The organism is Serratia sp. 4542, from assembly GCF_016805595.1.
In the GTDB taxonomy this organism is placed as follows: Bacteria; Pseudomonadota; Gammaproteobacteria; order Enterobacterales; family Enterobacteriaceae; genus Serratia; species Serratia nevei.
The window spans coordinates 1-433164 of record NZ_RXKV01000013.1 but is presented as its reverse complement, the minus strand read 5'-3'; the positions used below and the strand labels follow the sequence as shown (position 1 = coordinate 433164).

Below are 433164 nucleotides of genomic sequence, written 5' to 3'. Positions count from 1 at the left end.
GTCAAGCGTTTATTTCGCTTTTCTCTCGCTGACCCGGCGGCTTGTCAGTCGTTGTTCCCGGTCAGTGGAGGCGCATTATAGGGAGTTCTCGGCGGGCCGCAACCCCTAATTGCAAAAAACTTTTCAATCGCTCAAATAATCACCCGAAATGCCTTTTTAGGATGTTTATTAGTCAAAAAATACCACTTTTAGCACAGTAATAGCGGCAAACCCTGTAAATAGGGACAAACGAAGATAAAGAAAAGGGAGCGGTCACCCGCTCCCTTTCATCTTTATTACGCTCGATTGCCGTTATTGGCGTGCAACGATATGGTCGTTTTCCACATCCAACGTGACCAGCTTGCCGGGGATCAGCTTACCGGACAGGATTTGCTGCGCCAGCGGGTTCTCGATCTCCTGCTGAATAGCGCGTTTCAACGGACGCGCACCATATACAGGGTCGTAACCCGTTTTGCTCAACAGCGCCAGGGCCGGTTCGGTCATGGTCACTTCGTAACCGCGCTCTTCCAAACGCTTGTAGAGACGCGACAGCTGAATCTTGGCAATTGCAGCAATGTGTTTCTCGCCCAGCGGATGGAACACCACCACTTCGTCGATACGGTTGATGAACTCCGGACGGAAGTGGTGACTCACCATCTCCATCACCGACTCTTTCATCTGCGCGTAGTTCATCTGACCGAAATGCTCCTGGATCAGATCTGAGCCCAGGTTGGACGTCATGATCACCACAGTATTGCGGAAATCGACGGTACGGCCTTGACCATCGGTCAGTCGGCCGTCATCCAACACCTGCAACAGAATATTGAATACGTCCGGGTGCGCTTTCTCGACTTCATCCAGCAGAATCACCGAATAAGGCCGGCGGCGCACGGCCTCCGTGAGGTAACCGCCCTCTTCATAGCCGACATAACCCGGAGGCGCGCCGACCAGACGAGAAACGGAGTGTTTCTCCATAAACTCGGACATGTCGATACGCACCATGGCGTCGTCGCTGTCGAACAGGAACGAAGCCAGCGCTTTGCAGAGCTCGGTTTTCCCCACCCCGGTCGGGCCGAGGAACAGGAACGAACCGATCGGCCGGTTAGGATCGGACAATCCGGCGCGGCTGCGGCGAATAGCATTCGAGACCGCGCTGACCGCTTCGTCCTGGCCGATAACCCGCGAATGCAGCTCTTGCTCCAGGCGCAGCAGTTTGTCACGCTCCCCTTCCAGCATTCTGGCAACCGGGATCCCGGTCGCACGCGCCAGCACTTCAGCAATCTCCGCATCGGTCACCCGGTTGCGCAGCAGCTTCATGCTCTTGCCTTCGGCCTGCGTGGCGGCGGCGAGCTGTTTCTCCAGCTCAGGAATTTTGCCGTACTGCAGCTCCGACATCCGCCCCAGATCGCCGACGCGGCGCGCCTGCTCCAGAGTGATTTTGGCCTGCTCGAGTTCGGCCTTGATGTTCTGAGTACCGGAGAGCGAGGCTTTTTCCGCTTTCCACTCTTCTTCCAGCTCCGAATATTCGCGCTCTTTCTGCCCCAGCTCGTCGCTGAGCATGTCCAGGCGTTTCTTGCTGGCGTCGTCAGACTCTTTATTTAACGCCTGTTGTTCCAGCTTCAACTGAATGATGCGGCGTTCAAGCCTGTCGAGCGATTCCGGCTTGGAATCCATCTGCATACGAATGCTGGACGCCGCTTCGTCGATCAGGTCGATAGCCTTGTCCGGCAATTGACGATCGGCGATATAACGGTGTGAAAGCGTTGCCGCCGCCACGATGGCCGGGTCGGTGATCTGCACGTGGTGGTGCAGTTCGTAACGTTCTTTCAAGCCGCGCAGGATAGCGATGGTGTCTTCCACGCTCGGCTCCGCCACATACACTTTCTGGAAACGACGTTCGAGCGCCGCATCCTTCTCTATATATTGACGATACTCGTCGAGCGTAGTCGCGCCGACGCAGTGCAGCTCGCCGCGCGCCAGCGCCGGTTTGAGCATGTTGCCCGCATCCATCGCGCCATCCGCCTTACCGGCGCCAACCATGGTGTGCAGTTCGTCGATAAACAGGATAACGCTGCCTTCCTGCTTGGCCAGATCGTTGAGCACGCCTTTCAGACGCTCTTCAAACTCGCCGCGATACTTGGCGCCGGCGATCAAGGCGCCCATATCGAGGGACAATACGCGCTTGTGCTTCAGCCCTTCAGGCACTTCGCCGTTGATGATGCGCTGCGCCAGGCCTTCGACGATGGCGGTTTTACCCACGCCAGGCTCGCCGATCAGCACCGGGTTGTTTTTGGTACGGCGCTGTAGCACCTGGATGGTGCGGCGTATCTCTTCGTCACGGCCGATTACCGGGTCAAGTTTGCCCAGCTCGGCGCGTTCGGTCAGATCGATGGTGTATTTCTTCAATGCTTGCCGTTGGTCTTCGGCGCCTTGGTCTTCCACGCTGTCACCGCCTCTCATTTGTTCAATGGCTTTGCTGATTTTGTCGGCCGTTGCGCCGGCCGCTTTCAACAAGTCGGTCAACGAGCCGCGGTCTTCCAGCACCGCAAGCACAAACAGCTCGGAAGAAATGAATTTGTCCGCGCGCTTCTGCGCCAGCTTGTCGCACAGGTTCAAGACGCGCACCAGCTCGTGGGACGGTTGAACGTCGCCACCGGTGCCTTCTACCTGCGGTAAACGGGACAGCGCCTGTTCGATTTCGGTGCGCACGCGCCCGGCATCGATACCTGCGGAAGTTAATAGTGGACGAACCGTGCCCCCTTCCTGATTGAGCAGGGCGCTCATCAGATGTAGCGGTTCAATAAACTGGTTGTCGTGCCCAAGGGCTAGTGACTGGGCATCGGCGAGGGCAAGCTGGAATTTGTTGGTAAGACGATCCAGACGCATAACACCTCCAAGATGGGTCGAAATTGCTACTGGAGATTAAATGAGGTCATCCCTCAAATTTTCAAGGTTATCTCGACGCTAAATTTTCGGTACAACGCCATGCGTCGTTGGATCGTCCTAATTCAATAGGTTATATCAGCCAGATTAAACTTGCCAGACGTCCGGTTATTCCATCGCGTCGATAGGAGAAAAAATGACTCTTTTCGTTAACCGTGCAGCGGTCGCCACCATAGATGGCCTGCACGCCTGCCCGCAACAAACGTTGGCGCGCCAGTAAGTAGATATTAGCCAAAAACTTATCGCCGTGCGGCATAAACGCCGCCGCGGCTTCGGCGTCTTCCGCGATAAAGGCGGCACGCACCTCCGGCCCGACTTCAAACTGCTGCGGGCCGATCGCCGGCCCCAGCCAGGCGCGGATCTGGCCCGGTGCGGCGCTGAACGCCGCCACGGTTTGTTCCAGCACGCCGTGGCACAACCCACGCCAGCCGGCGTGGGCGGCGGCCACTTCATCGCCGTTCTGCGAGCAGAACAGCACCGGCAGACAATCCGCCGTCATCACGGCACACACCTGCCCCGGCACGTTGCTGTACACCGCATCCGCCCGCAGATCGGCGGGCGCTTGCCCCGTCAACGTCACCACGCGGGTGCCGTGCACCTGCTCGAGCCACACCGGCATCTGCGGCAAGCCGGCGGCGGTAACCAACCGTTCCCGATTGCGCTTCACCGCTTGCTCCTCGTCACCGACGTGGGTGCCGAGGTTCAGCGAGTCATAAGGCAGCAGGCTGACGCCGCCGCCGCGCGTGGTGCTGCAGGCCTTAACGCCGGAAGGCAACGGCCAGTCGGGCAGAATGAGCGAATTCATTACCAGTCCATCTGATCTTTGAATTCTTCGGTGTCCGCCTTCAGCGCGTTGATCAGATCGACCATGTCCTGCGGCAGCGGCGCATGCCACTCCATCTGGATACCGCTGATCGGATGATACAAACGCAGCATGGTGGCGTGCAGCGCCTGGCGGTCAAAGCCGCGCAGCGTGTTGATGAAGGCTTCCGAAGCGCCTTTCGGCGGACGTGGACGGCCGCCGTACAGCGGATCGCCCACCAGCGGATGGCTGATGTAAGCCATGTGTACGCGGATCTGGTGAGTACGGCCGGTTTCCAGGCGCAGGCGCAGGCGGGTGTGCGCACGGAAGTGTTCCATAATGCGGTAGTGCGTCACCGCCGGTTTACCCATCGGGTGCACCGCCATGTGGGTGCGCTTGGTAGAGTGACGCGCGATAGGCTCTTCTACCGTGCCGCCGGCGGTCATGGTGCCGATCGCCACCGCTTCGTATTCACGGGTAATTTCACGCGCCTGCAGCGCTTCCACCAGCCGGGTTTGCGCCGGCACGGTTTTCGCCACCACCATCAGGCCGGTGGTGTCTTTATCCAGACGGTGTACGATGCCGGCACGCGGCACGTCGGCGATTTCCGGGTAATGATGCAGCAACGCATTGAGCACCGTGCCGTCCGGGTTACCGGCGCCAGGATGCACCACCAAATCGCGCGGTTTGTTGATCACCAGGATGTCGCTGTCTTCATAGACGATATCCAACGCGATATCCTGTGGCTCCCAACGCGCCTCTTCTTCAATCTGTGCATCGATGGCGACGGTCTCTCCGCCCAGCACCTTCTCTTTCGGTTTATTTGACGTTTTGCCATTGACCTTCACCCGATCGCCCAGGATCCACTCTTTTATGCGAGATCGTGAATAATCAGGGAACAATTCGGCCAAAGCCTGATCTAAACGTTGTCCGAGTTGAGATTCGGCCACCGTTGCGGTGAGTTGTACTTGTTGTGCCATATGCAGCTTCTTCGTTAACGTTGGGTTTTCACGGCGATGCCGTTTAATATAATGTGCTATTGTACCTGGTCTTTGTCGGGAGCTTAACGGACAGTCTCCCGGAATAACACCCTGAGGATAATCAAAACGTCATGACGCGTATGAAATATCTGGTGGCGGCAGCCACGTTGAGCCTGGCGCTGGCAGGTTGCTCCACATCCAAGGATGCGGTTCCCGACAACCCACCTTCGGAAATCTATGCTACCGCGCAGCAAAAACTGCAGGACGGTAACTTCAAGGGCGCGATTACGCAACTCGAAGCGTTAGATAACCGCTATCCTTTCGGGCCGTATTCCCAGCAGGTCCAGCTGGATTTGATTTACGCCTACTATAAGGCTGCCGACTTGCCGATGGCTCAGGCATCCATCGATCGCTTCATGCGTCTGAACCCGACGCACCCGAACATCGATTACGTGATGTACATGCGCGGCCTGACCGACATGGCGCTCGATGACAGCGCACTGCAGGGCTTCTTCGGGGTTGACCGTTCTGACCGCGATCCTCAGCACGCTCGCGCTGCGTTCCGCGACTTCAGCCAGTTGATTCAGCAATACCCGAACAGCCAATACGCGACCGACGCCAACAAGCGTTTGGTGTATCTGAAAGACCGCTTGGCCAAGTATGAGCTTTCGGTGGCGGAATACTACACTAAACGCGGTGCTTACGTCGCGGTCGTTAATCGCGCCGAGCAGATGTTGCGTGAATTCCCGGATACCAAAGCGACGCACGACGTGTTGCCGCTGATGGAAAATGCCTACAAGCAGCTGCAGCTGAACGGCCAGGCTGACAAAGTGGCCAAAGTGATCGCCGCCAACCCGCAATAACCGCGCGTCGGCAACGACAGAAAAACAAAACGGCAGCCTCGGCTGCCGTTTTCATTGGCGTGGACCGGTTTTTTACTGGAGAAATACACAAGTAAAAACACGGTGTTAGCTAGCGCCCCTCACCGGTCAACTCATCGATAATGCGCCATCCGGCGGCAACTCTCAAGCATTAGATAACCAATTCAGATGCTGAATCACAGATTGAACTAACTTTGCAAAAAGTGACAAAAAATCGTGATTTACATCACGCATTTAAACAAAAAGCGGGGTATGCTGGATTCACCAAGACGGAAAGACAGAGAGGTAAGTTATATGACATTGAACATTACCAGCAAACAAATGGATATCACTCCCGCAATCCGCAATCACGTCGAAGACCGTCTCACCAAACTGGAAAAATGGCAGACCCAGCTGATAAACCCACATATCGTCTTATCTAAAGAACCGCAGGGGTTTGTCGCCGACGCTACCATTACCACGCCTAACGGCCCGCTGGTCGCCAGCGCCAAACATGATGACATGTACACCGCCGTTAATGAGCTGATCGCCAAGCTGGAGCGCCAGCTGAACAAGGTGCAGCACAAAGGCGAAGCGCGCCGCTGCAATGCCAGCGTGAAAGACATCGTGCCGGAAGTCACGCAAGAGCAAGAATAACCGTCCGACAGCGATTGCCGCATCAAACGCGCCCGAGGGCGCGTTTTTTGTCGGGTATTTTTGTTGACGGGGTAAAGGCCAGCGGTTACTTTAAAACCTGATCGCATTAACCTTAGGTAGACCATGCCACGCACACCGTTTTTCTTCGCATTCTTTTTTACCTTCCCCTGACTGGGAGGCGTTTCGTCGTGTGAGAAAGAATGCGAAGACGAACAACAAGGCCTCCTGGAAACAGGGGGCTTTTTTTATGGCTATTTTACAACGAATAAGAACTGAAGGCGGAAGCTGATTATGACTGACAACCCGTTATTGGTGCTGCGCGAGCGCATCAGCGCACTGGACTTGAAACTGTTGGCCCTGCTGGCGGAACGCCGTGAGCTGGCGATCGAAGTCGGCAAGACCAAGCTGCACTCTCACCGCCCGATCCGCGATAAAGAACGCGAGCGCGACCTGCTGGACGCGCTGATCGCCGCCGCCAAACCTTACGATCTGGACGGCTTCTACGTCACCCGCCTGTTCCAACTGATCATTGAAGACTCCGTTCTGACCCAACAGGCGCTGCTGCAGCACCAGCTCAACCCCGTCAGCCAGCACTCCGCCCGCATCGCCTTCCTCGGCCCGAAAGGCTCTTATTCACATCTGGCGGCGCGTCAATACGCCGCCCGCCATTTCGATCAGCTGATCGAATGCGGCTGCCAGAAGTTTCAGGATATCTTCACCCAGGTGGAAACCGGCCAGGCGGACTACGCGATACTGCCGATCGAGAACACCAGCTCCGGCTCGATTAACGAGGTGTACGATCTGCTGCAACACACCAGTCTGTCGATCGTCGGCGAGCTGACTAACCCGATCAACCACTGCGTTCTGATTGCCGGCGACAGTGATTTGAGCCAGATTGAAACCGTCTACAGTCACCCGCAGCCGTTCCAGCAGTGCAGCCAGTTCCTGAACCGCTTCCCGCACTGGAAAATCGAATACACCGAAAGCACCGCCGCCGCGATGGAGAAAGTCGCCAAGCTGAATTCACCGAAGGTAGCGGCGCTGGGCAGCGAAGCCGGCGGCGCCCTGTACGGGCTGCAGGTGCTGGAACACAACCTTGCCAACCAGCAGCAGAACATCACCCGCTTTATCGTCCTGGCGCGTAAAGCGATTGACGTCTCCGAACAGGTGCCGGCCAAAACCACGCTGATCATGGCGACCGGCCAGCAATCCGGCGCACTGGTCGAAGCGCTGCTGGTTCTGCGCGACAACGGCATCATCATGACCAAGCTGGAGTCACGCCCGATCAACGGCAATCCGTGGGAAGAGATGTTTTATATCGATGTGCAGGCCAATCTGCGTGCCGACGCGATGCAAAAAGCGCTGCGCGATCTGGCACCAATCACCCGCTCGCTGAAGGTACTGGGCTGTTACCCGAGCGACACCGTGGTGCCGGTCAACCCATCCTGAAACCATAAAAAAAGGGTTCGGCCAAGCCGAACCCCTTACCTTTACGTTTACCACCCGCGTTTTACTGCCGGCTGTCGTTAGCCTGCCGCAACAGCGTGCGGCTCTCCACCAGGAAGCGCTGGGCGTAATCGCCGAACCAGTGCTCCACCTTGCGGAAACTGTCGATAAACGCCTGTTTGTCGCCATGCTCCAACAGCTTTATCGCCTCGCCGAAGCGCTGGTAGTAACGCTTAATCAGCGCCACGTTTTCTTCCGACGACATGATGATATCGGCGTAAAGTTGCGGATCCTGCGCAAACAGGCGGCCAACCATCGCCAGCTCCAGCCGGTAGATCGGCGAGGAGAGCGCCAGCAACTGCTCCAGTTGCACGTTCTCTTCCGCCAGGTGCAACCCGTAGGCGAAGGTGGCGAAGTGCCGCAGCGCCTGAATAAACGCCATGTTCTGATCGTGTTCGACCGCGCTGATGCGATGCAGCCGCGCGCCCCACACCTGCAGCTGCTCAAGCAACCACTGGTAAGCCTCCGGCTGGCGGCCGTCGCAGTAAACCACTACCTGCTTCGCCACGCTGCCCACGTCCGGGCCGAACATCGGGTGCAGCCCCACCACCGGGCCGTTGTGCACCGCCAACATCGCATGCAGCGGACGGTTCTTCACCGACGCCAAATCCACCAGAATACAGTCGTCGGGCAACGTTGGCAGGCGGCTTATCACCTGCTCTGTCACATGAATCGGCACGCTGACGATCACCATGCCGGCGTCGGCCAACAGCTGTTCCGCCTGCGGCCAATCTTCCTGATCCAATACCCTGACCTGATAACCCGACAGCGTCAGCAGACGGTTGAACAGCCGGCCCATCTGGCCGTTGCCGCCGATGATGACGATCGGCCGCAGCTGTGGGCACAGGGTTTTAAAGCCTTTATCGTTCTCGCTGACGTATGATTCGCGCATCACGCGGCGCAAGACGTCCTCAATCAAATCCGGCGGCACCCCGAGGTTTTCCGCCTCCTGACGGCGCGAGGCCAGCATCGCCGCCTCGCGCTCCGGCACATAAACCGGTAAACCGTGGCGGCTTTTCACCTCCCCCACTTCCGCTACCAGATGCAGGCGTTTTGCCAGCAGATCCAGCAACGCTTTGTCCACCTCGTCGATTTGATCGCGCAGCGCGGTCAGTTCTGCCACCATAACTTACTTTTCTCCCGTGCGTGCCGTCAGCGCAGCGCCGAGTTCCTGATGCATATGACGCAGCAGCGTTTCCGTGCTCTCCCAGTCGATGCAGGCGTCGGTGACGGACACACCGTAACGCATGTCTGCACGCGGCTGTTCGGAAGACTGATTGCCCTCATGCAGATGGCTCTCCAGCATAATGCCGGTGATCGAACGGTTGCCCGCTTTGATCTGCTCCACCACGGACTCGGCCACCGCCGGCTGACGGCGATAGTCTTTATTCGAGTTGCCATGGCTGCAATCTATCATCAAGGACGGATGGAGTCCCGCCTCGAGCATCTGTTTTTCACAGGCCGCAACGTGCTCGGCGCTGTAGTTCGGGGTTTTGCCGCCGCGCAGGATCACGTGCCCGTCCGGGTTGCCCTGCGTCTGCAGCAGGCAAACCTGGCCCGCCTGGTTGATGCCGACGAAGCGGTGCGGCATAGCGGCGGCGCGCATGGCGTTGATGGCGGTGCCCAGACTGCCGTCGGTGCCGTTTTTGAACCCGACCGGCATCGACAGGCCGGAAGCCATTTCGCGGTGGGTCTGCGATTCGGTGGTGCGCGCGCCGATCGCCGACCAGCTGAACAAGTCCCCCAGGTACTGCGGGCTGTTCGGATCCAACGCTTCGGTAGCCAACGGCAAGCCCATGCCCACCAGATCCAGCAACAGGCGACGCGCGATATGCAAGCCTGCTTCAACGTCAAACGAACCGTCCATGTACGGATCGTTGATCAAACCTTTCCAGCCGACAGTGGTTCTGGGTTTTTCAAAATAGACGCGCATAACGATATACAGCTGATCGCTCAAGTCAGCCGCCAGGGTTTTCAAACGACGGGCGTAATCCAGCGCCGCATCCGGATCGTGGATCGAACAAGGCCCGCACACCACCAACAGGCGATGATCGCGCCCCTGCAAAATGTTGGCGATGGTGTTGCGCGCGGTGGCGATTTCATTTTCGTCGTCGGCGCTAAGCGGGAACTGGTTCTTCAGCTCCTCCGGCGTGATGAGAACCTGTTCTGCACTGATATGTACGTTATTGAGCGCGTCTTTTTGCATGATGCTATTCCTGTCGTTTGGCGTTATGCGTTGAAATGGAACATTGAGCGTTTCAGGGCTCTACCTTATCACGCGATGTAAAGATTTCAATCCAATTTCCGTAAATAAAAAATTACCGTGCTTTTGCTTATAAAAAAACATGTATAAAAACATCAGTAAAATACAATTAAATTCATTTAAATCAATAATATAATAAAATTACAGGATCATCAGAACGCGCCTAGGCACCCTGCGAACCAAAACACCCAATCGTAAACATATTTGTACAATTAGTTTTACAGGGAAGATACACCGCCCGTCTCGGCGCCCACGAACGGACAGTAGCGGATACCGTCAGGCTCAGCACGAAATGCCGCCGAAAGCGATGAATTTAAGTAGAAGAAAAGCGAATAAATGAGGAATAAAAATTAAAAACTTAAGCTAATGGCGGCTATTTTTGTCGCCGAAGTGAACCGATATAATGTGACCGTCATCAACAATAACCACCCTTAACAACTGGATCCAAGATGCTCTCTTCTCGCGCTCGTCGCGCTTTTCCGCTGTATATTTGTTGCTTAACGACTTTCACCAGTGTTTCAGCCCTTGCCGACAATACGCTTTTCACCGCGATGGACGATCCGGCCACCGCCAAGAAACCGTTCGAAGGCAACGTGCAGGCGGGCTACAACGCCCAGTCCGGCAACTCGCAAAGCTCCACCCTGTTGGCCAACACCAATATGACCTGGTTCAATACCGACGCGGCATATAGCCTGTGGGGGGCGGCCAACAACACCACCTCCTCCAACGTGCGCTCGTCCGAAAAGTACCAGGCCGGTGGCCGTACGCGCTATAACCTGACCGATCGCAACTACCTGTTCGGCCAGGCCAGCTGGCTGAGCGACCGTTTCAACGGTTATGACTCGCGCTCCACGCTGACCGGCGGTTACGGCCGCCAACTCCTCAACGGGCCGCTCAGCGATCTGCGGGTGGAATTTGGTCCCGGCGTACGCCATGACGAATACCACGGCGGCGGCCGCTCGACCAAAGGGCTGGCCTACGGTGCGGCCAACTATTCCTATCAGCTGACCGACAACACCAAGTTCATTCAGGGCGTTTCCGCGCTGGCGAACGAGGAAACCACGCTGAACTCGGAAAGCGCGTTGAACGTGGCGATCAACGATCGCTTCTCACTGCGCGTGGCCTACACCGTGACCTACAACAGCAAACCGCCGGCCTCCGCACCGAAAAACACCGATACCACCACCTCGGTCACGCTGGTCTACGGCCTGTAACCTCCCCCCGCCCAGAATCTCTCGAAGCCCATCATCGATGGGCTTTTTTTATACCCGCCGCTCTCTCTTGCACAATCTGCTAAAAATATTCATCTCGCCCATTGACGACTTTAGCAAATAGCTTAATACTGTATGCATATACAGTAATTATTATACAGCCTCGTGGCATGATGGATTTCGATAGCGAGTGGCCAACAACGCATCGATAACCCCCAGCTCCGAGAGACTGTAAACAAAGTGAGCATAAGCTATGGAGAAAATCACCTCATTCATCACCTACGCCATGGCGCTGTTTCTCGCCTGGCTCGGCAGGCTCTCTCCGCAGGACATTGCCTTTTTAGTCGGTGCGGCGGTAGGAATCGGCACGTTTCTGGTGAACTGGTACTACCGACGTAAAAGCCTGCAGATCTTGAAGGCTATTGAGCGCAATGCGGCATCACGGAGGAAAATTTACGATGAGTGCAATCGTTAAGCGCTGCAGCGTCGCCGCCGTTTTGGCCATCGCCGTGCTGTTACCGTCATTTGGCGAGCTGCAAACCTCAGAAGCCGGCCTCAGGCTGATCGCCGATCTCGAAGGTTGCCGCCTGTCGCCTTACCAGTGCAGCGCCGGAGTGTGGACACAGGGCATTGGACACACCGCCGGCGTCATCCCGGGCCAGGCTATCGATGAGCGGCAAGCCGCTGTGGATTTGGTAGACGATGTTCGCCGCACCGAGCGTGGCATGGCCGCCTGCCTGCCGCAAACGCTCCCACAAGAAACCTATGACGCGGTGATCGCCTTCGCCTTCAACGTGGGCATCAGCGCCGCCTGCCACTCCACGCTGGTCACGCTGCTGCAGCAGCGCCAGTGGCAACAGGCTTGCGATCAGTTGCCACGATGGGTTTACGTAAACGGAAAGAAAAACAAGGGGCTGGAACAGCGACGCGCCACGGAACGCGCACTGTGCTTGCAAGGCATTGCCTCATCATGACGGGCTCGCTCGCCTAAGTGGTGATGCCACAACAATTTCACTTAATTTGTTCAAGGGGGGTTCTTATGATGCACTGTCCACTATGCGGTCACGTGGCCCACACTCGCTCCAGTCGCTATCTGAGCGAATCGACCAAAGAGCGTTACCATCAATGCCGCAACATCAACTGCAGCTGCACGTTCGCCACGCACGAATCCGTTGCACGGGTGATCGTCAAGCCCGGCGATGACATTGTCCCGGCGCAGCCGCACCCGCCGGAGAATCAGCATAAACAAAGCGCCGCCGCGCTGTAATGCAAAAAGCCTGCTGATGCAGGCTTTTTAATGTCGCTACAACGTGGCCAAATCTCGCAAATGCAACGCAGCTGGATTTTCAGATAAAAAAAGGGGCTGGCATAGGCCAACCCCTGATAACTATTAACTTTTGGATGCAGCGTTAGTTAACGCGGTTCAGACGCTCTTTGATACGAGCAGCCTTACCAGTACGTTCACGCAGGTAGTACAGTTTAGCTTTACGAACGGCACCACGACGTTTAACAGTAATGCTGTCGATTACTGGGGAGTGAGTCTGGAATACGCGCTCAACACCTTCGCCGTTGGAAATCTTACGAACAGTGAATGCAGAGTGCAGACCGCGGTTACGGATAGCGATAACCACGCCCTCGAATGCCTGCAGACGTTTTTTGCTACCTTCAACGACCCATACCTTCACTTCCACGGAATCACCCGGACGGAATGCAGGTACGTCTTGTTTCATCTGCTCTTGTTCAAGTTGCTTAATAATGTTGCTCATAATATGTCTCTTACCCTAGGTAAACTGATATATCGGTCCCGTCTGATGTCAGACGTTTCCTTCATAGTCCTGTTGCCTGGCCTGATGTTCCCGTTGGAACTCAGCCAGCAACACCGCTTGCTCGTCAGTCAGAGCTAGGCTTTCTAGAAGTTCAGGTCTTCTAAGCCAGGTTCGGCCCAGCGACTGCTTTAAGCGCCAGCGACGTATCTCGGCATGGTTGCCCGACAGTAGAACCGGCGGTACTTCCATCCCTTCCAACACCTCTGGGCGGGTATAGTGCGGGCAGTCCAGCAATCCGTCGGCGAAGGAGTCTTCCTCCGCTGAGGCCTGATGGCCCAGCACACCCGGTATGAAACGGGCGACTGAATCAATCAGGGTCATCGCCGGCAGTTCCCCGCCGCTGAGAACGTAATCGCCGATTGACCACTCTTCGTCAATTTCGGTTTGGATTACGCGCTCGTCTATCCCTTCGTAACGGCCGCACACCAGAATCATCTTCTGATTGGCCGCCAGTTCGCACACGCCGGTTTGATCCAGCTTGCGCCCCTGAGGTGACAGATAAATCACCTTTGCTCCCTCGCCTGCCGCTGCTTTCGCCGCATGAATGGCTTCCCGTAAAGGTTGCACCATCATCAGCATTCCCGGGCCGCCGCCATAAGGGCGATCGTCCACGGTGCGATGCCGGTCGTAGGTGAAGTCGCGAGGACTCCAACACTGCACGCTCAGCAGGCCATTTTTTACTGCCCGGCCAGTCACCCCGTAATCGGTGATAGCGCGGAACATCTCAGGAAACAGGCTTACAATACCGATGAACACAAGCCAATCCCCTTACCGTTATTCCACTTGCTTCGACCGTTTGATCCGGGGGTCAAAAACCAGGATCCCAATCTGCCTCGATCACGCGGGCAGTGAGATCGACTTTCTTGATAACCTGCCCATGAAGAAACGGAATCAACCGCTCCTTCATGCCGAACGCATCTTTCAGGTTCGCTTTCACAACCATCACATCGTTCGAGCCGGTTTCCATCATATCGATGACTTTACCCAGCTCGTAGCCGGCGGTGGTGACTACCTGGCAGCCCATCAGGTCTTTCCAGTAGTAATCGTCACCCTCCAGCGGAGGAAGTTGCTCAGAATCCACCATAATCTCGCGATTAGTCAGCAGATTCGCCGCGTCCCGATCGTCAATGCCTTTGACCTTGATGATCAGATCCTGACTGTGGCGCTTCCAGTCTTCCAACTCGATATGCTGCCACTGACCCGCCTGCTGGATAAACCACGGCTGATAGTCAAAAATGCTTTCGGCGTTCTCGGTGGATGAAAACACTCTGAGCCAACCACGAATGCCGTAAGCGGACCCCATTTTACCGAGTACAATCGGCTGCTTAGGCGCTACCGGTTTGAGTTGCTTGCTCATTGCCACCACCGCGACAGATTAAGCTGCTTTCTTAGCGTCTTTGATCAGCGCGTGAACGCGATCAGAAACGGTTGCACCCAGACCAACCCAGTGCTCGATGCGGTCCAGGTCCAGACGCAGTGCTTCAGCCTGACCGGAAGCGATCGGGTTGAAGAAGCCTACGCGCTCGATGAAACGACCATCACGAGCGTTGCGGCTGTCGGTCACTACTACTTGATAGAACGGACGCTTTTTAGCGCCGCCACGTGCCAAACGAATTGTTACCATAACATCCTCTTTAGTTAATAAAACAGCCGGGCCCCATTGAGGGACGGGGCCCGGTTGCAATATAAAAAGCCCGAAAATTTTACTCATTTTGGCGCAAAAAGCAATCTAAAGCGTCGATCGCAGGGGACAACTTTTGCTGCCTGTCAAATTTCGGGCGGTTTTCACCGCGAACGGCGAATGCTGAAAGCGCCCACACTCGGCGTGCGGAGGCCCATCAGCGGCCTGGGAAGCCCGGCGGCATCATACCTTTCATGCCGCGCATCATCTTCGCCATACCGCCTTTCTTCATCTTCTTCATCATACGCTGCATTTCGTCGAACTGCTTCAGCAAGCGGTTGACGTCCTGCACCTGCATGCCGGCCCCCATCGCGATGCGGCGCTTGCGCGAGCCCTTGATGATTTCCGGTTTGGCGCGCTCTTTCAGCGTCATCGAGTTGATGATCGCCTCCATGCGCACCAGCACTTTATCGTCCATCTGCGACTTGACGTTGTCCGGCAGCTGGCCGGCGCCCGGCAGCTTGCTCAGCATGTTGGCCATGCCGCCCATGTTGCGCATCTGCTTGAGCTGCTCCAGGAAGTCGGTCAGATCGAAACCGTCACCCTTCTTCAGCTTGTTGGCCAACTTCTCCGCCTGCTCGCGGTCGACCTTGCTTTCGATATCTTCGATCAGCGACAGCACGTCGCCCATGCCCAGGATGCGCGATGCCACGCGATCCGGGTAGAACGGCTCCAGCGCTTCGGTCTTCTCGCCCACGCCGAGGAATTTGATCGGCTTGCCGGTGATATGACGGATGGACAGCGCGGCACCGCCGCGCGCGTCGCCGTCGACCTTGGTCAGCACCACGCCGGTCAGCGGCAGCGCTTCGTTAAACGCCTTGGCGGTATTGGCGGCGTCCTGGCCGGTCATGGCGTCGACCACGAACAGGGTTTCCACCGGCTTGATCGCCGCGTGCACCTGTTTGATCTCGTCCATCATCGCTTCGTCAACGTGCAAACGGCCGGCGGTATCGACGATCAGTACGTCGTAGAATTTCAGCTTGGCCTGTTGCAGCGCGCGATTGACGATGTCGATCGGTTTTTCTTTGACGTCAGACGGGAAGAAATCGATGCCGACGCCTTCCGCCAGCGTTTCCAGCTGTTTGATCGCCGCCGGGCGATAAACGTCCGCGGAAACCACCAACACTTTCTTCTTCTGTTTTTCTTTCAGGAATTTGCCGAGTTTACCGACGCTGGTGGTTTTACCGGCACCCTGCAAGCCCGCCATCAGCACCACCGCCGGCGGCTGGGCCGCCAGATTCAGCTCGGTGTTGACTTCGCCCATCGCGGCGATCAGCTCGCCCTTGACGATCTTGACGAACTCCTGCCCCGGCGTCAGGCTCTTGTTGACTTCATGACCGACCGCGCTCTCTTTGACGCGGTTGATGAAGTCGCGCACCACCGGCAGCGCAACGTCCGCTTCCAGCAATGCCATGCGCACTTCACGCAGGGTTTCCTTGATATTCTCTTCGGTCAGCCGCCCGCGGCCGCTGATATTGCGCAACGTGCGCGACAATCGATCGGTTAAATTTTCAAACATCGTCTCATGCTCAACGTGTAATGACAGGCCGCTCCGGCGACACAATTGCGCCGATGATAACACGAAGCGCGGCGGATCTCTGCCTCAGCGTTGGAGATAGGTTGGAGTGAAACGCGCGCAACGTTATACTGACACTCCAATTAACCACGCCGAAGCAAAATTAAACGCTATGCCAGTTTTCTCCATTGTGGCTTTGATGGCCTACCTGCTCAGCCTTGGACTGATCATTCCCAGCTTGTTGCGGAAGAACAGCGCATACCGTCGGCTTGCCCTCGTCTCGGCGGTGGTGGCGCTGATTTGCCATGCCATCGCGCTGCAGCAGCGCATCTTTGACGTCAGCGCCGGGCAGAATCTCAGCCTGCTGAACATTGGCTCCATCGTCAGCCTGATCATCTGCTCGGTGATGACCTTCGTCGCCTCGCGCGACCGCGGCTGGTTCCTGCTGCCGATCGTCTACAGCTTCGCGATGATCAACCTGGCCTTCGCCAGCTTCATGCCCGGCGAGTTCATCACTCACCTGGAAGCCAGCCCGGAACTGATGGTGCATATCGGCCTGGCGCTGTTCTCTTACGCTACCCTGATCATCGCCGCGCTCTACGCCTTGCAGCTCGCCTGGCTCGATTACCTTCTGAAAAACAAGAAGTTGACCTTTAGCGCCGACATGCCGCCGCTGATGAGCATCGAGCGCAAGATGTTCCATATCACCCAGATCGGCGTGGTGCTGCTGACGCTCACCCTGTGCACCGGCTTGCTGTACATGGATAATCTGTTCAGCAAAGAGAACGTGCATAAAGCCGTGCTGTCGATCATGGCCTGGTTCGTGTATATCGTGCTGTTGTGGGGCCATTACCATGAAGGCTGGCGCGGCCGCCGCGTCGTCTGGTTCAGCTTCGCCGGCGCTTTCCTGCTGACGCTCGCCTACTTCGGCAGCCGTCTGATTCAGCAGGTGATGGTCCGCTAAGCCAGCCCGGCTCAATTCTCCCTCTCTATAAGGAATACTGCATTGGAGCATGTGTCGACGGGGACCCTCATCATTATCCTGGTGATCATGATCGTGGTCTCCGCTTACTTCTCCGCTTCCGAAACCGGCATGATGACGCTCAACCGTTATCGCCTGCGTCACCTGTCCAAACAGGGCAACCGCTCGGCGCGTCGGGTGGAGAAGCTGCTGCAAAAACCGGATCGGCTGATCGGCCTGGTGCTGATCGGCAACAACCTGGTCAACATCCTCGCCTCGGCGCTGGCGACCATCGTCGGCATGCGGCTGTATGGCGATCTCGGCGTGGCGATCGCGACCGGCATACTGACCTTCGCCGTGCTGCTGTTCGCCGAAGTGCTGCCAAAGACCTTCGCCGCCCTCTATCCGGAACGTATTGCCTTCCCCAGCAGCGTCCTGCTGGCCCCATTGCAAAAGGTGATGTTCCCGCTGGTCTGGCTGCTCAACGGCATCACCAGCCTGACCTTGCGCCTGTTCGGCATCCGCACCAACGTGCGCATCAGCGACGCCGTCAGCAAGGATGAACTGCGCACTATCGTGCGCGAATCCCAGTCGCAAATCTCCCGACGCAACCAGGACATGCTGATTTCGGTGCTGGATCTGGAAAAGGTGACGGTTAACGACATCATGGTGCCGCGCACCGAGATCGTCGGCATCGACGTCAACGACGACTGGAAGTCGATCATGCGCCAGCTGACCCACTCGCCGCACGGCCGCATCGTGCTGTATCGCAGCTCGCTGGACGACGCGATCGGCATGCTGCGCGTGCGCGAAGCCTACCGCCTGATGACCGAGAAAAAAGAGTTCAACAAAGAGAACCTGCTGCGCGCCGCCGATGAGATCTACTTCGTGCCTGAAGGCACGCCGCTCAACGTGCAGCTGGTGAAGTTCCAGCGCAACAAAGAGAAGGTCGGCATCGTGGTCGACGAGTACGGCGACATTCAGGGCCTGGTCACGGTAGAAGACATTCTCGAAGAGATCGTCGGCGACTTCACCACCTCGATGTCACCAACGTTGGCGGAAGAGGTCACGCCGCAGAGCGATGGCTCGGTCTTGATCGACGGTACCGCCAACGTGCGCGAACTGAACAAAGCCTTCAACTGGACCCTGCCGGCCAGCGAGGCCCGCACCGTCAACGGCATGCTGCTCGAAGAGCTGGAAGAGATCCCTGAAACCGGCACCCGGGTGCGTATCGGCCATTACGATATCGACATTCTCGACGTGCAGGGCAACATGATCAAACAGGTGCGAGTCACGCCGATCACCTCGCTGCAGTCCAGCGTCGGCCATCACTGACCGCCAGTCTGAAAGTAAAAAAGACGCTAAATCGCGTCTTTTTTTATCTCTGCGGGAAACTCGCGGCTAGATATGCAGTTCCTGCAGCTTCTCTTTCGGCAGCGCCAGCTCGTCGTTGTGGTTAACCACCACGTCGTTATCCAGGATGTGCTTGGCAATCTCCTGCGCTTCTTCCAGCGAGTGCATATGGTAAGTGCCGCACTGGTATTCGTTCAGCTCAGGGATTTTGCGCTGGTCGGTTACTTTCAGCACGTCGGCCATCGCCGCTTTCCACGCATCGGCTACGCGCTGCTCTTCCGGCACGCCGATCAGGCTCATGTAGAAACCGGTACGACAGCCCATTGGGGAGATGTCGATAATCTCCACGCCCTGGCCGTTCAGGTGGTCACGCATAAAGCCGGCGAACAGGTGTTCCAGCGTGTGAATGCCACGCTCGGGCATCACTTCCAGGTTCGGGCGGCAAAAGCGCAGATCAAACACCGTGATGGTATCGCCATGAGGCGTTTTCATGGTTTTCGCAACGCGGACAGCCGGAGCTGCCATACGGGTATGATCGACGGTAAAGCTATCCAGCAATGGCATTTCGCTACCTCCTCGTAAAAGAGCATTTATTTCGAAACTTTTTTTCCTAACCGGGAAACCTTTTCCAACCCTGCGAGTCTGAGTATGTGAAAGACGCGCATTTGTTATCATCATCCCTGTCATCAGAGATGCATATTTGGCCACATTGATGTGGCCTTTTTCTTTTTCAGCTTCCGCCGTTTTGCTTCAGGAACGCTTCAAAGCTTAGCGTATCATTAGCTTCTATGTCGCGTTGGCGCTGCCACGAGGCTTCCCGCTCTTTATCCAGCTCGGCTTCGTTCAGGATTTCCAACGGCTCTTCCAGCAACGTCTTACGATACTGCTCCGCCAGCTGCAACCCGACGCGCCCGGTGCCTTCCGCCTTCATCGCCTTCAGAATGCGCGCAGAGAATGTCAACTCAGGATCGTCGAACGCGGCAACCAGCTCATCACACACCTGCTGGTATTGACGGTTGCCGGCTTCGCCGTCCAACACTTCCGCCACCCGACGCAGATCGGCGAACAGCGCCTTACCCACTTTTTCGAGCGGTTCATGGCTGGCGCCACAGCCGATGCCGATGGTCTGGCCCGGCTTGCGCCCTTCCAGAATCACCCGGTTCCAGTTCTTGCGCGTGCACAGCAGTTCATCGCTGCTCATCTCCGGCGCATCGGCCAGCGCGCACCACACCAGGAACAGATCCAGGAAACGCGCCTGCACCGCGTCCACGCCGATTGGCGAGAACGGGTTGATATCCAGCGAACGCACTTCGATATATTCGATGCCGCCGCGCAGCAGCGCGTCCGACGGCGTCTCGCCGCTTTGGGTCACGCGCTTCGGCCGGATCGGCGCATACAGCTCGTTCTCTATTTGCAGCACGTTGCTGTTCAGCTGCAGGTAGCGATCGCCCTCTTTCACGCCCAGCTTGGCGAACTCTTCAGAAGGCGTCGCAATTGCCCGCTTCAGACCGGCCACATAGCTGTGCAGATCGTTGAAGGTGATACCCAAATTGCTCTGCGACTTGTTGGTGTAACCCAGGTCGCTCAGACGCAGCGAGGTGGCGTACGGCAGGTAGCACATCCCCTGCTCGGTGCGCACGAACGGCAGATTGGTCTCACGCCCTTTGAGGAACGAAGAACAAATGGCCGGCGATGCGCCGAACAGATACGGGATCACCCAACCGAAACGGTAATAGTTGCGGATCAGGCGGAAATACCCCGCCGAGATCTGCTCTTTACCGCTTTCTGCGTCCTGCACCCCGGCCCAGGCCTGCCAAAACTCCAGCGGCAGCGAGAAGTTGTAGTGCACGCCGGAAATGGTCTGCATCAGCGCGCCGTAGCGATTCTTCAACCCTTCGCGGTACAGCGTCTTCATGCGGCCGATGTTCGACGAACCAAACTGCGCCAGCTCGATATCCTGCTCGGCTTCGATAAAGCACGGCATGCTGAGCGGCCACATGCGCTCATCGCCGATATTGCGCGCCACGTAACGATGAATATCGTGCAGGAACGTCAGCAGGTGATCGATGTTGTCATCAACCGGCGTAATGAACTCTAACAGCGCTTCGGCGAAATCCGTGGTGATCCAGTGGTGCGTCAATGCCGCGCCCAGCTTTTCCGGATGCCCGGTGGTCGCCAAGGTGCCGTTCGGCGTGACCCGCAGCGTTTCACGCTCGATGCCGCGACGAATGCCTTTTAATGCCTGGGGATGGGCTTCCAACCAAGAAAGCGCCTGTGATACGTCCGGGATCAAATTGACCTCCCGCTTCTAAAAACAATAACTCGTAAGCATACTGAATCCGCACCCGAGAGAATATTGAGTTATATTCACTTGGTTACTGCCACCAGGCGATACCCTGTACCGTTATCATAGCCAAAACGATGTAACGCAGCGCCTTTCCGATACACAGAAACAGCGCGACAGAGCCCCAGGGCATGCGCAGCCAACCTGCCAACACGCACAACAAATCGCCCACCACCGGCACCCAGCTGAGCAGCAGCGCAGCCGGGCCGAAGCGTTGCAGCCACCCGAGCGCCGTTGCCAGCCCCCGCTGTGGTTTCAACGCCGGTAACAGGCGCCCGATAATGACATTGGTCAAGCCACCCAGCGTATTGCCCAGGGTCGCGGCCAGCACCAGCAACTCCGGCGAGACGCGACCCTGGGTCAGCAAGGCGACCAGAACGATTTCTGAATTTCCCGGCAGCAGCGTCGCACTGAGGAAGCTACTGCCAAATAACGATATTACGGCTAGCGTACTACTCACAGCGTACGGACGTCTACCACAGCCATACCGGCACTTTTCGCCGCCTGAATGCCGAAATCGGCGTCTTCAAACACCACGCATTTTTCCGGCGGCACGCCGATCAGTTCGGCACAGCGCAAGAAGGTGTCCGGCTCCGGTTTGTGGCGCTGCACGTCGTCCGCACCGACGATCGCGTCGAAGCAGTTGAACAGGCCGAGATGACGCAGCAGCATTTCCGCCATGCGGTGCTCGCTGCCGGTACCGACCGCCATCGGACGGCGGCCGTGATAGGACTTCACCACCTCGATCAGCGGCAATGGACGCACGCTGTCCAACAGCATCGCTTCCACCGCGCGGGTTTTCTCCGCGGCCAGGTGATGGGGATCGAGATCGGCCTGATGGCTGGCGATAATCGCCTGGGCGATGCGCCAGGTCGGTGAACCGCTCAGCGCCACCATGGCCGCTTCATCAAACGTCATGCCATAACGGGACAGCACTTCACGCCACGCTTTGCGGTGCGTTGGCTCGGTGTCCAGAATCGTGCCGTCCATGTCGAAAATAAGACCCTGATAGCGGTCGTACATCGTTACTCCATGATCGTTGAGGAAAGAAAACTACTTTAGCGTAAAGCCGTTGGGTTGTCGCTGACTGCGTCATAACGGAATGTGCTGTGCCCGATCGGGCGCAAAGGAGGACGGGGGAGAGAGAATGGCTAAATGCTGAAAAGCGAAAAACCCGCCGAAGCGGGTTTCTCTTAGATGGTGCATCCGGGAGGATTCGAACCTCCGACCGCTCGGTTCGTAGCCGAGTACTCTATCCAGCTGAGCTACGGATGCATTACTATTTTTACTGCTTGCCTGCTTCGCTAATGAAGCCAGACTTAAAGAATGGTGCATCCGGGAGGATTCGAACCTCCGACCGCTCGGTTCGTAGCCGAGTACTCTATCCAGCTGAGCTACGGATGCACAGTAATTCTTTGATACCCTATGGTACTTTGTTCCCAACTCTACCATACGGCTAATATGGTGCATCCGGGAGGATTCGAACCTCCGACCGCTCGGTTCGTAGCCGAGTACTCTATCCAGCTGAGCTACGGATGCAAATGGCGGTGAGGCGGGGATTCGAACCCCGGATGCAGCTTTTGACCGCATACTCCCTTAGCAGGGGAGCGCCTTCAGCCTCTCGGCCACCTCACCAAACGCTTCTTTCGAATTGCGCCTAACTTGCTTTAGAGAAGCTCATCGGCACTGCGTGGCGCACATATTACTTTCTCCGACTTTTAAGTCAAACAATTTTTCCCAACTCATGCGCGTTTGCACAATTCGCACCCAACATGGGCGATTTCACGGCAAAAAGGGCGTTTTATCAACAGGCAACCGCAGCGTCTGTAGCAACAAAGCAGAAAACTAACCGGGAAAATAATCACGAAAAAGAGAGGGGAGAACGAAAGAAGTGGGTAAAACGATGCAGTAGCGTCTCGTCTGGCAACGAGACGCTGCTTCGGAATCAGTAAGTCGTCTGCTGAGACTTCTCTGCCTGAATGCGCTGATAGATTTCTTCACGGTGAACCGAAACCTCTTTGGGGGCGTTCACACCAATACGCACCTGGTTGCCTTTTACCCCTAGCACAGTGACCGTAACCTCATCGCCAATCATGAGGGTTTCACCAACTCGACGAGTCAGAATTAACATTCTTTGCTCCTTGAAAGATTAAAAGAGTCGGGTCTCTCAGTTTCCCCGTCATTATCCATCATATGTGGTGAAAACGTAAGCCGCGCAACCCACAATAAGTGTAAGCAGACTTGGTCCCACCTCAGATAATGGTAAGTTTAGCCGACCTGAAAAACTTTGTTCCCGCAATTGTAACTAAATTGTGTTAGCACAGTATGAAAACGCCATAATCAACAAAGTATTATGGCGTTTGTGCGTGCTATTTATTTATGTTCACAGCTTCGAGGCCACCCAGGCTTCTACGCTGTTTAACGCCGCTGGCAGGGCGTTGATATCCGTCCCCCCCGCCATCGCCATATCAGGACGACCACCGCCCTTGCCGCCTACCTGCTGCGCCACGTTGCCAATCAACTCGCCGGCTTTCACGCGGTCAGTCAGATCCTTGGTCACGCCTGCAACCAGGCTGACTTTGTCATCAGCCGTCGTTGCCAACACGATGATGGCTGAACCCAATTGATTTTTCAGGTCATCCACCATGGTGCGCAGCATTTTGGCTTCGACATTGTCCAACTGGCTGACCAACAGCTTCACGCCGTTAACCACTTTTGCCTGGCTGGACAGCGACGCGCTTTCCTGCGCCGCCTGCTGATCTTTCAACTGCTGCAGTTCTTTTTCCAGCGCGCGGGTGCGATCGAGCACCGAGCGCACTTTATCGGTCAGGGTGTTGCTGTCGCCCTTAACCAGCTGCGCAACGTCTTGCAACAAATCGCTTTGCTGGTGCAGCGTGGCGATAGCGCCTGCGCCTGTCACCGCTTCAATACGACGAATGCCCGCCGCGGTGCCCGACTCGCTCAGAATGCGGAACAGGCCAATATCGCCGGTGCGGCTGGCATGAGTACCGCCACACAGCTCGGTGGAGAAGTCGCCCATGGTCAGTACGCGCACGTTGTCATCGTACTTCTCGCCGAACAGCGCCATCGCGCCCTTCTCTTTGGCATCTTCCAACGCCATCAGCTCGGTCTGTACCGGCAGGTTACGACGCACCTGCTGGTTCACCAGATCTTCCACCGCGCGGATTTGCTCCGGCTTCATCGCTTCGAAGTGCGAGAAGTCGAAACGCAGATATTTGTCGTTAACCAGCGAGCCTTTCTGCGCGACGTGGTCGCCCAGCGTTTGGCGCAGCGCGGCGTGCAGCAAGTGAGTCGCGGAGTGGTTCAGACGGATGCTGTTGCGGCGCTCAGCGTCGATCTGCGCATCCACGCGATCGTTCAGCTTCAGCGAGCCCTGCGCCAGTTTGCCCTGGTGGCCGATAGCCTGGCCGTATTTCTGGGTGTCGTTGACCACAAACTCTACGCCGGCGGCTTTCAGCACGCCTTTATCGCCGACCTGGCCGCCGGATTCACCGTAGAACGGCGTCTCATCCAGCACCACCACCGCCTCTTCGCCGGCGTTGATCCGATCGACCGGCTGGCCGTCGCGGAACAGCGCGATGACAGTTGCCTGCTGCTCGTCGTGATCGTAACCGCTGAACTGGCTGCTGCCGTCCACGCGGATCAGGCTGTTGTAATCGGCGCCGAAACCGCTGGATTCGCGCGCACGGCGGCGCTGCGCTTCCATCGCTTCTTCAAAGCCCGCTTCATCGACTTTCAGACCGCGCTCGCGGCAGACGTCAGCGGTCAGATCGACCGGGAAACCGTAGGTATCGTACAAACGGAAAGCGGTTTCGCCGTCCAGGGTATCGCCCTGCAGCTTGGCCAGCTCTTCGTCCAACAGCGCCAGGCCACGCTCCAGCGTGCGGGCAAACTGCTCCTCTTCGGTTTTCAGCACCTGCTCCACCAACGATTGCTGGCGTTTCAGTTCGTCGGCCGCCGGGCCCATCACTTCGATCAGTGGCGCCACCAGCTTGTAGAAGAAGGTGTCTTTCGCGCCCAGCATGTTGCCATGGCGGATCGCGCGACGAATGATGCGGCGCAGCACGTAGCCGCGGTTTTCGTTAGACGGGATCACGCCATCCGACACCAGGAAGGCGCAGGAACGGATGTGGTCGGCGATAACGCGCAGGGATTTGTTGTCCAGATCGGTTGCACCGGTCACTTTTGCCACGGCGGAGATCAGGGTACGGAACAGATCGATTTCGTAGTTGGAGTTCACATGCTGCAACACCGCCGCGATGCGCTCCAGGCCCATACCGGTATCCACCGAAGGTTTCGGCAGCGGCAGCATGGTGCCGTCGGACTGACGGTTGAACTGCATGAAAACGATGTTCCAGATCTCGATATAGCGGTCGCCGTCTTCTTCCGGGCTGCCAGGAGGGCCGCCCCAGATGTGATCGCCGTGATCGTAGAAAATCTCGGTGCACGGGCCGCATGGGCCGGTGTCGCCCATCTGCCAGAAGTTGTCGGAAGCGAAAGGCGCGCCCTTGTTGTCGCCGATGCGAATAATGCGCTCGGCCGGTACGCCGATTTGCTTCTGCCAGATGTCGAACGCTTCGTCATCGGTTTCATACACGGTGACCCACAGTCGCTCTTTCGGCAGGTTGAACCAGTTTTCACCGGTCAGCAGTTCCCACGCGTAGCTGATCGCGTCATGCTTGAAGTAATCGCCGAAGCTGAAGTTGCCCAGCATTTCAAAGAAGGTGTGGTGACGGGCGGTATAGCCGACGTTTTCCAGGTCATTGTGCTTGCCGCCTGCGCGCACGCAGCGCTGCGAGGTGGTGGCACGGGAATAGGCGCGTTTGTCCAGCCCCAGGAAAACATCCTTAAATTGGTTCATGCCGGCATTGGTAAACAGCAATGTCGGATCATTGTTAGGCACCAGGGAGCTGCTCGCTACAACCTGGTGACCCTTACTATGAAAGAAATCGAGAAACGCTTGACGGATCTCAGCGGTGCTCTTGCTCATAATTTTCCTGGAAAGGCTAGAATAACGACACGTGAGCCGGTGACGCGTCATCCCGACGATGACAACCAGCTCACGAACAAAAAGTGGGGATAAGATAAATTTTCTTCAGAGGGAAGTAAAACCCCGTGTGCGCTCATTGCGCAAAATCACGGTAAATTGACTGAATTTCTTCCTGGAAGAAGCCGCGATAGAGCAGATAGCGCTGCACTTTGGCTTTCTCTTTCCAGTCGGTTGGCAACGCATCGCCAAATTTTCGCTGCGCCACCTGTTTCGCCTGTTCGCACCAGTCGATGTCGCATTCCGCCAGCGCGTCCTGCACCAGCGCTTTGTCGACACCCTTTTGCATCAGTTCACTGCGGATACGCTGCGCACCGTAACCTTTGCGGCTGCGGCTGCCGATGTAGCTGTGAGCGAAACGCTTATCGTCTAGCCAATTATGCTGGTAACAGTAGGCAATAACCTGCTCGATCAGCGCAGGATCCACCGGCTCTTCAGCCCCCGGCGATGATGCCGGCGCATGTGGCCCCCTGCCGCCAAAACGGGCTTTCGCCACAAACGGCTGCGCCGCAAGTTTGCGGCGCAGTTCAGCTTCACTATGATCGCGTTGCGACAGCAGGCGCATGGCGCGGCTTAGCAAGTCATTCATCATTCAAGCCTGAATTTATGGGATATGCGCCACACGAACGGCGGCGCATATCTTCAGCGATTAGAACTGCTCGCTGGTTTCCGCTTCGTCGTCTTCGAAGTCGTCACCGGAAGCGGCCACCAGTTCACCGCCGCTGTGCAGCAGCAGGTCACGCAGCTTCTTATCCAGCTCAGCGGCGATAGCCGGGTTTTCTTTCAGGAAGTTACAGGCATTCGCCTTGCCCTGACCGATCTTCTCGCCGTTATAGCTGTACCAGGCGCCGGCTTTTTCGATCATCTTGTGCTTCACGCCCAGATCGACCAGCTCGCCACGGCTGTTGATGCCTTCGCCGTACATGATTTGGAACTCAGCCTGCTTGAACGGCGCAGCGATTTTGTTCTTCACCACTTTCACGCGGGTTTCGCTGCCCACCACTTCGTCGCCCTCTTTGATGGCGCCGATGCGGCGGATATCCAGACGCACCGAAGCGTAGAACTTCAGGGCGTTACCGCCGGTCGTGGTTTCCGGGTTGCCGAACATCACACCAATTTTCATACGGATCTGGTTGATGAAGATCAGCAGGGTATTGGCGTTTTTCAGGTTGCCGGCCAGCTTACGCATCGCCTGGCTCATCATGCGTGCCGCCAGGCCCATATGCGAATCGCCGATTTCACCTTCGATTTCCGCCTTCGGCGTCAGCGCTGCCACGGAGTCGACGATGATGACGTCAACCGCGCCGGAGCGGGTCAGCGCATCACAGATTTCCAGCGCCTGCTCGCCGGTGTCCGGCTGGGAGCACAGCAGGTTGTCGATATCGACGCCCAGCTTTTTCGCATAGATAGGATCCAGCGCGTGCTCGGCATCGATGAACGCACAGGTTTTGCCTTCGCGCTGCGCAGCGGCGATCACCTGCAGCGTCAGGGTAGTTTTACCAGAGGATTCCGGGCCGTAGATTTCAACGATGCGGCCCATCGGCAGGCCGCCGGCGCCCAGAGCGATATCGAGTGACAGTGAGCCGGTGGAGATCGTTTCCACGTCCATGGAGCGGTCTTCACCCAGGCGCATGATGGAGCCTTTGCCGAACTGTTTCTCAATCTGGCCCAGTGCCGCAGCTAACGCCTTTTGCTTGTTCTCATCAATAGCCATTTTTGCTCCTTCGTTTCGCAATGCCGGTGTTACCCCACACTGCCACTGAATGTATGTTGTGCAGGAAATGTCACTAATTATACTGTATGGTCATACAGTATCAAGCCTAATTTACAAAAATTCGTCGATGGCGGTTTGCAGCGCGAAAATCGTCGCCTGCAGCCGCACCGCGTCGCGGTCGCCCTCGAATTGCATCATGCGCGACAGCCCCCGGCCATCGCTGCCGACGAAGCCGAACCACACGGTACCGACCGGCTTTTCCGCGCTGCCGCCGTCCGGGCCGGCGATGCCGCTCACCGATAGCGCCAGATCGGCCTGCGCCGCCCGCAGCGCCCCTATCGCCATCTCACGCACCACCTCTTCGCTGACCGCGCCGTGCGCCGCCAACGTGGCTTCTCTCACCCCTAGCAGGTCATGCTTCGCCGCATTGCTGTAGGTGACGAAACCGCGATCGAAATAGGCGGAGCTGCCGGCGATATCGGTAATGGCCTTGGCAATACCGCCGCCGGTGCAGGATTCCGCACAGGTGATCCAGCGGCCCTGTGCCTTCAGTTTTTCCCCCACCAGCACGCTGAGCCGACGCAGTTGGTTTTCACTCATAACCTCTCCCTCGCGAATTCAGGTATATGCGCCCGATAGTAGCATTTATCAAGGCGATGCGGCGGCCGACGCGTGGAAATGCGCAGCGCCTCGCAGGAGGTGCGGTTTTAAGCGCCCAGCCAAGCTGCTAGTATCAAAAGAAGCGCCCCAGCGAGCGGCGGCGCACCAGCACAAGGAACATCACGGAGGCGGCACGCTGCGGCGGCGGCCTCAGGGCGCACCAGAAGAGATTAGGATGATAGCGTGAAAAAAACGTTGGGCGTATTCTTGCCGTTGTACACCACCACCCTGCTGCTGCTGTTGGGCTCGGGCCTGCTCACCACCTACGTCTCGCTGCGGCTGGCCTCCATCCACGTCAGCAGCGCGCTGATCGGCGCCATCATCGCCGCCAACTACATCGGGTTGGTGATCGGTGGCAAGGTCGGCCACTTTCTCATCGCCCGCGTCGGGCATATCCGCGCCTACGTGGCCTGCGCCGGCATCATTACCGCTGCGGTGCTGGGGCACGGCCTAACGGAGTTCATTCCCGCCTGGGTCGCCCTGCGCCTGGTGATCGGGCTGTGCATGATGTGTCAGTACATGGTGCTGGAAAGCTGGCTGAACGACCAGGCGGAATCCAACCAGCGCGGCATGGTGTTCGGCTTCTATATGGCGGCGACCTATCTCGGCATGTCGCTGGGCCAGATCGTGCTGATGCTGCAAAGCAACCTGGGCATCACCACGCTGCTGGTGATCGCGCTGTGCTTCGCGCTCTGTCTGGTGCCCATCGCCCTCACCACCCGCACCAATGCGCGCCACATGTCGCCGGCGCCGATGGAGCTGCGCTACTTTGTCGGCGCCATTCCCAAGGTGCTGGCCACCACGTTGGTGATCGGCATGGTGGTGGGCTCGTTTTACGGGCTGGCGCCGGTCTATGCCAGCCTGCAGTCCTTAACCACTCAACAAACCGGCCTGTTCATGGCACTGGCCATCTTCGCCGGGCTGGTGGCGCAGTTCCCACTCAGCTGGCTGTCAGATCGCTATAGCCGCCCGTTGCTGATGCGACTCAACGCTATTTTCCTGATCGTGGCGGCGCTGCCGCTGGCGCTGCTGCCGCACATCGACTTCCCGCTGCTGCTGGCGGTGGGCTTTGTCGTCAGCATGCTGCAGTTTACGCTTTACCCGTTGGTAGTGGCGCTGGCCAACGATCTGATTGAGCCGGAGCGCCGCGTCTCACTGGCCGCCTGCCTGCTGATGGCGTTCGGCGTCGGCGCCAGCATCGGGCCCTTGGCGGTCGGCGCGCTGATCGAACCGCTTGGCGGTAATATCCTGTACGCCTTCTTCGCCCTGTGCGGCGTGCTGCTGGCAGCCCTCAGCCGCACGGCGAAAGCGGAGGAACCTCAGCTGGCGCAGGACGCACCGGTGCCGCATATTCCGCTGCCGGACAGCCTCGCCAGCTCGCCGCTGTCGCCGGCGCTCAATCCGACCTTCGATGAGCAGATCATTCACGACACCATGCCGCCGCCGGAAGCGGCGCCCGATGTCGACGAGCCGCAGCCCGAGGAACAGGAGGCGGAGCCCCTGCCTCAGGGGGCCGATCCGCAAGAGGATACCGGCCTGAAAAAGGCGCACGCTATGCTGTAAACGGCGGCGCTACAGATCCTGGAAGGAGCCCAGCATAAAACCGCGTTCGGCGATCGCCGCTTTCAGCGTCGGCGCGGTCAACACATCCAGCTCGACGAGGCGCGGATGACAGTATTTGCTCTGCAGGATCGTCGCGTCGAGGAACGCCGGGTGGCACATCATTTCCAATGACTCTACGCCCTGCTCGTCGGCGCACGCCAGCCTCTGTAAAAACAAGGCTTCGGAAATCGTCTCGCCGTAGAATCCCGCGTCAAACGCGTCGGTGCTACAGGGTGTCTGCAACGTAATATCGCGCCGTTTCGCCTCTTCGCGATCGAGGCGCAGCGGCAGACCCTGTGCCTGCGCAAACGCCTCCACCAGCGGGTAAATCTGCGGCTGCATATGCACATGGTGGTGGCTGTCGATGTGCGTCGGCGGCCTGCCGAACAGCGTCACAAACCGCGCGAACTGGCGCTGCAGTTCCTCCTGAATCTCGTCCAGCTGCAGCTCGCCGGCCTCGGCGCGGCGCCACAGCCATTTCCCCAGTTCGCCATGCTCGTTGACCAGCGAAGGCATGGCGCCCAGCGGCTTGCCATGAGTCAAAACGAAATGCAGCCCGATCGGCAATCCCGGATATTGCCGGCTGAGCGCCGCCGCGTGCTGGGCGCCGCCGCCGTTCACCATCGCCGTGGTAGAGGAAACCACGCCATGCTGATACGCCTCGATGACGCCGTAGTTTTGCCCCTTACTCAGGCCGAAGTCATCGGCATTCACGATCAGTAGTTTTTCCATAGTGGCTCCCGCGAGATGGATTTTTGGCAAGGAAAGCCCGACCGACCGACGCGGCATTCCCCTTCGCTAAGGTAAAAATCGAATGATTAACCGGCCGGCGGCCTGAAGCTCATCGGCATATCGGCGTTGATACTGATCGGGAGCGGCCCTAAAGAGGGCCGTAACACTTTTTTCGGTAGTTGCCTGGGGTCACGTCGGTGAGCCGCTTGAAGTTTTTAATGAACAGGCTGACATCGCCATAGCCGGAATCAAAGGCGATATCGGAAACCGAAGAGTTGGTGACCTCCAGCTGCGTCTTGGCGAAATTGATGCGGATCTCATTGATTACCTGCATCGGCGTCTTATGGTAGTAACGCCGCATCGCCCGGGTCAGATACTCCTGGGTCTTCCCCGACAGCGCCACCATGTTCGCCAACGCCCTTTCGCCGAACATCGCCTTGTCATGCATGCCGGCCAGGGTGTTCTTCAGCCACTGCGGGATATCATCGCCGCCGTCGTTTTCTTCCTTATAGTGACGAATGCGGCTGATCACATAGAAAGTCAGCGTTTCGAGAAATTCGGCGAAATCATCCTCGCGAAACTGCGGCGAACTCACCACCGATTCGATATAGGCCAAAAACTCGCTCCTCAGGCTGTAGGCCTGCGAGGCGACGAAGCAGCGCGGCAGCTGCTGCAAATAGTGCTCTTCAAAGAACGCTTTGCTGACCGCCACGTTGAAGATTTTCGTCGCGCCGAACTCGTAAAAGCTCTGGTGATAGGAGCCGATAGGGATAAAGACGAAATCCCCGCGTTCCAGCAGCACCCGCTTGCCGTTGATCTCCTGATAGCACTTGCCGCTCAGCACGATGGTGAACTCGTAATAGTCGTGCTGATGCAGCCCGGTGGCGCTTTCCACCTTGTTGTAGATAAACAGGTGAAAATCTTTGCAGTTAAAAAAATCCTGCTCGCGAATCAGCTTCACGTCGTTCGCACTCAGCGAAATTCGGTTGTCGGACACGGCGCCGGCCTCCCGTTAGTCAAATCCGTTGCGTCTGGCCGCCTCGGCAAACCAGTAGCCGCTTTTCTTTATGGTACGGCGCTGATCCGCCCGATCCAGCCGCACCAGCCCATAACGATTCTTGTAGGCGTTCAGCCAGGACCAGCAGTCGATAAAGGTCCACAGATGATAGCCTTTGCACTGCGAGCCTTCCGCCAGCGCGCGGTGCAGCCATTTCAGGTGCTCGCGAATAAAGTCGATGCGGTAATCGTCCTCCACCCGCCCATCGACGCCGATAAACGCCTCTTCGCCTTCAACGCCCATGCCGTTTTCCGAAATATAACAAGGCAGATTGCCGTAGTTCTCTTTCAGATCCATCAGGATGTCGTACAGCCCCTTTTCGTAGATCTCCCAGCCGCGGTGCGGATTGATTTTGCGGCCCGGCATTGCATAGTAACTGAACAAATCCTCCGGCGATGCGATCGGCCCCTCGGCACGGCGCCCCTCTTTCGCCTGCACCCTGCGCGGTTGGTAATAGTTGACGCCGAGGATGTCCACCACGCCGTCTTCAATCAGCTGCGCATCCTGCGGCTCGCAGTGGGGCATCAGCCCATGCCGCTCCAGCAGCTGCAGCAACGCCGCCGGATAACGCCCTTTGGCGACCGGATCGAGGAAACTGCGGTTGAGCAGCAGATCGGCATCGTGCGCGGCCTGCCGATCCTCCAGCGCATCGGAACGCGGATAGGTCGGGCTCAGGTTCAAAATAATGCCGATATTCCCCGGCAGCTCCCGCGCTCTGAAACGCTGCACCGCCATGGCATGCGCCAGTACGCTGTGATACGCCACGGTGACCGCCCGTTTGAAGTCCACTACACAAGGGTAGTGCAGGTCATTCAGGTAGCCGGCCTCCACCGGCACGATCGGCTCGTTGAAGGTGAACCAGTGGGTGACCCGATCGCCAAACAGACCGAAACAGGTATCGGCGTAACGCGCATAGGCTTCGACCACCGCCCGGCTTTCCCAGCCGCCGCGCTGCTGCATGCACAGCGGCATATCGAAGTGGTAGAGATTGATAAACGGGGTGATGCCCTGCACCAGCAGCTCGTCGATCATCGCGTTATAGAAAGCCACCGCCTGCGGGTTCACTTCGCCGTCGCCGTCCGGGATCAGCCGCGACCACGAGATCGACGTTCTAAAGGTATTGTGGCCCAGCGTTTTGAGCAGCCCGATATCGGTACGGAAATGGTCGTAAAAGGTTGAGGCCTCGCCCGGCCCCACCCGATCGTGAAAGCGCTCGGGCGCGATCTCGAACCAATAGTCGAAGATGTTGCGGCTCTTGCCGTCCCGTGCGGCCGCCCCTTCAGACTGCGGCGCGGAGGTGGCGCTGCCCCACCAGAACCCGTCGGCAAATTGATATTCCATACTCGCGTCCCTCGCGGGGCGGCCACGCCGCCCCGTTCCACTGTTAGAATTTCAGCGCCTTGGCGATGTCTTCTTCGCTTTCCGTCGCCGCGTCGATCTGGCTCTGCGCCTTGTTGGAGATCGCCACGAACGGCAGATAAATCACGGTGGCGACCGCCAGGTTGAACAGGCTCAGCAACAGGGCCATGATGCTGCCGTTGGTGTTGAAGAACGCCCCCAGGCCGACCGGCATGGTCCAGGGCGCGATGTTGGTGATAGGCGGGATCAGCCCGGAGTAATAAGCCAGCGAGGTGATGATGGTCAGTACCGGCTGCACCAGGATGAACGGAATGAACATCACCGGGTTCATGATCACCGGCAGGCCGAACAGAATCGGTTCGTTGATCTGGAAGATGCCGGACGGCGTCGCCAGCTTGGCGACCTGGCGGTAATCTTCGCGGCGCGAGGCGATGAAGATGGCGATGATCAGGCCCAGCGTCGAGCCGGTGCCGCCGAGGTAGATGTAGGAGTCGACAAACGGCTTCGCCCACATATGGAACTCTTTGCCGGCGGCCACCGCCGCTTCGACCGAACCGTATTTGTTGTACAGCTCCACGTTTTCCAGCGCGAACGGCGTCATGATGCCGCTGTCCAGCGCCGCCAGCGCCATGGAGCCGTGCACCCCAAAGAACCACAGCAGCGAAGAGAACAGCACGTACACCCAGCCCACCACGCTGCCCATCTTGGCCAGCGGCGCCGAAATGCCGTCCATGATGATCTGGTGGAAGTTGGTGCCCCAGTGCGCCAGCGCGAACGCCACCAGCCCCATGATGGAGAGGATGATGAAACCGGGGATCAGCGCCGAGAAGGAGCGCGACACCGAAGCCGGCACGCTGTCCGGCAGGCTGATCACCCAGTTGCGCCGCACGATGAAAGCGAACATCTCGGCCACCACCAGCCCGATCACCATACCGGAAATGATGTTGGCGCCGCCCAGCCAGTTGGCGCCCACCGCATAGGCCTCGCCGACGTTAAACGGCGTGACGGTCATAAAGGCCGCCACCGCCAGCAGTGCCGAAGCCAGCGGATCGACCTTGCGCTCTTCGGCCAACGCCATGCTGATAAAGAACGGCGTCATCAGGGACATGATCCCCAGCGTGCCGTTGTAAACGCTGCCGCCGATGCTCTTCAGCCCGTTCAGCGTCTCGATGGTGGAGGCATCCAGGCGCACGCCCAGCGAATAGAAGAACGATCCTTCGCCGAAGCTCAGGAACACGTTGTTGATCAACACGAACATCGCCCCGGTCAAGGTCAGCGGCATCAGGCGGATAAAGCCGTTCTTGATGGCGTTAACGTGGGGCTGCTTACCGATTTTTACGGCGAAAGGCAGGATAACCTTCTCGAGCGAGGCAATGAGGGTATTCACGGCGGCCTCCTGTTATTGATTGGCTTTCTTGATGGCGGCCACCGCGGCCTTCAGCACCCCCAGCCCATCGACCTTGCCGTACAGCAGCGGATCGATGACTTCAACAGGTTTGTTGGGCAGCTGTTTTTGCACTTCCGGCAAGGTGTAGGCGATCTGCGGCCCCAGCAGGATCAGATCCGCTTCAATGCCTTTCTCCGCGGCCAGCGCCTCCGGATAGGCGGCGATGATCACCGGTACTTCGTATTTCTCGGCCTGCGCCTTCATTTTTGATACCAACAGGGAAGTGGACATACCGGCAGAACAAAACAGATAGATTTTTTTCTTTTCCATACCAAGCACCTCAGATAATCAAAAAAACCCCGTGTTATTTGTATGCCAGATGCAATCACGATTGCTTCACGCACATTCCTTATGAAAATTTCCGTCACGTTGCCCTGGTTGCAGACAGTATACGGAGCATGAAAAACGGATCGGTAAGCCAGCTAGGATAATAACCGTCTCTCCTTGACCTACTGGCTTGACCCTCTTCACATTTCACATAAAAAAATAGTGTGACCGGGCTCTCAAATAACCGATAAAAACTCGGAATATTCGCAATAAATACTCAAATAGCAATTATAAACAGCCAGTTATAAACTCGCCGGGAATTTAAGGGATTATTTGCGCCCGAACAAACGAAGGGGGAATAAAAATAGTTCAAGCTTGATTCGCTTACTTGCCATCCGAACGCGATGGCCGGTAAAGAAGATTAGGTGGGCAGACGCAGCAACTCGATCACTGTGGTCAGCGCCACGGAATGATTCCTGCGGTTGGGATAATAGAGGTAAAAACCGGGAAACGGCGCGCACCAGTCGGCCAACACCCGCCGCAGCCGCCCGCTCGCGAGGTGTTCTTCCACCTCCTGTTCGATGGCGAAAGCGATGCCGACGTGCGCCAACGCCGCCTGCAGCAACAGCCTGGCGTCATCCACGATAAGCGGGCTGTTGACCGCCACGGAAAATCGCTGCTCGCCCTGCTGAAATGCCCATTTGTAGCGCTCGCCCGAAGAGGCCTTGCGCCAACCGATGCAGCGGTGCTGCAGCAAATCCTGTGGATGCGTCGGTTCGCCGTGCCGTTGAAAATAGTCCGGCGTGGCGACGATGGCAAAACGCAGATCCGGCGTCAGGCGCACCGCACGCATATCGTTGTGCAGATCCTCGCCGAGCCGAATACCGGCGTCAAAGCCTTGCTCGACGATGTTGGCAAACCCTTCGTCCGCCACTACCTCCAGCGTAATGCCGGGGTACTCGCTGGCCAACCGCCCCAGATGCGGTACGATGGCGAGATCGATCGCCGAACGCGGCGCGTTGATGCGCACCAGGCCGCGTGGCCCTTCGCGAAACACATTCAGGCTCTCCAGCGCGGCGTCGATATCGGTAAAGGCCGGCATCAGCTGCGCCAACAGATGCTCACCGGCCTCCGTCGGCGAGACGTTGCGGGTGGTGCGGTTCAGCAGGCGAATGCCCACCTGCGCTTCCAGTTCGCGCAGGGTGTGGGTCAACGTCGGCGGCGTCACGCCCAGTCGGGCGGCGGCGCGGCGGAAGCTGCGTTCACTGGCGATAGCCACGAAGGCCGCCAGGCCGGACAGTTCGGGTTTCTTCATGCTATTAATATAAATTATCTAATAGTGAGATGAATTTTTAGCGGATAGTTATCCGTCATCTAACAACATAGCATTGCGATCGAACCCATTACCAGGTATCGATGCGATGATTAATACTACAGCCCCAACTCATGAAACGCCGCGCCGTCTGGCTGACAAAGTCGTGCTGGTGAGCGGCGGCGGCACCGGTATCGGCCGCGCAGCCGCGCTGGCCTATGCCCGCGAAGGCGCAAAAGTGGCGCTGGCCGGCCGGCGTGCGGCGGAAATCGAAGCCACGGCGCGCGACATCGCGCTCGCCGGCGGCGACGCCCTGCCCATCGTGGCCGACGTCTCCCAGGAAAACGACATCCGCAGGCTGCTCGCCACGGTGACCGCCCACTACGGCCGGCTCGACGTCGCCTTCAACAACGCCGGCATCATCGGCAACTTCGCCCCCATCACCGAACAGAGCAGCGAGGATTTTGACCGCGTGATCGCCATTAACCTCCGTGGCGTCTGGCTGGCGATGAAATACGAGATTGAAACCTTCCTGGCGCAACATTCAGGCGGCGTGATCGTTAACACCTCCTCCTGGCTGACCCACGGCGCGCTCGCCGGCTCATCCAGCTATTCCGCCAGCAAAGGCGCGCTCGATGCGATGATCCGCGCGGTGGCGCTCGAATACAGCGGCCAGGGCATCCGCGTCAACAACATCAACCCCGGCATCATCGACACGCCGATGGCGCGCGGCAGCGTGGCTGACAGCGCGGCGTTCGCGCCCTTTATCGCCCACACGCCCGCCGGCCGCCTGGGCGAATCGGAAGACATCGGCGATGTGGCGCTGTGGCTGGCGACGGACGAAGCCCGCTTCATCACCGGCCAAAGCCTGCTGGTGGACGGCGGTTACACCATCGCCGGCATGCGTTGAGGGGGCGACGCCATGAACTACGTTCGGCTTGGCGACAGCGGCCTGCAGGTGTCCCGCCTTTGTCTGGGCGGCATGACCTACGGCGATCCGGCCTGGCGGCCCTGGGTGCTGAAAGAAGAGCAAGCGCGCCCCTTTATCCGCGAGGCGCTGGAGGCGGGCATCAATTTTTTCGATACCGCCAACATTTACTCCGGCGGAGAAAGCGAGCGCATTCTCGGCCGCGCGCTGAAGGCGTTCGCCCGTCGTGAAGACGTGGTGATCGCCACCAAAGCCTACTTTCCGATGGACGCGCAGCCGAACAGCCGCGGGCTGTCGCGCAAGCACCTGCTGCACAGCGTCGATGCCTCCTTGCAGCGGCTGGGAACGGATTACCTCGATTTGTTCGTCCTGCACCGCTTCGACACCGAAACGCCGATCGAAGAAACTGTCGACACCCTCGACGGCCTGGTGCGGGCGGGCAAGATCCGCTATCTCGGCGCGTCTTCACTGCACGCCTGGCGCCTGATGAAAATGCTGGCCTTTCAACGTCAGCACCGCTTGGCGCCGTTTATTTCGTTGCAAAGCCAATACAACCTGGTAACGCGTGAAGACGAAGAAGAATTGATCCCGCTGTGCCTGGAGGAAGGTCTTGGCCTGACGCCCTGGTCACCGCTGGCCCGCGGCGTGTTGGCCGGCTCCGCCAGTGGCGGCACGCTGCGCGCCGCCACCGACGAACAGGCGCCCCGTTGGTACGGCGGCAGAAACGAGGTGGAATGCACCGTCGCTGCCGTAGCGGAGGTGGCGGCCGTGCACGGCGTTCCACCGGCGCAGATCGCGCTGGCCTGGCTGTTGGCCAAACCCGGCGTAGCGTCGCCGCTGGTGGGCATGTCCAAGCCACACCATCTGCAGGATGCGCTGGCGGCGCTCGACCTCAGGCTATCGCCGGAAGACGTGGCCGCGCTGGAGGCGCCAATGGCACACGCTGCCCGCCCCGAGCGCTGGTAGCCCCTTTTCCCTCATTCCCGGAGAGAAACATGTCATACGCTGTTACCGCGCGAGCGGCGTTGTTCACCCTCGCTGCCGCATTCACCCTTAGCGCGCCGGCGCAGGCCGCCGTCAGCGCAGACTGCACGGAAAGCAGCATAACGCTGCCGCCCGGCGCACGTTACCCCAACGGCATCGCCCGCGCGGCGGACGGTACGCTGTATGTCGGGCTGATCACCAGCGGCAACGTGCTGCGCAAACGGCCGGGTCAGGCGTGGGAAACCTTCTTCCCCGGCGCTGACACGGTGTTCGCCTCAAACGCGCTGCGGCTGGACGAACGGCGCGGGCTGCTGTGGGGGAACTCGCCGGACTTTCTCTCCGGCGGCAAAACGCGCGCCAACCGCATCTATGCGCTGAACGTCGCGGATGGCACCCTCAACCGCAGCCTGGCGCTGCCGGCGGGGGAAATGGGCAACGATATCGTGCTCGGCGCAGACGGCACGGTGTACGTGACGGAAACCCGCGGCGGCGGCATCCTGCGCCTGCGGCCGGGCGAAACGACCTTCAGTACGCTGTATCGGGATCCGCAATTGGCGGCTCCCAGCGGGTTGGGGGCCGCCGGGATCGTGCTGCTCGACGACCGGCTGATGGCAGTCGCCAATTTCGGCACCGGTAAGCTCTACGCCCTCAGCTATAACGATCCAAAGCCGCAGCTGACGGAAATGCAGCTGCCGCGCCTCATCAAAAACCCGGACGGGATGGGGTTGGCACCGGACGGCGCGCTGATCGTGCTGGAAAACGGGATCCAGAGCGGCCAGGGGCGGATCCTGCGAATCCCTTCCCCCAAGGCGGCAGGCATGCACCGGATTGAGATCTTGCGCGAAGGCATGGAATCGCCGGTCAACCTGACTATCACGCCACAAGGCTGCGCCTTCGTCAGCGAATCGCGCATCCGCCACCGCCTGCTGCCCGGCCATGAAACCGAAGTGCCCGACAGCTTCCGCCTCTATCAACTGCCTTTGCCTCTCACCGCCGCGCAATAACCTTTCCACCACCACTGCGGGCGGCGACTTGCGTTGTTGCCCGCAGGCGAACAACAATCTCGCTGCGTTACAAACCGGCCTTGCGCAGCGCTTCCCATTTTTACCTGTGACAGCCGATTGCCCGCTAGGCTAGTATAAGCGTCTGTGCAAACCTCGGGTTTGAGCGCGCCGTCTGGCGTTTTGATGATTTGATTTGCGCCGCCCGGCAAGCGCTAAAGGGGGCGGCGCCTGCTGAAACAATGTGATAGCGAATGATGACAATGAAAATCACAGTGACCTTTACATTCAATGGATTGGAAAAATAATCGCATGAATAGCACCGATAAACTCGATTCGCACACGCCAATGATGCAGCAGTACCTGCGCCTCAAGGCCCAGCATCCTGAAATCCTGCTGTTCTACCGCATGGGCGACTTCTACGAGCTGTTTTACGACGACGCCAAGCGCGCTTCCCAACTGCTGGATATCTCGCTGACCAAACGCGGCGCCTCGGCGGGTGAACCGATCCCGATGGCCGGCGTGCCGCACCACGCGGTGGAGAACTACCTGGCCAAGCTGGTGCAGCTCGGCGAGTCCGTCGCCATCTGCGAGCAGATCGGCGATCCGGCCACCAGCAAAGGGCCGGTCGAACGCAAAGTGGTGCGTATCGTCACCCCCGGCACCATCACCGACGAAGCGCTGCTGCAAGAGCGTCAGGACAACCTGCTGGCGGCGATCTGGCAGGACGCGCGCGGTTTCGGCTACGCCACCCTGGACGTCAGCTCCGGCCGCTTCCGCGTCGCCGAGCCGCAGGATCTGGAAACCATGGCTGCCGAGCTGCAGCGCACCAATCCGGCCGAGCTGCTCTACCCGGAAACCTTCGAACAAATGGCGCTTATAGAACAGCGCCACGGCCTGCGCCGCCGCCCACTGTGGGAATTCGAACTGGAGACCGCACGCCAGCAGCTCAACCTGCAGTTCGGCACCCGCGATCTGACCGGCTTTGGCGTCGAGCAGGCGCACCAGGCGCTACGCGCCGCCGGCTGCCTGCTGCAGTACGTCAAAGATACCCAGCGCACTTCACTGCCGCACATTCGCGGCCTCACCATGGAGCGCCAGCAGGACGGCATCATCATGGACGCCGCGACCCGCCGCAATCTGGAGCTGACGCAAAGCCTGTCCGGCGGCAGCGACAACACGCTGGCGGCGATCCTCGATCGCACTGTCACGCCGATGGGCAGCCGTATGCTGAAACGCTGGCTGCACATGCCGACCCGCGATATCAAGGTTCTCACCGCCCGCCAACAGGCGATCGGCGCATTGCAGGACCTGTTCACCGATCTGCAGCCTTCTCTGCGCCAGGTGGGCGATCAGGAGCGAATTTTGGCGCGTCTGGCGCTGCGCACCGCGCGGCCGCGCGATCTGGCGCGCATGCGCCATGCTTTCCAGCAACTGCCGGACATCCGCGCGCTGCTGCAAGACGTGGACACCCCGCACGTGCAGCAGCTGCTGTCACAGGTGGGCCAGTTCGACGAGCTGCGTGAGCTGCTGGAACGCGCGGTCATTGAATCGCCGCCGGTGCTGGTGCGCGACGGCGGCGTGATCGCCCCCGGGTACAACAGCGAACTGGACGAGTGGCGCGCACTGGCCGACGGCGCCAGCGACTACCTCGATCGGCTGGAGATCCGCGAGCGTGAAAAACTGGGGCTGGATACGCTCAAGGTCGGTTTTAACGGCGTACACGGCTACTACATTCAGGTCAGTCGTGGCCAAAGCCACCTGGTGCCGATCCACTATGTGCGCCGCCAGACGCTGAAAAACGCCGAGCGCTACATCATCCCGGAATTGAAAGAGTACGAAGACAAAGTGCTCACCTCCAAGGGTAAGGCGCTGGCGATCGAGAAAAGCCTGTACGACGAGCTGTTTGATCTGCTGCTGCCGCACCTGGCGGAACTGCAGCAAAGCGCCGCCGCACTGGCCGAGCTGGACGTGCTGGCCAACCTGGCCGAGCGCGCCGATACCCTGAACTACGCTTGCCCAACCATGAGTGAACAGCCGGGGATCCGCATTACCGAAGGCCGCCACCCGGTGGTAGAGCAGGTGCTGAGTGAGCCGTTTATCTCCAACCCGCTCACCCTGTCGCCACAGCGCCGCATGCTGATCATCACCGGCCCGAACATGGGCGGTAAAAGCACTTATATGCGGCAAACGGCGCTGATCGTGCTGATGGCGCACATCGGCAGTTACGTGCCGGCCACCAAGGCCACCATCGGCCCGGTGGATCGCATCTTCACCCGCGTCGGCGCGGCGGACGATCTGGCTTCCGGCCGCTCTACCTTCATGGTGGAGATGACCGAAACCGCCAACATTCTGCACAACGCCACCGAGCACAGCCTGGTGTTGATGGATGAAATCGGCCGCGGCACCTCCACTTACGACGGCCTGTCGCTGGCCTGGGCCTGCGCCGAGAACCTGGCCAACCGCATCAAGGCGATGACGCTGTTCGCCACCCACTACTTCGAGCTGACGACGCTACCGGAGAAAATGGAAGGCGTGGTCAACGTGCATCTGGACGCGCTCGAACATGGCGATACCATCGCCTTCATGCACAGCGTGCAGGACGGGGCTGCCAGCAAAAGCTATGGCCTGGCGGTCGCCGCGCTGGCCGGCGTGCCGCGCGACGTCATCAAGCGCGCCCGTCAGAAGCTGCGCGAGCTGGAGTCTATCTCCAGCCACACCGCCTCGGGCAGCGTCGATGCCACCCAGATGACGCTGCTGCAGGAAGAGACCTCGCCGGCGGTAGAAGCCCTGGAGGCGCTGGATCCGGATTCCCTGTCGCCACGCCAGGCGCTGGAATGGATCTACCGGCTGAAAAATATGGTGTAGTCTGGTGCCAAACGCGGGCATAAAAAAACGGTGAGCATCATGCTCACCGTTTTTATTTGATGCGGTTCAACAATCGGCGTTATTCGCGGAACAGCGCCTCAATGCTCAGGCCCTGCATCTGCAGAATCTCACGCAGACGGCGCAGGCCTTCAACCTGAATCTGACGGACGCGCTCACGCGTCAGGCCAATCTCCCGGCCTACGTCTTCCAGCGTCGCCGCTTCATAGCCCAGCAGGCCGAAACGGCGCGCCAACACTTCACGCTGTTTGGCGTTCAGTTCGAACAACCATTTGACGATGCTTTGCTTCATATCGTCGTCTTGCGTGGTGTCTTCAGGCCCGTTGTCCTTCTCGTCGGCCAGAATGTCCAGCAGCGCTTTCTCCGAATCCCCGCCCAGCGGCGTATCCACCGAGGTGATGCGCTCATTCAGACGCAGCATGCGGCTGACGTCATCCACCGGCTTGTCGAGTTGCTCGGCAATCTCTTCAGCGCTCGGTTCATGATCCAGCTTGTGGGAAAGCTCGCGCGCGGTGCGCAGATAGACATTCAGTTCTTTGACGATATGGATAGGCAAACGAATGGTACGTGTTTGGTTCATGATCGCCCGTTCAATCGTCTGACGAATCCACCAGGTTGCGTAAGTGGAGAAGCGGAAACCGCGTTCCGGGTCGAATTTTTCCACTGCGCGAATCAGACCGAGGTTACCCTCTTCGATCAGATCCAGCAGCGCCAGACCGCGGTTGCTGTAGCGGCGGGCGATTTTCACCACCAGCCGCAGGTTGCTTTCAATCATGCGGCGGCGGGACGGCACGTCACCGCGCAGAGCACGCCGCGCAAAATAGACTTCTTCCTCTGCGGTCAGCAGAGGTGAATAACCGATCTCACCCAGATAGAGCTGCGTCGCATCTAATACGCGTTGCGTAACGCCTTGAGACAACAGCTCTTCTTCCGCTAAATCGTTCTCGCTGGTCTCTTCTTCTACCAGCGCTTTTTCATCAAACGACTCAGCCTCAGCTCCATTCTCGTCGAAATCCGCATCATCATGTAACTCGTTAACTTTCAGCGTATTTTGGCTCATATGCTGCTCCTACCCGTGATACCGCGAGCAGAATCTCAGCGTATTCTGCCCAATCTATCGCTGCGGAAGATAACGCAGCGGGTTTACGGATTTCCCCTTGTAACGAATTTCAAAATGCAAACGTACTGAACTGGTACCGGTGCTACCCATGGTGGCTATTTTTTGACCCGCCTTCACTTCTTGTTGTTCCCGGACCAGCATTGTGTCGTTATGAGCGTAGGCGCTCAGGTAATCATCATTGTGTTTGATGATGATTAGATTACCGTAACCCCGTAAAGCGTTGCCGGCATACACTACGCGGCCATCGGCGGTAGCGAAGATAGGCTGCCCACGGGAACCGGCGATATCGACGCCCTTATTCCCACCTTCTGATGAGGAAAAGTTATCAATAATCTTACCGTCAGTCGGCCATCTCCAGGTACTGACCGGAGAACTGTTGCTGACGGTGCTGCTCACGGGTGGAGCGGCTTCCGGTGCGGTAACAGGCGCAGTCGCGGTCCCAACCGCTGCGGCACCTGCTGCAGGTAACATCTTACCTACATTCTGTTTACCCGAGTTTTCAGAATACGCGTTAGTTGATTGAGAATCAACCGTTGCCGTCTGGATCTGGGAGCTGGAAGGTGGCTTCGGAACGCCGCCTTTGGTTGCATCTGTCGTCGCCAGCATGCCGCCGCCGCCGTTGGCAGAACCATTACCAAGCTGAATGGTTTGGCCAACATTCAGGCTGTATGGCTCGGGAATATTGTTGCGCTGCGCCAGGTCGCGGAAATCGTTGCCGGTGATCCAGGCGATATAAAACAGCGTGTCGCCGCGCTTGACCGTATAGGTTTCACCGCCGCTGTAGCTCCCTTTAGGGATAGCGTTATAACTGCGGTTATAGACAATGCGGCCCTCGGGGCTGACCTGCTGCGCCCCGCCATTATTATTGCCGGATGGAACGGCACCGCCGCCACCCACGCTGCTGATAGGGGCCGACGTCGAGGCATTGTTCGTACAACCCGCCAACCACAAACTTACCATCGTACACACCGCTACCCGGCGTAACGTAATCATTGGGCTTCCCGTGCTCATGCTTCCCCCATGACAGCAATATCAGTGATATATCCAAAATACCCTTTACATCGTAGCCGAGCTTTTGCCACTTCCCAGTCCCTGCGATGTAAAGGCGCCGCCGGCCGATCCCTGAACGCCAGGTCATCTCCCGCCGGAGCATCAAAACGCGCGCCAATGCTAACCACATTGGCGTTGCCGCACCATAAGACAACTACGTAGAAAGGCCAATTCTAGTGAAAATTAGCCTGATTGGAACGAGAAAACCTTATCCGGACGTGATGAAAGTGCAACAGATTTTGCAGACGGTCGAAAAATCAGACAATCGCTAGGCCAATTCGCCTTTCACCAGCGGGACAAAACGCACCGCTTCCACCGCATCGACAACGAACTCGTTGCCATGGCGTTGAATGCGTTTGAGGGTTTGGGCCTGCTCGCCCACCGGCAGCACCAAAATGCCGCCGTCGTCCAATTGTTCCACCAGCGCCTGCGGGATCTCCGGCGGTGCGGCGGTGACGATGATCGCATCGAACGGACCGCGCGATGCCCAGCCCTGCCAGCCGTCGCCGTGGCGGGTGGAAACATTATGAAGATCGAGCTGCTTCAGGCGGCGCTTGGCCTGCCACTGCAGCCCCTTGATGCGCTCGACGGAACAAACGTGTTGCACCAGATGTGCCAGGATAGCGGTCTGATAACCGGAACCGGTGCCGATCTCCAGCACCCGTGAAGTGGGCTTCAAATTCAGCAGCTCGGTCATCCGCGCCACCATATAAGGCTGGGAAATGGTCTGGCCGGAGCCGATCGGCAGCGCGGTGTTTTCGTAGGCCTTATGATCCAGCGCTTCGTCGACAAAACGCTCACGCGGCACCGCTTCGATCGCCCGCAGCAGCTTTTCGTCCCGGATCCCCTGCTGCCGCAGCTGCGTCAGCAATGTTTGCATACGCTTGTTCACCATTCCCCGCTAACCTCTGCCTTGGTTAACCATGTTTTCACGACTTCCTGCGCCGCGTAGGCGGTCAAATCCACCTGCAGCGGCGTGATCGCCACATAGCCTTGTTCCACCGCCGCAAAGTCGGTATCCGGCCCGACATCAAATTTATCACCAGGCGGCCCGATCCAGTAGAGATTTTGTCCGCGCGGATCCTGCTGGCAGAACACCTTGTCGGCGGGATGGCGGCTGCCGCAGCGGGTAACGCGCAGGCCTCTAATCTCCGCCAGGGGCAGATCCGGTACGTTGATATTCAGGATTTTTCCGGTACGCAACGGCTCTCGCCGCAACGCGCGCAGGATACGGCAGGTAATGACGGCGGCAGTCGCATAGTGCTGGTGGCCGTTCAACGACACCGCCAATGCGGGCAGCCCCAAATGCCGGCCCTCCATCGCCGCTGCGACGGTGCCGGAATAGATGACATCGTCGCCCAAATTCGGCCCGGCGTTGATGCCGGAGACCACGATATCCGGTGCCGGATGCATCAGTGCGTTGACGCCAAGGTAGACACAGTCGGTCGGCGTCCCCTGCAGCACCGCAATATCGCCGTTGGCCAGCGTCTGCGTGCGCAGCGGCGATTCCAGCGTCAGCGCATTGGAAGAGCCGCTGCGGTTACGATCCGGTGCCACGACCTGCACCTCGGCGAATTCCCGCAGCGCCGCCGCCAGCACCTGAATGCCCGGAGCGCTGACGCCGTCATCGTTACTCAGCAATATCCGCATCACTGTCATCCTGCTGCATGATCTCGCGAACTACGCTGGTGGCGAAGCTGCCTGCCGGCAGCCAGAAGCGCAGTTCCACGGTAACGTCATCCCACCAGTTCCACAGCATATTTTGCGGCTGTAACAGCAGGGCCCGACGAGCGGGTTCGACACGCTCGCGCTTTAAAAGCGTAAGCAATTCCGGCTGCTCCGCCAAGCATTGTTGTTCAAATGCCAACGCATCGCCGGCAGTACCCGGCTCGCCGTCGCCCGGCAACGTCGCGGTGACAACCAGCTCGCCGGCATCCAGGCGCTGTTGCAGCGTCTCCAGCTCATCGGCTTTGGCGACAAACCAGCTGCCGCGGCCGCTCAGCTGCAGGGCGTCACCTTCCAGCACGGTGCGCTGCAGGTCGTCGGCCAGGCGCCTGCTCGCGACCAGATTAAACAGCGCGCTGCGGCTGGCGGACAGGTAGAAACTACGCTTGCTGCGCTCTTTGACGCGAATTTCGTCATTCGCCCAGCGGCGCGCCATCACCAGGTTGTTGCCGCCGCGGCCGAAACGCTGGCTGCCGAAGTAGTTCGGCACGCCCTGCGCGGCGATGGCCTGCAGGCGGCGTTCCACGTCCTGCCGGTCGGAAATCTGGCGCAGCACCAACGTAAAGTGGTTGCCCTTCAGGTTGCCGATGCGCATTTTACGCAGGTGGCGGGCGTACGAGAGCACCTCGCAGCCTTCCAGCGTAAACCGAGAGAAATCCGGCGTGTCCTTACCCGGCATATGCAGGCAGAACCACTGCTCGGTCACCGCGTGGCGATCCTTCAAGCCGGCATAGCTGACGGAACGGGCGTGAATACCGGCGAAGCGCGCCAGGTAATCGGCCACGAACTGGGTATTGCAGCCGTTTTTACGGATGTTCACCAGTACGTGCTCGCCTTCACCGTCCGGTGCAAAGCCCAGGTCTTCCACCACCACGAAATCTTCCGGATTGGCTTTCAACACCCCGGTGCTCTGCGGCCGGCCATGCAGCCAGGTCAGATTCGCCATATCCATGCGGTTATTCCTTGATCAGCAAGGCGACCGCTTCGCAGGCGATACCCTCGCCGCGCCCGGTGAAACCGAGCTGCTCGGTGGTGGTGGCCTTCACGTTGACGTCATCCATATGGCACTGCAGATCTTCCGCCAGGAAGACGCGCATCTGCGGGATGTGCGGCGCCATTTTCGGCGCCTGAGCGATAATGGTGATATCGAGGTTGCCGAGGCGGTATCCTTTGGCGCGGATGCGTTTCCAGGCTTCGCGCAGCAGTTCGCGGCTGTCGGCGCCTTTGAACGCCGGATCGGTATCGGGGAACAGCTTGCCGATATCGCCCAGCGCCGCCGCGCCCAGCAGGGCGTCGGTCGCGGCATGCAGCGCGACGTCGCCGTCGGAGTGGGCCAGCAAACCTTTGTCGTAAGGGATGCGAACGCCACCGATCACCAGCGGGCCTTCGCCGCCGAATTTATGTACGTCAAAACCGTGACCGATACGCATGATGCGCTCCTTAATTGTCCAACTGAGTCAAATAAAACGCCGCCAGCGCCAAATCCTCCGGCCGCGTTACTTTAATGTTGTCCGCCCGGCCGGCGATCAGCTGCGGATGATAACCGCAATGCTCCAGCGCCGAGGCTTCGTCGGTGACGTTCGCACCTTCATCCAGCGCGCGCTGCAGGCACTGCTTGAGCAGCGGCAGCGGAAACAGCTGCGGCGTCAGCGCGTGCCACAGATCCTGGCGTTCGACGGTGTGGGCGATGGTTTCGCGGCCGGGTTCGGCGCGTTTCATGGTGTCGCGCACCGGGGCGGCGAGAATGCCGCCGACCTTGCTGTGTGCGGTGATCGCCAGCAGGCGCTCGAGATCGTCGGCGTGCAGGCAGGGGCGTGCAGCGTCGTGCACCAGTACCCAGTCCGCATCGCCCGCCAGCTTCAGCCCGGCCATCACCGAATCGGCGCGCTGCCTGCCGCCCTCGGTGACGATCACCCGCGGATCCTGGGCGATCGGCAACTGTTCGAACTGGCGATCTTCGGGGCCGATCGCCACGATCACCCGCTCAATGCGCGGATGACGCAACAGGGCGTGGATGGCGTGCTCGACGATGCTGTGCCGGCCGATGGTTAAATATTGCTTCGGGCATTCCGCCTGCATGCGGCTGCCGATACCGGCAGCGGGCAGGACGGCAATCACCGAGGGAAAGGTGCCTGCGGAGTGATTCATGCGTTATTTTTGTGCGTTATTTTGCGAGGAAGACGCCGCGTTGCGTCTGGATTGGTCAGGAACCAGACGATAGAAAGTCTCACCGGGCTTGATCATGCCCAGCTCATTACGCGCTCGCTCTTCGATCGCTTCCTGACCGCCGTTCAAATCATCGATTTCGGCAAACAGCTGATCGTTACGCGCTTTCAACTTGGCGTTGTTGCCCTGTTGGACCGCAACGTCTTCATTGACTCGCACGTAATCGTGAATACCATTTTTGCCCAGCCACAGTGAATACTGTAACCAACCGAGCAATGCCAGCAATAGCAGCGTAAGTTTTCCCATCTCCGCCCCCTGAAAAACCGACCAATCATCCCACAACTTTTCGTTGGACTCCACACTGAGAGCGGCATTTCAACGCCAAATTCAGAATACGGATGAAGGGTTCCCGAGTTTATCGCCCAATTCCGCGGCGAAAGCGGCAAAAAAAGCCCCTTACACCGGATGCGCACGACGCGTTTTCCAATGAGGTACACACTGCCCTTCACCCATTATGCAGCAAGAACCACTGCACCGCCGCTTTCTACCCCATCGCTTACTCCGCCGCAACGCAAAAAGTGAATATTTACCACCATAGAAAGAATAATCCTTATGCAGGGGTTGTACTTTCATTCATTGAAGCTTATTTTTATGCACTACTAGTGCATAAATAATTCCAATATATAACCTTTCATTATCGGGGATCGCGATGTTAAAACGTTTAGTTCTGATCGGCGCCTGCCTGGCCGCCACCTTCTCCACCGCCGCGTTGGCGGCTGAACCTACCTACGTCGTCGGTTCCGGCGGCACCTATCGGCCGTTCGAATTTGAAAACAGCCAAAAACAGCTGGAAGGTTTCGACATCGACATCATCAAAGCGGTGGCCAAGGCCGAAGGCTTCCAAATCAAACTGATCAATACACCGTGGGAGGGGATCTTCGCCACGTTGAATTCCGGCGATCGAGACATCATCATTTCCGGCATCACCATCACCGACAAGCGCAAACAAATGGTTGATTTCTCGGCGCCTTACTTCCCGGCCGAGCAGGCTATCGTGGTGCCGCAGGACTCGACGGTAGACTCCATCGCCGCGCTGAAAGCGCTGAAGGTCGGTGTGGTGAACTCCAGCACCGGCGACATCGTGGTGTCCGACGTGCTGGGCAAAAACAGCACCGCCATCAAGCGCTTCGACAATACCCCGCTGATGCTGCAGGAGCTGTATGAAGACGGCATCGGCGCGGCGGTCGGCGACGTCGGCGTGGCCAAGTTCTATATCAAAACCCACCCTGAGAAAGCCTTCAAGCTGGTACCCGACGCCAAGTTCGAGCGCCAGTATTTCGGCATCGCCGTCGCCAAAGGCAACGATGAGCTGCGCAACAAGATCAACGCCGGCCTGAAGAAAATCGTCGCCGACGGCACCTACGCCAAGATTTACCAAACCTGGTTCGACAGCAACGTACCGACGCTGCCGGCGGAATAATACCCTGTCGCCGGCGCCCGCCAGGCCGTCGGCGCCCCCCCGTTTCAGCCTACCAAGAAGGAATACCTTTTGAACTTCCGTTGGGAGATCATCCAGGAATACGCGCCGCTGTTTATGGAAGGTGCCTGGATGACCATCAAATGCACCATCATCTGCGTGCTGCTGGGCACCACCTGGGGATTGATCCTCGGGCTGGGCCGTTTGGCGCAGGCGCCGCACGGCATCTGGAAACCCATCCTGCATTACGGCGTTCAGTGGCCGGTGCGCATTTACATCAGCGCCTTTCGCGGCACGCCGCTGTTCGTGCAGATCATGGTGGTACACTTCGCGCTGGTGCCGCTGTTCATCAACCCGCGCGACGGCCTGCTGGTCACCAGCGGCCTGATGAGCGTCGATTTTGCCCGCGCGCTGCGCGCCGACTACGGTGCCTTTCTCTCCTGCGTAGTGGCGATCACGCTCAACGCCGGCGCCTATGTGTCGGAGATCTTCCGCGCCGGGATCCAGTCGATTGACCGCGGCCAGATGGAGGCCTCGCGCTCGCTGGGCATGAGCTACGGCAAGACCATGCGCCAGGTGATCCTGCCGCAGGCCTTCCGCCGCATGCTGCCGCCGCTGGGCAACAACGCCATCGCCATCGTCAAGGATTCGTCGCTGGCCTCCGCCATCGGCCTGGCGGATCTGGCCTATGCCGCCCGCACCGTCTCCGGCGCCTACGCCACCTATTGGGAGCCCTACCTGACCATTTCGCTGGTCTATTGGGTCATCACCTTCCTGCTCTCGCTGCTGGTGCAACACATGGAAAAGAGGTTCGGTAAAAGTGATTCGCGTACATAACCTGCAAAAACAGTTCGGCGAGAGCCACGTGCTGCGCGGCATTTCCTGCCGGATCGCCGCCAACGAAGTGGTGTGCGTCATCGGCCCTTCCGGCTCCGGGAAGAGCACCTTCCTGCGCTGCATCAACGCGCTGGAAACGCTCTCCGGCGGCGAGATCGAGGTCAACGGCTTCGCCGTCCACGATCAAAAAACCGACCTGAACAAGATGCGTGAAAGCGTGGGTATGGTGTTCCAGCGCTTCAACCTGTTCCCGCACATGACGGTGTTGGAAAACATCATCATGGCACCGGTGAGCGTGAAGAAACGGCCGCGCGCCGAAGCCATCGCGCAAGCCGAGCAACTGCTGCACAAGGTCGGGCTGCTCGACAAGATAGACGCCTACCCCAACAGCCTGTCCGGCGGCCAGCAGCAGCGGGTGGCGATCGCCCGCGCGCTGGCGATGGAGCCGAAGATCATGCTGTTTGACGAACCCACCTCCGCGCTCGATCCGGAGCTGGTGGGCGAAGTGTTGGCGGTGATGAAATCGCTGGCACACGAGGGCATGACCATGGTGGTGGTCACGCATGAGATGGGCTTTGCCCGCGAGGTGGCCGATCGGGTACTGTTTATCGATCAGGGGATCATTCAGGAGGAAGGTGCGCCGCAGCAGATCTTCAGCCATCCGGCCAATCCGCGCACACAGGCGTTTCTGAGCAAAGTTTTGTAACCTTCGGCACCGCTTTGCAATCCTTCGGGCGCCGGCAGCGGCGCCCGCTCTCTCACCACCCGGTCAAGAAGCTGAACACCAGCCAGAACAGGCACAGCACGATGGCGCCGGTCAGCAGCAGCGTCAGGATCAGACGGCCGCGCAACAGCATGCTGAGGGTGATGCCGATCAGCACCGACAGCGGCATCAGCGCCAGGAAGAACGGCCAGGTATAGAGCAGGAAAAACAGCGTGTTGGAACCGTAAACCAGGAACGGCAACGCGAACGCCAGCCAGTAGAAAACAAAGCCGCTGACGCCGCCCAGGAAAGAATAAGAAGGCTCCTCTCTCTCCTGTTTTGACTGCTTGGAGTCGATCAAGATAGGCGTGACATTTTGCATAGTGATCCCTGGTTATTCGGCTCGCTCTGCGGCGGCTTAGAGTAAAAAGCGCATGGCGAAAAACGCCACACGCTTTTTTTGAATTCAGGGTTTGATAATAGCCTGACCACGCAACACGTCTAACAATTGCGCAATCAAATTTGTTACCAATTGTTGGCCATCAAGGTGGATTTCCGGCTGCTGCGGCGCCTCGTAAACCGCGTCGATACCGGTGAAATTGCGCAGCTCGCCGGCGCGCGCTTTTTTATACAATCCCTTCGGATCGCGCGCCTCGCAGATCGCCAACGGCGTGTCGACGAACACTTCGATAAAGCGATCGTCGCCGAGCATTTCGCGCACCATCTGCCGCTCGGCGCGGTGCGGCGAAATAAACGCGGTCAGCACCACCAGCCCGGCATCCACCATCAGTTTGGCCACTTCCCCCACCCGGCGGATGTTCTCGCGCCGATCCTCGTCAGAGAAGCCGAGATCGCGGCACAGGCCGTGGCGCACGTTATCACCGTCCAGCAGATAGGTGCTGACGCCGAGCTCGTGCAGCGCCTGCTCCAGCGCGCCGGCGACGGTGGATTTGCCCGAGCCGGACAGCCCGGTAAACCACAACACCGCGCCGCGATGGCCGTTGCGCGCTTCGCGATCCGCGCGCGTCACCGCGTGCGGATGCCAAACCACGTTCTCATCGTCCGGCCCGGTCGCCCTCAGTTCGGCGGCCACCTTATCGACCACCGAGCAGATCGCGTGCGCCCCAGTGCGGGAAGTGCTTGCGCACCAGCGCATTCAGCTCCAGCTCGAAGACGCTGAACTCGCCGTGCGCCGCCGGGGTGGCCTGCAGCGTTTCGCGCACCAGACCGGCGCCTACCGTGACGTTGCTCATGCGATCGATGAAGATCAGCCCGCCGGTGTCGTGATTGCTCTGATAGCTGTCCAGCACCAGCGGCTCGTCGAAGGTCAGCTCCACCAGACCGATGCCGTTAAGCGGCAACGTGTCTGCCGGGTGCTGCGCCAGCGTATTGATCTCCACCTGATGGCGGATGCTCTCCACGCGGGCGCGGGTCTTTTTACCGGCGATCTTGATGTCGTAGCTCTGGCCCGGCACCAGAGGCTGCTCGGCCATCCATACCACGTCCACCAGCGCGCTCTGCGCCGCCTGCAGGCTTTCGCCGGCGTCGACCAGCAGATCGCCGCGGCTGATGTCCACCTCATCCTTCAGCACCAGCGTAATCGCCTCGCCCGGGACCGCCTCTTGCAGATCGCCGTCGAAGGTCACGATGCGCGCCACGCTGGACTCCACGCCGGAAGGCAGCACCTTGACCCGTTGCCCCACCCGCACCATGCCGGCGGACAGCGTACCGGCATAGCCGCGAAAATCGAGGTTCGGGCGGTTGACGTACTGCACCGGGAAGCGCAGCGGCTGGTTTTCTCGCTCGCTGACCACGTCAACGCTCTCCAGCACTTCCAGCAGCGTCGGGCCGCTGTACCACGGCATATGGGCGCTTTCGCTCGCCACGTTGTCGCCGTCCAGCGCCGACAGCGGCACGAATTTGATATCCAGATCGCCTGGCAGCTGCTGGGCAAAGGTCAGGTAATCCTGTTTGAACTGCTCGAACACCGCTTCCTGGTAGTCCACCAGATCCATTTTGTTCACCGCCACCACCAGATGGCGAATGCCCAGCAGGGTTGCGATAAAACTGTGGCGACGAGTCTGGTCCAGCACCCCTTTGCGCGCGTCGATCAACAAGATCGCCAGATCGCAAGTGGAGGCGCCGGTGGCCATGTTGCGGGTGTACTGCTCATGCCCTGGGGTATCGGCGATGATAAATTTGCGTTTTTCGGTCGAGAAATAGCGATAGGCCACGTCGATGGTGATGCCCTGCTCGCGCTCGGCCTGCAGGCCGTCCACCAACAGCGCCAGATCGAGCTTCTCGCCCTGGGTGCCGATGCGTTTGCTGTCGCTGTGCAGCGTCGACAGCTGATCCTCGTAGATCTGGCGGGTATCGTGCAGCAGGCGACCTATCAGGGTGCTTTTGCCGTCGTCGACGCTGCCGCAGGTCAGAAAGCGCAGCAGGCTCTTGTGTTGCTGCGCGTGCAGGTAGGATTCGACGCCGCCCTGGTCAGCGATTTGTTGTGCAATTGCGTTGTTCATCCGGCGGCTCCTTAGAAATACCCTTGACGCTTTTTCAGCTCCATCGAGCCGGACTGATCGCGGTCGATCATCCGCCCCTGGCGTTCACTGGTGGTGGAGACCAGCATCTCTTCGATGATCTCCGGCAGGGTTTGCGCCTGCGAATCCACTGCGCCGGTCAGCGGCCAACACCCCAGGGTGCGGAAACGCACCATGCGCTGGCTGATCACTTCGCCCGGCTGCAGATCGATGCGATCGTCGTCCACCATCATCAGCATGCCGTCGCGTTCCACCACCGGGCGCGGTTTCGCCAGGTACAGCGGCACGATGTCGATCTTTTCCAGGAAGATGTACTGCCAGATGTCCAGCTCGGTCCAGTTCGACAGCGGGAAGACGCGGATGCTCTCCCCTTTGTTGATCTGGCCGTTGTAGTTGTGCCACAGCTCCGGCCGCTGGTTTTTCGGATCCCAGCGGTGGAAGCGATCGCGGAACGAATAGATGCGCTCTTTGGCGCGCGATTTCTCCTCGTCGCGCCGCGCACCGCCGAAGGCGGCGTCGAAACCGTACTTGTTCAACGCCTGCTTCAGGCCCTCGGTCTTCATGATGTCGGTATGCTTGGCGCTGCCGTGCACGAACGGGTTGATGCCCATCGCCACCCCTTCCGGATTTTTATGCACCAGCAGCTCGAAGCCGTACTCTTTCGCGGTGCGATCGCGGAACTCGTACATTTCGCGGAACTTCCAGCCGGTATCGACGTGCAGCAGCGGGAACGGCAGCGTGCCGGGGAAGAACGCCTTGCGCGCCAAATGCAGCATCACGGAAGAGTCTTTGCCGATGGAATACAGCATCACCGGGTTGGCGAATTCAGCGGCGACTTCACGGATGATATGGATACTCTCCGCCTCCAATTGCCGCAAATGAGTGAGTCGTTTTTCGTCCATAACAGGTCCTTAAAAGCCTTGCCTATGCCAAATTCACGACGGCCGGGCGCGCGGCCCCTTCCGTCTGCGATTGATGCCCGAACCAGGCGATTTGATGGTGCAGTTCCACCACTTCGCCAATCACCAGCAGCGCCGGCAGCGGCGCCCGTTGGGCCAGATGTTCCAGTTGATACAGCGCGCCGATCTGCACCTGCTGATCGGCGCGCGTGCCGCGGCTGATCACCGCCACCGGCGTATCGGCAGCGCGGCCGTGGGCGATCAGGCGTTGGCTGATGTCCGCCGCCTTCATGGTGCCCATGTAGATAGCCAGCGTCTGCCGCGCCCGGGCCAGATCGGCCCAGTCCAGGCCATCGCCGTCGGGGCGGCAGTGGCCGGTGATAAAGGTCACGCTCTGCGCGTGGTCGCGGTGCGTCAGCGGAATGCCGGCGTAGGCGGTCGCCCCCGCGGCGGCCGTGACGCCCGGCACCACCTGGAACGGAATGCCGGCGGCGGCGGCTACCTGCAGCTCTTCGCCGCCCCGGCCAAAGATGAACGGGTCGCCGCCCTTGAGGCGCACCACGCGTTTGCCCTGCTGCGCCAGCGCCACCAACAGCCGGTTGGTCTCTTCCTGGATCACCGAGTGCGCGCCGGCGCGCTTGCCCACGCAGATGCGCTCGGCGTCGCGGCGCACCAGATCGAGGATCTCGCCGCTGACCAGATGGTCATACAGCACCACGTCCGCCTGCTGCATCACCTGCAGCCCGCGCAGGGTCAACAGCCCCACGTCGCCCGGCCCGGCGCCCACCAAGGCTATCTCACCCTGCGCGCCTTCATCGCCTGCGGCGAAGCTTTGCAAATCCTGCTCAAGCTGCCGCTCCGCCTGCGCCGTCTGGCCGTTGGCCACCAGCGTGGCGAAACGGCCGCCGAAGGTTTTCTCCCAGAAACGGCGACGCTCGCCGATCGAGGCCAGCCGCTGTTTGACCTGGCCGCGCCAGCGGCCCGCCACCTGCGCCATCTGCCCCAAACTGGCGGGCAGCAGCGCCTCCAGCTTTTCGCGCAGCAACCGCGCCAGCACCGGCGCCTGGCCGCTGGACGATACGGCCACCACCAGCGGCGAGCGATCGATGATCGACGGGAAGATGAACGAGCAGCGCGGCTGGTCGTCCACCACGTTGGCTAACACCCGGCGTTTATCCGCTTCGGCAAACACCGCGGCGTTCAGCGCGTTGTCGTCCGTGGCGGCGATCGCCAGAAACACGTCGTCCAGTTGCGGCGGGTCAAAGGTTTTCCCCAGCCAGAGCAGTTGCCCTCGCTGACGTTGTTGTTCCAGTTCCGGTGAGAGCGACTGCGCAACTATCCGTATTTCAGCCCCGGCGCGCTGAAGCAGATCGACTTTGCGCGCAGCCACGTCACCGCCGCCAACGACCAGCACCGGACGTTGTTTCAGATCGGCGAATATTGGTAGATAGTCCACAACAGCCTTTTCATATAACAGAAAGATAGTGTGACTATACGGGCTGAGATTTAGCCTCTGAAATGACGAAAAGGAATGATTAGTTCCTTTATGGAATATAGGCCGCAACGCAGGAGGCAAACGGTGATAATCGCACGGCGGTTTGCGCATTCGCGCGAAAATTAAGAGACGGGGAAATTGTGTAATGCCGCCCGGCGTCTCATACTGGGTGCCGCAGAAAAATGATCGGCAGCGCCGATAGCAAAGAAGGATTTTTCGGTATGTTTTCCCGTTTTTACCTGAAGACCAGCCTGCTGGCCCTCGCACTCGGCGGCGTCTTCAGCGTTTGTGCCGCACAGCCCGCAAAAGACGCGCCAATGGGCCGTTTCGCCGCCGAACAGACCCGCCACATCGCCACTTACTTCCCCGGCCGCATGGCGGGCAGCCCGGCCGAATTGCTCACCGCCGACTACCTGAAGCAGCAGTTCGGCAAGATGGGTTACCAAAGCGACATTCGCAGCGTCAACACGCGCTATCTCTACACCAGCAAAGACGGCAAGAAGAACTGGAACAACGTCACCGCCAGCTCGGTGATCGCCGCCCGCAACGGCGACAGTCCGAAACAGATAGTGATCGTCGCCCACTTCGACACCTACACGCCGCAGAGCGACGAAGATCTGGATAACAACCTCGGCGGCCTGACGCTGCAGGGCGTCGACGACAACGCCTCCGGCATCGGCGTGATGCTGGAACTGGCGGAGCGCCTGAAAAGCATCCCCACCGCCTACGGCCTGCGCTTCGTCGCCACCAGCGCCGAAGAGCTCGGCTCGCTGGGCGCACAGAACTACCTGCAACGCATGAGCGCGGAAGAGAAAAGCAACACCGTGCTGGTGATCAACCTCGACAGCCTGATCACCGGCGATCGTCTGTACTTCAACGCCGGGCGCAACACGCCGCCGCAGGTGGCGAAACGCTCCCGCGATCGCGCGCTGGATATCGCCCATCGCTACGGCATCGCCGCCGCCAGCAATCCGGGTAGCGCACAGCATCCGAAGGGCACCGGCTGCTGCTCCGATCAAGAGGTATTCGACGCCGCAGGCATCCCGGTGCTGTCGGTGGAGGCCACCAACTGGTCGCTGGGCGATAAAGACGGCTACCAGCAGCGCGCCGTCAGCCCGCACTTCCCGCAGGGCATTACCTGGCACCGCCCGCAGTATGACAACCTGCAGTACCTGGATCGCTACCTGCCGGGGCGGATCGACAAACGCAGCCGCGACAGCGTGCAGATCCTGCTGCCGCTGATCAAAGAGCTGGCACAGGCGCACCCGCCGAAAGCACAGAAGAAAAAGTAGCCCGCAAAAAAACAGGGCCCAGCATTGCTGAGCCCTGTCGTGTGATTCGCCTCGTTTAGCCTTCGTGCAGGCCGCACTCGCGCTTCAGCCCGAAGAAACGCGTCTCTTCCTCGCTCATGCCCGGTTCCCACTTCTGGGTGGTGTGGGTATCGCCTACCGACAGGTAGCCCTGCTCCCACAGCGGGTGATAGCTCAACCCGTGCTCGGTCAGATACTGGTAAATCTTGCGGTTGTCCCAGTCGATGATCGGCAGGATCTTGAACACCCCGCGCTGCACCGCCAGCACCGGCAGATTGGCGCGGCTGCCGGACTGCTCGCGCCGCAGGCCGGCGAACCAGCTCTGTGCCCCCAGCGTCTCCAGCGCGCGGTTCATCGGCTCAACCTTGTTGATCTGGTTGTACTTTTCAATCCCTTCCACGCCCTGTTCCCACAGCTTGCCGTAGCGCGCCTCTTGCCAGGCGGGAGACTGTTCGGCGCGGAACACCTGCAGATTCAGCTTCAGCTGGTCGGTCAGTTGATCGATAAAGCGGTAGGTTTCCGGGAACAGGTAACCGGTGTCGGTCAGGATCACCGGGATATCCGGCCGGATGCGCGTCACCAGGTGCAGACACACCGCCGCCTGAATGCCGAAACTGGACGAGAGTACGAACTCGCCGGGCAGATGCTCCAGCGCCCATGCAACGCGCTGTTCGGCGCTGAGGGTCTCCAGTTGGCCGTTGACCACCGCCAATGCCAGCGCCTGCCCGGATTTGGGCAACGCGTTCAGCGCCGCCAGATCGAATTCAGCCATGTTGTCTCTCCTGCTACTTGAAATTACCTGTGCGGCCCCTCTGCCCAGGGACCGCCCGGCCTCACTCCCAGAAATCTCGCGCCGGATCCAGCACCGGTTTGACGATGCCCGCGCGAACGGTGAAGTCGCCGAAGCCTTCGCCGGCGTTGCGCTCCTTCGCCCAGCGCCCCACCAACAGGTCGATCTCGCTCAGGATCTCGTCTTCGTTGATGTTCTCGCGGTACATGCGCGGAATGCGCGTGCCTTCGCGGTTGCCGCCCAAATGCAGGTTATAGCGGCCGACCGCCTTGCCCACCAGCCCCAGCTCCGCCAGCAGCGCGCGGCCGCAGCCGTTCGGGCAGCCGGTGATGCGCAGCACGATATGCTCGTCGCCCACCCCGTGCCGATGCATGATCCCTTCCACCTTGGTGACGAACTGCGGCAGGAAGCGCTCGGCCTCCGCCATCGCCAACGGGCAGGTCGGGAACGATACGCAGGCCATCGAGTTCTTGCGTTGCTCGCTGATCTCGTCGTCGATCAGGCCATGATCGCGCGCCAGGGCTTCGATCTTTGCCTTCTCGCTTTCCGGCACGCCGGCGATGATCACGTTTTGGTTCGCCGTCAGACGGAAGTCGCCTTTATGGATCTTGGCGATCTCCGCCATGCCGGTCTTCAGCGGGCGCCCCGGATAGTCCAGCAGGCGGCCGTTCTCGATAAACAGCGTCAGGTGCCACTGATCGTCGATGCCCTTCACCCAACCGATGCGATCGCCGCGGCCGGTGAATTCATACGGCCGGATCGGCGCGAAGGTGATGCCGGCGCGCTTTTCCACTTCGGCGCGGAAAACGTCCACCCCGACACGTTCCAGCGTGTATTTGGTTTTGGCGTTCTTGCGATCGGTGCGGTTGCCCCAGTCGCGCTGCGTGGTCACCACGGCCTCCGCGACCGCCAGCGTATGTTCGAGTGGAATGTAGCCGAACTCGCTGGCCTGGCGCGCGTAGGTTTTCTTGTTGCCGTGCTCGATGGACAACCCGCCGCCCACCAGCAGGTTGAAGCCTACCAGCTTGCCGTTTTCGGCGATCGCCACGAAGTTCATGTCGTTGGCGTGCAGATCGACGTCGTTCTGCGGCGGGATCACCACCGTGGTTTTGAACTTACGCGGCAGGTAGGTCGGCCCCAGAATCGGCTCTTCGTCGGTAGTGGCCACCTTCTCCTGATCCAGCCACACCTCGGCGTAGGCGCGGGTGCGCGGCAGCAGGTGTTCGGAGATCTTCTTCGCCCACTCGTAGGCTTCCTGATGCAGCTCGGACTCCACCGGGTTGGAGGTGCACAGCACGTTGCGGTTCACGTCGTTGGCGGTCGCCAGCGCGTCCAGCCCCAGGCGGTTCAGCAGCTGGTGCACCGGTTTGACGTTGCCTTTCAGAATGCCGTGAAACTGGAACGTCTGGCGGTTAGTGATGCGAATGCTGCCGTACAGCGTGCTCTCCTGCGCGAACTTGTCGATGCCCAGCCACTGCTGCGGGCTGATGATGCCGCCCGGCAGGCGGCAGCGCAGCATCATGGCGTGGCGCGGCTCCAGCTTCTGCTCGGCGCGTTCGGCGCGAATATCGCGGTCATCCTGCTGATACATGCCGTGAAAACGGATCAGCAGGAAGTTGTCGCCGTTGAAGCCGCCGGTCAGGCCGTCATTCAAATCTTCGGCGATGGTGCCGCGCAGGAAGTGGCTCTCCTTCTTCATGCGCTCCGCATCGGCCAGTTTGCCTTCGACTACCAAAGGCCCGGGGTGTTTATCACTCATCAGTAAACATCTCGCTGATAACGGCGCTCAAGGCGCAGCTCACTTAAAAATTCATCCGCCTGCTCGGTATCCATGCCACCGTGCTCGGCCACCAGTTCCAGTAATGTGTTTTCCACGTCTTTCGCCATGCGATTGGCATCGCCGCAGACGTAAATGTGCGCGCCTTCCTGAATCCAGCGCCACACTTCCGCGCCCTGTTCGCGCAGTTTGTCTTGTACGTATATTTTATGTTGTTGGTCGCGGGACCAGGCCAGATCGATGCGGGTCAGCAGGCCGTCTTTCACATAGCGCTGCCATTCGACCTGATACAGGAAATCTTCGGTAAAGTGCGGGTTGCCGAAGAACAGCCAGTTCTTGCCGCCGGCGCCGTCGGCGTCGCGCTGCTGCATAAAGGCGCGGAACGGCGCGATGCCGGTGCCCGGGCCGATCATGATCACCGGCGCTTCCGGATTGGCCGGCAGGCGGAAGTTGTCGTTGTGTTCGATAAACACCCGCACGTCGCCGTCCTCCTCCAGGCGATCCGCCAAGAAGCCGGAGGCGCCGCCGCTGCGGGCGCGCCCGTCGATGTCGTAACGCACCACGCCTACGGTGATGTGCACTTCGCTTTCGTTCTCCGCCTGCGAAGAGGCGATGGAGTACAGGCGCGGCGTCAGCGGGCGCAGCAGACCGACCAGCTGTTCGGCGCTCAGGTCCGCCGGCGCCTGACGCACCATGTCAACGATCGGCGTGTTGTGCGCATAGTGCTGCAGCGCGGCTTTATCCGCCAACAGGCCGATCAGCGTTTCGTCGCGCGACAGCGCGGCGTATTTATCGACGATCGGCGTGGTGTTCTGCGTCAGTTCGAAATGGCTGCGCAGCGCCTGCGCCAGCGGCAGGGTTTGCCCTTCCACCTCGACCGGCTCGTCGCCTTTCAGCCACAACAGCTGCACCAGTTCGTCCACCAGCGCCGGATCGTTGTCGAACCATACGCCGAGCGCATCGCCCGGCTGATAGCGCAGGCCGGAGTCGCCCAGATCGATCTCGATATGGCGCACGTCTTTATCCGACGCGCGGCCGGTAATTTTCTGATTGACCGCCAGTTGGGCGGTGAGCGGCTGTTCCTTGCTGTACGGGCTGCTGTCGATCAGATCGACCGCGCCGCTGGCCAACACGCCCGGCGCGGCGCTTTCCGCCGGCGCGCGCGCCTTCAGCACCGATACCACCTGTTTGCGCCAGGCGGCGGCCAGTTCCTGGTACTCCACGTCGGCGTCCACGCGCTCCACCAGGCGCTCGGCGCCCAGCTCGGCCAGCTTGCCGTCGAAATCCTTACCAGACTGGCAGAAATTCTCATAAGAGGTGTCGCCCAGCCCGAACACCGCAAAAGCGGTATCATTCAGCTTCGGCGCCTTCTTCGAGAACAGGAATTTATGCAGCGCCACCGCTTCTTCCGCCGGTTCGCCCTCCCCCTGCGTCGAGGCGACGATCACCAGCAGGCGCTCTTGAGCTATCTGCTTGAACTTGTAGTCGCCGGCGCTGATCAGCGTGGCGCTCAGATTGGCGGCCAGCAGATCGTCGCGCAGCTGCTCCGCCAGGCGGCGCGCATTGCCGGTCTGCGAAGCGGAAATGATGGTGATGCTGGCGGCAGCCGCAGGGGCGACAGGCGCAATGGCCACGGCTCCGGGCTGTTGATTGACCATGCCCCAAAAATAGCCGGACAGCCACGCCAGCTGCGTCGGCGAATAGTCGCCGATCGTCGCCTGCAGGCGCGCCAGCTGTTCGGGCGTCAGCGGGAGCAAAGATGTTGGAGGAGCCTGAGTCGTCATTGCTGTACTTATTTCCTATACTTAGCGCCTTTCCTGCCAGGCGCGCGCCAGTGTCAGTCGCTGTCTCTTCGCTGCGTCGGGTGTGCGGAAAAGATCAGGAGAGTTTGTAAGGTTACCGAGCAGAATAGCAACGATTAAATAAGGGATAGCAATAAATCATAACCAAAATGACTAAGCTGTTTTTCTGGTAAGGGATAACGCTTAAACCGTTAAACAAAGTTTTTTATCCAGATGAAATTAAAGCGCTTTTTTTCATCGTTTTTTCACCGTTCAACATTTCGGCTCATTACCCCAGCCGATAGGTGCCGCAAACACCAAACAAAAAAAGTGTTAACCGGGCGCAGTTATCGCGGCGCTAGACCATAACGGTATAAATGGCAAGCAGACGCGCTTTCCGGTACTATGCGGCGGTTTTTGAGTCAATGAGGCCGTAATAATGGCAACCACGCTGTTTAAAGATTTTCAGTTTGAAGCCGCACACCGTTTGCCGCACGTGCCGGAGGGCCATAAATGCGGCCGCCTGCATGGGCATTCGTTTATGGTGCGTCTGGAAGTGACCGGTGAAGTGGATCCCCACACCGGTTGGGTGATGGATTTCGCCGAGCTCAAGGCTGTGTTTTCCCCGATCTGGGAGCGGTTGGATCACCATTATCTGAACGATATTCCAGGATTGGAAAATCCCACCAGCGAAGTGCTCGCCGCCTGGATTTGGCAGCAGCTCAAGCCCCAGTTGCCGGAACTGACTGCGGTGATGGTGAAAGAGACCTGTACTGCGGGATGCGTATATAAAGGTTAAAAGAAAGGGCGCCGCAAAGGCGCCCTGGTTTTAGGCGATGTTCAGATACTTGTGGGTCTGCATCGACAACCGCCAGTTGCGCGCGATACAGGTTTCGATGCACAGGCGGGTCGCCTCTTCTTTCTGGCTGATCGGCTGCAGCGCAATAATCCGTGCCTTGTCGTCCTGCAGCGTCGCCAGCAGCGCGTCCAGCGCCTCGATGTCGCGCTCGCGCGCCACCGGATGCTTCACCTCGTCGGCGCGCCGCAGCGCCTGATCCAACACCTTCATGCCGCCGCGCATATTCACCTTCGGCGAAACCGTCACCCAGGTTTTGGCGGAACAGCGAATGTCGTGGGTGCCGCTGGTCTCAATCTGGCAGCCGTAGCCATGCTGTTCGAACAGCTCGGTCAGCGGCGTCAGATCGTAGATGCAGGGTTCGCCGCCGGTGATCACCACATGGCGCGCGGTGTAACCTTGTTGGCGCATCACCGCCAGCAGCTGCTCGGCGCCGGCATTGCCCCAGGCGTCGCTTTCCTCTGTTTTGACCAGGATCCGTTGCAGGTCGACTTCCCGATTGGCTTCCTTTTCCCAGGTATGTTTGGTATCGCACCAACTGCACCCTACCGGGCAGCCCTGCAGGCGGATAAAAATGGCCGGCACGCCGGTGAAAAAGCCTTCGCCCTGCAAGGTTTGGAACATCTCATTGATCGGGTACTGCATCGGTTTCTCAATCTGGAAAAGTAAAAAGCGATTATCGCAGATTCCGGCCCGCCGACCAAACGGCCAAAATTGTATTAAATTTTATTCTCCGCGCCGCCGCCAGCATATCCCACCGCCAATGGCGCTCATTTAATTTGTGAGTCGTGCTTTGGCCTTTCATCCGCGGTGCAACCTGCTCCACAGAAAACAACACGCAGTTAACAAATAAGATAATTATATTTGACATAAAGCGCCGACGCGCAGATGTATATACAAGCAAACACAAGCCGAGCGCCAGTTTCGGCCACGTTCCATCCATCACGACTACATCTGCGTTTAGAGGGTGCCATGACTCATTCCACCAGCGAGTTGAACATTCAGCAGGCCATCGACGACAGCAAGTTTTCGCTGTTTCACTGGACCCTGATCATTCTCGGATTCCTGATCCTCGCCATCGACGGTTTTGATACCGCCGCCATGGGCTATATCGCCCCCTCGGTCGCCAAAGACTGGGGCATCGTCAAACAGGATCTGGGGCCGGTGCTGAGCGCCGCGCTGCTGGGGCTGTCGCTCGGCGCGCTGATCGCCGGGCCAATCTCCGACCGCATCGGCCGCAAGCGCGTGCTGGTGTTTTCCTGCCTGTTCTTCGGCCTGTCGAGCCTGGCCACCGCCTACGCCGGCTCGCTCAATAGCCTGACGCTGTGGCGTTTCCTCACCGGCCTCGGGCTGGGAGCGGCGATGCCCAACGCCATCACGCTGATCTCCGAATACGCGCCGCAGCGCTGCCGTTCGCTGGCGATCAATACCATGTACTGCGGCTTTCCGCTGGGCGCGGCCGGCGGCGGTGCCATTTCATCGTGGCTGATCCCGAGCTACGGCTGGCACAGCGTGCTGTTGCTCGGCGCCATTGCGCCGCTGGCGTTGACGGTCTTGCTGATCCTGCTGCTGCCGGAATCGGTCAAATATATGGTCAACCGCGGGCAGGATGCGGCGAAGATCAAGCGCATCGCGCAACGCTTCGTCAGCCAGAGCCTTGACGGCGTGACGCGTTTTTATCTGTACGAAGAGAAGCTGACGCAGGCCAAGACCAGCGTCGGCCTGCTGTTCAGCCGCCCTTACCTGCTCGGCACGCTGATGCTGTGGGTGACCTACTTCATGGGGCTGGTGATCTACTACGTGTTGCTGAGCTGGATGCCAATCCTGATGCAGGGGCTGGGCTATCAGCTGGAACAGTCGGCGATGCTCACCTCACTGTTCACCTTCGGCGGCACGCTCGGCATCCTGGTAGCCGGCTGGCTGATGGATCGCTGGAATGCGCACAAGGTCGTCTCGAGCGGCTTTGTCGTCACCGCCCTGCTGATCGTGGCGATGGCGACCGAAGACAAGCAGATCGTATTGCTGGGCGCCTTCATCTTCCTGATGGGCGTCACCATGAACGGTGCGCAGTCCGGGCTGCAAACGCTGGCGGCCACCTTCTACCCCACCCACAGCCGCGCCACCGGCATCGCCTGGATGCAGGGCATCGGCCGCTTCGGCGGCGTCGCCGGCACCATGATGGGCGCCCAACTGCTGGCGATGCAGTGGGAAGTGCAGAGCATCCTGATGTTCCTGTGCGTTCCGGCGCTGATCGCCGCCATCGCCACGGTGTGCAAGATGAGCCGCAAGCCGATGTTGCAACCGGCCGCCTGAGCCTGGCAAGCCCGCCCACGGCGGGCTTTCTTCCCGCGGTGATAGGGCTTGTTTATCCTCCGCCGCCAACTGTAATCAGTCTGTAAAAATATTGTGACTAGCCGCCCAAAAATGAGTCATTTTTAATTCATTTTTGCCGAACAGCTCACTTTTCTCCGGCTTTTCGTACATGAAGCCGGCGATGAAAAATCGCATATCAACCTGATATAAAAAGAAAATAACTTTTTCTTATGCCACTTTTCAGCGGCAACTGGTCAGTGTTGCATATGCTTGTACATACAAGTATATGTTAATAAGCCCTACGCATTGTTATGCCGTGGTACTCATCCCCACCGCGGCATGGAATCTGCACCGATACTGTTTGAGGAAACTGCTGTGACTACAAATAACAAAGTTCGCAATGTCGATGTACGCGCGCCACGCGGCACACAATTAAACGCAAAAAGCTGGCTGACCGAAGCGCCGTTACGCATGCTGATGAACAACCTCGATCCTGAAGTTGCGGAGAACCCACACGAGCTGGTGGTGTACGGCGGCATCGGCCGCGCCGCACGCGACTGGGATTGCTACGACAAGATCGTCGAAACCCTGAAAACGCTGGAAGAAGACGAAACCCTGCTGGTGCAGTCCGGCAAGCCGGTCGGCGTCTTCAAAACCCACAGCAACGCCCCGCGCGTGCTGATCGCCAACTCCAACCTGGTGCCGCACTGGGCGACCTGGGAACACTTCAACGAACTGGACGCCAAAGGCCTGGCCATGTATGGCCAGATGACCGCCGGCAGCTGGATCTACATCGGCAGCCAGGGCATCGTTCAGGGCACCTATGAGACCTTCGTCGAAGCGGGCCGCCAGCATTACGACGGCAGCCTGCAGGGCCGCTGGGTACTGACCGCCGGCCTGGGCGGCATGGGCGGCGCGCAGCCGCTGGCCGCGACGCTGGCGGGCGCCTGCTCGCTGAACATCGAATGTCAGCAGAGCCGCATCGATTTCCGCCTGAAAACCCGCTACGTCGATGAGCAGGCCAACGATCTGGATGACGCGCTGGCTCGCATCAAAAAATACACCTCAGAAGGCAAAGCCATCTCCATCGCCCTGTGCGGCAACGCGGCGGAAATTCTACCGGAGCTGGTTCGCCGCGGCGTGCGCCCGGACATGGTCACCGATCAGACCAGCGCCCACGATCCACTGAACGGCTACCTGCCGAAGGGTTGGAGCTGGGAAGAGTATCGCCAGCGCGCCCAGACCGAGCCGGCTAAAGTGGTCGCCGCCGCCAAACAGTCGATGGCCGATCACGTCAAAGCCATGCTGGCGTTCCAGCAGATGGGCGTGCCGACCTTCGACTACGGCAACAACATTCGCCAGATGGCGAAAGAAACCGGCGTCGACAACGCCTTCGACTTCCCGGGCTTCGTGCCGGCCTACATCCGTCCGCTGTTCTGCCGCGGTATCGGGCCGTTCCGCTGGGCGGCGCTGTCCGGCGATCCGCAGGACATCTACAAAACCGACGCCATGGTGAAAGAGCTGATCCCGGATGACGAACACCTGCACCGCTGGCTGGACATGGCGCGCGAGCGCATCAGCTTCCAGGGTCTGCCGGCGCGCATCTGCTGGGTTGGCCTTGGCCAGCGCGCCAAGCTGGGCCTGGCGTTCAACGAGATGGTGCGCCGCGGCGAACTGTCCGCCCCGATCGTCATCGGCCGCGACCACCTGGATTCCGGCTCCGTTTCCAGCCCGAACCGTGAAACCGAAGCGATGAAAGACGGTTCCGATGCGGTTTCCGACTGGCCGTTGCTGAACGCCCTGCTGAACACCGCCAGCGGCGCCACCTGGGTTTCCCTGCACCACGGCGGCGGCGTCGGCATGGGCTTCTCCCAACACTCCGGCATGGTGATCGTCTGCGACGGCACCGACGAGGCCGCCGAGCGCATCGCCCGCGTCCTGCACAATGACCCGGCTACCGGGGTCATGCGTCACGCCGACGCCGGTTACGATATCGCTATCGACTGCGCCCGTGAGCAAGGCCTGAACCTGCCGATGGTTGCCGCGACCCAAGGAGAAAAAGCATGAAAGCGCTGACTATTCGCCCAGGCAAACTGACGCTGGCCCAGCTACGCGACGTCTATCAACACCCGGTGACGCTGACGCTGGACGACAACGCCTACGCGCCAATCCAGCAGAGCGTGGCCTGCGTGGAACGCATCGTTGAAGAAAACCGCACCACTTACGGCATCAACACCGGATTTGGCCTGCTGGCTTCGACGCGCATCGCCCGCGACGATCTGGAAAACCTGCAGCGTTCGATCGTGCTGTCACACGCCGCCGGCGTGGGCGAGCCGACCGATGACAACCTGGTGCGCCTGATCATGGTGCTGAAGATCAACAGCCTGTCGCGCGGCTTCTCCGGCATTCGTCTGGAAGTCATTCAGGCACTGATCGCGCTGGTCAACGCCGAAGTTTATCCACATATTCCGCTGAAAGGCTCCGTCGGCGCCTCCGGCGACCTGGCGCCGCTGGCGCACATGAGCCTGGTGCTGCTGGGCGAAGGCCAGGCGCGCCATCAGGGCCAATGGCTGCCGGCGACCGAAGCGCTGGCCAAAGCCGGCCTGAAACCGCTGACGCTGGCGGCGAAAGAGGGCCTGGCGCTGCTGAACGGCACCCAGGTCTCCGCCGCCTTCGCGCTGCGCGGCCTGTTCGATGCCGAAGATCTGTTCGCCGCCGCGACCGTGGCGGGCAGCCTGACGGTGGAAGCGGCGCTGGGCTCTCGCAGCCCGTTCGATGCGCGTATCCACGAGGTGCGCGGCCAGCGCGGCCAGATCGACGCCGCCCTCGCCTATCGCCACCTGCTCGGCGCGCGCAGCGAAGTCTCCGACTCGCACCGCAACTGTGAAAAAGTGCAGGATCCTTACTCCCTGCGCTGCCAGCCACAGGTAATGGGCGCCTGCCTGACGCAGATCCGCCAGGCCGCTGAGGTGCTGGAAATCGAAGCCAACGCCGTCTCCGATAACCCGCTGGTGTTCGCCGAACAGGGCGACGTGCTGTCCGGCGGCAACTTCCACGCCGAACCGGTAGCGATGGCCGCCGATAACCTGGCGCTGGCGTTTGCCGAAATCGGTTCGCTGTCCGAACGCCGCATCTCGCTGATGATGGACAAGCACATGTCGCAGCTGCCACCGTTCCTGGTGGAGAACGGCGGCGTGAACTCCGGCTTCATGATCGCCCAGGTGACCGCCGCGGCGCTGGCCAGCGAAAACAAAGCGCTGGCGCACCCGTCGAGCGTCGACAGCATTCCGACCTCCGCCAACCAGGAAGACCACGTTTCCATGGCGCCGGCCGCCGGCCGCCGCCTGTGGAGCATGGCGGACAACGTGCGCGGCATTCTGGCGGTCGAATGGCTGGCCGCCTGCCAGGGCCTGGATTTCCGCAACGGCCTGAAGACCTCGGAAGGTCTGGAGCAGGCGCGCCGTCTGCTGCGCGAGCATGTCAGTTTCTACGACAAGGATCGTTTCTTCGCCCCCGACATTGAAGCCGCCAGCCAACTCTTGGCGGCCGGTCACCTGACATCGCTGCTGCCTGCGGCGCTGCTGCCTAGCCAGGCATAATCATCACACTCTGAATCACGCAGTTTGTTCTGCCCCGCCGGGTGCGTTCCACCCGGCGCGGGCAGCGCGTGCCTGTTCGGCAAACACTTAACGGGAAGCAACATGCGTAACGAAACGACACAACTCAGACGCGGACTAAACGCGCGGCACATCCGTTTCATGGCTCTCGGCTCGGCGATCGGCACCGGCCTGTTCTACGGCTCCGCCGGCGCCATCCAGCTGGCCGGCCCGGCCGTGCTGCTGGCCTACCTGGTGGGCGGCGCGGCGGTGTTCATGGTAATGCGCGCGCTGGGTGAAATGGCGGTACATCAGCCGGTTTCCGGCTCGTTCGGCCACTACGCCAGCCACTATCTCGGCCCGCTGGCCGGGTTCCTCACCGGTTGGACCTACACCTTCGAAATGGTGATCGTCGCCCTGGCGGACGTCACCGCCTTCGGCATTTATATGGGGCTGTGGTTCCCGGAGGTCGCCCAGTGGGTCTGGGTACTCAGCATCATTCTGTTTATCGGCGCGCTCAACCTGTGCAGCGTCAAGGTATTCGGCGAGCTGGAGTTCTGGCTGTCGCTGGTCAAGGTCGCCGCCATCGTGGCGATGATCGTCGGCGGCGCGGCGGTGATGCTGTTCGGCTTCGGCCAAACCCAGCACGCCACCGGTATCAGTAACCTGTGGCAGCACGGCGGCTTTATGCCTAACGGCATCGGCGGCGTGGTCGCGTCATTGGCGGTGGTGATGTTCGCCTTCGGCGGCATCGAGATCATCGGCATTACCGCCAGCGAGGCGAAAGACCCCGCCAAAGTGCTGCCGAAAGCGATCAACGCCGTGCCGGTGCGCATCCTGCTGTTCTACGTGCTGACGCTGACGGTGCTGATGGCGATCTATCCGTGGAACAGCATCGGCCAGAACGGCAGCCCGTTCGTGGAGATCTTCAGCAACCTCGGCATCAGCTCCGCCGCCAACGTGCTGAACGTGGTGGTGATCACCGCCGCCATCTCGGCCATTAACAGCGACATCTTCGGCGCCGGCCGCATGATGTACGGCATGGCGCAGGACGGCCAGGCGCCGCGCAGCTTCACCAAACTGACCGCCAGCGGCGTGCCCTGGATGACGGTGCTGGTGATGTCGGTCGCTCTGCTGCTGGCGGTGGTGCTCAACTACCTGATCCCGGAGAAAGTCTTCATGATCATCGCCTCGATCGCCACCTTCGCCACCGTCTGGGTGTGGCTGATGATCCTGCTGTCGCAGATCGTCATGCGCCGCACGCTGTCGCCGGAGGAAACCCGTCAGCTGAGCTTCCCGGTGCCGTGGTGGCCAGTGGCGCCGGCATTGGCGACCGCCTTTATGGCATTTGTCATCGGCCTGCTCGGCTACTTCGAAGAGAGCCGCATCGCGCTGTACGTCGGGCTGGTGTGGATCGCTTTACTCACCGTGGCTTACTGGCTGTGGGTGCGCAAGAAAGGCGGCGGCTCGCCGGTGAGCGCGGCAACGCAGCAGATGTAACGCTCGCTTCTGATAAAACCCGCTGCGGCGGGTTTTTTATTGCGCTTTTGGCCAAACGCCGGCCATAAAAAAACCCGCCGCAGCGGGTTTTTATTTAACAACCGAATCGGTCGAACTTACTGGCCTTTAACTTCTTTCAGGCCGTTGAACGGCGCACGGTCACCCAGCGCTTCTTCGATACGGATCAGTTGGTTGTATTTGGCAACGCGGTCAGAACGGCTCATGGAACCGGTTTTGATCTGGCCAGCCGCAGTCCCTACCGCCAGGTCGGCGATGGTCGCGTCTTCGGTTTCACCGGAACGGTGAGAGATCACCGCGGTGTAGCCAGCGTCTTTCGCCATCTTGATAGCAGCCAGGGTTTCGGTCAGAGAACCGATCTGGTTGAATTTGATCAGGATGGAGTTAGCGATGCCTTTCTCGATGCCTTCTTTCAGGATCTTGGTGTTGGTCACGAACAGATCGTCGCCCACCAGCTGGATTTTGTCGCCCAGAACTTTGGTCTGGTAAGCGAAGCCCGCCCAGTCGGATTCATCCAGGCCGTCTTCGATAGACACGATTGGGTACTGTTTGGTCAGATCTTCCAGGAAGTGAGTGAACTCTTCGGAAGTGAAGGCTTTGTTGCCTTCGCCGGCCAGCACGTATTTACCGTCTTTGTAGAATTCGGAAGCCGCACAGTCCATCGCCAGAGTCACGTCTTTGCCCAGCTCGTAGCCTGCCGCTTTTACCGCTTCAGCGATAACCGCCAGCGCTTCGGCGTTGGAACCCAGGTTTGGTGCATAGCCGCCTTCGTCGCCCACGGCGGTGTTCATGCCTTTGGCTTTCAGAACTTTCGCCAGGTGGTGGAACACTTCAGAACCGATGCGCACCGCTTCTTTCAGGGTTTTCGCGCCAACCGGCTGAATCATGAATTCCTGAATGTCGACGTTGTTGTCAGCGTGCTCGCCGCCGTTGATGATGTTCATCATCGGCAGTGGCATGGAGAATTTGCCTGGGGTGCCGTTCAGTTCAGCGATGTGCTCGTACAGCGGCATGCCTTTAGAGGCTGCGGCCGCTTTCGCTGCTGCCAGGGAAACCGCCAGAATGGCGTTGGCGCCGAAGTTGGATTTGTTCTCGGTGCCGTCCAGATCGATCATGATCTTGTCGATGTTCGCCTGGTCTTTGGCATCTTTACCCAGTACTGCCTGAGCAATCGGACCGTTTACTGCAGCAACGGCTTTCAGTACGCCTTTACCCAGGAAACGAGACTTGTCACCGTCACGCAGTTCCAGCGCTTCGCGGGAACCGGTAGAAGCACCTGACGGCGCAGCAGCCAGGCCTACGAAACCGCCTTCCAGATGAACTTCGGCTTCAACAGTCGGGTTACCGCGGGAGTCGATGATTTCACGACCGATGACTTTAACGATTTTGGACATTAGGTTTTCCTCAGTACAAGTTAAACTAAAACTCCAGACAAACAGCGCGCGGTTCTCACCGCGCGCCGCCTACCAAATATTTTATTTCACCTGGCGCTTCTGATGCTCGCCTGCGGCTTTCACGAAGCCGGCGAACAGCGGATGCCCATCACGCGGCGTAGACGTAAATTCCGGGTGGAACTGACAGGCTACAAACCACGGGTGATTCGGCAGTTCAATGATCTCGACCAGCTTGTTGTCGGCGGAACGACCGGCGACACGCAGCCCTGCGGCTTCGATCTGCTTCAACAGCATGTTGTTAACTTCGTAACGGTGACGGTGACGCTCGACAATGGTCGGTTCGCCGTACAGCTGACGCACCAGGCTGTTGTCGCTCAGGTTGCACTGTTGGCCACCTACGCGCATCGTGCCGCCCAAATCGCTTTCTTCGCTGCGCACTTCGACGTTGCCGTCTTCGTCGCGCCATTCGGTGATCAACGCCACCACCGGGTACTTACAGTCTGGCATAAACTCGGTGGAGTTGGCGTTTTCCATGCCCGCCACGTTGCGAGCGAACTCCATCAACGCCACCTGCATGCCCAGGCAAATGCCCAGGTAAGGAATGTTGTTCTCGCGCGCATAGCGTGCGGTCATCACTTTGCCTTCCACGCCGCGGTAGCCGAAGCCGCCCGGGATCAGGATCGCATCCAGCCCTTTCAGCACTTCCACGCCGCGGGTTTCCACGTCCTGCGAGTCGATCAGTTTGATGTTCACGGTCAGACGGTTTTTCAGCCCGCCGTGCTTCAGCGCTTCGATCACCGACTTGTAGGCGTCCGGCAGCTCAACGTATTTGCCGACCATACCGATGGTCACTTCGCCGCCCGGATTGGCTTCTTCGTAGATCACCTGTTCCCATTCGGCCAGGTTGGCTTCCGGTGCGTTCAAGCTGAATCGTTTACAAATATAATCGTCCAGCCCCTGAGATTTCAATAGGCCTGGGATTTTATAAATAGAATCAACGTCTTTCAGAGAGATAACCGCTTTTTCCGGCACGTTGCAGAAAAGCGCGATTTTAGCGCGTTCGTTAGCAGGAACCGCGCGATCGGAACGGCAAATCAGCACATCCGGCTGAATACCGATGGAAAGCAGCTCTTTTACGGAATGCTGGGTCGGCTTGGTTTTCACTTCACCAGCTGCCGCCATGTACGGCACCAGCGTCAGGTGCATGTACAGAGTGTGCTCGCGGCCCACTTCCACCGCCATCTGACGGATGGCTTCGAGGAACGGCAGCGATTCGATATCGCCGACGGTGCCGCCGATTTCCACCAGCACCACATCGTGGCCTTCGCCACCTTCGATGATGCGCTCTTTGATCGCGTTGGTGATGTGCGGAATGACCTGCACGGTCGCACCCAGATAGTCGCCGCGGCGTTCTTTACGCAGCACGTCGGAGTAGATGCGGCCGGTGGTGAAGTTGTTGCGACGCGACATTTTGGTGCGGATGAAGCGCTCGTAGTGACCCAAATCCAGATCGGTTTCTGCGCCGTCTTCGGTGACGAAAACTTCCCCATGCTGAATCGGGCTCATGGTGCCCGGATCCACGTTGATGTACGGGTCCAGTTTCATGATGGTAACGTTGAGGCCACGGGCTTCAAGAATAGCCGCCAGAGAGGCTGCGGCAATGCCTTTACCCAGAGAGGATACGACCCCGCCGGTCACAAAAATATAATTAGTTGTCATGCTGAACCTGAGAGTTTAGGTTTAAAGACGATGGAAGAACCAGGACGGGAAAGTAGTATACCCGAACCTCTCCTGACCTACAAACGATCGTTTTGCTGTCCATCATCTCGGCCGCCCTCCCGTGTTCATCAGGGTTTACTCCGCCGGCGCCGCCTAAACCCTCCAGGTAAAACAAAGAGTTAGCAGAGAAAATTTCTTTTTACCGCCCCTCAGGAGCGATAAAACGCCTTAGATTTCAGTTTGTTGCCCTTTTGCTGCCGCCGGCAGCCATGCGCCTCTAACCTGACCGAAAGCTTAACCGTTTCAGCTTGAGCGAACCTTGTCGGCGATCAACATTGTCGCGGCGATTCAACTTTCCTGACGTTTCACCTGCTGCCAGGCCTCTTCCATCTGCTCCAGCGTGGCGTCTTCAAGCCGCAGCCCGCTTTGCTGGACAATCTCTTCCACCTGGCGGAAGCGGCGCTCGAACTTGCGGTTCGCCGCCTGCAGCGCGTTCTCCGCCTTGTGGCCTAAATGGCGCGACAGGTTCACCGTGGCGAACAGCAGATCGCCGATCTCCTCTTCCAGCTTGCTCTCGTCGACCACCGCCTGGCGGGCTTCGTGCATCACTTCGTCGATCTCTTCGTACACTTTGTCCAGCACCGGGCCCAGGGTATTCCAGTCGAAGCCGACCGAGGCGCAGCGTTTCTGGATCTTGTGCGCTTTCATCAACGCCGGCAGCGCCTGCGGAATATCGTCCAGCACCGAGTGCAGCGCTTTCTCGGCGCGCTCACCGGCCTTCAGCTGCTCCCAGCGCGCCGCCACGGCTTCGCTGTCTCCGCCCTCGGCGTCGCCGAAGATGTGCGGGTGACGGCGCTCCAGCTTGTCGCTGATGGCGGTGCACACCTCATCGAAATCGAACAGCCCCTGCTCCTGCCCCATTTGCGCGTAGAACACCACCTGAAACAGCAAATCACCCAGCTCGTCGCGCAGATCGGCGTAGTCCTGCCGCTCGATGGCGTCCAGCACTTCGTAAGTCTCTTCCAACGTATAAGGCGCAATGGTGGCGAAGGTTTGCTTGCGGTCCCACGAGCAACCGATCTGCGGGTCGCGCAGCGTTTTCATGATGTTCAGCAGACGCTGCAGCGGAGTGGATTGGGTCATAAAAAATCTCTGAGAAAGCATGGGGGCGCAGGGGAGCGCCCGCCGAATTCATGGATTTCGGGCCGCATCCGCTATCGATACGGCCCGAAAGGCGATGTGGGCTTAGTTGCCGTGCAGACGCTTGGCGTCTATCACGTCCGGCAGCTGGTTCAGCTTCGCCAGCACCCGGCTCAGCACCTGCTGGTTGTAGATTTCGATATCCATGTCGATGGTGGCCAACTGCTTCTTGGTGTCGCTGCGGCTGGCGACGCCCAGTACGTTGACCTTTTCGTTGGCCAGAATGGTGGTAATGTCGCGCAGCAGCCCGCTGCGATCGTTGGCCATCACGCGCACCACCAGCGAATAACCGCTGGAGTAGCTTTCACCCCATACCGCGTCGACGATGCGCTCCGGCGCGTGCGATTGCAGATCGACCAGCTGATCGCAGTCCGCACGGTGGATCGAAATACCGCGCCCCTGGGTGATAAAGCCGACGATGTCGTCGCCCGGGATCGGCTGGCAGCAGCGGGCGATGTGGTGCATCAGGTTGCCCACGCCCTCCACCACCACCCGGCCATTGTCCTTGTTGCGGGCCGGCGGCGGCGCTTTCTGCTGCACCAGCTGGCGCAGCGCCTCGCGATCCTGCTCTTCGGCGCTCGGCTTGTTGAACTTGCCCTGCAGGTAATTCACCATCTGGTTCAGGCGAATGTCCCCACCGCCGATCGCCGCCAACACCTCGTCCAGCGAGTTCATGTTGTAGCGCGGGATCAACAGCTTCTCGGCCTCTTTCAGGCTGATGCCGAGATGCTCCAGTTCGTTGTCCAGCATCTGACGACCGGCGAGGATGTTCTTGTCGCGATCCTGCTTGCGGAACCAGTTATGGATCTTCGAGCGCCCGCGGCTGGTGGTGACATAGCCCAGGTTCGGGTTCAGCCAGTCGCGGCTCGGGTTCGGCTGCTTCTGGGTGATGATCTCAATCTGATCGCCCATCTTCAGCTGATAGGTAAACGGCACGATGCGGCCGCCGATCTTGGCGCCGATACAGCGGTGACCGACGTCGCTGTGAATGTGGTAAGCGAAATCGAGCGGCGTGGAGCCGGCCGGCAGATCCACCACGTCGCCTTTCGGCGTAAACACATAGACCCGATCGTCGAACACCTGGCTGCGCACTTCGTCGAGCATCTCGCCGGAGTCCGCCATCTCTTCCTGCCAGGCGATGAGCTTACGCAGCCAGGCGATGCGTTCTTCGTAGCCGGAGCGCACGGTCACGCCCGCGCCCTCTTTGTACTTCCAGTGCGCGGCCACGCCCAGCTCGGCGTCTTCATGCATTTGCCGGGTGCGGATCTGAATCTCGACGGTTTTGCCGCGCGGCCCCAGCACCACGGTGTGGATCGACTGGTAGCCGTTGGGTTTCGGGTTGGCGACGTAGTCGTCGAACTCGTCCGGCAGATGGCGGAAATGAGTATGCACGATGCCCAACGCCGCATAGCAATCCTGCAGGCGCTCCGCCACGATGCGCACCGCGCGCACGTCGAACAGTTCGTCGAACGCCAGGTGCTTTTTCTGCATCTTGCGCCAGATGCTGTAGATGTGTTTCGGCCGGCCGTAGATCTCCACCCGAATGCCTTCGCTGGCCATCTCGGTACGCAGCCCGGCGACGAAATCGTCGATGAACTGTTCGCGATCGATGCGGCGCTCATGCAACAGCTTGGCGATGCGCTTGTATTCTTCCGGATGCAGGTAGCGGAAGCAGAAATCCTCCAGCTCCCACTTCAGTTGGCCGATGCCGAGCCGGTTGGCCAGCGGGGCGTAGATGTTGGAACATTCCTTCGCCGCCAGCACGCGTTCGTCTTCCGGCGCGTCTTTCACCTCGCGCAGATGGGCGATGCGCTCCGCCAGCTTGATGACCACACAGCGGAAATCCTCCACCATCGCCAACAGCATGCGGCGCACGTTGTCGACCTGTTCGGAGGCCATCGAATCGTTTTGGGTGGCTTTCAGTTGGCGAATGGCGTCCATGTCGCGCACGCCGTGCACCAGCGCGACGATGCCCTTGCCGAACGCTTCGGTCAGGGTCTCTTCCTGCACGATGCCGGCGTCCACCAGCGGGAACAGCAGCGCGGCGCGCATGCTGTCGTTGTCCATGCTCAGCGTCGAGAGGATTTCCACCATCTCCAGACCGCGCCACAGCAGCAGCGAGGCGTCGGGATGGTTCTGGGTCTGCTGCTCACAATAACGCCAGGTTGCGGCCAATCGCTCACATGACTGCGGGTTAGGTAGCCCCAAGCCAGCGATCCACTCATCGAGAGCGAATTCACCCGCCGTATTCAGATGTGCACTTCTTACCGCAACCATAACTTCTCCCTACTTTGCAGCGACCTCTGGCGCGCGCTCGTTGATAAACAGCGCCATTGATTCAAGATGCCCCGTGTGCGGAAACATATCCAACATCCGCACGCGCGCAAGACGATAACCGGCGCTCAACAGCACTTTGCTGTCGCGAGCCAGCGTGGTGGGGTTACAGGAAACATACACCACCCGCGCCGGCGCCAGTTTTACAATGTGTGACATCACCCCGGCCGCACCGGCACGGGCGGGATCCAGCATCACCTTATCAAACCCTTGTGCTGCCCAAGGTTGCCGCGCAACGTCGTCCTCCAGATTCTCGTGGAAGAACGATGCATTATTCAGCTTATTCTTATGTGCATTATATTGCCCATTCGCTACCAGCGTGGCAACACCTTCGATGCCCACCACCGCAGCGGCGCGGCGCGCCAACGGCAGGGTGAAGTTACCCATGCCGCAGAACAGGTCCAGCACCCGATCATTGGGTTGAATATCGAGCCATTCAAGGGCCTGTGCCACCATTTGTTGGTTTACAGCGTCATTGACCTGAATAAAGTCGCGCGGACTGAAGTCTAAGCGTAGCCCGTCAACCTGATAATACGGCGTGTCACCGCACAGTTTCTCCACGCGATCGCTGTCCGGCGCCAGATAGACGGCGACGTTTTCCCGCTCGCCAAACGCCAACAGCGCCTGCCGATCCGCCTCTTTCAGCGCGTCGAGATGGCGCAGCACCAGCAGCGGGCCGTTGTCCGCCAGCACCAGCTCCACATGCCCCAGCCGCCGTACCGCCTGCAGCCCGCTCAGGCAGGCGCGCACCGGCGCCAGCAGCTGTTCCAGCTCCGGCCGCAGCACCGGACAGTGCTCCACCGCCACCAGCTCGTTGGAGGCCGCCTGTCGAAAACCCATCATCAGGCGCTGCAACTTCGGCTGCCATGCCAGGCTCAGGCGAGCGCGGCGGCGATAGCCGTATTCCGGGCCGGCGATCACCGGTTCCTGCTGCGGGGTCACCCCGGTTTCGCGGGCGATCATGCGCACCAGCGCCGCCGCCTTGCTCTGCTGCTGCAGCGCTTCATCCGCATGCTGCTGCTGGCAGCCGCCGCAGACGCCGAAATGCGGGCAGCGCGGCGTCACCCGCTGCGGGCTACGGCTCAGCAAGCGTTTGAGCTTGCCTTTGGCGAACTGGCGCTTGTCTTCGGTCAGCTGGATTTCCGCCTGCTCGCCCGGCAATACGCCCGGCACGAACACCGCTTTGCCGTCGTGGCGCGCCACGCCCTGGCCGAAAGGATCGAGATCGCTCACCGTCACGGTGAAGATTTGTGAGCTCTGCCGGGTCGTCACGCGGCGTTTGGGAGAGTAGAATTGCGCCATATTTGTCGATTGTGTGCTGGTTCATTAAGCTAGTGTCAGCTGTCAATTCTCCCACATTGGAATCCCATGACCAAATACAGCCTGCGTGCGCGCATGATGATCCTGATTCTGGCCCCGACCTTGCTGATTGGTTTGCTGCTCAGCACCTTCTTCGTGGTGCACCGCTATAACGAGCTGCAGGAGCAATTGGTCGACGCCGGCGCCAGCATCATCGAGCCGCTGGCGGTGGCCAGCGAGTACGGCATGACGTTCCGCAGCCGCGAATCGGTCAGGCAGCTGGTCAGTCTGTTGCACCGCCGCCATTCGGACATCGTGCGTTCGATCACCGTGTTCGATGCGCAGAATAATTTGTTCGTCACCTCCAATTATCATCACAACTTCGCTCAGCTGCAGCTGCCGAAAGGCGTGCCGTTGCCCACCGAGCTGATGCTCACCCGACGCGGCGATTCGCTGATCCTGCGCACGCCGATCCTGTCGGAAAGCCAGTATCCGGATGAAACCGCCGACGGCGGCAGCCACCCCGACAACAACCTGGGCTATGTGGCGATCGAGCTGGATCTGCAGTCAGTGCGGCTGCAGCAATATAAAGAGGTCTTCGTCTCCACCCTGCTGCTGTTGCTGTGCATGTGCATCGCCATCCTGTTCGCTTACCGCCTGATGCGCGACGTGACCGGCCCGATCCGCAACATGGTGAACACCGTCGACCGCATTCGCCGTGGCCAGCTCGACAGCCGCGTGGAGGGCTACATGCTCGGCGAGCTGCACATGCTGAAGAATGGCATCAACTCGATGGCGATGTCGCTCACCGCCTATCACGAAGAGATGCAGCAGAACATCGATCAGGCCACCTCCGACCTGCGTGAAACCCTGGAGCAGATGGAGATCCAGAACGTCGAGCTGGATCTGGCGAAAAAACGCGCGCAGGAGGCGGCGCGCATCAAGTCCGAATTCCTGGCCAACATGTCGCACGAGCTGCGTACACCGCTCAACGGCGTGATCGGCTTCACCCGCCAGATGCTGAAAACCGATCTGAGCGCGACCCAGACCGATTATTTGCAGACCATCGAACGCTCGGCCAACAACCTGCTGACCATCATCAACGACGTGCTGGACTTCTCCAAGCTGGAAGCCGGCAAGCTGGTGCTGGAGCATATTCCTTTCGCCCTGCGTGAAACGCTGGACGAAGTGGTAGTGTTGCTGGCACCCAGCGCCCACGACAAGGGGCTGGAGCTGACGCTGGATGTGCACAACGACGTGCCGGAGCAGGTGATCGGCGACTCGCTGCGCCTACAGCAAATCATCACCAACCTGCTGGGCAACGCCATCAAGTTCACCGAAACCGGCAATATCGACATTCGCGTCGAGCTGCGCAAACAGCTGGATCGCCGGGTGGAGGTGGAAGTGCAGATCCACGACACCGGCATCGGCATCTCCGAACGCCAGCAGTCGCAGCTGTTCCAGGCGTTCCGTCAGGCGGACGCCAGCATCTCCCGCCGCCACGGCGGTACCGGGCTGGGGCTGGTGATCACGCAAAAACTGGTGAAAGAAATGGGGGGCGATATCTGTTTCCACAGCCAGTTGAACCGCGGCTCGACCTTCTGGTTCCACATCACGCTGGATCTGAACGAGGGCATGCTGTCGCTGGCGCCGAGCCTGCCGGACCTGAGCGGCAAAACGCTCGCCTATATCGAGTCCAACCCGACGGCGGCGCAGGCGACGCTCAACATGCTCAGCATCACGCAGCTGGTGATCACCCACTCGCCGACGCTGGGCCAGTTGCCGCCAGGCCACTATGACTTCCTGCTGGCCGGCGTGCCCATCCCGTTCCGCGACAACATGGCGCAGCACGAGGACAAATTGCTGGCCTCGCTGAAGCTGGCCGATCGGGTGATTCTGGCGCTGCCGTGCCAGGCGCAGATCGACGCCGAGCTGCTTAAACAACAAGGCGCGCTCGGCTGTCTGATCAAGCCGATCACCAGCACCCGACTGTTCCCTCTGCTCCGGATGGAAGCGCCGGCACGCCTCACCGCGCAGCCTGAGCGTAAACGCCTGCCGCTGACGGTGATGGCGGTTGACGACAACCCGGCCAACCTGAAGCTGATCGGCACGCTGCTGGGGGAACAGGTAGAAAAAACCCTGCTGTGCGAGAGCGGTGAGGAAGCGCTGGCGCTAGCGCGCGACAACGTGCTGGATTTGATCCTGATGGACATTCAGATGCCGAAGATGGACGGCATTCACGCCAGCGAACTGATCCGCCAGCTGCCGCATCACAACTCCACGCCGATCGTCGCCGTTACCGCCCATGCCGCCAGCGGCGAGCGCGAGCACCTGCTGCAGGCCGGGATGGACGACTATCTGGCCAAACCGATCGACGAGAAAATGCTGACCCGCGTGCTGTCGCGCTACCACAGCGGCGACGTGGAAAACGCCATCGCCGACGACGCTCCGCTGTCGCTCGACTGGCCGCTGGCGCTGCGTCAGGCGGCCAACAAACCGGATCTGGCGCGCGATCTGCTGCAAATGCTGCTCGATTTCCTGCCGCAGGTGCGCGAACGGGTACAGGCGCTGCTCGACGGCCAGCATGACGACGAGATCCTCGATCTGGTCCATAAGCTGCACGGCAGCTGCAGCTACAGCGGCGTGCCGCGCCTCAAGCAGCTGTGTTTCTACCTCGAGCGGCAGCTGCGTCAGGGCATCACCAACGACGAACTGGAGCCGGAGTGGCTGGAGCTGTTGGATGAGATTGAACTGGTGATCCACGCGGCGCGCGCGCATCTGGCGCAACCCGCCTGAATCCTCAGGCCATAACGCAAAAAGGCACGCCGCAGCGTGCCTTTGTTTTTAACGCCTGACGCCTATCACTGCGCCAGCAGGTACAGCTGGCTCTCGCCGCGCTGAATATTCAACGCCAGCACCGACGGCTTGCTGTCGAGGATTTTACGCAGCTCACCCAGGTTCTGGATCGGCTGCTGGTTCACGCCCAGGATCACGTCGCCCTTTTTCAGGCCGATGCGCGCCGCGGCGCTGCCGGCTTTCACGCTGTCAACCTTGACGCCCTTCACGTTGCCGACCTGGGTATTGCTCAGCTCGGCGCCTTCAATACCGGTGTAGATATTGCCCGAGGCCACCTGGGTCTGCGCGCTTTGCTCCAGCGTGACGTCAATCGTCACCGGCTTGCCGTCGCGAATAATGCCCAGCGACATCTTGCTGCCGACCGGCAGCGTGCCGATCTCCGCCCGGAACGAGGCGAAGCTGGAGATGGCCTTGCCGTTCATGGTGACGATCACGTCGCCGGCCTTGATGCCCGCCTTCGCCGCGGAAGACTTCGGCATCACCTGGCTGACGAAGGCCCCGCGCTGCGCATCGACCTTCATTGCCTTGGCCAGCTCAGAGTTCAGCTCGGTACCCATGATGCCCAGCTCGCCGCGTTTCACCTGACCATATTCGACCATTTGCGCCGTCAGGTTTTTCACCATGTTGCTCGGAATGGCGAAGCCGATACCGATGTTACCGCCGTCCGGCGCCAGGATCGCGGTGTTGATGCCGATCAGCTCGCCGTTGAGATTAACCAGCGCCCCCCCGGAGTTACCGCGGTTGATCGCCGCATCGGTCTGGATAAAGTTTTCGTAGTTTTCGATGTTCAGGCCGCTGCGCCCCAGGGCGGATACGATGCCCGAGGTGGCGGTTTCACCCAGCCCGTACGGGTTGCCGATCGCCACGGTGTAATCGCCGACGCGCAGCTGATCGGAATCCGCCATCTTGATCGCCGTCAGATTCTTGAAGTCTTTCAGCTGGATCAGCGCAATATCGGAACGCGGATCCTTGCCGATCACCTTGGCGTCGAAACGGCGGCCGTCGCTCAGCTGCACCTGGATCTTGTTGGCGTTGTCCACCACGTGGTTATTGGTCACCACGTAGCCCTTAGCGGCATCGATGACCACCCCGGCGCCCAGCGCCTGGAATTTCTGCTGCGTGCCCTGCGGCTGGCCATCCGGCCCAGGCTGTTCGCCGCCCTGGCACATCGGCGAGCCCTGGAACGGCGAGCCGTCTTGGCAGAACGGTGAATCTTCGCCGAAGAACTGTTGGAACTGCTGCGGCATGCGCGGCGTATTGACCGTGGTGCTGCCCTCAACGTTAATGCTCACCACGGAAGGCATTACCTTTTCCAGCATCGGCGCCAGGCTCGGCAGCTGTTGTGTGCTGGAAGAGGCGGTTTCAGCGGCGCTGGCCGTGACCGGGCCCATCGCCATACCGATACTGAATGCCAGTGCGCTCAGAACTAATGCGGTTTTTTTCATCTGTGTGTCTCTTATAAAGTCGTTCAAAAAGAATGGCTGTCTTGCGTGCTTATTCAGAGTTAATTAATAGCCCGAAGTTCCGGCACAGATGATTGGCAATAGTAAACAAATATTGTCCGTCTTTACAAAACTCGAGACAGCCAACCGATTGGAATTGCTAAAATTATTCTTCAGCGTAATTATTCCGCCGCCATCAATCGACGATATTCGTCATAGGCGTAAAGGTCGGTCATTCCGCTGATATAGTCCTGCAATAAACGCGCGCGGAAATAATATTCCCGAATGGCTTGCTGCTCCGGCGATAAATGCTGCAGCCCCTCTACCGCCTCCGCATACGCCAGCCGATGCTTGGTGGACAGCTTGTGGAACAGGCGCGTTTCGATCGGGTAAGCGCGATGGCTGTCCTCGCGCACCAGCTGGCTGAAGTCCGCCAGCGACATCGCCAACAGCGGGCTGTAAATGTCCAGCAGGCCGCTGATCACCCGGTAGCCTTGCAGCTCGAGTTGCTCGACCTCCGGGTGGTTGAACACGTGCTTGAACGCCACATTTTTAAATATTTTCAGCAGCCGGTACGCCGGGCTGGAGTCCTCCAGCAACGCCTGATTGAAACTGCCCTGATAGACCGCATCCAGATTGTCGATAAAGCGCTGCGCCGCGTGCGGCACCAGACGCGCCACGGTAAACACCCGCAGATACATGAAGAACTGATCTTCCGCGCTGCGCCGCGCGCCGCCGCGATCGATCTTGCGAAACGCGCTGGCGACGGTCTTGTCGAACAGATCGCCCGGCACCACCTCGCCCCACTCCTGAATCAGGTGCTGATACAGCTGCTCGACGGTGAAAATGCTCTTCTCCACCGCGTCTTCCAGATCGGCCACGCAGTACGAGATATCGTCGGCGGCCTCCATAATATAGGTCAGCGGGAAACGATCGAACTCGCCCATGTGCAGCTCGCGCCGCAGCCGATCGACGAAGGCCTCTTCCGCCAGATAGTAGCCGGGCTTTTTCATCAGGTAACTGTGGCTGGCGGGGATGTCGCTCGCCCAGTAGGCCGGGCGGGTGTATTTCAAAATGCAGCCGACCTGCGCGTAGGTCAGGTTGAGCTTGAGCAGGCTGTACACCATGCGGATCGCTTGGGCATTGCCCTCGAAGTGGCTGAGATCCTGACGGATCCGGCTGCGCAGCCGGTTCAGATCGCTCTCCCCCTCATGCAGGCGCAGCGTCGCCACCTGGCAGCGATCGTGGCTGCCCGGCTCGCTGCCGCAGCTGGCGGGATCGAGCCGTTGGGCAAACCAGTCGTTGATCGCCGACTCGCCGAAGTGACCGAACGGCGGATTGCCGATGTCGTGCATCAGGCAGGCCATTTCCACGATGCTTTCAAACGGATCGAGCAGCCGGGTCAGGCCGAGCTCATCAATTCTCCCCGCCTGTTTGAAGCGGTTGAGGATCTCTTTGGCGATGTGGCGCCCAACCTGCTGCACCTCCATCGAGTGCGTCAGGCGGCTGCGCACCGCCGCGTTGCGCTCCAGCGGAAACACCTGGGTTTTTTGCTGCAGACGGCGAATGGCGGCCGAGTTGACGATGCGCCCGCGATCGCTCTCGAATTGCCGCACGATGTCGTACTCTTCCTCGGCCTCGATCGGTTTGCTGAAAGGCCGTTGGAAGCTGATTTTTTGCTTGAAGTCGATCCCGGACATCTGTTTCTCCGCCGTTGCGCCCTGCCCCCGTGATAACAATTCCCGGCAGCGGATGCAACGCATTATCTCTCATACACAGCCATGATAGACTATGCCGCAATTCTCACGGCCAATCAGCGAGTGTTATTTATGAAAGTAGGCATCATCGGCGCAATGGAGCAGGAAGTCACCCTGCTGCGCGATCAAATCGAAAACCGTCAAACCATCCAGCGTGCGGGCTGCGAAATCTACACCGGCCAGATCGGCGGCGTTGACGTGGCTCTGCTGAAATCCGGCATCGGTAAAGTCTCGGCGGCCATGGGCACCACCCTGCTGCTGGAACACTGCAGCCCGGATCTGGTGATCAACACCGGTTCCGCCGGCGGCCTGGCCAGCACCCTGCGCGTGGGCGATATCGTGGTGTCGGAAGAAGTGCGCTACCACGACGCCGACGTCACCGCCTTCGGCTACGAGCCGGGCCAGATGGCCGGCTGCCCGGCGGCGTTCGTCGCCGACGACGCGCTGATCGCGCTGGCGGAAAGCTGCATCAAACAGCTGGATCTGCACGCGGTGCGCGGCCTGATCTGCAGCGGTGACGCCTTCATCAACGGCGCCGAGCCGCTGGCGCGCATTCGCGCCACCTTCCCGCGCGTCGCCGCCGTGGAAATGGAAGCCGCAGCGATCGCCCACGTCTGCCATCTGTTCGGCACGCCGTTCGTGGTGGTGCGCGCCATTTCCGACGTCGCCGACAGCGAATCGCACATGAGCTTTGACGAGTTCCTGGTGGTAGCGGCCAAGCAGTCTACGCTGATGGTCAACGCCATGCTGCAAACCCTGGCCAAGCGCGGTTGATGTGAGGCTGCGCTTCACCTCGATGCTCTGTCTGTTGGCGCTCTGGCTGGCCATGCCGGCCGGCGCCGCTCAGCGGGTGATCAGCCTGGCGCCCAACGCGACCGAACTCGCCTATGCCGCCGGCATGGGCGATGTGCTGGTGGCGGCGAGCGCCTATTCCGATTATCCGCCGCAGGCCGCCAAGCTGGAGCAGGTAGCCTCCTGGCAGGGCATCAATCTGGAGCGGGTGCTGGCGCTCAAGCCGGACCTGATCCTCGCCTGGCGCGGCGGCAATCCGCAGCGCGTGCTGGATCAGCTCGCCGCGTTCGGCATCCCGATTTTCTATGCGGACGCCGACACCCTCGAAGGGATCGCCGGTTTGCTGGACCAGCTGGCGCAATACAGCCCGCACCCGGAGCAGGCGCATCAGGCGGCGGAGGGCCTTCGCCGCCAGTTCGCCGCTCTCAAACAACAGTATGCCGCTAACCCATCGCGGCGCGTGCTGCTGCAGTTCGGCACCCAGCCACTGTTCACCAGCGCCGGCGCCACATTGCAAAGCCAGGTGCTGGCGCTGTGCGGCGGGCAGAACGTCTTCGCCGACAGCCGCACCCCTTGGCCGCAGATCAGCCGCGAGCAGGTGTTGGCGCGCCAGCCGCAGGCCATCGTCATCACCGGGGGCGCGAAAGAAGCCGCCAGTGTGAAAGCCTTCTGGGCCCCGCAGCTGCAGGTGCCGGTGATCGCGCTGAACGAAGACTGGTTCAACCGCGGCGGGCCGCGCATTGCGTTGGCGGCGCAGCAGCTGTGCCGCCAGCTGGCGGAGATCCGCTGATGCTGGTGTTCTGGTTGGATATTCTCGGCACCGCGGTGTTCGCCGTCTCCGGCGTGCTGTTGGCCGGCAAGCTGCGCATGGATCCGTTCGGCGTGCTGGTCTTGGGTGTGGTCACCGCGGTCGGCGGCGGCACCATCCGCGACATGGCGCTGGCCAACGGCCCGGTGTTCTGGGTCAAGGATCCCACCGATTTGGTGGTGGCGATGATCACCTGCGTCTTGACGCTGCTGCTGGTGCGCCAGCCGCGCCGGCTGCCGAAGTGGGTGCTGCCGGTGCTGGACGCCGTCGGGCTGGCGGTGTTCGTCGGCATCGGCGTCAACAAGGCCTTCGCAGCCGGCACCGGCCCGCTGGTGGCAATCTGCATGGGGGTGATCACCGGCGTCGGCGGCGGCATTATCCGCGACGTGCTGGCGCGCGAGATCCCGATGATCCTGCGCACCGAAATTTACGCCACCGCCTGCATCATCGGCGGCATCGTGCACGCCACGGCGTTTTACACCTTCCACATGCCGCTGCAACAGGCCATGATGCTGGGCATGATCATCACCCTGGCCATTCGCCTCGCAGCCATCCGCTGGCACCTCAAACTGCCCGCCTTTATTCTCGAACGCTGAGCCGTCGCCCTGCGGGGCGACGCTTTGCAACGCCGCACCTGGTGATTTATTAGACTATTAACGGGGTTGATGGTATTATTTTCGACCGAAAAATAGCGTAGTGACGATGTAAAATTCTGTTATCCGCAGGTTAATTCCTTTCCCGCGCTGTTAAAACTTTTTAACTTTTTGCCGATAAGTCATCACAAGATGGCTTACGGATGACTATTCCCGCAATGATGAAAAAAATTCTGCTTGCCTGCTGTGGCACCCTGCTGAGTGGCGCCGCGTATGCCGATGCCGTCAGCGGCCAGATCGGCGTAACCCTGACCATTGAACCGCAATGCACCGTGCGCCTCGAGGCCGCCGCCCCACAGGCCGAATGCAGCCACGCAACGGCGCAGCCGAACATCATCCACAGCCCACCGGCACAGGAGAATGGTGCAGAAGTGATCCTCGTGGAATGGTAGGCATAAAAAAAACCCGCCGGCCGGAAGGCGAGCGGGTTGCTATTCTGCAGGCAAACTCAGATGCTGAACGACGAACCGCAACCGCAGGTGGTTTTGGCATTCGGGTTGGTCACCACGAAGCGCGACCCTTCCAGCCCTTCGGTGTAGTCCACCGAGCCGCCGACCAGATACTGCAGGCTCATCGGATCGACCACCAGCGCCACGCCCTGCTTCTCGATGGTCATGTCGCCATCGTTGACCTTGTCGTCAAAAGTGAAGCCGTACTGGAATCCGCTGCAGCCGCCGCCGGTAATGTAAACCCGCAACTTCAGGTTCGGATTTTCTTCGTCAGCAATCAGGAACTTAACCTTGCTTGCTGCTGCCTCGGTAAATTGCAGGGGCAGTGCCGTTTGATCACTCATACTCTTTACTCCCAACATTGTTCAGCATCAGATCGCGACTATGGCTGCCTGATTAATATTAACGATTATCCGATACCTGAGTGTTGCGTTCAAGTATTCACCGCATTTGTTGTATTTTCCTTACCTGTTTTCTCCGCCGCTTCCCGCGCCAGCTGCGCCTCCTGCCTTTGCAGCGTGCGGGCCAGGATCGACGAATACAGCGGCTTGCCGCCGAGCAGTTGCGCCACCACCGTGGCGCCGAGGCAGGTGATGATCATCGGTAAAATGAGTTGGTAGTTGTCGGTCATTTCCAGTACCAGCACGATGCCGGTCAGCGGGGCGCGCACCGTAGCGGCGAACAGCGCCCCCATGCCGGCGATGGCGAAGGTGCCCGCCTCGATGCCGTACTGCGGGAACAGATGCGCCCCCGCCAGCCCAAAGGCGGTGCCGAACAGCGTGCCCAACGCCAGCATCGGCGCAAAGATGCCGCCCGGCGCGCCGGAGCCGAAGCACAGCAGCGTAGTGAAGATGCGGGTAATAAAGATGAACATCAACATGCCGACGCTGTAATTGCCCGCCGCGGCGATCGGGATCAACCCAAAGCCGCCGCCCGCCGCCTCCGGCTGGATCAGCCCCAGAATGCCGCACACGCCGCCGAGCAGCCCGCCCATCAGCAAGATATTGCACATTCTGCCGCCGTGCAGGCGCGCAAACATGTCTTGAGTGCGGAAAATCAGCGCGTTGAACCCCACGCCCACCGCACCGAATATCGCCCCCAGCACCAGATAGAGCCACAGGGTATTGATGGGCGCCGAAGAAAGTTTGTCGACCGCGATCACCGATCCCTGGCCGTTAAACAGCTGGAATACCACGCTCGACATGATCACGCCGATAAACACCGCTTTAATCGAGATCAGGTTGTAGCGGAACTGCGGCCGCATCTCTTCGATGATGAACAAGATGCCGGCCAGCGGCGCGTTGAACGCGGCGGACAACCCGGCGGCGGCCCCGGTCGCCAGCAGCGTATGACGCGCCTCGGCGCCGCGAATGCGCAGCACGTCCAATACCATGCGCCCGACGTTGCCGCCCATTTGCACCGTGGGGCCTTCGCGGCCCAGCACCATGCCCGCCCCCAGCGTGCCCATGCCGCCGATGAATTTCACCGGGATCACGCGCCACCAGCGCACCGGCCGCAGCTCCTCCAGCGCGCCTTCGATCTCCGGAATGCCCGAGCCGCCCGCCTCAGGCGCAAAGCGCCGCACCAGGTAATAGCCCAGCGCCGCCAGCGCGGCGGACAGGATAAACGCCAGCGGCCACACCAGGAGCCAGGAGTCGGCGACCTGCGCCAGCGAAGCCAGCCGCTGCTGCTGCACCCACTCCACCGCCTTATCGAAGGCCACGCCGAGCAAACCGGCCAGCGTCCCCACCAGCGCGGCCATCACCAGGATCGCCACCGGGGTCTTATCGCGGCGAATAAACTGACGCACCGCATCGCTGCGGCTAAGACGCGGGCTCAACGTCCCGACTGGCTGTGATTGTGATTCCGTCATCGCGAGTAATTCGTCAGGTAATTTGTAATACAAATAGGCAAGGCGGTTATTCTACCCCAACCCGGTGGCGGGCGCTGCCGTTAATGGTATCTGACTGTGATCGTTTCATAACGCGGCGCTCTCCTCTAGAATAGCGCGGTCAAATCATTCAAAAGAGAATCCAGGAGCCGATTTATGAGCCTACACAGCAAGTCCGAAAGTCTGTACGCCCAGGCGCAACAGTTGATCCCCGGTGGGGTGAACTCTCCGGTGCGTGCATTCACCGGCGTAGGCGGTGTGCCGCTGTTTATCGAGCGGGCTGACGGGGCTTACCTGTTCGATGCCGACGGCAAGGCCTATATCGACTATGTCGGTTCCTGGGGGCCGATGGTGCTGGGGCACAACCACCCGGCGATCCGCGACGCGGTGATCGAAGCGGCGCAGCGCGGCCTGAGCTTCGGCGCGCCGACCGAGATGGAAGTCAAAATGGCGCAGCTGGTCACCGAACTGGTGCCTACCATGGACATGGTGCGTATGGTGAACTCGGGCACCGAAGCCACCATGAGCGCCATCCGTCTGGCGCGCGGCTACACCAACCGCGACAAAATCATCAAGTTCGAAGGCTGCTACCACGGCCACGCCGACTGCCTGCTGGTGAAAGCCGGTTCCGGTGCGCTGACCCTCGGCCAGCCGAATTCACCGGGCGTGCCGGCCGACTTCGCCAAGCACACCCTGACCTGCACCTATAACGACCTGGATTCGGTGCGGGCCGCCTTCGAGCAGTACCCGTCCGAGATCGCCTGTATCATCGTCGAGCCGGTTGCCGGCAACATGAACTGCGTGCCGCCGCTGCCGGAATTCCTGCCGGGCCTGCGCGCCCTGTGCGACAAGTACGGCGCGCTCTTGATCATCGATGAAGTGATGACCGGTTTCCGCGTGGCGCTGGCCGGCGCACAGTCCTATTACGGCGTCGAGCCGGATCTGACCTGCCTCGGCAAAATCATCGGCGGCGGCATGCCGGTGGGCGCCTTCGGCGGCCGCCGCGACGTGATGGACGCGCTGGCGCCGACCGGCCCGGTCTACCAGGCGGGCACCCTGTCCGGCAACCCAATCGCCATGGCGGCGGGCTATGCCTGCCTGACCGAAGTATCACAGGTAGGCGTGCACCAGACGCTGACCGAACTGACCGAAATGCTGGCCGCAGGCCTGCTGCATGCGGCGCAGGAAGAGAATATCCCGCTGGTAGTCAACAACGTCGGCGGCATGTTCGGCCTGTTCTTCACCGACGCGCCGACAGTGACCAGCTATCAGGACGTGATGCAGTGCGACGTGGAACGCTTCAAACGCTTCTTCCACCTGATGCTGGAGGAAGGGGTGTATCTGGCGCCGTCCGCCTTCGAAGCGGGCTTCATGTCCGTGGCGCACAGCAAGGAAGACATTCAGCGCACCATCGACGCCGCGCGTCGCTGCTTCGCCAAGCTGTAATCCCGGCCGAATGGCCAAAAAAACGGGCGCCTCGGCGCCCGTTTTGTTTTTCGCTGCCGCTTAAAGCAGCGTGCCGTAAATGGTCAACAGCGCCACTACCACCACGATGATCATCGTCACCTTGCGAGCCAGCGTCACCGCCGCCCGCGGCGTTTGCACCGGGTCCATATGCGGATCGCGCGCCAGCGAGAACTGCGCCAGCCGCGTCAACACCTGATACGACGACGAATGCCGATCCCCCAGCGAGGCGAACCAGGCCGGCAGCGCACGCTCGCCGTGGCCGAACAGCGCGTAGGCCACCCCGGCCAAACGCACCGGGATCCAGTCCAGCCAGTTCAGCAGATGATCGATACCCGACTGCGAACGCTCCAGCGGCGTATTGTGACGCGCCAGCCAGGTTTGATAGGCGCGCAGGAAGGCATACCCCGCTAACGCGATCGGCCCGTAAGGTCCAAAGACCACGAACCAGAACAGCGGCGCCAGGTAATAGCGGAAATTGATCCACAGCAGCGCGTTTTGCAGCTCGCGCAGGCGCAGCTCTTCGCTGCAGTCCACCGGCAAACCGTGGATCAACGCCAGCTCTTCCGCCATCTGATCGCTGGCGTGGGTATCGCCCTGCCGCGCCGCTTTGAGGTAGGCGCGGTAGTGTTTGCGCTTGATGCCGGCGCCGACGCACAGCAGATCGATGACGATCCACAGCAGCAGCGTCACCACGCCGAAGAACAACCCGTGAGACAGCCACAGAACGCCCCAGACGATCACCATCCAGGCGGCGGTCATCGCCAGCGTCTGCGCCAGCGAAACCCGATGCAGCCGCTGAAACACCACTTCGAGACGGTGGTCCAGCTGCCAATGTTCTCCCAGCTTAAACAGGCGCTCCCAGGCCAAAACCAGCAACAGCGTAAACAGCGTCATTAGCGATTCCTCTCCCTTTTTCTTGTCTCAAGCATAGCGTCGACGGGCGCATCGCGTTGTTCCAGAGATGCCAGATAGCGATCCCAATCGAACGCCGGCCCGGGATCGGTCTTGCGGCCGGGGGCGATATCGCAATGCCCAGCGATATTGGCCACCAGCGGCGGATAATGTTCGGCCAGCAGCGCGGTGACCGCCTGCAGCGTGCGGTATTGCGCCTCGGTGTAAGGCAACAGATCGGTGCCTTCCAGCTCGATGCCGATCGAGAAATCGTTGCACCGATCGCGCCCCTGATACAGGGAAACGCCCGCGTGCCAGGCGCGTTGGTCGAAGGGCACATACTGCACGATCTCCCCGTCGCGGCGGATCAGACAGTGCGCAGACACCCGCAGCTGATGGATCTCGGCGAAATAGGGGTGCTGCGCGGGATCGAGCGTGCCGGTGAACAGCTGGTCGATATAGGGGCCGCCGAATTCGCCGGGCGGCAGGCTGATGTTGTGGATGACCAGCAGCGAGGGGGGCTCGTCATCCGGGCGCCGATCGCAGTGCGGCGAGAGCACTCGCGTCACCCCGACAATCCAGCCATTTTCCAACTGCATCAGACACCTCTCTGCGGTGGTACTTATTCCTGCAACAGAGTAGCATGTTCCCCTACGATCTAACCGTCCATTTCGGAGTTTTCCATGCCGACACGCCGCTACAGTGCCGACCGTCGCCGCACCGAGCTTCTTGAACGAATTGAAAGTGATATTCCCTATGCCGTCGCCCAGGCGCTGCGCGAAGACCTGGGGGGTGAAGTCGACGCCGGGCGCGATATTACCGCGCAATTGTTACCGGCGGACAAGCAGGCCGAAGCCACCGTCATCACCCGCGAAGCCGGCGTATTCTGTGGCCGCCGCTGGCTGAATGAGGTCTTTATTCAATTGGGCAACCAGGTGCAGGTGGAGTGGCTGGTGGCGGACGGCGACCGCCTGACGCCGAACCAACCGCTTTGCCGGCTGCGCGGCCCCGCGCGGGTGATGCTGACCGGCGAGCGCACCGCGCTGAACTTCGTGCAGACGCTCTCCGGCGTGGCGACCGAGGTCAACCGCTACGTGGCCCTGCTGGAAGGCACCCGGACTCGCCTGCTCGATACCCGCAAGACCCTGCCCGGCCTGCGCACCGCGCTGAAATACGCCGTACTGTGCGGGGGCGGCAGCAACCACCGGCTGGGGCTGTCCGACGCCTTCCTGATCAAGGAAAACCACATCATCGCCTCCGGCTCTATCAAGAACGCGGTGGAAAAAGCCTTCTGGCTGCACGCCGACGTGCCGGTGGAAGTGGAAGTCGAATCGCTCGATGAACTGCAGCAGGCGCTGGATGCCGGTGCCGATATCATCATGCTGGACAACTTCAGCGTCGAGATGATGCGTCAGGCGGTCGCTCAAACCCAGGGCCGCGCCCAGTTGGAGGTGTCCGGCAACGTCACCAGCGAGACGCTGCGCAGCTTTGCCGAGACCGGCGTGGATTACATTTCGGTCGGCGCGCTGACCAAGCACATCACTGCACTCGATCTGTCGATGCGCTTCAAATGATCCCTCTCGCCCCCGGCCGCTGTCGGGGGCGTTACCGTAAAATTGCGAACCTCCTCTCACCGTTTTTTTCACCGCTGCAAACGACATCATTACTGATGGAAGCGCGCCGAGAAACGCGCAAAAGCCCCTCGCCGAGCCCCCGAGCAAGCCGCTACCGTTGTCTTCCACACCCCAATGGAGAAAACAACGCATGGAAACGCAACGCGGCTTTACCCTGATAGAACTGATGGTGGTGATCGCCATCATCGCCATCCTCAGCGCCATCGGCATCCCTGCCTACCAGCGCTACATCCAGAAAGCGGCAATGACCGACATGCTGCAAACCATGGCGCCGTATAAACTGGCGGTCGAGCTATGCGTGCTGGACGAAGGCGCCCCCACCGGCTGTGAGGCCGGCAGCAAAGGCATTCCCACCAGCGGCACGTCGCGTTACGTCAGCGGGGTGAAAGTCGCCAAAGGCGTGATCACGCTGACCGGCACCCAAACGCTGCAGGGGCTGGCGGTGGCATTAACCCCCAAAGCGAACGCCGATGGGCTGACCCGCTGGAGCCGGCTGTGCAGCAGCGAAAACGCAACGCTGGTTGAGGTGTGCCAGGAAGTCTTCCGCTTCGACAACGCGGCGGAGTAACGGCGATGAACGCGCAAATCAGCGAAGAGGTTCACGCCCTGTGCCGGCGCTATCAGGCGCTGGCGCTGAACGAAGACCCGACCACTCTCACGATCGCGCTCAACGAAGAAGCGCCGCAGGGGCTGCTGGCGGCGCTGCGTTTCGCCACCGGCAAGCGCATCCATCTGGAACACTGGCCGGCGGCCAGGCTGGAGCAGGCGCTGAACCAACGCCACGAATCGCTGCCGGCGCCGCTGGCAGCCGAAGAAGACACCGCCGACATCGCCTACCCCGACGACGGCGATGCACCGGTGGTGCAGTTCATCAACCAGACGCTGCGTCTGGCCATCCAGCGCCGCGCCTCGGATATCCACTTCGAGCCCTTTCGGCAGCATTTTCGCATTCGCCTGCGCATCGACGGCGTGCTGCAAACCCTCGCCTCACCGCCGCCGCAGCTGGCCGCGCGCCTCATCGCCCGGCTGAAGATCCTCGGCCAGTTGGATATTGCCGAGCGCCGTCAGCCTCAGGACGGGCAACTCAGCCTGACGCTGGACAGCGCGCGCTATGCCATGCGTATCGCCACCCTGCCGACGCTGCACGGCGAAAAGGTGGTGCTGCGCGTTCAGCAAGGTGAGCAGCAGGAGCTGCCGCTGGATCAACTGGGCATGGGCCGAGCGGATCTGGCGCGCTACGCGACGGCGCTGGCCTGCCCGCAAGGTTTGATCCTGGTGACCGGCCCAACCGGCAGCGGCAAGACGGTCACGCTGTACAGCGGTCTGCGTCAGTTGAACGATGCGCAAAGCAACCTGTGCAGCGTCGAGGATCCGATCGAGATACCGCTGTTCGGCGTCAATCAAACCCAGATCAACGCCAAAACCGAGCTGAGTTTCGCCCGGGTGCTGCGCGCCCTGCTGCGCCAGGATCCGGATGTCATCATGATCGGCGAGATCCGCGACGCGGAAACCGCCGAGATCGCAGTCAAGGCCGCGCAAACCGGCCACCTGGTGCTGTCGACACTGCATACCAACTCCACCGGCGAAACCCTGACGCGCCTGATGCACATGGGTATCCCCGGCTACCTGCTCGCCGGCTGCCTGAAGCTGGTCATCGCACAGCGGCTGGTGCGCAGGCTGTGTCGCCACTGCCGCTACCCGCACAGCCAGCCGACGCATTTTCCTACCTCGGTCTGGCCGGAGCCGCTGACCGCCTGGCGCGCCGACGGCTGCGAGCATTGCTTCGGCGGCTACTATGGGCGCATCGGCGTGTATGAGCTGTTGGCCATTACGCCGGAAATACAGGCGGCGTTGCTGGCGAACGCCGCGCCCAGCCTGCTGGCGGATGTCGCCCGCGAGCAGGGGCAGCTTTCGTTGCTGCAGGCCGGGCTGGCACTGGCCAGCGAAGGCACGACCTCGCTGGAAGAACTGTACCGCGTGATCGACGTCGTCCAGCTCGGCGTAACCGCGCCATGAAAGCGCGCCGGCTGTTCCTTTGGCAGGCTTTCGACGCCCAGGGCGCCTTGCGCCGCGGCGAACTGATGAGCGATGAAAAACGGCAGGTGAGCCGGTTGCTGATCGAACAAGGCCTGCAGCCTTGGCGGATTGGGCACGGCAAACGCATCACGCCCGGCCAGTGGCGCGGAGAACCCTTAATCCACTTCACCCGCCAACTCGCCACCCTGTTGCAGGCCGGGTTGCCGCTGGTCAATACGTTGCAGCTGCTGGCGGCAGAGCACCCTTCGGCAGCCTGGCGTTGCCTGTTGCGCCAGTTGGCAGAACAGGTGCGCGAAGGGCAGCCGCTCTCCGAAACCCTTGCCACGCAGCCAGGCGTTTTTCCACTTATCTATCGCCAACTGATCGCCATCGGCGAACTGACCGGCAACCTCGATCGCTGCTGCCTGCAGCTGGCACAACAACAGGAAGCCCAGCTGATGCTGCGCCGCAAAGTGACCAAAGCGCTGCGGTATCCCCTCTTCATCTGTGCGGCGGCGCTGCTGGTCAGCGTGCTGATGCTGGTGATGGTGCTGCCGGAATTCGCCAAGGTTTATCAGTCGTTCGATGCGCCGCTGCCCTGGTTTACCCAAGGGTTATTGGGGGTGTCCGCGCTGCTGATCGCCGTTGGCCCCTATTTGGCGCTGCTGCTCGGCGCATTGCTGCTCGGCTATTGCCGCTGGCTGCATCCACGCCCGCCATGGCGCCGACGTGAACAGGCCGCCTTGCTGCGCCTGCCGCTGATCGCCCGGCTGGTGAGCGGCGGCGCGCTGAGCCAAACCTTTCGTATTCTGACCATGACCCAACGCGCGGGGCTGACGCTGGTGGAAGGGTTGAACGCGGCGGCACTGGCGGCGGATCATCTGCTGTACCGACAGGCGCTGGAGCAGGTGCAGCGGCAGATCGCCGACGGCGAGGCGTTTCATCATGCCCTGGGCCTGCAATCGCTGTTTCCGCCGCTGTGCCGGCAGCTGGTGCGGGTGGGCGAAGAATCCGGTTCGCTGGACGCCTTGCTGGATAAATTGGCGCAGTGGTACGAACGGCAGACGCACGAGCTGGCCGATACGCTGGCGCAAACGCTGGAGCCGCTGCTGATGCTGGTGGTGGGCGGGATTGTCGGTGCTTTGGTGATCGCCATGTACCTGCCTATTTTTCAACTGGGCAGCGTGCTGGGATAAAAAAGAGGATAGCGGGCGCCGCTGTGCGCTGCGCCCGAATGCAAGGTGCGGCTTATTTGCTGCCGAAGACGCGGTTTTCCTGCTCCGCCACGCGGATAAAGGTGGTGCGCTTGGTCAACTCTTTCAGGCGCTCGGCACCGACGTAAGTGCAAGCGGAGCGCAGGCCGCCGAGGATATCGCGCACGGTAAACTCCACCTCGCCACGCAGCGGCAGCTTGACGGTTTTGCCTTCGGCCGCGCGATACTCCGCCACGCCGCCGACGTGGCGTTTCATCGCCGACTCGGAGCTCATGCCGTAGAACAGCATGAACTTCTCGCCGTTCTCTTCCACCACAGTGCCTTCGCACTCGTCGTGGCCGGCCAGCATGCCACCCAGCATCACGAAGTCAGCACCGCCGCCGAAGGCTTTGGCGACGTCGCCCGGCACCGAGCAGCCGCCGTCGCTGACGATTTGGCCGCCCAGCCCGTGGGCCGCATCGGCGCATTCGATCACCGCCGACAGCTGCGGGTAGCCCACGCCGGTCTTCACGCGGGTGGTACAGACTGAACCCGGGCCGATGCCGACCTTAACGATGTCGGCGCCGGAGAGGATAAGCTCTTCCACCATCTCGCCGGTCACTACGTTGCCGGCGCAGATCACGTGATTCGGGCAGGCTTCGCGCGCTTTCTGCAGGAAGGCGACGAAATGTTCAGAGTAGCCGTTGGCCACGTCGATGCAGATGAATTTGAGCGCCGGAGACAGGGCCAGGATCTGCTGCATTTTGGCGAAGTCGGCTTCGGAGGTGCCGGTGGACACCATTACGTGGCGCAGCACCGATTCCGGCATGCGCTGCACGAAGTCAGCCCATTGCTCGACGCTGTAATGTTTGTGTACCGCGGTGAGAACGTCGAAAGAAGCCAGGGCCTCGGCCATGCGGAAGGTGCCCACCGTGTCCATGTTAGCGGCGATAATCGGCACGCCGGACCAGCTGCAACCTGAATGCTTGAAGGTAAACTGACGTTCCAGTTCAACCTCGGAGCGGCTTTTCAGCGTGGAGCGCTTAGGGCGGATCAACACGTCTTTAAAGCCCAACTTCAAATCTTCTTCAATACGCATGACTTATGATTTCCTGGTTAATGGCGACGGATCGCAAGGAGGATATTCGAACCTCTGCCCGACGGCTTTCCAGTGGCGCAAAAAGACGGCGGCGAGATTAATGCCAGTTCCAGTGACGTTATAATACGCGCTAATAATCGCCGAACAAGACTGCGAATTCGCCTTTATTTACGCTACAATCCGACAAATTTACCTGCATAACCGCAGTGTGATTGCCCGCTCATTTTTGCCGTGCCGCTGCGCTTTTTCTCGCCGTCCGATCGGTGCCGACGCGCAAGCGCCGCCTGCCGACTTGCACTTCTGCGCGATCGCTTTATGATTCGACTATTATTTTTTTATGAACATCGGATGCACCTAACACCATGGCCTACATTGTTGCGTTGACCGGGGGCATAGGCAGCGGCAAGACGACCGTCGCGAACGCCTTTGCGCGCCACGGCGCAACCCTCGTCGATGCCGACGTGATCGCCCGTCAGGTCGTCGAGCCGGGTACCCCTGCTTTGGCCGCGATCGCCGAGCGATTTGGTAATGAAATGTTGCTGCCGGACGGCGCATTGAACCGCGCTGCGCTGCGTCAGCGCATCTTTAGCCATCCCGATGACAAAACCTGGCTGAACCAGCTGCTGCATCCGCTGATACACCGTGAAACCCAGCGCCAACTGGCGCAGGCCACCAGCCCGTACGTGCTGTGGGTGGTGCCGCTGCTGGTGGAAAACAGTCTGCAGGATCGCGCCGATCGGGTGCTGGTGATCGACGTCGACGCCGAAACTCAGCTGGCTCGCACCATCGCGCGCGACGGCGTCAGCCGTGAGCAAGCGCAGAGCATTCTCGCCGCCCAGGCCACGCGCCGGCAGCGCCTCGCCGTGGCGGATGACATTATTGACAACAGCGGCGCCGCTCAGGGGATAGAGCCACAGGTCGCCGCACTGCATCGTCGCTACCTTGAACTGGCGGCAACAGCGCCCCAACAGGATTAAACTGCATGAGTGATGTTTCCCCAACCGTTCTCTTTGAACACCCGCTGAACGAAAAAATGCGTACCTGGCTACGCATCGAATTTCTGCTGCAACAGCTGCACGGCCAACGCGCCCTGAGTGAAACCGCCATCGCCCTCACCTTCTTTCGCACCGTCTCCGACTTGCTGGACGTGCTGGAGCGCGGCGAAGTACGCACCGAACTGCTCAAAGAGCTGGAGCGCCAGCAGCAGAAACTGTTGGCCTGGGCCGATGTGCCGGGCGTGGATATGGCGCTGATCGACCAGCTGCGCGGCCAGTTGAAGTCGCGCTCATCGGCGCTGATGGCGGCGCCGCGCCTCGGCCAGGCGCTGCGCGAAGATCGGCTGATCGGCCTGGTGCGCCAGCGGCTGAATATTCCCGGCGGCTGCTGCAGCTTCGATCTGCCGACCCTGCACATGTGGATGCACGCGCCGCAGCAGGATCGCGATGCCGACGTCGCCACCTGGCTGCAGTCGCTGGATCCGCTGAACCAGGCGCTGATCATGGTGTTGGATCTGATCCGTCAGTCGGGGCCGTTCCGCAATCAGATCAGCCTGAACGGCTTTTTCCAGGACAACGCCGAAGGGGCGGATCTGCTGCGCCTGCGCCTCCATCTGGCGCCGCAGCTTTATCCGCAGATTTCCGGCCACAAGACCCGCTATGCCATTCGTTTCCTGCCGCTGGATAGCGAAAATGGCGTGGTGCCTGAACGCCTGACGTTCGAACTGGCCTGTTGTTGAACTTGTGCAAGAAAGCCTTCTCAGCACTGATAGAAGGCGTAAGGAACCGTTATGACGACCGTAGTAAAATGCCCAACCTGTGGCACCGGCGTGGTTTGGGGTGAAGTTAGCCCCTTCCGGCCGTTTTGCAGCAAGCGCTGCCAGCTGATCGATCTCGGCGAGTGGGCCGATGAAGAGAAGCGTATTCCGAGCAACAGCGATCTGTCGGAAAGCGAAGACTGGAGTGAAATGGACGATCGTTGATCGTCCGCAATTGGCCTGGTGCCCGCCAGGCCAACCTTGTTATTGCGCGGCGTTCGCCTGCGCCACCAGCAGCTGAATAATGCCGGTGTTGGCTTCCGGGAACTCGTCTTCACGCAGCTCCGCCTGTTTAACCCAGCGCATCGGTTGCCCCTCGCGGCCGAACGGCTCGCCCGCCCAGGCTTCCACCAGATAAAAATTCAGCGTCACGATGCGATCGCTGAAGCGGTGCTCCACCACCTCCAACAGTTCGGCACGTTCGGCTTCGATACCGGTCTCTTCCCGCAGCTCGCGACTTAGCGCCTGTTCCGGTGTTTCACCCTGTTCGATCTTGCCGCCGGGGAACTCCCAAAATCCGGCCATGTGCGCGTCGGCGGCGCGGCGGGTAATAAAGATCTCCCGTTGCGCATTACGGATGATGCCCACGGCGATATTCAGATGTTTCATCTCACCCTCCTGATGGGTGTCAAAAAACAGGGGCTCAGCAAGCTGAACCCCTGGGTATTATCGATTAATCGCAGCCGGCATTACTGCAGGCGGCCGTGGCACTGCTTGTATTTCTTTCCGGAGCCGCATGGGCACGGATCGTTGCGGCCCACTTTACGCTCGGCGGTCGCCGGCGCGTTCGGATCTTCGGTCACCAGCGCGTTCTCGTCGTGGTGGCTCAGCTGTTGGTGCTGCGCCAGGCGCTCGGCCTCTTCACGGCGCTGCTGTTCCAGCGCTTCCACCTCTTCCGGCATCCGCACCTGAACCTTGCTCAGCACGCTGATCACTTCATATTTCAGCGATTCCAGCATAGTGGCGAACATGTTGAAGGATTCACGCTTGTACTCCTGCTTAGGATCCTTCTGCGCATAGCCGCGCAGGTGAATACCCTGACGCAGGTAGTCCATCGCCGCCAGGTGCTCTTTCCACAGGGAATCCAGCGTCTGCAGCATCACGCCCTTCTCGAAGTTGCGCATCATTTCGCTGCCGACCACTTCTTCCTTACGCTGGTACTGCTCTTTGGCGTTCTCCAGAATGCGTTCGCGCAGCGTCTCTTCGTGCAGCTCCGGCTCTTTGTCCAGCCATTGTGCGATCGGCATCTCCAGATCGAAGTCGTTCTTCAGGCGCTCTTCCAACCCCTGAATGTCCCACTCTTCTTCCAGCGACTGCGGCGTAATGTAGTTGTCGATGGTGCTCTTGAACACGTCCTCGCGGATGCTGGCGATGGTTTCGCTCACGTCGGACACGTCCAGCAATTCGTTACGCTGGCTGTAGATGGCGCGGCGCTGATCGTTAGCGACGTCGTCGTATTCCAGCAGCTGCTTACGGATGTCGAAGTTGCGGCTCTCTACCTTGCGCTGGGCGTTGGCGATCGCCTTGGTCACCCACGGGTGCTCAATCGCTTCGCCTTCTTTCATACCCAGTTTGCGCATCATGCCGGACACGCGATCCGACGCGAAGATACGCATCAGGGCATCTTCCATCGACAGGTAGAAGCGGGATGAACCGGCATCGCCCTGACGACCGGAACGGCCGCGCAGCTGATTATCGATACGGCGCGATTCATGGCGCTCGGTGCCGATGATATGCAGGCCGCCCGCCGCCAGCACCGCGTCATGGCGCACTTTCCAGGCCGCTTTGATGGCTTCGATCTGCTCTTCGGTCGGCTCTTCCAACAACGCCACTTCGGCCTGCCAGCTGCCACCCAGCACGATATCGGTACCACGGCCCGCCATGTTGGTGGCGATGGTTACCGCACCGCTCTGGCCGGCCTGGGCGACGATGTCCGCCTCCATGGCGTGGAATTTGGCGTTCAGCACCTTGTGCTCGATGCCCGCTTTGGTCAGCTCATGGGAAACCACTTCGGATTTCTCGATTGAGATGGTACCCACCAGCACCGGCTGGCCTTTGGCGGTACGCTCGCGGATGTCTTCGATAATGGCGCCGATCTTCTCTTTCTCGGTCATGTACACCAGATCCGGCATGTCCTTACGGATCATCGGACGGTTGGTTGGCACCACGATGGTGTCCAGCTTGTAGATCGAGCTGAATTCGAAGGCTTCGGTATCGGCGGTACCGGTCATCCCGGCCAGCTTCTCGTACAGACGGAAGTAGTTCTGGAAGGTGATCGAAGCCAGCGTCTGGTTCTCGTTCTGGATCTCCACGCCTTCTTTGGCTTCCACCGCCTGGTGCAGGCCGTCGGACCAACGGCGGCCCTGCATGGTACGCCCGGTGTGTTCGTCGACGATGATCACTTCGCCGTCTTTCACGATGTAGTCAACGTCGCGGGTGAACAGCACGTGGGCGCGCAGCGCGGCGGTAACGTGGTGCATCAGCATGATGTTGGTCGGCGAGTACAGCGATTCGCCCTCATCCATGATGCCGGCTTCCACCAGCATCTCTTCGATCAGGATCAGGCCGCGTTCGGTCAGGTGGACCTGACGCGCCTTCTCATCCACCGAGAAGTGCCCTTCACCCTTGAAGGTGTCGGAGTCTTCTTTTTCCTGGCGAATCAGTTTAGGGATCAGCTTGTTGACCTTGATGTACATCTCGGAGCTATCTTCAGCCGGGCCGGAGATGATCAGCGGCGTACGCGCTTCATCGATCAGGATGGAGTCCACCTCATCCACCAACGCATAGTGCAGTTTGCGCTGCACGCGCTCTTCCGGGCTGAACGCCATGTTGTCGCGCAGGTAGTCGAAACCGTATTCGTTGTTGGTGCCGTAGGTGATGTCAGCGGCGTAAGCTTCACGCTTGGCCGGCGCCGGCATGCCCGGCAGGTTGATGCCGATGCTCAGGCCGAGGAACTCGAACAGCGGACGGTTGTTTTCGGCGTCACGCTGCGCCAGATAGTCGTTGACGGTCACGACGTGCACGCCGCGGCCGCTCAGAGCGTTCAGGTAGGCCGGCAGCGTCGCGGTCAGGGTTTTACCTTCACCGGTACGCATCTCGGCGATGCAGCGGTCGTTCAGCACCATGCCGCCCAGCAGCTGCACGTCGAAGTGACGCATGCCGAACACGCGCTTGCTCGCCTCACGCACTACGGCGAAGGCTTCCGGGATCAGGCTTTCCAGCGACTCACCTTTCTCCAGGCGCGCACGGAACTCGTTGGTTTTCGCTTTCAGTTCGTCATCGGACAGTTTTTCCATGTCCGGTTCCATGCGGTTGATCTGCTCAACCACTTTGCGCATGCGGCGCAGGGTACGATCGTTACGGCTGCCAAAAACTTTGGTTAATAATTTCACTAACATGATGTTTGATATCTCTGTCATGACGGCCGAATACGGCAGTCAACTTGCTATTATTTATGGTTTTTGTGCCCTGAGGGCGGAGTCAGACGAGCGCGGCAGGCCCGGCGCGAATGCCCTGTACCTGCGCCACCCACAGGCCGGTCTGGTGCCGTGCCAGCGTTGGCAGCACCTCAAGGTGGGTATGGCGAATGATGGTCGGCGGCTTCGGCTCGTGCGTCAGCAGCGCGTTGAGGGTAGAAAGCAGCGCCAGTTGCGCTACCTGCAAAGGCGGTTCGGCTTCGGCTTCGCTCTCCTGCACCCGCGCATAAACCGCCTGCGGCGCCAGCGCGAAAGAGAGGTGACGAATGACGGTGCGCAGCGCATGTTGCTGCCAGTAATCTACGCTGAAGGTAGGGCGACGGTGCGCGTCCTGCAGCAGGGCCAGGCTGTTGAAGGTGCCGTTGGCTGAATTTTGCCGGTTAAGGCTGGACGACGTATTCGGCAGTGCGGCCTGATCGGGGGCGCCGGGCAAATTGGAAGACGCGCCAAGCGTGGCCGCAACCATCCCTAACAGGAGATGGGGCCAGAAATAACGTCTGCCAAATTGTCGCCAACGATTTAGAATACCGATCACGAGTTTATAATCCGCCGGAGCCCATTATGCGCGATAGCCGTCCACAATTATTAGATGTCCTGTTCGACGACGCGTCTGCCGGCAGCAAAGGGCCGCTGCATAACGTCCAGCAACGCGCGGTGGCGCTGCTCAAGCTTAACCGTGCAGTGAAGGGCCTGTTGCCTGCTCCCCTGCATCCCTGGTGCCGCGTCGCGAATTTCCGACAGGGTATTTTAGTGCTCGAAACGGCAAATGCCAGTTGGATGATGCGCTTGCGCTACGAACAACCCGCTTTGCTGTCTGCACTACGAGCGCAAATTCTACCATCATTGTCGTCGATCGACATCAGGATTAATCCGGCCTTGATGGCGAAAGGCAGCCACCAGGTGCAAAACGCAGAGAAAGCGCCGGAAAAACCCGTGCCGATGCGGCATTTGAGTCTGGAAAGTGCGGAAGAACTGAGAGGATTGGCGAGCCGTAGCCCGGAGAAACTGCGCAAGATATTGGAACGGCTGGCTGCATTGGCCGGAGAGGGTACCAACACAACCAGTCGTGATAAGTAATCAGCGACACAGCTGCAAAACATCAGATCGCATCACGAGCCTGAGTTCTCAGGCTCCCAGAGGATGCGCCTGCCGTTATTCGCAGCAGGCGAGGAATTCAGACCTTACGCCAATACGGTGGACGGTGCCTTGAATGCCAACGGCATTTCGGCTTCGTCCTGGAAGGTCACGTATTCCCACGCTTCCTGCTTGGCCAGCACGGCCTGCAGCAGTTTGTTGTTCAGCGCGTGGCCAGACTTGAACGCGGTGAACGCGCCAATGATGTTGTGGCCGCACATGAACAGGTCGCCGATGGCGTCCAGCATTTTGTGACGTACGAATTCGTCTTCGAAACGCAGACCGTCTTCGTTCAGCACGCGGTAGTCATCTACCACGATAGCGCAATCGAAGCTGCCGCCCAGGGCCAGGCCACGGGACTGCAGGTATTCGATGTCGCGCATAAACCCGAAGGTGCGCGCGCGGCTGATTTGACGCACGAACGACTCAGCCGAGAAATCGAGACGATAGCGCTGAGAGCTGGCGTCGATAGCCGGGTGGTTGAAGTCGATGGTGAAGTCCAGGCGGAACCCGTTATGCGGGGACAGCTCGGCCCATTTGTCGCCATCTTCAACACGCACGGTCTCTTTCAGACGCAGGAATTTCTTCGCCGAGTTCAGTTCTTCGATGCCGGCATCCAGCAGCAAGAACACGAACGGACTGGCGCTGCCGTCCATGATTGGGATTTCAGCGGCGTCGACTTCGATGACGATGTTGTCGATGCCCAACCCAGCCAGCGCGGCGTTGAGGTGCTCAACGGTCGAAATACGCACGTCATGCTCATTCACCAGGCAAGTACAGAGCATGGTATCACGCACGGATTTTGCATCAGCCGGAAAATCAACCGGTGGATTCAAGTCAGTGCGACGATAGATGACCCCGGTATTAGCCGGCGCTGGGCGCATTGTCAGCGTGACTTTCTTGCCGGTATGCAAACCGACGCCAGTCGCCTGAACAATACGTTTTAATGTCCTTTGTTTGATCATCGTTTTATCTCGCAATGTTATCCATCCTACCAGCCAAGCATACAGCATGGCCGGCGGGACAGTTTAGCACAAAGAGCGGAGATTCCAAATTCTCAGGATATTCTTAGTCTGCCTGTTTACGCAGGAAGGCTGGAATATCAAGATAGTCGGGCTCTTTATTCGGCTGCGCAGCTTGGTCGTTGACCACCTTGGCGGCAGGTTTCACTTCCTGCGGCAGAGGCGACATGCCGTGCTGCTGATAACGGTGATCCATCACCGGCTGGCTGGCCTGCTTATTGGTCACCAGGGTGATTTCAGGACGTTTGTCCATACCGATACCGGTTGCAACCACGGTTACGCGCAGTTCGTCGTTCATTTCCGGATCCAGCGAGGTACCGATAACCACGGTAGCGTTGTCGGACGCGAACGCACGGATGGTGTTACCCACGGTTTCGAACTCATCCAGACGCAGGTCGAAGCCGGCGGTGATGTTGACCAGCACGCCGCGCGCGCCGGACAGGTCGATGTCTTCCAGCAGTGGGCTGGAGATCGCCATTTCGGCCGCTTCTTCGGCACGGTCTTCACCGCAAGCCACGCCGGAACCCATCATCGCGTAGCCCATTTCGGACATCACGGTGCGCACGTCGGCGAAGTCGACGTTCATCAGGCCCGGACGGGTGATCAGCTCGGCGATACCCTGCACCGCGCCTTTCAGCACGTCGTTGGCCGCGCCGAACGCGTCCAGCAGAGAGATGCCGCGACCCAGAACTTTCAGCAATTTATCGTTCGGGATGGTGATCAGCGAGTCCACGTGTTTGGACAGCTCAGCGATACCCTGCTCCGCGAATGCCATGCGCTTCTTGCCTTCGAAGTTGAAAGGCTTGGTCACCACGGCCACGGTCAGAATACCCAAATCTTTAGCCACTTCAGCCACCACTGGCGCCGCACCGGTACCGGTACCGCCGCCCATGCCGGCCGCGATGAAGACCATGTCTGCGCCGTCCAGCGCTGCGCGCAGGGCTTCGCGGTCTTCTTCCGCTGAATTGCGACCCACTTCCGGGTTCGCGCCCGCACCCAGACCTTTGGTAATACCGCTACCGATCTGGATGGTTTGGCCAACCGCCGTTTTGCGGAGCGCCTGGGCGTCCGTGTTCACAGCGAAGAATTCAACACCTTCGATGCGCTCGCGCACCATGTGTTCAACGGCATTGCCACCGCCGCCGCCGACGCCGATGACTTTAATCACCGCGTCATTGGTTAGTTCCATTGGTTCAAACATAGTTTCTCTCCGTTTTGTGCCTGTCGCTGCGAGATCATAAAAAGATTACTCAGCATGATCTCTTTGTTGAAACATTAAAACTCTTTTCTCAGCCAGCTATTGATGCGTTTAAACCAATTGCCCACCGAGGCGCGTTTTTCTACTTCCGTCTCACCGCTCAGGTGAGACTCTTTTCCATAGTGCAGCAGACCTACCGCTGTAGAGTAGTAAGGCTCCTGCGCATAATCCGTCAGACCCGTGATGTTCAAGGGTTGGCCGATGCGTACCTGGGTGTGGAACACCCGTTGCGCACAGGCTGCCAGGCCATCAATCTGGGCGGCGCCACCGGTCAGCACGATACCGGCTGCCAGATGATGCTTCACCCCTTGCTGACGCAGTTGCTCCTGCAATTGCAAAATTTCATCGTTAACCAGATTCAACAGTTCGGTGTAGCGTGGCTCAATGACTTCAGCCAGCGTCTGTCTTTGCAGACTGCGCGGAGGACGTCCCCCGACGCTAGGCACCTCTACATTCTCATCCTTGCTAACAATCGACCCAAGCGCACAGCCGTGTCGAACTTTAATCGCTTCCGCGTCGGTCGGCGGCGTGCCGAAGGCGTAGGCGATATCGCTGGTGACCACGTTCCCGGCATAAGGGATCACTTTGGTGTGGCGCAGCGCACCGCCGGTGTACACCGCCATATCCATGGTGCCGCCGCCGATATCCACCACGCAAACGCCGAGTTCGCGTTCATCTTCAGTCAGCACCGCGTAGCTCGCGGCCAGACCGGCGAAAATAAGTTGGTCAACTTTCAGGCCGCAACGTTCCACGGCCTTGACGATGTTCTTCGCCATATCGTTATGGCAGGTAATCAGATGCACCTTGGCCTGCATGCGCACGCCGGACAGCCCAACCGGGTTTTTGATGCCTTCCTGATAATCGATGGCGTATTCCTGAGGAATCACGTGCAGAATGCGGTGTTCGTCGCGCACGCGCACCGATTTGGCGGTGTGCACCACGTTCTCCACGTCGTCCTGCGTCACTTCCTCTTCCGAGATCGGCACCATGCCGATTTCGTTCTGGCAGCTGATGTGTTTGCCCGACAGCGCCAGGTACACCGAGGAGATCTGGCAGTCCGCCATCAGCTCGGCCTGATCGATGGCGCGCTGTACGCACTTCACCACCGACTCCAGGTCGTTTACGCCACCCTTATCCATGCCGCGAGACGGGCAGCTGCCCACCCCGATAATGTTGACCATGCCATCGGGCAGAACTTCCCCTACCAACGCGGAGACTTTTGCAGTACCGATCTCCAGTCCAACTACCAGTTTTCTGTCCGTCGACTTGATCATTGTTGTTTTGCCTGTGCCTGATTCTGTTGCTGATTACTGTTTTGCTGACCGCCAAGCGCCTGCGGATCGACCAACACCGGAGCCCACCCTACCGAAGCGCCAGACTCGTAGCGCAGATCGACATAGCTGACACGCTTGCTCTCCGCCTGGCCCTGCTGCTGCAATACCGGGTAAAGCTCGATAAACCGCTGCAAACGCCCGTTGCGGTCATCGCGCCCCAGCTCAAGCCGGACATCGTTGTCCAGCGCCAGCTGCCAGGAATGGCGCGCGGTCATCGCCGCCATTTTCAGCGTATATTTGCTGGCCGCCAACGTGGCGCTCATCGCCCGATAGCCTTCCAGCACATCCTGCTCGCTCCCTTCCGGCCCGTAGAGCAGCGGCAACTTCTGTTTGCCCGCCCGCTCCGCCGGCACGCTGAACGCTTTACCTTCGGCGTCCACCATGTGCAAATCGTTCCAGCGCGCCACCGGGACGTACTCCACCAGATGGATCTTCAGCTCATCCGGCCATTGTTTGCGCACGCTGGCCTGCTTGATCCACGGCAGACGTTCGATCTGCTGCTGGATGACGTCCACATCCTGCGTCATAAAGGTGCCGGGCGCGCCCAGCGCCAGGATCGCCTGACGAATATCATCGTTGGTGGTGTAGTGGCGTTCGCCGGTCACCACCAGCCTTGAGAGCGGCAGGCGACTGGCGTCTTTCATCCAGCCAAGCACCGCCCAACCGCTCCACACGACCGTTCCCAACACCATCAGCAGGAAAATCATTCCCGCCAACTGGGTTCCATTGCTGCGGCGCGGGCCGTTATCCACCTCGCGATCGCGCGCATTCAGGGCAGCTTGCGACATATCAGTCGGCCAACTCCAAAATTCTCGCCACCAACTGCGAGAAGCTTAATCCAAACTGGCGCGCCGCCATCGGCACCAGGCTATGACTGGTCATGCCCGGAGAGGTGTTCACCTCAAGCAGATAGAAGCTGCCATCGCTGTCTTGCATCACGTCGACGCGGCCCCAGCCGCTGCAGTCCAGGCCGCGATAGGCGCGCAGCGCCAACGCCGCCATCTCGGCTTCCTGCTCGGCGCTCAAACCACTCGGGCAGAAGTACTGCGTGTCGTCCGAAATGTACTTGGCCTGGTAGTCGTAAAACACGCCGGCCGGCTGGATACGGATCGACGGCAGCACCTGGTCGCCCAGCATCGCCACGGTATATTCCGGGCCGCTCAGCCACTTCTCCACCAATACGTCGTCGTCATGGCGGAAGGCCTCTTCCAACGCGGCTTCCAACGTGGCGCTTTCGGTGACCTTGCTCATGCCGACGCTGGAGCCTTCACGGCTCGGCTTGACGATCAGCGGCAGGCCGAGATCCGCCACGCGCGCCAGCAGCGCCGCTTTTTCGCCGCCGAGGTACAGCTGGCGATTCAGCGCCACGTAAGGCGCCACCGGCAAGCCCATCGACTGCCACACCATTTTGGTGCGCCATTTGTCCATGGTCAGCGCCGAGGCCATCACGCCGCTGCCGGTATAAGGCAGTTCGAGGAACTCCAGCAGCCCCTGCAGGGTGCCGTCCTCGCCGCCGCGGCCATGCAGCGCGATAAACACTTTGGTGAACCCCTGCTCTTTCAGCTGGGTCACCGGGAAATCGCGGGTATCGACGCCGTGCGCATCGATACCGGCTTCACGCAACCCGGCCAGCACCGCGGCACCGGATTGCAGGGAGACTTCACGTTCAGCGGAGGTGCCGCCCAGCAGAACTGCAACTTTATCAGCCATGGTGCTCCTCCTCTTTCTTCGGCGGCTGCAGCTTCAGCTCGGCCAGTTTACGGGCGATTTTGCCCACGTTGCCGGCGCCTTGCACCAGCACCAAGTCTTCATCCTGCAGCAGCTGCGCCAGGGTTTCCGGCACGGTATCGGCATCGGAAACCAGGATCGGATCCAGCTTGCCGCGGCTGCGGATGGTGCGGCACAGCGAACGGCTGTCCGCGCCCGGGATCGGCGCTTCGCCAGCGGCGTACACGTCGAGCATCAGCAGCACATCCACCTGCGACAGCACGTTGGCGAAATCGTCGTACAGATCGCGGGTGCGCGTATAACGGTGCGGCTGGAAGATCATCACCAAACGCTTGTCTGGCCAGCCGGCGCGCGCCGCTTTCAGCGTGGCGTCCACCTCAGTCGGATGGTGGCCGTAGTCGTCCACCAGCATCGCGCTGCCCGCTTTGCCGTTGACCGGCTCCAGCGGGAACTCGCCGAGGAAATCGAAGCGACGCCCGGTGCCCTGGAAGCCCGCCAGCGCGCGCAGGATATCTTCGTCGTCGATGCCTTCTTCGGTTGCCACCGCCACCGCCGCCGCCGCGTTCAACGCATTGTGGCGGCCCGGCGCGTTCAGCGTCACCGTCAGCAACGGTTTGTCCTGACGGCTCAGGGTAAAGTGCCCCTGCGGCCCAATCTGCCGGTAGTCTTCGATGCGCACATCGGCATCTTCACTGAAGCCATAGGTGGTGATGTGGCGACCCACGCGCGGCAACAGCTCGCGCACGACCGGATCGTCGATGCACATCACCGCACGGCCGTAGAACGGCAGGTTGTGCAAGAAATTGATAAACGTCTGCTTCAGGTTCTCGAAGTCACCCTGGTAAGTGTCCATATGGTCGGCTTCGATGTTGGTGACCACGGCCACCATCGGCTGCAGATGCAGGAACGACGCATCGCTCTCATCCGCTTCCGCGATCAGATAACGGCTGGACCCCAGTCGCGCGTGGGTGCCCGCCGCCTTCACCAGCCCGCCGTTGACGAAGGTCGGGTCCAGGCGGGCTTCGGCGTAAATGCTCGAAACCATCGCCGTGGTGGTGGTTTTGCCGTGCGTGCCGGCGATAGCGATGCCGTGGCGAAAACGCATCAGCTCCGCCAGCATTTCTGCGCGGCGGATCACCGGGATGCGCGCTTCACGAGCGGCGACGATCTCCGGGTTGTCGGCGGAGATGGCGGTAGACACCACCACTACGCTCGCATCCAGCACGTTTTCCGGACGGTGATTGAAATAAATCGTCGCCCCGAGCGCGCTCAACTGTTGGGTGACCGGATTCGGCGCCAGGTCGGAGCCGCTGATCTGATACCCTTCGTTTGCCAACACTTCGGCGATACCACCCATGCCGGCGCCACCGATGCCGACAAAGTGAATGTGCCGGACGCGACGCATCTCGGGCACGATAGTACGTAGTTTCGCCAGTTGTTGTGTATTCATCACTCTCTCTAATCCGGATCCGGTACCCCGGCCCTACATCACATTGCTTTTATTCAGGTTCGGCGCACCGAACCCCTGCACTCGTTACTTGGCGAGCCGCACCAGCTCCGCCGCCACGCGCTCGGTGGCGTCCGGAATGGCGACCGCGCGCGCTTTCTCGGCCATGGCCAGCAGCGTCTTGCGATCCCAGCTCGCCAGCAGTTCAGCCACCACATCGGCGTTGAACTGCGGCTGTTCGATAATCTTCGCCGCGCCGGCTTCTTCCAGCGGACGCGCGTTCCAGTACTGCTGACGGTCCTTGTGCATGAACGGCACGAAGATCGCCGGCAGCCCCGCCGCCGCGATTTCGCTGACGGTCAACGCGCCGGAGCGGCAGACCACCACGTCGGCCCAGGCGTAGGCGGCGGCCATGTCGTCGATGAACTCGGTCACCTTGTGCTGCGTCTGCCCTACCCTTTCGTAGTCGCGCAGCACCGTTTCCAGCGCGCCCTTGCCAACCTGATGCCAGAGCGTAATTCTATCGCCCAAACGCGCCGCGACTTCAGGAACTGTCTGATTCAGCACGCGCGCGCCCTGACTTCCGCCAATCACCAGCACGCGGATCGGGCCTTCGCGCCCCTGCAACCGCTCCGCCGGCAACGGCAGCGCCAACACGTCGGTACGTACCGGGTTGCCCACCACCTCGGCGTTCGGGAATGCGCCGGGGAAGGCCTGCATCACTTTGGCGGCGATGCGCGCCAGCCAGCGGTTGGTCAAGCCGGCAATGCCGTTCTGCTCGTGCAGCACCACCGGGATGCCGCACTGCCAGGCTGCCAGGCCGCCGGGGCCGGACACGTAACCGCCCATCCCCAGCACCACGTCCGGCTGATAGCTGCGCATGATGGCTTTCGCCTGGCGCACCGCCTGCCAGATCCGCAGCGGCGCAGTCAGCTGGGCCTTCAGGCCTTTGCCGCGCAGGCCGGAGATGCGGATAAAATCAATCTCGATCCCGTGCTTCGGCACCAGATCGGCTTCCATTCGGTCTGCGGTTCCGAGCCAGCGCACCTGCCAGCCCTGCGCCATCAGATGATGCGCGACCGCCAGCCCCGGGAACACGTGCCCGCCGGTACCGCCTGCCATCACCATTAAACGCTTAGGTTTCCCGCTCATCCCTTACCTCTTCACAAACGCCTGAGCCTTGGTCAGGCGCGTTTCATAATCAATTCGCAGCAACAGCACGATGGCCGTCGACATAATCAGCAAGCTCGAGCCGCCGTAACTGATCAGCGGCAGCGTCAGACCTTTGGTCGGCAGCATGCCCGCGGCGGCGCCGACGTTAACCAGCGCCTGGAAGCTGAACCATACGCCGATCGCGCAGGCCAGGAAGCCGGAGAAGCGTTGGTCGATCTCCAGCGCGCGGCGCCCGATGGACATCGCGCGAAAAGCGACGAAGAATACCATTAACAGGGCTAAAACCACACCGATATAGCCCAGTTCTTCACCCAAAATGGAGAAGATGAAGTCGGTGTGTGCTTCCGGCAAATACTCCAGTTTCTGCACCGAGTTGCCGAGCCCCTGTCCCCAGAACTCGCCGCGGCCGAACGCCATCAGCGACTGGGTCAGCTGGTAGCCGCTGCCGAACGGATCGGCCCACGGGTTCCAGAACGACGTCACGCGGCGCATACGGTACGGTTCCGCGATGATCAGCAGCACCACGGCGAACACGCCAGAGCCGATGATCGCCAGGAACTGCCACATTTTCGCGCCGGCCAGGAACAGCATCGCCAGCGTGGTGATGAACAGTACCACCACGGTACCGAGGTCCGGCTGCGCCAGCAGCAGCACTGCCAGCACCACCATCACGCCCATCGGCTTGCAGAAGCCCCAGAAGTTGCTGCGTACCTCTTCCACCTTGCGCACCAGATAGCTCGCCAGGTAGCAGAACAGCGACAGCTTGGACAGCTCCGCCGGCTGAATACGCAGCGGGCCAAGCGCGATCCAGCGCGAGGCCCCGTTCACCGAACTCCCCACCACCAGCACGATCAGCAGCATCACGATCGACATCAGCAGCATCACGTTGCTGTAGCGCTGCCAAATCTCCATCGGGACGCGCAGCGTCACCAGCGACAGGCCGAACGCCAGGCCGAGGTACAGCGCGTCGCGTTTGGCGAACAGGAACGGATCGTCCGCCAGGCGTTGGCCGATCGGCATCGACGCCGAGGTCACCATCACGAAGCCGATGATCGCCAACCCGAAGGTCAGCCACAGCAGGGTGCGATCGTACAGCACCATGTTGACCGCGTCGTTGTCGCGCGCGCCGGTCACCCAGTCTTTCAGCCGTTCTGTCAGCCCGAAGTTCGGCAAGCGTAGTTTCATCCGCCAAGCTCCTGCGCCAGGCGGGCGAACTCATCGCCGCGCACTTCAAAATTACGGAACTGATCGAGGCTGGCGCAGGCCGGCGACAGCAATACCATGTCGCCAGGCTGTACGCGGCCGGCGATGGTGTGCATCGCCTGCTCCATGGTCTCGGTCAGCGTCGCCACCTCCGGCCGTAGCTGTGCCAGCTGGGCGCCGTCGCGGCCAAAGCAGTACAGACGCACGTTGTCGCCCTGCAGATAGCGCGCCAGCGGCGAGAAATCGGCGGACTTGCCGTCGCCGCCCAGCAGCAAATGCAACGTGCCGTCTACCTGCAGGCCGTTCAGCGCCGCTTCGGTGCTGCCGACGTTGGTGGCTTTGGAGTCGTTGATCCAACGCACGCCGTTGTTCTCCCAGGCCAGCTGGAAGCGGTGCGCCAGGCCGGTGAAGGTGGTCAGCGCCTTCAGGCTGGACGCGCGCGGGATATTGACCGCATCCGCCAACGCCAACGCTGCCAGGGCGTTGGTGTAGTTGTGGCGGCCGGTCAGTTTCATCTCGCGCGTATTCAGCACTTTCTCACCGCGCACCCGCAGCCAGGTTTCCCCCTGCTGACGGTTCAGGTGATAGTCGCCCACGTCGGCGCCGAAGCTGACGCAGCGCTCGTCGGCGCCGCGCACCGGCATGGTCAGCGCATCGTCTGCGTTCACCACGCACACGGCGGCGTTTTCATACACGCGCAGCTTGGCGCCGCGATACTGCTGCAGGCCGAACGGATAGCGATCCATATGATCTTCGGTCACGTTCAGGATGGTCGCCGCCGCCGCCCGCAGGCTATACGTCGTTTCCAGCTGGAAGCTGGACAGCTCCAGCACGTAAAGCTGGCATTCCTGACGCAGCAGGCTCAGCGCCGGCAGGCCGATATTGCCGCCCACGCCCACCGCCCAACCGGCGGCTTTCGCCATCTCGCCCACCAGGGTGGTGACGGTGCTTTTGCCGTTGGAGCCGGTGATCGCCACGATCGGCACCTGCGCTTCACGGCAGAACAGTTCGACGTCGCCGACGATTTCCACGCCGGCATCCGCCGCGGCGCTCAATGCCGGGGTCGCCAGCGCGACGCCCGGGCTGGCAACGATCAGATCCGCCGCCAGCAGCCAGTCCTGATTCAGATCGCCCAGATGGCGCTCCACGCTCTCAGGCAGTTTGTCCAAGCCTGGCGGCGCGATACGGGTATCCATCACGCGCGGCGTCACGCCGCGCGCCATGAAGAAATCGACGCAGGACAGGCCGGTGAGGCCCAACCCGATGATGACGACTTTTCTACCCTGATAGTCTGCCATGATTAACGCACCTTCAGCGTTGCCAGGCCAATCAGCACCAGCATCAGCGAAATGATCCAGAAGCGCACGATAACGCGCGGCTCAGGCCAGCCTTTCAATTCATAGTGGTGGTGAATCGGCGCCATGCGGAAAATGCGTTGCCCGCGCAGCTTGAACGATCCCACCTGCAGGATCACCGACAGCGTCTCTACCACGAATACGCCGCCCATGATCACCAACAAGAACTCCTGACGCAGCAGCACCGCGATGGTGCCCAGCGCGCCGCCCAGCGCCAACGAACCGACGTCGCCCATAAACACCTGGGCCGGGTAAGTGTTGAACCACAGGAACCCGAGGCCGGCGCCGACGATGGCAGTACACACGATCACCAACTCACCGGCATGACGCAGATACGGAATATGCAGGTAGTTGGCGAAGTTCATGTTACCGGTCGCCCAGGCCACCAGCGCGAAGCCGGCCGCCACGAATACCGTCGGCATGATAGCCAGGCCGTCCAGGCCGTCGGTCAGGTTGACCGCGTTGCTGGTGCCGACGATCACGAAATAGGCCAGCAGGATGTACAGCAGGCCCAGTTGCGGCATCACGTCCTTAAAGAACGGCACAACCAGCTCGGTGGCTGGCGTGTCTTTTCCTACGGCGTACATGGCGAATGCGACAATCAGCGCAATCACCGACTGCCAGAAATACTTCCAGCGGGCGATCAGCCCTTTGGTGTCCTTACGCACCACCTTGCGGTAGTCGTCGACGAAGCCGACGATGCCGTAACCCACCAGCACGAACAGCACGCACCAGACATACGGGTTGGACGGGTAGGCCCACATCAGCACCGAAATGGTGATGGAGGTCAGGATCATGATGCCGCCCATGGTCGGCGTGCCGCGCTTGCTGAAGTGCGACTCGGGGCCGTCGTTACGCACCACCTGGCCGAAGGACATTTCTTGCAGGCGCTTGATCACCCGCGGGCCCATCCACAGCGACAGGAACAGTGCGGTCAGCAGGCTGACAATGGCTCGGAACGTCAGATAAGAAAAGACGTTGAAGCCTGAGTAATACTTGACCAAATGCTCGGCCAGCCAAACTAACATGGTGCTTTCTCCTGTAACGCGCGTACTACCTGCTCCATTGCGGCACTACGTGAACCTTTGATTAACACGGTAATGACCGCATGTTCCGACAGTAATTCCGCCACGCGCGCGATCACTGCTGTCTTGTCTTGATAATGTTCGCCGTTGCCGGACGCTTCGCTCAGCACGCGGCTCAAACCGCCGACGCTGATCACCTTGTCGACGCCGGCCAGACGGGCGGCTTCGCCCACCTGACGGTGGCACTCTTCCGCTTCCGCGCCCAGCTCGGCCATATCGCCGACCACCATCACGCGGTAGCCCGGCATCTCTGCCAGCACCTGCGCCGCCGCGGTCATCGACCCGACGTTGGCGTTATAGCTGTCGTCCAGCAGCAGCTTGCCTTCGGCCAGCGCCACCGGGAACAGACGCCCCGGCACCGCCTGCAGTTGTTTCAACCCCTGACGCACCGCTTCGAGGGTGGCGCCTACCGACGTCGCCAGCGCGGTCGCCGCCAGCGCATTGGCCACGTTGTGGCGCCCCGGCAGCGGCAGCGCGATCTCGGCGGTGCCGAACGGGCTGTGCAGCGTGAACTGCGTGCCTGCACCGTTCACCCGCACGTTATCCGCGAAGAAGTCCACGCCTGCGGCAGCCTGTGGCGAGAAGCGCCAGACGGTTTTGCCGCCCAGCATGCTCTGCCAGTGCGGCCAGTCGTTGTTATCGGCGTTGATGATCGCCACGCCGTCGGCCGGCAGGCCGGTAAAGATTTCACCTTTCGCCTGGGCGACGCCGGCCAGCGAGCCGAAGCCTTCCAGGTGCGCCGCCGCCAGGTTGTTCACCAAAGCGGTCTGCGGACGCGTCAGTGCGGTGGTGTAAGCGATTTCGCCAATATGGTTAGCGCCCAGCTCTATCACGGCAAAATCATGCTGCGGCTCCAGACGCAACAGCGTCAGCGGCACGCCGATGTCGTTATTGAAGTTGCCGGCGGTATACAGCACTTCGCCGCATTCGCGCAGAATGGTGGCGGTCATTTCTTTCACCGAGGTCTTGCCCGAGGAACCGGTCAGCGCCACCACGCGCGCCGGCACCTGCTGACGCACCCAGGCGCCAAGCTGCCCCAGCGCCAGACGGGTGTCTTGCACCACCAGCTGCGGCGCGTCCACCAATAAGCGCTTACTGACCAGCAGCGCCCCGGCACCTGCGGCTACGGCATCCGCTGCAAAGTCGTGAGCGTCGAAACGCTCGCCTTTCAGCGCCACAAACAGGCAACCGGCGGTCACCTTGCGGGTGTCTGTCGTCACCTCGACAATTTGGCAATCGGCGCCGATCAATTCAGCGCTCAATACCTCAGCCAGTGTCTGAAGAGAGACAGGGATCATGCCAGCACCCCCAGCAGTCGGGCGACCGTCGTGCGGTCGGAGTAATCCAGGCGGCGGTTGCCCACCAGCTGATAATCTTCGTGGCCTTTGCCTGCCACCAACACCACATCCTGTTCTTGCGCCTGCATGATGGCGCTGGTCACCGCTTCGGCGCGGCCGTGGATCACCAACGCCTGCCCGGCGTCCAGCAATCCGGTCAGGATATCGTTGATAATCGCGCGCGGCTCTTCGGTACGCGGGTTGTCATCGGTGATCACCACGCGATCGGCGAACTGCTCGGCGATGCCGCCCATCAGCGGACGCTTGCCCTTGTCGCGATCGCCGCCGCAGCCGAACACGCACCACAGCTGCCCCTGGCAGTGCAGGCGCGCGGCTTCCAACGCTTTCTCCAGCGCATCCGGCGTGTGGGCGTAATCCACCACTACCGTCGGTTTGCCCGGCGCGTTAAACACTTCCATGCGGCCACAGACCGGCTGCAGGCAGCTGCCGGTTTCCACCAGCGCCTCCAGCGGATAGCCCAGCGCCAGCAGCGTCGCCAAGGCCAGCAGCAGGTTGCTGACGTTGAAAGCGCCCATCAGGCGGCTTTCGATCTCGCCATCGCCCCAGCTGGAGCTGAAACGAACGGTGGCGCCGTTGTCGTGATAATCGACCGCCGTGGTTTTCAGCCAGCGGCCGTGGCCGCCCGGCTGCAGGTTGCCCTGCATCGTCACCGCCACCGCATCCGGCAGCTTGCTCAGCCAGCGCAGACCGACTTCATCGTCGGCGTTGATGATCGCCTGCCCCACGCTGTGGGCGGCGAACAGCGACCATTTGGCCGCCTCGTAATTGGCCATGTCACCGTGGTAATCCAGGTGATCGCGGCTCAGGTTGGTGAAGACCGCCGCGGCGAACGGCAGCGCCGCCACCCGGTGTTGCACCAGACCGTGGGACGAGACTTCCATGGCGGCGAAGGTCGCGCCCTGTTCCGCCAAATCGTTTAATACGTGTTGAACATCCACCGCAGAACCGGTGGTATTCTCGGTCGGGCACACCTGGCCCAGCAGGCCGTTGCCGACGGTGCCCATCACCGCGCTGGTTTCGCCCAGCAGTTGGCTCCACTGCGCCAGCAGTTGGGTGGTGGTGGTTTTGCCGTTGGTACCGGTCACGCCGACCAGACGCAGACGCTCGCCCGGCTGGTGGTAAAAACGCCCGGCCAGCGCGGAAAGGCGCTGGTTCAGTTGGCTCAGGTAGATCACCGGCACGCCGTGCATTTCAATGATGGCGCCGTCTTCGGCCTGACCGTCAGCTTCGGCGATCACGGCGGAGACGCCCTGCGCGATGGCCTGCGGAATATAGCGGCGTCCATCCGTTTGATGGCCGACAACGGCGACAAACAGATCCCCGGCAGCCGCCACACGGCTGTCTAATGTCATTTCCCGCAGCGCGCGCCCGGGTGCCGTCGGCACCCACGGGGCGAGTAAGTCGCGCAAATTACGATCTGCCACCTGAACCCTCTTTCTTGTTAATCACTAATTCGCTTTTGTCACCGGTAGGCAACGCGTCAGGCTCGACGTTCATGGTGCGCAATACGCCGCCCATGATGGCACCGAACACCGGCGCGGAGATTGCGCCACCATAGTATTTCCCACCCTGCGGGTCGTTGATGACGACCACCAGGGCAAAACGGGGGTTACTTGCCGGCGCGACGCCGGCGGTATAAGCGATGTATCGGTTGACGTATTTGCCGTCCGGGCCCACTTTTTTCGCGGTACCGGTTTTGATGGCGATACGGTATCCCTTGATGGCGGCTTTCACGCCGCCGCCGCCCGGCAAGGCCACGCTTTCCATCATGTGCACCACGGTGCGCACCAGAGGTTCAGGGAAAACGCGTTCGCCGGCGACCGGAGGGTCAACCTTGGTGATCGACAATGGGCGATATACGCCCAGGCTGCCGATCGTTGCATAGACTCGCGCCAACTGTAACGGAGTTACCATCAGCCCGTAGCCGAAAGAGAAGGTGGCCCTCTCTATGTCAGACCACCGTTGTTTTTTTGGGTATATGCCACTGCTTTCTCCGACCAGCCCCAAATTGGTCGCTTTTCCCAGCCCAAAACGAGAGTAAGTATCTACTAACGCTGAGGACGGCATCGCTAACGCCAGCTTTGAAACACCGACGTTACTCGACTTCTGCAAGATCCCGGTCAATGACAGCTCCGAGTACCGCGCCACATCTTTGATCTCGTGGCCCTGAATGCGGTACGGGATGGTGTTCAACACACTGTTTTCTCTGACCACGCCGTTTTGCAGCGCGGTCATCACCACCATCGGCTTCACGGTTGAACCGGGTTCAAAAATATCGGTGATAGCACGGTTACGCATGGTCTCTTTCGGCGTACCGGCCATGTTATTCGGGTTGTAAGACGGGCTGTTGGCCATCGCCAGCACTTCGCCGGTGTTCACGTCGATCAGCACCGCAGTGCCCGACTCGGCCTTGTTGAACGCCACCGCGTTGTTCAGCTCGCGATACACCAGCGCCTGCAGGCGTTCATCGACGCTCAGCACCAGGTTGTGCGCCGCCTGGCTGTCTACGGAGGAAATATCTTCGATGACCCGGCCGAAGCGGTCCTTACGCACCGTTCTCTCGCCCGGTTGCCCGGTCAGCCAGCGGTCGAAGCTCTTCTCGACGCCTTCAATGCCTTGTCCGTCGATGTTGGTCACGCCGATGATGTGCGACGTCACCTGCCCCGCCGGGTAGTACCGGCGCGACTCCTGCCGCAGGTAGATCCCCGGCAGCTTGAGCTTGTGGATGTAGTCGCCGATCGCCGGGTTCACCTGACGCGCCAGATAAACGAAGCGCCCTTTCGGGTTGGCGTTGATGCGGTTGGAGAGTTGGTCCAGCGGGATGTTCAGCGCATCGGAAAGCGCTTTCCAACGGCTGTCCAGCGTGATACCGCCGCGCTCGTTCAGCTCTTTCGGATCCGCCCACACCGCATTGACCGGCACGCTGACCGCCAACGGACGGCCGGCGCGATCGCTGATCATGCCGCGCGCGGTCGGCACTTCCTGCACGCGCAGCGAACGCATGTCGCCTTCTTTCACCAGACGATCGGGGTTGATGACCTGCAGGTACGCGACGCGCAGCATCAGGCCAACCATCGCCAGCAAAATGCAGCCGCACAGCAACGCAAAACGCCAGCTGACAAAGCTGGCCTGATCTTCCTGGCGTCTCAACTTACCGGGGCGCGCTGCTTTCATGCGTTTCCTTTCTACTCCGTGTCATTATTCCGGTTAAACCATTCATTGTTTAACGATGATATTTTCCTGCGATGGATCAACGTGTTGCATCTGCAGTTTTTCTGTCGCGATACGTTCAACCCGGCTGTGATCGCCGAGGGCGTTCTCTTCTAAAATCAGGTTGCGCCACTCGATATCCAGCGCATCGCGCTCCAGAACCAGCTGTTCGCGCTCGGCGGTCAGCAGGCGGGTGCGGTGCGCGGTGGTCACCACGAAAATCGCGGAGACCAGTGACGCAATCAGTAAAATCATGGGGATCTTGGCGTTGCGCAGCAGGTCGCCGCCAATAACCCCGACCAAACCGTGGCGTTCGTTGCCGATCACGCGGGCATCCTCTCAGCAATACGCAGCACCGAGCTGCGCGCACGCGGGTTGTCCGCCACTTCCGCTTCCGAAGGCATCATTTTGCCCAGCGCTTTCAGCGTTCGCCCGCCCATGCTGCGCAGTTGCTCTTCGGTCAACGGAATGCCCGCCGGCACCTGGGCGCCGCGGCTATGGTGACGCATAAAGCGTTTGACGATGCGGTCTTCCAGCGAGTGGAAGCTGATGATCGACAAACGGCCCTGTGGGGCCAGCACTTCCAGCGCGCCGTCGAGCGCACGCTCGATCTCTTCCAGCTCGCTGTTGATATAGATACGAATCGCCTGGAAGCTGCGCGTCGCCGGATGCTTGTGCTTTTCACGGAACGGACTGGCATCGGCAATCAGATCCGCCAACTCTTTGGTGCGCGTCATCGGCTCCACGCGGTTTCTTTCCACGATGGCGCGTGCGATGCGCTTGGCGAAACGCTCTTCGCCAAAGGTTTTCAGCACCCAAGCGATGTCGTCCGCTTCGGCCTTCATCAGCCACTCTGCGGCGGACAGGCCGGTGGACGGATCCATGCGCATGTCCAGCGGACCGTCGCGCATAAAGGAGAATCCGCGCTCTGCGTCGTCAAGCTGCGGCGAAGAAACGCCCAGATCGAGCAGAACGCCGTCGATCTTGCCCACCAATTCACGTTCCCGCACGTAGTGCGACAACTCGGAGAATGGGCCGTGTACGATGGTAAAACGAGGATCTTCAATAGATTTGGCGGCTGCAATCGCCTGAGGGTCACGGTCAATCGCCAGCAAGCGCCCTTCCGGCCCCAGCTGGGACAGAATCAGACGAGAATGGCCACCGCGACCAAAAGTACCGTCGATATATATGCCGTTGCTGCGGATGTTGAGGCCGTTGACGGCTTCGTCCAGCAGGACGGTGGTGTGTTTATAGTTTTCCAACATGCTTATAGCGACAAGTCCTGTAGCCGCTCAGACAACGGTTCCTGAGTCGACTGTTCAGCGTCAATATCATCCTTGACTTGTTGATACCAGGTCTGTTCATCCCACAGTTCAAACTTGTTGAACTGACCGACCAGCATCACTTCTTTCGTGAGCCCGGCGTGTTGCCGCAGCGTATTGGCTAACAGCAAACGACCGGCACTATCCATCTGACACTCACTGGCATGCCCCAGCAGCAGGCGCTGAACGCGGCGCTCGGCGGGATTCATGCTCGACAGACGTGATAATTTTTGTTCAATAATTTCCCATTCGGGCAAAGGATAAAGCAGCAGGCAGGGCTGATGGAGGTCAATGGTACAGACCATTTGGCCTTGCGATTCCTCGTTGAGCAATTCCCGATATCGGGTAGGTACGGCAAGCCGCCCTTTGCTGTCGAGGTTGACCATCGTCGCTCCACGGAACATTCCTGAGCTACCCCTTAGTGACCGTTTTCACCACTTTACCCCACAAATTCCCACACAATGGAGTTTACGGAGGGTATGAAAACCTTGTCAAGCCAGAGCGCCAGCGCTTTGGCAATATTTCTCTGGTCATTTTGGGAGCTGACTCGCGAAAGAAACTCTGATTATTCGACGATTAAAAATTAACACCATGATAAACGGAGAGAATTTTCTAAGCGGAAAGAATCTGATTAAAAACCTGACGAACTGGCGATTAATTAACTCATTACTTCCTTCTGCAAGCCATGTCTCATTTTTCAGCTCGGCAATCTCAGTGCGGTAACCGCTGGCGAGCCGCGCCCGCCAAGGCTCGGCGTTGGGCGAGCCGATCGCGGAATAAGGCCATAACTCCTTGAGTTAATAACGCTCAATCGTTATTCACCGTAAAACCGGGCGCTATTTTACTTCAATTTGCACGGCCGTGATGCGGCCGCGATAAAAATAAATGGTTCGGATATTACGAGCAGAAGTAATTTCGATTTAAATCAATTTGGTAAGATTATTCCCAAAATACCTGTTTACAATTATGGTTTCATTTTCTTACACCTTATTTCCACAATTTTTGCCGGAAAAAATCCCCATTCGACGCCAAAAATCGCAACCATATGTTTTTAATGAATTTATTTTAAACTACCGATTTTAATCTCTCTACCCTCTCCTCTCTCCCGGTTCTGCGGGACAAAAACCGAGCAAATGTTAAAAATAAAAATATAAATCTAGTTAAAAAAATCAATGCAGATTAGTACACTATATAAAAAGCAAAAAAGCAGTTTTAACAACCAACAATTTATAATTTAACAGAATTTTAACCAAAGGGAGGTAACACATGCTTTCGCCCGTAGCTCACTGGCGTAGCGCCGCTGCCGATACGTTCGCACTGGTGGTGTACTGCTTTATCGCCGGCATGGCGATAGAAGTGTTGATCTCCGGCATGAGCTTCCAGCAATCCCTCTCTTCGCGCCTGCTGTCGATCCCGGTCAACATCCTGATCGCCTGGCCTTACGGCCGCTATCGCGATCTGTTTATCCGCACGGCGCGCCGCTGTCCGCGCGGCCAATTCGTGCTGCGCAACCTCGCCGACCTGCTGGCCTACGTCAGCTTCCAGTCGCCGGTTTATGCCGCCATTTTGTGGAGCGTAGGCGCCGACGGCCAACAAATGCTGGCGGCGGTCACCAGCAATGCGCTGGTCTCCATGGCGATGGGCGTGGTGTATGGCTATTTCCTGGAATATTGCCGGCGGCTGTTCCGGGTGGCGGGCTACGTCTAAACCAGGAGCCCGGCAAAGCGGGCTCCTGTAGAGCGGACTATTTGCGGCTCAGGCTGCCGCGACGGAACAGATTGCGGCGGATACGCGTCAAACCCGGCTTGGGTTTACGCGGTTCATCCAGGCTGGCCAACACCAGCTCCAGCACGCGTTCGGCTACGTCACGATGGCGCTGCGCCACCGCGAGCACCGGGCACTCGAGGAAATCCAACAGTTCATGGTCGCCGAAGGTGGCAATCGCCAGATCGGTCGGCAAACGGCCACGTTGCTTCAGCGTCACGTCCATCACGCCCTGCAACAACGAGAACGAGGTGGTGAACAGCGCCTGCGGCATCGGGTGCGTTTTCAGCCATTCGGCAAACAGCGCGCCGGCGGCTTCACGTTCATAGCTGTTGGCGTACAGATAATCGACGTGGCGGGGATCTTCTTGCCAGGCCTGACGGAAGCCCTGCTCACGCAGGAAGCTCACCGAAAGCTCCGGCAAGGCGCCCAGATACAGCACCGATTCAGCCGGGAAGGTGCGCAGCTCCTGCGCCAGCGCAAAGGCGTCTTCCTGATCGGCCCCGACGACGCTGATGAAATGCTCGCGATCCAGCGCGCGGTCCAGCGCGATGATCGGCAGCGGATCGTTGGCCCAGCGTTGATAGAAAGGATGCTCCGGCGGCAAGGCGGTGGAGACGATGATGGCGTCCACCTGGCGCTGCAGCAGGTGCTCGATACAGCGCATTTCGTTGTCCGGCTGATCTTCGGAACAGGCGATCAGCAATTGGTAACCACGCTGGCGCGCCTGGCGTTCCAGGTAGTTGGCGATGCGGGTATAGCTGGTATTTTCCAGATCCGGGATCACCAGACCGATAGAACGGGTACGCCCGGCGCGCAGCCCCGCCGCGACGGCATTCGGGTGATAGTTATGCTCCCTGACCACGGCCATCACTTTCTCGACGGTTTTATCGCTGACACGATACTGCTTCGCCTTGCCGTTGATGACGTAACTGGCCGTCGTGCGCGAAACGCCCGCGAGACGCGCGATTTCATCCAGTTTCACATTAACCCCTTAATGACGCTGAAAATAGAAGTGAAGGCTGTGCTCGGATTAACCATGACATCCCGTACGGTTATTCAATCCAGCCTCTGCGATCTAACAGCAGAAAACACTGCCTAGCAACCGCTTTTGCCGAAAGGTGCCAGCAATCGGGCAAAAAATACCGAAAAACAAAGGGCGCAGCCACGCCGCGCCCCCGATTATTCGCCGCCAGACCGCGCTCAGCGCATGATTTTGTCGCCGCGCGACACGCCAACCACGCCGGAACGGGCCACTTCCACGATCTCCGCCACTTCACGCACTGCGCTCAGGAAGGCGTCGAGCTTGTCGCTGGTGCCGGCCAGCTGTACCGTGTACAGCGTCGCCGTCACATCGACGATCTGGCCGCGGAAAATGTCGGCGCAGCGCTTCACCTCTTCACGGCCGTAGCCGCTGGCCTGCAGCTTCACCAGCATGATCTCGCGCTCGACGTGGGCGCCCTGCACCAGCTCGCTGACGCGCAGCACATCCACCAGCTTGTGCAGCTGTTTCTCAATCTGCTCCAGCACTTTCTCGTCGCCGACGGTCTGGATAGTCATGCGCGACAGCGTCGGATCGTCGGTCGGTGCCACCGTCAGGCTCTCGATGTTATAACCGCGTTGGGAAAACAGCCCGACCACGCGCGACAAAGCGCCGGATTCGTTTTCCAGCAAGACAGATAAAATACGGCGCATGATCAGGTCCTCTCCGTTTTGCTAAGCCACATTTCGTCCATGCTTCCACCGCGGATCTGCATCGGGTAAACATGTTCGGTTTCATCGACGGTCACGTCGACGAACACCAGCCGCTCTTTTTCCGCCAGCGCCTGCGTCAGCTTGCTTTCCAGCTCATCCGGCGTGCGGATGGCGATACCGACATGGCCGTAAGCCTCGGCCAACTTGACGAAGTCCGGCAGAGAATCCATGTAGGACTGCGAGTGACGGCCGGAATAAATCATGTCCTGCCACTGCTTCACCATGCCCAGATAGCGGTTGTTGAGGTTCACCACCACCACCGGCAGGTTATATTGCAGCGCGGTGGACAGCTCCTGAATGTTCATCTGAATGCTGCCATCGCCGGTCACGCACACCACGGTTTCCTCCGGCAGCGCCAGCTTGACGCCCAATGCCGCCGGCAAACCGAAGCCCATGGTGCCGAGGCCGCCGGAGTTGATCCAGCGGCGCGGTTTGTCGAATGGATAATAGAGCGCGGCGAACATCTGGTGCTGGCCCACGTCCGAGGTGACATAGGCGTCGCCTTTGGTCAGTCGATGCAGGGTTTCGATCACCGCCTGCGGCTTGATGGTGCCGCTGTGCTTGTCGTAACCCAGGCAGTCGCGGGCACGCCACTGCTCGATAGACTGCCACCAATCGCGCAGCGCGTCGTGATCCTGCGCTTTCTCGTCCTGCGCCAGCAGCTCCAGCATCTGAACCAACACCTGCCTGGCATCGCCGACGATCGGAATATCGGCGTCCACCGTTTTGGAAATCGAGGTCGGATCGATATCGATGTGCAGCACGGTGGCATCCGGGCAGTATTTAGCGAGGTTATTGGTGGTGCGATCGTCGAAACGCACGCCGACGGCGAAGATCACATCGGCATGGTGCATGGTTTTGTTGGCTTCATAGGTGCCGTGCATGCCGAGCATGCCGACGCTCTGGCGATGGGTGCCGGGGAAAGCCCCCAATCCCATCAGGCTGCTGGTCACAGGCAGGTTCAGCTGCTCCGCCAACGCCAACAGTTCGGCTTCACAGCCGGCGTTGATCGCGCCGCCGCCGACGTACATCACCGGCTTTTTGGCCGCCAGAATGGTTTGTAACGCGCGTTTGATCTGCCCGCGGTGGCCCTGCACCGTCGGGTTATAAGAACGCATGCTCACGTCCTGCGGGTAGGCATAAGGCATCCGCACCGCCGGGCCGACGATATCTTTCGGCAGATCGATCACCACCGGGCCGGGGCGGCCGCTGGAAGCCAGGTAGAACGCCTTCTTCAACACCGCCGGGATGTCTTCGGTGCGTTTTACCAGGAAGCTGTGCTTCACCACCGGGCGAGAAATCCCCACCATATCGCACTCCTGGAAGGCGTCGTAGCCGATCAGCGAGCTGGGCACCTGCCCCGACAGCACCACCATCGGGATCGAGTCCATGTAGGCGGTGGCGATGCCGGTAATGGCGTTGGTGGCGCCGGGGCCGGAGGTCACCAGCACCACGCCCACTTCACCGGTGGCGCGCGCGTAGCCGTCGGCCATGTGCACCGCCCCCTGCTCGTGGCGCACCAGAATATGATCGATCCCTCCTACCGTATGCAGGGCGTCGTAGATATCGAGCACCGCCCCGCCGGGGTAGCCGAATACATGCTTAACGCCCTGATCGATCAACGATCGGACGACCATCTCGGCTCCTGACAACATCTCCATGGGTTTGCCTCCAGGCTTGCTTATTCTTCTCTGGCGCCGGAACGTAGCGCCTGCTGCGGGGCAATGCCCCAAAGTTTTTATGGGTTGTCGCTATCGAATTAACATAACGTCAGAATATGGGGCAGGCAAACGGCAAAATGGCTTAACGGTAGCGGGGTTATTGCCAAGCAGCTGGAGATCGCGGCTTTATAAAAACAATGCGCTAGCCTCGGGGTTGTCAGGCTAAGCATTGTTTCGAACAGGCGGGAAATTACAGAACTAAATCAGGTGAAGGATATGCCGATTTTTTGGCCGGGCACATGGCCCGGCGGCAGCGTCAGGCCTGTTCCTGGTACATCGAGTCGATTTCACGCTGATAGCGCTGCAGGATCACTTTACGGCGCAGCTTCAGCGTTGGCGTCAACTCCCCCAGCTCCATCGAAAAGGCCGCCGGCAGCAGCGTGAACTTCTTCACCTGTTCGAAGCGCGCCAGCTCCTTTTGCATCTCGCGCAGGCGCTTTTCGAACATCTCGAGGATTTCGCCGTTGCGCAGCAGTTCCAGGCGATCCTGGTATTTCAGGTTCACTGACTTCGCGTACTCTTCCAACGACTCAAAGCACGGCACGATCAGCGCGGAAACGAATTTACGCGCATCGGCGATGATCGCCACCTGCTCGATAAAGCGATCCTGCGCCAGCGTGCCTTCCAGCATCTGCGGCGCGATATATTTGCCGCCGGAGGTTTTCATCAAATCCTTCAGGCGTTCGGTGATGAACAGGTTGCCCTCTTCATCGATCGCCCCGGCGTCGCCGGTTTTCAGCCAGCCGTCCTCGGTAAAGGTCGCGGCGGTTTCCAAAGGTTTGTTGAAATAGCCGCGCATCACGATCGGCCCGCGCACCTGGATTTCATTTTCCTCGCCAATGCGCACCTCGACCTCCGGCAGCGGTTTACCGATGGAGCCGAAGCGGAAATGCCCCTCTTCCCAGCAGGAGACGGTCGCACAGGTTTCGGTCATGCCGTAACCGTACTTGATGTTGACGCCCATCGCCTGGAAAAACAGGATCACATTGTCGTCCAGCTTGGCGCCCGCCGCCGGCAAAAAGCGCACCCGGCCGCCGAGGATACCGCGCAGCTTGCTCAACACCAGCTTATCGGCCCAGCGGTGGGTGAAGTCGAACACTTTGCCCAACGGTTTGCCGGCGCGCTCCTGCAGGAATTTGCGCTCGCCGCAGACGATCGCCCAGTGGAACAACGCACGGCGCAGCCAAGGGGCGCGCGCCACTTTTTCGTGCACCGCGCTGAAAATCTTCTCGTAGAAACGCGGCACCGCACACATCAGCGTCGGGCGGACCTGCCCCATCGCTTCCCGCACCCAGTCGGTGTTCGGCAGGAAAACGTTCTGCGCGCCGGAATGCATCACAAAGAAGCTCCAGGCCCGCTCAAAAACGTGCGACAACGGCAGGAAGCTGAGCGACACATCTTCTTCGCCGACCGTCAGCCTTTCATCATGCAGGTAGAGCTGCGCCGCCAGGTTGCGGTAGTCCAGCATCACTCCTTTCGGCTCGCCGGTAGTGCCCGAGGTATAGATCAGGGTGAAGAGATCCTGCAGGTCGCACTCTTCAATACGCTGCTGGCGTTGAGCGGCAAAAGCCGCCGGATCGGCAGCGCGCTCGAAGGTGCTCAGATGCTGTGCGATCTCGCAGCCGCGCAGATCGGCCCCCTCGTCGAAGACGACAATATGACGCAGCTGCGGGCAGACGCCGCGCAGCGCGATGGCGGCGTCAAGCTGCGCCTGCTCGCCGACGAACAGTATACGGATGTCGGCGTCGTTGGTGACGAACGCCGCCTGTGCCGGCGTGTTGGTGGAATAAAGCGGAACGCTGATGCCGCGCAGGTGAAGGATAGCGAGATCGGTCAACGCCCAGGCCATCGTGTTATTGGCGAAAATACCGATGCGTTCTTGTACTTCGACGCCCAGCCCCAGCAGCCCGGCGGCAATGCGGTCAATACGAGTGGCGGCCTCTCCCCAGGTCAGCTGCAACTCGCCGTTGGGCGACCATTGGCGAAAAGCTGTGCGATCGGCTCGGTGGATGATTTGATGCTGTATACGATGGATCAAATGGTATTGCAGCAGATTAGTGATCATAGTGCTCTAAGCCTGAAATGAATCAAACAGTTAAGCCGGAACGACGCCTTACGGCCCTCATCTCAGCTTACACGTGTTTACTTTTTTCTGCGCAGTCTACCTAGTCTCAGGCAGGGGGAAAAGCGATTTCAGCGTAGAAGTGTGAGCCAAAACTCAGTCCGGCTTCCGCACTTTCATTGGTTGGACAAAACGGGGAGGAAAAGGTTTGCTGATGGCAATAAAACGCGGCCCATCCGGGCCGCCGCATCGAGTTAGTTTAAAATACCAGCCGGAAAGTAAAAATCAGAATATTAATTTATATTAATTATTTTTGCTGAACGAACAAACTCACTCTGAAAATAAGTTATTTTATCGCCGTAAAACCAAGAAACATCTTAATAAAAACACAGATAGTTCTTAGTTTTTATCATGAGAAAAAAACGCTCAGTTGAATATTATCTTTATGTGGCTCCCATTCTTTATCGCTTTACTTTGGGTTACCCGCCTCAATCAGGACGGATTTCATCCACTGGTGGCCTTTATCCCGCTCGGAGGATTCATGCCAGGAGAGATAGCAGGTGGCTTTATTCTCGTTGCCACATAAAGGAACCGCCTTTATTTTCAACGCTTCCTTCTGCTGTCGCACCAACCAAGCGGGCGCAATCGCCACCATTTCCGTTTGCGACACCATATTCAACACGCTGTAGAGATCAGTGCACTGTTGCGTCACGGCGCGCAGCATCGGCTCCTCTAAATAAAAAGGTTTACTGAACGATCCAAAACTCTCCAGGGAAACCGCAGCGTGCTGCTCGGCCAGCATGTGCTCCGGCGTCACTTCCTCGCCTATTCTCGGATGCGCCTGCGCAACCGCCAGCACTAATTCGTCGTCGAACATCGCCAGGCTGCGAAACTCCGCCGATTCGAAACGGCTGTAGCCGATGACAAACTCGACGTCCTGATAACGCAATTGATGCTCAATATTATTGTTGATGTACGACTTTATTTGCAGGTTAAGCTGCGGCGCGATCTGTTTGACGTGATTGATTATCCCGGCGCCCAGACGCAAATCGAGCGGGCTGCACAGCGACAGGGAGAACGCTCGCGTGCTGGTCAGCGGTTCGAACTCGGCGCCCGGCAACTCATTTTGCACCAGCTGCAGCGCTTGCCGCACCGGCCCAAAAAGCTGCCTGGCCCGCATGGTGGGCTGGATCCCGCGCCCACAGCGCACGAAAAGCTCATCGTTGAACATCACCTTCAGGCGCGCCACCGCGTTGCTCACCGCCGGCTGCGACATCCCTAACGAATTAGCGGCTCGCGTAATATTTTGCATTTGCATCACGGCGTCAAACACCGTCAGCAAATTAAGATCGACGCTGCGCAAATGAATCTCCGCCGGCTCTTTGACCATGGCGATTTCTGAATCATATTCAGCCATATTTCACTCCACTAAATCCTGTGTAGATAATCTAATCCTTGTGCTCGACAAACAATGAAACGCCGCATTGCCTTATCTTTGCACGACAAATCCTGCCATTACCGCCATCAGCCGATAAAAAACCTCGTGTTATCGTCACGATATAAGTCGTATGTGGAATACATGTCAGCAGCTTCTCCCGTCAGCGGGAAGAATGCCACCTGGGTGGTACTAATAATTAGGTATCAACAATGATTAAGACAATTAAACAACCTAACCGCACAGTATGAGACAAACTATAGAAACACATCATAAGCAATCAAACCATCTAAAAACACCGCTCACTTTGTGTAAAAACGCATTATTTTGTTATATTATGACTAAAACAATCAATTAATCATATGAATTTAATTTAAATCATTTGTATTAAAAATGTTATTTTATTGCCCCCCGTGATTAATTCCTCTTATTTTTTCATCACAAATCTTAACGCAACGAAATCCAGAAGCAATTAGCGCAGTATATATTCGATTCGTTTATGCTAAGCAGCACGCAAACTGGCCCCGTTTTTTCTCTAGGGCGTCGCTTTTTTGCCGCATGATCCTCTGTTCGGCCGATTCGCCGATGCATTGTCCCCGCATTCAATCAGGTGTTGACATCGCCAGGGCAATCACGTATCAAATTAGGCAGACACCCCATTTAAGAGAAGCTGAACCCTTATGATCCGTACTCACCGTCTACTAGGCCTACTACTTAACGCATCTTGTTTGCGCGGTATGCCTGTGGACGAAGTTCGGAGCTGACTCAGCCGATCACCCATAAGAAACCCGCGCTACTGCGCGGGTTTTTTTTTGCCCGCTTAGCGTGAAATCAACACGATAAGGAATGCACCGATGAGCCAACAAGTCATTATTTTCGATACCACGCTGCGTGATGGCGAACAGGCATTGCAGGCCAGCCTGAGCGTAAAAGAGAAGATTCAGATTGCGCTGGCGCTGGAGAGAATGGGCGTCGACGTGATGGAGGTCGGCTTCCCGGTCTCTTCGCCGGGCGACTTCGAGTCGGTGCAAACCATCGCGCGCCAGATCAAGAACAGCCGCGTCTGCGGCCTGGCCCGCTGCGTAGACAAAGACATCGACGTGGCCGCAGAAGCGTTGCGCGTCGCCGAAGCGTTCCGCATCCACGTGTTCCTGGCCACCTCGACCCTGCACATTGAATCGAAGCTGAAACGCTCGTTCGACGAAGTGTTGGAGATGGCGGTGCGCTCGGTCAAACGTGCCCGCAACTACACCGACGACGTAGAGTTCTCCTGTGAAGACGCCGGCCGCACACCGATCGACAATCTGTGCCGCGTGGTCGAAGCCGCCATCAATGCCGGTGCCACCACCATCAATATCCCGGACACCGTCGGCTACACCACGCCGAACCAGTTCGGCGGCATCATCACCACCTTGTATGACCGCGTGCCGAACATCGACAAAGCCATCATCTCCGTGCACTGCCACGACGATTTGGGCATGGCGGTCGGCAACTCCATCGCCGCGGTACAGGCCGGCGCCCGTCAGGTGGAAGGCACCCTGAACGGCATCGGTGAACGCGCCGGCAACTGTTCGCTGGAAGAGGTGATCATGGCGATTAAAGTGCGCCAGGACATCATGAACGTGCACACCAACATCAATCATCAGGAAATTTTCCGCACCAGCCAGATCGTCAGCCAGCTGTGCAACATGCCGATCCCGGCCAACAAGGCGATCGTCGGCTCCAACGCCTTCGCCCACTCCTCCGGCATTCACCAGGACGGCGTGCTGAAGAACCGCGAAAACTACGAAATCATGACCCCGCAGTCGATCGGCCTGAAGGACGTGCAGTTGAACCTGACTTCCCGCTCCGGCCGCGCGGCGGTGAAACACCGCATGGAAGAGATGGGCTACCAGGAGCAGGACTACAACCTGGATACCCTGTACGCCGCCTTCCTGAAGCTGGCCGACAAAAAGGGCCAGGTGTTCGACTATGACCTGGAGGCGCTGGCCTTCATCAATAAACAGCAGGAAGAGCCGGAGCACTTCAGCCTGGGCTACTTCAGCGTGCAGTCCGGCAGCAGCATCATGGCTACCGCCTCGGTGAAACTGATCTGCGGCGGCGAAGAGAAAGCCGAGGCCGCCACCGGCAATGGCCCGGTCGATGCGGTTTATCAGGCAATCAACCGCATCACCGACTACCCGATCGAGCTGGTGAAATACCAGCTGACCGCCAAGGGCCATGGCCGCGACGCGCTGGGCCAGGTGGATATCGTGGTCTCATACAACGGCCGCCGCTTCCACGGCGTAGGTCTGGCGACCGACATCGTCGAATCCTCCGCCAAGGCGATGGTGCACGTGTTGAACAATATTTGGCGCTCACAGCAGGTAGAAAAAGAAAAGCAGCGCCTGCAGCAAAACAAACATCAAAATAATCAGGAAACGGTGTGAACATGACGAAGACTTATCACATTGCCGTCTTGCCCGGAGACGGCATCGGCCCGGAAGTAATGGCTCAGGCGCGCAAAGTGTTGGACGCGGTGCGTCAACGCTTTGACATTCGCATCACCACCGCCGAGTACGACGTCGGCGGCATCGCCATCGATCGCCACGGCAGCCCGCTGCCGCCGGCGACCGTCGCCGGCTGCGAGCAGGCCGACGCCATCCTGTTCGGATCGGTAGGCGGCCCGAAATGGGAACACCTGCCGCCGGCCGAGCAGCCGGAACGCGGCGCGCTGTTGCCGCTGCGCAAGCACTTCAAGCTGTTCAGCAACCTGCGCCCGGCACGCCTGTATCAAGGGCTGGAGGCATTCTGCCCGCTGCGCGCCGACATCGCCGCCCGCGGCTTCGACATTCTGTGCGTGCGCGAACTGACCGGCGGCATCTACTTCGGCCAGCCAAAGGGCCGCGAAGGCCAGGGCATGCAGGAGCGCGCTTTCGATACCGAGGTGTATCACCGTTTCGAGATTGAACGCATCGCGCGCATCGCCTTCGAATCCGCCCGCAAGCGCCGTAACAAGGTGACGTCGATCGACAAGGCCAACGTGCTGCAGAGTTCCATCCTGTGGCGTGAGGTGGTCAATCAGGTCGCCAAGGATTACCCGGACGTGTCGCTGTCGCACATGTATATCGACAACGCCACCATGCAGCTGATCAAGGATCCGTCCCAGTTCGACGTGCTGCTGTGCTCCAACCTGTTCGGCGACATCCTGTCCGACGAATGCGCGATGATCACCGGCTCGATGGGCATGTTGCCGTCCGCCAGCCTGAACGAGCAAGGCTTCGGCCTGTACGAACCGGCGGGCGGTTCCGCGCCGGATATTGCAGGCAAAGGCATCGCCAACCCGATTGCGCAGATCCTGTCCGCCACCCTGCTGCTGCGTTACAGCCTGGGCGCCGATGAAGCGGCCGACGCCGTGGAGCGCGCCATCAACCAGGCGTTGGAACAGGGCTACCGCACCGCCGATCTGGCCGGTGACGGCAAAGCCGTCAGCACCGATGAAATGGGCGACATCATCGCTCGCTTTGTAGCTCAGGGGGCATAACATGGCCAAGACCTTATACCAGAAGCTGTACGACGCCCACGTGGTGCACGAAGCGCCGAACGAAACGCCGTTGCTGTATATCGACCGTCACCTGGTGCACGAAGTCACTTCGCCGCAGGCGTTCGACGGCCTGCGCGCCATGGGCCGCAAGGTGCGCCAGCCCGGCAAAACCTTCGCCACCATGGATCACAACGTGTCGACCCAGACTAAAGACATCAACGCCAGCGGCGAAATGGCGCGCATCCAGATGCAGGAGCTGATCAAGAACTGCGCGGAATTCGGCGTTTCGCTGTATGACCTGAATCACCCGTTCCAGGGCATCGTACACGTGATCGGGCCTGAGCAAGGCATGACGCTGCCGGGCATGACCATCGTCTGCGGCGATTCGCACACCGCCACCCACGGCGCTTTCGGCTCGCTGGCGTTCGGCATCGGCACCTCCGAGGTGGAACACGTGCTGGCGACCCAGACCCTGAAGCAGGGCCGCGCCAAGACCATGAAGATTGAAGTCACCGGCGACGCCGCCGAGGGCATTACCGCCAAAGACATCGTGCTGGCGGTGATCGGCAAAACCGGCAGCGCCGGCGGCACCGGCCACGTGGTGGAGTTCTGCGGCAAGGCAATCGAAGCGTTGAGCATGGAAGGCCGCATGACCCTGTGCAACATGGCGATCGAAATGGGTGCCAAGGCCGGGTTGGTCGCACCGGACGACACCACCTTCGCCTACCTGAAAGGGCGCCAGTTCGCACCAACCGGCGAAAACTGGGAGCAGGCGGTCGCCTATTGGCGCACGCTGAAGTCCGATGCCGACGCCCAATTCGATACCGTGGTGACGCTGCACGCCGAAGAGATCGCGCCGCAGGTCACCTGGGGCACCAACCCCGGCCAGGTGATCGCCGTCAATCAGGCGATCCCGGCGCCGGAATCGTTCAGCGATCCGGTCGAGCGCGCCTCTGCGGAAAAAGCCTTGGCCTACATGGATTTGAAACCGGGCATCAAATTGACCGACGTGCCGATCGATAAAGTCTTCATCGGCTCCTGCACCAACTCACGCATCGAAGATCTGCGCGCGGCGGCAGCGATCGCCAAGGGGCGCAAGGTCGCCAGCGGCGTGCAGGCCATCGTGGTGCCGGGATCCGGCCCGGTGAAGGCCCAGGCGGAAGCCGAAGGGTTGGACAAAATCTTTATCGAAGCCGGTTTCGAATGGCGTTTGCCGGGTTGCTCGATGTGCCTGGCGATGAACAACGACCGCCTGAATCCGGGTGAGCGTTGCGCATCCACCAGCAACCGTAACTTCGAAGGGCGTCAGGGCCGCGGTGGGCGTACCCACCTGGTCAGCCCGGCGATGGCCGCTGCGGCCGCCGTCGCCGGTCACTTCGCCGACATCCGTGATATTCACTAAGGGGCTAACGTGGCTAAATTTACTCAACATACCGGCTTAGTGGTGCCTTTGGATGCGGCCAACGTCGACACCGACGCCATTATTCCCAAGCAGTTTTTGCAGAAGGTGACCCGTACCGGCTTCGGCCAGCACCTGTTCAACGATTGGCGCTTCCTCGACGACGCCGGCCAACAGCCGAACCCGGAGTTCGTGCTGAATAAACCGCGCTATAAAGGCGCGAGCATCCTGCTGGCGCGCGAGAACTTCGGCTGCGGTTCCTCGCGCGAACACGCGCCCTGGGCGCTGACCGATTACGGCTTCAAAGTGGTGATCGCGCCAAGCTTCGCCGATATCTTCTACGGCAACTCGTTCAATAACCAGCTGTTGCCGGTGACGCTGAGCGAGCAGCAGGTGGATGAGCTGTTCAACCTGGTCGGCGCTAACGAGGGGACGGAGTTCGTGGTGGATCTGGAGAACCAGACGGTCAACGCCGGCGGCAAAAGCTATCCGTTCGAAATCGACAGCTTCCGCCGCCACTGCATGATCAACGGGCTGGACAGCATCGGCCTGACGCTGCAGCACGAAGCGGACATCTCCCGCTACGAAGCGCAGCAGCCGGCGTTTCTGAATTAATCCCCTTCACCCGCCGCCCGGCGGGTGAATTTTTTCCTCACCAGTAGCCCAGCAGCTTCCACCACGCCCCACCGATCAGCATCCAAATCAGCAGGTTAACCACGCTCATCACCAGCCCCGCTTTCCACCATTCCCCCAGCGTCACGTAGCCGGAGCCGAAGATGATCGGCGCGGTGCCGGTGCCGTAATGCGTCAGCGACATCATCAGCGAGGAAGAGAACGCCAGGATCAGGCCCAGCAGCGCCGGTGGCGCGCCGAGCGCGATGCCGGCGGCGAAGAAGGCGGCGAACATCGCCGTCACGTGCGCGGTGGTACTGGCGAAGAAATAGTGAGAATACAAATAGATGAGGGTCAGCAAGATCGTGCCGCCCACCCAGCTCATGCCCATATGGTCGATGCCGTTGCCCACGGTTTGCGACAGCCAGCCGATCAGCCCCAGCTTGCCGAGGAAGCTGGCCATCATCACCAGCGCCGAGAACCACACCACGGTGTCCCAGGCACCTTTATGCTTGAGCACATCCTCCCAACTCAGCACGCCGGTGGCCAACAGCACCGCCAGGCCGATCAGCGCCGCGGTGGTGGGATTGACCGCCAGCGCCGGGCCGAAGATCATCGCCGGGATGCCGGCCCACAGCACCAACAGCAGCGCGAACACCCCGAGGGTGATTTTCTCCGGCAGCGTCACTGGCCCCAGCGCCTGCAGTTTTTCGCGCGCGAAGCGCGGCGCGTCCGGGGTACTTTTGACCTCCGGCGGATACAGCAGATAGATGACCAACGGCATCACGATCAGCGAGCACAGCCCCGGCACCAGCGCGGCGACTGCCCACATCGACCAGGACAGTTCGAAGCTGCCGTGGGTGCCTTTGGCAATCAGGCTGACGATCAGCGGGTTAGGCGCGGTGGCGGTGATAAACATCGCCGAAGTGACCGGGTTGATGTTGTAATTCACCAGCGACAGATAGCGGCCGATCTTACCGGAGGTATTGAGCTCGGGTTTGGAACCGAAGCTGTCGGCGATCGACTTCATGATCGGGTGAATGATCCCCCCGCCGCGTGCGGTGTTGCTCGGCGTCACCGGCGCCAGCGTGGTTTCCGCCAGCGTCAGCGCATAGGCGATACCCAGCGTTTTTTTGCCGAACAGCGAAATGAAGTAGTAGCCGATGCGCGCGCCCAGCCCGGTTTTGTTCAGGCTGAGGGAGATCATGATCGAAAAACCGATCAGCCAGATCAGCTGGTTGGAAAAGCCGCTGAGCGCGTCGTCCAGCGCGGCGCCCGGCTTGCCGGGGTTGGTGACGCCGGTCACCGCCACCAGGGCGATGGCGATCACCGAGACCGCGCCGATCGGCATCGCCTTGCCGATGATGGCGATGATGGTGCCGATAAACAGCGCCAGCAGCTGCCAGGCGTTGGGTGCAACGCCCTCCGGCACGGGAATGAGGAACCAGATAATCAGCGTGGCGGCGAGGGCGCACAGGGAAGGAAGCGGTTTGAGCGGTGTGAGTTTATCCATAACGTTCCCACTGTTCTAAACAACAAGGCGGCGTCTCAATAGCGAGACGGGCGTGGGCGCAACGATCGCGCTCCATATGCCTTCAGCTTGGGCGTCCGTTTCAGCCTTCTCAATGACTTGCATCAAGAATGCCGCCGTTTGACCTCACACTTCACGCACTTTGGCGCTCATCCAGAGCGCTGCCAGCGCCAACAGCGCCGCCATCCAATACACCGAACCATGACCGAAGTTCTCCACCAGCGCCCCCTGCAGCACCCCGGCCAGGATCACCCCGGTCGAAATACTGTTGGTGAACAGCGTGGTGGCGGCGCCCGGTCGGCCCGGCATCAAATCTTGAAAATAGAGCATGCCGATACCGGCGACGATGCCGATAAACACCGCGTTGAGCAGCTGCAGCGCGATCAGGGCCGGCTTGGCCGCCAGCACTATCAGCCCGAGATAAAACAGCACGCCCGCCGCCACCGCCAGCAGCATCATGTTGCGCTTGCCGAAGCGTTTGACGTAATAACCGGCCAGCAGCATTGCCGGTATCTCCAGCCCGGCGGCGGTGCCCATCAGCACCCCGGCCAGCCCTTCCGGCAGGCCGAGATCGGCGGTGATATACAGCGGCATGTCGATAATGTACAGGGTGTTGCAGGTCCACATCAGCATTGAGGCAATGAATAGCCAGCGCACGTCGCGATTGCGCCAGGCACTGGCGGGCGCAATCGGCGCGGAAGCGCCTTCCCGCAACCCTTCGCCATCCGCCGCGCGCGGCACCGAAGGCAGCATGAATCCGACCAGCAGCACGCAAACCGCGAAGGTGGCGGCGGCGATCAGGAACATCACGGTAAAGCCGTAGTTCAGCGCCAACGCAAACGACAGCGGCGGGCCGATCACCCAGGCCAGCGAAAGCTGGGCGCGCATCACCGAGCTGAACATCACCACTTCACGCGCCTCGCTGTCGGCGTATTCCCGCGCCAGGGCGAAGATCTGCGGCATGGCGGTGTTGGCGATCGCCGCCATCAACACCCCGGCGGTGATCAGCGTCAGGTAATCGCGGTTAAAGGCGAACAGCAGGCAGTTGCCGACCGCCATCAGGCAGCACAGCAGGATCAGCCTGCGCCGGTCGCCGCGGGTGTCAGAACGTTTGGCCAGCAGGAAGCTGACCACGATGCCGGCCACGGCGTTAGCGGTGTAAAACAGGCCGACCCACAGCGGCCGCACCTTGACCTCGGTGGTCAAAAACAGGCTGAGCGTCGGCGTCAGCAACGCGCCGGCGATGCCGGAGAGAAAAGCGATCAGCAGGAATGCGGCAAAGATGGGGTTGATGCGCAGTGACAACCGGCTCAGGCGTTGCATATCGTCTTCCCTGACCTTAAAGCAGAAGAATGAACCTTAGGTCACGGCGAGAAAAATGCAAGCATATCGCCATGACCATGCATAAAAAAACCAGTGGGTCGCCCCACTGGCTGGTGAAACAGCACCATTACTCAGAAACTTTTATACCGCAGCGCCTTACAGGTGCTCGCGATACTGTTTGTCCGTCATCTCTTTGATATCCCATTGCGTCAGGTGCGCCAGCATCGCCAGCCGCGCCTGTTCGGGCACCACGCTCAGCCAGTCGGCGCGCTGGCGGCGCACCGCGCTGAAATAGCGTTGATAGAACTGCCTGGATAAGAAAGCTTTCATGATTACGCCCTCCCCTTTCATTGATGAAAATTATCGGCGTAATATAGGGAAAGAAAAATTGACGAGTTGAGGCAGGAGCGTTCCTCTTTTATGTCCACGTCCCGATTGCAGCAGCAGTTCATCCGTCTGTGGCAACGTTGCCACGGTGAAACGACCGACACCACGCTGCAGGCGCTGGCGGAGGTGCTGAGCTGCTCGCGGCGCCACGTGCGCTCCCTGCTGAGCGCCATGCAGCGGGAGGGTTGGCTCACCTGGCAGGCGGAGTCAGGGCGCGGCAAGCGTTCGCGGTTAACCTTCCACTACACCGGCCTGGCGCTGCAGCAACAGCGGGCCGAGGAGCTGCTGGAACAGGACCGCATCGATCAGTTGGTGCAGCTGGTGGGCGACAAAAACGTGGTGCGCCAGATGCTGCTGTCGCAGCTGGGGCGCAGCTTCCGCCAGGGTAAACACATCCTGCGGGTGCTCTACTACCGGCAGCTGTACAACCTGCTGCCCGGCTCGGCGCTGCGGCGTTCGGAGACCCATTTGGCGCGTCAGATCTTCAACGGCCTGACGCGCATAAATGAGGAAAACGGGGAACTGGAGTCCGATCTGTCTCACCATTGGCAGGCGCTGACGCCGCTGCACTGGCGGTTTTACCTGCGCCCGGCGATCCATTTTCATCATGGCCGCGAGCTGGAGATGGCGGACGTCATCACTTCCCTCTCGCGTCTGACCTCGCAACCGCTGTTCTCGCATATCGAGAGCGTCACCTCGCCGACGCCGTTCGTTATCGACGTGCAGCTGCGCAGCCCCGACCACTGGCTGCCCTGGCTGCTGGGCAGCGTGCAGGCCATGATCCTGCCGCGCGAATGGCGTGAACTGCCGGATTTCGCCCGCCATCCGGTCGGCACCGGCCCCTACCGCATGGTGCGCAACCATCCCAGCCAGATGAAGATCCACGCCTTCGACGACTATTTTGGCTACCGGGCGCTGATCGACGAGGTGAACATCTGGGTGCTGCCGGAGTTTTCCGAAGAGCTGGTGCACTCCGGCGTGCAGCTGCAGGGCGATGAAACCGGCAACAGCGAGCTGGAAAGCCGGCTGGAAGAGGGGTGCTATTTCCTGCTGTTCGATCAGCGTTCTCCGCTGGCCGCCGACCCCGCCATTCGCAGTTGGCTGTGCGAATTGATCAACCCCATTTCGCTGCTGAGCCACGCCGGGCCGCTCTACCAGCGCTATTGGTCGCCGGCGTACGGCCTGCTGCCGCGCTGGCACCACAACCGCACGCTGGCGCAGCAGCCCAAGCCCGCGGGCCTGACCGAACTGACGATGACCCACTTCAATGAACATTCGGAGTTTCACGCCATTCGCCAGGCGATCGAACCGCTGCTGGCACAGCACGGCATCCGCCTGATCGTGCAAAGCGTGGATTACGCCACCTGGCACCAGGGCGACGCGCGCAGCGATCTGTGGCTCGGCAGCGCCAACTTCTATCTGCCGCTGGAGTTTTCGCTGTTCGCCACGCTGTACGAACTGCCGCTGATGCAGCATTGCATGAACGAAGATCTGGCGCAGGACGCAGCGCTGTGGCGCGCCAACCGCTTGCCGCTGGCCGAGTTCTGCCAGCGTCTGGTCAGCAACCACCAGCTGCACCCGCTGTTCCACCACTGGCTGCAGCTGCACGGCCAGCGCAGCATGCGCGGCGTGCGGATGAACACCCTCGGCTGGTTCGACTTCAAGTCCGCCTGGTTTGCCCCGCCGGAGGCATAAGCGCCTTTCGCCCGGGTCGGTTAATCTTTACAATAGCGCCGTCTCAACGGGGTGCGGTAAGTCGGGCCGCGTGATAAGCCCGATTTTCCGCTGAGAGCACACCCGTCGAACCTGATCCGGTCAATACCGGCGGAGGGATTTGAGCCCAGCGAACCGGCGACGCCGCCTCGCCCCCTCAGATGCCCTTGCCCCCTTATTTTTCAGGAGTGCAACGTGGTCAAAACATATCTGCCCTGCTTATTGCTGCTGTGTGCCGCGCCGGTGTTCGCCAAGCCGACGCTGACGGTTTACACCTACGATTCCTTCGCCGCCGACTGGGGCCCAGGCCCGGCGGTGAAAAAAGCCTTTGAAGCCGAGTGCGACTGTGAACTGAAGTTCGTCGCGCTGGAAGACGGCGTCTCGCTGCTGAACCGCCTGCGCATGGAAGGCAAGAACAGCGCCGCCGACGTGGTGCTGGGGTTGGACAACAACCTGTTGCAGGCGGCGCAGCAAACCGGCCTGTTCGCGCCGAGCGGCGTCGACACCGCCAAACTGACGGTGCCGGGCGGCTGGCAGGACGCGACCTTCGTGCCATATGACTACGGGTACTTCGCTTTCGTCTACAACAAAGAAAAACTGAAGAACCCGCCAAAAAGCCTGCAGGAGCTGGTCAGCAGCGATCGCAACTGGAAAGTGATCTACGAAGATCCGCGCACCAGCACGCCGGGCCTCGGCCTGCTGCTGTGGATGCAAAAAGTGTATGGCGACAAGGCGCCGGCCGCCTGGCAGCAGCTGGCGAAGAAGACCGTCACCGTCACCAAAGGCTGGAGCGAAGCCTACGGCCTGTTCCTGAAAGGCGAAGGCGATCTGGTGCTCAGCTACACCACCTCTCCCGCCTATCACCTGATCGAAGAGAAAAAAGATCTCTACGCCGCCGCCACGTTCAGCGAAGGCCACTACCTGCAGGTGGAAGTGGCGGGCAAGCTGAAGGCCGCCAAACAGCCAGAGCTGGCGGAGCGCTTCATGCAGTTCATGGTGACGCCGGCCTTCCAGAACACCATCCCGACCGGCAACTGGATGTACCCGGTGATCAACACCCCACTGCCCGTCGGCTTTGAGCAGATGAACGTGCCGCATACCGCGTTGCAATACAGCGCCGAAGAGGTGGCCAAACAACGCGGCGGTTGGATCCGGGCATGGCAAACCACCGTCAGCCGCTGATCCCCCGCTGGCTCTGGCCGGGGCTGCTGGCCGCCGGCGTGATCCTGCTGGTCGCCGCGCTGGCGATGGGCTCGCTGTGGCGTCACGCGCCGGACAGCGACTGGCGCGGCCTGTGGCAGGACAGCTACCTGTGGCACGTGGTGCGCTTCACCTTTTGGCAGGCGCTGCTGTCGGCGCTGATTTCGGTGCTGCCCGCCGTTCTGCTGGCGCGCGCGCTCTATCGCCGCCGTTTCCCCGGCCGGCAACTGCTGCTGCGGCTGTGCGCCATGACGCTGGTGCTGCCGGTGCTGGTGGCGGTATTCGGCCTACTCAGCGTCTATGGGCGCCAGGGCTGGCTGGCGACGCTGTGCGGCTGGCTGGGCGTCGAGTATGGCTTCTCGCCCTACGGCCTGCAGGGCATTCTGCTGGCGCACCTGTTCTTTAACCTGCCGCTGGCCACCCGCCTGTTGCTGCAGGCGCTGGAGAATATCCCGGTAGAGCAGCGCCAGCTGGCCGCCCAGCTGGGCATGAATGGCTGGCAGCAGTTCCGCTTCGTCGAATGGCCAGCGCTGCGCCGCCAGATCCTGCCGAGCGGCGCGTTGATCTTCATGCTGTGCTTCGCCAGCTTCGCCACCGTGCTGTCGCTCGGCGGCGGGCCGCAGGCCACCACCATCGAACTGGCGATCTATCAGGCGCTGAGTTACGACTACGATCTGGGCCGCGCCGCCATGCTGGCGCTGATCCAGTTAAGCTGTTGTCTGGGGCTGGTGTTGATCAGCCAGCGGCTGAGCCAGGCGCTGCCGGTGGGCCATACCCACGCCCAGCGCTGGCGCAACCCGGAAGACAGTCTGTGGCGGCGCGTCGGCGATTTTCTGCTGATCGCCGCCGCGCTGCTGCTGCTGCTGCCGCCTCTGCTGGCGGTGATCGCCGACGGCGCCAATCAGGCCGTCGTCAGCGTGCTGCGCCAGCCGGTGCTGTGGCAGGCGCTGTTCACGTCGCTGCGCATCGCCCTCGGCGCCGGGCTATTGTGCGTGGCGCTCACGATGATGCTGTTGTGGAGCAGCCGCGAGCTGAAGCTGCGGCAGCACCTGCGCGGCGGCCAGGCGCTGGAGCTGAGCGGCATGGTGATCCTGGCGATGCCGGGCATCGTGCTGGCCACCGGCTTCTTCCTGCTGCTGAGCGATACGATCGGGCTGCCGCAGTCGCCCTATGCGCTGGTGATCCTCACCAATGCGCTAATGGCGGTGCCCTATGCGCTCAAGGTGTTGGAGAACCCGATGCGCGACCTCGCCGAACGTTACAACCCGCTGTGCCTGTCGCTGGATATCCGCGGCTGGCAACGGCTGCGGCTGATCGAACTGCGCGCGCTGCGCCGCCCGCTGGCGCAGGCGCTGGCCTTCGCCTGCGTGCTGTCGATCGGCGATTTCGGCGTGGTCGCCTTGTTTGGCAACGAGCATTTCCGTACCCTGCCTTTTTACCTGTATCAGCAGATTGGCGCCTACCGCAGCAACGACGGGGCGGTGACCGCGCTGCTGTTGCTGCTGTTGTGTTTCCTGCTGTTTACCCTTATCGAACGCTTACCGGGGCGCCATGCTGACGCTTGAAAAACTGACCTATCTGTACGAACACCTGCCGATGCGCTTTGATCTGCGCATCCAGCCGGGCGAGCGCGTCGCGGTGCTCGGCCCCAGCGGCGCCGGTAAAAGCACCCTGCTGAGTTTGATCGCCGGTTTTCTGCCGGCGGCCAGCGGCCGGCTGCTGCTGAACGACGAAGACCACACCGCCACGCCACCGGCCAAACGGCCGGTGGCGATGCTGTTTCAGGAGAACAACCTGTTCGCGCACCTGACGGTGGCGCAGAACATCGGGCTGGGGTTGGATCCCGGTCTGCGCCTGACTGAACAGCAGCGCCAACAGCGGGCGCATATCGCCCGTCAGGTCGGTCTGGAAGAGCACCTGGAGCGCCTGCCGTCGCAGCTTTCCGGCGGCCAGCGCCAGCGCGCCGCGCTGGCGCGCTGTTTGATTCGCCAACGGCCGATCCTGTTGCTCGACGAGCCCTTCTCGGCGCTCGATCCGGCGCTGCGCAACGAGATGCTGCAACTGCTGCAGACGGTGTGCGAACAGCGCAACCTGACGCTGCTGATGGTGTCGCACAACCTCGACGACGCCGCGCGCATCGCGCCGCGCACGCTGCTGGTGGTCGACGGGCGCATTTACTACGACGGCCCGACGCAGGCCCTGCTGGACGGCAGCGCGCCCGAAGCGCGCGTGCTGGGCATTTCGGGCAAAGCGTGATCTGACGCGCGTTTTTTATGCTGCGCCAATAAACCTGTTGTGCGAATTTTGCGCCTGTGCTTTTATAAAAACCTGACTTTTTTACTGATGATAAGGTTCCCTGTGATCGCATCCTCGCTGACTTCGACCCTACTAGTTACCGCGCTACCAGCCGCGGTGGTCGTCGTGCGTGTGGTGGTGGTCGTCGGCAATGCGCCGTAGGGTCCGAATCAACGCATCGATTCCCAAACCCCGCCGGCGCAAACCGGGCGGGGTTTCTTGTTTTAGCACCCTGCCCAGAAAAGCTCACCGGCCTTGAGAAAGGACAGGAACATGGCAACTTCGGGCACGCCTCAACCGGGCACCAGCTTCACCGGCGCACAATTGATCGTTCATCTGCTGGAGCGTCAGGGCATCACCACCGTCGCCGGCATCCCCGGCGGCGCCGCGCTGCCGCTGTATGACGCGCTGAGCCAAAGCACCCGCATTCACCACGTGCTGGCGCGCCACGAACAGGGCGCGGGCTTTATGGCGCAGGGCATGGCGCGCGCCAACGGCAAAGCGGCGGTATGCATCGCCTCCAGCGGGCCGGGCGCCACCAACCTGGTCACCGCCATCGCCGACGCCAAGCTCGACTCCATTCCGCTGGTGTGCATCACCGGTCAGGTGCCCTCCTCGATGATCGGCACCGACGCCTTCCAGGAGGTGGATACCTACGGCATTTCCATTCCGATCACCAAGCACAACCATCTGGTACGCGATATCCGCGAACTGCCACAGGTGATCGGCGACGCGTTCCGCATCGCCGAGTCCGGCCGCCCCGGCCCGGTCTGGATCGATGTGCCGAAAGACGTGCAGACCGCCACCATCACCCTGGAGGAGCTGCCGCCGATCGCCGTACCGGACGCCGCACCGAGCTTCGATCCGGCGCTGGTTTCGCAGGCCGCCGCGATGATCAACCAGGCGAAACGCCCGATCCTCTACCTGGGCGGCGGCATCATCTGCGCCGACGCTCACCGGCAGGCGCTGGAACTGGCCGAACGCGCCGGTCTGCCTACCACCATGACGCTGATGGCGCTGGGGGCGATGCCGGTGGAACACCCGCTGTCGCTGGGCATGCTGGGCATGCACGCGGCGCGCAGCACCAACTTCATTCTGCAGGAGGCGGATCTGCTGATCGTGCTGGGCGCGCGCTTCGACGATCGGGCAATCGGCAAAACCGAGCAGTTCTGCCCTAACGCCGCCATCATTCACGTGGATATCGACCGCGCCGAGCTGGGCAAGGTCAAACAGGCCAACGTGGCGATCCATGCCGACGTCGGCCAGGTACTGCAACAGCTGCTGCCGCAGATCGACACGCAGCCGCGCAGCGCGTGGCTGAGCACCGTCAACGACCTGAAACGCGAGTTCCCGTTCAACATGCCGAACGCCGACGATCCGCTGAGCCATTACGGCCTGGTGCTGGCCGCCGCGCGCTGCGTGGACGACAGCGCCATTATCACCACCGACGTGGGCCAGCATCAGATGTGGGTGGCGCAGGCCTATCCGCTGAGCCGGCCGCGCCAGTGGCTGACGTCGGGCGGCCTGGGCACCATGGGCTTCGGTCTGCCGGCGGCGATCGGCGCGGCGCTGGCGGAGCCTGAGCGTAAAGTGCTGTGCTTCTCCGGCGACGGCAGCCTGATGATGAACATTCAGGAAATGGCCACCGCGGTCGAACACGATCTGGACGTGAAAATCATTTTGATGAACAACCAGGCGCTGGGGCTGGTGCACCAGCAGCAAACCCTGTTCTACCAGCAGCGCATCTTCGCCGCCGCCTATCCGAAGCGCACCGATTTCCTGAAGATCGCCGCCGGATTCGGGCTGGATACCTGCGATTTGAACGTCGCGGAAGATCCGCAGGCCGCACTGGCCGAAGCGATCCAACGCCCGGGCCCCTGCCTGATCCACGCGCTGATCGACATCAACGAAAAAGTGTTCCCGATGGTGCCGCCGGGCGCCGCCAACATCGACATGATTGGAGAATAAGCCATGCTGCAACCACAAGATAAACCCCAGGTGATCCTGGAGCTGGCCGTGCGCAACCATCCCGGCGTCATGTCGCACGTTTGCGGGCTGTTCGCTCGCCGCGCGTTCAACGTCGAAGGCATTCTGTGCCTGCCGCTGAAGGACGGCCAGCAGAGCCGCATTTGGCTACTGGTGGCCGACGACCAACGGCTGGAGCAGATGATAAGCCAGGTGGAAAAGCTGGAGGACGTGCTGCAGGTGAAGCGCCACAGCGAAGACGTGCGGGTATTTGAACAGCTGGAAGCGTTCTTCCAGTAAGGCGAACGGGGGCTGACGCCCCCTATCCATTATGATGATTGCCCGGACAGCACCTGCCACAACAGGTGCCGATACACCGGCATCAGCGGCTGCTGGCTCAGCAGATAACCGACCGACAGCGCCGCCAGCCAACTCACGGCGCACACCACGCGCAGCCGCAGCGGCGTCAGCCAACGGCTCAGCCGATCGGCGTTGCGCTTGCCCTCACGCCACCAGCGCCAGCTCAGCCACACCGCCAGCCAGAGGGTGAGCGCCGCGGCGAGCAGCAGCCACTTGAACATCGCGCTGTTGGCGCCGGCGGGAATGTCGATCGCCACGCCCGCCAGGATGCCGGGGAAAAAATAGACCGGCGGCCAGGTCAGGCAGCCGATGATGTTCGGCAAGGCAAACTTGTACGGCGGCAGATCGAGCATGCCGGCCACCATCGGCACCAGCGGGCGCGTCGGGCCAACGAAGCGGCCGATCAGAACGGTCGCCATGCTGTGCTGGTGCAAGGCGTGTTCGGTTTTGTCGAGCAGCGCTTTGTTCTTCTTCAGGAATGACCAGCGGTGCAAGGGCCCTTTGAAGGCACGGCCGACGAAATAGGAGATCCAGTCGCCGAGCAGGCAGCCGACAATCCCCGCCGCCCAGGCGTAGTAGAAGTCCACCTTGCCGCTGCCGATCAGGGCGCCGATGCTGGCCATCATCACCGTGCCGGGCAGCAGCAGCCCTACCAGCGCCAGCGACTCGAGAAAAGCGACCAGCAGGACGACCATCAGGGTGAAAGCCAGTGACTGGGTGATCAAATCTTGTAAATAGGCTTCCATTACACCTCTGCGGATTATTCGGCCAAACGGGGCGAAGGATTTTCCAGTGCCGCCGCAGACGAGTCAATCGATGAATTGTATGCGTATTTGGCAACGCCGCACGGCAATGGACAATCACTGTATAAAAACCCATACTATAATTTATCTATATTAGCGCTAAAACCGGCATCTCGCTGAATGTCGCGCACGCCGCCCGGCGGAAGACGAAGGGGTTATGACAGCACTGCAACAGGGTTTCCTGCTCACTCGCCACTGGCGCGACACGCCCGCCGGCACCGAGGTCGAATTTTGGCTGGCGACCGACGCGGGCCCGCGTCAGTTGCGTCTACCGCCGCAAACCTCGGTGGCGTTTATCCCCGCCGAACAAAAGCCGCGCGCGGAACAGCTGCTGCGCGAAGAACGGCAAGTCGAACTGAAACCGCTGGCGCTGACGGATTTTCATCACCGCCCGATGCTGGGGCTGTACTGCCGCCAGCACCGTCAGCTCATCAAGCTGGAAAAGCTGCTGCGGGAAGGCGGCGTTACGGTCTACGAGGCCGACATTCGCCCGCCCGAGCGCTACCTGATGGAACGCTTCATCACCGCGCCGGTATGGTTCAACGGCCAGGGCAACGGCGATGGGCCGTTGCTCAATGGCCAGATGAAGCCGGCGCCGGACTACCGCCCGACGCTCAGACTGGTGTCGCTGGATATCGAAACCACCGCCCACGGCGAACTTTACTCCATAGCGCTGGAAGGCTGCGGCCAGCGCCAGGTCTACATGCTGGGGCCGGCCAACGGCGGCGATGCGCCGCTGGATTTCGATCTGGAATACTGCGCCAGCCGCCCCCAGCTGCTGGAACGGTTGAACGCGTGGCTGGAGCGCCACGATCCTGACGCCATCATCGGCTGGAACCTGGTGCAGTTCGATCTGCGGGTGCTGCAAAAGCACGCCGAACGCTACCAGATCCCGCTGCGGCTGGGGCGCGGCGGCAACCTGCTGGAGTGGCGCGAGCACGGCTTCAAACAGAACCACTTTTTCGCCGCCGCCGCCGGCCGCCTGATCATCGACGGCATCGAAGCGCTGAAATCCGCCACCTGGAACTTCCCCTCCTTCAGCCTGGAATACGTTTCGCAGGCGCTGTTGGGTGAAGGCAAGGCGATCGACAACCCTTATCAGCGCATGGCGGAGATCGACCGACGCTTCGCCGAAGACAAGCCGGCGCTGGCCCGCTACAACCTGAAGGACTGCGAGCTGGTGACGCGCATCTTCGCCAAGGCCGATCTGCTCAACTTCCTGCTGGAACGCGCCACCGTCACCGGGCTGGCGGCCGATCGCAGCGGCGGATCGGTCGCGGCCTTCAGCCACCTCTATATGCCGCGCATGCACCGACTGGGCTTTGTCGCCCCCAACCTCGGCGAACAGCCGGAGGAACACAGCCCCGGCGGATTCGTGATGGACTCCCAGCCCGGTCTGTACGATTCGGTGCTGGTGCTGGACTATAAAAGCCTGTATCCGTCGATCATCCGCACCTTCCTGATCGATCCGGTCGGGTTGGTGGAAGGCATGCGCCACCCAAGCGACGCCGATTCGGTGCCCGGCTTTCGCAACGCCCGCTTCTCGCGCAGCAAACACTGCCTGCCGGCGATCGTCGAGCAGATCTGGCAGGGGCGCGAAGCCGCCAAGCGCCAGCACAACAAGCCCCTGTCGCAGGCGCTAAAGATCATCATGAACGCGCTGTACGGCGTGCTGGGATCGAGCGGCTGCCGCTTCTTCGATCCGCGGCTGGCGTCGTCTATCACCCTGCGCGGCCACGAGATCATGCGCCAAACCCGCGAGCTGATCGAAGCCGAAGGCTATCAGGTGATTTACGGCGATACCGACTCCACCTTCGTGTGGCTGAAACAGCCGCATGACGAGCAGCAGGCGGCGCAGATCGGCCGGGCGCTGGTGCAGCGGGTCAACGCCTGGTGGCAGCAGCATCTGCAGCAGCAGTTCGGGCTGGAGAACGCGCTGGAGTTGGAGTTCGAAACCCACTATTCCCGCTTCCTGATGCCGACCATTCGCGGCGCCGAACAGGGCAGCAAGAAGCGCTACGCCGGCCTGATCGCACGCGCCGGCGGCGAGGAAGAGATGGTGTACAAAGGCCTGGAAACGGTGCGCACCGACTGGACGCCGCTGGCGCAGCAGTTCCAGCAGCAGCTCTATCAGCGCATCTTCAAACGGCAGCCCTACCAGGACTATGTGCGCGACTACGTCGGCAAAACCCTGAACGGCGACTTCGACGATCAGCTGGTGTACCGCAAGCGCCTGCGCAGAAAGCTCGACGACTATCAGCGCAACGTGCCGCCGCACGCCCGCGCCGCGCGCATCGCCGACGACTACAACCGCAGCCAGGGGCGGCCGCTGCAGTATCAGAACGGCGGCTGGATCAGCTATGTGATGACCGTCGCCGGGCCGGAGCCGCTGGAAACGCGCCATTCGCCCATCGACTATCAGCATTACCTCGAACGCCAGCTGCAACCGGTGGCAGACGCTATACTCCCTTTCTTGCACGACGATTTCACCACGCTGGTCACCGGGCAGATGGGGCTGTTTTGAGATTGCGCCAGGTTAAGAAAAATCATCCGGTTTTGCAGGTGACGAACGCGCCGCCTTCCATTACCATAGCGCCCTTCCCAAAACTGAACCACGCTTAGCCCTGCCGTCTCGCGACGTCTGCATGGCGTGAACGGCTATTGCCCGTCAAATTTAAAACAAACCGGGATTAGCAGACGTTCAGTACAGGTGCCGCGGCCCTTCCCGCCCGGTAACAAGACTTACTTACAAAGAATCGAGCCGACAATATATGCCTTTTACTCTTGGTCAACGCTGGATCAGCGACACGGAAAGCGAATTAGGACTGGGCACCGTCGTGGCGCTGGACGCGCGCATGATTACCCTGCTTTTCCCCGCCACCGGTGAAAACCGCCTCTATGCCAGAAACGATTCGCCGATCACCCGCGTGATGTTCAACCCGGGCGATACCGTCAGCAGCCACGAGGGATGGCAGCTGCAGGTGGAAGAGGTGAAAGAGGAAAACGGTCTGTTGACCTATATCGGCACCCGCCAGGACACCCAGGAAAACGGCGTAGCGATGCGCGAAGTCCTGCTGGACAGCAAGCTGACCTTCAGCAAACCGCAGGATCGTCTGTTCGCCGGCCAGATCGACCGCATGGACCGTTTCGCGCTGCGTTTCCGCGCGCGCAAATACCAGAGCGAGCAGTATCGCCTGCCGTTCGCCGGCCTGCGCGGCATGCGCGCCAGCCTGATCCCGCACCAGTTGCACATCGCCCATGAAGTCGGCCAGCGCCATGCGCCGCGCGTCCTGCTGGCGGACGAAGTCGGCCTCGGCAAAACCATCGAAGCCGGCATGATCATCCACCAGCAGCTGCTGGCGGGCCGCGCCGAGCGCGTGCTGATCGTGGTGCCGGAAACGCTGCAGCACCAGTGGCTGGTGGAGATGATGCGCCGCTTCAACCTCTACTTCTCGCTGTTCGACGACAGCCGCTACGCCGAAGCCAAGCTCGACAGCAGCAACCCGTTCGAAACCGAACAGCTGGTGATCTGCTCGCTGGACTTCGTGCGCCGCAACAAGCAGCGCCTGGAAGAGCTGGCAGACGCCCAGTGGGATCTGCTGGTGGTCGACGAAGCGCACCACCTGGCCTGGAGCGAAGAAGCGCCTAGCCGCGAATATCAGGTGATCGAACAGCTGGCCGAGCATATCCCCGGCGTGCTGCTGCTGACCGCCACCCCGGAGCAGCTGGGCCAACAGAGCCACTTCGCGCGCCTGCGCCTGCTCGATCCGAACCGTTTCCACGACTACGGCGAGTTCGTTGCCGAGCAGCAGAAATACCGTCCGGTGGCCGACGCCGTCACCCTGCTGCTGAGCGGTGAGCGCCTGGCCGATGACAAGCTGAACCTGCTGGGCGAGCTGATCGACGAGCAGGACATCGAACCGTTGCTCAAAGCCGCCAACAGCGAAGGTGACAACGCCGAGCAGGCGCGTCAGGAGCTGGTTTCCATGCTGATGGATCGCCACGGCACCAGCCGCGTGCTGTTCCGCAACACCCGTAACGGCGTGAAGGGCTTCCCGCACCGCAACCTGCACCAGATCAAGCTGCCGCTGCCGACCCAGTATCAGACCGCGATCAAAGTCTCCGGCATCATGGGCGCCAAGAAGTCCGTCGAAGCGCGCGCGCGTGACATGCTGTACCCGGAGCAGATCTACCAGGAATTCGAAGGCGAAAACGCCACCTGGTGGAACTTCGACCCGCGCGTCGAGTGGCTGCTGGACTACCTGCTGGCCAACCGCAACGAAAAAGTGCTGGTGATCTGCGCCAAGGCCGACACCGCGCTGCAGCTGGAGCAGGTGCTGCGCGAGCGTGAAGCGATCCGCGCCGCGGTGTTCCACGAAGGGCTGTCGATCATCGAGCGCGACCGCGCCGCCGCCTACTTCGCCTCCGAAGAGGAAGGCGCACAGGTGCTGCTGTGTTCCGAGATCGGCTCCGAAGGCCGCAACTTCCAGTTCGCCAGCCAGCTGGTGATGTTCGATCTGCCGTTCAACCCGGATCTGCTGGAGCAGCGTATCGGCCGTCTGGACCGTATCGGCCAGATGCACGATATCCAAATCATGGTGCCTTACCTGGAGCACACCGCGCAGGCGGTGCTGGGCCGCTGGTTCCACGAGGGGCTGGATGCCTTCGAACACACCTGCCCGACCGGCCGCACCATCTACGACAGCTGCTACGAGCAGTTGATCGGCTATCTGGCCGCGCCGACCGAACAGGAAGGCTTCGACGAATTCATCCACGCCTGCCGCCAGCAGCACGATCAGTTGAAAGCGCAGCTGGAACAGGGCCGCGACCGCCTGCTGGAGATGCACTCCAACGGCGGCGACAAAGCCCAGGCGCTGGCCGCCGCCATCGCCGAGCAGGATAACGACGTCAATCTGGTGGGCTTCGCGCTCAACCTGTTCGACATCGTCGGCATCAATCAGGAAGACCGCAGCGACAACCTGATCGTGCTGACGCCGTCCGATCATATGCTGGTGCCGGACTTCCCGGGCCTGCCGCAGGACGGCTGCACCGTCACCTTCGACCGCGATCGGGCGCTGTCGCGCGAAGACGCGCAGTTCGTCAGCTGGGAGCACCCGATCATCCGCAACGGCCTGGATCTGATCCTGTCCGGCGACACCGGCAGCTGCGCAGTGTCCCTGTTGAAAAACAAAGCGTTGCCGGTCGGCACCCTGCTGGTTGAGCTGGTTTACGTGGTAGAAGCCCAGGCGCCGAAGCACCTGCAGCTGACCCGCTTCCTGCCGCCGACGCCGATCCGCATGCTGATGGACCGCAAGGGCACCAACCTGGCGGCGCAGGTCGAGTTCGAAAGCTTCAACCGCCAGCTGAACGCGGTCAATCGCCACACCTCCAGCAAGCTGGTCAACGCCGTGCAGCAAGACGTGCACGCCATGCTGCAGCAGGCGGAAAGCCTGGTGGAAGCGCAGGCGCGCACGCTTATCGAACAGGCGAAGCAAGAGGCGGACGACAAGCTGAGCGCCGAGCTGGCGCGTCTGGAAGCGCTGAAGGCGGTCAACCCGAACATCCGCGACGACGAAGTCGAAGCGCTGGAGTTCAACCGCCGTCAGGTGCTGGCCAACCTCAATGAAGCCGGCTGGCGCCTGGACGCCATTCGTCTGGTGGTGGTCACCCACCAGTAACCGGCGCGACGCGGGGAGGCAACCGCCTCCCCGTTCGGCCCTTATCGCGGAGCCAAGATGGAACCCTACAATCCCCCGCAGGACCCGCTGCACATCCTGTATCAGGATGAACACATCATGGTGGTCAACAAGCCCAGCGGCTTGCTGTCGGTGCCCGGCCGCGCGCCGGAAAACAAAGACAGCCTGATGACCCGTATTCAGGCCGATCATCCGGCCGCCGAATCGGTGCACCGGCTGGACATGGCCACCAGCGGGGTGATCGTGGTGGCGCTCAACAAGGCCGCCGAGCGTGAGCTGAAGCGTCAGTTTCGCGAACGCGAACCGAAGAAATCCTATATCGCCCGCGTTTGGGGGCATATGGAGCATGACGAAGGGTTAGTGGACTTGCCGCTGATCTGCGATTGGCCGAACCGGCCGCTGCAAAAGGTGTGTTTTGACACCGGCAAAGCGGCGCAAACGGAATATCTGGTGCTGTCGCGCGACGCCGACGGCAGCACCCGCGTGAAGCTAACGCCGATCACCGGCCGCTCGCACCAGCTGCGGGTGCACATGCTGGCGCTGGGGCATCCGATCCTCGGCGACGGTTTCTACGCCCCGCCGGAGGCCAAGGCGATGGCACCGCGGCTGCAGCTGCATGCGCAAGAGCTGCGCATCACCCACCCCGCCTTCCAGACGCCGATGCACTTTCGCGCCGAGCCGGATTTCTAAGGCTAAAACCCAACGGGCCCGGCATAGCGGGCCCGCTTACATCGCTTATTTAAAGCCTTTCTCGCGTTTGATCAGGTCGTACGCCGCCTGAATCTCCTGCGCTTTCTGCTTGGCCATTTCCATCATCTGCGGCGGCAAGCCTTTCGCCACCAGCTTATCCGGATGGTGTTCGCTCATCAGTTTGCGGTAGGCGCGTTTGATGGTGGCGGCATCGTCGCTGCTGCGCACGCCGAGCACCTTGCACGCGTCGTCGAGCGTCGGGCCGCGCTGAGCCTGCTGATAGCCGCCCTGCGAATATCCGCCCTGCTGACCGCCGCCGAACTGGCGCCCACCTTCCATCATGCTGAGGAACTGGTCGAACTGCGCGCGCGAAATACCCAGCTCCTCGGCGATGACGTACAGCACCTGGCGTTCGTTCGGGTGCAGCGAGCCGTCGGCGAACGCCGCCTGAATCTGAATTTCCAGAAACATCCGAATCAAATCGAAGCGGCCAAAACAGATGCTGCGGAACTGCTGCAGCGTCTCACGCAGCGGGAACTGACTCTGTTTGCCCTCGCGGAACGCCTGCTGCGCCGCGGTGCGCGCTTCGCCATGCAGCTGCAGGCGATCCATGAACAGGCTGGCGATCTGGATATCCGCCTCGGTAACGCGTCCTTTGGATTTGGTCAGGTGGCCCATCACCTGAAAAGTGGTGCGGAAAAACAGCGTTTGCCGCGTTTGCTGGTCGGTGAAGAACCCCCGGCTGCGCTTGTTGCTGCGCGCCGTATCGATCATATGACCGATAATCAGCCCCAGAACTACACCCCAGAATCCCGCGCCAGACCAGATGGCGACGATGACGCCGAGCAGTTTTCCCCAATACTGCATATACTCCTCAATTATCATGCCGAAAGCCGCCCACTCCCCTTCGCTTCAGGAAAGGGTGCAGGCGATTTTTCCTAGAATTTGGATTATCATACCTGTCATTTATCTTTGCGCCTAACGACGACGCAAGTAAACGGCTGGATTTAGCACTAGCGCAACGCAGATGAGTAATATAGTCTCTGACCGTTTGCCGGACATGACGCCTCTGATGACGGAACACCAAAACCGCGTATGAAAAAAAGTTTCCCAACACTGCTGGCCACGATGATTTGGACGGCACTCTACAGTCAGCATGCGCTGGCTGATCTGGCCGAGCAATGCATGCTTGGCGTTCCCGTTTACGACAAGCCTTTGGTCAGCGGCGATCCGAACAGCCAACCGGTGACGATCAATGCCGATGACTCGCGCGCCGACTACCCGAAAAGCGCCCTGTTCAGCGGCAACGTGCGCGTCGAGCAGGGCAACAGCACCCTGACCGCCAAAGAAGTTGAGCTGAACCAGACGGAAAAACCCGGCCAGACGGAGCCGGTGCGTACCGTCACCGCAACCGGCGACGTGCACTACAGCGACAATCAGATCAAACTGAAAGGCCCGAAGGCCTGGTCGAACCTAAACACCAAAGATACCGACGTCTATGAAGGCGACTACCAGATGGTAGGCCGTCAGGGGCGCGGCGACGCCGACAAGATGAAGATGCGCGGCGCCAACCGTTACACCATTCTGGAAAACGGCACCTTTACCTCCTGTCTGCCGGGCGACGACAGCTGGAGCGTGGTCGGCTCCGAAGTGATCCACGATCGCGAAGAGCAGGTGGCGGAAGTGTGGAACGCCCGCTTCCGCATCGGCGGCGTGCCGGTGTTCTACAGCCCGTACCTGCAGCTGCCGGTCGGCGACAAGCGCCGTTCCGGCTTCCTGATCCCGAACGCCAAGTACGGCAGCAACAACGGCTTCGAGTTCATGTTGCCGTACTACTGGAACATCGCGCCGAACTACGACGCCACCATCACGCCGCACTATATGTCCAAGCGCGGCCTGCAGTGGCAGACCGAGTTCCGTTATCTGGTGCAGCCGGGCCTCGGCCTGATGGAGTTCGACTGGCTGCCGGACGACAAGGAATACGGCAAAGATCATGACGACAACAAACGCTGGCTGTTCTACTGGAACCACAACGGCGTCATGGATCAGGTGTGGCGCTTCAACGTCGACTACACCAAGGTCAGCGACTCTAAATACTTCACCGACCTGGATTCCAAGTACGGTTCCACCACTGACGGCTACGCCACGCAGAAATTCAGCCTCGGCTATGCCAACGAGAACTGGAACGCCACGCTGAGCTCCAAACAGTTCCAGATTTACGACGACACCGATCGTTCACAGTCGGACTCGTATAAAGTCCAGCCACAGCTGGATCTGAACTACTACAAGAACGACCTCGGCCCGTTCGACTTCCATATCTACGGTCAGGCGGCCAAGTTCACCAGCGTCAACCCATACAGCCCGGACGCCACCCGTCTGCATATGGAGCCGACGCTCAACCTGCCGTTGACCAACGGCTGGGCCAGCCTGAACACCGAAGCCAAGGTGATGGCGACCCATTACCAGCAGGATATTCCTGACGGTTTCGCCGCCAACTACCAGAGCCGTAAAGGCGTCGCTGCACCGGAACTTGATGACTCGGTCAACCGCGTACTGCCGCAGTTCAAGGTTGACGGCAAGCTGGTATTCGAACGACCGATGATCTGGGCCGAAGGCGCCACCCAGACGCTGGAGCCGCGCGTGCAGTACCTGTACGTGCCGTACCGCGACCAGAGCAACATCTACACCTACGACACCACGCTGCTGCAGACCGACTACTCCGGCCTGTTCCGCGACCGCACCTACAGCGGCCTGGATCGCATCGCTTCGCAGAACCGCGTCTCCACCGGTTTGACCACCCGCATTTATGATGACGCGCTGGTTGAACGTTTTAACGCTTCCGTGGGTCAAATCTACTACTTCAGCCGTTCGCGCACCGGCGACCAGGTAACCGGGTACGACAACAACGACGATACCGGCAGCGTGGCCTGGGCCGGCGATACCTATTGGAAAATCGACGATCGTTGGGGCCTGCGCGGCGGCCTGCAGTACGACACCCGCCTGAACAGCGTCTCGCTGGGCAACGGCGTGGTGGAATACCGCCAGGATGCCGAGCGCGTGGTGCAGCTGAACTACCGTTACGCCACGCCGGAATATATCCAGACGGCGTTGAACACCAAAACGGTTCCGGCCTTCCAGGACGGCATCTCGCAGGTGGGCATCACCGGCAGCTGGCCGATCGCCGATCGTTGGGCGGTGGTCGGGGCGTATTATTACGACACCCGCGCCAAACAATCCGCCGATCAGCTGGTGGGGCTGAAGTACAACACCTGCTGCTGGGCAGTGACCCTGGGCTATGAGCGCAAGATCACCGACTGGAACAACAGCAACAATACCAGCGTTTACGACAACAGAGTTTCGTTCAACGTCGAACTGCGCGGCCTGAGCAGCGATCATAGTCTCGGCTCCGCAGAAATGCTGCGCTCCGGCATTCTGCCGTATCAGCGCGCATTCTGACGCTTTGCAACACTTTGAAAACGAGAACTTTCACCCGCATTTGCGGATTACATAATGGGAAATGTATGAAGAACTGGAGAACGCTTATTCTCGGATTGGTGGTTTGCGCCAATGCCGCGTTCGCAGCACCCCAAGAAGTGGATAAAGTCGCCGCCGTCGTGGATAACGGCGTGGTACTCGAAAGCGACGTCAACGGTCTGTTGCAGTCAGTGAAGCTCAACGCCCAGCAGGCCGGCCAACAGCTGCCGGACGACAAGACGCTGCGCCATCAGATCATCGAACGCCTGATCATGGATAACATCCAGCTGCAGATGGCCAAGAAAATGGGCATCACCGTGTCCGACGCCGATCTGGATAAAGCGATCGCCAATATCGCCGCACAAAACAAGATGAGCGTCGATCAGCTGCGCAGCCGCCTGTCGTACGAAGGGTTGAACTACAACACCTACCGTTCACAGATCCGCAAAGAGATGCTGATCTCCGAAGTGCGTAACAACGAAGTTCGCCGCCGCGTCACCATCCTGCCGCAGGAAGTGGACTCGCTGGCCAAACAGGTGGGCGCGCAGAACGGCAGCGACACCGAAATGAACATCAGCCACATCCTGATCCCGCTGCCGGAGAACCCGTCTCAGCAGCAGGTCGACAAAGCCGAAGAGCTGGCCAAACGCCTGGTGGGTGAGATCAACAGCGGCGCCGACTTCGGCAAGCTGGCAATCACCTACTCCGCCGACTCTCAGGCGCTGAAAGGCGGCAACATGGGCTGGGGCAAGCTGCAAGAGATCCCGACCCTGTTCGCGGAACGTCTGGTGAGCGCCAAGAAAGGCGACGTCGTCGGCCCAATCCGCTCCGGCGTCGGCTTCCACATCCTGAAAGTGAACGACATCCGCGGCGCGAGCCAGTCGGTGTCGGTTACCGAAGTGCACGCCCGTCACATCCTGCTGAAACCTTCGGTGGTGCTGACCGACGATCAGGCGCGCGCCAAGCTGCAATCCGTTGCGGAAGCGATCAAGAGCGGCCGCGCCAAGTTTGCCGACGAAGCCAAACAGCTGTCGCAGGATCCGGGTTCCGCCATGCAGGGCGGCGATCTGGGCTGGGCTTCCCCGGACATCTACGATCCGGCCTTCCGCGATGCATTGCTGAAGCTGAGCAAGGGTGAAATCAGCGCGCCGGTCCACTCTTCCTTCGGTTGGCACCTGATCCAGCTGCTGGATACCCGCCAGGTGGATAAGACCGACGCCGCGCAAAAAGATCGCGCTTACCGCATGTTGTTCAACCGTAAGTTCGCCGAAGAAGCGCAGACCTGGATGCAGGAACAGCGCGCCCAGGCTTATGTGAAGATCCTCGATGGCAGCGATGCACAGCAATAAACGCGTCGTCATTACCCCCGGCGAACCCGCCGGGGTAGGGCCGGATTTGGTGGCAGCGCTGGCGCAACAGGATTGGCCTGTTGAGCTGGTGGTGTGCGCCGATCCGGCCTTGCTGCTTGAACGCGCCAAGCGTTTGGGCCTGCCGCTGACGCTGCACGACTACCAGCCGCAGCAGCCGGCCGAAGCGCAACGCGCCGGCACGCTGACCGTGCTGCCGGTCCCGCTCGCTCACCCGGTCACCGCCGGGGAGTTGAACGTCGGCAACAGCGCCTACGTGGTGGAAACCCTGGCGCGCGCCTGCGACGGCTGCCTGAACGGCGAATTCGCTGCGCTGATCACCGGCCCGGTGAACAAGGGCGTGATCAACGACGCCGGCGTGCCGTTTATCGGCCATACCGAATTCTTTGCCGATCGCAGCCGCTGCGATCGCGTGGTGATGATGCTCGCGACCGAAGAGCTGCGCGTGGCGCTGGCGACCACCCACCTGCCGCTGCTGGCGGTGCCGGGCGCCATCACGCAACAGAGCCTGTTCGAAGTCATCCGCATCCTCGACCACGATCTGAAAACCAAATTTGGCATCGCCCGGCCGCACATTTACGTTTGCGGTCTGAATCCCCACGCCGGGGAAGGCGGCCATATGGGGCACGAAGAGATAGACACCATCATCCCGGCGCTCGACGCGCTGCGCGCTGAGGGCATCCATCTTGTCGGCCCGCTGCCGGCGGACACCCTGTTCCAGCCCAAATATCTGCAAGATGCCGATGCGGTGCTGGCGATGTATCACGATCAGGGGCTGCCGGTGCTAAAATACCAAGGGTTCGGCCGCGCGGTGAATATCACCCTCGGTTTGCCTTTCATACGCACCTCGGTCGACCACGGTACCGCTCTGGAACTGGCCGGCACCGGCACCGCCGATGTCGGCAGTTTCCAAACGGCCCTGAATCTCGCCATTAAAATGATAATTAATTGTAATGAATAACAGAGTCCACCAAGGGCACTTTGCCCGCAAACGCTTTGGACAAAACTTTTTAACCGATCAGTTTGTCATCGATAGCATTGTCTCCGCCATTCACCCGCAGCCGGGCGAAGCGGTGGTCGAGATCGGCCCAGGCCTCGGCGCCCTGACCGAGCCGGTCGGCGCACGCATGGACCGCATGACGGTGATCGAACTGGACCGCGATCTGGCCACCCGGCTGGAGAACCACCCGCGGCTGAAAGACAAGCTGACCATCCACCAGCAGGACGCCATGACGGTGAATTTCGCCGAACTGGCCGAAGAAGCTGGCCAACCGCTGCGCGTATTTGGTAACCTGCCGTACAATATTTCGACGCCGCTGATGTTCCACCTTTTCAGCTATACTCAGGCAATCCGCGACATGCACTTTATGTTGCAAAAAGAGGTGGTCAACCGTCTGGTGGCCGGCCCGAACAGCAAGGCCTACGGGCGTTTGACCGTGATGGCGCAGTACTACTGCAACGTCATTCCGGTGCTGGAAGTGCCGCCGACCGCGTTCGCGCCGCCGCCGAAGGTCGATTCCGCCGTGGTGCGCCTGGTGCCGCACAGCGTGCTGCCGAACCCGGTGGGCGACGTGCGCATGCTGAGCCGCATCACCACGCAGGCGTTCAACCAGCGGCGGAAAACCATCCGCAATAGCCTGGGCGACCTGTTCACGCCGGAGCAGCTGACGGAGCTGGGCGTCGATCCTTCGCTCAGAGCAGAAAATATTTCTGTGGCGCAGTACTGCAAGCTGGCGAACTGGCTGTCAGCCAATCCGACGCCGCAGCAATAAGGAGTTGTTGTCATGATTGATTCGCCCCGCGTGTGTATTCAGGTTCAGAGCATCTATGTGGAATCACAGTCGATCCCTGAAGAAGAGCGTTACGTCTTCGCCTATACCATCACTATCCGCAATCTGGGGCGGACCGACGTGCAACTGCTGGGCCGTTACTGGCTGATCACCAACAGCAACGGCCGCCAAACCGAAGTTCAGGGCGAAGGCGTGATCGGCGAACAGCCTGTCATTCCGCCCGGCGGAGAGTTTCAGTATACCAGCGGCGCCATTCTGGAAACGCCGCTGGGCACCATGGAAGGCCATTACGAAATGGTGGACCATCAGGGTCAACCGTTCCGCACCGCTATTCCCGTGTTTCGCTTAGCCATTCCAACGCTGATCCATTAATTATGTCGACATACCTTATCGGCGACGTTCACGGCTGTTACGATGAACTGAAGTCGCTGCTGGCTCAGGCTGCTTTCGATCCCGAGCGCGATCGGCTGTGGCTGACCGGCGATCTGGTGGCGCGCGGCCCCGCCTCGCTGGACGTGCTGCGCTTCGTGCGCTCGCTCGGCCCGGCGGTGCGCATGGTGCTGGGCAACCACGATCTGCACCTGCTGGCGGTCTACGCTGGCATCAGCCGCAACAAACCCAAAGATCGCATCACCCCGCTGCTGGAAGCGCCGGACGCCGACGAGCTGATCAACTGGCTGCGCCGCCAACCGGTGCTGCAGGTGGACGATGAGCAAAAGCTGGTGATGGCGCACGCCGGCATCACCCCGCAGTGGGATATCGACACCGCGAAAATGTGCGCGCGCGAAGTGGAAGCGGTCTTGAGCAGCGACAGCTACCCGCTGTTTCTCGACGCCATGTACGGCGATATGCCGAACAACTGGGCGCCGGAGCTGAGCGGCCTGGCGCGCCTGCGTTTCAGCACCAATGCGCTCACGCGCATGCGCTACTGCTTCCCCAACGGCCAGCTCGACATGATCTGCAAAGATGCGCCGGGCACCGCGCCGGCGCCGCTGAAGCCGTGGTTCGAGCTGCCGCGCCTGGTGGATCCGGAATACACCATCGTCTTCGGTCACTGGGCCTCGCTGGAAGGCAAGGGCACGCCGGAAGGCGTAATCGGGCTGGATACCGGCTGCTGCTGGGGCGGCGATCTGACGATGCTGCGCTGGGAAGACCGCCGTTACTTCACGCAGCCCGCCAACCGTGGCGAAGCGCCTGACCACGACGGCAGACTGGCCGCGTCCTGAAAACAAACATAAAGGCGGCCCAGGCCGCCTTGGTTCTCTTTACCGCCTTACGCCCCAATCACCCCGCCATCTTCACGCGTGATCATCAATACCGATGAACGCGGGCGCGGGCTGTTGTTCGGGAAGTGCGAATCGCCCTCTTCTCCCGGATGCTGCACGTTGACGAACATCGTCTTGTAGTCCGGAGTGAAGGTGATGCCGGTCAGTTCGCAGGACTTCGGCCCCACCATGAAACGGCGAATTTCGCCGCTGACCGGATCGCCCACCAGCATCTGGTTGTTGCCCTGCCCGACGTAATCCCCCTTGTTGCTGTACTTGCCGTCGGTGAGGATCCACAGGCGGCCGGCGCGATCGAAGCCCAGCCCGTCCGGGCTGTTGAACGTGTTGTCCGCCGTGATGTTCGGCGTGCCGCGGTTGACGCCTTCCGGGTGGGCAATCGGGTTGCCACACAGCGCATACATGTCCCAGGCAAAGGTGCCGGCGGTGGCGTCACCGCCTTCGTCCCAGCGAATGATCTGGCCATAGATATTGTTCGGCCGCGGGTTGGCGGCGTTCAGCGGCATCCCTTCCTCACCGCGCTTACTGTTGTTGGTCAGCGTGCAGTAAGCGCGGCCGTCATGCGGGTTCACCGCGATCCACTCCGGACGATCCATCTTGGTGGCGCCGACCTGCTGTGCCGCCTTGCGGGCGAAGATCAGCACTTCGGCCTCATCGCGGAAGCCGTTCTCCGGCGTCAGGCCATTCTTGCCGAACTCGAGCGCAATCCAGCGCCCTTTGCCCTTCAGCGGCGTGCCGGCGTCGTCACCGTCGAACTGCGCCACGTACAGCGTTCCCTCATCCAGCAGCGTGCGATTGTTGGCCGGATTGGCGGCGTCGACCACGCCTTTGGAAACGTACTTATAGATATGTTCGCCGCGCTCGTCGTCCCCCATGTACACCACCAGGCGGCCATCTTTGGCCACGGTCACCGCCGCATTTTCATGCTTGAAGCGGCCCAGCGCGGTGTGCTTGATGGGCGTCGAAGTCGGATTCAGCGGATCGATCTCCACGATCCAGCCGTGGCGGTTGAATTCGTTGGGGTTCTTCGCCACGTCGAAGCGCTCGTCATAGTCCGGCCAGTTACGCTCCGGCTCGCTGACCTTCAGCGTATAGCGCTTCTGTTCCGGCGTGGTTGGGTAATCGGCCTGACGGGTGCCGAAGTAGGTATCGAAGTTTTCTTCGCAGGTCAGGTAAGTGCCCCACGGCGTCTTGCCGTTGGCGCAGTTGCCGAAGGTGCCCAGCACCTTGCGTCCGCTCGGATCGGCGGCGGTCTGCAGCAGCGGATGCCCGGCGGCCGGGCCGCTGAACTGCATGTCGGTGTTGGCGGTGATGCGGCGGTTATAGCGCGACGGGCGCTCCACTTCCCAACGCTGGCCGTCGCCGACGCGCTTTACCGCCACGATGGAAACACCGTGCGCCGCCTGGGATTTACGCACCTCTTCCAGGCTGGTGGCCTTGGTGCCGCCGTGGGCGAACAGGTATTGCTCGTTGACGTATTCGTTATTGATGGCCATCACGCCGTGGCGATCGTCGATCGGGAAGAAACTCATGCCGTCGTTATTGTCGCCGAACTGTTTTTCCTGATCGGCGGCGCTGTTGTTGCCCTGCGGATCGAAAGCCGGTGCGCCATCCACCAGCGGCTCCCCCCAGGAGATCAGCACCTCCGCACGGTAGCCCGGCGCGATGGTCACCTCGTCGGCGGTAGAGGCGGCGATGCCCTGAAAGCCCAGCAGTTTGTTCGGCGGCAGATCCTCGGCCAACGCCTCGGCGGAGACCGACCAGATGCCGCCGCCGAGAAAGCCGGCCAGGCCGACGGCGCCGGCGCTGCCGAGCAGCAGTTTGCGGCGAGTGGGATCGATCAGGCGGTCGGCGTCTAATTGCTCAATTTGCTTGGTCATAGCGTGGTTACCTTTTTAGTTATGGCGCCGCGGTCAAGATTCACCAGAGTTGCCGGGGCGCTCGGAGTTGGGCTTCATACTAATCAGGTAATGTGACGGAAAGGTTACGGACGACGGGCGCAAAAAGGCCGGGGGCGCAATTGCTTGCGCCCCCGGGGAGAGTTGGCTAACGCGCTGAAATCAGCGGCGCTGCAGGATCTCGAAGCAGTAGCTGTGCGAGTTCAGATCGTCAGCGTCGTGGAACTCGCTGAACGTGGTTTCCCACTCGTCCGGCTCGTAATCCGGGAAGTGGGTATCGCCGCCGACCTCGGCGTCGATGTGCGTCAGGTACAGGCGATCGGCGCGCGGCAGCAGCTGGGTATAGATGCGCCCACCGCCGATCACCATCACTTCTTCCACGTCGCCGGCGGCGGCCAGCGCTTCATCCATCGAGGTCACCCAGGTCACCCCGGCTTCGCTGCCCGGACGGCTGCTCAAAACGATATTGTGGCGGCCCGGCAGCGGGCGGCCGATGGACTCGAAGGTCTTGCGGCCCATAATAACCGGCTTATTCAACGTGTTGCGTTTAAACCACGCAAGGTCCGCCGGCAGGTGCCACGGCATGGCGTTTTCCATGCCAATAACGCGATCCGCCGCCAAGGCAGCGATCAGGCTGATAATCATTGTTTAACCCTGTGTAGGCAGCAAAATTGGTGACACTATACGTAAAGGCCTGAGTGCCGTCGATAGGCTAATCAAGCAAGATGAATATATAAGATAGCTCTTATCAGCATATCTAATAACCAACGTTCTCCCGCCGGGAAATTTCACACGCCGGGGCGTTTGCGGTACAGCCAAAGGCCCGGCAACGACAGGCCGATCGACAACGCGCCGACGATGAAACTGGCCTTGAGGAAGTTGGTGATCATGGTCTCCATCAAGGCTTCGCTGTAGCCCAAATGCGAGATCTCTACCACAGTTATCATCGCGGTATAGGCGGAAATGCCGGGGAACATCGGGATCACCGCCGCCACGGTGAACACCTTCGGGTGCGCCAGCAGCCAGCGCGACCAGTAGATACCGATGATACCGATCAGGATCGCCGCCAGCAGCGAGGCCCACTCGATGTTCATGCCGCCGTGCATCATCAGCATGCGCGAACCGCGCCCGATGGCCCCAAGCAACGCGCAATAACGCAGCGCGCGCAGCGGCACGTTGAACACCATGGCGAAGCCCAGCGCCGGCACCGCCGCCAGCAACATCTCCTGCAACAAAGCCCACAGCAGACTCATGACCACCCCCGCAGATCCCACAGCGACATCGCCATCACCACCCCGATGCAGGTCGCCAGCGTCAGCAGGCTGGCCATCGCCCAGCGCGCCAGCCCGGTGTTGACGTGCCCCTTGAACATATCGGCCACCGCGTTGATCAGCGGGAAGCCCGGCACCAGCAACAGCACGCTGGCGGCCATCGCCACGCTCGAGGTGTCCTTAAACGCCGGCAGGCGCAGCAGCAGCCCGGAGATCGACGTCGCGACAAACGCCGTCAGGCAAAAATTGATCAGCGGATTCATATGGCGGGCGGTGAGAATTTGGCGCACCAGCATCGCCGTGCCACTGGCGATAAAGGTCACCAGGAAGGCGTCAGCGCCACCACCGTTGAGCATGCTGAAGCACCCGCAGGACAACCCCACCATCAGCACCACCAGCCAGCGCGGGTAGCGCAACGGCCGGATCCTGTCAAAACGGCGCGCCACGTCGTGCGCATCCGCCAGGTGGTGCTCGGCGAGGATCACGATATGCTGCACTTCAGTCACCACCTGCATATTGATGCCGCGATCGACGTTCTTCCGGGTGGTGGTCAGACAGGCGCCGTGGCTGAGGGTGGTCAACACCACCGCATTGGCGGAGATCGAGCTTTCCACGCTGTCCATCCCCAGCGCCAGCCCCAGGCGGGTCGACAGCTGTTCCACCACCGTGCTCTCAGCGCCGTGCTGCAACAGCAGCAGCGCGCATTGAATGCACAGGCGGGTTATTTCACGCTGTTGCCGGTGCGGTTCCGGCATGTCTGTGGCGTTAGTCTGCTGCATAGGGCTCCGTCGCTGGCGGTAGATGAATAATTATCATAGAGCCTAACAATACCTCATTGGGTTGATGCGCATCAGAGGAAGCGGCGTTATTATCGCCAGAACTCTGTCTTTTGTGCGAGACGCCCCCATGCTTGAAACTTCGCTGTTCGTCGCCGGCATTGCCGCCCTCGGCATGCTCTCCCCCGGCCCGGATTTTTTCCTGGTGATCAAAAACGCCGCCCGCTATCCGCGGCTGGCCGCCATGATGACCGCCTTTGGCGTGATCTGCGGCGTCGCTACCCATATGTCCTACTGCGTCGCCGGGCTGGCGGTGGTGATCACCACCACGCCGTGGTTGTTCAACCTGCTGAAATACGCCGGGGCGGTGTATCTGGTGTGGATCGGCATCCAGGCGCTGCTGTCGCGCGGCAGCGGTAAGATGAACGTCAGCAATCTGCCGCAGCAGCAGGTCAGCCTGAAGAGCGCCTTTGCGCAAGGCTACCTGTGCAACCTGCTGAACCCGAAAGCCACCCTGTTCTTCCTGGCGGTATTCACCCAGGTGCTGCAGATCGATTCCGGCCTGGGCGACAAGCTGTGGTACGCGGGGATTATTCTCGGCCTGTCGGTCATCTGGTGGCCGCTGCTGGTGTTCCTGATCCAGAGCGGGCCGGTGCGTCGCGGGTTGGAAAAGACCCAGAAGATCGTCGACAAGCTGCTGGGCGGTATGCTGATCGCCTTGGGCATCAAGGTCGCACTGAGCTAAGCAAAAAAAGGGGCGCCGATCTGGCGCCCCTACTCTTATCCTTTGGCTTCCACCACTTCATCCTCCGGCGCCTTGCCGTCGATACTGCCGCGCCAGCCGGTCTGCTGCACCCGCGCCAGCCGATTCTGATCCTGCTCGATGGCCGCGCTGAGCATCTCCTTGGCCCGCTGCAGGCTGGCGATGCGGAACTCGGTGTCCTGATAATTCTCCAGCGTGTCTTCCAGCATCTTCAGGTTATAGCGGCGGAACGTATCCGCCTTCTCGCGCGCCTCATAGGCGTCCAGCCCCAGCAGCTCAAGCGTTTCACGGCCGATGCGCAGCGAGCTTTCAAAGGTTTCGCGCTCCGGTTTTTCCACCCCCAGCTGCCGCAGCTGATACCAGTGATCGACGTCGCGCGCTCGCGCCACCACCTTCAGATGCGGGAAGTGCTGCCTGGCCAGCTCGGTTAACGCCAGGCTGTCTTCCACGTCGTCGATGGCGTTGATCAGCACCTTGGCGTGGGCGGCGCCGGCGGCCTCCAGCAAATCGGCGCGCGTGGCGTCGCCGTAGAACACCTTGGTGTCGAATTTGCGCAGCGTCTCGATATGGTCCGGATCGTGATCCAGTACCACGGTGTGTACGCCGTTGGCCAACAGCAAGCGGCCGGCGATCTGACCGAAACGGCCGAAGCCGGCGATGATCACGCTGGCATTCTCGTCGTCGATAACGTCAGCCGGGCGCTCCTCTTTCGGCGCATTTTTCTCCAACTGCGCGGCGATCACCAGCAGCAGCGGCGTGGCCGCCATCGACAGCGCCACCGCCAGCGTCAGCGACTTGGCCCATTCGACCGGCAGGACGCCGGCCAGCTGCGCGGCGCTGAAGATCACGAAGGCGAATTCACTGCCCTGCCCCAGCAGAATGGCGAACAGGCCGCGCTGGCGCTTCGGCACGCCGAGCAGCGGCCCAATCAGCCACAGCAGCGCCGCCTTGATCAGCATAAAGCCCAGCAGCAGCGAGGCGATCAGCAGCGGGTGATGGAACAGCGTGCCGAAGTCGATCGACATGCCGACGCCGATAAAGAACAGCCCCAGCAGCAGCCCCTTGAACGGCTGAATATCGCTCTCCAGCGCGTGGCGGTATTCCGAGCTCGCCAGCAGCACCCCGGCGAGGAACGCCCCCATCGCCATCGACAGCCCGGCCATCTCCAGCAGGATGCCGAAACCGAACACCAGGAACAGCGCCACGGCGCTGAACACCTCGCGCATGCCCGAACGGGCGACGAAGTGCAGCAGCGGGCGGGTGACGTAGCGGCCGAGCAGTACCACTATCGTCAACGCGCCCACCACCTTGGCCGCCGACAGCACGAAAGCGCCCAGCGTGGTGGTGGCGCCGCTGCTTGCCAGCAGCGGGATCATCGCCACCAGCGGGATCGCCGCAATATCCTGGAACAGCAGCACCGCAAATGCGCTGCGGCCGATCGGCGACGGCGTCAGGTTGCGTTCGCTCATCGCCTGCATGGCGATGGCGGTGGATGAGAGCGCCAGCGTCAGGCCAATCAACAGCGCCACCTTCCAGTTGAGGCCCAGGAAGTAACAGAAGGCGCTCAGCGCCAGGCCGCAGCCCACCATCTGAATGCTGCCGCCGCCGAACACCGAGGCGCGCAGCGTCCACAGCCGCTTGGGATCCAGCTCCAGGCCGATGATAAACAGCATCAGCACCACGCCGATCTCGGCGAAGGTCAGGATCGACTCGGCATCCGACACTAGCTTCAGCCCCCAGGGGCCAATGATGCAGCCGGCAATCAGGTAGCCGAGCACCGAGCCCAGCCCCAGTCGCACCGCGATCGGCACAAACAGCGCGGCGGAGCCGAGGTAGATCAGCCCCTCGATCATCATGTGGTGGTTATCCATGGCTGGCCTCCCGTGTTTCCGCTTCGGCATGTTCCATCAGGTAGTCCACCAACCGCTGCCGATAGGCTTCGCCGGCGGCGAGCAGCGCCGGTTCGTTGCAGGTAAAGGTGTTATGCAGAGCGAAAAAAGGCTGCCAGTTCATGCCGCAGTAAATCGCCGTGGCCTGCAGCGGCTGCGCCAGCGCGGCGAAGTTGGGAAAGTCGCCCAGCTCGAAGTGGTGCTCGTCGCCGCCGCTGGTCACCGCCCACAGGCAGTCTTTACCCACCAGCGCGTTGCCGTCGTGGCCGTAGGCCCAGCCGTGCTCCAGCACTTTGTCGATCCACAGCTTCAACAGCGGCGGGAAGCTGTACCACTGCATCGGATGCTGCAGCACCACCAGGTCGGCGCGCTCCAGCGCCCGCTGCTCGGCGTTGATGTCGATATTGAAATCGGGGTACAGCTCATACAGCGAGCGCACCTCTACCTCGGGGAGATCCCTCACCGCCTGCAGCAGGCGCTGGTTGGCATGCGAATGCCGGGGATACGGGTGAGCATAAATTATCAGAATCATTGTTATCGTCGTTCCTTCGTTCCTTGCCAATACACCAAGCATATACCAATCACACAGGGTGACAGTTTGCCCACTGATTGATAGCGGAAATTTTTAACGCCAGCCGACAAATTCGCTGAATAAAAAAGGGCGCTGCATCTGCAGCGCCCCTGGCGTAGCGTTATCGCGCGGTTATTTGCCGATGCGCGCGTGCATTTCCTGCACCGACGTGACCTGTTCGGTCGGATCCGCTTTCAGCGCCATCGCGGTGGCGAAGCCGCCGTTCAGCGTGGTGTCGTAGTGCACCTTGTACTGCAGGGCGCTGCGGCGAATCAGCTTGGAGTCTTCAATCGCCTGACGGCCGGCCGTGGTGTTGACGATGTAGGTGTACTCGCCGTTCTTGATACGGTCCTGAATGTGCGGACGCCCTTCGTGCACCTTGTTGACCAGGCGCGGGTTGATGCCCGCTTCGCCCAGCACCACCGCGGTGCCGTGGGTAGCGTCCAGCTCGAAGCCCTGCTTCAGCAGGCTGGCGGCCAAATCGACCACGCGAGCCTTGTCGCCTTCACGCACCGACAGCAGCGCGCGGCCCTGCTTTTTCATGCCCGAGTTACTGCCCAGCATCGCTTTGGAGAAGGCTTCCGCGAAGGTGCGGCCCACGCCCATCACTTCCCCGGTAGAGCGCATTTCCGGCCCCAGAATCGGGTCGACGCCCGGGAATTTGTTGAATGGCAGCACCACTTCTTTCACCGAGTAGTACGGCGGGATAATTTCTTCGGTCACGCCCTGCTCAACCAGCGTTTTGCCCGCCATCACGCGCGCGGCCACTTTGGCCAGCGGCACGCCGGTCGCTTTGGACACGAACGGCACGGTACGCGCGGCGCGCGGGTTCACTTCAATCAGGTAGACTTCGTTGTCTTTCACCGCGAACTGCACGTTCATCAGGCCGCGTACCTGCAGCTCGAACGCCAGCTTTTCCACCTGACGACGCATTACGTCCTGAATTTCCTGGCTCAGGGTGTACGCCGGCAGCGAACACGCGGAGTCGCCGGAGTGCACGCCCGCCTGCTCGATGTGCTCCATGATGCCGCCAATCAGCACGCGCTCGCCGTCGCAGATGGCGTCGACGTCCACTTCCACCGCGTCGTCCAGGAAGCGGTCCAGCAACACCGGCGCATCGTTGGACACGCTGACCGCAGTCTGGAAGTAACGGCGCAGGTCGGTTTCGTCATAGACGATTTCCATCGCCCGGCCGCCCAGCACGTAGGAAGGGCGCACCACCAGCGGATAGCCGATGCCCGCCGCCTTCTCCACCGCCTGCTCGATGGCGGTGACGGTGGCGTTGGCCGGCTGCTTCAGGCCCAGACGGTTAACCGCCTGCTGGAAGCGCTCGCGGTCTTCGGCACGGTCAATGGCGTCCGGGCTGGTGCCGATGATCGGCACGCCCGCAGCTTCCAGCTCGCGCGCCAGCTTCAGCGGGGTCTGGCCGCCGTACTGCACGATCACGCCCTTCGGCTTCTCGATGCGCACGATTTCCAGCACGTCTTCCAGCGTCACCGGCTCGAAGTACAGGCGGTCGGAGGTGTCGTAGTCGGTGGAGACGGTTTCCGGGTTACAGTTGACCATGATGGTCTCGTAGCCGTCTTCGCGCAGCGCCAGCGAGGCGTGCACGCAGCAGTAGTCGAACTCGATGCCCTGGCCGATACGGTTCGGCCCGCCGCCCAGCACCATCACTTTCGGCCGGTCGTTGGTCGGGTTGGACTCGCACTCTTCTTCATAGGTGGAGTACATGTAGGCGGTGTCGGTGGCGAATTCCGCCGCGCAGGTATCCACGCGCTTGTACACCGGATGCAGGCCGTGGCTGTGGCGCAGCTTGCGAATTTCGCTCTCGGCGACGCCGGCCAGCTTGGCCAGACGCGCATCGGCGAAGCCCTTGCGTTTCAGGGTGCGCAGGAACGCTTTGTTCAGGCCGTTGATGCCCGCGTCGGCCACCTGCTCTTCCAGGCGCACCAGCTCTTCAATCTGCACCAGGAACCAGCGGTCGACGTTGGTCAGGTTGAAGACGCCGTCAACCGACAAACCGGCGCGGAAGGCGTCGGCGATGTACCAGATGCGGTCAGAGCCGGCGTCTTTCAGCTCGCGGCGGATCTTGGTCAGCGCTTCCGGATCGTCCAGGCTGACTTTCGGGTCGAAGCCGGTAGCGCCCACTTCCAGGCCGCGCAGCGCTTTTTGCAGCGACTCCTGCTGGGTGCGGCCGATGGCCATCACTTCGCCGACCGACTTCATCTGGGTGGTCAGGCGATCGTTGGCGCCGGCGAACTTCTCGAAGTTGAAGCGCGGGATCTTGGTCACGACGTAGTCGATGGACGGTTCGAACGATGCCGGGGTGCGGCCGCCGGTGATGTCGTTCATCAGCTCATCGAGGGTGTAGCCCACCGCCAGCTTGGCGGCGATCTTGGCGATAGGGAAGCCGGTGGCTTTCGACGCCAGCGCCGAAGAGCGCGACACGCGCGGGTTCATTTCGATAACGATCAGGCGGCCGGTTTTCGGGTTGACCGAGAACTGCACGTTGGAGCCGCCGGTTTCGACGCCGATCTCACGCAGCACCGCCATCGAGGCGTTGCGCATGATTTGGTATTCCTTGTCGGTCAGGGTCTGGGCCGGTGCGACGGTGATCGAGTCGCCGGTGTGGATGCCCATCGCGTCGAAGTTTTCGATGGAGCAGACGATGATACAGTTGTCGTTCTTATCACGCACCACCTCCATCTCGTACTCTTTCCAACCGATCAACGATTCATCGATCAGCAGCTCGTTGGTCGGCGACAGGTCCAGACCGCGTTCGCAGATCTCTTCGAACTCTTCGCGGTTGTAGGCGATGCCGCCACCGGTGCCGCCCATGGTAAAGGAAGGGCGGATGATGCACGGGAAGCCGACGTCAGCGGCTACCGCCAGCGCTTCTTCCATGGTGTGCGCAATGCCGGAACGCGCGGTGTCCAGACCGATTTTCTTCATCGCCACGTCGAAACGGCGACGGTCTTCGGCCTTGTCGATCGCATCGGCGGTCGCGCCGATCATGGTAACGCCGAACTCGGCCAGCACGCCCTGACGCTCCAGCTCCAGCGCGCAGTTCAGCGCCGTCTGGCCGCCCATGGTCGGCAGCACCGCATCCGGGCGCTCTTTTTCGATGATCTTGCGCACCACTTCCCAGTGGATCGGCTCGATGTAGGTCGCGTCGGCCATTTCCGGGTCGGTCATGATGGTCGCCGGGTTGGAGTTGACCAGAATGACGCGGTAACCCTCTTCGCGCAGCGCTTTGCACGCCTGGGCACCCGAGTAGTCGAACTCACACGCCTGGCCGATAACGATCGGGCCAGCGCCGAGGATCAGGATGCTTTTTATGTCTGTACGTTTTGGCATTTTTTACTGCTCCTGATTATTTGGCGTTAGAACGGTAAGTCTCAATCAGTTCGATAAAGTGATCGAACAACGGCGCGGCATCATGCGGGCCTGGGCTGGCTTCCGGGTGCCCCTGGAAGCTGAACGCCGCTTTGTCGGTGCGGTGAATGCCCTGCACCGTGTGGTCGAACAGCGATTTGTGCGTGACGCGCAGGTTCGCCGGCAGGTTGTTTTCATCGACGGCGAAGCCGTGGTTCTGCGCGGTGATCATCACGGTGTTGTTGTCCAGATCCTTCACCGGGTGGTTGCCGCCGTGGTGGCCGAGCTTCATCTTCATGGTTTTCGCCCCGCTGGCCAGCGCCAGCAGCTGGTGACCCAGGCAGATGCCGAACACCGGAATGTCGGTTTCCAGGAACTGTTTGATGGCGGCGATGGCGTAGTCGCATGGCTCCGGGTCGCCCGGGCCGTTGGACAGGAAGATGCCGTCCGGATTCATTTTCAGCACCTCGTCGGCCGGGGTCTGCGCCGGCACCACGGTCAGGCGGCAGCCGCGATCCACCAGCATGCGCAGGATGTTGCGCTTGGCGCCGTAGTCGTAAGCCACTACGTGGAACGGCAGCTCCGCGGCGGTCTTGGCTTCAGGCAGGTCGCCTTCAAGCGTCCAGCTGCCTTGCTGCCAGCTGTAGGCCTCTTGGGTGGTGACCTCTTTCGCCAGATCCATGCCCTTCAACCCCGGGAAACCTTGCGCCTTGGCCAGGGCCAGCGCGGCGTCCGGCGAGTCCGCGGCGATGATGCAGCCGTTCTGGGCGCCCTTCTCGCGCAGCAGGCGGGTTAATTTACGGGTATCGATATCGGCGATTGCCACGATGTTGTGACGCTTGAGGTAGTCGGACAGGCTTTCTTCGTTGCGGTAGTTGCTGGCGATCAGCGGGAGGTCACGAATGACGAGGCCTTGGGCGTGTACTGCGGAGGATTCTTCGTCGGAAGCATTAGTGCCGACATTGCCGATATGAGGATAAGTAAGAGTAACGATCTGGCGGGAATAGGAAGGATCAGTGAGGATTTCTTGATAACCGGTCATCGACGTATTGAAGACCACTTCCCCCACTGCCGTTCCCTCTGCCCCGATGGCCCGACCGTGGAATTGGGTTCCGTCTTCCAGAACCAATAGCGCTGACTTTATCAAAACATCCTCCGAGGAATAATCAATCACAATATTTGCATATTAATTCAGATATCGCGATCTAAATCAATGCAAAAACCGTCCGCGAGGCCAATTTTTGGCAAATTGGGCGCATTTTAATGATGAGTGCCAGGCTTGTCTACCCAAACTGCCGTTTTTTGTTTTATTTTTGCAGTTCTCACCGCTCATGCGGCTTGAGCGGCGATAAAAACACAGAAAACCGGGGCTGGAAAACGGTTGCGAGGCTGAATGACGAAAAATGGTGCCAGAATGGGCTCCAAAAGACGCTGAAATAAGATCTGGTGGATAAAAACGGGATGATTAGCAAGGTAAACATCAATAAATAACAATCAATGAAATAAAAACACACCAACGCTTCTTTTTTCATGTTAAAAAAAAGGACAATAAAATTATTGTCCGATTATCATAGCATTATGATCAATACAACCACATCACGATGGTATGCAAATTAATTATAATTGGTCCAGATTCAGCACATCACGCATATCAAACAGACCTTTATCCCGGTTATGCAACCAGGCAGCCGCACGCACCGCGCCGCTGGCAAAAGTCATCCGGCTGGAGGCCTTATGGGTAATTTCCACCCGTTCACCGATGTCGGCGAACATCGCGGTGTGCTCGCCGACGATATCGCCGGCGCGAATGGTGGCAAAGCCGATGCTTTTCGGATCGCGTTCGCCGGTATGGCCTTCGCGCGCATAGACCGCGCAGCTTTTCAGGTCGCGCCCCAGCGCGCCGGCGATCGCTTCGCCCATGGCCAGCGCCGTGCCCGACGGCGCATCCACTTTGTGGCGGTGGTGCGCCTCAACGATTTCGATATCGGTATAGTCGCCCATCACCTGCGCGGCCTTCTCCAGCAGTTTCAACACCAGGTTGACGCCGACGCTGAAGTTGGCGGCGAACACGATGCCGATATGCTGCGCCGCATCGCGGATCGCCTGTTTGCCGGCGTCATCGAAGCCGGTAGTGCCAATCACCATCGCCTTGTGGTGCGCCACGCAAAAATCCAGGTAACCCCGGGTGCTTTCCGGGCGGGTGAAGTCGATCAAAATATCGAACTCGTTCGCCACCTTCTCCAGACTGTCGCTCACCTTGACGCCCAGCGCGCCGATGCCCGCCAGTTCGCCGGCGTCGACGCCGACCAGGCTGGAGCCCGGGCGCGACAGCGCCGCCCCCAACACCACGCCTTCCGCCTGCTGCACCGCCTGGATCAATTGACGGCCCATCCGGCCGCCGGCGCCCGCAATCGCAATGCGGATTTGTGAATCACTCATGCTTGCTCTCTTCTTGATTTGACGCCTATCCCATTAGGCTATCGATTCAGGGTAACCGCCCCGCTTCAGCGTCGCCAGAGGATTCATTTCATAATTAGAAAATTATGATATTCCTCCGTTCTCATCAGCGGCGCTGTCGTGAGATTAACATTCAACCGATTTGGCGGCCTGCGACGATTGTACATAATCATGCAGTTTCCATGGCAAAAAAATGCAGAAAAAAGGCGCCGAAAACGGCGCCAGAGGAAGGAAGAACGGCAAGGTCAGGCGGTAATGGCGGCCACTTCGTTGGCGATCGCCGTCAGCGCGTCGTGGCGGGCATAGTCCTCACGCACCAGCGCCGCGCGTTGCCGATAGATCGGCTGTTGCAGAATGCGCGTCGCCGCCGCCAGGATCTGTTCGGCGGTCGGCGTGCTGGTGTGCAGGCTGATGCCGCAGCCGGCGGCCACCACGCGCGCGGCCGCCTCCAGCTTGTCCTCGCCGGTGCCGGCGACGATCAGCGGCACGCCGCTGTCCAGCGCATAGTTGATCGAGCCGTAACCGCCGTTGGTGATCAGCAGCGCCGTCTCCGGCAGCCAGCGTTCGAAGGAGATGAACTCCCGCACTCTGGCATTGCCCGGCAGTGCCTCCATCAGCCCTTCCGTCGCCCGTCCGCCGGTCGTGGCCAGCACTCGCACCGGCAAATGCGCCAGCGCTTGCAGCGTCGGTACGATCAGCTGATGCAGATCGACATTGGCCAGCGTGCCCTGTGTCACAATCACCAACGGCCGACGGTCATCCGTCTCCCACAGCGTCTCTTCCGCCGCCGGCTGGCCGCCGCTGCGCAGCGGGCCGACGAAGCGCACGCCGCTCGGCAGATCGTCACGCTCATATTCCAGTGCCGTGGTAGCCAGCTGCAGGAAACGCTCGCAGCCGCCGATCAGCGCGTCGGTGAATGGGCGATCCAGCGCCCGCCCGCCCGCCTGCACCAGCGCGGTATCGAAGCTCTGCTGTACTTCATCGAGCAGCACGCGCGTTTCTTCATCCACCAGCTGCTCACGGGTCAACGCCTGTGGCAGCAGCGCCGGCGGGATACGCGGGCCATAAAAAATAGCATCGCGCGAAGAATACGACAGCGGCGTAACGCCGATACCGAAGACCGGCGGCCGCTCGGCGGACTGCAGCAGCGGCAGCACGCCGTAGAAGCAGTTCTCCACCATCAGCAGATCGGTCTTTTCGGCGGCGATCGCCGCCCGCAGCTGCCGATCCAGCAGCGGGATCGGTGCGGCGAAGAAATCCTTCAGCGCCAGCGCCATCTGCGCATTGCCCGGCGGCAGCGCGGCGCGCGCCGGAAAGTGCTCTTCCAGGTGGCGATAGTCGAAATCTACCTGCGCGTCGAACGGCACGAAGTTCGCGCCCGCCGCCTCGGCGCGTTCGCGAAACAGCGCGCCGGTCATCACCCGCACCTGATGCCCTTGGGCAATCAGGTGGCGAGCGATGGCTAACATCGGGTAAACGTGCCCCGGAGTGGCGACCGCCGCCATCAGTATCCTTGCCATAATGCTCCTTTACGCTTCTGCGTTGGCCGGCTTCAGCGCCAGATTGGCGCACACCGGGTTGCTCTGAATATGCACGCGCTGCAAATGACGCGCGGAACGGGCGGTAAAGCCCTCACGGCCGTGCAGCAGCGAGAAGTTGTCCGCCACCACCACGTCACCCTGTTGCCATTGGTGAGCATAATAGTGACGCGGATCGTACAGGTGCTGCTGCAGGGTGTGGTGGAACTGTTCCTGCTGCTGTTCCGGCACGCCGTGATATTCCAGCGCATGCTGGTTGAGGAATTTTTTCCCCTCCGTCGGCGGTTCATTGTAGCGCATGATTAACCCCCTGCCGTTCGGGTGCTGCACCACCAGCGGCGAACAGACTTCACCGCCGTAATGCACCACCTGCTTGATGCGGTAGGTGATCGAGACCGACAGCCACTGATCCAGCAGCGCTTCGTCCGCATTGGCCAACAGCCGTGTGGTATCGACGAAGGTGGTGCATCCGCCTTCGTCCTGAGAGGGTGCCGCCACGCAGTGGAACAGCTGGAACTCGGGGATGGTCGGCTTATACATGCCATCCCAATGCAGCGGGACGTAGCTGCTGTCGAAGATATGATCCTTGGCGTCCGGATGTTCCTTCACGTCCAGCACCGCACCGAACGGCCACATCATGATTTCGCCCCACTGTTCGGCATAGCGAGTCAGGACTTCCGCCTCGCTGAAACCGGAGTCGAATCCGCGCAGCACCAGCAAGTGGTGTTCCTGTGCCAGCGCTCGCAGCGCCGCCACCGGTAGCTCGCCGATCTTTTGCCCCGGATGCTGCGGCGTCAGGATCGCGCCGAACGGGGTATTCGGTTGGATATGGCAATTAAGCGGTTGGTTGTTCATCGGTGATTCTCCTTGCATCGAATGTGCTGCTCACACGGCAACGTGCCGTCAAAAACGCGCCCGCCAGGATTTCGGGCGCAAAAGCCTGCGGCGGCCTCAGGCCATCTGTGGCTGCTCGATCAGGTAATGGCTCGGCGTGCCGCGGATCTCCACCAGTTCGCCGTCCAGGCTCTGCGCGTCTTTACGCTTCATCAGCACGAACTGGCCGTTCACGTTCGCCGCCACGCCGTGCCACGGTGTCAGCCAGTCGTCTTTGGTCGGCATCATGTGGATGCCCATTTTCAGGCTATCGACCGGCTGCGGGTGAATCGACAGGCGGATCGCCGCCGGGAAATGTTGCGCCAGCAGGTTGCCCCAGGCCCAGCTGCGTTGGATCACGCCGCAGGCGCGCTGCTTGGCGTCCTTCTGCAGCGCGGCGTTGGAACCGCTGTAGCCCGGCAGCTGGCTGTCTTCATACAGGAAACGCGTGATGGCGCGGTACAGCAAGAGGCCCTGTTCGTCCTGCATCAGCTGTTGCTTGATCGCCTCTTCCGACTCGGCGTAGCCGTCCACCAACAGCCGGCGCAGCAGATCGTAATCGTCGGTATGCTCCGCCAGGCCTTTGACGTCGCCGAGGTTGAACACGCTCAGGTGCGTCGCACCCACTTCATGCAGCAGGCCTTCAATCTCGCGCTGATAGTGGTTGATCGCTTCGTCGCTGACGCGGATCAGATCGCCGAACACGTGGCCGTCGGAGCAGATAACGATATGCGCACCCGGCGGGTAATAGAGTTGAATACGCTGGCACAGCGAGTTGAGGAAGATCAGCGACAGCCGCTCCGCCATGTCCGGCACCGCGCCGATCACCTTGTTGGTGTTGGGCGACTTGGTCGGAAAGGCCGGCAGCACGAATTCGATGCGCTGCTCGTTTTCAATGAATGCCCGAATGCGTGGCAATTGCACCTGAGTGACCCGTTGTTCTTCTTCGGCAATTGAGGTGTCGCCACCGGGGAAACGGCGGCGGTATTGCAATAATTCACGTAGGATTTTTAACGCTATTTCATCTTTCTGAACGCTGTCCACAATGTGCTCCTGTTGCGATGCGGCGCGGGTGTATTATTGAAAAGCGCAATAAGATTTATCAAAAAGAGAAAAAACCTCTGCGAGATAATAATTAGCCCGGCGTTTATATGCTTCAGGCAATATAGAAGAGATGGTGCTATATTATTAGCCCGTATAATTCACAATCTTGGTTAAGTTGTGCTTAACAAACTATGAGCAATATTTTAAAACGCATGGCCATTTTCTCAAAAGTGGTCGATTGCGGCGCATTCAGCATGGCGGCAAAAGAATTGGGCATGACGACCTCGGCCGTCAGCCAACATATTCGCCAGTTGGAGGAACATCTGGGCATTCAATTACTGTTGCGGTCGACGCGTTCATTGAGTCTGACCGAAGCCGGATTGTGCTTTTATGAAGATTGCCTGCTGATGATCCACGCCGCCGAACGCGGCCAACAACGGATCGCCGCGCTGCGTGGCGAACTGGTGGGTGAACTACGCGTCGCCACCTCGACCGAATTCGCCACCCACTATCTGGTGCCGGCGCTGCAGAGCTTCCTCGACGAGCACCCGCGGCTCACGCTGCGGCTGGAAATCCACGATGAGAAGATAGACCTCATCACGCAACGCATCGATCTGGCGATACGCGGCGGCGTGCTGGCCGACTCCAGCTACGTTTCCACCCGGCTGGCGCGCTGCCGCGAAGTGCTGTGCGCCTCGCCGGCCTACCTGGCGCACCACGGCGTGCCGGATTCGCCGCAGGCGCTGACGCATCACCACTGGGTGACCTTTACACCGCTCGGCAACCCGCAGTTTGTTCGTCTGATCCATCGCGACGGCGGTGAACACCGCATGCGCATGACCGGGCGCTTGTTCACCAACAGCGGTATGGCGATGAAGGAGTTGGCGCTGACCGGCAAGGGTATCATTCGCAATTTCTTCGCCAACGTTGAGCGTGAGTTGCTCAGCGGCGAGCTGATTGAAATATTGCCCGACTGGCGATTACCGGAAATAAATTGCTATGCCATTATGCCGCGTCGGGAGATTCAGCCATTAAAAGTCCGACGATTGCTGGAGCATATGAAGCTCTATTTAAAGGAGAAAGGATTAAACGCCTTAGAACATATTCGGCAGGAATAAAATAAGAAACATCTGCAACACCCATTATTGTAATTATTGTAATCACCTTGCCAACGCCAGGCCTTATTTAGATTGCAGACTAATGATACCTTGATTAATGACTTTTCGTCAGCTTATATAATTAATGACACCGACGCTATTTCAAATACTCAGAATAAATTTGACTTTAGTTAGCAGAAAATTTGAATATGCGCAGCGTTTTATTTTCAATGCCATGCAAATGCCAAAAAAAACGGGAAGCCTGGGCTCCCCGTTGTCATCCGCCGGCGCCTGTCAGTCTATCTGACGAACGTCCACGCGCAGCTCTTTCGGCACTTCGAACACGATGTTCTCTTCACGCCCGCTGATTTCATGCACGTCCATACCGCCCAGCGCTTTCAGGCGAGAGATCACCTCCTGCACCAGCACGTCCGGCGCTGAGGCACCGGCGGTAACGCCGATATGGCGCGCCCCGCTCAGCCAGCTCTCCTGAATATCCGCCGCCGAATCGATAAGATAAGCCGGTTTGCCGACGCGCTGCGCCAGTTCAGCCAGTCGGTTGGAGTTGGAGGAGTTTTTTGACCCCACCACCAGCACCACGTCCGCATCGCCGGCCAGGTTACGCACCGCTTCCTGACGGTTGGTGGTGGCGTAGCAAATGTCATCCTTGCGCGGGCCGATAATGCTCGGGAAACGCTGGCGCAGGGCGTCGATCACGTCCGAGGTATCATCTACCGACAGCGTGGTCTGCGTCATGAAGCACAGGTTGCTTTCATCTTTCACCTGCAGCTTCCACACGTCTTCCGGCGACTCGACCAGGTACATGCCGCCCTGCGGGTTGCTGTACTGGCCCATGGTGCCTTCCACTTCCGGGTGCCCGGCGTGGCCAATCAGAATCGCTTCGGTGCCGCGGCGGCTGGCGCGCGCCACTTCCATATGCACCTTGGTCACCAGCGGGCAAGTGGCGTCGAACAGCATGGTCAGATCGCGCGCCTTGGCTTCGGCGCGCACCGCCTGAGAAACGCCGTGCGCCGAGAAGATCAGGATAGAGCCGTCCGGCACTTCCGCGATCTCTTCGATAAACACCGCGCCGCGCTCACGCAGGCTGTCGACCACGTAGCGGTTGTGCACCACTTCATGCCGCACGTAGATCGGTGCGCCATACAGTTCCAGCGCGCGTTCCACGATGCTGATCGCACGATCAACCCCGGCGCAGAAGCCGCGCGGGTTAGCCAGCAATATTTGCATGCATCTCCTCCTGCTGCGGATCGATCTCCAGCACTTCGATATCGAAGGTCACCGGATGGCCCGCCAGCGGATGGTTGAAATCGACGGTGATCGAATCTTCCGCCACCGCGCGCACCACGCCCGGCATTTCACTGCCGTCGATGGCGGTAAACAGCATGATGGTGCCCACGTCCGGCACGCCGGTTTCCGCGAAGTCGCGGCGCGAGAAGAACTGGACCAGATCCGGGTTCTCCGCGCCGAACGCCGCTTCCGGCTGCAGGGTAAAGGCGCATTTGTCGCCCGCGCGCAGGCCAAGCAGCTGCGCTTCCAGCGGTGCCGACAGGCTGCCGTCACCCAGGCGGAACAGCGCCGGCTTGCCGCTGCTGCGGGTGGATTCGGCGGTCGAACCGTCTTCCAGTTTCAGCGTAAAGTGAACCAGCACCGCGCTGTCACTGATAACCTGAGCCGTCATATTACTCACCTTTACTCTTTGCGTCTTTGTTCGCCGGCGACAGGAAACCTTCCAGCACGATCATCGCCGCGCCCACGCAGATGAAGCTGTCCGCCAGATTGAAGGTCGGGTAGTGCCAGTCACCGACGTAGAAGTCGATGAAATCGACCACGAAACCGTGCCACAGGCGATCGAACAGATTGCCCAACGCCCCGCCGATAATAAAGGCGTAGGCGATGTTGTTCAGCTTCTGCTGCGCGGTGCTGCGGTACATCATCACCAGCAGCACCGCAACGATGGCGATGGCGATGCCGGCGAAGAACCAGCGCTGCCAGCCGCCATGGTCGGCCAGGAAGCTGAACGCAGCGCCGTAGTTGCGCGCGTAAAACAGGTTGAACGACGGGATCAACGGCTGGGACTGGCCCAGCGTAAAGTTAGCGAGGATCCACTGCTTGCTGCCAAAATCCAGCGCCAGCACCGCCACCACAACCCACAGCCAACGCAGGCCGGTCGAACAAATTGATTTACTCATCAGGCGCGAGTTCTCAGGCAAAGTTACGCTTCTCGCCGTCACCGGCGACGTTGCTCACACAGCGGCCGCAGATGTCTGCGTGTTCCGCCACCAGGCCGATATCGGTGGTGTAATGCCAGCAGCGCGGGCACTTCTCACCCGGTGCCGTGCTGAAGGCGATCTTCAGCCCTTTCAGCAGCTCGGAAGCCTGCGCGTCGGCCGGCGCATCCGCCAATGGCGCAACGCTTGCCGCAGAGGTCAGCAGCACGAAGCGCAGCTCATCCTGCAGGCTGTTCAGGCGCGCCGCCAGCTCGCTGTCGGCATACAGCGTTACCGCCGCTTCCAGCGAACCGCCGAGGCGTTTGTCGGCACGCGCCTGCTCCAGCACCTTGTTCACTTCGCCGCGCACTTTCAGCAGTTCGGCCCAGAAAGCGTCGTTCATCGGCTCGCCTTCCGCCAGCCCGAACAGGCCGTCGTACCACTCTTCGGTAAACACGTACTGCGCGCGTTTGCCCGGCATGAAGCCCCAGATCTCGTCCGCAGTGAACGACATGATCGGCGCCATCCAGCGCACCAGCGCTTCCACGATGTGATACAGCGCGGTCTGGCAGCTGCGGCGGGCGACACTGTCGCTCTTCGCGGTGTACTGACGATCCTTGATGATATCCAGATAGAAGGAGCCCATCTCGACCGAGCAGAACTGCATCAGACGCTGCACCACTTCGTGGAAATCGTAGTTGGCGTAAGCCTGTTCGATATCCTGCTGCGCCGCCAGCGCACGGCCGACCGCCCAACGATCCAGCACCACCATGTCTTCCGGCGCCACGCAATCGGTGCTCGGCTCGAACCCGTTCAGGTTGGCCAGCAGGAAGCGCGCAGTGTTGCGGATGCGGCGATAAGAATCAGCGGAGCGCTTGAGGATCTCGTCGGAGACCGCGATTTCGCCGGTGTAATCGGTCGATGCCACCCACAGACGCAGAATGTCGCCGCCCAGCTTGTTCATCACGTCCTGCGGGCTGACGGTGTTACCGATCGACTTGGACATCTTGCGGCCCTGGCCGTCGACGGTGAAGCCGTGGGTCAGCACTTCTTTATAAGGCGCCTTGCCTTTCATCGCGGTGGAGATCATCAGCGATGACATGAACCAGCCGCGGTGTTGGTCGGAGCCTTCCAGATACATGTCGGCGCTGTGTCCCTGGAACTCAGGGCGCACGTCGACCACCGAAGCGTGGGTGGAACCGGAGTCGAACCACACGTCCAGCGTATCCGGCACTTTCACGTAGTCGGCAGCTTCCGCGCCGAGGATATCGGCCGCGTCCAGATCCCACCAGGCCTGAATGCCGTCTTGCTCGACGCGCTTGGCCACTTCTTCCATCAGCTCAACGGTGCGCGGGTGCAGCTGCTCGGTTTCTTTGTGCACGAACAGCGACATCGGCACGCCCCAGGTGCGCTGACGCGAGATGCACCAGTCCGGGCGGTTGGCCACCATCATTTCGATACGCGCCTGGCCCCAATCCGGGATCCACTGCACGCCTTTGATCTCTTCCAGCGACTGCTGACGTAGGCCTTTCTGATCCATGCTGACGAACCATTGCGGCGTGGCGCGGAAGATGATCGGCGTCTTGTGGCGCCAGCAGCACGGATAGCTGTGCAGGAACTTCTCGACGTGCAGCAGCGCGCCTTTCTCACGCAGCAGGTCGACGATCAGATCGTTGGCCTTGAAGACGAACTTGCCGTCCAGCAGCGGGTGAGTGCCGGTCAGGTAGCAGCCGTTCGGCCCTACCGGGTTGGCGATCTCCAGACCGTATTTTTGGCTGATGACGAAGTCATCCGGGCCATGACCGCCTGCGGTGTGCACCGCACCGGTACCGGCGTCCAGCGTCACGTGCTCGCCGAGGATCGCCGGCACGTCGAAGTCCATGAACGGGTGATTGAAGCGCAGCAGCTCCAGATCGGCGCCTTTGCAGCTGCCCAGCACCGTCCACTCGGTGATGCCGGCGCGTTTCATCACGCTTTCCACCAGCTCGGCCGCCAGGATCAGGCACTGGCCGTCAACCTGCACCAGCTGATAGGTGAAGTCCGGGTGCAGCGAGATCGCGCGGTTGGCCGGCAGGGTCCACGGGGTGGTGGTCCAGATAACCAGGGAGATAGTCCCGTTGAAGTGGCTCACGCCAAACTTGGCCGCCACGGCAGCCGCGTCGGCCGCATGGAAGGTCACGTCGATCGACGGCGAAGTCTTGTCGTAGTACTCCACTTCCGCTTCCGCCAGCGACGATCCGCAGTCGGTGCACCAGTGAACCGGCTTGGCGCCTTTCAGCAGGTGGCCGTTGCTGATGATCTTGCCCAGCGCGCGGATGATGTTGGCTTCGGTTTTGAAGTCCATGGTCAGGTATGGGCGATCCCAGTCGCCCAGCACGCCCAGGCGGATGAAGTCCTTCTTCTGGCCTTCAACCTGCTCGGCCGCGTACTCGCGGCACTTCTGACGGAATTCGGCCGCCGTCAGCTTCTCGCCCGGTTTGCCGTACAGCTGTTCAACCTTCAGTTCGATAGGCAGGCCGTGGCAGTCCCAACCCGGCACATAAGGCGAGTCGAAGCCGGCCATCCCTTTCGACTTGATGATAATGTCTTTGAGAATCTTGTTAACCGAGTGACCAATGTGAATGCTGCCGTTCGCATACGGAGGGCCGTCATGCAAAATGAAGGTTTTTTTGCCCTTTTTGGCAGTACGAATAATCCCGTACAGATCCTGTTCATACCAACGTTGCAGCATGCCAGGTTCGCGCTTGGCGAGGTCGCCGCGCATCGGGAACCCTGTTTCCGGCAAGTTCAGGGTATTCTTGTAGTCACTCATTAGATTCTCGGTTCCGTTTTCGGCTATAGAGATTAAACCGGTGTCTGTAGCCCGAAGAACTTCCGGGCCGTCACCACATCATTGGCGATTTGCTGCTTCAGGGCATCGAGCGAAGCAAACCGTTGTTCATTGCGCAATTTTGCGCGGAGCACCACCTCAATATGGCGCCCGTAAAGATCCATTGTGACATCCAGCAGATGCACTTCCAGCTGCTGGCGCACGCCGGCGACGGTCGGGCGCGTACCGATATTGGCCACGCCCGGCAGCGGCTGCGGCCCCAGGCCGTACACTTCTACCGCATACACCCCTTTCACCGGCGCCACCAGGCGCTTGAGCGGCAGGTTGGCGGTCGGGAAGCCGATGGTGCGGCCAAGCTCGTCGCCGTGCACCACGCGCCCGGAAATGCTGTACGGGTGGCCCAGCAGTGTCTCCGCCAGCGGCAGATCGTCCTCGCTCAGCGCGGTGCGGATCGCGGTGCTGCTGATGCGCCGCTCGCCTTCGCGGAAGGTCGGGGTGCTGACCACCTCGAAGCCGTACTCTTTTCCGGCCTGCTGCAATAGCGGAAAATCGCCCTGACGCCCGGCGCCAAAGCGAAAATCATCCCCCACCATCAGGAATTTGACGCCCAGTTTTTCCACCAGCAGCTCGGCGACGAACGCCTGCGCGGTGTTGGCGGCAAAACGCGGATCGAACTTGACGCACAGCAGGTAATCGACGCCCGCCTGCGCCAGGTAGTTGGCCTTGTCGCGCAGGCGCGTCAAACGGGCCGGCGCTTTGTCTGCGGCGAACATCTCCAGCGGCTGCGGCTCAAAGATCATGACCATTACCGGCAGCCCGAGGCGTTGCCCTTGTTGCTTCAACTGCTCCAGCAGCGCCTGATGACCGCGGTGTACGCCGTCAAAGTTGCCGATGGTGAGCACGCAACCATGGTGGCGCGCCCGGATATTGTGAATGCCGCGAATTAGCTCCATAGCTGGCTCAAAACAGTGGAAATCGGCGGATTATACCTTGTACAGCCGGTAAGGTTAACCCGCGATTGGTGCCTTTATGTAATAGACATACCATACCGGAGATAATCTGCGCGTGAAACGGCTTCGCCGCAGTTTATCCGGCGCCGCCGGGCCGATTCTCGACCGCGGCCAACGGCTTGCGTCCGCCGCGGCAAAACATTGGCGAATTTTCTCGCGAAACACTGTATTCCCAAGAGCGAAGCTGGTAAAATCCTGCGCCATCACAACGTAGCGAGTGCCGCCTGTACAAACGGCGCTTATTTGCACAAATCCATTGACAAACGAAGGCTAAAAGGGCATATTCCTCGGCCTTTGAATTGTCCTCAATAGAATATATTTGGGAGTTGGACCTTGGCTAATATCAAATCAGCTAAGAAACGCGCCGTACAGTCTGAGAAACGCCGCAAGCATAACGCTAGCCGTCGCTCAATGGTGCGTACCTTCATCAAGAAGGTAGACGCAGCTATCGCAGCTGGCGACAAAGAAGCAGCACAAACTGCATTCCTGGTAATGCAGCCACTGGTGGACCGTCAGGCAGCTAAAGGCCTGATCCACAAAAACAAAGCAGCGCGTCATAAGTCAAACCTGACTGCACGCATCAACGCAATGCAATAAGCATTTCGTTATCTGCTTGATAAAAAAACCGGCTCAGGCCGGTTTTTTTACGCCCTGCGTTCAGTGAACCGCTAGCAGGAAAACAGCGCCGAGAAGTCTTTGTTGCACACGCGCTGCACCGCCGGATGCTGGATCATGCGCTCGGCGAAGATGATGTAATACTCCTCCTGCACGCTGTCGATGCGCCCAATCTCCACCACGTTGTCATCGTTATAGGTATCCTGCGCATACAGCGTCGGCGCCACGAAAATCGCATTGTGATACATGCCGAAGGCCTTCATCAGCGCCGCATCGTCGAACTCGCCCAGGATCTCCACCTGAATGCCCTGCGTATTGAACCAGTTGAGCAGCTTGCGCCCCAGCATCGAGCGGCGGCCGGGGATCAGCAGCTTGCGCTGCTCCAGGCAGGCCGGGAACGGCAGCTCCGGCGCCGGCTGGCGGCAGAAGAAGCTGATGCCGCACTCGCCCAGCTTCAGCGAGAACAGCCCTTCCTGCTGGCTGGAGTCCACCGGGCAATCCGACAGGATCATATCCAGCTTGTGCTGGCTGAGCTGCTCCAACAGCATCTCGTGCGTCGATTCAAAACAGCGCAGGTGGATCTGTTCGTTATCCACCACTACCGCCGTTTCCAACACCTGGCTGACCAGGCGCTTCGACAGCGCGTCCGCCACGCCAACGTCGAACAGCAGGTTCGACTCTTTGCGGTAGTTGACGATATCCAGCATTTCCTGGCTGAGCATAAACATCTTGTCGGCATAGCGGAACACCAGCTGCCCCAGCTCCGAAGGCACCAACCCGCGCCCCTGGCGTTTGAACAGCTTGCCGTCCAACCGCTCTTCCAGCGCTTTGATCTGGCCGGTGATGGTCTGTGGCGTCAAAAACAACGCTTCGGCGGCACCGACCACGGAACCGGCCTTGCAGACCTGCCAGAAATAGTAAAGGTGATTAAAGTTGATATGCGACATCCTCACGAGCGGCTCTCCTTAACAACGTTTCGCAGCGGCAAACGGTGTGCCGTGACGAGCGACAAACTTCCTTTCCCTGCTTCAGACAACGTATAGCCCCATTAGTCCCAACGAAGAACGGCCGAAGCTGCACATATTTTATACCGCGCAGCTCCGACCAGCCATTTTATTGTGTGCCCTTATCGGGCACACGCAGGATTAACGCACCCGCGGCAACGCCAGACGCAGCAACCCATACCCTGCCACCGCCGCCGCAGTGGAGCCCAGCAGGATCCCCAGGCGGGAATAGGTGCTGAGCGCCGCATCCGCATCGCCGAACGCCAGCGAGGCGATGAAAATCGACATGGTGAAACCAATACCACACAGCACCGAAACGGCAAACACCTGTTTGAAACCGATCCCCTCAGGCAAGCGGGCGATGCCCATTTTCACCGCCAGCAGGCTGAAGAGGAAAATCCCCAGCGGCTTACCGATAAACAGCCCGGCCGCAATCCCTACCGGCAACAACGACGTCAACCCTTCCAGCGATACGCCCTGCAAAGAGACCCCGGCGTTGGCGAAAGCGAACAGCGGCAGGATCATAAATGCGACCCAAGGGTGCAGCTCATGTTCCAGCGTCTCCGACGGCGACGGCCCCTTCTTGACGTTCAGCGGGATCATAAAGCCGACGATCACCCCGGCCAGCGTCGCGTGTACCCCGGACTTGAGGATCGCGACCCACAACACCAGGCCGACCATCATATACAGCGAGGTTTTACCCACGCCGCGCCAGTTCATCACCGCCAGCAGCACCGTCGCCGCCGCCGCCACGCCCAGCGCCACCATCGACACTTCGTGGGTGTAGAACAGCGCGATGATGATAATCACGCCCAGGTCATCGATGATCGCCAACGCCAGCAGGAACACTTTCAGGCTGGTCGGCACGCGGTTACCCAGCAGCGCCATTACGCCCAGCGCGAAGGCGATATCGGTCGCAGCCGGGATCGCCCAGCCCTGGCGGGTGACTTCATCCGCGCCGTTGAACAGCAGGTAAATCAGCGCCGGCGCCAGCATGCCGCCCAGCGCAGCGATCGCCGGAAACACCGCCTTGTCGCGCCCGGACAGCGAGCCCTGCATCAGCTCGCGCTTAACCTCGAGCCCCACCACCAGGAAGAAGATGGCCATCAGGCCGTCGTTGATCCACAGCAGCAGCGGCTTGGCGATCTCCAGCGAAGCAATTTTTACCATCACCGGCAGGTTGAGGAATGCCTGATAGATCCCCTGCGCCGGGGTGTTGGCCATGATCAGGGCGACGATCGCCGCCGCGATCAGAATGATGCCACCCGCGGCTTCCTGACGTAAAAATTGACGAATGATGTTGGTCACAATACGTCTCTCCAAATCTGTGCAGGGCGTAGCGCCCTGCGAACCACAGTCAAGAAGTGAGTATAGAGGGCGTTTTAGTTCGAAAAAATAAGTTTATAAATGCTAAATAACTCGATAAAACCGATCAAAAGCACGAATAAGTCACATTATTTATAGGGGATTATGGGTGCAACATGCAAATAAAAACCCCGGGACAGACGCCCGGGGTTCTAATATAACCCAGCAGAAACAGCAGGTTAACGAGTCAGGTCGTCAAAGAACTTTTTCACCCCGTCGAAGAAGCTCTTCGAACGCGGGCTGTTCTTGTCACCGGACGGGCCGCCCAGGCTCTCTTCCAGCTCGCGCAGCAATTGCTTCTGCTTGTCGTTCAGATTGACCGGGGTTTCCACCACTACGCGGCACAGCAGGTCGCCCTGGCTGCCACCACGCACCGATTTCACGCCCTTGCCGCGCATGCGGAACAGTTTGCCGGTTTGGGTCTCCGAAGGCACCTTCAGTTTCACCCGGCCGTCCAGCGTCGGCACTTCAATCTCGCCGCCCAGCGCCGCCATGGCGAAGTTGATCGGCACTTCACAGTACAGGTTGTTGCCTTCGCGCTCGAAGATCGGGTGCGCCTTCACCTGCACCTGAACGTACAGATCGCCCGCCGGTGCGCCGTGCTCGCCGGCTTCGCCTTCACCCGCCAGGCGGATGCGGTCACCGGTATCGACGCCGGCCGGAATTTTCACCGACAGCGTTTTGGATTTTTCTACCCGGCCGTGGCCGTGGCACTTGTTGCACGGATCTTTGATGATCTGACCGCGGCCATGGCAGTGCGGACACGCCTGCTGCACGGTGAAGAAGCCCTGACGCATCTGCACCTGGCCCTGGCCGTGACAGGTTGGGCAGGTTACCGGCGAGCTGCCCGGCTTGGCGCCGCTGCCGTGGCAGACGTCGCACTCTTCCAGCGTCGGGATGCGGATCTCTTTGGTGACGCCACGTACCGCTTCCTCGAGGGTCAGCTCCATGTTATAGCGCAGATCGGAACCGCGGCTGGCGCGCTGACGGCGGCCTCCGCCGAAGATGTCGCCAAACACGTCGCCAAAGATATCGCTGAAGTCGGCACCGCCGCCAAAGCCGCCGCCGCCCATGCCGCCCTGTTCAAAGGCCGCGTGCCCGTACTGATCGTAGGCCGCGCGTTTCTGGTCGTCGGTCAGGACTTCGTAAGCTTCTTTAACTTCTTTAAACTTGGTTTCGGCGTCTTGTTCCTGGTTGCGGTCAGGATGGTATTTCATCGCCAGGCGTTTGTACGCCTTTTTGATCTCACGTTCATCCGCCGTCTTGCTGACGCCGAGAATCTCGTAATAGTCTTTCTTCGCCATTCTTTCGCTTACCCTTAACATGCGTGCACGGGCGCAGAGTTGCCTCGACGCCCGTGCTGGTTTCCGGGAGCGGCATCTCGGCCGCCCCGTGCCCGCTTAAGGGCGATTATTTTTTGTCTTTAACTTCTTCGAACTCAGCGTCAACCACGTCGTCGTCTTTCTGCGCCGCGTTGTCCGCGCCGGCGTCAGCACCCTGCTGAGCCTGCTGCGCCTGGGCCATTTCCAGCAGTTTGCCGGAAACCTGCACCAGAGCCTGAGTCTTCGCTTCGATCTCGGCTTTATCTTCGCCTTTCACCGCCGCTTCCAGATCTTTCAGCGCCGCTTCGATCGCCGTTTTGTCTTCCGCCGGCAGTTTGTCGCCCGCTTCTTCCAGCTGCTTGCGAGTGCCGTGGATCAGGTGATCCGCCTGGTTACGCGTCTGTACCAGCTCTTCGAACTTGCGGTCGGCTTCAGCGTTCAGCTCGGCGTCGCGCACCATTTTCTGGATTTCGTCTTCGTTCAGGCCAGAAGATGCCTTGATGGTGATCTTCTGCTCACGACCGGTGTTCTTGTCTTTGGCAGACACGTGCAGGATGCCGTCGGCATCGATATCGAAGGTCACTTCGATCTGCGCCATGCCGCGCGGTGCCGCCTGAATGCCGTCCAGGTTGAACTGGCCCAGAGATTTGTTATCGCTGGCGCGCTTACGCTCACCCTGCAGCACGTGGATGGTTACCGCAGACTGGTTGTCTTCAGCGGTAGAGAACACCTGGCTGTGCTTGGTCGGGATCGTGGTGTTTTTGGTGATCAGCGGCGTCATCACGCTGCCCATGGTTTCGATACCCAGCGACAGCGGGGTCACGTCCAGCAGCAGAACGTCCTTCACATCACCGGCCAACACGCCGCCCTGTACCGCAGCGCCCACGGCAACCGCTTCGTCCGGGTTCACGTCTTTACGCGGCTCTTTGCCGAAGAAGTCTGCGACTTTCTTCTGCACCATTGGCATACGGGTCTGGCCGCCCACCAGGATCACGTCCTGGATGTCGGAAACCGACAGGCCTGCGTCTTTCAGCGCCACTTTCAGCGGCTCGATAGAACGTGCAACCAGATCTTCAACCAGCGACTCGAGTTTGGCGCGAGTCACTTTGATGTTCATGTGTTTTGGACCGGTCGCGTCTGCAGTGATGTACGGCAGGTTAACGTCGGTCTGCTGAGCGGAAGACAGTTCGATCTTCGCTTTCTCAGCGGCTTCTTTCAGACGCTGCATCGCCAGCGGATCGTTGCGCAGATCGATACCCTGATCTTTCTTGAACTCTTCCACCAGGTAGTTGATCAGACGGCTGTCGAAGTCTTCGCCACCCAGGTGGGTGTCACCGTTGGTCGCCAGCACTTCGAAGGTTTTTTCGCCGTCAACGTCGTCGATTTCGATGATGGAGATATCGAAAGTACCGCCGCCCAGGTCATAAACCGCGATGGTGCGGTTGCCGACTTCTTTGTCCAGACCGTAGGCCAGGGCCGCAGCGGTTGGTTCGTTGATGATGCGCTTGACTTCCAGACCCGCGATGCGGCCGGCGTCTTTGGTCGCCTGACGCTGGGCGTCGTTGAAGTAAGCCGGTACGGTGATAACCGCTTCAGTTACCGGTTCGCCCAGGTAATCTTCCGCCGTTTTCTTCATTTTCTTCAGCACTTCCGCAGAGATCTGCGGCGGAGCCATTTTCTGGCCTTTCACTTCCAGCCAAGCGTCGCCGTTGTCGGCTTCGACGATTTTGTACGGCATGATCGCTTTGTCGCGCTGCGCTTCTTCATCCTGGAAGCGGCGACCGATCAGGCGCTTGATGGCGAACAGGGTGTTTTCAGGGTTGGTCACTGCCTGACGCTTAGCCGGCTGGCCAACCAGAGTTTCACCGTCCTGGGTATATGCGATAATAGAAGGAGTGGTGCGGTCGCCCTCGGCGTTTTCCAGCACGCGTGCCTTGGCACCATCCATAATTGCTACGCAAGAGTTGGTAGTACCCAGGTCGATACCAATAATTTTACCCATCTAAACGTCTCCACTAAAAAATTCATAATCAGTCAGGTTGCTAACCTATATGCGGGCGATTTTTTGCTTTTCAACTGCCCGATATCTCAGTGCGACCCGCGGTTAGCAACTGCGGTTGCAAATAAGATGGGGCCATCCAATCCGGCATCAAGGGGCAAGGCGAAAAAAATTTCTTTTTTTTATCGTCATTCAGATCATTGTTTCCGGCTGCGGGGATCATTATGATGCGCGCGCTCTGGTGGAAAACTTCGATTTTTTGGCCATTCAGACCATTTATTATTTTACTTCGCTGTTTCCGTTAATTTTCTGTTATCGCAGAGGACTTATGCACACCAACAAGTTGGCGAATCCCGGCCCTCTCGGCCTGATGGGCTTCGGGATGACCACCGTCTTGCTGAACCTGCACAACGCGGGCTTTTTCCCACTGAACTCCGCCATCATCAGCATGGGGATTTTCTTCGGTGGCCTGGCCCAGATCCTGGCCGGTCTGCTGGAATACAAGAAGGGCAACACCTTCGGCATGACCGCTTTCACCGCCTACGGCAGCTTCTGGCTGAGCCTGGTCGGTCTGCTGCTGCTGCCGCGTCTGGGCCTGGCTGAGGCCACCGAGGCGCACGTGCTGGGCATCTACCTGGCGCTGTGGGGCGTCTTCACCCTGTTCATGTTCTTCGGCACCCTGGCCGCCAACCGCGTGCTGCAGTTCGTGTTCGCCAGCCTCACGCTGCTGTTCGCCCTGCTGGCCGTCGGCAACATCACCGGCAATCACGCGCTGCTGACCTTCGCCGGCTATGAAGGCATCATCTGCGGTGCCAGCGCCATTTACCTGGCGATGGCCGAAGTGCTCAACGAGCAATACGGCCGCACCGTGTTGCCGATTGGCGAACCGGCTCCGGCCCGCGTCGCGGCCTCACCGGTGGCGGCGTAATCGCCCTTCCCTGATGAAAAAGCCCTGCAGTGCAGGGCTTTTTTTTAGCTGTAGGAATCGGCTCGCCGCTCCCCGGCTTCGCTGTTCAGATCGCGATGCAGGTAGAAGCCGAGCAGCAGCCCGATGAGCGACAGCGCCAACACGTAGTAAGCGGGTGCTAACGGGGTCAATTTCATGATCAGCGTCACAAAAATAGGGGTTAAACCGCCAAAAATAGCGTACGAGACATTATATGAGAACGAGATGCCGGTAAACCGCACTTCCGCCGGGAACGCCCGCACCATCACGTACGGCACGGCCCCCACCACGCCTACGCTGAACCCCACCAGCGCATAGCAGGCGAATAGCATTTCCGGGTGCACGCCCACCGTCTGATAGAACAGCCAGCTGCAGCCGGCCAGCAGCACACTGCCGACCACCAGCGTTTTGCTGGCGCCAAAGCGATCGGCCGATAAACCGGCGACGATGCAGCCGGCGATCAGCATGATGGTGGCGATGCTGTTGGCCTGCAGCGTCAAGGCCGGCGCAATGCCGAACTGCTTTTGCAGATAGGTCGGGGTCATCAGGATCACCACCACGATGCCGGCGGAGAGCAGCCAGGTCAGCAGCATCGATACCACCACTTCCCGCTTGTGGTTGAGCACCACCGACTTCAGCGGCAACTCCTCGGCCAACGCTTTACGCGCCTGCATCTCGATGAAGATCGGCGTTTCCTGCAGCCAGCGGCGCAGGTACATCGCCACCAGGCCGAACATGCCGCCCAACAGGAAAGGAATGCGCCAGCCGCCGCCGGCGATGCTCTGCGGGCTGAGCGTAGTGTTGATCACCGTCGCCACCACCGAGCCCAGCAGGATGCCCACCGTCAACCCGGCGGTCAGCGTGCCGCAGGCGAAGCCGATGCGCCGGCGCGGCACGTGTTCGGCAACGAAGACCCAGGCGCCCGGCACCTCACCGCCGATCGCCGCCCCCTGCAGCACGCGCATCAACAGCAGCAGCAGCGGCGCAGCAATGCCGATGCTGGCGTAGGTCGGCAGCAGGCCCATCGCCAGCGTCGGCAACGCCATCAGCAGAATGCTCAGGGTAAACATCTTCTTGCGGCCGACCAGATCGCCGAAGTGCGCCATCACGATGCCGCCCAGCGGGCGGGCCAGATAGCCGGCAGCGAAGATGCCGAAGGTTTGCACCAGGCGTAGCCACTCCGGCATGTCCGCCGGGAAGAACAGATCGCCGACCACGGCGGCGAAGAACACGAAGATGATGAAGTCGTAAAACTCCAGCGCGCCGCCCAACGCGGCCAACGTCAGCGTTTTGTAGTCTTGCCGGTTCAGCCGGCGATTAGTGTCGTGAGGCATAGGGCACCGTCGGTAAAGGCTGTAAAAATAAAAGCCGCAGGCTTTCTGTAAAAGAATCCTTACTATAGCGGCAAATTATTTTCACACCAGACGGGCTGAAGCCGATCTCGCAGAATGCTGAAATTTAGAGGTTTATCTCGCGACGCGCGCTCTTTGGCCGAAATGCTGCTACCACCGCGGCGTGCGTTTCGACGTAAGGCCCGTCGAGCAGCTGAATGCAATAAGGCACGCTGGCGAAGATGCCGTGTACCACCGCATTGCCCTGCTCATCCTTTACCCCTTCCAGCGTTTCCTTGATCGACTTCGGTTGGCCGGGCAGGTTGATGATCAGCGCCTGTTTGCGGATCGCCCCCACCTGGCGAGAAAGAATTGCCGTTGGCACATAGTGTAGGCTGATCTGACGCATTTGCTCGCCGAAGCCGGGCATCACGCGATCGGCGATCGCCAGCGTAGCATCGGGGGTTACGTCGCGGCGCGCCGGCCCGGTGCCGCCGGTGGTCAACACCAAATGGCAGCCCATTTCGTCCACCAATTCGCACAGCGTCTGTTCAATTTGCGTCTGCTCATCGGGGATCAGCCGGGTTTCCAGCTTGAAGGGCGTCGCCAGCGCGCCGCTCAGCCACTCTTCCAGCGCCGGGATGCCTTTATCCTGATAAACACCGCCGGAAGCGCGATCGGAAACGGAAACCAAACCAATACGTAAAATATCCATGCGTAACCTCTACAGCCTGATGGGGTCCGAACGGGTTCGTCTCCCGTTCTGTTGTCATTGCCGAGAGTATAAGGGCTTCCCCCGCCGACGGGAGCGTCGGGCATAAAAAAAGGTGGCCTGAGCCACCTTTTTACTGCGCGATCTGCGGGAATTACAGCAGGTCGGCGATCATTTTTTCCAGTTTGCCCTGGTCTACGGCAAACTTGCGGATACCGTCGGTCAGTTTCTCAACCGCCATCGGATCCTGGTTGTGCTGCCAGTAGAACTCAGGTTCGGTCAGTGCGGCAGGACGCGCCTTCACTTCACCGGTGTAAGACAGTTTGCGCTCCAGCGCGCCTTCGCTCTCCGCCAGCTCTTTCAGCAGCGCAGGGGCGATGGTCAGGCGGTCACAGCCGGCCAGTTCGATGATTTCGCCGACGTTACGGAAGCTGGCGCCCATCACCACGGTGTTGTAACCGTGCTGTTTGTAGTACTGGTAAATTTCGGTCACGGAGATCACGCCCGGATCTTCGTGCGGGGCGAACTCTTTCTTGTCGCCGTTGGCTTTGTACCAGTCGAGGATACGGCCGACGAACGGCGAGATCAGGTAAACGCCGGCTTCGGCACAGGCGCGAGCCTGAGCGAAGGAGAACAGCAGCGTCAGGTTACAGTTGATGCCTTCTTTCTCCAGCTGCTCCGCCGCGCGGATGCCCTGCCAGGTCGAGGCCAGTTTGATCAGGATGCGATCGTTGCTGATGCCGGCTTCGTTGTACAGTTTGATCAGGCGTTTGGCCTTGGCCACGCTGGCGACGGTGTCGTAAGACAGACGCGCATCCACTTCGGTGGAGATGCGGCCCGGAACCAGTTTGAGGATTTCCAGACCGATGTTGACCGCCAGCTTGTCGGCGGCGTCGGCGATCTGCTGCTCGCGATCGCTGCTCTGGCCGCGCGCCCAGGCGATGGCTTCGTCAATCAGTTTGCGGTATTCAGGAATTTGGGCTGCATTGAGGATCAGCGAAGGGTTGGTTGTAGCGTCCTGCGGTTGATACAGCTTCATTGCCGCGATATCACCCGTATCTGCAACCACCGTGGTCAGCTGGCGCAGGGAAGTTAATTTGTCGGTCATGTTGGCATTATCTCATCGTTTGTGCATGAACTTTTGGCATTGTTCAACCATGCCCTACCCTGATAATAACATGCGCCAAGCCCGGTGCAAGGCTGGAAAACCGCGGCGCGCAAGCATCTGTTTTATCCTTGGGCGAGCAACCGTTTACGCCGATATCTTTCGCCATAACCGAGCGGATGGAAAGGCAATAACGTGCTATTGTCCGAATAAATTATGTTAAATTCGAAAAAATTGATGCAATTCGTCCGCTAATCTGCGAAAAATCTTAATCGACTGACGCCGGACCAATTCCAGCTAAGCTCTTGTAAAAAATAGGCCAATGTTTTTCACCTGCGGTGGATGCTGCAAGGTGCGCATTAAATTTCGATAAGAGGAGGGATCCCTTGACGGACCTGATGAACTTTATAAACAATATTTTGTGGGGGTCGGTGCTGATTTATCTGCTGCTCGGCACCGGCATCTACTTCACGTTGCGCACCCGCTTTATCCAGCTCCGCCACTTCAGCCACATGTTCTCGGTGTTGAAAAACAGCAATAAAAGCGACAGCGCCGGCATCTCCTCTTTCCAGGCGCTGTGTACCACGCTGGCGGCGCGCGTCGGCACCGGCAACCTGACCGGCGTCGCCATCGCTCTGACCGCCGGCGGCCCCGGCGCCATCTTCTGGATGTGGGTGGTGGCGTTTATCGGCATGGCCACCTCCTTTGTGGAAAGCTCGCTGGCGCAGCTCTACAAAACCAAAGACGATAGCGGCAACTACCGCGGCGGCCCGGCCTACTACATGGAAAAGGGCCTCGGCATGCGCTGGATGGGCGTGCTGTTCTCCATCTTCCTGATCATCGCGTTCGGCCTGGTATTCAACGCCGTGCAGGCCAACTCCATCGCCCAGGCCTCCGCCGTCGCCTTCCATTTGCAGCCGCTGCACGTCGGCATCGGCCTGGTGGTGTTGAGCGGGGTAGTGATCTTCGGCGGCATTCGCTCCATTGCCAAAGTGGCCGAACTGGTGGTGCCGCTGATGGCGGGCGCCTACCTGCTGTTGGCCCTCTGGGTAATTGGCCATAACATCGAACACATGCCGGCGATCCTGGCGCTGATCTTCAAAAGCGCCTTCGGCCTACAGGAAGCCGCGGCCGGCGCCGTCGGTTACGGCATCTCCCAGGCGATGACCCAAGGCGTGCAGCGCGGCCTGTTCTCCAACGAAGCCGGCATGGGTTCGGCGCCCAATGCGGCAGCGTCCGCCTCGCCTTATCCGCCGCATCCGGCTTCGCAAGGCTACGTGCAAATGCTCGGGGTATTTATCGATACCATCGTCATCTGCAGCGCCACCGCGGCGATCATCCTCTCCTCCGGCATTCTCGATCAGCCGACCGACAGCATCAGCGGCATCGATCTGACCCAGCGCGCGCTGTCGACCGCCGTCGGCAGTTGGGGGGCGCCGTTCGTCGCCATCGCCATCTTCTTCTTCGCCTTTACCTCGATCATCGCCAACTACGCCTATGCCGAGAGCAACCTGGTATTCCTCGAGCACAACCACCCGGGCGGCCTGATCATTTTCCGCTGCGTGGCGTTGGGCATGGTGATGTTCGGCGCGCTGGCGGAGCTGCCGCTGGTGTGGAAAATGGCGGATACCTCCATGGCGCTGATGGCCATCACCAATCTGACGGCCATCCTGCTGCTGTCGCGGGTGGCGCTGAAGCTGGCCGACGACTACCATCGCCAGCGCCGCTTGGGTAAGCTGCCGACCTTCGACGCCAACCGTTATCCGGAGCTGAAGTCGCAGCTGGAGCCGGGCGTGTGGGACGGTCATCAACCACCGCGCTGAGTTTTCCGGGGCGCGTGCGGTGCGCGCCCCTGCCTATTGGACCGATTGCCCCTTTTTCCCGCGCTTTTTGCTACAGTATCCGCACTTGGATAAACAGGATCTGGCCATGCTCGTTATTATTTCCCCTGCAAAAACTCTCGATTACGACAGCCCGCTGGCGACAGAACGTTTCACGCAGCCCGAACTGCTGGACAAGTCTCAGCGGCTTATCAAAATTTGCCGCGAGCTGACGCCGGCGCAAATCGCCAGCCTGATGAGCATCAGCGACAAGCTGGCCGGGCTGAACGCCGCGCGCTTTAGCGAGTGGCAGCCCAAATTTACCCCAGACAATGCCCGTCAGGCGCTGCTGGCGTTCAAGGGCGACGTTTACACCGGCCTGCAGGCGCAGGATTTCAACGAGGCCGATTTCGACTTTGCCCAGCAGCATCTGCGTATGCTGTCCGGCCTGTATGGCGTGCTGCGCCCGCTCGATCTGATGATGCCGTACCGGCTGGAGATGGGCATCAAGCTGGAAAACCCGAAAGGCAAAGATCTGTACAGCTTCTGGGGCGATCAAATCACCCAGAAACTCAATGAAGCGCTGGAGCAGCAGGGCGACGACGTGGTGGTCAACCTGGCTTCCGACGAGTATTTCAAGGCGGTGAAGCCGGCCAAACTGCACGGCGCGCTGATCAAACCGGTGTTCCTCGACGAGAAGAACGGCAAGTACAAGGTCATCAGCTTCTACGCCAAGAAAGCGCGCGGGTTGATGAGCCGCTTTATCATCAAGAACCGCCTGACGCGCAGCGAGCAGCTGGTGGACTTCAACCTGGAAGGCTACGCCTTCGACGAAGCCGCCTCGCAGGGCAATGAACTGGTGTTCAAACGCCCGGAGCAGGCATAAAAAAAGCCGTCGCAAGACGGCTTTTCGCATTCTAGCCTGGCGAACTTCAGGCCGGCAGCGCCATCAGGAATTTGCGCAGTTCGGCAAAGCCGGCCGGCAGCGTGTGCGACAGCAGCGGCAGATCGGCCCGCAGCGCCAGCGCTTTCGGCAACGGCAGTTCCTGGCCGAGGATCGCTTCTACGCTCTCTTTAAACTTGGCCGGATGCGCCGTGCCGAGGAACAGACCGAACTCCCCTTCCTGCAGCTGATCGCGCAGCGCGCGATAGGCAATGGCCGCGTGCGGTTCTGAGATATAACCCAGCTCGGCCAGTTCACGCATCGTTTCCCTGGTGGTCTCATCGCTGACCGCCGCGTGACCCAGCTCTTTCAGCTGCCAGACCTTACGACGGAACAGCTCTTCCACGCGCGGCCAGTTGTTTGGCTGGCTGACGTCCATGGCGTTGGACAGCGTCGCGACCGTGGCGTGCGGCTGCCACTGGCCGCTGGTCAGGAAGCGCGGCACGGTGTCGTTGGCGTTGGTGGCGGCAATAAAGCGCTTCACCGGCAGGCCCAGCGACTTGGCCAGCAGCCCGGCGGTCAGATCGCCGAAGTTGCCGCTCGGCACCGAAATCACCAGCTGATTGCGCGCTTCCTGCGGCAGCTGCGCCACCGCTTCGAAGTAGTAGCAGATCTGCGCCAGCAAACGGCTGATGTTGATCGAGTTAGCCGAGTTCAGGTGCAGCGCGTCTTTCAATTCTTGATCGTCGAACGCCTGCTTCACCAGCGCCTGGCAAGCATCGAAGTCGCCGTCGATCGCTACGGTGTGAATGTTGCCGCCCAGGGTACAGAACAGTTTCTCCTGCAGCGGACTGATTTTGCCCTGCGGATAGAGGATCACCACCCGGACGTTTTTCAGGCCGTAGAAGGCGTGCGCCACGGCGGCGCCGGTGTCGCCGGAGGTGGCGGTCAAAATGGTCACCGGCTGATCGCCGGCCACTTCCGCCAGCATCTGCGCCATAAAGCGGCCGCCGAAGTCTTTGAACGCCAGCGTCGGGCCGTGGAACAGCTCCAGGCAAGAGACGTCTTCGGTCACTTTCGCCACCGGCGCCGGGAACTCAAAGGCGGCCTGCACGCGTTTCTTCAGCGCCGCTTCCGGTACCTCTTCGCCGATAAAGGCCGACAGAATGCGGCTGCTGCGGGTGACAAAGTCCTGCTCCAGCAGTTGGTCGATCTCGGTCAGTTCGAACTCCGGCAGCTCCAGCGGGAAGAACAGCCCCTGCTGCTTGCCCAGGCCTTGTTTGATCGCCTGCGCGAAGCTGACCTGCTCGTTGTGATCCTTAAGGTTGTACAGTTTCATGCGTTATCCCAGTAGTCGAGCGCCTGCGGTATCCAGACGGCAAATATGAACAAAACCTTCGTCGTTTTGCAGATAGTGTTGTTGCAGCCAGGTGGCCATGCGTTGCGCGGTGGCGCCGTCGTTGCAGACGGCGAACAGCGTCGGGCCGGAGCCGGAGATGCCGCAGGCCAGCGCGCCGATCTCCTGCGCCGCCTTGCGCGCTTCGGCGAAGCCCGGCAGCAGCCGGGTGCGGTACGGTTCGGCGATCACGTCCTGCATCAATTTGGCGGCCAGCTGCGGCTGCCGGGTGTGGCAGGCATGGATAAAGCCGGCCAGATAGCGGCCGTGGCTGATGCAATCCTGACGACGGTATTGTGCGGGTAAAATGGCGCGCGCTTCGGCGGTGGAGACCTTGATGCCCGGATAGGCCATGACCCACAGCCAATCGTCGAAGCACGGCACCTCCTGGCTGATGATGCCTTCTTCTTCCAGCATCAACTGCAGGCCGCCCAAATAGCATGGCGCCACGTTGTCGTAATGCACGCTGCCGGAAATGCGCCCTTCCAACTCGCCCATCAGGCCGAGCAGCGTCATCTTATCCAGCGGGCGATCGCAAAATTCGTTCATCGCCATCAGCCCGGCCACCACCGAACAGGCGCTGGAACCCAGCCCCGAACCGATCGGCATGTTCTTCTCCAACCGCATCGCCACCGGCACTTCGCGGCCGATCTCCTGGCAGAAGCGCTCCCAGCATTGATAAACGATGTTCTCTTTCGGCTCGGCCGGCAGCTTGCTGACGAAGCGCCCGGCATTTTGCAAACTGAACGTCTCGGCGGCTTCGACGCTGACGCAGTCGCCCAGCAGCGTGCCGTCGATCGGCGAAACCGCCGCGCCCAGCACATCGAAACCGACGCTGACGTTACCGATCGAGGCCGGTGCATACACCTTAACCATATTAAACTCCCAACTTCCATGACAGTGTGCGCAGCAGATCGGCGAACACGCCCGCTGCGGTCACATCGTTACCGGCGCCGTAGCCGCGCAGCACCAGCGGCAGCGGCTGATAATAGCGGCTGTAGAAGGCCAGCGCGTTCTCGCCGTTCTTCACTTTATACAACGGATCGTTGCCGTCCACCGCCTCGATGCGCACCTTGCAGCGCCCTTCGTCGATCAGGCCGACATAGCGCAGCACCTTACCTTGCACGGCGGCGTTGGCCACGTTGCGCGCGAACTCTTTATCCAGCTCCGGCAGCCGCGCCAGGAACTGATCCACGTCGCCCGATGCGTCGAAGGACGGCGGCAGCACCGGTTCGACCTCGATATCGCTCAGCTCCAGCTTGTAACCGGCCTCGCGCGCCAGGATCAGCAGCTTGCGCGCCACGTCCATACCGGACAGATCGTCGCGCGGATCCGGCTCGGTGTAGCCTTTGGCCCGGGCCTGCAGGGTCGCCGCCGACAGCGACAGCCCTTCGTCCAGCTTGCCGAAGATAAAGGACAGCGAACCGGACAGGATACCGGAGAAGCGCACCAGCTCATCGCCGGCGTTCAGCAGGTTTTGCAGGTTCTCAATCACCGGTAAACCGGCGCCGACGTTGGTGTCATAGAGGAACTTGCGGTGCGAACCGGCGGCAGCCGCACGCAGTTGCTGATAATAGTTCATCGACGAGGTGTTGGCCTTTTTGTTCGGCGTCACCACGTGGAAACCGTCCGCCAGGAAGTCCACATACTGATCGGCCACCGCCTGGCTGGAGGTACAGTCGACGATCACCGGGTTCAACAGGTGATACTCCTTCACCAGCCGGATCAGGCGGCCGAGATTGAACGGCTCCTGCGCGCCGGCCAGCTCGTCGCGCCAGCTGTCCAGCGCGATGCCGTGCACGTTGGTCAGCATCACGCGCGAGTTGGCGATGCCGCACACCCGCAGGTCGATATGTTTTTGCTTCAGCCACGGCTGCTGGCGGTAGATCTGCTCGATCAGCGCCCCGCCGACGCCGCCGACGCCGATGACGAACACTTCGATCACCTGATCGGTGTTGAACAGCATCTGGTGGCTGACGCGCACGCCGGTGGTGGCGGAATCATTGCTGACCACGACCGAAATTGAACGCTCGGAAGAGCCCTGGGCGATGGCGACGATATTGATGTTGGCGCGCGCCAGCGCGGAGAAGAAGCGCGCGGAGATGCCACGCAGGGTGCGCATGCCGTCGCCGACCACCGAGATGATCGCCAGGCGTTCCATGACGTCCAGCGGATCCAGCACGCCGTCTTTCAACTCCAGATAGAATTCCTCCTCCAGCGCACGGCGGGCGCGCTGCAGTTCGCCCTGCGGCACGCAGAAGCTGATGCTGTATTCGGAAGAGGATTGGGTGATCAGCACCACCGAAATGCCGGCGCGCGACATCACGGCGAACACCCGCGCGGCCATGCCGACCATGCCTTTCATGCCCGGGCCGGAGACGTTGATCATCGCCATGTTGTTCAGGTTGGTGATACCTTTCACCGGCATCGCGTCATCGGTGCTGTCTTTGCCGATCAGCGTGCCGGGGGCCTGCGGGTTGGAGGTGTTTTTAATCAGACAAGGGATTTGGAACTGGGCAATCGGCGTGATGGTGCGAGGGTGCAGCACTTTGGCGCCGAAGTAGGAGAGCTCCATCGCCTCCTGGTACGACATCGATTTCAGCAGCCTGGCGTCCGGCACAGTGCGCGGATCGCAGGTATACACGCCGTCGACGTCGGTCCAGATCTCGCAGCAGTCGGCGCGCAGGCAGGCGGCCAGCACGGCGGCGGAATAGTCGGAGCCGTTACGGCCCAGCACCACCAGCTCGCCCTTGTCGTTACCGGCGGTGAAACCGGCCATCAGCACGATGTGGTCGGCCGGGATCGCCGCCGCGGCGATGCGCAGCGTGGACTCGGCGATGTCCACGGTGGACTCCAGGTAGTGGCCCTGCGCCAGCAGTTTCTCCACCGGGTTGATCACCGTGACCGGGTAGCCCTTGGCGCGGAATACCCCTTCCATGATGGCGATGGAGAGCTTTTCACCGCGGCAGATAATAGCCGCGTTCACGCTGTCCGGGCACTGCCCCAGCAGCGAAACGCCGTGCAGCACCTGCTTGAGCTGCGCGAACTCCTGATCGACCACGCCCTTCAGCCTGTCGTATTCAAAGCCCGGCAGCGCCTGCGCCAGGCCGCTCAGCAGATCGGCAAAGATCCGCTCGGCGTCGCTGATATTCGGCAGAATGTCCTGGCCTGCCACCGTTTTGTCGATCATCGCCACCAGATGGTTGGTGATCTTTGCGGGGGCGGACAAGACCGTGGCTACCTGTCCCTGACGCGCGTTACTCTCCATGATGTCGGCGACGCGCAGAAAACGTTCTGCATTCGCCACCGAGGTTCCGCCAAATTTCAGCACTCGCATGTGTGATCTCTCCGAATTTAAGCCGAAAAAAAAGCCCGCACTGATTAGGTGCGGGCTTTTTTCTGTGTTTCCTGTGCGCGTCAGCCCGCCCCGTTACCTGTGGTATCGGTGGTGGTAATAATTGTGGTATTCAGGCTGATATTGCGCATGTTGTCTGTCTGTCTCATGAAATACTCTGTCCCCTCTATTGGTTAAAGCAATCGCTATCCCAAGTCAAACGATTTCTTTTTTTTGCTTATTTTCCGTTCAGCGGCGACATTGCGCGATACCGGAGGTAAAAAGCAAAATGACAGAACAAAAAAACAACCTAAAGCCGGTTTAATAGTGGATCACTCTGGGTAACCGCTTGACGAAGCCGCTATCACTTGGCGAGTTTTTTTTCGATGTCGTGCAGCAACGTATGCAACATCGCCGTATCTCGCTGTTGCAGCACGCCGAGCCTCTGGTGCAGCCAGTCGCGCAATTTTTGGTCATCGCCGACCTCCAATGCGTTCAACAAGGCATCGGCACGGCGGCGCAGCGCCTTGAGCTGCCCTTCCGACGCCGCCGTTTCCTGCGGCGTGCTGACGCCCATCAAGCTCGCCAACTGGTAGCAGTACACCATCACCGCTTGCCCCAGATTAAGCGACGGATAGTCCGCCTGCATCGGCACGCCGGTCAGCAAATCTGCCAGCGCCAGCTCTTCGTTGGTCAGGCCGGAATCTTCACGGCCGAACACCAGCGCGGCCTGGCCGACCCACTGCTTACGCTCGCTCAACTGTTCCAGCAGCTCAGGCGGCGTGCAGTAGTAGTGAAAACGCGCGCGGCTGCGGGCGGTAGTGGCGACGGTGAAATCCACGTCCGCCAGCGCCTGCTCCAGCGTGGCGAACGTTTGCACGCCGTCGAGGATCTCGCCGGCCCCGTGTGCCACCCAGCGCGCCGCCGGCTGCAGGTGCGCCTCGCTGTCGACGATGCGCAACGACGTGAAGCCCATGGTTTTCATCGCGCGCGCCGCCGCGCCAACGTTTTCCGGCCGCGCCGGAGCCACTAAAACAATATGAAGCTGCATCACTCTTCCACCGAAGGCGGGCCTGCGTTTTTGACGGTGGCGCAGCGCCCGCTTATATTTACAATTGCGTAACAATAAACGCGTTAATAGCAACAAACAAGATTAAACGGCTCGTTGAGCTAATAAACCCGTCGTAATAGTCATTATTCGTGCTTATGTTTTACTGCATTTATTTATCAATGAGTTAAAACAAGACGATGATCAATAAGCGAATAATTGTATCCTATCGGGCCGGATAATGCTGAATCGTTCACAGAATTTGAGGTTCTGTGACTTAAACTGGCATTTCTGTAAGTGTTTTTCACAAATCTGTTAACGTGCTACAATTGAATTTGATATATGTCAACAAAGCGTAGTTTTGTTGGGTGATGAATTCGGCACGCGCTGTTATATTGCTGTTAATGGGGTTAGGATATGCGCCGATTTGGCACCCCAAGGGGTTGTAGGGAACAGCATCCCCACCAAGCTAGCGATCTTGTTGACATGAGATGGAAAGTGCATCAAGAACGAGTTTACGTACTTTAGTCATTTGCTGAGAGGGAACGTGGCGCTATCTCTGCCCTCCTCTAAGAAAACAGAGACTTCTGTACTTCCGATTTTCTATTTTGTTGGCAATTTTAGGTAGCAAATATGCAGACCCCGCACATTCTGATTGTCGAAGACGAGTTAGTCACTCGTAACACCCTGAAGAGCATTTTCGAGGCGGAAGGCTACATTGTTCATGAAGCCAATGATGGTGCAGAGATGCACAATATCCTGTCTGAAAATGATATCAATCTGGTCATCATGGACATCAACCTGCCAGGCAAAAATGGCCTGCTGTTGGCGCGCGAACTGCGCGAACAGGCCAGCGTCGCCTTGATGTTCCTGACCGGTCGCGATAACGAAGTGGATAAAATCCTCGGCCTGGAAATCGGCGCCGACGATTACATCACCAAACCGTTCAACCCGCGTGAGCTGACCATCCGCGCACGCAACCTGCTGTCGCGTACCATGAACCTGGGCAGCCTGGGCGAAGAGCGCCGCCTGGTCGAGAGCTACAAGTTCAACGGTTGGGAGCTGGACATCAACAGCCGCTCGCTGATCAGCCCGGCCGGCGAACAGTACAAGCTGCCGCGCAGCGAATTCCGCGCCATGCTGCACTTCTGCGAAAACCCGGGCAAGATCCAGTCCCGTGGCGAACTGCTGAAGAAAATGACCGGCCGCGAGCTGAAGCCGCATGACCGTACCGTGGACGTCACCATCCGTCGCATTCGCAAACACTTCGAATCGACGCCGGACACGCCGGAAATCATCGCCACCATTCACGGCGAAGGCTACCGCTTCTGCGGCGATCTGGAAGAGTAATTCCGGCCTGCCGTCATGAAAACGGGGTTCAGCATGCTGAACCCCGTTTTTTTTATTTCGTCTCGGCCCACGGCATGATCGGCACCGCGCTCAGCGCGTTCTTCGGCGAGCCGTCGATCACCTTGTCGGAGTAGCTGAGGTAAATCAGCGAATTACGCTTGGCGTCGTAGAAGCGCACCACCTGCAGCTTCTTGAACACCAGCGAGGTGCGTTTCTGGAACACCACATCGCCTTCCGCCTTGCCGTTTTTGATCTTGTCGCTCAGCTCGATAGGCCCCACCTGCTGGCAGGAAATGGCCGCGTCGGCGGTGTCTTCCGCCAGCCCCAGGCCGCCTTTGATGCCGCCGGTTTTGGCGCGGCTGATATAACAAGTTACATTTTTAACATCCGGATCGTCGAACGCTTCCACCACGATTTTGTGGTCTGGCCCCAACAATTTAAACACCGTATCAACGGAACCTACCTGCTCCGCCTGCGCGCTGCCAACGGTTGCGCAAACCAAACCGAATAAAAATATCCAGCCTTTTTTCATTTACTTAACTCCGATATAACCTTGCCGCAAAAATAGGTTCGGCGATCGCCATTATTTATGTCTAAGCTCACGGAATCGGTTTTTTACGGGTCCGCACCGTTCGTTTTAGCACAGAGCGTGACAAAAATCTTTGAGAGTCGCGGAGTAAAAAAATTGCTATGATGCGGCGTCGTTATTTCTTTGCGCCCACTACGGTGTACCCCAATCCAACTCTGGCGCGGCATGCGCAGCAGAGGCAAAGAGTGCAACGCATAATGGCTCATGGATCGGTCTGATAGCGCAGCACCAGCGTGACGAATCAACAGTTCGGGTTCCTACCCCCAAGCTTTACGAGGAAGATCTATGGATCAAGCCGGTATCATTCGTGATCTGCTTAGCTGGCTGGAAAGCCATTTGGACCAACCCTTGTCGCTGGATAACGTGGCGGCCAAGGCCGGCTACTCCAAATGGCATCTGCAACGGATGTTCAAAGATATTACCGGTAACGCCATCGGTGCTTACATCCGGGCAAGGAGGCTGTCCAAAGCCGCCGTCGCGCTGCGTCTGACCGGCCGGCCGATTTTGGATATCGCCCTGCAATACCGTTTCGACTCGCAGCAGACCTTCACCCGCGCCTTCAAAAAACAGTTTGCGCAAACGCCGGCGCTGTACCGCCGCGCCGAAGACTGGAACGCGTTCGGCATCTGTCCGCCGATCCGTCTGGGGGCCTTCACCCTGCCGCAGCCGGAATTCGTTTCGTTGCCGGATAAGCATCTGGTTGGCCTGACCCAAAGCTACTCCTGTACGCTGGAACAGATCACCACCGTGCGCACTGAACTGCGCTCGCAGTTCTGGCGCCAGTTCCTCGGTGACGTCGATACCCTGCCGCCGGTGTTGTACGGGCTGCACCACTCGCGCCCGAGCCAGGAGAAGGACGACGAACAGGAAGTGCTGTACACCACGGCGCTGGAGCCGGATCAGGTGCCTGACAAAGTACAGGAAGGCCAGCCGCTGGTGTTGCCGGGCGGTGAATTCGCGATGTTCAGCTATGAAGGGCCCACCGAGGGGCTGCAAGACTTCATCCTGACGGTGTACGGCACCTGCCTGCCGGCGCTCCAGCTGACGCGCCGCAAGGGGCACGACATCGAGCGTTTCTATCCGAAAGGCGAGCGCCGTCCGCATCAGGCGCCTATCGAGATCAAGTGCGATTACCTGATCCCGATTCGACGTTAACGCTGCAGTTCGTCCAACGCGGGCATGTCCAGATGCGTGACATCGCCCGCCGTTTCCACTATCCAGCCGGAAGCCAGCCACGGGCTCTGCTGGTGATCGACGCGCGACAGTGAGCAGTTGCGCAAGCGCAGGCGACGTTCCGCATAGGCCGGCAGCCCGAGCACCGTACTGATCAAACACCCCAACGCGATGCCATGGCTGACGAGCAGCGGCTTGCTGCCTTCCGGCAGCATCAAGCAGCTCTCCAGCGCGGCACGCATGCGCTCGCCCAGCTCCTCCATGGATTCGCCTTGAGGGATACGGCCGTCAGGAGTACCATCGACCATCTGTTTGCGCCACTGCTCTTCCTGCGGCGTCAAACTGTCGATCAGGCGTTCTTCCAGAACCCCCATGTGCAGCTCACGCAAACGCGGATCGCAAATCACTTCGCAGCCACAGGCTTCGGCGATGATCTGCGCGGTGCGGCGCGTGCGCCCCAGATCGCTGGTAATGATATGCGTAATGCCTTCTTTGCTGACGCGCCTGGCGACCAGACGGGCCTGGTGTTCACCCATGGCGGTTAACGGGCTGTCGGACTGACCCTGGATGCGGCGAGCCGCGTTCCATTCCGTTTCGCCATGGCGAACGAGGTATACCTGTAACATTTTTGTTTTCCGTTATACTGCGTGAAATTTGCGTTTATCCCCGGCCCGGCGGCGCTTTTGCCGCTGCCCGGCGTATCGGCCAGAAGGATATCAAACCCGTTATGTACCATGTTGTCGCTGCAACTACCAACCCGGCAAAGATCAAGGCTATTCAACTGGCCTTCGACGACGTCTTCGGCGCGGGCCACTATCGCATTGAAGCCGTCGACGTCGCCAGCGGCGTCTCGCTGCAGCCGATAGGCAATCACGAAACGCGCACCGGCTCGCGCCAACGCGTCATGGAAGCGCGCCAGGTCAGGCCCGAGGCCGATTTTTGGGTCGGCGTAGAAGCCGGGATTGAAGAGAATATGACCTTCGCCTGGATGACCATCGAGAACCCGCACATCCGCGGCGAATCCCGCTCGGCGAGCCTGATGCTGCCGGAAGTCATCTTACAAGGTATTCGCGACGGTCGCGAATTGGGCAGCGAAATGGCGGCAATCACCGGCAACCCCGAGGTGAAGCGTCAGGGCGGCGCCATCGGCGTCTTCACCGACGGCCGGCTGAGCCGCACCAGCGTCTATCATCAGGCACTGCTGCTGGCGCTGGTGCCGTTCCACAACGCCATCTATCAGCAATAACCCCGAGCCTGTTAGGGCGCGTCGTGCAGCAACTGCTGCTCAAGCCACTGTTTCAGCGCCGGTGAAGCCGCTTTCAGGCTGTTCGATCCGCGGGTGATGGTGGCAATCCCCGCGCCCAGTTCATTTTTCAGCTCACGCTGGCTCATTTCGCCGCGCATCAGTTCCTGAATGATCCGTACCCGAGTGCCCAGCGCGGTGCGCTCGTCCGGCGTCAGCATCAGCTGCAGCAGCGGTTGATGCAGTTCTTGCGCAAACGAATTCTGCAGCAGCGCGACGAAGCGCAGCCAATCCTCATTGCCTTGTTCTGAAAGAGCGGGGTCGTTTAACGATAATTGCGTCATGGCAGCCACCATACTATTTAACTAGTACAGCAGCATACCATAGGGCCGTCAAAATCAATAACGTCTCTGCCACTCGGCGTCGGTCAGCACCTTGGCCGGCCGGTGCGTCAGATAGCGGTAAAACGCGTCATAGGCCAACACGTTCTTGACGTAGCCGCGGGTTTCCGAGAACGGAATGCTTTCGATAAACGCTACCGGATCGATCCGCCCTGAGCTGTTGCCCAGCCAGGTGTTCACCCGCGACGGGCCGGCGTTATAGGCGGCGGTCGACAGGATGCGGTTGCGGCCGAACTGCTGATAGACCGACTCCAGATAGCTGGTGCCGATGGTGATGTTGGTCTGCGGATCAAACAGCTGGCTCGGGCCGACGTAACCGGGGATGTTGAACATCTGCACCGTATGCTGCGCGGTGCGCGGCATCACCTGCATCAGGCCGGAAGCGCCAACCGGCGACTGTGCCTTCGGATTCCAGGCGCTCTCCTGACGCGCTATCGCCATCGCATAGCTGGTGGTGATCCCCTTGTCATCGGTGGCGCGGCGGAACTCCTGCGGCCAGGCGACCGGGAAGCGTTCCTCCAGGTGATCCCACAGCTTGCCGACGATGGTCGCCTGCACGCTCAGATCGGCCCATTTTTGCTCAAAGGCGTAACGCGCCAGCGCCTCTTGTTCCGGCCGGCTGCGGCTGGCGACGTAGGAGCCCCACTCGCTGCGGGCCAGGTTGTCCATATTCCAGTACATCAGCTCGCGCACCCGGGCGACTTCCGGCCCGTCGGTCAGCGACGCGCGCGGCTTGGCCGCCACCGCCACCATCACCGGATAAGTGGCGTTCAGCTTCTGCGCCGCCACCATCGGATAGAAGCCGCGTTCGGTCATCAGGTTACGCAATATCTCCTCGCCTTCGGCGCGTTTCCCTTCGTCCATCAGTTGACTGGCGCGCCAGTAGCGCCACTCATCCTTGTTGCGCGACTCTTCCGGCAGGCGCGCCAGCCAGGTCGCCACGCCCTGCCGATCGCCGTTGCCCAGCGCCATGCGCACCCGGCGCTCCAGCAGAGAAGGCGAACGGCTGCGCAGGATCACCTGATCACGCCACTGCGCCTGTTCAAAGGTGGCATCGCTGCCCATCAGGCGCCAGGCCACCGCCTCTTCCAGCCCCAGCCGCTCGTCGTCGCTCATTTTCTGCAGCCGCGCAAGCGTCGGGATCATCGCCCGCGCGTTTTCCACATCCTGCCGCGCCAGGCGCTCAAAGGCGATGCCGGTGGCGGCGCGGGTAAAGTCGGTCGGCCCCACGCTGCGGGCGAAGGCTTCCACGGTGGTCGGATCGTTTTGCAAGCGCACCAGGGCGTTGCCCATGGTCTGGTAGTCGGCCGGCAGTTGGCTGTAGAGGTTGCTGACCAGTGAACTGTTACCCTCTTTCAGCGCCAGCTTCATGCGCGCCAGAATATCGAGCGGCGTCTGCTTGCCAGCGCCGCGCCAGACGCTGAACAGCCGATCGCAAGCGCTCGGCAGCGTTTTGCCGTTCAGCCACAGTTCGTCGGCGCCGCTCCAGGCCGCCTGCTGATCGCCGGTGGCCCACTTGGCGTAGTAATAGTTGCAGCGCGCCGCCACCGGTTTGGGCGGCTGCGGGCTGAAGGCCAACAGGGTGCGCCAGTCTTCGCGACGCGCCAGCTCATTGACGAAGCGCGGCGCCAGTGATTTCGCCGGCGGCAGCGTCGGGTTGCGTTTGATAAAGTCGTTCACCTCGGAGAACCCCGCCTGACTCAGATCCTGCGTCAGCTCGCGGTATTCCAGGTAAGGATAAAGCGGGTAATCGCGCAGCGTCGGCATCAGCTGCGCCACCACGTCCATCTGATTGCCGTCCCACGCCTGTTTGATCTGCTGGTAACGCTGACGTTGCGCATCCAGAGAATCCGCCAGCGCCGCGCCGGAAAACGCCGTCAGGCACAGCCCCATCGCCAACAGCCGTCGCTTGTCCACCTTGACCATCCTCGCTCTTTCCTCACTGGTTATACCGCAGGAGCCGCCCAGCTCCCCGGTGACCGCCGCGCCACGGCGCCGCGGGACAAAATAAAGCCGGGCGCACGGCCCGGACGCAGATATCTACCATAGACAGCGCAATCGCTTATCCATTCAATACTGTAGAAGAAGAAGTGTATCGCCATGACGGGAGCCAGGTAAAAAACGTTTACTTTGGCTGACAAATCAGGCCGGCGGGATATTTCCAGCTACCGGATTTTTATTAGCCGTCCCGGTGCTTATTGGAGAAGTAAAATACTTTTTAATTATTAGCTATCACATTATTACATTTTCGAAATGACGCAGTCGTTGCGCAAATCGCCTGACAGCTGGCCAAACGCGCCAACTTTGCAGAAAAGCGGTGGCAAACCCGGGTAGGCATTTTTATACTATCAAAAATAAGTAGGATAATTCCGAGAAAACAGCACATAAAGCGCCCAACGAAGACATCTTATAATACAATCCGCGCCAATTATGGGTTAGATAGTGTTCATTAGGCAGTGCGACTGACAGCTTTCAGCAAAACGATTGTCCCTTCAAGCGGGCCGGATTTTTCCTTGTCAGGCCACGGCCTGCGGGCGGTGGATCAGGCCGGAATGGCGGGTGAAAATGGCAAGTAAGACCGCGATAGCGATGCGTTGCGCAAAAAGCCCCGTGCCGGGCTTCCATGCCGCACGCCTGAATATCGGTCGCCTGTTGCTGATCGTTTTGTTGGTGCTGCTGACGTTGCCCGGGCCTGCGCGCGCCGCCGATGATCCCTATCAAAAGCGCACGCACGCCGTAACGACCGTGGTGGTCGGCATCATCAGCTACGCCCGCTGGTCGCGTGAACCCAATCCGATCCGGTTGTGCGTGACCGCACCCACCCAGTATGCCGAAGGGTTGTTCGATCCGATCCTGCTCAGCGCCCCGCGTCCGATTAAAGCCGAGCGCGTGCCGTTCGACAGCCCAACGCTGAGTACCGGCTGCGATGTTATCTACTTAGGGAACATCACCGCCGCGCAGAGACAAAATTTCATGCAGCGCATTTCCGGCAACTCCATTCTCAGCATCAGCGAGAACGATAGCGAATGCTCCGCCGGCAGCGCATTTTGCCTGCAGATCGATGGGGATCAGGCCAGCTTCAAGGTCAACCTGGACGCCCTGGCGCGCAGCGGCGTGCGCGTCCACCCCAACGTGCTGCAGCTGGCACGCAAACAGGCGCCGCCGCTATGAGGCTGTTGCGTAAAAACCGTTCCGGCAATGCGCGCCCGACGCTGGGCCGAGTGCTGCAGCGGGTGCATCTTGGGCTGGCGCTGATCGCCGTCGGCACCGCCGGCATCTTTTTGACGCTGGTGGCGCTGTTTGCACTGCGCGCCTATGCCAACCACAACCTGCACCTGATCGCGCGCTCCATCAGTTATACCGTCGAGGCCGCCGTGGTGTTTGAAGACCGCACCGCCGCGCGCGAGGCGCTGATGCTGATCGCCTCCAACGAAGAAGTATCGGACGCGCGGATCCTCGACAACAACGGCAAGATGCTGGCCAACTGGCGCCATCCCACCGATGGGCCGCTGCACGGCCTGGAGCAGATCGTCGCACACTGGGCGCTGCCCGAACCGGTCATCCTGCCCATCACCCACGAGGGTAAGCAGGTCGGCCAGGTCTGGCTGAGCGGCAACGGCGGCAGCCTGCTGCGTTTCCTGTTGCGCGGCATGGTCGGCATGATCGCCTGCCTGGTGCTCAGTACCTTGTGCGCCCTGGTGTTGTCGCGCCGTATGCTGGTCGGCATCGTCAGTTCGCTGGACGACATCGCCAACGTGGCGCACGCGGTGCGCCGCGATCGCACCTTCGGCCTGCGGGTGCCGTCGGCGCCGATCGCCGAGCTGCATGAGCTCAGCAACGATTTCAACGGCTTGCTCGACGAGCTGGAGGCCTGGCAGGCCCACCTGAAGCAGGAGAACGACTCGCTGGCCCACCGGGCGACGCACGACAGCCTGACCGGCTTGCCGAATCGCGCCTTCTTCGAAGGGCGGCTGAGCCGCGCCCTGGGCGATATCGAGCCGCCGGCAAAATTGGCGGTGCTGTTTATCGACGGCGATCGCTTCAAGGAAGTGAACGACAGTTACGGCCACGCCGCAGGCGATGCGGTGCTGACCACCATTGCCGGACGCATTCGCGCGCAGCTGCGCGAGACCGATCTGGTCGCGCGTCTGGGCGGGGATGAATTCGCCGTGCTGCTGGCGCCGGTACACGGCACGGAAGATGTCCTGCAGATCGCTGACAACATCATCGACTGCATGACGCAACCGGTCATTTTGCCGAACGACGAGGCGGTCATTACCTCTCTGAGTATCGGTATTGCGCTGTACCCTGATCACGCCTCGACGCCTCAGGGTCTTTTGCACGAAGCTGACGATGCGATGTATCAGGCAAAGCATCGTTATAACGGAGGCTGGCGGCTGGCTATACATAAATAAGAGCCCCGGCTATAACACTTGAACTAGGGATTTTGACTATGATACAGCAACTGTTTAAAGGTCGTTTTTCACTGCTGACGATGGTGTTCGTCGCCCTGCTGGCGCTCGCCGGCTGCCAGAGCAAGCCGCAGGGCCTGACGCCCGAGCAGATCGCGCTGCTGCAATCGCAGGGCTTCAAGCTGACCGATAACGGCTGGGAGTTTGGCCTGTCGGATAAGGTGCTGTTCGGCAACAACATCGGCAAGCTGAACCCGGAAAGCACCGAGACGGTGCAGAAGATGGGCCGTGCGCTGCTGAGCGTCGGCATCACCAAGTTCCGCCTGGACGGCCATACCGACAACTACGGTGAAGACAGCTATAACGATCAGCTCTCCCTGCGCCGCGCCGATGCGGTGGCCGATCTGCTGGCCAGCGTCGGCATTCCGCGCGCCAATATCGAAACCCGCGGCATGGGCAAGCGCGATCCCGTTGCCGATAACCGCACCTCCAGCGGCCGCGCGGAAAACCGCCGCGTCGCGATCGTCGTCACGCCATAAGCCACCAATATGCGCCTTTATCGGCGCATAAACGGTTATACTTAGCGATCGCTGAGCGATGTCTGGGATCCGAGATCGAAACGGGCTACACTCATGCCGCCAGACATCCTATAAATACTGATATAGAGAGGCTTAGAGCAACGTGGCTCAATACGTCTATACCATGCACCGCGTCGGCAAGGTCGTACCGCCGAAGCGTCATATTTTGAAAAACATCTCCCTGAGCTTCTTCCCTGGGGCCAAAATCGGCGTACTGGGCCTGAACGGCGCCGGTAAGTCCACCCTGCTGCGCATCATGGCCGGCATCGATACCGACATCGAAGGGGAAGCGCGCCCGCAGCCGGGCATCAAGATCGGTTACCTGCCGCAGGAGCCGCAGCTTAACCTCGAACACACCGTACGTGAGTCGGTGGAAGAAGCGCTGGCGGAAGTGGTCGGCGCGCTGAAACGCCTGGACGAAGTGTACGCGCTGTACGCGGAAGAAGGCGCAGACTTCGACAAGCTGGCTGCCGAACAGGGCCGCCTGGAAGAGATCATTCAGGCGCACGACGGTCACAACCTCAACGCCCAACTGGAACGCGCCGCCGATGCGCTGCGCCTGCCGGACTGGGACGCCAAAATCGCCCACCTGTCCGGGGGTGAGCGTCGCCGCGTAGCGCTGTGCCGCCTGCTGCTCGAAAAACCGGACATGCTGCTGCTGGACGAACCGACCAACCACCTGGACGCCGAGTCCGTGGCCTGGCTGGAACGCTTCCTGCACGATTTCGAAGGCACCGTGGTGGCAATCACCCACGACCGTTACTTCCTGGATAACGTGGCCGGCTGGATCCTCGAACTGGACCGCGGCGAGGGCATTCCATGGGAAGGCAACTACTCTTCCTGGCTGGAGCAGAAAGACGCGCGTCTGGCGCAGGAAGCCTCCGCCGAAGCCGCTCGTCGTAAGTCGATCGAGAAAGAGCTGGAGTGGGTGCGTCAGGGTGCCAAAGGACGTCAGTCCAAAGGCAAGGCCCGTTTGGCCCGCTTCGAAGAGCTGAACAACACCGAATACCAGAAACGCAACGAAACCAACGAACTGTTCATTCCACCTGGCGCACGCTTGGGCGATAAAGTGGTCGAAGTCAGCAACCTGCGCAAGTCCTACGGCGACCGCCTGCTGATCGACGACCTGTCGTTCTCTGTGCCGAAAGGGGCAATCGTCGGCATCATCGGCCCGAACGGCGCGGGTAAATCCACGCTGTTCCGCATGATGTCCGGTCAGGAACAGCCTGACTCCGGCAGCATCGTGCTGGGCGATACCGTCAAGCTGGCGTCCGTCGATCAGTTCCGCGACAGCATGGACGGCTCGAAAACCGTGTGGGAAGAAGTCTCCGGCGGGCAGGACATCATGCGCATCGGCAACACCGAGATGCCGAGCCGCGCCTATGTCGGCCGCTTCAACTTCAAGGGCGTCGATCAGGGCAAACGCGTGGGCGAGCTGTCCGGCGGTGAGCGTGGCCGTCTGCACCTGGCCAAGCTGCTGCAGGTTGGCGGCAACGTGCTGCTGCTCGATGAACCGACCAACGACCTGGATATCGAAACCCTGCGCGCGCTGGAAAACGCCCTGCTGGAATTCCCTGGCTGCGCCATGGTGATCTCGCACGACCGTTGGTTCCTCGACCGTATCGCCACCCACATCCTGGACTACCAGGACGAGGGCAAGGTGGAATTCTTCGAAGGCAACTTCACCGAGTACGAAGAGTACAAGAAGCGTACGCTGGGCGCCGACGCGCTCGAGCCGCACCGCATCAAGTACAAGAAGATCGCCAAGTAATCCCCCAGGCGCCGCATGCGGCGCCTTTTTTTATTCCCGCGCCAGCTCGCGCGCGTAGTCGTCAAACGCCGGGTGCTGCAGCACCACATCGATAAAACAGGCCAGCGCCGGGGAATTCAGCTTGCGGCTCGGGTAGACCAGATACAGCTCATTACCCTCCGCGCGCCACGCCGGCAAGACTTCCACCAACAGCTTCTGCGCCACCACCTCGCGGCTGAGAAACGCCGGCAACAGCGTGATCCCCGCACCGGCGATAGCGCATTCACGTGCATACAGCAGGTTGTCGGTGGTGTGCGCCAGCGGCAGCTGCCAACGGTAGTAGTCGTCGCCACAGCGCAGGTTCCAGGCCGTCCAGGCGCGGTGGGCAATGCAGCGATGCTGTTGCAGCTGCTGCGGGTGTTCGATCGGCGGATGCTGCGCCAGATAGGACGGCGCCGCCAACAGATAGCGCGGCGCATACCCGAGACGGCGACCGATCAGCGAAGAATCCTGCGGCTTGCCGGTGCGCAACGCGGCATCGAAGCCTTCCTGTACCAGATCCACCATGGCATCGGACACCGACACCTCCAGCGAAACGTCCGGGTACTGGCGCTGAAAATCCGCCGCCAGCCGCGCCACCAGGGTCGCCCCCAGCCCGGCGGGCGTCGAGATGCGCAGGCGGCCGCTCGGGTTATCGCGCAGCCGCTGCAGCGCCAGATCGGCGCGTTCGGCGGCGGACATCATCGCCTGACAATGTTCCAGATAACGCTCACCGGCGAAGGTCAGGTTCAGCTGGCGCGTGGTGCGGTTGAGCAAGCGCAGCCCCAGCGTCTGTTCGAGCTGGCTGATGCGCTGGCTGACGCTGGATTTCGGCAATCCCACGCGCTGTGCGGCGGCGGTGAAGCTGCCGCACTCCGCCACCAGCGCGAACAGCGCCATGTCCTGCAGCTGTTTGAATTCCATTGTTCACCTTAAACGAACACTCAGTTAGATATTGTCCATCTTATCACCCCACTGCCGCGGGTCTACACTGGGGGCATCATTTGAAAGGAGTACAATCATGTCGATAAAAGCCATTGCCGTAGACCCGCAGAACCCCGCCGGTTTCATCGAAATTTCACCGGAGATGCCGGTTCCCGGCCAGTACGATCTGCTGGTGGAGGTGAAAGCCGTGTCGGTCAACCCGGTGGACACCAAAGTGCACGCCGGTCTGCAGAAAAGCGGCCTGCAGCAGCCGCGCATTCTCGGCTGGGACGCCAGCGGCATCGTGGTGGGCGTGGGCAGCGGCGTCAGCGGCTTCAAGCCCGGCGATGAAGTCTGGTACGCCGGCGACATCACCCGCCCCGGCAGCAACAGCAGCCACCAGCTGATCGACTCACGCATCGCCGCGCACAAGCCGCGCAGCCTGAACTGGGCCGAGTCCGCCGCGTTGCCGCTCACCGCCCTCACCGCTTGGGAGGCGCTGTTCGAACATCTGAACATTCAGGATGCGCCGGAGCACAAGACGCTGTTGATCATCGGCGGCGCCGGCGGAGTCGGCTCGCTGGCCATTCCGCTGGCCGCATTGCGCAGCAAGGTAAAAGTGATCGCCACCGCCTCAAGGCCGGAATCCGCCGCCTGGTGCCGTGAGCGCGGCGCCGATCTGGTGGTGGACTACCGCGATCTGAAGGGCAACCTGGCGCAGCACGGCATCGAGCAGGTGGATTACATCCTGTGCCTGAACGATACCGACGGCCACTGGCCGGCGATGGCCGAGCTGGTCGCGCCGCTGGGCCATATCTGCACCATCGTCGAGAACGCGCAGCCGTTGGATCAAAACGCGCTGAAGCTGAAAAGCGCCGCGCTGCACTGGGAATTCATGTTCACCCGCAGCATGTTCACCACCCCGGACATCGCGCAGCAAGGCAAGATCCTGCAGCAGATGGCGCAGTTGCTGGACGAAGGCAAGCTGAGCACCACGCTGAGCGAAACCCTGCACGGGCTGTCGGTAGACACGCTGACCGCCGCGCATCGACAGTTGCTCGGCGGCCATATGCAAGGCAAGCTGGTTATCGCTTACTAAGTCTGAATCGCGGCGGCGCCCTGCGCCGCCGTTACTGCGGGCGGACGAAGCCGACGCACAGCGTCTGCTCGTCGGCATGCGGATCGGCGCGGAACGTCAGCGTCTGCTGCCAATCGAGGCGCATCTTCGGCCAGTGGGCCAACTCACCGCCGAAGTCGCTGTGCGCGCAGTCTTCGCCCAACCGGCCGAACAGGGCGACGCCGTGCTGCGCAATCTGCGGATAGCTGATGTTGACGTTGTAGATATTCGGGCGCGTATGATTGGACCAACGCGTAATGGTCTGCGGCCGGGAACCGGCGTACACCGTCATCCACTGCGACAGGTATTCGCCGCCAACGTAGCGTAGATCGACGCCATACCGCTCCTGCCACTGCCGCTCCACCCCGGCGCTGAACGCCTTGATACCCACCATTTTCTGGCCGGCGTTGCGCACGTTGCCCAGCATCACTGCGGCATACCCCAGATAGACCGCCAGCGCTGCGCACATCAGCCCGAGGGTCGCCGCGCGCAGTGAACGCACCGGCGGCTGACGCACGCAGCCGACCAGCAGCGCGGGCGCCAGCATGAAGAACGGCTGCAGCCACTCGGTCAACCGGCCGCCGACGTTGAAGGAGAACCAGAAAGTGATAATGCCGAGCGGCAACAGATAGATCCACAACAGCACCCGCATCGGCAACGCCGATGGCCAGGCCAGCACCGCCCCGCTGCGCCGCAGGATCGCCCACAGCACCAGCGACGGATAGAACACCAGCAGCAGCGACTGCAGCATGTCGAGGTTGAGCTGCATCTTGATCTGCGAATCCACCCATTTGAAGGCGGCAAAGTCGTGGTTCCAGAGCCAGAACACGTTCGGCAACACCAACGCCAGCCAGATCGCCACCGCCAGATAGAACTGCGGCTGCCGATAGCAGCGGCGGACCTGCGGTACGAACAGCGTCGACAGCGCCACGAAATAGACGAAGGCGAAGGTCGAGTATTTCGCCATCATCGCCAGACCGGCCACCAACGCGAAGGCCGGCCACCAGTTGGCCGAACGCGAGATCGCCATGTGGAAGAACAGCGCCATCCACGGCCACAGCATCACCAACAGGTAGTTGTCGTTGTAGGGAATAATGTCGAAATTGATGATGCCGGACAGGTTGAGCGTCAGCAGCGCCATCCAGGCCAGCGAGGTGCTGCCGCTCAGGCGCCGCGCCAACAGCCAGACGCCCAACATGCCGATGGCGATGGCGATGAAGTGCCCGCCATACCAGTAAACGTTCAGCGGCAGCCACGACAGCCAGATCGCCGGATGCATCGCCGCACCGACCAGCCACGGATTTTTCGGTGAGCCCCACTCGCCGTTGAGGCCCCAGTTGAGCGCCTCGACGGCGTCGTAAGGCAGGGTAGGATCGAGATGAACAGTCAGCAGCGTCCAGGCTGCGGCATAGCAGACCAACCAGAGAGCGAGTAAGCGATAAGACATGTCTTCTTCTAAGCGTTATTGTAAAGAAAATCTTAACTTAGTCGCTGTCGAATGAACCATGTTTAAACAAGCCGTTAAATGTGCGCCTGGGTGGCGTTTCTGCCGCATCGATCGCACATTACGCTAATTTTACTCAGCCTGCCGCGTGACGATGGGCGGGCGCGCTCAACCGGCCGGCGTCCGCCGCCAGCAGCTGTTGCACCAGCTCGACGCAGCGCAGGAAACGCTCTTCGTAATCGCTGGACTCAACGTGCACGTACTCGATGTTGTTGGCGCGCAGCATCTCCTCCAGCAGGCGCTGGAACGCCAGGCGATCGGCGGTGCTGCCGAGGCTGCGCAGGCCGTCCGCCACCCACGGCGTGTTGTTTTCCAGCAGTATCACCAGATCGAAACGGTATTCGTCGATCAGCGCCTGCACGAAGGGGTGTTCACGCCCTTCGTACTTTTTGCAAAATGCCTGCGTAGTCACGAAATCGGTATCGATAAACGCCACCTTGTTGGCGTACTTGACCGCGAAATCCACGTATTGCGCCTGCCCGAGGGCAATTTTGTCGTAGTCGGAATACTGCAGCGCCATCTCGTCGCCGCCCAGGTGCGAAAACACGTAATCGCGGCCATATTCCCAGGCACTGGTGGTGTTGAAGATGTTGGCCAACTTGTTGACCAACGTCGACTTGCCGCTCGATTCGCCGCCGAGGATCGCTACGGTGCGCACGAAGAACGGCTTCACCTCGGTCGGGATGTAGTCCCAATAGCGGAACGGATCCTGGCGGATCTGATTGCCGCTGATGTTCATGAACGAACGCTCGGGGTCGACCAAAATGGTTTCGATGCCCAGATGCTCGCGGTAGCGCGGCGCATCCTGCGCTTCGCTGGAATAGATGAAGCTCGGCACGATGCCCTTCTGTTCCATAAAGGCCTTCATGCCGTCGCTCCACACGTTCCAGCCGTGCGGATAGGGTTCGATGCCCTGTTCGTCGAACGAGTGGATATGGATGTTTTTCTGGTACTTGAAGGTCTGCAGCAGCCAGCGCAGGCGATCGCTGACCGTCGGCTGTTGCGACATCGAACTGTTCTCGAACAGCTCGCGATCGCGCGGCTCGTCATGGCACAAGATAACGTGCAGCTCGTCCACCTGGCTGCAGGCGCGCTGGATCAGGTAGATGTGGCCGGTGTGCAGCGGGTAAAATTTACCAAACACCACGCCGACTTTAACCTCTTTACGCGGGAACTCCAGCCCGAGAAAACGGTGCAGCGCCTCGAGCTTTTGCGCGCTCGGGCTTTTGATCTTGTCGTTCAACAGCTGGCTGAGATAGCCTTTGGTCATGCCGCTGGCATCCGCCACCTGCTGCAAAGTACAGCCCTTTTGCTTAATGGACGTCTTCAGGTAATCAAATTGCGGCATGGCCACCTCCGTTTAGTATGCTAAACAAAATAGCATATCTTTCTCGCCGTCGGCGACATTAATAAAACTCTTCCAGCACGTCCAGCGCGTCCGCCAGCTTCTTGACCCCGAACACCTGCATGTTGGCCGGCGGCTTCTTCGGCATGTTGCCGTGCGGCACGATGGCGCGCTTGAAGCCGTGCTTGGCCGCTTCGGAGATGCGCTCCTGGCCGCTCGGCACCGGGCGGATCTCCCCCGCCAACCCCACTTCGCCGAACACCACCAGATCGTTCGGCAGCGGCCGATCGCGCAGGCTCGAAACCAGCGACATCAGCAGCGCCAGATCGGCGCTGGTCTCGCTGACCTTTACCCCGCCGACCACGTTGACGAACACATCCTGATCCGACATCTGCAGCCCGCCGTGCCGGTGCAGCACCGCCAGCAGGATCGCCAACCGGTTCTGCTCCAGGCCCACCGCCACGCGGCGCGGGTTGGACATCATCGAGTGATCCACCAGCGCCTGGATCTCCACCAGCAGCGGCCGGGTACCTTCCCACACCACCATCACCGAGCTACCGGAGGTGACTTCGTCGCCGCGGCTGAGGAAGATCGCCGAAGGGTTGCTGACTTCGCGCAGCCCCTGTTCGGTCATGGCAAACACGCCCAGCTCGTTGACCGCGCCGAAGCGGTTCTTGTGGCTGCGCAGAGTGCGGAAGCGGGAATCGGCGTCGCCATCCAGCAGCACCGAACAGTCGATACAGTGTTCCAGCACTTTCGGCCCGGCCAGCGAGCCGTCTTTGGTGACGTGGCCGACCATGACGATCGCCACGCCGCGCGTCTTGGCAAAGCGCGTCAGATAGGCGGCGGTTTCCCGCACCTGCGCCACGCTGCCCGGCGAAGACTGAATGTCCGCCATGTGCATCACCTGGATCGAGTCGATCACCATCAGCTTCGGCTGCTCCTGCTCGGCGATCAGGCAGATCTGCTCGATGCTGGTTTCCGAAAGCATGTTCAGGCCGCCGGTCGGCAGCCCCAGACGGTGAGCGCGCATCGCCACCTGCTGCAGCGACTCCTCGCCGGTGACGTACAGGGTTTTCATCTGTTCGGACAGTTTGCACAGCACCTGCAGCAACAGGGTGCTCTTGCCGGCGCCGGGGTTGCCGCCGATCAGAATGGCGCTGCCGGGCACCACGCCGCCGCCCAGCACGCGGTCAAACTCGAGAAAGCCGGTGGTGAAGCGCGGCAGCGCCTCAAGGCTGATTTCCGACAGCTTCTGTACCTTGCTGACGCCGGCGTCGCCGGCATAGCCGCTGAGGCGATCGTTGCGCGCCGCTGCGGGCGACGCGGCCAAACGCACTTCCGTGATGGTGTTCCAGGCATGACAGGCGCTGCACTGCCCCTGCCAACGCGGATAGTCCGCCCCGCACTCATTGCACACAAATGCCCGTTTTGCCGCTTTTGCCACGTCTTACCTCAATCTTTCGTTATCGCACTTCGTGTTTCAGGCTGCCGGTGAGAATACACAGCACGCCCATCAGATCCGCATGCCGGATCGCCACCTGCGCTTTTTCATACACTTTCGGTTTGGCGTGGTAGGCGATGCCCAACCCCGCCGCCTGCATCATTTTCAAATCGTTGGCGCCGTCGCCGATGGCCACGGTCTGCGCCAGCGGGATCTCAAGCTTTTCCGCCAGCCGCAGCAGCGTGTCGGCTTTGAACTGTGCGTCCACCACCGGCCCCAGCACTTCGCCGGTCAGCTTGCCGTCGCGGATCTCCAGCTCATTGGCCGCTGCCGCCACCAGCCGCAGCCGGTTGCGCAGGTATTCGGCATAGTAGGTGAAGCCGCCGGAGGCGATCGCCACATGCCAGCCCATCGCCTGCAGCTTGCCCACCAGGCTGGTCAGCCCCGGCATCAGCGGCAGCTCGTCGCGCACCTGCTTGAGGATGTTGGCGTCGGCCCCTTTCAGCGTGCCGACGCGCTGGCGCAGGCTGGCGGTAAAGTCCAGCTCGCCGCGCATCGCGCGCTCGGTGACTTCCGCCACCTGCTCGCCGACGCCCGCCAGCTTGGCGATCTCGTCGATGCACTCGATCTCGATCGCCGTCGAATCCATGTCCATCACCAGCAGCCCCGGCGTGCGCAGGTGTGGGATCTTGCCGAGCGGCGCCACGTCCAGCCCGCTCTCCGCCGCCAACAGCTTGGCGCGCGGCGTCAACGTGCCCGCCAACCGCACCACCTGATAGTCGTCCACGCCCCAGGCGGTGACGATCACCATCGCCGCGCCGAGCTTACGTTGGAATTGCGTAATGCGCGCCTTGTCCAGCTTTCTGCCGTATAACAGCCACCCGGTATTGCCCGCCCGGTAGTCCAGCGGCATCACTTCGTCGCCGCTGAGCGAAAGGGGAAGACCCGGCCATTGAGAGATCTCCGCCGGAAGATCGCAATAGGTCAGACTGTTTGACATCATTGACTCCTGAATGGACAAAAACGCTGCATGATAAAACGACGCATCAAGCTATCCTATCGCCAGCGGTTCTGGCAACATAAAGTGTCCCCGATGCCCAAGGAACCTGCATGGCTCGCGCTAAACTGAAATTTCGCCTGCACCGCACCGCTATTATCCTGATTTGCCTGGCTTTGCTGGTGCTGCTGATGCAGGGCGCCTCTTATTTTAGCCTGAGTCACCAAATGGCGCGATCCGAGCAGGTTGAAGAACTGGCGCAGACGCTGACCAAACAGGTCGCCTACAGCCTGGCGCCGCTGCTGGACGACGACGGCAACACCCCGCGCATCGACGCCATCCTCAAGCAGCTCACCGATCACAGCCGCATTCTCGACGTCAGCGTGTATCAGCTGGACGGCACGCTGGTCTCCCACGCCGGGGAACAGATAAGTATACGCGATCGCCTGTCGCTCGACGGCAAACGCGCCGGCAGCTACTTCAACCACCAGTTGGTCGAATCCATTCAGGGCAAAGACGGCCCGATCGGCTTTATCCGCATCACCCTCGACACCCACGTGTTGGCGACCGAATCCAAGCAGGTGGACAACACCACCAACCTGCTGCGCCTGATGATCCTGCTGGCGCTGGCGATCGGCATCATTCTGGCGCGCACCCTGCTGCAACACCGCCGCAGCCGCTGGCAGCAGTCGCCGTACCTGTTGACCGCCAACACGCCGTTGGCAGAAGGCAATACGGTGGAAGACGACGAAGAGGATGCGCCGGAGAAAAAACAGGAAGCGCCGAAGAAGGGGTAACTCAGGCTGGGCGCTGAATGCGCTCGTGCCGTTTTCTTGTCCTTTCGGTGAATAGATTGTCCGTAACAACGGGATCCACAACCAATTGAAAGGTAAAGCGTTAGCCAAAACTGGCCAAGCGGAATGAATAGATTGACGGGCGGGCGCCATGATGACGCCCGCCGGGGTATTACGCTTTGTCGCCCAGCAGCACGGATTCCAGCGCGATAACGATCATTTCGTTAAAGGTGGTCTGGCGTTCCGCCGCCGTGGTCGCTTCGTGACGCAGGATGTGGTCGGACACGGTGCAGATGGTCAGCGCCTTGCAGCCGAACTCTTCGTACAGCTCCGCCGCCACGCCGTAGATGCCGGCCGCTTCCATTTCCACGCCCAGGATGCCGTACTTCTTCATCACCTGGAACATGTCCGGATCCGGCGTGTAGAACAGATCGGCGGAGAAGATGTTGCCCACGCGCGCCGGGATACCCTGCGCCGCCGCCGCGTCGACCGCGTTGCGCACCATGTCGAAATCGGCGATCGCCGCGTAGTCGTTGTCCTTGAAGCGCAGACGGTTCACCTTGGAATCGGTGCACGCGCCCATGCCGATCACCACGTCACGCAGTTTGATATCGTCACGCACCGCGCCGCAGGAGCCCACGCGAATGATCTTCTTCACGCCGAATTCGGCGATCAGCTCACGCGCATAGATGGAGCAGGACGGGATGCCCATGCCGTGGCCCATTACGGAAATGCGGCGGCCTTTGTAGGTGCCGGTGAAGCCCAACATGCCGCGCACGTTGTTCACTTCCACCGCGCCTTCCAGGAAGGTTTCGGCGATGTATTTTGCACGCAGCGGATCGCCCGGCATCAGTACTACGTCAGCGAAATCACCCATCTCAGCATTAATGTGCGGCGTAGCCATAATTTTCTTCCTTTAGAAATCTTATTTAATAAAAACGTCAAACATCTAAGCCTTGAATGTCGAGTTGCAGCCAGGCAGCTAGCGGGTGAATCCCCAGGAGCTTACTTGAGTAAGTGACTGGGGTTCACGCGTGAAGCTAACAACGCTGCGGCTTGAAAGACAGGGCTTAGAACATGCTCTTACCGTAATCCATCGGCGACAGGCCAAAATAATTGGCGACGGTCTGGCCGATGTCGGCAAAGGTCTCGCGGTGGCCCAGCGAGCCCGGCTTCACTTTCGGGCCGTAAACCAGCACCGGGATGTGTTCGCGGGTGTGGTCGGTGCCCGGCCAGGTCGGGTCGCAGCCGTGGTCGGCGGTGAAGATGATGATGTCTTCGTCTTTCACCAGCTTCAGCAGCTCCGGCAGGCGGCGGTCGAACAGCTCCAGCGCGGCAGCGTAGCCCGCCACGTCGCGGCGGTGGCCATAGGAGGAGTCAAAGTCCACGAAGTTGGTGAACACGATGGTGTTGTCGCCGGCCTTTTCCATTTCGATCAGGGTCGCGTCGAACAGCGCGTCGATGCCGGTAGCCTTCACCTTCTTGGTGATGCCGACGTTGGCGTAGATGTCGGCGATTTTACCGATCGACACCACTTCACCGCCTTTCTCGTCCACCAGCTTTTTCAGCACGGTCGGCGCCGGCGGCTCTACCGCCAGATCGTGGCGGTTGCCGGTGCGCTGGAAGTGGCCCGGCTTATCGCCGACGAACGGACGCGCGATCACGCGGCCGATGTTGTAGCCGCCTTCGGTCAACTCTTCACGCGCGATTTCGCACAGCTCATACAGGCGATCCAGGCCGAAGGTTTCTTCATGGCAGGCGATCTGGAACACCGAGTCGGCGGAGGTGTAGAAAATCGGCTTGCCGGTTTTCATGTGCTCTTCGCCCAGCTGATCGAGGATCACGGTGCCGGACGAGTGACAGTTGCCCAGGTAACCCGGCAGCTTGGCGCGCTCGACCAGCTTGTCCAGCAGTGCCTGCGGGAAGCTGTTGTGCTCGTCCGTGAAGTAGCCCCAGTCGAACAGCACCGGCACACCGGCGATTTCCCAGTGGCCCGACGGCGTGTCTTTACCGGAAGAGAGCTCGCTGGCGTAAGCGTAAGCGCCGATGATGTCGGCGTTGCGGTCCAACCCCTGCGGGAAGTTGCCGGTGGACTCTTCCGCCGCTTTACCGAGGCCCAGACGGCTCAGGTTAGGCAGCGTCAGCGGCCCCTGGCGGCCCACGTTGGCCTCACCGCGCGCGCAAACCTCGGCGATGTGGCCCAGGGTGTCGGAACCCTGGTCGCCAAAACGTTCGGCGTCTTCGCTGGCGCCGATGCCGAAGGAGTCCAATACCATAATAAATGTGCGTTTCATCTGTGCTCTCCTGCGTGTTCTCACGCTTTGGACGGCCGCGAAAAAGCCGCGGCCGTTCCTGATTCTTGGGTTATTCCGTGATGCGCTTATACACCACCGGCGTCGCTTCCGGCGCCTTGTCGCTCAGCGTCATTGCGCTGCGCACCGCATCGGCCGCCTGCTGCCAGCTCTCTTCATCGTTGGCGTGGATCATCGCCAACGGCTGCTGGGCATCCACTTTATCACCCAGGCGCGCCACTTCGGTCAGCCCAACGCTGTAGTCGATGGCGTCGCTCGCCCGGCGACGGCCGCCGCCCAGCGAAACCACCGCCATGCCCAGCGCGCGGGTATCCATGGCGCTGATGATGCCCGGCTTTTCAGCATACACCGGCTTGCTCAGCGTTGCCGCCGGCAGATAGCTATCGTAGCGTTCGACGAAGTCTATCGGCCCCTGCTGCGCCGCCACCATGCGGCCAAACACCTCCGCCGCCTTGCCGTTGTCCAGCACCGCCTGCAGTTTGGCGCGCGCGTCGGCCTCGTCTTGCGCCAGGCCGCCGGACAGCAGCATTTCCACGCACAGCGCCAGCGTCACTTCCAGCAGGCGCGGGTTGCGGTATTCGCCGGTCAGGAAGCGCACCGCTTCGCGCACTTCCACCGCGTTGCCGGCGCTGGAGGCCAGCACCTGGTTCATGTCGGTCAGCAGCGCGGTGGTCTTGCAGCCCGCGCCGTTGGCCACGCCGACGATCGCCTGCGCCAAATCTTGCGACAGGGCATAGGTCGGCATAAAGGCGCCGGAGCCGACCTTCACGTCCATCACCAGCGCATCCAGCCCTTCCGCCAGCTTCTTAGCCAGAATGGAGGCGGTGATCAGCGGGATCGAATCCACGGTAGCGGTAATGTCGCGGGTGGCGTAGAAACGTTTGTCCGCCGGCGCCAGCGAGCTGGTCTGGCCGATGATCGCCACGCCGACGTCCTGAATGATTTTGCGGAAGGCGTTATCGTCCGGGAAAATATTGAAGCCCGGAATGGCTTCCAGCTTGTCCAGCGTGCCGCCGGTATGCCCCAGGCCGCGGCCGGAGATCATCGGCACATAGCCGCCGCAGGCCGCCACCATCGGGCCGAGCATCAGCGAGGTCACGTCGCCCACACCGCCGGTCGAATGCTTGTCGACGATCGGGCCGTTCAGCGCCAGACTCTTCCAATCCAGCACGGTACCGGAATCGCGCATCGCCATGGTAAGCGCCACGCGCTCCGGCATGCTCATGTCATGGAAATAAATGGTCATCGCCAGCGCGGCGATCTGCCCTTCCGACACCACGTTGTCGCGAATGCCGTTGATGAAAAAGCGGATTTCCGCTTCGCTTAACGGCTGGCCGTCGCGTTTTTTACGAATAATTTCTTGAGCCAGGAACAAAGCATCCCCCTGTGTCGCCGAGAGTCGGTGCAGACGGGCGCGCCTGGCGCCCGCCAACGAAATCGATCAGTAGCCGCCGCCGGCGGTCTGGGTCTGGTGGCCCAGCGCGGTCAGCAAGCTGGCCAGCAGGCTGGAAGCGCCAAAGCGGAAATGCCGCGCGTCAGCCCAGCCTTCGCCCAGAATACGATCGGCAAGTTGCAGATAATGCAGCGCATCCTCTGCGGTGCGCACGCCGCCGGCCGGCTTGAAGCCCACCGTCTTCGCCACGCCCAGATCGCGGATCACCGACATCATCAGCTCGGCGCTTTCCAGCGTGGCGTTGACCGGCACCTTGCCGGTGGAGGTCTTGATAAAGTCCGCCCCGGCCTTGATGGCGATTTCGGACGCCTTGCGGATCAGGTCGGCCTGCTTCAGCTCACCGGTTTCGATGATCACTTTCAGCAGCACGTTGGCCGCCTGACAAGCCTGCTTGCACTGTTTCACCAGCTCGAAGCCGACCTGTTCGTTGCCGGCGATCAGCGCGCGGTAAGGGAACACCACGTCCACTTCATCCGCGCCATAGGCGATGGCCGCGCGGGTTTCCGCCAGCGCGATGTCGATATCGTCGTTGCCATGCGGGAAGTTGGTCACGGTGGCGATACGGATATCCGGCGTGCCTTGCTCACGCAGCGCCTTGCGCGCTACCGGGATAAAACGCGGGTAGATGCAGATGGCCGCCGTGTGGCCGGCCGGGCTGTTGGCCTGACGACAGAGGGCGATCACTTTCTCGTCGGTGTCATCATCATTCAGCGTGGTTAAATCCATCAGGTTCAGCGCACGTTGCGCTGCTGCGGTTAATTCGGTCATAAAACTCTCCAACTGAGTACCTGGGTGTTGGCGAGCGGACTTGGTTCCATGAAGATAGCGCAGGGGAACGGCGTTCCCGCGGCGGCAACTGAGATCCTTCTCACCGCACATGGCCACCCGCCTTGCGGCCGGCCAGTAATAGCTATTTGAACACGAATGCCAAGGGCGATTCGCGTTCATCGTCACACTATATGAAATAGCACTGTAACAGACCGGAATTATATGTGAAGAGCATCACAAAATAACGCGATATCGTTCACAAATTCGCTAAAGAAGCGGCTGAAGATCGCGGGTGCGGCAAGCACCCGCGTTGCTTAGAGTATAGGCGGAGTCCCGCGATCGGTCGCGCCGTCGCGGGCTCCGGAATGGCTTACAGCGCCAGGAAGAAACCGGCGATGGTGGCGCTCATCAGGTTGGACAGCGTGCCCGCTGCCACGGCCTTCAGACCGAAACGCGCGATGTCGTGGCGACGGTTGGGCGCCATGCTGCCCAGACCGCCCAGCAGGATCGCCACCGAGGAGAGGTTGGCGAAGCCGCACAGCGCGAAGGAGATGATCGCCTTGGTATGGGCCGACAGCACCTGCAGGCCTTCCGCAGCCACCACGTCGTCCGGACGCAGATAGGCGCCGAAGTTCATGTAGGCGACGAACTCGTTGACGATGATCTTCTGGCCGATAAACGAACCGGCGGTCATCGCCTCGCTCCACGGCACGCCGATCAGGAAGGCGATCGGCGAGAACACCCAGCCGAGGATCAGTTCAAGCGACAGCTGCGGATAATCGAACCAGCCGCCGATACCGCCGAGAATGCCGTTAAGCAAGGCGATCAGCGCGATAAACGCCAGCAGCATCGCACCGACGTTCAGCGCCAGCTGCATGCCGGAAGCCGCGCCGGAAGCCGCCGCGTCGATCACGTTGGCCGGACGATCTTCTTCGGCGATCAGCTTCATCGCATCGTCTTTATCGTGGGTCTGCTCGGTTTCCGGCACCATCAGCTTGGCGAACAGCAGCCCGCCCGGCGCGGCCATGAAGGACGCGGCAATCAGGTATTCCAGCGGCACGCCCATCTGCGCGTACCCTGCCAGCACCGAACCGGCTACCGAGGCCAGGCCGCCGCACATCACGGCGAACAGCTCTGACTGGCTCATGGTGGCGATATACGGGCGCACCACCAGCGGCGCTTCGGTCTGGCCAACGAAAATGTTGGCGGTCGCCGACAGCGATTCGGTGCGCGAGGTGCCCAGCAGCTTGTGCAGGCCGCCGCCCAGCACGCGGATCACCAACTGCATGATGCCGAGGTAGTACAGCACCGCAATCAGCGAGGAGAAGAACACGATCACCGGCAGAACACGCAGCGCGAACACGAAGCCGCCGCCGCCGAACACCTCGAACATCTTGTCGGACACCAGCCCGCCGAAGATGAACGAAATGCCCTGATTGCCGTAGGCGATAACGTTTGCCACGCCGTTAGACATACTGCCGAGGATGCTGCGGCCCAGCGGCACATACAGCACCAGCGCGCCGATGCCGATCTGGATGATGAACGCCCACACGACGGTGCGCAGTTTAATGGCCCGGCGGTTGCTGGAGAGCAGCACCGCAATGGCGATCAGCACCGCCATACCGACCAGACTCATGATGAGTTGCATGCAAAGTTTCCCTGTTGCAAAAAATAAAGTACATCCCTGCTCATGAAGAGAGGTCTGCTATTGGAGTGTTTCGGGGGGGATTATACTGAGCGAGGTCACCCTCGCACCGATTTATGTCACAAATGTATACAACGAGACGCAAATGAAAATCTTATAACGTGACGCAAGTCACGTTATAAGCCCGTCAATCCGGCATGGCGAACAGTGCCTGAGTATTGCGTTGCAGGTGGGCGGCGATCTCGTCGGCCGGTTCCGGCCGCAGCTCGCACAGCGTTTGAAACACCTCGGCGGCGCGTTCGGGGCGATTCGGCTGCCCCTGATAGCCGGCCAGCGGCATGTCCGGCGCATCGGTCTCCAGCAGCAGCGCCTCGAGCGGCAGCTGCGCCATCACGCCGCGCGTTTTTTGCGCCCGCTCATAGGTGATGGTGCCGCCCACGCCGATGTAATAGCCGAGGCGGATAAAGGCCTGCGCCTGCGACAGGCTGCCGGCGAAGCCGTGCACCACGCCGCGACGCGGCAACTGCATGCGCCGCAGCGCCGCGGCCAGCTGATCGTGGGTGCGGCGCGAATGGAGGATCACCGGCAGGTCATGCTGTTTCGCCAGCCTCAGCTGGGCCAGCAGCACGCTTTGCTGGCGCTCGAACTGCGGGTTGTCCATATACAGATCGAGCCCGATCTCCCCCACTGCCACCAGCTTGCGCGGCCGTTCGGCCAGCAGCGTTGCCAGCTGCTCCAACTGCGGCTCATGATGCTGCGCGATATACAGCGGGTGCAGCCCCAGCGCGGCGAACAGCGGCGCGTGATCTTGCGCCAGTCGCAGCACCCGGGCAAAGCGATCGGCGGTGACCGTCGGGACGATGATGCGCTGCACGCCGGCGCTTGCCGCCCGCGTCAGGCTCTCGGCCTCATGCCCGGTAAAGGGCGGAAAATCGAAATGGCAGTGAGTATCGGTAAAGGCGTAACTCACAGCGCCCCCCCTTCACCCGGCGGCAAATCACCCGGCAGAATGATCTTCGGCGCCGCTACCGCGGCCTCCGGCTGCGCGCCCAGCTCGGACGGCATGACGATATCGGTCACGATCGGCGAAGGCATTCTGACGTTCTCCGGCTGGATCAGGCGGCGCGACAGCGCTTTTTTCACCTTCATGCCGTCCGGCTCCGGCTGCGCCATCCACTGGCCGACGGTGGCCAGGAAATAACGGCCGCAGCGGCGCCCCAGGTGATAATCCTGATTGAGCGACCCCAGTCGGCTGCCCAGCGCATTGCTGGCCAGCGGCTTCGGCGGAAAGATTTCGAAGATCCGCAGCTTGCCCGGCGGCTTCTCGATAAAGCGCTGGATGCGGTGATAGCTTTGCTCGTGATGCTGCAGGATACGCACCATCTGCTGCAGGCTGCTGTCGCTCAGCCAGTGCTCCATGCGCTTCATCCACTGCGGGGTGTAGTACATCTGCGAGGGCACGGTGCGGATCACCACGATGGTGTCAGCGCCGCGACGATAGGCCTCTTCCACCGGGATCGCATCGCTGATGCCGCCGTCCTGATAGCTGACGCCGTCCAGCTCCACGCCCTGGCGATAAAAACCGGGAATGGCGCTGGACGCCTTGATGGCCGGCAGCCAGCGTTCGCGCTGCGCCGGCAGGTAGGTCGGCTCAAAGTCATCGCTGCGGCAGGCGCACAGCAGGAACTCGCGCCCGTCGGTAAAGTGCTGTTCCGCCACGTCCATCGCCAACGGCATCTGCGCCGCCGCCGTATCGACCAGCCAATCGAGATCGATCAGATGCCCGCCGCGCACGAAGCGCAGCGGATTGAAGAACTGGGCAGAAGTGGTGTAACGGGTGATCACTCGACGTGCGTAACCCACCTGCCCGCAGATATAGGCGGAGAGATTCTGGGCACCGGCCGACGTGCCGATCAGCAGATCGAAAGGGTTAAAGCCCGCACGCTGAAACTCGTCCAGCACGCCGGCGGTGAAAATGCCGCGCTGGCCGCCGCCTTCGCAGACCAGCGCCATCTTGCCTGGCCGAAAGGGTTTAGACGCCAGCGGTTCTATATTGCCGAGCGTGATGGGTATTCTGTATCCCAACTTGGCATCCTCAGTGAGACGTTTTCTCCGAGGATACCGCGTCTCGCTCTCTTCCGTAATCCTCTTGCAGTACGCCGGCGAGGAAATCGTTGCTGCCGGCCAGCCAGGCATAATCGCTGCCTGACCATTCTGCCCACGCCTGCCATACCTGGCCTTTCAGCTGTTTCCAGCGCCCGACGATGATGTCGCTGTTCATGGCCGGCCCTCCCCGACGTGAGAAAAGGAGTTAAGCTTTGTTACAGTTTACGGGAAAATGCCCGCCGGCTAAGGGCGACGGCGGCCGGTGAACAGGCTGACCAGGAACAGGATGATGCCGACAACGAACACGATTTTAGCCGCCCAGGCAGCGGTGCCCGCCAACGAACCGAACCCCAGCGCCGCAGCGATAAGCGCGATGACTAAAAAGATAATGCCCCAACGAAACATAAGCTTCTCCTTACCATTGTGAAAAAATTCGCTGCCATCTACCACCCCGACAACGGGACGTCGACGGCAAATCAGTTTCTTTTTTTGGTGTTACATGCCGGGCCGCCTTCACGGCCCGACAGATGCGGCTTGTTGTTGCTTGTTACGGGCGCCTGGCGGAATTACTGCTTGACCACCAGGTCGTTTTTCACGCTTTTCACGCCGTCGATGGCCTTGGCGATGCTTTCCGCACGCTCAGACTGCGCCTGCGTTTTCACCTCACCGGAAAGCTGCACCACACCATCGGTGGTTTCCACTTTCACATTGCGCGACGGCACGATGTCATCGGCCAGCAGCTTGGCTTTCAGCTCGCTGGTAGTGGCGGTGTCGCCGGCATACGATTTGATCGACTGGTTGGCTTCATCTTTCACGTGCAGCTTGTCGCTGACGGTCTTGACGCCTTCCACCTTGCCGGCGACCGCGACCGCATGCTCCGCCTGCGCCTGGCTGCCGACGAACCCACTCAGGATCACGGTGCCTTTTTCGGTTTTCACCGAAATGTCGGAGCTTTTGATGGTCTTATCTTCCACCAACGCACTTTTAACTTTAGCCGTTATCGCGCTGTCATCCATGTAACCGTCAACTTTTTTCATGGAGCTATCGATTTTGGCACCGGCACTATCCGCGGCGTTAGACGCCTTGTTGAGCAGGCTGTCTTCGGCCAGCGCACTGCCGCTTACCAAAGCAGAACCCAATACGACAGCCATCAGCGAGTGTGCAAATTTGGTCTTTTTCATCGATCTCTTCCTTTTGTTGGGGGCCCGTAGCGCCAGAGCGCCGGAACCCTGCGGCCACCTTCACGCGGCCTTCTCGGTAAATACTTCATCATCGCTATACGATTAAGCGTTCACGACAGGAATATTGCAACGGCCGTGCCAACTCAAAAAACACTTTAAAAATCAAAGAAAAAAATTCAGAAGTCGGATTTTTAGCCAAAAAACTGTCGCCTATTGGCGACAGGCTAAGTTACACAAAACTGAAATATAGCTATCTCATTGATATTTAAAGACACTGACTGTCTCCTATCGGCAACACATCAGAATAACTCACCAAACAAATAGCGTATTGCAGTGATTTACTCTCAAGCAATGTGCGGACATCTCGTTAAAGATAGACCATCAGACGGAAAACGCAGGCCGAACGAACATCGCCTGGCGATAGCGGTTCGCAGGATAAAATATGAGGAAGATTTATTAATTAGCGCAGTGAGGATAGGAGAAGCGTGCAGGGCGCACGGGGCGCCCTGCCGAGCGATCAGTGTTCGCGGGTTTTGCGGAAGGTCACGTCAGGATAGCGTTCCTGCGTCAGGTTGAGGTTCACCATGGTCGGCGCGATGTAGGACAGGTTGTCCCCGCCATCCAGCGCCAGGTTGATCTCGTTCTTGCGCTTGAACTCTTCGAACTTCTTCACGTCGTCGCACTCGACCCAGCGCGCGGTCGACACGTTGACCGATTCGTACAGCGCTTCCACGTTGTACTCGCTCTTCAAACGCGCCACCACCACGTCGAACTGCAGCACACCGACCGCGCCGACGATCAGATCGTTGTTGGCGATCGGACGGAACACCTGTACCGCGCCCTCTTCGGACAACTGCACCAGCCCCTTCAGCAGCTGTTTCTGCTTCAGCGGATCGCGCAGGCGAATGCGGCGGAACAGCTCCGGCGCGAAGTTCGGAATACCGGTGAACTTCATGTCTTCACCCTGGGTGAAGGTATCGCCGATCTGAATGGTGCCGTGGTTGTGCAGGCCGATGATGTCGCCCGGGTAGGCTTCTTCCACGTGCGAACGGTCGCCGGCCATAAAGGTCAGCGCGTCGGAGATCACCACGTCTTTGCCGGTGCGCACCTGGCGCAGCTTCATGCCCTTCTCGTAGCGGCCGGACACCACGCGCATGAAGGCCACGCGGTCGCGGTGTTTCGGATCCATGTTGGCCTGGATCTTGAAAACGAAGCCGGTGAATTTCTCCTCCGCCGCCGTCACTTCGCGGGTGTCGGTTTTGCGCGGCATCGGCGCCGGCGCCCAGGCCACCAGACCGTCCAGCATGTGATCCACGCCGAAGTTACCGAGTGCGGTACCGAAGAACACCGGGGTCAGCTCGCCGCTCAGGAAGGCCTCCTGATCGAACTCGTGGGAAGCGCCCTGCACCAGCTCCAGCTCATCGCGCAGCTGCGCCGCCAGATCTTCGCCCACCGCCGCATCCAGCTCCGGGTTGTCCAGGCCTTTGACGATGCGCACTTCCTGGATGGTGTGGCCTTTACCGGTCTGATACAGGTAGGTTTCATCCTTGTACAGGTGGTAAACGCCCTTGAACAGCTTGCCGCAGCCGATCGGCCAGGTGATAGGCGAGCAGGCGATCTTCAGTTCGCGCTCGACTTCATCCATCACTTCCATCGGATCGCGGATGTCGCGGTCCAGTTTGTTCATGAAGGTCAGGATCGGCGTGTCGCGCAGACGGGTGACTTCCATCAGCTTACGGGTACGATCCTCAACGCCCTTGGCGGCGTCGATCACCATCAGACAGCAGTCGACGGCGGTCAGGGTACGGTAAGTATCTTCGGAGAAGTCTTCGTGCCCCGGGGTATCCAGCAGGTTAACCAGGCTGTCGCGGTACGGGAACTGCATCACGGAGGTGGTGATCGAGATCCCACGCTGCTTTTCCATTTCCATCCAGTCGGATTTGGCGTGCTGGCTGGAGCCACGGCCTTTTACCGTACCGGCGGTCTGGATCGCCTGTCCGAACAGCAGCACTTTTTCGGTAATGGTGGTTTTACCGGCATCGGGGTGCGAGATGATGGCGAAAGTTCTTCTTTTGGAGACTTCGCGGGCAAATTCACTAGGAGACATGGTTTTCAGGTTCTACGGTTAGTCCGCCCTGCGACATCATCAGAACGCGCCGATCGCGGCGCCGGGCAAAGCGGTGAATAAAAGATAACAGCCGGGCATTTTCGCCGATTTGCCAACCGGTGACAATCAATGCTTTTACCGGCCGGGCGGATTACGCCAGCGGCAGCGCCATCACGATCGCGTCTTCGCGGCCGTGGGCGCTCGGGTAATAATTGCGGCGCACGGTGACCTCGTTGAAACCGAGATCTTCATACAGTGCGATCGCCGCCTGGTTGGAGGCGCGCACCTCCAGCCACAGCGTCACCACGCCACGGCTCTCCAGCTGTTCGATCACCGCGTTGAGCAGCAGGCGGCCAAAGCCCCGGCGCTGCCACCGCGGATGAATGGCGATGTTGAACAGCGTGGCTTCGTCCAGCACGATCTGCGTGATGGCGAATCCCGCCATTTCCCCTTCGGCGTTCAGCTTCAGGTTAAGGTAGCGATCGCCCTGATTGCTGGCGAAGGTGGTTTCCGTCCAGGGGAAAGCGTGGCTGGCTTGCTCAATGGTGAAGGCCGTGGCCAGGTCGGCCGCCGTCAGGGTAGAAATCGTGTTCATGATGACAAATCTGCTGCCAGAGGGCGCGTTTGGCCCCCGCGTCTTGGGAAAGCTCGGCCAGCGCCGGGCTGTATAGCTGCGCGCCGGCGACCGCAAGCGGTTCCGCCACGCCCAGCCGCCAACTGTTGCATGCGGTCTCTTCAGGCAGCATCGCCGCCTGTTCCGGCGTCAGGCTGTAGGTTTGCGCCGGCGTCAGCCCCAGGCTGCGCAGCACGTCGCAAAACAGCGGATCGTCGGACGCGGGCAGCGTCTGCGCCACCACCAGCAGGCGCGCCTCGGGCGGCAGACTGACCGCCACTTCGCCCTGCAACACGCTCGGGCGGCGCAATGTCCACTGCGTAATACCCAGTTGTTGTAACAGCCAGTCGCGTTTTGATGCCATGCCGATTCCTACCCGTTGTGGTGCGCCATGCCTGCCATGCGCCGCGCTATGCTAACAAACCCGCGCAGCCCGCGCCAACAAACCCGTCGAACATATCGCCACAAAGCTCTATAATCCCCGGTCTCATTTCCAGGAGCCAATATCTGATGTCTGCATTAACCCCCGCCAGTGAAGTCATGCTGCGCCACAGTGATGAATTTATCGAACGCCGCGTGCTGTTTGCCGGCGACCTGCAGGACAGCCTGCCGGCCCAATTCGAGGCCGCGGACGTGCGCGTCCACACTCAGCAATACCATCACTGGCAGTTACTGAACCGGACGATGGGCGATAACGTGCAGTTCGGTTTGACCGTCGATCCCGCTTTCGTCGCCGACTGCGACACGCTGGTTTACTACTGGCCGAAGAGCAAGCAGGAAGCGCAATTCCAGCTGTGCAACATCCTGGCGCTGCTGCCGGTGGGCGTAGACGTGTTCGTGGTCGGTGAAAACCGCAGCGGCGTGCGCAGCGCCGAGCCAACGCTGGAAGGCCATGTTGCGCTGGTGAAAATCGACAGCGCGCGCCGCTGCGGCCTGTATCACGGCCGCCTGGACGCGCAGACCGAATTCGACCTGAACGACTGGTGGGACAGCTATCAGCTGCACGATCTGGAAGTGAAAACGCTGCCGGGCGTGTTCAGCCGCGACGGCCTGGACGTCGGCAGCTCGCTGCTGCTGTCGACGCTGGAAAAACACATGAAAGGCAAGGTGCTGGACATCGGCTGCGGCGCCGGCGTGATGGCCTCGGTGATGGCCAAGCTGTCGCCGAAGGTGAAACTGACCCTCAGCGACGTCAACGCCGCCGCGGTGGAATCCAGCCGCGCGACGCTGGCCGCCAACGGCATCGAAGGCGAAGTGATCGTCAGCAACGTTTACTCCGACATCACCGGCCGTTTCGACATGATCATCTCCAACCCGCCGTTCCACGACGGGCTGCAGACCAGCCTGACCGCCGCTGAAACCCTGATCCGCGGCGCGGTGAAACACCTGCCGATCGGCGGCCAACTGCGCATCGTCGCCAACGCCTTCCTGCCGTACCCGGACATTCTGGACGCCACCTTCGGCAGCCACGAAGTGCTGGCGCAGAACGGCCGCTTCAAGGTGTATCAGGCCACCGTCGGCCGCCCACCGCGCGCGCCGAAGAAGAAATAATTCGCCGTTGGCGGAAAACGACAGAGCGCGGCCTGAGGCCGCGCTTTTTTTTAGCCGTTGATATAGGCCATCGACTCGGCGCCGTAGCGATCGCCGGCCGCTGCACTCAGCGGAAACACCGCTTCGATCGCCGCCAGTTCGGCCGCGCTCAGCGTTATCTCCGCCGCCGCGACGTTCTCTTCCAGATAGCGACGGCGTTTGGTGCCGGGGATCGGCACGATGTGCTCGCCCTGCGCCAACACCCAGGCCAGCGCCAGCTGTGAAGGCTTGACGCCCTTCTGCGCCGCCAGCTCACCCACCTTCTCCACCAGCGCCAGGTTGCGGGCGAAGTTTTCGCCCTGGAAGCGCGGATTGCCGCGGCGGAAATCGTCCTCGGCCAGATCCTCCGGCCGCCGGATAGCGCCGGTAAGGAAACCGCGCCCTAACGGGCTGTAAGGCACAAAGCCGATCCCCAGTCGCTCACAGGCGGCCAGCACGCCCTGTTCAGCATCGCGCGTCCACAGCGAATACTCGGTCTGCAACGCCGTGATCGGATGCACCTTGTGCGCCCGCTCCAGCGTGGCGACCGACGCCTCGCTCAGGCCGATATGGCGGATCTTGCCTTCGCGGATCAGATCCGCCATCGTGCCGACGACGTCTTCGATCGGCACCTGCGGATCGACCCGATGCTGATAATAAAGATCGATCTCCTCTACGCCCAAGCGCCGCAGGCTGCCTTCCACCGAGCGCCGGATATACTCGGGCCGGCTGCTGACGCCGCGCGCCGAAGGATCCGCCGGATCGCGCAGGATGCCGAACTTGGTAGCCAGGAACACCTGTTGCCGTTTGCCCTTGATCGCTTCCCCTACCAACTCTTCATTGGTGTGCGGGCCATACATGTCGGCGGTGTCGAGCAGCGTGACGCCCAGCTCCAGTGCCCGGTGCAGCGTGGCGATGGCCTCCTGCCGATCGGCGCCGGTGGAGTAGAAGTCGCTCATGCCCATGCATCCCAGCCCCAGGGCGGAGACGACGGGACCGTGGGAACCCAGTTTACGTTGTTGCATTGTGCAGCCCTCATGCGATGAACGGATAACGCAGCAAAGTCTGGTTGTTTACGCTACAAAGATAAATAATGCAGATCGCACATCACTGTTCAAAAATCACCAACAATCCGGAGTGGACATGGATCAGGTTCAAGCCATGCGCATTTTTACCCGCATCGTCGAACTGGGCAGCTTCAGTCGGGCGGCCGAGCGCCTGCAGCTGCCGCGCGCCACGGTCAGCAACGCGCTGAAACGGCTGGAGCAGCGGCTGGGCGTGCGCCTGCTGATCCGCACCACCCGCCAGGTACAGGTGACCAGCGAAGGCAGCCTTTACTATCAACGCTGCGTACAGCTGCTGGGGGCGCTTGAGGAAGCGGACACGCTGTTCAGCCACCATAAGCTGCAGCCGTCCGGCAAAGTGCGCATCGATATGCCCCATTCGCTGGCGCGCCAGATCGTCATTCCGGCGCTGGGCGACTTTTACCGGCGCTATCCCGACATCACGCTGGCGCTGGGTGCCAACGACACCCACGTCGATCTGTTGCGCGAAGGCGTAGACTGCGTGCTGCGCGCCTGGGAAACCGAAGACGACAGCCTGGTGGCGCGGCGCATCGCCCAGCTGCCGCAGATCACCTGCGCTTCCCCCGCTTACCTGCAGGCCAGCGGCACGCCGCTCGACATCGATAGCCTGGCGCCGCACCGCGCGGTAGGGTATTTTTCCCTGGCCAGCAACCGCGATTATCCGCTGGAATTCTGCCGTGGCGGCAAGGTGGAACTGCGCGAACTCCCTGCCCGGCTGAGCGTCAGCGGCGCCGACGCTTACATCGCCGGCGCGCGTGCCGGCATGGGGTTGATTCAGGCGGCGCGCTATTCACTTGCTCCCTGGCTGGAACGGGGCGAACTGGTGGAAGTGTTGGCGGACACGCCGCCTCCGCCGATGCCGATTTACATCATGTATCCGCCCGGCCGTTTCCTGGCGCCACGGGTCAGGGTGTTGATTGATTGGCTGATTTGGCTGTTTGACCAGCAGAAAAGCGGCGATATGGCTGTTTTTCCAGCAAACGCCCGCAAAGCGGGGAAATAACTGTTGACGTGCCCGCCAAAATCTCTAGAATTCGCCTCCGTGGTAACGTTACTCCGGTAATGTTTCTGGTACGCGAAGGTGGCGGAATTGGTAGACGCGCTAGCTTCAGGTGTTAGTGTCCTTACGGACGTGAGGGTTCAAGTCCCTCTCTTCGCACCAAATAACCACATGATTTATATTGCACTCAGCATCGATGCGAAGGTGGCGGAATTGGTAGACGCGCTAGCTTCAGGTGTTAGTGTTCTTACGGACGTGAGGGTTCAAGTCCCTCTCTTCGCACCAAGCTGGCGACGTAATATAAATCAAAGCAACAACATCGACTGTGCGAAGGTGGCGGAATTGGTAGACGCGCTAGCTTCAGGTGTTAGTGTCCTTACGGACGTGAGGGTTCAAGTCCCTCTCTTCGCACCAATTGATGATCTCTCCGGTAGTTCCTTCGAAAAAATCCCAATGCATTGATGATAAACACGCCTAAGCGTGGTTTTGCCGTTTCCGGCGTTTACGCGAAGCTGAAGTTGAGGCTGATTGCCGCCAGGCCGCCCGCCAGCGCCATGCAGGAAGGCAGCAGCAGATAGTGACGCAGCCGGCTGTTGAACAGCATCACCAGCGTCGCCAGCATCGCTATCACAATCAGGGTGCGCAGCTGCATCATATTCAGATCGATCAAGGCCAGCAGCGGCATCAGCGCGCACGGCAGCAAAACGCCCCAGGCGCTGGCCAGGCGATCGCCGAGGCACCAGCTGACGCCCCACAGTCCACACGCGGCAATCATGGCGGTGAGCATGATAACCCCCTTTAAGTGATAATGATAACCAATATCATATAACACTTTTTTGGCCGCCGCATCATTTTCACTGCGGTGACCAAACCCAGATGACACCAGCATGAAAAAATGATAATTTGACATAAGAAAATTCCTAGCCCTGTTTGCATGATAATAATCACAATCATCAACCATGCAACTTCCGTGGATATTTCGCGCCGAGGGAATGCTTCTCAACCTTAATTATTCGACAGAACGACTTTGCAAAGAGTGACCTCCGTATGAACGCCCGTTCTTATCAGGAATTACTGAACAGCAAGCAGCGCCTGGCATTATTTCTTTTTCTGGTGATGAATGCCGCCTCTTCCGTATTTACGTTATTGTTCCCTTTTAGGGATACGCCCTCATTTACCCTACCTTTATTATGTATACCGCTATTTTGTCTGGCGGCGGCGCTATTCTCCCTGCAAACGCCGCGGAAATACCTGTGCAAACTCAACCTGTTCGCCAGCGTGCTTGGCCTGCTGTGGGCCGCCCATATTTACGTTAAAAGTCAATATTGCCTACCGAATAACCAAGATTTTTTATTAATTAGTTTGTTCAGCATCTTTTTTATCAGCGCTATTTCTCTGACGGATAACTTTACCGCCTTTTGTTTACACGCCGTGCCTTCCGCAATGGTGATCCTGGCTTTAGACGGTATGCATAATACCCTGCGGATATTATTCACCACGCTATTACCTATTATCGCTTTCTCCATCCACCACCTGATGTTGAAACGCAGTGAAATCTTTACCCACGCGCTGGTGGCCAACCTGTATAACGAACGGGACAAATTCAATAATTTAAGCATGCTCGATCCCCTGACCGGTCTTTATAACCGCCGCGGGCTGGAGAATAAGATCAACATGCTGCTGGAACCGCAAACCGGCCGCCACTACGTGCTGCTGCTGGATATCGACCACTTCAAGGTCTACAACGACAGCTACGGCCACGCGATGGGCGACCGGGCGCTGGTGCAGGTGGCGATCGCCATCCGCGATGCGGTACGTTCGCGCGACATCGTGGTGCGCTACGGCGGGGAAGAGTTTTTGGTACTGCTGACCAACGTGCACGAAGGCTACGCGGCGCAGCTGGCCGAACGGGTGCGCCAACGGGTGGCGGAACTGAACATCCCACACGGCGCCAGCCCGCAGCACAGCGGCACGCTGACGCTCAGCGCCGGCATCTCCGCGCTGGAAAAGCTGGACGTCGAGTCGGCGATCGGCGCGGCCGACGCCGCGCTCTATCTGGCGAAGCACAGCGGCCGCAACAATATCCAGCTGGCGCAAAACGTCCAGCCCGCCCTGCTGCAGCCGCAGGAGTAAATACCCTGTCCAGTTAAGCGGCCGTTGGCCGCAAGCCGTTCAGCAACAGCGTCAAACCGGCCAACGCCTGCTCCAAAGCGATCTTCTCATCCTGCTGATTCGCGATCCAAAGCGCGGCATCCATCAGGCCGCCATTGATTAAATGCGCCAATACCTCAGGTGCGGTCGTCGCGATCGTCCGCTGTTCCATCAGCTTTTGCAGCATATTCGTCATGGAGGCGATACATTGCAACCTGCTGGCCTGAAGATGTTCCGCCCCCAATACAGAAGGTGAATCACGCAATAAAATGCGCTGCACTTGCGGTTCAATCGTCATCGCCAGATAGGCGCGACAGCGCCCGGCAAAAGCGCTCCACTCGTCAGGCGCGTTGGCGGAAATTGCCGCCAGACGCGCATCCATCTCGGCGTCGATTTCTTGCACGACGGCCAAAAACAAACCTTTCTTGTCGCCAAAGTGGTGATAGAGCGCACCGCGCGTCATACCGGCTTGCGCGGTGAGTTCATCCATCACCGTCTCAGCATACCCCACGCTGCCAAACTGCTGACGGGCAGCCGCCACCAATTTTTGTCGGGTTTCTTCAATCATTTCTGCGCGCGCTTTACGTGCCATGGGTCCACTCCGCCTCGTTATTGATGACGTTATAATTGACATACGCAATGTATGTCAATTAATGTAACATACGTGGCGTATGTCAATGATGGACATTGAGCGAATACCGAGCCGCCAACATTCCGGAGCCCTTTCCATGGCAAATCCTTATTTCAAACTGTTCAACGCCCCGGGCAGCAAGGCGTTTTCCTCTGCCGGGCTGATCGCGCGCCTGCCGGTCTCGATGACCGGTATCGGCATCATCACCATGCTCTCGCAGGTACGCGGCTCCTATTGGTTGGCGGGCGCGGTGGCGGCAACGTTCGCCTTTTCCATGGCGCTGCTTGCGCCGCAAATCGCGCGCGCGGCGGATCGTCACGGCCAAAGCCGCGTGTTGCCCTACGCCACCGGGGTCAGCGCGATCGCCCTGCTGCTGCTGTTGCTCTGCACCCACTATCGGGCGCCGGACTGGACGCTGTTTGTCTTCGCCGCGCTCGCGGGCAGCATGCCCAGCATCTCTGCGATGGTCAGGGCCCGCTGGAGCGAAATTTATCGCAGCACGCCACAGCTGCACACGGCATTTTCATTCGAGTCCGTATTGGACGAGGTGGCCTTTATCGTCGGCCCACCGATCGCCGTGGGGCTTAGCGTTTCACTCTTCCCAGAGGCCGGCCCTCTGGTAGCCGCGCTGCTTCTGGTGGCGGGCGTTGCGGCATTCGCCTCGCAAAAAAGCACTCAGCCTCCGGTTTACGCCCACAATAACCAGCGGCAGCGCGCCATCCTGGCCATGCCGTCGATGCTGATCCTGGTGCTGGCGCTGATCGCTCTGGGTACCATCGTCGGCACCGTGGACGTTATCAGCGTGGCCTTCGCCGAGCAGCAAGGGCAGCCGGCCGCCGCCAGCATCGTGTTGTCGGTTTACGCGTTCGGCTCCTGCCTGGCCGGGCTGATTTTCGGCGCAATGAAGATCCCCGTCCCCTTACCTCGTCTGTTCTTATACGCGGCATTCGCCACCGCCTTCACCACCCTGCCGCTGCTGTGGGTACACAATGTCTTGATGCTGGCGGCGGCGATGTTTGTCGCGGGATTGTTTTTTGCGCCGACCATGATCGTTGCCATGGGGCTGGTTGAAAACATCGTGCCGCCCTCCAGACTGACGGAGGGGTTGACCTGGATGGTCACCGGCCTGGGGATAGGCGTGGCGCTCGGCGCCGCATTGGCGGGCCTGGCGATCGATGCCATAGGGATAACGGCTGGCTTCAGCGTCACGCTCACCGCCGGGCTGATCGTGCTGCTGGTGGCGGCAGGCGGCTACCGCTTAATGCGGCGAACGCTGGCCTTGAAAGCGGCGTGAATCGCCCGCGCTAAGCGGTTTCCCAAATCGCCTTGCCCTGCCAGCGCCGTTCGATCGCCGCCAGGAACAGCTTCACCTTGGGGGAGAGATGGCGTCGGCTGGGATAGACGGCGCAGATCGGCGGCCCCGGGCGACAATAGCGCTCCAGCACTGGCACCAGCGTGCCGGCCGCAATCTGCTCGCCGACCAGAAACGCCCCCACCTGGCACAGGCCGGCTCCGGCGACGGCCGCATCCCGCAAGGCTTCGACGTTGTTGAAACGCATCCGGCCACGCACCGTCTGTTCGTGCAGTTGGCCGTTGACCAAATAGCGCCAGGGCGCCGGCAGCCCCTGATGGCTGAAGACCAGCGTCTCGTGCTCGCCCAACGCTTCCAGTTTTGCAGGCGTACCGTGCCGCGCCAGATAATCCGGCGCCGCGCAGGTGATCAGGCGATGCGGCGCGAGCACCCGCCGCACCAGCCGGCTATCGTCGCTGCCGCCGACGCGGACAGCCACGTCGATGCCGTCGCGCACCAGATCGCTGTACTCATCGGAGAAGCTGACGTCGGCGTCCACCTCCGGCCACTGCGCCAAAAACTCCCGCAGAATCGGCAGGATATGCAATCGCCCCAACGAGACCGGCAGATCCAGCCGCAGCCGCCCGCGCGGCGTTTGCCGCCGCGTATTCAGCGCCGTTTCCGCCTCTTCGGCCTGCGACAGGATGCGCTGCGCATACTCGTAAAACACCGCGCCGTCTTCGGTCAGGCTGACGCTGCGCGTGGTGCGCTGCAGCAGCCGGGTGGCCAATCGTTCCTCCAATCGGTTCACGCATTTGCCCGCCGCCGATCGGGAAATGCCCAGTCTCTCGGCCGCCAGCGTGAAGCTGCGGGCGTCGGCGACGCGAATGAACACCAGCAGGTCGGTCAGGTTATCCAACGGCATAGACGGTAAATTAGCCACGATTTATCCCCAATGTTGCGCATTCAGGCCAGTTTATCAGCCATTTTGGCGCGGATACACTGAGGCTCTTCATCTGTTGGGAGAGTCATTATGAGTGCCTTACACGCCGGCGGCGGCGCAAAACCCTGGCTGGCGACTTTCGCTATCGCCCTGTCCACCTTTACCGTCGTCACGGCAGAAATGCTGCCCGTCGGGCTGCTGACTCCGATCGTCAGCACCTTGAACGCATCGATAGGCCGCGCCGGGCTGCTGATTTCCCTGCCCGCCCTGTTTGCCGCGCTGTTCGCCCCGCTGGTGGTGCTGGGTGCCCGGCGCACGGATCGCCGCAGCCTGCTGATCGCCTTTCTGCTGCTGCTGATCGCCGCCAACCTGCTGGCCGCCGCCGCCACCTCCATGGCGCTGCTGTTTGCTGCGCGCATCCTGCTGGGCTTTTGCATCGGCGGCATCTGGGCCATCGCGGGTGGGTTGGCGGAACGTCTGGTGCCGCCGACTTCCGTCGGATTGGCGCTGTCCGTCATCTTCGGCGGCGTAGCGGCGGCCTCGGTGTTCGGCGTGCCGCTCGGCGTATTCCTCGGCGAAGCGCTGGGCTGGCGCATGGCGTTTCTGGCCGTCGCCGTCCTGGCGGCGCTGACCCTGCTCCTGCTGCTGTGCGTGCTGCCGCCGCTACCGGTCACGCAGGCGATAAGCTGGCGCTTATTCACCGCGCAGCGCGCGAATCGCCGGCTGCTCCTCGGGCTGCTGCTGACGTTTCTACTGGTCGCCGGCCACTTTATGGCTTACACCTTTGTCCGCCCGCTGCTGCAGACGGTCGCCGGCATCGAGGGCCGCTGGGTGGGTCCGCTGCTGTTCGCCTACGGCGCCGCCGGTATCATCGGGAATTTCATCGCCGGCCAGGCCGCCGCCAAACGGCTGCGCCGCACCCTGGCGCTGATCGCCCTCGGGCTGGCGCTCGCCGTCCTGCTGCTGCCGCTGCTGGGCCACGCGCCGCTGAGCGGCGGCGCCTTCCTCCTGCTATGGGGCATCGCCTACGGCGGCGTTTCCGTTTCGCTGATGGCATGGATGCTCAAGGCGGCCCCCGACGCGGTCGAGGTCGCCTCTTCACTGTATATCGCGCTGTTTAATCTGGCGATTTCCTGCGGTTCACTGGCGGGCGGGCTGGTGGTGGATGCAGGGGGATTGACGCTAAACGGCGTGCTGTCCGGCATCGTGCTGCTGCTGGCGTTGGCGATCCTGATGCGAACCCGCCCACAGGCGCTGACAACGGCGGCGAAGGCCGATTCGCCGCCGGGTTGAATCAGGCGCGGCGCTGCCGCAGGCCGTAAACCAGCACCACCGCGAAGCACAGCAGCGGCAGCAGATAAGAGAGTGCGGTGCTGTAACGGTCAGCCAGCGCCCCCATAAAGTACGGCATGATGGCGCCGCCGACGATCGCCATGATCATAAAGGAGCTGGCGCGCTTGGTGTGTTTACCCAGGTTTTTCACCCCCAGGGCGAAAATCGTCGGGAACATGATCGACATAAAGAAGAATACCGCGATCAGCGCCACCACCGACACGCCGTCAACGCTCAGCATCACCACGCCGCACAGCGCGATGTTGATCAGCGCATAGGCCGCCAACAGCGTCGCCGGCTTGACTCGCCCCATCAACCAGGTGCTGAAGAAACGCCCGACCATAAAGCAGATCATGGCGATCGACAGCAGGTAAGAGGCGCTCTGGTTAGACACTTCGCGCCAGTGTTCGGTGGCATAGTTGATGAAGAACGCCCCTACGCCCACCTGCGCCGCCACGTAAAAGAACTGCGTGATAACCCCGCCGACGAAATGCGGATGCTGCCACAATCCCTGCGCTATCACGCCGTGTACCGGTTTTTCCTCTTCGCGGATCGCCGGCAGCCGGGTGCGGCTGAACAACAGCGCGATCAGCAGCACCAGCACGGCGATCGCCACATAGGTCATCTTCACCGCGCTCTGATCGCCGCCGCCGGCGGACTGGCTGGCGGAGAAGAACAGCGTGCCGCCGATCAACGGGCCGATAAACTGCCCGAGGCCGTTGAACGACTGGGCCAGGTTGAGCCGCCGTTCGGCGCCCTGCGCGTCGCCCAGCACCGTGGCGTACGGGTTGGCGGCCGTTTCCAGGCAGCCCAAACCGCTGGCGATAACGAACAGCGCAAACAGGAACACGCCGAAGCTGTTGGCCGACGCCGCCGGCACGAACAGCAGCGCCCCCAGCGCATACAGGCACAGCCCAACCAGAATGCCCGCCTTATAGCCCTTGCGGTCCATAAAGTACCCGGCGGGCAGCGCCACCAGGAAATAGGCGCCGAAATAGGCCGCCTGTAATAGCCCCGACTGTGCCTTGGTAACGTGCAACGTCTCCTGAAAATGTTTGTTCAATACGTCCAGCAGGCCATAGGACAGCCCCCACATGAAGAACAGGCTGGTGACCAGGATAAAGGCCCAGCGCAGATTGGCGGTCACGGCGACGCCCGGCTGCGCGGAGGCCGCACTTTTTTCAGCAAGCATGGTGATACCCTCGTATCGTCTGGCGATGATGATGTTGGCGTTATTGCTGTTGCAGAGAAAATATCCGCGCCATTTCCACCCATTTTTCGCCCTGCGGCGTCCAGGGGGTGGTGGCCTGGTAGTGCCACATCAGCGCTTCCCATCGCTGTACTTCGGGGTTGTTCAGGCTGGCGGCGTCAAAACGCGCGGCGTCGAAATCGGCGCTGACCTCCACGATCATGAACAGCCGGGTGCCCAACCGGTAAATCTCCATGTCCAGAATGCCGTGCTCGCGCAAATGCGCGGCGATGCCCGGCCAGATGCGCTGATGATGCTGCTGGTACTCCGCAATCAGCGCCGGTGAGTCAATCAGATCGAGCGCCTGGCAGAAACGGCGCCGCCCTGCCGCCGCGCCGCTCACGTCAGCGCCCGATCGAGATGCAGGTAGCCGCCGTCCACCGACAGCCATTGCCCGGTGGTGTGCGACGACCGCGACGACAACAGGAACGCCACGGTGTCGGCGATCTCTTGCGGCGTGGTCATGCGCTGCCCGAGCGGAATGCGCGCGGTGATTTTCGCCATCTGCCGCTGCGGCTCGGCGAAGGTGTTGAGCCAGCGCTGGTACTGCGGGGTGATCACCTCCGCCGGCACCACCGCGTTCACCCGCACCCCGTCATGGCGCAGCGACACCGCCCATTCGCGCGTCAGCGCCAGCACCGCGCCCTTGGCGGCGGTGTAGCCGCTGGTGCCGCCCTGGCCGCTGAGCGCGGTCTTGGAGGCGATATTGACGATGGCGCCCCGGCTCTCCTGCAGCGCCGCCTGGCACAGGTGCGCCATCAGGTAGTAGTGCACCAGGTTCTTTTCCAGCGAGCCGACGAACGCTTCGCGCCCTGCCTCCAGCCCGACGCCGTCGTTGACCCCGGCGTTATTCACCAGCCCGTCGATGCGGCCGAAGGCCGCCAGCGTCTGGCTGACCGCGCGGCGGCAAGCCGCCTCGTCGCACAGTTCGATGAGGATCACCTCGGTGCGCGGCTGCAGCCGCTGCAAATCGGCCAGCAGCGCCGCCTCCGGCGCGGCGTTGGTGACCAGCACCGGGATCGCGCCTTCTTCGGCCAGCACATGAGCAATCGCCGCGCCGATGCCGGCACCGCCGCCGGTGACCAGCACCACCTTATCTTGCAGATACAGATCCATAACCAGACTCCGTTAAACCGTAAATTCGCCAGGCGGTGTCGCCCCAAATCGCCGCCTGCTCGGCGGCCCCCAGCGTCGACAGCGCCCGTTCGCACAGTTGCACCACCTGGCGGTAGTCGCCGGCCAGCAGGCACACCGGCCAGTCGGAGCCGAACATCAGCCGCTGCGGGCCGAACGCCTCCAGCGCAGCGTCGAAGAACGGCAGCAGTTCTTCCGCCCGCCACCGGCCACCCGGCGCCTCGGTGATCAGCCCCGACAGCTTGCAGACCACGTGCGGCAGCGCCGCCAGCGGCCGGATTTGCTGCGCCCAGTGCCGCGCGCCGCGCGCGATGTCCGGCTTGCCGAGATGATCCAACACCAGCCAGTGTTCATCGTGGCAGGCGGCGAACGCCGCCGCGGCCGCCAGATGCCGGTGCGTCACCAGGATCTCGTACACATACCCGGCGCGCTGCAGCGTTTGCATGCCGCGTTCCACCTCCGGCCGCGCCAGCCAGGCCGCCGGATCCGCTTCGTCCTGCACCTGATGACGCACCCCGCGCAGCGCGCTGTAAGGCCGCAAGGCCTCCAGACGCTGCGCCAGCTGGGGCGCGGCGATGTCCAGCCAGCCCACCACGCCGCATATGCCCTCGCCCTGCTCAGCCAGCGCCAGCAGGGCCAGCGTCTCTTCCTCGCTGGGGCGCGCCTGCACCGCCAGCGCGCCGTCGAACCCCTGTTCCTGCAACAGCGGCCGCAGCCGGGGCGGATCGAAATCCTGCCGCAGCACGCTCATCCGCTCGTCGATCCACGGGTAGTGCTGGGGGTGATAGCGCCAGTAGTGCTGGTGAGCGTCGATGCGCGGCATACGATCCTCCCCCCTCACCCGCGGAATCGATACTGCGCGATCGACGATGGATGCATCTCGATCGAATAGCCGGGACGGCTCGGCGGCATGTAGGCCGCGCCTTTGATCACGCAGGGATCGACAAAGTGTTCATGCAAATGATCGACATACTCGATCACCCGGCCTTCGTGGGTGCCGGCAATGCACAGGTAGTCGATCATCGACAGGTGCTGCACGTACTCGCACAGCCCGACGCCGCCGGCGTGCGGGCAGACCGGCAGCTGGTATTTGGCCGCCATCAGCATCACCGCCAGCACTTCGTTGACGCCGCCGAGGCGGCAGGCGTCGATCTGTACCACGTCTACCGCGCCGCGCATGATGAACTGCTTGAACATGATGCGGTTCTGGCACATCTCACCGGTGGCCACCTTGACCGGCGCCACCCCTTCGCGGATGCGGCGGTGGCCTTCCACGTCGTCCGGGCTGGTCGGCTCTTCGATAAACCAGGGTTTGGCGAACGCCAGATGCTTCACCCACGGAATGGCTTCGTCCACCTCCCACACCTGGTTGGCGTCGATCATCAGCCGGCGATCCGGGCCGATCACCTCGCGGGCGATGCGCACCCGGCGGATGTCGTCTTCCAGATCGCGCCCGACCTTCAGCTTCAGGTAGGAGAAACCGGCGTCGACCGCTTCCTGGCACAGGCGGCGCAGCTTGTCGTCCGGATACCCCAGCCAGCCGGCGGAGGTGGTGTAGCAGGGATACCCCTCCTGCAGCAGCCGCGCCAGGCGCTGCTCTTTGCCCTCGGCACGCTGCTTGAGCAGCGCCAGCGCCTCCTGCGGCGTGATGCAGTCGGTGATGTAACGGAAGTCGATGCAGCGCACCAGCTCCTCCGGCGTCATCTCCGCCACCAGCCGCCACACCGGCTTGCCGACCGATTTGGCCCACAGATCCCACACCGCGTTGACCACCGCGCCGGTCGCCAGGTGAATGGCCCCCTTGTCCGGCCCGATCCAGCGCAGCTGGCTGTCGCTGGTGAAACGCCGCCAGAAGGCGCCCATGTCGGCGGCGATATCCTCCAGCCGCTCACCAACGATCTGATGCTCCAGCGCGCGGATCGCCGCGCAGCAGATCTCGTTGCCGCGGCCGATGGTGAACGTCAGCCCGTGGCCGCTGAGATCCGCGCGATCGGTCTCCAGGATCACGTAGGCGGCGGAATAGTCGGGATCCGGATTCATGGCGTCGGATCCGTCCAGCCCCAGCGACGTGGGGAAACGAATGTCTTCAACCCGCAGTGCGGTAATGGTGGTCATGGCGGCGCTCCCGGTTAGGCCTGTACGGTTTGCTGGCGCTGTTCGCCCAGCCCTTCGATGCCCAGACGCATCGTCTGGCCCGCCCGCAGATAGATAGGCTGCGGTTTCTGCCCCATCCCGACGCCCGGCGGCGTGCCGGTGGAGATCACATCGCCCGGCTGCAGGCTCATGAAGCGGCTGAGGTAGCTGACGATCTGCGGAATGCGGAAGATCATGGTGCTGGTGTTGCCGTCCTGATAGCGCTTGCCGTCCACCTCTAGCCACAGGTTCAGGCTGTGCGGATCGGCGATCTCGTCGGCGGTCACCAGCCAGGGGCCGATCGGCCCGAAGGTGTCGCAGCCTTTGCCCTTGTCCCAGGTGCCGCCGCGCTCAATTTGATATTCGCGTTCTGAGACGTCGTTGATCACGCAGTAGCCAGCGACGTGGCGCATCGCGTCTGCTTCGCTGATGTAGCGTCCGCCCTGGCCGATCACCACGCCCAGCTCCACTTCCCAGTCGGTTTTCTGCGAGCCGCGCGGGATCTCCACCCGATCGTGGGGGCCGATCACCGCGCTGGTCCATTTGTTGAACACCACCGGTTCCTCAGGAATGGCGGCACCGGTCTCCGCCGCGTGATCGGCGTAGTTCAGGCCGATGCAGATAAACTTGCCGATGCCGCCGACGCAGGCGCCGAGGCGCGGCTGCCCTTCGACCAGCGGCAGCGTGGCACTGTCCAGCGCGCGCAGTTTGGCGAGCGACGCCGGCAATAACGCGGCGCCCCCCACGTCGGCGATATGCTGCGACAAATCGCGCAGGCGGCCTTGCGCATCCAACATGCCGGGGCGCTCTTGCCCGGGTTGCCCGTAACGTAAAAGTTTCATGCCTTCCTCTCTCAAAAATGGCGGCTCAGTTGCTCCAGCCGCCGTCGATGATCTGCACCGTGCCGGTGGTGTATGAACTGGCGTCAGAGGCCAGATACAGCGCCAATTGGGCGATTTCCTCGGTGGTGCCGATGCGCCCGATCGGCTGACGGGCGACGAACGCCTGATACACCTCTTGCTCGCTGCGCCCCTGCTCGCGCGCCTGCTCGGCAATGCGCTGGCGCAGGGACGGCGACTCCACCGTGCCGGGGCAGATGGCGTTGCAGCGTATGCCCTGCGTGACGTAGTCCGCCGCCACCGAGCGCGTCAGGCCGATCACCGCCGCCTTGCTGGCGCTGTAAGCGAAGCGGTTCGGCACCCCTTTCACGCTCGAGGCCACCGAAGACATGTTGATGATCGAGCCTTTGCCGCGCGCCAACATGCCCGGCAGGAAGGCGCGGATCATGCGGAACATCGCAGTGACGTTGAGATCGAGCGCGAACGCCCACTGATCTTCGCTGCAATCGAGGATCGATCCGCTGTGCACCACGCCGGCGCAGTTGAACAGCACGTCGATCGGGCCGATCGCTTCCGCCGCCGCCGCGATGGCGGCCGGATCGGTGACGTTTAGCGTCAGCGCGCGGATCCCGGCAGAGCCCTGCAGGCGCTCGAGGTTGATGTCGCTGGCGATCACTTCAGCGCCGGCGGCGGCGAACAGCCTGGCGGTGGTAAAACCGATCCCTTGCCCGGCGGCGGTGATCAGTACGCGTTTCCCGGTTAAATCCATCTTGACTCCTCGGCCTAAAGGTCTAATGGTCAGGCCACTAAAGGCGGTTAAAGGTCAGGCCTCTAACATGACAAAAGACGCTTTACGCGTTATCGTTGGGGGAAGAAGTTAATAAAACAGCCTTGAAACCGCATTTCAATTAACCATTTTTTTACACTTGAATAACGATTACTCAAGCGCCTTGTCGCATAATTGTGCGCCAAATCACTGAACGCCGAATCGTCAAAGGTCAAAAATGCCGATTACCCGACTGGAAAACCCAAGGATTTACAGACAGATAGCTGACCAGCTCAAACGTCTTATCGAAAATAACGAATTTCCGCCGGGCAGCCGCCTGCCCTCGGAGCGCGATCTCGCCCAGCAGTTGCAGGTCAGCCGCGCGTCGGTGCGCGAGGCGCTTATCGCGCTGGAAGTGATCGGCCTGGTGGACGTCAAGGTCGGTAACGGGGTGATCGTGCGCTCGCCAACGCCGCTGGCGCCGTCGCAGGAGCCGGTGATGACCCAGGCCGGCCGCAACCAGTGGGCGGAGATCGACGACGAACTGAACATCGAGCTGGATTTCAACGCCGAGCTGCCGCCGTTTTCTCTGCTGCAAACCCGTCTGCTGATCGAACCGGAGACCGCCGCGCTGGCCGCGCGCCACGCCACCGACGAAGAGCTGGCGGGCATCCGCGCCGCCTACGAGCAGAACTGCCGCGATAACCGCGCCGGTTCCGCCACCCACCCCGGCGATCGGCTGTTCCACATCCGCATCGCCCAGGCCAGCGGCAACCCGGCCTATGCGTTCATCATCGGCCACCTGCTCGGCCACCGTTACGGCAGCATGTTCCGCGTGCTGCAACGCCACTATACGCCGGACGACATGCCGCACCGTTCCGAACTGGAACACCGGGCGATCCTGGCGGCGATCGAAGCGCGCGACGTGCGCGGCGCCCGCAAGGCGATGAAGGCGCACCTCGATGAAGTGATCGCCATTTTCGCCCGCGCGCAGTAGCTCGCCGGCGGTGAAAAAATTTTATCGCCACCGCTCTTTTTTCTACATGCAGCCGGGGCCCGGGCGCATTACACTGGGCGACGGATAAGCCCTTTCCCCGCTGCATTGTTAAATGGATAACGACCGTTGAAGAACTCTGTCTCCGCTTTATTGCTGGCGCTGGGCCTGTGCGCCGCGCCGCTGGCCGTGCAGGCCGCGCCTCCGCAGCTGGCTTCGCAAATCGTCGACCAGTATGCCGAACATATTTTCTACAACAGCGGCGCCACCGGCATGGCGCTGGTGGTGATCGACGGCAATCAGGTGGTTAACCGCAGCTTTGGCGATACCAAACCCGGCAACAACCTGCGCCCGCGCCCGGATTCGCTGATCCGCATCGCTTCGATCACCAAGCTGATGACCAGCGAAGTGATGGTGAAAATGGCGGCGGCAGGCCAGGTCAAACTGACCGACCCGCTGCGCAAGTACGCCCCCAAAGGCGCCTATGTGCCGGCTTACAACGCCGGGCAGCCGATCACCCTGCTGAACCTGGCGACGCACACCAGCTCGCTGCCGCGCGAGCAGCCGGGCAAGAAGCCGCCGAAAACGCCGGTGTTCACCTGGCCGACCAAGGCCCAGCGCTGGCAGTGGCTGGCGCATGCCAACGTCACGGTGCCGCCGGGCGTACGCGCCGCCTACTCCAACCTGGCGTATGACCTGCTGGCCGACGCGCTGTCGCGCGCCGCAGGCAAGCCCTACAACGCGCTGCTGAAAGAGAAAATCACCGCGCCGCTCGGCATGGTCGACACCACGCTGACGCCGAGCCCCGAGCAGTGCTCGCGCCTGATGGTGGCGGCGGCCGGCCCGAGCGCCTGCCGCGACACCACCGCCGCGGCCGGCAGCGGCGGCGTCTACTCCACCCCGCGCGACATGCAGCGCTGGATGCAACAATTCCTCTCCTCCAGCGCCAGCGGTCCGCGCAAAGCCACCGCCGCCAGCGAGCAAACCATGTACTTCCAGCGTCACGATCTGGTGTCGCTGAAGGGTATGGACGTGCCGGGGCAAGCGGATGCGCTGGGGTTGGGTTGGGTGTATATGGCGCCGAAGGACGGGCTGCCGGGCATCATTCAGAAGACCGGCGGCGGCGGCGGGTTCATTACTTACATGGCGATGATCCCGGCGAAAAACGTCGGGGTGTTCGTGGTGGTGACCCGCTCGGAGCTGAGCAAATTCACCAACATGAGCGATCCGGTCAACCGCCTGGTGAGCGATCTGGCGACTAACAAGAGTTGAAACGCGGGGCGCAGCCTGCTGCGCCCCAACGCCTCAGGCTGGCACCGCCATCGGGTGGATCACCGAATGGAAATTGCGCTTGAAGTAGATCAGCCCGTTGCCGGCTTCGCTCAGCGCGATCTGCTTGATCTGCACCAGGTACATCTGGTGGGTGCCGATGCTCTGGATCTGCTCGATCTCCCCTTCCAGGCTGGCCAGGGTATTGCGCAGCACCGGCTGCCCCAGCGCACCGAGCTGCCACTCTTCCAGCCGGAAGCGATCTTCCATGCTGACGCCGGTCATGCCGGCGAAGTGGCGCGCCATCAGCTCCTGCTCGTGGTTGAGCACGTTGACGCACAGCCTGCGGTTTTCCTGAAACACCGGGTTCATCGCGCTGTTGCGGTTGATGCACACCAGCAGCGTCGGCGGCGTATCGGTTACCGAGCACACCGCCGTGGCGGTGATGCCGCAGCGCCCCGCCGGGCCGTCGGTGGTGACGATATTCACCGCCGCCGACAGGCTGGCCATGGCGTCGCGAAAGCGCAGGCGCTGTTCATTTTCCTGAGACATACCACCTCCTCCTGAATTACTTCAGCAGATTATCCAACTGATTAATATCGTCATTGTTCCGCAGGTGCGGCACCTTCCAGCCGTGCTGATCGTAATCGGCCAGGCACTTGTCGACCATCTGCATCATGCGATCCATGTTGCCGGATCCCTGCGCGTGACGCAGGCACTGCAGGCGGATTTCATCCTGGCTGCCGGCGTAGTTGATCTCATACAGCTCGTGGCGGCCGCCGAATTCGCTGCCGATCGCATCCCACATCAGCTTGAGGATCTTGATGCGTTCGACGTGATCCATGCCGTCCGATCCACGCACGTAGCGCGCCAGGTACTTGTCGATCTCCGGGTTGTTCATGTCGCGCACGCTGGACGGCAGGTAGATCAGGCCGCTGGTGACGTTCTTCTCGATGATGTGTTTCACCTTGGTGTAGGCCATCGGCGCCATCACGCGGTAGGTCTGCAGCGCGGCGGAATCCGGCAGGTAGGCGCCGTTTTCCCATTTTGTGGCTTCGGCACACATCGCGTCACTCAGCGACCAGAACAGGTTGCGCCAGGCCACCACTTCGCCCAGATCGGCCTGCACGCCGCGGAACTCCAGCACGCCGGTACACGAGAGGCTCTTTTGCAGCAGCGCGGTGATAAAGTCCATCTTCACCGCCAGGCGCACGCAGGCCTGCAGCGGGAACAGCCGGGCGAAACCGCCCTGGGTGCTCCAGCGGCGGCAGCGATCGAAATCGCGGTAGATCAGCACGTTTTCCCACGGGATCAGCACATGATCCATGATCAAGATCGCGTCGTTCTCATCGAAGCGGCTGGTGAGCGGGTAGTCGAACGGCGATCCGGTGGCGCCGGCCACCAGCTCGTAGGAGGCGCGCGAAATCAGCTTCACCCCTTCGGCGTCCATCGGCGCCACGAACATCAGCGCGAAGTCCGGGTTATCGCCCATCACCTGCGCCGAACCGAAGCCGATGAAGTTGTAGTGGGTCAACGCCGAGTTGGTGGCCACCACTTTGGCGCCGCTGACGATGATGCCGGCGTCGGTCTCTTTCTCCACCTGAATGTAGACGTCCTTCACCTCGTTGACCGGCTTGTGGCGGTCGATCGGCGGGTTGACGATGGCGTGGTTGAAATAGAGCCCGGTTTCCTGAATGCGTTTGTACCAGTGGCGCGCGTTGTCGGCGAACTGGCCGTAGAACTCCGGATAAGCGCCCAGCGCGCAGCCGAAGGCCGCCTTGTAGTCCGGCGTACGCCCCATCCAGCCGTAGCTTTGGCGCGACCAGTCGGCGATGGCATCGCGCTGCTGGCGCATCTCTTCCGGGCTGCGGGCGTAGCGGAAGAATTTGTGGGTATAGCCACCGTTGCCGGTGTCGGTATTCCAGCACAGGCGATCCTGGCTGGCCGGATCGTGCAGCGCGTCGTACAGCTGGCCGACTGATGCCGCCGCGTTGCGGAACGCCGGGTGCGTGGTGACGTCTTTCACGCGCTCGCCGTAAATGTAGATTTCGCGGCTGTCCTGCAAACTTTTCAGGTATTCGGCGCCGGTGAACGGGCGTTTGCTGTCGGCACGAAAGTCTTCTGGTTTCATCGGGTCTTCCTCGTCATCGGCATTTTTCAGGCCGTGGATTCGGCCATTTGTTAAAATAATGTTTTCTTTTGGTTGCTTAATTGAAGCTGCCAAAGCCGATTTCGAGAAGAGACTTTTGCGGCAATCGCCGGTACTTTTCAGGTCAGTTTGCCGCTTTCGCGGCAAACTGTGATCGCGGTTACGAAAGGGCGTGTTGCGCCGCGCGGTAGGTCGAGGGGGAACAGCCTTCCAGCCGATTGAAAAAACGGGCGAAATAGGCCGGATCCTTGAAGCCGAGGCTGTAGGCGGTTTCATGCACCGTACAGGCGCTGAACAGCAGCATGCGTTTGGCCTCGCGCAGCAGCCGATCGAAGATCAGCCGCTTGGGCGGCCGGTTGGCGAAGCGCCGGCACAGGTCGTTGAGCCGCGATTCGGTCACCCCCAACGCCTGCGCATACTCCGGCACCGGCAGGTGCTCGCGAAAACGCTCGTCCACCATCTTGTTGAACCGCTGAAACAGCTGCAGTTCGCCACGCACGCCGCTGTTGGCGCTGTCTTCCAGCGCGGTGTTGCGCAGCAGCAGCGTGAACACCGCCTGCGCCAGCAGCGCCAGCGTCTGTTCGCGCCCGGCCAGGTTCTGCCCGAACTCGCGGCGGATCAGCGCCCAGTAGTGGCTGAGCGCCGTCAGCTCCTGCGGCGCGTCGGCCAGCGACAGGCAGATGCCCGGCATGTCCAGCGCCAGGTTGCTGCCGGGATACAGATGCTCCAACAGCGGCCAAATCAGCTCCTGGCGCACCGTCAGCACATGGCCGTCGCTGTCCGGTTCGGTGAAGAACGCATGCGGCACCGACGGCGGCGTGAGTATGAACAGCGGCGCCTGCACCGAATAGTGCTGATCGTCAAGCTGCAGCTCTATCTTGCCGGTCTCCAGGAAATGCACCTGGAAGAAGCAGTCGTGCCAATGCACCTGCATGTCGCGGCCGAAGAACGCCGCCAGCCCGGCGAAGGTTTCGTAGTGCACCTCGTCGGCGGCGTAGCGCGCGTCATACTCTTTGCAAATATCGATGTTGGCGATAAAGCCGGTACTTTTCCGCACCTCATGACCTCCTGCAATCATGCCCACTTGCGCATCAAGGCGTCGCTCTCGGGCGCGAATCCTTCATCGGAATGCGCCACACCAGCACGGCGCCGACGATCAACAGCGCCGAGACGAAATACAGCCCGGAGTTAAAGCTGCCGGTCAGATCCTTGAACCAGCCGATCAACAGCGGGCTGAGCGCCGATCCGATGTTGCCGGTGGCGTTGATCACCGCGATCCCCACCGCGCGCGCTTCCAGACTGATCGACTGATCCGGCGTGGTCCAGAAGATCGCCATGGCGGTAAAGGAGCCGACCGAGGCCATCACGATCCCGAGCAACTGGATCAGGCTGTGATCGGTGGCGGACGCCAGCAGCCAGCCGGCGGCGGCGAACAGGTACGGCAGCGCGGTGTGGTGCTTGCGCTCCTGCAGCCTGTCGGATCGTTTGCTCCACCACACCATGCCGGCGATGGTGCAGATCTGCGGGATCGCCGCCAAAATGCCGATCGTCACGTTGCTGCTGCCCTGGTTGAAGCTTTGCAGGATCTGCGGCGTCCAGATGTTGATCGCGCTCAGGGTGTTGGTCAGGCAGAAATAGGCCAGCGTATACATCAGCACGATCGGCGTGCAGATCTCGCGCCACAGGCTGCGCTGTTGCAGCGCGCGGTGGCTGCTCGGCCCGTTGGGCTGCACCAGCTGCAGTTTGTCGGCCTCCATCATCGCCTGCAGGCTGGCTTTCTCCTCGTCGGTCAGCCACTTGGCCTTGGCCGGCGTATCGTCGAGGTAGAACCACACCACCACGCCCAGCAGCACCGACGGAATGCCTTCCAGCAGGAACAGCCACTGCCAGCCCTTCAGGTTCATCACCCCGTCCAGCGCCAGGATATAGCCGGAAACCAGCGAACCGATCGCCATGGTCACCGGCATGGCGATCATGAACAGCGCGTTGGCGCGGGCGCGGTAGAACGCCGGGAACCAGTAGGTGAGGTACACCAGAATGCCCGGCAGGAAACCGGCCTCGGTGATGCCGACGATCATGCGCAGCACGTACAGGCTGGTCGGCCCGGTGGCGAACATGGTACAGGTGGAGGCGATGCCCCACAGCACCATGATGGTGGCGATCCAGCGCCGCGCGCCGACCCGGCTCAGCATCATGTTGCTCGGAATACCGAAGATCACGTAGGTGACATAGAACAACGTCGCCGCCAGCCCGAACATGGTCGAGCTGAGGCCGAGATCTTTGCCCATCGTCAGCCCGGCGAAGCCGATGTTGATACGATCGAGGAAAGAGAAAACAAACAACACGAACAGGAAAATGATCAGGCGCCGAAACAACTTTTTAATCACCGATTGCTCGGCGGCGGTTAACGCTTTATGTTGCTGCGCCGGGTTGGCCGGCTGCAGCGAATCGACGTGGTTCATGGTTCAGTAGACTCCCGATGAAGGCGCTTGCGCCCCGCCCCGTTTGAATTCGTCCGCCAGGGCTTCCGCCGCCCGTGCCAGCAGGGTGGTGTCCACCCCCACCGCAACGAACAGCGCGCCGGCCTCCAGATAGCGCTGCGCCAGTGCCTTGTTGGCCATCAAAATGCCCGGCGCCTTGCCGGCGGCGCGGATGCGCGCGATGGCGTCGTCGATGGTGCGCTGCACCTCCGGGTGCTGCGGATTACCGGCAAAGCCCATGTCGGCGCTGAGATCCGCCGGGCCGATAAACACGCCGTCCACCCCTTCCACCTGCAAAATGGCGTCGAGGTTTTTCACCGCTTCGCGGGTTTCAATCTGCACCAGCACGCACATCTGCTCATCGGCCTGCTGCAGGTAATCGGGCACCCGGTTCCACCGCGAAGCGCGCGCCAGGGCGCTGCCGACGCCGCGCACGCCGTGCGGCGGATAGCGCGTAGCGCGCACCGCGTCGCGCGCCTGTTCGGCGTTTTGAATCATCGGGATAAGCAAGGTTTGCGCGCCGACGTCCAGCAGCTGCTTGATGATCACCGCGTCGTTCCACGGTGGCCGCACCACCGGCTGGCTCGGGTAAGGCGCGACCGCCTGCAGCTGCCCCAGCACCGTTTGCACGTTGTTGGGCGCATGTTCGCCGTCGATCAGCAGCCAGTCGAAACCGGCGCCGGCCAGCAGCTCGGCGCTGTAGCTGCTGCACAGCCCGAGCCACAGCCCGATCTGCGGGCGTTTTTCCTGCAGCGCACGCTTGAAGTGGTTGGTTAACATCGCATTCTCCCTGACAAGCGGGCGTAGCGCATGGCCCCGCCCGGTTTATTGCGGCCCGGTTCGCCGAGCCTGCTTTTTAGACGAAGCGGCAGCTGATGCAGCCCATCGGGCCGTAGTCGACGTGGAAGGTATCACCGCGCCGCGCCGGCACCGGCCGGGTGAAGGAGCCGCCGAGGATCACCTGCCCCGCTTCCAGCTCCACCTCATACGGCGCCAGCTTGTTGGCCAGCCAGGCCACACCGTTGGCCGGGTGGTTGAGCACCGCCGCCGCCACGCCGGATTCTTCAATCACGCCGTTGCGGTACAGCAGCGCGGAAATCCAGCGCAGATCCAGCGCATCCGGCTTGATCGGCCGCCCACCCATCACCACCCCGGCGTTGGCGGCGTTGTCGGAGATGGTGTCGAACACCTTGCGCGGCCGCTGAGTCTCGGGATCGACGTTGTGGCTGCGCGCGTCGATGATCTCCAGCGCCGGAATGACGTAGTCGGTGGCGTTGTAGACGTCGAACAGCGTGCAGTTCGGCCCGCGCAGCGGCTTGGCCAGCACGAACGCCAGCTCCACCTCCACCCGCGGCACGATAAAGCGATCGATCGGAATGTCGCTGCCGTCGTTGAAGAACATGTCGTCCAGCAGCGCGCCGTAGTCCGGCTCGGTGATCTGCGAGCTCACCTGCATGGCGCGCGAGGTCAAGCCGATCTTGTGGCCTTTGAGCGTGCGCCCCTCGGCGATCTTCAGCTCCACCCACTGCCGCTGAATGGCATAGGCGTCTTCGATGGTGATCTCGGGATGATCGAGCGACAGCGCGCGGATCTGTTCACGACTCTTTTCCGCCTGATGCAGGCGCTGTACGGCGCGGTTAACCTGCTCTTTATCCAGCATTTACGACCCCTTATTCACGCCTTGTTGAACAGCGCGTGGACATTGTTCTGTTTGTAATTCAGTACCGGATCCAGCTCTTCCATGGTGAAAGAGAGCGCCAGGTAACGCTGCGCCATCAGCGCGGCGAAGTGTTCCTTGATCAGCGCAAACAGCATCTCGCCCACCTGCTGCCGGCTTTCCAGACTGCGGCCGTGGCCGATCTTCAGCGTCATGTGCACGAAGGCGTAGTCCTGCTTGCCATCGGCCATCTGCCAGGTGTCGAGCCAGATGGCGCGGCTGCGCACGCCGGCCAGCGGAAAGATGCCGGTCGCCGCCAGCGCCTCGTTGACCTTGGCGAACAGGGTGGGCAAATCCGCCTCGCGGCGGATGTTGTCGGTACATTCAGCGTAAAAATGGGGCATAGCGTTCTCCAGACGGCAAATATGCGCGGGCGCCGCCCGCGCAGCGGCATTTACAGCGTATTGCCAAGCTTGAAACCTTTTTCCGTATCGCCCTCACGGGTATAGGAAAAACCGTCTGCGCCGATGGTGACGGCCATTTCGCTGGGCGCACTGCGCTCGATGACCGGCTGTGGCTGCCCATCGAGATCCAGCACCAGCGATCCTTCGGTATACCAGCTCGGCACCACCGGATTGCCCCACCAGTCGCGGCGCTGGTTGTCATGCACGTCCCAGGTCACGGTCGGGTTGTCCGGATCGCCGGTGTAGTAATCCTGCGTGTAGATTTCCACGCGGTGGCCATCGGGATCGCGCAGGTAGAGGTAGAACGCGTTGGAGACGCCGTGCCGGCCGGGGCCACGTTCGATCAAATCGGATTTGCGCAGCGCGCCGAGCTTGTCGCAGATGGCCAAAATATTGTGCTTTTCATGGGTGGCGAAGGCGATGTGGTGCATGCGCGGCCCGGCGCCGCCGGTCATTGCGGTATCGTGCACCGTCGCCTTGCGGCGCATCCAGGCGGCGTAAACCACGCCGTCTTCATCGCGGATGTCTTCCGTTACGCGGAAGCCCAGCCCCTGGATGTATTCCACGGCGCGCGGCACGTCAGGGGTGATTTGGTTAAAGTGATCGAGGCGCACCAGCGCGCCCGGCGTATACAGATCGTAGCGCCAGGCCAGGCGCTCGACGTGCTGCACGTCGTAGAAAAACTCATACGGGAAACCGAGCGGATCCTCTACCCGCACCGCATCGCCGATGCCTTTGGCGAACCCGTTCACCCGCCGCTCGGTACGGCAGCCAAGCGCCTTGAAATACGCTTCGGCGCGATCGACGTCTTCCGGCGTGCGCACGCGGAAAGCAAACGCCGCCACGGCGGCGACCGGGCCTTCGCGCAGCACCAGGTTATGGTGAATGAACTCTTCCATCGAACGCAGGTAGAGGGTTTTATCCTCTTCGGCGGTCACGACCAGGCCGAGGATATCGACGTAAAATTCGCGTGCGGCTTTAAGGTTCGTGACCTGAATTTCCATGTAGGCACAGCGCACGACGTCGGGAGCAGGGACAGCATCAGTGGTCAGTTTTGTCGTCATTGTTCTCATCTCTTTCGTTATTATTGTGGCCTGAGGCTCAAACGCCCCATTTCGGGATCGGGTGGTCGCCCATGGAAATGCACACGTTCTTCATTTCGGCGAACACTTCGAAGCTGTATTCGCCGCCTTCGCGGCCGGTGCCGGAGGCTTTCACGCCGCCGAACGGTTGGCGCAGATCGCGTACGTTTTGGGTGTTGACGAAAACCATGCCCGCTTCAATGCCGCGGGCCAGGCGCAGAACCTTGCTCACATCCTGCGTCCAGATGTACGACGCCAGGCCGTACTCCACGTCGTTGGCCATGCGCAGGCCGTCTTCTTCTGATTTGAACGGCAACAGGCAGGCCACCGGCCCGAAGATCTCCTCCTGCGCCACGCGCATCCGGTTGTCGACATCCGCCAGCACCGTCGGGCGCAGGAAGTTGCCGTGGCTCAAGCCGGCCGGTTTGTCCGGGCCACCGGCCAGCAGGGTCGCCCCTTCTTCCACCCCGAGGCGGATATAGCCGGAGACTTTTTCCCAGTGCTGCGGGCTGATCAGCGCCCCCACCTGGGTGTTGGGATCTTGCGGATCGCCCACGCGCAGGCGGTTGGCGCGCTCGGCGAAACGTTTGACGAATTCCGGGTAGATGCTCTCCTGAATGAAGATGCGCGAACCGGCGGTGCAGCGTTCGCCGTTGATCGAGAAGATGGTGAACAGCGCGGCGTCGAGCGCCCGCTCGATGTCGGCGTCTTCAAAGATCAGCACCGGCGACTTGCCGCCCAGTTCCATAGAGAATTTTTTCAGCCCGGCGCTTTCGATGATGCGACGGCCGGTGGCGGTGCCGCCGGTGAAGGAGACCGCGCGCACGTCTTTATGGCGCACCAGCGCGTCACCGGCGGTGGCGCCGTAGCCCTGCACCACGTTCAGCACCCCGGCCGGAATGCCGGCCTCCAGCGCCAGCTCGCCCAGGCGATCGGCGGTCAGCGGCGACAGTTCGGACATCTTCAGCACCGCGGTGTTGCCCAGCGCCAGGCAAGGCGCGGTTTTCCAGGTCGCGGTCATGAACGGCACGTTCCACGGCGACACCAGCGCACACACCCCCACCGGCTGCACCAGCGTGTAGTTGAGCATCTTGTCGTCCACCGGGTAGGTCTTGCCGTTCATCTGCTGGCACACCTCGGCGAAGAACTCGAAGTTGTGCGAAGCGCGCGGGATCAGCACGTTTTTGGTCTGGTGGATCGGCAGGCCGGTGTCGGCGGTTTCCAGTTCGGCGATCTGCGGCACGTTCTGGTCGATCAGCTCGCCCAGGCGGCGCATCAGGCGCGCGCGCTCTTTCATCGGCGTGTTGGCCCACTTGGGGAACGCCTCTTTCGCCGCCGCCACCGCCTGGTCTATCTCCAGCTGGCCGCCGGAGGCCACCTCCGCCAGCACCTCGCCGTTCGCCGGGTTGGTGGTGGTGAAGTACTCTTTGCTGGCGACGTTCTTGCCGTTGATCCAGTGGTTGATGGTTTTCATCGCAGGCTCTCCTCGTAATCTTTTTCACTGATAATGTGGTTAACCAGACGGCCGATGCCCTCGATCTCCACCACCACTTCGTCGCCCGGCTGCACGTCGGCCAGCCCTTTCGGCGTGCCGGTGGCGATCATGTCGCCCGGCTGCAGCGTCATGAATTCGCTCAGGTAGGCGACCAGGAACGGAATGTCGAAAATCATGTCGGCGGTGCTGCCGCGCTGGCGCAGCTCGCCGTTGACGTAAGTGCTGAGCGCCAGCCGGTGCGGATCGGCGACGTCGTCGCGATCGACGATGTAAGGCCCGATCGGCGTCAGGGTGTCGCGGCTCTTCACCCGCAGATTCGGCCGGTAGTAATTCTCCAGGTAATCGCGGATGGCGTAGTCGTTACACAGGGTGTAGCCCGCCACATACTCCATGGCGTGCTCGCGGCTGACGTTGCGCGCGGTCTTGCCGATCACCGCCACCAGCTCGGCTTCGTAATGCATGTACTCCACGCCGGCCGGGCGCACCGACACCTGGCGGTGACCGGTCAGGGTGTTCGGTGCCTTGAGGAACACCAGCGGCTCTTCCGGCGCCTTGAATTCCAGCTCGCTGGCGTGGTCGGCATAGTTCAGCCCCAGGGCGAACACCGTGCCCTGAGCCGGCGGCAGCCATTCCACTTCGCGCTCCTGCAGCACCTCGCCGTTCGGCAGCGTGACGCGCAGCTGCTCGTCCACCTGCACGTTGAAGATCTGGCCATGATGGCGAATACGGGCATGTTTCATGATGCGGCTCCTGCCTGGGTGACGCGGTTGGTCAGCGTGGGCAGGCCGGCGGCGCGCACCGTCACCTCATCCCCCGGTTTGATCTCCACCCGCTGGTGCGGGGTGCCGATCAGCACCGCATCGCCCGGCTGCAGGGTGATAAAGTCGCTGATGGCGGCGATCAGCTCCGGCACCGAGCGCACCAGATCGGCGGTGGACCAACGATCCTGCTCCACGCCGTTGATCTCGGTGACGATCTCCAGCCGATCGGCATTCGCCAGCTGGCCGATCTCCCCCAACGGGCAGAACCCGTCGCGGCATTTAGCCTTGATCGCCGGGCGGTAGAAGCTGCTCTCCGGTAGGCTGACGTCGTTGGCCAACGCGTAGCCGGCCAGATAACGGCCCACCTGCGCCACCGGCACCTTGCGCGCGGTATCGCCGATGATCACCGCCAGCGTGCCGCCGCTGTGCACGGTTTCACCGGCCGGAAACGGGATCGCCCCGCCGTTGGCGAGGTGGGTGTTGCGCGGTTTGATAAACCAGACCGGGGTTTTGGGCGGGGTCTGATACGGCGGCTGGTGAAACGCCTGATCCCAGGCGTCCAGTTGGCTGCGGTGATTCAGCGCAACGGAAAATACGGTGCCTTTCATGCGAACTCCTCCAATGGCAAAACATGACAACCGGCATTCATTAATATATTAATGATTACTTTTATACGCTGTGCAGCTTTTACGCAACGCGCTTGGAGTGATTTGTGATCGTGATAACAAAATATTCACAAATAACGAACATTAGCGTGATTATTCAATGCATTAATCATTTTTCGCGCCATTTTTCGCTGCGCCCTGCATTTTTGCTTTATCCCTACGGGTAACTTTGGCTACTATTAAGTTATTAACAAAATCGGGCTTTGCGGGGCAGGCGCCCCCATAACGAGCGCCGTAACAACGAACACCTTGATAGCTAAGGCCAAACTTATGCATGAATCGTTAACCATCGCCCTGCTGCAGGCGCGTGAAACCGCCATGGGGTTCTTCCGCCCGATCCTGAAAAGCCACAATTTGACCGAACAGCAGTGGCGCATCATCCGCGTGCTGGCCAACAGCCGCTCGATCGAATTCCACGAGCTGGCGGCGGAAACCTGCATTCTGCGCCCCAGCCTGACCGGCATTCTGTCGCGCATGGAGCGTGACAAGCTGATCTTCCGCCTGAAGCCGGTCAACGATCAGCGCAAGCTGTACGTGTCGCTGACCCAGCAGGGCCAGGATCTGTATGAAGTGGCGCGCCACCAGGTGGAACAGGGCTACGCCGAGATTGAAGCCGCTTTCTCGCGGCAGAAAATGGACCAGCTGATGACGCTGCTGGACGAGCTGATCACGCTGGGTGACAGCCTGCCCGCCAACGTCACCGCGCATCCCGCCAAGCAGTGATTTAACCAACCGGAATTCTCAAATTAATTGACGTTGCAGCCAACAACGCTGCAGCGTCAGGTAAGCAGAGAATTCGTTTCCGGCAGCAGCGCGCCGCCGTCCACCACCAGCGTCTGGCCGGTGATGTAGGCCGCCGCCGGCGAGGCGAGAAACACCATCGCCGCGGCGATGTCTTCCGGTTCCCCCAGCCGCCCGAGCGGCACCGAGGCCGCGATCGCCTGATTCACCTGCGCGTCGCCCAGGTTGGCCATCGCCGGCGTGCGGATCATCCCCGGCTCCACGCCGTTGACGCGAATGTTCTCCGCCGCCAGCTCCAGCGCCGCCGCGCGAATAAACCCGTTCACCCCGGCCTTGGAGGCGGCGTAGTGCGCCAGCCCCGGGTAGGCTACCCGCGGGCCGGTCACCGACGAGGTCACCAGAAGGCAGCCGCCGCCCCGGCGGCGCATCCACGGCAGCGCCGCCTGCGCCAGAAAGAACGGCGCCATCAGATTGACGCTCAGCGTGCGTTGCAGCAGGGCCGCGTCGATGGCGGCGAACGGCGTCAGCGGAAAGTAAGCGGCGTTGTGGATCACCACGTCCAGCCGTTGATGCCGCTCACCTACCGCCGTCACCAGCTCGGCAATCTGCCCCGGTTCGGCCAGATCGCAAGCCAGCGCCTGCACGCTCAGCCCTTCGTCCCGCAGCGCCTGCGCCGCCGCCTGTGCCTGCGGCAGCTGCACGTCCGCGATCGTCACCTCGGCGCCCAGGCGGGCAAAGGCGCTGACGATCGCCAGCCCAATGCCCTGAGCGCCGCCGGTCACCAGCACCGCCTGCCCCGCGAAGGCGTCGGCCGCATAGGTTGCGCTCATCGCCCTATCCTCGCGGGTGGCGCGTGGTGTTCAGCACCTGTGCGTGGGCGCCGACCGCAAAGTTGCTCAGCGCGCTGAAATCGCTGCCCTGATAACCGAGGATCTTGCCGTCGGTGCGCATGCCCTGCAGATCGATCATCACCACGCCCAGCGTCGGGATGATCTTCTCGCGCCAGACGAACAGATAAAGCTGCTCCGCCACCTTCACGTAGTGGCAGCGATCGACGTCCGCCAGCCCTTTCTCCACCCCGTCCAGACACTGCCAGGCGTAGAAGTTATCGTTCAGGTAGATATGCTCGTACCGCTCGGTCGGGCTGTAGGTGTACATGTTGCGCATGCCGATCAGCTCATCGGTAAAGCCCGGTGGCGCCACGTCGGCGTCATCCAGCGTGCCGAAGCGGAATTCGGCCTCGACCGCGGTCAGCGGCAGCCCCTGCTCCACCCGGCTGAAGGCGTCGAGCCGCGCCTGCGCTTCGTCCGGCAGCTGGCCGTATACCGCAGTGAAGTTGCCCTGATTGCGGTCGCATACCAGCGTAATGCTGGCGTTGGCGCGGGCAGGATCGAGAAAATCGATGAACAGCACGCCGGGGCGAATGCTGGTGGCGCGATAGGCGACGCTGCGCCGTTCGCCCCACTCCAGCGTCTGCTCGTCGGTAAACCGGCAGCGCTGCGTCGCGCCGTCGCTAAAGCGCAGCGTCAGCGTGGTGCCCGCCAGCCCGTGCTGCCGTTCCAGCGTATTGCTGTGCGGCGCAAAGCCTTCCGCCAGCGCGCCAACCTGAATGAATACCGCTTCTGAACTCATGGAAATGCTCCTTACAGGGAAGTGAAAGCCAGGGTCGGCACATCGACGATGGTGGAGCCGCCGTCGGCCACCAGCGCCGCGCCGGTAATGATTGAAGCCTCGCTGGAACACAGGAAACGGCAGACGCGGGCGATCTCCTCGGCGCTGGCCGGGCGGCGCAGCGGCACGTCGCGGCAGACCATCTGGTAAGCCTGCTCCAGCGAAATCTGATGGGCGTCCATCAGCAGTTGCATCTCTTCGTCCGCCATCGGCGTGGTCACCCAGCCCGGGCACACTGCGTTGGCACGCACGCCCAGCGGGCCATAGTCGCGGGCGATGGAGCGCATCAGCCCGATCAGCGCGTGCTTGGCGGTGACGTAGCCGCAGACCTCCGGCCCGGCGGCCAGCGAGGCGATCGAGGCCACGAACAGCAGGTTGCCGCCGCTTTTAATCAGCTCCGGCAGGCAGGCGCGCGCGCTGGCGAAAGCGCTGTTGAGGTTGCTGTCCATCGCCCCTTGCCACTGCGCGTCGGTCATCTCGGTGATGCGCTTGAAGCCCATGCCGCCGGCGCTGCCGATCAGGCAGTCGATGCGCCCGGCTTCGCGCAGAATGGCCGGCAGCAGCGCGTGGTTCCAGCTCTCGCCGCTGGCGGCATCGCCCACCAGCGCCAGCGCGCCTATCTCTTGCGCCAGCGCCGCCAGCGGTTCCGGGCGGCGGCCGATGATGAACACCCGATCGCCCTGCGCCGCCAGCAGACGGGCGCAGGCGGCGCCGACGCCGGTGCCGCCGCCGGTAATCACAACCACTCTATTCATGATTCAGCTTCTCCATCAGTTGGCCGATCATCAGCAGGCTGCTCAACAGCAGCCGCCGCTGTTCGGCATCCAGCCGCAGATAGCGGCGGCCGGCCGGCAAACGGCTGACCACCTCCGACGCGGCGAAATGCTCAATCTCCACCTGCCAGCGCCCGTCGTTCACCGTCAGCCGCACGCGGCGAAAATCCAGCTGCGCCAGCGTCTCGCCGATCTGCGGGTAACGCTGCAGGCCGTCCAGCACCCGCTGCGCGGCCGCATGGCGCTGGCGCAGCAGATAACGCACCCCGCGCCGCCGCAGCCAGCCGCCGGTCACCACGTCCAGCGTCAGCGGAAGCTGCATCGCGCACGGGCCCTGCAACCGAAAGCGGTGGCTGACGATATGCGCCATAAACAGCCCCTGCACCTGTTCGCTGACCTCGATCTGCGGCCCCTGCGGCAGCGTCAGCCGCAGCAGGCCCGGCGCCAGGCGTTCGCACGCATAGGGCTCCAGGTTGCGCGCCAGACGATCCAGCGCAGCGCCCGGCCGATAGCCCGACGGCGCTCGCCGCCAGGCGCGATTAAGTGAGGGAAGTAAGCCGATCAAACTGCGCCTCCTCGTTTTCACCCTTGGCGAACGCGTTCTCCAGCACCTGCTCGACCGGCACCGGCTTGAACGGATTCACTTTCTGCACGCACAGCGTCCAGAACAGCGCATAGGCGGCGGTCAGGCCGATCATCCAGCCGAAGGGAATGTAGATATCGCTCGGGTTCATTCCCGGCGGCGTGATGTAAACGATGGCCAGCACGATGCCGACGCTGGAAACGATCTGCGGCAGCGGGAACCACGGCGATTTATAGGCGCGCGGCAGATCGGGGCGGCGTACGCGCAGGATCACCACCGAGCAGGTCACCAGCAGGTAGGCGACGCCCCAGGCGCACACCGCCGCCAGCACCAGCGGAATGATCCTGTCGAGGTTGCCCTGAATGGCAAAGGCGTGTACGCAGGGGATCAACACCGCCACCAGAATGCCGACCACCGGCGTCTTAAAGCGCGGGTGCAGATAAGCGAACATGCGCGGCAGCGCGCCGTCCAGCGCCATGCCGTACAGAATGCGCGGCACCGCCGCCATCAGCGTGTTGATGGTCGCCGCGCCCGCCAGCAGCAAGCCGACGCCCAGCCAGTATTTGCCGAACTGGCCCATCACCTGGCCGGCGAACGCCGGGATGGCCATCGGCGTTTCCAGCAGGCGCGCGCCGCTGGCGGCGTCGATCACCACGTTTTCCACCTGGTGGCTGAGCGCCGCGCCATACAGCGCCATGCACACCGCCACGCCGCACAGCCCCAGCGCCATCGCGCGCGGGATCACCCGATCGCAGCGCTTGATCTCCGGCGCCATCGGCGTCACCAGCTCACAGCCGACGAACATGAACATCGCCATGCCGATCAGGCTGAACACTGCAAAGGGATCGTTCAGGCTCAGCGTGCTGCCGAACCAGCCCTCGAGCGGCACCGCATGCGGCGACAGCAGCCCGACGATGCCGAAAATCACCAGCGTGCTCCACATGGCGAAGGTCAGTACGATCTCCGCCTTGCCGAAGGCCTCGATGCCGAACGCGTTGAGCAGGCCGAACACGACAACCAGCCCGACGCCGACCATCCAGGAGGCATTGTGGCTTTCCATCAGGGTGTTGAGGTGCTCGAAGTTCACCAGCGCCATGATGCCGGAGAGAATGGTCTCGGCGGTGCCGGCGAAGATGTGCACGATCAGGTAGGCCGACAGCGCGCCGGTGATGGCGAAAAAGCGCCCCATGCCGCAGGAGATGTAGTCGTAAACCGAACCGGAGGTCGGCAGCAGTGCCGCCGCTTCGGAGAAGGTGGTGAGCTGCGCCTGCATCATGATGAAGGCGATCAGCATCGCCAGCGCGAAGGTGTCGCCGCCGATGCCGAAGCCGCTGGTGACCGTCAGGATCACCGGGCTGGCCATGATCACCCCGACCGAACTGGCCAGGGTGGTGGGAAAGCCGACCTTGCCTCGAGCCAGGTGGGCGTGCAACCGCGACGACAGGTTCATGGTTATTTCCTCTTATAGTTTTGGCCTGATGCATGCAGGTGCTTGCAGGTTTTTCGCCGCCAGCGGCGGTAATCTCACTATAGAGAGGAAAGGAAAATGCTGACTATCGTCCTTAAGGACGAGACGCTTTCAACCTGCGGCCGCGCTCACGGCGGCGCGCCACTGCATCGCCCCCTGCGGGCTGCGCGGGTAGGCGCGCAGCGGTGCCAGCAGCGCGGAAAAAAAGGCGTAATAGCCGGCGCACAGCCGGTTGTAGCGATCTTCGCCCACATGCGCCGGGCAGCCGCCCTGGCAGACGCTTTTCACGCTGCAGCGTTGGCACTCGCGGCGCAGGCTCTTGTTTTTACCGAACGGCATCTCCGCCGCCCTTGCCGCCAGGGTGGCGAGCGGCGTGTGGCGATCGGCATGGCCGAGCAGGTGCTGCGCGTTGATCAGATGATCGCAGGCGTAAAGCCGCCCGTCCGGCTCCATCACCAGATTGCCGCCGCAGCGTTCGGCGTGTACGCAGCTGGGGCTAACGTGGGTGAAATACTGCGCGTAGACCTGCTCAATGTTCATCACGAAGACCTGGCCGACGTGCCCGCGGCTGCGCCAGCGGCGGTATACCGCCAGCATGAAGCGCCCCCAGTTGGCGGCGCTCAACCCATAGCCGGCGGTGGGCGCGTCCCCTTCCAGCATCAGCGGCTGGAACTGCAGATAGCGCGCCCCGATCGCCACCGCATGATCGTAGATCGCCTCGGCGCGATCCGCGACGCCGTCGTGCACCACCATCAGCAGGTTGAAGTCGATCTGATAGCGCTGCAACAGCGCAATGCCGCGCAGCGCCGCGTCATAGCTGGCGCCGCCGCGCTTGTCCGGCCGGTGGGCGTCCTGCACCTCGCGGTCGCCGTCCAGGCTGACGCCGAGGATAAAGTGATGCTGCCGGAACAGCCGGCACCAGGCGTCGTTCAGCAGGGTACCGTTGGTCTGCAGGCTGTTGCTGATCCGCACGCCCGGCGGCGCGTAGCGGCGTTGCAACGCCAGCGCCCGCTTGTAAAAACCGATCCCCGCCAGCAGCGGCTCACCGCCCTGCCAGACGAAGTTGATCTCGCGGCTGTAACGCGGCTGGGCGGCGATATAGCCGCGGATAAATTCCGCCAGCAGGTCGTCGTCCATCTTACGCGTCCGCTCCTGCTGGCGCTGCGGGTAGTAGCAGTAGCGGCAGCCCAGGTTGCAGCCGGCGCCGATCGGTTTCACCAGCAAATGAAAAGGCGCCGCCGCGCGCGGTTCGCTCTCTACCGGGATCTGCTGCGCGCGCAGCTGGGCCAGGTTCATGGCGCCGCCTGCGGCAACGGTTTGTGGGTCTGCGGATCCAGGCCGATGTAGTCGCCGGTGTTGGCGTCGACGCCGAGATAGTCGATCGCTGCACCTTTGGCTTCAATAACCATGCTCTGCTGCGCAAAACGGCGATACGCCTCGCTCAGCCGTTTGACCCGCTCCGGGTCGGCGGCGGCCAGATCGCGCGTCTCCAGCGGATCGTCATGCAGATTGAACAGCCCCCACGGCGCCATCTGCGCCGTCGGCCCGGCCTTCACCAACCGTCGCAGCTTCCAGACGCCGTCCACATAGGCGGCCTGGTTATGCAGCTCCACGCCGTAGGTCGCGCGCGGCACGCCGTCGGCCTCGCCGCTGAAATAGCGCTTGAAGCTGACGCCGACCATCGGCAGCGTCGGTTTGGCCTTCAGCGGTTTATTGGCGTCGATGCCGGCATAGTCATACAGCGTCGGGGCGATGTCATACACCGCCATCGGCGTGCGGTCGATGCCGCCGCGCCCCTTCAGCCGCGGCGCGGAGATGATGAAATCGGTATTGATGCCGCCCTGCGCGCTGGTGGTTTTGTGGTAGTTGGCGTACGGCGCATTGCTGACGTTGGCCCAGTGCGGCCCGTAGGAAATGAACGATCCCTTGCGGCCGAGGTTGGCGTAGCTGTTGTCGAACTGCCGCCAATACTCCGGCTTCGAGCCGTAGTAGAAGCCGCTGGCCGGGTTGGCGCCGTTGTCGGTGGCGAACACAATCACCGTATTTTGGTCGCGGCCGGTCTGCTTGAGGGTATTCAGCACCGCGCCGACCTGATCGTCCATGTAAGCGATCATCGCCGCGTACACCTGCATGGTCTTGGCTTCATATTTTTGCTGCTCGGGCGTCAGCGCATTCCAGTCCTTATCCAGCGTCAGCGTCGGCATCGGCGTGCGGTCGGAAATCAACCCCAGCGCCTTCAGGCGCTGAATGCGCTGCTGATAGGCCTGCTGGTAACCGGCGTCGTATTTGCCGTCGAATTTGGCGATCCAGTCATCCGGCGCCTGCAGCGGATCGTGCGGCGCGGTAAACGCCAGATAGGCGAAGACGGGTTTGCTCTGCGGCGTATCGCGGATCCACTGTTCCAGCTGATCGGCATAGGCCTTGCTGGAATAGAAATCTTTGGGCAACGACACGCGTTTGCCGTTCAGGGTGTAGAAGGTATGGAACGCCTCCACGGTGCCCAGCGGTTTCGCGTCGTCGAAATGGCTGGTGCCGCCCCCCATAAAGGCGAAGGCGCGCTCGAAGCCGCGATCGGTCGGTTTGGCGCCGTCGACGTAGCCCAGGTGCCATTTGCCCGCCATCATGGTGGCGTAACCCGCGTCGCGAAAACGCTCCGGCAATGTGGTCACGCGGTCGGTCAGCCGCATTTCATAGCCCGGCTGCGCGGCGGTGCTCTCATACCACCACATGCCGCCCATGCCGGCCTGCTGGTTGGTGTTGCCGGTCATCAGCATCGACCGCGCCGGCGCCGACATCGGCGAGGTGTAGTACTGGCTCATGCGCACGCCCCGTTCGGCCAGCGCCTGCAGGTTGGGCGTCGGTATCTCACCGCCGAACGGGCTGATGTCGGAGTAGCCCATGTCGTCCACCAGAATGATCAGCACATTGGGGCGATCGGCGTCCGCCCCCTGCGCCAGGCCCGATAAGGCGCCGCTCAACGCCACCGCCAACGTTTTTTTCTGCATCGTTCGTTCCCCGTATGGTCATGCGGACTGAACAACCCGACGCCTCAGCCCGAGAAAGGTCATCATTTTTTCGTCTTATACGTTTGGCGCCGCCTGGCGCTATCTTCAATTCGCAGTGTAGGAAGCGGCGGAAAAGCCTGGCTATCGTTCTTAAGAACGAGGAACGGCTCCAGTCGTGCCGGTTGTAGCACGCGCAGGGCGGCGAGGGCTTCACCCGGGCAAACATTGAAAAGCGCTGTAAATTCAGCGGGAAAAGCGGTGAATTATTTCATTAACCTATTAATGAAAATCGCGATAAATCCGAACTGAAAAGCCCTGATTAACGCAGTGTCATCTTGTTATTTATGTGTTTTATTGCAATCGGCCTCACGTTGTTAATATGTTTTTATTGTGTTGCCAAATTGCTACAACTATGCTTGTATCGTTCATATATTGACCGCCAACCTTCTCCAGATTGAATGATAAAGGGAGGAACACGAATCATGCACAGCACCGCATCCGATGCCTTTATCAACAGTTGTTTGGCGACCATCACGCACCTGATCCCGGTGTCCGCCGGGGTGTTTTATCTGGTCGATCGCGACCTGCGGCCGGATCACTACATCCTGCACGGCATGCCCGATAAAACGCATCAGCAGTATCTGAACCACTTCCAGCAGATAGATCCGCTGCAGCCGGCCAATTTCCATCGCCAGGACATCACCATGGTCGGCATGAGCCCGGCGGCGATCGCCGGCAACCGCCGCTATTACCACGACTTTATGCTGCCGAACGACATGCGCGACATGACGGAGATCTTCATCCGCCAGCGCAAGCGCATCGTCGCCGGGGTATCGCTGATCCGCGATACGCCGTTCACTGAAGTGGAGCGCGGCCGCCTGCGCGCGGTGCTGCCGCTGATCGAGCTGGCGACGCGCGATTTGCTGCCCGACGGCGAGGCGCAGCTGCTGACCGCCAAAGAGCAAGAGATCGTCAACATGGTGCGCGAAGGCGCCAGCAATAAGCGCATCGCCCTGAAGCTGGGCATTTCGCTGTCCACGGTGAAAACCCATATGCGCAATATTTTCGCCAAAACCGACGTGGTTAACCGCACCGAACTGGTCGCCGGCGGCTTTCTCGCCCACGGTTAACGCCCGATAACGGCCGCCGCTGCCGACGGCCGGAAAATAACGCCAAAACGTCTTCGCCATTTATGGCGCGGCCTCCCCCTGCCCGCAATCGGGCCGGGCGGGATATTTCATCGTCACTCAACGCTTGGGGAAAAGGTTTATGTCCAGTGATTCAGTTTCCGCGCCCGCCGTCGGCGCGGCGCTCCCCTGCCCGCCGCGGCTGCTGACCGCCATTATCGTCTTCGCCGCCATCGCGCCGGGCATTCTGATGACCGCCCCCGCCGTGGCCGCCCAGCTCGCCGCACAATGGCAGCTCGGCCCGGCGCAGATCGGCCACCTGTTCTCCACCGAACTCGGCGCCATGAGCCTGGCCACGCTGCCAGCGTGGTGGTGGATCGGGCGCATCAACTGGCGACGGGTCGCTACGCTGTCGGCGCTGGTGTTTATCGTCGGCAACCTGGCTTCGGCGCTGGTGCAGGACTTTACCCTGCTGCTGCCGCTGCGCTTTATCGCCTCGCTGGCGGGCGGCACCCTGATGATCCTGTGCATCACCTGCGCCGCCGGCACCGCCAATCCCAGCCGGGTCTATGCCTTCTGGGTGCTCGGCCAACTGGTGCTGGGCGCGGTCGGGCTGCTGGTGCTGCCGCCGCTGTTCGCGCACTTCGGCCTGATGGCGGTCTACCTGATTCTGGCGGCCATTATGCTGTGCTGCCTGCCGCTCATCCCGGCATTCCCCAACGGTTTCACCGCCGCCCGCGCCGCCCGCAGCGGCCCCGCCGCCTCACTGGCGCGCAAGCTGTGCGCCGTGCTGGCGGTGCTGACCTTTTACATCAGCCTGAGCGCGGTCTGGACCTTTATCGGCGGCATCGCCGCCGGCGCCGGGCTGTCGCCGGCCCACAGCGGCCAGGTGCTGGCCGTCGCCACCTTGCTCGGCATCGTCGGCGCGGGGGCCGCGGCGCTGATCGGCGCGCGCTTCGGCGGTGGACGCCTGATCGTGCTGGGGTACGCCCTGCTGCTGGCCAGCGTGGCGCTGCTGACGGGCCAGCCCCTGCTGCTGCGCTTCGCCCTGGCCGCTCTACTGTTCAAATTCACCTGGACCTTCGTGCTGCCGTTCATTCTGGCGCGGGTCGCCGGGTTGGATAACGACGGCAAGCTGATGAACGGCATCAACCTGGTGATCGGCGGCGGTATGGCCATCGGCCCGACGCTGGCCGGCTCTCTGATCGAATCTTTCGGCGGTTTCAACGCTTTGCTGTTCGGCGCGCTGGGCTGCGCGCTGCTGTCGCTGCTGTTGATTTCGCTGGCTTCACCGCGCGCACCGCGCCGTATAACAGGAGGAGAAAGGTGAAAAGAACAACCGGTTTCTTGTTTGATGAACGCTGTTTCTGGCACAGCACCGGCCTGCACGCCACCACCCTGCCGGTCGGCGGCTGGGTGCAACCGCCTTCGGGCGCCGGCCACGCCGAGTCGCCGGAAACCAAACGGCGCATGAAGAACCTGATGGACGTGTCCGGCCTGTCGCGCCAGCTCACCCTGCTGAGCGCCGAACCGGCGACGGAAGAAGACCTGCTGCGCATTCACCCCGCCCACTATCTGCAGCGTTTCAAACAGGTGAGCGACAGCGGCGGCGGCCTGCTGGGAGAGGAAGCGCCGCTGGGGCCGGGCAGCTATGAAATCGCCAAGCTCTCCGCCGGGCTGGCCTGCGCGGCGGTGGAAGCGGTGCTGCAGGGCGAGCTGGATAACGCCTATGCGCTGTCGCGCCCGCCGGGCCACCACTGCCTGCCGGATCAATCGATGGGCTTCTGCTTCTTGGCCAATATTCCCATCGCCATCGAGCGCGCCAAGGCTCGCCATGGCCTCGGCAAGGTGGCGGTAATCGACTGGGACGTGCACCACGGCAACGGCACCCAGCACATCTATTGGCAGCGCGGCGACGTGCTGACGCTGTCGCTGCATCAGGACGGCTGCTTCCCGGCGGGCTACTCCGGCGAACGGGATCGCGGCGAAGGCGACGGGGCGGGCTGCAACGTTAACGTGCCGATGCTGGCCGGCGCCGGCGACGACGGCTACCTGCACGCCATGCGGCGCATCATCATCCCGGCGCTGGAAAAATTCGAGCCGGAGCTGATCATCGTCGCCTGCGGCTACGATGCCAACGCCCTCGATCCGCTGGCGCGCATGCAGCTGCACAGCGACAGCTTCCGCGCCATGACCGCGCTGGTGCAGGACGCCGCCGACCGGCTGTGCGGCGGCAAGCTGGTGATGGTGCACGAAGGCGGCTATGCCGAATCCTACGTGCCGTTCTGCGGGCTGGCGGTGATGGAACAGCTGAGCGGCGTGCGCACTGAAGTGCAGGATCCGCTGCTGGCGTTCATCCAGCAACAGCAGCCGCGCGACGCCTTCAACCGCTTCCAGCGCGAAGCGCTCGACGAGCTGGCGCGCCAGTTCGGCCTGTAACCCCCTCTTTGCGGGCGCCGCACCCGGCGCCCCTGACAACCTCGCCGCCAGCCGCTACGCTGAAGGGCAACCCTACCCACCATGAGAACAATAAGATGCCCGAACAAACCGTCAGCTTTATCAAAGGCCGTCACGGCGACATCGCCGTGCACGACTGGGGAAACGACCAGCCGCGCTATCTGGCGCTGCTGATACACGGCTACGGCGAGCACCTCGGCCGTTACCAATACGTGGCGCGCACGCTGCAGGCACAGGGCGCGCGGGTGTTTGGCCCCGACCACCTCGGCCACGGCCTGTCGCAGGGCGAACGCGTGCTGATCGAAGATTATGACGCCGTGGTCGACGACGTGCAGCGCGTGGTCAGCCATTTCCGGCAGCGATACCCCACCTTGCCGCTGGTGGTGATCGGCCACTCGATGGGCGGCATGATCGCCACCCGCTACGTGCAGCGCTACGGCGAGGAGGTGCGTGCGCTGGTGCTGTCCGGCCCGCTGCTTGGCGACAGAACGGCGATCTCCGATCTGGCCGAACTGCCGACGATCCCCGACGCGCCGCTGGATACCGCCACCCTGGCGCGCGATCCGGCGGTCGGCGCGGCCTATCAGGAAGATCCGCTGGTGTGGCACGGGCCGTTCAAGCGCCCCACCCTGCGCGCCATGCAGCGGATCCTCGCCGCCATCAACGCCGGGCCGGGCTTCGGCGCACTGCCCACGCTGTGGATCCACGGCGACGACGATCGGCTGGTGCTGATGAGCGAAACGCAAACCGCGTTCGACCGACTGCGCGGCGACGATTTCGAACGGATGATCAATGCGGGCGGGCGGCACGAGAGCTTTAACGAAACCAATAAGGATCAGATCCTCAAGCGGGTGACCGATTTTATTGCGCGGGCGTTAGGCTAAGGCGTTCCCCCTCAGCGGGCCGAGGGGGCATAACGGCGTCAGCCTTCGACGATGGCGAGGTAGTGTTTGACGAAGCGATCCGAGGTGATGTCCCAGCGCACCGGGGTGCCCTTCTCGACGAACCAGGAATCGCCGGCCTGATACTGCACCGATTCGCCGGTGCGTTCGTTGGTCAGGGTCGCGCTGCCTTCCCACACCGTGGCGTGCTCGGCGAACGGATACTCCATCACGAAGCTGCCGCGGGTGCAGCTGAACACGCCGCAGTTCAGGTTGTCGGTCGGTTCGCCGAAGATGCTGGCCACGCCGACGTTTGGCGTGCCGGCGATCACCGTGGCGCCCAGGTTGCTGACGCTACCGATATCCAGCAGTTCCGGCAGCGGTTGTTTAAGCAGTAACGGTTTCATGTCATTCTCCTCTGAGGGTTAACGGCGGCCTTTCCAGTAGCCGGATGTCTGGTGCCAAACCTTACCGGCGGTGGTCATCACCCGCCGCAGCTTGTCCTTGCCGAAGATGTTGACGTGCGGGATCGAGCTCATCAGATCGTAACGATCGGATCCTTCGCTCATGCCCTCCGCCAGCACCTTGCACACGATGTGGCTCGGCGTTACGCCGAAGCCGGAGTAGCCCTGTACGTAAAACACATTGTCGCGATCCGGCAGCGTGCCGATCTGCGGGAACAGGTTGGCGCTGCAGCACAGCGGGCCACCCCAGGCCAGATCGATCTTCACGTCTTTCAGGTACGGGAACACCTTCAGCATCAGGTTGCGGTTCCAGGCCTTGAGATCCGACGGGAAATATTCGAGCAAGCGGGTGGCGCTGCCGAACAGCAGCCGGTTTTCGTTGGTCACCCGGTAATAGTCGATCACCGGGCGGATGTCGCTGTAGGCGCCGCGGATCGGGCTGATCTGGCGGATCAGATCGTCAGACAGCGGCTCGGTGGCCAGCTGGAAGGCGTAGGTATTGATGGTCTTGCGGTAGATCTGCGGCTCCATGCCGTTGAGGAAGCCGTTGCAGGCCCACAGCATCTTGTTGGCGCGCACCGAGCCCATGGCGGTGCGCACCGTGATGCGCGGCCCGTACTCCACGTTGAGCACGCTGCTGTTCTCGAAGATTTTCACCCCGTAGCCGCTCAGCGCCTTGGCCTCGCCCAGCAGCAGGTTGAGCGAATGCACGTGGCCACCGCCCATGTGTTTCAGCGCGCAGGTGTAAGCGTCGGAGCCCACCACTTGCTTCACCTCCGCGCCGGTGTAGAGCTCAATCTCCTCCTGCGGCGCTACCGCCTTGAACTCCTTCAGCCAGCCGCGCAGGGTCTTCTCCTGGCGCGCGTTGCTGCCGAGATAGCCATAGCCGAAGCAGAAGTCGGCGTCGATATCATATTTCTTGATGCGCTCGCGGATAATGCCGGCGCCGAGGTTGCTGATTTTGAAGATGGTTTCCAGCCCGGTCGGGCCAACGTGGCGCTTGATCTTCTCCAGATCATGGCCGATGCCGGCCATCACCTGGCCGCCGTTGCGCCCGGTGCCGCCGTAGCCCAGATAGCGGCCTTCGAGAATGGCGATGTTGGTGATGCCCTTCTCCGCCAGCTCCAGCGCGGTGTTGATGCCGGAGAAGCCGCCGCCGATGATCACCACGTCGACGTCCAGATCCTCTTCCAGCGTCGGGAAGCGCAGATCGTATTTTTTGGTCGCCGCGTAGTAGGTTAAGGACTCGATTTCGTTGTTCACTGCCGCACTCCCGATTGCCTATGCCATGACATCGGATTATCGGGAGCCGTGGGATCGTCCGCTATGTCCCCTTAGGGACATTTGCTACAAAAAATTAACATTCACGCGCTGCGGCGCTGCGGGGCAGTCAGCAACAGGCTGAACAGTTCGGCCTGCGAGCCGATGTTCAGCTTGCCGTAGATGTTCTTGCGGTGATTTTTTACCGTGCCGAGGCTGATGAACAGCCGGTCGGCAATCTGCTGCGAACCGCAGCCGGCGAGGATCAGATCGACGATCTCGCGCTCGCGCGGCGTCAGCAGATAACGCGCCTGCGCGCCATCGTCGTTCCCCATGTCGGCCTCGGCCGGTGCCGCCACCACTTCGCCATGCAGCCGCGCCACGCTTTTCACCAGCGTCAGCGCGCTGCGCAGATCCGCCCGCTGCGGGTAGCGCACCGCCACCGTGCGGCACGCCGAGCCGAAGAACACCCCCAGCCCGCGCTCCGGCGTCAGCTGCAGCAGCACGCCGGCCTCATCGTGCCAGCCGGTCTTGCGATAAAAATTACGGTAATAGTCACTGTGATAAAACCCGCAGGGCGCCAGCTGGCGCAGCGTGAGCACCTCGCCTTCACCGCCGTCGTTCAGCGCGCGGTAAAACGGATCCTGCAGATAGGCGCCCTGTTGGTAGATCTGGTTAACCGCATCGCTGTTTTCCCGCTCGGTTTTGATCAGGCAGCGCGGCGGCCGGCCGCGTTCGAAGGCATAGACGATGGCGTTGTCGAAGGCGAAAAACCCTTCCAGCCAATTCAACAGGCTGGGATAAAAGCGCGGGCTGGCCACCGCATCGATCACCGCAGACAAGCGTTCAACCTGAATATCCATACCCGCCTCGCCATTATTAATACATTAACAATCTACCGATTTCGGATGGGGTTAGCCGCATGGCGGCCAGTACTGTTAAAAAAAGCATCCGGCGCGCCGAAATGCAAGAACACGATCGTTTACATGTTAAACAACTCACAAGTTGCCGCAGCGGGGAAAGCGGTGGCCGCTCCGCGCCCGCTGGCTTATGCTGTGGCATCGCGCCCTGCAACGCCGTCAAGGAGACCTCATGTCCGTCAGCCACATCATCGCCAACCGCCAGACCTGGTTCGGCCACGGCAGCATCCAGCAACTGCCGCCGCTGCTGCTTGCCGATCCGCAGCCGACGCTGCTGTTCAGCTGCCGATCTTTTCTCAACGGCCCGGTGTACGCCGGCCTGCGCGAATCGCTGACGCCGCTGCTCATCGGCACCGAGATCGTCAGCCACGAGGCGTCGCCGCAGGAAATAGACGCCTGGGTGGCGCGCTGGCGCGGCCAGGCACGGCGCGTGGTGGCCATCGGCGGCGGCAGCGTGCTGGATGCCGCCAAGGCGTTCTCCGCACTGGTGGAGCATCCGCTGCCGACGCTGCGCTATATGGAAAAAGTGGGCGACAGCAAAATCAGCGGCGCCACCCTGCCGCTGATCGCCATTCCTACCACCGCCGGCACCGGCAGCGAGGTGACGCAGAACGCGGTGATCACCGACACCCAGGTCAGCAAAGTGAAGGCCTCGCTGCGCCACAATAACTTCGTGCCGCACACCGCCATTCTCGATCCCCAGCTGCTGGCCGACGCGCCGGACAAGGTGCTGGCCTACTGCGCCATCGACGCCTTCACCCACCTGTTCGAGGCCTATCTGTCGAAAACCGCCGGCGCCATGACGCGCGACATGTCGCTGAGCGGCATCCGCCACTTCCTTGCGGCCTGGCCGGCGCTCAACCGCAGCGACGCGGCGCGCGAAGCGATTATGCAAGCTTCGTACCTTGGGGGGCTGACGCTGAGCGCCGCCGGGCTGGGGGTGATCCACGGCATCGCCGGCGAGATCGGCGCGCTGCGCGACTACCACCACGGCCAGGTCTGCGGCCGCCTGCTGCTGCCGTTCCTTGCCCTGTTGGAAAGCAGCGAACAGCCGCAGCAACGCGCGCTGATGGCCGAGCTGGCCGCGCGCCTGTACCCGCACTGGCAGGGCAGCCCGGAGAGCTACCTGACCGATTTCATCACCCGCCACGCCATCGCGCCGTTCTGGCAGGACGATTTGCCGATTTCCGGCCAGGAACTGGCGGTGGCGCTGGAGAAATCCAACAGCAAGAATTCCTGGATCGACTATGCGCCGGCACAGCGGCAACGGATGATCGAAGAGGCGTTTCGCGTCGAATGATTATATAATCAGATCAACGCACTAGCAGGAGTAAGGAAATGGGCATCATCGGCTGGATCTTCGCCGGCATCGCGGTCGGCATCCTGGTCGGCGCGCTGATCAGAATCTTCGGCAAGAAGAAAGAGCAGTAAGCGTCACGCTGTTCCGTGGGCCGCCAGCAGGCACTCATGGAACAGCTTCACCACCCGCTGCGGCACCGGCGAGCGGCGCAGCACGCTGGAGTATTCGCAGTGATAGCGGAACAGCGCCGGTTTGATCGCCCGCATCATATTCTGCGCCACGAAAAACGCCGCGTAGTGATCCGGCAAAAAGCCGACGTATTTGCCGGACAGGATCAGCGTGGCGATCGACTCCTGCGCGAACCCCGTCGCCTTGCGATGCAAATGTTGCTGCAGGCTCAGTTCCATATTCGGCGAATGGTAGCCTAATCCGGCGAAGGCATAATTGTGCAGCAGATCCCAATTTAATGTTTCATGGGGGGCGGAAAATAATTCATGCTGCGCGCCGCAATATAAGAACATCCTCTCACTGAATAACGAATGATAAGATAAACTTTCCGCGCTGCGGTGCATGGGAATAACGCCAACCTGAAATTGTCCGTCAATGACGCCGCGTTCAATGGTATTAATCGGCTCCACGTACATTTGCAAAGAAACCTCCGGCGCACGCTCGCTGAATAATGCGATGGCCCGGCCGATCTGCGCCTGCGGATTGCTGACCGTATGATCGAATATCGCCACGTGCAGCTGCCCGCCCATGCGCTGGTGCACCTCGTCTACCCCGCGCCGGAACGCCTCGGTGGCCGCCAGCAGGTTGACCGTTTCCTGGTAGATAAGCAGCCCCTCGTCGGTGACCGCAAAGCCCTCGCGCCCGCGCTGGCACAGCGTCAGGCCCAGCCGCTGCTCCAGATCCTTGATGTGCTTGCTGATGGTCGACAGGCTGATATTCAGCTCCAGTTCGGCGGCGCTCATGCCGCCGCAGTCGACCACGGCCTTGAATACCCGCAGCAAACGCAGATCCATATCCGACAATTGCCCTAACAGCGCGCGCTTTTTTACTTGCATAAAACCTTAAGTAAGTTTCGACATATGATTATTCACAGTAGAGAACAAGCGGTACATAGTCAATTTCGCACAACAATTCGTTAACAACTCGATTTATTTCATTAATCGCTCTTATTTTCCTGTTCGGAGGAAAACATGGCCGCTGAAAATCACCCGCTAAATAGTCTCGATGCCGAAGGGTTAGAGGCCCATTGGATGCCTTTTACCGGTAACCGTAATTTTAAAGCGCAGCCGCGCATCATTACTCAAGCCGCGGGGGCGTATTACACCAGCCATGACGGCAGAAAGATTTTCGACGGCCTGTCCGGGTTATGGTGTTGCGGATTGGGGCACGGCCGGCAGGAAATCACCGACGCCGCCCAGCGCCAGCTGGCGACGCTGGATTACTCGCCGGCGTTTCAGTTCGGCCACCCGCTGTCGTTCGAACTGGCCAACAAGATCAAGGCACTGACGCCGGCGGGGCTGGATTACGTGTTCTTCACCGGCTCCGGATCGGAAGCGGCGGACACCTCGCTGAAAATGGCGCGCGCTTACTGGCGCGCCAAAGGCCAGGCGGGCAAAACCTGCTTTATCGGCCGGGAAAAGGGCTATCACGGCGTTAACTTCGGCGGTATCTCGGTCGGCGGCATCGCCGGCAACCGCAAGACGTTCGGCGCCGGCGCCGAAGCGGACCACCTGCCGCACACCCTGCTGGCCGGCAACGCCTTTTCGCGCGGCATGCCGCAACAGGGGGCAGAGCTGGCGGAAGCGCTCAACCGCATCATCGCGCTGCGCGACGCCTCAACGATCGCCGCGGTGATCGTCGAACCCTTCTCCGGCTCCGCCGGGGTGATCGTGCCGCCGGTCGGCTACCTGCAGCGCCTGCGCGAAATCTGTACCCAGCATGACATCCTGCTGATCTTCGACGAAGTGATCACCGCCTTCGGCCGCTGCGGCGCGATGACCGGCGCCGAGGCGTTCGGCGTCACGCCGGACATCATGAACATCGCCAAACAGGTGACCAACGGCGCGCAGCCGATGGGCGCGGTGGTGGTGCGGCCGGAGATCTACCACACCTTCATGAACGGTGGCGAGCCGGACTACCAGCTCGAATTCCCGCACGGCTACACCTACTCCGCCCACCCGGTCAGCTGCGCGGTCGCGCTGGCGACGCTGGACATCCTGCAGCGCGAACAGATGGTGGAGCGCGTACAGGCGCTGGCGCCCTACTTCGAGCGCGCGGTACACAGCCTGCAAGGAGCCAAACACGTCGCCGACATTCGCAACATCGGCCTGGCGGCCGGCATTACGCTGGCGGCGCGGCCGGGCGAACCGGCGCGGCGCCCCTTCGAGGCGGCGATGCGCTGCTGGGAAAGCGGATTTTACGTGCGCTACGGCGGCGACACCCTGCAGCTGGCGCCGCCGTTCATCAGCAGCGAAGCGCAGATCGATGCGCTGATCAACGCCGTGGGCGACGCCCTCAACGCCACCGAATAAGGAGAGAACCATGACCATTACCCATTGGATCAACGGCGAGCCCGCCGCCGGCGGCGAACGCAGCCAGCCGGTTTACGACCCGGCCACCGGCCAATCGGCGCAGGAGGTGCAGCTGGCCGACCGCGCCACGGTGGAGCGCGCCATCGCCGCCGCCGAACAGGCCTATCCCGCCTGGCGCGACACCCCGCCGCTGAAGCGCGCGCGCATCATGATGAAGCTCAAGGATCTGCTGGAGCAGCACGCCAACGCCATCTGCCAACTGATCACCGCCGAGCACGGCAAGGTGCTCAGCGACGCCCTGGGCGAACTGCAGCGCGGCATCGAGAATATCGAATACGCCGGCTATGTGCCGGAACTGCTGAAGGGCGAACACAGCAAAGAGGCCGGCCCGGGCATCGACAGCTGGAGCGAGTTTCAACCGCTGGGGGTGGTGGCAGGCATCACGCCGTTCAACTTCCCGGCGATGGTGCCGCTGTGGATGTGGCCAATGGCGGTGGCGTGCGGCAACACTTTCGTGCTGAAGCCTTCCGAGCGCGTGCCTTCCGCCGCGCTGTATATCGCACGGCTGGCGGCGGAAGCCGGGCTGCCGCCCGGGGTGCTCAACGTGGTCAACGGCGATCGCGAAGCGGTGGAGACGCTGCTGCATGACGGGCGCGTCAAAGCGATCAGCTTCGTCGGTTCGACGCCGGTGGCGGAACACATCTATCACACCGGCTGTGGGCAGAACAAACGGGTGCAGGCGTTGGGCGGCGCCAAGAACCACGCGGTGGTGCTGCCGGACGCCGATATCCCCGGCGCGGTCGGCGCGCTGATGGGCGCCGCCTTCGGCTCCTGCGGCCAGCGTTGCATGGCCATCCCGCTGGTGGTGGCGGTGGGCGACAGCACCGCCGAAGCGCTGATCGCCGGGCTGCGGCAACAGATGGCCGCCATGCGCGTCGGCCCCGGCAGCGACAACCGCAACGACATGGGGCCGCTGGTGACCCAACAGCATTATCAGAAGGTAAAAGGTTATATCGATCAGGGCGTAGCCGAAGGCGCCGAGCTGCTGGTGGACGGCCGCGAGTTGAGCGTGATCGGCGCAGACGGCCGCCCCAGCCAGGGGTATTTCCTCGGCCCGACGCTGTTCGATCGCGTGACGCCCGGCATGCGCATCTATCAGGAGGAGATCTTCGGCCCGGTGCTCGGCGTGGTGCGCGCGGCGTCGCTGCCGGAGGCGATGGCCTTGATCGACGCCCACGAATACGGCAACGGCACCTGTCTGTTTACCCGCGACGGCGAAGCGGCGCGCTATTTCTCCAGCCGCATTCAGGTCGGCATGGTGGGGATCAACGTGGCGCTGCCGGTGCCGGTGGCCTACCACTCGTTCGGCGGCTGGAAGCGCTCGCTGTTCGGCGATCTGCACGCCTACGGCCCGGACGCCGTCAGGTTCTACACCAAACGCAAGACCGTGACCCAGCGCTGGCCGGCCTCCGGCGATGCCCGGCGCGCCAGCTTCAGCTTCCCGTCGGGACAGGGGTAACACATAAGAACAATAAACTTCCGGGGAGCAACGCTCCCCGGCATTTCCGCGCGCTCCATTTGATTCCTGCGTACAGCCTGTGCAGCAAAACAATAATTCACTCACACGTTAATGGAGTCGTTATCCCATGAAAGAGTCCGCCCCTGAACACACCTTCAAAGGCAATCTCAGCGTCCTCGACGTGGTGATGATCACCGCGTCCGGCGTGACGCCGGCCAGCTCCATCTTCGTCATCGCCCCGCTGGCGATCGCCAGCGCCGGCAGCGGCGCCTTTCTGTCGTTTCTGATCGCCGCCTGCGTCGCCGCCGCCATCGCGCTGTGCTATGCCGAGCTCGGCGCCGCACACCCCAGCGCCGGCGGTGAGTACAGCATCATCAAGCGCCTGTTCGGTACCCTGTGCGGGTTGCAGACCTATCTGTTTATCCTCAGCGCCTCACTGTTCGTGCCGGCGGTGCTGGCCACCGGCGCGGTGCCCTACCTGAACACCGCGCTGGGCACCCAGTTCGACGCCTCGACCGCCGGCATGCTCACCGTGCTGGTCGGCGGCATCTGCGCCATTTTCAACATCAAGGCCAACGCCCTGCTGACCGGCGCCTTCCTGGTGGTGGAAGTGGCGGTGCTGGCGCTGATCGCCTGGCTCGGCTTCAGCCACCCGCATCAGAGCACGGAGATCCTCACCGCGCCGGTGATGCTGGACGCGCAGGGCAGCCTGGCGCCGGTGTCGCTGCCGCTGATCGTCGCCATGGTCGGGGTCGCGCTGTTCTCCTACAACGGCTACGGCGCGGCGGTGTACATGGCGGAAGACATGCGCGAACAGGGCAGGCCGATGGCGATCGCGATCATGCTGACGCTGGTCATCGTGGTGCTGGTGGAGCTGGTGCCGTTCACCGCCCTGCTGATCGGTTCGCCGTCGCTGACCGAGATGGCCAAACAGGCCGATCCGGTCGGCTATGTGGTCACCCAGCTCGGCGGCCCGACGCTGGCGCGGGTGGTAAGCGGCGCGATTTATCTGTCGGTGTTCAACGCCATCATCGCCATCGTGGCGCAGTTCAGCCGCATGATGTTCGCCAGCGGGCGCGACGGCTTCTGGCTGCCGACGTTTAACCGGGCGCTGAAAATCATCCACCCGCGCTTCGGCACTCCCTGGATCGCCACCCTGCTGTTCGGCGTGCCGTCGGCGCTGCTGGCGTTTTGCTCCGATCTCGAATCGCTGACCTCGTTCACCGTGATCCTGCTGCTGCTGGTGTACATCATCATGGCGGTGGCGGCGCTGATCAGCCGCCGTCGCCGCCACTTCCACCACCCGTACCTGATGCCGCTGTGGCCGCTGCCGGTGGTGGTGGCGCTGCTGTGCTGCCTGTACGTGCTGTGGACGATTTTGATCGCCAGCAGCCTGAAAGACTTTATTATCATTGCCGGCATTATCGGCTTCGGGCTGGCGCTGAACCATCTGCGCGGCCGCCAGACGGCGCCCCTCGCCGCCCCCTCAATAGAAGGAGAATAACCATGACGCAGCGCGCTCAGGATCTGGGCATCATCATCGGACAGGGCACGCCCGGCCCGCTGAACGCCATCACCGACGTGCCCGGCGTGCGCGTTGGCCATGCCAGCATTCATGCCGATTTGGCGGACGGGCGCAGCGTGCGCACCGGCGTGACGGTGATCGAACCGCGCCCCGGCTCCGCCCGCCACGCCCCCTGCTTTGCCGGCGTGCACGTGCTGAACGGCAACGGCGACGCCACCGGCCTGGAATGGGTGCGCGAAGCGGGCCTGCTGACCAGCCCGATCGCCTTCACCAACACCCACAGCGTGGGCGTGGTGCGCGATGCGCTGATCGCGCTGGAGCGTGAAACGCTGCCCGCGGGTGACAACGCGGTGTATTGGAATATGCCGGTGGTGATGGAAACCTTCGACGGCCTGCTCAACGACATCAACGGCTTTCACGTCAAGGCCGAGCACGTGCGCCAGGCGCAGCAGGCGGCCCGGGGCGGCTTGCCGCAGGAAGGCGCGGTCGGCGGCGGCAGCGGCATGATCTGCCATGAATTCAAAGGCGGCAGCGGCACCGCGTCGCGCCGCTTGCCCGCCGATCAGGGCGGCTGGACGGTGGGCGCCATCGTGCAGGCCAACCACGGCAAGCGCGAGTCGCTGCTGGTCGGCGGTTACCCGGTAGGCCGGCATCTGGGGCATCTCCCCTCGCCGTTCACGCCGCAGTTGCCGCATCCCGGCATGGGCTCCATCGTGGTGGCGCTGGCGACCGACGCGCCGCTGCTGCCGCACCAGTGTGCGCGGCTGGCGCAGCGCGCCAGCATCGGCATCGCCCGCACCGGCGGCGGCACCGAGGACTCGAGCGGCGACATTTTCATCGCCTTCGCCACCGGCAACGACGGCCTGCCGCCCGCCGACTACGCCAACAAAGGCGCCTTCACCACGCCGCTGCGCATGGTGAACAACGACTACATTTCGGCGCTGTTCGCCGCAGCGGCGGAAGCGGTGGAGGAAGCGATCGTGAATGCGTTGCTGGCGGCCAATACCGTCAGCGGCAACGGCCACCGGGCGGAAGGGTTGAGCGCCGAGCAGCTGGTGACGGCGCTGGAGCAGGCCGGCTGGCGTCGGTAAAAAAACACAGGGCGCGGGGTTAACCGCGCCCTGCTTATCAGGATTCGCCGCCCGGCTTGGGCGTCGGGTAGTCGTAATCCAGCCGCAGCGGTTCGGCGTAGACGCTGTTCCACAGCTGTTGGTACAGCTTGTCCAACCGCCCGCTCATCGCCGCACTGTGCATCACCAGCTCCAGATTGCGCGAGTTGTCCAGATAGCCGCCGGTCCAGTTGCTGGTGCCCACCCAGGCAATCTCATCGTCGATGGTCATCAGCTTACTGTGGATCACGCGGGCAAACGGAATGAAGCCGCTGCTGGCCGGTGGTATGGTCACCACTTTGATCTGCACGTTCGGCACCAGCGCCAGGCTCTTCAGCCAGGCGATATCCGGCTTTTTGGTGTTCCAGTTGGCCACCATCAGCTCGATCTGCACCCCGCGCGCCGCCGCGCTGCGCAGCGCGTTGTCGATCACCGCATAAAAGGGGCGGCTGCGTTCCGGGCCGAACGACAGCGGCGCGTAGTCCATCACCTGCACCCGCACCCGCCGCTTGGCGCCGGCCAGCAAGCGCGGCAGCTCGGCCTGCGAGTCAATCACCCCCGCCGGGTTGTAGGCGCGCGGGCTGGCCACCAGATAGTTGCCTTGCGTCGGCGCCGTCGTCGGCGAATCGGGCAGCGGCGGCACCGGCTTATCCTGCGCCAGCAGCGCCTGCGCCTGCCAATCCTGCTCGAAGATCGCCTGGATCTGCCCCACCACCTTGGCGTCGCTGATGCGCAGCCCGGTTTCGTGAATATGCTCCAGCGCGCGCCAGTCGAAGTTCTGGCTGCCGACGAACGCCTGCTCGCCGTCCACCAGCAGATATTTGGCGTGCAGGATGCCGCCGCTCAGCTTCTGGTAAGGAATGATGCGCAGCTCCAGATTGGGGATCGCCTTCAGCTGTTCCAGCGTCTCGGCGGTAGAAATGCGAATGCCCTTATCTTCCACCAAAAAGCGGATTTTCACCCCGCGTTCGCCGGCCGCCTTCAGGTGCTGCAGCACGCCATCCAGCAGCGAACCGTCCTGATTCGCCACGTAGAACTGCCCCAAATCGATGCGGGTTTTCGCCGCGTCGAACATCTCGCGCCACACCTCGGCAGTGTTGCGCAGGTCGTCGGCCTGCAGCGCGGTTTCCACCGGTGCGGTGTACACCAGCTCATAGCCGGGAATCGCAAAACGCGCCGCAGCGCTCTGGCTCAACATCAACAAACAACCGCCCCACAATGCCGTATAAAGGCGGCCAAGCGGCCGCCGTACTGGATGGCCATTAGGCATAGCGCGGCGCTCCGCTGTCAACCCATTGTTCGCCGCTGCCGCTCTCCGGGCGGCTGGCCGGTTGGCCGGCGCGGATCAGCAGCACCTTCAGCAGTTCGTTGATGCGCTCCATGCGGCTCTGCAGGAAGTTGTTGGCCACCAGGCACAGCAGCGCGATGGCGATGCCGAGGCCGGTGGCGTACAGCGCGGTGCCCATCCCGGCCGACACCAGGCTCGGCTCGGACACCCCCGAGGCGGCCAGCGCCTTGAAGGTTTCGATGATCCCCATCACGGTGCCGAGCAGCCCCAGCAGCGGCGCGGCGGTGACCACGGTTTCCAGCAGCCACAGGCCGCGCGCCATCGGTGGCTTGCTCAGCAGGTACTGGGCGTCGATCAGATCGCCGATCGCCTCGCGGTCGCCGGCGCGGTGCTTCTGCGCCAATACCGGCGCGAGCACCGCCATCGGCAGGCTGTTACGCTGGGTCAGCTCGTCCGGCAGATCGGCGGCGCGGCGTACGTCCGGCGTCAGCGCCTGCTCCAGCCGGCGCGCCTGGCGCTGGGTATAGGCGAAGTACAGCGTGCGTTCGATGATGATCACCAGCGCGATTGCCAGCGCGGCGTACATCACGTAGAAAATAATGTCGTGCAACAGATTGGCGTCCATACAGGGCTCCTCTTCCCCGCCGCCCGGCAGGCGGCGGGGTATTCAGTTAAAAGGTGGCTTCCAGCGAGACGCTGAAGGTGCGTTCTTCGCCGACGTTGTAATACGGCGTGCTGGCTTTCACGCCGCCGTAAGGTGCCGCGTTGAAGGTGGTGGTGCGCACCGAGGTCAGGTATTCCTTGTCAAACAGGTTGCTGATGCCAAAGCGCAGCGCAGCGCTTTTGACGATTTTCTTGTCCACCGGCAGATGCACCCCCGCCGCCAGATCGAACACCGTGCGGCCGCCGATCTTCTCGTCGTTGGTCAGATCGCCGTAGAACGAACTGACGTACTTGCCGCTGACGCTGCCGTAATACAGCCCGTCGTCATAACCCAGCGTCATGTTCAGCAGATTTTTCGGCACGTTCGGCACCTCTTTGCCGGAGGTCGGCAGCGGCAGCCCGCCGTTGCTGACAATGTCGCTCTTCTGCTTCGACTCGGTGTAGGTATAAGAGGTGTAGTAGTTGAAGTTATGCGGCAGTTGGCCGCTCCACTCCAGCTCCAGCCCTTTGTTCTCCACGTTGCCGATGTTCATCATCTCGTAGTCGCCGGCCGAGTTGGTGGTGGAGATTTGGCGATCGCTGTAGCGCATGTAAAACAGCGTGGCGCTCAGCAGCATGTCTTCCTGCTGGAAACGCCAACCCAGTTCGTGGTTCCAGCTCAGTTCCGGCTTGGTGCTGAGCGAGTCGCCGACGTTGTACAGCACGTAGTTTGGCGGTGTGCGCATGTTGCGCGTCAGGTTGTAGAACACCTGGTTTTCCTGATTCACCTTATAGCTGGCGCTGAAGTTCGGCAGGAATTCATGATAGGTGGCTTTGCGCTTCTCCGGCACGTTGTACAGGCTGCCGCGGTTGTCCCCTTTGCGCTCCACGTACTGATAGGCCAGGCCGCCGACGAAGGTCCAGTCCGGCGTGGCGAACCAGGTGTCCTGCAGCCACACCTTCTGCGCCGGAGTGATGGTGTACTGGTTGCGCCCCTGAACGGTGTTGCCGTTGGCGTCCTTCACCTGATCGGAGCCGCCCGGCTGGCCCCAAATCTGCGACGGGTTGCCGTCGCCCTTGATGCTGATGAACGGCTGAGTCTGCAGCTGACGTGCGCGCTCATACCAGTAGCCGACGTCCAGGCTGTGCTGCTCGTTGATGTCCCACTTCAGCTTGGTGGTGATGCCCGGCCGCCAGGTTTGGGTCCACGACGGGCGGTAGTAGGTGTTGGATTTCAGGTTGCTGAGATCGTACTGCCCGGCCTTGCTGGAGGTGTTGGACAACACCGACGCCGTCTGGCCGTTGAAGCTGCCGCCGTTGCCCCAGTAGTAATACGGCTGCAGGGTCAGCGACAGGTTATCGCGCAGCTGCAGCTTCTGGGTGAACGACAACGTGAAGTTTTCGAACGGGTTGCGTTCAATCTTGTAATACTTGTTCAACTGCCCTTTGTTGTTGTACTCCGGCGTGGTGACGTAGTCGGTGTCACGGCCGTCGTTTTGGAACTGCGCCTTGCTCAGAGTGTTGTAGTTGGTGTTGTTCTGGCGGTTGTACTTCATCACCAGATTGCTGCTGTTGCCGTTGCCGTCTTCATACAGCGAGTTCATCTCGAACTTGTCGGAGTACAGTCGCCCTTCGCCGCGCCACTTCTTCGCTTCGGTGTGTGAATAGGAGAGCCAGTTGCTGAAGCCGTTGTACTCGCCGGTGTCCAGGCGGGCGAAGGTTTTGCTCAGGCTGTTGCTGCCCAGCGTCTGCTTGACGAAACCGCCGAAGTCTTTCGCCGGGCGGCGCGTCACCAGGCCGATGTTGCCGCCGCTGGAGCCGATGTGCGGGCCGTCCGCTTCGGAAGACCCCTGGGTGACGAACACCTCCTCCAGGTTTTCCGCATCGCCGAGCAGGTTCGGGTATACCGCGTAGTTGCCGGAGTCGTTGATCGGAATGCCGTCCATCGACAGGCCGATCTGATCCGAGTTCATGCCGCGCATGGTGTAGTCCACGCCGCTCAGGCCGCTGGCGTCGTTGCTGTTGACGTTCAGGCCCGGCGTGTATTTCAGCTTGTCGATGGCGTTGGCCGCCGACGGCATTTTGTCCATCGCCTCTTTGGTGACGGTAGAACGCGCCTTGGCGCTGTCATCCTGCACCATCATGCCGCCGCCGAGCGACTGCCCCTTGACGCTGATGGTGCCGACATCGGTGGCGTCGGCCGCCAGCGCGGCGCCCGGCAGCATCGCCGACATCACCGCCAGATAGATCCCAGAACGATTAAACGATTTCATTGTGTGCATCCCATAAAAATCAAACGATTAACCCTTGCGCTAAGGCGCCTGATAATTGAACGTTGCGGTAAATCTTTTGGTTGTTTGCCCGGCGAACGCCTCGCTCGGGAACGGCTTCACTGAACTGATGCTTTGCAGGCTGCTCATCGCCGCGCGGTTCAGCAGCATGCTGGCGGCTTTGTTGGCGATGCCGGAAGAGAGCACCCGCCCGCTGCGATCGACCTCCAGCCACACTTCGACGTTGCCCTGCGGGCGCTCGAGCGAGGCCTGGCGCCCGCTCGGATAGCGCTTGCGCTGTTCCAGCTCGCGGCGCAAGGCCAGCAGATAGCCGTTTTCAATCGCCTGCGCGTTCACCTTCGGCGCCGCCGGGGCGGCCGGTGCGGGCTGCGCCGCCGGTTTGCTCACCAGCGCGCGCGGGGCGGCAGGCGCCGGCGTCGCTTTAGGCTTCTCTACCGGTTTGGCTTTCTCCTTCACCGGTTTGGGTTTGGGCTTCGGCTGCGGTTTCGGCATCGGCTTGGCTTCCACGATCGGTTCCGGCGCCGGTACGACCGGTTCGGGGATCGGCTCCGGCTCGGGCGGCGGCGGTTCGGGCTGGGGTTCCGGCGGCGTTTCCGGTTGGGGTTCCGGCGCCGGTTCAGGCTCCACCAGCGCCAGTTCGATGGCGGTTTCGTCGTAGCGCGGCTGGATCTTCAGCGCCGCCTGCTGGCTGGCGAATAGCAGGCAACCGGCGACAATCAGCGCCGGCAGCCAGCTGAAAAGATGACGTGAGCGATAGAGCAGATACATGTCACAGCTTCCGTGTCGCGATGGAGACGGAGAGGAAACCGCCCTGGCGCAGGTTGTCCATGACCGCCACCAGCCGCTCGACCGCCACGCCCTTGTCGCTGTTGACGATGATGGTGGTGGTCTGGTTGGCCTGCTGCTGTTGCTTCAGCGTGTTGACCAACGCGTCGAGCGCAATCGGCTGGCCATCCAGCTGCAGCTGCTCGTCGGCCCCCAGCGTGACGATCGCTTTTTTCTGCGGTTTCAGCTGCTGCGCGCTGCCGGCAGACGGCAGCTGCGTTTTCAGCCCGAGCGCCGGAATGACGTTCAGGCTGATCAAGACGAAAAACACCAATAAAAACATCATCACGTCGATCATCGGGATCAGCTCGATGTGCGCTTTATTCTTTTTCGGTTCGTTCCAGTTACGCATGACACTCCCTCCCAAAAGCGAAGCAGCCAATATAGGAGGGGTTTGTTTACCTTTTGTTACGCTTGTGTGATCTTATTTTCACAGTGTGGATTTTTTGCGAGAATTCTTTCAATGACGGGAGGCGAGCACGGAGATATAACCCATTAATTAGCTATAGTTTTTAATGGAATAATCACAGGGCGGACGCACTCGCCTAACGGGTAGCAGAGCCTGAAATGTGAAAATAGTGACAGCCACAGCGGGCCCACGGCAACGACAAGAAGAAATCGCCTCAGCCCGTCCGCAATAAGGGCATGATGGGGTTTCCAGTGATATCGCCTTTTTTAACCAAGAATATTCTCAACCCCTGTCATAAAAATATCGACAGAAAATAAATATTCGCATATATAACCAAACAATATTCCTCATTGGATATATTATTGCCAACAGATTATCAGCTGTTATATTTTTAAAGTGGAATAGCGCCACAGCGTTATTCTCGGTATTAATTAACCCCACTAAGTCACCCTTTTATTTATAAGGATTGTATATGAAAGTACTTAGTCAATATGAAGAGCAGTACGTTAGCGGTGGCGATCTGAACGCGGCCTGGGATGGGTTGCTGGACGGCGCCATGACCGGCGCGCTGATTGCAGGCAAATCCGCAGGGGCCGGCGGCTTTATTGCCGGCGCCGTCGGCCAACTGGTCGGTACCATCATCGGCGGCGTCGCAGGCGGTGTGGGGCTGGGGCTGTATGGCCTGACCCATACGCAGCAGGAAGTGGCGGACTACGCAAAACATTTCCGCGAAACTATCGGCTCCACCTCGACCTCGGTCGGCGGCAGCCTGTAAGCACGAATAGATAGTCACCCCCGCGGTGGCTATTTATTTTATTGCCGCCCTCACCCTACGCCGCCCGCTGAACGCTTGATCATTATCGCATCCCGATATTCTTTCAAACCTGCGGCTATCGCGTCGGTATTTAATTGCGAAACCATCCACGGGCTGAAACCAAAAGGCGTTAATTTTACCGCCGCCATTAAATGATTGAGCTCGACCCAGGCATAATCCGCGACCTCATCCGGATTGCGATGGAGCGCGCCTTTTATTTGCGCGGCAAATACCGGGCAAACTTCATTTTCCATTACGCCGGACGCATCGGTAGCCTGATAGCTGAAAGCTTCGCTCAGCAACATTATCTGCTCCACCTCCGTGCCCAGTTCAACCTGGGCACGGCGCATCACCGCCTGTGCCAGCGCCTCTTGCGGCAGGGGATGGCCGCAAAAGGAATTGGTCCAAACCCCCGGCCAGGCGGTTTTACTCAACGCACGTCTTGTGGCCAGCACGTTGCCCTCTGGGGTAAAGAGATAGCATGAAAAGGCCAAATGCAGCGGCGTATGATGCGTGTGCACCTGATTTTTCGGCATCGTTCCGCAAGGCTGCCAGGCGGCATCGAGCAAAACGACGTCTTCGTTATTCATCATAGCGATTTCCATCAAAAGACGGGCTCTTGCCCGTCTTTGGGTTCATTTCGTCAAAAGAGGAGGAATGGCCGGCACTTCCGGCGCATTATCGATATCCTGCTGAGTCATGCGAAACTCAGGCGGATAATGCTCCCGTTCCGTTCTGCGGGCGGGTTCGGTATTCCGCCAGGTATAAAGACAGTGCTGGCACTGGTATACCGTCCATACGCCCTTGACCGGTGAATGCGCCATGACGTCTATCTGTTTATCGGCACAACGAGGACAAATCATAGGAGCTCCTTAAGGACGGTTAGCCAACATGGCGGTTAATTTATCCACCCACAGGGCGGTCTCAGGTAAATCCTTGACCGGCTGACTGTAGTGGCCACGCGCATCCGGAGCCACCGGCGTTGTCGCGTCGATGATCAACTTGTCGGTAATCCCCGCGGGGCTGGAGCCGGGATCCAGTTCCAGCACGGACATGTTCGGCAATTGCACCAGATCGCCGGCCGGATTGACCTTGGCGGACAGCGCCCACATGACCTGCGGCAGATTGAAGGGATCGACATCCTCATCGACCATGATCACCATTTTCACATAGCCCAATCCGTGCGGCGTGGTCATTGCCCGCATCCCCACCGCGCGCGCGAAGCCGCCGTAACGCTTTTTGGTGGAAATGATGACGAGCAGCCCGTGGGTATACATCGCATTGACCGCCTGCACTTCCGGAAACTCGGCTTTCAGCTGCTGATACAACGGCACGCAGGTGGCCGGCCCCATCAGATAGTCGATTTCTGTCCAGGGCATGCCCAGATACAGGGATTCAAAAATCGGCCGTGTTCGGTAAGAAACCTTATCGATACGCACCACCGTCATGTTGCGGCCGCCGGAATAATGGCCCGTAAATTCGCCGAACGGGCCTTCAATCTCGCGCTTGCGGCCTTCAATCACCCCTTCGATGATCACTTCAGACCCCCACGGCACATCGAAGCCGGTCAAAGGGGCCGTCGCTATCGGATAGGGGCTTTCGCGCAGGGCGCCGGCCATCTCATACTCCGACTGATCGTATTTCAACGGCGTCGCCCCCATCAGCGTAATGATGGGATCGTTGCCCAGCGTAATGGCAATCGGCAGATCCTCTCCGCGTTCTTCGGCTTTATGCAGATGCAGCGCGATGTCGTGCATCGGCACCGGTTGCAAACCCAGCTTGCGTTTGCCCTTCACCTCCATACGGTAAATGCCGACGTTTTGCTTGCCGAAATGAGCGGGATCTTCAGGATCACGGGAAACGACGCAGGCCTTATCCAGGTAAAAACCGCCGTCGCCGTCGTTTAGGCGAAACAACGGCAGGATTTCAAACAGATTAATCTCCTCGCCGTTGACCTCATTCTGCGCCCAGGGCGGATTATCGCGGCGCTCTGCAGAGACAGGGAAATGATCCCAGCGGCGAATATACTCATCGATTTGCTGTTTCACCGGCGTGGTCGGCGGCAGGCCCAGCGCGATGGCGTGATTCTGCCATGAGCCGAGGGTGTTCATCACCACATGCGCATGTTCAAAGCCTTTAATGTTCCTGAATGCAATGGCGGGGGCGCCCTCACCGATTCTTCCGGTGGCGTTGGCCGCCGCGGCGATATCCGGTTCCGCCTGAACCTCCTCGGCAATGTCGAGTAATTGCCCGGCCTTATCCAATGCCGCCAAATAACTTCGAAGATCGTCATAAGCCATATTTAACCCTCCTGACTGTAAACCTCTTTTTTTAATCCAGCCCAGCGTTTTGCCCGGCTGTAATCAAGGCCAAACTGGTCCAGAACCCGTGCGACAATATGATCGGTGACGTCATCAATATGAGTGGGATGGTTATAATAAGCGGGCATCGGGGGGACCAATGAAACGCCCAGCTTCGAGAGCGCCAGCATATTTTCCAGATGGATGGCGCTCAGCGGCGTTTCCCTTGGAACCAACACCAGCTTCCGCCCTTCTTTAATCATGACATCCGCCGCTCGGCCAATAAGCCCCTCGGCATAACCCGCGCGAATTCCCGCCAACGTTTTCATGCTGCAGGGAATAATGATCATGCCATCCATGCGAAATGAACCCGAGGAGATCGTGGCGGCCTGGTCGGCCGCACTGTGTGTGACATCAGCCATCGCCATCACGTCACGTACGCTGTGCTTTGTTTCAAGTTCAATGGTCTTTTTGGCCCACCGGCTCAAGATCAAATGCGTCTCTATACCTTCGATATCTTTCAGGGCCTGGAGAAGCGCCGTACCGAGCGGTGCCCCGGTAGCGCCCGTCATCGCGATCGTTAATCTCATGCCTACCTCGACAAAGTTCGTATACGAACAATATGCCAAATCTAGTCCTGGGATCGAGATAAAACAAGCGGGCAAGATGTAACCGTTCGTAAACGAACGACCTGCCAGGGCAAGTATCTCTCAGCGGTCAGTTTTGTTATATTGATATTATTGCTCGCTTTTTTCCTCTTAAGGAATAAACGTATGAACAGAACGCTGGCCAATACTTTTTTCCATCTCATCCGCGAGTTGCTTCAGGATCATAGTTCTCAATGGCAGAAATCGCTCCCTGAACTCAGTAAACAGCAATATTCCATTCTGGCCACCGTTTCAGAAACTCCGGGTATTGAGCAAGTCGAGTTAATGGAGGCGGCAATCAGCAGTAAAGCCGCGCTGGCTGAATTACTCAGCCGAATGGAAGGGAAAGGTCTGTTAAAGCGTGAAGCAGGCGAGCAGGACAAGCGCCGCCGATTTATTTACCTGACGCCTGCGGGACAGGCGCTGTTCGAAGCCAGCCGCCCAATCGCCGACGCGATTGATAACAGGTACCTTGAACGGGTCAATAAAGAGCAATATGAGTCGGCGCTTTTCGCTTTACAGACGATGGTGGGAAAAAAATAAATTAACCCTCTCGGCAGAGATAAAGATTCAACAGCCATAAAAAAAGACGCCCGCAGGCGTCTTTTTATCGCGTTCACTGAAGCCCGAGGCGATCAGTTCACTTTCACCGGCATACCGGAACGGGCCTTGATCGCCGCGTCCACTTCGCTCTGGTTGACGCCGGCGTCCATCAGCACTTTGCCGACCGGCGCGGAAATGGTCAGCGGCACCGGATCTTTCGATTGCAGCTGCTCTTCGTTGGCCGACAGCGGGTTGTGCACTTCCACGTAGCGCGAGCCGTCCGGCTCGACGGTGGCTTTCATCGGTTCGTTGATGAACTGCACGCGGGTGCCGACCGGCACTTTCTCGAACAGGTACTTGATGTCGTCGGCGCGCAGACGCACGCAGCCGTGGCTCACGCGCAGGCCGATGCCGAAGTTGGCGTTGGTGCCGTGAATGGCATACAGGCGGCCAACATACAGCGCATACAGCCCCATCGGGTTATCCGGGCCGGCCGGGAACACCGCAGGCAGGATTTCACCGTCGGCCGCATATTCGGCGCGCATCTTGGCGGTCGGCGTCCAGGTCGGGCCGTCTTTCTTGCGCTGTACGGTAGTGGTCCAGTTCAGCGGGGTGTCTTTACCCAGCTGGCCGATACCGATCGGCAGCACCACCACGGTGTTGGACCCTTTCGGGTAGTAGTACAGACGCATCTCGGCGCTGTTGATGATGATGCCTTCACGCGGCGCGTCCGGCAGGATCAGCTGCTGCGGGATGGTCAGGGTGCTGCCGGCCTTCGGCAGGAACGGATCCACGCCCGGGTTGGCCTCCAGCATGTTGCTCAGCCCCATCTGATACTGGGCGGCGAAGCTTTCCAGCGGCAGTTTGCTGTCTTCCGGTACGGTGATTTGGATATTCTCGCCCACCAAACGGCTGTCTTTTGGCGGCAGCGGGTAGACGACGGCGAAGGCAGCCTGGCTGAATGCAACCAGTGCCGTAAACAGGGTTAATAACGCGCGAATGCTCATTTTCATCTTCGTGTTGGTCAAGGCCACTGGCGATTATGGGTATCGGTTTCTACGGCCACTTTACCCCGTTGCATTTCAGCCGGCAGCCAACGGCGCTGCGGCCTGAAAAACCAGGGGGGATTTGACCGGATGCGCATTATATGTGCACATCAATCAAAGTGTGAACCATTACCGATGTAATATCGCAATTTTTTGTAACCTGACGCGCCACGAAGGCGATTTTTTGCGAGAACCGCCGCCTAACCGGCGGCGGCCAACGCTTCCACCCGCCGAATAGGGATCAGATATTCGCAGCGGATCGCCGCGCCGCCGAGCGGGCAGCTGCCCTCCTGCGCCGGGTAGAAACGCTCAATATCCTGCCCCGGCCGGCGGACGGCGTTCATCTGCGGCATCGCGGTGTCGTACAGCCGCACGATAAAGTTTTGTAACCCTTCCGCCTGCCCTTGATAGGTGAAACGGGCATACTCCCCCTGTTCGATAGTCACCCGCTCCCCCATCGCCCCTTCGTCCGGCAGAGCGGCGGTATAGGCCATGCGCGGATTACCCCGGCGTTGCCTGTCGACCTCCAGACTGGTGAGGCCGTATACCACCTCCGGCAGCGCCTGCGGCTGCAGCAGCTGCCGCCAGGCGTGGCGGCGCAGCTCGCACTTGGAGGCCGCCAACTGCCCCAGCGTAAAGCTACGGCGCTGGGTGTTGCCCACCAGCTGCATGGCGGGCAGCGTCACGATGTCGGCCTGCGGCAACGGCGTTTCGGTCAGCCGTAGCGGCGGCTGCAGGCCGTAGCTCGACCAATCCTGGCTGCGGCGATAGCTGGCCGGCGGCAGACCGAACTGTTTGCGGAAGCAACGGGTGAAGGTCTGCTGCGAATCGAACTGGTAAGTATCGGCGATGCAGGCCACGCTGGTGCCGGTCAGGCGCAGTTCGCGCGCGGCGGCGGTCAGCCTTCTGCGGCGGGCGTAAGTGCCGAGAATATGGCCGGTATGTTGCTTGAACATCCGCTGCAAATGCCACTTGGAGTAGCCGGACTTGGCAGCAATGTCGTCCAGCGTCAGCGGCTGATCCAGGCTCTGCTCGATCCAGGCCAGCAGCTGTTCAATCACCTGTTGCTGGTGCATGGTATTCCCCTTATTTTAACAATAACGTCTGCGCCAATACCCGCCCTGCGGCTTCATCGGCGGCCACCAGCACCGGATAGCCCCAGAACTTGGCGCCGTATTCGGCGAATTCTTCCGCCGCCGTGCGTTTGGCGTCGTCCGGCTCCAGCATGATCATGCCTTTCACCCACAGCTTCAGCGCCTCGCGGTTATCGCGCTTCCACAGCGCGACCTGGGTGCGGGCATCGCGGTCATGTTCTTGTTCTTCATCGCCGACGCTGCGGTCGGTCATCAGGACAAAGGGTTCGGCGCGCGCCAGCAGCGCGCTGAATTCGGCCAGTTCGGCCTGGGTATCGCGCCCGTTTTGGCGCATCCATACCAGCGGAAAATCGGCGGTATCCAATGACATAATCAGTTTCCTCAGGAAATGGTTTAGGACTGGCGCTTACTTTATCGGCACCGGCGCTAGACCACATTGCGCAATCAGGACATAATACTTTTCAATTCCGCCAAATTGAGAATTATTCTCATGAAAGTACAGATCCCCCGCCACTGTCTGGATATCGATCAGGTGCCGCGCCCGCTGTTTGCCCTGCAAGGTTCGACCCTCGAGCAGGACTGGGAAGTCGAGCCGCACCGCCATCAGAAGGCGCAGCTGATCTACACGGTACGCGGCATGATCCGCTGCGAAGTGGAAAACGGGCTGTGGCTGGTGCCGCCGCAGTGCGCGCTGTGGATGCCGGGCAACGTGTTGCACAACGCTCAGGGCGCCGGCTCCACCGAGGCCTACTGCCTGTTCGTCGATCAACATGCCGCCGCCGGTCTGCCGCAAAACTGCTGCACGCTGTCGGTCTCGCCGCTGCTGCGCGAGCTGCTGCTGCAGGCCAGCACCTTCGAGCCGCTCTACGACGAACAGGGCGCCGAAGGGCGCCTGACGGCGGTATTGCTGGACCAGCTGGCGGCCGCGCCGATCGAGAACCTGCATCTGCCGGTGTCCGACGACGCGCGCATTCGGCAGTTGACCGAAGGCATGCTGAGCAGCCCGGCGGACAAATCCACCCTCGGGCAGTGGGCGCAGCGCATCGGCATGAGCGAGCGCTCCCTCAGCCGCACCTTGCAACAGCAGATGGGCATGAGCTTCGGCCACTGGCGGCGCCAGCTGCACGTGATGCTGGCGCTGCAGCGCCTGACGCAGGGCGAGAGCGTACAGACGGTGGCGCTGGATCTGGGCTACGAGAGCGCCAGCGGCTTCGTCACCATGTTCAGAAAGGCGGTAGGCAAACCGCCGGCGCGCTACCTGGCGGAGCGCAACGCCTCTGGAGAGACCCTGGGCGGCGCAATTACCATGTGAAAAAGCCGGCGCAGGCGCCGGCTTGAAGCAGGTGAGAATCAGAAGTCGTAGAACACCGTAATCCAGGTGGAGTCCGGCTCGTTGTCGCTGCTGTTGGCCAGCGTGCGCTCCACATACACCGACAGTCCGTAACCGATGGTGGTGCCCGCGCCGAGGTAAACGTGGTTGGCGTGATACGCCTCGTCACCCTTCAGCCGCAGCGAGTCCGCCGCCACGTAAGGCTGGATCGATTTGAGGAATGGCTTGTCGATATTGAAGGTGTAACCGACGAAACCTTCCAGCCCGTAGCCGTCACCGGCGAAGAAGTGCGACAGCGTGCGCTGGCGGGTGCTCGGCACATAGTCTTTGTAGTAGCTGGCGGTGCCGACGATGTACCAGTTGTTCGGCTGCCAGGTCAACGCGGTGCCGGACAGCTGCTGGTGATAATCCTTTTCGCTGTACAGATTGTCTTTGATCTTCGCGTCGGTATAACTGTAGGCCGCGCTGAAGGTGAAATCTTTCGTCACCTTGTAATCGAAGCCCAACCCGCCCCCGCCCTTGCGGCGATAAATCAGGTTATCCGCGGTGTGCAGATCGTCTTCCGGCAATAAATAGTTGGCATACAGCGTTACCGGCCCAAAATCATTGGTGTACTTGATGCTGTTTTTCGGTTTATTGCCGCCGTCATAATCGCCGGAAATACCGATGCCGGTGCCGCCCGCATGGCCATCGTTATCCCAGACGTCGCTTTTGATGCCGACCACCGAATAATAGATGCCGTATTGATGGCCGTAGGTCAGGGTGCCGTAACGATCGTCTTTGAAACCGGCGTACAGCTGGCGCTGATAGTCGCGCTTGCCGTCTTCGTTATAGTGCCCGTCCCAGCTGAGCGCGTGCGCCAGATCGACGCCCCACTCGTAATAACCGATGATCGAAGTGTCCTGCGTCAGCGCATAGTCGCCGCTGAAGCGAAAACGCGTGCCGCCGTCGTGGCCGTTTTTGTCATAGCCCGGCTCAGGGCCGTTATTGAAGATCCACTCGGGGCGAATGCTGCCGCCCACTTTTATACTGAGCGGCGCCAGCAACACATTGCTCTGCGGGTTTTTATCCAGAATGGTGATCTCGGCCTGTGCGCCGGCGGATAACGCCGACAGCAAGACGCCGCCAATGAATATTGGCGTTGTATTTTTTCTCATTATTACCCCTGCCCGAAAAAATTATTGTTATAAACACGGTGGTCTTAAGCCACGCAGAAATAATTAACCGATGTGAACAGCGCACGCAAGATATAAAAATTCACGCCATAACCTGTCATTATTTCAGGTTGGATTTAATTTCAGCAAAAACGTGTTCATCTGTAACGCGAAGAAAAATAATGTAATAACCGCAGCACAAAATAAACCAATCCGCACGTTTCACCCAAAATAAACCGGAGTGATTATCCGGGAATAAAAATAGCAAATAACAAATAAATATTATTGCCGCAGGTAAACCGTCACGCAGGGGAATTAACTGATGGCGAAAAATAACGACGGAGCGCGTTGCGCGCTCCGAGAGAGAATTCACTACTGTGCCAGCCAACCGCCGTCCATGTTCCAGGCGGCGCCGCGCACCTGCGCCGCCGCATCGCTGCACAGGAACAGCGCCAGCTCGCCGAGCTGCTCTGGCGTAACGAACGCTTGCGAAGGCTGCTTCTCCGCCAACAGCTCATCGCGCGCCCGCTGCGGGTCGATCCCGGCGGCAATGCGTTTGTCGATCTGCTGCTGCACCAACGGCGTCAGCACCCAGCCGGGGCAAATGGCGTTGCAGGTGACGGGCGTGCGCGCGGTCTCCAGCGCCAGCGTCTTGGTCAGCCCCACCACGCCGTGCTTGGCTGCCACATAGGCCGACTTGTCTTTCGACGCCACCAGCCCGTGCACCGACGCCACGTTGATGATACGCCCCCAGTTGCGCTCGCGCATCCCCGGCAGCGCCAATCGGCAGGTGTGGAACACCGCCGACAGGTTGATGGCGAGGATGGCGTTCCATTTCTCCACCGGGAACTGATCCAGCGGCGCCACGTGCTGAATGCCGGCGTTGTTCACCAGAATGTCCACGCCGCCGAACTCGCGTTCGGCATACTGCATCATGTCCGCTATCTGGGCCGCATCGCCGAGATCGGCGCCGTGATACCCCGGCGCGACGCCCAGCCGCGCGACCTGCGCTTGCGCCTGCTCCACGTCGCCGAAGCCGTTGAGGATCACGCGCGCGCCGGCGGCGGCCAACACGGACGCTATCCCGAGGCCGATGCCGCTGGTCGAGCCGGTCACCAGCGCGGTTTTGCCTTGTACACTCATGGTATCGCTCCTTTAAACAATGCCGGTCAGGTAGAACACGCCGATCACGAACAGCACTGCGGCGCTCTTGATCAGGGTGATGGCGAAGATGCCGCCATAGGCCTGCCGGTGGCTGAGGCCGGTGATCGCCAGCAGGGTGATCACCGCGCCGTTGTGCGGCAAGGTGTCCATGCCGCCGCTGGCCATCGAGGCCACCCGGTGCAGCACCTCCAGCGGAATCTGTGCCGCATGGGCGGCGGCGATAAAGCTGTCGGACATCGCCGCCAGCGCGATGCTCATGCCGCCGGAGGCCGATCCGGTGATGCCGGCCAACAGGGTGACGCTGATCGCTTCGTTCAGCAGCGGGTTGGGGATCGCCGACAGCGCCTGTGACAGCACCAAAAAGCCCGGCAGCGCGGCGATCACCGCACCGAAGCCGTATTCGGAGGCGGTGTTCATCGCCGCCAGGATCGCGCCGCCGACCGCCGTCTTGCTGCCTTCCGCCAGCCGGCCGCGAATATTGCGAAAGCCGAACACCACCACCAGCAGAATACCCGACACCAGCGCCGCTTCCACCGCCCAGATGGCGGTGATCTTCGCCACGTCGGTGGTGATCGGCTTGGCCAGCCCCGGCAGCGTCAGCTCGTGGCTGGCGCCGTACCACTGCGGGATCCAATGGGTGAAGCCAAGGTTGAATACCCCGACCAAAATCAGCGGCAGGATGGCGATCAGCGGGTTCGGCAGGTTGATGTCGTCCGGGGTTTCCGGCTCGTTCAGCAGATCGGAGCCGTACCCTTCTCCCTTCAGCTGCGCCTTGCGCCGCTGGCGTTCAAGATACAGCAGACCGACCGCGATGATGAACAGCGAGCCGATCAGCCCCAGCCACGGCGCGGCCCAGGCATTGGTGCCGAAGAAGCTGGTCGGGATGATGTTTTGGATCTGCGGCGTGCCCGGCAAGGCGTCCATGGTGAAGGAGAAGGCGCCGAGCGCCACGGTGGCCGGGATCAGCCGCTTGGGGATACCGCTCTGGCGGAACAGCTCGGCGGCGAACGGATAGACCGCGAACGCCACCACGAACAGCGACACCCCGCCGTAGGTCAGCAGCGCGCACACCAGCACGATCACCGGAATGGCGTGACGCCGGCCGAGAATGCGGATCGCCGCCGCGACGATCGAACGGGAAAAGCCGGACAGCTCGATCAGCTTGCCGAACACCGCCCCCAGCAGGAACACCGGGAAGTAGAGCTTCACGAAGCCGACCATCTTCTCCATAAACAGCCCGGTGAAGGTCGGCGCCACCGCGCCGGGATCGGTCAACAGCACCGCGCCCAGCGCGGCGATCGGGGCGAACAAAATCACGCTGTAGCCGCGGTAGGCGGCCAGCATCAGTAATCCCAGTGCTGCCAGGGCAATCAAAACGCTCATCGGTCACCTCAGTATCGTTGTTATTGTCAGGTACGGAGTGCGAAATTACGGTTTCAGCGCAAAGCGCAGCTGATGCGCCCGTCGCCGTTGAATGCGTTCCCTGCGTGCGTCATCCCAAAGATAAAATCCCCGGCCGCTGCGCTGGCCGGTATCGCCGCGCTGCAGCCGCTGTTCCACCAGCGCCATCATCTCGTCGCCGGTCGCCAGTTCCGGGAACAGGTGGCGGGCGATGTCCGCCACCGTCGGCAGCCCGGTCATGTCGGCGGCCTCCAGCGGGCCGACCATGGCGTAGCGCCGCCCCAGCGAGGCGCGCATCACCTGATCCACCACCTCGGCGCTGGCGATGCCGCTGTGGACGATGTGTAGTGCCTCGCGCAGCACCGCAAACTGCAGCCGGTTGCCGACAAACCCCGGCGCGGCGCGCTCCAGCAGCACCGCCTCCAGCGCCATCCCGCCGAGCAGCGCCTGCACCGCCGCCAGATGGCGCGGATCGGTGGCGCGACCGGGCACGATCTCCACCAGCGGGATCAGGTGCGGCGGGTGCCAGAAGTGGGCGATCAGCAGGCGCTGCGGGTGGGTCATGCGCGCCGCCAGCTCGTCCGGCGGCAGGCCGCTGGTGTTGCTGGCAATCACCGCGTCGTCGGCGATCAGCCCTTCCAACTGCTCATACAGCGCGTGCTTCAGCTCGAGCCGTTCCGGGATCGCCTCGATAAGCAGCCGGACGCGCGCCACGTCGTTCAGCTCACCGGTCACGCGCAGGCGCGCCAGCGCCGCGTCGCGCTCAGCGTTATCAAACTGCCCGACGTCGCTCAGCTCGGCCAGAATGCCGCTCGCCACCGCCGGCGCCTCCACCCGGCGCTGCGGATCCGGGTCATACAGCAGCACCTCATGGCCGTGGCGAATAAAGTGGGTGGCGATGCCCACCCCCATCAATCCGGCGCCCAGTACCGCATAATCAGATGACTGCATCGTGCCCTCCTCGGTTGTTCACGGGCGCTCTACCGCCAGCGCCACGCCCTGCCCGCCGCCGATGCACAGCATCGCCAGCCCCTTGTTCACCCCGCGGCGCTGCATTTCGTACAGCAGCGACACCAAAATGCGGCAGCCGGACGCGCCGATCGGATGCCCCAGCGCGATCGCCCCGCCGTTGACGTTGACCCGCTCCGCCTCCCAGCCCAGTTCTTTGCCCACCGCCAGCGCCTGCGCGGCGAAGGCTTCATTGGCTTCGATCAGATCGACCTCCTCCAGCCGCCAGCCGGCTTTCTCCAGGCAGCGCCGCGCGGCCGGCGCCGGGCCGATGCCCATGATCGCCGGATCGACGCCCGACGAAGCGTAACCGGCGATGCGCGCCAGCACCGGCAAGCGCAGCGCGGCGGCTTTTTCCGCGCTCATCAGCAGCACCACGGCGGCACCGTCGTTGAGCGACGAGGCGTTGCCGGCGGTCACCGTGCCTTCCTTGCGAAACGCCGGGCGCAGCCGCGCCAGCGCCTCCAGGCTGGTGTCGCGCGGCTGTTCGTCGTGCTTAACAAGCGACGCCTCACCCTTCGGCTTCGGCACCGTCACCGGCGTGATCTCCTGCGCGAAACGCCCGGCCTGCTGCGCCGCCTGCGCCTTCTGCTGCGAGCGCAGCGCGAACCTGTCTTGTTCTTCTCTACTGATGGCGTATTTCTCCGCCAGGTTCTCGGCGGTGATGCCCATGTGATAGTCGTTGAAGGCGTCCCACAGGCCATCGTGGATCACGCTGTCCACCATCTGCGCGTGACCGAGGCGCAGGCCGGCGCGCGCGCCGGCCATCAGGTAAGGCGACTGGCTCATGCTCTCCTGGCCGCCGGCAATCACCGCCTCGGCGTCGCCGCTGCGGATCGCCTGCACCGCCAGATGCACCGCCTTCAAACCGGAGCCGCACACCTTGTTGATGGTCAGCGCCGGCGTTGTCACGGGCAGCCCGGCATTCAGCGCGGTCTGGCGCGCCGGGTTCTGCCCGCAGCCGGCGGTCAGCACCTGGCCAAGGATCACTTCATCGATCTGCTGCGGCGCCACGCCGCTTTGCGCCAGCAGCCCTTGCACCGCCGCCGTGCCCAGTTCCACCGCCGTCAACGGCGCCAGCGCGCCGTGAAAACTGCCGACCGGCGTGCGCGTTGCCGCCACGATCACCACTTCACGTTGTTGCACATTCACCTCCGTCTCAGAAACGCATTTCCGGCACTTGCTCCGGCACGATCAGCCGGCCGGCGGTTTTGGCGACAATCTCCGCCACGCTGACGCCCGGCGCGCGCTCGCGCAGCACGAAGGCGCCGTCTTCAATTTCCAGATAGGCCAGATCGGTCAATACCTTGCGGATGCAGTTGGCGCCGGTCAGCGGCAGCGTGCAGCGCGGCAGCAGCTTGGACTCGCCGCCCTTCGAGGCGTGGGTCATCACCACGATGATGTTCTCCGCCCCCGCCACCAGATCCATCGCGCCGCCCATGCCCTTGACCATCTTGCCGGGGATCATCCACGAGGCGATGTTGCCCTCGACGTCCACTTCAAACGCCCCCAGCACGGTTAGATCGACATGGCCGCCGCGGATCATGGCGAACGACTGCGCCGAATCGAAGATCGACGCGCCGAGGCGTGCGGTGACCGTCTGCTTGCCGGCGTTGATCATGTCGGCGTCCAGCTGCTGCTCGGTCGGGAACTCGCCCATCCCCAGCAGGCCGTTTTCCGACTGCAGCATCACGTCCATGCCCGCCGGCACGTAGTTGGCCACCAGCGTCGGGATGCCGATGCCCAGGTTGACGTAGTAACCGTCCCGCAGCTCTTGCGCCACGCGCTGCGCCATTTGTTCACGGGTAAGCATGCGAATTCTCCTTATGCCCGCAGGGTGCGTTGTTCGATACGCTTCTCGAAGGTGCCCTGGATCAGCCGATCGACATAGATGCCGGGGGTGTGGATCGCCGCCGGATCCAGCTCGCCCGGCGCGACGATCTCTTCCACTTCCACCACCGTGATGCGCCCGGCGGTCGCCATCAGCGGATTGAAGTTCTGTGCGGTGTGGCGGTAGATGACGTTGCCGAAGTGATCGGCCTTCCAGCCTTTAACGATGGCGAAATCGCCGGTGATGGCGGTTTCCATGATGTAAGGGCGGCCGTTGAACTCGCGCACCTCTTTGCCTTCGGCGATCGGCGTGCCGTAACCGGTGGCGGTGAAGAACGCCGGGATACCGGCGCCGCCGGCGCGGATCTTCTCCGCCAACGTGCCCTGCGGCGTGAGATCCACCTCCAGTTCGCCGCTGAGCGCCTGCTGCTCGAACAGCGCGTTTTCGCCGACGTAAGATCCCACCACCTTGCGGATCTGCTGGGTTTCCAGCAGCCGCCCGAGGCCGAACACGTCGACGCCGCAGTTGTTGGAGACCACCGTCAACCCGCGCACGCCGCGCCGGCGGATCTCTTCGATCAGGTTTTCCGGGATGCCGCACAGGCCAAAGCCGCCCGCCAGCACCGTCATGTTGTCCGTCAGGCCTGCCAGCGCTTCCTGGTAGCTGCTGACGCGTTTGTCGAGCCCTGCCATATCGTTGCCCCTGCATGTTGCGGCGCAGGGCGAAATGCCCTGGCTTGCGTGAGGGCATCTTCAGGTCACAAAAATGATTTGTTAATTTTGTTTTTATGCCGCATTCATTTAGAATTTTTATTAATCATTCGTTAACCGACAATTAACAAAGAGTTAACGCCAGCCAAAATGAAAATGAGCATCAAACAGTTACGCGCGTTTTTAGCGGTAGCTCACACTCTGAACTTCGCCCAGGCCAGCGAGCGGCTGAATATTTCTCAGCCGGCGCTCAGCCTGGCGATCCGTGGGCTGGAAGACGCGCTGGGCGGGCCGCTGCTGCTGCGCACCACCCGCCGGGTGACGCTGACGCCGGAGGGGGAAAGCTTCTTCCCGATGGCGCGCCAGCTGCTGGCGGATTGGGACAACGCGGAAGAGGCGATGCGTCAGCGCTTCACCCTGCAGATGGGCAAGGTGGCGATCGCCGCCATGCCGTCGTTCGCCGGCAACCCGCTGCCGCCGATCCTCAAGGCGTTTCGCGATCGCTACGCCGGCATCAACGTGGCGGTGCACGACGTCATCAACGAGCAGGTGTTTGAAATGATCCGCGAAGGGCGGGTGGAGATGGGCATCGCCTTTGAACCGGAGCCGAGCGACACCCTGCACTTCACCCCGCTGTGCCGCGATCGCTTTCTGGCGGTGGTGCCGAAGGATTCGGCGCTGGCGCGCAAGGCGCAGGTGAGCTGGAAGGAGCTGCTGACGCTGGATTTCATCACCCTGCAGCGGCCATCGGCGGTGCGGCTGCTGCTGGAGCAGGAGCTGGCCCGCAGCGGGCGAACGCTGGAGGTGGCGTTTGAAAGCCACCAGTTGGTGACGGTCGGGCGCATGGTGGCCAACGGCCTCGGTGCCAGCGCGGTGCCGGCGCTGTGCGAGAAACAGATGGATGAGCTGGGGGCGGTCTGCGTGCCGCTGATCGGCCCGATCATCGAACGGCGCGTGGGCCTGATCCGCCTGGCGCAGCACCAACTCTCTTCCGCCGCGCAGGCGCTGGCGACGGTGATCGAACGGGAAATGGCGGGGAGTGGCGGGCAGCCTGCGCTTAAACCGTAAACCCGACGTGCTTGCCGCCCGGCAGCTCAACGTCCAGGCGCAGCGTGCCGCCCATCGCTTCCACGTAGCGTTTCAGGGTCGAAATCTTCAGCTCATTGCCGCGCCCTTCGATGGCCGCGACAGAAGGCTGGGAAATGCCCAGCGTTTTCGCCAGTTCCTGTTGGGAAATATTCAGCGCTTCCCGCAGCTGGTGCAGGTGCGCTTCAAACAGCATCTCTTCGGCCATTTCCTCGATGCGCCGGCGGCTCTCCGGGGTGCGGGAGGCCAGCAGTTGCTTTAAGGTGCTCATGGGTTACTCCTTGAAATAACACATCAAATATTGGGTGAACTGCGCATCCGCGATGGGCAGCATCACTTTATAAAACCGCTTCTCATTACCCGTTTTGTCGCCCGCACACAGCACAATCGCCTGCCGCGCCGGATCAAAGGCGAAAAAAGCGCGAATCGGCCGCCCTTTGTGCTGAATACGCAGCTCTTTCATGTTGGAATGCAACGGGCCTTTCAGCACGTCGACAAAAGGCCGCCGAAGAGAAGGCCCTGCACGCTCGAGCATCACCAGCGCGGCCAACACCTTTTCCTGCGTCGATTCATCCTGTTCACAGAGCCACCGATCAAACTCTTCCGTTGTCATTACCGTCCACATGGCATCTCCTGATTATAGAGTACAATCTATGACAAGACGATAGACCGGAATATATAATTTTCTCCAGACCGCCATTGGCGTTTTGCCTGGCAGCTCGAAAAAGTAACCGATAGGACCATCGCCTATCAGTTCAATCAAATAGAGGGAAGGAGAGGCAAATTTAGCGAAATGCCGATGTTTTCAGATGATTCTCCGATCGAGAGCGTGAGCCAGAACCTGTTACCACCCTATAGAAAATGTTAAGTTTCCTAAAAATAAGGAGGCTTTTCGACATGGAACAGAAGTCCAGCAACATCGCACCGGGCTATTGCATCGCCCAACAAACAGGCCCGCTCGCCTTCCACGCCAACTACCTGTTCGGTGGCAAGCCATCCGAAGCGGCACGCTTTTTTATGCAGCTCAATGCCGATACGCCGCTGGTTCAACCGGGGCAAATGCTGATCGTCGCCGATCCGCGCAATCATCATCAATCTACGCAGATCGCCGCCCTAATGCAGGCCAAGAGCCGCACCAGCAAAGCGGTGAAAGCCGGTGACAGCGATTTCTCCACCTTCTTGCACCGCAATTACGCCGCTATCGCCGCCTTCACCAGCTATGGGGAAACGGTCGTCGGGCTGGCTTCGGATGCCGGAGAACGCTACTTCAGTCAGATCAAAAATATCCTGGTCGAAATTGAAAAAACCTACCAAAATCAGTTCCGCACGAGTGGCGCTTTGATTGGAACCCAGTTTCAGGTGGAACGAGCGCGGCTGTTCGGTACATTAAAACCGTTACTGAATCGCCTTACTCGTGCTCAACTCAATATGAAAGAGTATGCGCAAATCAAACACGCACTGGGGCTCTCCAGTAAATCGCTGGTGCATGAATGGAGCACCGCCGGCGTCGGTGCCATCAAGGGCTATTCGAACTACGTCGACAGCGCCAGCCGTGCGGCCAAGTTTATGAAAGCCGGCGGCTGGATCGGCATCGGATTGAGCGGGCTGAATACCACCAACGACGTCTACAACGCCTGCACCACCGGTCGCGAACAGGAGTGCGCCAAGATCGCGGTGAAGGGATACAGTCATTTTGCAGCAAGTACTGCCTTCGGTATCAAAGGCGGCGAATTAGGTGCCGCTGGGGGAATGTTACTATGCGGAATTGTATTAGGCGTCGCCACTGGTGGCGTTGGGTCGTTAGCATGTGGCATAGCGGGTGCGGCTGCTGGTGGAGCCGCCGGTGGTTGGCTCGGTGGTTCTTTATCTGATACGGCTACAGGTTTTATTTTTGGTGACTGACTCATGAAAACAGCATCACTTATTGCAGCCGTGCTGCTCTTACTTTGTTGGCTTGTTCAATATATTTACTCTCGTCGCTATAAACGTGAGTTCGATGTTTTTTATCAACGCTATACCCAACAGGGCCACTTTGTCCCTGCTCACGTCACGATTGCCGATGGCCTTGGCTCTTTAGGTACCTCCATCAAAGTCCAATGGTTCAGATGGATCCTTTGCGGCAAGAAAATCAAGGTGAAGAAAAACCAATATCTTCCCGCCAAGACCTATGAATTTGTTCGTCTTTCATCATCTGAACGCTTGCAGACCTGGATGAAAAACAACGGCACGCTTTTGGCGCTGGAAGGCGTGCTCTTCATCATGGCATTGATCTTTATGATAATAGCGAGAATGTCGTGATTCAGGCTGCTCGATGAAAACCCTTGCCATATTATGCTCAACGCTGCTGGTTTTAAGCGCCTTCATCCAGTTCATTGGTTACCGTCGCCATAAAAAAGAGTTTGACGCGTTCTATCAGCGTTACGCCGGCAGCGGACATTTTATTCCGCCCTACGTCGCCTTTGCCGACGGACTCGGCATGCTAGGAATCTCATTAAAGGCACAGTGGTTTCTTTGGATCCTGAAGAGGAAAAAAATCAAGATTAGGAATCAGGTTTGGCTCGATGCGAAAACCTACGACTTCGTGCAAAAAACCACCTCTCCTGAGCTACAGAAGTGGCTGGCGATGGATTTTATACTTTTGCTCGTAGAGGCCATTATTACCACCGTGGGCTGTATTTTTATTTATCTCATCAAAATCAACGTATAAAAATGATCAATTATATTGAGTCTTACATAAAAGAGATAAAACTCTTAGTGGTATTACTATTCTTTCTTTGCCTTCTTATCGCTATTATCCAATTTATTTACTATCGACTTCATAAAAAAGAGTTTGATCTCTTTTATCAACACTATGTGGTGAGTAAACACCCTGTTCCACTTTTTGTCGTGATAGCGGACAACCTTAACTTCATCGGTGTTTCACTAAAAGCCCAGTGGTTTCGTTGGATTTTGAACAACCGGAAATTAAAACTGACTCGCAACGTTTGGCTAAGCCCCAAAACCTACGACTTCGTTCGAACTGCTTCATCACCAAGGCTACAAAGTTGGATCCGTAATGATTTCAGACTATTAATGCTACAAGGAGCACTCTTAATCATCATGTGTCTCCTGAGCTATCTCCTGAAGTCGGTCTAATCCCCCTCCACCGCCTGCACCGCCGCCTTCTGCGTGGCGCGCTGATATAAGCACAGCTCCCTGCCCGGCTTGTTTTTCATAAACGGCTGCGGGTAGCGCCCGCCGATAAACAGCGCCGAATAGCCGACGTCATCGCCGTAGTGAACGATCGCCCCTTCCACCCTGGCGTTTTTTAGCCCGCTGGCTTTCAGGCAGGCGGCGCGCATCGCCCGCTCGCTCTCGGCCCACGCCTGTGGGGAAGACGCGGTGGCGTTGAACGCGGCCAGCGCGGCGATAAGCAGCCCTATTTTCTTCATCGTTATCTCTCCTTCAACGGCCCGTCTCGCCAGTATAGACCGTGCCGGCGCGGCCACCCCGCTAACGCCGCCGCGCTCTTTACGGCATTTTTATTCCGCGCCCCGTTAACGTTACGGCGTTTTTACAGACAGTTTTTGCCGCCGCAGATACCCTTTTCACATCGCCGCTATGGCCTCACAAGAGAGTTGTCCCATGCGTTTATCCCTGCCTCTGGCCGTGATCGGTCGCCGTTCTGGAGCGCGCCATGCATTCTAATATCATCGGCTTCAATCCGCTGCTGGCGGAGCTGCCCGCTTCGCCAACGCGCGCCTTCCACAAAGAGCTGGAACACTACCTGCAGCGCTATCCGCAGACCGAACAGCTGGATATTTATCTGCACGATCTGAACGGCCAGCTGCGCGGCAAGCGGCTGCCGATCGCCGAAGCCTTTGGGCTGGAGAAAGGCTGCTACTTCCCGCTATCGATCTACGCCCTGGACCTGCACGGCCGGGTGATTGAAGAAAGCGGGCTGGGGCAACGGGCGGGCGAGCCGGACCGCTTGTGCCTGCCGGTGCCCGGCACGCTGCGCCCCTGCGCGCGCGATCCCGAACGCCACGCCCAGCTGCTGCTGACGATGCAAAACGCCGACGGCGGCGCCTGCGAGCTGGAGCCGCGCGTGGTGCTGCAACGGGTGCTGAAGCGCCTGCACGAGCGCAACTGCTTCCCGGTGGTGGCGGCCGAACTGGAGTTCTACCTGCAGGATCCGCAGCACCCCGCCGAGGCGGAAACCTGCCCAACGCAGAGCTTCGCGGTGGATGCGCCGGAACGTCACCATGCGCTGCTGAGCGACATCGAACGGCACGCCCGCCTGCAAAACCTGCCGTTGACCGGCGTGGTGGCCGAAGCCGCCTCTGGCCAATACGAGCTGAATCTGCATCACAGCCGGCGTGTGCTGGAAGCCTGCGACCAGATCATGGCGCTGAAACGCCTGACGCGGCAGATTGCCGAGCAACATCACCAGCATGCCTGCTTTATGGCCAAGCCCTGCGCCCACGCCGCCGGCAGCGGGCTGCATTTCCACATCAGTTTGCAGGACGAGCACGGCGAGAACCTGCTGACCGGCGCGCCGGGCGAACTGAGCGACAACATGCAGCAGGCGATGGCAGGCATGCTAGCGCTGATGCCGGCGTCGATGGCGATCCTGGCGCCCAACATCAACGCGTTCCGCCGCTTCCGCCCTGGCATGCACGTGCCGCTGCGCGCCTCCTGGGGCCACAACAACCGCACGGTGGCGCTGCGCCTGCCCTGCGCCGACAGCGCCAACCAGCGCATCGAATATCGCCTGGCCGGCGCCGACGCCAACCCCTACCTGGCGCTGGCGGTGATGCTTGGCGGCCTGCTGCACGGGCTGGCAAACCCGCTGCCACTGCCGCCCGCAGCCAACGGCTGGGAGAGCGACAACGCCGCGCCCTTGCCGCTCGGCCAACAGGAGGCGCTGGCGCTGTTCCGCCACAGCGATCCGCTGCGTGAGCTGCTCGGCCCGGCGTTTTGCACCCTGTGGCACACCTGCAAAAGCGCCGAACTGCGCCGCTTCGAGGAACAGGTCACCGCCGCCGAACTCGGCTGGATGCTGTAACCACCCGGTTCATTAACCTAAGGATAATCATGAATATGCAATCGCAACGGGCGCCCGTACAGCCGCTGCTCTGCTGGCGCAAAGGCGTTTTTCATATCAGCACCGATCGGCAGTTGTTAGATATCGAGGCGATCCAGCGTTTCCTCAGCCTGCCGGATCGGACGGCGGCCGAGCGCCTGGTGCACCACGGCCTGTGCTTTGGGCTGTACCGCAAGCGCCACCTGCTCGGCTTCGCCCGCATGGTGACCGATTACGCCACCTTCGCGTCGGTGAGCGAACTGTTCGTCAGCGCCGAATACCGCGGCGTCGGGCTGGGAAGCTGGCTGACGCGCTGCTGCCTGGCGCATCCGGCCTTGCGCGGCCTGCGCGTCACGCTGCCCGCGCTGCAAGCGCCCTGGCGCGCCGATGGTTCGGCGCACGCCCTGCGCGCCCTTCACTGATAAGGAGGCCCCCATGTCTCGTTTGGTGCTGATTTCCAACAAGCAGTGCGACGGTAAGGATCTGGCCTGCGCCGGCCAGACGCTGGCGGCCGACGCCGAGCCGGGGCTGTGGCTCGGCTGGAACGGCGACGTGCAGAATTTCGCGCAGCGCCCGATCAGTTGCCGTCAAGGCACCGGTTACGATCAGGTGACCTTTCCGCTGTCGATCGAGGAGTTTCGCCGTCACTATCAGGGCTATTACCACGACGGCCTGTGGCCGGTGTTCCACAACCAGCCGGAGAAGGCGCATTTCACGCCGGAAAACTACCGCGCCTACCGGCAGCTGAACCTCCGTTTTGCCGATATCGCCTGCGAGCACCTGTGCCCCGGCGACATCGTCTGCATCGACGACTATCAGCTGCTGCCCTGCGCCCAGGCGCTGAAGGAGCAAGGGCTGCTGAACGCCTGCGCGTTCTTCTTCCACCTGCCGTTCCCGTCGGCGGCGCTGCTGCGGCGCATCCCGGAACATCGCCAACTGATCGCTTCGCTGCTGTTCTACGATCTGATCGGCTTTACCACCACGGACGATCGCAACGCCTTTCTCAGCTGCCTGGCGGCCGAGTTCCCGCTGGAGATGCTGCCCGACGATCAGATCCAGGCCAACGGGCATCTGTTCGCCACCGGCATTTTCCCCGCCGGCATCAACGGCAGGCAGGTTTATTGATTTACGGCGGCGCGCCCTTCAGGCGCGCCGTTTTATTTCGCCGCGATTTATTTTTACCGCCTTTATTGCCATCACCATGCGTTATTTCATTTTCCGGATATAGCGATTAAAAAATGAATATTCATCCTGTTACATATCAACCGTAAAAACCCTATTTCGCCAATTGCTTTTTATTAGTAAAACACATTACCCTCTCCCTGCCATATTTAAACCGAGGAGGGCCCCATGGGCGATGAAAGTTTTAGTTTTACGCTAATGCTATTGGGCGTCTTTCAGTAATGCCATCCAGGTTGCATTCTGAAAGACACGGAATGCGGCAACCGCTCCCCTTCTGACGGCCTTTCCCGCTCTGCCGGCCCGCCCATCGCCCCGCTGCGAAAACAACGTCTGTCTCAACCGCTACAGCGGTATTTATCTGGTGTCGCCGGGCATATTCCCCGAGCGGCGACGGATTTCTTATGGGAAAAATAAGGTATTGCGTTATGCAAAATAACCGGGGTACATCTATTTTCAGAAAGTCTTATTTAAACGACTTTATCGTTATCGCCATCGGTGTTTTTTTCATTGCCTTTTTTATTCGTGCCTGGGGTGACATGCACGGTAACTTCAATGAACAAAACGTCTCTGCCATCAGTCTTGATGCCTGGAACCTGCTTTATTATTCGCTCAGAACCAGCATGCGCTTTCTCCTCGGCATGGCCTGGTCGCTGCTGTTTTCTGTGGTATTCGCCGTGCTGGCCGCGCGCTATACGCCGCTGCGCCGGGTGATCCTGCCCTTCGTCAACTTTATGGAGTCGGTGCCGCTGGTGGGGTTCCTGACCTTCACGACCGTGTATTTTCTCAACCTCTACCCGCACAGCGTGATGGGGCTGGAATGCACCGCCATCTTCGCGGTGTTTACCGGCCAAGCCTGGAACATGATGCTGACGCTGTATCAGACGCTGCGCATCGTGCCCAAGGAGCTGGATGAAGCCGCACGCAGCTTCAATTACAACCCGTGGCAACGCTTCTGGCGGCTGGAGTTCATCTATTCAGTGCCGGGCCTGCTGTGGAACGCCATGGTATCGCAATCCGCCGCCTGGTTCGCCCTGGTGGCCTCCGAAGCCATTCCGGTCGGCGATCGCTCGGTCGAACTGCCCGGCGTCGGCTCCTATATCGCCGAAGCGCTGGCGCAGCAGAACGTGCCGGCGATCCTGTATGCGATCGTCGCGCTGGCCGCCAACATCGTGCTGCTCGATCAGCTGGTTTTCCGCCCGCTGGTACGCTACACCGCACGCTTCAAATACGAAGACGTCACCGCCAGCCGGCCGCTCGGCAATCCGTGGTTTTACAACAGCCTGGCCTTCTCGCACGTCGGTGCGGCACTGGGCCGCACGCTGCGCGCGCTGGCTGACCTGTGGCTGTTCAAGCTGCCGCGGCTGTGGTACGCCCTCGGCCTGCACCGCCTGTTCAGGCTCGCCGCCAAGGGGAACTGGCTGTGGCGCAGCCTGTGGTATCTCGGCGTGGTGCTGGCCTGCGTCTGGTTCGGTTACCGGCTGTGGGAATACTTCCCCAAACAGTACTTCGCGATGCTGCCGGAATGGATGCTGCTCACCACCGCGCGCGTGGCCGCGGCCATGCTGCTCAGCGTGGCGATCTTCACGCCGCTGGGGGTGTGGATCGGCATGAATCCGCGGCTGGTGAAGATCTTCCAGCCGATCATCCAGATCCTGGCGGCCATTCCGCCCAACATTTTCTACCCGCTGATCGCCGCCTTCATCGCCATTTATCATCAGGATCTCGGCTGGTGGGCCATCCCGATGATCATGCTGGGCACCCAGTGGTACGTGTTGTTCAACGTGATCGCCGGCGTTTCCGCCATTCCGACGCAGATCACCGAGGTCAGCGAAACCTTCGGGCTGCGCCGCTTCCGCTGGTGGCGCTACTACATGCTGCCGGCGATCTTCCCCTACATCGTGACAGGCATCATCTCCGCCGCCGGCGGCGCCTGGAACAGCGCCATCGCCGCCGAGGTGATCCAGTGGGGCAGCACCACCCTCAGCGCCACCGGGCTGGGCGCGTTCATTTCCGTCGTCACCGACGCCGGCAAGAACCCGGAGTCTGCGCTGGGCTGCGCCGCCATGTGCGCGCTGGTGGCGCTGTGCATCATCTTCGTCTGGCAACCGCTGTATCGCATCGCGGAAACCAAATTCAAATATGACTGATCAAGGGGGAACCACATGGTGACTCAAGACGTGATTATCAGCGCCCGCCGGCTGAACAAGACGTTTATCGGCGAAAACAAGCGCCCCAAACCCGTGCTGCACGACGTGACGCTGACCGTGCACGCCGGCGAGTTCGTCACCATTCTGGGGCAATCCGGCTCGGGCAAGTCCACGCTGCTGCGCATGCTGGCCGGGCTGATCCCAGCGGACAGCGGCACGCTCACGCTGGCGGGCAAACCGGTCGACGGCCCGAGCACCAACGTCGGCATGGTGTTTCAGTCCTACGCGCTCTATCCCTGGCTAACGGTGTACGACAACATCGCCTTCGGGCTGCTGGCGCAACGGCTGCCGCCGCAGACGATCGCCGAGCGGCTGGGAGCGCTGCTGCGCCTGGTGGGCCTGACCGGCTATGAGCACGCCTGGCCGCGCGAGCTCTCGGGCGGCATGCGTCAACGGGTGGGCTTCGCCCGGGCGCTGGCGGTAGAGCCCGACCTCTTGCTGCTGGACGAACCCTTCTCCGCCCTCGATATCTTTACCGCGCAAAAACTGCGGGGCGACCTGCTGGCGCTGTGGGGAGACAACCGGCTGCGCACGCGCGCCATGGTGATGGTGACGCACGACGTCGAAGAAGCGGTGCTGATGTCCGATCGGGTGCTGATCCTGGACGCAACCAGCAAACGGATCGACGACGAATTCAGCGTCAACCTCCCGCGTGCGGCGCGCAACCGGGAAAGCCTGCGGCACCTCACCGATCGGATCCGCAGCTGTCTTTACAAAAAAATCGCGCAAGCGCAATCGGCCGGTTAACGGCCCTGTTTTCATCCACTTGGGGAACTGAAATGAACCATAAAAGCGTGCTGATGACGCTGCTCATCCTGCTGCCGGCCGCCGCCAGCGGCGCGGAAATCATCAATAAAGACGGCAATAAACTGGATCTGTACGGCCAGCTGAACGGCGTGCATTACTTCAGCAGTGACGCCGACAATAACGGCGACCGCTCCTATACCCGCTTCGGTTTCAAAGGCGAAACGCAGATCGGCGACGCGCTGACGGGATATGGGCAGTGGGAATATCAGGCAGGGCTCGATCAGCCGGAAAGCGCCGGGCCGGGCGACAGCTATACCCGCCTGGGCTTTGCCGGATTGACGTTCGGCCACTGGGGCAGCCTGGATTACGGCCGCAACTACGGCCTGCTGTATGACGTGGCCGGCTGGACGGACGTGCTGCCTGAATTCGGCAACGACAGCTACGAAGCGGCCGACAACTTTATGACCGGCCGCGCCAACGGCCTGCTGACCTACCACAACCGCAGCCTGGGTGGTCTGGTCGACGGCCTGGATCTCGGCCTGCAATATCAGGGGAAGAATCGGGGGGACGACGCTCAACGGGCGAAGGATATCCAGACGCAAAACGGCGATGGCTACGCCTTTTCCGCCACCTACGACACCGGCGTGGGGCTCAACGTTGGCGGCGCCTACGCCAACTCTGCGCGCACGCTTGCGCAACAGCGCTTCGGCCTGGCTGACGGCGATCGCGCCCGGGCCTGGACGCTGGGGCTGAAATACGACCAGGACAACCTCTACCTGGCGGCAAGCTACGCGCGCACCGAGAACATGACCTACGTCGACGGCGATCGCTACGCCGGCTTCGCCCCTCGCGCGGACGCTATTGAGGCGGTCGCGCAGTATCACTTCGATTCCGGCGTCACGCCCTCGCTGGCCTACCTGCAAACGCGCGGTCGCAACCTGCCCGGCATTGGCGACGCCGATCTGGTCAAATACCTGGATCTGGCGCTGAACTACAGCTTCAACGCCAACATGTCGACCTACGTGGAGTACAAACTCAACCTGCTGCAACGGCAGAACGCCGTCGGCGCCGGCGCCGATGACATCGTCGAAACCGGCATCATGTATCAGTTCTGATCCCCATCCCGGCCGGAGGGCGCTCTCCGGCCGGCTCATGATTTAACTTTCGTCCGCCACGTTATTCTCTCGTTTAATTCAGGTTTATATTTCCATAAAATGATGCCTATATTCATTCTGGCACTTTCTGTTTACGCCCCGTTTAATGAATAAAGAAAATCTTTCCCGCATTCATATTAAATTACATTTTGCCGCCATAATTCGGCGTAACCACATTGAATAACAGGCTATGGCACGCGTATTATGGCCACACGAAAAATAACGGGAGAATGATATGGACGGCGACAGTTGGTTGTTTATTTTATTGTTGGAATCGCTGAGGTCACAGGAGCAATAGTCATCCCATTGCATCCTGAAAGTGTCAGGATATGAGTCAGTTATAGCATCCCTTCGCTTTACCCTTCAGCCTCTGGCCTGCGCGCATGCCGCACCGGCACGCCCGATGGGCTAACCCCTCCAGCATAAGCGTTTTAACAGTCCGATAACGGTCAGGCTTATTTGCACCCGCATTTATTTTACGCCTGCCCGGCGATAAATATCGGCCCTTTTTCCATGCTCATATTTTTAATTGGGTGGAGACGGATCATGATGGTAAAAAAAACCACGCTGCTGACGGTCAATAACGTCAGCAAAAGCGTTCAGCCTACCGGTAAAGAAAAAAGTCTGGTGCTGAATGAAATCAATTTGCGCCTTTACGACAACGAGGTCGTCAGCATCTTGGGGCAGTCCGGCTCGGGTAAATCCACCCTGCTGCGCATGCTTTCCGGCCTGATCGCGCCGGATCTGGGCAGCGTGATGCTGGGGGATAAAAAAGTCTCGGGGCCGAATCCGCAGATCAACATGGTGTTCCAGACCTTCGCCATTTTCCCGTGGCTGAACGTCTACCAAAATATCGCCTTCGGGCTGCAGGCGCAGGATCTGCCGCCGCAGGTGGTCGAAGCCCAGACGCTGAAAATGCTCGATCTGGTCGGGCTCACGCCCTACCGCGATGCTTACCCGCGCGAGCTTTCCGGCGGCATGCGCCAGCGAGTCGGCTTCGCGCGCGCGCTGGCGGTAGAACCGATGCTGCTGTTGCTGGACGAGCCGTTTTCCGCGCTGGACGTCTATACCGGCGAACACCTGCGCAGCGACCTGCTGCGTATCTGGAGCACGCGCCAGATCAAAACCCGCTCCATCGTGCTGGTGACCCACAGCGTAGAGGAGGCGGTGATGATGTCTGACCGCATCCTCCTGCTGGGCGCCGGCACCCTCGACGGCTGCTATCACATCACGCAGCGCCGTGAGGCGCGCACCCGCGAGGGGATGCAGCCGCTGACGGACAAAATCAGCGAGACCCTCAGCCGGCAGATCGCCGCCGCGCACTGAGCGCCGCCCTGGACTGGCGGGACGGAACCCCGCCAACTTAACTACCTGTTTATCAAGAGTTACCCCACCACGGGTGGCTCATGATAAGCGGATAATACATCGAGTTATTATCATGCATTTCATTCATACACTGCTGACGCTGCTGACCGCATCCGTCCTGGGCGCGGCCATCGGCTACGAAAGACAGTTCCGCCAGCGCACCGCCGGGCTGCGCACCAACACGCTGGTGGCCACCAGCGCGGCGATCTTCGTCCATCTGGCCATGACCATCGACGGCAGCGGCGGCGCGGTGCGCGTCATCTCCTACGTGGTCTCCGGCGTCGGCTTTCTCGGTGCCGGAGCCATCATGAAGGAAGGGATGAACATCCGCGGCCTGAACACCGCCGCCACGCTCTGGGGCTCCGCGGCGGTCGGCGCCTGCGCCGGCTGCGGCCTGTACGGCGATGCGCTGGCCGCCACGCTGTTCGTGCTCGCCGCCAACACCCTGTTGCGCCCGCTGGTCAATATGGTCAACAAACAGCCCTTTAATGACCTTAACGGCGAGTCTACCTACCAGATTTGCGTCATTGCCTTCGAACATGAGCAGCGTGAAGCGCTGGCCAAATTCAAACAGGTGCTGCAAGGGGAAAACTGCTTTATCTCGCATCTGGATATCGAACCCTTTGGCGACGACGACGTGGAGATCACTGCCACGCTGATGCCGGCCTCCGTCACCACGCCGGTGCTCGACCAGACCATCAATAAATTGCTGAACGACAGCATGATGAAACAGGCCTATTACAGCCGCATCGCCGGCTCCGGCTGATGCCTTTCACTTCCAGGGAGATCAACCATGAAAACCATGCCAAAGCTGGCTCATCTGACGATGTTCAAAGACATTGTCCACTGTGGAAGCTTGCACGAGGCCGCGAAAAAGCTGGCCATCTCGCAGCCGACGCTCAGCCGGGTGCTGAAAGAGCTGGAAATGACCATCGGCGCGCGGCTGCTGGAGCGCAGCAACCGCGGCGTGCGCCTGACGGCGGTCGGCGAGCTGTTTTACCGGCGGATAGACGCCGCCACCAATCAGTTGCTCAACGCGTTTGACGAGCTGCGCGGCCTGAGCGCTGACGGCGAGAAGCGCCTGCGGGTGGGGATGAGCGTCGATCCGCTGCTGTGCTACCTGCCTCAGGTGCTCGAAGGCTTCAACCGCCGCTACCCGCATACCCGGGTGACGGTGGTGGAGGACGGCCCGGAAGGCCTGCTGGCCCGGCTGCGAAACTGCGAGCTGGATTTGGCGGTCAGCAGCCTGAACGGCGCGGCGGGCGGCGCCGATCTGGCGATGCAGGCGCTGAAAAGCGAGCGCTTCTCGCTCTATCAGGGAGGCGATCTTACCGCAGCCGGGCAGCCGCCGGCCGAGGCCAAATGGGTGGTGCCGCGCTCCTGCTCGGTGGGGCATGCCGCCATCCGCGAGATCGCCGAACGCTACACGCCGCACGGCCAGATCGTCGAGACCGACTCCTTTCTGGCGACCTGGTGCCTGGTCAGGCAGCAAGGCTATATCGCGCTGCTGAGCGATCGGGTGGTCGCGCACTACGCCCCGCAGCTGCACCTGCAGAAAATCCCGACGCACGAGATCGACATCAGCGCGCGCTTTTACGTCTTTACCCGCCATGAGCCGGCCACGCCGCCGCTCAGCGCCGCGTTTATCCACCTGCTGCAGGCCATGCAGACGGTTTGAGGAGACAGGTCGCCGCCCGCCGGCGGCCGACTCTCTGGCTCAGGCCGCCAACCGCTCACCCCGCCAATCCAACCGTTCACCCGGCGGATCTGACCGCTGACCGAAATACGCCTGTCTTCCCCCCTTACCCCCAGCGATGATGAGCTGTTCCTAAACCCGCCTTACCTCGGGAAAGACGCTACGGCTCACCGCGCCACTCTGACATCTCTTACAAGCGGATGAGTTCATTCATATTTTGCAGACTGGAATTAAGGATACCTCATGAAACGAGAGGGGATTTTAAAGCACATTCCGTGGATGCTGCTGGGGATACTCGGCGCAGCCTGCCTCGGCGTGGTGGCGCTGCGCCGCGGCGAACACATCAGCGCGCTGTGGATCGTCGTCGCTTCGGTGGCGGTGTATCTGGTGGCCTACCGCTACTACAGCCTGTACATCGCCACCAAGGTGATGAAGCTGGACGCCGGCCGCGCCACTCCGGCGGTGGTCAACAACGACGGCCTGAACTACGTGCCGACCAACAAGAACGTGCTGTTCGGCCACCACTTCGCCGCCATCGCCGGCGCCGGGCCGCTGGTGGGGCCGGTGCTGGCCGCGCAGGTCGGCTACCTGCCCGGCACGCTGTGGCTGCTGGGCGGCGTGGTGCTGGCGGGGGCAGTGCAGGACTTTATGGTGCTGTTCATCTCCTCGCGCCGCAACGGCGCCTCGCTCGGTGAGATCATCAAAAAAGAGATGGGGCCGATACCGGGCACCATCGCGCTGTTCGGCTGCTTCCTGATCATGATCATCATCCTGGCGGTGCTGGCGCTGATCGTGGTGAAAGCGCTGGCGGAAAGCCCGTGGGGAGTGTTCACCGTCTGCTCCACCGTGCCGATCGCGCTGTTTATGGGCATCTACATGCGCTATCTGCGCCCCGGCCGCGTGGGTGAAGTGTCAATCATCGGCATCGTGCTGCTGGTGGCCGCCATCTGGTTCGGCGGCGTGGTGGCGCACGACCCGTACTGGGGCCCGGCGCTGACCTTTAAAGACACCACCATCACCTTCACGCTGATCGGCTACGCGTTCGTCTCCGCCCTGCTGCCGGTGTGGCTGATCCTGGCGCCGCGCGACTACCTGGCCACCTTCCTGAAAATCGGCGTGATCGTCGGGCTGGCGATCGGCATCGTGATCCTCAACCCTGAGCTGAAAATGCCGGCGGTGACCCAGTTCGTCGACGGCACCGGCCCGGTGTGGAAAGGTACCCTGTTCCCGTTCCTGTTCATCACCATCGCCTGCGGCGCGGTCTCCGGCTTCCATGCGCTGATCGCCTCCGGTACCACGCCGAAGCTGTTGGCCAATGAGACCGACGCGCGCTTTATCGGCTACGGCGCGATGCTGATGGAGTCCTTCGTCGCCATCATGGCGCTGGTGGCGGCTTCTATCATCGAGCCGGGCCTGTACTTCGCCATGAACACCCCACCGGCGGCGCTGGGCATCACCATGCCGGATCTGCACCGCCTGGGCACCGAAGACGCGCCGATGATCATGGCTTCGCTGAAGGACGTGACCGTGCACGCGGCGGCGGCGGTCAGCTCCTGGGGCTTCGTCATCAGCCCGGAACAGATCCTGCAGACTGCCACCGACATCGGCGAACCTTCGGTGCTGAACCGCGCCGGCGGCGCGCCAACGCTGGCGGTGGGCATTGCCCACGTGTTCCACCAGATCATTCCGGGCGCCAACATGGGCTTCTGGTACCACTTCGGCATTCTGTTCGAGGCGCTGTTCATCCTGACCGCGCTGGACGCCGGCACCCGCTCCGGCCGCTTTATGCTGCAGGATCTTCTGGGCAACTTCGTGCCATTCCTGAAGAAAACCGACTCGCTGGTGGCCGGCATCGTCGGCACCGCCGGCTGCGTCGGGCTGTGGGGCTACCTGCTGTATCAGGGCGTGGTGGATCCGCTCGGCGGCGTGAAGAGCCTGTGGCCGCTGTTCGGCATCTCCAACCAGATGCTGGCCGCCGTGGCGCTGGTGCTGGGCACCGTGGTGCTGATTAAGATGAAGCGCACCCAATACATCTGGGTGACCGTGCTGCCGGCGGTGTGGCTGCTGATCTGCACCACCTACGCGCTGGGGCTGAAGCTGTTCAGCGACAACCCGCAGCTGGAAGGCTTCTTCTTCCTGGCCGGCGAGTACAAACGCAAGATCGCCGAAGGCGGCGCCGAGCTGAGCGCCCAGCAGATCGCCAACATGAACCACATCGTGGTGAACAACTACACCAACGCCGGGCTGAGCATTCTGTTCCTGCTGGTGGTGTACAGCATCATCTTCTACGGGGTAAAAACCGCGATGGCGGCGCACAAGAACCCGAAACGCACCGACCAGGAAACGCCTTACGTACCGGTGCCGCAGGCCGCGCCCGCCGACGGCGTAACTGAGGGGGAGGTCAAAGTTTCGACCCAGCATTGATGTGATTTAACGGATACCCTGCATAATAAACGTTAAGTAGTACCCAAAGCCGCACGGCCTGCGTATCGCAAGATGCCAGGCGTGCGGCGCGATGCAATCGAGATACCCGGGGCGACCCGGAGGTGGGGCATCCCTGCGGGAACCCCATCCCCCGGCTTCCCCTAATATCAGGCTTAAGCAAGCGCTGTAGTGATGCAGGGTAAAGTTGGAGAAGGCTTATGTTCGGAAATCTCGGCCAGGCGGGAAAGTACCTCGGGCAGGCGGCGCGCATGTTGGTGGGCGTGCCTGACTACGATACCTACGTCCAGCACATGAAAGACAACCACCCGGACAAGCCGGTGATGACCTATAAAGAATTTTTCCGCGAGCGCCAGCAAGCGCGCTACGGCGGCGACGGCAAAGGCGGCATGCGCTGCTGTTAACCCGCAGTCACAAGGACCCGTATGAAACCCATTGCAGTCACCATCCTGACCGGCTTTTTGGGCGCCGGCAAAACCACCCTGCTGCGCCACATCCTGAACGCCGAACACGGCTATAAAATCGCGGTCATCGAGAACGAGTTCGGCGAAGTGCCGATCGACGACGCGCTGATCGGCGATCGCGCCAGCCGCATTACCACCCTGAGCAACGGCTGCATCTGCTGCAGCAAGTCCAACGAACTGGCGGACGCGCTGCTGGATCTGCTGGACGGCGTCGACAGCGGCCAGCTGGCGTTCGACCGGCTGATCATCGAATGCACCGGCATGGCCGATCCCGGCCCGATTACCCAGACCTTTTTCTCGCACGAGATCCTGTGCGAGCGCTTCCTGCTGGACGGCATCATCACCCTGGTGGACGCGGCGCACGCCGAGCAGCAGCTGAGCCAATTCAGCATCGCCCAGGCGCAGGTGGGCTATGCCGACCGCCTCCTGCTGACCAAAACCGACGTGGCGCCGGACTGCGAAGCGCTGATCCAGCGGCTGCAGCGGATGAACGCCCGCGCGCCGGTCTACAAGGTGACGCACGGCGACATCGATCTGAGCGTGCTGTTCGAAATCGAAGGCTTTACGCTGAACGACAAACTCAACCTGACACCGCCCGCCCCGCTGTTCCGTCGCATCCCGCAGCCGCAGAGCGACATCCGCTCAATTGTCGTGACGCTGGAGCGCCCGCTGCCGCTGATGCAAATCTCCGACGTGATGGAAGGCCTGCTGCTGGAATACGCCGATAACCTGCTACGCTACAAAGGCATTCTGTCTATCGAAGACGAGCCGCGCCGCCTGCTGTTCCAGGGCGTGCAGCGGCTGTATAACGCCGACTGGGATCGGGAGTGGCTGCCTGGTGAGGAACGTCGGAGTACCTTGGTATTTATTGGTGTGGATCTGCCGGAGGAGGAGATTCGGGGAAGGATTGGGGGATTGGGGTAAGCGAGGTTTGGATATGGGAGCCTGTGGGTGGGCTCCTTTGTGGGCTTATGGCGCTAATGGGATGGAGGGAGTGACACTAGACGCAGCTCTGTTGCTGCTTGCTGTAGGGCAAATTCAGCGACGAATTCACGTGCAGAGGGGAACTCACCTGCCTGTTGTTTCTTCTGGGAGACCAGCTTCGCGGAGAAATGGTACTGCTGCCCCGGCGTAAATACGTAGCCCTCATCAGGGACGCACTGATGGGGGGGGCGATATTCTACAGCGGATCAAAGTGATCTCCTCCCTGAAAACAGTACCAGTCTCAACTGAAGTATCCGGTCGTTCTTCCCTCTCACAGTGAGGCACATCGCCATGAAAAAGACCCGTTATACCGAAGAACAGATTGCGTTTGCGCTGAAACAGGCCGAAACCGGCACCCGCGTCGGGGAAGTCTGCAGAAAGATGGGGATTTCTGAGGCCACTTTTTATAATTGGAAGAAGAAATTTGCCGGGCTGGGTGTGACGGAACTGCGACGGCTGCGGCAACTGGAGGATGAAAATCAACGGCTGAAGAAACTGGTGGCCGACCCGAGTCTTGACAAGGAGATGCTTCAGGAGGTGCTGAAACAAAAGTTCTGAGGCCGGCTCAGAAGCGCCAGGCGGTGCATTTTCTGCAGGAAGCATACCGCATCAGCGTCCGCCGGGGATGCGGGTTACTGATGCAGAGCAGAACGGTTTACCACTGGCAGAGCCGGCGTGATGATCGGGCGATAACCCTGCGTATCCGGGAAATCGCGGAAACCCGGATACGGTATGTTTGCCCGCATATTCATATTCAGTTGCGGCGGGAAGGCTGGCTTGTTAACCACAAGAAAACCCACCGGATTTATTGCCTGGAAGGACTGAATCTGCGCAGAAAGCGTCCCCCCGCAGACATATGAGTGCAGCACGCCGTCAGCAGCGCCCGATTCTGACGCATGTCGATCAGTGCTGGGGTATGGATTTTGTGTCGGATAATCTGTTTAACGGGCGGCGTTTTCGGGCACTGACTGTAGTGGATAATTTTAGTCGGGAATGTCTGGCGATCCATGCTGGAAAATCGCTGAAAGGCGAGGATGTGGTCAGAGTAATGGAAGCACTTCGGGTACTGGATAGGCGTTTACCGGTACGTATTCAGACGGATAACGGCAGTGAGTTTATTTCGAAAAGTCTGGATAAATGGGCGTATGAGCACGGTGTTACGATGGACTTCTCTCGCCCTGGAAAACCAACAGATAACCCGTTTATTGAGTCATTTAACGGTAGTCTGCGGGACGAATGCCTGAACATTCACTGGTTCCTGTCACTGGAAGATGCTCAGAACAAACTCGATAGCTGGCGCAGGGAATACAATCACGAAAGGACGCATTCATCATCAAATGACATGACTCCGGCTGAATTCATCCGAAGTCTCCGGAAAGACGAAGATCTCTGATTTAGCACTGCACTGATTTTGGGCCAAGGTCAAAAACCCGGAAATCTCAAAAAGTGCGTGGAACTAAAATAGGTGTACTTACAGTCTAACACCTCTTAACTTTATACAACATATTAATAAAATATATAAACACCTTGAATTAATGAACTATTAGTTTTTATATGAAAATTAAAACACCCACACCTAGAAAAAAACATCACCATTTATTAATCATGCACTCAATAAAAATACAACTTAAAAGATTACTTACTCAGCAAAGATTAATCCACAACTACAAATAAAAGTTGTTTTTACATTCAACAAACACATTAACCTTAGTGAAATATATAAAGGGTAGAGAACCCCCTCTACCCTAGCAGAATAACATTTAACTTTGATGCTGTACTATAATTGAACAAGCCAATCGCGTCGGTATCCACACCGCAACGACAGGAACATTACTAATAATTATTTTATCTCCCTGCTTTAAATCAATGAAATGTATTTGAACACTCACTCGTTCATTATCTTTAATTGAGGAATCACCGGGATATATTTCTCCACGTCTTGCGTTTGTTGCAGGGTAAGCACCTTGGAACAAATAAGAATCTACATTACGAACCCTTTTCTCATTTGGGCTCATTCTATAAACAACACAACTCTCTGTCGAATCAATTTCAATTGCCTTTGCTAAATGCAATAATAAAGCCGTATTATTCTGAGAGTTAGAATTTCCAGTAACTCTTATTTTTACAAGTAAGTTTTCTAATAAATCGCTTACAAGAACATTATCACAAACATAATGTTTCTGAGTTTCTGTACGGTCTACATGTCCCTCATCACAACGCATAGATAGACGCTTCAAGAATTCTGATACTGTATTTTTGTTTTCAATAACTACAGCTTCTGAAGGATATGTTATTTTCGGGACAACCCATTTATCAGAAAATTTAGTATGCATGTAATCAAATTCAATAACACTATCCCTACAAGGCTTCAAATCAAGATCTAATAAGAACGCCCGCTTCCAAGAATTCAATGGCTTATTACTTTCTTCAATTTCCTTAAGTTGCCTCCTAATATCTTCTTCATGCATGACATAATTTCTAAAGGCATCAAGTGTACTTTGCTCTAAATAAACCCTACAAAACCCTAAATAGCTTTTTTTATATCCAAAGAACCTTGCCCGCTGCTGTATAGTATCAGCGTTACCGACACCAATCCCCCTAGGCATATATGTCACAGTCAGTCCTTCAACGGTAAATCCTCGGTCAACCGCAATTCCACCAACCAAAATCCATCCATATTTATGTTGCCAGTCTATCGCCGGTGTTTTATTAGTTCTTGCATTAACTTCAACTATCTGAGTACTTTTAAATGCAATGCTAAAAGAACTTATAATATTATCAAATGATGGTAGCACTGCTGTTGTATTTAACTGATTGTAAGATTCTCTAAATTCGTTTATGAGATCTATCTTATCCGGATCATCATCACGTAACGCTAAACACCTGTGCCATTCATCAAATATACTTCTAACCCAGCCATAATACTCTTTATGCTGAGAAGTCAGATGAGAAGGATGCACAAGCATTGAGCGGTTACCGGTATTTCCGGACTCACTAATGCCTACAGTTACTCCAACCATGAATATACGTAGGGCATCTAGCAATGATGAAGGAGGATGGTTTAAAGGATTATCTTTCGTCGGAACTTCACTTGGTGGAATAATATTAACATATGCAGAGTTAGACCCAAAAAAATCACGGCCACCAACATAAGCATCGCCTGGCTCTAATACTTTCACAAAATTAGGCGATAAGGAATCTATAATACTTATAAGGAGAGGTGCTTGAGGCGTAGCTGTATATTGTAAATAGGTATGATTTGGCAAAGCTTTTCTTAGTCTCATTAAGCAACCATATGTTGCACTCTCTTCTCCCTGAGAAACTCCAGTATTTAGACTAACCTGATCCGCCTCATCATCAATAATAAGAACCGATGTTCCATTCAAATCTAAAGCTTCAAGTATTTCAGCTAACTTATTGATTCTTTTATGGTTTTTAAGTACAGTAATAAGAATTGTTTGTTTGTATATATCCTCAGTAGACGAGTCTTTTGATATGGATAAGGTACTACGGATGACCTGCCCAGCAGTATCATAAGAGGACGGATTTTCTAGTTGTACCCATCTCCGGCCTCGTCTTGCATCATTTAGCCCCAAATCTTTTTTTAATCGATTCGAGGATTGTGCAAGTAGAGGATTTGATGTCCCTGCAACAACAATTACTATATGAAAACCGTTATCCCTTGCAAGCGCAGCAACAGTCTCAAAGGACATGGTCTTGCCACTTTGCACATAGCCAACAACAAGACCAGTTTCTTGCCCATTTTCTATTTCAGGAGAAACTCCGCGGGATAATATTGAAATAGCATCTTCTAGTAATTTTTCTTTAGCGCCATCCGGCATACCACTCTGTTCTAAAAAGGCTTCAGTTTCTTTACCCTTTTCAGGAGACCAATTCATTCCACTATTAATGAAATCACTTCTAGTTTCTAAGCTCATTTATGTTTACCTATTCGAAAATACATCTCGTAAGATATCATTCATGTTTCGCCTGACTGTTCCGGCTTTACTGACACCAGCGTCCCTAGCCAATACTTCAGCTATAGCAAGAGCAGCCCCCACGCGAAACATAATTTCAGAAACATCTCCGTCTTTTTGAGCAAACTGAATCATCAGAGGATGAGACATCGACATCTGAATATGTAACCGTCGACATATATCACCTATCCTCCCTGTATCACTCAATGCTAACCATTCACTATTAGAAACATCATTCGATATTTCAATACATACAGACCAATTCTGATCGCGAAACGAAATATCAAAAGTTCGTTTCATTAGCTGAGACTGGTATTCAGTATGTTCGACAGGAGTATCAATTAGCGCAGAGTCAAGTATACCAGGAATTATCAACGGCAAATGATTCCTCAGTTCATCCACTGAGCTATCAACAGCGTGTCCAACAAGTGAGATTAGCCTATTATCATTCCCTCTAACTCTATGTCCTTCCGCCTGACGTAATAAAGGCATATCATCGCCATCTAAATTATCGCGTAACAATTTTAGAAATATTTGTTCTAACTCCCCCCATCTGAAACCGTCTTTTGTATGGCTAACTTCAACCCCATTAATATATAGCTCGCCAAACACACGCTGATATTTATAACTATTCGAATTACCAAAAATATATGCAGGACGATAAGTTTCATCGGCACTTCCTTGAATAACCCTACCTCGTCTGAAAAGCGAAAATCCGGCCTCGCTAGTATTACCCACAGCACGTATAGCAGCAAAACCGTTTACGGAAATATTATCACCAAATTTAAATTCAATATCTTTTCGCCAGATAAGAGGCTCTCCCTCTTTATCCTTAAAATAGGGGGCGTTAAGTATTTTGGGGTCTTGATAATTTAATATCTCCCCATTAACCTTTAGTATTAAAAGTCCCTTCCTAATATAGCACCTATAGATGCTAGCTAAGTGGCTTTTTATTTTATGGATAGTTCGTTTAACTGGAACATGAAAAACATTATTTAAAATCACCTCCGTAAAATGTTGTTCTTCACTACCTTGAGTTTCTTTTATTGATAGTTCATATGACTCATCTGCAATCATATTTTCAATATCAAAGTACACTGTTCTTATTATTGGTTCACCAATCACAGATGTACGAACCTCCCATTTAGGAGAAAACCAACAGGCTGCACTTTTCATACCCATACCAAATTCGGATAGACCAGTATTATCCGGAGGGATTGATGCAGGTTTGAAAGCTCTTGGAAAGTCCTCTAAAGGAATCCCAAAAGCGTCATCTTTAATTGATATTCGGGCAGGTTCAGCTGGGTCTATGCTTATTTCTATAGTTACTTTTTTTAAAGAACTCGTTGCCGATTTTGATAAGAAGCTCTGCAAGGCATTGTCTACAAATTCCCCCAAAGCAAACCAAGGTTTGTAATTGAGGTGCCGCAAAACGGCTAATATACTTACTCCTGGACGAATATCAACCTTTGAAAGCACCACAATTATCTCCTTAAGCACTTTTAATTATAGGAAGTACATTTATCTTCTAAAAGAATTAAATTATTGTTATCACTCTCATCGAGCTGGGTACTCAATAACGCATTGGCTACCCATTCGACAACTCTCGAGTTGACTGCATTACCTAAAGCCTGAAAGGCTTGGGTTGGACTTTCAGGGAGCTTATTTAATTCATCAAGACACTGGAGCTTAGCGCACTCATGAGGTGTCATGTAACGCTTCTGCCAAGCAATAATTGGGACTTGAGTATCAGTCATGGCAATTAAGCTTGGAGCAGTAGTTCTTCTCTTAACTCTTACTCCAGAGGCTCTAAACTGTAGAACATAGCTCCAAATATCCCTCTCTTCACCATGAACATTCCATTCAAGTTTCTGAAGGCTTGATGGGAACCTCAAAATATCGGGTAACCATTCATCTATCCAGCTTTTATTATCATTATAAAACTTTCTATTTTGTCTAATAAAATTCTTTTTCCACTTTGGAAATTCAAATTCCTCTGTTCGAGCATGGCTTGGCAATGCCATCCAACGATCATCCATACTTCTTCGAAGGCCAACTTTACAACCATGGCTCGCCCTAAACCCCTTTAACCCATTGATTCCTAATCGAATTTTCCTTGAGTAAGGAGTTTCGTTTTCAAAAGGATAGGTTGCCCCCCACTCCATCGACCACAATGGGAAGGAAGGAATTTCAATATCAGGAGGACAAAGTTCTAAAAACTTACTCCAAACATTTAAACAATCGATAACTTGAGGAGAAAGTGATTTCGCATCAATCGGATTATCGTCCAAAATACTATCTATAGAAGTTTCGGTATTCAGGGCTTCGGGCCATTCAAAATCGTCAAGCGGCAACAGCGAGCCAACTATATATATTCGCTCACGTATTTGGGGAATACCAAAATGATGCGGAGACAGTTTTGCCGCATCGATATTATAGCCAAGTCCATCTTTGCCAAGCAATTGCTGGATCTTTATCCAAGTTTTCCCATCATCATGTTTTAATAAGTTAGGGACATTTTCAAGAATGAAAAATTTAGGTCTCTTATGCTTTAAAATTTCGACTACGTTGAAAAACAACCCCCCTTGCTTTGTACACTCGAACCCTAATTGTTCACCAGCTTTTGAAAAAGGTTGGCATGGAAACCCAGCAGTTAAGACATCATGATCAGGGATTATATCAAGTGGTATTTTAGTTATGTCGCCAAGAGGTCGAATACCAAAATTATCCTCGTATAAGTTCTGGAGAGGCTCTTTCCACTCGACTGCAAAACGGCAAACCCCACCTAATCGTTTCAGTGCCAAATGAAAACCTCCCAGACCAGCAAACAAGTCAATGAAAGTAAACGTTTTTTTATTTTCCATTCAAGCACTCTCTACAAACATTAATCAGGTGATGTTTATTCAAACACATCAACAACTGTATATAAACACATATTTACAATATCTGAGGTGCTTTGCCCTAAGCATCAAAGAAATTGAAAATAATTTCACCAGTAAAATAGCTAATATTTTGAATTGTATAACAGCTAATCCATTTTCACTACAGGCTCTAACGCACCTTTAGCAACATTAGCTTAAAATCATTCGGAATGGCTCCTCTGAATTCACTTGTAGCCGGAGCCTTCTGGTTGTCCTCTTACCCAGAGGGACTAACCTCCCGGTATACCCGAAAGTACTGTAGGAATCGTTTTCGGAATCATTCCCTGTGAGGATAAAGCCATCTGGCATTGCCGGATTGAGGCCAGAGACGGCTGGAGCAGTGAACTCACGCTGTTACTCTTTTCCCCTTCGCTAATTTGGGAAGATCCGCAACAGCGGCCTGCGACCTTCAGTGGAATCGTCACACCGATAGTGGGAATCCGAAATGAGACAGAAGCGGTGATTGAAACAAACACCGAAGAACAACAACCATCCCCCCAACCCGAACAGGATGATACCCCGCTTTCAGGCGAAACATTCTGGCAGTGGCTGATGCGTAATGTTCAGGCTTAACATCTGGAAGTCAATGAACCTAACACCCGGATCCATACCGTCGCCGGGTCAGTGTTTCTTGTGACGCCCGGTATTTTCAAACTCTGGCTTAGCGCCTGCGGTCAGAATGTCCAAGAAGAATACTGGCGGGAGGTACAGAAGAAGTTCCAGAACCTAAATCTTCACCGAAAGCAAAAAAACGGCCTCAACATCTGGCACTGCATCGTTGTCGGCCCGCGCCGTTGTTCACGCCTGAAGGGGCATCTGCTTGACGATCCCACGCCGCTTTTTGGAGATGACGTTCCCTTTAATAACCCTCATCTCTTGCTCAGTGAAGGAGAAGACACCCATGACCTTTGAACAGCTCCTGGAGGAGTATTTTTTCCCGTCTGCTACGTCCTGATACCCAGAGCTGCTATTGCACGGCGGTTAATCAGTTTACCTACTGGCGCAACGTACTGTCCGCCGAAGTCACACCGCATATGGTGCTGGAGTGGCGTCATTACCTGTTAAATGTGCGGTGTATCAAACCAGTAAGCTGAAATCACTATATGCACCATATGCGAGCCTTGTATAACTTCGCCATTGAACAGGGGTTACTGGAGCAGTTCATCAATCCATTCCAGAAAACATCGCTACGGGAATCTCGTAAGAAAAAGAAAACCCCGACCCGCGAGCAAATCCTCGCATCCCGCAAAGTGATGAACCAGTTTATCGAGCGGGAGAAAATGCAGCGCGGCTATCATTCGCCTTTATATCCGGCATGGTTTTGGCTAACCGTGGTCGAAACCTTCAACTACACCACGGTCCGGCTGAATTAGCTTATCCATCTGCGCATTAAGGATGTTGATCTGGCCCATGACACGCTGTTTATCCAGAGCGAAGGCAGCAAAAGCCATGATGAACATATTGTTCCTATCGCCTCCCGGTTGCGGCCCTATCTGCAGCATCTGCTCGAAGAAGCGAAAACAAAAGGAATACGAACTGACGATCAGTTGTTCAACATCAATCGTTTCAGTCGGAGCACACTGCGCCAGGGCAAACCGATGACAGAAAATCAGGTGAGTTATTTCTTTGCCAAATTAAGCGGTGCCTGCCACAGCCGTTTTTCATCGCACCGCCACCGTCATACCGTTGCCGCAGAACTAATGCAGAAACCGAAGCAAAATTTGTATGTCACGCAGAAACTACTCGGCCACCGCGATATTAAGGTGATGCTCAGAAGTTGCGTGGAGAGAGATTGACAAAACAGGGAGTGAGTGAAAAGGTCCGGCCCGGGGTTTTATAAACAAAAATCCGGATGTGCGGCCATTTGTAGTTGCCGTCAATGTTCGGCTTATTGTACAACGTACTGATTGTTGTAGATTTTCCGATTATCACAATCGTTTTTGGTGCCGAAGGCCGGACTCGAACCGGCACGTATCTCTACGGTTGATTTTGAATCAACTGCGTCTACCGATTTCGCCACTTCGGCACTGAAGTAGTATGCGGAAAACGGGTGAATTATACCTTCCCGCGACCAGCACGCAACACTTATCCGTTGTTCAATGAGTTAAGTGTCGAAAAAACCGCCGCAACGCGCGTTTGTCCGCCCCACCTTACCGCTCCGCGCCCTTCACAACCCTGTTAATGATGAGCAAGCTGTTGCAATGAGCATCTGGGGATGAGTTACACCATACTCACGCAATACCGTCCGATTCCAGGTTCTAGCGTCGTTGCACAGAACAATGATGGCTCCTGTGACGTACGTCACTCACACCCGCTAGCCAGAGCCGCTCGCCCAACTAGCGAAACAGGTTCAGGAACCCGCCACGCGCCAGCCTCCCTCCTCATAGCCACCAGCCCCTATCAAAAACAAAATAATCCCCAGCCGCAATGACAACGATGCAAATAATTGCACATTCATGTGTCAGCCAATAAAGAATGAGTTTGCGCAACATTCCAGGAACAATATTTTTTCATTACTGAATATCAGGCGGGAAATAAAAAATCGAAACGGGGCTATAAAAAGACAGAGGTTATTCACGTTGGATGGGCTTTATCTGAAACCACCAGAAAATAGCGTACATACCTAACAAAATGGCTAGTTAATGCCTAAAAACCAGCTGAGATCGCTTGCCTCTTCAGAGTTAATAGCTTTAAGATGATGTAAGAAAATTTTCCCTGGTGTTGGCCAATATTGGCAACCTGGCCCTACGCGGTCAGGTTTTTTTTTGTATTTTTTATCAAAACATTACCGGGGAAGTGTATCGCCTTGACGGGTGGGAAACCAGTTAGACTAAAGTACAGTCCCTCACTAGACCTTTATCAGTTCAGTCTGGTTATTATTTCACATCGTAGAGATCGGGACCGGTACTCTATTACTTCCTTCTCTTGAATCACCACGGTACCAAATCAATACCGGCTGCCGCCTGTCATTTCCTGAATCGACAGAATCTATTTCCTATCCGGTATTTTCTACCTTTAGGCTTATCTCGGCTGATTTGGCTCTGCCTGGTCGCCGGCGCAGCATCCCACCGAAACGCCAACCGCGAGCTGGCTGCGCATCACTCCACCGGTTTAATCAGCCGCAGCTCCATCCCCAGGCGCACGGCATGTCGGGCATTCGTTACCCCCAACTTTTTGACTATGTTGGACATATGAAACTTGATGGTGCCGGTCTTTATGCCCAGGATCATCGCCGTTTCCTGGTAGGTTTTACCCACGCTGGCCCAATAGAGGATCTCGTTTTCTCTGTCGGTAAAGCGGGCGTTACGCTCCAGGGATGCGGCGTTTTTTTCTGACAGTGGGGACAGCGCCAGGTACGACTCATGGATTGAGGCCAGCAATACCGAAATATCACCTTTACGATCGGTGAGCACCTGGATGGCTTCCGCTCTCTGCTCAACGTTGAAGGCAAAGGAAAGCGTGACGAGATTGTCGTTGTAATCATGCAGCACAAAGGTATAGCCGTGCGTTACGCCAAACTCGCGGGCCTGTTCGAACAACTCGGGAAAGTGCAGCCCCGCGTCAGCCATGATTTGCTCGTCCCAGGCGAAGGGGGTCAAGCGGTTGCGGGCGGTAAGCACCACCGGATCAATGTACTGCAACCCCTGCTCTTGATACTTTTTTACCCATTCACTCGGGTAGTTGGTAACCCCAAAGATGCAGGCAATGTCTTTTTTGGATAACACTACATACGCCCACAGGAGATCGCCTAACTCCCCCAACGCCGCTTCCAGGCGCTTGCCGATAATGTTGCTGAGATTATATTCATCTTCCATTGACTGTCAGCTCCCTCTGCCCAACCTACCGCTGAACTGACTATACCAAAAAGGATCGGCACGCCGTAACCTTCGCATCTTGCACGGATAACGCCCGGTGGAATATTGCCAGCGGCAGCCGGCAAGCCGCTTTGCCTGCGGCCGATGTGCAAGGTATATTAGCCGCACGTCCATAGTGCCTGTCAGGAGTGAATGAGTGAGCATGTTCGCAGAAGAGCGCCAGGAAAAACTCCTCGCCATTCTCAAGGAGAAGCGCAAGCTCTCCGTGGGGGAAATGAGCTCGCGCTTTAACGTCTCCGGCGCCACCATCCGCACCGATCTGCGCATTCTGGAAGACGCCGGTATGCTGACACGCACCCACGGCGGCGCCATTCTGCGCACCCGCGCCAGCTTCGAGGTCGGTTCCGATCAGCGTGAAGAGGTGAACCTCAGCGCCAAGGAGCAAATCGGTCAATTGGCCGCCGGCCTGGTGGAAGACGGCGACATCATCGTATTGGACACCGGCACCACCACCCTGCAGATCGCCCGCCATCTGCGCCAGCGCCGCAACCTGACCGTGGTCACCAACGATTTCATGATCGCCAAGAGTCTGGAAGACGTCGAATCTATCCAGATCATCCTGCTGGGCGGCATCGTCAAAAAGGGTTATCACTGCGCGGTCGCCATCAACGGCCGTTCGCTGCTGGATACGCTGAACATCGACAAGGCGTTTATGGGTACCAACGCATTGTCGCTGAAACAGGGCGCCTGCGTGGCCGACATCATGCTGGCAGAAACCAAGCGCGCGATGGTGGAACATGCCAATCAGGTGATCGTGGTGTGCGATCACTCCAAGCTGAGCAACACCTCGCTGGCGCAGTTCGCCTCCCCTGCCCAGATCGACACTCTCGTGCTGGATCGCCTGCCGGAAGACGCGCAGGCCTATCAGGATGCCGGCATTGTGCTACTAAGCATCGGCTGATCCCCCCAACAAAAAAGGCGCGGCCCCGCGGCCACGCCTTTCTTCACTACCGATCGCCCCGCTACTTGCGTTTGAGCAGCATATACACGCTGATCAGCAGGAACAGCATGCTCGGCAGCAGCGCGCCCAGCACCGGCGGCATGCTGTACACCAGGCTCAGCGGGCCGAAAATCTGATCCAGCACGTAGAACAGGAAGCCGAAGCTGATGCCGGTCACCACGCGGATACCCATCGGCACGCTGCGCAGTGGGCCGAAGATGAACGACAGCGCCATCAGCATCATCACCGCCACCGACAGCGGCGAGAAGATTTTGCTCCACATGTTGAGCTGATAACGGCTGGCTTCCTGGCCGCTCTGCTTCAGGTACTTCACGTAGTTGTGCAGCCCGCTGATGGAGAGCGAATCCGGATCCAGCGCCACCACGCCCAGCTTGTCCGGGGTCAGGTTGGTTTTCCATTCGCCGGTCAGCGTCTGGGTGCCAGTCACCTGTTTCGGGTTGGTCAGATCCGAGGTGTCCACCTGCGAAAGCTGCCACAGGCCGTTCTCGAAGCTGGCGGTGGCGGCATAGCGCACCGTCTCGAGGCGACGCTGATCGTTGAAGTGGTAGATGTTCACGCCGGAGAGTTCTTTATCGCCGGAGACGCGCTCGATGTAGATGAAGTCGTTGCCGTCCTTCGCCCACAGCCCGCTCTTGGTGGAGAGCAGCGAGCCGCCGTACATCTGCTGGGCGCGGTAGTTGCGCGCCATCTGCTCGCCCTGCGGCGCCACCCACTCGCCGATCGCCATGGTCAGCAGCACCAGCGGAATGGCGGTTTTCATCACCGAGCCGGCGATCTGCAGGCGGGTGAAGCCGGAAGCCTGCATCACCACCAGTTCGCTGCGCGTCGCCAGCTGGCCCAGGCCGAGCAGCGCGCCGAGCAGCGCCGCCATCGGGAAGAAGATCTCGATGTCTTTCGGCACGCTCAGCAGGGTGTACATGCCGGCGCTCAGCGCGGTGTATTCGCCCTGGCCGACCTTGCGCAGCTGATCGACGAACTTGATGATGCCGGACAGCGACACCAGCATGAACAGCGTCATGATGATGGTGTTGAAAATCGTTTTACCGATATACCGGTCTAATACGCCAAACATCAGGCCGCTCCTCTCAGGCGTGCGCGCAGCTTGCGCATTGGCACGGTATCCCACAGGTTCAGCGCCAGCGCGATCGCGAAGTAAACGCCGTTAACCAGCCACAGCCACAGCATCGGATCCAGCTTGCCCTTGCCGGCGTTGGAGCGCAGCGAGGTCTGCAGCAGGAAGAAGATCAGATACAGCAGGATGGCCGGCAGCATGCTCAGCACGCGGCCCTGGCGCGGGTTCACCACGCTGAGCGGCACCACCAGCAACGCCATCAGCGCCACCGAGACCACCAGCGTCAGGCGCCAGTGCAGCTCGGCGCGCGCGTCCGGATCGTCGGATTCCCACAGCGTCTGCATCGACATCTGTTCGGATTCGGTGTTGTCCGCCGCCACGGTGCGGTGGCCAATCACCGCCTTGTAGTCGGTGAAGTCGGTAATGCGGAAGTCGCGCAGCAGCGCGGTGCCTTCAAAGCGGGTGCCCTTGTCGAGCGTCACCACCTGCGAGCCGTCTTTCTGCTGCACGATGTTGCCGTGCTCGGCCACCACCACCGACGGGCGTTGGTTGCCGTTCGGCCGCAGCTGCGCCAGGAACACGTCGTTGAAGGTGCTGCCCTTCACGTTGCCGATAAACAGCACCGCGTTACCGTCCTGCGAGGGTTTGAACTGCCCTTCCGCCAGCCCGGCGATGCTCGGGTTGGCCTTGGCTTCGTTCACCACCACGTCCTGATAGCGCGAGGCCCAGGGGCCGGCCCAAAACACGTTCACCGCCGCGACCGCAGAGGTGAGCAGCGCCAGGATCATGGCGGCGATAATCAGGGTGCGTTTGCCCAGTCCGCAGGCGTGCATGACGGTGATTTCGCTCTCGGTATACAACCGCCCAAGCGTCATCAGCAAGCCGAGAAACAGGCTCAAAGGCAGGATGAGCTGCGCCATTTTCGGCACGCCCAACGCGAGCAGGGAGAGTACTAAGTTTGTCGGGATATTGCCGTCCACCGCGTCGCCCAACACCCTGACCAGGTTCTGACAAAAGAAGATCAGAAGCAGGATGAACAGAATGGCGATTTGGCTCTTGAGCGTTTCCCGTACCAGATATCTTATGATGATCACGCTTATTACGCCTGTGAAAACTTGTCTTTTTGCAGGAAAATCGATAATTTCATCGTTAATCCGCCATTTATTCTCATCATATGGCAACCTTCACAGCTAAAATAGTATTACAACATCAAGCCGTTTGGGTGTCCTATAGGAACTTGCTTATAGTCGCCAAAACAGAGCAATTTATGCCGTTCAGGTTAACATAATCCGTTAACTCAAATGGCAGGAGATCGTTACGGAGTCGGTTATTCTAGCCGTAGCGTCCGCCTTTGTCTTTAAGATTCAGGAGAGTGCATGGAGTTCAGTGTAAAAAGCGGTAGCCCGGAAAAACAGCGCAGTGCCTGTATTGTAGTCGGCGTTTTCGAACCGCGCCGCCTGTCCCCTATCGCAGAACAACTCGACAAAATCAGTGATGGTTATATCAGCGCATTGCTGCGCCGTGGCGAACTGGAAGGCAAGGTCGGGCAGACGCTGCTACTGCACCATGTGCCCAACATTCTCTCCGAGCGCATCCTGCTGATCGGCTGCGGCAAAGAGCGCGAGCTCGATGAGCGCCAATACAAGCAGGTGATCCAGAAAACCATCAATACCCTCAACGACACCGGCTCGATGGAAGCGGTCTGCTTCCTGACCGAACTGCACGTGAAAGGCCGCAATACCTACTGGAAAGTGCGTCAGGCGGTAGAAACCGCCAAAGAGACGCTCTACACCTTCGATCAGCTGAAAAGCAACAAGGTGGAGCCGCGTCGTCCGCTGCGCAAAATGGTGTTCAACGTACCGACCCGCCGTGAGCTCACCAGCGGCGAGCGCGCTATCCAGCACGGCCTGGCGGTGGCTTCCGGCATCAAGGCGGCCAAAGATCTCGGCAACATGCCGCCGAACATCTGTAACGCCGGCTACCTGGCCTCGCAGGCCCGCCAGCTGGCGGACGCCTTCAGCACCCACATCACCACCCGCGTCATCGGCGAACAGCAGATGAAAGAGCTGGGCATGAACGCCTATCTGGCGGTCGGCGCCGGTTCGCAGAACGAATCATTGATGTCGGTGATGGAATATAAGGGCAACCCAAATCCGGACGCTAAGCCGATCGTGCTGGTAGGCAAAGGGCTGACCTTCGACTCCGGCGGCATCTCGATCAAACCGGCCGACGGCATGGACGAGATGAAATACGACATGTGCGGCGCGGCGACCGTGTACGGCGTGATGCGCGTGGTGGCGGAGCTTAACCTGCCGCTGAACGTGATCGGCGTGCTGGCCGGCTGTGAAAACATGCCGGGCGGCCGGGCGTATCGTCCGGGCGACGTGCTGACCACTATGTCTGGCCAGACCGTCGAGGTACTCAACACCGACGCCGAAGGCCGTCTGGTGCTGTGCGACACCCTGACCTACGTCGAGCGTTTCGAGCCGGAGCTGGTGATCGACATCGCCACCCTGACCGGCGCCTGCGTGATCGCCTTGGGCCACCACATCACCGGCCTGATGTCGAACCACAATCCGCTGGCGCACGAGCTGCTGGGCGCTTCCGAGCAGGCCGGCGACCGCGCCTGGCGCCTGCCGATGGCCGACGAGTACTACGAGCAGCTGGACTCCAACTTCGCCGATATGGCAAACATCGGTGGCCGCCCTGGCGGCGCCATCACCGCTGCCTGCTTCCTGTCGCGCTTCACCCGCAAGTACACCTGGGCGCACCTGGATATCGCCGGCACCGCCTGGCGTTCCGGTAAAGCCAAGGGCGCGACCGGCCGCCCGGTGGCGCTGCTGTCGCAGTTCCTATTGAACCGCGCGGGCCTGAACGGCGACGATTAAATCTGAGCGGTAATTCAGGTATAATCCCAAGGGGCACAGCATGCTGTGCCCCTACATTTTTTTATCGGCAGCGGTGGATCCTTAATGAAACAGGCGACGTTTTATTTGCTCGACAACGCGGAACCGTCTAGCGCGCTCAGCGCCCATGAGGCCGTGGCCTGCGCCGTTGCCGCCGAACGCTGGCGTGCCGGCAAGCGGGTGCTGATCGCCTGCGAGAGCCAGGAGCAGGCTCAGCGGCTGGACGAAGCGCTGTGGCAGCGCGAGCCGCATGAATTCGTGCCGCACAACCTGGCCGGCGAAGGGCCGCACTACGGCGCGCCGGTAGAACTGTGCTGGCCCGGCAAGCGCGGCAATGCCCCGCGCGATCTGCTGATCGCCCTGCTGCCGCAGTTTGCCGATTTTGCTACCGCTTTCCATGAAGTGGTAGACTTCGTTCCTTACGAAGACACTCTGAAACAGTTGGCGCGCGACCGTTACAAGGCCTATCGCAGCGTCGGCTTCCATTTGACCACGGCTACGCCGCCAACTCACTGAATACGATAAAGAATGGAAAAGACAAACAGTCAGCTCGACACCGCATACGACCCAAAACAGATCGAACAGAAGCTGTACGATCATTGGGAGAATCAGGGTTACTTCAAGCCGAACGGCGACACCAGCCAGGAAAGCTTCTGCATCATGATCCCGCCGCCGAACGTCACCGGCAGCCTGCACATGGGCCACGCGTTCCAGCAGACCATCATGGACACCATGATTCGCTATCAGCGCATGCAGGGTAAAAACACCCTGTGGCAGGCGGGCACCGACCACGCCGGCATCGCCACCCAGATGGTGGTGGAGCGCAAGATCGCCGCGGAAGAAGGCAAAACCCGCCACGACTACGGCCGTGACGCGTTCATCGACAAAATTTGGCAGTGGAAGGCGGAATCCGGCGGCACCATCACCCGCCAGATGCGCCGTCTGGGCAACTCCGTGGACTGGGAGCGCGAGCGCTTCACCATGGACGAAGGCCTGTCGAACGCGGTGCGCGAAGTGTTTGTCCGTCTGCACAAAGAAGACCTGATCTACCGCGGCAAGCGCCTGGTGAACTGGGATCCGAAGCTGCGCACCGCCATCTCCGATCTGGAAGTGGAAAACCGCGAATCCAAAGGCTCCATGTGGCACCTGCGCTACCCGCTGGCCGACGGCGCGAAAACCGCCGAGGGCAAAGACTATCTGGTGGTCGCCACCACCCGTCCGGAAACCGTGCTGGGCGATACCGGCGTGGCGGTCAACCCGGAAGATCCGCGCTATAAAGATCTGATCGGCAAAGAGATCATTCTGCCGCTGGTCGGCCGCCGCATCCGCATCGTCGGCGACGAACACGCCGATATGGAAAAAGGCACCGGCTGCGTGAAGATCACCCCGGCGCACGATTTCAACGACTACGAAGTCGGCAAACGCCACGGCCTGCCGATGATCAACATTCTGACCTTCGACGGCGACATCCGCCAGGAAGCGGAAGTGTTCAACACCCTGGGCGAAGTCTGCACCGACTACTGCAACGAGATCCCGGCCGAGTTCCGTGGCCTGGAGCGCTTCGCGGCGCGTAAAGCGGTGGTTGCCGCCTTCGATAATCTGGGCCTGCTGGACGAGATCAAACCGCACGACCTGACGGTGCCTTACGGCGACCGCGGCGGCGTGGTGATCGAGCCGATGCTGACCGACCAATGGTACGTGCGCACCGCGCCGCTGGCCAAAGTGGCGGTGGAAGCGGTCGAACAGGGCCAAATCGAGTTCGTGCCGAAGCAGTACGAAAACATGTACTTCAGCTGGATGCGTGACATTCAGGACTGGTGCATCTCGCGTCAGCTGTGGTGGGGCCACCGCATCCCGGCCTGGTATGACGTGAACGGCAAAGTCTACGTGGGCCGCAGCGAAGAAGAAGTGCGCAGCGAGAACAACCTGGGCGCCGACGTGGTGCTGACCCAGGACGAAGACGTGCTGGACACCTGGTTCTCGTCCGGCCTGTGGACCTTCTCCACCCTGGGCTGGCCGGAGCAGACCGACGCGCTGAAAACCTTCCACCCGACCAGCGTGATGGTCAGCGGCTTCGACATCATCTTCTTCTGGATCGCGCGCATGATCATGCTGACCATGCACTTCATCAAGGATGAAAACGGCAAGCCGCAGGTGCCGTTCAAGACCGTCTACATGACCGGTCTGATCCGCGACGACGAAGGCCAGAAGATGTCCAAGTCGAAAGGCAACGTGATCGATCCGCTGGACATGGTCGACGGAATCTCGCTGGAAGATCTGCTGGAAAAACGCACCGGCAACATGATGCAGCCGCAGCTGGCGGAGAAAATCCGCAAGCGCACCGAGAAGCAGTTCCCGAACGGCATCGAGCCGCACGGCACCGACGCCCTGCGCTTCACCCTGGCGGCGCTGGCCTCGACCGGCCGCGACATCAACTGGGACATGAAGCGCCTGGAAGGCTACCGCAACTTCTGTAACAAGCTGTGGAACGCCAGCCGCTTCGTGCTGATGAACACCGAAGCGCACGACTGCGGCTTCAACGGCGGCGAGAAAGTGTTGTCGCTGGCGGATCGCTGGATCCTGGCCGAATTCAATCGCACGGTGAAAGCCTACCGCGAAGCGCTGGACACCTACCGCTTCGATCTGGCGGCCAACATCCTGTACGAATTCACCTGGAACCAGTTCTGCGACTGGTATCTGGAGCTGACCAAGCCGGTGGTGAGCAACGGCAGCGAAGCGGAACAGCGCGGCACCCGCCACACGCTGATCACCGTGCTGGAAGCGCTGCTGCGCCTGGCGCACCCGATCATTCCGTTCATCACCGAAACCATCTGGCAGCGCGTGAAGCCGCTGACCGGCACGACCGCAGACACCATCATGCTGCAGCCGTTCCCGGCCTACGACGCCGCGCTGGAAGACGAGCAGGCGCTGAACGATCTGGAGTGGATCAAGCAAACCATCATCGCCGTGCGCAACATCCGCGCCGAGATGAACATCGCGCCAAGCAAAGCGCTCGACGTGCTGCTGCGCAACTGCAGCGCCGACGCCCAGCGCCGCGTGCAGGAGAACCAAAGCTTTATCGCCCGTCTGGCGCGCCTGGAATCCATCGCGCTGCTGCCGGCCGGTGATAAAGGCCCGGTCTCCGTCACCAAGCTGGTGGACGGCGCCGAGCTGCTGATCCCGATGGCCGGTTTCATCGACAAGGACGCCGAGATCGCGCGTCTGGCGAAAGAGATGGGCAAGCTGGATGCGGAAATCGCTTCGATCGAAGGCAAGCTGGCGAACGAAGGCTTCGTGGCGCGCGCGCCGGAAGCGGTGGTCGCCAAAGAGCGCGATCGTCTGGCGGCCTGCAAAGAAGGCAAAGTGAAGCTGCAGGAACAGCAGGCGACCATCGCCGCGCTGTAATCCACCGGCTCACGCCAACGCCTGAAAAACAGCGGGGTCTTCCCCGCTGTTTTTTTATCGCCGTTGCATCCGGGCCGGGTTAGATGTTATTACAAGATATTACTGCTGCAGGGACGCCGCCGGGAAATAACCCCCGGCGCGTTTCGTGCTGCGATAAAAACGAAAAACGAACGTGGTCTCTTTCAATGGCGAGTGTAAACATGACAACAGCAACCCCGGCGCGCCTGCTGGTGCGCCCCATCACGGCGGAAGACAATCCCGCCATTGCTCACGTCATTCGCGAAGTCTCTGCCGAGCACGGCCTGACGGCGGATAAAGGCTATACCGTCTCCGATCCCAATCTGGACGCCCTGTATCAGCTCTACAGCCTGCCGCGCAGCGCTTACTGGGTGATCGAGGTGGACGGTCAGGTCGCCGGCGGCGGCGGCATCGCGCCGCTGCAGGGCGGCGCAGACGATATTTGCGAATTGCAGAAGATGTATTTCCTGCCGGTGTTGCGCGGCAAGGGATTGGCGAAGCGCCTGGCGCTGCAGGCGCTGGATTTCGCCCGCCAGCACGGCTTCCGCTGTTGTTACCTCGAGACCACCGCCAGCCTGACGCAGGCCGTTGCGCTGTACGAACACCTGGGCTTCGAACACATCGACCATGCGATGGGCGCCACCGGCCACGTCGATTGCGAAGTTACCATGCTGAAAACGCTGTAATCGCCCCCCGCCCTCTCTATCATGGCGCAGCTTGCTGCGCCATTTTATTAATATCGCAATCAATCAGTAAAACTCGCTATAACGCCGTTTTTCAAGCAGATAAACTGACGTTAAAAACCACGATGTAAATTTAATGTGAAGTTCGTTAATAAATTAACGATCGCAAATTGACCGTTTTTCCCCCCGCGTTACTCTGCCAGTATCCCAATCGCGCACGGAGAGCTGTCATGTCGGAAAACACCTTTGATTACATCATCGTCGGCGCCGGTTCTGCCGGCTGCGTACTGGCGGCGCAGCTGATCCGCCGCACCCAGGCGCGGGTGCTGCTGCTGGAAGCCGGCGGCGACGACAATAACCTGTTCATCAAGATGCCGGCCGGGGTGGCCAAGATCATCGCCAAAAAGAGCTGGCCCTACGAGACGGAACCGGAACCGCACGCCAACAACCGCCGCATGCAGATCGCACAGGGCAAGGTGCTGGGCGGCAGCAGCTCGGTCAACGGCATGATCTACCTGCGCGGCCAGCCGCAGGACTACGACGACTGGGCCGAACGCTACGGCTGCACCGGCTGGAGCTACCGCGAGGTGCTGCCCTACTTCAAACGCGCCGAGGCCAACGAAAGCCTGTCGGACGACTACCACGGCACCGACGGGCTGCTGCCGGTCAGCGAAAACCGCTACCGCCACCCGCTCAGCATGGCGTTTATCCGCGCCGGCCAGGAGCTGAACCTGCCCTACCGCAACGACTTCAACGGCGACAGCCAGCACGGCGTCGGTTTCTACCAAACCACCACCCACAATGGCGAACGCGCCAGCACTGCCCGCACCTACCTGAAGGCGGTGCGCGACGAACGGCGGCTGGTGGTGAAACTGAACGCCCTGGCGCACCGGCTGACCTTCGAGGGCAACGTCGCCACCGGCGTGGTCTACAGCCAGAACGGCGGCGCGGAAGTCACCGCGCGCGCCACCAAAGAGGTGATCGTCAGCGCCGGCGCGGTCGGTTCGCCGAAGCTGCTGATGCTCTCCGGCATCGGCCCGCGCGACCACCTGCAACAGCTGGGCATTGAGGTGCGGGCGGATCTGCCGGTGGGCAAAAACTTCCACGACCACCTGCACATGTCGATCAACGTCAGCACCCGCGAGCCGATCAGCCTGTTCGGCGCCGATCGCGGCCTGCAGGCGCTGAGCCACGGCGCGCAATGGCTGGCGTTTCGCAGCGGCGTGCTCTCGTCCAACGTGCTGGAAGGCGCCGCCTTCACCGACAGCCAGGGCGACGGCCGGCCGGACGTGCAAATCCACTTCCTGCCGCTGCTGGACAGCTGGGACGACGTGCCCGGCGAGCCGCTGCCGAACATTCACGGCTTCACGCTCAAGGTCGGCTACCTGCAGCCGAAGGCGCGCGGCGAAGTGCAGCTGCGCAGCAGCAACCCGCGCGATCCGGTCAAGCTGCACGCCAACTACCTCGGCCACCCGGACGATCTGGCCGGCAGCGTGCGCGCGGTGAAGTTCGGCCTGGATTTCCTGCAAACCGCGGCGCTGAAGCCGCTGATCAAAGATCTGCTGATGCCGCAGCCGGAATGGACGCGCGACGAAGCGCAGCTGGAAGAGTTCGTACGCAACTTCTGCAAGACGGTGTATCACCCGGTGGGCAGCTGCCGCATGGGGCCGTCGCCGCAGGACGCGGTGACCGATCCGCAGCTGCGGGTGCACGGTTTTGAACAGCTGCGGGTGATCGACTGCTCGGTGATGCCGCAGCTCACCAGCGGCAACACCAATGCGCCGACCATCATGCTGGCGGAAAAGGCGGTGGATCTGTTGCTGGGCGCGCCGCAGTAGGGGCGCGCCTCAACCTCAGGCGGCGGCGGGCACGCCGCTGTGGAAGCGCAGTTCGCTGTCCGGCGACAGGATCAGCTCAGCTTCGAGACGGCCGAAATGCGCCACCCGTTCGCTGATGTCGCCGCCGGCGATCTGTTCCGCCAGCGTCAGGTAGTCCTGATAGTGACGCGCTTCGGATCGCAGCAGCGAGACGTAAAAGCGGTTCAGCTCGTCGTCCAGGTGCGGCGCCAGTTTGGCGAAGCGTTCGCAGGATCGCGCTTCGATGTAGGCGCCGCAGATCAGTTTGTCGATCAGCGTCGCCGGATCGTGGGTGCGGATCTCGCGGATCATGCCCTTGGCGTAGCGGCTGGCGGTGATCTTGCGATACGGGATCCCGCGCGCCTGCATGATCTCCAGCACCTGCGAGAAGTGATGCAGCTCTTCCTTGATTAACAGCACCATGCGATCCGCCAGATCCTGGCCGTAGGCCGAGCCGTTTTTCGGCAAGATCTTGCGGGTGAACTGGCCCTGACGAAACAGAGTGTCCGGCGCGCCCTGCGCCTCGTGCAGAAACGCCTCGTAAGGGCGCAGCAGCGCCAACAGCGCGTCGCCGCTCTCTTTGTCCGCCACGTAGCGGCGGATCAGCCACATGCCGGTCTGCGCGGCCTTCAGCTCGCACACCAGGTGGTCGGTCAGCAACAGCTGCAGGTTTTCCGGACGGCGCGCGGCGTCGATCCAGGCGTCGGGCGTTTCACAGTGCAGGAAGCTTAAAATCGGGGCTAACAGGGATTGGTATGTCATGGCGTCATTGCCCTATGTATTTCAAGTTGCAGCTAGGCGGCCAGCTCACTCATCCCCAGGAGCTTACTTAGGTAAGTGACTGGGGTGAGGGAGTGCAGCCAACAACGCTGCAGCTTGAAAGACGACGGGGATATCAGGGGCCGGCGAGAACCGGCCCATGTGAATAAGCGGGGTTAATCAGTGGCGTTTGCCGTCGTCGTCTTCGTCGATGTAATCGCCGTCTTCGTCATCCTCACCGTCTTCACCGTTCGGATCTTCGAAGTAGGTACCCCAGCCGTCGTAGTTGACGCCACAGCGTTCCGCCAGCGCCACCAGCTGCTCGACCTGAGCGTCGATCAGCTCGGCGTTCAGGCCGACTTCGCTGATCACGTCGCAGCACATCACCATCGAACCGTCTTCCACTTCCAGCTCTTCGGCGTCGGTCACTTCGTAGCCCAGCTTGAAGGCTTCAACGGCGGCCTGCTCCAGAACCTCAAATTTCTCGGCGGACAGATGGTGCTCGATGGTGTAGAGCGCGTCCGGATCGCTGCCGTCTTCCAGCAGTTCTTCGATGATCAGGCGGGTCTCTTCACGTTGTTCTTCCAGCAATTCGCGGTTTGCCATGCCTATATCCTCAAGTCAAATGGCCTTCATTCCTTCTATTTTCACACACCGCCGACATTGCTTCCACGATAAACGTGAAAGATTTCCTCGCCGGGGTTGAAATTGAATATTCATACATATAAAGTGAATTTTAATTCAATTAAGCAATCAGGGAATCGGACTATGAGCACCGGCAATGCGTTCTACCAACGTCACTTTCTGAGGTTAATGGATTTCACCCCCGCCGAGCTGCAGGCGCTGCTGCGGCTTTCGGCCGATCTGAAGCAGGCCAAGAAGCAGGGGCAGGAACAGCGCCGGCTGCAGGGCAAAAACATTGCGCTCATCTTCGAAAAAGACTCGACCCGCACGCGATGCTCTTTCGAAGTTGCCGCATTCGATCAGGGCGCCCAGGTCACTTACCTCGGCCCGAGCGGCAGCCAGATCGGCCATAAAGAGTCGATGAAAGACACCGCCCGGGTGCTGGGCCGCCTGTACGACGGTATTCAGTATCGCGGCTACGGCCAGGCGCTGGTGGAAACCCTGGCGGAATACGCCGGCGTGCCGGTGTGGAACGGCCTGACCGACGAGTTCCACCCCACCCAACTGCTGGCGGATCTGCTCACCGTGCAGGAGCACCTGCCGGGCAAGGCGCTGAGCGAAGTGAAACTGGCGTACATCGGCGACGCGCGCAACAACATGGGCAACACGCTGCTGGAAGCCGCCGCGCTGGCGGGCATGGATCTGCGGCTGGTAGCGCCGAAGGCCTGCTGGCCGCAGCCGGAGCTGGTGGCCGAATGCCAGGCGCTGGCGCAGCAAACCGGCGCGAAACTCACCCTGACCGAAGATATCGCCGAAGGGGTGCAAGACGCCGACTTCCTCTACACCGACGTCTGGGTGTCGATGGGCGAACCGAAAGAGACCTGGCAGGAGCGTATCGCGCTGCTGCGGCCGTATCAGGTCAACATGGCGATGCTGAAGCTGACCGGCAACCCGAACGTGAAGTTCCTGCACTGCCTGCCGGCGTTCCACGACGATCAAACCACGCTCGGCAAGCAGATGGCGCAGCAGTACGATCTGCACGGCGGCATGGAAGTGACCGACGAAGTGTTCGAATCGGCGCACAGCGTGGTGTTCGATCAGGCGGAAAACCGGCTGCACACCATCAAAGCGGTGCTGGTCGCCACGCTGAGCGAAACCCTCTGATTGTCCCCCTTTCCGCCCTGGCGCCCCCGGCCAGGGCGGCTAATATATTCCTGGAATATCAAATAGCGGATTGGCCTTTGCCCGCCACGGGCAAAGGTTCTACCGTGACAGGCCGACGGCACCCGCGCCGTAAAAACCAACGATAACAAACCGTTCTCAGCGCCGCCTGGCGGCGCCTTCAGGGGATACACACCGATGAAAGCCAAACTCTTGCCGCTGTTCCTGCTCGCCGCCCTGCCCACCGCCGCGTTAGCCGCCACGCCGCCGAATACGCTGGTGGTGGTGCAATCGCTGGATGACATCGTCAGCCTCGATCCGGCGGAAGCCAACGAACTCTCCAGCATCCAGACGGTGCCCAGCCTGTATCAGCGGCTGGTGCAGGCGGATCGCGACGATCCGGCCAAGGTGGCGCCGGTGCTGGCGGAAAGCTGGCAGGCCGATGCGGCGGCCAAAACGCTGACGGTGAAACTGCGGCCGCAGGCGGCGTTCGCCTCCGGCAACCCGCTGACCGCCGACGACGTGATCTTCTCCTACAGCCGCGCGGTCAAGATGAACAAGTCGCCGGCGTTCATCCTCAACGTGCTCGGCTGGCAGCCGGACAACATCGACGCGCAGCTGAAGAAGATTGACGAACATACCGTGCAGTTGCGCTGGACGGCGGACGTCAGCCCGGCGGTGGCGCTGAATATCCTCTCGACGCCGATCGCCTCGATCGTCGACAGCAAGGCGGCGCTGGCCAACGTTAAAGACGGCGACTTCGGTAACGCCTGGCTGAAAATGCACTCCGCCGGCAGCGGCCCGTTCAAGATGCGCGTCTATCAGCCGCATCAGGCGATCGTGCTGGACGCTAACCCCACCACGCCGGGCGACAAGCCGCAGTTGAAAAATATCATCATTAAAAACGTGCCGGATCCGGCCACCCGCCGCCTGCTGATCCAGCAGGGCGACGCCGATATCGCCCGCGAACTGGGCGCCGATCAGACCGACACGCTGAAAAACCAGCCGGGCGTCAAGGTGCTGGAGATCCCGTCCGCCGAGCAAAACTACCTGGTGTTCAACACCGGCAACGGCGCCAATCCGCTGCTGAGCAACCCGGCCTTCTGGGAAGCGGCGCGCTACCTGGTGGATTATCAGGGCATCACGAAGGATCTGCTGAAGGGCCAATACTTCGTGCACCAGAGCTTCCTGCCGGTCGGGCTGCCGGGCGCGCTGGAGACCAACCCGTTCAGCTACGATCCGGCCAAGGCGAAAGCCATCCTGGCCAAAGCGGGCATCACCCACGCCGCCTTTACGCTGGACGTAGAGAACAAGCCGCCGTTCATCACCATCGCGCAGGCGCTGCAGGGCAGCTTCGCCGCCGCCGGCGTGAAAGTAGAGCTGCTGCCGGCGGCGGGCAGCCAGGTTTACTCCCGCGTGCGCGCCAGGCAGCATCAGGCGGCGATCCGCCTGTGGATCCCGGATTACTTCGACGCCCACTCCAACGCCAGCGCCTTCGCCTACAACGACGGCAAAAGCAGCACGGTAGCCGGACTGAACGGCTGGCAGATCCCGCAGTTGAACCAGCAGACGCTGGCGGCGCTGGCCGAAGCCGATCCGGCCAAGCGCCGCGCGCTGTACACCGCCATGCAGCAGGAACTGCAGCGCAGTTCGCCTTACGTGTTTATCGATCAGGCCAAAACCGAAGTGGTGCTACGCGACAACGTCAAAGGCTACCAGCAGGGGCTGAACGCCGACATGGTCTACTACGATCGCGTCAACAAATAGCCGGCGGGCGGCCATCGCCGGCCAATCGATTGCGGGGCGGCAAAAAACGGCGTTTTAGCGCTTGCAGTGGCGAAAAGCGCGAGTATAATGCGCCACAATTTGCCAGGAGAAAGCATGAAAAACGACGTTTGTTTTGTTAGCCACAATCGACAAAACCGACTGCCTATCGGCGGCCAGCTGCCGTTGTTTCTCCTGTTGCTAAACCGATCGTTTCAAGCCCCTCATTGAGGGGCTTTTTTTTGCCTTGAGAATATCCCAAAGTCCCGCGCCACGGGCACGCGTCGAGGAGGAGTGAAAAATGGCCAACCCGCTGTATCACAAACACATCATCTCTATTAACGATCTCAGCCGCGAGGATCTGGAGCTGGTGCTGCGCACCGCCGCCGGTCTGAAAGCCAACCCGCAGCCGGAACTGTTGAAACACAAGGTGATCGCCAGCTGCTTCTTCGAAGCCTCGACCCGTACTCGCCTGTCGTTCGAAACCTCGATGCACCGCCTCGGCGCCTCGGTGGTGGGCTTCGCCGACGGCAGCAACACCTCGCTCGGCAAGAAAGGCGAAACCCTGGCCGACACCATCTCGGTGATCAGCACCTACGTGGACGCCATCGTGATGCGCCACCCGCAGGAAGGCGCGGCGCGCATGGCCGCTGAATTCTCCGGCAACGTACCGGTGCTCAACGCCGGCGACGGCGCCAACCAGCACCCGACCCAGACCCTGCTGGATCTGTTCACCATCCAGGAAACCCAGGGCCGCCTGAGCAACCTCAGCATCGCCATGGTCGGCGACCTGAAGTACGGCCGCACCGTGCACTCGCTCACCCAGGCGCTGGCCAAGTTCGAAGGCAACCGCTTCTACTTCATCGCCCCGGACGCGCTGGCGATGCCGGCCTACATCCTGAAAATGCTGGAAGAGAAAGGCATCGAGTACAGCCTGCACAGCAGCATTGAAGAAGTGGTGCCGGAGCTGGATATTCTCTACATGACCCGGGTACAGAAAGAGCGCCTCGATCCTTCCGAGTACGCCAACGTGAAGGCGCAGTTCGTCCTGCGCGCTGCGGATCTGGCCGGCGCGCGCGCCAACCTCAAGGTGCTGCACCCGCTGCCGCGCATCGACGAGATCGCCACCGACGTGGATAAAACGCCGTACGCTTACTACTTCCAGCAGGCGGGCAACGGCATCTTCGCCCGCCAGGCGCTGCTGGCGCTGGTGCTTAACGCAGATTTGGCTCTTTAAGGGGGAACCGCCATGACTCACGACAATAAACTGCAGGTCGAAGCGATCAAATGCGGCACGGTGATCGACCACATTCCGGCGCAGATCGGGTTCAAACTGCTGACGCTGTTCAAGCTGACCGCCACCGACCAGCGCATCACCATCGGCCTGAACCTGCCCTCCAACGAGCTGGGCCGCAAGGATCTGATCAAGATCGAGAACACCTTCCTGACCGAGCAGCAGGCCAACCAGCTGGCGATGTACGCGCCGAAGGCCACGGTAAACCGCATCGATAACTATGAAGTGGTGCGCAAACTGACCCTCAGCCTGCCGGATCACATCGACGGCGTGCTGACCTGCCCGAACAGCAACTGCATCAGCCGCAGCGAGCCGGTGGCGTCGAGCTTCAGCGTGAAGCCGCGCGACGGCGAAGTGCACCTGAAGTGCCGCTACTGCGAGAAAGAGTTCGAGCATCAGGTGGTGTTGCAGGCCGACTGAATTCTGCCCTTTTAGCGGGAGCGGCGCTGTTAATCTGCGCGTCACTCCCTATAATGGATGCCTGAAAATAACTCTACCCACGTTGCTACCCACCGAATTTTACGCTGCGGCCGACCGCGCGGCGGCGTGAAAGACAACGGGTCTATCAGGAGAAAACATGTCACGTAATATCAGCACTGAACTCGCCCCGGCAGCCATTGGTCCTTACGTGCAGGGCGTTGATCTGGGCAGCATGATCATCACTTCCGGCCAGATCCCGGTCGATCCGAAAACCGGCGCCGTTGCCGACGACGTGGCCGCTCAGGCGCGCCAGTCGCTGGAAAACGTCAAAGCGATCGTCGAAGCCGCCGGCCTGATCGTTGCCGACATCGTGAAAACCACCGTGTTCGTGAAAGACCTGAACGACTTCGCCACCGTCAACGCCGCGTACGAAGCCTTCTTCACCGAGCACAGCGCGCCGTTCCCGGCCCGCTCCTGCGTGGAAGTGGCGCGTCTGCCAAAAGACGTGAAGATCGAAATCGAAGCCATCGCCGTGCGTCGTTAATCGACGCTCACGCGAATCACGGCCAGTGCAGACTGGCCGTTTTTATTGATAAGAATTTTATTAATTCAATTAATTTATAGCGATAGCGTAATATCACTCACATTTACAATCCCACAATAAAAATACGCCTATAATTGTTTTTCACCCGGCCGGGTCATTGCTGTTTCATTTCGTTCACCCCGTGAATAATGACAGGAGATAACCATGGCACCTAGCGTATTGGATTATTTTACCCAACAAGTTTCCCGTTATCCGGAAAAACTTGCCGTCGTCGGCAATAATAAACACCTGACCTACCGTCAATTGGATGAAGCCAGCAGCGCACTGTGCGCGCTGTTGCTACGACGGGGCGTGGCGCCCGGCAGCTATGTGCCGCTCGTCACGCTGCGCACGCCGGAAATGCTGATCGGCATGTTGGCGATCGTCAAAGCCGGCGCAGGCTATATTCCCATCGATGCGCGTTACCCGGAAAAAAGAATACAGGATATCGTTACGCAAAGCGGTTCCCCTTTAATACTCGCCAGCAACGCGACAATTGCGTTATCGGAAGATAATTTCAGCGAAGACGTTATTTATATTGATAATATATCAATTTCGCCACAGGAAAATATAACGTTAATCTCTCCGCCTCCCGATGCCATCGTTTATCTCATTTTCACTTCAGGCACCACCGGCAAACCGAAAGGTGTGCTGATCGAACATCAGTCGCTGCTGAATTTAATTCTCTGGCATAACAAGCAATTCGCTATGGATGCCGAAAGTCGTTCTACGCTGATCGCCGGCTTGAGTTTCGACGTCGCGCAATGGGAGATCTGGTCGCCTCTGACCAGCGGCGGCACATTGTATCTGCCGCCGGAAGACGCTCGCCTGCAGCCGGAAGTGCTGCTGGCCTATTTTGCCGAACAGGGTATCACTCACGCCAGCCTGCCCGCAGTGCTGGTCGCCGACGTGGTCGGCGCGCCGCAGCCGGCCAATCTGGCGCTGCGGTATCTGTTCAGCTCGGGGGAAAAACTTCATCCGGTCGATCTGCGCGGTATCGATTATCCCTTGATCGATTACTACGGCCCGACAGAAGCCACCATATTCGTCACCTGCAACCGGGTGGCTTGCGCCACGCAAAATCCGCCCGCCAGCATTGGGCGGCCCATCGGCGATACCGAAATATTCATCCTCGATGACCGACTGCAGCCCGTGATCGGCGATCGCCCCGGCGAGCTGTATATCAGCGGTCGTTGCCTGGCACGCGGCTACCTGAACAATCCGGCGTTGACGGCCGAACGCTTCATCACCCCGCCTCACTTCGCCGGGTTACGTCTGTATCGCAGCGGCGATCGGGCTCGTTGGCTGGCGGATGGCCGCATTCAATATCTGGGCCGTATCGACGATCAGGTCAAAATCCGCGGCAATCGCATTGAACTGGGCGAAATCGAAAACGCCATGTTGCAGGTTGCGGGCGTTCGTAAAGCGGTGGCCGCCATGGCGATGGCCGATGATCCGCTGGGCAAGAAAATTGTGGCGTTTCTGATCGCGGAGAGTGACGGCGAAAGCGTGATCGCACGCGTCCGACAGAAACTGAAAGAAACGCTGCCCAGCGCATTTCTGCCCGCCGATTATCGTTTACTGCAACACATGCCGCTGAACAACAACGGCAAGATAGACAAAGCGGCCCTGTTAGCGCATTACCAACCGGTCAGCGCCGGCGTTGCGCAGCCGCTGACCGCCGACCAGCGCATCGTCGCCGATCTATGGCGCTCATTGCTGAAGGTGGAACAGCCCGCAACCGACGATGATTTTTTCTCGCTGGGCGGTCATTCGCTGTTGGCGGCCAAGCTGATGGCGGCACTGGCCAAGGCGTTTGCCGTCGAGACCTCGGTGCACGACATCTATGAATATCCCACTCTGGGTACCCTGGCGCAGGCGCTGGCACAACGCAAAGACCGGCAACCGACACAGCGGCAAGGCGAAGCGCGCACCTTGCAGGATGATGTGTATTTGCCGCCGGATCTCGTCATCGATCCGACGTTCGATACGCGGCAAATCAGCGCACCGCGCGCCATTTTGCTGACCGGCGCCACCGGCTTCGTCGGCGCACATCTGTTGGCCGATCTGCTGCGCACCACCGATGCCGAGCTGTACTGTCTGGTGCGCGACGGCGCCAAACTGCCGCCGAGACAGCGGCTGGAGGCGGTGCTGCAGCGCTACCGGATCGCGCTGAACGCCAGCCAGCACGCGCGCATCCATATGGTGCCTGGCAACGTCGCGGAACACGACTTTTCGCTGACGCCTGCGGCCTACAGGGCGTTAAGCCGAGATATCGACCTGGTTTACCATTCGGCCAGCGCGGTGAATTTTATCCAGCCTTACGCCTACATGAAGCGCGACAACGTGCAGGGCCTGCGGGAAATCATTCGCTTCGCGGCGCATAGCCGCACCAAGCCGCTGATGCTGCTGTCGACCATCTCCGTTTACAGCTGGGGGCATCTGCACACCGGCAAACGGGTGATGCGGGAAAACGACGATATCGACCAAAACCTGCCGGCGGTCAGCCGCGATATCGGCTACGTGCGCAGCAAATGGGTGATGGAGAAAATCGCCGATCTGGCGGCGAAACAGGGCCTGCCGCTGATGACCTTCCGCCTGGGCTACGCCACCTGCCACAGCCTCACCGGCGTCAACGCCGATTACCAATGGTGGGGGCGGCTGGTGAAAACCTGCATCAGCAGCGGCACGGTGCCGGATTTACGGGAGATGCGCGAAGGGTTAACCACGGTGGATTACATGACCCAGGCCATCGCCCACGTCTCTCGCAACCCGCAGGCGCTGGGGCAGAAATTCAACCTGATCCATCAAGGTGACAATAATCTGACGCTGCGTGAATTTTTCAGCCTGCTGGAGCGCGAGTTCGGTTATCGCTTTCGCCCTCTGCCCTTCGCACAGTGGCGGGCCCAATGGGAAAACGACAGCGACGCGCCGCTGTACCCGCTGCTCAGCCTGTTCAAGGATCCTATGGTGGACGAGCTATCGACGGTGGAGCTCTATCAAGACACCTATCGGTGGGACTGCAGCAACCTGCAACGCTTCCTGCAGGGCAGCGGTATCGATGAGCCGCGCTTCACCCGCCAGCTGCTGCTGAATTACCTGCAGCACGCCATCGGGTATGCGCCGCTGTCGCTACGGGCGTAACAAGACCGGGGCTCAGCTCGTCGAGCCCCGTCACCCTCACTCCATTTTAAGTCCGCGCAGCAGCGCCTCCAGCGGGTAAACCGCCGCAATCACCACTTCGTCGCGCGTCTGCGCCGCCGCATCCAGCTGGCGCTGCGCTTGCTCGGCCTCGGCCCGGCTCAGCGGTTTGCCCTGCTGGTGGCGATCCAGCAGCGTTAAGCCCAGCGTGGCCAAGGCGCCAACGTCCTGCGCCACCGGCGCCAGATCGCGCAGCGTACGGTTGCCCGCGATCGCCGTCTGCAGTGCAGCGCCGTTCGCCTGCCAGCGCTGCAGCCGTTCGCGCAGCGCCTGCGCCGCCGCCTTATCGCGCTTATCCTGCAACAAGGCCGCGACCTGGGCATGCATGTCGCGCACCGCGCCGCTCTCCGGCGGCAGCGCATCGGCAAAGCGGTTCAGCGGTTCGAACTGGTGATAGTTGCCGGCCTGGAACTTCAGGTGCTGGCGGGTGTAATACTGCGCCGGCTCCACCGCCTCGGCCAGGATCTGCAGCGGCAGGATCTGCACGCTGTTGCTCAGCCGGGTGAATTCGCGCGCCGTTTCCGCGTGCTGCTGCAGGCCGACCGACACCACCGACCAGGCGTCGATCGCCGCCAGCCGCCGGTACATGTTGCTTTCGTCGGTAACGTCCTGCGCAGACCACAGCCGCTCTGCCACCGCGAAGGCGCGCGGCCACAGCTTGAGATCGAGCAGCGGCGCGCGCACGTTTTCCGCCCACAGCGCCGCTTCGCCGCCGAGAATGTTGGCCTGCCCTTTCTCGTCCGGCACCACCGGCATCTTGCCCGCCGGCACCGCCGCCAGCTTGTCGCCGCGGGTGGGGTAACGCACGTTGCCGACCAGCGTATAGCCGCTGAGCTTGTCCTGCTGCAGCGTGAACACCGGCCGCGTGTCGCCCATCCAGGTATCGACGCGGAACGTCACCTGCTGCGGCGTGCGCCAGACGATGTCGTGCACCGCGCGGCGCGATTTGCCGTTGAAATCGATAAAGCCGCGCCAGCCCTGCTTGCCCTCGATCAGCGTGAAGCTGCCCTCCACCGCGCTGCCCTTCAGGCGCGGCATGCTGAAACGCCAGCTTTGCGCCTGCTCGCCCGGTTGCACCGCCGTCTCGACCCCCAGCGGCTGCGGCAGAATTTCATTGCGGTAGTGATAGGCGGTGCTTTGCGGCTGATCGAGATAGAAACCGGTGGAGAGAATGCCCTGATAACCGTCCTGGGCGCTGGCACCCAGCGAGTCTTGCCCCTGCCAGGACTGAATGACGATCGAACGCGGCAGCGACGGGTGGTAGATCTCGTCCCAGCCGACCATCTGCCGCTGGTGCTTCTCGAGGATCTTTTCCAGCTTCTGGTTGAAGTAGGCCTGCAGCGCATGGGTATCCGCCAGCCCGTTCTTCTGCATAAACGCCTGAATCGACGGCGACGCCCGCCACTGGCTGGCGTCCACCTCATCGCCGCCGATGTGCAGATAAGGATCGGGGAAGATCGCCGCCAGCTCGCCGACGATCGTGTCGACAAACTGATACACCTCGTCGCGGGTCGGATCGAGCGTCGGCTTATGCACGCCCCACTCGCGCTCCATGCGATACGGCCCCGGCGCGCTCATCAGGTCGGGATAGGCCACCGCGATGCTGGAGGCGTGCCCCGGCATGTCGATCTCCGGCACCACGCGAATGCCGCGCGCCGTGGCGTAAGCCACTACCTGCCGCATCTGCTCGCGGGTGTAGAACTGGCCGTCGCTGGCCTGCTGTTGCAGTTTGGGGTAATGCTCGGAGGCGAAGCGCCAGCCCTGATCGTCGGTCAGGTGCCAGTGGAACACGTTAAGCTTGGCCGCCGCCATCCCGTCGAGCTGGCGGAGAATGTCCGGCAGCGGCAGGAAATGGCGCGCCGAATCCAACAAGACGCCGCGCCACGGGAAGCGCGGCACGTCGCGGATATCCACCAGCGGCAGGAAGGTGTTTTGCCCGTCGGTCTGCAGCAGCTGCAGCAGGGTCTCCATGCCGCGCAGCGCGCCGAAGCGAGTGTTGGCGGTCAGCGTGGCGCCCTGCGGCGTGACCGCCAGCCGGTAACTTTCGTCGCTGCCCGGCAGCGGCAGCGCCGCCACCCGGTCCTTGATCACCACTTTGATCGCCGCGCCGCCCTTCGCTTCAACCGCCGGTGCCAGCGTCCAGCCGGTCTGCAGTTCGATGCGCTGGCGCCAGCGCGGCAGCACGTCGCCCAAGTCGTCACCCTGGACGCTTAACGACAACTGGTGATCCAAAATCAGCTTGCCCGCCGGTTGCGTCACCTCCACCTGCTGCGGCCAGGGCATCAGCGGCAGATCGCCGGCCGGCTGCGCCAGCGCGCCGCAAGAAAACCATAACGATGAAGCCAGTAGCGTATAACGGAAAGGTCTGTGCATCGGAAATTCCTCAGAGGAAAAAAACAAAATATCCCCAATGAATTTCAAACCACCGCTAGGCGATAAACAACAACGCGGTGGCTTGAAAGGCGCAGGGGAAAACAGCCAACGCTGTAGATAAAGACTCAGCACAGAACAGATGTCCAACCGTTACGGTGAAAAAGCGGACGGGATCACAGTTGCCCCCTCCCGGCCGGAGGGGGCGAGCGGGTTATTGCCAGCCGTAGCGGCGCACGAACCAGCCTTTCACGCACTGGGTCAGCACCATGTAACCGGCGAGGATCAGCACCAGCCACGGGAAGTAGGCGAGCGGCAGCGCCTGCAGCTGCAGGAAGCCGGCCAGCGGCGAGAACACCAGGCCGATGCCGGTGGCGATCACCGCCAGCGTCATGATGCACAGCGGCCAGGATGGGCGGCTCTGGATAAACGGAATTTTGCGCGTGCGGATCATGTGCACGATCAGCGTTTGCGACAGCAGCCCTTCAACGAACCAGCCGGACTGGAACAGCGTCTGCATTTCCGGCGTATTGGCCTTGAACACCCACCACATCAGGCAGAAGGTCAGCACGTCGAAGATCGAGCTGATCGGCCCAAAGAACACCATAAACCGCCCCAGATCGGCGGAGTTCCAGCGCTGCGGCTGGGTGATCTGATCGTCGTCGACGTTATCGAACGGGATGGCGATCTGCGAGATGTCGTACATCAGGTTCTGAATCAACAGGTGCAGCGGCAGCATCGGCAGGAACGGCAGGAAGGCGCTGGCGATCAGCACGCTGAACACGTTACCGAAGTTGGAGCTGGCGGTCATCTTGATGTATTTCAGCATGTTGGCGAAGGTACGGCGCCCTTCGATCACCCCCTGCTCCAGCACCATCAGGCTTTTTTCCAGCAGGATGATGTCCGCCGCTTCCTTGGCGATGTCCACCGCCGAATCGACGGAGATGCCGATATCGGCCGCACGCAGCGCCGGCGCGTCGTTGATACCGTCGCCCATAAAGCCCACCACGTGCCCCTGGCGGCGCAGCAGTTTGACGATGCGCTCTTTGTGCAGCGGCGTCAGCTTGGCGAACACCGTGGTGCGCGCCGCCGCCTGGGCCAGCTGCTCGTCGTCCATCTGCTCGATCTCGCTGCCGCGCAGCAGGTGCTCGGCCGCCAGCCCGACGTCCCGGCACACTTTGGCGGCCACCAGCTCGTTGTCGCCGGTGAGGATCTTCACCGTGACGCCGTTCTGTTTCAGCGCCGCCAGCGCCGGCGCGGTGCTCTCCTTCGGCGGATCGAGGAAGGCGACGTAGCCTTCGAGGATCAGATCCGACTCGTCCGCCACGCCGTATTCGTGGGTTTGCGCCGGCAGGATCTTGTTGGCCACTGCCACCACCCGCAGCCCCTGCTGGTTGAGATCGTCGGTGATGCGGCGAATGCGCGCCAGCAGCGCCTCGCTGAGCGGGATCACCTCGTCTTCGTGACGCACGTGGCTGCAAATCGCCAGCATCTCTTCCAGCGCGCCCTTGCACACCAGCTCGTGATACTCGTTGTCCTTGGCCACCACCACCGACATGCGGCGGCGCACAAAGTCGAACGGGATCTCATCCACCTTGCGGTAGTGCTGCAGCGCTTCCGGCTGCTGATTTTGCTCCGCGCAGCTCAGCACCGCCACGTCGAGCAGGTTTTTCAACCCGGTCTGGTAGAAGCTGTTCAGCCAGGCGTAGCGCAGCACCCGCTCGCTGCTGGCGCCGAACACGTCGGTGTGGCGCTCCAGCACGATCTTGTCCTGGGTCAGGGTGCCGGTCTTGTCGGTACACAGAATATCCATAGCACCGAAGTTCTGGATGGCGTCCAGGCGTTTGACGATCACCTTCTGGCGCGACAGTTTCACCGCCCCTTTGGCCAGCGTCGAGGTGACGATCATCGGCAGCATTTCTGGGGTCAGCCCGACCGCCACCGACAGCGCGAACAGCGCCGCTTCCCACCAGTCGCCCTTGGTGTAGCCGTTGATCAGCAGCACGATCGGCGTCATCACCAGCATAAAGCGGATCAGCAGCCAGCTGACCTTGCTGATGCCGCTCTGGAAGGCGTTCGGCTGATCATCCTGGCTGGTAACGCGCTGCGCCAGCTGGCCGAAGTAGGTGTTGCCGCCGGTGCCGATGACCATCGCCAGCGCGGTGCCGCTGACCACGTTGGTGCCCATGAAGCACAGGTTCTGGCAGTCGAGCGGATCGGCCGCCAACGCCTGCGGCGCCGCGGATTTTTCCACCGGCAGCGATTCGCCGGTCAGCGCCGCCTGGCTGATGAACAGATCCTTGGCCGACAGCACGCGCAGATCCGCCGGGATCATGTCGCCGGCCGCCAGCTTGATGATATCGCCCGGCACCAGCTGCGCGATCGGCAGCTCTACGTGCTCGCTCCTGCCGGTGAGCGCATCGCTGCGGATCACCGTGGCGGTGTTGCTCACCATGGCCTTCAGCGCGTCGGCCGCCCGGTTGGAGCGCGCCTCCTGGATGAAGTTCAGCAGCGTGGAGATCAGCACCATCAGCGCGATCACCAAGGCGCCGGTCAGATCCTCGGTGGCATAAGAAATCATGCCGAGCGCGGTCAGCAGCAGGTTGAACGGGTTGCGGTAGCAGTGCCAGAGGTGCTGCCACCAGGCCTCTTTCTGCTGATCGTCGATGACGTTCTCGCCGCAGCGCTGGCGCACCTGTTCCGCCTCATGGGCGGTGATGCCTTCCGGGTGGCTGTGGAAACGCTCAAACAGCTGCATCGTCTCTGCGGCGGCGCATTCCAGCCGCTGCTGCGCCAGGCCGGCCGGCATATCGCGCGCAGCGCCGCCGACGCTGTCCAGCAGGCTGTCGCGCCGCACCAAACGGCGCGGAAGGCCGCGGGCGAACAGACCCAGCAGCTGACGGGGGAGTTTTTTCAGTTTCATGGTTCGCACCTCGTCGCCCGGTGCCTCACGGCAGCGGGTAAACGGGGATCGTCATCGGCCGGGCGGATGGCGGGCACGCCAAAAAGCCTCTGCCAATGCAGATCCTTATTCTTTTTTTCAGCAGCAGGAGCGAACGACGAAGCGCGCGCCACCGGTTACCGTGATGTACTTCACCGGTAAAACAGCAGCGCCAGGCGGAGAGGTTTTACCGGAGAACCGAGTGAGTGTCTAAAGCAGTCGGGTCGGGGTCCATATGGGGTATAACCTCCGGTAAAGGGAAAAACAGAGCGGCAGGAGCGGCCGTTCATCGCAATGTCACAATCCCGTTTTGCATCAAGATCCGCGTCGGAAAATGAGCTATGCTGACGGGCATTCATTATTGGCCGTCAATTTACGCCTTACAACCTAAACGACAAGTAAACCATGCAAAACCGGCTGACCATCAAGGACATCGCACGCCTGAGCGGCGTAGGCAAATCCACCGTCTCACGCGTGCTGAACAATGAAGGCAGCGTGAGCCCGCAAACCCGCGAACGGGTGGAAGCGGTGATCCGTCAGCAGGGGTTTACCCCCTCCAAGTCGGCGCGCGCCATGCGCGGCCAGAGCGACAAGGTGGTGGGCATCATCGTTTCCCGTCTCGATTCGCCGTCGGAAAACCAGGCGGTGCGCACCATGCTGCCGCTGCTGTATCAGCAGGGCTTCGACCCGATCGTGATGGAGAGCCAGTTCGAAACCCGCCTGGTGCAGGAGCACCTGCACGTGCTGCGCCAGCGCAACGTCGACGGGGTGATCCTGTTCGGCTTCACCGGCCTGACCGCGGCGATGCTCAAACCGTGGCAGGAAAAAATGGTGGTGATGGTGCGTGAATACGACGGCTTCTCGTCCGTCTGCTACGACGACGCCGGCGCGGTGAACCTGCTGATGGATCGCCTGTACCGGCAGGGGCATCGGCATATCGGCTATCTGGGGGTGCAGCTCAGCGACGCCACCACCGGCCAGCGCCGCTATCAGGCCTACCTCGACGCCTGTGAACGCCTCAAGCTCACGCCGCGCGCCACGCTGGGCGAGCTGAGCTACCAGAGCGGTTTCCAGCACGCCGCCGAAGTGATCGACTCGCACACCAGCGCGCTGATCTGCGCCTCCGACAGCATCGCCCTGGGGGCGATTAAATACCTGCAGCAGCAGCCGGCGCACGCCATTCAGGTGTGCGCCATCGGCAACACCCCGCTGCTCAGCTTCCTGTTCCCCGATACCCTGTCGGTCGAGTTCGGCTACGGCAGCGCCGGCCTGCTGGCGGCGCAGCAGCTGCTGGCGCAGCTCAGCGGCGAACAGGGGATCCGCCGCCTGGTGGTGCCCAGCAAACTTTCCTGACGACCTGCTTAGAAGTTGACCATTTTTTGTCATTTTGTGATCCTCGCCCCAAACCGGGAACGTTCCCATTTCATTCAAAAAGCCGAGTGGCTAAGCTTTGATCATTACTCAGTCAACACCTCTGCAGGTATCCCATAATGAGCAAAGTAAAACAGCAGGATATTGATCGCCTGATTGTTTTGGTCGGCGGCCGCGAGAACATCGCCACCGTCAGCCATTGCATTACCCGGCTGCGTTTCGTCCTCAATGACCCCAGCAAGGCCAGCCCCAAAGAAATCGAAGAGCTGCCGATGGTCAAAGGTTGCTTCACCAACGCCGGGCAGTTCCAGGTGGTGATCGGCACCGACGTCGGCGACTACTATCAGGCGCTGATCGCCAGCACCGGCGTCAACGAGGCCGACAAGGAACAGGCCAAGGTCGCCGCGCGCCAGAACATGACCTGGACCGAGCGCACCATCTCCCACTTCGCCGAGATCTTCTTCCCGCTGCTGCCGGCGCTGATCAGCGGCGGTCTGATCCTCGGCTTCCGCAACGTGATCGGCGACATCCCGATGTCCGACGGCCAAACGCTGGCGCAGATGCACCCGGCGTGGAAAACCATTTACGACTTCCTGTGGCTGCTCGGTGAAGCGATCTTCATGTTCCTGCCGGTGGCCATCTGCTGGTCGACGGTGAAAAAGATGGGCGGCACGCCGGTGCTCGGCATCGTGCTGGGCGTCACCCTGGTGTCGCCGCAGCTGATGAACTCCTACCTGCTCGGCCAGCAAACGCCGGAAGTGTGGAACTTCGGCTGGTTCGTGATCCAGAAAGTCGGCTATCAGGCGCAGGTGATCCCGTCGATCCTGGCGGGCATGGCGCTGGGCTGGATCGAAACCCGGCTGAAAAAGATCGTCCCCGACTATCTCTATCTGGTGGTGGTGCCGGTGGTTTCGCTGCTGCTGGCGGTGTTCCTGGCGCACGCGCTGATCGGGCCGTTCGGCCGCATGATCGGCGACGGCGTCGCCTGGGCGGTGAAAGCGGTGATGACCGGCAGCTTCGCCCCGGTGGGCGCCGCGCTGTTCGGCTTCCTGTATGCACCGCTGGTGATCACCGGCGTGCACCAGACCACGCTGGCCATCGACATGCAGATGATCCAGAGCATGGGCGGCACCCCGGTATGGCCGCTGATTGCGCTGTCCAACATCGCGCAGGCCTCGGCGGTGCTCGGCATCATCATCATCAGCCGCAAGGCCAACGAGCGTGAAATTTCGGTGCCGGCGGCGATCTCCGCCTACCTCGGCGTGACCGAACCGGCGATGTACGGCATCAACCTCAGATACCGCTTCCCGATGCTGTGCGCGATGATCGGCTCCGCGATCGCAGGCCTTATCTGCGGCCTGGACGGCGTAATGGCCAACGGCATCGGCGTCGGCGGCCTGCCGGGCATCCTGTCTATCAAGCCGCAGTTCTGGCTGATTTACTCGCTGGCGATTCTGGTGGCGATCGTCATCCCGCTGGTGCTGACCATCATGGTCTACAAACGCAAGGCCGCCCGCGGCGAGCTGCCGGTTTAATTGACGCAAGATGAATGTAGGGGCCTGCTTGCGCAGGCCCGTTGTCACGATTCAAAGGTATTGATCTATGAGCAACCCAACCCCCTGGTGGCAGAACGGCGTCATCTACCAAATTTATCCGAAGAGTTTTCAGGACAGCACCGGCAACGGCTACGGCGATTTGGCCGGCGTGACCCGGCGGCTGGACTATCTGCAGGAGCTGGGCGTCGACGCCATCTGGCTGACGCCGGTCTACGTATCGCCGCAGGTGGACAACGGCTATGACGTGGCGGACTACTGCGCCATCGATCCGGCTTACGGCACCATGGCGGACTTCGAGCAGCTGGTCGCCGCCGCCCACCGGCGCGGCATCCGCATCGTGATGGACATGGTGTTCAACCACACCTCGACCGAGCACCCGTGGTTCAAGGCCGCGCAGGATCGCCACAGCCCGTATCGTCAGTTCTACGTCTGGCGCGACGGCGAAGGCGATACGCCGCCGAACAACTGGCGCTCCAAGTTCGGCGGCAACGCCTGGCAGTGGCACGCCGACAGCGGCCAGTACTATCTGCACCTGTTCGCCGCCGAGCAGGCGGATCTCAACTGGGAACACCCGCCGGTGCGCGAAGAGCTGAAGAAAGTGTGTCAGTTCTGGGCGGACAAAGGCGTCGACGGCCTGCGCCTCGACGTGATCAACCTGGTGTCCAAACAGCAGGACTTCCCGTCCGACAGCCAGGGTGACGGCCGCCGCTTCTACACCGACGGCCCGCGCATTCACGAGTTCCTGCAGGAAATGAGCCGCGACGTGTTCCAGCCACGCGGCCTGATGACGGTGGGCGAGATGTCCTCCACCACGCTTGAGCATTGCCAGCAGTACGCGGCGCAGAGCGGCGAAGAGCTGTCGATGACCTTCAACTTCCACCACCTGAAGGTAGACTACGCCAACGGCGAAAAATGGACGCGGGCGGCGCCGGATTATGTGGAACTGAAGCAGATCTTCCGCCACTGGCAGCAAGGGATGCATAACCGCGCCTGGAACGCGCTGTTCTGGTGCAACCACGATCAGCCGCGCATCGTGTCGCGCTTCGGCGATGAAGGCGCACTGCGGGTGCCGGCCGCCAAAATGCTGGCGATGGTGCTGCACGGCATGCAGGGCACGCCTTATATCTATCAGGGTGAAGAGATCGGCATGACCAACCCCGGCTTCCGCGCCATCGAGCAGTACCGCGACGTGGAAAGCCTGAACATGTACGCCGAGCTGAGCGCCCAGGGCCGCAGCGACGCCGAACTGCTGGCGATCCTGGCGGACAAATCGCGCGACAACGGCCGCACGCCGATGCAGTGGAGCGCCGCGCCGCACGCCGGTTTCACCACCGGCACGCCGTGGATCGGCTGCGCCGAGAACTACCCGCAGATCAACGCCGACGCGGCGCTGGCCGATCTCGACTCGGTGTTTTACGCCTACCGCCAGCTGATCATCCTGCGCAAGCAGTATCCGCTGCTAACCCACGGCGACTATCAGGATCTGGCGCCGGATCACCCGGCGCTCTGGTGCTATCAGCGCAGCTGGAACGGCCAGCGCCTGCTGGTGGTAGCCAACCTGAGCCGCGAACCGCTGGCCTGGGCGGCGGAAGGCGTGGAAGCCTCCGCCCAGTGGCGCCCGCTGATGAGCAACTACAGCGACTCGGCGGATCAGCCGCAGGCGCTGACGCTGCGGCCGTTCGAAGCGGTGTGGTGGCTGCTCGAAGACTGATCCCGCAGGGCGCGGCGAGCGCTGCGCCCTACAATGTCCCCATCAGCGCCACCACCCCGGCGGCCGCTTGCGCCAACTGCTCATCGCTCATGTCGGTCACGCCCTGCACCAGATGCGGCGGCAGATAATCCATGCCGGTCAGGTTAGCCAGCGCATGGAACGGCAGCAGCAGATCCTGCACCGGATAGCGGTTGTAGCCTGCCGGCGTGTAGGCCTGCGCGTTGCCGCCGGTGCTCACCACCAGCTGCAGCGGCTTGCCGTGCAGTTTGGTGCCCTCGCTGCCGTAGGCGAAACCATAGGTTAATACCGCGTCCTGCCATTCGCGCAGGATCGCCGGCGAGCTGTACCAGAAAAACGGGAACATCATCACCACCGCATCGTGGCTTTCCAGCAGTGCCTGTTCGCGCGCCACGTCGATGCGGTAATCCGGGTAAGCGCGGATCAGTTCGTGCACGGTCACGTTAGGCAGCGGGCGCACGGCCTCGATCAGCGCCTGGTTGATGCGTGACTCGTCGGGGGTGCGGTGGGCGGTTAACACTAAAATGCGTGACATAAAGGATTCCTTGAACGTAAAGAAGATGAGGCATTTTTCCATTTCTGCCGCTTCGGGTGTAGGCTGTTCAAGGTCACTTCAATTTCAACCGAAAGTATCAACCACTATGTCGCTGCCCTTTGACGTGCACCGCCTGCTGCCGGCCTTCCTCGCCGCCGCGCAGGCGCAAAATTTCTCCGCCGCCGCCCGCCAGCTGGGCGTCACGCCGGCGGCGGTCAGCAAAAATATCCGCGCGCTGGAAGAGAAGCTGGCGCTGCGGCTGTTTCAGCGCAACACCCATAACGTGCTGCTGACCGACGAAGGCAAAGCGCTGCTGGCGCAGGTGGCGCCGCTGTGGCAGGCGCTGGCGGCGACATTGGAAAGCGCCGGCGGCAAACGGCAGGCGCCGGCCGGGGTGGTGCGCGTCACGATGATCCCCGGCTTCGGCCGCCAGATGCTGATGCCGTTAATCCCGCAATTTCTGGCGCGCTACCCGCAGATCGATCTCGATCTGTCGCTGGACGCCAGGGTGGTGAATCTGGTGGGCGAAGGTTTCGACGTCGGCATCGGCAGCCGGGTCGATCCCGACAGCCGGCTGGTGGCGCGCCCACTCTACCCGATGCACATGGCGCTGGCGGCGTCGCCCGACTATCTGGCGCGGCGCGGTGAACCGCAAACGCCGTACGACCTGCTGCGGCACGACTGTCTGCTGCACCGCAACCCCAGCAACGGCCGCCACGTCAAATGGCAGCTGCGCCATCAGGGCGAAACGCTGGCGCTGGATCTGAACGGCCGATTGGTGGTGAGCCGCCCAGAAATGTTGCTGGATGCGGCGCTGGCCGGGCTGGGCATCGTCAACCTGGCGCGCTGGTACCTCGAAAAGCACTTTGAGCAGGGCACGCTGCGGCCGGTGCTGGCGGAGTGCTGGCCGCGCCCGGTGCAGCTGTGGCTCTATTACGCCTCGGCGGATCTGCCGCCGCGGGTGCGCGTCTGGGTTGATTTTCTGCTGGCGCATTTTCGCGATCGGCCAGTGAGCGATTGACGACTGTTCAGCTTGCGCACGCTCTTCCGTTTTCCTTGTTCTACATCAAAAGAATCTCGCCAATATCTATATATAGTGCATTAAGAATTACGAATACCTATATATAGTAGTTATCCACAAAATCATCCACACGCCGCCACAGCCCTTGCGCGCTGCGGCTTTGCCCTGTGGATAAGCGAAATTTGACGGTTGCTCGCCACGCCAGGCGGGTATGAACGCTCCCTCGGGGAACAAGGAGTACAACGTGAAACCAGTAGTGATTAAGCGGGACGGTTGCCAGGTACCTTTTGACGAAGCGCGCATCGCGCAGGCCATCGAGCGCGCCGCGCTGGCGGTGGGCGTGGTCGACGCCGACTACTGCGCCACCGTCGCCCGCGTGGTCGCTCAGCGCATGGAGCAGCAGCCGCGCGTCGATATCCACGAGATCCAGCAGGCGGTGGAAAACCAGCTGATGGCCGGCGAGTACAAACAGCTGGCGCGCGCCTATATCGAATACCGCCACGATCGCGATGTGGCGCGCGAGCTGCGCGGCCGCCTGAACCAGGAGATTCGCGGCCTGGTCGAGCAGAGCAACCGCGCGCTGCTGAACGAGAACGCCAACAAGGACAGCAAGGTGATCCCCACCCAGCGCGACCTGCTGGCGGGCATCGTCGCCAAGCACTACGCCAAGCAGCACATCCTGCCGCGCGACGTGGTGCTGGCCCATGAACGCGGCGAAATTCACTACCACGATCTCGACTACTCGCCGTTCTTCCCGATGTTCAACTGCATGCTGATCGATCTGAAAGGCATGCTGACCAACGGCTTCAAGATGGGCAACGCCGAGATTGAGCCGCCGAAGTCGATCTCCACCGCCACCGCCGTGACCGCGCAGATCATCGCCCAGGTCGCCAGCCATATCTATGGCGGCACCACCATCAACCGCATCGATGAAATTCTGGCGCCGTTCGTCGACGAGAGCTTCCGCAAACACCTGCAGGTGGCGGAAGAGTGGCAGATCCCGGATGCCAAAGGCTATGCCATGGCGCGCACCGAGAAAGAGTGTTACGACGCCTTCCAGTCGCTGGAGTACGAGGTCAACACCCTGCACACCGCCAACGGCCAGACGCCGTTCGTCACCTTCGGCTTCGGCCTTGGCACCAGCTGGGAGTCGCGCCTGATCCAGCGCTCGATCCTGAAAAACCGCATCGCCGGGCTGGGCAAAAACCGCAAGACCGCCGTGTTCCCCAAACTGGTGTTCGCCATCCGCGACGGCCTCAACCACCAGTACGGCGATCCGAACTACGACATCAAACAGCTGGCGCTGGAGTGCGCCAGCAAGCGCATGTACCCGGATATCCTCAACTACGATCAGGTGGTGAAGGTCACCGGCTCGTTCAAAACGCCGATGGGCTGCCGCAGCTTCCTCGGCACCTACGAGCAGGACGGCGAACTGGTGCACGACGGCCGCAACAACATCGGCGTCATCAGCCTCAACCTGCCGCGCATCGCGCTGGAGGCGATGGGCGATGAGTCGCGCTTCTGGACGCTGCTGGATCAGCGCCTGCAGCTGGCGAAAAAGGCCCTGATGACGCGCATCGCCCGGCTGGAAGGCATCAAGGCGCGGGTGGCACCAATCTTGTACATGGAAGGCGCCTGCGGCGTGCGGCTCAAGGCCGACGACAACATCGCCGATATCTTCAAGCACGGCCGCGCCTCGATTTCGCTGGGCTACATCGGCCTGCACGAGACCATCAACGCGCTGTTCGGCGGCGAAAACCACGTGTATGACGACGAAGCGCTGCGCGCCAAAGCGGTGGCGATCGTCGCGCGCCTGCGCGCCGCCGTCGACGCCTGGAAAGACGAGACCGGCTACGGCTTCAGCCTCTACAGCACGCCGAGCGAGAACCTGTGCGATCGCTTCTGCCGGCTGGACACCGCCGATTTCGGCGTGGTGCCGGGCGTCACCGACAAGGGCTATTACACCAACAGCTTCCACCTCGACGTGGAGAAGAAGGTCAATCCGTACGACAAGCTGGACTTCGAAGCGCCCTACCCGCCGTTGGCCAGCGGCGGCTTCATCTGCTACGGCGAGTACCCGAACCTGCAGCACAACCTGAAGGCGCTGGAAGACGTGTGGGACTACAGCTACAGCCGGGTGCCTTACTACGGCACCAACACGCCGATCGACGAGTGCTACGAATGCGGCTTCACCGGTGAATTCTCCTGCACCAGCAAAGGCTTCACCTGCCCGAAATGCGGCAACCACGACTCGGCCAAAGTCTCGGTCACCCGCCGGGTGTGCGGCTATCTCGGCAGCCCCGATGCCCGGCCGTTCAACGCCGGCAAGCAGGAAGAGGTGAAACGCCGGGTGAAACACCTCGGCAACGGGCAGCTCGGCTGAGAAACGCCGTGCAACCTAGGCAGAAGCCTGTTCATCAGGCGTGATTGTCGCAGCCAGTTTGCCTTCGGGCAGTGCACACCAACCGGAGCGTACACGCAGTACGTGAGGAGTGGCAGCACTGCCCGGAGGCAAAATGGCCAGTAAAATAGCCTGATGGGCAGGCCTCACATGAATTATCACCAGTACTACCCGATCGACGTCGTCAATGGCCCCGGCACCCGCTGCACGCTGTTTGTCGCCGGCTGCGTGCACCAGTGCCCCGGTTGCTACAACAAGAGCACCTGGCGGCTCAACTCCGGCCAGCCGTTTACCCCGGCGCTGGAAGACCGCATCATCGCCGATCTGAACGATCCGCGCGTGCCGCGCCAAGGGCTGTCGCTCTCAGGCGGCGATCCGCTGCATCCGGCCAACGTGTCGAGCATCTTAACGCTGGTGAAACGGGTACGCGCCGAATGCCCCGGCAAGGATATCTGGCTGTGGACCGGCTACCGGCTGGCGGAACTGGACGCACAGCAAATGCAGGTGGTGGACAGAATCAACGTGCTGATCGACGGCAAGTTCGTGCAGGATTTGAAAGACCCGGCGCTGATTTGGCGCGGCAGCAGTAACCAGGTGGTGCATAGGTTGCGTTGAGCTGGTGGTACTTTCCTCAACACGTGTTAGCCCCAGTTCAACCGGGTATGGCTGCGGCATGGAGACAATCTGATGGGCAGGTTTGTGCCAAAAGCGGACCTTCCAACAAGCTATATAGGAACAGATCAATCCTCATTGCTCCACACTTTGGGAGCAACTAGTGTGTTACTGAGAATTTTTAATAATTTCCCGATATAAAAAATCTTGATTAGGCGTATTCTTTATGTTACCGGTTGGGTCAGGTTTTTTGCAGTAATAACTCAGATTATACTGACAAAGAAACATAATTCTTGCTATATTTTCAGTGAACAATTCAAACGATTGAGTATGAATAAGATATGAGTAAAGAATTTAACAAAAAAGAGATTTACCCCTCTCCAAAGGACTCGTTTAGCTTTGTATTACAGCCCGTATCTGAGATGAAAGATGAGGCACTAGTGGTGTTGGATGCAAATGTACTTCTTTTGCCTTTTACAACTAATATTAAGAATGTACAAGCAATCAAAGAACTTTATACTAAACTATCTAAAAGTGATCAGTTGTTTCTTCCGGCACAGGCAGTAAGAGAATATTTGGATAATAGAGCTACAAAAATCAGTGACATAAATGAAGCTCTTCAAAAAAAATCGAATCAAAATTTCAACTATGTTGGTGTTCATCCACTACTTGAGAGCTTGACCGAATATAAAGAACTAATTGAGCTAGAAAAATCACTAAAAATTGCCATAAAGAATTATCAAGCTAAGATTCGAGATACACTTTCAGCGATTCAGGCATGGGGCTGGAATGACCCTGTAAGCAAAATGTACCATGAGGTCTTAGCTGATAGAATTTTGGATGATGACGCACTAGATTTCGCAATTATAGAAAAAGATCTAAAAAGAAGAAGTGAGCTAAACATCCCGCCCGGTTATAAAGATAGGAGTAAGGATCAGAATCAGGCAGGAGATTTAGTAATTTGGCACGAGATTCTTAATCTGGCAAAAAATAAAGATAAGCATCTTATCTTTGTTTCTGTAGATGAGAAAACGGATTGGTGGCATCAAAGTGGAAAAACTCCACTTTATCCGAGGTTTGAGTTAGTTGATGAATTCAGAGAGGCAACAAAAGGAAAATCATTTCATATCGTCAGCCTTTCAGCTTTATTAGAGATCTTTGATACAGATTCTGAAGTGGTTAAATCTGTGAAAATTACGGAAGAAGAGGTCAAATCTACTACCGAGTTAGAAATAAAGCATTCACAGAAACAAGCAAAAGCTTCTTTTGATCCCGATGATGAATATCGTAAATACCTTAATATACCTAATGATCATGGTCTAATAATGAATCATATTAAATGGGGTGTAAAAGGTGGGTATGATACAGACACATATCTAATTTCGGAAGTTGATAGTGCCGGGAATATCATCAATAAATATAATTTTTACGATAGTACGAAAACCAGCCCCCCATTTGATCGTGAATTTCATGCGGAAAAAATATAAAATTACATGTTGTCGTACTTATCCTAAGCTACGCCACGATGAGAATCAGTCTCAAATGTAAGCATCAGGCTTCTAGGGAGTACAGCGTACTGGCATGCTCCCGGTTGATCATCACACGCAAATGTTAGTCCTACATCCCTGCGGTTATGACAAATGCGAACTTCCGCTCCTCGCTCACAGCGGACATTGCTGCCCCTGACCGACCTCTACGTGCCAGGAGCGGACGTTACGCACGAACTCTAATGGCTAAGCCCCTGCTTCAGGTATTGTTCCACTCATTCAGAGTCACAGTAAAAAGCATGCTTGCGGGCTCATTTTTTACATCATGAATATCTCGTGAGAACCGTAGGCCTGCTTTAGCCAGGATCCTTTGGGATGCCAGATGGTTTGGTCTTACTACCGCAGAAATTTCAGCCAGTTTTAAAATACCAAACCCATAGCCGACCGCATATATAGCAAACTCTGTCGCAAGGCCTTTTCCCCATGACTCTGTAGAGAAACGATACCCCAGGTTCATTATCGGTGTATCGTCATAACTGATAATGCTAAGTCCTCCAAAACCGATAATTCTTTCTGGATTCTCCTTCTGTGCGATAGCCCAGTTTCCGAACCTATAAATCTCCCAGTGGCTAAGCCAGCGGGCCATAACATTACGTGCATGACCAATATCTGGATACGGTCCCGCTGGATTGAACGTATTTGTTGCAGGGTCGCCATAAATCCTGAAAAGGTCATCCACATCTGATGCGTTTACAGGGCGAAGATACAGTCTTGAGTGTTCTGGCTGCAAAGCAATCTCCTGAGCTGGGGTTTATAAAGTGGAGTATGTTGCTGATTTAAAGATGTTAGATCCAGCGCCTGTAACAGGGATGTTATGCTTGCGTGACAAAATATTCAATCGCACATAGTGACCGTCCGCTCCTCGCTCATAGCAGACCTTGCAGTGCTTCATACGGTACACTTCGTGCCAGCAGCGGAATTTTAAAGGATTAAATAAAAATCATACGATTTACAAATACAGACAGCCATAAGCGAGATATTATAAAATTTGAGTCTAATGGTAGCTTTTTTACTAAAACATTTTAGAATGAAACATCCCTCAAAGTTATGGTGGCTATGAAAGGCATGATAGAAAATTATTTAGATAAATCTGGTCGAGCTATGCTGGCAGCATGTTTTACTTTTGACAATGCTCGAGCGGCAGAAAAAATGGCAGACTGGCATTGTGTTGGTGAAGATAATGAAGCCTGGAAGAATGGTCCATATTTATCAGCGGGTGCAAACCAGAAGCAAATCGATCATAGATATCCTTATTGTTTTAGAACCAGTGATGAGTTCGGTATAGTTGCAGGAATAATATTGGGTCCTAATCCTCCAAAGAATAAAAATGGCGGTGTGCAAATTCCTATGCCCCCTAAGGATTTGAATGAATCAAGAGTCGAACCAGTAATATCTAAACTAGCAATCATTGAGCAATTTGAATTATTCAAAGAATTTTTAATAATATTTGATGGGCCATTTAATAGGAAAAAATGTCAAGCTTGGGAGGGTATTATCGAAGAAGATGCCCTTAATTTGCTTACTGAGCTAACAAATAGACGAAATGAGCTGACTCATGATTCTGAACATGCACTTTCGTCTATGAAAGAAGCTGTTGCATATTTTTATCAGTTGCGCCAGTTAGCACCCAAGCTTTATGAGTGTTCCTTGCATCAATCTCCGACTGATAAATAATATTGAATTATTCATGTGCGACCATTCAAAAATCGCACATGAATAAACTCAAAAGAAGATAAAGCACTTGATACTAAAATCCAACTTGGTTGCTAAAAAAAATCATTCATTGCTTTTATGTTTATTTCACAACAACTATATACTTCATTTGATGTGTAGCCACCAAAACTATTTAATTCGAATATGCCAAGTGAAATTATATAAGCGCAGAGCATTGAAAAATAATAACTTTCATATCTACTAATTTCGGATTTACTGGTTCTAAATGGGCTTAATGTTGAACCGTGAGCCCTCTCATTTCTAGCATTATACAATATAACAGATGTAATGAATTCGCACTTTTTATTGGGTGGGAAATGGTTACCATCATTGGATAGATCTAGTAACGGAAAAACTGAGTTTTTAGTTTTAGTGCCTTTTTGACCTTTAAGTATCATCATCAAAAACTTTGCAGCTCTTAACAAGTTATCTCGATCTAGAGCGGCTGAAATTGAAAACACACCGTTAGAATCACAAGCAAACTTTTTAATAAATTCTTCATATTGGCCTGCGTGGAAACATGCCCTTGCTCTTTTTGCCAGCCTAGACTTGTTATCTCTATCATTTACTATGCGCTGAGCCTCGGATTCAAATATCCTTTTCGTGATATAATAACTTGTTAACACTGGAATATTATAGGCAAGCAATTCAATTATATCCCCCCAGCGGTTATTAGGTAAGCTGAGCAATTTATTACCCACCCCCTGTACAATCCCTTTAAGTCCACCTTGGGTGGGAAATTGTCTTTTTCCGGCTTCATCAATTACTTTAAAACAGTGATCAAACATATAGTCTGGTCTAAAAGGCAAAAACTCAAGGCCATCTCCTAAATGCCCAATGCATGTTTGAAATGTGACATCATCATTATAAGCCATTCTTATGGGAGTGAAAGGTGCTGCTCCATGGTTTTTATCAATTAGCGCCTTAAATTTTTCTTCTGTTCTAAATAAAACTCTAGTGGGAAAATCGTTGTGGCAGTCTACGCGCGCTTTTTTATAATCGAAGCTCATCTCAATCTCCATATATTTTATATAAAAACCAGTAACTTTCGTTAGTAACGACAAACTTAAAATAGCACTCTAATTTTAGCTACACGGTTTGTAAAGCAGCATTTGTAAGCATCCTGCCAAAACGAACCATTCAATTTTAGAGCTCTTCCGACATACTGATTATGTCTTTTTAGGAGATCGTCATGCGCAAAGCCCGATTCACCAAACACCAGATCATTGCCGGTCTGAAGTCCGCCGAAGCCTAGAGCACCAGTTTCCAGCCTTACCCGATGTTTGGGGAAAAGGCTGATGATCTTACCTCACCGCAGAAGGTTCCTAATCTGATCCCAGTTGATTAAAACACGATAATGTTAGTAATTCGTCAATCAACTGAGAGAACAATTACAAACGACCGCTCCTCGCTCAAAGCCGACCACCAGCTGACATATTGCTCTTTCCACAGAACCTGCCAGCCCAGCCCTGAACGAATCCCCCTCAACCCCCTCACCGATAACACCCCCGAATTTTCGCTTTAAATATAGCCATTCGTTTTTCTACCTCCGAATGGCTTATATAAACCGCGGTGCCGTTTCTTAAACGTTCAAGGGCGGCATCCCCCCTTTCACGCAACGCTTGCTCCAGCAACATCGCCTCTACGTCCATTTCAGGTTTATTCCGCTGTTCCACTTCCATCTCCTCCATTGAGATAGCGTCAAGTCACGAATCCGTTACACCAACCCCATCCCCACCACGCCGGTCAGCACGCCGCACAGCGCCACCAGCGCCGCCGTCAGGCACAGTGCCCGGGCGGAGAAGGCTTTGTTGAGCATCAGCAGCGAAGGCAGGCTGACCGCCGGCAGGGTCATCAGCAGCGCCAGCGCCGGGCCTGCGCCCATGCCCGCCAGCATCATGGTCTGCACGATCGGGATTTCCGCCGCGGTGGGGATAACGAACAAGCAGCCGACTATCGCCAGCGCGATGATCCACAGCAGGCTATTGTCGACGGCGCCGTCGGCGTGCGGGAACAGCCAGACCCGCGCCGCACCCAGCGCCAGCACCGCTAACACGTAGATCGGGATGGTCGACCAAAACAGCGCCCACAGCGCTTTGCCCCAGCGGGCGAGGAACGGCCGCTCGTCGCTCTGCGCCGTCAGCACCAAAGGCTGCGGCGCGGCGGGCTGCGGATCGTTGGCGGTCATGCGCTGCACCAGCCAGGCGATGCCCAGCACCATCACCACGCCCGCCACCAGGCGGATGGCGGCGAACGGCCAACCGAGCACAAACCCCATGAACACCAGCGTCGCCGGGTTCAATACCGGGTTGGCGAGCCAAAAGGCCAGCGCGGCGCCGCTGGACACCGACTGGCGGCGCATGCCGGCGGCGACCGGCGCGGCGCAGCAGGTGCACATCATGCCCGGCAGCGCGATCAGCGCCCCCAGCACGGTGCCGGAAAAACGCCGGTGGCCGAGCGTGCGCGCCAGCCAGTCGCGCGGGATCAGCACCTGCACCAGCGAACCTAGCAGCACGCCGAGCAGCGCCGCCTTCCACACCGCGGTGAAGTAGACCAGCGCGTACTGCCAGGCCGCCAGCCAGGGGCTCGCGGCGCCGTCGGCCAGGATCGATTTGCCGATCGAGTGGCTGTCCGCCGCTACGAACGCTTTGCCGTAGTAAGGCTGCCATTTGACGTAGTAGAGGCCGACGGCCACCACCAGCAGAAACAGGATCGGTTTCCACAGCGGCCAGGCGCGTGGGGCGGGTTCAGGGGCGTTCAGAGGTTGCGGCATGGTAGCGGCCAGAGTCAGTCAACAGAGGCGCCAGCATAGCGTGCCGCCGCCGCCCGTGCACGCCCGGGCTGTCCTAAATAGTTCATCTGTTCGCCACCGAGGCGTAACGCGATTGTCATCTGCGCCCGGCACCATGATGCCAACTTGAAAACCACAGGGTAGACGCACGATGAAACGCACCGCTTCCGCCTTCATCGCACAGCCATCGGTATGACGAGGTTTTTATTATGATGGAGTTATCTAGACATCCGACCACTTACCCCACCCGCTATCAGCAGATCGCCGCGCAGCTGGAACAGGAGCTGCGCACGCAATACCGCTGTGGCGACTACCTGCCTTCGGAACAACAGCTGGCCGAACGTTACCAGGTCAATCGCCACACGCTGCGCCGCGCGGTGGATCAGCTGGTGGAACGCGGCTGGCTGCAGCGCCGCCACGGCGTCGGCATTCTGGTGCTGATGCGGCCTTACGACTACCCGCTGCACGCCAACACCCGCTTCAGCCAGAACCTGTTCGAGCAGGGCAGCCACCCCACCAGTGAGCGCTTACTCGCCGTCTTGCGCCCGTGCAATGGGCATGTCGCCAGCGCACTCTCGCGTGAAGAAGGCGAAATGGTGATCCACCTGCGCACCCTGCGCCGGGTCAACGGTGTGCCGATGAGCGTGATCGACCACTATCTGCCCGATCTGGACTGGTGGCCGGCGCTGCAGCAGTTCCACAGCGGTTCGCTGCACCAGTTTATCGAACAGCACCTCCAGCAGCCGCTGACCCGCCGCCAGACGCGCATCAGCGCGCGCCGCGCGCAGGCCAAAGAGAGCCGGCTGCTGGAGATCGCCACCCACGCGCCGCTGCTGTGCGTGCGCACCCTTAACGTCCGCAGCGGCGGCGAAGACGTGGCGGAATACTCCGTCAGCCTGGCCCGCGCCGACATGATTGAACTGACGATGGAGCACTGAATGCAAGCCTTAGAGTCGAGACAACGCTGGATGTCGGTGCTGGCGCACAGCCGGCCCGAGCAACTGCGCAGCCACTGGCAGGCGCTGAACCTCAGCCCGGGTTACCGCAGCATCCGCGCGCCGGAGATCGGCCTGGCCCAGCTGCAGGGGCGCATGGGCGCCACCGGCCGCCGCTTCGTGCTGGGGGACATGACGGTCACCCGCGCGGTGGTGCAGCTGGACAACGGTGGCTACGGCTACAGCTATATCGCCGGGCGCGACAAGGCGCACGCCGAGCTGTGCGCGCTGGCCGATGCGCTGCTGCAACAGCCGGAACACGGCGAACGCCTGCAACAACAGCTGATCGCGCCGCTGGCCGCGCTGCAGCACGAACAGCGCCAGCTGCGCGCCCGGGCGATCGCCGCCAGCCGGGTGGACTTCTTTACGCTGGTGCGAGGGGATTAAGCCATGAGTTTATTGACCGGTTTTGAGCAACCGATAGACCAATCGCAGCACGCTTTCCGTTTGATTCTTAAAGCCTTGAGCGAACCGGGCCACCGGGTGACGCTGCCGAACGGCCCGGCCTGGGCGCCGCTGAACGCCGCCAGCACCGCCGCGCTGCTGACGCTGGCCGATCAGGAAACACCGCTGCAGCTGTGCGCGGCGCTGAATAGTGAGCAAGTGCTAACAAACATTCGTTTTCACAGCGGCGCGCCGCTGGCCGCCACGGCGCAGGAGGTCTGTTTTGCCCTGTTCGATGAGCACGTGCAGGCCGCCGATCTGCAGGCGTTACCGCACGGCACTGAAATCTCGCCGGAGTTCGGCGCCACGGTCATCGTGCAGCTCGGCGAGCTGGAGAACGGCGCCGCGCTGCGCCTGACCGGCCCCGGCATCGAGAGCCAACGCCTGATTGCGCCGCGCCTGCCGCCGGCGCTGCTGGATTATTTGGTCAACCGCCCGCAGCGCTTCCCGCTGGGGCTGGATATCTTGCTGACCTGCGGCGATCGCCTGCTGGCGATCCCGCGGACCACCCGCGTGGAGGTGTGCTGATGTACGTAGCAGTAAAAGGGGGCGAAAAAGCCATTGAGGCCGCCCATCAGCTGCAGGAACAGCTGCGGCGCGGTGACGACGCGCTGCCGGCGATCGGCGCAGAACAAATCGAACAGCAGCTGGGGCTGGCGGTGGATCGGGTGATGACCGAAGGCGGCATCTACGATCGCGAGCTGGCGGCGCTGGCCATCAAACAGGCCAGCGGCGATCTGGTGGAGGCGATCTTCCTGCTGCGCGCCTACCGCACCACCCTGCCGCGCCTGGCGGTCAGCGAGCCGCTGGCCAGCGAAAACATGCGGCTGGAGCGGCGCATCTCGGCGGTTTACAAGGACTTGCCCGGCGGGCAGGTGCTGGGGCCGACCTACGACTACACCCACCGGCTGCTGGACTTCGCGCTGCTGGCGGAAGGCGAGGCGCCGCGTGCACCGCAGGCCGACGAACCGCTGCCGGACAACTGCAGCCACGTGTTCGATCTATTGTGTCGCCAGCAGCTGGCGCGGGAGGAACAGGACGACGGCAGCGCGCCGGACGACATCACCCGCAATCCGCCGGTTTACCCCTGCTCGCGCTCGGCGCGCCTGCAGCAGCTGGTGCGCGGCGACGAAGGTTTTCTGCTGGCGCTCGGCTACGCCACCCAACGCGGCTACGGCCGCAACCACCCGTTCGCCGGCGAGATCCGCACCGGCCACGTTTCGGTGGAGATCGTGCCTGAAGAGCTCGGTTTCGCCATCGACATCGGCGAAATCCTGCTGACCGAGTGCGAAATGGTCAACGGCTTCGTCGATCCCAAGGACCATCCGCCGCACTTCACCCGCGGTTACGGGCTGGTGTTCGGCCGCGCCGAACGCAAGGCGATGGCGATGGCGCTGGTAGATCGCGCATTGCAGAGCCCCGACTACGGCGAAGGCGTCGCCGGCCCGGCGCAGGACGAAGAGTTCGTGCTGGCCCACGCCGACAACGTCGAGGCCGCCGGCTTCGTCTCCCATCTCAAGCTGCCGCACTACGTCGACTTCCAGGCCGAACTGGAGCTGCTCAAGCGGCTGCGACAGGAATACAGCGAGCGTCAGGAGGCCCGCAATGAGTGAAGTATTGACCGGCTATAACCTCGGTTATCTGGACGAGCAGACCAAGCGCATGATCCGCCGCGCCATCCTCAAGGCGGTGGCAATCCCCGGCTATCAGGTGCCGTTCGGCGGCCGCGAGATGCCGATGCCCTACGGCTGGGGCACCGGCGGCATTCAGCTCACCGCCAGCGTTATCGGCCGCGCCGACGTGCTGAAGGTGATCGACCAGGGTGCCGACGACACCACCAACGCGGTGTCGATCCGCCGCTTCTTCCAGCGCGTCGCCGGGGTGGAAACCACCGAACGCACGCCGGAGGCCACCCTGATCCAGACCCGTCACCGCATTCCGGAAACCGCGCTGCGCGAAGACCAGATCCTGATCTATCAGGTGCCGATCCCGGAGCCGCTGCGCTTTATCGAGCCACGCGAAACCGAGACCCGCAAGATGCACGCGCTGGAGGAGTACGGCGTGATGCAGGTGAAGCTGTATGAAGACATCGCGCGCTACGGCCATATCGCCACCACCTACGCCTACCCGGTGAAGGTCAACGATCGCTACGTGATGGATCCGTCGCCGATCCCGAAATTCGACAACCCGAAAATGCACATGATGCCGGCGCTGCAGCTGTTCGGCGCCGGGCGAGAGAAACGCATCTACGCCCTGCCGCCGTTCACCAAGGTGGAGAGCCTGGACTTCGACGACCATCCGTTCAGCGTGCAGCAGTGGGACGAACCCTGCGCGCTGTGCGGCTCGCGCCACAGCTACCTGGACGAGGTGGTGCTCGACGATCGGGGCAACCGCATGTTCGTCTGTTCGGACACCGACTACTGCCGGCAGCAGCTGGCGCAATCTTCGCAAGAGGCGCAGCACTGATGACTTCCACCCCTTTGAGCACCACTCCGCTGCTGTCGGTGAACCGGCTTACCCACTTGTACGCCCCCGGCAAGGGCTTCAGCGACGTGTCGTTCGACATCTATCCCGGCGAAGTGCTGGGCATCGTCGGCGAATCCGGCTCCGGCAAAACCACGCTGCTGAAATCGATCTCGGCGCGGCTGGCGCCGCAGCGTGGGCAGATCCTTTACCGCCCGCAGGCGGGCCAGGAACAGGATCTGTACGCCATGGCGGAGAGCGATCGCCGCCGCCTGCTGCGCACCGACTGGGGCGTGGTGCACCAGCACCCGCTCGACGGGCTGCGACCGCAGGTCTCCGCCGGCGGCAACATCGGCGAGCGGCTGATGGCCATCGGCCAGCGCCACTATGGCGACATTCGCCGCCAGGCCGGCCAGTGGCTGGAAGACGTCGAAATCCCGCTGTCGCGCCTCGACGATCTGCCGACCACCTTCTCCGGCGGCATGCAGCAGCGGCTGCAAATCGCCCGCAATCTGGTCACCCACCCCAAGCTGGTGTTTATGGATGAGCCGACCGGCGGGCTGGACGTGTCGGTGCAGGCGCGCCTGCTCGATCTGCTGCGCAACCTGGTGGTGGAGATGCAGCTGGCGGCGGTGATCGTCACCCACGATCTCGGCGTGGCCCGGCTGCTGGCCCACCGCCTGCTGGTGATGAAACAGGGCGAAGTGGTGGAGAGCGGCCTGACCGACCGGGTGCTGGACGATCCGCACCATCCTTATACCCAGCTGCTGGTTTCTTCGGTGCTGTCGTAACCCAAGGCGATAACAGATGACTATGCAAATCCGAGTTGAACATCTCAGTAAAACCTTTGTGCTGCACCAGCAGTACGGCACCCGCCTGCCGGTGCTGCACGACGCCAACCTGACGGTCCACGGCGGCGAATGCGTGGTGCTGCACGGCCACTCCGGCAGCGGCAAATCCACCCTGCTGCGCTCGCTGTACGCCAACTACCTGCCGGACAGCGGCCATATCTGGATCAACCACCAGGGCGACTGGCTGGACATGGTCAGCGCCGATGCGCGCCAAATTCTGGCGGTGCGCCGCCATACGCTGGGCTGGGTCAGCCAGTTCCTGCGGGTGATCCCGCGCATCAGCGCGCTGGAGGTGGTGATGCAGCCGCTGCTGGAACAGGGCGTCGAGCGCGCCGAGTGCCGCGAACGCGCCGAGGCGCTGCTCGCCGCGCTCAACGTGCCGCAGCGCCTGTGGCCGCTGGCGCCGTCCACCTTCTCCGGCGGCGAGCAGCAGCGGGTGAACATCGCACGCGGCTTTATCGTCGATTACCCCATTCTGTTGCTGGACGAACCGACCGCCTCGCTCGACAGCCGCAACAGCGCGGCGGTGGTGCAGCTTATCGAACGCGCCAAGGCGCGCGGCGCGGCGATCGTCGGCATTTTTCACGATGAAGGCGTCCGCCAACAGGTCGCCGACCGGCTTTATGACATGCAGGCGCCGCAGGCGCTGGAGGCCCTCTGATGATCGTCAATAACGTTAAGCTGGTGCTGGATGACCAGGTGGTGCAAGGCTCGCTGGAGATGCAGGACGGCGTGATCCGCAGCTTCGCCGACGGCCCGAGCCGGCTGCCGCAGGCACTGGACGGCGACGGCGGCTGGCTGCTGCCGGGGCTGATCGAGCTGCATACCGACAACCTGGACAAGTTCTTTACCCCGCGCCCGAACGTTGACTGGCCGGCCCATTCGGCGATGAGCAGCCACGACGCGCTGATGGTGGCCAACGGCATCACCACGGTACTGGACGCGGTGGCGATCGGCGACGTGCGCGATGGCGGCCACCGGCTGGAAAACCTGCAGAAGATGATCGACGCGGTGATCCACAGCCAGCGCGCCGGGGTGAACCGCGCCGAGCACCGGCTGCACCTGCGCTGCGAGCTGCCGCACGAGAGCACGCTGCCGCTGTTCGAACAGCTGATGGACAAGCCGGGCGTGTCGCTGGTATCGCTGATGGACCATTCGCCGGGCCAGCGCCAGTTCGCCTCACGCGAAAAATACCGCGAATACTATCAGGGCAAATACCACCTCAACGACCAGCAGATGAGCGAGTACGAGGAGGAGCAGGTCGCCCTGTCCGCCCGCTGGGCCGCGCCAAACCGCGAGGCGATCGCCGCCCACTGCCGCGCGCGCCGCATCTCGTTGGCCAGCCATGACGACGCCACCGCCGCGCACGTGGCCGAGTCCTGCGCGCTGGGCAGCGCCATTGCCGAGTTCCCCACCACCGAGGCGGCCGCCCGCGCCTCGCACCAGCAGGGCCTGCAGGTGCTGATGGGCGCGCCGAACATCGTGCGCGGCGGTTCTCACTCCGGCAACGTGGCGGCACACCACCTGGCGGCGCTGGGGGTGCTGGATATTCTCTCTTCCGATTATTACCCGGCCAGCCTGCTGGACGCGGCGTTTCGCCTCGCGGCGGACGAGCGCAACGCCTACGATCTGCCCCAGGCGGTGCGCATGATCACCCGCAACCCGGCGCGGGCGCTGGATCTGCAGGATCGCGGCACCCTCGCCGAAGGGCTGCGGGCGGATCTGGTGCTGGCGCGGCCGCACGGCGAGCACGTTTACGTGCAGAACGTGTGGCGCCAGGGCAGGCAGGTGTTCTGATGGCGCGGCTCATCTATCTGATGGGGCCTTCCGGCGCAGGCAAGGACAGCCTGCTGGCCGCGCTGCGGGCCGACGCCGACCGCGCGCCGCTGGTGGCGCACCGTTACATCACCCGGCCGGCGGACGCCGGCTGCGAGAATCATATCGCGCTGAGCGAACCGGAATTTCTGCGCCGCCGCGCCAAGGGGCTGTTCGCGCTCGACTGGCAGGCGCATCAGCAGCACTACGCGTTCGGGATCGAGGTGGATCTTTGGCTGCTGCAGGGGATCGACGTGGCGGTCAACGGTTCGCGCGCCCACCTGCCGCAGGCGCAGCAGCGCTATGGCGCGCAGCTGCTGCCGGTGTGCCTGCAGGTCAGCGCCGCGATCCTGCGCCGGCGCCTGCAGGATCGCGGGCGAGAAAGCGCCGAACAGATCGAGCAGCGGCTGGCGCGGGCGGCGGAATATCAGCAGAGTCTGCCCGCCGGCTGCCGGGTGCTGCACAACGACGGCCCACTCGACGACACTTTGGCGGCGCTGCTGGCGCTGCTGCCGACCTCCACCCGACAAGCTCAGGACGCGACGCCATGAACGACTTTGCCCAGCCGAAAATCGGCGACAACGTGACCCTTAACCGCACCCGGCTCGGCCAATATGTGCACCTGGCCGACGATGCGATCCTGGAAGAGGTGGAGATGGGGGACTACTCCTACACCGCCGGGCACAACCAGATCTTTTACGCCACCATCGGCAAGTTCGTCTCCATCGCCTCCTATGCGCGCATCAATCCCGGCAACCACCCGACCTACCAGCGCATCGCGCAGCACCACTTTACCTACCGCGCCTCTGAATACGGGCTGGGGGAAGACGACGCGGCGTTCTTCGACTGGCGGCGCGAGCACCACGTCACCGTCGGCCACGACGTGTGGATCGGCCATAACGCCATCCTGATGCCGGGCGTCAGCGTCGGCAACGGCGCGGTGATCGGCTGCGCGGCGGTGGTCACCAAGGACGTGGAGCCCTACAGCATCGTCGCCGGCGTGGCGGCCAAGAAGATCGGCATGCGCTTTGACGACGCGCTGATAGAACGCATCGAACGCAGCCAGTGGTGGCACTGGGATCACGCCACGCTGCAGGCGCGGCTGGCGGATTTTCGCGACATCAACCGCTTTGCCCAGAAGTACCTTTAACGGAGGGGAGCGATGCAACTGACCTTTCTCGGCACCGGCGGCGCGCAGCAGGTGCCGGTGTTCGGCTGCGACTGCCTGATCTGCCAACGGGCGCGGCGCGAGCCGGCATTTCGGCGGCGAGCGTGCAGCGCCATGCTTAACTATCAGGGAGAAACGACCTTATTGGATGCAGGATTACCGGCTTTGGAGCGGCGATTTTCGGCGGGGCAAATTCAACGTTTTTTACTGACACATTACCACATGGATCACGTTCAGGGGTTATTTCCTTTGCGTTGGGGGTGCGGAAATTCCATTCCGGTATATGGCCCGCCGGATGAACAGGGCTGCGACGACCTGTTCAAACACCCGGGCATTCTGGCGTTTCAGCCGCCGCTGGCGCCCTTTGCCACCGTCGAGCTGGGCGGCATGCGCATCACCCCGCTGCCGCTGCAACACTCCAAACTGACCCACGGCTATCTGATCCAGGCGGCGGGCGCTTCGCTGGCCTACCTGACCGACACCGTCGGCCTGCCGCCGGCCACCGCCGACTATCTGCAAAACGTGGCGCTGGATCTGCTGGTGCTCGATTGCAGCCTGCCTCCTCAGCCGCAGGCGCCGCGCAACCACAATGACCTGACCCGCGCGCAGGAGACGCAGCGGTTGCTGCAGCCCAAACGCACGCTGCTGACGCACATCAGCCATCATCTCGATCGGTGGCTGCTGGACAACGAACTGCCCGCCGGGCTGGAGCTGGCGTTCGATCACCTCAGCGTCAACCTCGGTAGCAGTGCAGCCGATCCGACTCCAGCACCCTGACCCCTTCGCCCGGCGTGAACGCCTGCTGCAGCAGCGTTTGCGCCACGTCTTTGGCGGAGACGGCGCGCCATTTGCCGGGCAGCAGCCTGAACAGCGGCAGCGTGAGGCGCTCCATCAGGCGCGGCGCAGGGCGATCCCCCACCAGCATAGAAGGCCGCACCAGCGTCAGGCGCGGCCAGTGCTGTTCGCGCAGCGCCTGCTCCATCTCGCCTTTGGTGCGGTTATACAGGAAGGTGGAATCCGCGTTGGCGCCCAGCGCGCTCACCACCAGACAGTGCTGCGCCCCCAAGCGGCGGCCGGTCAGCGCGCTCTCCACCACCAGTTGATAATCGACGTAGCGGAAGGCATCGGCGCTACCCGCCGCCCGGCGGGTGGTGCCCAGGCAGCAGAACACCAGATCGACCGGCTGCTGCAGACTACTCAGCAGTTCGAACAGCGCATCGCCGACCGGGTTGGTCAGCTTGCCGTGCGGCGGCAGCGGCGTGCGCGTCGGCGCCACGATGGCCGTTATCTGCGGATCGCTTTGCAACAGCTGCAGCAACTCGCGCCCCACCAGCCCGGTTGCGCCGACTAACAGTGCTCGCGCCATGCAATCTCCCGTTGTAATCAATACGTCAACTTAAAGTATAGACCGCGCCCAATGCAGCTTCTTGCCGAAGCCGAGGGTGTTGTCGGTCATCTTCACCTCGTGCAGATCCAGCCGCCAAACCGAGGCTTTCATCGCCCTGGCGATCGGGAAACGCTTGCAGTAACGCGCGCGCGCCGCCTCGGCTTCTTCGCCGCTCAGCAGCACCGCCTCGGCGCGATACTGCACGCCGCGGATCAGCGCGATGCTTTTCGGCTTCGGCGCGATGGTGCCAACCACCCGGCCGTTGTTCAGCATCAGCCCGCCGTGGCGGGTGTGCGGTTCGGTCATCAGCCACAGCGCCATCGTCGCGGCGTCGAACACGTAAAAACAGTTGGCGCACCACATGTCGAGGCCGTCGCCGGCGCACAGCGTCAAGACGTGTTGTTTGCCGATGAAATCCGCAATCTGCTGCCGTTGTTCTGGGGTATTCAAGGTTACTCGCCTCCCTGTTCACTCACTTCATCTTACCCTGCGTTGTTGAGGCGAGTCACAAATAACGATAATCATCAAAAACCAAAAGTGAATATAAAAACACAATAAATGCATTTTTATTAATTTAAGCCCGAAGCGGATTTATAACATAAAAAATACAAGACGGATTTATTTGATCGTTATGCAACCGGTTAATCGCGCGATTTTATTTTTCCTATCCTGACGGCATGCAAAATTAACGCACCGCCCCGGTACCGATTAGCAATTCGTTTACATGCCCGTTAGCTCGCCTGAACGCTGTTTATGCAATCTACTGCATAACAGGTGAATAGTTATTTATAAACACCGGCATTTATGTGACTTTCATCACGATTTTTAGCCCGCCTTGCGTTAAAATAGCGCCATCTTTTCACTCAGCAAGGTGGATTAGAAAATGGAAAACAATAACCGAAAAATGGCGCATATCAGGCGCACAACCCATATTATGATGATGGCTCATCGCAGCTGCTTTAGCTTCGCATTCTTCAACTACAGATAACCCTCCCCCCTCGCTCTTACGCCGTTAATAAGAGTGTCATTGCGTTTTTATTTATTCTCCGCACGCCGGTGATAATATCGCTTTCTCGCTAACCGGGAAGGACACGCAATTCATTTTTAATTTCGGCCAAGCGCATCCAAGCTAAATAAAACAGCGAACACAGTTAATGCCATTCGGCATCGCTGGGTTCTCGCACACCTTTATTTTGTGAAGGCGTTAACGGCAAATGGAATTATTTGCCGGCGGACTGCCTTTGCCTGAAGAATGAGAAAAATGAAAAAATTAAAAATTGCCGCCAACACCCAAACCCTCGGCTGCTTTGAAACTGAACGCGACATCGTCGATGTGCATCACAGCGATTTTAATGACGTCGCCGCCATCGTGCTGTCGGTAGACGACGTCACGCAAGGTATGTTGGCGCGCATCGAAGAGCACGGCCTGAACATTCCGCTGTTCGTCGCCGTCTGCTGCGAAGAAGAGTTGGATAACGCCGTATTGCCGGCGCTGCACGGCGTGTTTGAGCTGTGCGGCAAGAATACCCAGTTCTACGGCAAACAGCTGGAGGCCGCCGCCGCCAAATATGAGAGCGAGCTGCTGCCGCCGTTCTTCAACACGCTGACGCAATACGTAGAAATGGGCAACGCCACCTTCGCCTGCCCCGGCCACCAGGGCGGCGAGTTCTTCCGCAAACACCCGGCGGGCCGCCAGTTCTTCGACTTCTACGGCGAAACGCTTTTCCGCTCCGACATGTGCAACGCCGACGTCAAACTGGGCGATCTGTTGATCCACGAAGGCGCGCCTTGCGCCGCGCAGCAGCACGCCGCCAAGGTGTTCAACGCCGACAAGACTTACTTCGTGCTCAACGGCACCTCGGCCTCGAACAAGGTGGCGACCAACGCCCTGCTGACGCGCGGCGACCTGGTGCTGTTCGACCGCAACAACCATAAATCCAACCACCACGGCGCGTTGATCCAGGCCGGTGCCACGCCGGTGTATCTGGAGACCGCCCGCAACCCGTTCGGCTTTATCGGCGGCATCGACGCGCACTGCTTCGACGAACGCTACCTGCGCCAACAGATCCGCGAAGTGGCGCCGGAACGCGCCAACGAAGCCCGCCCGTTCCGCCTGGCGATCATCCAACTCGGCACCTACGACGGCACCATCTACAACGCCCGCCAGGTGGTCGACAAGATTGGCCACCTGTGCGATTACATCCTGTTCGACTCCGCCTGGGTAGGCTATGAGCAGTTCATTCCGATGATGAAAGACTGCTCGCCGCTGCTGCTGGAACTGAACGAAAACGATCCCGGCATCATCGTCACGCAGTCGGTGCACAAACAGCAGGCCGGTTTCTCGCAGACCTCGCAGATCCACAAAAAAGATAAGCACATCAAGGGCCAGAGCCGCTACTGCAACCACAAGCGCTTCAACAACGCCTTTATGCTGCATGCCTCCACCAGCCCGTTCTATCCGCTGTTCGCCGCGCTGGACGTCAATGCCAAGATGCACGAGGGCAAAAGCGGCCAGCGCCTGTGGCAGGAGTGCGTGCGCGTGGGGATCGAAGCGCGCAAAATGCTGCTGGACACCTGCACGATGATCAAACCGTTCGTGCCGGATCAGATCGACGGCAAACCGTGGCAGGCCTATGACACTGCGGCGATGGCCAACGATCTGCGCTTCTTCAACTTCGTGCCCGGCGAAAAATGGCACGCCTTTGAGGGTTATGCCGAATCGCAGTACTTCGTCGATCCGTGCAAACTGCTGCTCACCACGCCGGGCATCGATACCGCCACCGGCAGCTACAGCGAATTCGGCATCCCGGCGACCATTCTGGCCAACTACCTGCGTGAAAACGGCATCGTGCCGGAAAAATGCGATCTCAACTCGATCCTGTTCCTGCTGACGCCGGCGGAAGACATCGCCAAGATGCAGCATCTGGTGGCCCTGATCGCCCGCTTCGAGAAGCACATCGAGCAGAACTCCCTGCTCAGCGAGGTGCTGCCTGCGGTCTATAAAAACCACCAGCAGCGCTACAAAAACTACACCATCCGCCAGCTGTGCCAGGAAATGCACGACCTTTACGTCAGCTACGACGTTAAAGAGCTGCAAAAAGAGATGTTCCGCAAAAGTTATTTCCCGCGCGTGGTGATGAATCCGCAGGACGCCAATACCGAGTTCGTGCGCGGCAATGTGGAATTGGTCTCGCTGGCTAAAGCCGAGGGCCGCATCGCTGCCGAAGGCGCCCTGCCTTATCCGCCGGGCGTGCTGTGCGTCGTGCCCGGTGAAATTTGGGGCGGCGCCGCGCAGCATTATTTCCTGGCATTGGAAGAAGGCATCAACTTATTGCCGGGATTCGCTCCGGAATTGCAGGGCGTTTATATCCAACAGGATGAGGACGGCTGGAACCGCGCTTACGGCTACGTCATGAAAAATTAATCACCTTACGGGGCGGCGATGATTCTCGCCGCCCGGATCGCATCCTAAAAGAGAAAATGATCATGAGTAAGTCCAATAATAAAATGGGGGTCGTACAATTAACGATCCTGACCGCCGTGAATATGATGGGTTCCGGCATAATTATGCTGCCGACCAAGCTGGCCGAAGTGGGCACGATTTCGATCGTTTCCTGGCTGGTGACCGCCGTCGGCTCGATGGCACTGGCCTACGCGTTCGCCAAATGCGGCATGTTCAGCCGTAAATCCGGCGGCATGGGCGGCTACGCCGAATACGCCTTCGGCAAATCAGGCAACTTTATGGCGAACTACACCTACGGCGTTTCGCTGCTAATCGCCAACATCGCCATCGCCATTTCCGCCGTCGGCTACGGCACCGAGCTGTTTGGCGCTACGCTCAGCCCGCTCGGGATCTGTATCGCCACCATCGGCGTGCTGTGGCTTGCGACCGTCGCCAACTTCGGCGGTGCGCGCATCACCGGTAAAATCAGCGGCATCACCGTCTGGGGCGTGATCATTCCGGTGGTGGGCATCTCGGTCATCGGCTGGTACTGGTTCAGCGGCAGCGCCTACGTCGCCGCCTGGAACCCGCATCAGGTGCCGACCTTCGAAGCCATCGGCGCCTCCATCTCAATGACCCTGTGGGCGTTTCTGGGGCTGGAATCCGCCTGCGCCAACACCGACGTGGTGGAAAACCCGGAGCGCAACGTGCCGATCGCCGTACTGGGCGGCACCCTCAGCGCGGCGGTGATCTATATCATTTCGACCAACGTGATCGCCGGCATCGTGCCGAACATGGATCTGGCCAACTCCACCGCCCCGTTCGGGCTGGCGTTCTCCCACATGTTCAACCCGACGGTCGGCAAGATCATCATGGCGTTGATGGTCATGTCCTGCGTCGGCTCGCTTCTCGGCTGGCAGTTCACCATCGCTCAGGTGTTCAAATCCTCCGCCGACAGCGGCTTCTTCCCGAAAATCTTCTCCAAGCTGAGCAAGGCCGACGCGCCGGTTAAAGGCATGCTGACCATCGTCGTCATCCAGAGCGGCCTGTCGCTGATGACTATCAGCCCGTCGCTGAACAAGCAGTTCAACGTGCTGGTGAACCTGGCGGTGGTGACCAACATCATTCCTTACATCCTGTCGATGGCGGCGCTGGTCATTATTCAGAAAGTGGCGAAGGTGCCGGACAACAAGGCGCGTATCGCCAATATCATCGCCGGCATCGGCGCGCTGTACAGCTTCTATGCGCTCTACAGCTCCGGTGAGGAAGCGATGATGTGGGGCGCCATCGCCACCTTCCTCGGCTGGACGCTGTACGGCATCGTCTCGCCGCGCTTCGAGCTGGCGGGAAAAAAGGGGTAAAGCGGTAAGGCACCGGCGGCCGGGGATGGGATTGTGATGGCGAACATGCCATCATACGCCGACCCTGGCCACCGAAACGGCGTACGATGACCGACACTTCCCCCACTCTCTGGCACCTCTACATGCTGCGTTTACCGAGCGGCATGCTGTATACCGGCATCACCACCGACGTGGCGCGCCGCCTGGCGCAGCATCAGGCCGGCAAAGGCGCCAAGGCGCTGCGCGGCAAAGGGGAATTAACGCTGGCGTTTCACTGCCAGGTGGGGGATCGCTCAACGGCGCTGAAGCTGGAATACCGCGTCAAACAGCTGAGCAAAATACAAAAAGAGCGGCTGGTGAATCACCCGCCGCTGTCGTTGGAGTATCTATTACCCGTCGTCGTTAAAAGCGATTAAACGGCGCCGAAAAAGCCACTTCGCCGCTGACGCCATTCAGGGCATCTTCCGCCAGCGGGTAGACCTGGAACGCGCTTTCCGTGTCCGGCCAGCGGCAGTGCAGGCCATAGGCGGCGGCCGGTTTAAAGCCGAAGCGGCCGTAGTAGGCCGGCTCGCCCAGCACCACCACCGCGGCGTAGCTGAATTCGTTCAGCGAATCCAAGCCTTCGTACACCAGCTTTTCAGCCAGCCCCTGGCGGCGCAGGCTTTCGTCTACCGCCAGCGGCGCCAGCGCCACCCATTGGCGATCTTCGCCGGCCACGTCTACCGGGCTGAACGCAGCGTAACCCACTACCCCGCCCTCGTCGTCAGTGGCGACCACGCCCAGCGTCAGCAGGCCGTCTTCGCGCAGCTGCTGCACCAGATCGGCTTCGTCGTCGCGGCCAAAGGCGCGGCGCAGCAAGGCATCGATGCCCGCCGCGTCTACCGGGATCTCTACGCGGATCAGCATGATACCGCCACACGGGAAGCCGACGCCGTGCCCTCCTGCAACCCTGCTTCGACAAAATCAGCCAACTGCAACAGCCCCATGCGCAGCGGCGCGGGCATGCTTTCCAGCTCGATGGCGTCCATCAAATTTTTCACATACAGGCCCAATTCGGTATCCCCTTCAATCTGCAGCCGACGCTGAAAGAACAGCGTATCCGGATCTTGCTTGCGCGCCGCGATCAGGATCAGATCGTTGGCGTCGCCGCTGAAGCTGACGTCCGCTTCGGCGTGCTGGCTGACCACCAGTTTGTCGTTTTCTACCGTCATAAACCATTGTAGCGCCAGATCGCGAACTTCGATCTTCAACCAGCGCGATTCGAGAAATTCCAGATCGCCATCCGCCAACGCCTGGCGGAACTGCCAGCTCAGCACCTGTTGCAGCAGCTGGCGCTGCAGGGCGAACGGCGTGAATTTCAGCGGGATGCGCAGCAGCGACGGCCCCTGGCGCACAAGGCGTGCTCGTAGTTGTTCCAACACGGTCATCCACTCCTTTCAATACGGACTACCGCTATTTTGCCACACTGGCGCGCGGCTTCAGCGGTCTATATCAACAAATAGTGCATTTCACCGCCATGTTTATCAATACGCCATAAGCTGCCCCAAATCAAAACCTGTGTGCGCCCCTTTGCCTAAAATGGCCTCCCCGATTCGCGTTTGCCGGCGGAACACCGCCTTCGGCAACCTTTAAAGACAGCGTGCGCCCGGCCGGGCGCACGGCTAAGCCAGGATAAATCTATGGAGCTGCTTTGTCCCGCCGGCAACCTGCCGGCCCTGAAGGCCGCGGTGGATAACGGCGCCGACGCCGTTTACATCGGTCTGAAAGACGATACCAACGCGCGCCACTTCGCCGGCCTCAACTTCACCGAGAAAAAGCTGCAGGAAGCGGTCGATTACGTGCATCGCCACGGCCGCAAGCTGCATATCGCCATCAACACCTTCGCCCATCCCGACGGCTACGCGCGCTGGCAGCGCGCGGTGGATATGGCGGCCCAGCTGGGCGCCGACGCGCTGATTCTGGCGGATCTGGCGATGCTGGAATATGCCGCCCAGCGCTACCCACAGCTGGAGCGCCACGTTTCGGTGCAGGCTTCCGCCACCAACGAAGAGGCGATCCGTTTCTACCAGCGTAACTTCGACGTGGGCCGGGTGGTGCTGCCGCGCGTGCTGTCGATGCATCAGGTGAAACAGCTGGCGCGCACTAGCCCGGTGCCGCTGGAAGTGTTCGCCTTCGGCAGCCTGTGCATCATGGCCGAGGGGCGCTGCTATCTCTCTTCCTACCTGACCGGCGAGTCGCCGAACACCGTCGGCGCCTGTTCGCCGGCGCGTTTCGTACGCTGGCAGCAAACCCCGCAGGGCATGGAGTCGCGCCTGAACGACGTGCTGATCGACCGCTATCAGGATCATGAAAACGCCGGTTACCCGACGCTGTGCAAGGGCCGCTATCTGGTGGACGACGTGCGCTACCACGCGCTGGAAGAGCCCACCAGCCTCAATACGCTGGAGCTGCTGCCGGAGCTGCTGGCCGCCAACATCGCCTCGGTGAAGATCGAAGGCCGCCAGCGCAGCCCGGCTTACGTCAGCCAGGTGGCGCGCGTCTGGCGCCAGGCGATCGACCGTTGCCAGGCCGATCCGGCCGCCTACCGCGCCGACGCCGCCTGGATGGAGACGCTGGGCGCGATGTCCGAGGGCACCCAGACCACGCTGGGCGCCTATCACCGCAAATGGCAGTAGCCGGAGGAAACATGAAATACGCACTGGGGCCGGTACTCTACTACTGGTCGAAAAACGACATCGCGGCGTTCTATCAACAGGCGGCGGAGAGCAGCGCCGACATCATTTACCTCGGCGAGAGCGTCTGCACCAAGCGGCGCGAGATGAAGGTCGGCGATTGGCTGGCGCTGGCGCGCGAAATCGCCCGCAGCGGCAAGCAGGTGGTGATCTCCACGCTGGCGCTGTTGCAGGCGCCATCCGAGCTGAATGAGCTGAAACGCTATGTGGAGAACGGCGAGTTCCTGTTTGAAGCCAACGATCTGGGCGCGGTGAACATGGCGGCGGAGCGCGGTCTGCCGTTCGTCGCCGGCCATGCGCTGAACTGCTACAACGCCTATACCCTGCGCCTGCTGCGCCGCCAGGGCATGATGCGCTGGTGCATGCCGGTCGAGCTGTCGCGCGACTGGCTGGCCAACCTGCTGACGCAGTGCGACGAGCTGGGGTTCCGCCACGACTTCGAGGTGGAGGTGCTGAGCTACGGCCACCTGCCGCTAGCCTACTCGGCGCGCTGCTTCACCGCCCGCTCGGAGAACCGCGGCAAGGACGAGTGCGAAACCTGCTGCATCAAGTATCCGCAGGGCCGCATGATGCGTTCGCAGGAGCAACAGCAGGTGTTCGTGCTCAACGGCATCCAGACCATGAGCGGCTACTGCTACAACCTCGGCAACGAGCTGCCGAGCATGCAGGGGCTGGTGGACATCGTGCGGCTATCGCCGCAGGGCGCCGAGACGCTGGCGCAAATCGATGCCTTCCGCGCCAACGAACGCGGCGAGCAGCCGCTGACCTTGACCGACCACGCCGACTGCAACGGCTACTGGCGCCGCGTGGCGGGGTTGGAGTTGGTGGGGTGATCCTCGCTCCCCTCCTCACGGAGGGGAGTTTTCAATCAACTCGCCCGCCGCTTCCTGAACATCCCGCGCAGCGCCACGCTGTTGCGCAAGAAGCCGACGCCGAAGCCCAGCAGGGTGTAGACCACGCCGAGCACCAACATCATGACGACGTCTCCCCACACTTCGTTCAGCGACAGCCCCATCTGGTTGACGCCGGCGATCGCCTTGGTGCCCCAGGTGGAGGGAATGCTGTACGAGATGGCGCGCACCCAGGCCGGCATCGACTGCAACGGCCAGATGGTGCCGGACAGGTAGAAGATCGGCGTGGTGATGAACGCCAGCGTCAGGTAGATCATTTCGACGCTGCGCAGGCACTCGGTCACCAGCTTGCCCAGCCCCAGTACCGCCAGCAGGAACGGGAAGGTCAGCAGCAGCAGTTCGGCGATGTTCGCCGTCTGCCGATAGCCCAATACCCACGGCCACAGCACGAACAGCACGATAGACAGGAACAGCCAGATCGGCAGCAGCGCCGTCAGCCCACCGAGGTGCGCCGCCAGCGGCGCCTTGCCGCCGGGCATGCTCTTCATGGCGATGTTGACGCGGATACAGGCGATCAGCAGCGAGTGCTGCAACAGCATCACCAGCAGGCCCGGGAAGATGATCGCCGCGAAGCTGATGCCGGGGTTAAACACGTCCAGCGTTTGCCCCAGTATCGGCGTCAGCAGTATCTGCGCCTGCCGTTCGCTGAAGCCGCTGCGCAGCAGCAGCCCGTTGTTGTACTCCGTCAGCAGCTGCTGGTAGGCCGCCACCACGTCCTGTTGGATCTGGCCGTTGGCCAGGCGGTTGGTGGCATCGCCGTACACCGGCACCACGATGTTCTGCCCGCTGAGGATCTTCTTCTCCAGATCCACCGGCATGATGATCACCGCAAACAGCTTGCGCCAGCCGAGATCGCGCTGCGCCTGTTCCAGGCTGTCGTAGGTTTCAATCGCTATCTTGGAGGTGGCGTCCAGCTGACGGATCAGCTTCCGGCTGGCGGTGCTGTGGTCCTGATCGACCACCCCCACCGGCAGATCCCACACCGTGCGGTTGGCGTACACCATGCTCATGATGCACAGCGACAGGATCAGCATCAGCCACACCGGCCGCTCGAGCATGCCGAGCAGCACCTTAACGAAGGTTTGCCAATAGAGCTTCATCCGGCGTTCCCCTCTTTTGCCAGCCGCGCCGGCAGGCGATTACGCACCAGCAGCGCGGCCACCAGCGGGTAGACCGCCAGCAGCGCACACACGCTGAAGATGGCGCTGGCGTGCACCTGCCGCAGGAACACGTCGAACATCGCGTACAGCGCGTGGGTCAGCGGTTCGATGTTGGAAATGATGCGCGCCGGCAGCGGCATCGAAAGCTCAGGCACCGCCATGCCGGAGAAGGTCATCGCGATACTGACCAAAATACCGATCAGGCTGTAGGCGGTGATGGTGCTGCCGGTAAAGGTGTACAGCAGCAGGCCGATGCTCTGCGCCGCCATCACGTAAAACAGGCCGATCATCAGCATAAACAGCGGGTTGCCGCTGACGCGGGCGTCAAAGATACCCACCAGCGCCGCGATCTCCACCATCAGCAGGGTGGTGAAACACAGCGTGTAAGGCGCCAGCTTGCCGAGCAGCGCCAGGCTGAACGGCTTGGCCTGCAGCAGCGACTTGCTGCGCGCCAGCACGTAGATCATGCAGGTCACCACGAACAGCTGCAGCAGGTGAATGGTGGCGGCAAACTGCTGATAATAGATATAGCTGCCGCTGGCGTTGAACAGGCTGCCGTAAGAGAGCGTCACATCCGCCAGCGGCGGCAGCGATTTGCCCATCTCGGTGGCGATGATGCTGCGGGTGCTGGCGTTGATTTCGTTCATCAGGCCGCCGAAGTCCTGGGTGGAGTACAGCCCGGCGCCGTAGAACAGCGCGTTGTAATACATCACCACGCTCGGCTGCTTGCCCGACAGCGCGTTAGCCTCAAAGTCCGGCGGGATGTACAGCAACGCGTAATCTTGCGCGCTGCGCAGGCGGTTCAGCGACTCCGGCAGCCCGCCGCCGTAGGCCTCGACGTGGGCGTGCGACCCGGCGTCCAGCCGCCGCGTCAGCGACTTGGACAGCGGGCTGTGATCGCTGTCCACCACTGAGACCGGCAGATCGAGCAGCGTGCCTTCGGAGAAGTTGCTGCTGATCAGCCCAAACAGGATCAGCGGAAAGATCCAGCTCAGCCAGTGCACCACCGGGCTGCGAAAGGCGACGCGACACTCTTTGTCGAACGCGTGACTGAAGCAGCGCCAGCCGGCCCTTACTCTTTCCATTGCCATAAGGTGCTCATCCCCGGACGCAGGCCGTCCACCGGCTGTGACGGATACAGGCGCACTTCGAAGGTTTTCAGGTCGAAGTCGCCGGTGGCGCGGGTGGCGCGTTTGGTGGCGTAATCCCCCAGCGGCGCGATGTAGCGCACCTCGGTGTCGATCATTTTGTCCTTCAGCGCCGGCACCCGCAGCTTGACCTTGTCGCCTTTGCGCACGTGGGCCAGGATGTCTTCGCGCAGGTTAAACACGAAGTAGGCGTCCGGCACCCGGATCAGCGTCACCAGCGGGCTGCCGGCGTTCAGCAATTCGCCCACTTCGGCCGGGATCGGCCCCACTTCGCCGTCTACCGGCGCTTTCACCTGCAGATCGTCGCTCTGCGCCTGGATCTGCAGCAGGTTCTCTTCCGCCGCCCGCAGCGCCGCCGCGTATTGTTGCCGCAGCTCGACGCGGTCGCCGTTGATACCTTCGTCCAGGTTGGCCTTGGCCGCCTGCACCTGCTGGAAGGCGGTATCGCGCGACCGGCGCGAAGCGTCCAGCTCGGACTTCGAGATATAGCCCTTGCCGGACACGCTCAGGTTGCGGTTGTAGTCGTTTTGCGCGTTGCGGTACTGCGCCTCGGCCTGCGCCAGGTTGGCTCGCAGGTTGCGGATGCTCTCTTCACGGGTGCCGTGCAGCGACTGATCGAGCTGCGCCTTGGCTTCGTCGCGCGTGGCCTGCGCGGAACGCAGCTGCGCCATCAGTTCGGGGCTGTCGAGCTGAATAATCAGCTGGCCGCTTTTCACGTCGTCGCCGCGTTCGATCAGGCGTTCAACCACCCGGCCTTTCGCTTTGGAAGCGACGATCACTTCGGGGGCGTCCACTTCACCCTGCAGTAACAGATCCTGATTATGCGCGCGGAACAGGATCGCCAATGCGATCGCCACCATCATCAGCAACAGGGTAAACAACGTCTTTTTTTTCATTATGTCGGCTCCCGGAACGGTAAGCGGCGGGCGGGGATCATCATTTCCATATCTCAAATTGCTCCAAAAAACACCATTGCTCTCATGAGGATATCACAAGCACATATCTCCTCTTTTATAACTATAAATTGGATTATGCTTTTAACACTAAAAAGCATCATTTTCGGCTTTTTGGTATGCAGACTCCTGCAATCGCCCTTTAAGCGATCCACTCTCTGATGGACGATGTCATGACTGAAAACACTGCCGTACCGCTGTCGGTACTGGATTTATCGCCAATCCCGCAAGGGGCCAAAGCGCGCGACGCTTTCCACTGTTCGCTGGATTTGGCGCAGCACGCCGAGCGCTGGGGCTACCAGCGCTACTGGCTGGCCGAGCACCACAACATGACCGGCATCGGCAGCGCCGCCACCTCGGTGCTGCTGGGCTATCTGGCCGCCGGCACCCAGAACATTCGCCTCGGATCCGGCGGCGTGATGCTGCCGAACCATGCGCCGCTGGTGATCGCCGAGCAGTTCGGCACGCTGGAGTCGCTCTACCCAGGGCGCATCGATCTGGGGCTGGGCCGCGCGCCCGGCACCGATCAGCGCACCATGATGGCGCTGCGCCGCCACCTGTCCGGCGATGTGGATACCTTCCCGCGCGACGTGCAGGAGCTGCAAAACTACTTCTGCGACGCGCAGCCCGGCCAGCCGGTGCAGGCGGTGCCGGGCCAGGGGCTGCACGTGCCGCTCTGGCTGCTCGGCTCCAGCCTCTACAGCGCGCAGCTGGCGGCGCAGCTTGGCCTGCCGTTCGCCTTCGCCTCGCACTTCGCCCCGGATATGCTGTTCCAGGCGCTGCAGCTGTACCGCGAGAACTTCAAACCGTCCAAACAGCTGGTGCAACCGCACGCCATGGTGTGCGTCAACGTGATCGCCGCCGACAGCGATAGCGATGCGCGCTTCCTGTTCAGCTCGATGCAGCAACAGTTCATCAACCTGCGCCGCGGATCGCCCGGCCCGCTGCCGCCGCCGGTGGATAACATCCACGCGCTGTGGACCGCCGGTGAGCAATACGGCGTCGAGCAGGCGCTGCGGATGTCGATCGTCGGCGATGAAAAAACCGTGCGCCACGGGCTGCAAACGCTGCTGCGTGAAACCGATGCCGACGAGATCATGGTCAACGGCCAGATCTTCGATCATCAGGCGCGGCTGCGTTCGTTCGAGATTGTCGCCGGAGTGAAAGGCGACGTCGTGAAGGGATAAAACGCGAAAAGGCGGTGGGGAACCCCACCGCCTCGGCGTTAACGCTGGATCAAATAGCGGATGGTCGGCCCGTCCTGCTGGATATCCAGCACCTTGTAACCGTGGTTGCGCGCATCGAGCGGGATGTTGTTGATCGACTGCGGGCAATCGCTGATCACCTCCAGGATTTCCCCTGGCTTCAGCTGCGGCATCGCCTCCAGCGTCGCCACCGCCGGGTACGGGCAAGGCTCACCCAGCATGTCCAGCCGGTAGTCCGGCACTATCGTCGTCTCTTTCATGGCATGCTCCTCAAATTCACCACCTGCGCCTCAGGCCGGGCGCGGAAAAAGCGTTTCTCCCACCACAGCATGGCGGCGAAGGCCAGCGCCAGCAGCAGGTAGGTCACCAGCAGGCCGCCGATCGGGCCGAAGGTGTCGAGCAGGTTGATCTTGTCGTAGTCGGTCGCCAGCGCCGGCGCCAGATCGTCCCAGTAATAGGCCAGCAGCGTAGCGCCGATGATGTTGCCCAGCCCCACCCACCAGTAGTGCACCTGCCCTTCCACCGCGCGGTACATCCAGCCGGTCTCGCAACCGCCGGCCAGCACGATGCCGAAGCCGAACAGCAAGCCGCCCAGCACCGCATTCGGGCCGGCCCACATGATTTTCGGCGCCACGCCGAGCTGCACGTAGCTGAAGATGCCGATAGCGCTCACCGCCATGCCGATGATGATGGCTTTCGCCATGTGGGTGCGGCCGGTGATCCACAGATCGCGGAACGCCGAGGTGAAGCAGATCTGCGCGCGTTCGATCAGCAGACCGAAGCCGATGCCGAACAGCATGGCGATGCCGAGTTTCGGCGCATCGAACAGCGTCCACAGCGACCAGGCCACCGCCAGGCCGAAGACCGCCATGCCCAGCCGGAAGCGGCGGCGCGCCTGCTCAGGCTTCTGCGTCAACGGCGCGGCGGCCTTCACCTTTTGCAATTTGACCGGGATGCGGAACATCGGCAGCAGCGTGAATTTGGCGCCGAAGTACGAACCCGCGGCGGTCGCCAGCGCGAAGAACCAGGCGTGCAGCGAGAACTGCGGAATACCGGTGAAAAACGCCGCCAGGTTGCAACCCATCGCCAGGCGCGCGCCGAAGCCGGCGATAATGCCGCCCAGCAGCGCCTGCACGATGCGAATGCGGTGCTGCGGCTGGCGCAGTTTGATGTTGTTGGCCCACAGCGCGGCGGCGATGCAGCCGGCGAACATGCCGATGATCATGCGCCCGTCGATGCGCTCCAGCGGCGTGCCCTGCAGGCCGATAACCTTGAAATAGCCCCACTGCTCGGGGTGCAGGCCGAACCACTGCAGCACATGGCCGCCCCAGCGGGTGAACTCGCCGGTCACCGCCCAGAAGGTGCCGGTCATGCCGAAGTAGTAGGTAGAAAGGATCCCGGCGGCGACCACCGCCGGCAGCGGCGCCCAAAAGCGCACCAGGTATTGAGATTTGAACTGCTGCCAACTCATGGCATCTCCCGTGCATATCATCCGTAAGAAAAAACCTTATGAATGATACGCCATTCAGGGACGTTTGACGGCAACTTTCAGGCATAAAAAAACCAGCCCGCAGGCTGGTTTTTCAGAGCGCTTCACCGCGAACGGTGAATCAGCGATTACGCGTCGCCGAAACGACGACGTGGTGCTGCCGGTGCGCCGTCATCACGGCGTGGCGCCGGTTTGCCGTCACGGTTGTAGTTACCGCCACGACGCTCGCCGCCGTTGCCGCCTTCACGACGTTCGCCGAAGGAACGACGTGGGCCGCCTTCGCGACGTTCGCCGTTGAACGGACGACCGTTACCACGACGCTCGCCACCGTTGCCACCGTCACGACGCTCGCGACGTTCGAACGGCTGTGCATCGCCCAGCAGCTGCATGTTCATCGGCTTGTTCAGAATGCGGGTGCGAGTGAAGTGATTCAGGATCTCGCCCGGCATGCCTTTTGGCAGCTCGATGGTGGAGTGGGAAGCAAACAGCTTGATGTTACCGATGTAACGGCTGCTGATGTCGCCTTCGTTAGCGATAGCGCCAACGATGTGACGGACTTCTACGCCATCGTCACGGCCCACTTCGATGCGGTACAGCTGCATTTCGCCAACGTCACGACGTTCGCGACGCGGACGGTCGCCGTCACGGCTATCGCGGCTGTCGCGACGGTCACCGCGACGATCGTCACGGTCGTTGAACTCGCGGCGCTGACGCGGCTTGAAGACCGGATCCGGTGGCAGGATCAGCGGACGTTCGCCCTGTGCCATTTTCAGCAGCGCTGCGGCCAGGGTTTCCATATCCAGCTCTTCTTCCGGCTGCAGTTTGGTCAGCAGTGCGCGGTACAGATCCAGATCGCTGCTTTCCAGCTGCTGCTGAACTTTTGCGGCGAACTTGGCCAGACGACGCTCGCCCAGCAGTTCTGCGTTCGGCAGTTCCACTTCCGGGATGGTCAGCTTCATGGTGCGTTCAATGTTGCGCAGCAGGCGGCGTTCGCGGTTTTCCACGAACAGCAGCGCGCGGCCGGCGCGGCCCGCACGACCGGTACGGCCGATACGGTGAACGTAAGACTCGGAGTCCATCGGGATGTCATAGTTGACAACCAGGCTGATGCGCTCAACGTCCAGGCCACGGGCCGCAACGTCGGTCGCGATCAGGATATCCAGACGACCGTCTTTCAGACGCTCCAGGGTCTGCTCACGCAGCGCCTGGTTCATGTCGCCGTTCAGCGCGGCGCTGCTGTAACCGCTGCGCTCCAGCGCTTCGGCCACTTCCAGGGTCGCGTTCTTGGTGCGCACGAAGATGATCGCCGCGTCAAAGTCTTCGGCTTCCAGGAAACGCACCAGCGCTTCGTTTTTACGCATGCCGTAGACCGACCAGTAGCTCTGGCTGATGTCCGGACGGGTGGTCACGCTGGACTGGATGCGCACTTCCTGCGGCTCTTTCATGAAGCGGCGGGTGATGCGACGGATCGCTTCCGGCATGGTGGCGGAGAACAGCGCGGTCTGATGTTCAGCCGGGATCTCAGCCATGATGGTTTCTACGTCTTCGATAAAGCCCATGCGCAGCATTTCGTCGGCTTCATCCAGCACCAGACCGCTCAGGTTAGAGAGGTTCAGGGTGCCGCGCTTCAGGTGGTCCAGCAGGCGGCCTGGGGTACCCACAACGATTTGCGGGCCCTGGCGCAGAGCGCGCAGCTGCACGTCGTAACGCTGGCCGCCGTACAGGGCTACCACGTTGACGCCGTTCATGTGTTTGGAGAAATCGGTCATCGCTTCAGCAACCTGAACCGCCAGTTCGCGGGTCGGTGCCAGCACCAGGATCTGAGGTGCTTTCAGGTCTGCCTGCAGGTTGTGCAGCAGCGGCAGCGAGAATGCTGCAGTTTTACCACTACCGGTCTGTGCCATGCCCAGCACGTCGCGGCCGTTCAACAGGTGAGGAATACACTCAGCCTGGATCGGAGATGGTTTTTCATAGCCCAGATCGTTCAGGGCGGAAATGATTGGAGCAGACAGCCCCAGATCAGCAAAAGAGGTTTCAAACTCAGTCGTCATGTACACGTGCCTCATTAATAATGGCAGCCAGTCTACATAACTCGTCGAGAAAATTTTCAGTCATTTTCATTGAAAAGTGTGAACCGGCTCAAATTAGATTATAAAACGAACAAAAAAGCCCTCGCCCGTGAAGGCGATAACTTTGGTTAAAAACCAATGTCCATCAGGCTGATAGGTGTTCGTCAGCTATTGCTGGTCCGATTCCGATAGGTCGTCTTGCTCTTGGCCCAAAAGCGCCAATTCCAACAATGCATAGCGGTGCTCAACGAAGTTGTGAACGTTGTTAGACACCGTCAGTTTGAACAGCGCCGAAGCGGTGTCCTTGTCCCCCAGACTCAGGTAGTGTTTACCCAAATAGAAGTCAGTTTCACTGAGATGCTCAGCGAGCGAAGTGTTATCCGTTGCATCTGCCTTGAGGCGTTCCATCAGCGTTTTTTCGCTGATCTTGCCCAGGTAGAATTCGACAATATTCCATCCCCATTGCCCTCTGTCCGCTTTGTCATAGCGCTGCTGAAGCGCTACCTCGGCCTTCTTGGGATCGATTTCTCGCTCCACCAGATACAGCCATAACGAACGGAAGGGATCGTTTGGGTCGTCTTGATAAAACGCCTGCAGATCATCCTGCGCCAACGGGAAGCGGCCGCCATAATACAGTGCGATGCCCCGGTTTAAACGCGCGTAATTGTAAGTTGGATCAAGCTCTAGTACAGAATCAAACGCTTCATAGGCAGCATCAAAATTGCCTGCCTGCGTTAAGTAAATGCCCAGGTAGTTGAAAACTTCCGGCATGTCGGGACGTATCGCCAGCGCCTGCGAGAAATCATTGCGCGCTAATGCACGTAACCCGAGGCTATCATACAGCACACCGCGCTCATATAAAAGCTGTGCGCGTTCGTCGTCCGTCAGTGCCCGGCTGGCAAGAATTTGTTCCATGCGCGCCAGGATCACTTCCTGCTGCAACGTTGGCTGCAACGGGATTGCCAAAACTTCGTCTTTACGCCAATCATGGTTGCTGCATCCTGCCAGCATGAGTGCTGTCGCAACGTAACACCAGCGCAAGAAAGGCTTCATTTCCCACTCCCGAAGACAAACATTGGATGAACGTCCTGTCCTCCGTTTGCTAAAACGCGGGCATCCTACCCGCGCGATACGAACAGCTCCCAACCCCATGGTGGGGAGCTGTAAAACTATCTATACAGTTATTCTGCTTCAGGCGCAGGTGAACCCGCTTCCGGCGCCATCGCTTCTTTGATGCTCAGACGCACGCGGCCCTGACGGTCAACTTCCAGCACCTTAACCGGCACTTCCTGACCCATCTGCAGATAGTCGGTCACTTTCTCGACGCGCTTGTCGGCGATCTGAGAAATGTGTACCAGACCTTCTTTACCACCGCCGATAGCGACGAACGCGCCGAAATCAACGATACGGGTCACTTTACCCTGATAGATACGGCCCACTTCGATCTCTGCCGTGATCTCTTCGATACGACGGATAGCGAATTTCGCCTTCTCACCGTCGGTCGCAGCGATTTTAACTGTACCATCATCTTCGATTTCGATGGTAGTGCCAGTCTCTTCGGTCAGTGCGCGGATAACGGAACCGCCCTTACCGATCACGTCTTTGATTTTATCCGGGTTGATGCGGATAGTATGAATACGCGGTGCGAATTCGGAGATATCGCCGCGCGGGGTGCTGATAGCCTGTTCCATCACGCCCAGGATGTGCAGACGCGCGCCCTTGGCCTGGTTCAGAGCCACCTGCATGATTTCGCGGGTGATGCCTTCGATTTTGATGTCCATCTGCAGCGCGGTGATACCGTCGCGGCTACCGGCCACTTTGAAGTCCATGTCGCCGAGGTGATCTTCGTCACCCAGAATGTCGGACAGAACCACAAAGTTATCGGCTTCTTTCACCAGGCCCATCGCGATACCCGCAACGGCAGCCTTGATTGGCACGCCGGCGTCCATCAGCGCCAGAGACGCGCCGCACACGGAAGCCATGGAAGAAGAACCGTTGGATTCGGTGATTTCAGACACCACGCGAACGGTGTACGGGAAATCTTCCGGTTTAGGCATCATAGCCAATACGCCGCGTTTCGCCAGGCGACCGTGACCGATTTCACGACGCTTAGGTGAGCCGACCATGCCGGTTTCGCCCACGGAGTACGGAGGGAAGTTGTAGTGGAACAGGAAGCTGTCGGTCTTTTCGCCCATCAGCTCGTCCAGGTTCTGTGCGTCGCGCGCGGTGCCCAGGGTCGCGGTAACCAGCGCCTGAGTTTCGCCACGGGTGAACAGCGCGGAACCGTGGGTGCGCGGCAGTACGCCGGTGCGCACGTCCAGGCCACGGATCATATCTTTTTCACGGCCGTCGATACGCGGCTCGCCACGCAGTACGCGGCTGCGCACCACGTTTTTCTCGACGTTGCCCAGGATGTCTTGAATTTCAGAGGCATCCAGAGTCTCGTCCTGCGCCAGCAGGGTTTCAACGACGCTGTCTTTGATCGCGTCAACCTGAGCGTAGCGCTCTTGTTTTTCGGTGATGTGGTAAGCGTCGCCCAGGCGAGCTTCGGCCAGTTCGGCCACGCGCGCGTGCAGCGCTTCGTTGACCGCAGGCGCCTGCCAATCCCACTTCGGCTTGCCGGCTTCGGCAACCAGCGCGTTGATGTTTTCGATAACCACTTGCTGTTGGTCGTGACCGAACACCACGGCGCCCAGCATCTGGTCTTCGCTCAGCACGTCCGCTTCGGATTCAACCATCAGCACCGCACCCGCAGTACCGGCAACCACCAGATCCAGACGGCTTTCTTTCAGTTCGTCAGTCGTTGGGTTCAGTACGTACTGGTCGTTGATGTAACCTACGCGCGCTGCGCCGATTGGGCCGTTGAACGGAATACCGGACAGGCTCAGGGCCGCGGAAGCACCGATCATCGCGACGATGTCCGGGTTCACCTGCGGGTTAACGGAAACCACGGTCGCGATCACCTGAACTTCGTTCAGGAAGCTGTCCGGGAACAGTGGGCGGATCGGACGGTCAATCAGACGGGAAGTCAGCGTCTCGCCTTCGCTCGGACGGCCTTCGCGACGGAAGAAGCTACCCGGGATACGGCCGGCGGCGTAGGTACGCTCTTGGTAGTTAACGGTCAGCGGGAAGAAGCTCTGGCCCGGCTTGGCTTTTTTCTGGCCAACGACGGTAACGAAGACGGCGGTGTCATCCATGCTCACCATAACGGCGGCAGTGGCCTGACGAGCCATCATACCGGTTTCGATGGTGACGGTATGCTGGCCATACTGGAATTTGCGAATGATCGGTGTCAGCAAAATTATATCCTTGATTAGCGGCGCGCAATCGCATTGACGACTCGACACGCCTGTGACTCGATTTGCCTTCTCACTACATCCTCGCGACTAATGACAATCCTTATCTCAGACGGGAGATAAAGCCTCTCATTAGCCGCGCGAACCTCTGTAACGGAAGAACCTGTTTGGAAACATCAGTAATACATTAACCTGATTTGCTTATGCTTCCTAGAAGAAAGGGGCCAAAATAGGCCCCTTTCCACTGAAACTTGCTAGATTAGCGACGCAGACCCAGACGCTCGATCAGGCTGGTGTAACGTGCTACATCTTTACGCTTCAGGTAGTCCAGCAGCTTACGACGCTGAGAAACCATACGCAGCAGACCACGACGGCTGTGGTGATCTTTTTTGTGCTCGGAGAAGTGGCCTTGCAGATGGTTGATCTGCGCAGTCAGCAGGGCAACCTGAACTTCGGTAGAACCGCTGTCGTTAGTACCACGACCGAAATCAGCTACGATTTGAGCTTTAGCTTCAACACTTAGAGACATTGTAATACTCCAGATTATAGATAATAAAAACAGGCGCCGATCTCTAATTCAGCAACCCAATGCATAAGCTGCGCCATTCTACTCTTAGCGCAGTGCGATCGCAAGGCGACGCAGTGCCCCGCCGTCAGTCGAAATGCTCGACCACCAAGCGGCGCGGCGCCACGCGACCGTCCTCGGCGATGTCACCAACGCCGATGAATTTTCGCTCTTCACCCTCGGTGATCCGCACCAGGCCGGAAGCCGGCGCGCCGGCCACTTGCACCGGTTGCCCCTGCTTGACGTAGCCCGCCACCACCGGCAGCAAATTCACTTCCGGATAGTTCTCAACCGGGCTGTCCATCGGCATCAGCAGCGGATCGAGCAGTTCGCCGGGCGCGATGTCTTGTTCCTGCGCCTGCGCCAGCAAAGCGTTCAGCTGTTCCAGCGTCACCATGCGCGCGATCGGATAAGTCGCCACCTGCAGGCGGCGCAGATAGATCACGTGCGCGCCGCAGCCCAGCAGCTCGCCGAGATCGTCGGTGATGGTGCGGATGTAGGTGCCTTTCGAGCAGTGGATCTCCAGCTCCAGCTCATCCCCTTCCCAGCGGATAAACTGCAGTTCGTACACCGTGATGCTGCGCGCTTCGCGCGGCACTTCAATCCCCTGGCGCGCATACTCGTAGAGTTTCTTGCCCTGGTATTTCAGCGCCGAATACATCGACGGCACCTGCTGGATGTCGCCGCGGAAGGTGTCCAGCGCCGCGTCGAGCTGCGCCTGGGTGAAGTTCACCGGACGCTCCTGCACGATCTGGCCGTCGGCGTCGGAGGTATCGGTACGCTGCCCCAGCTTGGCGATCACCCGATAACGCTTGTCGGAGTCGAGCAGGTATTGCGAAAACTTGGTCGCTTCGCCCAGGCAGATAGGCAGCATGCCGGTCGCCAACGGATCGAGTGCGCCGGTATGGCCCGCCCGGTTGGCGTTGTACAGGCGTTTTACTTTTTGCAGCGCATCGTTGGATGACAAGCCTTGCGGCTTGTCCAGCAACAGCACGCCGTGGATATCACGGCCGCGGCGACGAGGGCGACTCATTAATCCTCCTTGTCATCGCCTGAGGCGGAACGGCGCTCGGCGTCGTTCTTCACCACGTTGGTCACCAGGTTGGACATGCGCATGCCTTCCACCAGGGAGTTGTCGTAGGCGAAGGTCAACTCCGGCACCACGCGCAGGCGCATCGCTTTGCCCAGCAGGGTGCGGATGTAGCCGGAAGCGTCCTGCAACGCTTTAATGCCGTTGGTGACCAGATCCGGATCGTGGTTCTCGGTCAGCACGTTCAGGAAGGTGACGTAAACCTTGGCATACGCCAGGTCGCGGGACACTTCCACGCCGGAAACGGTCGCCATGCCGACGCGCGGATCTTTCACTTCACGCTGCAGAATGATCGCAATCTCTTTCTGCATCTCTTGCGCCACGCGTTGACCGCGGCTGAATTCTTTTGCCATTTTGGATTCTCCAGACAAATCGGGGGGCACAAAGGCCCCCCGTAAACAGATATAAGCAGATGTGCAATCGTTAAGCGATGGTGCGTTGGATCTCAATGATTTCGAACACTTCGATCATGTCGCCGACGCGCACGTCGTTATAGTTCTTAACGCCGATACCACATTCCATACCGTTACGGACTTCGTTAACGTCATCTTTGAAGCGGCGCAGGGATTCCAGCTCGCCTTCATAGATAACCACGTTGTCGCGCAGTACGCGGATTGGGTTGTGACGCTTGATGGTCCCTTCGGTAACCATACAGCCGGCGATAGCGCCGAACTTAGGCGATTTGAACACGTCGCGCACTTCGGCCAGGCCGATGATCTGCTGCTTGTATTCCGGCGCCAGCATACCGCTCATCGCCTGCTTCACTTCGTCGATCAGGTTATAGATCACGGAGTAGTAACGCAGATCCAGGCTTTCCGCTTCGATTACGCGGCGCGCAGAAGCGTCGGCACGCACGTTGAAGCCCAGGATGATGGCGTTGGAAGCCGCAGCCAGCGTCGCGTCGGTTTCGGTGATACCACCTACGCCGGAGCCGACAATCTTCACCTTCACTTCGTCGGTGGAGAGTTTCAGCAGCGAGTCGCTGATCGCTTCGCAAGAACCCTGTACGTCGGACTTCAGTACAATGTTCAGCTCGGACACTTCGCCGTCGGTCATGTTGGCGAACATGTTTTCCAGCTTGGACTTCTGCTGACGCGCCAGTTTGACTTCGCGGAACTTGCCCTGACGGTACAGCGCCACTTCACGCGCTTTCTTCTCGTCACGCACCACGGTCGCTTCATCACCCGCTGCAGGCACGCTGGACAGACCCAGGATTTCCACAGGGATAGACGGACCGGCAGAGGTCACTTCACGGCCCAGCTCGTCACGCATCGCACGCACACGGCCGTATTCGAAGCCGCACAGGACGATGTCGCCCTTGTTCAGCGTACCTTCCTGAACCAGCACGGTAGCCACAGGGCCACGGCCTTTATCCAGGAAGGACTCGATCACCACGCCGCTCGCCATGCCGCTGCGAACCGCTTTCAGCTCCAGTACTTCGGCCTGCAGCAGGATAGCCTGCAGCAGCTCGTCGATACCGGTACCGGCTTTCGCGGACACGTGGACGAACTGCGCTTCGCCGCCCCACTCTTCCGGCATAACGCCGTACTGAGACAGTTCCTGCTTAACGCGGTCCGGATCGGCTTCCGGCTTGTCGATTTTGTTCACCGCAACCACCAACGGCACCTGCGCCGCTTTCGCGTGCTGGATAGCTTCGATGGTCTGTGGCATCACGCCGTCGTCGGCCGCCACTACCAGAACCACGATGTCAGTCGCCTGAGCACCGCGAGCACGCATCGAGGTAAACGCGGCGTGGCCCGGGGTATCCAGGAAGGTGATCATGCCGTTCTCGGTTTCTACGTGGTAGGCACCGATGTGCTGGGTGATGCCGCCGGCTTCGCCCGCCGCCACTTTGGTGGAGCGGATGTAGTCCAGCAGAGAGGTTTTACCGTGGTCAACGTGGCCCATGATGGTCACGACCGGCGCGCGCGGCTCGGCCGCAGCGCCCGTATCACGGTCGCTCATCAGCGCTTCTTCCAGCTCGTTTTCACGACGCAGGATAACTTTGTGGCCCATCTCTTCGGCAACCAGCTGTGCGGTTTCCTGGTCGATAACCTGGTTGATGGTGGCCATGGCGCCCAGCTTCATCATCACTTTGATGACCTGAGAACCTTTTACCGCCATCTTGTTGGCCAGCTCGGCCACGGTGATGGTTTCGCCGATCACCACGTCACGGTTAACCACCTGCGCCGGCTTGTTGAAGCCCTGCTGCAGAGCGCTAGGCTTGCGTTTGCCTTTACCGCCACGGGTAACGGCACGCGCTTCTTCGCGGTCCGCTTTGGACTCGGACAGCTTGTTGCCTTTCTTCTGCTTGGTGGCTTTGCCGCCGCGGGTGCGGCTGCGACGATCGCCTTCAACTTTGGCGTCGTTCTCGTCTTCTGCGGCACGGGCGTGCTGAGAGGTGGTCACGTGATAGTCGGCGCTTTCAACCGCGGCGCTTGCCGCGTCTGCCTGGGCCCACTTCTCGCCGTTCTCTTCGGCCATGCGACGGGCTTCTTCCGCCACGCGCTTGGCTTCCTCTTCAACCTTGCGGCGCACTTCCTCTTCCGCTTTGCGTTTCAGTTCAGCGGCTTCGGCTTCACGGCGTGCTTTTTCCGCCTGAGCTGGCTTGGTCATTTCGTCGGTATGTTGATTGGTCACTTTTTCTTTTTCCGCTGAATTACGCTTAGCAATCTCCGCGGCCTCACGTTTGGCTTGCTCTTCGGCAGCGCGCTTCGCTTCCGCTTCGCGTTTTGCGAGCTCTTCCGCTTCGCGCCGTGCCTGCTCTTCCGCTTCACGCTGTGCCTGCTCTGCCGCTTCAGCCAACTGGGCTTCCTGCGTATCGCGATTTACATAAGTGCGTTTCTTGCGGACCTCAATTTGCACCGATTTACTTTTACCGCCGGTGCTCGGGATATTCAAGGTGCTGCGCGTTTTGCGCTGCAAAGTGAGTTTACCCGGCGCGCTGCCGTGTTCACGGTTCAGGTGCGCCAGCAATGTTTCTTTTTCTTGCTGGGTAACAGAGTCCGACTCGGACTTGTTGATCCCTGCATCAGCAAACTGCTGTACCAGGCGATCAACCGGAGTCTGAATCTCTGCTGCCAGCGATTTTACGGTTACATCTGTCGTCATGCTGTTCCTTCCTGCTACAGTTATTACGCGTTGTCGCCAAACCAACAGATATTGCGTGCAGCCATGATCAGCTCACCGGCTTGCTCGTCGCTAAGCCCTTCAATATCAGCCAGATCGTCAACACCCTGCTCGGCAAGATCTTCCAGCGTACAAACCCCACGCGCGGCCAGTTTAAAGGCCATGCTGCGCTCAAGACCCGGCAGGTTGAGCAAATCGTCGGCCGGTTTGTTGTCGCCCAGGCTTTCTTCTTGTGCCAGGGCCAGCGTGGTCAATGCAGCTTTGGCGCGTTCGCGCAATGCTTCAACCGTATCTTCATCCAGACCGTCGATTTCCAACAGCTCTTTGATCGGCACGTAGGCCAGCTCTTCCAGCGTGGAGAAGCCTTCTTCAACCAGTACGGTGGCGAAATCTTCGTCGATATCAAGATACTTGGTGAAGGTATCAATAGCGGCATGAGCCTCGGCCTGGTGCTTGGCCTGCAGGTCGTCCGCCGTCATCACGTTCAGTTCCCAACGATCGTCGCCGCGGTGTTGTTTCAGCAGCTGGGAAGCCAAACGCACGTTTTGGCCGTTACGGCCGATCGCCTGCGCCAGGTTGCTGGCTTCAACGGCGATATCCATGGTGCAGTTATCTTCGTCTACCACGATCGACGCGACGTCGGCCGGCGCCATGGCGTTGATGACGAATTGCGCTGGGTTATCATCCCACAGGATGATGTCGATGCGTTCGCCGCCGAGCTCGCTCGACACGGCCTGAACGCGCGCACCGCGCATACCTACGCAGGCGCCGACCGGGTCGATGCGCTTGTCGTTGGTTTTCACTGCAATTTTCGCGCGGGAGCCAGGATCGCGGGCTGCCGCTTTAATTTCGATCACTTCTTCGCCGATTTCCGGCACTTCGATGCGGAACAGTTCTTTCAGCATTTCCGAGCTGGAACGGCTGACGAACAGCTGCGCGCCGCGAGCTTCAGGACGCACGGCGTACAGTACGCCGCGAATGCGGTCGCCCGGACGGAAGTTTTCGCGCGGCAGCATGTCTTCACGGCCAATCACCGCTTCGGCGTTGTTGCCCAGATCCAGCGCGATGCTGTCACGGTTCACTTTCTTCACCACGCCGGTGACGATCTCACCTTCGTGTTCACGGAAAGCGTCAACCACCATCGCACGCTCGGCTTCGCGCACTTTCTGCACGATAACCTGCTTGGCGGTTTGGGTGGTGATACGGTCGAAGGTCACGGACTCGATCTGATCTTCGACGTAGCCGCCGAGCTCGATGCTCGGGTCTTCAAACTGAGCGGCTTCCAGCGTGATTTCACGCGTTGGCTGAGTCACTTCATCTACGGCGACCCAACGGCGGAAGGTATCAAAATCGCCGGTTCTGCGGTCAATGCTGACGCGCACGTCGATTTCCTGCTCGTATTTTTTCTTGGTTGCGGTGGCTAATGCAGTTTCCAGCGCTTCGAAAATCTTCTCGCGCGGAAGGGATTTTTCATTGGAAACTGCTTCAACAACAGCCAGAATCTCTTTGTTCATCCTAGTTGCCTCTTCCAAACTTTAAAAGTGGGGTACCAGGTTCGCTTTCTGGATGTTGCTCAGCGCGAACACTTCATCTTTCCCTTCCACAGTAACCGTGATCATCTCGCCTTCGACAGACTTGATAATACCCTGCCACTTGCGACGGTTTTGTACCGCCATGCGCAGGACCAGGCTGACTTCTTCACCGAGGAAACGCGTATAGTGCTCAGCGGTGAACATCGGGCGATCAAGGCCAGGAGAGGAGACTTCCAAGTTGTAAGCGACCGTGATTGGATCTTCGACGTCCAATACAGCGCTGACCTGGTGGCTGACATCAGCGCAATCATCAACATTGATGCCGTTATCACTATCAATATAGATGCGGAGCGTCGATTGGCGCGCACGAATGAATTCGATGCCTACAAGCTCAAAGCCCAACGCTTCTACCGGTGCCGAAAGCATCTCTGTTAACTGTTGCTCTAATGTGGACAAGCCCACCCCCAAGACATAAAAAAAGGGCTAAATAGCCCAGTGATTCTGTTGCCAAATAACAAAAAACCCCGAAAAATCGGGGCTTTATGCAACTGGACCCTGTTTGCCGCTAGGCGGCCTCGGTACAACTTTCGAGCAAGTGTCATTTTCAAATGTTGATCGAGAAAAGCGGGTTTCAATCGAAAAGTGTATTTGAAAATAAACACTTAAAGGAAAGTGGTTGCGGGGGCCGGATTTGAACCGACGACCTTCGGGTTATGAGCCCGACGAGCTACCAGGCTGCTCCACCCCGCGTCCGAAAACGTGGCAAATACTACGCCGATAATCGCAAAATTGCAAGTTATCTCTGGGATTTGGTACCGAGGATGGGACTCGAACCCACAAGCCCGTTAGGGCACTACCACCTCAAGGTAGCGTGTCTACCAATTCCACCACCTCGGTACTGATTCTTACTGCTAACGGCCGTTGTTCTTTCGAGTTCACAACCACCGTTTTCAAACTTTGTTGCGGCTTACTGCGGGATATCACTGCTCGGCTTGGCAGGTGCTGCCGGCGCGGTTGTCTGCTCAGTTTTCACTGGCTGACCCAGGTTTTCCCACTCGCTGCCTTTCTTGCTTTGGTTGCTGCTGAGGTTGCCCAGAATCAGGCTGATGACGAAGAACAGCGTCGCCAGCACAGCAGTCATGCGGGTCATAAAGTTACCGGAACCACTCGAACCGAACAACGTGCCTGATGCACCTGCTCCGAAAGAGGCTCCCATATCAGCGCCTTTACCTTGCTGCAGCATAATCAGAGCGACCAGCCCGATTGAGATCAGCAGGAAAATTACCAGAAGAGCTTCGTACATAGTAGTACCCGTATCCTTGCGGCCTCACCGCATGCCAAATGCTTCACACTCATCAAGCAGGCGTTTTTATAAACTGCCTACTGAAGCGGGTGTGAATACTAACCAAAGCCGCCAACCCGCGCAAGGGCAATTTGCAGCCGCCGGCGCGTTTGCGGAAAAAAACGCCAACAATCGCCTCTCCGGGCTCAGCTTTGCCGAGCCCGGCGGCTAACTGTCTGTTTTAACCAGCGGATTTCACCGCGTCGGCGATGCGATGCGCCAGCGCGGTCACCTGCTGTTCGTCCTCGCCTTCCACCATCACGCGGATCAGCGGTTCGGTGCCCGATTTGCGCAGCAGTACCCGGCCGCGGCCGGCCAGTTCGGCTTCCACCTGCTCGGTGACTTTACGCACCGCGTCGGACTCCAGCGGGTTGTGATCGCCGGCGAAGCGCACGTTGACCAGGATCTGCGGCAGCAGCTTCATGCCGCTGCACAGGTCATGCAGGCTCATGTGGTTGCGCACCATGGCGGTCAGCACCTGCAGCCCGGCCACGATACCGTCGCCGGTGGTGGTTTTGTCCAGCAGGATCACATGGCCGGAGTTTTCCGCACCGATGCGCCAGCCCAGCTCCTGCAGCTTCTCCAGCACGTAACGGTCGCCCACTTTGGCGCGAGCGAACGGAATGCCCAGCTGTTTCAGCGCCAGCTCCAGTCCCATATTGCTCATCAGGGTGCCGACTGCGCCGCCGCGCAGCTGGCCCTGACGCAGGCCTTCACGGGCGATGATGTACAGGATCTGATCGCCGTCCACCTTGTTGCCCAGATGGTCCACCATCATCACGCGATCGCCGTCGCCGTCGAACGCCAGGCCCACGTGCGCTTTTTCCTTGAGTACGCGCTCCTGCAGCTGACGCACGTCGGTAGCGCCGCATTTTTCGTTGATGTTCATGCCGTCCGGCTCAACGCCGATGGCGATCACCGTGGCGCCCAGCTCGCGCAGCACGCTCGGCGCGATGTGGTAAGTCGCCCCGTTGGCGCAGTCAACCACGATTTTCAGCCCCTTCAGGCTCAGCTCGCTCGGGAAGGTGCCTTTGCAAAATTCGATGTAGCGGCCGGCGGCGTCGATGATGCGGCTGGCTTTACCCAGCTCGGCGGACTCCACGCAGGTCAGCGGCTTTTCCATCTCGGCTTCGATCGCTTCTTCGACGTTGTCCGGCAGCTTGGCGCCGTCGATCGAGAAGAACTTGATGCCGTTGTCATAAAACGGGTTATGCGACGCGGAGATGACGATGCCGGCTTCGGCGCGGAAGGTGCGCGTCAGATAAGCCACCGCCGGGGTGGGCATCGGCCCGGTGAAGGAGGCGGACAATCCTGCGGCCGCCAGGCCGGCCTCCAGCGCGGACTCCAGCATATAGCCGGAGATGCGCGTGTCCTTACCGATGATGATTTTGCGCGAACCGTGACGCGCCAGCACTTTACCCGCCGCCCAGCCCAGCTTCAGCACGAAGTCCGGCGTGATGGGGCTGTCCCCGACCTTGCCACGGATGCCGTCGGTGCCAAAATATTTGCGCTCGCTCATGTCTCTACTGTCCCTTAGCTGAAAGTGTTGCCTCGACGACACGCATCGCCTCGACGGTTTCTTTAACGTCATGCACTCTGACAATCTGCGCGCCCTGCATCGCCGCAATTACCGCGCAGGCCACGCTGCCGATAACCCGTTGATCCGGCGGTACGTTCAGCAGTTGTCCTATCATCGATTTGCGCGACATGCCGACCAGCAGCGGCAAACCGAAATGATGAAACTCCGACAACCGTGCCAGAAGCTGATAGTTGTGCGCCAAATTTTTACCGAAACCGAAGCCTGGGTCGAGCAGCAATTTCTGATTTGTTATCCCCGCCTCGTTGCAGCGCCGAATATGGTGCTCGAAAAACGCCTGAACGTCGGCGATCAGATCGTCGTAGTGCGGTGCCTGCTGCATGGTGCGTGGCTGCCCTTGCATGTGCATCAGGCAAACCGGCAGGCCGCTTTCCGCCGCCGCCGCAAGAGCACCTGGCTCCTGCAGCGAGCGAATGTCGTTGATCAGGTGTGCGCCGGCGTGTGCCGATTCGCGGATCACGCCCGCTTTCGAGGTATCGACCGAGATAAAGACTTCAAAACGCTGCGCCAGCGCTTCCACCACCGGCACGACCCGTTCCAACTCTTCCTCTTCACTCACCTCCGCCGCCCCCGGCCGGGTCGATTCACCGCCGATGTCGATCATCGTGGCACCGGCCGAAATCAGCGCATGCGCGTGCAGCAGCGCCTGGTTCAGCGTGTTGTGGCGGCCGCCGTCGGAAAACGAATCCGGCGTCACGTTGAGGATACCCATCACCTGCGGATGGGAGAGGTTGAGCGTCATGTCGCGCACGGTTAACTGCATGGTTGGTCCACCTTACTGTTGCCTGGTTCACTGCCCGCCGGGCAAAAAAAAACCCCGGCGTACCGGGGTTTGATGTTATTACACAGCCGCTGTTACTTGTCGAGCTGTTCGGACATGGTGTTGCCCGGCGTTGGGGTGCGCGGCTCATCTACCGGCGTCGGGGCTTTCGGGGTGCCGCCGTTGTCGGAACTGTTGCCTTTGTTCGCATCGTCCCAACCCGCCGGCGGACGCACGTCTTTGCGGTTCATCAGATCGTCGATCTGCGGCGCATCGATGGTTTCGTACTTCATCAGCGCATCCTTCATCGAGTGCAGGATGTCCATGTTTTCCATCAACAGCGAGCGAGCACGCGTGTAGTTACGCTCGATCAACGACTTCACTTCCTGGTCGATGATGCGCGCGGTTTCATCCGACATGTGCTTCGCCTTGGCCACGGAACGGCCCAGGAACACTTCGCCCTCTTCTTCCGCATACAGCAGCGGCCCCAGCTTCTCGGAGAAGCCCCATTGGGTCACCATGTTGCGGGCGATGGAGGTCGCCACTTTGATGTCGTTCGACGCACCGGTAGAGACTTTTTCCGGCCCGTAGATGATCTCTTCCGCCAGACGGCCGCCATACAGAGTGGAGATTTGGCTCTCCAGCTTCTGACGGCTGGCGCTGATCGCATCCCCTTCCGGCAGGAAGAAGGTCACGCCGAGCGCACGGCCACGAGGAATGATCGTCACCTTGTGTACCGGATCGTGTTCAGGAACCAGGCGGCCAATGATGGCGTGGCCCGCTTCGTGATACGCGGTCGACTCTTTCTGCGCTTCGGTCATCACCATGGAGCGACGTTCCGCACCCATCATGATCTTGTCTTTGGCTTTCTCGAACTCCACCATCGACACCACGCGCTTGTTGCCGCGGGCAGCGAACAGCGCCGCTTCGTTGACCAGGTTAGCCAGGTCGGCACCGGAGAAGCCCGGCGTTCCGCGCGCAATGACGGAGGCGTCGATGTCGGCAGCCAACGGCACGCGGCGCATGTGCACCTTCAGGATCTGCTCACGGCCACGCACATCCGGCAGCCCGACCACGACCTGACGGTCGAAGCGGCCCGGACGCAGCAGCGCAGGGTCAAGCACGTCAGGACGGTTGGTGGCCGCGATGACGATGATGCCTTCGTTGCCTTCGAAACCGTCCATCTCAACCAGCATCTGGTTCAGAGTCTGCTCGCGCTCATCGTGACCGCCACCCAGGCCGGCGCCACGCTGGCGGCCGACGGCGTCGATTTCATCGATGAAGATGATGCACGGCGCGGCTTTCTTCGCTTGTTCGAACATGTCGCGCACGCGGGATGCACCCACACCGACGAACATTTCGACGAAGTCAGAACCGGAAATGGTGAAGAACGGCACCTTCGCTTCGCCGGCGATCGCTTTCGCCAGCAGCGTTTTACCGGTCCCCGGCGGGCCAACCATCAGCACGCCTTTCGGGATCTTGCCGCCCAATTTCTGGAAACGGCTCGGCTCGCGCAGGTATTCCACCAGTTCGCTCACCTCTTCTTTCGCTTCGTCACAACCGGCGACATCGGCGAAAGTGGTCTTGATCTGGTCTTCCGTCAGCATGCGGGCCTTGCTCTTGCCGAAGGACATCGCGCCCTTGCCGCCGCCGCCCTGCATTTGCCGCATAAAGAAGATCCAGACCCCGATCAGCAACAGCATCGGGAACCAGGAGATAAAGATAGAAGCCAGCAGGCTCGGCTCTTCAGGCGGCTCGCCGACCACTTTCACATTCTTCGTTAACAACGTATCCAGCAACTTAGGATCGTTGACAGGGATGTAGGTCGTGTATTTGTTACTGTCTTTCTTGGTAACGTTAATTTCACGTCCGTTGATTCGCGCTTCGCGAACCTGGTCCTGGGTCAGTTCGGACATGAAGGTAGAGTAATCCACCCTACGGCCATTCGACTCGCTGGGCCCAAAGCTCTGGAATACAGACATCAACACTACCGCGATGACTAACCAGAGAATTAGGTTTTTCGCCATGTCACTCAAGGGATTAACCTCATCTTACAACTGTGTTAACAAACAGCGTTAGGGTACTACAGTTTGCGCCCTGTCGCTACAATGTACACTTCGCGCGAACGGGCGCGGGAAGCGTCTGGCTTACGAATCTTAACCTTCGTAAACAGGGAGCGAATTTCCCGTAGGTACTCGTCAAAGCCATCTCCCTGGAACACCTTCACCAGGAAACTTCCGCCTGGTGCGAGGACATCACGACACATATCCAGCGCCAACTCCACCAGATACATCGACCTTGGAATATCGACCGCCGGGGTGCCACTCATATTCGGGGCCATATCGGACATGACCACCTGAACCTTACTCTCGCCTACTCGTTCCAACAGCGCCTTCAGCACCAGTTCATCACGAAAATCGCCCTGAAGGAAATCGACGCCAACGATAGGATCCATTGGCAAAATATCACAGGCGATGATGCGCCCGGTACCGCCGATTTGGGTGACCACATACTGCGACCAGCCGCCCGGTGCGGCACCCAGGTCAACCACGGTCATGCCCGGTTTGAACAGTTTGTCGCTCTGCTGTATTTCATCAAGTTTAAACCAGGCACGGGAACGCAGTCCCTTTTTCTGTGCCTGCTGTACATATTTATCGCTAAAGTGTTCTTGTAACCAGCGACTGGAGCTAGCCGAACGCTTTTTATTAGCCATCTCGTTTTCCAACTATCATAAAAAGAGTCTTATGTCAGGGTCGCTGCTCACGTAGACTCACACCGGTGAAGACCGATTTGGTGATATACATGAGATGGCGGTAGAATGTACCGTTTTCAATCCCAACTTAAGCAAAAAAGACAATGAATCTGAATAATAAACAAAAACAGCACCTGAAAGGCCTGGCGCATCCGTTAAAACCGGTGGTGATGCTGGGCAATAACGGTCTTACCGAAGGGGTGCTGGCTGAAATTGAACAGGCTCTGGAGCATCATGAGCTGATCAAGGTGAAAATCGCCGCTGAAGATCGCGAAACCAAAACCCTGATCGCCGACGCTATTGTGCGTGAAACGGGCGCCTGCAATGTGCAAGTTATCGGCAGCACGCTTATTCTTTACCGCCCGTCGAAAGAGCGCAAGATCAGTCTACCGCGTTAATAACCATCAGGTTAACGAAAAGGTGCCATGCGCCTGACCAAGATAAAAGGCCGCTTGCGGCCTTTTTCCTATCTTTACAAAACGTTGGCGCATTAATGACCAACGGCCGCGATCAGAGATACTCAACCTTCAGGATCTCATACTCGACGTCGCCGCCAGGGGTTTTGATCACCACCACATCGTCTTGCTCTTTGCCGATCAGGCCGCGCGCCATCGGCGAGTTTACCGAAATCAGATTTTTCTTGAAATCGGCCTCATCGTCGCCAACGATGCGGTAAGTCACTTCTTCTTCACTGTCCAGATTCATCACCGATACGGTGGCGCCGAAGATCACCCGGCCGGTGTTCGGCATCTTGGTGATATCGATCACCTGAGCATTGGACAGCTTGGCTTCGATTTCCTGAATGCGACCTTCGCAGAAACCCTGCTGTTCGCGGGCGGCGTGGTACTCGGCATTCTCTTTCAAATCGCCGTGCTCGCGCGCTTCCGCGATGTCCGCAATGATTTTCGGACGGCGCACGCTTTTCAGATATTCGAGCTCTTCGCGCAGTTTTTCAGCGCCAAACAAGGTCATCGGAATTTGGTTCATCGTATAAATACCTCTAAATCTTTCCTGTTCAAATAACCGTCATCCTGACGTATTCGTATGAAAACACGGTTGGCATACCGCCACCCGCCTCCAGGCGACAAACAAAAGAAACCTGACTCGGAACGGGGCCCAAGCCAAGATCGGTTTTGCATTTTGATACGCATTTTAGCCTAGAGTTCCTTGAGGGTCATCGTTTACTTTTTCCCTGATTGCACCGTAGTATGACGGCACGTTATCCAGCTGTTATCCCGAGATTATGCGTTTTTCACGAATTGTCAGTGCATTGGCTTGCGCATTTGTTCTGAATGCGAATGCGGCCCCGGTTGAAGAGTACACACAATATCTGCCTGATGGGGCCAACCTTGCCCTGGTCGTTCAGAAGATCGGCGCCGGCGCGCCGACGATCGATTACCACTCTCAGCAGATGGCGCTGCCGGCCAGTACCCAAAAAGTGCTGACGGCGCTGGCTGCGCTATTGCAACTCGGGCCCGATTACCGTTTCACCACCACGCTGGAGAGCCAGGGCGATATTCGCGACGGCGTGCTGCGCGGCAACCTGATTGCCCGCTTCAGCGGCGATCCGACCTTCAAACGCCAGAGCCTGCGCAATATGGTGGCCGTCCTGAAGAAACAGGGCGTGCGCCAAATCAGCGGCGACGTGCTGGTCGACACCTCGGTCTTCGCCAGCCATGACAAGGCGCCCGGCTGGCCGTGGAACGATCTGACGCAGTGCTTCAGCGCGCCGCCGGCCGCCGCCATCGTCGATCGCAACTGTTTCTCGGTCTCGCTCTACAGCGCGCCGAACCCGGGCGACATGGCGTTTATCCGCGTCGCCTCCTATTATCCGGTCAATATGTTTAGCCAGGTGCGCACCCTGGCACGCGGCTCCGCTGACGCGCAGTACTGCGAACTGGACGTGGTGCCGGGCGAGCTGAACCGCTTTACCCTGACCGGCTGCCTGACGCAGCGCAGCGAACCGCTGCCGTTGGCCTTCGCCATCCAGGACGGTGCCAGCTACGCGGGCGCCATCCTGAAAGACGAGCTGACGCAGGCCGGCATCCAGATCGACGGACATTTGAAACGCCAGACGCGCCCTGGCATCACCGGCACGGTGATCGCGCAAACCCAGTCAGCGCCGCTGCACGATCTGTTGAAGATCATGCTGAAGAAATCGGACAATATGATCGCCGATACCGTCTTCCGCACCATCGGCCACGAACGCTTCGGCGTGCCGGGCACCTGGCGAGCCGGTTCCGATGCGGTACGGCAGGTGCTGCGCCAGAAGGCCGGCATCGATCTGGGCAATACCATCATCGCCGACGGTTCCGGCCTGTCGCGCCACAACCTGCTGGCGCCGGCGACCATGATGCAGGCGCTGCAGTACATCGCGCAGCACGACAACGAGCTGAACTTCATCTCGATGCTGCCGCTGTCCGGTTATGACGGCACCTTGCGCTACCGCGGCGGCCTGCACGAAGCCGGCGTCGACGGCAAAGTGTCGGCCAAGACCGGCGCGCTGCAGGGCGTGTACAACCTGGCGGGCTTCATCACCACCGCCAGCGGCCAGCGCATGGCCTTCGTGCAGTATCTTTCCGGCTACGCCGTACCGCCGGAAGATCAGAAACAGCGCCGCGCACCGCTGGTACGCTTCGAAAGCCGCCTGTATCGGGATATTTACCAAAACAACTGAGGATCGTCATGAAGCTGTTGGTCGTTGAGGATGATGAACTGCTGCAACAGGGGCTGGCGCTGGCGCTGACCGGCGAAGGCTACGTCTGCGACTGCGCCGCCACGGCGGCGGAGGCCAACAGCTTGCTCATCACCAGCCAATACAGCATGGTGATCCTGGATCTCGGCCTGCCGGACATGGACGGCGCCGCGCTGCTGCGGCAGTGGCGCCGCCAGCAGATCGATCTGCCGGTGCTGATCCTGACCGCCCGCGACGCCCTGGAAGATCGCGTCGACGGGCTGGACGCCGGCGCCGACGACTACCTGGTCAAACCCTTCGCGCTGGTTGAACTGCAGGCACGCGTGCGCGCCCTCCTGCGGCGCTACCAGGGCCACAGCGACAATCTGATGCAGGTGGATGACCTGCAGCTGAACCTCTCCAGCCAGCAGGTCTACCTGCAGCAGCAGCCGGTGGAGGTTACGCCGAAAGAGTTCGCCATTCTGGCGCGTCTTATCATGCGCGCCGGCCAAACGGTCAACCGTGAACTCCTGCAGCAGGATCTCTACACCTGGCAAGACGATTTGGGCTCCAACACGCTGGAAGTGCATATCCACAACCTGCGCCGCAAGCTGGGCAAGGATCGCATCCGCACCGTGCGCGGCATCGGCTACCGTCTGGAACCTTCTTCATGATCAGCATGCGCCGCCGCCTGCTGCTGATGCTGGCGCTGATCCTGCTGGTCACACAGCTCATCAGCGCCTTCTGGCTGTGGCACGAAAGCCAGGAACAGATCAGCTTCCTGGTGGACGAAACCTTGTCCGCCAAAGTGCGCAGCGAGCGCGTCGATACCGAGATAGCCGAGGCCATCGCGTCGCTGCTGGCGCCTTCGCTGATCATGATGATCGTCACGCTGCTGGCGTCGTTCTGGGCCATCAGCTGGATCACCCGCCCGCTCAACCAATTGCAGCAGCGGCTGGAAAAGCGCTCTGCCGATAACCTGACGCCGCTGCCAATCAACAGCGACAGCCTGGAGATGGTGGCAGTCACCAATGCGCTCAATCAGCTGTTCTCGCGGCTGGACAACACCATCCAGCAAGAGCGCCTGTTCACCGCCGATGCGGCCCACGAGCTGCGCACGCCGCTGGCCGGCATTCGCCTGCATCTGGAACTGATGGAGAAACAGGGCGTCAAAGGCAGCCAGGCGCTGATCGCCCGCATCGATCAGCTGATGCACACCGTTGAGCAACTGCTGATGCTGTCGCGCGCCGGGCAAGACTTCGCCAGCGGTCATTACCAGCATTTCGATTGGGTGGCCGATGTGATTCAGCCGCTGCAGGAAGAACTCGGCGAAATGACCGCCCAACGCGCGCAGACGCTGGACTGGCAATTGCCGGCCACCGCTGCGGTGAACGGCGATCCGGTGCTGCTGCGGCTGCTGCTGCGCAACCTGGTCGAAAACGCCCACCGTTACGGCCCGGAAGGCGGCGCGATACAGGTGCGGTTAACGCCGCAGGACAGCGGCTATCTGCTGCAGGTCATCGACGATGGCCCGGGGATCAAGGAAGAGATGGTCGGGGAGCTGACGCAGGCGTTTCGCCGCATGGATCAACGCTACGGCGGCAGCGGGCTGGGCTTGAATATCGTGATCCGCATCGTGCAGTTGCACCAGGGGCGTTTGACGCTGGAAAACCGCCGCGATGCCCGCGGCCTGAACGCCCAGTGCTGGCTGCCGGAAAAGGCGCTCAAATAACAAGGGCCCAGCGTTGCTGAGCCCTTTATCACCGAATTACTTCTGGTAAATGATTTCGACGCCTTCGTCGTCGTCTTCGTCCCAGTCGTCATCCCAGTCATCTTCTGCTTCGGCTTCCACTTCCGCCATTTGCTCGCGGTGGTAGTCATCCCACATGAATTCGACTTTTTCCGGCGCGCTTTCTTCGATCGCCATCGCTTTCGGCTGGGTGTTGATGAAGTTCATTACGTCCCAGCACAGCGCGTTGACGCCTTCGCGGTTGGCGGCGGAGATCATGTAGTACTTCCCTTCCCAGCCCATGTCTTCCACAATCGCCTTGGCGCGTTCGGCGGCTTCTTCCTCACCAATCACATCAATTTTGTTGAACACCAGCCAGCGTGGCTTCTGCGCCAGATTTTCGCTGTATTGGTTCAACTCGTTGATGATGACTTTGGCGTTTTCCACCGGATCGGATTCGTCGATCGGCGCGATGTCCACCAGGTGCAGCAGCACGCGGCAACGCTCCAGGTGTTTCAGGAAGCGAATGCCCAGGCCCGCGCCTTCGGATGCGCCCTCGATCAGCCCCGGAATGTCGGCGACCACAAAGCTCTGCTCGTGGTCCATACGCACCACGCCCAGGCTCGGCACCAGCGTGGTAAACGGATAGTCGGCCACCTTCGGCTTGGCGGCGGACACCGCGCGGATGAAGGTCGATTTGCCGGCGTTCGGCAGGCCCAGCATGCCCACATCGGCCAGCAGCAACAGTTCCAGCAACAGGTCGCGCGCTTCGCCAGCGGTACCCAGCGTCTTCTGACGCGGTGCACGGTTGACCGAAGATTTGAAACGGGTGTTGCCCAAGCCATGCCAGCCGCCCTTGGCGACCATCAGCTTTTGCTCGTGGCGAGTCATGTCGCCGAGGATCTCGCCGGTGCCCTGATCCTTCACGCGCGTGCCGACCGGCACCTTGATGATGACGTCTTTCCCGCGTTTACCGGTACAGTCGCGGCTCTGGCCATTCTGGCCGCGCTCGGCGCGGAAAGACTTCTCAAAACGGTAGTCGATCAGGGTGTTGAGGTTCTCGTCCGCCAGCAGGTAGACGTCGCCGCCGTCGCCGCCGTCACCGCCGTCAGGCCCACCGTTCGGGATATATTTTTCGCGGCGGAAGCTGACGCATCCGTTGCCGCCGTCGCCTGCAACGACCAGAATCGCTGCTTCATCTACAAACTTCATTTACCGTCTCCGTAAATCATTCACCGGGCTGCTTCAAAGGAGCAACCAGGGGGGGTTCTGCCCGTCGCGGCCACCACCGGTGACCAATTGCGGAAAACATGGCGCCCGCCACGACCACAAACGCGCCAACATAGCCGACGACATTCAACGTCGGCGCGGCGAATGCCTGGGGCCAGGCCAACGCCAATAAATCTGAAAACAGCAGGGTAAACAGCGGGGTCAGCGTCACCAACGCGCTCACCTGCGCCGCCTGCCAGCGCGCCATCGCCTCTGCCAACGCACCGTAGCCGATCAGCGTGTTGGCGCCGCAAAACAGCAGGCACGCCAATTGCCAGCCGCTAAGCTGGAAAATCACCTCGGGTTTGGCCAGAGGGAACAACGCTATCGCACATAAAGTGTACAACATAACCAGGATCTGCGGCGAAGCCAGCCGGCGCAGCAATACCTTCTGCGCCACGCCGTAGCTCACCCAAACCATCGCCGCACACACGCCCAGCATAACGCCCAGCGTGTAGTCCGTCAGCCGGGTGAAGATCTCTATCAGACTGACGTTGAAAAACAGCATCAGCCCGCCGATCAGCATCAGGGCGCCAATGACCTGGGTGATACGCATGCGTTCTTTTAAAATCAGCACGCTGGCGAACATCATGCCCACCGGCGACAGCTGGCCAATCACCTGCGACGCCGTCGGGCTCAGGTATTGCAGCGAGGAGCTGAAGAACACAAAGTTGCCCAGCAGCCCCGCCGTCGCGATCGCCAACAGCAGCAGCCAGCGCGGCTGGCGGAACATCGTCAGCGGCGGCAGCTTGCCGCGCACCGCGAGGATCGCGCCCAAACCGATGGCGGCCATGGTAAAGCGATACCAAACGACGGTAAACGGCTCCATCACCGTCAACACTTCTTTCATCGCGATCGGCAACGCACCCCAGCAAACCGCCGTGGTTAACGCCAGGGAAATACCAACGCCGACCTGCTGCTTCGTATCCATATCACCTTCGCCAACGCTGACAGGCCAACCCCCAGGCAGCCCATAAATGTAAAAAGCCCCGCAACGAATTGCGGGGCTTACATCTATTTCGTAAGGCTCGAAAAATTATTCAGCTTCGATGCTGATGAATTTACGATTGCTCGGGCCTTTAACTTCGAATTTGACTTTACCGTCTTTCAAAGCAAACAGAGTGTGGTCTTTGCCGCAACCCACGTTGGTACCAGCGTGGAATTTGGTGCCGCGCTGACGAACGATGATGCTGCCTGCCAGTACTGCTTCGCCGCCAAAGCGTTTTACGCCCAGACGTTTAGCTTCTGAATCGCGACCGTTACGAGTCGAGCCGCCAGCCTTTTTGTGTGCCATTAATCCGCTCTCCTAACTTAAGCGCTGATGCCGGTGATTTTAACGTCAGTGAACCACTGACGGTGGCCCTGCTGCTTACGGTGGTGCTTACGACGACGAAACTTAACAATCTTAATTTTCTCGCCACGACCGTGAGCAACGACTTCAGCTTTGATCTTGCCGCCATCGACGAAAGGAACGCCGATTTTGATATCTTCGCCATTAGCGATCATCAGAATCTGGTCAAACTCAACCGCTTCACCAGTTGCGATGTCCAGCTTTTCCAAGCGAACGGTCTGACCTTCGCTTACTCGGTGTTGTTTACCACCACTTTGGAAAACCGCGTACATATAAAACTCCGCTTTCCGCGTGCCCGACTGTGTTAGTTCAGAGCGCGCTATAAATATTCACAATAGGGCGCGAATTCTACGCAAAAAAGCAGCGCATGACAAGAGCAGAATAAGACCAGAAGGAGAAAAAAGAAGAAAAAAAGCGCAGTTTCTTTCGTGGCGTTTATCTGAACCGTTTTTCAAGTACAATCATAGGGACAGTTACCGCCATGTACCGATGTGAGCAGCGATCTCAACGCGGTGAAGAGAAACACAGCTGAAAAAAACACAATGAACCTAGATCAAATTACCGAGTTAACCGCGCAAGATATGGCGGCCGTGAACGCAACAATTCTCGAACAGCTGAATTCCGATGTCACGCTCATCAATCAGCTTGGCTATTACATTATCAGCGGTGGCGGTAAGCGCATCCGGCCGATGATCGCCGTCCTGGCGGCGCGGGCGTTGGGCTATGAAGGCAACAAGCACGTCACCGTTGCCGCCCTGATCGAATTCATTCATACCGCCACGCTGCTGCATGACGACGTCGTCGACGAATCGGACATGCGCCGCGGCAAAGCCACCGCCAACGCGGCGTTCGGCAACGCCGCCAGCGTGCTGGTCGGCGACTTTATCTATACCCGCGCCTTCCAGATGATGACCAGCCTGGAATCCCTGCGCGTGCTGGCGCTGATGTCGGAGGCGGTCAACGTCATCGCCGAAGGCGAAGTGCTGCAGTTGATGAACGTGCACGATCCCGACATCAGCGAAGAAAGCTATATGCGAGTGATCTACAGCAAAACCGCCCGCCTGTTCGAGGCAGCGGCGCAATCGTCGGCGATCCTGTCCGGTGCCAGCGCCGAACAAGAGCAGGCGCTGCAAGACTATGGCCGCTACCTCGGCACCGCTTTCCAACTGATCGACGATCTGCTCGACTACAGCGCCGACGGCAGCACCCTGGGCAAAAACACCGGCGACGATCTGAACGAAGGGAAACCGACCCTGCCGCTGCTGCACGCGATGCACAACGGCGACGACGCGCAGCGTGACATGATCCGCGGTGCGATTGAGCAAGGTAACGGTCGTCATCTGTTGGAGCCGGTACTGCAGGCGATGCAACAATGCGGTTCGCTGGAGTACACCCGCAAACGCGCCGAAGAAGAAGCCGACAAGGCGATCGCCGCGCTGCAGGTCTTGCCGGCATCGGAGCACCGTACGGCGCTGGAGGGCCTGGCCCATCTGGCGGTGCAACGCGACTTTTAAGAAATTGATATTTCTTAAAAACCATCAGGCCCGCGTACGCGGGCCTGCCTAGCTATTGCTCTCTTCGTCGATGCGCGCCAACAGGCCGCCGATCCCTTCCCGCATCAGGAAAGCCACCATTTTCTCGCGCTCGCTCTCCGTCAAATGGTAGTAATACTCGATCCAGACCGCCAACGGATCCTGACGCTCTACGTCATATACCGCCCCGTCCTCCTTCAGCACCAGCAGGTTACGCACGTTTGAAGGCAGGCTGTCGATATGGTACTCCAACGCTTTTCCCTGCACGCCTTTACGCCTGCGGCTGATCCAGCCTTCGCGCCGGGCCATCAGATTAATTCCCTGTGGTGAGGAAGGTAATCCTGCGATGCCTGTCAGTTCCTTGGCGGCAAACCACTCGTTTTTCATAGCCATCATCTCTGGGCAATAGTGGGCAACGTCATTTTTGGAAATTACTTGGGTATTTTTTTGGAAATTTAATGGTATTCTGGTTTCTGAATAAGCGATTCACGTTGTGCAAACGCCTAACCTTGACCCGTTAGTTATACCACTAACGCAACTTTGGCTAATCAGAAAAGGAATGTAAACATGAATTCAAGGAACCCAGATTGGCATCCGGCAGATATCATCGCGGCGCTCCGCAAGCAGGGCACCACGCTGGCGGCAGTGTCGCGCAAGGCCGGATTAAGCTCATCAACGCTGGCCAACGCGCTGTCGCGCCCGTGGCCAAAGGGGGAGTGGCTGATCGCCGAAGCGATAGGCATCCACCCTTCGGAGATCTGGCCAAGCCGCTATTACGATCCGCGCAGCGATTGCCTGCTGGATCGCAAGGCACGCATCAAATCGTGAACGCGGGGCAAAAAAAACCGCCGGAACAGCGTCCGGCGGCGTTTATCGGCTGACTATCGGCAACGATCAGTTATTGATGAACTTCTCGCCCAGCTCGATATCTTTGTGCAGCACGTCCAGCATCTCGTTCAGCGCTTTCTGCTCGAAGGCGCTCAGGGTGCCGATATCTTTGCGCTCTTCAACGCCGTTTTTGCCCAGTACCAGCGGTTGTGCGAAGAAGCGAGCGTATTTGCCGTCGCCTTCAACGTAAGCGCATTCCACCACGCCTTTCTCGCCCTGCAGCGCACGCACCAGAGACAGACCGAAACGTGCGGCCGCCTGGCCCATGGACAGCGTTGCAGACCCGCCGCCGGCTTTGGCTTCCACCACTTCGGTGCCGGCGTTCTGAATGCGTTTAGTCAGATCCGCCACTTCCTGATCGGTGAAGCTCACGCCTGGGATCTGCGACAGCAGAGGCAGGATGGTCACGCCAGAGTGGCCGCCGATGACCGGCACGTTCAGCTCTTCCGGCTGTTTACCTTTCAGCTCGGCCACGAAGGTGTTGGAACGGATGATATCCAGCGAAGTCACGCCGAACAGTTTGTTCTTGTCGTAAACGCCGGCTTTTTTCAGCACTTCCGCCGCGATGGCGACCGTGGTGTTAACCGGGTTGGTGATGATACCGATGCAGGCTTTCGGGCAGGTTTTCGCCACTTGCTCAATCAGGTTACGCACGATGCCGGCGTTAACGTTGAACAGGTCAGAGCGATCCATGCCAGGCTTACGGGCCACGCCGGCGGAAATCAGCACCACGTCCGCACCGTGCAGAGCCGGGGTCGCGTCTTCGCCGCTGAAGCCTTTGATTTTAACTGCGGTTGGGATGTGGCTTAAGTCGACGGCAACGCCTGGGGTAACGGGGGCAATGTCGTAGAGAGAGAGTTCAGAACCTGAAGGAAGCTGGGTTTTGAGTAGAAGGGCGAGGGCCTGGCCGATACCGCCAGCAGCACCGAGAACTGCAACTTTCATCCTATACTCCTTTATTATCTTAAATATATAAAGCGCCGTGAATGTGTTGGTTACGGACCTTAAGTTATTACACCTTTAAAAACAATAAATTAGCCAATTCTTGCCTGCAGGTGTAATAAAACGGCCGCTGTCGCGCCCATTTTAGATTAAATCGCTTACGCATGAAGGGCATAGCGCACATTAATCAAAAATAGTGCGAGGTTATTCACGAGCAAGTTAACCGGCCGTTACATTACACCCTTACGCAACATCAGAACAACATCATTTTAATAACATTTTATTTACCACCGCAGGCCGATTTTCCGTCGTCAAAAGGGCATATTCATCGCTGCCGGATTTTGTTAAAATGCCGTCCTTTCCTCGCCGCCCGGTCATGTTTATTTTCTTTGGGTCGGCCTTTGTTGCATAAAAATTCATCTATATGCATAATCATGACTTCCACTATCAACATTCCACGGTGCAAAATGCGTAATCCCGCAAAACAGGAAGATCTGATCAAGACGTTCAAAGCGTTATTGAAAGAAGAAAAATTCAGTTCTCAAGGCGAGATCGTTTTGGCGCTGCAAGAAGAAGGCTTCGAAAACATTAACCAATCCAAAGTATCGCGCATGCTGACCAAGTTCGGCGCGGTACGTACGCGCAATGCCAAAATGGAAATGGTGTATTGCCTTCCTGCCGAACTCGGCGTGCCGACCACCACCAGCCCATTGAAGAATCTGGTGCTGGACGTCGACCATAACGACGCCGTCGTGGTGATCCACACCAGCCCGGGCGCCGCGCAGCTGATCGCTCGCCTGCTCGACTCATTGGGTAAATCCCAGGGCATCCTCGGCACAATTGCCGGCGACGATACGATTTTCGTCACCCCCTCCAACGGCTTTACCGCTCAGAAACTGCATGAAGCTATTCTGGGCGTGTTCGAGCAAGAGCTGTGAAACCTGGCGCTAACAAAGTGCGGCTGTAGCCCGCACTTTGTTAGCGCTTCTTTAACCCCCGCGTTACCTTCCCTGCCTTCAACCGCGTTTAACACTGCTTTTTCATCCCTCAGCAACACATTTCCATGACATCTCCATGTAACCAGCAGTACCCACTGTGATCTTCCGCACTTTTGGTCAAAAGCACTTACCTCATTGAAATTACATAAATTTAACATCAAAAGATCGTTTTATGAGCGTTTTTTATTCCTTATGGTTATAAAAAATAAGGATCATGAGGTTAAAGTTTCACTAGCAACTGTTAGCGAACTATTAATTTTTCGCGTTACTAGCTGTATACTCATTTTCGTGAACTGAATCACAGTTCGTTGGAACTGATAAAAGAATACGATGAGGTGAGATGATGAAAATTAAAACTACCGTTGCAACCCTGAGCGTTCTGTCCATGCTTTCATTTGGTGCATTCGCAGCACAATCTGTTGACGCGACTCAGGCCGCAAAACTGCAGCCGGCCGGTGTGATCACCGTGAGCGGCGTCGCCGCTGCGCCTTCCGACATTCGCCAGGCGCTGTCCGACAAAGCTGACGCCAAAGGGGCGACCGCTTACCGCGTAATCGAAGCCCGCAATGACGGCAACTTCCACGCGACCGCTGAAATCTACAAATAAGTACCGGCATTACCCGGCAACGGGCAATACATCTCTGGAATCAAACGCTGTCGTAACGGCCTTCAAGAATAAAAATCGCTGCCAAGCCCTTCCAGGCTGTTATGACCAAGGATCGCTATCATGAACATGAAAACTACTGTTGCTGCACTCGGCCTGCTGTCTGTCATCTCCTTCGGCGCTTCTGCCGCCCAATTGGTGACTAACGATCAGACCGCCAACCTGCAATCTATCGGCACCATTACCGTCAGCGGCATCGACGGCGCGCCGACCGACATTCGCCAGGCGTTGTCGGAAAAAGCCGACGCGAAAGGCGCAACCGCCTACCGCGTGATCGAAGCGCGTAATGAAGGCAACTACCACGCCACCGCCGAGATTTACAAATAACAACTCTGGGAACGGCTTTGCAGAGCTGATTACCCTCGTCACTGCCACTGCCGAGTTCTGACGCAAACGCCGATTTCCCAGAGACCCTCTCGTCGTCCTATCCGACGAACCCCGTTGCCCTCGCTCGCGAGGGCTTTTTTATGGGCGCAAAAAAGGCCGCGAATGCGGCCCTTGATGTGACTGATGCGGCTGAGCGATCAGTAGGTGACTTTCGGTTCCTGCTTTTTCGCCAGCGCGTCCAGCAGGCGATCGTGAATGCCGCCGAAGCCGCCGTTGCTCATCACCAGAATGTGATCGCCCGGCTGTGCGGTTTTCACCACCATGTCCACCAGCGTGTCGAGATCCGCGCTCCAGTGCGCCGGCTGCACGCAGGCATCCGCCACTTCCGCCACCTGCCACGGAATGTGGTGTGGCTGGAACAGGAACACTTCGTCGGCGCGGCCGAGCGAAGGTGCCAGATCGTTTTTGCTGATGCCCATTTTCATGGTGTTGGAGCGCGGTTCCAGCACCGCCAGAATGCGCGCCGTGCCACCGACCTTGCCGCGCAGCGCGGCCAGAGT

The 433164-nt window shown here is 60.2% G+C and carries 394 protein-coding genes, 10 tRNA genes, 4 pseudogenes, 1 riboswitch and 2 other annotated features; of the genes and pseudogenes, 164 read left to right on the top strand and 244 right to left on the bottom strand.

Going from position 1 to position 433164, the window contains the following annotated elements; genetic code table 11:
• Nucleotides 1-291: 291 nt before the first annotated feature.
• The 3 genes from clpB to rluD all read right to left on the bottom strand — a co-directional run bounded on the left by clpB (nt 292) and on the right by rluD (nt 4704).
• On the bottom strand, nt 292-2865 hold the full coding sequence (gene clpB, locus EKL15_RS21345; protein ID WP_203090319.1) for an ATP-dependent chaperone ClpB: 2574 nt from the start codon (nt 2863-2865) through the stop codon (nt 292-294).
• A gap of 130 nt (nt 2866-2995) precedes the next feature.
• On the bottom strand, nt 2996-3727 hold the full coding sequence (yfiH, locus tag EKL15_RS21340; protein ID WP_060425329.1) for a purine nucleoside phosphorylase YfiH: 732 nt from the start codon (nt 3725-3727) through the stop codon (nt 2996-2998).
• Nucleotides 3727-4704, bottom strand: coding sequence for a 23S rRNA pseudouridine(1911/1915/1917) synthase RluD (gene rluD / locus EKL15_RS21335; protein ID WP_004932452.1), 978 nt, complete (start codon nt 4702-4704; stop codon nt 3727-3729). The genes yfiH and rluD overlap by 1 nt, the downstream gene beginning before the upstream one ends.
• A gap of 131 nt (nt 4705-4835) precedes the next feature.
• On the opposite strand from rluD, the gene bamD reads away from it, so the two are divergent.
• From bamD to pheA, 4 genes are all read left to right on the top strand, one after another.
• The gene (bamD, locus tag EKL15_RS21330) at nt 4836-5567 is read left to right on the top strand and encodes an outer membrane protein assembly factor BamD (RefSeq protein ID WP_004932456.1); all 732 of its coding nucleotides are present in this window, start codon (nt 4836-4838) and stop codon (nt 5565-5567) included.
• A gap of 312 nt (nt 5568-5879) precedes the next feature.
• Entirely contained in the window at nt 5880-6221 is a 342-nt protein-coding gene (gene raiA, locus EKL15_RS21325) for a ribosome-associated translation inhibitor RaiA (protein WP_004932457.1), read from the top strand.
• A gap of 122 nt (nt 6222-6343) precedes the next feature.
• Nucleotides 6344-6470: a sequence feature (Phe leader region), on the top strand.
• On the top strand, nt 6345-6392 hold the full coding sequence (locus EKL15_RS21320) for a hypothetical protein (RefSeq protein WP_101428074.1): 48 nt from the start codon (nt 6345-6347) through the stop codon (nt 6390-6392). It overlaps the preceding feature by 48 nt.
• 42 nt (nt 6471-6512) lie before the next feature.
• Nucleotides 6513-7670: a bifunctional chorismate mutase/prephenate dehydratase gene (gene pheA / locus EKL15_RS21315; RefSeq protein WP_060425327.1), complete on the top strand. Its 1158-nt coding sequence runs from the start codon at nt 6513-6515 to the stop codon at nt 7668-7670.
• A gap of 61 nt (nt 7671-7731) precedes the next feature.
• Here pheA and tyrA read toward each other — a convergent pair whose 3' ends face one another.
• On the bottom strand, nt 7732-8853 hold the full coding sequence (gene tyrA / locus EKL15_RS21310; RefSeq protein ID WP_100396071.1) for a bifunctional chorismate mutase/prephenate dehydrogenase: 1122 nt from the start codon (nt 8851-8853) through the stop codon (nt 7732-7734).
• A 3-nt stretch (nt 8854-8856) separates the two neighbouring features.
• Nucleotides 8857-9933, bottom strand: a complete 1077-nt coding sequence (locus EKL15_RS21305; protein ID WP_038871801.1) for a 3-deoxy-7-phosphoheptulonate synthase — start codon at nt 9931-9933, stop codon at nt 8857-8859.
• Between the two features lie 506 nt (nt 9934-10439).
• On the opposite strand from EKL15_RS21305, the gene EKL15_RS21300 reads away from it, so the two are divergent.
• From EKL15_RS21300 to EKL15_RS21285, 4 genes are all read left to right on the top strand, one after another.
• Nucleotides 10440-11204: a YdiY family protein gene (locus tag EKL15_RS21300; RefSeq protein WP_047728881.1), complete on the top strand. Its 765-nt coding sequence runs from the start codon at nt 10440-10442 to the stop codon at nt 11202-11204.
• Between the two features lie 250 nt (nt 11205-11454).
• Nucleotides 11455-11676 (top strand): holin, encoded by a 222-nt coding sequence (locus EKL15_RS21295; protein WP_038871804.1) that lies wholly within the window; start codon nt 11455-11457, stop codon nt 11674-11676.
• Nucleotides 11660-12175, top strand: coding sequence for a lysozyme (locus tag EKL15_RS21290; protein ID WP_038871806.1), 516 nt, complete (start codon nt 11660-11662; stop codon nt 12173-12175). Before EKL15_RS21295 ends, EKL15_RS21290 begins: the two co-directional genes overlap by 17 nt.
• Nucleotides 12176-12240: 65 nt before the next feature.
• Nucleotides 12241-12468, top strand: coding sequence for an ogr/Delta-like zinc finger family protein (locus EKL15_RS21285; RefSeq protein WP_016929021.1), 228 nt, complete (start codon nt 12241-12243; stop codon nt 12466-12468).
• A gap of 142 nt (nt 12469-12610) precedes the next feature.
• Here EKL15_RS21285 and rplS read toward each other — a convergent pair whose 3' ends face one another.
• From rplS to ffh, 5 genes are all read right to left on the bottom strand, one after another.
• Complete coding sequence (rplS, locus tag EKL15_RS21280; RefSeq protein ID WP_015376707.1) at nt 12611-12967, bottom strand: 50S ribosomal protein L19; 357 nt, start codon at nt 12965-12967, stop codon at nt 12611-12613.
• Nucleotides 12968-13015: 48 nt separating this feature from the next.
• A complete protein-coding gene (gene trmD / locus EKL15_RS21275; protein WP_004932485.1) occupies nt 13016-13783 on the bottom strand; it encodes a tRNA (guanosine(37)-N1)-methyltransferase TrmD in 768 nt (255 codons plus the stop codon).
• 52 nt (nt 13784-13835) lie between these two features.
• Complete coding sequence (rimM, locus tag EKL15_RS21270; RefSeq protein WP_019455135.1) at nt 13836-14384, bottom strand: ribosome maturation factor RimM; 549 nt, start codon at nt 14382-14384, stop codon at nt 13836-13838.
• Between the two features lie 18 nt (nt 14385-14402).
• Complete coding sequence (rpsP, locus tag EKL15_RS21265; RefSeq protein WP_004932501.1) at nt 14403-14651, bottom strand: 30S ribosomal protein S16; 249 nt, start codon at nt 14649-14651, stop codon at nt 14403-14405.
• Nucleotides 14652-14865: 214 nt separating this feature from the next.
• Entirely contained in the window at nt 14866-16227 is a 1362-nt protein-coding gene (ffh, locus tag EKL15_RS21260) for a signal recognition particle protein (RefSeq protein WP_004932504.1), read from the bottom strand.
• 169 nt (nt 16228-16396) lie between these two features.
• On the opposite strand from ffh, the gene EKL15_RS21255 reads away from it, so the two are divergent.
• Nucleotides 16397-17188: an inner membrane protein YpjD gene (locus tag EKL15_RS21255; RefSeq protein WP_004932506.1), complete on the top strand. Its 792-nt coding sequence runs from the start codon at nt 16397-16399 to the stop codon at nt 17186-17188.
• A 42-nt stretch (nt 17189-17230) separates the two neighbouring features.
• The gene (locus EKL15_RS21250) at nt 17231-18520 is read left to right on the top strand and encodes an HlyC/CorC family transporter (RefSeq protein WP_038871814.1); all 1290 of its coding nucleotides are present in this window, start codon (nt 17231-17233) and stop codon (nt 18518-18520) included.
• Nucleotides 18521-18586: 66 nt separating this feature from the next.
• On the opposite strand, the gene luxS is transcribed toward EKL15_RS21250, so the two are convergent.
• From luxS to alaS, 10 genes are all read right to left on the bottom strand, one after another.
• A complete protein-coding gene (gene luxS, locus EKL15_RS21245) occupies nt 18587-19102 on the bottom strand; it encodes an S-ribosylhomocysteine lyase (RefSeq protein WP_019455133.1) in 516 nt (171 codons plus the stop codon).
• A gap of 166 nt (nt 19103-19268) precedes the next feature.
• Nucleotides 19269-20831 (bottom strand): glutamate--cysteine ligase, encoded by a 1563-nt coding sequence (gene gshA / locus EKL15_RS21240; RefSeq protein WP_203090317.1) that lies wholly within the window; start codon nt 20829-20831, stop codon nt 19269-19271.
• An 82-nt stretch (nt 20832-20913) separates the two neighbouring features.
• A complete protein-coding gene (locus EKL15_RS21235) occupies nt 20914-21342 on the bottom strand; it encodes a YqaA family protein (protein WP_100396069.1) in 429 nt (142 codons plus the stop codon).
• Nucleotides 21339-21905, bottom strand: a complete 567-nt coding sequence (gene yqaB / locus EKL15_RS21230) for a fructose-1-phosphate/6-phosphogluconate phosphatase (protein WP_033637176.1) — start codon at nt 21903-21905, stop codon at nt 21339-21341. Before yqaB ends, EKL15_RS21235 begins: the two co-directional genes overlap by 4 nt.
• Before the next feature lie 175 nt (nt 21906-22080).
• Nucleotides 22081-22157 (bottom strand) — tRNA-Arg (locus tag EKL15_RS21225).
• A 52-nt stretch (nt 22158-22209) separates the two neighbouring features.
• Nucleotides 22210-22286, bottom strand: a tRNA-Arg gene (locus tag EKL15_RS21220).
• Between the two features lie 58 nt (nt 22287-22344).
• Nucleotides 22345-22421 (bottom strand) — tRNA-Arg (locus tag EKL15_RS21215).
• 3 nt (nt 22422-22424) lie between these two features.
• Nucleotides 22425-22517: transfer RNA gene (locus tag EKL15_RS21210), tRNA-Ser, on the bottom strand.
• Between the two features lie 310 nt (nt 22518-22827).
• Nucleotides 22828-23013, bottom strand: coding sequence for a carbon storage regulator CsrA (gene csrA, locus EKL15_RS21205; protein WP_004091602.1), 186 nt, complete (start codon nt 23011-23013; stop codon nt 22828-22830).
• Between the two features lie 252 nt (nt 23014-23265).
• Complete coding sequence (gene alaS, locus EKL15_RS21200) at nt 23266-25893, bottom strand: alanine--tRNA ligase (protein ID WP_100396068.1); 2628 nt, start codon at nt 25891-25893, stop codon at nt 23266-23268.
• Between alaS and EKL15_RS21195 the strand changes: the two genes are divergently transcribed.
• Nucleotides 25843-25986, top strand: coding sequence for a hypothetical protein (locus EKL15_RS21195; protein ID WP_162091232.1), 144 nt, complete (start codon nt 25843-25845; stop codon nt 25984-25986). The two genes, alaS and EKL15_RS21195, sit on opposite strands and share 51 nt — an antisense overlap.
• Before the next feature lie 40 nt (nt 25987-26026).
• Here EKL15_RS21195 and recX read toward each other — a convergent pair whose 3' ends face one another.
• From recX to pncC, 3 genes are all read right to left on the bottom strand, one after another.
• Nucleotides 26027-26539 (bottom strand): recombination regulator RecX, encoded by a 513-nt coding sequence (gene recX, locus EKL15_RS21190; RefSeq protein WP_060440746.1) that lies wholly within the window; start codon nt 26537-26539, stop codon nt 26027-26029.
• A gap of 60 nt (nt 26540-26599) precedes the next feature.
• Entirely contained in the window at nt 26600-27664 is a 1065-nt protein-coding gene (gene recA, locus EKL15_RS21185; protein WP_004932541.1) for a recombinase RecA, read from the bottom strand.
• Between the two features lie 111 nt (nt 27665-27775).
• Nucleotides 27776-28264, bottom strand: coding sequence for a nicotinamide-nucleotide amidase (pncC, locus tag EKL15_RS21180; protein WP_087762911.1), 489 nt, complete (start codon nt 28262-28264; stop codon nt 27776-27778).
• A gap of 243 nt (nt 28265-28507) precedes the next feature.
• Here pncC and EKL15_RS21175 point away from each other — a divergent pair, with 243 nt between their 5' ends.
• Nucleotides 28508-29887, top strand: a complete 1380-nt coding sequence (locus EKL15_RS21175) for an MFS transporter (protein WP_049200345.1) — start codon at nt 28508-28510, stop codon at nt 29885-29887.
• A gap of 9 nt (nt 29888-29896) precedes the next feature.
• Here EKL15_RS21175 and chbG read toward each other — a convergent pair whose 3' ends face one another.
• From chbG to EKL15_RS21145, 6 genes are all read right to left on the bottom strand, one after another.
• Nucleotides 29897-30658, bottom strand: a complete 762-nt coding sequence (gene chbG / locus EKL15_RS21170; protein WP_049200344.1) for a chitin disaccharide deacetylase — start codon at nt 30656-30658, stop codon at nt 29897-29899.
• 148 nt (nt 30659-30806) lie between these two features.
• Nucleotides 30807-31655, bottom strand: coding sequence for a transcriptional regulator ChbR (gene chbR / locus EKL15_RS21165; protein ID WP_060425318.1), 849 nt, complete (start codon nt 31653-31655; stop codon nt 30807-30809).
• Between the two features lie 15 nt (nt 31656-31670).
• A complete protein-coding gene (locus EKL15_RS21160; RefSeq protein WP_100396067.1) occupies nt 31671-33056 on the bottom strand; it encodes a glycoside hydrolase family 1 protein in 1386 nt (461 codons plus the stop codon).
• A 43-nt stretch (nt 33057-33099) separates the two neighbouring features.
• On the bottom strand, nt 33100-34461 hold the full coding sequence (gene chbC, locus EKL15_RS21155) for a PTS N,N'-diacetylchitobiose transporter subunit IIC (RefSeq protein WP_049200339.1): 1362 nt from the start codon (nt 34459-34461) through the stop codon (nt 33100-33102).
• Nucleotides 34462-34473: 12 nt separating this feature from the next.
• Nucleotides 34474-34791, bottom strand: a complete 318-nt coding sequence (locus tag EKL15_RS21150) for a PTS sugar transporter subunit IIB (RefSeq protein WP_033641898.1) — start codon at nt 34789-34791, stop codon at nt 34474-34476.
• A gap of 418 nt (nt 34792-35209) precedes the next feature.
• Complete coding sequence (locus EKL15_RS21145; protein ID WP_100396066.1) at nt 35210-36103, bottom strand: LysR family transcriptional regulator; 894 nt, start codon at nt 36101-36103, stop codon at nt 35210-35212.
• Nucleotides 36104-36209: 106 nt separating this feature from the next.
• Between EKL15_RS21145 and EKL15_RS21140 the strand changes: the two genes are divergently transcribed.
• From EKL15_RS21140 to mutS, 4 genes are all read left to right on the top strand, one after another.
• Nucleotides 36210-37010 carry an SDR family NAD(P)-dependent oxidoreductase gene (locus EKL15_RS21140; RefSeq protein ID WP_049200335.1) on the top strand — a complete coding sequence of 267 codons (801 nt, stop codon included), beginning with the start codon at nt 36210-36212 and terminating at the stop codon, nt 37008-37010.
• A 12-nt stretch (nt 37011-37022) separates the two neighbouring features.
• A complete protein-coding gene (locus tag EKL15_RS21135) occupies nt 37023-37994 on the top strand; it encodes an aldo/keto reductase (RefSeq protein WP_100396065.1) in 972 nt (323 codons plus the stop codon).
• A gap of 29 nt (nt 37995-38023) precedes the next feature.
• Entirely contained in the window at nt 38024-39016 is a 993-nt protein-coding gene (locus tag EKL15_RS21130) for a hypothetical protein (protein WP_238423744.1), read from the top strand.
• 309 nt (nt 39017-39325) lie between these two features.
• Nucleotides 39326-41881, top strand: a complete 2556-nt coding sequence (gene mutS, locus EKL15_RS21125) for a DNA mismatch repair protein MutS (protein ID WP_060425333.1) — start codon at nt 39326-39328, stop codon at nt 41879-41881.
• A 79-nt stretch (nt 41882-41960) separates the two neighbouring features.
• Here mutS and rpoS read toward each other — a convergent pair whose 3' ends face one another.
• From rpoS to ftsB, 8 genes are all read right to left on the bottom strand, one after another.
• The gene (gene rpoS, locus EKL15_RS21120; RefSeq protein WP_004932578.1) at nt 41961-42959 is read right to left on the bottom strand and encodes an RNA polymerase sigma factor RpoS; all 999 of its coding nucleotides are present in this window, start codon (nt 42957-42959) and stop codon (nt 41961-41963) included.
• 54 nt (nt 42960-43013) lie between these two features.
• Entirely contained in the window at nt 43014-44012 is a 999-nt protein-coding gene (gene nlpD / locus EKL15_RS21115) for a murein hydrolase activator NlpD (protein ID WP_038871876.1), read from the bottom strand.
• 325 nt (nt 44013-44337) lie between these two features.
• The gene (locus EKL15_RS21110) at nt 44338-44964 is read right to left on the bottom strand and encodes a protein-L-isoaspartate(D-aspartate) O-methyltransferase (RefSeq protein ID WP_047728898.1); all 627 of its coding nucleotides are present in this window, start codon (nt 44962-44964) and stop codon (nt 44338-44340) included.
• Entirely contained in the window at nt 44958-45719 is a 762-nt protein-coding gene (gene surE, locus EKL15_RS21105; protein WP_084826836.1) for a 5'/3'-nucleotidase SurE, read from the bottom strand. The genes EKL15_RS21110 and surE overlap by 7 nt, the downstream gene beginning before the upstream one ends.
• Nucleotides 45700-46746: a tRNA pseudouridine(13) synthase TruD gene (gene truD / locus EKL15_RS21100; RefSeq protein ID WP_060440754.1), complete on the bottom strand. Its 1047-nt coding sequence runs from the start codon at nt 46744-46746 to the stop codon at nt 45700-45702. The genes surE and truD overlap by 20 nt, the downstream gene beginning before the upstream one ends.
• A gap of 4 nt (nt 46747-46750) precedes the next feature.
• A complete protein-coding gene (gene ispF / locus EKL15_RS21095) occupies nt 46751-47224 on the bottom strand; it encodes a 2-C-methyl-D-erythritol 2,4-cyclodiphosphate synthase (RefSeq protein WP_004932594.1) in 474 nt (157 codons plus the stop codon).
• Between the two features lie 10 nt (nt 47225-47234).
• Nucleotides 47235-47942, bottom strand: coding sequence for a 2-C-methyl-D-erythritol 4-phosphate cytidylyltransferase (gene ispD / locus EKL15_RS21090; protein ID WP_060422529.1), 708 nt, complete (start codon nt 47940-47942; stop codon nt 47235-47237).
• A 3-nt stretch (nt 47943-47945) separates the two neighbouring features.
• Nucleotides 47946-48266 carry a cell division protein FtsB gene (gene ftsB / locus EKL15_RS21085; RefSeq protein WP_016929043.1) on the bottom strand — a complete coding sequence of 107 codons (321 nt, stop codon included), beginning with the start codon at nt 48264-48266 and terminating at the stop codon, nt 47946-47948.
• A gap of 403 nt (nt 48267-48669) precedes the next feature.
• Here ftsB and EKL15_RS21080 point away from each other — a divergent pair, with 403 nt between their 5' ends.
• The 3 genes from EKL15_RS21080 (at nt 48670) to EKL15_RS21070 (ending at nt 50980) form a co-directional block, all read left to right on the top strand.
• A complete protein-coding gene (locus EKL15_RS21080; protein ID WP_039568898.1) occupies nt 48670-49440 on the top strand; it encodes a basic amino acid ABC transporter substrate-binding protein in 771 nt (256 codons plus the stop codon).
• A 114-nt stretch (nt 49441-49554) separates the two neighbouring features.
• Complete coding sequence (locus tag EKL15_RS21075; RefSeq protein ID WP_042706788.1) at nt 49555-50274, top strand: amino acid ABC transporter permease; 720 nt, start codon at nt 49555-49557, stop codon at nt 50272-50274.
• A complete protein-coding gene (locus EKL15_RS21070) occupies nt 50258-50980 on the top strand; it encodes an amino acid ABC transporter ATP-binding protein (RefSeq protein ID WP_038871895.1) in 723 nt (240 codons plus the stop codon). The genes EKL15_RS21075 and EKL15_RS21070 overlap by 17 nt, the downstream gene beginning before the upstream one ends.
• Nucleotides 50981-51032: 52 nt before the next feature.
• Here EKL15_RS21070 and EKL15_RS21065 read toward each other — a convergent pair whose 3' ends face one another.
• The 5 genes from EKL15_RS21065 to cysG all read right to left on the bottom strand — a co-directional run bounded on the left by EKL15_RS21065 (nt 51033) and on the right by cysG (nt 55872).
• The gene (locus EKL15_RS21065) at nt 51033-51359 is read right to left on the bottom strand and encodes a DUF3561 family protein (RefSeq protein ID WP_004932611.1); all 327 of its coding nucleotides are present in this window, start codon (nt 51357-51359) and stop codon (nt 51033-51035) included.
• A gap of 84 nt (nt 51360-51443) precedes the next feature.
• The gene (cysC, locus tag EKL15_RS21060) at nt 51444-52133 is read right to left on the bottom strand and encodes an adenylyl-sulfate kinase (RefSeq protein WP_084826839.1); all 690 of its coding nucleotides are present in this window, start codon (nt 52131-52133) and stop codon (nt 51444-51446) included.
• On the bottom strand, nt 52072-53499 hold the full coding sequence (gene cysN, locus EKL15_RS21055; RefSeq protein ID WP_100396062.1) for a sulfate adenylyltransferase subunit CysN: 1428 nt from the start codon (nt 53497-53499) through the stop codon (nt 52072-52074). The genes cysC and cysN overlap by 62 nt, the downstream gene beginning before the upstream one ends.
• An 11-nt stretch (nt 53500-53510) precedes the next feature.
• On the bottom strand, nt 53511-54419 hold the full coding sequence (gene cysD, locus EKL15_RS21050; RefSeq protein ID WP_004932620.1) for a sulfate adenylyltransferase subunit CysD: 909 nt from the start codon (nt 54417-54419) through the stop codon (nt 53511-53513).
• Nucleotides 54420-54441: 22 nt separating this feature from the next.
• Nucleotides 54442-55872 carry a siroheme synthase CysG gene (cysG, locus tag EKL15_RS21045; protein WP_070914987.1) on the bottom strand — a complete coding sequence of 477 codons (1431 nt, stop codon included), beginning with the start codon at nt 55870-55872 and terminating at the stop codon, nt 54442-54444.
• A 260-nt stretch (nt 55873-56132) separates the two neighbouring features.
• On the opposite strand from cysG, the gene EKL15_RS21040 reads away from it, so the two are divergent.
• Complete coding sequence (locus EKL15_RS21040) at nt 56133-57203, top strand: aminopeptidase (RefSeq protein ID WP_100396090.1); 1071 nt, start codon at nt 56133-56135, stop codon at nt 57201-57203.
• A 55-nt stretch (nt 57204-57258) separates the two neighbouring features.
• Here EKL15_RS21040 and EKL15_RS21035 read toward each other — a convergent pair whose 3' ends face one another.
• The 3 genes from EKL15_RS21035 to cysJ all read right to left on the bottom strand — a co-directional run bounded on the left by EKL15_RS21035 (nt 57259) and on the right by cysJ (nt 61572).
• Nucleotides 57259-57993: a phosphoadenylyl-sulfate reductase gene (locus EKL15_RS21035; protein WP_016929052.1), complete on the bottom strand. Its 735-nt coding sequence runs from the start codon at nt 57991-57993 to the stop codon at nt 57259-57261.
• Between the two features lie 61 nt (nt 57994-58054).
• Nucleotides 58055-59770 carry an assimilatory sulfite reductase (NADPH) hemoprotein subunit gene (gene cysI, locus EKL15_RS21030; protein WP_038871907.1) on the bottom strand — a complete coding sequence of 572 codons (1716 nt, stop codon included), beginning with the start codon at nt 59768-59770 and terminating at the stop codon, nt 58055-58057.
• Nucleotides 59770-61572, bottom strand: coding sequence for an NADPH-dependent assimilatory sulfite reductase flavoprotein subunit (gene cysJ / locus EKL15_RS21025; RefSeq protein WP_060440759.1), 1803 nt, complete (start codon nt 61570-61572; stop codon nt 59770-59772). Before cysJ ends, cysI begins: the two co-directional genes overlap by 1 nt.
• A gap of 436 nt (nt 61573-62008) precedes the next feature.
• Here cysJ and queD point away from each other — a divergent pair, with 436 nt between their 5' ends.
• A complete protein-coding gene (gene queD, locus EKL15_RS21020; protein ID WP_004932638.1) occupies nt 62009-62368 on the top strand; it encodes a 6-carboxytetrahydropterin synthase QueD in 360 nt (119 codons plus the stop codon).
• A 30-nt stretch (nt 62369-62398) separates the two neighbouring features.
• Here queD and queE read toward each other — a convergent pair whose 3' ends face one another.
• A complete protein-coding gene (gene queE / locus EKL15_RS21015) occupies nt 62399-63070 on the bottom strand; it encodes a 7-carboxy-7-deazaguanine synthase QueE (protein ID WP_047728915.1) in 672 nt (223 codons plus the stop codon).
• 327 nt (nt 63071-63397) lie between these two features.
• Here queE and EKL15_RS21010 point away from each other — a divergent pair, with 327 nt between their 5' ends.
• The 4 genes from EKL15_RS21010 (at nt 63398) to EKL15_RS20995 (ending at nt 69834) form a co-directional block, all read left to right on the top strand.
• Entirely contained in the window at nt 63398-64738 is a 1341-nt protein-coding gene (locus EKL15_RS21010) for an aromatic acid/H+ symport family MFS transporter (RefSeq protein WP_015376678.1), read from the top strand.
• A 375-nt stretch (nt 64739-65113) separates the two neighbouring features.
• Nucleotides 65114-66805: a urocanate hydratase gene (hutU, locus tag EKL15_RS21005; protein WP_041033306.1), complete on the top strand. Its 1692-nt coding sequence runs from the start codon at nt 65114-65116 to the stop codon at nt 66803-66805.
• Nucleotides 66802-68337 (top strand): histidine ammonia-lyase, encoded by a 1536-nt coding sequence (gene hutH, locus EKL15_RS21000; protein WP_019455102.1) that lies wholly within the window; start codon nt 66802-66804, stop codon nt 68335-68337. The genes hutU and hutH overlap by 4 nt, the downstream gene beginning before the upstream one ends.
• Before the next feature lie 102 nt (nt 68338-68439).
• Entirely contained in the window at nt 68440-69834 is a 1395-nt protein-coding gene (locus EKL15_RS20995) for an amino acid permease (RefSeq protein WP_060422516.1), read from the top strand.
• A gap of 116 nt (nt 69835-69950) precedes the next feature.
• Here the strand turns inward: EKL15_RS20995 and eno are convergent, their stop codons facing one another.
• From eno to rlmD, 5 genes are all read right to left on the bottom strand, one after another.
• Entirely contained in the window at nt 69951-71246 is a 1296-nt protein-coding gene (eno, locus tag EKL15_RS20990; RefSeq protein WP_038873548.1) for a phosphopyruvate hydratase, read from the bottom strand.
• Between the two features lie 81 nt (nt 71247-71327).
• Nucleotides 71328-72965, bottom strand: a complete 1638-nt coding sequence (gene pyrG, locus EKL15_RS20985) for a glutamine hydrolyzing CTP synthase (RefSeq protein WP_004932674.1) — start codon at nt 72963-72965, stop codon at nt 71328-71330.
• 348 nt (nt 72966-73313) lie between these two features.
• Nucleotides 73314-74108 (bottom strand): nucleoside triphosphate pyrophosphohydrolase, encoded by a 795-nt coding sequence (mazG, locus tag EKL15_RS20980; RefSeq protein WP_033649234.1) that lies wholly within the window; start codon nt 74106-74108, stop codon nt 73314-73316.
• A 102-nt stretch (nt 74109-74210) separates the two neighbouring features.
• Entirely contained in the window at nt 74211-76442 is a 2232-nt protein-coding gene (relA, locus tag EKL15_RS20975) for a GTP diphosphokinase (RefSeq protein ID WP_038873545.1), read from the bottom strand.
• 9 nt (nt 76443-76451) lie between these two features.
• Nucleotides 76452-77801, bottom strand: a complete 1350-nt coding sequence (gene rlmD / locus EKL15_RS20970; RefSeq protein ID WP_060706237.1) for a 23S rRNA (uracil(1939)-C(5))-methyltransferase RlmD — start codon at nt 77799-77801, stop codon at nt 76452-76454.
• A 66-nt stretch (nt 77802-77867) separates the two neighbouring features.
• Between rlmD and barA the strand changes: the two genes are divergently transcribed.
• Entirely contained in the window at nt 77868-80594 is a 2727-nt protein-coding gene (barA, locus tag EKL15_RS20965; protein WP_038873538.1) for a two-component sensor histidine kinase BarA, read from the top strand.
• 65 nt (nt 80595-80659) lie between these two features.
• Here the strand turns inward: barA and degP are convergent, their stop codons facing one another.
• Together degP and dgt are read right to left on the bottom strand one after the other, a co-directional pair.
• Nucleotides 80660-82099, bottom strand: a complete 1440-nt coding sequence (degP, locus tag EKL15_RS20960; protein ID WP_033637134.1) for a serine endoprotease DegP — start codon at nt 82097-82099, stop codon at nt 80660-80662.
• Nucleotides 82100-82278: 179 nt separating this feature from the next.
• Complete coding sequence (gene dgt, locus EKL15_RS20955; protein ID WP_025301593.1) at nt 82279-83796, bottom strand: dGTPase; 1518 nt, start codon at nt 83794-83796, stop codon at nt 82279-82281.
• Between the two features lie 129 nt (nt 83797-83925).
• Here dgt and mtnN point away from each other — a divergent pair, with 129 nt between their 5' ends.
• From mtnN to EKL15_RS20935, 4 genes are all read left to right on the top strand, one after another.
• Nucleotides 83926-84627, top strand: coding sequence for a 5'-methylthioadenosine/S-adenosylhomocysteine nucleosidase (gene mtnN, locus EKL15_RS20950; protein WP_049200308.1), 702 nt, complete (start codon nt 83926-83928; stop codon nt 84625-84627).
• Between the two features lie 22 nt (nt 84628-84649).
• Complete coding sequence (btuF, locus tag EKL15_RS20945) at nt 84650-85435, top strand: vitamin B12 ABC transporter substrate-binding protein BtuF (protein WP_064290783.1); 786 nt, start codon at nt 84650-84652, stop codon at nt 85433-85435.
• The gene (locus EKL15_RS20940; protein WP_038873529.1) at nt 85435-86049 is read left to right on the top strand and encodes a TRIC cation channel family protein; all 615 of its coding nucleotides are present in this window, start codon (nt 85435-85437) and stop codon (nt 86047-86049) included. Before btuF ends, EKL15_RS20940 begins: the two co-directional genes overlap by 1 nt.
• Nucleotides 86050-86249: 200 nt before the next feature.
• Entirely contained in the window at nt 86250-86498 is a 249-nt protein-coding gene (locus tag EKL15_RS20935) for a hypothetical protein (protein ID WP_157800476.1), read from the top strand.
• A 56-nt stretch (nt 86499-86554) separates the two neighbouring features.
• Here EKL15_RS20935 and erpA read toward each other — a convergent pair whose 3' ends face one another.
• Nucleotides 86555-86899, bottom strand: coding sequence for an iron-sulfur cluster insertion protein ErpA (gene erpA / locus EKL15_RS20930; RefSeq protein WP_033649222.1), 345 nt, complete (start codon nt 86897-86899; stop codon nt 86555-86557).
• An 89-nt stretch (nt 86900-86988) separates the two neighbouring features.
• Nucleotides 86989-88428: a H(+)/Cl(-) exchange transporter ClcA gene (gene clcA, locus EKL15_RS20925; RefSeq protein WP_100396058.1), complete on the bottom strand. Its 1440-nt coding sequence runs from the start codon at nt 88426-88428 to the stop codon at nt 86989-86991.
• 174 nt (nt 88429-88602) lie between these two features.
• Between clcA and hemL the strand changes: the two genes are divergently transcribed.
• Nucleotides 88603-89892 carry a glutamate-1-semialdehyde 2,1-aminomutase gene (gene hemL, locus EKL15_RS20920; RefSeq protein ID WP_100396057.1) on the top strand — a complete coding sequence of 430 codons (1290 nt, stop codon included), beginning with the start codon at nt 88603-88605 and terminating at the stop codon, nt 89890-89892.
• A 60-nt stretch (nt 89893-89952) separates the two neighbouring features.
• Here hemL and ampE read toward each other — a convergent pair whose 3' ends face one another.
• Together ampE and ampD are read right to left on the bottom strand one after the other, a co-directional pair.
• Nucleotides 89953-90807: a beta-lactamase regulator AmpE gene (ampE, locus tag EKL15_RS20915; protein ID WP_033631795.1), complete on the bottom strand. Its 855-nt coding sequence runs from the start codon at nt 90805-90807 to the stop codon at nt 89953-89955.
• Nucleotides 90807-91403 carry a 1,6-anhydro-N-acetylmuramyl-L-alanine amidase AmpD gene (gene ampD / locus EKL15_RS20910; protein ID WP_100396056.1) on the bottom strand — a complete coding sequence of 199 codons (597 nt, stop codon included), beginning with the start codon at nt 91401-91403 and terminating at the stop codon, nt 90807-90809. Before ampD ends, ampE begins: the two co-directional genes overlap by 1 nt.
• Before the next feature lie 84 nt (nt 91404-91487).
• Here ampD and nadC point away from each other — a divergent pair, with 84 nt between their 5' ends.
• From nadC to hofC, 4 genes are all read left to right on the top strand, one after another.
• Nucleotides 91488-92378 (top strand): carboxylating nicotinate-nucleotide diphosphorylase, encoded by an 891-nt coding sequence (gene nadC / locus EKL15_RS20905; protein WP_100396055.1) that lies wholly within the window; start codon nt 91488-91490, stop codon nt 92376-92378.
• A 190-nt stretch (nt 92379-92568) separates the two neighbouring features.
• Complete coding sequence (ppdD, locus tag EKL15_RS20900; RefSeq protein ID WP_084826847.1) at nt 92569-93006, top strand: prepilin peptidase-dependent pilin; 438 nt, start codon at nt 92569-92571, stop codon at nt 93004-93006.
• A 5-nt stretch (nt 93007-93011) separates the two neighbouring features.
• Nucleotides 93012-94454 carry a type II secretion system protein GspE gene (gene gspE, locus EKL15_RS20895; protein WP_084826848.1) on the top strand — a complete coding sequence of 481 codons (1443 nt, stop codon included), beginning with the start codon at nt 93012-93014 and terminating at the stop codon, nt 94452-94454.
• Entirely contained in the window at nt 94451-95650 is a 1200-nt protein-coding gene (hofC, locus tag EKL15_RS20890) for a protein transport protein HofC (protein ID WP_100396054.1), read from the top strand. The genes gspE and hofC overlap by 4 nt, the downstream gene beginning before the upstream one ends.
• A 52-nt stretch (nt 95651-95702) precedes the next feature.
• On the opposite strand, the gene EKL15_RS20885 is transcribed toward hofC, so the two are convergent.
• Entirely contained in the window at nt 95703-96746 is a 1044-nt protein-coding gene (locus tag EKL15_RS20885; RefSeq protein ID WP_015376656.1) for a GMP reductase, read from the bottom strand.
• 362 nt (nt 96747-97108) lie between these two features.
• On the opposite strand from EKL15_RS20885, the gene coaE reads away from it, so the two are divergent.
• Genes coaE through yacG form a run of 3 tightly spaced genes read left to right on the top strand, consistent with a single transcriptional unit; the run spans nt 97109 to nt 98724 of the window.
• Nucleotides 97109-97723 (top strand): dephospho-CoA kinase, encoded by a 615-nt coding sequence (coaE, locus tag EKL15_RS20880; protein WP_100396053.1) that lies wholly within the window; start codon nt 97109-97111, stop codon nt 97721-97723.
• Nucleotides 97724-97728: 5 nt separating this feature from the next.
• A complete protein-coding gene (gene zapD, locus EKL15_RS20875; protein ID WP_038873498.1) occupies nt 97729-98481 on the top strand; it encodes a cell division protein ZapD in 753 nt (250 codons plus the stop codon).
• Between the two features lie 51 nt (nt 98482-98532).
• Nucleotides 98533-98724 carry a DNA gyrase inhibitor YacG gene (yacG, locus tag EKL15_RS20870; RefSeq protein ID WP_004932737.1) on the top strand — a complete coding sequence of 64 codons (192 nt, stop codon included), beginning with the start codon at nt 98533-98535 and terminating at the stop codon, nt 98722-98724.
• 39 nt (nt 98725-98763) lie between these two features.
• On the opposite strand, the gene mutT is transcribed toward yacG, so the two are convergent.
• The 3 genes from mutT to secM form a co-directional block, all read right to left on the bottom strand.
• A complete protein-coding gene (mutT, locus tag EKL15_RS20865; protein ID WP_060440772.1) occupies nt 98764-99168 on the bottom strand; it encodes an 8-oxo-dGTP diphosphatase MutT in 405 nt (134 codons plus the stop codon).
• Between the two features lie 80 nt (nt 99169-99248).
• Nucleotides 99249-101957 carry a preprotein translocase subunit SecA gene (gene secA / locus EKL15_RS20860; RefSeq protein ID WP_038873493.1) on the bottom strand — a complete coding sequence of 903 codons (2709 nt, stop codon included), beginning with the start codon at nt 101955-101957 and terminating at the stop codon, nt 99249-99251.
• An 82-nt stretch (nt 101958-102039) separates the two neighbouring features.
• Complete coding sequence (secM, locus tag EKL15_RS20855; RefSeq protein WP_038873490.1) at nt 102040-102570, bottom strand: secA translation cis-regulator SecM; 531 nt, start codon at nt 102568-102570, stop codon at nt 102040-102042.
• A gap of 26 nt (nt 102571-102596) precedes the next feature.
• On the opposite strand from secM, the gene EKL15_RS20850 reads away from it, so the two are divergent.
• The gene (locus tag EKL15_RS20850; protein WP_033637110.1) at nt 102597-103112 is read left to right on the top strand and encodes a DUF721 domain-containing protein; all 516 of its coding nucleotides are present in this window, start codon (nt 102597-102599) and stop codon (nt 103110-103112) included.
• A 104-nt stretch (nt 103113-103216) separates the two neighbouring features.
• Here the strand turns inward: EKL15_RS20850 and lpxC are convergent, their stop codons facing one another.
• The 16 genes from lpxC to mraZ form a co-directional block, all read right to left on the bottom strand.
• Nucleotides 103217-104134: a UDP-3-O-acyl-N-acetylglucosamine deacetylase gene (gene lpxC / locus EKL15_RS20845; protein ID WP_004932754.1), complete on the bottom strand. Its 918-nt coding sequence runs from the start codon at nt 104132-104134 to the stop codon at nt 103217-103219.
• Between the two features lie 103 nt (nt 104135-104237).
• Complete coding sequence (ftsZ, locus tag EKL15_RS20840) at nt 104238-105392, bottom strand: cell division protein FtsZ (RefSeq protein WP_004932757.1); 1155 nt, start codon at nt 105390-105392, stop codon at nt 104238-104240.
• A 74-nt stretch (nt 105393-105466) separates the two neighbouring features.
• Nucleotides 105467-106723, bottom strand: coding sequence for a cell division protein FtsA (gene ftsA / locus EKL15_RS20835; protein ID WP_004932758.1), 1257 nt, complete (start codon nt 106721-106723; stop codon nt 105467-105469).
• Nucleotides 106720-107571, bottom strand: coding sequence for a cell division protein FtsQ (ftsQ, locus tag EKL15_RS20830; protein ID WP_004932761.1), 852 nt, complete (start codon nt 107569-107571; stop codon nt 106720-106722). The genes ftsA and ftsQ overlap by 4 nt, the downstream gene beginning before the upstream one ends.
• A gap of 1 nt (nt 107572) precedes the next feature.
• Complete coding sequence (locus EKL15_RS20825) at nt 107573-108493, bottom strand: D-alanine--D-alanine ligase (RefSeq protein ID WP_100396051.1); 921 nt, start codon at nt 108491-108493, stop codon at nt 107573-107575.
• Nucleotides 108486-109961: a UDP-N-acetylmuramate--L-alanine ligase gene (gene murC / locus EKL15_RS20820; RefSeq protein ID WP_025301571.1), complete on the bottom strand. Its 1476-nt coding sequence runs from the start codon at nt 109959-109961 to the stop codon at nt 108486-108488. The genes EKL15_RS20825 and murC overlap by 8 nt, the downstream gene beginning before the upstream one ends.
• 84 nt (nt 109962-110045) lie before the next feature.
• Entirely contained in the window at nt 110046-111110 is a 1065-nt protein-coding gene (murG, locus tag EKL15_RS20815; protein ID WP_004932773.1) for an undecaprenyldiphospho-muramoylpentapeptide beta-N-acetylglucosaminyltransferase, read from the bottom strand.
• Nucleotides 111111-111113: 3 nt separating this feature from the next.
• Nucleotides 111114-112316 carry a cell division protein FtsW gene (gene ftsW / locus EKL15_RS20810; RefSeq protein WP_038873480.1) on the bottom strand — a complete coding sequence of 401 codons (1203 nt, stop codon included), beginning with the start codon at nt 112314-112316 and terminating at the stop codon, nt 111114-111116.
• Nucleotides 112313-113632 (bottom strand): UDP-N-acetylmuramoyl-L-alanine--D-glutamate ligase, encoded by a 1320-nt coding sequence (gene murD, locus EKL15_RS20805; protein WP_102985457.1) that lies wholly within the window; start codon nt 113630-113632, stop codon nt 112313-112315. The genes ftsW and murD overlap by 4 nt, the downstream gene beginning before the upstream one ends.
• Nucleotides 113633-113634: 2 nt before the next feature.
• On the bottom strand, nt 113635-114717 hold the full coding sequence (gene mraY / locus EKL15_RS20800) for a phospho-N-acetylmuramoyl-pentapeptide-transferase (RefSeq protein ID WP_004932782.1): 1083 nt from the start codon (nt 114715-114717) through the stop codon (nt 113635-113637).
• On the bottom strand, nt 114711-116072 hold the full coding sequence (gene murF, locus EKL15_RS20795; RefSeq protein ID WP_203090315.1) for a UDP-N-acetylmuramoyl-tripeptide--D-alanyl-D-alanine ligase: 1362 nt from the start codon (nt 116070-116072) through the stop codon (nt 114711-114713). Before murF ends, mraY begins: the two co-directional genes overlap by 7 nt.
• On the bottom strand, nt 116069-117556 hold the full coding sequence (murE, locus tag EKL15_RS20790) for a UDP-N-acetylmuramoyl-L-alanyl-D-glutamate--2,6-diaminopimelate ligase (RefSeq protein WP_203090313.1): 1488 nt from the start codon (nt 117554-117556) through the stop codon (nt 116069-116071). Before murE ends, murF begins: the two co-directional genes overlap by 4 nt.
• Nucleotides 117543-119306: a peptidoglycan glycosyltransferase FtsI gene (locus EKL15_RS20785; protein WP_004932790.1), complete on the bottom strand. Its 1764-nt coding sequence runs from the start codon at nt 119304-119306 to the stop codon at nt 117543-117545. The genes murE and EKL15_RS20785 overlap by 14 nt, the downstream gene beginning before the upstream one ends.
• Nucleotides 119307-119348: 42 nt before the next feature.
• Entirely contained in the window at nt 119349-119669 is a 321-nt protein-coding gene (gene ftsL, locus EKL15_RS20780; protein ID WP_033651674.1) for a cell division protein FtsL, read from the bottom strand.
• Nucleotides 119666-120607, bottom strand: coding sequence for a 16S rRNA (cytosine(1402)-N(4))-methyltransferase RsmH (gene rsmH / locus EKL15_RS20775; RefSeq protein WP_049200285.1), 942 nt, complete (start codon nt 120605-120607; stop codon nt 119666-119668). Before rsmH ends, ftsL begins: the two co-directional genes overlap by 4 nt.
• A 2-nt stretch (nt 120608-120609) precedes the next feature.
• Nucleotides 120610-121068 (bottom strand): division/cell wall cluster transcriptional repressor MraZ, encoded by a 459-nt coding sequence (mraZ, locus tag EKL15_RS20770; RefSeq protein WP_025159638.1) that lies wholly within the window; start codon nt 121066-121068, stop codon nt 120610-120612.
• Nucleotides 121069-121930: 862 nt separating this feature from the next.
• Here mraZ and EKL15_RS20765 point away from each other — a divergent pair.
• Nucleotides 121931-122371 carry an L-alanine exporter AlaE gene (locus EKL15_RS20765; RefSeq protein ID WP_060422463.1) on the top strand — a complete coding sequence of 147 codons (441 nt, stop codon included), beginning with the start codon at nt 121931-121933 and terminating at the stop codon, nt 122369-122371.
• Nucleotides 122372-122408: 37 nt separating this feature from the next.
• Here the strand turns inward: EKL15_RS20765 and cra are convergent, their stop codons facing one another.
• The 5 genes from cra to leuO form a co-directional block, all read right to left on the bottom strand.
• Nucleotides 122409-123413 carry a catabolite repressor/activator gene (cra, locus tag EKL15_RS20760; RefSeq protein WP_004932801.1) on the bottom strand — a complete coding sequence of 335 codons (1005 nt, stop codon included), beginning with the start codon at nt 123411-123413 and terminating at the stop codon, nt 122409-122411.
• 218 nt (nt 123414-123631) lie between these two features.
• The gene (gene ilvN, locus EKL15_RS20755) at nt 123632-124123 is read right to left on the bottom strand and encodes an acetolactate synthase small subunit (RefSeq protein WP_004932806.1); all 492 of its coding nucleotides are present in this window, start codon (nt 124121-124123) and stop codon (nt 123632-123634) included.
• 2 nt (nt 124124-124125) lie between these two features.
• Nucleotides 124126-125844: an acetolactate synthase 3 large subunit gene (gene ilvI, locus EKL15_RS20750; protein ID WP_100396047.1), complete on the bottom strand. Its 1719-nt coding sequence runs from the start codon at nt 125842-125844 to the stop codon at nt 124126-124128.
• A gap of 316 nt (nt 125845-126160) precedes the next feature.
• Nucleotides 126161-127969, bottom strand: coding sequence for a long-chain fatty acid--CoA ligase (locus EKL15_RS20745; protein WP_100396046.1), 1809 nt, complete (start codon nt 127967-127969; stop codon nt 126161-126163).
• A 466-nt stretch (nt 127970-128435) separates the two neighbouring features.
• Nucleotides 128436-129383 carry a transcriptional regulator LeuO gene (leuO, locus tag EKL15_RS20740; RefSeq protein WP_203090310.1) on the bottom strand — a complete coding sequence of 316 codons (948 nt, stop codon included), beginning with the start codon at nt 129381-129383 and terminating at the stop codon, nt 128436-128438.
• An 872-nt stretch (nt 129384-130255) separates the two neighbouring features.
• On the opposite strand from leuO, the gene leuA reads away from it, so the two are divergent.
• The 4 genes from leuA to leuD are packed head-to-tail and all read left to right on the top strand — an operon-like array spanning nt 130256 to nt 134938.
• A complete protein-coding gene (leuA, locus tag EKL15_RS20730; protein WP_004932820.1) occupies nt 130256-131830 on the top strand; it encodes a 2-isopropylmalate synthase in 1575 nt (524 codons plus the stop codon).
• Nucleotides 131831-131832: 2 nt separating this feature from the next.
• Nucleotides 131833-132924, top strand: coding sequence for a 3-isopropylmalate dehydrogenase (leuB, locus tag EKL15_RS20725; protein ID WP_060440781.1), 1092 nt, complete (start codon nt 131833-131835; stop codon nt 132922-132924).
• A gap of 1 nt (nt 132925) precedes the next feature.
• The gene (leuC, locus tag EKL15_RS20720; RefSeq protein WP_048232639.1) at nt 132926-134326 is read left to right on the top strand and encodes a 3-isopropylmalate dehydratase large subunit; all 1401 of its coding nucleotides are present in this window, start codon (nt 132926-132928) and stop codon (nt 134324-134326) included.
• Nucleotides 134327-134335: 9 nt separating this feature from the next.
• On the top strand, nt 134336-134938 hold the full coding sequence (gene leuD / locus EKL15_RS20715; RefSeq protein WP_060422456.1) for a 3-isopropylmalate dehydratase small subunit: 603 nt from the start codon (nt 134336-134338) through the stop codon (nt 134936-134938).
• A 37-nt stretch (nt 134939-134975) separates the two neighbouring features.
• Here the strand turns inward: leuD and EKL15_RS20710 are convergent, their stop codons facing one another.
• From EKL15_RS20710 to sgrT, 3 genes are all read right to left on the bottom strand, one after another.
• Complete coding sequence (locus EKL15_RS20710; RefSeq protein WP_070915003.1) at nt 134976-136448, bottom strand: DASS family sodium-coupled anion symporter; 1473 nt, start codon at nt 136446-136448, stop codon at nt 134976-134978.
• 144 nt (nt 136449-136592) lie between these two features.
• Nucleotides 136593-137789, bottom strand: coding sequence for an MFS transporter (locus tag EKL15_RS20705; protein WP_060422450.1), 1197 nt, complete (start codon nt 137787-137789; stop codon nt 136593-136595).
• Between the two features lie 156 nt (nt 137790-137945).
• A complete protein-coding gene (gene sgrT / locus EKL15_RS20700) occupies nt 137946-138119 on the bottom strand; it encodes a glucose uptake inhibitor SgrT (protein ID WP_004932838.1) in 174 nt (57 codons plus the stop codon).
• Nucleotides 138120-138209: 90 nt separating this feature from the next.
• Here sgrT and sgrR point away from each other — a divergent pair, with 90 nt between their 5' ends.
• The 7 genes from sgrR (at nt 138210) to ilvN (EKL15_RS20665) (ending at nt 145649) form a co-directional block, all read left to right on the top strand.
• On the top strand, nt 138210-139871 hold the full coding sequence (gene sgrR, locus EKL15_RS20695; protein ID WP_060440783.1) for an HTH-type transcriptional regulator SgrR: 1662 nt from the start codon (nt 138210-138212) through the stop codon (nt 139869-139871).
• 37 nt (nt 139872-139908) lie between these two features.
• A riboswitch (TPP riboswitch) is annotated at nt 139909-140027 on the top strand.
• A 57-nt stretch (nt 140028-140084) separates the two neighbouring features.
• Complete coding sequence (gene thiB / locus EKL15_RS20690; protein ID WP_100396045.1) at nt 140085-141071, top strand: thiamine ABC transporter substrate binding subunit; 987 nt, start codon at nt 140085-140087, stop codon at nt 141069-141071.
• The gene (gene thiP / locus EKL15_RS20685; RefSeq protein WP_100396044.1) at nt 141047-142654 is read left to right on the top strand and encodes a thiamine/thiamine pyrophosphate ABC transporter permease ThiP; all 1608 of its coding nucleotides are present in this window, start codon (nt 141047-141049) and stop codon (nt 142652-142654) included. The genes thiB and thiP overlap by 25 nt, the downstream gene beginning before the upstream one ends.
• Complete coding sequence (gene thiQ, locus EKL15_RS20680; RefSeq protein ID WP_100396043.1) at nt 142641-143345, top strand: thiamine ABC transporter ATP-binding protein ThiQ; 705 nt, start codon at nt 142641-142643, stop codon at nt 143343-143345. The genes thiP and thiQ overlap by 14 nt, the downstream gene beginning before the upstream one ends.
• 87 nt (nt 143346-143432) lie before the next feature.
• Nucleotides 143433-143546, top strand: coding sequence for an ilvB operon leader peptide IvbL (ivbL, locus tag EKL15_RS20675; protein WP_154747116.1), 114 nt, complete (start codon nt 143433-143435; stop codon nt 143544-143546).
• A gap of 111 nt (nt 143547-143657) precedes the next feature.
• Nucleotides 143658-145352, top strand: a complete 1695-nt coding sequence (gene ilvB, locus EKL15_RS20670; protein ID WP_100396042.1) for an acetolactate synthase large subunit — start codon at nt 143658-143660, stop codon at nt 145350-145352.
• 3 nt (nt 145353-145355) lie between these two features.
• Nucleotides 145356-145649 (top strand): acetolactate synthase small subunit, encoded by a 294-nt coding sequence (ilvN, locus tag EKL15_RS20665; protein WP_016929110.1) that lies wholly within the window; start codon nt 145356-145358, stop codon nt 145647-145649.
• A 29-nt stretch (nt 145650-145678) separates the two neighbouring features.
• Here ilvN (EKL15_RS20665) and EKL15_RS20660 read toward each other — a convergent pair whose 3' ends face one another.
• Complete coding sequence (locus EKL15_RS20660) at nt 145679-146455, bottom strand: DedA family protein (RefSeq protein WP_060426871.1); 777 nt, start codon at nt 146453-146455, stop codon at nt 145679-145681.
• A gap of 214 nt (nt 146456-146669) precedes the next feature.
• Here EKL15_RS20660 and EKL15_RS20655 point away from each other — a divergent pair, with 214 nt between their 5' ends.
• The 3 genes from EKL15_RS20655 to rluA all read left to right on the top strand — a co-directional run bounded on the left by EKL15_RS20655 (nt 146670) and on the right by rluA (nt 152898).
• Nucleotides 146670-149036 (top strand): DNA polymerase II, encoded by a 2367-nt coding sequence (locus EKL15_RS20655; protein WP_087762934.1) that lies wholly within the window; start codon nt 146670-146672, stop codon nt 149034-149036.
• Nucleotides 149037-149283: 247 nt separating this feature from the next.
• A complete protein-coding gene (rapA, locus tag EKL15_RS20650; RefSeq protein ID WP_060440786.1) occupies nt 149284-152190 on the top strand; it encodes an RNA polymerase-associated protein RapA in 2907 nt (968 codons plus the stop codon).
• A 57-nt stretch (nt 152191-152247) separates the two neighbouring features.
• The gene (rluA, locus tag EKL15_RS20645; protein ID WP_004932866.1) at nt 152248-152898 is read left to right on the top strand and encodes a bifunctional tRNA pseudouridine(32) synthase/23S rRNA pseudouridine(746) synthase RluA; all 651 of its coding nucleotides are present in this window, start codon (nt 152248-152250) and stop codon (nt 152896-152898) included.
• Between the two features lie 45 nt (nt 152899-152943).
• Here rluA and djlA read toward each other — a convergent pair whose 3' ends face one another.
• Complete coding sequence (djlA, locus tag EKL15_RS20640; RefSeq protein ID WP_015376627.1) at nt 152944-153765, bottom strand: co-chaperone DjlA; 822 nt, start codon at nt 153763-153765, stop codon at nt 152944-152946.
• Between the two features lie 228 nt (nt 153766-153993).
• On the opposite strand from djlA, the gene lptD reads away from it, so the two are divergent.
• The 6 genes from lptD (at nt 153994) to apaH (ending at nt 160755) form a co-directional block, all read left to right on the top strand.
• Nucleotides 153994-156354 carry an LPS assembly protein LptD gene (gene lptD / locus EKL15_RS20635; RefSeq protein WP_060422429.1) on the top strand — a complete coding sequence of 787 codons (2361 nt, stop codon included), beginning with the start codon at nt 153994-153996 and terminating at the stop codon, nt 156352-156354.
• Nucleotides 156355-156419: 65 nt separating this feature from the next.
• Nucleotides 156420-157721, top strand: a complete 1302-nt coding sequence (gene surA, locus EKL15_RS20630) for a peptidylprolyl isomerase SurA (protein WP_048232625.1) — start codon at nt 156420-156422, stop codon at nt 157719-157721.
• Nucleotides 157708-158700 carry a 4-hydroxythreonine-4-phosphate dehydrogenase PdxA gene (gene pdxA / locus EKL15_RS20625; protein WP_089186834.1) on the top strand — a complete coding sequence of 331 codons (993 nt, stop codon included), beginning with the start codon at nt 157708-157710 and terminating at the stop codon, nt 158698-158700. The genes surA and pdxA overlap by 14 nt, the downstream gene beginning before the upstream one ends.
• The gene (gene rsmA, locus EKL15_RS20620) at nt 158693-159511 is read left to right on the top strand and encodes a 16S rRNA (adenine(1518)-N(6)/adenine(1519)-N(6))-dimethyltransferase RsmA (RefSeq protein WP_060422426.1); all 819 of its coding nucleotides are present in this window, start codon (nt 158693-158695) and stop codon (nt 159509-159511) included. Before pdxA ends, rsmA begins: the two co-directional genes overlap by 8 nt.
• Before the next feature lie 12 nt (nt 159512-159523).
• A complete protein-coding gene (apaG, locus tag EKL15_RS20615; RefSeq protein WP_016929119.1) occupies nt 159524-159901 on the top strand; it encodes a Co2+/Mg2+ efflux protein ApaG in 378 nt (125 codons plus the stop codon).
• Between the two features lie 2 nt (nt 159902-159903).
• Nucleotides 159904-160755 (top strand): bis(5'-nucleosyl)-tetraphosphatase (symmetrical) ApaH, encoded by an 852-nt coding sequence (gene apaH / locus EKL15_RS20610; RefSeq protein WP_060422423.1) that lies wholly within the window; start codon nt 159904-159906, stop codon nt 160753-160755.
• A gap of 47 nt (nt 160756-160802) precedes the next feature.
• Here apaH and EKL15_RS20605 read toward each other — a convergent pair whose 3' ends face one another.
• From EKL15_RS20605 to EKL15_RS20590, 4 genes are all read right to left on the bottom strand, one after another.
• Entirely contained in the window at nt 160803-162692 is a 1890-nt protein-coding gene (locus EKL15_RS20605) for a PhoX family phosphatase (protein WP_100396041.1), read from the bottom strand.
• A 180-nt stretch (nt 162693-162872) separates the two neighbouring features.
• Nucleotides 162873-163355 (bottom strand): type 3 dihydrofolate reductase, encoded by a 483-nt coding sequence (folA, locus tag EKL15_RS20600; RefSeq protein WP_038873402.1) that lies wholly within the window; start codon nt 163353-163355, stop codon nt 162873-162875.
• A 143-nt stretch (nt 163356-163498) separates the two neighbouring features.
• Nucleotides 163499-163963 carry a threonine/serine exporter gene (locus tag EKL15_RS20595; protein ID WP_033637072.1) on the bottom strand — a complete coding sequence of 155 codons (465 nt, stop codon included), beginning with the start codon at nt 163961-163963 and terminating at the stop codon, nt 163499-163501.
• Nucleotides 163960-164760, bottom strand: coding sequence for a threonine/serine exporter ThrE family protein (locus EKL15_RS20590; protein WP_060426347.1), 801 nt, complete (start codon nt 164758-164760; stop codon nt 163960-163962). Before EKL15_RS20590 ends, EKL15_RS20595 begins: the two co-directional genes overlap by 4 nt.
• A gap of 127 nt (nt 164761-164887) precedes the next feature.
• Between EKL15_RS20590 and EKL15_RS20585 the strand changes: the two genes are divergently transcribed.
• A complete protein-coding gene (locus tag EKL15_RS20585) occupies nt 164888-165502 on the top strand; it encodes a LysE family translocator (protein WP_033651688.1) in 615 nt (204 codons plus the stop codon).
• Nucleotides 165503-165537: 35 nt separating this feature from the next.
• On the opposite strand, the gene kefC is transcribed toward EKL15_RS20585, so the two are convergent.
• The 8 genes from kefC to pvcA all read right to left on the bottom strand — a co-directional run bounded on the left by kefC (nt 165538) and on the right by pvcA (nt 177267).
• Nucleotides 165538-167391 (bottom strand): glutathione-regulated potassium-efflux system protein KefC, encoded by a 1854-nt coding sequence (gene kefC / locus EKL15_RS20580; protein ID WP_038873391.1) that lies wholly within the window; start codon nt 167389-167391, stop codon nt 165538-165540.
• Nucleotides 167384-167941: a glutathione-regulated potassium-efflux system oxidoreductase KefF gene (gene kefF, locus EKL15_RS20575; RefSeq protein WP_060422413.1), complete on the bottom strand. Its 558-nt coding sequence runs from the start codon at nt 167939-167941 to the stop codon at nt 167384-167386. The genes kefC and kefF overlap by 8 nt, the downstream gene beginning before the upstream one ends.
• A 171-nt stretch (nt 167942-168112) precedes the next feature.
• Entirely contained in the window at nt 168113-171337 is a 3225-nt protein-coding gene (gene carB, locus EKL15_RS20570) for a carbamoyl-phosphate synthase large subunit (protein WP_033649161.1), read from the bottom strand.
• A 16-nt stretch (nt 171338-171353) separates the two neighbouring features.
• A complete protein-coding gene (gene carA / locus EKL15_RS20565; protein WP_048232622.1) occupies nt 171354-172502 on the bottom strand; it encodes a glutamine-hydrolyzing carbamoyl-phosphate synthase small subunit in 1149 nt (382 codons plus the stop codon).
• 470 nt (nt 172503-172972) lie between these two features.
• Complete coding sequence (gene dapB / locus EKL15_RS20560) at nt 172973-173794, bottom strand: 4-hydroxy-tetrahydrodipicolinate reductase (protein ID WP_060422408.1); 822 nt, start codon at nt 173792-173794, stop codon at nt 172973-172975.
• A gap of 263 nt (nt 173795-174057) precedes the next feature.
• Entirely contained in the window at nt 174058-175317 is a 1260-nt protein-coding gene (locus EKL15_RS20555) for a glycosyltransferase (protein ID WP_060440791.1), read from the bottom strand.
• Between the two features lie 24 nt (nt 175318-175341).
• Nucleotides 175342-176205, bottom strand: a complete 864-nt coding sequence (locus EKL15_RS20550) for a TauD/TfdA family dioxygenase (protein WP_049272798.1) — start codon at nt 176203-176205, stop codon at nt 175342-175344.
• Between the two features lie 96 nt (nt 176206-176301).
• Nucleotides 176302-177267 carry an L-tyrosine isonitrile synthase gene (gene pvcA, locus EKL15_RS20545; RefSeq protein ID WP_060422401.1) on the bottom strand — a complete coding sequence of 322 codons (966 nt, stop codon included), beginning with the start codon at nt 177265-177267 and terminating at the stop codon, nt 176302-176304.
• A gap of 191 nt (nt 177268-177458) precedes the next feature.
• Here pvcA and EKL15_RS20540 point away from each other — a divergent pair, with 191 nt between their 5' ends.
• Nucleotides 177459-178385 (top strand): LysR family transcriptional regulator, encoded by a 927-nt coding sequence (locus tag EKL15_RS20540; RefSeq protein WP_060422398.1) that lies wholly within the window; start codon nt 177459-177461, stop codon nt 178383-178385.
• A gap of 273 nt (nt 178386-178658) precedes the next feature.
• On the opposite strand, the gene ispH is transcribed toward EKL15_RS20540, so the two are convergent.
• The 5 genes from ispH to ribF are packed head-to-tail and all read right to left on the bottom strand — an operon-like array spanning nt 178659 to nt 184375.
• Nucleotides 178659-179612, bottom strand: coding sequence for a 4-hydroxy-3-methylbut-2-enyl diphosphate reductase (gene ispH / locus EKL15_RS20535; protein ID WP_038873368.1), 954 nt, complete (start codon nt 179610-179612; stop codon nt 178659-178661).
• Nucleotides 179593-180063 (bottom strand): FKBP-type peptidyl-prolyl cis-trans isomerase, encoded by a 471-nt coding sequence (gene fkpB / locus EKL15_RS20530; protein ID WP_033637057.1) that lies wholly within the window; start codon nt 180061-180063, stop codon nt 179593-179595. The genes ispH and fkpB overlap by 20 nt, the downstream gene beginning before the upstream one ends.
• Nucleotide 180064: 1 nt before the next feature.
• On the bottom strand, nt 180065-180574 hold the full coding sequence (gene lspA / locus EKL15_RS20525; RefSeq protein ID WP_038873364.1) for a signal peptidase II: 510 nt from the start codon (nt 180572-180574) through the stop codon (nt 180065-180067).
• A gap of 13 nt (nt 180575-180587) precedes the next feature.
• Nucleotides 180588-183404 (bottom strand): isoleucine--tRNA ligase, encoded by a 2817-nt coding sequence (gene ileS / locus EKL15_RS20520; protein WP_060440793.1) that lies wholly within the window; start codon nt 183402-183404, stop codon nt 180588-180590.
• A gap of 32 nt (nt 183405-183436) precedes the next feature.
• Nucleotides 183437-184375, bottom strand: coding sequence for a bifunctional riboflavin kinase/FAD synthetase (gene ribF, locus EKL15_RS20515; protein ID WP_033637054.1), 939 nt, complete (start codon nt 184373-184375; stop codon nt 183437-183439).
• Nucleotides 184376-184765: 390 nt separating this feature from the next.
• Here ribF and rpsT point away from each other — a divergent pair, with 390 nt between their 5' ends.
• On the top strand, nt 184766-185029 hold the full coding sequence (gene rpsT, locus EKL15_RS20510) for a 30S ribosomal protein S20 (RefSeq protein WP_033637053.1): 264 nt from the start codon (nt 184766-184768) through the stop codon (nt 185027-185029).
• A gap of 71 nt (nt 185030-185100) precedes the next feature.
• On the opposite strand, the gene nhaR is transcribed toward rpsT, so the two are convergent.
• The 4 genes from nhaR to dnaK all read right to left on the bottom strand — a co-directional run bounded on the left by nhaR (nt 185101) and on the right by dnaK (nt 190740).
• The gene (gene nhaR, locus EKL15_RS20505; protein ID WP_004932962.1) at nt 185101-186000 is read right to left on the bottom strand and encodes a transcriptional activator NhaR; all 900 of its coding nucleotides are present in this window, start codon (nt 185998-186000) and stop codon (nt 185101-185103) included.
• A 192-nt stretch (nt 186001-186192) separates the two neighbouring features.
• On the bottom strand, nt 186193-187359 hold the full coding sequence (nhaA, locus tag EKL15_RS20500; protein WP_038873350.1) for a Na+/H+ antiporter NhaA: 1167 nt from the start codon (nt 187357-187359) through the stop codon (nt 186193-186195).
• A gap of 236 nt (nt 187360-187595) precedes the next feature.
• Nucleotides 187596-188720: a molecular chaperone DnaJ gene (gene dnaJ, locus EKL15_RS20495; protein WP_004932969.1), complete on the bottom strand. Its 1125-nt coding sequence runs from the start codon at nt 188718-188720 to the stop codon at nt 187596-187598.
• 106 nt (nt 188721-188826) lie between these two features.
• A complete protein-coding gene (gene dnaK, locus EKL15_RS20490) occupies nt 188827-190740 on the bottom strand; it encodes a molecular chaperone DnaK (protein ID WP_004932972.1) in 1914 nt (637 codons plus the stop codon).
• A gap of 325 nt (nt 190741-191065) precedes the next feature.
• On the opposite strand from dnaK, the gene satP reads away from it, so the two are divergent.
• The gene (gene satP / locus EKL15_RS20485; RefSeq protein WP_070915133.1) at nt 191066-191665 is read left to right on the top strand and encodes an acetate uptake transporter; all 600 of its coding nucleotides are present in this window, start codon (nt 191066-191068) and stop codon (nt 191663-191665) included.
• A gap of 44 nt (nt 191666-191709) precedes the next feature.
• Here the strand turns inward: satP and EKL15_RS20480 are convergent, their stop codons facing one another.
• The 3 genes from EKL15_RS20480 to tal all read right to left on the bottom strand — a co-directional run bounded on the left by EKL15_RS20480 (nt 191710) and on the right by tal (nt 194834).
• The gene (locus tag EKL15_RS20480) at nt 191710-193017 is read right to left on the bottom strand and encodes an MFS transporter (protein WP_060422391.1); all 1308 of its coding nucleotides are present in this window, start codon (nt 193015-193017) and stop codon (nt 191710-191712) included.
• Nucleotides 193018-193141: 124 nt separating this feature from the next.
• Nucleotides 193142-193729, bottom strand: a complete 588-nt coding sequence (gene mog, locus EKL15_RS20475; RefSeq protein ID WP_004932980.1) for a molybdopterin adenylyltransferase — start codon at nt 193727-193729, stop codon at nt 193142-193144.
• A 151-nt stretch (nt 193730-193880) separates the two neighbouring features.
• The gene (gene tal, locus EKL15_RS20470) at nt 193881-194834 is read right to left on the bottom strand and encodes a transaldolase (RefSeq protein ID WP_004932982.1); all 954 of its coding nucleotides are present in this window, start codon (nt 194832-194834) and stop codon (nt 193881-193883) included.
• A 383-nt stretch (nt 194835-195217) separates the two neighbouring features.
• On the opposite strand from tal, the gene EKL15_RS20465 reads away from it, so the two are divergent.
• Nucleotides 195218-196654 (top strand): sodium:alanine symporter family protein, encoded by a 1437-nt coding sequence (locus EKL15_RS20465; protein WP_203090301.1) that lies wholly within the window; start codon nt 195218-195220, stop codon nt 196652-196654.
• Between the two features lie 106 nt (nt 196655-196760).
• Nucleotides 196761-197537 carry a peroxide stress protein YaaA gene (gene yaaA / locus EKL15_RS20460; RefSeq protein ID WP_060440926.1) on the top strand — a complete coding sequence of 259 codons (777 nt, stop codon included), beginning with the start codon at nt 196761-196763 and terminating at the stop codon, nt 197535-197537.
• 46 nt (nt 197538-197583) lie between these two features.
• Here the strand turns inward: yaaA and thrC are convergent, their stop codons facing one another.
• The 5 genes from thrC to EKL15_RS20435 form a co-directional block, all read right to left on the bottom strand.
• Nucleotides 197584-198873 carry a threonine synthase gene (gene thrC / locus EKL15_RS20455; RefSeq protein WP_100396039.1) on the bottom strand — a complete coding sequence of 430 codons (1290 nt, stop codon included), beginning with the start codon at nt 198871-198873 and terminating at the stop codon, nt 197584-197586.
• Nucleotides 198874-198876: 3 nt separating this feature from the next.
• Nucleotides 198877-199806 (bottom strand): homoserine kinase, encoded by a 930-nt coding sequence (gene thrB, locus EKL15_RS20450; RefSeq protein WP_100396038.1) that lies wholly within the window; start codon nt 199804-199806, stop codon nt 198877-198879.
• 1 nt (nt 199807) lies between these two features.
• Complete coding sequence (gene thrA / locus EKL15_RS20445; RefSeq protein ID WP_100396037.1) at nt 199808-202267, bottom strand: bifunctional aspartate kinase/homoserine dehydrogenase I; 2460 nt, start codon at nt 202265-202267, stop codon at nt 199808-199810.
• 24 nt (nt 202268-202291) lie between these two features.
• Nucleotides 202292-202409 (bottom strand) — a sequence feature (Thr leader region).
• Entirely contained in the window at nt 202348-202416 is a 69-nt protein-coding gene (gene thrL, locus EKL15_RS20440) for a thr operon leader peptide (protein ID WP_071998276.1), read from the bottom strand. It overlaps the preceding feature by 62 nt.
• Before the next feature lie 212 nt (nt 202417-202628).
• On the bottom strand, nt 202629-203315 hold the full coding sequence (locus tag EKL15_RS20435) for a tRNA/rRNA methyltransferase (protein WP_060422374.1): 687 nt from the start codon (nt 203313-203315) through the stop codon (nt 202629-202631).
• Between the two features lie 630 nt (nt 203316-203945).
• Here EKL15_RS20435 and arcA point away from each other — a divergent pair.
• Complete coding sequence (gene arcA / locus EKL15_RS20430; protein ID WP_004933003.1) at nt 203946-204662, top strand: two-component system response regulator ArcA; 717 nt, start codon at nt 203946-203948, stop codon at nt 204660-204662.
• 52 nt (nt 204663-204714) lie between these two features.
• Here the strand turns inward: arcA and creA are convergent, their stop codons facing one another.
• Complete coding sequence (gene creA, locus EKL15_RS20425; protein WP_038878540.1) at nt 204715-205194, bottom strand: protein CreA; 480 nt, start codon at nt 205192-205194, stop codon at nt 204715-204717.
• 342 nt (nt 205195-205536) lie between these two features.
• Between creA and robA the strand changes: the two genes are divergently transcribed.
• Nucleotides 205537-206406, top strand: coding sequence for an MDR efflux pump AcrAB transcriptional activator RobA (robA, locus tag EKL15_RS20420; protein ID WP_038878537.1), 870 nt, complete (start codon nt 205537-205539; stop codon nt 206404-206406).
• Here robA and gpmB read toward each other — a convergent pair.
• Complete coding sequence (gene gpmB, locus EKL15_RS20415; protein ID WP_038878534.1) at nt 206403-207050, bottom strand: 2,3-diphosphoglycerate-dependent phosphoglycerate mutase GpmB; 648 nt, start codon at nt 207048-207050, stop codon at nt 206403-206405. The two genes, robA and gpmB, sit on opposite strands and share 4 nt — an antisense overlap.
• A gap of 101 nt (nt 207051-207151) precedes the next feature.
• On the opposite strand from gpmB, the gene yjjX reads away from it, so the two are divergent.
• Nucleotides 207152-207670, top strand: coding sequence for an inosine/xanthosine triphosphatase (gene yjjX, locus EKL15_RS20410; protein ID WP_060422361.1), 519 nt, complete (start codon nt 207152-207154; stop codon nt 207668-207670).
• 11 nt (nt 207671-207681) lie between these two features.
• Here yjjX and trpR read toward each other — a convergent pair whose 3' ends face one another.
• Together trpR and sltY are read right to left on the bottom strand one after the other, a co-directional pair.
• A complete protein-coding gene (gene trpR, locus EKL15_RS20405) occupies nt 207682-208011 on the bottom strand; it encodes a trp operon repressor (protein WP_016929152.1) in 330 nt (109 codons plus the stop codon).
• A gap of 54 nt (nt 208012-208065) precedes the next feature.
• Nucleotides 208066-209994, bottom strand: coding sequence for a murein transglycosylase (gene sltY, locus EKL15_RS20400; protein WP_226908226.1), 1929 nt, complete (start codon nt 209992-209994; stop codon nt 208066-208068).
• Between the two features lie 639 nt (nt 209995-210633).
• Between sltY and EKL15_RS20395 the strand changes: the two genes are divergently transcribed.
• The 4 genes from EKL15_RS20395 to ettA all read left to right on the top strand — a co-directional run bounded on the left by EKL15_RS20395 (nt 210634) and on the right by ettA (nt 214829).
• On the top strand, nt 210634-211239 hold the full coding sequence (locus tag EKL15_RS20395) for a YfiR family protein (RefSeq protein ID WP_060422355.1): 606 nt from the start codon (nt 210634-210636) through the stop codon (nt 211237-211239).
• Nucleotides 211236-212483, top strand: coding sequence for a diguanylate cyclase domain-containing protein (locus EKL15_RS20390; RefSeq protein ID WP_038878524.1), 1248 nt, complete (start codon nt 211236-211238; stop codon nt 212481-212483). The genes EKL15_RS20395 and EKL15_RS20390 overlap by 4 nt, the downstream gene beginning before the upstream one ends.
• A 38-nt stretch (nt 212484-212521) precedes the next feature.
• On the top strand, nt 212522-213019 hold the full coding sequence (locus EKL15_RS20385; RefSeq protein WP_033649136.1) for an OmpA family protein: 498 nt from the start codon (nt 212522-212524) through the stop codon (nt 213017-213019).
• A gap of 142 nt (nt 213020-213161) precedes the next feature.
• Nucleotides 213162-214829 (top strand): energy-dependent translational throttle protein EttA, encoded by a 1668-nt coding sequence (gene ettA, locus EKL15_RS20380; protein WP_025159620.1) that lies wholly within the window; start codon nt 213162-213164, stop codon nt 214827-214829.
• A gap of 30 nt (nt 214830-214859) precedes the next feature.
• On the opposite strand, the gene EKL15_RS20375 is transcribed toward ettA, so the two are convergent.
• Entirely contained in the window at nt 214860-215771 is a 912-nt protein-coding gene (locus EKL15_RS20375) for a LysR family transcriptional regulator (RefSeq protein WP_038878520.1), read from the bottom strand.
• 97 nt (nt 215772-215868) lie between these two features.
• Here EKL15_RS20375 and EKL15_RS20370 point away from each other — a divergent pair, with 97 nt between their 5' ends.
• Nucleotides 215869-216870 carry a zinc-binding alcohol dehydrogenase family protein gene (locus tag EKL15_RS20370; RefSeq protein ID WP_049272808.1) on the top strand — a complete coding sequence of 334 codons (1002 nt, stop codon included), beginning with the start codon at nt 215869-215871 and terminating at the stop codon, nt 216868-216870.
• 31 nt (nt 216871-216901) lie between these two features.
• On the opposite strand, the gene EKL15_RS20365 is transcribed toward EKL15_RS20370, so the two are convergent.
• From EKL15_RS20365 to serB, 4 genes are all read right to left on the bottom strand, one after another.
• Entirely contained in the window at nt 216902-218335 is a 1434-nt protein-coding gene (locus tag EKL15_RS20365; protein ID WP_060422331.1) for a glycosyltransferase family 39 protein, read from the bottom strand.
• Nucleotides 218336-218468: 133 nt separating this feature from the next.
• On the bottom strand, nt 218469-219740 hold the full coding sequence (nadR, locus tag EKL15_RS20360; RefSeq protein WP_049198077.1) for a multifunctional transcriptional regulator/nicotinamide-nucleotide adenylyltransferase/ribosylnicotinamide kinase NadR: 1272 nt from the start codon (nt 219738-219740) through the stop codon (nt 218469-218471).
• A 58-nt stretch (nt 219741-219798) separates the two neighbouring features.
• The gene (gene radA / locus EKL15_RS20355; protein WP_025159617.1) at nt 219799-221184 is read right to left on the bottom strand and encodes a DNA repair protein RadA; all 1386 of its coding nucleotides are present in this window, start codon (nt 221182-221184) and stop codon (nt 219799-219801) included.
• A 19-nt stretch (nt 221185-221203) separates the two neighbouring features.
• Entirely contained in the window at nt 221204-222181 is a 978-nt protein-coding gene (serB, locus tag EKL15_RS20350) for a phosphoserine phosphatase (protein ID WP_016929162.1), read from the bottom strand.
• Between the two features lie 110 nt (nt 222182-222291).
• Here serB and EKL15_RS20345 point away from each other — a divergent pair, with 110 nt between their 5' ends.
• Nucleotides 222292-222975: a YtjB family periplasmic protein gene (locus EKL15_RS20345; RefSeq protein ID WP_049198076.1), complete on the top strand. Its 684-nt coding sequence runs from the start codon at nt 222292-222294 to the stop codon at nt 222973-222975.
• 169 nt (nt 222976-223144) lie between these two features.
• Here the strand turns inward: EKL15_RS20345 and deoD are convergent, their stop codons facing one another.
• From deoD to EKL15_RS20280, 13 genes are all read right to left on the bottom strand, one after another.
• Nucleotides 223145-223876: a purine-nucleoside phosphorylase gene (gene deoD, locus EKL15_RS20340; protein WP_004933059.1), complete on the bottom strand. Its 732-nt coding sequence runs from the start codon at nt 223874-223876 to the stop codon at nt 223145-223147.
• Nucleotides 223877-224042: 166 nt separating this feature from the next.
• Nucleotides 224043-225266 (bottom strand): phosphopentomutase, encoded by a 1224-nt coding sequence (gene deoB, locus EKL15_RS20335; protein WP_049198074.1) that lies wholly within the window; start codon nt 225264-225266, stop codon nt 224043-224045.
• Nucleotides 225267-225336: 70 nt separating this feature from the next.
• On the bottom strand, nt 225337-226659 hold the full coding sequence (gene deoA, locus EKL15_RS20330) for a thymidine phosphorylase (RefSeq protein WP_019454991.1): 1323 nt from the start codon (nt 226657-226659) through the stop codon (nt 225337-225339).
• Nucleotides 226660-226725: 66 nt separating this feature from the next.
• The gene (gene deoC / locus EKL15_RS20325; RefSeq protein ID WP_004933072.1) at nt 226726-227505 is read right to left on the bottom strand and encodes a deoxyribose-phosphate aldolase; all 780 of its coding nucleotides are present in this window, start codon (nt 227503-227505) and stop codon (nt 226726-226728) included.
• 370 nt (nt 227506-227875) lie between these two features.
• Complete coding sequence (locus EKL15_RS20320) at nt 227876-229153, bottom strand: NupC/NupG family nucleoside CNT transporter (RefSeq protein WP_038881921.1); 1278 nt, start codon at nt 229151-229153, stop codon at nt 227876-227878.
• 184 nt (nt 229154-229337) lie between these two features.
• Nucleotides 229338-230120 (bottom strand): TatD family hydrolase, encoded by a 783-nt coding sequence (locus EKL15_RS20315; protein ID WP_060422321.1) that lies wholly within the window; start codon nt 230118-230120, stop codon nt 229338-229340.
• Nucleotides 230117-231235, bottom strand: a complete 1119-nt coding sequence (locus EKL15_RS20310; RefSeq protein ID WP_060422316.1) for a patatin family protein — start codon at nt 231233-231235, stop codon at nt 230117-230119. Before EKL15_RS20310 ends, EKL15_RS20315 begins: the two co-directional genes overlap by 4 nt.
• Nucleotides 231236-231245: 10 nt before the next feature.
• Nucleotides 231246-231431: a stress-response protein gene (locus EKL15_RS20305; RefSeq protein WP_060422311.1), complete on the bottom strand. Its 186-nt coding sequence runs from the start codon at nt 231429-231431 to the stop codon at nt 231246-231248.
• A 68-nt stretch (nt 231432-231499) separates the two neighbouring features.
• On the bottom strand, nt 231500-231661 hold the full coding sequence (locus tag EKL15_RS20300) for a DUF1328 domain-containing protein (RefSeq protein ID WP_004857650.1): 162 nt from the start codon (nt 231659-231661) through the stop codon (nt 231500-231502).
• A 161-nt stretch (nt 231662-231822) separates the two neighbouring features.
• Nucleotides 231823-232437: a molecular chaperone OsmY gene (osmY, locus tag EKL15_RS20295; RefSeq protein ID WP_087762942.1), complete on the bottom strand. Its 615-nt coding sequence runs from the start codon at nt 232435-232437 to the stop codon at nt 231823-231825.
• A 517-nt stretch (nt 232438-232954) separates the two neighbouring features.
• Nucleotides 232955-234544: a peptide chain release factor 3 gene (gene prfC, locus EKL15_RS20290; protein WP_038878480.1), complete on the bottom strand. Its 1590-nt coding sequence runs from the start codon at nt 234542-234544 to the stop codon at nt 232955-232957.
• 151 nt (nt 234545-234695) lie between these two features.
• Nucleotides 234696-235139, bottom strand: coding sequence for a ribosomal protein S18-alanine N-acetyltransferase (rimI, locus tag EKL15_RS20285; protein WP_100396035.1), 444 nt, complete (start codon nt 235137-235139; stop codon nt 234696-234698).
• The gene (locus EKL15_RS20280; protein ID WP_100396034.1) at nt 235084-235521 is read right to left on the bottom strand and encodes a DNA polymerase III subunit psi; all 438 of its coding nucleotides are present in this window, start codon (nt 235519-235521) and stop codon (nt 235084-235086) included. Before EKL15_RS20280 ends, rimI begins: the two co-directional genes overlap by 56 nt.
• 146 nt (nt 235522-235667) lie before the next feature.
• Here EKL15_RS20280 and rsmC point away from each other — a divergent pair, with 146 nt between their 5' ends.
• Nucleotides 235668-236708 carry a 16S rRNA (guanine(1207)-N(2))-methyltransferase RsmC gene (gene rsmC / locus EKL15_RS20275; protein ID WP_049198058.1) on the top strand — a complete coding sequence of 347 codons (1041 nt, stop codon included), beginning with the start codon at nt 235668-235670 and terminating at the stop codon, nt 236706-236708.
• 50 nt (nt 236709-236758) lie between these two features.
• Here the strand turns inward: rsmC and EKL15_RS20270 are convergent, their stop codons facing one another.
• Nucleotides 236759-237751 (bottom strand): aldo/keto reductase, encoded by a 993-nt coding sequence (locus EKL15_RS20270; RefSeq protein ID WP_049272812.1) that lies wholly within the window; start codon nt 237749-237751, stop codon nt 236759-236761.
• Nucleotides 237752-237869: 118 nt separating this feature from the next.
• Between EKL15_RS20270 and EKL15_RS20265 the strand changes: the two genes are divergently transcribed.
• From EKL15_RS20265 to EKL15_RS20250, 4 genes are all read left to right on the top strand, one after another.
• A complete protein-coding gene (locus tag EKL15_RS20265) occupies nt 237870-238814 on the top strand; it encodes a LysR family transcriptional regulator (protein WP_060422294.1) in 945 nt (314 codons plus the stop codon).
• A 72-nt stretch (nt 238815-238886) separates the two neighbouring features.
• Nucleotides 238887-238973 (top strand) — tRNA-Leu (locus EKL15_RS20260).
• Between the two features lie 36 nt (nt 238974-239009).
• Nucleotides 239010-239096: transfer RNA gene (locus tag EKL15_RS20255), tRNA-Leu, on the top strand.
• Nucleotides 239097-239138: 42 nt separating this feature from the next.
• Nucleotides 239139-239225 (top strand) — tRNA-Leu (locus EKL15_RS20250).
• A gap of 88 nt (nt 239226-239313) precedes the next feature.
• Here EKL15_RS20250 and EKL15_RS20245 read toward each other — a convergent pair.
• Nucleotides 239314-239598 (bottom strand): DUF1435 domain-containing protein, encoded by a 285-nt coding sequence (locus EKL15_RS20245; protein ID WP_048233751.1) that lies wholly within the window; start codon nt 239596-239598, stop codon nt 239314-239316.
• A gap of 260 nt (nt 239599-239858) precedes the next feature.
• On the opposite strand from EKL15_RS20245, the gene EKL15_RS20240 reads away from it, so the two are divergent.
• A complete protein-coding gene (locus EKL15_RS20240; protein ID WP_060440803.1) occupies nt 239859-240944 on the top strand; it encodes a GGDEF domain-containing protein in 1086 nt (361 codons plus the stop codon).
• A gap of 13 nt (nt 240945-240957) precedes the next feature.
• On the opposite strand, the gene EKL15_RS20235 is transcribed toward EKL15_RS20240, so the two are convergent.
• Entirely contained in the window at nt 240958-241554 is a 597-nt protein-coding gene (locus EKL15_RS20235) for a TetR/AcrR family transcriptional regulator (protein WP_060422288.1), read from the bottom strand.
• Nucleotides 241555-241690: 136 nt separating this feature from the next.
• Between EKL15_RS20235 and EKL15_RS20230 the strand changes: the two genes are divergently transcribed.
• Nucleotides 241691-242887, top strand: coding sequence for an MFS transporter (locus EKL15_RS20230; protein ID WP_100396033.1), 1197 nt, complete (start codon nt 241691-241693; stop codon nt 242885-242887).
• 10 nt (nt 242888-242897) lie between these two features.
• On the opposite strand, the gene EKL15_RS20225 is transcribed toward EKL15_RS20230, so the two are convergent.
• Nucleotides 242898-243809: a LysR family transcriptional regulator gene (locus EKL15_RS20225; protein WP_100396032.1), complete on the bottom strand. Its 912-nt coding sequence runs from the start codon at nt 243807-243809 to the stop codon at nt 242898-242900.
• Nucleotides 243810-243917: 108 nt separating this feature from the next.
• On the opposite strand from EKL15_RS20225, the gene EKL15_RS20220 reads away from it, so the two are divergent.
• Nucleotides 243918-245120: an MFS transporter gene (locus EKL15_RS20220; RefSeq protein ID WP_100396031.1), complete on the top strand. Its 1203-nt coding sequence runs from the start codon at nt 243918-243920 to the stop codon at nt 245118-245120.
• 1 nt (nt 245121) lies between these two features.
• Here EKL15_RS20220 and fucP read toward each other — a convergent pair whose 3' ends face one another.
• From fucP to EKL15_RS20185, 7 genes are read right to left on the bottom strand one after another with little or no spacing between them, the layout of a single operon-like run.
• The gene (gene fucP / locus EKL15_RS20215; protein ID WP_033641777.1) at nt 245122-246351 is read right to left on the bottom strand and encodes an L-fucose:H+ symporter permease; all 1230 of its coding nucleotides are present in this window, start codon (nt 246349-246351) and stop codon (nt 245122-245124) included.
• 40 nt (nt 246352-246391) lie between these two features.
• The gene (locus EKL15_RS20210; RefSeq protein ID WP_025305196.1) at nt 246392-246751 is read right to left on the bottom strand and encodes an L-rhamnose mutarotase; all 360 of its coding nucleotides are present in this window, start codon (nt 246749-246751) and stop codon (nt 246392-246394) included.
• A complete protein-coding gene (locus EKL15_RS20205) occupies nt 246748-247524 on the bottom strand; it encodes an SDR family oxidoreductase (RefSeq protein WP_100396030.1) in 777 nt (258 codons plus the stop codon). Before EKL15_RS20205 ends, EKL15_RS20210 begins: the two co-directional genes overlap by 4 nt.
• Nucleotides 247502-248365, bottom strand: coding sequence for an amidohydrolase (locus tag EKL15_RS20200; RefSeq protein ID WP_060422262.1), 864 nt, complete (start codon nt 248363-248365; stop codon nt 247502-247504). Before EKL15_RS20200 ends, EKL15_RS20205 begins: the two co-directional genes overlap by 23 nt.
• A gap of 14 nt (nt 248366-248379) precedes the next feature.
• Complete coding sequence (locus EKL15_RS20195) at nt 248380-249657, bottom strand: L-fuconate dehydratase (RefSeq protein ID WP_060440810.1); 1278 nt, start codon at nt 249655-249657, stop codon at nt 248380-248382.
• A gap of 14 nt (nt 249658-249671) precedes the next feature.
• The gene (locus EKL15_RS20190; protein WP_049202360.1) at nt 249672-250517 is read right to left on the bottom strand and encodes a fumarylacetoacetate hydrolase family protein; all 846 of its coding nucleotides are present in this window, start codon (nt 250515-250517) and stop codon (nt 249672-249674) included.
• 25 nt (nt 250518-250542) lie between these two features.
• Nucleotides 250543-251283 (bottom strand): SDR family oxidoreductase, encoded by a 741-nt coding sequence (locus EKL15_RS20185; RefSeq protein WP_043136107.1) that lies wholly within the window; start codon nt 251281-251283, stop codon nt 250543-250545.
• Nucleotides 251284-251518: 235 nt separating this feature from the next.
• Between EKL15_RS20185 and EKL15_RS20180 the strand changes: the two genes are divergently transcribed.
• A complete protein-coding gene (locus tag EKL15_RS20180; RefSeq protein ID WP_060422250.1) occupies nt 251519-252277 on the top strand; it encodes a FadR/GntR family transcriptional regulator in 759 nt (252 codons plus the stop codon).
• Between the two features lie 126 nt (nt 252278-252403).
• The gene (ampH, locus tag EKL15_RS20175) at nt 252404-253546 is read left to right on the top strand and encodes a D-alanyl-D-alanine-carboxypeptidase/endopeptidase AmpH (protein ID WP_100396028.1); all 1143 of its coding nucleotides are present in this window, start codon (nt 252404-252406) and stop codon (nt 253544-253546) included.
• 33 nt (nt 253547-253579) lie between these two features.
• Here ampH and hpaC read toward each other — a convergent pair whose 3' ends face one another.
• From hpaC to EKL15_RS20120, 11 genes are all read right to left on the bottom strand, one after another.
• A complete protein-coding gene (gene hpaC, locus EKL15_RS20170; RefSeq protein ID WP_033636989.1) occupies nt 253580-254095 on the bottom strand; it encodes a 4-hydroxyphenylacetate 3-monooxygenase, reductase component in 516 nt (171 codons plus the stop codon).
• A gap of 16 nt (nt 254096-254111) precedes the next feature.
• Nucleotides 254112-255674 carry a 4-hydroxyphenylacetate 3-monooxygenase, oxygenase component gene (gene hpaB / locus EKL15_RS20165; RefSeq protein WP_019454961.1) on the bottom strand — a complete coding sequence of 521 codons (1563 nt, stop codon included), beginning with the start codon at nt 255672-255674 and terminating at the stop codon, nt 254112-254114.
• 178 nt (nt 255675-255852) lie between these two features.
• Nucleotides 255853-256749, bottom strand: a complete 897-nt coding sequence (gene hpaA, locus EKL15_RS20160) for a 4-hydroxyphenylacetate catabolism regulatory protein HpaA (RefSeq protein WP_060422240.1) — start codon at nt 256747-256749, stop codon at nt 255853-255855.
• A gap of 34 nt (nt 256750-256783) precedes the next feature.
• Nucleotides 256784-258154, bottom strand: a complete 1371-nt coding sequence (gene hpaX, locus EKL15_RS20155) for a 4-hydroxyphenylacetate permease (protein ID WP_038878424.1) — start codon at nt 258152-258154, stop codon at nt 256784-256786.
• 3 nt (nt 258155-258157) lie between these two features.
• On the bottom strand, nt 258158-258952 hold the full coding sequence (hpaI, locus tag EKL15_RS20150) for a 4-hydroxy-2-oxoheptanedioate aldolase (RefSeq protein ID WP_060440813.1): 795 nt from the start codon (nt 258950-258952) through the stop codon (nt 258158-258160).
• 76 nt (nt 258953-259028) lie between these two features.
• On the bottom strand, nt 259029-259832 hold the full coding sequence (hpaH, locus tag EKL15_RS20145) for a 2-oxo-hept-4-ene-1,7-dioate hydratase (protein WP_004933170.1): 804 nt from the start codon (nt 259830-259832) through the stop codon (nt 259029-259031).
• Between the two features lie 14 nt (nt 259833-259846).
• Nucleotides 259847-260233 (bottom strand): 5-carboxymethyl-2-hydroxymuconate Delta-isomerase, encoded by a 387-nt coding sequence (locus EKL15_RS20140; RefSeq protein ID WP_004933172.1) that lies wholly within the window; start codon nt 260231-260233, stop codon nt 259847-259849.
• A 50-nt stretch (nt 260234-260283) separates the two neighbouring features.
• Nucleotides 260284-261357 (bottom strand): 3,4-dihydroxyphenylacetate 2,3-dioxygenase, encoded by a 1074-nt coding sequence (gene hpaD / locus EKL15_RS20135; protein ID WP_089180517.1) that lies wholly within the window; start codon nt 261355-261357, stop codon nt 260284-260286.
• A 37-nt stretch (nt 261358-261394) separates the two neighbouring features.
• Nucleotides 261395-262849, bottom strand: a complete 1455-nt coding sequence (gene hpaE, locus EKL15_RS20130) for a 5-carboxymethyl-2-hydroxymuconate semialdehyde dehydrogenase (protein WP_033636981.1) — start codon at nt 262847-262849, stop codon at nt 261395-261397.
• Nucleotides 262846-263610 carry a fumarylacetoacetate hydrolase family protein gene (locus EKL15_RS20125; RefSeq protein ID WP_049202355.1) on the bottom strand — a complete coding sequence of 255 codons (765 nt, stop codon included), beginning with the start codon at nt 263608-263610 and terminating at the stop codon, nt 262846-262848. The genes hpaE and EKL15_RS20125 overlap by 4 nt, the downstream gene beginning before the upstream one ends.
• Nucleotides 263607-264239 (bottom strand): fumarylacetoacetate hydrolase family protein, encoded by a 633-nt coding sequence (locus EKL15_RS20120; RefSeq protein ID WP_087762957.1) that lies wholly within the window; start codon nt 264237-264239, stop codon nt 263607-263609. The genes EKL15_RS20125 and EKL15_RS20120 overlap by 4 nt, the downstream gene beginning before the upstream one ends.
• Nucleotides 264240-264566: 327 nt before the next feature.
• On the opposite strand from EKL15_RS20120, the gene hpaR reads away from it, so the two are divergent.
• Nucleotides 264567-265019, top strand: a complete 453-nt coding sequence (hpaR, locus tag EKL15_RS20115) for a homoprotocatechuate degradation operon regulator HpaR (protein WP_004933183.1) — start codon at nt 264567-264569, stop codon at nt 265017-265019.
• A 56-nt stretch (nt 265020-265075) separates the two neighbouring features.
• Here hpaR and EKL15_RS20110 read toward each other — a convergent pair whose 3' ends face one another.
• The 7 genes from EKL15_RS20110 to EKL15_RS20080 form a co-directional block, all read right to left on the bottom strand.
• Complete coding sequence (locus EKL15_RS20110; RefSeq protein ID WP_100396026.1) at nt 265076-265867, bottom strand: SDR family oxidoreductase; 792 nt, start codon at nt 265865-265867, stop codon at nt 265076-265078.
• A gap of 4 nt (nt 265868-265871) precedes the next feature.
• The gene (locus tag EKL15_RS20105; protein ID WP_038878408.1) at nt 265872-266669 is read right to left on the bottom strand and encodes a molybdenum cofactor biosynthesis F family protein; all 798 of its coding nucleotides are present in this window, start codon (nt 266667-266669) and stop codon (nt 265872-265874) included.
• Between the two features lie 11 nt (nt 266670-266680).
• Complete coding sequence (locus EKL15_RS20100) at nt 266681-267463, bottom strand: SDR family NAD(P)-dependent oxidoreductase (RefSeq protein WP_100396025.1); 783 nt, start codon at nt 267461-267463, stop codon at nt 266681-266683.
• Nucleotides 267456-268046 (bottom strand): DUF3156 family protein, encoded by a 591-nt coding sequence (locus tag EKL15_RS20095; RefSeq protein WP_060422218.1) that lies wholly within the window; start codon nt 268044-268046, stop codon nt 267456-267458. The genes EKL15_RS20100 and EKL15_RS20095 overlap by 8 nt, the downstream gene beginning before the upstream one ends.
• On the bottom strand, nt 268021-269514 hold the full coding sequence (locus tag EKL15_RS20090; protein ID WP_100396024.1) for an APC family permease: 1494 nt from the start codon (nt 269512-269514) through the stop codon (nt 268021-268023). Before EKL15_RS20090 ends, EKL15_RS20095 begins: the two co-directional genes overlap by 26 nt.
• A gap of 129 nt (nt 269515-269643) precedes the next feature.
• On the bottom strand, nt 269644-270828 hold the full coding sequence (locus EKL15_RS20085) for an anaerobic sulfatase maturase (protein ID WP_060426850.1): 1185 nt from the start codon (nt 270826-270828) through the stop codon (nt 269644-269646).
• Nucleotides 270825-272537, bottom strand: a complete 1713-nt coding sequence (locus EKL15_RS20080) for an arylsulfatase (RefSeq protein ID WP_100396023.1) — start codon at nt 272535-272537, stop codon at nt 270825-270827. The genes EKL15_RS20085 and EKL15_RS20080 overlap by 4 nt, the downstream gene beginning before the upstream one ends.
• A gap of 482 nt (nt 272538-273019) precedes the next feature.
• On the opposite strand from EKL15_RS20080, the gene EKL15_RS20075 reads away from it, so the two are divergent.
• The 4 genes from EKL15_RS20075 to EKL15_RS20060 all read left to right on the top strand — a co-directional run bounded on the left by EKL15_RS20075 (nt 273020) and on the right by EKL15_RS20060 (nt 277005).
• Nucleotides 273020-273667, top strand: coding sequence for a LuxR family transcriptional regulator (locus EKL15_RS20075; RefSeq protein WP_038878402.1), 648 nt, complete (start codon nt 273020-273022; stop codon nt 273665-273667).
• 139 nt (nt 273668-273806) lie between these two features.
• Nucleotides 273807-274994, top strand: a complete 1188-nt coding sequence (locus EKL15_RS20070; RefSeq protein ID WP_049235384.1) for an MFS transporter — start codon at nt 273807-273809, stop codon at nt 274992-274994.
• The gene (locus tag EKL15_RS20065; RefSeq protein WP_100396022.1) at nt 274991-276103 is read left to right on the top strand and encodes a class II histone deacetylase; all 1113 of its coding nucleotides are present in this window, start codon (nt 274991-274993) and stop codon (nt 276101-276103) included. Before EKL15_RS20070 ends, EKL15_RS20065 begins: the two co-directional genes overlap by 4 nt.
• A 95-nt stretch (nt 276104-276198) precedes the next feature.
• Complete coding sequence (locus EKL15_RS20060) at nt 276199-277005, top strand: alpha/beta hydrolase (protein ID WP_100396021.1); 807 nt, start codon at nt 276199-276201, stop codon at nt 277003-277005.
• A gap of 38 nt (nt 277006-277043) precedes the next feature.
• Here the strand turns inward: EKL15_RS20060 and EKL15_RS20055 are convergent, their stop codons facing one another.
• From EKL15_RS20055 to EKL15_RS20045, 3 genes are all read right to left on the bottom strand, one after another.
• Nucleotides 277044-277409 (bottom strand): cupin domain-containing protein, encoded by a 366-nt coding sequence (locus EKL15_RS20055; protein ID WP_100396020.1) that lies wholly within the window; start codon nt 277407-277409, stop codon nt 277044-277046.
• An 18-nt stretch (nt 277410-277427) separates the two neighbouring features.
• On the bottom strand, nt 277428-278729 hold the full coding sequence (locus tag EKL15_RS20050) for an FAD-binding oxidoreductase (RefSeq protein WP_087762963.1): 1302 nt from the start codon (nt 278727-278729) through the stop codon (nt 277428-277430).
• Between the two features lie 101 nt (nt 278730-278830).
• Nucleotides 278831-279589, bottom strand: coding sequence for a LuxR C-terminal-related transcriptional regulator (locus EKL15_RS20045; RefSeq protein ID WP_063991506.1), 759 nt, complete (start codon nt 279587-279589; stop codon nt 278831-278833).
• A 229-nt stretch (nt 279590-279818) separates the two neighbouring features.
• Between EKL15_RS20045 and EKL15_RS20040 the strand changes: the two genes are divergently transcribed.
• On the top strand, nt 279819-280946 hold the full coding sequence (locus tag EKL15_RS20040; protein WP_100396019.1) for an iron-containing alcohol dehydrogenase: 1128 nt from the start codon (nt 279819-279821) through the stop codon (nt 280944-280946).
• Nucleotides 280947-281080: 134 nt separating this feature from the next.
• On the opposite strand, the gene EKL15_RS20035 is transcribed toward EKL15_RS20040, so the two are convergent.
• Nucleotides 281081-282010: a LysR family transcriptional regulator gene (locus EKL15_RS20035; protein WP_038878382.1), complete on the bottom strand. Its 930-nt coding sequence runs from the start codon at nt 282008-282010 to the stop codon at nt 281081-281083.
• A gap of 135 nt (nt 282011-282145) precedes the next feature.
• On the opposite strand from EKL15_RS20035, the gene EKL15_RS20030 reads away from it, so the two are divergent.
• The 4 genes from EKL15_RS20030 to EKL15_RS20015 all read left to right on the top strand — a co-directional run bounded on the left by EKL15_RS20030 (nt 282146) and on the right by EKL15_RS20015 (nt 287621).
• Nucleotides 282146-283486 (top strand): aspartate aminotransferase family protein, encoded by a 1341-nt coding sequence (locus EKL15_RS20030; RefSeq protein ID WP_087762966.1) that lies wholly within the window; start codon nt 282146-282148, stop codon nt 283484-283486.
• Nucleotides 283487-283496: 10 nt separating this feature from the next.
• Complete coding sequence (locus tag EKL15_RS20025; protein ID WP_203090299.1) at nt 283497-285005, top strand: CoA-acylating methylmalonate-semialdehyde dehydrogenase; 1509 nt, start codon at nt 283497-283499, stop codon at nt 285003-285005.
• Between the two features lie 127 nt (nt 285006-285132).
• A complete protein-coding gene (locus EKL15_RS20020) occupies nt 285133-286509 on the top strand; it encodes an APC family permease (RefSeq protein WP_060440827.1) in 1377 nt (458 codons plus the stop codon).
• Nucleotides 286510-286511: 2 nt separating this feature from the next.
• Nucleotides 286512-287621 carry a P1 family peptidase gene (locus EKL15_RS20015; protein ID WP_060422181.1) on the top strand — a complete coding sequence of 370 codons (1110 nt, stop codon included), beginning with the start codon at nt 286512-286514 and terminating at the stop codon, nt 287619-287621.
• Between the two features lie 37 nt (nt 287622-287658).
• On the opposite strand, the gene EKL15_RS20010 is transcribed toward EKL15_RS20015, so the two are convergent.
• Genes EKL15_RS20010 through EKL15_RS19990 form a run of 5 tightly spaced genes read right to left on the bottom strand, consistent with a single transcriptional unit; the run spans nt 287659 to nt 293037 of the window.
• The gene (locus EKL15_RS20010) at nt 287659-288909 is read right to left on the bottom strand and encodes a phospholipase D-like domain-containing protein (RefSeq protein ID WP_203090297.1); all 1251 of its coding nucleotides are present in this window, start codon (nt 288907-288909) and stop codon (nt 287659-287661) included.
• Complete coding sequence (locus tag EKL15_RS20005) at nt 288902-289552, bottom strand: MotA/TolQ/ExbB proton channel family protein (RefSeq protein ID WP_203090295.1); 651 nt, start codon at nt 289550-289552, stop codon at nt 288902-288904. The genes EKL15_RS20010 and EKL15_RS20005 overlap by 8 nt, the downstream gene beginning before the upstream one ends.
• 46 nt (nt 289553-289598) lie before the next feature.
• On the bottom strand, nt 289599-291842 hold the full coding sequence (locus EKL15_RS20000) for a TonB-dependent receptor (protein WP_064291107.1): 2244 nt from the start codon (nt 291840-291842) through the stop codon (nt 289599-289601).
• A gap of 39 nt (nt 291843-291881) precedes the next feature.
• Nucleotides 291882-292628, bottom strand: a complete 747-nt coding sequence (locus EKL15_RS19995; protein WP_203090294.1) for an energy transducer TonB — start codon at nt 292626-292628, stop codon at nt 291882-291884.
• Nucleotide 292629: 1 nt separating this feature from the next.
• On the bottom strand, nt 292630-293037 hold the full coding sequence (locus EKL15_RS19990) for a biopolymer transporter ExbD (protein ID WP_038878355.1): 408 nt from the start codon (nt 293035-293037) through the stop codon (nt 292630-292632).
• A 529-nt stretch (nt 293038-293566) separates the two neighbouring features.
• Here EKL15_RS19990 and EKL15_RS19985 point away from each other — a divergent pair.
• Nucleotides 293567-293869, top strand: coding sequence for a hypothetical protein (locus EKL15_RS19985; protein WP_004933246.1), 303 nt, complete (start codon nt 293567-293569; stop codon nt 293867-293869).
• A gap of 50 nt (nt 293870-293919) precedes the next feature.
• Here EKL15_RS19985 and idi read toward each other — a convergent pair whose 3' ends face one another.
• Genes idi through EKL15_RS19965 form a run of 4 tightly spaced genes read right to left on the bottom strand, consistent with a single transcriptional unit; the run spans nt 293920 to nt 296798 of the window.
• Nucleotides 293920-294501: an isopentenyl-diphosphate Delta-isomerase gene (idi, locus tag EKL15_RS19980; protein ID WP_203090293.1), complete on the bottom strand. Its 582-nt coding sequence runs from the start codon at nt 294499-294501 to the stop codon at nt 293920-293922.
• A 42-nt stretch (nt 294502-294543) separates the two neighbouring features.
• Nucleotides 294544-294771 (bottom strand): non-oxidative hydroxyarylic acid decarboxylases subunit D, encoded by a 228-nt coding sequence (locus tag EKL15_RS19975; RefSeq protein WP_072265380.1) that lies wholly within the window; start codon nt 294769-294771, stop codon nt 294544-294546.
• A 9-nt stretch (nt 294772-294780) separates the two neighbouring features.
• On the bottom strand, nt 294781-296208 hold the full coding sequence (locus EKL15_RS19970; protein ID WP_084826895.1) for a non-oxidative hydroxyarylic acid decarboxylases subunit C: 1428 nt from the start codon (nt 296206-296208) through the stop codon (nt 294781-294783).
• 2 nt (nt 296209-296210) lie between these two features.
• Nucleotides 296211-296798: a non-oxidative hydroxyarylic acid decarboxylases subunit B gene (locus EKL15_RS19965; RefSeq protein WP_060422161.1), complete on the bottom strand. Its 588-nt coding sequence runs from the start codon at nt 296796-296798 to the stop codon at nt 296211-296213.
• A 183-nt stretch (nt 296799-296981) separates the two neighbouring features.
• Between EKL15_RS19965 and EKL15_RS19960 the strand changes: the two genes are divergently transcribed.
• Nucleotides 296982-297398: a MarR family winged helix-turn-helix transcriptional regulator gene (locus EKL15_RS19960; RefSeq protein ID WP_060422158.1), complete on the top strand. Its 417-nt coding sequence runs from the start codon at nt 296982-296984 to the stop codon at nt 297396-297398.
• Nucleotides 297399-297490: 92 nt separating this feature from the next.
• Here EKL15_RS19960 and EKL15_RS19955 read toward each other — a convergent pair whose 3' ends face one another.
• The 3 genes from EKL15_RS19955 to EKL15_RS19945 form a co-directional block, all read right to left on the bottom strand.
• A complete protein-coding gene (locus EKL15_RS19955; protein WP_038878352.1) occupies nt 297491-298411 on the bottom strand; it encodes a L,D-transpeptidase family protein in 921 nt (306 codons plus the stop codon).
• A gap of 233 nt (nt 298412-298644) precedes the next feature.
• Nucleotides 298645-299520: a helix-turn-helix domain-containing protein gene (locus EKL15_RS19950; protein ID WP_033652832.1), complete on the bottom strand. Its 876-nt coding sequence runs from the start codon at nt 299518-299520 to the stop codon at nt 298645-298647.
• Nucleotides 299521-299530: 10 nt separating this feature from the next.
• Nucleotides 299531-299908: a hypothetical protein gene (locus tag EKL15_RS19945; protein ID WP_060422149.1), complete on the bottom strand. Its 378-nt coding sequence runs from the start codon at nt 299906-299908 to the stop codon at nt 299531-299533.
• 120 nt (nt 299909-300028) lie between these two features.
• On the opposite strand from EKL15_RS19945, the gene EKL15_RS19940 reads away from it, so the two are divergent.
• Entirely contained in the window at nt 300029-300850 is an 822-nt protein-coding gene (locus EKL15_RS19940) for a helix-turn-helix transcriptional regulator (RefSeq protein WP_019453262.1), read from the top strand.
• A 38-nt stretch (nt 300851-300888) separates the two neighbouring features.
• On the opposite strand, the gene EKL15_RS19935 is transcribed toward EKL15_RS19940, so the two are convergent.
• The 8 genes from EKL15_RS19935 to EKL15_RS19900 form a co-directional block, all read right to left on the bottom strand.
• Nucleotides 300889-302025: a porin gene (locus tag EKL15_RS19935; protein WP_038878347.1), complete on the bottom strand. Its 1137-nt coding sequence runs from the start codon at nt 302023-302025 to the stop codon at nt 300889-300891.
• A 118-nt stretch (nt 302026-302143) separates the two neighbouring features.
• Complete coding sequence (locus EKL15_RS19930; protein WP_203090292.1) at nt 302144-302410, bottom strand: hypothetical protein; 267 nt, start codon at nt 302408-302410, stop codon at nt 302144-302146.
• Nucleotides 302395-303165: a 3-hydroxybutyrate dehydrogenase gene (locus EKL15_RS19925; RefSeq protein WP_203090291.1), complete on the bottom strand. Its 771-nt coding sequence runs from the start codon at nt 303163-303165 to the stop codon at nt 302395-302397. Before EKL15_RS19925 ends, EKL15_RS19930 begins: the two co-directional genes overlap by 16 nt.
• A 12-nt stretch (nt 303166-303177) precedes the next feature.
• The gene (locus EKL15_RS19920; protein ID WP_033651392.1) at nt 303178-304569 is read right to left on the bottom strand and encodes a GntP family permease; all 1392 of its coding nucleotides are present in this window, start codon (nt 304567-304569) and stop codon (nt 303178-303180) included.
• A 45-nt stretch (nt 304570-304614) separates the two neighbouring features.
• The gene (locus tag EKL15_RS19915; RefSeq protein WP_197778958.1) at nt 304615-305538 is read right to left on the bottom strand and encodes a 3-hydroxyacyl-CoA dehydrogenase family protein; all 924 of its coding nucleotides are present in this window, start codon (nt 305536-305538) and stop codon (nt 304615-304617) included.
• Nucleotides 305539-305556: 18 nt separating this feature from the next.
• Nucleotides 305557-306741, bottom strand: coding sequence for an acetyl-CoA C-acetyltransferase (locus EKL15_RS19910; protein WP_180548079.1), 1185 nt, complete (start codon nt 306739-306741; stop codon nt 305557-305559).
• 13 nt (nt 306742-306754) lie between these two features.
• Entirely contained in the window at nt 306755-307408 is a 654-nt protein-coding gene (locus EKL15_RS19905; RefSeq protein ID WP_019453268.1) for a CoA transferase subunit B, read from the bottom strand.
• Nucleotides 307409-307419: 11 nt separating this feature from the next.
• Entirely contained in the window at nt 307420-308118 is a 699-nt protein-coding gene (locus EKL15_RS19900; protein WP_203090290.1) for a CoA transferase subunit A, read from the bottom strand.
• 168 nt (nt 308119-308286) lie between these two features.
• On the opposite strand from EKL15_RS19900, the gene EKL15_RS19895 reads away from it, so the two are divergent.
• On the top strand, nt 308287-309204 hold the full coding sequence (locus EKL15_RS19895; protein WP_060422131.1) for a LysR family transcriptional regulator: 918 nt from the start codon (nt 308287-308289) through the stop codon (nt 309202-309204).
• Here the strand turns inward: EKL15_RS19895 and EKL15_RS19890 are convergent.
• Complete coding sequence (locus EKL15_RS19890; protein WP_019453270.1) at nt 309194-309493, bottom strand: helix-turn-helix domain-containing protein; 300 nt, start codon at nt 309491-309493, stop codon at nt 309194-309196. The genes EKL15_RS19895 and EKL15_RS19890 overlap by 11 nt on opposite strands.
• A gap of 3 nt (nt 309494-309496) precedes the next feature.
• Nucleotides 309497-309847, bottom strand: a complete 351-nt coding sequence (locus EKL15_RS19885) for a type II toxin-antitoxin system RelE/ParE family toxin (RefSeq protein ID WP_141957860.1) — start codon at nt 309845-309847, stop codon at nt 309497-309499.
• Between the two features lie 272 nt (nt 309848-310119).
• Here EKL15_RS19885 and EKL15_RS19880 point away from each other — a divergent pair, with 272 nt between their 5' ends.
• Genes EKL15_RS19880 through EKL15_RS19870 form a run of 3 tightly spaced genes read left to right on the top strand, consistent with a single transcriptional unit; the run spans nt 310120 to nt 311929 of the window.
• Entirely contained in the window at nt 310120-311124 is a 1005-nt protein-coding gene (locus EKL15_RS19880) for a hypothetical protein (protein ID WP_142109211.1), read from the top strand.
• Between the two features lie 3 nt (nt 311125-311127).
• On the top strand, nt 311128-311520 hold the full coding sequence (locus tag EKL15_RS19875) for a hypothetical protein (protein ID WP_100396008.1): 393 nt from the start codon (nt 311128-311130) through the stop codon (nt 311518-311520).
• A 13-nt stretch (nt 311521-311533) separates the two neighbouring features.
• Nucleotides 311534-311929, top strand: coding sequence for a hypothetical protein (locus EKL15_RS19870; protein WP_203090289.1), 396 nt, complete (start codon nt 311534-311536; stop codon nt 311927-311929).
• A gap of 424 nt (nt 311930-312353) precedes the next feature.
• On the opposite strand, the gene EKL15_RS19865 is transcribed toward EKL15_RS19870, so the two are convergent.
• Nucleotides 312354-312653, bottom strand: coding sequence for a hypothetical protein (locus EKL15_RS19865; protein ID WP_080491208.1), 300 nt, complete (start codon nt 312651-312653; stop codon nt 312354-312356).
• Nucleotides 312654-312898: 245 nt separating this feature from the next.
• Here EKL15_RS19865 and EKL15_RS19860 point away from each other — a divergent pair, with 245 nt between their 5' ends.
• From EKL15_RS19860 to EKL15_RS19800, 13 genes and pseudogenes are all read left to right on the top strand, one after another.
• Nucleotides 312899-314269 (top strand): glutamine synthetase family protein, encoded by a 1371-nt coding sequence (locus tag EKL15_RS19860; RefSeq protein WP_203090288.1) that lies wholly within the window; start codon nt 312899-312901, stop codon nt 314267-314269.
• 29 nt (nt 314270-314298) lie between these two features.
• Nucleotides 314299-314709, top strand: coding sequence for a GNAT family N-acetyltransferase (locus EKL15_RS19855; protein WP_203090287.1), 411 nt, complete (start codon nt 314299-314301; stop codon nt 314707-314709).
• Between the two features lie 13 nt (nt 314710-314722).
• Complete coding sequence (locus EKL15_RS19850; RefSeq protein WP_197658021.1) at nt 314723-315412, top strand: trehalose-6-phosphate synthase; 690 nt, start codon at nt 314723-314725, stop codon at nt 315410-315412.
• A 593-nt stretch (nt 315413-316005) separates the two neighbouring features.
• Nucleotides 316006-317616, top strand: coding sequence for an ABC transporter permease subunit (locus tag EKL15_RS19845; RefSeq protein ID WP_238423742.1), 1611 nt, complete (start codon nt 316006-316008; stop codon nt 317614-317616).
• Nucleotides 317617-317631: 15 nt separating this feature from the next.
• Entirely contained in the window at nt 317632-318423 is a 792-nt protein-coding gene (locus EKL15_RS19840; protein WP_060422096.1) for an ABC transporter ATP-binding protein, read from the top strand.
• A 32-nt stretch (nt 318424-318455) separates the two neighbouring features.
• Nucleotides 318456-319538, top strand: coding sequence for a porin (locus EKL15_RS19835; protein WP_193158636.1), 1083 nt, complete (start codon nt 318456-318458; stop codon nt 319536-319538).
• A 585-nt stretch (nt 319539-320123) separates the two neighbouring features.
• Nucleotides 320124-320903 (top strand): ABC transporter ATP-binding protein, encoded by a 780-nt coding sequence (locus EKL15_RS19830; protein WP_203090285.1) that lies wholly within the window; start codon nt 320124-320126, stop codon nt 320901-320903.
• Between the two features lie 112 nt (nt 320904-321015).
• The gene (locus tag EKL15_RS19825; RefSeq protein WP_047569513.1) at nt 321016-321708 is read left to right on the top strand and encodes an MgtC/SapB family protein; all 693 of its coding nucleotides are present in this window, start codon (nt 321016-321018) and stop codon (nt 321706-321708) included.
• A 27-nt stretch (nt 321709-321735) separates the two neighbouring features.
• Nucleotides 321736-322620, top strand: a complete 885-nt coding sequence (locus tag EKL15_RS19820; protein ID WP_038878288.1) for a LysR family transcriptional regulator — start codon at nt 321736-321738, stop codon at nt 322618-322620.
• Between the two features lie 261 nt (nt 322621-322881).
• On the top strand, nt 322882-325062 hold the full coding sequence (locus EKL15_RS19815; protein ID WP_033648584.1) for a carbon starvation CstA family protein: 2181 nt from the start codon (nt 322882-322884) through the stop codon (nt 325060-325062).
• Between the two features lie 218 nt (nt 325063-325280).
• A complete protein-coding gene (locus EKL15_RS19810; protein WP_004953088.1) occupies nt 325281-325484 on the top strand; it encodes a YbdD/YjiX family protein in 204 nt (67 codons plus the stop codon).
• 21 nt (nt 325485-325505) lie between these two features.
• Nucleotides 325506-326468 carry a GTPase gene (yjiA, locus tag EKL15_RS19805; protein ID WP_100396002.1) on the top strand — a complete coding sequence of 321 codons (963 nt, stop codon included), beginning with the start codon at nt 325506-325508 and terminating at the stop codon, nt 326466-326468.
• A gap of 351 nt (nt 326469-326819) precedes the next feature.
• Nucleotides 326820-327921: pseudogene (locus tag EKL15_RS19800) on the top strand (IS3 family transposase).
• A gap of 367 nt (nt 327922-328288) precedes the next feature.
• On the opposite strand, the gene EKL15_RS19795 reads toward EKL15_RS19800, so the two are convergent.
• From EKL15_RS19795 to EKL15_RS19785, 3 genes are read right to left on the bottom strand one after another with little or no spacing between them, the layout of a single operon-like run.
• A complete protein-coding gene (locus EKL15_RS19795) occupies nt 328289-330466 on the bottom strand; it encodes a Z1 domain-containing protein (protein ID WP_203090283.1) in 2178 nt (725 codons plus the stop codon).
• 6 nt (nt 330467-330472) lie between these two features.
• Complete coding sequence (locus EKL15_RS19790; RefSeq protein ID WP_203090282.1) at nt 330473-331987, bottom strand: ATP-binding protein; 1515 nt, start codon at nt 331985-331987, stop codon at nt 330473-330475.
• Nucleotides 331988-332007: 20 nt separating this feature from the next.
• Nucleotides 332008-333369, bottom strand: a complete 1362-nt coding sequence (locus tag EKL15_RS19785) for a DNA cytosine methyltransferase (protein ID WP_203090281.1) — start codon at nt 333367-333369, stop codon at nt 332008-332010.
• Nucleotides 333370-333702: 333 nt separating this feature from the next.
• On the opposite strand from EKL15_RS19785, the pseudogene EKL15_RS19780 reads away from it, so the two are divergent.
• Nucleotides 333703-334338, top strand: a pseudogene (locus tag EKL15_RS19780) (conjugal transfer nickase/helicase domain-containing protein); the annotation flags it as partial.
• A pseudogene (locus EKL15_RS24840) lies at nt 334328-335222 on the top strand (tyrosine-type recombinase/integrase). The pseudogenes EKL15_RS19780 and EKL15_RS24840, both read left to right, overlap by 11 nt.
• 145 nt (nt 335223-335367) lie before the next feature.
• On the opposite strand, the gene EKL15_RS19770 reads toward EKL15_RS24840, so the two are convergent.
• Nucleotides 335368-335452 (bottom strand) — tRNA-Leu (locus tag EKL15_RS19770).
• 1072 nt (nt 335453-336524) lie between these two features.
• Nucleotides 336525-337241, bottom strand: a complete 717-nt coding sequence (locus EKL15_RS19765; protein ID WP_203090280.1) for a LuxR family transcriptional regulator — start codon at nt 337239-337241, stop codon at nt 336525-336527.
• A 202-nt stretch (nt 337242-337443) separates the two neighbouring features.
• On the opposite strand from EKL15_RS19765, the gene EKL15_RS19760 reads away from it, so the two are divergent.
• On the top strand, nt 337444-338202 hold the full coding sequence (locus tag EKL15_RS19760; protein WP_203090323.1) for a DeoR/GlpR family DNA-binding transcription regulator: 759 nt from the start codon (nt 337444-337446) through the stop codon (nt 338200-338202).
• Between the two features lie 61 nt (nt 338203-338263).
• Here the strand turns inward: EKL15_RS19760 and lptG are convergent, their stop codons facing one another.
• Both lptG and lptF read right to left on the bottom strand, forming a co-directional pair.
• On the bottom strand, nt 338264-339334 hold the full coding sequence (lptG, locus tag EKL15_RS19755) for an LPS export ABC transporter permease LptG (protein WP_004933350.1): 1071 nt from the start codon (nt 339332-339334) through the stop codon (nt 338264-338266).
• A complete protein-coding gene (gene lptF / locus EKL15_RS19750; RefSeq protein WP_019453291.1) occupies nt 339334-340428 on the bottom strand; it encodes an LPS export ABC transporter permease LptF in 1095 nt (364 codons plus the stop codon). Before lptF ends, lptG begins: the two co-directional genes overlap by 1 nt.
• Before the next feature lie 282 nt (nt 340429-340710).
• Here lptF and pepA point away from each other — a divergent pair, with 282 nt between their 5' ends.
• From pepA to EKL15_RS19725, 5 genes are all read left to right on the top strand, one after another.
• Entirely contained in the window at nt 340711-342222 is a 1512-nt protein-coding gene (pepA, locus tag EKL15_RS19745) for a leucyl aminopeptidase (protein WP_033636874.1), read from the top strand.
• 84 nt (nt 342223-342306) lie between these two features.
• Nucleotides 342307-342756, top strand: a complete 450-nt coding sequence (locus EKL15_RS19740) for a DNA polymerase III subunit chi (RefSeq protein WP_203090278.1) — start codon at nt 342307-342309, stop codon at nt 342754-342756.
• A gap of 12 nt (nt 342757-342768) precedes the next feature.
• On the top strand, nt 342769-345645 hold the full coding sequence (locus EKL15_RS19735; RefSeq protein WP_087762999.1) for a valine--tRNA ligase: 2877 nt from the start codon (nt 342769-342771) through the stop codon (nt 345643-345645).
• A gap of 200 nt (nt 345646-345845) precedes the next feature.
• Complete coding sequence (locus tag EKL15_RS19730) at nt 345846-346349, top strand: GNAT family N-acetyltransferase (RefSeq protein ID WP_004933360.1); 504 nt, start codon at nt 345846-345848, stop codon at nt 346347-346349.
• 227 nt (nt 346350-346576) lie between these two features.
• A complete protein-coding gene (locus EKL15_RS19725) occupies nt 346577-348184 on the top strand; it encodes a GMC family oxidoreductase (RefSeq protein ID WP_197757287.1) in 1608 nt (535 codons plus the stop codon).
• A gap of 15 nt (nt 348185-348199) precedes the next feature.
• Here the strand turns inward: EKL15_RS19725 and miaE are convergent, their stop codons facing one another.
• Nucleotides 348200-348964 (bottom strand): tRNA isopentenyl-2-thiomethyl-A-37 hydroxylase MiaE, encoded by a 765-nt coding sequence (miaE, locus tag EKL15_RS19720; protein ID WP_015376459.1) that lies wholly within the window; start codon nt 348962-348964, stop codon nt 348200-348202.
• Nucleotides 348965-349141: 177 nt separating this feature from the next.
• The gene (gene rraB, locus EKL15_RS19715) at nt 349142-349567 is read right to left on the bottom strand and encodes a ribonuclease E inhibitor RraB (RefSeq protein ID WP_025305115.1); all 426 of its coding nucleotides are present in this window, start codon (nt 349565-349567) and stop codon (nt 349142-349144) included.
• A 162-nt stretch (nt 349568-349729) separates the two neighbouring features.
• Between rraB and argF the strand changes: the two genes are divergently transcribed.
• The 6 genes from argF to EKL15_RS19685 all read left to right on the top strand — a co-directional run bounded on the left by argF (nt 349730) and on the right by EKL15_RS19685 (nt 357951).
• Entirely contained in the window at nt 349730-350749 is a 1020-nt protein-coding gene (gene argF, locus EKL15_RS19710) for an ornithine carbamoyltransferase (protein ID WP_048321256.1), read from the top strand.
• A gap of 195 nt (nt 350750-350944) precedes the next feature.
• Entirely contained in the window at nt 350945-352513 is a 1569-nt protein-coding gene (locus EKL15_RS19705; protein ID WP_203090276.1) for an ABC transporter substrate-binding protein, read from the top strand.
• Nucleotides 352514-352811: 298 nt separating this feature from the next.
• Nucleotides 352812-353747 (top strand): aspartate carbamoyltransferase, encoded by a 936-nt coding sequence (pyrB, locus tag EKL15_RS19700; RefSeq protein ID WP_038879020.1) that lies wholly within the window; start codon nt 352812-352814, stop codon nt 353745-353747.
• Between the two features lie 12 nt (nt 353748-353759).
• Complete coding sequence (gene pyrI, locus EKL15_RS19695) at nt 353760-354224, top strand: aspartate carbamoyltransferase regulatory subunit (protein ID WP_038879023.1); 465 nt, start codon at nt 353760-353762, stop codon at nt 354222-354224.
• A gap of 157 nt (nt 354225-354381) precedes the next feature.
• A complete protein-coding gene (ridA, locus tag EKL15_RS19690) occupies nt 354382-354768 on the top strand; it encodes a 2-iminobutanoate/2-iminopropanoate deaminase (protein WP_004933379.1) in 387 nt (128 codons plus the stop codon).
• 204 nt (nt 354769-354972) lie between these two features.
• Complete coding sequence (locus EKL15_RS19685; RefSeq protein ID WP_203090274.1) at nt 354973-357951, top strand: non-ribosomal peptide synthetase; 2979 nt, start codon at nt 354973-354975, stop codon at nt 357949-357951.
• Between the two features lie 36 nt (nt 357952-357987).
• Here EKL15_RS19685 and EKL15_RS19680 read toward each other — a convergent pair whose 3' ends face one another.
• Together EKL15_RS19680 and mgtA are read right to left on the bottom strand one after the other, a co-directional pair.
• Entirely contained in the window at nt 357988-360381 is a 2394-nt protein-coding gene (locus tag EKL15_RS19680; RefSeq protein WP_203090272.1) for a beta-N-acetylhexosaminidase, read from the bottom strand.
• A 211-nt stretch (nt 360382-360592) separates the two neighbouring features.
• Nucleotides 360593-363301, bottom strand: a complete 2709-nt coding sequence (mgtA, locus tag EKL15_RS19675) for a magnesium-translocating P-type ATPase (RefSeq protein ID WP_060421998.1) — start codon at nt 363299-363301, stop codon at nt 360593-360595.
• A gap of 423 nt (nt 363302-363724) precedes the next feature.
• On the opposite strand from mgtA, the gene treR reads away from it, so the two are divergent.
• The 3 genes from treR to treC all read left to right on the top strand — a co-directional run bounded on the left by treR (nt 363725) and on the right by treC (nt 367957).
• Nucleotides 363725-364672, top strand: coding sequence for a trehalose operon repressor TreR (gene treR, locus EKL15_RS19670; RefSeq protein ID WP_049271197.1), 948 nt, complete (start codon nt 363725-363727; stop codon nt 364670-364672).
• Nucleotides 364673-364809: 137 nt separating this feature from the next.
• Nucleotides 364810-366225: a PTS trehalose transporter subunit IIBC gene (gene treB, locus EKL15_RS19665; protein ID WP_203090270.1), complete on the top strand. Its 1416-nt coding sequence runs from the start codon at nt 364810-364812 to the stop codon at nt 366223-366225.
• A gap of 67 nt (nt 366226-366292) precedes the next feature.
• A complete protein-coding gene (gene treC, locus EKL15_RS19660) occupies nt 366293-367957 on the top strand; it encodes an alpha,alpha-phosphotrehalase (RefSeq protein WP_203090266.1) in 1665 nt (554 codons plus the stop codon).
• Between the two features lie 28 nt (nt 367958-367985).
• On the opposite strand, the gene EKL15_RS19655 is transcribed toward treC, so the two are convergent.
• Nucleotides 367986-368510: an NAD(P)H-dependent oxidoreductase gene (locus tag EKL15_RS19655; RefSeq protein WP_047729213.1), complete on the bottom strand. Its 525-nt coding sequence runs from the start codon at nt 368508-368510 to the stop codon at nt 367986-367988.
• Between the two features lie 106 nt (nt 368511-368616).
• Here EKL15_RS19655 and EKL15_RS19650 point away from each other — a divergent pair, with 106 nt between their 5' ends.
• From EKL15_RS19650 to EKL15_RS19635, 4 genes are all read left to right on the top strand, one after another.
• Entirely contained in the window at nt 368617-369531 is a 915-nt protein-coding gene (locus EKL15_RS19650; RefSeq protein WP_203090265.1) for a LysR family transcriptional regulator, read from the top strand.
• Nucleotides 369532-369775: 244 nt separating this feature from the next.
• The gene (nrdD, locus tag EKL15_RS19645) at nt 369776-371914 is read left to right on the top strand and encodes an anaerobic ribonucleoside-triphosphate reductase (RefSeq protein WP_102985537.1); all 2139 of its coding nucleotides are present in this window, start codon (nt 369776-369778) and stop codon (nt 371912-371914) included.
• 168 nt (nt 371915-372082) lie between these two features.
• Entirely contained in the window at nt 372083-372547 is a 465-nt protein-coding gene (nrdG, locus tag EKL15_RS19640; protein ID WP_203090264.1) for an anaerobic ribonucleoside-triphosphate reductase-activating protein, read from the top strand.
• 338 nt (nt 372548-372885) lie between these two features.
• Nucleotides 372886-374031 carry a PIN domain-containing protein gene (locus EKL15_RS19635; protein ID WP_203090263.1) on the top strand — a complete coding sequence of 382 codons (1146 nt, stop codon included), beginning with the start codon at nt 372886-372888 and terminating at the stop codon, nt 374029-374031.
• Nucleotides 374032-374290: 259 nt separating this feature from the next.
• Here the strand turns inward: EKL15_RS19635 and EKL15_RS19630 are convergent, their stop codons facing one another.
• Complete coding sequence (locus EKL15_RS19630; protein WP_203090262.1) at nt 374291-374821, bottom strand: GNAT family N-acetyltransferase; 531 nt, start codon at nt 374819-374821, stop codon at nt 374291-374293.
• A 335-nt stretch (nt 374822-375156) separates the two neighbouring features.
• Here EKL15_RS19630 and EKL15_RS19625 point away from each other — a divergent pair, with 335 nt between their 5' ends.
• Nucleotides 375157-375765 (top strand): hypothetical protein, encoded by a 609-nt coding sequence (locus EKL15_RS19625; protein WP_203090260.1) that lies wholly within the window; start codon nt 375157-375159, stop codon nt 375763-375765.
• 92 nt (nt 375766-375857) lie between these two features.
• On the opposite strand, the gene EKL15_RS19620 is transcribed toward EKL15_RS19625, so the two are convergent.
• The 3 genes from EKL15_RS19620 to EKL15_RS19610 form a co-directional block, all read right to left on the bottom strand.
• The gene (locus tag EKL15_RS19620) at nt 375858-376814 is read right to left on the bottom strand and encodes a hypothetical protein (protein ID WP_203090258.1); all 957 of its coding nucleotides are present in this window, start codon (nt 376812-376814) and stop codon (nt 375858-375860) included.
• Nucleotides 376815-377297: 483 nt separating this feature from the next.
• Entirely contained in the window at nt 377298-377486 is a 189-nt protein-coding gene (locus EKL15_RS19615; protein ID WP_238423739.1) for a hypothetical protein, read from the bottom strand.
• Between the two features lie 35 nt (nt 377487-377521).
• Nucleotides 377522-378577 carry a permease gene (locus EKL15_RS19610; protein WP_203090256.1) on the bottom strand — a complete coding sequence of 352 codons (1056 nt, stop codon included), beginning with the start codon at nt 378575-378577 and terminating at the stop codon, nt 377522-377524.
• Nucleotides 378578-378804: 227 nt separating this feature from the next.
• Here EKL15_RS19610 and phnF point away from each other — a divergent pair, with 227 nt between their 5' ends.
• The 11 genes from phnF to phnP are packed head-to-tail and all read left to right on the top strand — an operon-like array spanning nt 378805 to nt 387108.
• Nucleotides 378805-379533: a phosphonate metabolism transcriptional regulator PhnF gene (gene phnF, locus EKL15_RS19605; protein ID WP_015376439.1), complete on the top strand. Its 729-nt coding sequence runs from the start codon at nt 378805-378807 to the stop codon at nt 379531-379533.
• Nucleotides 379534-379977, top strand: coding sequence for a phosphonate C-P lyase system protein PhnG (phnG, locus tag EKL15_RS19600; RefSeq protein WP_019453314.1), 444 nt, complete (start codon nt 379534-379536; stop codon nt 379975-379977). It abuts the gene before it with no gap.
• A gap of 3 nt (nt 379978-379980) precedes the next feature.
• Nucleotides 379981-380562, top strand: a complete 582-nt coding sequence (gene phnH / locus EKL15_RS19595) for a phosphonate C-P lyase system protein PhnH (protein ID WP_159318876.1) — start codon at nt 379981-379983, stop codon at nt 380560-380562.
• Nucleotides 380562-381647, top strand: a complete 1086-nt coding sequence (locus EKL15_RS19590; protein WP_187321961.1) for a carbon-phosphorus lyase complex subunit PhnI — start codon at nt 380562-380564, stop codon at nt 381645-381647. Before phnH ends, EKL15_RS19590 begins: the two co-directional genes overlap by 1 nt.
• Nucleotides 381640-382500 (top strand): alpha-D-ribose 1-methylphosphonate 5-phosphate C-P-lyase PhnJ, encoded by an 861-nt coding sequence (locus EKL15_RS19585; protein WP_004933420.1) that lies wholly within the window; start codon nt 381640-381642, stop codon nt 382498-382500. The genes EKL15_RS19590 and EKL15_RS19585 overlap by 8 nt, the downstream gene beginning before the upstream one ends.
• The gene (gene phnK, locus EKL15_RS19580; RefSeq protein ID WP_038879071.1) at nt 382500-383288 is read left to right on the top strand and encodes a phosphonate C-P lyase system protein PhnK; all 789 of its coding nucleotides are present in this window, start codon (nt 382500-382502) and stop codon (nt 383286-383288) included. The genes EKL15_RS19585 and phnK overlap by 1 nt, the downstream gene beginning before the upstream one ends.
• Before the next feature lie 16 nt (nt 383289-383304).
• On the top strand, nt 383305-384009 hold the full coding sequence (phnL, locus tag EKL15_RS19575) for a phosphonate C-P lyase system protein PhnL (protein WP_047729228.1): 705 nt from the start codon (nt 383305-383307) through the stop codon (nt 384007-384009).
• Nucleotides 384009-385145, top strand: a complete 1137-nt coding sequence (phnM, locus tag EKL15_RS19570; RefSeq protein WP_102985544.1) for an alpha-D-ribose 1-methylphosphonate 5-triphosphate diphosphatase — start codon at nt 384009-384011, stop codon at nt 385143-385145. Before phnL ends, phnM begins: the two co-directional genes overlap by 1 nt.
• The gene (gene phnN, locus EKL15_RS19565; RefSeq protein ID WP_201965363.1) at nt 385145-385714 is read left to right on the top strand and encodes a ribose 1,5-bisphosphokinase; all 570 of its coding nucleotides are present in this window, start codon (nt 385145-385147) and stop codon (nt 385712-385714) included. The genes phnM and phnN overlap by 1 nt, the downstream gene beginning before the upstream one ends.
• Nucleotides 385711-386313: an acetyltransferase gene (locus EKL15_RS19560; RefSeq protein ID WP_203090254.1), complete on the top strand. Its 603-nt coding sequence runs from the start codon at nt 385711-385713 to the stop codon at nt 386311-386313. The genes phnN and EKL15_RS19560 overlap by 4 nt, the downstream gene beginning before the upstream one ends.
• A gap of 12 nt (nt 386314-386325) precedes the next feature.
• Complete coding sequence (gene phnP / locus EKL15_RS19555) at nt 386326-387108, top strand: phosphonate metabolism protein PhnP (protein ID WP_100395975.1); 783 nt, start codon at nt 386326-386328, stop codon at nt 387106-387108.
• Here phnP and EKL15_RS19550 read toward each other — a convergent pair.
• Both EKL15_RS19550 and EKL15_RS19545 read right to left on the bottom strand, forming a co-directional pair.
• A complete protein-coding gene (locus tag EKL15_RS19550) occupies nt 387065-387697 on the bottom strand; it encodes an NAD(P)H-binding protein (RefSeq protein ID WP_033652768.1) in 633 nt (210 codons plus the stop codon). The genes phnP and EKL15_RS19550 overlap by 44 nt on opposite strands.
• 30 nt (nt 387698-387727) lie before the next feature.
• Nucleotides 387728-388168 carry a YhbP family protein gene (locus EKL15_RS19545; RefSeq protein ID WP_015376428.1) on the bottom strand — a complete coding sequence of 147 codons (441 nt, stop codon included), beginning with the start codon at nt 388166-388168 and terminating at the stop codon, nt 387728-387730.
• A gap of 433 nt (nt 388169-388601) precedes the next feature.
• On the opposite strand from EKL15_RS19545, the gene speFL reads away from it, so the two are divergent.
• From speFL to EKL15_RS19525, 4 genes are all read left to right on the top strand, one after another.
• Complete coding sequence (gene speFL / locus EKL15_RS19540; protein WP_004933443.1) at nt 388602-388706, top strand: leader peptide SpeFL; 105 nt, start codon at nt 388602-388604, stop codon at nt 388704-388706.
• A 273-nt stretch (nt 388707-388979) separates the two neighbouring features.
• A complete protein-coding gene (gene speF / locus EKL15_RS19535; RefSeq protein WP_203090251.1) occupies nt 388980-391142 on the top strand; it encodes an ornithine decarboxylase SpeF in 2163 nt (720 codons plus the stop codon).
• A 62-nt stretch (nt 391143-391204) separates the two neighbouring features.
• The gene (gene potE / locus EKL15_RS19530; protein ID WP_047571695.1) at nt 391205-392521 is read left to right on the top strand and encodes a putrescine-ornithine antiporter; all 1317 of its coding nucleotides are present in this window, start codon (nt 391205-391207) and stop codon (nt 392519-392521) included.
• A gap of 86 nt (nt 392522-392607) precedes the next feature.
• Complete coding sequence (locus EKL15_RS19525) at nt 392608-392916, top strand: GIY-YIG nuclease family protein (RefSeq protein WP_174136387.1); 309 nt, start codon at nt 392608-392610, stop codon at nt 392914-392916.
• Here EKL15_RS19525 and EKL15_RS19520 read toward each other — a convergent pair.
• The gene (locus tag EKL15_RS19520; protein WP_049201571.1) at nt 392903-393406 is read right to left on the bottom strand and encodes a GNAT family N-acetyltransferase; all 504 of its coding nucleotides are present in this window, start codon (nt 393404-393406) and stop codon (nt 392903-392905) included. The genes EKL15_RS19525 and EKL15_RS19520 overlap by 14 nt on opposite strands.
• Nucleotides 393400-393927, bottom strand: a complete 528-nt coding sequence (locus EKL15_RS19515) for an SCP2 domain-containing protein (RefSeq protein ID WP_170311425.1) — start codon at nt 393925-393927, stop codon at nt 393400-393402. The genes EKL15_RS19520 and EKL15_RS19515 overlap by 7 nt, the downstream gene beginning before the upstream one ends.
• 252 nt (nt 393928-394179) lie before the next feature.
• Between EKL15_RS19515 and EKL15_RS19510 the strand changes: the two genes are divergently transcribed.
• Nucleotides 394180-395175 (top strand): peptidase U32 family protein, encoded by a 996-nt coding sequence (locus tag EKL15_RS19510; RefSeq protein ID WP_048321239.1) that lies wholly within the window; start codon nt 394180-394182, stop codon nt 395173-395175.
• Nucleotides 395176-395186: 11 nt separating this feature from the next.
• Entirely contained in the window at nt 395187-396065 is an 879-nt protein-coding gene (locus tag EKL15_RS19505) for a U32 family peptidase (RefSeq protein WP_203090248.1), read from the top strand.
• Between the two features lie 35 nt (nt 396066-396100).
• Here the strand turns inward: EKL15_RS19505 and EKL15_RS19500 are convergent, their stop codons facing one another.
• From EKL15_RS19500 to EKL15_RS19490, 3 genes are read right to left on the bottom strand one after another with little or no spacing between them, the layout of a single operon-like run.
• Nucleotides 396101-397243, bottom strand: coding sequence for an ABC transporter permease (locus EKL15_RS19500; protein WP_102985549.1), 1143 nt, complete (start codon nt 397241-397243; stop codon nt 396101-396103).
• On the bottom strand, nt 397240-398394 hold the full coding sequence (locus tag EKL15_RS19495) for an ABC transporter permease (protein ID WP_087763015.1): 1155 nt from the start codon (nt 398392-398394) through the stop codon (nt 397240-397242). The genes EKL15_RS19500 and EKL15_RS19495 overlap by 4 nt, the downstream gene beginning before the upstream one ends.
• Nucleotides 398376-399347 (bottom strand): HlyD family secretion protein, encoded by a 972-nt coding sequence (locus tag EKL15_RS19490; protein WP_060440881.1) that lies wholly within the window; start codon nt 399345-399347, stop codon nt 398376-398378. Before EKL15_RS19490 ends, EKL15_RS19495 begins: the two co-directional genes overlap by 19 nt.
• 230 nt (nt 399348-399577) lie before the next feature.
• Between EKL15_RS19490 and EKL15_RS19485 the strand changes: the two genes are divergently transcribed.
• Nucleotides 399578-400591 (top strand): luciferase-like monooxygenase, encoded by a 1014-nt coding sequence (locus EKL15_RS19485; protein WP_203090245.1) that lies wholly within the window; start codon nt 399578-399580, stop codon nt 400589-400591.
• 38 nt (nt 400592-400629) lie between these two features.
• Here EKL15_RS19485 and yedF read toward each other — a convergent pair whose 3' ends face one another.
• The 19 genes from yedF to rlmE all read right to left on the bottom strand — a co-directional run bounded on the left by yedF (nt 400630) and on the right by rlmE (nt 420191).
• A complete protein-coding gene (gene yedF, locus EKL15_RS19480) occupies nt 400630-400869 on the bottom strand; it encodes a sulfurtransferase-like selenium metabolism protein YedF (protein WP_004933486.1) in 240 nt (79 codons plus the stop codon).
• On the bottom strand, nt 400866-402080 hold the full coding sequence (yedE, locus tag EKL15_RS19475) for a selenium metabolism membrane protein YedE/FdhT (RefSeq protein ID WP_126179787.1): 1215 nt from the start codon (nt 402078-402080) through the stop codon (nt 400866-400868). Before yedE ends, yedF begins: the two co-directional genes overlap by 4 nt.
• A gap of 146 nt (nt 402081-402226) precedes the next feature.
• Nucleotides 402227-404149 (bottom strand): DEAD/DEAH family ATP-dependent RNA helicase, encoded by a 1923-nt coding sequence (locus tag EKL15_RS19470; RefSeq protein WP_033641661.1) that lies wholly within the window; start codon nt 404147-404149, stop codon nt 402227-402229.
• A complete protein-coding gene (gene yrbN, locus EKL15_RS24835) occupies nt 404139-404213 on the bottom strand; it encodes a protein YrbN (protein ID WP_223182019.1) in 75 nt (24 codons plus the stop codon). The genes EKL15_RS19470 and yrbN overlap by 11 nt, the downstream gene beginning before the upstream one ends.
• Nucleotides 404214-404335: 122 nt before the next feature.
• Nucleotides 404336-405220 carry a lipoprotein NlpI gene (gene nlpI, locus EKL15_RS19460; RefSeq protein WP_004933495.1) on the bottom strand — a complete coding sequence of 295 codons (885 nt, stop codon included), beginning with the start codon at nt 405218-405220 and terminating at the stop codon, nt 404336-404338.
• A 128-nt stretch (nt 405221-405348) separates the two neighbouring features.
• Nucleotides 405349-407466: a polyribonucleotide nucleotidyltransferase gene (pnp, locus tag EKL15_RS19455; protein ID WP_047729246.1), complete on the bottom strand. Its 2118-nt coding sequence runs from the start codon at nt 407464-407466 to the stop codon at nt 405349-405351.
• A gap of 256 nt (nt 407467-407722) precedes the next feature.
• A complete protein-coding gene (gene rpsO, locus EKL15_RS19450) occupies nt 407723-407992 on the bottom strand; it encodes a 30S ribosomal protein S15 (RefSeq protein WP_004933502.1) in 270 nt (89 codons plus the stop codon).
• Between the two features lie 124 nt (nt 407993-408116).
• Nucleotides 408117-409061 carry a tRNA pseudouridine(55) synthase TruB gene (gene truB, locus EKL15_RS19445; protein ID WP_060421943.1) on the bottom strand — a complete coding sequence of 315 codons (945 nt, stop codon included), beginning with the start codon at nt 409059-409061 and terminating at the stop codon, nt 408117-408119.
• Nucleotides 409061-409471: a 30S ribosome-binding factor RbfA gene (gene rbfA / locus EKL15_RS19440; protein ID WP_004933508.1), complete on the bottom strand. Its 411-nt coding sequence runs from the start codon at nt 409469-409471 to the stop codon at nt 409061-409063. The genes truB and rbfA overlap by 1 nt, the downstream gene beginning before the upstream one ends.
• A gap of 70 nt (nt 409472-409541) precedes the next feature.
• On the bottom strand, nt 409542-412229 hold the full coding sequence (gene infB, locus EKL15_RS19435; RefSeq protein ID WP_004933511.1) for a translation initiation factor IF-2: 2688 nt from the start codon (nt 412227-412229) through the stop codon (nt 409542-409544).
• A 23-nt stretch (nt 412230-412252) separates the two neighbouring features.
• Entirely contained in the window at nt 412253-413761 is a 1509-nt protein-coding gene (gene nusA, locus EKL15_RS19430) for a transcription termination factor NusA (protein ID WP_019453340.1), read from the bottom strand.
• Between the two features lie 21 nt (nt 413762-413782).
• A complete protein-coding gene (gene rimP / locus EKL15_RS19425) occupies nt 413783-414235 on the bottom strand; it encodes a ribosome maturation factor RimP (RefSeq protein ID WP_028127574.1) in 453 nt (150 codons plus the stop codon).
• Nucleotides 414236-414452: 217 nt separating this feature from the next.
• Nucleotides 414453-414529, bottom strand: a tRNA-Met gene (locus EKL15_RS19420).
• A 60-nt stretch (nt 414530-414589) separates the two neighbouring features.
• Nucleotides 414590-414676, bottom strand: a tRNA-Leu gene (locus tag EKL15_RS19415).
• A gap of 70 nt (nt 414677-414746) precedes the next feature.
• On the bottom strand, nt 414747-415082 hold the full coding sequence (gene secG / locus EKL15_RS19410; RefSeq protein WP_004933519.1) for a preprotein translocase subunit SecG: 336 nt from the start codon (nt 415080-415082) through the stop codon (nt 414747-414749).
• A gap of 220 nt (nt 415083-415302) precedes the next feature.
• On the bottom strand, nt 415303-416640 hold the full coding sequence (gene glmM, locus EKL15_RS19405; protein WP_038879137.1) for a phosphoglucosamine mutase: 1338 nt from the start codon (nt 416638-416640) through the stop codon (nt 415303-415305).
• A gap of 4 nt (nt 416641-416644) precedes the next feature.
• Nucleotides 416645-417481: a dihydropteroate synthase gene (folP, locus tag EKL15_RS19400; protein ID WP_084826937.1), complete on the bottom strand. Its 837-nt coding sequence runs from the start codon at nt 417479-417481 to the stop codon at nt 416645-416647.
• 92 nt (nt 417482-417573) lie between these two features.
• The gene (gene ftsH, locus EKL15_RS19395; RefSeq protein WP_004933529.1) at nt 417574-419505 is read right to left on the bottom strand and encodes an ATP-dependent zinc metalloprotease FtsH; all 1932 of its coding nucleotides are present in this window, start codon (nt 419503-419505) and stop codon (nt 417574-417576) included.
• A gap of 56 nt (nt 419506-419561) precedes the next feature.
• The gene (gene rlmE / locus EKL15_RS19390; RefSeq protein WP_004933533.1) at nt 419562-420191 is read right to left on the bottom strand and encodes a 23S rRNA (uridine(2552)-2'-O)-methyltransferase RlmE; all 630 of its coding nucleotides are present in this window, start codon (nt 420189-420191) and stop codon (nt 419562-419564) included.
• A 143-nt stretch (nt 420192-420334) separates the two neighbouring features.
• On the opposite strand from rlmE, the gene yhbY reads away from it, so the two are divergent.
• Nucleotides 420335-420628, top strand: coding sequence for a ribosome assembly RNA-binding protein YhbY (gene yhbY, locus EKL15_RS19385; RefSeq protein ID WP_004933536.1), 294 nt, complete (start codon nt 420335-420337; stop codon nt 420626-420628).
• Between the two features lie 112 nt (nt 420629-420740).
• Here yhbY and greA read toward each other — a convergent pair whose 3' ends face one another.
• Nucleotides 420741-421217: a transcription elongation factor GreA gene (greA, locus tag EKL15_RS19380; protein ID WP_004933539.1), complete on the bottom strand. Its 477-nt coding sequence runs from the start codon at nt 421215-421217 to the stop codon at nt 420741-420743.
• Between the two features lie 256 nt (nt 421218-421473).
• Between greA and dacB the strand changes: the two genes are divergently transcribed.
• The 3 genes from dacB to pmrB are packed head-to-tail and all read left to right on the top strand — an operon-like array spanning nt 421474 to nt 424636.
• Nucleotides 421474-422907, top strand: a complete 1434-nt coding sequence (gene dacB, locus EKL15_RS19375; RefSeq protein ID WP_025305050.1) for a serine-type D-Ala-D-Ala carboxypeptidase — start codon at nt 421474-421476, stop codon at nt 422905-422907.
• An 8-nt stretch (nt 422908-422915) separates the two neighbouring features.
• A complete protein-coding gene (pmrA, locus tag EKL15_RS19370; RefSeq protein ID WP_019453348.1) occupies nt 422916-423578 on the top strand; it encodes a two-component system response regulator PmrA in 663 nt (220 codons plus the stop codon).
• Nucleotides 423575-424636: a two-component system sensor histidine kinase PmrB gene (gene pmrB, locus EKL15_RS19365; RefSeq protein ID WP_087763017.1), complete on the top strand. Its 1062-nt coding sequence runs from the start codon at nt 423575-423577 to the stop codon at nt 424634-424636. The genes pmrA and pmrB overlap by 4 nt, the downstream gene beginning before the upstream one ends.
• A 36-nt stretch (nt 424637-424672) precedes the next feature.
• Here pmrB and cgtA read toward each other — a convergent pair whose 3' ends face one another.
• The 4 genes from cgtA to rplU form a co-directional block, all read right to left on the bottom strand.
• Nucleotides 424673-425845: an Obg family GTPase CgtA gene (cgtA, locus tag EKL15_RS19360; protein ID WP_100395965.1), complete on the bottom strand. Its 1173-nt coding sequence runs from the start codon at nt 425843-425845 to the stop codon at nt 424673-424675.
• Between the two features lie 16 nt (nt 425846-425861).
• Nucleotides 425862-426833, bottom strand: coding sequence for a DMT family transporter (locus tag EKL15_RS19355; RefSeq protein WP_055311901.1), 972 nt, complete (start codon nt 426831-426833; stop codon nt 425862-425864).
• Between the two features lie 105 nt (nt 426834-426938).
• Entirely contained in the window at nt 426939-427196 is a 258-nt protein-coding gene (gene rpmA, locus EKL15_RS19350; protein WP_004933559.1) for a 50S ribosomal protein L27, read from the bottom strand.
• A gap of 17 nt (nt 427197-427213) precedes the next feature.
• Nucleotides 427214-427525 carry a 50S ribosomal protein L21 gene (rplU, locus tag EKL15_RS19345; protein WP_004933561.1) on the bottom strand — a complete coding sequence of 104 codons (312 nt, stop codon included), beginning with the start codon at nt 427523-427525 and terminating at the stop codon, nt 427214-427216.
• A 270-nt stretch (nt 427526-427795) separates the two neighbouring features.
• Between rplU and ispB the strand changes: the two genes are divergently transcribed.
• A complete protein-coding gene (ispB, locus tag EKL15_RS19340) occupies nt 427796-428767 on the top strand; it encodes an octaprenyl diphosphate synthase (protein ID WP_047729263.1) in 972 nt (323 codons plus the stop codon).
• A gap of 48 nt (nt 428768-428815) precedes the next feature.
• Here the strand turns inward: ispB and EKL15_RS19335 are convergent, their stop codons facing one another.
• Complete coding sequence (locus EKL15_RS19335; protein ID WP_038879765.1) at nt 428816-429172, bottom strand: DNA-binding protein; 357 nt, start codon at nt 429170-429172, stop codon at nt 428816-428818.
• A 180-nt stretch (nt 429173-429352) separates the two neighbouring features.
• On the opposite strand from EKL15_RS19335, the gene EKL15_RS19330 reads away from it, so the two are divergent.
• Nucleotides 429353-429613, top strand: coding sequence for a helix-turn-helix transcriptional regulator (locus EKL15_RS19330; protein ID WP_038879152.1), 261 nt, complete (start codon nt 429353-429355; stop codon nt 429611-429613).
• Nucleotides 429614-429679: 66 nt separating this feature from the next.
• Here the strand turns inward: EKL15_RS19330 and mdh are convergent, their stop codons facing one another.
• Nucleotides 429680-430618 carry a malate dehydrogenase gene (gene mdh, locus EKL15_RS19325; RefSeq protein ID WP_004933569.1) on the bottom strand — a complete coding sequence of 313 codons (939 nt, stop codon included), beginning with the start codon at nt 430616-430618 and terminating at the stop codon, nt 429680-429682.
• A gap of 464 nt (nt 430619-431082) precedes the next feature.
• On the opposite strand from mdh, the gene argR reads away from it, so the two are divergent.
• The 3 genes from argR to yhcN (EKL15_RS19310) all read left to right on the top strand — a co-directional run bounded on the left by argR (nt 431083) and on the right by yhcN (EKL15_RS19310) (nt 432604).
• Complete coding sequence (gene argR / locus EKL15_RS19320) at nt 431083-431553, top strand: transcriptional regulator ArgR (protein ID WP_004933572.1); 471 nt, start codon at nt 431083-431085, stop codon at nt 431551-431553.
• Nucleotides 431554-431956: 403 nt separating this feature from the next.
• Nucleotides 431957-432220: a peroxide/acid stress response protein YhcN gene (gene yhcN, locus EKL15_RS19315; protein ID WP_038879766.1), complete on the top strand. Its 264-nt coding sequence runs from the start codon at nt 431957-431959 to the stop codon at nt 432218-432220.
• 120 nt (nt 432221-432340) lie between these two features.
• Entirely contained in the window at nt 432341-432604 is a 264-nt protein-coding gene (yhcN, locus tag EKL15_RS19310) for a peroxide/acid stress response protein YhcN (protein WP_004933578.1), read from the top strand.
• 197 nt (nt 432605-432801) lie between these two features.
• On the opposite strand, the pseudogene EKL15_RS19305 reads toward yhcN (EKL15_RS19310), so the two are convergent.
• Nucleotides 432802-433164 (bottom strand): annotated as a pseudogene (locus EKL15_RS19305) (UDP-N-acetylmuramate:L-alanyl-gamma-D-glutamyl-meso-diaminopimelate ligase); the annotation flags it as partial.

What these genes read in the sequence shown, in the direction of transcription:
- clpB (WP_203090319.1), bottom strand. Translation starts at nt 2,865, where the DNA reads ATGCGTCTGGATCGTCTTACCAACAAATTCCAGCTTGCCCTCGCCGAT.
- yfiH (WP_060425329.1), bottom strand. Translation starts at nt 3,727, where the DNA reads ATGAATTCGCTCATTCTGCCCGACTGGCCGTTGCCTTCCGGCGTTAAG.
- rluD (WP_004932452.1), bottom strand. Translation starts at nt 4,704, where the DNA reads ATGGCACAACAAGTACAACTCACCGCAACGGTGGCCGAATCTCAACTC.
- bamD (WP_004932456.1), top strand. Translation starts at nt 4,836, where the DNA reads ATGACGCGTATGAAATATCTGGTGGCGGCAGCCACGTTGAGCCTGGCG.
- raiA (WP_004932457.1), top strand. Translation starts at nt 5,880, where the DNA reads ATGACATTGAACATTACCAGCAAACAAATGGATATCACTCCCGCAATC.
- pheA (WP_060425327.1), top strand. Translation starts at nt 6,513, where the DNA reads ATGACTGACAACCCGTTATTGGTGCTGCGCGAGCGCATCAGCGCACTG.
- tyrA (WP_100396071.1), bottom strand. Translation starts at nt 8,853, where the DNA reads ATGGTGGCAGAACTGACCGCGCTGCGCGATCAAATCGACGAGGTGGAC.
- EKL15_RS21305 (WP_038871801.1), bottom strand. Translation starts at nt 9,933, where the DNA reads ATGCAAAAAGACGCGCTCAATAACGTACATATCAGTGCAGAACAGGTT.
- EKL15_RS21300 (WP_047728881.1), top strand. Translation starts at nt 10,440, where the DNA reads ATGCTCTCTTCTCGCGCTCGTCGCGCTTTTCCGCTGTATATTTGTTGC.
- EKL15_RS21295 (WP_038871804.1), top strand. Translation starts at nt 11,455, where the DNA reads ATGGAGAAAATCACCTCATTCATCACCTACGCCATGGCGCTGTTTCTC.
- EKL15_RS21290 (WP_038871806.1), top strand. Translation starts at nt 11,660, where the DNA reads ATGAGTGCAATCGTTAAGCGCTGCAGCGTCGCCGCCGTTTTGGCCATC.
- EKL15_RS21285 (WP_016929021.1), top strand. Translation starts at nt 12,241, where the DNA reads ATGATGCACTGTCCACTATGCGGTCACGTGGCCCACACTCGCTCCAGT.
- rplS (WP_015376707.1), bottom strand. Translation starts at nt 12,967, where the DNA reads ATGAGCAACATTATTAAGCAACTTGAACAAGAGCAGATGAAACAAGAC.
- rimM (WP_019455135.1), bottom strand. Translation starts at nt 14,384, where the DNA reads ATGAGCAAGCAACTCAAACCGGTAGCGCCTAAGCAGCCGATTGTACTC.
- rpsP (WP_004932501.1), bottom strand. Translation starts at nt 14,651, where the DNA reads ATGGTAACAATTCGTTTGGCACGTGGCGGCGCTAAAAAGCGTCCGTTC.
- ffh (WP_004932504.1), bottom strand. Translation starts at nt 16,227, where the DNA reads ATGTTTGAAAATTTAACCGATCGATTGTCGCGCACGTTGCGCAATATC.
- EKL15_RS21255 (WP_004932506.1), top strand. Translation starts at nt 16,397, where the DNA reads ATGCCAGTTTTCTCCATTGTGGCTTTGATGGCCTACCTGCTCAGCCTT.
- luxS (WP_019455133.1), bottom strand. Translation starts at nt 19,102, where the DNA reads ATGCCATTGCTGGATAGCTTTACCGTCGATCATACCCGTATGGCAGCT.
- yqaB (WP_033637176.1), bottom strand. Translation starts at nt 21,905, where the DNA reads ATGTACGACCGCTATCAGGGTCTTATTTTCGACATGGACGGCACGATT.
- csrA (WP_004091602.1), bottom strand. Translation starts at nt 23,013, where the DNA reads ATGTTAATTCTGACTCGTCGAGTTGGTGAAACCCTCATGATTGGCGAT.
- EKL15_RS21195 (WP_162091232.1), top strand. Translation starts at nt 25,843, where the DNA reads ATGAAAGAAATCGAGAAACGCTTGACGGATCTCAGCGGTGCTCTTGCT.
- alaS (WP_100396068.1), bottom strand. Translation starts at nt 25,893, where the DNA reads ATGAGCAAGAGCACCGCTGAGATCCGTCAAGCGTTTCTCGATTTCTTT.
- recX (WP_060440746.1), bottom strand. Translation starts at nt 26,539, where the DNA reads ATGAATGACTTGCTAAGCCGCGCCATGCGCCTGCTGTCGCAACGCGAT.
- recA (WP_004932541.1), bottom strand. Translation starts at nt 27,664, where the DNA reads ATGGCTATTGATGAGAACAAGCAAAAGGCGTTAGCTGCGGCACTGGGC.
- pncC (WP_087762911.1), bottom strand. Translation starts at nt 28,264, where the DNA reads ATGAGTGAAAACCAACTGCGTCGGCTCAGCGTGCTGGTGGGGGAAAAA.
- chbG (WP_049200344.1), bottom strand. Translation starts at nt 30,658, where the DNA reads ATGGAAAAACTACTGATCGTGAATGCCGATGACTTCGGCCTGAGTAAG.
- EKL15_RS21160 (WP_100396067.1), bottom strand. Translation starts at nt 33,056, where the DNA reads ATGGAATATCAATTTGCCGACGGGTTCTGGTGGGGCAGCGCCACCTCC.
- EKL15_RS21150 (WP_033641898.1), bottom strand. Translation starts at nt 34,791, where the DNA reads ATGGAAAAGAAAAAAATCTATCTGTTTTGTTCTGCCGGTATGTCCACT.
- EKL15_RS21145 (WP_100396066.1), bottom strand. Translation starts at nt 36,103, where the DNA reads ATGAAGAAACCCGAACTGTCCGGCCTGGCGGCCTTCGTGGCTATCGCC.
- EKL15_RS21140 (WP_049200335.1), top strand. Translation starts at nt 36,210, where the DNA reads ATGATTAATACTACAGCCCCAACTCATGAAACGCCGCGCCGTCTGGCT.
- EKL15_RS21135 (WP_100396065.1), top strand. Translation starts at nt 37,023, where the DNA reads ATGAACTACGTTCGGCTTGGCGACAGCGGCCTGCAGGTGTCCCGCCTT.
- EKL15_RS21130 (WP_238423744.1), top strand. Translation starts at nt 38,024, where the DNA reads ATGTCATACGCTGTTACCGCGCGAGCGGCGTTGTTCACCCTCGCTGCC.
- mutS (WP_060425333.1), top strand. Translation starts at nt 39,326, where the DNA reads ATGAATAGCACCGATAAACTCGATTCGCACACGCCAATGATGCAGCAG.
- rpoS (WP_004932578.1), bottom strand. Translation starts at nt 42,959, where the DNA reads ATGAGCCAAAATACGCTGAAAGTTAACGAGTTACATGATGATGCGGAT.
- nlpD (WP_038871876.1), bottom strand. Translation starts at nt 44,012, where the DNA reads ATGATTACGTTACGCCGGGTAGCGGTGTGTACGATGGTAAGTTTGTGG.
- EKL15_RS21110 (WP_047728898.1), bottom strand. Translation starts at nt 44,964, where the DNA reads ATGGTGAACAAGCGTATGCAAACATTGCTGACGCAGCTGCGGCAGCAG.
- surE (WP_084826836.1), bottom strand. Translation starts at nt 45,719, where the DNA reads ATGCGGATATTGCTGAGTAACGATGACGGCGTCAGCGCTCCGGGCATT.
- truD (WP_060440754.1), bottom strand. Translation starts at nt 46,746, where the DNA reads ATGGATATGGCGAATCTGACCTGGCTGCATGGCCGGCCGCAGAGCACC.
- ispF (WP_004932594.1), bottom strand. Translation starts at nt 47,224, where the DNA reads ATGCGTATCGGTCACGGTTTTGACGTACATAAATTCGGCGGCGAAGGC.
- ispD (WP_060422529.1), bottom strand. Translation starts at nt 47,942, where the DNA reads ATGAATCACTCCGCAGGCACCTTTCCCTCGGTGATTGCCGTCCTGCCC.
- ftsB (WP_016929043.1), bottom strand. Translation starts at nt 48,266, where the DNA reads ATGGGAAAACTTACGCTGCTATTGCTGGCATTGCTCGGTTGGTTACAG.
- EKL15_RS21080 (WP_039568898.1), top strand. Translation starts at nt 48,670, where the DNA reads ATGTTAAAACGTTTAGTTCTGATCGGCGCCTGCCTGGCCGCCACCTTC.
- EKL15_RS21075 (WP_042706788.1), top strand. Translation starts at nt 49,555, where the DNA reads ATGGAAGGTGCCTGGATGACCATCAAATGCACCATCATCTGCGTGCTG.
- EKL15_RS21065 (WP_004932611.1), bottom strand. Translation starts at nt 51,359, where the DNA reads ATGCAAAATGTCACGCCTATCTTGATCGACTCCAAGCAGTCAAAACAG.
- cysC (WP_084826839.1), bottom strand. Translation starts at nt 52,133, where the DNA reads ATGCGCTGGTGCGCAAGCACTTCCCGCACTGGGGCGCACGCGATCTGC.
- cysN (WP_100396062.1), bottom strand. Translation starts at nt 53,499, where the DNA reads ATGAACAACGCAATTGCACAACAAATCGCTGACCAGGGCGGCGTCGAA.
- cysD (WP_004932620.1), bottom strand. Translation starts at nt 54,419, where the DNA reads ATGGACGAAAAACGACTCACTCATTTGCGGCAATTGGAGGCGGAGAGT.
- EKL15_RS21040 (WP_100396090.1), top strand. Translation starts at nt 56,133, where the DNA reads ATGTTTTCCCGTTTTTACCTGAAGACCAGCCTGCTGGCCCTCGCACTC.
- EKL15_RS21035 (WP_016929052.1), bottom strand. Translation starts at nt 57,993, where the DNA reads ATGGCTGAATTCGATCTGGCGGCGCTGAACGCGTTGCCCAAATCCGGG.
- cysI (WP_038871907.1), bottom strand. Translation starts at nt 59,770, where the DNA reads ATGAGTGATAAACACCCCGGGCCTTTGGTAGTCGAAGGCAAACTGGCC.
- cysJ (WP_060440759.1), bottom strand. Translation starts at nt 61,572, where the DNA reads ATGACGACTCAGGCTCCTCCAACATCTTTGCTCCCGCTGACGCCCGAA.
- queD (WP_004932638.1), top strand. Translation starts at nt 62,009, where the DNA reads ATGGCAACCACGCTGTTTAAAGATTTTCAGTTTGAAGCCGCACACCGT.
- queE (WP_047728915.1), bottom strand. Translation starts at nt 63,070, where the DNA reads ATGCAGTACCCGATCAATGAGATGTTCCAAACCTTGCAGGGCGAAGGC.
- EKL15_RS21010 (WP_015376678.1), top strand. Translation starts at nt 63,398, where the DNA reads ATGACTCATTCCACCAGCGAGTTGAACATTCAGCAGGCCATCGACGAC.
- hutH (WP_019455102.1), top strand. Translation starts at nt 66,802, where the DNA reads ATGAAAGCGCTGACTATTCGCCCAGGCAAACTGACGCTGGCCCAGCTA.
- EKL15_RS20995 (WP_060422516.1), top strand. Translation starts at nt 68,440, where the DNA reads ATGCGTAACGAAACGACACAACTCAGACGCGGACTAAACGCGCGGCAC.
- eno (WP_038873548.1), bottom strand. Translation starts at nt 71,246, where the DNA reads ATGTCCAAAATCGTTAAAGTCATCGGTCGTGAAATCATCGACTCCCGC.
- pyrG (WP_004932674.1), bottom strand. Translation starts at nt 72,965, where the DNA reads ATGACAACTAATTATATTTTTGTGACCGGCGGGGTCGTATCCTCTCTG.
- mazG (WP_033649234.1), bottom strand. Translation starts at nt 74,108, where the DNA reads ATGACCCAATCCACTCCGCTGCAGCGTCTGCTGAACATCATGAAAACG.
- relA (WP_038873545.1), bottom strand. Translation starts at nt 76,442, where the DNA reads ATGGTTGCGGTAAGAAGTGCACATCTGAATACGGCGGGTGAATTCGCT.
- rlmD (WP_060706237.1), bottom strand. Translation starts at nt 77,801, where the DNA reads ATGGCGCAATTCTACTCTCCCAAACGCCGCGTGACGACCCGGCAGAGC.
- barA (WP_038873538.1), top strand. Translation starts at nt 77,868, where the DNA reads ATGACCAAATACAGCCTGCGTGCGCGCATGATGATCCTGATTCTGGCC.
- degP (WP_033637134.1), bottom strand. Translation starts at nt 82,099, where the DNA reads ATGAAAAAAACCGCATTAGTTCTGAGCGCACTGGCATTCAGTATCGGT.
- dgt (WP_025301593.1), bottom strand. Translation starts at nt 83,796, where the DNA reads ATGTCCGGGATCGACTTCAAGCAAAAAATCAGCTTCCAACGGCCTTTC.
- mtnN (WP_049200308.1), top strand. Translation starts at nt 83,926, where the DNA reads ATGAAAGTAGGCATCATCGGCGCAATGGAGCAGGAAGTCACCCTGCTG.
- btuF (WP_064290783.1), top strand. Translation starts at nt 84,650, where the DNA reads ATGCTCTGTCTGTTGGCGCTCTGGCTGGCCATGCCGGCCGGCGCCGCT.
- EKL15_RS20940 (WP_038873529.1), top strand. Translation starts at nt 85,435, where the DNA reads ATGCTGGTGTTCTGGTTGGATATTCTCGGCACCGCGGTGTTCGCCGTC.
- EKL15_RS20935 (WP_157800476.1), top strand. Translation starts at nt 86,250, where the DNA reads ATGACTATTCCCGCAATGATGAAAAAAATTCTGCTTGCCTGCTGTGGC.
- erpA (WP_033649222.1), bottom strand. Translation starts at nt 86,899, where the DNA reads ATGAGTGATCAAACGGCACTGCCCCTGCAATTTACCGAGGCAGCAGCA.
- clcA (WP_100396058.1), bottom strand. Translation starts at nt 88,428, where the DNA reads ATGACGGAATCACAATCACAGCCAGTCGGGACGTTGAGCCCGCGTCTT.
- hemL (WP_100396057.1), top strand. Translation starts at nt 88,603, where the DNA reads ATGAGCCTACACAGCAAGTCCGAAAGTCTGTACGCCCAGGCGCAACAG.
- ampE (WP_033631795.1), bottom strand. Translation starts at nt 90,807, where the DNA reads ATGACGCTGTTTACGCTGTTGCTGGTTTTGGCCTGGGAGCGCCTGTTT.
- ampD (WP_100396056.1), bottom strand. Translation starts at nt 91,403, where the DNA reads ATGCAGTTGGAAAATGGCTGGATTGTCGGGGTGACGCGAGTGCTCTCG.
- nadC (WP_100396055.1), top strand. Translation starts at nt 91,488, where the DNA reads ATGCCGACACGCCGCTACAGTGCCGACCGTCGCCGCACCGAGCTTCTT.
- ppdD (WP_084826847.1), top strand. Translation starts at nt 92,569, where the DNA reads ATGGAAACGCAACGCGGCTTTACCCTGATAGAACTGATGGTGGTGATC.
- gspE (WP_084826848.1), top strand. Translation starts at nt 93,012, where the DNA reads ATGAACGCGCAAATCAGCGAAGAGGTTCACGCCCTGTGCCGGCGCTAT.
- hofC (WP_100396054.1), top strand. Translation starts at nt 94,451, where the DNA reads ATGAAAGCGCGCCGGCTGTTCCTTTGGCAGGCTTTCGACGCCCAGGGC.
- EKL15_RS20885 (WP_015376656.1), bottom strand. Translation starts at nt 96,746, where the DNA reads ATGCGTATTGAAGAAGATTTGAAGTTGGGCTTTAAAGACGTGTTGATC.
- coaE (WP_100396053.1), top strand. Translation starts at nt 97,109, where the DNA reads ATGGCCTACATTGTTGCGTTGACCGGGGGCATAGGCAGCGGCAAGACG.
- zapD (WP_038873498.1), top strand. Translation starts at nt 97,729, where the DNA reads ATGAGTGATGTTTCCCCAACCGTTCTCTTTGAACACCCGCTGAACGAA.
- yacG (WP_004932737.1), top strand. Translation starts at nt 98,533, where the DNA reads ATGACGACCGTAGTAAAATGCCCAACCTGTGGCACCGGCGTGGTTTGG.
- mutT (WP_060440772.1), bottom strand. Translation starts at nt 99,168, where the DNA reads ATGAAACATCTGAATATCGCCGTGGGCATCATCCGTAATGCGCAACGG.
- secA (WP_038873493.1), bottom strand. Translation starts at nt 101,957, where the DNA reads ATGTTAGTGAAATTATTAACCAAAGTTTTTGGCAGCCGTAACGATCGT.
- EKL15_RS20850 (WP_033637110.1), top strand. Translation starts at nt 102,597, where the DNA reads ATGCGCGATAGCCGTCCACAATTATTAGATGTCCTGTTCGACGACGCG.
- lpxC (WP_004932754.1), bottom strand. Translation starts at nt 104,134, where the DNA reads ATGATCAAACAAAGGACATTAAAACGTATTGTTCAGGCGACTGGCGTC.
- ftsZ (WP_004932757.1), bottom strand. Translation starts at nt 105,392, where the DNA reads ATGTTTGAACCAATGGAACTAACCAATGACGCGGTGATTAAAGTCATC.
- ftsA (WP_004932758.1), bottom strand. Translation starts at nt 106,723, where the DNA reads ATGATCAAGTCGACGGACAGAAAACTGGTAGTTGGACTGGAGATCGGT.
- ftsQ (WP_004932761.1), bottom strand. Translation starts at nt 107,571, where the DNA reads ATGTCGCAAGCTGCCCTGAATGCGCGCGATCGCGAGGTGGATAACGGC.
- EKL15_RS20825 (WP_100396051.1), bottom strand. Translation starts at nt 108,493, where the DNA reads ATGGCTGATAAAGTTGCAGTTCTGCTGGGCGGCACCTCCGCTGAACGT.
- murC (WP_025301571.1), bottom strand. Translation starts at nt 109,961, where the DNA reads ATGAATACACAACAACTGGCGAAACTACGTACTATCGTGCCCGAGATG.
- murG (WP_004932773.1), bottom strand. Translation starts at nt 111,110, where the DNA reads ATGAGCGGGAAACCTAAGCGTTTAATGGTGATGGCAGGCGGTACCGGC.
- ftsW (WP_038873480.1), bottom strand. Translation starts at nt 112,316, where the DNA reads ATGAAACTACGCTTGCCGAACTTCGGGCTGACAGAACGGCTGAAAGAC.
- murD (WP_102985457.1), bottom strand. Translation starts at nt 113,632, where the DNA reads ATGGCAGACTATCAGGGTAGAAAAGTCGTCATCATCGGGTTGGGCCTC.
- mraY (WP_004932782.1), bottom strand. Translation starts at nt 114,717, where the DNA reads ATGTTAGTTTGGCTGGCCGAGCATTTGGTCAAGTATTACTCAGGCTTC.
- murF (WP_203090315.1), bottom strand. Translation starts at nt 116,072, where the DNA reads ATGATCCCTGTCTCTCTTCAGACACTGGCTGAGGTATTGAGCGCTGAA.
- EKL15_RS20785 (WP_004932790.1), bottom strand. Translation starts at nt 119,306, where the DNA reads ATGAAAGCAGCGCGCCCCGGTAAGTTGAGACGCCAGGAAGATCAGGCC.
- rsmH (WP_049200285.1), bottom strand. Translation starts at nt 120,607, where the DNA reads ATGTTGGAAAACTATAAACACACCACCGTCCTGCTGGACGAAGCCGTC.
- mraZ (WP_025159638.1), bottom strand. Translation starts at nt 121,068, where the DNA reads ATGTTCCGTGGAGCGACGATGGTCAACCTCGACAGCAAAGGGCGGCTT.
- EKL15_RS20765 (WP_060422463.1), top strand. Translation starts at nt 121,931, where the DNA reads ATGCTTTCGCCCGTAGCTCACTGGCGTAGCGCCGCTGCCGATACGTTC.
- ilvN (WP_004932806.1), bottom strand. Translation starts at nt 124,123, where the DNA reads ATGCGCCGTATTTTATCTGTCTTGCTGGAAAACGAATCCGGCGCTTTG.
- ilvI (WP_100396047.1), bottom strand. Translation starts at nt 125,844, where the DNA reads ATGGAGATGTTGTCAGGAGCCGAGATGGTCGTCCGATCGTTGATCGAT.
- EKL15_RS20745 (WP_100396046.1), bottom strand. Translation starts at nt 127,969, where the DNA reads ATGATCACTAATCTGCTGCAATACCATTTGATCCATCGTATACAGCAT.
- leuO (WP_203090310.1), bottom strand. Translation starts at nt 129,383, where the DNA reads ATGGCTGAATATGATTCAGAAATCGCCATGGTCAAAGAGCCGGCGGAG.
- leuA (WP_004932820.1), top strand. Translation starts at nt 130,256, where the DNA reads ATGAGCCAACAAGTCATTATTTTCGATACCACGCTGCGTGATGGCGAA.
- leuB (WP_060440781.1), top strand. Translation starts at nt 131,833, where the DNA reads ATGACGAAGACTTATCACATTGCCGTCTTGCCCGGAGACGGCATCGGC.
- leuC (WP_048232639.1), top strand. Translation starts at nt 132,926, where the DNA reads ATGGCCAAGACCTTATACCAGAAGCTGTACGACGCCCACGTGGTGCAC.
- EKL15_RS20710 (WP_070915003.1), bottom strand. Translation starts at nt 136,448, where the DNA reads ATGGATAAACTCACACCGCTCAAACCGCTTCCTTCCCTGTGCGCCCTC.
- EKL15_RS20705 (WP_060422450.1), bottom strand. Translation starts at nt 137,789, where the DNA reads ATGCAACGCCTGAGCCGGTTGTCACTGCGCATCAACCCCATCTTTGCC.
- sgrT (WP_004932838.1), bottom strand. Translation starts at nt 138,119, where the DNA reads ATGAAAGCTTTCTTATCCAGGCAGTTCTATCAACGCTATTTCAGCGCG.
- sgrR (WP_060440783.1), top strand. Translation starts at nt 138,210, where the DNA reads ATGTCCACGTCCCGATTGCAGCAGCAGTTCATCCGTCTGTGGCAACGT.
- thiP (WP_100396044.1), top strand. Translation starts at nt 141,047, where the DNA reads ATGGCAAACCACCGTCAGCCGCTGATCCCCCGCTGGCTCTGGCCGGGG.
- thiQ (WP_100396043.1), top strand. Translation starts at nt 142,641, where the DNA reads ATGCTGACGCTTGAAAAACTGACCTATCTGTACGAACACCTGCCGATG.
- ivbL (WP_154747116.1), top strand. Translation starts at nt 143,433, where the DNA reads ATGATAAGGTTCCCTGTGATCGCATCCTCGCTGACTTCGACCCTACTA.
- ilvB (WP_100396042.1), top strand. Translation starts at nt 143,658, where the DNA reads ATGGCAACTTCGGGCACGCCTCAACCGGGCACCAGCTTCACCGGCGCA.
- ilvN (WP_016929110.1), top strand. Translation starts at nt 145,356, where the DNA reads ATGCTGCAACCACAAGATAAACCCCAGGTGATCCTGGAGCTGGCCGTG.
- EKL15_RS20660 (WP_060426871.1), bottom strand. Translation starts at nt 146,455, where the DNA reads ATGGAAGCCTATTTACAAGATTTGATCACCCAGTCACTGGCTTTCACC.
- EKL15_RS20655 (WP_087762934.1), top strand. Translation starts at nt 146,670, where the DNA reads ATGACAGCACTGCAACAGGGTTTCCTGCTCACTCGCCACTGGCGCGAC.
- rapA (WP_060440786.1), top strand. Translation starts at nt 149,284, where the DNA reads ATGCCTTTTACTCTTGGTCAACGCTGGATCAGCGACACGGAAAGCGAA.
- rluA (WP_004932866.1), top strand. Translation starts at nt 152,248, where the DNA reads ATGGAACCCTACAATCCCCCGCAGGACCCGCTGCACATCCTGTATCAG.
- djlA (WP_015376627.1), bottom strand. Translation starts at nt 153,765, where the DNA reads ATGCAGTATTGGGGAAAACTGCTCGGCGTCATCGTCGCCATCTGGTCT.
- lptD (WP_060422429.1), top strand. Translation starts at nt 153,994, where the DNA reads ATGAAAAAAAGTTTCCCAACACTGCTGGCCACGATGATTTGGACGGCA.
- surA (WP_048232625.1), top strand. Translation starts at nt 156,420, where the DNA reads ATGAAGAACTGGAGAACGCTTATTCTCGGATTGGTGGTTTGCGCCAAT.
- pdxA (WP_089186834.1), top strand. Translation starts at nt 157,708, where the DNA reads ATGCACAGCAATAAACGCGTCGTCATTACCCCCGGCGAACCCGCCGGG.
- rsmA (WP_060422426.1), top strand. Translation starts at nt 158,693, where the DNA reads ATGAATAACAGAGTCCACCAAGGGCACTTTGCCCGCAAACGCTTTGGA.
- apaG (WP_016929119.1), top strand. Translation starts at nt 159,524, where the DNA reads ATGATTGATTCGCCCCGCGTGTGTATTCAGGTTCAGAGCATCTATGTG.
- apaH (WP_060422423.1), top strand. Translation starts at nt 159,904, where the DNA reads ATGTCGACATACCTTATCGGCGACGTTCACGGCTGTTACGATGAACTG.
- EKL15_RS20605 (WP_100396041.1), bottom strand. Translation starts at nt 162,692, where the DNA reads ATGACCAAGCAAATTGAGCAATTAGACGCCGACCGCCTGATCGATCCC.
- folA (WP_038873402.1), bottom strand. Translation starts at nt 163,355, where the DNA reads ATGATTATCAGCCTGATCGCTGCCTTGGCGGCGGATCGCGTTATTGGC.
- EKL15_RS20595 (WP_033637072.1), bottom strand. Translation starts at nt 163,963, where the DNA reads ATGAGTCTGCTGTGGGCTTTGTTGCAGGAGATGTTGCTGGCGGCGGTG.
- EKL15_RS20590 (WP_060426347.1), bottom strand. Translation starts at nt 164,760, where the DNA reads ATGCAGCAGACTAACGCCACAGACATGCCGGAACCGCACCGGCAACAG.
- EKL15_RS20585 (WP_033651688.1), top strand. Translation starts at nt 164,888, where the DNA reads ATGCTTGAAACTTCGCTGTTCGTCGCCGGCATTGCCGCCCTCGGCATG.
- kefC (WP_038873391.1), bottom strand. Translation starts at nt 167,391, where the DNA reads ATGGATAACCACCACATGATGATCGAGGGGCTGATCTACCTCGGCTCC.
- kefF (WP_060422413.1), bottom strand. Translation starts at nt 167,941, where the DNA reads ATGATTCTGATAATTTATGCTCACCCGTATCCCCGGCATTCGCATGCC.
- carB (WP_033649161.1), bottom strand. Translation starts at nt 171,337, where the DNA reads ATGCCAAAACGTACAGACATAAAAAGCATCCTGATCCTCGGCGCTGGC.
- dapB (WP_060422408.1), bottom strand. Translation starts at nt 173,794, where the DNA reads ATGAGTGATTCACAAATCCGCATTGCGATTGCGGGCGCCGGCGGCCGG.
- EKL15_RS20555 (WP_060440791.1), bottom strand. Translation starts at nt 175,317, where the DNA reads ATGGCGGCGGTCGCCACTCCGGGGCACGTTTACCCGATGTTAGCCATC.
- EKL15_RS20550 (WP_049272798.1), bottom strand. Translation starts at nt 176,205, where the DNA reads ATGAACAACCAACCGCTTAATTGCCATATCCAACCGAATACCCCGTTC.
- EKL15_RS20540 (WP_060422398.1), top strand. Translation starts at nt 177,459, where the DNA reads ATGAGCAATATTTTAAAACGCATGGCCATTTTCTCAAAAGTGGTCGAT.
- ispH (WP_038873368.1), bottom strand. Translation starts at nt 179,612, where the DNA reads ATGCAAATATTGCTGGCTAACCCGCGCGGCTTCTGCGCCGGGGTTGAT.
- fkpB (WP_033637057.1), bottom strand. Translation starts at nt 180,063, where the DNA reads ATGACGGCTCAGGTTATCAGTGACAGCGCGGTGCTGGTTCACTTTACG.
- lspA (WP_038873364.1), bottom strand. Translation starts at nt 180,574, where the DNA reads ATGAGTAAATCAATTTGTTCGACCGGCCTGCGTTGGCTGTGGGTTGTG.
- ileS (WP_060440793.1), bottom strand. Translation starts at nt 183,404, where the DNA reads ATGAGTGACTACAAGAATACCCTGAACTTGCCGGAAACAGGGTTCCCG.
- ribF (WP_033637054.1), bottom strand. Translation starts at nt 184,375, where the DNA reads ATGGAGCTAATTCGCGGCATTCACAATATCCGGGCGCGCCACCATGGT.
- dnaJ (WP_004932969.1), bottom strand. Translation starts at nt 188,720, where the DNA reads ATGGCGAAGAAAGACTATTACGAGATTCTCGGCGTCAGCAAGACGGCG.
- dnaK (WP_004932972.1), bottom strand. Translation starts at nt 190,740, where the DNA reads ATGGGTAAAATTATTGGTATCGACCTGGGTACTACCAACTCTTGCGTA.
- satP (WP_070915133.1), top strand. Translation starts at nt 191,066, where the DNA reads ATGCACACCAACAAGTTGGCGAATCCCGGCCCTCTCGGCCTGATGGGC.
- EKL15_RS20480 (WP_060422391.1), bottom strand. Translation starts at nt 193,017, where the DNA reads ATGCCTCACGACACTAATCGCCGGCTGAACCGGCAAGACTACAAAACG.
- mog (WP_004932980.1), bottom strand. Translation starts at nt 193,729, where the DNA reads ATGGATATTTTACGTATTGGTTTGGTTTCCGTTTCCGATCGCGCTTCC.
- tal (WP_004932982.1), bottom strand. Translation starts at nt 194,834, where the DNA reads ATGACCGACAAATTAACTTCCCTGCGCCAGCTGACCACGGTGGTTGCA.
- yaaA (WP_060440926.1), top strand. Translation starts at nt 196,761, where the DNA reads ATGCTCGTTATTATTTCCCCTGCAAAAACTCTCGATTACGACAGCCCG.
- thrC (WP_100396039.1), bottom strand. Translation starts at nt 198,873, where the DNA reads ATGAAACTGTACAACCTTAAGGATCACAACGAGCAGGTCAGCTTCGCG.
- thrB (WP_100396038.1), bottom strand. Translation starts at nt 199,806, where the DNA reads ATGGTTAAGGTGTATGCACCGGCCTCGATCGGTAACGTCAGCGTCGGT.
- thrA (WP_100396037.1), bottom strand. Translation starts at nt 202,267, where the DNA reads ATGCGAGTGCTGAAATTTGGCGGAACCTCGGTGGCGAATGCAGAACGT.
- EKL15_RS20435 (WP_060422374.1), bottom strand. Translation starts at nt 203,315, where the DNA reads ATGCAGCTTCATATTGTTTTAGTGGCTCCGGCGCGGCCGGAAAACGTT.
- arcA (WP_004933003.1), top strand. Translation starts at nt 203,946, where the DNA reads ATGCAGACCCCGCACATTCTGATTGTCGAAGACGAGTTAGTCACTCGT.
- creA (WP_038878540.1), bottom strand. Translation starts at nt 205,194, where the DNA reads ATGAAAAAAGGCTGGATATTTTTATTCGGTTTGGTTTGCGCAACCGTT.
- robA (WP_038878537.1), top strand. Translation starts at nt 205,537, where the DNA reads ATGGATCAAGCCGGTATCATTCGTGATCTGCTTAGCTGGCTGGAAAGC.
- gpmB (WP_038878534.1), bottom strand. Translation starts at nt 207,050, where the DNA reads ATGTTACAGGTATACCTCGTTCGCCATGGCGAAACGGAATGGAACGCG.
- yjjX (WP_060422361.1), top strand. Translation starts at nt 207,152, where the DNA reads ATGTACCATGTTGTCGCTGCAACTACCAACCCGGCAAAGATCAAGGCT.
- trpR (WP_016929152.1), bottom strand. Translation starts at nt 208,011, where the DNA reads ATGACGCAATTATCGTTAAACGACCCCGCTCTTTCAGAACAAGGCAAT.
- sltY (WP_226908226.1), bottom strand. Translation starts at nt 209,994, where the DNA reads ATGGTCAAGGTGGACAAGCGACGGCTGTTGGCGATGGGGCTGTGCCTG.
- EKL15_RS20395 (WP_060422355.1), top strand. Translation starts at nt 210,634, where the DNA reads ATGGCAAGTAAGACCGCGATAGCGATGCGTTGCGCAAAAAGCCCCGTG.
- EKL15_RS20390 (WP_038878524.1), top strand. Translation starts at nt 211,236, where the DNA reads ATGAGGCTGTTGCGTAAAAACCGTTCCGGCAATGCGCGCCCGACGCTG.
- EKL15_RS20385 (WP_033649136.1), top strand. Translation starts at nt 212,522, where the DNA reads ATGATACAGCAACTGTTTAAAGGTCGTTTTTCACTGCTGACGATGGTG.
- EKL15_RS20375 (WP_038878520.1), bottom strand. Translation starts at nt 215,771, where the DNA reads ATGGAATTCAAACAGCTGCAGGACATGGCGCTGTTCGCGCTGGTGGCG.
- EKL15_RS20370 (WP_049272808.1), top strand. Translation starts at nt 215,869, where the DNA reads ATGTCGATAAAAGCCATTGCCGTAGACCCGCAGAACCCCGCCGGTTTC.
- EKL15_RS20365 (WP_060422331.1), bottom strand. Translation starts at nt 218,335, where the DNA reads ATGTCTTATCGCTTACTCGCTCTCTGGTTGGTCTGCTATGCCGCAGCC.
- nadR (WP_049198077.1), bottom strand. Translation starts at nt 219,740, where the DNA reads ATGCCGCAATTTGATTACCTGAAGACGTCCATTAAGCAAAAGGGCTGT.
- serB (WP_016929162.1), bottom strand. Translation starts at nt 222,181, where the DNA reads ATGTCAAACAGTCTGACCTATTGCGATCTTCCGGCGGAGATCTCTCAA.
- EKL15_RS20345 (WP_049198076.1), top strand. Translation starts at nt 222,292, where the DNA reads ATGGCTCGCGCTAAACTGAAATTTCGCCTGCACCGCACCGCTATTATC.
- deoD (WP_004933059.1), bottom strand. Translation starts at nt 223,876, where the DNA reads ATGGCTACGCCGCACATTAATGCTGAGATGGGTGATTTCGCTGACGTA.
- deoB (WP_049198074.1), bottom strand. Translation starts at nt 225,266, where the DNA reads ATGAAACGCACATTTATTATGGTATTGGACTCCTTCGGCATCGGCGCC.
- deoC (WP_004933072.1), bottom strand. Translation starts at nt 227,505, where the DNA reads ATGACCGAATTAACCGCAGCAGCGCAACGTGCGCTGAACCTGATGGAT.
- EKL15_RS20320 (WP_038881921.1), bottom strand. Translation starts at nt 229,153, where the DNA reads ATGCAACTCATCATGAGTCTGGTCGGTATGGCGGTGCTGATCGCCATT.
- EKL15_RS20305 (WP_060422311.1), bottom strand. Translation starts at nt 231,431, where the DNA reads ATGAACAGCGACATCATCGTCGGGCGCTGGAAACAGCTGAAAGGCCAG.
- EKL15_RS20300 (WP_004857650.1), bottom strand. Translation starts at nt 231,661, where the DNA reads ATGTTTCGTTGGGGCATTATCTTTTTAGTCATCGCGCTTATCGCTGCG.
- osmY (WP_087762942.1), bottom strand. Translation starts at nt 232,437, where the DNA reads ATGAAAAAGACCAAATTTGCACACTCGCTGATGGCTGTCGTATTGGGT.
- prfC (WP_038878480.1), bottom strand. Translation starts at nt 234,544, where the DNA reads ATGTCTCCTAGTGAATTTGCCCGCGAAGTCTCCAAAAGAAGAACTTTC.
- rimI (WP_100396035.1), bottom strand. Translation starts at nt 235,139, where the DNA reads ATGAACACGATTTCTACCCTGACGGCGGCCGACCTGGCCACGGCCTTC.
- EKL15_RS20280 (WP_100396034.1), bottom strand. Translation starts at nt 235,521, where the DNA reads ATGGCATCAAAACGCGACTGGCTGTTACAACAACTGGGTATTACGCAG.
- rsmC (WP_049198058.1), top strand. Translation starts at nt 235,668, where the DNA reads ATGTCTGCATTAACCCCCGCCAGTGAAGTCATGCTGCGCCACAGTGAT.
- EKL15_RS20270 (WP_049272812.1), bottom strand. Translation starts at nt 237,751, where the DNA reads ATGCAACAACGTAAACTGGGTTCCCACGGTCCCGTCGTCTCCGCCCTG.
- EKL15_RS20265 (WP_060422294.1), top strand. Translation starts at nt 237,870, where the DNA reads ATGGATCAGGTTCAAGCCATGCGCATTTTTACCCGCATCGTCGAACTG.
- EKL15_RS20245 (WP_048233751.1), bottom strand. Translation starts at nt 239,598, where the DNA reads ATGCTCACCGCCATGATTGCCGCGTGTGGACTGTGGGGCGTCAGCTGG.
- EKL15_RS20240 (WP_060440803.1), top strand. Translation starts at nt 239,859, where the DNA reads ATGAACGCCCGTTCTTATCAGGAATTACTGAACAGCAAGCAGCGCCTG.
- EKL15_RS20235 (WP_060422288.1), bottom strand. Translation starts at nt 241,554, where the DNA reads ATGGCACGTAAAGCGCGCGCAGAAATGATTGAAGAAACCCGACAAAAA.
- EKL15_RS20230 (WP_100396033.1), top strand. Translation starts at nt 241,691, where the DNA reads ATGGCAAATCCTTATTTCAAACTGTTCAACGCCCCGGGCAGCAAGGCG.
- EKL15_RS20225 (WP_100396032.1), bottom strand. Translation starts at nt 243,809, where the DNA reads ATGCCGTTGGATAACCTGACCGACCTGCTGGTGTTCATTCGCGTCGCC.
- EKL15_RS20220 (WP_100396031.1), top strand. Translation starts at nt 243,918, where the DNA reads ATGAGTGCCTTACACGCCGGCGGCGGCGCAAAACCCTGGCTGGCGACT.
- fucP (WP_033641777.1), bottom strand. Translation starts at nt 246,351, where the DNA reads ATGCTTGCTGAAAAAAGTGCGGCCTCCGCGCAGCCGGGCGTCGCCGTG.
- EKL15_RS20205 (WP_100396030.1), bottom strand. Translation starts at nt 247,524, where the DNA reads ATGGATCTGTATCTGCAAGATAAGGTGGTGCTGGTCACCGGCGGCGGT.
- EKL15_RS20200 (WP_060422262.1), bottom strand. Translation starts at nt 248,365, where the DNA reads ATGCCGCGCATCGACGCTCACCAGCACTACTGGCGCTATCACCCCCAG.
- EKL15_RS20195 (WP_060440810.1), bottom strand. Translation starts at nt 249,657, where the DNA reads ATGACCACCATTACCGCACTGCGGGTTGAAGACATTCGTTTCCCCACG.
- EKL15_RS20190 (WP_049202360.1), bottom strand. Translation starts at nt 250,517, where the DNA reads ATGAAACTTTTACGTTACGGGCAACCCGGGCAAGAGCGCCCCGGCATG.
- EKL15_RS20185 (WP_043136107.1), bottom strand. Translation starts at nt 251,283, where the DNA reads ATGGATTTAACCGGGAAACGCGTACTGATCACCGCCGCCGGGCAAGGG.
- EKL15_RS20180 (WP_060422250.1), top strand. Translation starts at nt 251,519, where the DNA reads ATGCCGATTACCCGACTGGAAAACCCAAGGATTTACAGACAGATAGCT.
- hpaC (WP_033636989.1), bottom strand. Translation starts at nt 254,095, where the DNA reads ATGTCTCAGGAAAATGAACAGCGCCTGCGCTTTCGCGACGCCATGGCC.
- hpaB (WP_019454961.1), bottom strand. Translation starts at nt 255,674, where the DNA reads ATGAAACCAGAAGACTTTCGTGCCGACAGCAAACGCCCGTTCACCGGC.
- hpaX (WP_038878424.1), bottom strand. Translation starts at nt 258,154, where the DNA reads ATGAACCACGTCGATTCGCTGCAGCCGGCCAACCCGGCGCAGCAACAT.
- hpaI (WP_060440813.1), bottom strand. Translation starts at nt 258,952, where the DNA reads ATGTTAACCAACCACTTCAAGCGTGCGCTGCAGGAAAAACGCCCGCAG.
- hpaH (WP_004933170.1), bottom strand. Translation starts at nt 259,832, where the DNA reads ATGCTGGATAAAGAGCAGGTTAACCGCGCCGTACAGCGCCTGCATCAG.
- EKL15_RS20140 (WP_004933172.1), bottom strand. Translation starts at nt 260,233, where the DNA reads ATGCCCCATTTTTACGCTGAATGTACCGACAACATCCGCCGCGAGGCG.
- hpaD (WP_089180517.1), bottom strand. Translation starts at nt 261,357, where the DNA reads ATGACGACAAAACTGACCACTGATGCTGTCCCTGCTCCCGACGTCGTG.
- hpaE (WP_033636981.1), bottom strand. Translation starts at nt 262,849, where the DNA reads ATGAAAACCATCAACCACTGGATCAACGGCAAGAACGTCGCCAGCAAA.
- EKL15_RS20125 (WP_049202355.1), bottom strand. Translation starts at nt 263,610, where the DNA reads ATGAAACATGCCCGTATTCGCCATCATGGCCAGATCTTCAACGTGCAG.
- EKL15_RS20120 (WP_087762957.1), bottom strand. Translation starts at nt 264,239, where the DNA reads ATGAAAGGCACCGTATTTTCCGTTGCGCTGAATCACCGCAGCCAACTG.
- hpaR (WP_004933183.1), top strand. Translation starts at nt 264,567, where the DNA reads ATGCATGAATCGTTAACCATCGCCCTGCTGCAGGCGCGTGAAACCGCC.
- EKL15_RS20110 (WP_100396026.1), bottom strand. Translation starts at nt 265,867, where the DNA reads ATGAGCGCAACCTATGCGGCCGACGCCTTCGCGGGGCAGGCGGTGCTG.
- EKL15_RS20105 (WP_038878408.1), bottom strand. Translation starts at nt 266,669, where the DNA reads ATGAGTTCAGAAGCGGTATTCATTCAGGTTGGCGCGCTGGCGGAAGGC.
- EKL15_RS20100 (WP_100396025.1), bottom strand. Translation starts at nt 267,463, where the DNA reads ATGAATAGAGTGGTTGTGATTACCGGCGGCGGCACCGGCGTCGGCGCC.
- EKL15_RS20090 (WP_100396024.1), bottom strand. Translation starts at nt 269,514, where the DNA reads ATGAACCTGTCGTCGCGGTTGCACGCCCACCTGGCTCGAGGCAAGGTC.
- EKL15_RS20085 (WP_060426850.1), bottom strand. Translation starts at nt 270,828, where the DNA reads ATGAACCTGGCCCAGCTGCGCGCGCAGCAGATCCCGGTAGAGAGCGAA.
- EKL15_RS20080 (WP_100396023.1), bottom strand. Translation starts at nt 272,537, where the DNA reads ATGCAGAAAAAAACGTTGGCGGTGGCGTTGAGCGGCGCCTTATCGGGC.
- EKL15_RS20075 (WP_038878402.1), top strand. Translation starts at nt 273,020, where the DNA reads ATGCACAGCACCGCATCCGATGCCTTTATCAACAGTTGTTTGGCGACC.
- EKL15_RS20070 (WP_049235384.1), top strand. Translation starts at nt 273,807, where the DNA reads ATGTCCAGTGATTCAGTTTCCGCGCCCGCCGTCGGCGCGGCGCTCCCC.
- EKL15_RS20060 (WP_100396021.1), top strand. Translation starts at nt 276,199, where the DNA reads ATGCCCGAACAAACCGTCAGCTTTATCAAAGGCCGTCACGGCGACATC.
- EKL15_RS20055 (WP_100396020.1), bottom strand. Translation starts at nt 277,409, where the DNA reads ATGAAACCGTTACTGCTTAAACAACCGCTGCCGGAACTGCTGGATATC.
- EKL15_RS20045 (WP_063991506.1), bottom strand. Translation starts at nt 279,589, where the DNA reads ATGGATATTCAGGTTGAACGCTTGTCTGCGGTGATCGATGCGGTGGCC.
- EKL15_RS20040 (WP_100396019.1), top strand. Translation starts at nt 279,819, where the DNA reads ATGTCCGTCAGCCACATCATCGCCAACCGCCAGACCTGGTTCGGCCAC.
- EKL15_RS20035 (WP_038878382.1), bottom strand. Translation starts at nt 282,010, where the DNA reads ATGCAAGTAAAAAAGCGCGCGCTGTTAGGGCAATTGTCGGATATGGAT.
- EKL15_RS20030 (WP_087762966.1), top strand. Translation starts at nt 282,146, where the DNA reads ATGGCCGCTGAAAATCACCCGCTAAATAGTCTCGATGCCGAAGGGTTA.
- EKL15_RS20025 (WP_203090299.1), top strand. Translation starts at nt 283,497, where the DNA reads ATGACCATTACCCATTGGATCAACGGCGAGCCCGCCGCCGGCGGCGAA.
- EKL15_RS20020 (WP_060440827.1), top strand. Translation starts at nt 285,133, where the DNA reads ATGAAAGAGTCCGCCCCTGAACACACCTTCAAAGGCAATCTCAGCGTC.
- EKL15_RS20015 (WP_060422181.1), top strand. Translation starts at nt 286,512, where the DNA reads ATGACGCAGCGCGCTCAGGATCTGGGCATCATCATCGGACAGGGCACG.
- EKL15_RS20010 (WP_203090297.1), bottom strand. Translation starts at nt 288,909, where the DNA reads ATGCCTAATGGCCATCCAGTACGGCGGCCGCTTGGCCGCCTTTATACG.
- EKL15_RS20005 (WP_203090295.1), bottom strand. Translation starts at nt 289,552, where the DNA reads ATGGACGCCAATCTGTTGCACGACATTATTTTCTACGTGATGTACGCC.
- EKL15_RS20000 (WP_064291107.1), bottom strand. Translation starts at nt 291,842, where the DNA reads ATGAAATCGTTTAATCGTTCTGGGATCTATCTGGCGGTGATGTCGGCG.
- EKL15_RS19995 (WP_203090294.1), bottom strand. Translation starts at nt 292,628, where the DNA reads ATGTATCTGCTCTATCGCTCACGTCATCTTTTCAGCTGGCTGCCGGCG.
- EKL15_RS19990 (WP_038878355.1), bottom strand. Translation starts at nt 293,037, where the DNA reads ATGCGTAACTGGAACGAACCGAAAAAGAATAAAGCGCACATCGAGCTG.
- EKL15_RS19985 (WP_004933246.1), top strand. Translation starts at nt 293,567, where the DNA reads ATGAAAGTACTTAGTCAATATGAAGAGCAGTACGTTAGCGGTGGCGAT.
- idi (WP_203090293.1), bottom strand. Translation starts at nt 294,501, where the DNA reads ATGATGAATAACGAAGACGTCGTTTTGCTCGATGCCGCCTGGCAGCCT.
- EKL15_RS19975 (WP_072265380.1), bottom strand. Translation starts at nt 294,771, where the DNA reads ATGATTTGTCCTCGTTGTGCCGATAAACAGATAGACGTCATGGCGCAT.
- EKL15_RS19970 (WP_084826895.1), bottom strand. Translation starts at nt 296,208, where the DNA reads ATGGCTTATGACGATCTTCGAAGTTATTTGGCGGCATTGGATAAGGCC.
- EKL15_RS19965 (WP_060422161.1), bottom strand. Translation starts at nt 296,798, where the DNA reads ATGAGATTAACGATCGCGATGACGGGCGCTACCGGGGCACCGCTCGGT.
- EKL15_RS19960 (WP_060422158.1), top strand. Translation starts at nt 296,982, where the DNA reads ATGAACAGAACGCTGGCCAATACTTTTTTCCATCTCATCCGCGAGTTG.
- EKL15_RS19955 (WP_038878352.1), bottom strand. Translation starts at nt 298,411, where the DNA reads ATGAAAATGAGCATTCGCGCGTTATTAACCCTGTTTACGGCACTGGTT.
- EKL15_RS19950 (WP_033652832.1), bottom strand. Translation starts at nt 299,520, where the DNA reads ATGCACCAGCAACAGGTGATTGAACAGCTGCTGGCCTGGATCGAGCAG.
- EKL15_RS19945 (WP_060422149.1), bottom strand. Translation starts at nt 299,908, where the DNA reads ATGTCATTGGATACCGCCGATTTTCCGCTGGTATGGATGCGCCAAAAC.
- EKL15_RS19940 (WP_019453262.1), top strand. Translation starts at nt 300,029, where the DNA reads ATGAAAGTACAGATCCCCCGCCACTGTCTGGATATCGATCAGGTGCCG.
- EKL15_RS19935 (WP_038878347.1), bottom strand. Translation starts at nt 302,025, where the DNA reads ATGAGAAAAAATACAACGCCAATATTCATTGGCGGCGTCTTGCTGTCG.
- EKL15_RS19925 (WP_203090291.1), bottom strand. Translation starts at nt 303,165, where the DNA reads ATGAGTGTACAAGGCAAAACCGCGCTGGTGACCGGCTCGACCAGCGGC.
- EKL15_RS19920 (WP_033651392.1), bottom strand. Translation starts at nt 304,569, where the DNA reads ATGAGCGTTTTGATTGCCCTGGCAGCACTGGGATTACTGATGCTGGCC.
- EKL15_RS19915 (WP_197778958.1), bottom strand. Translation starts at nt 305,538, where the DNA reads ATGCAGTCATCTGATTATGCGGTACTGGGCGCCGGATTGATGGGGGTG.
- EKL15_RS19905 (WP_019453268.1), bottom strand. Translation starts at nt 307,408, where the DNA reads ATGCTTACCCGTGAACAAATGGCGCAGCGCGTGGCGCAAGAGCTGCGG.
- EKL15_RS19900 (WP_203090290.1), bottom strand. Translation starts at nt 308,118, where the DNA reads ATGGCAGGGCTCGACAAACGCGTCAGCAGCTACCAGGAAGCGCTGGCA.
- EKL15_RS19895 (WP_060422131.1), top strand. Translation starts at nt 308,287, where the DNA reads ATGAAAATGAGCATCAAACAGTTACGCGCGTTTTTAGCGGTAGCTCAC.
- EKL15_RS19890 (WP_019453270.1), bottom strand. Translation starts at nt 309,493, where the DNA reads ATGAGCACCTTAAAGCAACTGCTGGCCTCCCGCACCCCGGAGAGCCGC.
- EKL15_RS19885 (WP_141957860.1), bottom strand. Translation starts at nt 309,847, where the DNA reads ATGTGGACGGTAATGACAACGGAAGAGTTTGATCGGTGGCTCTGTGAA.
- EKL15_RS19880 (WP_142109211.1), top strand. Translation starts at nt 310,120, where the DNA reads ATGGAACAGAAGTCCAGCAACATCGCACCGGGCTATTGCATCGCCCAA.
- EKL15_RS19875 (WP_100396008.1), top strand. Translation starts at nt 311,128, where the DNA reads ATGAAAACAGCATCACTTATTGCAGCCGTGCTGCTCTTACTTTGTTGG.
- EKL15_RS19870 (WP_203090289.1), top strand. Translation starts at nt 311,534, where the DNA reads ATGAAAACCCTTGCCATATTATGCTCAACGCTGCTGGTTTTAAGCGCC.
- EKL15_RS19865 (WP_080491208.1), bottom strand. Translation starts at nt 312,653, where the DNA reads ATGAAGAAAATAGGGCTGCTTATCGCCGCGCTGGCCGCGTTCAACGCC.
- EKL15_RS19860 (WP_203090288.1), top strand. Translation starts at nt 312,899, where the DNA reads ATGCATTCTAATATCATCGGCTTCAATCCGCTGCTGGCGGAGCTGCCC.
- EKL15_RS19855 (WP_203090287.1), top strand. Translation starts at nt 314,299, where the DNA reads ATGAATATGCAATCGCAACGGGCGCCCGTACAGCCGCTGCTCTGCTGG.
- EKL15_RS19850 (WP_197658021.1), top strand. Translation starts at nt 314,723, where the DNA reads ATGTCTCGTTTGGTGCTGATTTCCAACAAGCAGTGCGACGGTAAGGAT.
- EKL15_RS19845 (WP_238423742.1), top strand. Translation starts at nt 316,006, where the DNA reads ATGCACGGTAACTTCAATGAACAAAACGTCTCTGCCATCAGTCTTGAT.
- EKL15_RS19840 (WP_060422096.1), top strand. Translation starts at nt 317,632, where the DNA reads ATGGTGACTCAAGACGTGATTATCAGCGCCCGCCGGCTGAACAAGACG.
- EKL15_RS19835 (WP_193158636.1), top strand. Translation starts at nt 318,456, where the DNA reads ATGAACCATAAAAGCGTGCTGATGACGCTGCTCATCCTGCTGCCGGCC.
- EKL15_RS19830 (WP_203090285.1), top strand. Translation starts at nt 320,124, where the DNA reads ATGATGGTAAAAAAAACCACGCTGCTGACGGTCAATAACGTCAGCAAA.
- EKL15_RS19825 (WP_047569513.1), top strand. Translation starts at nt 321,016, where the DNA reads ATGCATTTCATTCATACACTGCTGACGCTGCTGACCGCATCCGTCCTG.
- EKL15_RS19820 (WP_038878288.1), top strand. Translation starts at nt 321,736, where the DNA reads ATGAAAACCATGCCAAAGCTGGCTCATCTGACGATGTTCAAAGACATT.
- EKL15_RS19815 (WP_033648584.1), top strand. Translation starts at nt 322,882, where the DNA reads ATGAAACGAGAGGGGATTTTAAAGCACATTCCGTGGATGCTGCTGGGG.
- EKL15_RS19810 (WP_004953088.1), top strand. Translation starts at nt 325,281, where the DNA reads ATGTTCGGAAATCTCGGCCAGGCGGGAAAGTACCTCGGGCAGGCGGCG.
- yjiA (WP_100396002.1), top strand. Translation starts at nt 325,506, where the DNA reads ATGAAACCCATTGCAGTCACCATCCTGACCGGCTTTTTGGGCGCCGGC.
- EKL15_RS19795 (WP_203090283.1), bottom strand. Translation starts at nt 330,466, where the DNA reads ATGAGCTTAGAAACTAGAAGTGATTTCATTAATAGTGGAATGAATTGG.
- EKL15_RS19785 (WP_203090281.1), bottom strand. Translation starts at nt 333,369, where the DNA reads ATGGAAAATAAAAAAACGTTTACTTTCATTGACTTGTTTGCTGGTCTG.
- EKL15_RS19765 (WP_203090280.1), bottom strand. Translation starts at nt 337,241, where the DNA reads ATGGAAGATGAATATAATCTCAGCAACATTATCGGCAAGCGCCTGGAA.
- EKL15_RS19760 (WP_203090323.1), top strand. Translation starts at nt 337,444, where the DNA reads ATGTTCGCAGAAGAGCGCCAGGAAAAACTCCTCGCCATTCTCAAGGAG.
- lptG (WP_004933350.1), bottom strand. Translation starts at nt 339,334, where the DNA reads ATGTTTGGCGTATTAGACCGGTATATCGGTAAAACGATTTTCAACACC.
- pepA (WP_033636874.1), top strand. Translation starts at nt 340,711, where the DNA reads ATGGAGTTCAGTGTAAAAAGCGGTAGCCCGGAAAAACAGCGCAGTGCC.
- EKL15_RS19740 (WP_203090278.1), top strand. Translation starts at nt 342,307, where the DNA reads ATGAAACAGGCGACGTTTTATTTGCTCGACAACGCGGAACCGTCTAGC.
- EKL15_RS19735 (WP_087762999.1), top strand. Translation starts at nt 342,769, where the DNA reads ATGGAAAAGACAAACAGTCAGCTCGACACCGCATACGACCCAAAACAG.
- EKL15_RS19730 (WP_004933360.1), top strand. Translation starts at nt 345,846, where the DNA reads ATGACAACAGCAACCCCGGCGCGCCTGCTGGTGCGCCCCATCACGGCG.
- EKL15_RS19725 (WP_197757287.1), top strand. Translation starts at nt 346,577, where the DNA reads ATGTCGGAAAACACCTTTGATTACATCATCGTCGGCGCCGGTTCTGCC.
- miaE (WP_015376459.1), bottom strand. Translation starts at nt 348,964, where the DNA reads ATGACATACCAATCCCTGTTAGCCCCGATTTTAAGCTTCCTGCACTGT.
- rraB (WP_025305115.1), bottom strand. Translation starts at nt 349,567, where the DNA reads ATGGCAAACCGCGAATTGCTGGAAGAACAACGTGAAGAGACCCGCCTG.
- argF (WP_048321256.1), top strand. Translation starts at nt 349,730, where the DNA reads ATGAGCACCGGCAATGCGTTCTACCAACGTCACTTTCTGAGGTTAATG.
- EKL15_RS19705 (WP_203090276.1), top strand. Translation starts at nt 350,945, where the DNA reads ATGAAAGCCAAACTCTTGCCGCTGTTCCTGCTCGCCGCCCTGCCCACC.
- pyrB (WP_038879020.1), top strand. Translation starts at nt 352,812, where the DNA reads ATGGCCAACCCGCTGTATCACAAACACATCATCTCTATTAACGATCTC.
- pyrI (WP_038879023.1), top strand. Translation starts at nt 353,760, where the DNA reads ATGACTCACGACAATAAACTGCAGGTCGAAGCGATCAAATGCGGCACG.
- ridA (WP_004933379.1), top strand. Translation starts at nt 354,382, where the DNA reads ATGTCACGTAATATCAGCACTGAACTCGCCCCGGCAGCCATTGGTCCT.
- EKL15_RS19685 (WP_203090274.1), top strand. Translation starts at nt 354,973, where the DNA reads ATGGCACCTAGCGTATTGGATTATTTTACCCAACAAGTTTCCCGTTAT.
- EKL15_RS19680 (WP_203090272.1), bottom strand. Translation starts at nt 360,381, where the DNA reads ATGCACAGACCTTTCCGTTATACGCTACTGGCTTCATCGTTATGGTTT.
- mgtA (WP_060421998.1), bottom strand. Translation starts at nt 363,301, where the DNA reads ATGAAACTGAAAAAACTCCCCCGTCAGCTGCTGGGTCTGTTCGCCCGC.
- treR (WP_049271197.1), top strand. Translation starts at nt 363,725, where the DNA reads ATGCAAAACCGGCTGACCATCAAGGACATCGCACGCCTGAGCGGCGTA.
- treB (WP_203090270.1), top strand. Translation starts at nt 364,810, where the DNA reads ATGAGCAAAGTAAAACAGCAGGATATTGATCGCCTGATTGTTTTGGTC.
- treC (WP_203090266.1), top strand. Translation starts at nt 366,293, where the DNA reads ATGAGCAACCCAACCCCCTGGTGGCAGAACGGCGTCATCTACCAAATT.
- EKL15_RS19655 (WP_047729213.1), bottom strand. Translation starts at nt 368,510, where the DNA reads ATGTCACGCATTTTAGTGTTAACCGCCCACCGCACCCCCGACGAGTCA.
- EKL15_RS19650 (WP_203090265.1), top strand. Translation starts at nt 368,617, where the DNA reads ATGTCGCTGCCCTTTGACGTGCACCGCCTGCTGCCGGCCTTCCTCGCC.
- nrdG (WP_203090264.1), top strand. Translation starts at nt 372,083, where the DNA reads ATGAATTATCACCAGTACTACCCGATCGACGTCGTCAATGGCCCCGGC.
- EKL15_RS19635 (WP_203090263.1), top strand. Translation starts at nt 372,886, where the DNA reads ATGAGTAAAGAATTTAACAAAAAAGAGATTTACCCCTCTCCAAAGGAC.
- EKL15_RS19625 (WP_203090260.1), top strand. Translation starts at nt 375,157, where the DNA reads ATGATAGAAAATTATTTAGATAAATCTGGTCGAGCTATGCTGGCAGCA.
- EKL15_RS19620 (WP_203090258.1), bottom strand. Translation starts at nt 376,814, where the DNA reads ATGAGCTTCGATTATAAAAAAGCGCGCGTAGACTGCCACAACGATTTT.
- EKL15_RS19615 (WP_238423739.1), bottom strand. Translation starts at nt 377,486, where the DNA reads ATGGAAGTGGAACAGCGGAATAAACCTGAAATGGACGTAGAGGCGATG.
- EKL15_RS19610 (WP_203090256.1), bottom strand. Translation starts at nt 378,577, where the DNA reads ATGCCGCAACCTCTGAACGCCCCTGAACCCGCCCCACGCGCCTGGCCG.
- phnF (WP_015376439.1), top strand. Translation starts at nt 378,805, where the DNA reads ATGATGGAGTTATCTAGACATCCGACCACTTACCCCACCCGCTATCAG.
- phnG (WP_019453314.1), top strand. Translation starts at nt 379,534, where the DNA reads ATGCAAGCCTTAGAGTCGAGACAACGCTGGATGTCGGTGCTGGCGCAC.
- phnH (WP_159318876.1), top strand. Translation starts at nt 379,981, where the DNA reads ATGAGTTTATTGACCGGTTTTGAGCAACCGATAGACCAATCGCAGCAC.
- EKL15_RS19590 (WP_187321961.1), top strand. Translation starts at nt 380,562, where the DNA reads ATGTACGTAGCAGTAAAAGGGGGCGAAAAAGCCATTGAGGCCGCCCAT.
- EKL15_RS19585 (WP_004933420.1), top strand. Translation starts at nt 381,640, where the DNA reads ATGAGTGAAGTATTGACCGGCTATAACCTCGGTTATCTGGACGAGCAG.
- phnK (WP_038879071.1), top strand. Translation starts at nt 382,500, where the DNA reads ATGACTTCCACCCCTTTGAGCACCACTCCGCTGCTGTCGGTGAACCGG.
- phnL (WP_047729228.1), top strand. Translation starts at nt 383,305, where the DNA reads ATGACTATGCAAATCCGAGTTGAACATCTCAGTAAAACCTTTGTGCTG.
- phnM (WP_102985544.1), top strand. Translation starts at nt 384,009, where the DNA reads ATGATCGTCAATAACGTTAAGCTGGTGCTGGATGACCAGGTGGTGCAA.
- phnN (WP_201965363.1), top strand. Translation starts at nt 385,145, where the DNA reads ATGGCGCGGCTCATCTATCTGATGGGGCCTTCCGGCGCAGGCAAGGAC.
- EKL15_RS19560 (WP_203090254.1), top strand. Translation starts at nt 385,711, where the DNA reads ATGAACGACTTTGCCCAGCCGAAAATCGGCGACAACGTGACCCTTAAC.
- phnP (WP_100395975.1), top strand. Translation starts at nt 386,326, where the DNA reads ATGCAACTGACCTTTCTCGGCACCGGCGGCGCGCAGCAGGTGCCGGTG.
- EKL15_RS19550 (WP_033652768.1), bottom strand. Translation starts at nt 387,697, where the DNA reads ATGGCGCGAGCACTGTTAGTCGGCGCAACCGGGCTGGTGGGGCGCGAG.
- speFL (WP_004933443.1), top strand. Translation starts at nt 388,602, where the DNA reads ATGGAAAACAATAACCGAAAAATGGCGCATATCAGGCGCACAACCCAT.
- speF (WP_203090251.1), top strand. Translation starts at nt 388,980, where the DNA reads ATGAAAAAATTAAAAATTGCCGCCAACACCCAAACCCTCGGCTGCTTT.
- potE (WP_047571695.1), top strand. Translation starts at nt 391,205, where the DNA reads ATGAGTAAGTCCAATAATAAAATGGGGGTCGTACAATTAACGATCCTG.
- EKL15_RS19525 (WP_174136387.1), top strand. Translation starts at nt 392,608, where the DNA reads ATGACCGACACTTCCCCCACTCTCTGGCACCTCTACATGCTGCGTTTA.
- EKL15_RS19520 (WP_049201571.1), bottom strand. Translation starts at nt 393,406, where the DNA reads ATGCTGATCCGCGTAGAGATCCCGGTAGACGCGGCGGGCATCGATGCC.
- EKL15_RS19515 (WP_170311425.1), bottom strand. Translation starts at nt 393,927, where the DNA reads ATGACCGTGTTGGAACAACTACGAGCACGCCTTGTGCGCCAGGGGCCG.
- EKL15_RS19510 (WP_048321239.1), top strand. Translation starts at nt 394,180, where the DNA reads ATGGAGCTGCTTTGTCCCGCCGGCAACCTGCCGGCCCTGAAGGCCGCG.
- EKL15_RS19505 (WP_203090248.1), top strand. Translation starts at nt 395,187, where the DNA reads ATGAAATACGCACTGGGGCCGGTACTCTACTACTGGTCGAAAAACGAC.
- EKL15_RS19500 (WP_102985549.1), bottom strand. Translation starts at nt 397,243, where the DNA reads ATGAAGCTCTATTGGCAAACCTTCGTTAAGGTGCTGCTCGGCATGCTC.
- EKL15_RS19495 (WP_087763015.1), bottom strand. Translation starts at nt 398,394, where the DNA reads ATGGCAATGGAAAGAGTAAGGGCCGGCTGGCGCTGCTTCAGTCACGCG.
- EKL15_RS19490 (WP_060440881.1), bottom strand. Translation starts at nt 399,347, where the DNA reads ATGAAAAAAAAGACGTTGTTTACCCTGTTGCTGATGATGGTGGCGATC.
- EKL15_RS19485 (WP_203090245.1), top strand. Translation starts at nt 399,578, where the DNA reads ATGACTGAAAACACTGCCGTACCGCTGTCGGTACTGGATTTATCGCCA.
- yedF (WP_004933486.1), bottom strand. Translation starts at nt 400,869, where the DNA reads ATGAAAGAGACGACGATAGTGCCGGACTACCGGCTGGACATGCTGGGT.
- yedE (WP_126179787.1), bottom strand. Translation starts at nt 402,080, where the DNA reads ATGAGTTGGCAGCAGTTCAAATCTCAATACCTGGTGCGCTTTTGGGCG.
- EKL15_RS19470 (WP_033641661.1), bottom strand. Translation starts at nt 404,149, where the DNA reads ATGACGACTGAGTTTGAAACCTCTTTTGCTGATCTGGGGCTGTCTGCT.
- nlpI (WP_004933495.1), bottom strand. Translation starts at nt 405,220, where the DNA reads ATGAAGCCTTTCTTGCGCTGGTGTTACGTTGCGACAGCACTCATGCTG.
- rpsO (WP_004933502.1), bottom strand. Translation starts at nt 407,992, where the DNA reads ATGTCTCTAAGTGTTGAAGCTAAAGCTCAAATCGTAGCTGATTTCGGT.
- truB (WP_060421943.1), bottom strand. Translation starts at nt 409,061, where the DNA reads ATGAGTCGCCCTCGTCGCCGCGGCCGTGATATCCACGGCGTGCTGTTG.
- rbfA (WP_004933508.1), bottom strand. Translation starts at nt 409,471, where the DNA reads ATGGCAAAAGAATTCAGCCGCGGTCAACGCGTGGCGCAAGAGATGCAG.
- infB (WP_004933511.1), bottom strand. Translation starts at nt 412,229, where the DNA reads ATGACGACAGATGTAACCGTAAAATCGCTGGCAGCAGAGATTCAGACT.
- nusA (WP_019453340.1), bottom strand. Translation starts at nt 413,761, where the DNA reads ATGAACAAAGAGATTCTGGCTGTTGTTGAAGCAGTTTCCAATGAAAAA.
- secG (WP_004933519.1), bottom strand. Translation starts at nt 415,082, where the DNA reads ATGTACGAAGCTCTTCTGGTAATTTTCCTGCTGATCTCAATCGGGCTG.
- glmM (WP_038879137.1), bottom strand. Translation starts at nt 416,640, where the DNA reads ATGAGCGAGCGCAAATATTTTGGCACCGACGGCATCCGTGGCAAGGTC.
- folP (WP_084826937.1), bottom strand. Translation starts at nt 417,481, where the DNA reads ATGCAGTTAACCGTGCGCGACATGACGCTCAACCTCTCCCATCCGCAG.
- ftsH (WP_004933529.1), bottom strand. Translation starts at nt 419,505, where the DNA reads ATGGCGAAAAACCTAATTCTCTGGTTAGTCATCGCGGTAGTGTTGATG.
- rlmE (WP_004933533.1), bottom strand. Translation starts at nt 420,191, where the DNA reads ATGGCTAATAAAAAGCGTTCGGCTAGCTCCAGTCGCTGGTTACAAGAA.
- yhbY (WP_004933536.1), top strand. Translation starts at nt 420,335, where the DNA reads ATGAATCTGAATAATAAACAAAAACAGCACCTGAAAGGCCTGGCGCAT.
- greA (WP_004933539.1), bottom strand. Translation starts at nt 421,217, where the DNA reads ATGAACCAAATTCCGATGACCTTGTTTGGCGCTGAAAAACTGCGCGAA.
- dacB (WP_025305050.1), top strand. Translation starts at nt 421,474, where the DNA reads ATGCGTTTTTCACGAATTGTCAGTGCATTGGCTTGCGCATTTGTTCTG.
- pmrA (WP_019453348.1), top strand. Translation starts at nt 422,916, where the DNA reads ATGAAGCTGTTGGTCGTTGAGGATGATGAACTGCTGCAACAGGGGCTG.
- pmrB (WP_087763017.1), top strand. Translation starts at nt 423,575, where the DNA reads ATGATCAGCATGCGCCGCCGCCTGCTGCTGATGCTGGCGCTGATCCTG.
- cgtA (WP_100395965.1), bottom strand. Translation starts at nt 425,845, where the DNA reads ATGAAGTTTGTAGATGAAGCAGCGATTCTGGTCGTTGCAGGCGACGGC.
- EKL15_RS19355 (WP_055311901.1), bottom strand. Translation starts at nt 426,833, where the DNA reads ATGGATACGAAGCAGCAGGTCGGCGTTGGTATTTCCCTGGCGTTAACC.
- rpmA (WP_004933559.1), bottom strand. Translation starts at nt 427,196, where the DNA reads ATGGCACACAAAAAGGCTGGCGGCTCGACTCGTAACGGTCGCGATTCA.
- rplU (WP_004933561.1), bottom strand. Translation starts at nt 427,525, where the DNA reads ATGTACGCGGTTTTCCAAAGTGGTGGTAAACAACACCGAGTAAGCGAA.
- ispB (WP_047729263.1), top strand. Translation starts at nt 427,796, where the DNA reads ATGAACCTAGATCAAATTACCGAGTTAACCGCGCAAGATATGGCGGCC.
- EKL15_RS19335 (WP_038879765.1), bottom strand. Translation starts at nt 429,172, where the DNA reads ATGAAAAACGAGTGGTTTGCCGCCAAGGAACTGACAGGCATCGCAGGA.
- EKL15_RS19330 (WP_038879152.1), top strand. Translation starts at nt 429,353, where the DNA reads ATGAATTCAAGGAACCCAGATTGGCATCCGGCAGATATCATCGCGGCG.
- mdh (WP_004933569.1), bottom strand. Translation starts at nt 430,618, where the DNA reads ATGAAAGTTGCAGTTCTCGGTGCTGCTGGCGGTATCGGCCAGGCCCTC.
- argR (WP_004933572.1), top strand. Translation starts at nt 431,083, where the DNA reads ATGCGTAATCCCGCAAAACAGGAAGATCTGATCAAGACGTTCAAAGCG.
- yhcN (WP_038879766.1), top strand. Translation starts at nt 431,957, where the DNA reads ATGAAAATTAAAACTACCGTTGCAACCCTGAGCGTTCTGTCCATGCTT.
- yhcN (WP_004933578.1), top strand. Translation starts at nt 432,341, where the DNA reads ATGAACATGAAAACTACTGTTGCTGCACTCGGCCTGCTGTCTGTCATC.